Annotated in this window: 419 protein-coding genes, 9 tRNA genes, 1 other RNA gene and 5 pseudogenes (2 of these 434 cut by a window edge); 243 read left to right on the forward strand and 191 right to left on the reverse strand. The window is 57.7% G+C overall.

Annotation, left to right across the window (positions count from 1 at the left end):
* Positions 1–1071: the 3' portion of a polyphosphate:AMP phosphotransferase gene (pap, locus tag ACP7BE_RS00215; RefSeq protein WP_095002821.1), read on the forward strand. 447 nt of this gene lie to the left of the window's left edge; only the last 1071 of its 1518 coding nucleotides appear in the window; its start codon lies off the left edge, out of view; its stop codon occupies positions 1069–1071.
* Positions 1072–1206: 135 nt separating this feature from the next.
* Positions 1207–5385, forward strand: a complete 4179-nt coding sequence (locus ACP7BE_RS00220) for a dermonecrotic toxin domain-containing protein (RefSeq protein WP_426104207.1) — start codon at positions 1207–1209, stop codon at positions 5383–5385.
* A gap of 8 nt (positions 5386–5393) precedes the next feature.
* On the opposite strand, the gene ACP7BE_RS00225 is transcribed toward ACP7BE_RS00220, so the two are convergent.
* Positions 5394–6788 carry a class II fumarate hydratase gene (locus tag ACP7BE_RS00225; protein WP_426104209.1) on the reverse strand — a complete coding sequence of 465 codons (1395 nt, stop codon included), beginning with the start codon at positions 6786–6788 and terminating at the stop codon, positions 5394–5396.
* Positions 6789–6980: 192 nt separating this feature from the next.
* On the opposite strand from ACP7BE_RS00225, the gene ACP7BE_RS00230 reads away from it, so the two are divergent.
* The 7 genes from ACP7BE_RS00230 to ACP7BE_RS00260 all read left to right on the forward strand — a co-directional run bounded on the left by ACP7BE_RS00230 (position 6981) and on the right by ACP7BE_RS00260 (position 14865).
* Positions 6981–7496 (forward strand): DUF2059 domain-containing protein, encoded by a 516-nt coding sequence (locus tag ACP7BE_RS00230; RefSeq protein WP_095002818.1) that lies wholly within the window; start codon positions 6981–6983, stop codon positions 7494–7496.
* Positions 7497–7507: 11 nt separating this feature from the next.
* Positions 7508–7804, forward strand: a complete 297-nt coding sequence (locus ACP7BE_RS00235; RefSeq protein WP_130871743.1) for a BolA family protein — start codon at positions 7508–7510, stop codon at positions 7802–7804.
* Between the two features lie 114 nt (positions 7805–7918).
* A complete protein-coding gene (locus ACP7BE_RS00240; RefSeq protein ID WP_095019032.1) occupies positions 7919–8857 on the forward strand; it encodes a rhodanese-related sulfurtransferase in 939 nt (312 codons plus the stop codon).
* A gap of 1 nt (position 8858) precedes the next feature.
* On the forward strand, positions 8859–9494 hold the full coding sequence (locus ACP7BE_RS00245) for a DsbA family protein (protein ID WP_095002815.1): 636 nt from the start codon (positions 8859–8861) through the stop codon (positions 9492–9494).
* Between the two features lie 28 nt (positions 9495–9522).
* Positions 9523–11304, forward strand: coding sequence for an ABC transporter ATP-binding protein (locus ACP7BE_RS00250; protein WP_271350323.1), 1782 nt, complete (start codon positions 9523–9525; stop codon positions 11302–11304).
* A 270-nt stretch (positions 11305–11574) separates the two neighbouring features.
* A complete protein-coding gene (locus ACP7BE_RS00255; RefSeq protein WP_426104212.1) occupies positions 11575–14034 on the forward strand; it encodes an EAL domain-containing protein in 2460 nt (819 codons plus the stop codon).
* Between the two features lie 45 nt (positions 14035–14079).
* The gene (locus ACP7BE_RS00260; RefSeq protein ID WP_095019029.1) at positions 14080–14865 is read left to right on the forward strand and encodes a TenA family transcriptional regulator; all 786 of its coding nucleotides are present in this window, start codon (positions 14080–14082) and stop codon (positions 14863–14865) included.
* Between the two features lie 74 nt (positions 14866–14939).
* Here ACP7BE_RS00260 and ACP7BE_RS00265 read toward each other — a convergent pair whose 3' ends face one another.
* From ACP7BE_RS00265 to ACP7BE_RS00280, 4 genes are all read right to left on the reverse strand, one after another.
* The gene (locus ACP7BE_RS00265) at positions 14940–15680 is read right to left on the reverse strand and encodes a YciK family oxidoreductase (RefSeq protein WP_095002811.1); all 741 of its coding nucleotides are present in this window, start codon (positions 15678–15680) and stop codon (positions 14940–14942) included.
* Positions 15681–15707: 27 nt separating this feature from the next.
* Complete coding sequence (gene mupP / locus ACP7BE_RS00270; RefSeq protein ID WP_095002810.1) at positions 15708–16379, reverse strand: N-acetylmuramic acid 6-phosphate phosphatase MupP; 672 nt, start codon at positions 16377–16379, stop codon at positions 15708–15710.
* Positions 16380–16382: 3 nt separating this feature from the next.
* Positions 16383–17081, reverse strand: a complete 699-nt coding sequence (gene ubiG, locus ACP7BE_RS00275; RefSeq protein WP_426104215.1) for a bifunctional 2-polyprenyl-6-hydroxyphenol methylase/3-demethylubiquinol 3-O-methyltransferase UbiG — start codon at positions 17079–17081, stop codon at positions 16383–16385.
* A gap of 63 nt (positions 17082–17144) precedes the next feature.
* Positions 17145–18476 (reverse strand): TRZ/ATZ family hydrolase, encoded by a 1332-nt coding sequence (locus ACP7BE_RS00280; RefSeq protein ID WP_426104217.1) that lies wholly within the window; start codon positions 18474–18476, stop codon positions 17145–17147.
* 107 nt (positions 18477–18583) lie between these two features.
* Here ACP7BE_RS00280 and mtnA point away from each other — a divergent pair, with 107 nt between their 5' ends.
* The 23 genes and pseudogenes from mtnA to ACP7BE_RS00395 all read left to right on the forward strand — a co-directional run bounded on the left by mtnA (position 18584) and on the right by ACP7BE_RS00395 (position 46744).
* The gene (gene mtnA / locus ACP7BE_RS00285; RefSeq protein ID WP_095002807.1) at positions 18584–19660 is read left to right on the forward strand and encodes an S-methyl-5-thioribose-1-phosphate isomerase; all 1077 of its coding nucleotides are present in this window, start codon (positions 18584–18586) and stop codon (positions 19658–19660) included.
* Positions 19661–19990: 330 nt separating this feature from the next.
* Entirely contained in the window at positions 19991–22645 is a 2655-nt protein-coding gene (gene gyrA / locus ACP7BE_RS00290) for a DNA gyrase subunit A (protein ID WP_095002806.1), read from the forward strand.
* Positions 22646–22860: 215 nt separating this feature from the next.
* Entirely contained in the window at positions 22861–23946 is a 1086-nt protein-coding gene (serC, locus tag ACP7BE_RS00295) for a 3-phosphoserine/phosphohydroxythreonine transaminase (RefSeq protein WP_095002826.1), read from the forward strand.
* Positions 23946–25040: a prephenate dehydratase gene (gene pheA / locus ACP7BE_RS00300; RefSeq protein ID WP_016780245.1), complete on the forward strand. Its 1095-nt coding sequence runs from the start codon at positions 23946–23948 to the stop codon at positions 25038–25040. Before serC ends, pheA begins: the two co-directional genes overlap by 1 nt.
* 11 nt (positions 25041–25051) lie before the next feature.
* Complete coding sequence (hisC, locus tag ACP7BE_RS00305) at positions 25052–26164, forward strand: histidinol-phosphate transaminase (RefSeq protein ID WP_095002805.1); 1113 nt, start codon at positions 25052–25054, stop codon at positions 26162–26164.
* Between the two features lie 4 nt (positions 26165–26168).
* Entirely contained in the window at positions 26169–28400 is a 2232-nt protein-coding gene (locus ACP7BE_RS00310) for a bifunctional prephenate dehydrogenase/3-phosphoshikimate 1-carboxyvinyltransferase (protein ID WP_426104221.1), read from the forward strand.
* Positions 28400–29086, forward strand: a complete 687-nt coding sequence (cmk, locus tag ACP7BE_RS00315; protein ID WP_083369851.1) for a (d)CMP kinase — start codon at positions 28400–28402, stop codon at positions 29084–29086. The genes ACP7BE_RS00310 and cmk overlap by 1 nt, the downstream gene beginning before the upstream one ends.
* A gap of 123 nt (positions 29087–29209) precedes the next feature.
* On the forward strand, positions 29210–30904 hold the full coding sequence (gene rpsA, locus ACP7BE_RS00320; RefSeq protein WP_016780248.1) for a 30S ribosomal protein S1: 1695 nt from the start codon (positions 29210–29212) through the stop codon (positions 30902–30904).
* Between the two features lie 329 nt (positions 30905–31233).
* Positions 31234–31530 (forward strand): integration host factor subunit beta, encoded by a 297-nt coding sequence (ihfB, locus tag ACP7BE_RS00325; RefSeq protein WP_003447108.1) that lies wholly within the window; start codon positions 31234–31236, stop codon positions 31528–31530.
* Between the two features lie 23 nt (positions 31531–31553).
* Positions 31554–31817: a lipopolysaccharide assembly protein LapA domain-containing protein gene (locus ACP7BE_RS00330; RefSeq protein WP_095019026.1), complete on the forward strand. Its 264-nt coding sequence runs from the start codon at positions 31554–31556 to the stop codon at positions 31815–31817.
* A 318-nt stretch (positions 31818–32135) separates the two neighbouring features.
* Positions 32136–33497 carry a Wzz/FepE/Etk N-terminal domain-containing protein gene (locus ACP7BE_RS00335; RefSeq protein ID WP_178084398.1) on the forward strand — a complete coding sequence of 454 codons (1362 nt, stop codon included), beginning with the start codon at positions 32136–32138 and terminating at the stop codon, positions 33495–33497.
* Positions 33498–34371: 874 nt separating this feature from the next.
* On the forward strand, positions 34372–34899 hold the full coding sequence (gene rfaH, locus ACP7BE_RS00340; protein WP_095019025.1) for a transcription/translation regulatory transformer protein RfaH: 528 nt from the start codon (positions 34372–34374) through the stop codon (positions 34897–34899).
* A 165-nt stretch (positions 34900–35064) separates the two neighbouring features.
* Complete coding sequence (rfbA, locus tag ACP7BE_RS00345) at positions 35065–35958, forward strand: glucose-1-phosphate thymidylyltransferase RfbA (protein ID WP_426104224.1); 894 nt, start codon at positions 35065–35067, stop codon at positions 35956–35958.
* On the forward strand, positions 35955–36503 hold the full coding sequence (gene rfbC / locus ACP7BE_RS00350) for a dTDP-4-dehydrorhamnose 3,5-epimerase (RefSeq protein ID WP_426104226.1): 549 nt from the start codon (positions 35955–35957) through the stop codon (positions 36501–36503). Before rfbA ends, rfbC begins: the two co-directional genes overlap by 4 nt.
* 124 nt (positions 36504–36627) lie before the next feature.
* Complete coding sequence (locus ACP7BE_RS00355) at positions 36628–37890, forward strand: hypothetical protein (protein ID WP_095024107.1); 1263 nt, start codon at positions 36628–36630, stop codon at positions 37888–37890.
* On the forward strand, positions 37874–39091 hold the full coding sequence (locus tag ACP7BE_RS00360) for an oligosaccharide flippase family protein (protein WP_176464994.1): 1218 nt from the start codon (positions 37874–37876) through the stop codon (positions 39089–39091). The genes ACP7BE_RS00355 and ACP7BE_RS00360 overlap by 17 nt, the downstream gene beginning before the upstream one ends.
* Positions 39092–39104: 13 nt before the next feature.
* Positions 39105–39899, forward strand: coding sequence for a glycosyltransferase family A protein (locus tag ACP7BE_RS00365; protein WP_218722866.1), 795 nt, complete (start codon positions 39105–39107; stop codon positions 39897–39899).
* A gap of 1 nt (position 39900) precedes the next feature.
* Entirely contained in the window at positions 39901–40989 is a 1089-nt protein-coding gene (locus ACP7BE_RS00370; protein WP_426104229.1) for a glycosyltransferase, read from the forward strand.
* A 35-nt stretch (positions 40990–41024) separates the two neighbouring features.
* A complete protein-coding gene (locus ACP7BE_RS00375) occupies positions 41025–42176 on the forward strand; it encodes a glycosyltransferase family 4 protein (RefSeq protein WP_426104231.1) in 1152 nt (383 codons plus the stop codon).
* Positions 42169–42756 (forward strand): annotated as a pseudogene (locus ACP7BE_RS00380) (sugar transferase); the annotation flags it as partial. The gene ACP7BE_RS00375 and the pseudogene ACP7BE_RS00380, both read left to right, overlap by 8 nt.
* Before the next feature lie 27 nt (positions 42757–42783).
* A pseudogene (locus ACP7BE_RS00385) lies at positions 42784–43389 on the forward strand (acetyltransferase); the annotation flags it as partial.
* A 92-nt stretch (positions 43390–43481) separates the two neighbouring features.
* Complete coding sequence (locus ACP7BE_RS00390; protein ID WP_317757688.1) at positions 43482–44660, forward strand: DegT/DnrJ/EryC1/StrS aminotransferase family protein; 1179 nt, start codon at positions 43482–43484, stop codon at positions 44658–44660.
* Between the two features lie 86 nt (positions 44661–44746).
* Entirely contained in the window at positions 44747–46744 is a 1998-nt protein-coding gene (locus tag ACP7BE_RS00395) for a polysaccharide biosynthesis protein (RefSeq protein WP_095024102.1), read from the forward strand.
* A 129-nt stretch (positions 46745–46873) separates the two neighbouring features.
* Here the strand turns inward: ACP7BE_RS00395 and ACP7BE_RS00400 are convergent, their stop codons facing one another.
* Complete coding sequence (locus tag ACP7BE_RS00400) at positions 46874–48040, reverse strand: acyltransferase family protein (RefSeq protein ID WP_095024101.1); 1167 nt, start codon at positions 48038–48040, stop codon at positions 46874–46876.
* A gap of 396 nt (positions 48041–48436) precedes the next feature.
* Between ACP7BE_RS00400 and ACP7BE_RS00405 the strand changes: the two genes are divergently transcribed.
* A complete protein-coding gene (locus tag ACP7BE_RS00405; RefSeq protein ID WP_095002782.1) occupies positions 48437–48766 on the forward strand; it encodes a ComEA family DNA-binding protein in 330 nt (109 codons plus the stop codon).
* A gap of 63 nt (positions 48767–48829) precedes the next feature.
* Here ACP7BE_RS00405 and ACP7BE_RS00410 read toward each other — a convergent pair whose 3' ends face one another.
* Both ACP7BE_RS00410 and ACP7BE_RS00415 read right to left on the reverse strand, forming a co-directional pair.
* The gene (locus tag ACP7BE_RS00410) at positions 48830–49393 is read right to left on the reverse strand and encodes a TetR/AcrR family transcriptional regulator (protein ID WP_095002781.1); all 564 of its coding nucleotides are present in this window, start codon (positions 49391–49393) and stop codon (positions 48830–48832) included.
* Between the two features lie 137 nt (positions 49394–49530).
* Positions 49531–49698, reverse strand: a complete 168-nt coding sequence (locus ACP7BE_RS00415) for a DUF2897 family protein (RefSeq protein ID WP_095002780.1) — start codon at positions 49696–49698, stop codon at positions 49531–49533.
* 230 nt (positions 49699–49928) lie between these two features.
* On the opposite strand from ACP7BE_RS00415, the gene pyrF reads away from it, so the two are divergent.
* Positions 49929–50627, forward strand: coding sequence for an orotidine-5'-phosphate decarboxylase (gene pyrF, locus ACP7BE_RS00420; RefSeq protein WP_165446498.1), 699 nt, complete (start codon positions 49929–49931; stop codon positions 50625–50627).
* A gap of 125 nt (positions 50628–50752) precedes the next feature.
* On the opposite strand, the gene ACP7BE_RS00425 is transcribed toward pyrF, so the two are convergent.
* Positions 50753–51757, reverse strand: coding sequence for an NADP-dependent oxidoreductase (locus tag ACP7BE_RS00425; protein ID WP_095002778.1), 1005 nt, complete (start codon positions 51755–51757; stop codon positions 50753–50755).
* A gap of 196 nt (positions 51758–51953) precedes the next feature.
* On the opposite strand from ACP7BE_RS00425, the gene ACP7BE_RS00430 reads away from it, so the two are divergent.
* A complete protein-coding gene (locus tag ACP7BE_RS00430; RefSeq protein WP_095002777.1) occupies positions 51954–52715 on the forward strand; it encodes an SDR family oxidoreductase in 762 nt (253 codons plus the stop codon).
* A gap of 4 nt (positions 52716–52719) precedes the next feature.
* Here ACP7BE_RS00430 and ACP7BE_RS00435 read toward each other — a convergent pair whose 3' ends face one another.
* Entirely contained in the window at positions 52720–53910 is a 1191-nt protein-coding gene (locus ACP7BE_RS00435; protein WP_130871732.1) for a benzoate/H(+) symporter BenE family transporter, read from the reverse strand.
* Positions 53911–54137: 227 nt separating this feature from the next.
* Here ACP7BE_RS00435 and ACP7BE_RS00440 point away from each other — a divergent pair, with 227 nt between their 5' ends.
* Positions 54138–54905, forward strand: a complete 768-nt coding sequence (locus tag ACP7BE_RS00440; protein ID WP_095002775.1) for a GntR family transcriptional regulator — start codon at positions 54138–54140, stop codon at positions 54903–54905.
* A 111-nt stretch (positions 54906–55016) separates the two neighbouring features.
* Here ACP7BE_RS00440 and guaD read toward each other — a convergent pair whose 3' ends face one another.
* From guaD to xdhA, 4 genes are read right to left on the reverse strand one after another with little or no spacing between them, the layout of a single operon-like run.
* Entirely contained in the window at positions 55017–56315 is a 1299-nt protein-coding gene (gene guaD / locus ACP7BE_RS00445) for a guanine deaminase (RefSeq protein ID WP_240881482.1), read from the reverse strand.
* 8 nt (positions 56316–56323) lie between these two features.
* Entirely contained in the window at positions 56324–57181 is an 858-nt protein-coding gene (xdhC, locus tag ACP7BE_RS00450; RefSeq protein WP_095025015.1) for a xanthine dehydrogenase accessory protein XdhC, read from the reverse strand.
* Positions 57174–59549: a xanthine dehydrogenase molybdopterin binding subunit gene (gene xdhB / locus ACP7BE_RS00455; protein ID WP_317757689.1), complete on the reverse strand. Its 2376-nt coding sequence runs from the start codon at positions 59547–59549 to the stop codon at positions 57174–57176. Before xdhB ends, xdhC begins: the two co-directional genes overlap by 8 nt.
* The gene (gene xdhA / locus ACP7BE_RS00460) at positions 59542–60999 is read right to left on the reverse strand and encodes a xanthine dehydrogenase small subunit (RefSeq protein WP_426104238.1); all 1458 of its coding nucleotides are present in this window, start codon (positions 60997–60999) and stop codon (positions 59542–59544) included. The genes xdhB and xdhA overlap by 8 nt, the downstream gene beginning before the upstream one ends.
* 224 nt (positions 61000–61223) lie before the next feature.
* Here xdhA and ACP7BE_RS00465 point away from each other — a divergent pair, with 224 nt between their 5' ends.
* The 8 genes from ACP7BE_RS00465 to recR all read left to right on the forward strand — a co-directional run bounded on the left by ACP7BE_RS00465 (position 61224) and on the right by recR (position 72723).
* A complete protein-coding gene (locus ACP7BE_RS00465; RefSeq protein WP_235570948.1) occupies positions 61224–61883 on the forward strand; it encodes a GntR family transcriptional regulator in 660 nt (219 codons plus the stop codon).
* A 2-nt stretch (positions 61884–61885) separates the two neighbouring features.
* Positions 61886–65374 (forward strand): chromosome segregation protein SMC, encoded by a 3489-nt coding sequence (smc, locus tag ACP7BE_RS00470; protein WP_095024096.1) that lies wholly within the window; start codon positions 61886–61888, stop codon positions 65372–65374.
* 258 nt (positions 65375–65632) lie between these two features.
* On the forward strand, positions 65633–66514 hold the full coding sequence (gene zipA / locus ACP7BE_RS00475) for a cell division protein ZipA (RefSeq protein ID WP_095002768.1): 882 nt from the start codon (positions 65633–65635) through the stop codon (positions 66512–66514).
* A gap of 95 nt (positions 66515–66609) precedes the next feature.
* On the forward strand, positions 66610–68970 hold the full coding sequence (gene ligA / locus ACP7BE_RS00480; protein WP_426104241.1) for an NAD-dependent DNA ligase LigA: 2361 nt from the start codon (positions 66610–66612) through the stop codon (positions 68968–68970).
* 245 nt (positions 68971–69215) lie between these two features.
* Positions 69216–69312, forward strand: an RNA gene (gene ffs / locus ACP7BE_RS00485) — signal recognition particle sRNA small type.
* Positions 69313–69534: 222 nt separating this feature from the next.
* Positions 69535–71586, forward strand: coding sequence for a DNA polymerase III subunit gamma/tau (dnaX, locus tag ACP7BE_RS00490; RefSeq protein WP_426104243.1), 2052 nt, complete (start codon positions 69535–69537; stop codon positions 71584–71586).
* A 77-nt stretch (positions 71587–71663) separates the two neighbouring features.
* A complete protein-coding gene (locus tag ACP7BE_RS00495) occupies positions 71664–72002 on the forward strand; it encodes a YbaB/EbfC family nucleoid-associated protein (protein WP_095002765.1) in 339 nt (112 codons plus the stop codon).
* Between the two features lie 118 nt (positions 72003–72120).
* Entirely contained in the window at positions 72121–72723 is a 603-nt protein-coding gene (gene recR / locus ACP7BE_RS00500) for a recombination mediator RecR (RefSeq protein WP_016780292.1), read from the forward strand.
* Between the two features lie 121 nt (positions 72724–72844).
* On the opposite strand, the gene ACP7BE_RS00505 is transcribed toward recR, so the two are convergent.
* From ACP7BE_RS00505 to ccoN (ACP7BE_RS00590), 18 genes are all read right to left on the reverse strand, one after another.
* The gene (locus tag ACP7BE_RS00505) at positions 72845–73390 is read right to left on the reverse strand and encodes an adenine phosphoribosyltransferase (RefSeq protein WP_095002764.1); all 546 of its coding nucleotides are present in this window, start codon (positions 73388–73390) and stop codon (positions 72845–72847) included.
* Between the two features lie 53 nt (positions 73391–73443).
* Complete coding sequence (fnr, locus tag ACP7BE_RS00510) at positions 73444–74178, reverse strand: fumarate/nitrate reduction transcriptional regulator Fnr (protein ID WP_029611340.1); 735 nt, start codon at positions 74176–74178, stop codon at positions 73444–73446.
* Positions 74179–74298: 120 nt separating this feature from the next.
* Positions 74299–75681 (reverse strand): oxygen-independent coproporphyrinogen III oxidase, encoded by a 1383-nt coding sequence (gene hemN, locus ACP7BE_RS00515; protein ID WP_095002763.1) that lies wholly within the window; start codon positions 75679–75681, stop codon positions 74299–74301.
* Positions 75682–75877: 196 nt separating this feature from the next.
* On the reverse strand, positions 75878–76561 hold the full coding sequence (locus ACP7BE_RS00520) for a sulfite exporter TauE/SafE family protein (protein WP_095025020.1): 684 nt from the start codon (positions 76559–76561) through the stop codon (positions 75878–75880).
* Positions 76554–76784 carry a cbb3-type cytochrome oxidase assembly protein CcoS gene (ccoS, locus tag ACP7BE_RS00525; protein WP_095002761.1) on the reverse strand — a complete coding sequence of 77 codons (231 nt, stop codon included), beginning with the start codon at positions 76782–76784 and terminating at the stop codon, positions 76554–76556. Before ccoS ends, ACP7BE_RS00520 begins: the two co-directional genes overlap by 8 nt.
* A 20-nt stretch (positions 76785–76804) precedes the next feature.
* The gene (locus tag ACP7BE_RS00530; protein WP_426104247.1) at positions 76805–79255 is read right to left on the reverse strand and encodes a heavy metal translocating P-type ATPase; all 2451 of its coding nucleotides are present in this window, start codon (positions 79253–79255) and stop codon (positions 76805–76807) included.
* A gap of 106 nt (positions 79256–79361) precedes the next feature.
* Positions 79362–79904 carry a FixH family protein gene (locus ACP7BE_RS00535; RefSeq protein ID WP_095002759.1) on the reverse strand — a complete coding sequence of 181 codons (543 nt, stop codon included), beginning with the start codon at positions 79902–79904 and terminating at the stop codon, positions 79362–79364.
* Positions 79905–79915: 11 nt separating this feature from the next.
* On the reverse strand, positions 79916–81331 hold the full coding sequence (gene ccoG, locus ACP7BE_RS00540; RefSeq protein ID WP_095002758.1) for a cytochrome c oxidase accessory protein CcoG: 1416 nt from the start codon (positions 81329–81331) through the stop codon (positions 79916–79918).
* 215 nt (positions 81332–81546) lie between these two features.
* Positions 81547–81957 (reverse strand): type II toxin-antitoxin system VapC family toxin, encoded by a 411-nt coding sequence (locus ACP7BE_RS00545; protein WP_095002757.1) that lies wholly within the window; start codon positions 81955–81957, stop codon positions 81547–81549.
* The gene (locus ACP7BE_RS00550) at positions 81957–82208 is read right to left on the reverse strand and encodes a type II toxin-antitoxin system Phd/YefM family antitoxin (protein ID WP_095002756.1); all 252 of its coding nucleotides are present in this window, start codon (positions 82206–82208) and stop codon (positions 81957–81959) included. Before ACP7BE_RS00550 ends, ACP7BE_RS00545 begins: the two co-directional genes overlap by 1 nt.
* 143 nt (positions 82209–82351) lie before the next feature.
* On the reverse strand, positions 82352–83329 hold the full coding sequence (ccoP, locus tag ACP7BE_RS00555) for a cytochrome-c oxidase, cbb3-type subunit III (protein WP_095002755.1): 978 nt from the start codon (positions 83327–83329) through the stop codon (positions 82352–82354).
* Complete coding sequence (locus tag ACP7BE_RS00560) at positions 83326–83517, reverse strand: CcoQ/FixQ family Cbb3-type cytochrome c oxidase assembly chaperone (RefSeq protein ID WP_003447209.1); 192 nt, start codon at positions 83515–83517, stop codon at positions 83326–83328. Before ACP7BE_RS00560 ends, ccoP (ACP7BE_RS00555) begins: the two co-directional genes overlap by 4 nt.
* 5 nt (positions 83518–83522) lie before the next feature.
* Positions 83523–84134: a cytochrome-c oxidase, cbb3-type subunit II gene (gene ccoO / locus ACP7BE_RS00565; RefSeq protein ID WP_016780305.1), complete on the reverse strand. Its 612-nt coding sequence runs from the start codon at positions 84132–84134 to the stop codon at positions 83523–83525.
* Positions 84134–85576, reverse strand: coding sequence for a cytochrome-c oxidase, cbb3-type subunit I (ccoN, locus tag ACP7BE_RS00570; RefSeq protein WP_095002754.1), 1443 nt, complete (start codon positions 85574–85576; stop codon positions 84134–84136). The genes ccoO (ACP7BE_RS00565) and ccoN (ACP7BE_RS00570) overlap by 1 nt, the downstream gene beginning before the upstream one ends.
* 468 nt (positions 85577–86044) lie before the next feature.
* Positions 86045–86983, reverse strand: coding sequence for a cytochrome-c oxidase, cbb3-type subunit III (ccoP, locus tag ACP7BE_RS00575; protein WP_095018988.1), 939 nt, complete (start codon positions 86981–86983; stop codon positions 86045–86047).
* A complete protein-coding gene (locus ACP7BE_RS00580; RefSeq protein WP_095002822.1) occupies positions 86980–87171 on the reverse strand; it encodes a cbb3-type cytochrome oxidase subunit 3 in 192 nt (63 codons plus the stop codon). Before ACP7BE_RS00580 ends, ccoP (ACP7BE_RS00575) begins: the two co-directional genes overlap by 4 nt.
* Before the next feature lie 15 nt (positions 87172–87186).
* Positions 87187–87795: a cytochrome-c oxidase, cbb3-type subunit II gene (gene ccoO, locus ACP7BE_RS00585; RefSeq protein ID WP_095002752.1), complete on the reverse strand. Its 609-nt coding sequence runs from the start codon at positions 87793–87795 to the stop codon at positions 87187–87189.
* A gap of 10 nt (positions 87796–87805) precedes the next feature.
* Complete coding sequence (ccoN, locus tag ACP7BE_RS00590; protein ID WP_019826669.1) at positions 87806–89230, reverse strand: cytochrome-c oxidase, cbb3-type subunit I; 1425 nt, start codon at positions 89228–89230, stop codon at positions 87806–87808.
* A 72-nt stretch (positions 89231–89302) separates the two neighbouring features.
* Between ccoN (ACP7BE_RS00590) and ACP7BE_RS00595 the strand changes: the two genes are divergently transcribed.
* Positions 89303–89986 carry an alpha/beta family hydrolase gene (locus ACP7BE_RS00595; protein ID WP_095018987.1) on the forward strand — a complete coding sequence of 228 codons (684 nt, stop codon included), beginning with the start codon at positions 89303–89305 and terminating at the stop codon, positions 89984–89986.
* Positions 89987–90069: 83 nt separating this feature from the next.
* Here the strand turns inward: ACP7BE_RS00595 and ACP7BE_RS00600 are convergent, their stop codons facing one another.
* From ACP7BE_RS00600 to acnA, 3 genes are all read right to left on the reverse strand, one after another.
* Positions 90070–91635: a methyl-accepting chemotaxis protein gene (locus tag ACP7BE_RS00600; RefSeq protein WP_426104254.1), complete on the reverse strand. Its 1566-nt coding sequence runs from the start codon at positions 91633–91635 to the stop codon at positions 90070–90072.
* Positions 91636–91715: 80 nt separating this feature from the next.
* Positions 91716–92507, reverse strand: a complete 792-nt coding sequence (locus tag ACP7BE_RS00605; protein WP_095002749.1) for a CPBP family intramembrane glutamic endopeptidase — start codon at positions 92505–92507, stop codon at positions 91716–91718.
* Positions 92508–92680: 173 nt separating this feature from the next.
* The gene (gene acnA / locus ACP7BE_RS00610) at positions 92681–95425 is read right to left on the reverse strand and encodes an aconitate hydratase AcnA (protein ID WP_095020214.1); all 2745 of its coding nucleotides are present in this window, start codon (positions 95423–95425) and stop codon (positions 92681–92683) included.
* Positions 95426–95629: 204 nt separating this feature from the next.
* Here acnA and rlmM point away from each other — a divergent pair, with 204 nt between their 5' ends.
* Together rlmM and tusA are read left to right on the forward strand one after the other, a co-directional pair.
* Entirely contained in the window at positions 95630–96709 is a 1080-nt protein-coding gene (gene rlmM, locus ACP7BE_RS00615; RefSeq protein WP_095018984.1) for a 23S rRNA (cytidine(2498)-2'-O)-methyltransferase RlmM, read from the forward strand.
* A 14-nt stretch (positions 96710–96723) separates the two neighbouring features.
* Positions 96724–96972 (forward strand): sulfurtransferase TusA, encoded by a 249-nt coding sequence (gene tusA / locus ACP7BE_RS00620; protein WP_095002746.1) that lies wholly within the window; start codon positions 96724–96726, stop codon positions 96970–96972.
* A 118-nt stretch (positions 96973–97090) separates the two neighbouring features.
* Here the strand turns inward: tusA and ACP7BE_RS00625 are convergent, their stop codons facing one another.
* Positions 97091–98491, reverse strand: a complete 1401-nt coding sequence (locus ACP7BE_RS00625) for an MATE family efflux transporter (protein WP_095002745.1) — start codon at positions 98489–98491, stop codon at positions 97091–97093.
* Positions 98492–98665: 174 nt separating this feature from the next.
* Here ACP7BE_RS00625 and pdxB point away from each other — a divergent pair, with 174 nt between their 5' ends.
* The gene (gene pdxB, locus ACP7BE_RS00630; RefSeq protein ID WP_426104259.1) at positions 98666–99808 is read left to right on the forward strand and encodes a 4-phosphoerythronate dehydrogenase PdxB; all 1143 of its coding nucleotides are present in this window, start codon (positions 98666–98668) and stop codon (positions 99806–99808) included.
* A 92-nt stretch (positions 99809–99900) separates the two neighbouring features.
* Here the strand turns inward: pdxB and ACP7BE_RS00635 are convergent, their stop codons facing one another.
* The gene (locus ACP7BE_RS00635) at positions 99901–100077 is read right to left on the reverse strand and encodes a PA1571 family protein (RefSeq protein ID WP_165446486.1); all 177 of its coding nucleotides are present in this window, start codon (positions 100075–100077) and stop codon (positions 99901–99903) included.
* A 252-nt stretch (positions 100078–100329) separates the two neighbouring features.
* Here ACP7BE_RS00635 and ACP7BE_RS00640 point away from each other — a divergent pair, with 252 nt between their 5' ends.
* Positions 100330–102087 carry an ABC transporter transmembrane domain-containing protein gene (locus ACP7BE_RS00640; RefSeq protein WP_426104261.1) on the forward strand — a complete coding sequence of 586 codons (1758 nt, stop codon included), beginning with the start codon at positions 100330–100332 and terminating at the stop codon, positions 102085–102087.
* Positions 102088–102210: 123 nt separating this feature from the next.
* Here ACP7BE_RS00640 and ACP7BE_RS00645 read toward each other — a convergent pair whose 3' ends face one another.
* Both ACP7BE_RS00645 and ACP7BE_RS00650 read right to left on the reverse strand, forming a co-directional pair.
* Positions 102211–102492 (reverse strand): pyrimidine/purine nucleoside phosphorylase, encoded by a 282-nt coding sequence (locus ACP7BE_RS00645; protein WP_016780320.1) that lies wholly within the window; start codon positions 102490–102492, stop codon positions 102211–102213.
* A gap of 79 nt (positions 102493–102571) precedes the next feature.
* Complete coding sequence (locus ACP7BE_RS00650; protein WP_095018981.1) at positions 102572–103114, reverse strand: exonuclease domain-containing protein; 543 nt, start codon at positions 103112–103114, stop codon at positions 102572–102574.
* A 189-nt stretch (positions 103115–103303) separates the two neighbouring features.
* Here ACP7BE_RS00650 and ACP7BE_RS00655 point away from each other — a divergent pair, with 189 nt between their 5' ends.
* Positions 103304–104095, forward strand: a complete 792-nt coding sequence (locus ACP7BE_RS00655; RefSeq protein ID WP_095018980.1) for a substrate-binding periplasmic protein — start codon at positions 103304–103306, stop codon at positions 104093–104095.
* A 21-nt stretch (positions 104096–104116) separates the two neighbouring features.
* Here ACP7BE_RS00655 and ACP7BE_RS00660 read toward each other — a convergent pair whose 3' ends face one another.
* From ACP7BE_RS00660 to ACP7BE_RS00680, 5 genes are all read right to left on the reverse strand, one after another.
* Positions 104117–104665: an RNA polymerase factor sigma-70 gene (locus ACP7BE_RS00660; RefSeq protein ID WP_095002740.1), complete on the reverse strand. Its 549-nt coding sequence runs from the start codon at positions 104663–104665 to the stop codon at positions 104117–104119.
* Between the two features lie 204 nt (positions 104666–104869).
* Entirely contained in the window at positions 104870–105643 is a 774-nt protein-coding gene (gene dsbG, locus ACP7BE_RS00665; RefSeq protein WP_426104264.1) for a thiol:disulfide interchange protein DsbG, read from the reverse strand.
* The gene (locus tag ACP7BE_RS00670) at positions 105622–106494 is read right to left on the reverse strand and encodes a TlpA disulfide reductase family protein (RefSeq protein WP_095002738.1); all 873 of its coding nucleotides are present in this window, start codon (positions 106492–106494) and stop codon (positions 105622–105624) included. Before ACP7BE_RS00670 ends, dsbG begins: the two co-directional genes overlap by 22 nt.
* Complete coding sequence (dsbD, locus tag ACP7BE_RS00675) at positions 106495–108237, reverse strand: protein-disulfide reductase DsbD (RefSeq protein WP_095002737.1); 1743 nt, start codon at positions 108235–108237, stop codon at positions 106495–106497.
* 93 nt (positions 108238–108330) lie between these two features.
* The gene (locus tag ACP7BE_RS00680; protein WP_426104267.1) at positions 108331–109374 is read right to left on the reverse strand and encodes a hypothetical protein; all 1044 of its coding nucleotides are present in this window, start codon (positions 109372–109374) and stop codon (positions 108331–108333) included.
* A gap of 182 nt (positions 109375–109556) precedes the next feature.
* On the opposite strand from ACP7BE_RS00680, the gene ACP7BE_RS00685 reads away from it, so the two are divergent.
* From ACP7BE_RS00685 to lipA, 7 genes are all read left to right on the forward strand, one after another.
* On the forward strand, positions 109557–110240 hold the full coding sequence (locus ACP7BE_RS00685; RefSeq protein WP_095002735.1) for a response regulator: 684 nt from the start codon (positions 109557–109559) through the stop codon (positions 110238–110240).
* The gene (locus ACP7BE_RS00690; RefSeq protein ID WP_095002734.1) at positions 110237–111562 is read left to right on the forward strand and encodes an ATP-binding protein; all 1326 of its coding nucleotides are present in this window, start codon (positions 110237–110239) and stop codon (positions 111560–111562) included. Before ACP7BE_RS00685 ends, ACP7BE_RS00690 begins: the two co-directional genes overlap by 4 nt.
* A 392-nt stretch (positions 111563–111954) precedes the next feature.
* Positions 111955–113364, forward strand: coding sequence for a D-serine/D-alanine/glycine transporter (gene cycA / locus ACP7BE_RS00695; protein ID WP_095018976.1), 1410 nt, complete (start codon positions 111955–111957; stop codon positions 113362–113364).
* Positions 113365–113449: 85 nt separating this feature from the next.
* Positions 113450–114979 carry a sigma-54-dependent transcriptional regulator gene (locus ACP7BE_RS00700; protein WP_095002732.1) on the forward strand — a complete coding sequence of 510 codons (1530 nt, stop codon included), beginning with the start codon at positions 113450–113452 and terminating at the stop codon, positions 114977–114979.
* Positions 114980–115403: 424 nt separating this feature from the next.
* On the forward strand, positions 115404–115781 hold the full coding sequence (gene gcvH / locus ACP7BE_RS00705) for a glycine cleavage system protein GcvH (protein ID WP_426104270.1): 378 nt from the start codon (positions 115404–115406) through the stop codon (positions 115779–115781).
* Between the two features lie 49 nt (positions 115782–115830).
* Positions 115831–117084: a serine hydroxymethyltransferase gene (gene glyA, locus ACP7BE_RS00710; RefSeq protein WP_426104272.1), complete on the forward strand. Its 1254-nt coding sequence runs from the start codon at positions 115831–115833 to the stop codon at positions 117082–117084.
* 25 nt (positions 117085–117109) lie between these two features.
* The gene (lipA, locus tag ACP7BE_RS00715; protein ID WP_095018974.1) at positions 117110–118087 is read left to right on the forward strand and encodes a lipoyl synthase; all 978 of its coding nucleotides are present in this window, start codon (positions 117110–117112) and stop codon (positions 118085–118087) included.
* 36 nt (positions 118088–118123) lie between these two features.
* Here lipA and ACP7BE_RS00720 read toward each other — a convergent pair whose 3' ends face one another.
* The 11 genes from ACP7BE_RS00720 to ACP7BE_RS00770 all read right to left on the reverse strand — a co-directional run bounded on the left by ACP7BE_RS00720 (position 118124) and on the right by ACP7BE_RS00770 (position 127861).
* A complete protein-coding gene (locus tag ACP7BE_RS00720) occupies positions 118124–119011 on the reverse strand; it encodes a metal ABC transporter solute-binding protein, Zn/Mn family (RefSeq protein WP_426104275.1) in 888 nt (295 codons plus the stop codon).
* A complete protein-coding gene (locus ACP7BE_RS00725) occupies positions 119012–119911 on the reverse strand; it encodes a metal ABC transporter permease (RefSeq protein WP_095018972.1) in 900 nt (299 codons plus the stop codon).
* Positions 119908–120663, reverse strand: a complete 756-nt coding sequence (locus ACP7BE_RS00730) for a metal ABC transporter ATP-binding protein (RefSeq protein WP_095018971.1) — start codon at positions 120661–120663, stop codon at positions 119908–119910. The genes ACP7BE_RS00725 and ACP7BE_RS00730 overlap by 4 nt, the downstream gene beginning before the upstream one ends.
* Complete coding sequence (locus ACP7BE_RS00735) at positions 120660–121601, reverse strand: metal ABC transporter substrate-binding protein (protein ID WP_095025035.1); 942 nt, start codon at positions 121599–121601, stop codon at positions 120660–120662. The genes ACP7BE_RS00730 and ACP7BE_RS00735 overlap by 4 nt, the downstream gene beginning before the upstream one ends.
* A gap of 34 nt (positions 121602–121635) precedes the next feature.
* Positions 121636–122190 (reverse strand): DUF6162 family protein, encoded by a 555-nt coding sequence (locus ACP7BE_RS00740; RefSeq protein ID WP_095002724.1) that lies wholly within the window; start codon positions 122188–122190, stop codon positions 121636–121638.
* On the reverse strand, positions 122187–122522 hold the full coding sequence (locus ACP7BE_RS00745; protein ID WP_426104278.1) for a hypothetical protein: 336 nt from the start codon (positions 122520–122522) through the stop codon (positions 122187–122189). Before ACP7BE_RS00745 ends, ACP7BE_RS00740 begins: the two co-directional genes overlap by 4 nt.
* On the reverse strand, positions 122522–123061 hold the full coding sequence (locus tag ACP7BE_RS00750) for a thiamine pyrophosphate-binding protein (protein WP_095002722.1): 540 nt from the start codon (positions 123059–123061) through the stop codon (positions 122522–122524). The genes ACP7BE_RS00745 and ACP7BE_RS00750 overlap by 1 nt, the downstream gene beginning before the upstream one ends.
* Entirely contained in the window at positions 123058–124257 is a 1200-nt protein-coding gene (locus tag ACP7BE_RS00755; RefSeq protein ID WP_095002721.1) for a PepSY-associated TM helix domain-containing protein, read from the reverse strand. The genes ACP7BE_RS00750 and ACP7BE_RS00755 overlap by 4 nt, the downstream gene beginning before the upstream one ends.
* A 292-nt stretch (positions 124258–124549) precedes the next feature.
* Complete coding sequence (locus ACP7BE_RS00760) at positions 124550–125500, reverse strand: siderophore-interacting protein (protein ID WP_095032208.1); 951 nt, start codon at positions 125498–125500, stop codon at positions 124550–124552.
* Positions 125501–125570: 70 nt separating this feature from the next.
* Complete coding sequence (locus tag ACP7BE_RS00765) at positions 125571–126896, reverse strand: Nramp family divalent metal transporter (RefSeq protein ID WP_426104281.1); 1326 nt, start codon at positions 126894–126896, stop codon at positions 125571–125573.
* A 14-nt stretch (positions 126897–126910) separates the two neighbouring features.
* Positions 126911–127861: a 2-hydroxyacid dehydrogenase gene (locus ACP7BE_RS00770; protein ID WP_169916642.1), complete on the reverse strand. Its 951-nt coding sequence runs from the start codon at positions 127859–127861 to the stop codon at positions 126911–126913.
* A gap of 202 nt (positions 127862–128063) precedes the next feature.
* On the opposite strand from ACP7BE_RS00770, the gene gltX reads away from it, so the two are divergent.
* The 8 genes from gltX to ACP7BE_RS00810 all read left to right on the forward strand — a co-directional run bounded on the left by gltX (position 128064) and on the right by ACP7BE_RS00810 (position 132593).
* Entirely contained in the window at positions 128064–129545 is a 1482-nt protein-coding gene (gltX, locus tag ACP7BE_RS00775; protein WP_095002717.1) for a glutamate--tRNA ligase, read from the forward strand.
* A gap of 347 nt (positions 129546–129892) precedes the next feature.
* Positions 129893–129968 (forward strand) — tRNA-Ala (locus ACP7BE_RS00780).
* 76 nt (positions 129969–130044) lie between these two features.
* Positions 130045–130120, forward strand: a tRNA-Glu gene (locus ACP7BE_RS00785).
* A gap of 50 nt (positions 130121–130170) precedes the next feature.
* A tRNA-Ala gene (locus ACP7BE_RS00790) sits at positions 130171–130246 on the forward strand.
* A gap of 77 nt (positions 130247–130323) precedes the next feature.
* Positions 130324–130399: transfer RNA gene (locus ACP7BE_RS00795), tRNA-Glu, on the forward strand.
* A gap of 151 nt (positions 130400–130550) precedes the next feature.
* Positions 130551–130985: an acyl-CoA thioesterase gene (locus ACP7BE_RS00800; RefSeq protein ID WP_095002275.1), complete on the forward strand. Its 435-nt coding sequence runs from the start codon at positions 130551–130553 to the stop codon at positions 130983–130985.
* A gap of 73 nt (positions 130986–131058) precedes the next feature.
* Positions 131059–132018 (forward strand): tRNA dihydrouridine synthase, encoded by a 960-nt coding sequence (locus tag ACP7BE_RS00805; RefSeq protein ID WP_426104284.1) that lies wholly within the window; start codon positions 131059–131061, stop codon positions 132016–132018.
* Positions 132019–132140: 122 nt separating this feature from the next.
* Positions 132141–132593 (forward strand): Hsp20 family protein, encoded by a 453-nt coding sequence (locus ACP7BE_RS00810; RefSeq protein ID WP_016780349.1) that lies wholly within the window; start codon positions 132141–132143, stop codon positions 132591–132593.
* Between the two features lie 140 nt (positions 132594–132733).
* Here the strand turns inward: ACP7BE_RS00810 and pbpG are convergent, their stop codons facing one another.
* The 3 genes from pbpG to ACP7BE_RS00825 all read right to left on the reverse strand — a co-directional run bounded on the left by pbpG (position 132734) and on the right by ACP7BE_RS00825 (position 134721).
* Positions 132734–133672: a D-alanyl-D-alanine endopeptidase gene (gene pbpG / locus ACP7BE_RS00815; protein ID WP_095021194.1), complete on the reverse strand. Its 939-nt coding sequence runs from the start codon at positions 133670–133672 to the stop codon at positions 132734–132736.
* Between the two features lie 278 nt (positions 133673–133950).
* Complete coding sequence (locus ACP7BE_RS00820; RefSeq protein ID WP_095002278.1) at positions 133951–134160, reverse strand: helix-turn-helix domain-containing protein; 210 nt, start codon at positions 134158–134160, stop codon at positions 133951–133953.
* 9 nt (positions 134161–134169) lie between these two features.
* Entirely contained in the window at positions 134170–134721 is a 552-nt protein-coding gene (locus ACP7BE_RS00825) for a DUF2975 domain-containing protein (protein WP_095002279.1), read from the reverse strand.
* Between the two features lie 219 nt (positions 134722–134940).
* Here ACP7BE_RS00825 and ACP7BE_RS00830 point away from each other — a divergent pair, with 219 nt between their 5' ends.
* Positions 134941–135882, forward strand: coding sequence for a class I SAM-dependent methyltransferase (locus ACP7BE_RS00830; RefSeq protein WP_095018963.1), 942 nt, complete (start codon positions 134941–134943; stop codon positions 135880–135882).
* A 285-nt stretch (positions 135883–136167) separates the two neighbouring features.
* Here the strand turns inward: ACP7BE_RS00830 and ACP7BE_RS00835 are convergent, their stop codons facing one another.
* Positions 136168–136686 carry a Dps family protein gene (locus tag ACP7BE_RS00835; RefSeq protein ID WP_095002281.1) on the reverse strand — a complete coding sequence of 173 codons (519 nt, stop codon included), beginning with the start codon at positions 136684–136686 and terminating at the stop codon, positions 136168–136170.
* 205 nt (positions 136687–136891) lie between these two features.
* On the opposite strand from ACP7BE_RS00835, the gene ACP7BE_RS00840 reads away from it, so the two are divergent.
* Together ACP7BE_RS00840 and ACP7BE_RS00845 are read left to right on the forward strand one after the other, a co-directional pair.
* Positions 136892–137587 carry an AzlC family ABC transporter permease gene (locus ACP7BE_RS00840; RefSeq protein WP_426104288.1) on the forward strand — a complete coding sequence of 232 codons (696 nt, stop codon included), beginning with the start codon at positions 136892–136894 and terminating at the stop codon, positions 137585–137587.
* The gene (locus ACP7BE_RS00845) at positions 137584–137895 is read left to right on the forward strand and encodes an AzlD domain-containing protein (protein ID WP_095002282.1); all 312 of its coding nucleotides are present in this window, start codon (positions 137584–137586) and stop codon (positions 137893–137895) included. The genes ACP7BE_RS00840 and ACP7BE_RS00845 overlap by 4 nt, the downstream gene beginning before the upstream one ends.
* Here the strand turns inward: ACP7BE_RS00845 and ACP7BE_RS00850 are convergent.
* From ACP7BE_RS00850 to ACP7BE_RS00860, 3 genes are all read right to left on the reverse strand, one after another.
* Positions 137843–138037, reverse strand: coding sequence for a hypothetical protein (locus ACP7BE_RS00850; RefSeq protein ID WP_095002283.1), 195 nt, complete (start codon positions 138035–138037; stop codon positions 137843–137845). The genes ACP7BE_RS00845 and ACP7BE_RS00850 overlap by 53 nt on opposite strands.
* 94 nt (positions 138038–138131) lie before the next feature.
* Positions 138132–138326, reverse strand: a complete 195-nt coding sequence (locus tag ACP7BE_RS00855) for a hypothetical protein (RefSeq protein WP_016780355.1) — start codon at positions 138324–138326, stop codon at positions 138132–138134.
* Positions 138327–138482: 156 nt separating this feature from the next.
* Positions 138483–138833, reverse strand: a complete 351-nt coding sequence (locus ACP7BE_RS00860; RefSeq protein ID WP_095002284.1) for a hypothetical protein — start codon at positions 138831–138833, stop codon at positions 138483–138485.
* A gap of 231 nt (positions 138834–139064) precedes the next feature.
* On the opposite strand from ACP7BE_RS00860, the gene ACP7BE_RS00865 reads away from it, so the two are divergent.
* On the forward strand, positions 139065–139883 hold the full coding sequence (locus tag ACP7BE_RS00865; protein ID WP_095021191.1) for a shikimate 5-dehydrogenase: 819 nt from the start codon (positions 139065–139067) through the stop codon (positions 139881–139883).
* Between the two features lie 39 nt (positions 139884–139922).
* Here ACP7BE_RS00865 and ACP7BE_RS00870 read toward each other — a convergent pair whose 3' ends face one another.
* Together ACP7BE_RS00870 and ACP7BE_RS00875 are read right to left on the reverse strand one after the other, a co-directional pair.
* On the reverse strand, positions 139923–140594 hold the full coding sequence (locus tag ACP7BE_RS00870; RefSeq protein WP_426104292.1) for a YceH family protein: 672 nt from the start codon (positions 140592–140594) through the stop codon (positions 139923–139925).
* A gap of 107 nt (positions 140595–140701) precedes the next feature.
* The gene (locus tag ACP7BE_RS00875; protein ID WP_095002447.1) at positions 140702–142009 is read right to left on the reverse strand and encodes an MFS transporter; all 1308 of its coding nucleotides are present in this window, start codon (positions 142007–142009) and stop codon (positions 140702–140704) included.
* A 110-nt stretch (positions 142010–142119) separates the two neighbouring features.
* On the opposite strand from ACP7BE_RS00875, the gene ACP7BE_RS00880 reads away from it, so the two are divergent.
* Positions 142120–142629, forward strand: coding sequence for a DUF1993 domain-containing protein (locus ACP7BE_RS00880; protein WP_016780360.1), 510 nt, complete (start codon positions 142120–142122; stop codon positions 142627–142629).
* 316 nt (positions 142630–142945) lie between these two features.
* On the opposite strand, the gene sstT is transcribed toward ACP7BE_RS00880, so the two are convergent.
* Entirely contained in the window at positions 142946–144178 is a 1233-nt protein-coding gene (gene sstT / locus ACP7BE_RS00885) for a serine/threonine transporter SstT (protein WP_095002287.1), read from the reverse strand.
* A 280-nt stretch (positions 144179–144458) separates the two neighbouring features.
* Here sstT and ACP7BE_RS00890 point away from each other — a divergent pair, with 280 nt between their 5' ends.
* Positions 144459–145622: an MFS transporter gene (locus ACP7BE_RS00890; RefSeq protein ID WP_095024555.1), complete on the forward strand. Its 1164-nt coding sequence runs from the start codon at positions 144459–144461 to the stop codon at positions 145620–145622.
* On the opposite strand, the gene nhaR is transcribed toward ACP7BE_RS00890, so the two are convergent.
* Positions 145609–146508 (reverse strand): transcriptional activator NhaR, encoded by a 900-nt coding sequence (nhaR, locus tag ACP7BE_RS00895; protein ID WP_095002289.1) that lies wholly within the window; start codon positions 146506–146508, stop codon positions 145609–145611. The genes ACP7BE_RS00890 and nhaR overlap by 14 nt on opposite strands.
* A gap of 135 nt (positions 146509–146643) precedes the next feature.
* On the opposite strand from nhaR, the gene ACP7BE_RS00900 reads away from it, so the two are divergent.
* Complete coding sequence (locus ACP7BE_RS00900; RefSeq protein ID WP_095002448.1) at positions 146644–146883, forward strand: hypothetical protein; 240 nt, start codon at positions 146644–146646, stop codon at positions 146881–146883.
* A 30-nt stretch (positions 146884–146913) separates the two neighbouring features.
* A complete protein-coding gene (locus ACP7BE_RS00905) occupies positions 146914–147669 on the forward strand; it encodes a TerC family protein (RefSeq protein ID WP_095002290.1) in 756 nt (251 codons plus the stop codon).
* A gap of 60 nt (positions 147670–147729) precedes the next feature.
* Here ACP7BE_RS00905 and ACP7BE_RS00910 read toward each other — a convergent pair whose 3' ends face one another.
* Positions 147730–147897 carry a hypothetical protein gene (locus tag ACP7BE_RS00910; protein ID WP_165446485.1) on the reverse strand — a complete coding sequence of 56 codons (168 nt, stop codon included), beginning with the start codon at positions 147895–147897 and terminating at the stop codon, positions 147730–147732.
* 224 nt (positions 147898–148121) lie between these two features.
* Here ACP7BE_RS00910 and ACP7BE_RS00915 point away from each other — a divergent pair, with 224 nt between their 5' ends.
* The gene (locus ACP7BE_RS00915; RefSeq protein ID WP_426104296.1) at positions 148122–148799 is read left to right on the forward strand and encodes a peptidase C39 family protein; all 678 of its coding nucleotides are present in this window, start codon (positions 148122–148124) and stop codon (positions 148797–148799) included.
* A 119-nt stretch (positions 148800–148918) separates the two neighbouring features.
* Here the strand turns inward: ACP7BE_RS00915 and ACP7BE_RS00920 are convergent, their stop codons facing one another.
* On the reverse strand, positions 148919–150202 hold the full coding sequence (locus tag ACP7BE_RS00920; protein WP_095002292.1) for an NAD(P)/FAD-dependent oxidoreductase: 1284 nt from the start codon (positions 150200–150202) through the stop codon (positions 148919–148921).
* Between the two features lie 184 nt (positions 150203–150386).
* Here ACP7BE_RS00920 and ACP7BE_RS00925 point away from each other — a divergent pair.
* Positions 150387–150463 (forward strand) — tRNA-Val (locus tag ACP7BE_RS00925).
* Between the two features lie 109 nt (positions 150464–150572).
* Here ACP7BE_RS00925 and ACP7BE_RS00930 read toward each other — a convergent pair.
* From ACP7BE_RS00930 to ACP7BE_RS00940, 3 genes are read right to left on the reverse strand one after another with little or no spacing between them, the layout of a single operon-like run.
* On the reverse strand, positions 150573–151709 hold the full coding sequence (locus tag ACP7BE_RS00930) for a tyrosine-type recombinase/integrase (protein WP_426104298.1): 1137 nt from the start codon (positions 151707–151709) through the stop codon (positions 150573–150575).
* On the reverse strand, positions 151597–151941 hold the full coding sequence (locus ACP7BE_RS00935; protein ID WP_426104300.1) for a hypothetical protein: 345 nt from the start codon (positions 151939–151941) through the stop codon (positions 151597–151599). The genes ACP7BE_RS00930 and ACP7BE_RS00935 overlap by 113 nt, the downstream gene beginning before the upstream one ends.
* Before the next feature lie 35 nt (positions 151942–151976).
* Positions 151977–152207: a hypothetical protein gene (locus tag ACP7BE_RS00940; RefSeq protein WP_426104302.1), complete on the reverse strand. Its 231-nt coding sequence runs from the start codon at positions 152205–152207 to the stop codon at positions 151977–151979.
* 26 nt (positions 152208–152233) lie between these two features.
* Here ACP7BE_RS00940 and ACP7BE_RS00945 point away from each other — a divergent pair.
* The 7 genes and pseudogenes from ACP7BE_RS00945 to ACP7BE_RS00975 all read left to right on the forward strand — a co-directional run.
* Positions 152234–152602: pseudogene (locus tag ACP7BE_RS00945) on the forward strand (DnaT-like ssDNA-binding protein); the annotation flags it as partial.
* A gap of 95 nt (positions 152603–152697) precedes the next feature.
* A complete protein-coding gene (locus ACP7BE_RS00950; RefSeq protein WP_095018789.1) occupies positions 152698–153021 on the forward strand; it encodes a helix-turn-helix domain-containing protein in 324 nt (107 codons plus the stop codon).
* Between the two features lie 52 nt (positions 153022–153073).
* Positions 153074–153442 (forward strand): hypothetical protein, encoded by a 369-nt coding sequence (locus ACP7BE_RS00955; protein ID WP_095018790.1) that lies wholly within the window; start codon positions 153074–153076, stop codon positions 153440–153442.
* Positions 153439–154036 (forward strand): annotated as a pseudogene (locus tag ACP7BE_RS00960) (hypothetical protein). Before ACP7BE_RS00955 ends, ACP7BE_RS00960 begins: the two are co-directional and overlap by 4 nt.
* Positions 154033–154449 (forward strand): phage tail terminator-like protein, encoded by a 417-nt coding sequence (locus tag ACP7BE_RS00965; RefSeq protein WP_095025048.1) that lies wholly within the window; start codon positions 154033–154035, stop codon positions 154447–154449. The pseudogene ACP7BE_RS00960 and the gene ACP7BE_RS00965 overlap by 4 nt, the downstream one beginning before the upstream one ends.
* A gap of 320 nt (positions 154450–154769) precedes the next feature.
* Positions 154770–155513 carry a C40 family peptidase gene (locus tag ACP7BE_RS00970; RefSeq protein ID WP_426105334.1) on the forward strand — a complete coding sequence of 248 codons (744 nt, stop codon included), beginning with the start codon at positions 154770–154772 and terminating at the stop codon, positions 155511–155513.
* 34 nt (positions 155514–155547) lie between these two features.
* The gene (locus ACP7BE_RS00975; RefSeq protein WP_130871701.1) at positions 155548–155763 is read left to right on the forward strand and encodes a DUF1983 domain-containing protein; all 216 of its coding nucleotides are present in this window, start codon (positions 155548–155550) and stop codon (positions 155761–155763) included.
* On the opposite strand, the gene ACP7BE_RS00980 is transcribed toward ACP7BE_RS00975, so the two are convergent.
* A complete protein-coding gene (locus tag ACP7BE_RS00980) occupies positions 155741–155986 on the reverse strand; it encodes a hypothetical protein (protein ID WP_095025050.1) in 246 nt (81 codons plus the stop codon). The two genes, ACP7BE_RS00975 and ACP7BE_RS00980, sit on opposite strands and share 23 nt — an antisense overlap.
* Before the next feature lie 188 nt (positions 155987–156174).
* On the opposite strand from ACP7BE_RS00980, the gene ACP7BE_RS00985 reads away from it, so the two are divergent.
* Both ACP7BE_RS00985 and ACP7BE_RS00990 read left to right on the forward strand, forming a co-directional pair.
* Entirely contained in the window at positions 156175–156519 is a 345-nt protein-coding gene (locus tag ACP7BE_RS00985; RefSeq protein WP_019827010.1) for a hypothetical protein, read from the forward strand.
* On the forward strand, positions 156516–156830 hold the full coding sequence (locus tag ACP7BE_RS00990; RefSeq protein ID WP_019827011.1) for a helix-turn-helix domain-containing protein: 315 nt from the start codon (positions 156516–156518) through the stop codon (positions 156828–156830). The genes ACP7BE_RS00985 and ACP7BE_RS00990 overlap by 4 nt, the downstream gene beginning before the upstream one ends.
* A gap of 55 nt (positions 156831–156885) precedes the next feature.
* Here the strand turns inward: ACP7BE_RS00990 and ACP7BE_RS00995 are convergent, their stop codons facing one another.
* Positions 156886–157161 (reverse strand): hypothetical protein, encoded by a 276-nt coding sequence (locus ACP7BE_RS00995; protein ID WP_095025051.1) that lies wholly within the window; start codon positions 157159–157161, stop codon positions 156886–156888.
* A 514-nt stretch (positions 157162–157675) separates the two neighbouring features.
* Here ACP7BE_RS00995 and ACP7BE_RS01000 point away from each other — a divergent pair.
* Positions 157676–157957: a DUF4236 domain-containing protein gene (locus tag ACP7BE_RS01000; protein ID WP_426104307.1), complete on the forward strand. Its 282-nt coding sequence runs from the start codon at positions 157676–157678 to the stop codon at positions 157955–157957.
* 83 nt (positions 157958–158040) lie between these two features.
* Here the strand turns inward: ACP7BE_RS01000 and ACP7BE_RS01005 are convergent, their stop codons facing one another.
* Complete coding sequence (locus ACP7BE_RS01005) at positions 158041–158502, reverse strand: hypothetical protein (protein WP_338659947.1); 462 nt, start codon at positions 158500–158502, stop codon at positions 158041–158043.
* Positions 158503–158588: 86 nt separating this feature from the next.
* Between ACP7BE_RS01005 and ACP7BE_RS01010 the strand changes: the two genes are divergently transcribed.
* The 9 genes and pseudogenes from ACP7BE_RS01010 (at position 158589) to ACP7BE_RS01050 (ending at position 165037) form a co-directional block, all read left to right on the forward strand.
* A complete protein-coding gene (locus ACP7BE_RS01010; RefSeq protein WP_120265609.1) occupies positions 158589–159011 on the forward strand; it encodes a hypothetical protein in 423 nt (140 codons plus the stop codon).
* Positions 159012–159066: 55 nt separating this feature from the next.
* The gene (locus tag ACP7BE_RS01015) at positions 159067–159648 is read left to right on the forward strand and encodes a tail assembly protein (protein WP_426104309.1); all 582 of its coding nucleotides are present in this window, start codon (positions 159067–159069) and stop codon (positions 159646–159648) included.
* Between the two features lie 66 nt (positions 159649–159714).
* Positions 159715–160068, forward strand: a complete 354-nt coding sequence (locus tag ACP7BE_RS01020; RefSeq protein ID WP_426104311.1) for a hypothetical protein — start codon at positions 159715–159717, stop codon at positions 160066–160068.
* Between the two features lie 55 nt (positions 160069–160123).
* Positions 160124–162106: pseudogene (locus ACP7BE_RS01025) on the forward strand (host specificity protein J); the annotation flags it as partial.
* Positions 162107–162387: 281 nt separating this feature from the next.
* The gene (locus ACP7BE_RS01030; RefSeq protein WP_426104313.1) at positions 162388–162720 is read left to right on the forward strand and encodes a hypothetical protein; all 333 of its coding nucleotides are present in this window, start codon (positions 162388–162390) and stop codon (positions 162718–162720) included.
* Complete coding sequence (locus tag ACP7BE_RS01035; RefSeq protein ID WP_426104315.1) at positions 162707–162979, forward strand: hypothetical protein; 273 nt, start codon at positions 162707–162709, stop codon at positions 162977–162979. Before ACP7BE_RS01030 ends, ACP7BE_RS01035 begins: the two co-directional genes overlap by 14 nt.
* Positions 162980–163037: 58 nt before the next feature.
* Positions 163038–163571, forward strand: a complete 534-nt coding sequence (locus ACP7BE_RS01040) for a glycoside hydrolase family 19 protein (protein ID WP_426104317.1) — start codon at positions 163038–163040, stop codon at positions 163569–163571.
* A complete protein-coding gene (locus ACP7BE_RS01045; RefSeq protein ID WP_426104319.1) occupies positions 163568–164092 on the forward strand; it encodes a lysis protein in 525 nt (174 codons plus the stop codon). Before ACP7BE_RS01040 ends, ACP7BE_RS01045 begins: the two co-directional genes overlap by 4 nt.
* Positions 164093–164242: 150 nt before the next feature.
* Positions 164243–165037 (forward strand): DNA adenine methylase, encoded by a 795-nt coding sequence (locus tag ACP7BE_RS01050; protein ID WP_426104321.1) that lies wholly within the window; start codon positions 164243–164245, stop codon positions 165035–165037.
* 820 nt (positions 165038–165857) lie between these two features.
* On the opposite strand, the gene ACP7BE_RS01055 is transcribed toward ACP7BE_RS01050, so the two are convergent.
* From ACP7BE_RS01055 to ACP7BE_RS01065, 3 genes are all read right to left on the reverse strand, one after another.
* Positions 165858–167243, reverse strand: coding sequence for a Fic family protein (locus tag ACP7BE_RS01055; protein ID WP_426104323.1), 1386 nt, complete (start codon positions 167241–167243; stop codon positions 165858–165860).
* Between the two features lie 962 nt (positions 167244–168205).
* On the reverse strand, positions 168206–168811 hold the full coding sequence (locus tag ACP7BE_RS01060; RefSeq protein ID WP_426104324.1) for a hypothetical protein: 606 nt from the start codon (positions 168809–168811) through the stop codon (positions 168206–168208).
* 70 nt (positions 168812–168881) lie between these two features.
* The gene (locus ACP7BE_RS01065) at positions 168882–169769 is read right to left on the reverse strand and encodes a LysR substrate-binding domain-containing protein (protein ID WP_426104326.1); all 888 of its coding nucleotides are present in this window, start codon (positions 169767–169769) and stop codon (positions 168882–168884) included.
* Between the two features lie 108 nt (positions 169770–169877).
* Here ACP7BE_RS01065 and ACP7BE_RS01070 point away from each other — a divergent pair, with 108 nt between their 5' ends.
* The 5 genes from ACP7BE_RS01070 (at position 169878) to ACP7BE_RS01090 (ending at position 172937) form a co-directional block, all read left to right on the forward strand.
* Positions 169878–170213 (forward strand): carboxymuconolactone decarboxylase family protein, encoded by a 336-nt coding sequence (locus ACP7BE_RS01070; RefSeq protein WP_426104328.1) that lies wholly within the window; start codon positions 169878–169880, stop codon positions 170211–170213.
* Between the two features lie 6 nt (positions 170214–170219).
* Positions 170220–170594 (forward strand): tautomerase family protein, encoded by a 375-nt coding sequence (locus tag ACP7BE_RS01075; RefSeq protein ID WP_095002315.1) that lies wholly within the window; start codon positions 170220–170222, stop codon positions 170592–170594.
* Between the two features lie 255 nt (positions 170595–170849).
* Positions 170850–171365, forward strand: coding sequence for an AAA family ATPase (locus ACP7BE_RS01080; RefSeq protein WP_426104330.1), 516 nt, complete (start codon positions 170850–170852; stop codon positions 171363–171365).
* Between the two features lie 430 nt (positions 171366–171795).
* Positions 171796–172023, forward strand: coding sequence for a hypothetical protein (locus tag ACP7BE_RS01085; protein WP_095002317.1), 228 nt, complete (start codon positions 171796–171798; stop codon positions 172021–172023).
* A gap of 245 nt (positions 172024–172268) precedes the next feature.
* Positions 172269–172937 carry a DUF3313 domain-containing protein gene (locus ACP7BE_RS01090; protein ID WP_095002318.1) on the forward strand — a complete coding sequence of 223 codons (669 nt, stop codon included), beginning with the start codon at positions 172269–172271 and terminating at the stop codon, positions 172935–172937.
* Positions 172938–173009: 72 nt separating this feature from the next.
* Here the strand turns inward: ACP7BE_RS01090 and ACP7BE_RS01095 are convergent, their stop codons facing one another.
* Positions 173010–173216, reverse strand: a complete 207-nt coding sequence (locus ACP7BE_RS01095; protein ID WP_095002319.1) for a hypothetical protein — start codon at positions 173214–173216, stop codon at positions 173010–173012.
* A 549-nt stretch (positions 173217–173765) separates the two neighbouring features.
* On the opposite strand from ACP7BE_RS01095, the gene bcsQ reads away from it, so the two are divergent.
* The 10 genes from bcsQ to ACP7BE_RS01145 all read left to right on the forward strand — a co-directional run bounded on the left by bcsQ (position 173766) and on the right by ACP7BE_RS01145 (position 189439).
* Positions 173766–174845: a cellulose biosynthesis protein BcsQ gene (gene bcsQ, locus ACP7BE_RS01100; protein ID WP_169917185.1), complete on the forward strand. Its 1080-nt coding sequence runs from the start codon at positions 173766–173768 to the stop codon at positions 174843–174845.
* On the forward strand, positions 174842–177064 hold the full coding sequence (gene bcsA, locus ACP7BE_RS01105; RefSeq protein WP_426104333.1) for a UDP-forming cellulose synthase catalytic subunit: 2223 nt from the start codon (positions 174842–174844) through the stop codon (positions 177062–177064). The genes bcsQ and bcsA overlap by 4 nt, the downstream gene beginning before the upstream one ends.
* Complete coding sequence (gene bcsB / locus ACP7BE_RS01110) at positions 177064–179331, forward strand: cellulose biosynthesis cyclic di-GMP-binding regulatory protein BcsB (RefSeq protein ID WP_095018809.1); 2268 nt, start codon at positions 177064–177066, stop codon at positions 179329–179331. Before bcsA ends, bcsB begins: the two co-directional genes overlap by 1 nt.
* A 6-nt stretch (positions 179332–179337) precedes the next feature.
* Complete coding sequence (bcsZ, locus tag ACP7BE_RS01115) at positions 179338–180576, forward strand: cellulose synthase complex periplasmic endoglucanase BcsZ (protein WP_095018810.1); 1239 nt, start codon at positions 179338–179340, stop codon at positions 180574–180576.
* A complete protein-coding gene (locus tag ACP7BE_RS01120; protein WP_095031851.1) occupies positions 180552–184472 on the forward strand; it encodes a cellulose biosynthesis protein BcsC in 3921 nt (1306 codons plus the stop codon). The genes bcsZ and ACP7BE_RS01120 overlap by 25 nt, the downstream gene beginning before the upstream one ends.
* Before the next feature lie 17 nt (positions 184473–184489).
* Positions 184490–185158, forward strand: a complete 669-nt coding sequence (locus ACP7BE_RS01125) for an SGNH/GDSL hydrolase family protein (protein WP_095018812.1) — start codon at positions 184490–184492, stop codon at positions 185156–185158.
* Positions 185155–185817: an alginate O-acetyltransferase AlgF gene (locus ACP7BE_RS01130; RefSeq protein WP_095018813.1), complete on the forward strand. Its 663-nt coding sequence runs from the start codon at positions 185155–185157 to the stop codon at positions 185815–185817. Before ACP7BE_RS01125 ends, ACP7BE_RS01130 begins: the two co-directional genes overlap by 4 nt.
* A gap of 18 nt (positions 185818–185835) precedes the next feature.
* Positions 185836–187251, forward strand: a complete 1416-nt coding sequence (locus ACP7BE_RS01135; RefSeq protein WP_095039172.1) for an MBOAT family O-acyltransferase — start codon at positions 185836–185838, stop codon at positions 187249–187251.
* Between the two features lie 11 nt (positions 187252–187262).
* Positions 187263–188399: an alginate O-acetyltransferase AlgX-related protein gene (locus tag ACP7BE_RS01140; protein WP_426104337.1), complete on the forward strand. Its 1137-nt coding sequence runs from the start codon at positions 187263–187265 to the stop codon at positions 188397–188399.
* Positions 188400–188608: 209 nt separating this feature from the next.
* Positions 188609–189439, forward strand: a complete 831-nt coding sequence (locus ACP7BE_RS01145; protein ID WP_426104339.1) for an AraC family transcriptional regulator — start codon at positions 188609–188611, stop codon at positions 189437–189439.
* Here ACP7BE_RS01145 and ACP7BE_RS01150 read toward each other — a convergent pair.
* Positions 189436–190023, reverse strand: a complete 588-nt coding sequence (locus ACP7BE_RS01150; RefSeq protein ID WP_426104341.1) for a LysE family translocator — start codon at positions 190021–190023, stop codon at positions 189436–189438. The genes ACP7BE_RS01145 and ACP7BE_RS01150 overlap by 4 nt on opposite strands.
* Positions 190024–190182: 159 nt before the next feature.
* Here ACP7BE_RS01150 and ACP7BE_RS01155 point away from each other — a divergent pair, with 159 nt between their 5' ends.
* The 4 genes from ACP7BE_RS01155 to ACP7BE_RS01170 all read left to right on the forward strand — a co-directional run bounded on the left by ACP7BE_RS01155 (position 190183) and on the right by ACP7BE_RS01170 (position 194097).
* Positions 190183–190740 carry a helix-turn-helix domain-containing protein gene (locus ACP7BE_RS01155; RefSeq protein WP_095002329.1) on the forward strand — a complete coding sequence of 186 codons (558 nt, stop codon included), beginning with the start codon at positions 190183–190185 and terminating at the stop codon, positions 190738–190740.
* A gap of 22 nt (positions 190741–190762) precedes the next feature.
* Positions 190763–192109 carry a glutamine synthetase family protein gene (locus ACP7BE_RS01160; RefSeq protein ID WP_095002330.1) on the forward strand — a complete coding sequence of 449 codons (1347 nt, stop codon included), beginning with the start codon at positions 190763–190765 and terminating at the stop codon, positions 192107–192109.
* A gap of 145 nt (positions 192110–192254) precedes the next feature.
* Positions 192255–193016, forward strand: a complete 762-nt coding sequence (locus tag ACP7BE_RS01165) for a hypothetical protein (RefSeq protein ID WP_095002331.1) — start codon at positions 192255–192257, stop codon at positions 193014–193016.
* A 22-nt stretch (positions 193017–193038) separates the two neighbouring features.
* Entirely contained in the window at positions 193039–194097 is a 1059-nt protein-coding gene (locus tag ACP7BE_RS01170; RefSeq protein ID WP_095031856.1) for a linear amide C-N hydrolase, read from the forward strand.
* A 4-nt stretch (positions 194098–194101) separates the two neighbouring features.
* Here the strand turns inward: ACP7BE_RS01170 and ACP7BE_RS01175 are convergent, their stop codons facing one another.
* From ACP7BE_RS01175 to bamA, 3 genes are all read right to left on the reverse strand, one after another.
* The gene (locus tag ACP7BE_RS01175; RefSeq protein ID WP_165484571.1) at positions 194102–194404 is read right to left on the reverse strand and encodes an XRE family transcriptional regulator; all 303 of its coding nucleotides are present in this window, start codon (positions 194402–194404) and stop codon (positions 194102–194104) included.
* Positions 194397–194756 carry a type II toxin-antitoxin system RelE/ParE family toxin gene (locus ACP7BE_RS01180; protein WP_095002334.1) on the reverse strand — a complete coding sequence of 120 codons (360 nt, stop codon included), beginning with the start codon at positions 194754–194756 and terminating at the stop codon, positions 194397–194399. Before ACP7BE_RS01180 ends, ACP7BE_RS01175 begins: the two co-directional genes overlap by 8 nt.
* Positions 194757–194849: 93 nt before the next feature.
* Complete coding sequence (bamA, locus tag ACP7BE_RS01185; RefSeq protein WP_426104345.1) at positions 194850–197216, reverse strand: outer membrane protein assembly factor BamA; 2367 nt, start codon at positions 197214–197216, stop codon at positions 194850–194852.
* Between the two features lie 182 nt (positions 197217–197398).
* Here bamA and ACP7BE_RS01190 point away from each other — a divergent pair, with 182 nt between their 5' ends.
* The 3 genes from ACP7BE_RS01190 (at position 197399) to ACP7BE_RS01200 (ending at position 199991) form a co-directional block, all read left to right on the forward strand.
* Positions 197399–198082: a response regulator transcription factor gene (locus ACP7BE_RS01190; RefSeq protein ID WP_095021175.1), complete on the forward strand. Its 684-nt coding sequence runs from the start codon at positions 197399–197401 to the stop codon at positions 198080–198082.
* Positions 198079–199338: an ATP-binding protein gene (locus tag ACP7BE_RS01195; RefSeq protein WP_146541122.1), complete on the forward strand. Its 1260-nt coding sequence runs from the start codon at positions 198079–198081 to the stop codon at positions 199336–199338. The genes ACP7BE_RS01190 and ACP7BE_RS01195 overlap by 4 nt, the downstream gene beginning before the upstream one ends.
* 203 nt (positions 199339–199541) lie before the next feature.
* Positions 199542–199991, forward strand: a complete 450-nt coding sequence (locus ACP7BE_RS01200; RefSeq protein ID WP_095002338.1) for a hypothetical protein — start codon at positions 199542–199544, stop codon at positions 199989–199991.
* Here the strand turns inward: ACP7BE_RS01200 and ACP7BE_RS01205 are convergent.
* Together ACP7BE_RS01205 and ACP7BE_RS01210 are read right to left on the reverse strand one after the other, a co-directional pair.
* Complete coding sequence (locus ACP7BE_RS01205) at positions 199985–201571, reverse strand: aldehyde dehydrogenase (NADP(+)) (RefSeq protein WP_426104348.1); 1587 nt, start codon at positions 201569–201571, stop codon at positions 199985–199987. The genes ACP7BE_RS01200 and ACP7BE_RS01205 overlap by 7 nt on opposite strands.
* A 330-nt stretch (positions 201572–201901) precedes the next feature.
* Positions 201902–202513 (reverse strand): TetR/AcrR family transcriptional regulator, encoded by a 612-nt coding sequence (locus tag ACP7BE_RS01210; protein WP_426104350.1) that lies wholly within the window; start codon positions 202511–202513, stop codon positions 201902–201904.
* Between the two features lie 117 nt (positions 202514–202630).
* On the opposite strand from ACP7BE_RS01210, the gene ACP7BE_RS01215 reads away from it, so the two are divergent.
* Positions 202631–203836 (forward strand): MFS transporter, encoded by a 1206-nt coding sequence (locus tag ACP7BE_RS01215; RefSeq protein WP_095002341.1) that lies wholly within the window; start codon positions 202631–202633, stop codon positions 203834–203836.
* A gap of 59 nt (positions 203837–203895) precedes the next feature.
* Here ACP7BE_RS01215 and pcp read toward each other — a convergent pair whose 3' ends face one another.
* The 3 genes from pcp to ACP7BE_RS01230 are packed head-to-tail and all read right to left on the reverse strand — an operon-like array spanning position 203896 to position 206220.
* Positions 203896–204534 carry a pyroglutamyl-peptidase I gene (pcp, locus tag ACP7BE_RS01220; RefSeq protein WP_153379937.1) on the reverse strand — a complete coding sequence of 213 codons (639 nt, stop codon included), beginning with the start codon at positions 204532–204534 and terminating at the stop codon, positions 203896–203898.
* A 7-nt stretch (positions 204535–204541) separates the two neighbouring features.
* The gene (locus tag ACP7BE_RS01225; protein WP_095002343.1) at positions 204542–205492 is read right to left on the reverse strand and encodes a DUF979 domain-containing protein; all 951 of its coding nucleotides are present in this window, start codon (positions 205490–205492) and stop codon (positions 204542–204544) included.
* Complete coding sequence (locus ACP7BE_RS01230) at positions 205489–206220, reverse strand: DUF969 domain-containing protein (protein ID WP_426104353.1); 732 nt, start codon at positions 206218–206220, stop codon at positions 205489–205491. Before ACP7BE_RS01230 ends, ACP7BE_RS01225 begins: the two co-directional genes overlap by 4 nt.
* 306 nt (positions 206221–206526) lie before the next feature.
* Here ACP7BE_RS01230 and ACP7BE_RS01235 point away from each other — a divergent pair, with 306 nt between their 5' ends.
* Entirely contained in the window at positions 206527–207447 is a 921-nt protein-coding gene (locus ACP7BE_RS01235) for a LysR family transcriptional regulator (RefSeq protein WP_426104355.1), read from the forward strand.
* 411 nt (positions 207448–207858) lie between these two features.
* Here the strand turns inward: ACP7BE_RS01235 and ACP7BE_RS01240 are convergent, their stop codons facing one another.
* A complete protein-coding gene (locus tag ACP7BE_RS01240; RefSeq protein ID WP_426104357.1) occupies positions 207859–209046 on the reverse strand; it encodes a methionine gamma-lyase in 1188 nt (395 codons plus the stop codon).
* A 124-nt stretch (positions 209047–209170) separates the two neighbouring features.
* Between ACP7BE_RS01240 and ACP7BE_RS01245 the strand changes: the two genes are divergently transcribed.
* The 3 genes from ACP7BE_RS01245 to ACP7BE_RS01255 all read left to right on the forward strand — a co-directional run bounded on the left by ACP7BE_RS01245 (position 209171) and on the right by ACP7BE_RS01255 (position 211091).
* Positions 209171–209641, forward strand: a complete 471-nt coding sequence (locus ACP7BE_RS01245; RefSeq protein ID WP_095002348.1) for an Lrp/AsnC family transcriptional regulator — start codon at positions 209171–209173, stop codon at positions 209639–209641.
* Between the two features lie 170 nt (positions 209642–209811).
* On the forward strand, positions 209812–210492 hold the full coding sequence (locus tag ACP7BE_RS01250; protein WP_426104359.1) for a glycoside hydrolase family 19 protein: 681 nt from the start codon (positions 209812–209814) through the stop codon (positions 210490–210492).
* 65 nt (positions 210493–210557) lie between these two features.
* The gene (locus ACP7BE_RS01255; protein ID WP_095018825.1) at positions 210558–211091 is read left to right on the forward strand and encodes a DUF3087 family protein; all 534 of its coding nucleotides are present in this window, start codon (positions 210558–210560) and stop codon (positions 211089–211091) included.
* Between the two features lie 157 nt (positions 211092–211248).
* Here the strand turns inward: ACP7BE_RS01255 and ppnN are convergent, their stop codons facing one another.
* Positions 211249–212622: a nucleotide 5'-monophosphate nucleosidase PpnN gene (gene ppnN / locus ACP7BE_RS01260; protein WP_095002351.1), complete on the reverse strand. Its 1374-nt coding sequence runs from the start codon at positions 212620–212622 to the stop codon at positions 211249–211251.
* A 222-nt stretch (positions 212623–212844) separates the two neighbouring features.
* On the opposite strand from ppnN, the gene ACP7BE_RS01265 reads away from it, so the two are divergent.
* The gene (locus ACP7BE_RS01265; protein WP_426104362.1) at positions 212845–213177 is read left to right on the forward strand and encodes a YbjQ family protein; all 333 of its coding nucleotides are present in this window, start codon (positions 212845–212847) and stop codon (positions 213175–213177) included.
* Between the two features lie 46 nt (positions 213178–213223).
* On the opposite strand, the gene ACP7BE_RS01270 is transcribed toward ACP7BE_RS01265, so the two are convergent.
* Both ACP7BE_RS01270 and csrA read right to left on the reverse strand, forming a co-directional pair.
* Positions 213224–213769, reverse strand: a complete 546-nt coding sequence (locus tag ACP7BE_RS01270) for a DUF1269 domain-containing protein (RefSeq protein ID WP_016780418.1) — start codon at positions 213767–213769, stop codon at positions 213224–213226.
* A 297-nt stretch (positions 213770–214066) separates the two neighbouring features.
* Positions 214067–214261, reverse strand: a complete 195-nt coding sequence (gene csrA / locus ACP7BE_RS01275; RefSeq protein WP_016780419.1) for a carbon storage regulator CsrA — start codon at positions 214259–214261, stop codon at positions 214067–214069.
* Between the two features lie 251 nt (positions 214262–214512).
* On the opposite strand from csrA, the gene ACP7BE_RS01280 reads away from it, so the two are divergent.
* Positions 214513–214869, forward strand: coding sequence for a hypothetical protein (locus tag ACP7BE_RS01280; protein WP_095002352.1), 357 nt, complete (start codon positions 214513–214515; stop codon positions 214867–214869).
* Between the two features lie 122 nt (positions 214870–214991).
* On the forward strand, positions 214992–215612 hold the full coding sequence (locus ACP7BE_RS01285; RefSeq protein WP_095002353.1) for a TetR/AcrR family transcriptional regulator: 621 nt from the start codon (positions 214992–214994) through the stop codon (positions 215610–215612).
* A gap of 115 nt (positions 215613–215727) precedes the next feature.
* Here the strand turns inward: ACP7BE_RS01285 and preA are convergent, their stop codons facing one another.
* The 4 genes from preA to ACP7BE_RS01305 form a co-directional block, all read right to left on the reverse strand.
* Positions 215728–217002, reverse strand: coding sequence for an NAD-dependent dihydropyrimidine dehydrogenase subunit PreA (gene preA, locus ACP7BE_RS01290; protein WP_095002354.1), 1275 nt, complete (start codon positions 217000–217002; stop codon positions 215728–215730).
* Positions 217003–218370, reverse strand: a complete 1368-nt coding sequence (locus ACP7BE_RS01295) for an NAD(P)-dependent oxidoreductase (protein WP_218722898.1) — start codon at positions 218368–218370, stop codon at positions 217003–217005.
* 58 nt (positions 218371–218428) lie between these two features.
* Positions 218429–219868, reverse strand: coding sequence for a dihydropyrimidinase (hydA, locus tag ACP7BE_RS01300; protein ID WP_095002356.1), 1440 nt, complete (start codon positions 219866–219868; stop codon positions 218429–218431).
* Positions 219869–220181: 313 nt separating this feature from the next.
* On the reverse strand, positions 220182–220421 hold the full coding sequence (locus ACP7BE_RS01305) for a hypothetical protein (protein ID WP_133144381.1): 240 nt from the start codon (positions 220419–220421) through the stop codon (positions 220182–220184).
* Positions 220422–220474: 53 nt separating this feature from the next.
* Here ACP7BE_RS01305 and ACP7BE_RS01310 point away from each other — a divergent pair, with 53 nt between their 5' ends.
* The 5 genes from ACP7BE_RS01310 to ACP7BE_RS01330 all read left to right on the forward strand — a co-directional run bounded on the left by ACP7BE_RS01310 (position 220475) and on the right by ACP7BE_RS01330 (position 226106).
* On the forward strand, positions 220475–221962 hold the full coding sequence (locus ACP7BE_RS01310) for an NCS1 family nucleobase:cation symporter-1 (protein WP_095002357.1): 1488 nt from the start codon (positions 220475–220477) through the stop codon (positions 221960–221962).
* A gap of 36 nt (positions 221963–221998) precedes the next feature.
* Positions 221999–223267: a Zn-dependent hydrolase gene (locus ACP7BE_RS01315; RefSeq protein ID WP_426104367.1), complete on the forward strand. Its 1269-nt coding sequence runs from the start codon at positions 221999–222001 to the stop codon at positions 223265–223267.
* 330 nt (positions 223268–223597) lie between these two features.
* Positions 223598–223945 (forward strand): pyridoxal-phosphate dependent enzyme, encoded by a 348-nt coding sequence (locus ACP7BE_RS01320; RefSeq protein ID WP_426104369.1) that lies wholly within the window; start codon positions 223598–223600, stop codon positions 223943–223945.
* A complete protein-coding gene (locus tag ACP7BE_RS01325) occupies positions 223942–224856 on the forward strand; it encodes an EamA family transporter (protein WP_426104371.1) in 915 nt (304 codons plus the stop codon). The genes ACP7BE_RS01320 and ACP7BE_RS01325 overlap by 4 nt, the downstream gene beginning before the upstream one ends.
* Positions 224857–224867: 11 nt before the next feature.
* Positions 224868–226106 (forward strand): ATP-grasp domain-containing protein, encoded by a 1239-nt coding sequence (locus ACP7BE_RS01330; protein ID WP_426104373.1) that lies wholly within the window; start codon positions 224868–224870, stop codon positions 226104–226106.
* Between the two features lie 116 nt (positions 226107–226222).
* Here ACP7BE_RS01330 and ACP7BE_RS01335 read toward each other — a convergent pair whose 3' ends face one another.
* From ACP7BE_RS01335 to ACP7BE_RS01345, 3 genes are read right to left on the reverse strand one after another with little or no spacing between them, the layout of a single operon-like run.
* Positions 226223–227635 (reverse strand): efflux transporter outer membrane subunit, encoded by a 1413-nt coding sequence (locus ACP7BE_RS01335; protein WP_095018835.1) that lies wholly within the window; start codon positions 227633–227635, stop codon positions 226223–226225.
* Positions 227619–228785 carry an efflux RND transporter periplasmic adaptor subunit gene (locus ACP7BE_RS01340; RefSeq protein WP_095002363.1) on the reverse strand — a complete coding sequence of 389 codons (1167 nt, stop codon included), beginning with the start codon at positions 228783–228785 and terminating at the stop codon, positions 227619–227621. The genes ACP7BE_RS01335 and ACP7BE_RS01340 overlap by 17 nt, the downstream gene beginning before the upstream one ends.
* Positions 228775–231996: an efflux RND transporter permease subunit gene (locus ACP7BE_RS01345; RefSeq protein WP_426104376.1), complete on the reverse strand. Its 3222-nt coding sequence runs from the start codon at positions 231994–231996 to the stop codon at positions 228775–228777. The genes ACP7BE_RS01340 and ACP7BE_RS01345 overlap by 11 nt, the downstream gene beginning before the upstream one ends.
* A 189-nt stretch (positions 231997–232185) precedes the next feature.
* On the opposite strand from ACP7BE_RS01345, the gene ACP7BE_RS01350 reads away from it, so the two are divergent.
* A complete protein-coding gene (locus tag ACP7BE_RS01350; protein ID WP_095018837.1) occupies positions 232186–232596 on the forward strand; it encodes a hypothetical protein in 411 nt (136 codons plus the stop codon).
* Between the two features lie 120 nt (positions 232597–232716).
* Here ACP7BE_RS01350 and mapR read toward each other — a convergent pair whose 3' ends face one another.
* The 5 genes from mapR to ACP7BE_RS01375 form a co-directional block, all read right to left on the reverse strand.
* Positions 232717–234129: a GntR family transcriptional regulator MpaR gene (mapR, locus tag ACP7BE_RS01355; RefSeq protein ID WP_095002453.1), complete on the reverse strand. Its 1413-nt coding sequence runs from the start codon at positions 234127–234129 to the stop codon at positions 232717–232719.
* 146 nt (positions 234130–234275) lie between these two features.
* Complete coding sequence (gene ccoG / locus ACP7BE_RS01360) at positions 234276–235697, reverse strand: cytochrome c oxidase accessory protein CcoG (RefSeq protein ID WP_150628084.1); 1422 nt, start codon at positions 235695–235697, stop codon at positions 234276–234278.
* Positions 235698–235919: 222 nt separating this feature from the next.
* A complete protein-coding gene (locus tag ACP7BE_RS01365; protein WP_150628085.1) occupies positions 235920–236660 on the reverse strand; it encodes an AAA family ATPase in 741 nt (246 codons plus the stop codon).
* A complete protein-coding gene (locus ACP7BE_RS01370) occupies positions 236660–237400 on the reverse strand; it encodes an ABC transporter permease (protein ID WP_095018840.1) in 741 nt (246 codons plus the stop codon). Before ACP7BE_RS01370 ends, ACP7BE_RS01365 begins: the two co-directional genes overlap by 1 nt.
* Positions 237401–237769: 369 nt before the next feature.
* On the reverse strand, positions 237770–237940 hold the full coding sequence (locus ACP7BE_RS01375; RefSeq protein ID WP_170943739.1) for a hypothetical protein: 171 nt from the start codon (positions 237938–237940) through the stop codon (positions 237770–237772).
* 282 nt (positions 237941–238222) lie between these two features.
* Here ACP7BE_RS01375 and glgB point away from each other — a divergent pair, with 282 nt between their 5' ends.
* Positions 238223–240442 (forward strand): 1,4-alpha-glucan branching protein GlgB, encoded by a 2220-nt coding sequence (gene glgB / locus ACP7BE_RS01380; protein ID WP_426104380.1) that lies wholly within the window; start codon positions 238223–238225, stop codon positions 240440–240442.
* 72 nt (positions 240443–240514) lie between these two features.
* On the opposite strand, the gene ACP7BE_RS01385 is transcribed toward glgB, so the two are convergent.
* From ACP7BE_RS01385 to ACP7BE_RS01410, 6 genes are all read right to left on the reverse strand, one after another.
* Entirely contained in the window at positions 240515–241318 is an 804-nt protein-coding gene (locus ACP7BE_RS01385; protein WP_095002370.1) for an endonuclease/exonuclease/phosphatase family protein, read from the reverse strand.
* A 94-nt stretch (positions 241319–241412) separates the two neighbouring features.
* Complete coding sequence (glgX, locus tag ACP7BE_RS01390) at positions 241413–243566, reverse strand: glycogen debranching protein GlgX (RefSeq protein ID WP_426104382.1); 2154 nt, start codon at positions 243564–243566, stop codon at positions 241413–241415.
* A 137-nt stretch (positions 243567–243703) separates the two neighbouring features.
* Positions 243704–243931 carry a DUF2934 domain-containing protein gene (locus tag ACP7BE_RS01395; protein WP_095002372.1) on the reverse strand — a complete coding sequence of 76 codons (228 nt, stop codon included), beginning with the start codon at positions 243929–243931 and terminating at the stop codon, positions 243704–243706.
* A gap of 26 nt (positions 243932–243957) precedes the next feature.
* Positions 243958–246039, reverse strand: coding sequence for a 4-alpha-glucanotransferase (gene malQ / locus ACP7BE_RS01400; RefSeq protein ID WP_426104384.1), 2082 nt, complete (start codon positions 246037–246039; stop codon positions 243958–243960).
* 54 nt (positions 246040–246093) lie between these two features.
* Positions 246094–247665 carry a glycogen synthase GlgA gene (gene glgA, locus ACP7BE_RS01405; RefSeq protein ID WP_095002374.1) on the reverse strand — a complete coding sequence of 524 codons (1572 nt, stop codon included), beginning with the start codon at positions 247663–247665 and terminating at the stop codon, positions 246094–246096.
* Positions 247666–248214: 549 nt separating this feature from the next.
* Positions 248215–248661, reverse strand: a complete 447-nt coding sequence (locus ACP7BE_RS01410) for a DUF411 domain-containing protein (RefSeq protein WP_150628087.1) — start codon at positions 248659–248661, stop codon at positions 248215–248217.
* Positions 248662–248819: 158 nt separating this feature from the next.
* On the opposite strand from ACP7BE_RS01410, the gene ACP7BE_RS01415 reads away from it, so the two are divergent.
* Both ACP7BE_RS01415 and ACP7BE_RS01420 read left to right on the forward strand, forming a co-directional pair.
* Positions 248820–249599 carry an AraC family transcriptional regulator gene (locus ACP7BE_RS01415; RefSeq protein WP_095002376.1) on the forward strand — a complete coding sequence of 260 codons (780 nt, stop codon included), beginning with the start codon at positions 248820–248822 and terminating at the stop codon, positions 249597–249599.
* Between the two features lie 89 nt (positions 249600–249688).
* Positions 249689–250648, forward strand: coding sequence for a quinone oxidoreductase family protein (locus ACP7BE_RS01420; protein WP_150628088.1), 960 nt, complete (start codon positions 249689–249691; stop codon positions 250646–250648).
* 59 nt (positions 250649–250707) lie between these two features.
* On the opposite strand, the gene ACP7BE_RS01425 is transcribed toward ACP7BE_RS01420, so the two are convergent.
* Positions 250708–251238, reverse strand: a complete 531-nt coding sequence (locus ACP7BE_RS01425) for a DUF4946 domain-containing protein (protein ID WP_095002378.1) — start codon at positions 251236–251238, stop codon at positions 250708–250710.
* 227 nt (positions 251239–251465) lie between these two features.
* Between ACP7BE_RS01425 and ACP7BE_RS01430 the strand changes: the two genes are divergently transcribed.
* From ACP7BE_RS01430 to rfaD, 6 genes are all read left to right on the forward strand, one after another.
* Positions 251466–252743: a serine/threonine transporter gene (locus ACP7BE_RS01430; RefSeq protein WP_150628089.1), complete on the forward strand. Its 1278-nt coding sequence runs from the start codon at positions 251466–251468 to the stop codon at positions 252741–252743.
* Positions 252744–252892: 149 nt separating this feature from the next.
* Complete coding sequence (locus tag ACP7BE_RS01435) at positions 252893–253417, forward strand: sigma-70 family RNA polymerase sigma factor (RefSeq protein ID WP_095002380.1); 525 nt, start codon at positions 252893–252895, stop codon at positions 253415–253417.
* A complete protein-coding gene (locus tag ACP7BE_RS01440; RefSeq protein ID WP_426104389.1) occupies positions 253414–254397 on the forward strand; it encodes a FecR domain-containing protein in 984 nt (327 codons plus the stop codon). The genes ACP7BE_RS01435 and ACP7BE_RS01440 overlap by 4 nt, the downstream gene beginning before the upstream one ends.
* Before the next feature lie 135 nt (positions 254398–254532).
* Positions 254533–256977 carry a TonB-dependent siderophore receptor gene (locus tag ACP7BE_RS01445; protein WP_426104391.1) on the forward strand — a complete coding sequence of 815 codons (2445 nt, stop codon included), beginning with the start codon at positions 254533–254535 and terminating at the stop codon, positions 256975–256977.
* Positions 256978–257044: 67 nt separating this feature from the next.
* Positions 257045–257821: a class I SAM-dependent methyltransferase gene (locus tag ACP7BE_RS01450; RefSeq protein ID WP_095031874.1), complete on the forward strand. Its 777-nt coding sequence runs from the start codon at positions 257045–257047 to the stop codon at positions 257819–257821.
* Positions 257822–257891: 70 nt separating this feature from the next.
* Complete coding sequence (rfaD, locus tag ACP7BE_RS01455; RefSeq protein WP_095002384.1) at positions 257892–258881, forward strand: ADP-glyceromanno-heptose 6-epimerase; 990 nt, start codon at positions 257892–257894, stop codon at positions 258879–258881.
* Between the two features lie 64 nt (positions 258882–258945).
* Here the strand turns inward: rfaD and tal are convergent, their stop codons facing one another.
* The 3 genes from tal to ccoN (ACP7BE_RS01470) all read right to left on the reverse strand — a co-directional run bounded on the left by tal (position 258946) and on the right by ccoN (ACP7BE_RS01470) (position 261740).
* The gene (gene tal / locus ACP7BE_RS01460) at positions 258946–259869 is read right to left on the reverse strand and encodes a transaldolase (protein ID WP_426104394.1); all 924 of its coding nucleotides are present in this window, start codon (positions 259867–259869) and stop codon (positions 258946–258948) included.
* A gap of 155 nt (positions 259870–260024) precedes the next feature.
* On the reverse strand, positions 260025–260255 hold the full coding sequence (locus tag ACP7BE_RS01465) for a hypothetical protein (RefSeq protein WP_095018850.1): 231 nt from the start codon (positions 260253–260255) through the stop codon (positions 260025–260027).
* Between the two features lie 57 nt (positions 260256–260312).
* Entirely contained in the window at positions 260313–261740 is a 1428-nt protein-coding gene (gene ccoN / locus ACP7BE_RS01470) for a cytochrome-c oxidase, cbb3-type subunit I (protein ID WP_095021219.1), read from the reverse strand.
* A 337-nt stretch (positions 261741–262077) separates the two neighbouring features.
* On the opposite strand from ccoN (ACP7BE_RS01470), the gene ACP7BE_RS01475 reads away from it, so the two are divergent.
* Positions 262078–262746 (forward strand): DUF3313 domain-containing protein, encoded by a 669-nt coding sequence (locus ACP7BE_RS01475; RefSeq protein ID WP_095018852.1) that lies wholly within the window; start codon positions 262078–262080, stop codon positions 262744–262746.
* A gap of 171 nt (positions 262747–262917) precedes the next feature.
* On the opposite strand, the gene ACP7BE_RS01480 is transcribed toward ACP7BE_RS01475, so the two are convergent.
* Together ACP7BE_RS01480 and ACP7BE_RS01485 are read right to left on the reverse strand one after the other, a co-directional pair.
* Positions 262918–264336 carry a DUF1254 domain-containing protein gene (locus ACP7BE_RS01480; RefSeq protein ID WP_426104397.1) on the reverse strand — a complete coding sequence of 473 codons (1419 nt, stop codon included), beginning with the start codon at positions 264334–264336 and terminating at the stop codon, positions 262918–262920.
* A gap of 9 nt (positions 264337–264345) precedes the next feature.
* Entirely contained in the window at positions 264346–265137 is a 792-nt protein-coding gene (locus ACP7BE_RS01485) for a hypothetical protein (protein WP_095026960.1), read from the reverse strand.
* A 255-nt stretch (positions 265138–265392) separates the two neighbouring features.
* Here ACP7BE_RS01485 and tpx point away from each other — a divergent pair, with 255 nt between their 5' ends.
* The 5 genes from tpx (at position 265393) to ACP7BE_RS01510 (ending at position 275108) form a co-directional block, all read left to right on the forward strand.
* On the forward strand, positions 265393–265893 hold the full coding sequence (gene tpx, locus ACP7BE_RS01490) for a thiol peroxidase (protein WP_095002391.1): 501 nt from the start codon (positions 265393–265395) through the stop codon (positions 265891–265893).
* 275 nt (positions 265894–266168) lie between these two features.
* Positions 266169–267476, forward strand: a complete 1308-nt coding sequence (locus tag ACP7BE_RS01495) for an MdtA/MuxA family multidrug efflux RND transporter periplasmic adaptor subunit (protein ID WP_095024286.1) — start codon at positions 266169–266171, stop codon at positions 267474–267476.
* Positions 267473–270574: an MdtB/MuxB family multidrug efflux RND transporter permease subunit gene (locus tag ACP7BE_RS01500; RefSeq protein WP_095018855.1), complete on the forward strand. Its 3102-nt coding sequence runs from the start codon at positions 267473–267475 to the stop codon at positions 270572–270574. Before ACP7BE_RS01495 ends, ACP7BE_RS01500 begins: the two co-directional genes overlap by 4 nt.
* Positions 270571–273678, forward strand: coding sequence for an efflux RND transporter permease subunit (locus ACP7BE_RS01505; protein ID WP_095018856.1), 3108 nt, complete (start codon positions 270571–270573; stop codon positions 273676–273678). Before ACP7BE_RS01500 ends, ACP7BE_RS01505 begins: the two co-directional genes overlap by 4 nt.
* A complete protein-coding gene (locus ACP7BE_RS01510) occupies positions 273675–275108 on the forward strand; it encodes an efflux transporter outer membrane subunit (protein ID WP_426104401.1) in 1434 nt (477 codons plus the stop codon). Before ACP7BE_RS01505 ends, ACP7BE_RS01510 begins: the two co-directional genes overlap by 4 nt.
* Before the next feature lie 142 nt (positions 275109–275250).
* Here the strand turns inward: ACP7BE_RS01510 and ACP7BE_RS01515 are convergent, their stop codons facing one another.
* Positions 275251–276327, reverse strand: a complete 1077-nt coding sequence (locus ACP7BE_RS01515; RefSeq protein ID WP_095002396.1) for a GGDEF domain-containing protein — start codon at positions 276325–276327, stop codon at positions 275251–275253.
* Positions 276328–276469: 142 nt separating this feature from the next.
* Positions 276470–277186, reverse strand: coding sequence for an HPP family protein (locus ACP7BE_RS01520; protein WP_095002397.1), 717 nt, complete (start codon positions 277184–277186; stop codon positions 276470–276472).
* 711 nt (positions 277187–277897) lie between these two features.
* Here ACP7BE_RS01520 and ACP7BE_RS01525 point away from each other — a divergent pair.
* The 3 genes from ACP7BE_RS01525 to ACP7BE_RS01535 all read left to right on the forward strand — a co-directional run bounded on the left by ACP7BE_RS01525 (position 277898) and on the right by ACP7BE_RS01535 (position 280183).
* The gene (locus tag ACP7BE_RS01525; RefSeq protein WP_016780464.1) at positions 277898–278302 is read left to right on the forward strand and encodes a TraR/DksA family transcriptional regulator; all 405 of its coding nucleotides are present in this window, start codon (positions 277898–277900) and stop codon (positions 278300–278302) included.
* A 196-nt stretch (positions 278303–278498) separates the two neighbouring features.
* Positions 278499–279833, forward strand: coding sequence for a phospholipase effector Tle1 domain-containing protein (locus ACP7BE_RS01530; protein WP_426104404.1), 1335 nt, complete (start codon positions 278499–278501; stop codon positions 279831–279833).
* A gap of 131 nt (positions 279834–279964) precedes the next feature.
* Positions 279965–280183: a hypothetical protein gene (locus ACP7BE_RS01535; RefSeq protein WP_095002399.1), complete on the forward strand. Its 219-nt coding sequence runs from the start codon at positions 279965–279967 to the stop codon at positions 280181–280183.
* A 9-nt stretch (positions 280184–280192) separates the two neighbouring features.
* Here the strand turns inward: ACP7BE_RS01535 and ACP7BE_RS01540 are convergent, their stop codons facing one another.
* On the reverse strand, positions 280193–280426 hold the full coding sequence (locus ACP7BE_RS01540; protein ID WP_095002400.1) for a hypothetical protein: 234 nt from the start codon (positions 280424–280426) through the stop codon (positions 280193–280195).
* 373 nt (positions 280427–280799) lie between these two features.
* Here ACP7BE_RS01540 and ACP7BE_RS01545 point away from each other — a divergent pair, with 373 nt between their 5' ends.
* The 4 genes from ACP7BE_RS01545 (at position 280800) to ACP7BE_RS01560 (ending at position 287752) form a co-directional block, all read left to right on the forward strand.
* Positions 280800–281270, forward strand: coding sequence for a hypothetical protein (locus ACP7BE_RS01545; protein ID WP_095002401.1), 471 nt, complete (start codon positions 280800–280802; stop codon positions 281268–281270).
* 878 nt (positions 281271–282148) lie between these two features.
* Positions 282149–284527, forward strand: a complete 2379-nt coding sequence (locus ACP7BE_RS01550) for an efflux RND transporter permease subunit (protein WP_095002402.1) — start codon at positions 282149–282151, stop codon at positions 284525–284527.
* Positions 284528–284666: 139 nt separating this feature from the next.
* A complete protein-coding gene (locus ACP7BE_RS01555; RefSeq protein ID WP_095002403.1) occupies positions 284667–286049 on the forward strand; it encodes a DUF1329 domain-containing protein in 1383 nt (460 codons plus the stop codon).
* Between the two features lie 89 nt (positions 286050–286138).
* Positions 286139–287752, forward strand: coding sequence for a DUF1302 domain-containing protein (locus ACP7BE_RS01560; RefSeq protein WP_095002404.1), 1614 nt, complete (start codon positions 286139–286141; stop codon positions 287750–287752).
* 72 nt (positions 287753–287824) lie between these two features.
* Here ACP7BE_RS01560 and ACP7BE_RS01565 read toward each other — a convergent pair whose 3' ends face one another.
* From ACP7BE_RS01565 to ACP7BE_RS01600, 8 genes are all read right to left on the reverse strand, one after another.
* Positions 287825–289009, reverse strand: a complete 1185-nt coding sequence (locus tag ACP7BE_RS01565) for an acyl-CoA dehydrogenase family protein (protein ID WP_095018862.1) — start codon at positions 289007–289009, stop codon at positions 287825–287827.
* Complete coding sequence (locus ACP7BE_RS01570; protein ID WP_426104408.1) at positions 289006–290178, reverse strand: acyl-CoA dehydrogenase family protein; 1173 nt, start codon at positions 290176–290178, stop codon at positions 289006–289008. The genes ACP7BE_RS01565 and ACP7BE_RS01570 overlap by 4 nt, the downstream gene beginning before the upstream one ends.
* A gap of 99 nt (positions 290179–290277) precedes the next feature.
* Positions 290278–291591, reverse strand: a complete 1314-nt coding sequence (locus ACP7BE_RS01575; protein WP_426104410.1) for a hypothetical protein — start codon at positions 291589–291591, stop codon at positions 290278–290280.
* A 19-nt stretch (positions 291592–291610) separates the two neighbouring features.
* On the reverse strand, positions 291611–292114 hold the full coding sequence (locus tag ACP7BE_RS01580) for a CS1 type fimbrial major subunit (protein WP_252342316.1): 504 nt from the start codon (positions 292112–292114) through the stop codon (positions 291611–291613).
* On the reverse strand, positions 292114–292854 hold the full coding sequence (locus ACP7BE_RS01585; RefSeq protein ID WP_426104412.1) for a molecular chaperone: 741 nt from the start codon (positions 292852–292854) through the stop codon (positions 292114–292116). The genes ACP7BE_RS01580 and ACP7BE_RS01585 overlap by 1 nt, the downstream gene beginning before the upstream one ends.
* A 38-nt stretch (positions 292855–292892) precedes the next feature.
* A complete protein-coding gene (locus ACP7BE_RS01590; protein ID WP_252342317.1) occupies positions 292893–294140 on the reverse strand; it encodes a hypothetical protein in 1248 nt (415 codons plus the stop codon).
* 71 nt (positions 294141–294211) lie between these two features.
* Entirely contained in the window at positions 294212–296731 is a 2520-nt protein-coding gene (locus tag ACP7BE_RS01595) for a CS1-pili formation C-terminal domain-containing protein (protein WP_095002409.1), read from the reverse strand.
* Positions 296732–296832: 101 nt separating this feature from the next.
* The gene (locus tag ACP7BE_RS01600) at positions 296833–297327 is read right to left on the reverse strand and encodes a CS1 type fimbrial major subunit (protein WP_232527604.1); all 495 of its coding nucleotides are present in this window, start codon (positions 297325–297327) and stop codon (positions 296833–296835) included.
* A gap of 604 nt (positions 297328–297931) precedes the next feature.
* On the opposite strand from ACP7BE_RS01600, the gene ACP7BE_RS01605 reads away from it, so the two are divergent.
* From ACP7BE_RS01605 to ACP7BE_RS01665, 13 genes are all read left to right on the forward strand, one after another.
* The gene (locus ACP7BE_RS01605; protein WP_095018868.1) at positions 297932–298696 is read left to right on the forward strand and encodes an enoyl-CoA hydratase family protein; all 765 of its coding nucleotides are present in this window, start codon (positions 297932–297934) and stop codon (positions 298694–298696) included.
* Positions 298697–298706: 10 nt separating this feature from the next.
* On the forward strand, positions 298707–299861 hold the full coding sequence (locus tag ACP7BE_RS01610) for an acyl-CoA dehydrogenase family protein (protein ID WP_095021350.1): 1155 nt from the start codon (positions 298707–298709) through the stop codon (positions 299859–299861).
* Positions 299862–299869: 8 nt separating this feature from the next.
* Positions 299870–300928 carry an acyl-CoA dehydrogenase family protein gene (locus ACP7BE_RS01615; protein WP_095002412.1) on the forward strand — a complete coding sequence of 353 codons (1059 nt, stop codon included), beginning with the start codon at positions 299870–299872 and terminating at the stop codon, positions 300926–300928.
* A 3-nt stretch (positions 300929–300931) separates the two neighbouring features.
* Positions 300932–302083: an acetyl-CoA C-acetyltransferase gene (locus tag ACP7BE_RS01620; RefSeq protein ID WP_095039380.1), complete on the forward strand. Its 1152-nt coding sequence runs from the start codon at positions 300932–300934 to the stop codon at positions 302081–302083.
* A gap of 10 nt (positions 302084–302093) precedes the next feature.
* On the forward strand, positions 302094–302972 hold the full coding sequence (locus tag ACP7BE_RS01625) for an SDR family oxidoreductase (protein WP_095018872.1): 879 nt from the start codon (positions 302094–302096) through the stop codon (positions 302970–302972).
* 88 nt (positions 302973–303060) lie between these two features.
* Positions 303061–303846: an SDR family oxidoreductase gene (locus ACP7BE_RS01630; protein ID WP_153381177.1), complete on the forward strand. Its 786-nt coding sequence runs from the start codon at positions 303061–303063 to the stop codon at positions 303844–303846.
* Between the two features lie 10 nt (positions 303847–303856).
* Complete coding sequence (locus tag ACP7BE_RS01635; RefSeq protein ID WP_095002416.1) at positions 303857–304327, forward strand: MaoC family dehydratase; 471 nt, start codon at positions 303857–303859, stop codon at positions 304325–304327.
* A 9-nt stretch (positions 304328–304336) separates the two neighbouring features.
* Positions 304337–305545 (forward strand): acetyl-CoA C-acyltransferase, encoded by a 1209-nt coding sequence (locus ACP7BE_RS01640; protein WP_340068745.1) that lies wholly within the window; start codon positions 304337–304339, stop codon positions 305543–305545.
* A 146-nt stretch (positions 305546–305691) separates the two neighbouring features.
* A complete protein-coding gene (locus ACP7BE_RS01645; protein ID WP_095002418.1) occupies positions 305692–307788 on the forward strand; it encodes a putative bifunctional diguanylate cyclase/phosphodiesterase in 2097 nt (698 codons plus the stop codon).
* A 66-nt stretch (positions 307789–307854) separates the two neighbouring features.
* Positions 307855–308601, forward strand: coding sequence for an SDR family oxidoreductase (locus ACP7BE_RS01650; protein ID WP_095002419.1), 747 nt, complete (start codon positions 307855–307857; stop codon positions 308599–308601).
* Between the two features lie 177 nt (positions 308602–308778).
* The gene (locus tag ACP7BE_RS01655) at positions 308779–309279 is read left to right on the forward strand and encodes a sigma-70 family RNA polymerase sigma factor (RefSeq protein WP_095002420.1); all 501 of its coding nucleotides are present in this window, start codon (positions 308779–308781) and stop codon (positions 309277–309279) included.
* On the forward strand, positions 309276–310253 hold the full coding sequence (locus tag ACP7BE_RS01660; protein ID WP_426104419.1) for a FecR family protein: 978 nt from the start codon (positions 309276–309278) through the stop codon (positions 310251–310253). The genes ACP7BE_RS01655 and ACP7BE_RS01660 overlap by 4 nt, the downstream gene beginning before the upstream one ends.
* Before the next feature lie 100 nt (positions 310254–310353).
* Positions 310354–312789, forward strand: a complete 2436-nt coding sequence (locus ACP7BE_RS01665) for a TonB-dependent siderophore receptor (protein WP_095018876.1) — start codon at positions 310354–310356, stop codon at positions 312787–312789.
* Between the two features lie 30 nt (positions 312790–312819).
* On the opposite strand, the gene ACP7BE_RS01670 is transcribed toward ACP7BE_RS01665, so the two are convergent.
* The gene (locus tag ACP7BE_RS01670) at positions 312820–314088 is read right to left on the reverse strand and encodes an AGE family epimerase/isomerase (RefSeq protein WP_426104421.1); all 1269 of its coding nucleotides are present in this window, start codon (positions 314086–314088) and stop codon (positions 312820–312822) included.
* A gap of 92 nt (positions 314089–314180) precedes the next feature.
* Positions 314181–315044, reverse strand: a complete 864-nt coding sequence (locus ACP7BE_RS01675; RefSeq protein ID WP_095002424.1) for a LysR family transcriptional regulator — start codon at positions 315042–315044, stop codon at positions 314181–314183.
* 176 nt (positions 315045–315220) lie between these two features.
* Here ACP7BE_RS01675 and hcnA point away from each other — a divergent pair, with 176 nt between their 5' ends.
* From hcnA to hcnC, 3 genes are read left to right on the forward strand one after another with little or no spacing between them, the layout of a single operon-like run.
* Complete coding sequence (gene hcnA, locus ACP7BE_RS01680; RefSeq protein WP_095002425.1) at positions 315221–315538, forward strand: cyanide-forming glycine dehydrogenase subunit HcnA; 318 nt, start codon at positions 315221–315223, stop codon at positions 315536–315538.
* A complete protein-coding gene (gene hcnB / locus ACP7BE_RS01685; RefSeq protein WP_426104424.1) occupies positions 315535–316932 on the forward strand; it encodes a cyanide-forming glycine dehydrogenase subunit HcnB in 1398 nt (465 codons plus the stop codon). Before hcnA ends, hcnB begins: the two co-directional genes overlap by 4 nt.
* 1 nt (position 316933) lies before the next feature.
* Positions 316934–318190, forward strand: a complete 1257-nt coding sequence (gene hcnC, locus ACP7BE_RS01690) for a cyanide-forming glycine dehydrogenase subunit HcnC (protein WP_095018877.1) — start codon at positions 316934–316936, stop codon at positions 318188–318190.
* 57 nt (positions 318191–318247) lie between these two features.
* Here the strand turns inward: hcnC and ACP7BE_RS01695 are convergent, their stop codons facing one another.
* A complete protein-coding gene (locus ACP7BE_RS01695; protein WP_095024497.1) occupies positions 318248–320722 on the reverse strand; it encodes a TonB-dependent siderophore receptor in 2475 nt (824 codons plus the stop codon).
* A gap of 250 nt (positions 320723–320972) precedes the next feature.
* On the opposite strand from ACP7BE_RS01695, the gene ACP7BE_RS01700 reads away from it, so the two are divergent.
* Positions 320973–321839, forward strand: a complete 867-nt coding sequence (locus ACP7BE_RS01700) for a pirin family protein (RefSeq protein ID WP_426104426.1) — start codon at positions 320973–320975, stop codon at positions 321837–321839.
* Between the two features lie 81 nt (positions 321840–321920).
* A complete protein-coding gene (gene ycaC, locus ACP7BE_RS01705) occupies positions 321921–322547 on the forward strand; it encodes an isochorismate family cysteine hydrolase YcaC (protein WP_095002456.1) in 627 nt (208 codons plus the stop codon).
* Between the two features lie 74 nt (positions 322548–322621).
* Here ycaC and ACP7BE_RS01710 read toward each other — a convergent pair whose 3' ends face one another.
* Positions 322622–323803, reverse strand: coding sequence for an acetyl-CoA C-acyltransferase family protein (locus tag ACP7BE_RS01710; RefSeq protein WP_426104429.1), 1182 nt, complete (start codon positions 323801–323803; stop codon positions 322622–322624).
* 44 nt (positions 323804–323847) lie between these two features.
* Complete coding sequence (locus ACP7BE_RS01715; RefSeq protein ID WP_095002430.1) at positions 323848–324762, reverse strand: LysR family transcriptional regulator; 915 nt, start codon at positions 324760–324762, stop codon at positions 323848–323850.
* 133 nt (positions 324763–324895) lie between these two features.
* Between ACP7BE_RS01715 and leuC the strand changes: the two genes are divergently transcribed.
* From leuC to ACP7BE_RS01820, 21 genes are all read left to right on the forward strand, one after another.
* Positions 324896–326329: a 3-isopropylmalate dehydratase large subunit gene (gene leuC / locus ACP7BE_RS01720; RefSeq protein WP_095002431.1), complete on the forward strand. Its 1434-nt coding sequence runs from the start codon at positions 324896–324898 to the stop codon at positions 326327–326329.
* On the forward strand, positions 326326–326970 hold the full coding sequence (leuD, locus tag ACP7BE_RS01725) for a 3-isopropylmalate dehydratase small subunit (protein WP_095024499.1): 645 nt from the start codon (positions 326326–326328) through the stop codon (positions 326968–326970). Before leuC ends, leuD begins: the two co-directional genes overlap by 4 nt.
* 122 nt (positions 326971–327092) lie before the next feature.
* Positions 327093–327860 (forward strand): class I SAM-dependent methyltransferase, encoded by a 768-nt coding sequence (locus tag ACP7BE_RS01730; protein ID WP_426104432.1) that lies wholly within the window; start codon positions 327093–327095, stop codon positions 327858–327860.
* A 56-nt stretch (positions 327861–327916) separates the two neighbouring features.
* A complete protein-coding gene (gene leuB, locus ACP7BE_RS01735) occupies positions 327917–328999 on the forward strand; it encodes a 3-isopropylmalate dehydrogenase (protein ID WP_095002434.1) in 1083 nt (360 codons plus the stop codon).
* A gap of 68 nt (positions 329000–329067) precedes the next feature.
* Positions 329068–330180: an aspartate-semialdehyde dehydrogenase gene (asd, locus tag ACP7BE_RS01740; protein WP_095002435.1), complete on the forward strand. Its 1113-nt coding sequence runs from the start codon at positions 329068–329070 to the stop codon at positions 330178–330180.
* A 166-nt stretch (positions 330181–330346) separates the two neighbouring features.
* Entirely contained in the window at positions 330347–331357 is a 1011-nt protein-coding gene (locus ACP7BE_RS01745) for an aspartate-semialdehyde dehydrogenase (RefSeq protein WP_426104434.1), read from the forward strand.
* A 61-nt stretch (positions 331358–331418) separates the two neighbouring features.
* The gene (locus ACP7BE_RS01750) at positions 331419–333779 is read left to right on the forward strand and encodes a FimV/HubP family polar landmark protein (RefSeq protein WP_426104436.1); all 2361 of its coding nucleotides are present in this window, start codon (positions 331419–331421) and stop codon (positions 333777–333779) included.
* A gap of 252 nt (positions 333780–334031) precedes the next feature.
* The gene (gene truA / locus ACP7BE_RS01755; RefSeq protein WP_095002438.1) at positions 334032–334856 is read left to right on the forward strand and encodes a tRNA pseudouridine(38-40) synthase TruA; all 825 of its coding nucleotides are present in this window, start codon (positions 334032–334034) and stop codon (positions 334854–334856) included.
* Positions 334857–334912: 56 nt separating this feature from the next.
* Positions 334913–335536 carry a phosphoribosylanthranilate isomerase gene (locus ACP7BE_RS01760; RefSeq protein ID WP_095021363.1) on the forward strand — a complete coding sequence of 208 codons (624 nt, stop codon included), beginning with the start codon at positions 334913–334915 and terminating at the stop codon, positions 335534–335536.
* Between the two features lie 268 nt (positions 335537–335804).
* Positions 335805–336725, forward strand: coding sequence for an acetyl-CoA carboxylase, carboxyltransferase subunit beta (accD, locus tag ACP7BE_RS01765; RefSeq protein WP_095002440.1), 921 nt, complete (start codon positions 335805–335807; stop codon positions 336723–336725).
* On the forward strand, positions 336722–338029 hold the full coding sequence (folC, locus tag ACP7BE_RS01770) for a bifunctional tetrahydrofolate synthase/dihydrofolate synthase (RefSeq protein ID WP_150628109.1): 1308 nt from the start codon (positions 336722–336724) through the stop codon (positions 338027–338029). Before accD ends, folC begins: the two co-directional genes overlap by 4 nt.
* On the forward strand, positions 338013–338639 hold the full coding sequence (locus ACP7BE_RS01775) for an SPOR domain-containing protein (protein ID WP_095002442.1): 627 nt from the start codon (positions 338013–338015) through the stop codon (positions 338637–338639). The genes folC and ACP7BE_RS01775 overlap by 17 nt, the downstream gene beginning before the upstream one ends.
* Before the next feature lie 106 nt (positions 338640–338745).
* On the forward strand, positions 338746–339303 hold the full coding sequence (locus ACP7BE_RS01780; protein WP_095002443.1) for a CvpA family protein: 558 nt from the start codon (positions 338746–338748) through the stop codon (positions 339301–339303).
* A 41-nt stretch (positions 339304–339344) separates the two neighbouring features.
* Positions 339345–340850 carry an amidophosphoribosyltransferase gene (purF, locus tag ACP7BE_RS01785; RefSeq protein ID WP_095002444.1) on the forward strand — a complete coding sequence of 502 codons (1506 nt, stop codon included), beginning with the start codon at positions 339345–339347 and terminating at the stop codon, positions 340848–340850.
* A gap of 72 nt (positions 340851–340922) precedes the next feature.
* Positions 340923–342134, forward strand: coding sequence for an O-succinylhomoserine sulfhydrylase (locus ACP7BE_RS01790; protein WP_095036728.1), 1212 nt, complete (start codon positions 340923–340925; stop codon positions 342132–342134).
* An 8-nt stretch (positions 342135–342142) separates the two neighbouring features.
* Complete coding sequence (locus ACP7BE_RS01795; protein WP_186348361.1) at positions 342143–342910, forward strand: SDR family oxidoreductase; 768 nt, start codon at positions 342143–342145, stop codon at positions 342908–342910.
* Positions 342911–343007: 97 nt separating this feature from the next.
* Positions 343008–343083 (forward strand) — tRNA-Val (locus ACP7BE_RS01800).
* Positions 343084–343138: 55 nt separating this feature from the next.
* Positions 343139–343215, forward strand: a tRNA-Asp gene (locus tag ACP7BE_RS01805).
* 102 nt (positions 343216–343317) lie between these two features.
* Positions 343318–343394, forward strand: a tRNA-Asp gene (locus tag ACP7BE_RS01810).
* 296 nt (positions 343395–343690) lie between these two features.
* Positions 343691–344530 (forward strand): DUF2242 domain-containing protein, encoded by an 840-nt coding sequence (locus ACP7BE_RS01815; protein WP_095000608.1) that lies wholly within the window; start codon positions 343691–343693, stop codon positions 344528–344530.
* Between the two features lie 38 nt (positions 344531–344568).
* Positions 344569–344754 carry a hypothetical protein gene (locus ACP7BE_RS01820; protein WP_130871641.1) on the forward strand — a complete coding sequence of 62 codons (186 nt, stop codon included), beginning with the start codon at positions 344569–344571 and terminating at the stop codon, positions 344752–344754.
* Positions 344755–344767: 13 nt separating this feature from the next.
* Here the strand turns inward: ACP7BE_RS01820 and ACP7BE_RS01825 are convergent, their stop codons facing one another.
* The gene (locus ACP7BE_RS01825) at positions 344768–345808 is read right to left on the reverse strand and encodes an AraC family transcriptional regulator (RefSeq protein ID WP_095019774.1); all 1041 of its coding nucleotides are present in this window, start codon (positions 345806–345808) and stop codon (positions 344768–344770) included.
* Between the two features lie 4 nt (positions 345809–345812).
* On the reverse strand, positions 345813–346943 hold the full coding sequence (locus ACP7BE_RS01830) for a carbon-nitrogen hydrolase family protein (protein WP_095025746.1): 1131 nt from the start codon (positions 346941–346943) through the stop codon (positions 345813–345815).
* A gap of 210 nt (positions 346944–347153) precedes the next feature.
* Between ACP7BE_RS01830 and ACP7BE_RS01835 the strand changes: the two genes are divergently transcribed.
* Positions 347154–349190: an FAD-dependent oxidoreductase gene (locus ACP7BE_RS01835; RefSeq protein WP_426104442.1), complete on the forward strand. Its 2037-nt coding sequence runs from the start codon at positions 347154–347156 to the stop codon at positions 349188–349190.
* A gap of 122 nt (positions 349191–349312) precedes the next feature.
* Here ACP7BE_RS01835 and ACP7BE_RS01840 read toward each other — a convergent pair whose 3' ends face one another.
* The 6 genes from ACP7BE_RS01840 to ACP7BE_RS01865 all read right to left on the reverse strand — a co-directional run bounded on the left by ACP7BE_RS01840 (position 349313) and on the right by ACP7BE_RS01865 (position 354581).
* Positions 349313–350098, reverse strand: a complete 786-nt coding sequence (locus ACP7BE_RS01840; RefSeq protein ID WP_095019760.1) for an amino acid ABC transporter ATP-binding protein — start codon at positions 350096–350098, stop codon at positions 349313–349315.
* 16 nt (positions 350099–350114) lie between these two features.
* Complete coding sequence (locus tag ACP7BE_RS01845; RefSeq protein ID WP_150629341.1) at positions 350115–351356, reverse strand: FAD-dependent oxidoreductase; 1242 nt, start codon at positions 351354–351356, stop codon at positions 350115–350117.
* A 49-nt stretch (positions 351357–351405) separates the two neighbouring features.
* Positions 351406–352116, reverse strand: a complete 711-nt coding sequence (locus tag ACP7BE_RS01850) for an ABC transporter permease (RefSeq protein WP_016780525.1) — start codon at positions 352114–352116, stop codon at positions 351406–351408.
* Positions 352113–352832 (reverse strand): ABC transporter permease, encoded by a 720-nt coding sequence (locus ACP7BE_RS01855; protein ID WP_095019762.1) that lies wholly within the window; start codon positions 352830–352832, stop codon positions 352113–352115. Before ACP7BE_RS01855 ends, ACP7BE_RS01850 begins: the two co-directional genes overlap by 4 nt.
* A gap of 104 nt (positions 352833–352936) precedes the next feature.
* Complete coding sequence (locus ACP7BE_RS01860) at positions 352937–353692, reverse strand: transporter substrate-binding domain-containing protein (RefSeq protein WP_095026921.1); 756 nt, start codon at positions 353690–353692, stop codon at positions 352937–352939.
* A gap of 13 nt (positions 353693–353705) precedes the next feature.
* Positions 353706–354581: a MurR/RpiR family transcriptional regulator gene (locus ACP7BE_RS01865; RefSeq protein ID WP_095000600.1), complete on the reverse strand. Its 876-nt coding sequence runs from the start codon at positions 354579–354581 to the stop codon at positions 353706–353708.
* Between the two features lie 132 nt (positions 354582–354713).
* On the opposite strand from ACP7BE_RS01865, the gene ACP7BE_RS01870 reads away from it, so the two are divergent.
* Positions 354714–355724, forward strand: coding sequence for an Ldh family oxidoreductase (locus tag ACP7BE_RS01870; RefSeq protein ID WP_095000599.1), 1011 nt, complete (start codon positions 354714–354716; stop codon positions 355722–355724).
* Positions 355725–355881: 157 nt separating this feature from the next.
* Here the strand turns inward: ACP7BE_RS01870 and ACP7BE_RS01875 are convergent, their stop codons facing one another.
* Together ACP7BE_RS01875 and ACP7BE_RS01880 are read right to left on the reverse strand one after the other, a co-directional pair.
* Positions 355882–356916 carry an AraC family transcriptional regulator gene (locus ACP7BE_RS01875; RefSeq protein ID WP_095000598.1) on the reverse strand — a complete coding sequence of 345 codons (1035 nt, stop codon included), beginning with the start codon at positions 356914–356916 and terminating at the stop codon, positions 355882–355884.
* Complete coding sequence (locus ACP7BE_RS01880) at positions 356913–357833, reverse strand: GGDEF domain-containing protein (RefSeq protein ID WP_095000597.1); 921 nt, start codon at positions 357831–357833, stop codon at positions 356913–356915. The genes ACP7BE_RS01875 and ACP7BE_RS01880 overlap by 4 nt, the downstream gene beginning before the upstream one ends.
* Positions 357834–358191: 358 nt before the next feature.
* Here ACP7BE_RS01880 and ACP7BE_RS01885 point away from each other — a divergent pair, with 358 nt between their 5' ends.
* From ACP7BE_RS01885 to ACP7BE_RS01910, 6 genes are all read left to right on the forward strand, one after another.
* Complete coding sequence (locus tag ACP7BE_RS01885; protein WP_426104448.1) at positions 358192–360726, forward strand: TonB-dependent receptor; 2535 nt, start codon at positions 358192–358194, stop codon at positions 360724–360726.
* 132 nt (positions 360727–360858) lie between these two features.
* Complete coding sequence (locus ACP7BE_RS01890) at positions 360859–362766, forward strand: phytase (protein ID WP_426104450.1); 1908 nt, start codon at positions 360859–360861, stop codon at positions 362764–362766.
* Between the two features lie 48 nt (positions 362767–362814).
* Complete coding sequence (gene tolQ / locus ACP7BE_RS01895) at positions 362815–363525, forward strand: protein TolQ (RefSeq protein ID WP_426104452.1); 711 nt, start codon at positions 362815–362817, stop codon at positions 363523–363525.
* A 14-nt stretch (positions 363526–363539) separates the two neighbouring features.
* Positions 363540–363986 (forward strand): protein TolR, encoded by a 447-nt coding sequence (tolR, locus tag ACP7BE_RS01900; RefSeq protein WP_016780534.1) that lies wholly within the window; start codon positions 363540–363542, stop codon positions 363984–363986.
* A complete protein-coding gene (locus ACP7BE_RS01905) occupies positions 363983–364768 on the forward strand; it encodes a TonB family protein (protein ID WP_426104454.1) in 786 nt (261 codons plus the stop codon). Before tolR ends, ACP7BE_RS01905 begins: the two co-directional genes overlap by 4 nt.
* A gap of 197 nt (positions 364769–364965) precedes the next feature.
* Entirely contained in the window at positions 364966–366456 is a 1491-nt protein-coding gene (locus ACP7BE_RS01910) for a DASS family sodium-coupled anion symporter (RefSeq protein WP_095000592.1), read from the forward strand.
* Positions 366457–366553: 97 nt separating this feature from the next.
* Here the strand turns inward: ACP7BE_RS01910 and ACP7BE_RS01915 are convergent, their stop codons facing one another.
* The 7 genes from ACP7BE_RS01915 to ACP7BE_RS01945 form a co-directional block, all read right to left on the reverse strand.
* Positions 366554–366907 carry a Na+/H+ antiporter subunit G gene (locus tag ACP7BE_RS01915; RefSeq protein ID WP_095000591.1) on the reverse strand — a complete coding sequence of 118 codons (354 nt, stop codon included), beginning with the start codon at positions 366905–366907 and terminating at the stop codon, positions 366554–366556.
* Positions 366904–367182 (reverse strand): K+/H+ antiporter subunit F, encoded by a 279-nt coding sequence (locus ACP7BE_RS01920; protein WP_048358261.1) that lies wholly within the window; start codon positions 367180–367182, stop codon positions 366904–366906. The genes ACP7BE_RS01915 and ACP7BE_RS01920 overlap by 4 nt, the downstream gene beginning before the upstream one ends.
* A complete protein-coding gene (locus tag ACP7BE_RS01925; protein WP_095000590.1) occupies positions 367179–367667 on the reverse strand; it encodes a Na+/H+ antiporter subunit E in 489 nt (162 codons plus the stop codon). Before ACP7BE_RS01925 ends, ACP7BE_RS01920 begins: the two co-directional genes overlap by 4 nt.
* Positions 367664–369349 (reverse strand): monovalent cation/H+ antiporter subunit D, encoded by a 1686-nt coding sequence (locus ACP7BE_RS01930; RefSeq protein ID WP_095000589.1) that lies wholly within the window; start codon positions 369347–369349, stop codon positions 367664–367666. The genes ACP7BE_RS01925 and ACP7BE_RS01930 overlap by 4 nt, the downstream gene beginning before the upstream one ends.
* Positions 369346–369690 carry a Na+/H+ antiporter subunit C gene (locus tag ACP7BE_RS01935; RefSeq protein ID WP_003446102.1) on the reverse strand — a complete coding sequence of 115 codons (345 nt, stop codon included), beginning with the start codon at positions 369688–369690 and terminating at the stop codon, positions 369346–369348. The genes ACP7BE_RS01930 and ACP7BE_RS01935 overlap by 4 nt, the downstream gene beginning before the upstream one ends.
* Positions 369690–372632: a monovalent cation/H+ antiporter subunit A gene (locus ACP7BE_RS01940; RefSeq protein ID WP_095019769.1), complete on the reverse strand. Its 2943-nt coding sequence runs from the start codon at positions 372630–372632 to the stop codon at positions 369690–369692. Before ACP7BE_RS01940 ends, ACP7BE_RS01935 begins: the two co-directional genes overlap by 1 nt.
* A 179-nt stretch (positions 372633–372811) precedes the next feature.
* Positions 372812–373747: a DMT family transporter gene (locus ACP7BE_RS01945; RefSeq protein ID WP_240881347.1), complete on the reverse strand. Its 936-nt coding sequence runs from the start codon at positions 373745–373747 to the stop codon at positions 372812–372814.
* An 87-nt stretch (positions 373748–373834) separates the two neighbouring features.
* Here ACP7BE_RS01945 and ACP7BE_RS01950 point away from each other — a divergent pair, with 87 nt between their 5' ends.
* Positions 373835–374398 carry a helix-turn-helix domain-containing protein gene (locus ACP7BE_RS01950; protein WP_095000586.1) on the forward strand — a complete coding sequence of 188 codons (564 nt, stop codon included), beginning with the start codon at positions 373835–373837 and terminating at the stop codon, positions 374396–374398.
* Positions 374399–374592: 194 nt separating this feature from the next.
* Positions 374593–374666: transfer RNA gene (locus ACP7BE_RS01955), tRNA-Cys, on the forward strand.
* A gap of 98 nt (positions 374667–374764) precedes the next feature.
* Here the strand turns inward: ACP7BE_RS01955 and ACP7BE_RS01960 are convergent.
* From ACP7BE_RS01960 to ACP7BE_RS02025, 14 genes are all read right to left on the reverse strand, one after another.
* Entirely contained in the window at positions 374765–375814 is a 1050-nt protein-coding gene (locus ACP7BE_RS01960; RefSeq protein WP_095025741.1) for a tyrosine-type recombinase/integrase, read from the reverse strand.
* A gap of 1 nt (position 375815) precedes the next feature.
* Entirely contained in the window at positions 375816–376055 is a 240-nt protein-coding gene (locus ACP7BE_RS01965) for a DUF4224 domain-containing protein (RefSeq protein ID WP_426104461.1), read from the reverse strand.
* A 280-nt stretch (positions 376056–376335) separates the two neighbouring features.
* On the reverse strand, positions 376336–376641 hold the full coding sequence (locus ACP7BE_RS01970) for a hypothetical protein (RefSeq protein WP_426104463.1): 306 nt from the start codon (positions 376639–376641) through the stop codon (positions 376336–376338).
* Positions 376638–377561, reverse strand: coding sequence for a DNA cytosine methyltransferase (locus tag ACP7BE_RS01975; protein ID WP_426104465.1), 924 nt, complete (start codon positions 377559–377561; stop codon positions 376638–376640). The genes ACP7BE_RS01970 and ACP7BE_RS01975 overlap by 4 nt, the downstream gene beginning before the upstream one ends.
* Positions 377562–377604: 43 nt before the next feature.
* Positions 377605–378606, reverse strand: coding sequence for an RNA-directed DNA polymerase (locus tag ACP7BE_RS01980; RefSeq protein WP_426105338.1), 1002 nt, complete (start codon positions 378604–378606; stop codon positions 377605–377607).
* A 371-nt stretch (positions 378607–378977) separates the two neighbouring features.
* The gene (locus ACP7BE_RS01985; RefSeq protein WP_235572707.1) at positions 378978–379334 is read right to left on the reverse strand and encodes a four helix bundle protein; all 357 of its coding nucleotides are present in this window, start codon (positions 379332–379334) and stop codon (positions 378978–378980) included.
* Between the two features lie 54 nt (positions 379335–379388).
* Entirely contained in the window at positions 379389–380006 is a 618-nt protein-coding gene (locus tag ACP7BE_RS01990; RefSeq protein ID WP_426104467.1) for a DUF1566 domain-containing protein, read from the reverse strand.
* 76 nt (positions 380007–380082) lie between these two features.
* Complete coding sequence (locus ACP7BE_RS01995; protein WP_426104469.1) at positions 380083–380694, reverse strand: DUF1566 domain-containing protein; 612 nt, start codon at positions 380692–380694, stop codon at positions 380083–380085.
* A 28-nt stretch (positions 380695–380722) separates the two neighbouring features.
* Positions 380723–381535 (reverse strand): YfdQ family protein, encoded by an 813-nt coding sequence (locus ACP7BE_RS02000; protein WP_426104471.1) that lies wholly within the window; start codon positions 381533–381535, stop codon positions 380723–380725.
* A gap of 25 nt (positions 381536–381560) precedes the next feature.
* Complete coding sequence (locus ACP7BE_RS02005; RefSeq protein ID WP_235572703.1) at positions 381561–381908, reverse strand: hypothetical protein; 348 nt, start codon at positions 381906–381908, stop codon at positions 381561–381563.
* 91 nt (positions 381909–381999) lie between these two features.
* Complete coding sequence (locus ACP7BE_RS02010; RefSeq protein WP_426104473.1) at positions 382000–382347, reverse strand: hypothetical protein; 348 nt, start codon at positions 382345–382347, stop codon at positions 382000–382002.
* 376 nt (positions 382348–382723) lie between these two features.
* On the reverse strand, positions 382724–383107 hold the full coding sequence (locus ACP7BE_RS02015) for a LuxR C-terminal-related transcriptional regulator (RefSeq protein WP_019829213.1): 384 nt from the start codon (positions 383105–383107) through the stop codon (positions 382724–382726).
* A gap of 418 nt (positions 383108–383525) precedes the next feature.
* Positions 383526–384614, reverse strand: coding sequence for a type I restriction endonuclease (locus ACP7BE_RS02020; protein WP_426104475.1), 1089 nt, complete (start codon positions 384612–384614; stop codon positions 383526–383528).
* A 25-nt stretch (positions 384615–384639) separates the two neighbouring features.
* The gene (locus ACP7BE_RS02025) at positions 384640–385395 is read right to left on the reverse strand and encodes a S24 family peptidase (RefSeq protein WP_426104477.1); all 756 of its coding nucleotides are present in this window, start codon (positions 385393–385395) and stop codon (positions 384640–384642) included.
* 96 nt (positions 385396–385491) lie between these two features.
* Between ACP7BE_RS02025 and ACP7BE_RS02030 the strand changes: the two genes are divergently transcribed.
* The 27 genes from ACP7BE_RS02030 (at position 385492) to ACP7BE_RS02160 (ending at position 404867) form a co-directional block, all read left to right on the forward strand.
* A complete protein-coding gene (locus ACP7BE_RS02030; protein ID WP_426104479.1) occupies positions 385492–385713 on the forward strand; it encodes a transcriptional regulator in 222 nt (73 codons plus the stop codon).
* A 346-nt stretch (positions 385714–386059) separates the two neighbouring features.
* Positions 386060–386770, forward strand: coding sequence for a helix-turn-helix domain-containing protein (locus ACP7BE_RS02035; RefSeq protein WP_426104481.1), 711 nt, complete (start codon positions 386060–386062; stop codon positions 386768–386770).
* Positions 386763–388130, forward strand: a complete 1368-nt coding sequence (gene dnaB, locus ACP7BE_RS02040) for a replicative DNA helicase (protein ID WP_426104483.1) — start codon at positions 386763–386765, stop codon at positions 388128–388130. The genes ACP7BE_RS02035 and dnaB overlap by 8 nt, the downstream gene beginning before the upstream one ends.
* Positions 388130–388339, forward strand: coding sequence for a hypothetical protein (locus ACP7BE_RS02045; protein ID WP_426104485.1), 210 nt, complete (start codon positions 388130–388132; stop codon positions 388337–388339). The genes dnaB and ACP7BE_RS02045 overlap by 1 nt, the downstream gene beginning before the upstream one ends.
* Positions 388336–389631 carry a tyrosine-type recombinase/integrase gene (locus ACP7BE_RS02050; protein WP_426104487.1) on the forward strand — a complete coding sequence of 432 codons (1296 nt, stop codon included), beginning with the start codon at positions 388336–388338 and terminating at the stop codon, positions 389629–389631. Before ACP7BE_RS02045 ends, ACP7BE_RS02050 begins: the two co-directional genes overlap by 4 nt.
* A gap of 2 nt (positions 389632–389633) precedes the next feature.
* Positions 389634–389849, forward strand: coding sequence for a hypothetical protein (locus ACP7BE_RS02055; protein WP_426104489.1), 216 nt, complete (start codon positions 389634–389636; stop codon positions 389847–389849).
* Positions 389849–390535 carry a hypothetical protein gene (locus ACP7BE_RS02060; protein WP_426104491.1) on the forward strand — a complete coding sequence of 229 codons (687 nt, stop codon included), beginning with the start codon at positions 389849–389851 and terminating at the stop codon, positions 390533–390535. The genes ACP7BE_RS02055 and ACP7BE_RS02060 overlap by 1 nt, the downstream gene beginning before the upstream one ends.
* Before the next feature lie 210 nt (positions 390536–390745).
* Positions 390746–391075 (forward strand): phage holin, lambda family, encoded by a 330-nt coding sequence (locus ACP7BE_RS02065; protein WP_019829116.1) that lies wholly within the window; start codon positions 390746–390748, stop codon positions 391073–391075.
* Between the two features lie 60 nt (positions 391076–391135).
* Complete coding sequence (locus tag ACP7BE_RS02070; RefSeq protein ID WP_426104493.1) at positions 391136–391333, forward strand: hypothetical protein; 198 nt, start codon at positions 391136–391138, stop codon at positions 391331–391333.
* Positions 391330–391659 (forward strand): HNH endonuclease, encoded by a 330-nt coding sequence (locus ACP7BE_RS02075; RefSeq protein ID WP_426104495.1) that lies wholly within the window; start codon positions 391330–391332, stop codon positions 391657–391659. Before ACP7BE_RS02070 ends, ACP7BE_RS02075 begins: the two co-directional genes overlap by 4 nt.
* A 242-nt stretch (positions 391660–391901) precedes the next feature.
* Positions 391902–392396 (forward strand): terminase small subunit, encoded by a 495-nt coding sequence (locus tag ACP7BE_RS02080; protein WP_426104497.1) that lies wholly within the window; start codon positions 391902–391904, stop codon positions 392394–392396.
* Positions 392397–394070 carry a terminase large subunit gene (locus ACP7BE_RS02085; RefSeq protein WP_369781541.1) on the forward strand — a complete coding sequence of 558 codons (1674 nt, stop codon included), beginning with the start codon at positions 392397–392399 and terminating at the stop codon, positions 394068–394070.
* Positions 394070–395341 carry a phage portal protein gene (locus ACP7BE_RS02090; RefSeq protein WP_095002931.1) on the forward strand — a complete coding sequence of 424 codons (1272 nt, stop codon included), beginning with the start codon at positions 394070–394072 and terminating at the stop codon, positions 395339–395341. The genes ACP7BE_RS02085 and ACP7BE_RS02090 overlap by 1 nt, the downstream gene beginning before the upstream one ends.
* Positions 395342–395358: 17 nt before the next feature.
* Positions 395359–396021, forward strand: a complete 663-nt coding sequence (locus ACP7BE_RS02095; protein WP_019829234.1) for an HK97 family phage prohead protease — start codon at positions 395359–395361, stop codon at positions 396019–396021.
* A 3-nt stretch (positions 396022–396024) separates the two neighbouring features.
* Entirely contained in the window at positions 396025–397194 is a 1170-nt protein-coding gene (locus ACP7BE_RS02100) for a phage major capsid protein (protein ID WP_159259530.1), read from the forward strand.
* A gap of 37 nt (positions 397195–397231) precedes the next feature.
* Entirely contained in the window at positions 397232–397510 is a 279-nt protein-coding gene (locus tag ACP7BE_RS02105) for a hypothetical protein (protein ID WP_426104501.1), read from the forward strand.
* Complete coding sequence (locus tag ACP7BE_RS02110; RefSeq protein WP_426104503.1) at positions 397507–397839, forward strand: head-tail connector protein; 333 nt, start codon at positions 397507–397509, stop codon at positions 397837–397839. The genes ACP7BE_RS02105 and ACP7BE_RS02110 overlap by 4 nt, the downstream gene beginning before the upstream one ends.
* Positions 397836–398171 (forward strand): phage head closure protein, encoded by a 336-nt coding sequence (locus ACP7BE_RS02115; RefSeq protein ID WP_426104505.1) that lies wholly within the window; start codon positions 397836–397838, stop codon positions 398169–398171. Before ACP7BE_RS02110 ends, ACP7BE_RS02115 begins: the two co-directional genes overlap by 4 nt.
* On the forward strand, positions 398164–398637 hold the full coding sequence (locus ACP7BE_RS02120) for an HK97-gp10 family putative phage morphogenesis protein (protein ID WP_426104507.1): 474 nt from the start codon (positions 398164–398166) through the stop codon (positions 398635–398637). The genes ACP7BE_RS02115 and ACP7BE_RS02120 overlap by 8 nt, the downstream gene beginning before the upstream one ends.
* Positions 398637–399002, forward strand: a complete 366-nt coding sequence (locus tag ACP7BE_RS02125; protein WP_019829241.1) for a DUF3168 domain-containing protein — start codon at positions 398637–398639, stop codon at positions 399000–399002. The genes ACP7BE_RS02120 and ACP7BE_RS02125 overlap by 1 nt, the downstream gene beginning before the upstream one ends.
* A 57-nt stretch (positions 399003–399059) precedes the next feature.
* Positions 399060–399551, forward strand: coding sequence for a phage tail tube protein (locus ACP7BE_RS02130; protein ID WP_019829242.1), 492 nt, complete (start codon positions 399060–399062; stop codon positions 399549–399551).
* Between the two features lie 9 nt (positions 399552–399560).
* Positions 399561–399911 (forward strand): phage tail assembly chaperone family protein, TAC, encoded by a 351-nt coding sequence (locus ACP7BE_RS02135; protein ID WP_019829243.1) that lies wholly within the window; start codon positions 399561–399563, stop codon positions 399909–399911.
* A gap of 29 nt (positions 399912–399940) precedes the next feature.
* On the forward strand, positions 399941–400198 hold the full coding sequence (locus ACP7BE_RS02140) for a phage tail assembly protein T (protein WP_019829244.1): 258 nt from the start codon (positions 399941–399943) through the stop codon (positions 400196–400198).
* A 67-nt stretch (positions 400199–400265) separates the two neighbouring features.
* Complete coding sequence (locus tag ACP7BE_RS02145; RefSeq protein WP_426104511.1) at positions 400266–400685, forward strand: zinc ribbon domain-containing protein; 420 nt, start codon at positions 400266–400268, stop codon at positions 400683–400685.
* Positions 400686–400772: 87 nt separating this feature from the next.
* A complete protein-coding gene (locus ACP7BE_RS02150) occupies positions 400773–404066 on the forward strand; it encodes a phage tail tape measure protein (RefSeq protein ID WP_426104513.1) in 3294 nt (1097 codons plus the stop codon).
* Between the two features lie 10 nt (positions 404067–404076).
* On the forward strand, positions 404077–404556 hold the full coding sequence (locus ACP7BE_RS02155) for a DUF1833 family protein (protein ID WP_237149441.1): 480 nt from the start codon (positions 404077–404079) through the stop codon (positions 404554–404556).
* 17 nt (positions 404557–404573) lie between these two features.
* Entirely contained in the window at positions 404574–404867 is a 294-nt protein-coding gene (locus ACP7BE_RS02160; RefSeq protein ID WP_426104515.1) for a hypothetical protein, read from the forward strand.
* On the opposite strand, the gene ACP7BE_RS02165 is transcribed toward ACP7BE_RS02160, so the two are convergent.
* Positions 404864–405118 (reverse strand): hypothetical protein, encoded by a 255-nt coding sequence (locus tag ACP7BE_RS02165; protein ID WP_426104517.1) that lies wholly within the window; start codon positions 405116–405118, stop codon positions 404864–404866. The genes ACP7BE_RS02160 and ACP7BE_RS02165 overlap by 4 nt on opposite strands.
* 155 nt (positions 405119–405273) lie before the next feature.
* Between ACP7BE_RS02165 and ACP7BE_RS02170 the strand changes: the two genes are divergently transcribed.
* From ACP7BE_RS02170 to ACP7BE_RS02210, 9 genes are all read left to right on the forward strand, one after another.
* On the forward strand, positions 405274–405708 hold the full coding sequence (locus ACP7BE_RS02170; RefSeq protein WP_426104519.1) for a hypothetical protein: 435 nt from the start codon (positions 405274–405276) through the stop codon (positions 405706–405708).
* Positions 405647–408703 (forward strand): host specificity factor TipJ family phage tail protein, encoded by a 3057-nt coding sequence (locus tag ACP7BE_RS02175; protein WP_426104521.1) that lies wholly within the window; start codon positions 405647–405649, stop codon positions 408701–408703. The genes ACP7BE_RS02170 and ACP7BE_RS02175 overlap by 62 nt, the downstream gene beginning before the upstream one ends.
* Positions 408704–408720: 17 nt before the next feature.
* Positions 408721–409185 carry a hypothetical protein gene (locus tag ACP7BE_RS02180; protein WP_426104523.1) on the forward strand — a complete coding sequence of 155 codons (465 nt, stop codon included), beginning with the start codon at positions 408721–408723 and terminating at the stop codon, positions 409183–409185.
* A 122-nt stretch (positions 409186–409307) separates the two neighbouring features.
* Positions 409308–411737 (forward strand): hypothetical protein, encoded by a 2430-nt coding sequence (locus ACP7BE_RS02185; protein WP_426104525.1) that lies wholly within the window; start codon positions 409308–409310, stop codon positions 411735–411737.
* Positions 411738–411950: 213 nt separating this feature from the next.
* Positions 411951–413036: an acyltransferase family protein gene (locus tag ACP7BE_RS02190; protein ID WP_426104527.1), complete on the forward strand. Its 1086-nt coding sequence runs from the start codon at positions 411951–411953 to the stop codon at positions 413034–413036.
* Positions 413037–413157: 121 nt separating this feature from the next.
* On the forward strand, positions 413158–413574 hold the full coding sequence (locus ACP7BE_RS02195; protein ID WP_426104529.1) for a hypothetical protein: 417 nt from the start codon (positions 413158–413160) through the stop codon (positions 413572–413574).
* Positions 413575–413633: 59 nt separating this feature from the next.
* Entirely contained in the window at positions 413634–414239 is a 606-nt protein-coding gene (locus tag ACP7BE_RS02200) for a glycoside hydrolase family 19 protein (RefSeq protein ID WP_426104531.1), read from the forward strand.
* Complete coding sequence (locus ACP7BE_RS02205; RefSeq protein ID WP_426104533.1) at positions 414236–414739, forward strand: DUF2514 family protein; 504 nt, start codon at positions 414236–414238, stop codon at positions 414737–414739. Before ACP7BE_RS02200 ends, ACP7BE_RS02205 begins: the two co-directional genes overlap by 4 nt.
* A 258-nt stretch (positions 414740–414997) precedes the next feature.
* The gene (locus ACP7BE_RS02210) at positions 414998–415216 is read left to right on the forward strand and encodes a hypothetical protein (RefSeq protein WP_426104535.1); all 219 of its coding nucleotides are present in this window, start codon (positions 414998–415000) and stop codon (positions 415214–415216) included.
* A gap of 698 nt (positions 415217–415914) precedes the next feature.
* On the opposite strand, the gene ACP7BE_RS02215 is transcribed toward ACP7BE_RS02210, so the two are convergent.
* The 28 genes from ACP7BE_RS02215 to ACP7BE_RS02350 all read right to left on the reverse strand — a co-directional run bounded on the left by ACP7BE_RS02215 (position 415915) and on the right by ACP7BE_RS02350 (position 446377).
* The gene (locus ACP7BE_RS02215) at positions 415915–416616 is read right to left on the reverse strand and encodes a DarT1-associated NADAR antitoxin family protein (RefSeq protein ID WP_095025674.1); all 702 of its coding nucleotides are present in this window, start codon (positions 416614–416616) and stop codon (positions 415915–415917) included.
* On the reverse strand, positions 416616–418226 hold the full coding sequence (locus tag ACP7BE_RS02220; protein WP_426104537.1) for a DarT ssDNA thymidine ADP-ribosyltransferase family protein: 1611 nt from the start codon (positions 418224–418226) through the stop codon (positions 416616–416618). Before ACP7BE_RS02220 ends, ACP7BE_RS02215 begins: the two co-directional genes overlap by 1 nt.
* A gap of 101 nt (positions 418227–418327) precedes the next feature.
* Positions 418328–418918, reverse strand: a complete 591-nt coding sequence (locus ACP7BE_RS02225; RefSeq protein WP_426104539.1) for a hypothetical protein — start codon at positions 418916–418918, stop codon at positions 418328–418330.
* Between the two features lie 349 nt (positions 418919–419267).
* Positions 419268–420584, reverse strand: coding sequence for an undecaprenyl-phosphate glucose phosphotransferase (locus ACP7BE_RS02230; protein WP_337859021.1), 1317 nt, complete (start codon positions 420582–420584; stop codon positions 419268–419270).
* Positions 420585–420927: 343 nt separating this feature from the next.
* Positions 420928–421593, reverse strand: a complete 666-nt coding sequence (locus tag ACP7BE_RS02235; protein ID WP_426104542.1) for a helix-turn-helix domain-containing protein — start codon at positions 421591–421593, stop codon at positions 420928–420930.
* Positions 421594–421677: 84 nt separating this feature from the next.
* Entirely contained in the window at positions 421678–422382 is a 705-nt protein-coding gene (locus ACP7BE_RS02240) for a winged helix-turn-helix domain-containing protein (RefSeq protein WP_426104544.1), read from the reverse strand.
* Between the two features lie 202 nt (positions 422383–422584).
* Complete coding sequence (locus ACP7BE_RS02245) at positions 422585–422959, reverse strand: VanZ family protein (RefSeq protein ID WP_426104546.1); 375 nt, start codon at positions 422957–422959, stop codon at positions 422585–422587.
* Positions 422956–425037 carry a YjbH domain-containing protein gene (locus ACP7BE_RS02250; protein ID WP_426104548.1) on the reverse strand — a complete coding sequence of 694 codons (2082 nt, stop codon included), beginning with the start codon at positions 425035–425037 and terminating at the stop codon, positions 422956–422958. Before ACP7BE_RS02250 ends, ACP7BE_RS02245 begins: the two co-directional genes overlap by 4 nt.
* Positions 425034–425801 (reverse strand): capsule biosynthesis GfcC family protein, encoded by a 768-nt coding sequence (locus ACP7BE_RS02255; protein WP_426104550.1) that lies wholly within the window; start codon positions 425799–425801, stop codon positions 425034–425036. Before ACP7BE_RS02255 ends, ACP7BE_RS02250 begins: the two co-directional genes overlap by 4 nt.
* A complete protein-coding gene (locus ACP7BE_RS02260) occupies positions 425798–426457 on the reverse strand; it encodes a YjbF family lipoprotein (protein WP_426104552.1) in 660 nt (219 codons plus the stop codon). Before ACP7BE_RS02260 ends, ACP7BE_RS02255 begins: the two co-directional genes overlap by 4 nt.
* 13 nt (positions 426458–426470) lie before the next feature.
* Positions 426471–427583 (reverse strand): polysaccharide biosynthesis/export family protein, encoded by a 1113-nt coding sequence (locus ACP7BE_RS02265; protein ID WP_146541202.1) that lies wholly within the window; start codon positions 427581–427583, stop codon positions 426471–426473.
* Positions 427584–427669: 86 nt separating this feature from the next.
* Positions 427670–427978, reverse strand: coding sequence for a hypothetical protein (locus tag ACP7BE_RS02270; RefSeq protein WP_146541033.1), 309 nt, complete (start codon positions 427976–427978; stop codon positions 427670–427672).
* Positions 427979–428257: 279 nt separating this feature from the next.
* Positions 428258–429676, reverse strand: coding sequence for a mannose-1-phosphate guanylyltransferase/mannose-6-phosphate isomerase (locus ACP7BE_RS02275; protein ID WP_146541031.1), 1419 nt, complete (start codon positions 429674–429676; stop codon positions 428258–428260).
* The gene (locus ACP7BE_RS02280; RefSeq protein WP_146541029.1) at positions 429676–430800 is read right to left on the reverse strand and encodes a glycosyltransferase family 4 protein; all 1125 of its coding nucleotides are present in this window, start codon (positions 430798–430800) and stop codon (positions 429676–429678) included. The genes ACP7BE_RS02275 and ACP7BE_RS02280 overlap by 1 nt, the downstream gene beginning before the upstream one ends.
* Before the next feature lie 155 nt (positions 430801–430955).
* Complete coding sequence (locus ACP7BE_RS02285) at positions 430956–432017, reverse strand: glycosyltransferase family 4 protein (protein ID WP_146541027.1); 1062 nt, start codon at positions 432015–432017, stop codon at positions 430956–430958.
* A 49-nt stretch (positions 432018–432066) separates the two neighbouring features.
* Entirely contained in the window at positions 432067–433245 is a 1179-nt protein-coding gene (locus ACP7BE_RS02290) for a hypothetical protein (RefSeq protein WP_426104556.1), read from the reverse strand.
* Positions 433245–434138: a polysialyltransferase family glycosyltransferase gene (locus ACP7BE_RS02295; RefSeq protein WP_146541023.1), complete on the reverse strand. Its 894-nt coding sequence runs from the start codon at positions 434136–434138 to the stop codon at positions 433245–433247. The genes ACP7BE_RS02290 and ACP7BE_RS02295 overlap by 1 nt, the downstream gene beginning before the upstream one ends.
* Positions 434139–434499: 361 nt before the next feature.
* Positions 434500–435462, reverse strand: a complete 963-nt coding sequence (locus ACP7BE_RS02300; RefSeq protein WP_146541019.1) for an IS481 family transposase — start codon at positions 435460–435462, stop codon at positions 434500–434502.
* A 452-nt stretch (positions 435463–435914) separates the two neighbouring features.
* Positions 435915–436976, reverse strand: a complete 1062-nt coding sequence (pseI, locus tag ACP7BE_RS02305; RefSeq protein WP_146541017.1) for a pseudaminic acid synthase — start codon at positions 436974–436976, stop codon at positions 435915–435917.
* Between the two features lie 11 nt (positions 436977–436987).
* A complete protein-coding gene (pseH, locus tag ACP7BE_RS02310; protein ID WP_146541015.1) occupies positions 436988–437470 on the reverse strand; it encodes a UDP-4-amino-4,6-dideoxy-N-acetyl-beta-L-altrosamine N-acetyltransferase in 483 nt (160 codons plus the stop codon).
* Positions 437471–437510: 40 nt separating this feature from the next.
* Positions 437511–438623, reverse strand: a complete 1113-nt coding sequence (gene pseG, locus ACP7BE_RS02315; protein WP_261385527.1) for a UDP-2,4-diacetamido-2,4,6-trideoxy-beta-L-altropyranose hydrolase — start codon at positions 438621–438623, stop codon at positions 437511–437513.
* Positions 438620–439321, reverse strand: a complete 702-nt coding sequence (gene pseF, locus ACP7BE_RS02320; protein ID WP_146541013.1) for a pseudaminic acid cytidylyltransferase — start codon at positions 439319–439321, stop codon at positions 438620–438622. The genes pseG and pseF overlap by 4 nt, the downstream gene beginning before the upstream one ends.
* The gene (locus ACP7BE_RS02325; RefSeq protein ID WP_426104560.1) at positions 439318–439953 is read right to left on the reverse strand and encodes a hypothetical protein; all 636 of its coding nucleotides are present in this window, start codon (positions 439951–439953) and stop codon (positions 439318–439320) included. Before ACP7BE_RS02325 ends, pseF begins: the two co-directional genes overlap by 4 nt.
* A gap of 1 nt (position 439954) precedes the next feature.
* Positions 439955–441115, reverse strand: a complete 1161-nt coding sequence (gene pseC, locus ACP7BE_RS02330) for a UDP-4-amino-4,6-dideoxy-N-acetyl-beta-L-altrosamine transaminase (protein ID WP_426104562.1) — start codon at positions 441113–441115, stop codon at positions 439955–439957.
* A gap of 3 nt (positions 441116–441118) precedes the next feature.
* Positions 441119–442117 (reverse strand): UDP-N-acetylglucosamine 4,6-dehydratase (inverting), encoded by a 999-nt coding sequence (gene pseB / locus ACP7BE_RS02335; protein WP_235574709.1) that lies wholly within the window; start codon positions 442115–442117, stop codon positions 441119–441121.
* A 44-nt stretch (positions 442118–442161) separates the two neighbouring features.
* Positions 442162–443406, reverse strand: coding sequence for a lipopolysaccharide biosynthesis protein (locus ACP7BE_RS02340; RefSeq protein WP_146541007.1), 1245 nt, complete (start codon positions 443404–443406; stop codon positions 442162–442164).
* Positions 443407–443643: 237 nt separating this feature from the next.
* On the reverse strand, positions 443644–445872 hold the full coding sequence (locus tag ACP7BE_RS02345) for a polysaccharide biosynthesis tyrosine autokinase (protein WP_426104564.1): 2229 nt from the start codon (positions 445870–445872) through the stop codon (positions 443644–443646).
* A gap of 40 nt (positions 445873–445912) precedes the next feature.
* Positions 445913–446377 (reverse strand): low molecular weight protein-tyrosine-phosphatase, encoded by a 465-nt coding sequence (locus tag ACP7BE_RS02350; RefSeq protein WP_095039218.1) that lies wholly within the window; start codon positions 446375–446377, stop codon positions 445913–445915.
* Between the two features lie 1108 nt (positions 446378–447485).
* On the opposite strand from ACP7BE_RS02350, the gene ACP7BE_RS02355 reads away from it, so the two are divergent.
* The 6 genes from ACP7BE_RS02355 to ACP7BE_RS02380 all read left to right on the forward strand — a co-directional run.
* Positions 447486–447833, forward strand: coding sequence for a DUF6124 family protein (locus tag ACP7BE_RS02355; RefSeq protein ID WP_426104567.1), 348 nt, complete (start codon positions 447486–447488; stop codon positions 447831–447833).
* A 666-nt stretch (positions 447834–448499) separates the two neighbouring features.
* Positions 448500–450704, forward strand: a complete 2205-nt coding sequence (locus ACP7BE_RS02360; RefSeq protein WP_095018129.1) for an OsmC domain/YcaO domain-containing protein — start codon at positions 448500–448502, stop codon at positions 450702–450704.
* Between the two features lie 165 nt (positions 450705–450869).
* A complete protein-coding gene (locus ACP7BE_RS02365; protein ID WP_426104569.1) occupies positions 450870–452660 on the forward strand; it encodes a putative bifunctional diguanylate cyclase/phosphodiesterase in 1791 nt (596 codons plus the stop codon).
* 136 nt (positions 452661–452796) lie between these two features.
* Positions 452797–457482, forward strand: a complete 4686-nt coding sequence (locus ACP7BE_RS02370) for a dermonecrotic toxin domain-containing protein (protein WP_426104571.1) — start codon at positions 452797–452799, stop codon at positions 457480–457482.
* Between the two features lie 72 nt (positions 457483–457554).
* Complete coding sequence (locus ACP7BE_RS02375; RefSeq protein ID WP_095000562.1) at positions 457555–457854, forward strand: DUF5629 family protein; 300 nt, start codon at positions 457555–457557, stop codon at positions 457852–457854.
* Positions 457844–458489 carry the 5' portion of a lactonase family protein gene (locus tag ACP7BE_RS02380; RefSeq protein WP_426104574.1) on the forward strand. It continues 527 nt past the right edge of the window, so 646 of the gene's 1173 nt are visible here — the first part of the coding sequence; the start codon lies at positions 457844–457846; the stop codon falls past the right edge of the window. The genes ACP7BE_RS02375 and ACP7BE_RS02380 overlap by 11 nt, the downstream gene beginning before the upstream one ends.

Consider the following 458489-nt stretch of genomic DNA (forward strand, 5'->3'; position numbering starts at 1 on the left):
TTCTGGTTCCACCTGTCCAAAAAGCAAATGAAAGAACGCCTGCAAACCCTCAAGGATGACCCATTGCACAGCTGGCGCATCAGCCCGCTGGACTGGCAGCAGTCCAAAACCTATGACAAGTTCGTACGCTATGGCGAGCGGGCGATCCGCCGCACCAGTCGTGATTACGCACCGTGGAATATCGTCGAAGGTATTGACCCCTATTACCGCAGTCTGACTGTGGGCAAAATCCTTCTTGAAGGGTTGCAGGCGGCGTTGCATACCCCCAAGGTTGCAGCCCGCCCGGCGGGTGTGCCGCCGTTACCTGACAAGCAAGGCGAATTGACCCTGCTCGATTGCCTGGACCTGACCCGGCATCTTGAAAAAGAGGATTACCAGGAGCAATTGATCACTGAGCAGGCGCGTCTATCGGGCCTGATGCGTGACAAACGGATGCGCCGGCATTCATTGATCGCCGTATTTGAAGGCAATGATGCCGCAGGCAAAGGCGGCTCTATCCGGCGGGTGGCGGCAGCGCTGGACCCGCGTCAGTACATCATTGTGCCTATTGCTGCGCCTTCCGAGGATGAGCGAGCACAACCTTATCTTTGGCGTTTTTGGCGACATATACCGGCGCGGGGCAAATTCACCATTTTTGACCGCTCCTGGTATGGCCGGGTGCTGGTTGAACGGGTCGAGGGTTTTTGCACGAAAGCGGACTGGATGCGCGCTTATGGCGAGATCAACGATTTCGAAGAACAACTTACGGCAGCAGGCGCGATTGTCGTCAAATTCTGGCTGGCAATCGACAAGGACACCCAGCTTGAGCGTTTTCAGGAGCGTGAAGAAATCCCGTTCAAACGCTTCAAGATTACCGAGGAAGATTGGCGTAATCGCGAAAAGTGGGATGTGTACCGCAGTGCGGTATGCGACATGGTGGATCGCACCAGCACCGAAATCTCGCCCTGGACCTTGGTTGAAGCCAATGACAAGCGCTGGGCACGGGTAAAGGTGCTACGCACGATCAACGAGGCTCTGGAAGCAGCCTTCGAGAAACGCGACAGGCAGGAAAAAAAGCGCAAGAAGAAGTAACACGGCACTTACCCTGTGGTGCTTCGCTTGTGCGCGGCAACACGGGGTTAGCCTGCGACTATATATCTACCACTGATGCACTCCGGGTTTCTGTTCAGATCAGGTGACTGTCGATCACTTGGGATGAACGCTTTCATGTCCGAAAACAGCCACACCCTTAACGCTGACCAGTACCTTTCATTTGGCAGCCTGTCTATCAATTTGCCCGGTACTCTGCGAGAGCGAAAAGTCTCACGCTACGAAGCAAGCCTGCAGTCATTTATAGGCACTGCTGATCAGGCGATGACTCGCTTGGCCGCTTACCGGGATACTCATGAGCAGGCTCTGACCCAGTGTGCCGAAACTCAACAGGCAACGGACAGGCTGCTCGAAGGGGCCGAGTCTCAGGGCACCGACTTCTGGACCCGGCTGGATGCCGGCGGGCTTAGTCTGTTGCAGCGTTTGTCTACGGGAAGGTCGCGCAGCTTGCTGGCCGAAGCACAGTTGCAAGTGTATGAAGGCCGGTTGAGCGAATCCGCGTATCAACAGATAAAAGAAGTTGTCAGCGAACCCTGGTCTTCACTCCGCGGGCAAAGTGTCAGCTGCGTTTGCGACCTGTCCCTGGGCACCTCGCAACGCTCTTATTTGCTGCAGGGGGCGATGGTGATAACTCGTCAGCCTGCGCTTGATGACCATCAACATCCGGGGCCCGTATTTCTGTTCGTTCCGGGCAATGCGGGCGGTTTGCACGCATTCACTTCCGTGGCTCAGCTCAAGACCCAACTGGCCCGCAGCGTTCGGGCCGATCCGGACGGGTTCTGGCTCGGCCATGTTTCGCTGAAAAACCGCGCTGCTGCCCGGGCAGCGATAATGCTCGAGGGTACTGAAAGCCCCGTTATCCTGCGTGTGCTCGATGGTCATGCCTTCAGTCTGGGGGTTGAGGATCAAATCGCCGGCTATAAAGAAATTGCTTCGCTTATAGCCAGGGGCCAGTTGTTGTACAGCGAATCGACGGTTGCGCAGTCTCTTGAGCGCTTGCGTCTGGAAACCGCACAAAACCTGCTGGCGCCGGGCAATGAGGCCCGTGAACAGGGCATTGACCTTGTGGCGGAACAATTGCGTACGGCACAGGCTACGCAGGACTTGCCGGACTGGTTGCTGCGGGCATCGGTCGAAGAGCGGGCCGAATATGCCAAGGGACTTGTGGTTTACGCACGTAATGCCCTTTGGCTGGAGGACGATCTGAACCGTCATCTGCCGTCATTCGAGGTGTTTACCCGCGATAAGCTGGCTGAGCGGCTCAAGGCCGATTTAAAACGAGATATCGATCCGGATGCGGTCAGGGTCGATATGCCCGATCGGGTCATCGTTGAGGTGTTGCAAACGAGCGAGAGGGCCGAGCGTCCGCATCTGGCGGGCGATACGTCGGAAAGCATAGCGATCACCGGCTTTTCAACCTGGGATGACGTCAGTCTTGCGCGTCACACCTTCAGCTTGTCCGAGCTGGCTCGCAAGAATATTGATGTGAATGACGAACAGCAGATGCTGCGTCTCAAGCACAGCTACTTCACTCTGGATGGCGTGGATACCAAGGCGCTGGGTATTGACCTTAAGTATCTGCTCAAAACCATTCCGGATCTGGATGTTGCCATGCTTTACAGCATGAGGATCACCCGTGCTTTTCTGGGTCGCACAGTAGGGGGTAGCCAGCCCGGAGCTCCCGATATTGCCAGGCGACTGGGAGTGTTCAGGCAAGCCATCAACCTTGAGGCCTGGGTCGCACGTCAGCGCAGCCACCTGTCAGAGCGGGGGTACAGGCTGGCGCAGGCAGCGACCGCCCCCGGCAATGGTAATCACAAGCCTGACGCCGAATTCGACATCGAATACCGTTATACCTGGTTACGCTCACCAGACCGGGGGGACAGTTCCTATACCGAACAAGCCTTGATCGGGGTGTCTGTGGTGCATGACAAAACCTCGGGGCTGGCGCTGATGTATCTGGCGGGCGCTCCGGGTAATCAGAAGTTCTTCGAAGGTTCCGGGTTCCAGCATCTGATTGAACGTCTCTCCAATCATGTGCTGCTCAACAGGGAGCTGCTCACCTACTTCGCAAACAGTACAGCGACCGGTTCGAGCGTTGCGCGGAATATTCAGAACATCAATGCCATTTTGCGTGTCGGAACTTACGGTTTTCTCGTGATTGACCCGGTCAAGGCGTCCCATGTGTCCCTGACGGACATGCAGTACCTGGCACGCATGGGGCGGCTCAAGGAGCAGGTCTATGGTTCCTCCAGATCGGCGCTGGATATCGAGCGCCGTCAGATGGAGCGTATTGCGCAGCGGGATCTGAGCTACATAAAGATTGGCCTGTCGGTTATTCCGGGTATTGGCACAACCATTGGTGTCTATGACGGCTGGAATGACGCATCTGCGGCCATCAGTGCGTTTGCCCGAGGCGATTACAAGGCGGGAGCGTGGCTGGCTTTTTCTGCCGCGCTTAATTTGGGCGAGGCGGTTCTTACGCTCGCACCTCTGGTGGCGCGCCCCAGAGCAGTAAGCGCAGTGCTGGGCAGCCTGGATGAAACGGTGACCAAGGCCGTAGCAACCCTTTATGACGCAGGGTGGAGAGCCAGTAAATCGTTGCAGAAAAAACGCCTGAAGGATCTATTGCCGTCTGTCACTTCCCGCAAGCCCTGGCGTACCAAGGCATTCGAGGGCTATGAGGTCAAAGTCCCGCTCTATGACGCCGTGAGGCTCAGGGGGAAAAACGAAAATGTCTATCTCTTGAATAACAAGATGTACATTCAGATCGATGAAAAAGTGTACGAAGTGTATCGTCGCTCAGGTGAGAAAACCCTTCGCCTCAAGGCGCGCCCGCCCAAGAACTATGAACCGCCGATCAGGATGGATGCACGGGGGCGCTGGGAGTATCACGCCGATGTCGGGGGCAAGGGAGGGGCGCCGTTTCCGGAGCTGGAAGAGCTGATTGTTGATTCAACCCCCGTTACATCCACGCGCAAGGTTCCTGATGGATACGCTGTGACGGCCGCGGTTACCCCGGCGCCAATTCCTGCCGTACATCCTCAAGGCGTCGAGTCGATGGACAGGGTGGTTATCGGCCATCGGGATTTGTTTGTTTCCAGCGAACTTGATAGTGCAGGCAATTTTGGAATCTATCGTATTGATCCTGCTGATCCGACCCGACTGCAGGCTCAGGGTGTATTAACGCCCGAAGGGGTATATCGCCTCACCGATCAGCCTCTAGTCTCCGGTAGCGATCTGTTTGAAGAAGTCGCCGAAGATTTTGTCTTTATGGACAACAAGTTCTATCGGGTGCAACTGGATACTGAGCAGTTTTCCTGGAAAGTGGTGCGCACGGGTGATGAGGGTAGCAGCACGCTGTTTATCGAAAGTGATGGGGTATTTGATCCGGTCACACAACGGTTGGTCATCGGCAACTGGCACCTGATGCCAAGGCTCGGAGAACATCCCAGTCTGGAGGCCCTGGTGCGCCAGGCGCTTGACTTGCCTGCAACCGGTTTTGACCACGAAGCCTATGCATTTTTGCGCAACTACACGCGCCAGATCATCCAGTCTGTCGACACACAGGTGATACGGGCACCTGATGTGCTGGAGCTGGAGCGTCTGTGTGAGCAGAGCCTGCGCCGCAAGCAAATCCCGGTGGGCAGGCTGGACGAAGCCTTGACGGCCATGGCCAACAAGCAGCCCCTGCCGATCTGGGCACCGGTCTATGACGAACTGCAGGGTATGCGCTCGGTCTTCCCGACGACATCCGGAAGGTATTACAACATTGATGCCGTGCGTCAATTGCGCAGTCATATGTCGATCCGCGATCTGGATGTGGAGGTTGCCGCCCTTATTGACAACTATGCAGCAATGCGTGCCGGATTGATCTCTACGTTTAATATGAGAACCACTCTGGCCAAAAGCGTCATGCAGTTGGTCTTGAAAAAGCGTGGCTACACATTGCTTGATGGCGGTCGCTACAAAGTGGGGGCTGCCGGTTTCGGTATGGTGCTACGTGGTCCCAACGGTGATCTGTATCTGATGGAAGTCAGGCATATACGGGCTACCGGCAACACTTGGGGGCATGTTTTTTTTGATCGTGGATCCGCGAGTAAACTAGTCATGATGTCTGACGAATGGGTCGATATCGTCGTGCGAAAATCCCTGGAGGAAGTGCCATTCAACCCTGCAGCTGTGGCAGTACAGCAAGCCAGGGCAGATGGCCGCTTGTTCAAACTGGTTGGCACCATCACCCCCGACAAGGACGTGATGGTGTTCAAGATTGCAACCCCGGGCCAAGGCTTATAAAAAACCGCCTAGCCGTGCTTGCCTGCGCCCAGCATGTTTTCAGGACGAACCCACTGGTCAAACTCGGCGTCCGTGAGGTAGCCCAGTTCCAGTGCTGCTTCGCGCAGGGTCAAACCTTCGGCGTAGGCCTTTTTGGCAATCTCGGCTGACTTGTCATAGCCGATATGGGGGTTGAGTGCGGTCACCAGCATCAGGCCGCGCTCCAGGTGTTCGGCCATTTTGGCGGCATCGACCTCAAGCCCGGTGACGCAGTGTTTGAAAAAGTTGCTGCAACCGTCTCCCAGCAACTGGATGGATTGCAGCAGGTTGTGAATGATCACCGGTTTATAGACGTTCAGTTGCAAATGCCCCTGGCTTGCAGCAAAGCCGATGGCAACATCGTTGCCCATCACCTGGCACGCCAGCATCGACAAGGCTTCGCACTGGGTCGGATTAACCTTGCCCGGCATGATCGAACTGCCCGGCTCATTGGCGGGCAGTTTGATTTCGGCCAGCCCGGCGCGGGGGCCGGAACCCAGCAGGCGGAAGTCATTGGCCAGTTTCATGAGGGTCACGGCCAGTGTTTTGAGGGCGCCTGACAGGGTGGTCAAGGGCTCGTGGCCGGCCAGCGCGGCAAATTTGTTCGGCGCGGTCACAAATGGCAGGCCAGATAACGCAGCCAGTTCAGCGGCAATCGCTTCGGCAAAACCGTGGGGTGCATTCAGCCCGGTGCCCACCGCGGTACCCCCCTGTGCCAGCTCGCACACTGCGGGCAAGGCCGAACGTATGGCTTGCTCGGCGTAGTCCAGCTGCGCGATATAGGCTGACAGCTCCTGGCCGAAGGTGATCGGCGTGGCGTCCATCATATGGGTGCGGCCGGTCTTGACCAGTTTCATATGCCGTGCCGACAACTCGGCCAGGCCTCCTGCCAGTTCAATGATCGCGGGCAGCAAATGATTGTGCACAGCCTTGGCAGCGGCGATATGCATGGCGGTGGGGAAGCAGTCGTTGGAGCTTTGCGAGCGGTTGACATGGTCATTGGGGTGGACTGGCGACTTGCCGCCACGGCCTTTGCCCGCCAGTTCATTGGCGCGTCCTGCAATGACTTCGTTGGCGTTCATGTTGCTCTGTGTACCGCTGCCTGTCTGCCACACCACCAGCGGGAACTGGTCGTCGTGTTCACCGTTGAGCACTTCATCGGCGGCCTGTTCGATCAGGCGGGCGATATCGGCAGGCAAATCACCGTTGCGGTCATTGACCCGCGAGGCAGCCTTTTTGATCAAGACCAGGGCATGCAGAACCGCCAGCGGCATTTTTTCGTTGCCGATGGCAAAGTTGATCAGTGACCGCTGTGTCTGCGCCCCCCAATAAGCCTCATCGGCCACGCTTACTTCACCCAGGCTGTCGGTTTCGATACGGCTCATCGGCTCTTTCTCCTTGAAGTCTGACCTGACAGCTTAGGCGTTGATTCACACTAAGGGTTCAATCTTGCGTTTTCGGTGCTTTTGGTCGGCTGATGAGAACGTCTATCAGTGTCGGGGTTGAGTGACACACTTTATTAGGCGCAGAATGGCCGCCCTTGGGGTTAAACCTCGCTTGCTAGAAAAGGAAACTCGATGACCCGTCTTCGCGCCATCTGTACAGCGGTAGCTCTGGTTTGCGCCAGCGGCCAGGTTTTCGCCGATGCAGCTAGCCACGCTGCCAGTGCTGAAACGTTCCTGAAACTGGCACATGCCGATAAGCTGGGTACCCCGGTGTATATGCAAGTGCAGCAAATGTTCGCTCAGCGTTTCGAGCAAACCAAAGCACCAGCCTCCAAGAAAGCCCTGCTGGAAACTTACCAGGCCAAAGCCAACACCGCTCTGGATCAAGCCATTGGCTGGAACAAGCTGAAGCCGGACATGGTCAAGCTCTACACCACCAATTTCACCGAGTCTGAGCTCAAGGACCTGGTAGCGTTCTACCAGTCGCCTCTGGGCAAGAAAGTGCTGGAAAAAATGCCGCAACTGACCCAGCAATCGGCACAAATGACCCAGGCCAAACTGGAAAGTGCAGTGCCGGTTGTCAACAAGCTGCTAGAAGACATGACAGCCGAGCTGGAGCCAAAAGCGGCCCCGGCCAAAAAGAAGTAAGCGGAGCCTGAATGAGCATGCAACAGCGTATTGAAGCGGCGCTAGGCGCTCTGCAACCCGAGCACCTGAGCGTGCTGGATGAAAGCCATATGCACAGTCGTGGGTTGCAGACCCACTTCAAGGCAGTGGTGGTCAGCGAGCAGTTCGCCGGGCTCAACAGCGTCAAGCGTCATCAAAAGGTCTATGCCACCCTGGGTGACCTGATGGGCGAGTTCCATGCGCTGGCTTTGCACACGTACACGCCTGTGGAATGGGCGAAAATCGGCACGGCCCCGGCATCGCCGACCTGTGCTGGCGGTGGGCACTGAGTTGGCGTAATCCGCCTGCTTTTTGTTAGAATCCGCAACGCGCCGCTTCGTCGGCGCGTTTTTTTTTGCGCCCGGTTCACCCTTTACGAGGGTAGCCACCTGGAGATTGATGCGATGACTTCGCCTGTTGTTGTAGCTGCACTGTATAAATTCGTCACCCTTGAGGACTACGTCGAGCTGCGTGAGCCACTGCTCAAGGCCATGGTCGACAACGGTATCAAGGGCACCTTGCTGATCGCCGAAGAAGGCATCAACGGTACGGTATCCGGCAGCCGTGAAGGTATTGACGGGCTGATGGCCTGGCTCAAGACTGATCCGCGCATGGTCGATATCGATCACAAGGAATCCTACTGCGATGACCAGCCGTTCTATCGGACCAAGGTCAAGCTCAAGAAAGAAATCGTCACCCTCGGTGTTGAAGGCGTGGACCCGAACAAGAAGGTCGGGACCTATGTCGACCCCGAGAACTGGAATGCGCTGATCAGCGATCCAGAGGTGTTGTTGATCGACACCCGCAACGATTACGAGGTTTCGATCGGTACGTTTGAAGGCGCTATCGACCCGAAAACGACCAGCTTTCGCGAATTTCCCGACTATATCAAAGCCAATTTCGACCCTGCCAGGCACAAGAAAGTCGCGATGTTCTGCACCGGCGGCATTCGCTGTGAAAAGGCTTCGAGCTATATGCTCAGCCAGGGTTTTGACGAGGTTTATCACCTCAAGGGCGGTATCCTGAAGTACCTCGAAGAGGTACCCCAGGAAGAAACCAAATGGCAGGGCGACTGCTTTGTATTTGATAACCGCGTTACCGTGCGCCATGACCTCAGCGCCGGCGAATACGATCAGTGCCATGCCTGCCGCACCCCGATCAGCCTCGCTGATCGCGAGTCCGAGCACTATCAACCCGGTATCAGTTGCCCGTATTGCTGGGACAGCTTGAGCGAGAAAACCCGTCGCAGCGCCATTGATCGCCAAAAGCAGATCGAGCTGGCCAAGGAGCGTAATCAGCCGCACCCGATCGGTCACAACTACCGTAAAGCTGCCGAGGCCTGATATGACAGCGCGCCTGCTCTATGTGATGGATCCAATGTGCTCCTGGTGCTGGGGTTTTTCGCCCATCGCCCAGGCGCTGGTTGAGCAGGCGCAGGCCGCAGGCGTTGAGTTGCATCTGGTAGTGGGAGGTTTGCGCACCGGCAGTGGCTCGGCGCTTGAGCCTGCTACGCGGCGCTATATTCTTGAGCACTGGCAGGCGGTCACAGAGGCCACCGGGCAACCTTTCAACTTCGAGGGGGCCTTGCCCGACGGCTTTATCTACGACACCGAACCTGCCTGCCGGGCTATTGTCGCGGTACGCAGCCTTGCCCCCGATTGCGCCTGGAAGCTGGTCAAACTGATACAGCAGGCGTTTTACGTACAAGGCCGTGATGTGACCCAGGCCAGTGTGCTGGTCGAACTGGCTGAAATCGCGGGAGTGCCGCGTATCGAATTTGCTGCCGCTTTTGACTCTGCCGAGCAGCATGCAGCGACAGCCGCGGATTTTACCTGGGTGCAGGATCTGGGGATTGCCGGTTTTCCGACCTTGCTTGCCGAGCGCAACGGCCAGCTGGCGTTGTTGACCAACGGCTATCAGCCGCTTGCGCCCTTGTCTGACTTGCTTGCTCGCTGGCTTGAACGCGCTGCACGTGTTTGATCCCTCTGCTGTACCGCCTGCGGCTGCGGTGACGGATCGCCTGACCTGGGCCGAAATCCGCCGCCTGGCCCTGCGCCATAAAAAAGCCCTGTGGCTTGCCAACGGCGTTGCCGTGCTGGCGACCCTGTGCAGTGTGCCGATCCCCTTGCTTCTGCCTTTGCTGGTGGACGAGGTGCTGTTGGGTAACGGGGACGCTGCGCTGAAGGTCATGAACCACTGGCTGCCGACTGCGTGGCAAAGCGCGGCAGGCTATATCGGCCTGATGCTGGCGATTACCCTGTTGCTGCGCTGCGGTGCTTTGCTGTTTAACGTGCTGCAGGCGCGGCTGTTTTCGCGGCTGGCCAAGGACATTGTGTTTCGCATTCGCCTGCGCCTGATCGAGCGCTTGAAGCGAATATCACTGGCCGAGTACGAAAGCCTGGGCAGCGGCACGGTGACGACTCATCTGGTCACCGACCTCGATACGCTCGACAAGTTTGTCGGAGAAACCCTGAGCCGATTTTTGGTGGCGATGCTCACTCTGGTGGGCACTTCGGCGATTTTGTTGTGGATGCACTGGCAGCTGGCGCTGCTGATTTTGCTGTTCAACCCGCTGGTGATTTACGCCACGGTGCAGTTGGGCAAGCGGGTCAAGCACCTGAAAAAGCTTGAAAACGACAGCACGGCGCGCTTTACCCAGGCCCTTACCGAGACGCTGGATTCCATCCAGGAAGTGCGTGCAGGTAACCGCCAGGGCTTTTTCCTGGGGCGTCTGGGGTTACGGGCGCGAGAAGTGCGGGACTTTGCCGTGGCTTCACAGTGGAAGAGCGATGCCTCCAATCGCGCCAGCGGTTTGTTGTTCCAGTTCGGGATCGATATTTTTCGAGCCGCCGCGATGTTGACGGTATTGTTTTCGGATCTGTCGATCGGTCAGATGCTCGCAGTGTTCAGTTATCTGTGGTTCATGATCGGGCCGGTTGAGCAGTTGCTCAATTTGCAATATGCCTTCTATGCCGCTGATGGAGCCGTTACGCGGATCAATCAGTTATTGGCGCGCAACGACGAGCCACAATACCCCGGCGGCGCCAATCCATTTGTGGGGCGACAGACGGTCGGCATCGAAGTGCGTGACCTTAGCTTCAGCTATGGCGACGAAAAGGTACTCGATCACCTTAACCTGACCATTGCTCCTGGTGAGAAGGTGGCCATTGTCGGCACTAGCGGTGGTGGTAAAAGCACCCTGGTGCAACTGTTGCTGGGCTTATACACGCCGCAGTCGGGGAGTATCCGCTTTGCTGATGCCAGCCAGCCCGAAATCGGCCTGCAGACCATTCGCGAGCATGTGGCGGTGGTGCTGCAACACCCGGCATTGTTCAACGATACCGTGCGTGCCAATCTGACCATGGGCCGTGAACGAACCGATGAAGCGTGCTGGCACGCCCTGCAAATAGCCCAGCTCGATGGCACCATTGATGCGCTGCCCCAGGGCCTGGACAGCATCGTGGGGCGTTCGGGGGTGCGTTTGTCCGGCGGTCAGCGTCAGCGCCTGGCGATTGCGCGCATGGTATTGGCCGAACCCAAGGTGGTGATCCTCGACGAGGCCACCAGTGCCCTGGATGCTGCCACCGAATACAACCTGCATCACGCTTTGGGAAAATTTTTGAGCGGGCGCACAACTTTAATCATCGCTCACCGTTTATCTGCGGTAAAACAGGCTGACCGGGTGCTGGTGTTTGATGGTGGGTGCATTGCCGAAGAGGGCGATCACCAGCAGTTGATTGCAGAGGGTGGGCTCTATGCCAAGCTCTACGGGCATCTGCAGCAGACGTGATGTCGCAGGGTTGTGGGGGCGAGCCTGCACGCGAAAGCCCATGAACATCGCAGTTATCCGGCCAATACACGGTATTGCTCACGATCTTCTCGAGCAGGTTCTTTTGCACAGGCGCATTGCTTGCTTCAATGAACATAATGATGCGGCTGCACGCTTATTGAAGATTTAGATCGGCTCAGACTACTCAATTTTTGAAAAATTGGCCTAGGCTGACTTGTAGTGAGATTTTCTCTCTGGTTTTCATTTGACTCCATGAAGCAAAGGGAACTCATGAAATCTAAACGCCCCCTTGGTACACCACGCTTATTGGGCATTGTTTGGCCTTTTATTGCTGTCGTGCTGTTCCAGGCGTTATTGGGGTGCGTGAGTCTGTATATGCTTTCTGCCGTGAGGAGTTATGTCGGTGGCGAAAGTTTATGGTCCAAGGGGCAGAAGGACGCCATCTACTTTCTCTATCTGTATTCCGATACCCATGACCCGGTTTATTACGAAAAATACACACAGGCCATAAGTGTTCCCCAGGGCGACCATAAGTTACGCCTGGCGATGGATGAGTCCCCACCCAATGAAGTCGCTGCCCGCGAAGGCATTCTGCAGGGCGGCAACAGCCCGCAAGATGCCTCGAGCATTATCTGGTTTTACCGCTACTTCCGCCATGTAAGCTATATGGAAACCGCCATCGAGAAGTGGGCCATAGGTGATGCTTACCTGCTCAAGCTCGACAATCTGGCCCAGGAGATGCACAAGGCCATCCTCGCCGGCAATGCCGATGCTGCGGAGTCCCAGCGCTGGGAAGACGAGATTTTCGCCATCAACGAGGGTATTGCGCCTTCTGCCAAGGCTTTCAGTGATGCGCTGGGTGAAGGCTCGCGCTTTATCTGGCGGTTGCTGGTGGTCATAAACCTGGTCACGGCGGTGGCGCTGATCCTGCTGGTACTCAAGCGCACCCATAAAGTGCTCAAGCAGAGCCGTGCTTTTGCCGAGGCGCTGCAGCTGGAAAAAGAGCGGGCGCAAATCACCCTGCAGTCGATTGGCGACGGTGTTATCACCACCGACGTCAATGGCGCGATTGCCTATATGAACCCTGCGGCCGAGAACTTGACCCAGTGGAAGTCCGAGCAGGCGCAAGGCATTTCCCTGGCTGCGCTGTTCAAGTTGCTCGATGACAACGATCAGGACGAAGGCCCCAGACTGGTCGAGCGTATTCTCACTGGCGAGCTGGGTAACAGTCGCGAGCACTCCCGGCAGATTCAACGCATGGATGGCAGTACCGTTGCGGTAACCCTTGTGGGTGCGCCAATCCTTCACGATGGCGATGTCAGTGGCGCAGTGCTGGTGCTGCATGACATGACCCAGGAGCGCCAGTACATTGCCAACCTGTCCTGGCAGGCGACCCATGATGCACTGACCGGGCTGGCCAACCGGCGTGAGTTCGAATACCGCCTGGAGTTGGTACTGAAGAACCTGGGGCGCCAGCAGGGCCGGCATGCCCTGATGTTTCTTGATCTGGACCAGTTCAAGCTGGTCAATGACACCTGCGGTCACGCGGCGGGTGATGAGCTGTTGCGGCATATTTGTACGTTGCTGCGTACCGGCCTGCGTGAAGGCGATACCCTGGCCCGGCTGGGTGGGGATGAGTTTGGCATCCTGCTGGAAAACTGCCCGGTGGACATGGCGGAAAAAATCGCCGGCGGTTTGCGTCAGGCGGTGCAAAGCCTGCATTTTGCCTGGAAAGGGCGCCCTTTCATGAGCACCATCAGCATCGGCCTTGTGCATATCCATAAAGCGCCAGTCACCCTTGAGTCTCTGATGCGGGCTGCGGACATGGCCTGTTATATGGCCAAGGAAAAGGGCCGCAACCGGGTGCAGGTTTATCATGTGGATGACACGGAGTTGTCATTGCGCTTTGGTGAAATGGCCTGGGTGCAGCGCTTGCATGTCGCACTGGAAGAAAACCGCTTCAGTCTGTATGCCCAGGAAATAACCCCCCTGGGACCTGTGCAGGACGGGGGCGGGCATATCGAGATTCTGTTGCGCCTGCAAGATGAAAACGGTCGCATTGTATTCCCGGACAGTTTTATTCCTGCGGCGGAACGTTATGGCTTGATGAGTTCGATAGACCGCTGGGTGGTCGAAAATGTGTTCAGGATCATTGCGGAATGTTCAGCCCAGGCGGGTGGGCGGCCAATGGCCATGTGTGCGATCAACCTGTCTGGGTCAACCATTGGCGATGATGACTTTCTTGCGTTTTTGCATGAACAATTTGACTGTTACGGCGTGTCGCCAAAACTCATCTGTTTTGAAATTACTGAAACCAGTGCAATTGCCAACCTGGGTAATGCCATCCGTTTTATCAATGATCTTAAAACCCTGGGTTGTCACTTTTCGCTGGATGACTTTTGTGCCGGGATGTCCTCATTTGCCTATTTGAAACATCTTCCTGTCGACTTTTTGAAGATCGACGGCAGTTTCGTCAAGGACATGTTGGACGACCCGATCAATCGTGCCATGGTTGAAGTCATTAATCATATTGGCCATGTCATGGGCAAACGCACGATTGCCGAGTTTGTTGAAAGCACGCAGATTGAAGAGGCCTTGATTGAAATCGGCGTTGATTATGCGCAGGGCTATATTGTCCAGCGGCCACAGTTATTCACGTTCGATAGTTTGTTGCAGCGTCCTCAGCGTGCCCGGGCGTTGACATTGAAGTCCCCGGGCACGTTGCGTTGATCTGTTCTACATTTCTAAAGTCTATTATCAAAAAGGATTTGGATTGTGAGTGAAGTCTTCAACCGAACGGGGCCTCTTATGGAGGAAGCCAGTTACCCCCAGTGGGCCCGGCAGTTGATTCGGGACTGTAGCGAAAGCAAACGTCGGGCAGTCAAACACGAAATTTACAAGCGCATGCGTGACAACACCTTGAGCCCCAGAGCAATGCGCATGTTTCTCGTGGGCGGCTGGCCGGTGGTCGAGCAGTTTTCGTTGTACATGGGCCATAACCTGGGTAAGACCCGCTACGGGCGTCACCCCGGCGAAGACATGGCCCGCCGCTGGCTGATTCGCAATATCCGGGTCGAGCTTAATCATGCCGATTATTGGGTGAACTGGGCGCTGGCGCATGGGGTCAGCCTTGAAGACCTCAATGCCCAGGACCTGCCTGCCGAGTTTCAGGCGCTGAACGACTGGTGCTGGCATAGCTGTTCCAAGGATTCGCTGGCCGTGGCGATGGCTGCCACCAACTACGCCATCGAGGGTGCCGTGGGTGAGTGGGCGGCGATTGTCTGCTCGGCCGATATCTATGAAGAGTCGTTTGCGGTCGATCAACGCAAGCGCGCGATGAAGTGGCTGAAGATGCACGCCCAGTACGATGACGAGCATCCCTGGGAGGCGCTGGAAATTGTCTGTACCCTCGTGGGAATGAATCCGAGCCAGGAGCAGATCACTGAACTGCGCAAAGCCATCTGCAAGAGCTACGACTATATGTATCTGTTTCTGCAAAGTTGCCTGTTGTTCGACAAGGCCGCTGTGGCGCGTGAGCATCGGGAACTGGTCGAGAGCTGAACACCGGCTTTTCAGTGCATAAAAAAACCGCGGGCTGCATGGGATGCAGCCCGCGGTTTTTGTTTGTAGCCCTGTTACTGTGCGTTGAAAGCCTGCCCGTTGATCCCGGTACTGTCCGGGCCCATCAGGTACAGGTAAACCGGCATGATTTCGTGTGGCTCTGGATTGTTCTCGGGGTTTTCACCCGGATAGGCCAGGGCGCGCATGCTGGTTCGGGTCGCGCCGGGGTTGATGCTGTTGGCACGTACCGGGGCCACGCCGTCGACTTCGTCGGCCAGGGTTTGCATCAAGCCTTCGGTGGCGAACTTGGAGACGCCATAGGCACCCCAGTAAGCACGGCCTTTGCGCCCGACACTGCTGGAAGTGAAGATCACCGAGGCGTCCTGCGACAGCTTGAGCAGGGGTAGCAGGGTGCTGGTGAGCATAAACATGGCATTGACGTTGATATGCATCACGCGCATGAAATTTTCCCCCGATAGCTGCTCCAGCGGCGTGCGCGGACCAATGATCGAAGCGTTGTGCAGCAGCCCGTCAAGGCGGCCGAACTCGGTCTCGATCATGGCGGCCAGCTCATCGTATTGATGGGGTTGGGCGGTTTCGAGGTTGAACGGGATAACCACTGGCTGCGGATGGCCCGCAGCTTCGATTTCGTCGTAGACCTGGCTTAGGTTGGCTTCGGTCTTGCCCAGCAGCAATACGGTTGCGCCGTGTGCGGCATAGGTCCTGGCTGCAGCAGCGCCGATGCCGCGACCGGCGCCGGTAACCAGGATCACCCGATCCTGGAGCAGGTTGGGGCGGGCTGAATAATCAAACATAAAAAACCTCAACAAAATCGGTCATCGTTAGCAGCTGCACATCGCGTTATCCAGCACTTTGCGCAGTTCGGCCGGATGATCGACCACCACGTCCGCACCCCAGTGATCAGGGTTGTCGTCAGGGTGGATATAACCAAAGCGCACGGCTGCAGTTTTGGTCCCGGCATCGCGCCCGGACTCGATATCTCGCAGGTCATCGCCTACAAACAGTACGCTGGCCGGGTCAAGGTCGAGCATTTTGCAGGCCAGAATCAGCGGCTCGGGGTCCGGCTTGCTGTTTTTGACGTGGTCGGGGCAAATCAGCAGCGCCGAGCGCTCGGCCAGGCCCAGGCGTTCCATGATTGGCTGGGCGAAGCGCACCGGTTTGTTGGTGACGACGCCCCACACCAGATGGGCCTTTTCGATATCGGCGAGCAACTCTTCCATGCCATCAAACAGCTTGGTATGGACTGCGCAATCGCGCTGATAGCGCTCCAGGAACTCCTGACGCAGCTCTTCAAAGCCAGGTGCGTCAGGGTCCATGTTGAAGGTCGCTGCCACCATGGCGCGTGCACCGCCGGAAATCTCGTCGCGGATAAGTTTGTCTGCGACGGGAGGCAGGTCGCGATCGGCGCGCATGGCCTGGCAGATGGCGATAAAGTCCGGCGCGGTGTCGAGCAGGGTGCCGTCCATGTCAAAAAGAACTGCTCTTAAACGCATGTGTTACTCCTCGCGAAGGGTCTGGATCATGTAGTTGACGTCAACATCGGCGGCCAGCTTGTAGTGCTTGGTCAGCGGGTTGTAGGTCAGGCCGATGATGTCCTTGACGCTCAATCCGGCCTGGCGGCTCCAGGCACCCAGCTCGGAAGGGCGAATGAATTTTTTGAAGTCATGGGTACCACGGGGGATCAGCTTGAGTATGTATTCCGCACCGAGGATAGCGAACAGATAGGACTTGGGGTTGCGGTTGATGGTCGAGAAGAACACCTGGCCACCGGGCTTGACCATTTTGTAGCAGGCGCGGATCACCGACGACGGGTCGGGTACATGCTCAAGCATTTCGAGGCAGGTGACTACATCGAACTGCCCGGGCATTTCTTCAGCCAGATCTTCAGCAGTGACCTGGCGGTACTCAACGCTTACGCCGGACTCGAGCTGATGCAGCTGTGCCACGGCCAGCGGGGCTTCGCCCATGTCGATGCCCATTACGGTGGCGCCGCGCTGAGCCATCGACTCGCTGAGAATGCCGCCGCCGCAGCCGACGTCGAGGACTTTTTTGCCAGCCAGTTGTACGCGCTCGTCAATCCAGTTGACGCGCAGCGGGTTGATGTCGTGCAGCGGCTTGAACTCGCTCTCACGGTCCCACCAGCGATGGGCTAGCGCTTCGAATTTGGCGATCTCGGCGTGGTCAACGTTGCTCATGGGTAAATCCTCTAAAGCTGAATAATCTGGTAAAGCTCCGGGCGCAGGCCCGAAGGTACTGAATCAATGAGTATGGCCGCTTATGCGTTCGCCCCAGGCCCTTGCGGTTGCGCAGAGTTGCTGCTCGTCCAGGCGGGTCAGGTGTCGATCCTCGAGCAACTGCTTGCCTGCGACCCACACATGTTTAACGCAATCGCGGCCTGTGGCGTAGATCAACTGCGAAACGGGGTCGTAGACCGGTTGCTGGGCCAGACCGCTGAGGTCAAAGGCTACCAGGTCGGCGGCCTTGCCGATTTCGATCGAGCCGGTGTCGCTTTCAATGCCCAGGGCGCGCGCGCCATTGAGGGTGGCCATGCGCAGTGCGCGGTGGGCGTCCAGCGCGGTGGCAGAGCCTGCAACGGCCTTGGCCAGCAAGGCGGCGGTGCGGGTTTCGCCGAGCAGATCGAGGTCATTGTTGCTGGCCGCACCGTCGGTACCCACCGCCACATTGACTCCGGCTTGCCACAGGCGCTCCACCGGGCAGAAGCCACTGGCCAGTTTGAGGTTGGACTCGGGGCAATGAACCACGCTGGAGTTGCTTTCTACCAGCATGGCCAGGTCGTCATCGCTGATCTGGGTCATGTGTACGGCCTGGAAGCGCGGGCCCAGCAAGCCCAGGCGGGCGAGGCGGGCCAACGGGCGTTCGGCGTGTTGCTCGACGGCCTGATGCACTTCGAAGGCGGTTTCGTGAACGTGCATATGAATGGCGGCATCCAGCTCGTCGGCGATGACCCGGATTTTCTCCAGGTTGTCGTCGCTTACGGTGTAAGGCGCATGGGGGCCGAAGGCAATTTTGATCCGCGGGTGAAACTTCAGGTCGGCAAACAGTTCGACGGCCTGGCGCAGGGATTCGTCTGCGCTGCTGGCGCCGGGAATCGGAAAGTCGAGAATCGGAATGGCGATTTGTGCACGGATACCGCTCTTGTGCACGCACTCGCTGGCAACTTTCGGGAAAAAATACATGTCACTGAAGCAGGTGATGCCGCCCTTGAGCTGTTCGGCGATGGCCAGGTTGGTGCCGTCGCGCACGAACTGCTCATCGACCCATTTGCCCTCGGCCGGCCAGATATGCTGTTCGAGCCAGGTCATCAGGGGCAGGTCGTCGGCCATGCCGCGGAACAGCGTCATGGCCGCGTGCCCGTGCGCGTTGATCAGCCCCGGGCTGAGCAGCATGTCCGGCAGCTCGCGGGTTTGCGTGGCGGTGAGCTTCAGCGCCTGTTCGCGCGGGCCGATGAACACAATGCAGCCGTCGCGAATGCCCACGCCGTGATCCTTGAGTACGACACCGGCCGGTTCTACAGGCACCAGCCAGGTGGGTAACAGCAGTAAGTCCAGGGGCGTGGTTGGGGTCGGCATCGAAAACTGATTCCAGTGCGTTATAAAAGGAGGCGAAGTATACCCGAGCGTCTTGGGGGTGGGCTCGCTATAATCGGCCGCTTTGTTACCAGGTAATGGGGGAAGGCATGCGCGATCGACTGTTGGCTGCGGAAAAGGTTAAGGCCATCGATTGGCGGGATGACGCCCTGTATCTGTTGGATCAACGCATTCTGCCCTTTGAAGAGAGCTGGCTGGCGTACACCGGCGTTGACGGTGTGGCGCAAGCGATTCGCGACATGGTCGTGCGCGGCGCCCCGGCAATCGGTATCGCGGCGGCCTATGGCGTGGTGCTGGCTGCGCGTGTGCGCAAGGCTGCAGGTGGTGACTGGCTGGCAGCGCTGGAAGAGGACTTCACCCTGCTGGCGGACTCGCGTCCTACGGCAGTGAACCTGTTCTGGGCCTTGAATCGCATGCGCGAACGTCTGGCTCGAAGCCAAAACCGCGCGGATGTATTGCAGGTGCTTGAGGCAGAGGCTGTTGCCATCCACGAAAGTGATCGCGAGGCCAATCTGACCATGGCGCAGTTGGGTGTCGATGTCATTCGCCGCCATCAGGGCAATGCCCAGGCGGTGCTGACCCACTGCAACACCGGAGCCCTGGCCACAGGCGGCTTTGGTACGGCGCTGGGGGTCATCCGGGCGGCCTGGCTCGAAGGCATGATCGAGCAGGTCTATGCCGACGAAACCCGGCCCTGGCTGCAGGGTTCGCGCCTGACTGCGTGGGAGCTGGCCAATGAAGGCATCCCGGTGGTGCTCAATGTCGATTCGGCAGCAGCGCATATCATGAAAACCAAAGGCGTCACCTGGGTGATCGTGGGTGCTGACCGCATCACTGCCAATGGCGATGTGGCGAACAAGATCGGCACCTACCAACTGGCGGTCAACGCCATGCACCACGGCGTGCGCTTTATGGTGGTGGCCCCGAGCTCGACCATCGACATGGATCTGGCCTCGGGTGATGACATCCCGATTGAGGAGCGTGACGGCCGCGAACTGCTGGAAGTGGGTGGCAAGCGGGTCGGCGCGGATGTGCAGGCCTTCAATCCGGTGTTTGATGTGACGCCTGCGGACCTGATCGATGTGATTGTCACCGAGAAGGGTGTGATTGAACGCCCGGATGCGGCAAAGATGGCGCAATTGATGTGCCGCAAGCGCTTGCATTGAAACGCAAGCCTGTCGTCGCTGCCGAAGGCTGCGAAGAGGAACGCGGGTGCTTCAAATCGCCTTCAGAGTCCCTCTGGGGCCCTTCAGGCCGATAAACGTCGTAATTACTACGCTCCATGCGCATCTGAGGGATAGGTGCGTGGCGGCGATTGTGATAACATTCGGCGGTTTCCAGGGTGACCCGCAAGGGTTGCCCTTACTGCGCAAATCCGTGACATAACTTGTTGATTTGTCGTAAGTCGTTGCGTGGCACGTGGCCAGCGGCGGCGAGCTTCGTTCGTCCCGAATGGATGTGGCGAAGTTTCACCCGAAAAAGGAATCAGGCTTCTCATGGGCGAACTGGCCAAAGAAATCCTCCCGGTCAATATCGAAGACGAGCTGAAACAGTCCTACCTCGACTACGCAATGAGCGTAATTGTCGGGCGGGCACTGCCTGATGCGCGCGATGGCTTGAAGCCCGTGCACAGGCGTGTGCTGTTTGCGATGAGCGAACTGAACAACGACTGGAACAAGCCGTACAAGAAATCTGCCCGTGTGGTCGGTGACGTAATCGGTAAGTATCACCCGCATGGTGATACTGCTGTTTACGACACCATCGTTCGAATGGCTCAGCCATTCTCCCTGCGCTACCTGCTGGTAGACGGTCAGGGCAACTTCGGTTCGGTCGACGGCGACAACGCTGCGGCCATGCGATACACCGAAGTGCGCATGACCAAGCTGGCCCACGAATTGCTGGCCGACTTGCACAAAGAGACCGTGGACTGGGTGCCGAACTACGACGGCACGGAAATGATCCCGGCCGTCATGCCGACACGAATTCCCAACTTGCTGGTCAACGGCTCAAGCGGTATCGCCGTGGGTATGGCCACCAATATTCCGCCGCATAACCTGGGTGAAGTCATCGACGGCTGCCTGGCGCTGATCGACAACCCGGAACTGAGCATCGATGAACTGATGCAGTTCATCCCGGGCCCGGACTTCCCGACTGCCGCCATCATCAACGGCCGTGCCGGTATCATCGAAGCCTATCGCACGGGCCGTGGCCGCATTTACATGCGCGCCCGCTCGATGATCGAAGACATCGACAAGGTCGGTGGTCGTCAACAGATCGTCATCACCGAGCTGCCGTACCAGCTGAACAAGGCTCGCCTGATCGAAAAGATCGCCGAGCTGGTAAAAGAGAAGAAGCTAGAAGGCATCACCGAGCTGCGTGACGAGTCCGACAAAGACGGCATGCGCGTTGTGATCGAGCTGCGCCGTGGTGAGGTGCCGGAGGTTATTCTCAATAACCTTTATGCCCAGACCCAGCTGCAAAGTGTTTTCGGTATCAACATCGTTGCGCTGATCGATGGCCGCCCGCGCATCCTGAACCTCAAGGACCTGCTCGAAGCCTTCGTACGTCACCGTCGTGAAGTGGTTACCCGTCGTACTGTTTTCGAGCTGCGCAAAGCCCGCGAGCGAGGCCATATCCTTGAAGGCCAGGCCGTAGCCCTGTCCAACATCGATCCGGTCATTGCACTGATCAAGGCCTCGCCAACCCCGTCCGAAGCCAAGGAAGCGCTGATCAGCACCCCTTGGGAGTCGACAGCGGTAGTGGCCATGGTTGAGCGCGCCGGTGCCGATTCGTGCCGTCCGGAAAACCTCGATCCGCAATACGGTCTGCGTGATGGCAAATACTTCCTGTCGCCGGAGCAGGCCCAGGCCATTCTTGAGTTGCGCCTGCACCGCTTGACCGGTCTGGAGCACGAAAAGCTGCTGGCCGAGTACCAGGAAATTCTCAACCAGATCGGTGAGCTGATCCGCATCCTCAATAGCGCCGTGCGCCTGATGGAAGTGATCCGCGAAGAGCTGGAAGTCATTCGCGCCGAATACGGCGATGTGCGTCGTACCGAAATCCTGGATCACCGTCTTGATCTGACCCTGGGTGACATGATCCCGGAAGAAGAGCGCGTCGTGACCATTTCCCACGGTGGCTATGCCAAGACCCAGCCATTGGCTGCGTACCAGGCCCAGCGTCGTGGCGGTAAAGGCAAGTCGGCTACTGGCGTCAAGGATGAGGACTACATCGCTCACCTGCTGGTTGCCAACAGTCACACCACGCTGCTGCTGTTCTCCAGCAAGGGCAAGGTGTACTGGCTGAAGACCTATGAAATTCCTGAGGCGTCCCGCGCTGCCCGTGGTCGTCCGCTGGTGAACCTGCTGCCGCTGGATGAGGGTGAATACATCACCACCATGCTGCCGGTCGAAGAGTACACCGAGGGTCACTTCATCTTTATGGCGACCGCCAACGGTACCGTGAAGAAGACCCCTCTGGAAGCCTTCAGTCGTCAGCGCAGCGTAGGCTTGATCGCGCTGGAACTGGACGAAGGCGACGTGCTGATCAGCGCCGCGATCACCGATGGCGAGCGTGAAGTCATGCTGTTCTCCGACGGTGGCAAGGTGACTCGCTTCAAGGAGTCCGATGTCCGTGCCATGGGCCGTACTGCCCGCGGTGTGCGCGGCATGCGTCTGCCAGAAGGGCAGAAGCTGATTTCCATGCTGATCCCTGAGGAGGGTAGCCAGATCCTTACCGCTTCGGCGCGTGGCTATGGCAAGCGTACGGCGATCAGCGAGTTCCCAGAGTACAAGCGTGGCGGCCAGGGTGTTATCGCCATGGTCAGCAACGAGCGTAATGGCCGTCTGGTCGGTGCGGTTCAGGTGCAGGACGGTGAAGAAATCATGTTGATTTCGGATCAGGGCACTCTGGTACGTACGCGCGTCGACGAAGTGTCGAGCCTGGGTCGTAATACCCAGGGCGTCACCTTGATCAAGCTGGCCAGTGACGAAACGCTGGTAGGGCTTGAGCGGGTTCAGGAGCCTTCTGAAGTTGAAGGCGAAGAGCTCGAAGATGAAGGCGGTGCAGAGTTCGACGGTGAGGCCATCCAGGATGGCGCAGACGACGAGCAGCCGCTAGAGGCTGGCGCTGACGAAGAGCCGCAGGAATAAGCGGACACACAGGGGGCGGATGAGAATTCGCCCCCTTGTTGTATGTCCAGTATGAAAGTTTGCGACACTGTGGGAGCGAGCCTGCTCGCGATGGCATCAGCGCGGTATGTCAGATAGACATTACTGCCCGTATCGCTAGCAAGCCCGCTTCTACAAGCAACAATGTGTCGAGAGTTGATTTATTGCGTGACCACCAAATCAGAGTGAGAGTGGAAGTGAGCAAACGAGCCTATAACTTCTGCGCAGGTCCTGCTGCGCTACCTGAAGCTGTTCTGTTGCGTGCCCAGTCCGAGTTGCTCGACTGGCATGGCAAGGGCCTCTCGGTCATGGAAATGAGCCATCGCAGCGATGAGTTCGTGTCCATTGCGACCAAGGCTGAGCAGGATCTGCGTGACCTGCTGTCTATTCCCTCGAACTACAAAGTCCTGTTTCTGCAAGGCGGTGCCAGCCAACAGTTTGCCCAGATCCCGCTGAATCTTTTGCCTGAAAATGGCAAGGCGGATTACATCGATACCGGTATCTGGTCGCAGAAGGCCATTGAAGAGGCGTCGCGTTTCGGTCACGTCAACGTGGCAGCAACCGCCAAACCTTACGATTACTTCGCGATTCCTGGTCAGAATGAGTGGAATCTGTCGAAAGACGCGGCCTACGTTCATTACGCGCCAAACGAAACCATCGGCGGTCTGGAATTCAACTGGATCCCTGAGACTGGCGATGTGCCATTGGTCGCTGACATGTCTTCGGATATTCTGTCGCGCCCGGTTGATGTGTCCCGTTTTGGCATGATCTACGCGGGTGCCCAGAAAAACATCGGCCCAAGTGGCATCGTGGTCAATATCATTCGCGAAGATCTGCTGGGTCGTGCGCGTTCGATCTGCCCGACCATGCTCGATTACAAGGTCGCGGCTGACAACGGCTCGATGTACAACACGCCGCCGACCCTGGCCTGGTACCTGTCAGGCCTGGTATTCGAATGGCTCAAGGAGCAGGGCGGTGTCGAGGCAATCGGCAAGCTCAATGAAGTGAAAAAACGTACCTTGTACGACTTTATCGACGCCAGTGGCCTGTACAGCAACCCGATCAACCTTTCTGATCGCTCGTGGATGAACGTACCGTTCCGTCTGGCGGACGATCGCCTCGACAAGCCATTCCTGGCAGGCGCTGAAGCACGCGGCCTGCTGAACCTCAAGGGGCACCGCTCCGTTGGTGGCATGCGCGCATCGATCTATAACGCTGTGGATATCAACGCGGTTAACGCGCTGGTGGCTTACATGGCAGAGTTCGAAAAGGAACACGGCTAATGTCCGAGCAAGAACTCAAGGCGCTGCGCCTGCGTATCGACAGTCTGGATGAAAAAGTCCTGGAGCTTATCAGCGAGCGGGCGCGTTGTGCCCAGGAAGTGGCGCGGGTCAAGATGGCTTCCCTGGCTGAGGGTGAAGTGCCGGTATTTTACCGGCCTGAGCGTGAGGCTCAGGTGCTCAAGCGCGTTATGGAGCGCAATAAAGGCCCGTTGGGCAACGAAGAGATGGCGCGGTTGTTCCGCGAAATCATGTCCTCGTGCCTGGCGCTGGAGCAGCCGCTGAAAGTGGCTTATCTCGGCCCCGAGGGTACCTTTACCCAGGCTGCGGCCATGAAGCACTTTGGGCATGCCGTGATCAGCAAGCCGATGGCTGCCATTGACGAAGTATTCCGCGAAGTGGCTGCCGGTGCAGTGAATTTTGGCGTGGTGCCAGTGGAAAACTCCACAGAAGGCGCAGTCAACCACACTCTCGACAGCTTCCTTGAGCATGACATGGTGATCTGCGGTGAAGTAGAGCTGCGCATCCACCATCACCTGCTGGTCGGCGAAAACACCAAAACGGACAGTATCAGTCGCATTTACTCCCACGCCCAGTCGCTGGCTCAGTGCCGCAAATGGCTGGATGCACACTACCCGAATGTCGAACGTATTGCGGTGTCGAGCAATGCCGAAGCGGCCAAACGGGTCAAGGGTGAGTGGAACTCCGCTGCCATTGCCGGTGATATGGCTGCTGGCCTGTACGGCTTGACCCGACTGGCCGAAAAAATTGAAGACCGCCCGGACAACTCCACGCGGTTCTTGATGATTGGCAGCCAGGAAGTGCCACCCACTGGCGATGACAAGACGTCGATCATTGTGTCCATGAGCAACCGTCCTGGGGCCCTGCATGAACTGCTGGTACCGTTCCATGAGAACGGGATCGATCTGACGCGCATTGAGACGCGTCCTTCGCGTAGCGGTAAATGGACCTATGTGTTTTTCATCGACTTTGCTGGTCATCACCGCGACCCGTTGGTCAAAAGTGTCCTGGAGCAGATCAGTCAAGAAGCCGTAGCGCTTAAAGTATTGGGTTCCTACCCGAAAGCGGTTCTCTGAGGCGATAAAACATGAGCGGTGATTTCCTCGCCCTGGCACAGCCGGGCGTACAACAACTTTCGCCTTATGTCCCGGGTAAACCTGTGGATGAGCTGGCGCGTGAACTGGATCTGGATCCGGCCACGATCGTCAAGCTGGCCAGCAACGAAAATCCTTTGGGGGCGAGCCCCAAGGCGCTGGAAGCCATTCGTGCCGAGCTGGCCGAGTTGACGCGCTACCCGGATGGCAATGGCTTTGCCCTGAAAAGCCTGTTGGCTGAGCAGTGTGGCGTACAGCTTGACCAGGTAACACTGGGCAACGGTTCTAACGATATTCTGGAGCTGGTGGCGCGTGCCTACCTGGCGCCGGGGCTAAATGCCGTGTTCAGTGAGCATGCATTTGCCGTGTATCCGATTGTGACCCAGGCGGTAGGTGCCCAGGCCCGCGTTGTGCCGGCCAAGGACTGGGGGCATGACCTGCCTGCCATGCTGGCTGCCATCGACAGTGATACCCGGGTGGTCTTTATTGCCAACCCGAACAACCCGACCGGTACCTGGTTTGGCGTCGATGCGCTGAACGAGTTTTTGCAGGACGTGCCCGAGCACGTGCTTGTGGTGCTGGATGAAGCTTATATCGAGTACGCAGAGGGCGGTGATCTGCCCGATGGTCTGGAGTTTTTGTCGGGGTATCCCAACCTGCTGGTTTCCCGCACGTTCTCCAAGGCCTACGGCCTGGCCGCGTTGCGGGTGGGTTATGGGTTGTCAACGGCGGTGGTGGCCGATGTGCTGAACCGCGTTCGCCAGCCATTCAACGTCAACAGCCTGGCGCTGGCTGCGGCTTGCGCGGCGCTGAAAGACAGCGATTACCTGGAGCAAAGCCGCCGCCTGAACGAGGCCGGTATGCAGCAGTTACAGGACGGTTTTCGTGAGTTGGGCCTGGGCTGGATCCCGTCGCGCGGCAATTTTATCGCGCTGGATCTCGGTCAGGTAGCGGCTCCCGTCTATCAGGGGCTGTTGCGTGAAGGTGTCATAGTGCGTCCGGTGGCCAACTACGGTATGCCTGACCATCTGCGTATCACTATTGGTTTGCCGGCGGAAAACACTCGCCTGCTTGAAGCGCTGTCCAAGGTTCTTGCTCGTGGTTGATGTAATGTCTGTGCAATCTGTAAGGCCTGTAATAGGGCGGCTGGTCGTTGTCGGGTTGGGTCTGATTGGCGGGTCTTTCGCCAAGGGCATGCGTGAGAGCGGTCTGTGCGACGAAGTGGTCGGTGTTGATCTCGATCCCGAATCCTGTGTTCTGGCCGTTGAGCTGGGAGTGGTCGATCGCTGTGAAGCAAATCTGGCCGCTGCTTGCGTGGGCGCAGATGTGATTCAGTTGGCCGTGCCGATTCTGGCCATGGAAAAAATGCTCGGCCTTCTGGCGGGCATGGATCTGGGCCGCGCGGTGCTTACCGATGTGGGCAGTGCCAAAGGCAATGTTGTGCGGGCAGCGGCACAAGCCTTTGGTGGCATGCCTGCGCGCTTTGTACCTGGCCATCCGATTGCCGGGTCTGAACAGAGTGGTGTAGAAGCTTCGAATGCCAGTCTGTTTGAGCGGCACAAGGTGATTTTGACGCCTGTGGCTCAGACCGATGCCGATGCGCTGGCTCTGGTAGATGCGATGTGGCGCGCCCTGGGGGCTGACGTCGAGCATATGCAGGTCGAGCGACATGACGAGGTACTGGCTGCAACCAGCCATTTACCTCATTTGCTGGCTTTCGGGCTGGTGGACTCTCTTGCCAAGCGCAACGAGAATCTGGACATCTTCCGTTACGCAGCGGGTGGCTTCCGTGATTTCACAAGAATCGCCGGCAGCGACCCGGTAATGTGGCATGACATTTTTCTCGCTAATCGCGAGGCAGTGCTGCGCACATTGGATACATTTCGCAGTGATCTCGACGCTTTGCGCGACGCGGTCGATGCAGGGGATGGGCATCAATTGCTGGGCGTTTTCACTCGCGCCCGGGTTGCCCGCGAGCATTTCAGTAAAATCCTGGCCCGCCGGGCATATGTGGACGCTATGAATTCCAACGATCTGATTTTTTTGGCAAATCCTGGTGGTCAAGTAACTGGCCGAATTCGCGTACCAGGCGACAAATCCATTTCCCACCGCTCGATCATGCTCGGCTCGCTGGCTGAAGGTACGACCGAAGTGGAAGGTTTCCTTGAGGGTGAAGACGCCCTGGCGACGCTGCAGGCGTTCCGTGACATGGGCGTGGTGATTGAGGGCCCGCATCATGGTCGCGTGACCATTCATGGCGTTGGCCTGCACGGTCTGAAAGCGCCACCTGGCCCGATCTACCTGGGCAACTCGGGTACTTCGATGCGCCTGTTGTCCGGCCTGCTGGCAGCTCAGAGCTTCGACACCACCCTGACCGGCGATGCGTCCCTGACCAAGCGCCCGATGAACCGTGTGGCCAATCCATTGCGTGAAATGGGTGCCGTGATTGAGACCGCTGCCGAAGGTCGCCCGCCGATGACCATTCGTGGTGGTCATGCGCTCAAGGGCATGGATTACACCTTGCCGATGGCCAGTGCCCAGGTTAAATCCTGCCTGTTGCTGGCGGGCCTGTATGCAGAAGGCAAGACCTCGGTAACCGAGCCTGCACCGACTCGTGACCATACCGAGCGCATGCTGCAAGGCTTCGGATACCCGGTAACTGTTAATGGTCCTACTGCTTCGGTTGAGTCGGGCCACAAGCTGACGGCGACCCATATCGAAGTGCCGGGGGATATTTCCTCGTCGGCGTTCTTCCTGGTCGCCGCTTCGATCGCAGAAGGCTCGGACCTGCTGCTTGAGCATGTGGGCATCAATCCGACCCGTACCGGCGTTATCGACATCTTGCGTCTGATGGGGGCGGATATCACCCTGGAAAATCAACGCGAAGTGGGCGGTGAGCCGGTGGCGGACCTGCGCGTGCGGGCTGCTAAACTCAAGGGTATCGAGATTCCGGAAGAGCTGGTGCCGCTGGCGATTGACGAGTTCCCGGTACTCTTTGTGGCCGCGGCCGTGGCTGAGGGTCGTACGATCCTTCGGGGTGCTGAAGAGCTGCGGGTCAAGGAGTCCGACCGGATCCAGGTAATGGCAGATGGCTTGCTGACCCTGGGCGTGAAGTGCGAGCCGACACCGGATGGCATCATCATTGATGGTGGCACTATTGGCGGTGGTGAGGTTCATGGTCATGGCGATCACCGTATCGCAATGGCCTTCAGTGTGGCTTCGTTGCGCGCAACCGCACCCATCCGTATCCATGATTGCGCCAACGTGGCGACTTCTTTCCCCAACTTCCTTGCTCTGTGCAAGCAAGTGGGCATGCGTGTTGCTCAAGAGGCAAACTCGTGATGGTTTCGGCACCGGTTATCACCATCGACGGCCCAAGCGGTTCAGGTAAAGGCACGGTTGCTGGCATCCTGGCCAAGCGCCTGGGGTGGAATTTGCTCGACTCCGGTGCTCTGTACCGCCTGCTGGCGTTTGCCGCAGGTAACCATGGTGTGGCCCTGGATAACGAGGCGTTGCTGGAAAAACTGGCTGCGCATCTTGATGTGCAGTTCATCGGCGCGACGGACGGTAAGCCGGCGCGGATCATTCTGGAAGGTGATGACGTGACTCACGCCATCCGCAGTGAGACCGTAGCGGCCGGAGCCTCGAAAGTCGCGGCTTTGCCGGCTGTTCGCGATGCGTTGCTGCAGCGTCAGCGTGCTTTCCTTGAGTTCCCGGGGCTGGTTGCAGATGGTCGGGACATGGGTACCGTGGTCTTTCCTGACGCGCCATTGAAGGTTTTTCTGACCGCTAGCGCTGAGGAACGGGCCCGCCGCCGTTACTTGCAGTTGAAGGCCAAGGGCGATGATGTTAGTCTCTCGGGTCTGCTAGATGAGATTCGTGCCCGCGACGAGCGTGACACACAGCGTGCAATAGCCCCGCTCAAGCCGGCGGCTGATGCCATACAGCTGGACTCCACGGAGTTGTCCATCGAGCAGGTGCTGGAACGCATCATGAGCGAAATCGCACTTCGCGATATCGCTGGATGACCAAGAAAGCGTGCAGGAGACCAGAAATAGTCCTGCATGCCTTCTTTTATATGAACGTAACCCACATTGTCTGGAATGTGGCTGATGGGCGTATTCCTTCGCCCTTGAACAACAGGAATTAAAATGAGCGAAAGCTTTGCAGAACTCTTTGAAGAAAGCCTAAAAACCCTGAATCTTCAGGCTGGCTCGATCATCACCGCTATCATCGTTGATATCGATTACCAAGCTGGTTGGGTAACCGTTCACGCTGGTTTGAAGTCGGAAGGCCTCATCCCGCTGGAGCAGTTCCACAACGACGCTGGCGAACTGAACATCAACATCGGTGATGAAGTTCACGTTGCGCTGGACGCGGTCGAAGACGGCTTTGGCGAAACCAAACTGTCCCGTGAAAAAGCCAAGCGCGCTGAATGCTGGATCGTTCTGGAAGCAGCCTTCGCAGCAGAAGAAGTGGTCAAGGGCGTTATCAACGGTAAGGTTAAAGGCGGCTTCACTGTCGACGTTAACGGCATCCGTGCGTTCCTGCCAGGTTCTCTGGTTGACGTTCGTCCAGTGCGCGATACTACGCACCTGGAAGGCAAAGAGCTGGAATTCAAGGTCATCAAGCTGGACCAGAAGCGCAACAACGTAGTTGTTTCGCGTCGCAGCGTGCTTGAAGCAGAGAACTCCGCCGAGCGTGAAGCTCTGCTGGAATCGCTGCAAGAAGGTCAGCAAGTTAAAGGTATCGTCAAAAACCTCACCGATTACGGCGCATTCGTCGATCTGGGTGGCGTTGATGGCCTGCTGCACATCACTGACATGGCTTGGAAGCGTATCAAGCATCCTTCCGAAATCGTCAACGTTGGCGACGAGATCGATGTCAAGGTTCTGAAATATGATCGCGAACGCAATCGTGTTTCCCTGGGCCTGAAGCAACTGGGCGAAGATCCATGGGTTGCTATCAAAGCCCGTTACCCAGAAAGCACTCGCGTTACCGCTCGTGTAACCAACCTGACTGACTACGGCTGCTTCGCAGAGCTGGAAGAAGGCGTTGAAGGTCTGGTACACGTTTCGGAAATGGACTGGACCAACAAAAACATCCACCCTTCGAAAGTCGTACAAGTCGGCGACGAAGTGGAAGTTATGGTTCTGGACATCGACGAAGAGCGTCGTCGTATCTCCCTGGGCATCAAGCAGTGCAAATCTAACCCATGGGAAGATTTCTCTGGCCAGTTCAACAAGGGCGATAAAATCTCCGGCACCATCAAGTCGATCACCGATTTCGGTATCTTCATTGGTCTGGACGGCGGCATCGACGGCCTGGTTCACCTGTCCGACATCTCCTGGAACGAAGTTGGCGAAGAAGCCGTGCGTCGTTTCAAGAAGGGCGACGAGCTGGACACCGTTATCCTGTCTGTTGATCCAGAGCGCGAGCGCATCTCCCTGGGTATCAAGCAGCTGGAAAGCGATCCGTTCTCCGAGTACGTACAAGAGAACGACAAAGGCGCAATCGTTAAGGGCATCGTGAAAGAAGTTGACGCTAAAGGCGCCATCATCACTCTGGCCAACGATATCGAAGCGACTCTGAAAGCCTCCGAAATCAGCCGTGACCGCGTTGAAGACGCGCGCAACGTTCTGAAAGAAGGCGAAGAAGTAGAAGCCAAGATCATCAGCGTTGATCGCAAGAGCCGCGTAATCCAACTCTCCATCAAGTCGAAAGATGATGCTGAAGAGAAAGAAGCAATCCAGAGCCTGCGCGACAAGCCAGCTACCTCTGACATTGCTGCTGGTCCGACCACTTTGGGCGACCTGCTGCGTGCACAAATGGAAAAACAGAACTAAGTTCTGATTGACCATAGAAAAAGGGCGACTTAGGTCGCCCTTTTTTGTGCCTGCGATTTGTGATGGTGCTTGGCAGGATCTTGTGTAGGTCGGTTTGCTGCACGTCAGGGAGCTAGCTGTGGGGCAGGGTGAGTGCTGTCGTTGTGCGGCCTGTGATCGACCATGGGCTGTTTGGGCCTGATGGCTATGATGGTGGGTGGTGGAATCGATTTTTTACAGTGCTTATGCGGGTTGTAAAGATAAGTCAATCCCTGGGCTGTTCAAATTCATTCGATCATGCTAAAACCTTGGGAGCGCTGATCTAGCTGCTTGAAAAAGAAGGGAAAAATATGACGAAGTCGGAGTTGATCGAACGAATTGTCACCCATCAAGGGCTACTCTCATCCAAGGATGTGGAGTTGGCCATCAAGACCATGCTTGAACAAATGTCTCAATGCCTCGCGACCGGGGATCGTATTGAAATCCGTGGTTTTGGCAGCTTCTCCCTGCATTACCGCGCCCCTCGTGTAGGTCGCAACCCCAAGACAGGCCAGTCGGTCAGCCTGGATGGAAAATTTGTGCCTCATTTCAAACCGGGCAAAGAGCTGCGAGACCGGGTGAACGAGGATGAGGAAGACGACATTTAACCTTCAGGGAACAGGAGTTGCCGATGCGTACCTTTAAGCGTGCTGCGTCAGTGGTATTTGGGCTGATTGTCATTTTTGGGGTGCTTATTTTTATCCTGGAAAATCAACAGCCTGTAGCATTGGTGTTTTTGGGCTGGCGCACACCCGAATTACCTGGGTCGTTGTTGATCATCTGCGCACTGCTGCTAGGTATGGCTATCGGCCCTGTTCTGGGTTGGCTAGCCTACAGCCGCAAAGCCCGCAAGCTGAAGCTCGAGCTGATGGTGCAAGCCAAGCCAGCAATTTAGGCGTATCTGGATCCCATTTGCACCATGGATGGCGCATTAGGCAGGGAAAGGAATGTCTGGATAGTTGGTATTTAAAGAATGGTTAAGCCTCAAACATTCCGTTGAGCCGGAAATAACATCATTGTGCCACTCTTATATTGAAATGTTCTGGAATGCTGGCAAAATGCGGGCTGCTCTCGATTGCCAGTGATTTTTATGCTTTATCAGGTGCGCATTGATGCTCAAGCCTGATGATTAAAACAATAAAAGCCAGTTAAGCGTATGTAAGAATTTCTGCATAACGAGCCCGCAGTTTCTTTTAGAAGGCAGGCCCCGGTTGTGAATAGCAAATCCCGTATCCCCGCTGGAAATCCGTCGTTTGAAGTGGACCTGTTCACTTTATTTCAGGCGGTCTGGAACAAAAAATCCATCATCATTGCAACGAGCGCGCTTTGTGGCATTGCAGCATTGGGTTATGCCTATTTCGTGACGCCTGAGTACCAGGTGAGCAGCATCTTGCGGCCTGCCGCGATCAACGAACTGGATGCCCTCAATCGTTCGGGTGTTTACACCTTGCCGCCTAAAGAAGCTTTGTTAAAAGTCGGTTCATCACTTGAGTCCTATGAGACGCGCCTGAGCTTTTTCAAAGCTAATCAGGCTCTGTTCAGCCAATTCAAGCGTCCGGGCCGGACCTTGGAACAGAGTTTTGAAGATTTCAATCGTGACTCGCTGAAGCTGATTCTGCCTGATCCAACAAAAGCTGATTCGCTTAATGTTTCCATAGGCTTGGAGCTGAACTACCCCAAGGGTGTGGACGGTGTGCAAATTCTTAACGGATTTGTGGATCACGCCATTACAGCTGAGCGTGATCAAATTTCCGCCGATCTGAAGGTTATCGTCAATAATCGTTTAACCGAGCTCAAGGGTAAGATCGACGCTGCTCGCTCCAACTATGAGACCGAAAAGCAGGCGCGGATTGCTACCTTGCTCGAGACGGATAATCTCAAGCGCGCGCAATTGCAGGACGAACTCAAGGCTTTGCGTCAACAGCTCAAGACTGGACGCATGGATCGTATGGCCCAGTTGAGTGAGGCCATTGGCATTGCCAAGGCGCTGGGTATACAAAAGCCTACAACCCCCTCCGCTTTGGGCGATTCTGCGCGACCGGCTGATTCCAGTCTTATGCGCACCGAAATAAACAATCAACAGATCCCCTTGTACTTTCTTGGTGTAGAGGCGCTAGAGGCAGAGCGTGCTGCTTTGAAGAATCGTAGTAACGACGATTTTACCGAAAACCGTATCGCCCAGATCGCTCGTGAACTGTTGTTGTTGCAAAGCAACCGTGAAGTCGAAGTTCTTAAGCTGCGTCAAAATGAAGACCTCTTTTTAAGTGGTGTCGAGCCACTGCGTGCAGAAATTGTCCGTTTGGGTGGGGTTAGCAATCTCGATTTTACTAATTTGAAGCTGGTATCCATTGACCGCAAGGCTCTGGAACCCGTGGCTCCAATCAAGCCAAAAAAAGCCTTGATTACCTTGTTGGGGTTGGTGCTGGGCGCTCTGTTTGGCATCTTGATCGTTATCGCCAAGTACTTTGTAGCTCAGCGTCGTGACGGGCTTCACCAGCCTCTCTCGGTGCAAAGCCGAAGAGATCCGACTGAAACGACGGGTGCTGGTAACCTTTTACAAAAGGATCTGCGCTGATAGGGGGCTGGGCTGACACATTACTAGCCACTAGTTGATGGATTAATTGCTTCTTCATGGAGCTGTACTGAAAGCAACCTGTACCTTATCAGCTCATGTTTCAACATGGCGCCGTCAACGGCGTCATGGGTTCGCACCATCAGTTGCAGATGGGCACCCTGAGTAATCTGTTAATCGACGGCGGTCTGTTTCAGGGCAGTGAGCGCACTGTCAGCGGTGTCATCGGTGCATTGCATCCGCGAAAACTTTGTACTTGCCGGTATCAAAGTGCTGATGCTTACCCATGTCCAAGCTGATCATGTCGGATGCATTCCATAATTTTTTGGCGGCAGGTCTCAAGGATCCGATTGTGTGCAGTGATGCTCCCTCGCCGAAATTATTGGCGTTGGTGCTTTAAGGCTAATTGCGCCTGGAATTGAGCAGAGAGTCGGCACACATTGATCCTTGTCTGAGACGGCTGAAGCAGCACATCACCGAGATGCCTGCTCATCAGTGGTTCTGCATAAGTCAAGAATGAAACTCTGCAGACGCAGACCAGATACAAAAGTACGGCCACCCAAGCGGTTATGTTGAATTGGAGGGCAAGCGCTGTATCATTCGCGCAGGCATCAGCACGTTGGGTGGCAATTTTCCCATGCCGATCAGCATGGTTTGCTCGGCTTTGTTTCAGGTATGAAGCATTGGGCCGAGAAATATGCTTGGGGTATGGCGAAATAGTGGCGGAACGGGTGGTGGCAGTGAAATTGTCAAACCTGTATCAAACTCAAAACAGATTCGTTGAGGCATTCATCCCGGCGAGCTGAAGGCCACCCTGTTATTGGCACATGCACTGTACGATGGTAAAACACGGAAGAACTTACTAAATGAATTATCCATGCCCATGATCAGCACCGCAGCAGCTCAGGAATCGACAGTGGCCACAACCGGCGAGTGGTATCTGGTGCAATGTAAGCCCAGACAGGACGAGCGTGCAGAAGAAAACCTTATACGCCAGGGTTATGGGTGTTCACGGCCCACATGCAGGCGTGAGCGAACCCTGCGTGGCCAGATGCACTACGCTGAGGAATCGCTGTTTCCTGGCTACTTGTTTATACATATGCCTGAAGGTGCCAACTGGGCTCCTCTACGTTCCACCCGTGGCGTAGCTCGCGTGGTGGCCTTTGGTGGTCGGCCGCTGGCAGTCGGTCACGAGCTGATTATGCAGCTGCAGAGTCGCGCGAGTACTCATATTATCGCCAAATTTAACCCTGGCGATAAAGTCACCATCCTTGATCAAGGTTTCGCAGGTATTGAGTCCATTTTCATGACAATGGACGGCGAAGAGCGGGTCATCCTGCTTATTAACTTGATGAATCGTCAGCAACAGATCAGCTTGCCTTTGGCGAGTATCGCCAATCGTTGAATAAACGCAGACTGAAGCCGGGGCTATCAATAGTCTTACAACCGTTCTCAGGAAATCGACGAAGAATCCTGGGGCGGTAGCGTACTTTTTTAAAACTCAAATTTATCTCATCACCGGCCAGCGCTGCGAGTGGTGCATTCGAATAATTAAGGAAGTGCTTGAAACATGATCTCGATCAAGCGTAAAGGCATCATTCTTGCTGGTGGCTCAGGTACGCGCCTGCATCCGCTCACGCTGGGAGTCTCTAAACAGATGCTGCCGATCTACGACAAGCCGATGATCTTTTACCCGCTGTCTGTTTTGATGCTGGCGGGGATACAGGAAATTCTGATTATTTCTACTCCGGAAGATCTGCCAAATTTTGAAAAATTGCTAGGTAATGGCAGTCATTATGGTGTTGAGCTCAGTTATGCCGAACAACCTAGTCCCGACGGACTGGCACAAGCCTTTATTATTGGTGAGGCCTTTATTGGTCAAGATCCGGTCTGCCTGATTCTGGGTGACAATATTTTCTATGGACAGCACTTCTCGGACAACTTGCGCTCAGCAATGTCAAAGACGGTAGGTGCTACAGTTTTTGGTTATCACGTCAGTGACCCCGAGCGTTTTGGCGTCGTGGAGTTTGACAGCTCTGGCCAGGCGCTTAGCATCGAGGAAAAACCGCCTAAACCCAAATCGAACTATGCTGTGACCGGGCTGTATTTCTACGACAACCAAATTGTTGAGATAGCGAAGAAGATCAAACCTTCGGCAAGGGGCGAGCTTGAGATTACCGATGTCAACCAGGCATATCTAGAACAGAAAGAACTGAGCGTTGAAATATTGGGGCGCGGGTTTGCCTGGCTTGACACTGGGACCCATGAATCACTGCTGGAGGCGAGTCATTTTGTCCATACCATTGAGAAGCGCCAGGGATTGAAGGTTGCTTGCCTGGAAGAAATTGCATTCAACAATGGCTGGATAACCTCTCAGGTGTTGGCTGAGCAGGCCGAAAGATTTAAAAAAACCGGTTACGGACAATACCTGGGCAAGCTGTTATCTGAGGGGAGCGGTGCATGAAATTTATGCCATCAACATTGCCTGGCGTGGTGATCATCGAGCCGGACGTTTACGAAGATGAACGCGGCTGGTTCATGGAAAGTTTCAATCTTCAAAAATTCGAGGAAGGATTGCGTCACTTGGGGCTGCCCGTTCCTGATTCTTTCGTTCAGGATAATCAATCCTGTTCCAAAAAGGGTGTTCTGCGAGGGTTGCATTATCAACTAGAGCCTTTCGCGCAAGGCAAACTGGTCTCTGTGAACCATGGCGCAGCTTTCGATGTCGCTGTGGATATTCGTCAGGGGTCTCCGTCGTATGGCGAATGGTTTGGACTGGAATTGAATACAGAGAATAAAAAAATGCTGTGGATTCCTGCTGGATTTGCCCATGGCTTCCTTGCGCTGGAAGAAAACACGATATTTAGTTATAAAACGACCAATTTCTATAATAAGGAATCTGAGCGCAGCATTCGCTGGAATGACGAAGCGTTGAATATTCATTGGCCAGACGTTGGAGGGTATCTTATCAACGATAAAGATCAGGCTGCTGCATTGTTCGTGATGTGATGTGCATTAGCTAAAACGCTGGAACAGATGCAGAGTTTTAGGAGGTTATTGCAAGTGGCTAAACGCTTACAGTGTGACTCTGAGGCTAAAGTTTGTTAAATCACGTGTAAGTAGGCAGGTGTAAGTGGAAAACGTGAAAAAAAATGCAGCGTCTTACGGTATCGTGTTGAGTGCTTGCCTATTGGTCGTATTGGGTGATGTCAGAAGTTTGATCAGTCCCGCAGGATATTGGGCTTTATGGGGCTTGATCGTAGTGGTCGGGTTAATCTCAGCCCCTGAACGATTGTCTTTCAAGGTAAGTCCCGAGTTGGCTGTATATATTCTCGGGTTTTTCGTGTTGTTTAGCGCCTTTGTACTGTCAGCATTGGCCAATGCTGAAATTCAAACCTTTTACCAAGGGTTGAAGATGATGTGTATTGGTGTTGTCTTTGTTTGTGTTTATGCGCACTCTCAGTTTTTGGAACAAGGTGACTATCATTCGATCGCCTCGCGATCGATATTGACAGGTTTCCTGGTTTTTTGCATGGCGAAATATTACCTGACAGGTTTATATATTGAGTTGGGCGATGGTCGGCAAGGAAGTTTATTTGCCTATCCGGGCGTGTTGTGGAAAACGTGTGCATTCTTCGCAGGTTTTGTAATTGTGGGTACGCTCTTTGATGGCAGAAGTAAAGTAACTAGCCTACTGGTCATGATCGCCGGCGCGTACATACTTGTTATGGATTCCAGTCGTACAGGATTTATTGTATTTTTGCTTGTGATACTCTTGATACTGCTGCTCAGCATGCATGTCAGACCAAAGCTGACATTACTCCTGTTTTTTATTTCAATCATTTCATTCACTGCCGTGTTGATGCTGTACAGCACCGGCTACGATATTCTTAATTTCAATCAGAATCCTCTAGTCGTGGACAGATTGGCAGCAGGGGATCCTGTAAGAGCTCGAATGCTAGCTGATGGTCTGAGGTCTTTTGAAACGTGCATGCCATTTGGTTGCGGTTTCGGCAGTACGACGTCTGAAGTAGATGGTAGTCCGATGGTTGTGCACAACGCTTTTATTTCATCCGGTGGCGATCTGGGTATTTTGGGTTTTATCGGCCTTCTGATTCTCATATTCTCACCCTTGCTGATATTTGCAATACGATTGTGTCGCTACGCAATGCATGAACACAAAGCAAAATATATTTTTATTTATGCCATTGCTGCATTAGGCGGTTCGTTAGGTTTTGCCCTATTGTTGATGCTCCATCCTTTCAGTACAGAACTTTCTGAGTGGGGAATCTGGATCTTGATGACATCCGCCCTATCTGTATTGTCGCGTCAGTTCATCATGAGCGAACATGTCCAGGTCACAGGGGGTGATGACGAAAATGAGGTTGCAATTTAAAAATGTCAGCTTGTTGTTGGTAGCTCAGCTGGTTAGCTATTTAATACCCATTCTAGAAATTCCGATTCTGGCCAAAGCACTGGGCGTCGATCAATATGGTCAGGTGCTGATCATTCAAACAACTGCTTTGTTGTGCTCCCTCATCGTCGAGTATGGTTTTTCCTTGAGTGGGGCGAGGCAGGTGGCAGTGTGCGGGCCAGAGAATAAGTCGCTGCTTTCTGCGATTTATAATGGTGTCAACTCAGCCAAGTTATTGCTCTCGAGCGGCATGATTGTGGTGTCCATGGGCGTGCTGTCAATTCTGGATTTTGATCTCGATTTGCAATTAATCCTGTGGGGGTATCTTTATTTTCTGGCATTTAGCTTCAGTAATATTTGGCTATTTCAGGGGCTGGAGAGGCTTACGTTTGTTGTGACCTTCGAGTTGGTGTTGAGATTTGCCGGTTTGTTAGTTTTATACCTGCTGCTGAATGTCTCTGCCAATGCCAGTTTTGCTTTAATGATCATGTCCTCTTTTTCTCTGTTTAATACTTTGGTTGGACTCTATCTTGCGTACAAAATAGTGGGTGGTTTCAATATTGATTTCAAAAGTGGGGTCGAGCAAATAAAGTCGGGCTTTCATGGTTTTATCTACAAAAGCTCCAATAATATTATGTTGAGTGCAGGGCCCGCGCTTGTCGGGGTTATGTGTGGGCAGGCATCGGTTGCTAAGTTTGTGCCTGCTGAAAAAATTATAAAAGCTTCTGTTGGTCTGGTAGGGCCAGTGTTGATCGGATTGTATCCCTACTTAAGCAGGCGGCTTTTGAAAACAACCAGTATCAACTTGAAGCTGTCGAGTCTTATCGTAGCATTCCTGTTTGCTGCCGGCGTTGCTGGGGCTACAATAATTTATGCGTTGGGCGATTTTTTAATTAATCTGATGTTAGGTCCTGGCTTTGATGAAGCTAAATCTATCCTGCAAGTATTTGTCATGATCATACCCTTTCGCATGATGAATCAGGCCATAGGTCTGACGATATTCATGCCTTTAGGGAAAGATAAAATCCTCAGTATGTGTTTGATGTTTTTTTCGTTGCTTTCCTTGTGTTTGGCAGCTCTGTTTTCTCTCTGGTATGACTTGGCTGGTATCGTGTATGGCTTGGTTTTGGCTGAGGTATTATTCTCCATCTCGCTGATTTTGTTAGCGTACAAAATAAAATAGATGAGCGGTATTTATGATTACTGTACTGACAGCAACTTATAACCGTGCTTACACCTTGGGCCGCTTGTATGAAAGCCTGGAGAAGCAGACTAATAAGTCCTTCGAGTGGGTCGTAGTTGATGATGGAAGCCAAGACGAAACGCTTTCATTGCTGGAGGAGTTTCAGCAGAATTCCAGTTTCTCTATCAAGATTTTGCAGCAAGAAAACGCGGGAAAACATATAGCGATTAACACCGGGGTTCCAGCCGGAACAGGGGATTGGGTGTTGTTGGTCGATAGTGACGATGCGCTTACATCGAATGCTATTGAAGTCATTAACGAAGACTTGCAGAACCTGGACACCCATGGTATTGCCGGGCTTTGTTATAGGAGGGCCGATCTGGCCGGTAATATTATCGGGGCCGTATTCTCAGACGACGATACTGTCGCTTCGAAGATGACACCTACTGAAGCAGCCAATCACTTTCTGGGGGATCTGGCTTATGTATTCAAGAAAAGTGCATTGCTTAAACATCCTTTTCCTCGTTTTAAAGACGAGATATTTGTCCCTGAATTGTTGATCTGGAACAGAATATCCGACGAAGGTGAGATCCTGTACTTTTACAGCAAATATATCTATTTGTGCGAATATTTACCGGATGGGTATTCAGCTAATTTTTTCAATAATCTGAAACGAAATCCCCAGGGTTTTGGTTTATTTTATAAAGAACAGGTGTTGCGCGAGGCAGGTGCTGTCAGGAAGTTAAAGTGCATAGTGCGATATTTTCAGTGTGTCGTGTTTCGTGTGAGCAACAGGCGAAAAATTTAGTATGAAAATTTTATATATCATCACAGGTCTTGGTGTGGGTGGTGCGGAAAGACAGGTTCTGGACCTTGCCGATCGTTTTCACGAGAGCGGGCATGAGGTGAAAATCTGCTATCTAACCGGGCCTGCTCTGTTGCGACCCAAAAGTCCATGTGTTGAGCTTTTGGGGTTGAATCTAGAGAAAACAGTACCTGGATTTCTCAAAGGCTTTATTAAGTTGAGGAGTATTATCAAGGATTTTGATCCTGATGTCGTTCATGCGCACATGGTGCATGCGAACCTCTTCTCTCGAATGATCAGGCCGATTTGTACCATCAAAAGACTGATCAATACAGCACACAATACCAATGAAGGCGGTAAGGCAAGAATGCTCGCTTATCGGCTCACGCATTCTTTAGCTGATGTGACAACCAATGTAACGGTTGAAGCTGTGCATATATTCGAACAAAAAAAAGCCTGTCCGCCAGGTACCATGCTGGCCATTCCGAATGGTATTGATACCCAACGCTTCAAGCCTGACCTGGTTACGCGGGCAGCCATCAGGAGTTCGGAAGGTCTTGTTGATCAGGACGAATTGCTTGTAGCGGTGGGTCGACTGGTTGATGCCAAAGACTATAAAAATCTAATACATGCATTTAAAGTACTGTCCGATAACAAACAAACGGTGAAGCTATGGATTGTAGGTGATGGTCCGCTGAGACAGGAGCTGAAAGATCTCGTAGCTACCTTGAAACTTACCCCGCTGGTGAGATTTTTAGGCGTCAGATCAGACGTCAATGATATATATAATGCAGCGGATTTATACGTGCTTTCCTCGGCCTGGGAGGGCTTTGGTTTGGTGGTAGCTGAAGCCATGGCGTCCGAGAAAGTCGTGGTAGCAACCGATTGCGGCGGCGTTAAAGAAGTCGTGGGTGGTTGCGGATACTTAGTTCCGGCCAAGGATCCTAAGGGTCTTGCTCAGGCCATGAGCATTGCTCTGGCTAAGACGGCCAGTGAAAAAAATAACATGTCGCGCGCCGCAAGATTGCGGATCGTTGAAAACTACTCTATTGATGAGATCGTCAGCATCTGGACTCGTCTTTATACAGCTTGAGCTTTGTCTGTTTTGATCCGTTTAAAGGTTGAGTCATGAAAGAAGCAACTTTATTAATTGTCACAACCGTTCCGGAAACACTGATGACCATATTGGCTCATCAGCCAAAGTTTCTGAACCATTCGTTCAAGGTACATCTGGCTTGTTCTGCTGATGGACCGGTAGATAGAATTGCTGTTCGGGAAGCCGTCCCCGTTCATCCTGTAGCAATGAAGCGGGGCATCAGTCCATTCGCTGACGTTATTTCAATTCTCTCGATGTGCAGGTTGCTTCGTAAATTAAAACCTTCGGTGGTTCAATCGTATACACCCAAGGCGGGCCTGGTGACGATGATTGCGGCTTTTTTGTGCCGGGTTCCTGTCAGGATTCATACGTTTACCGGACTTATATTCCCCACCCAGACCGGTTTCAAGAAAACACTTCTTATCAACGTAGATCGATTGATTTGTGTCTGTGCCACCACAGTCGTCCCTGAAGGATTGGGTGTGAAAAAAGATTTGCTGGCTTATCGCGTGACTAAAAAGCAGATGTCTGTCATTGGGCATGGGAATATTGCGGGTGTGGATCTTGATTTTTTTCGACCTGATAACCAGTTCGTTATAACTAACTCTAAAGCGCTTAAAGAAAGCCTGGGAATAATGGACGATGAGTTCGTTTTTTGCTTTATCGGACGCTTGAACAGAGACAAGGGTCTGAAGGAGTTGGGGCAGGCTTTTTTGAGACTTCCTGTTCACACCCATTTGATTGTGGTCGGAGGCTTGGACTCTGAAGCGCCGATAGATGCAGAAACATTCGCATTGTTGAAGCAGCATCCAAGGATTCATACGTTGGGGTTTCAGGAAGATATACGTGATGCCCTGGCAGCGTCCGACGCCCTTGTCTTGTCAAGCTATCGGGAGGGCTTTCCCAATGTCGTGTTGCAGGCATGTGCCATGGGCATACCTGCTGTTGTAACAGATATCAGTGGTTGTAACGAAATTATTGAGTCAGGTATGAATGGTTGGTTGGCCCAGCCCCGTGATGTCACGTCCTTGACGAGTGCAATGATGCAGGCGGTTGAAACACCCCATGACCGTATGACTGAAATGGGAACTTCCGCCCGCGCTAGAATTGTTGAGCGTTTTGATCGTACTGCTCATTGGGAACGGATGCAGAATTTTTACTTGCAGGAGCTTGACATTGATTAAGCGTCTATTCGATATAACAGCATCTTTTTTTGGTCTGCTTGTTCTTTCACCAGTCATCGCTTGTTTAGGTTTAGCTGTGCGACTTAAATTGGGAAGTCCAATATTGTTCAGGCAGATAAGGCCCGGTTTGCACGGCGTGCCTTTTGAAATGCTGAAATTTAGAACCATGAAAGATGCGGTTGATGCACATGGTAATCCTTTGCCTGATTCGGAACGCATGACCTCTTTCGGAGCTTTTTTACGCTCAAGCAGCTTGGATGAGTTGCCTGGACTTTGGAGTGTCTTGAAGGGCGATATGAGTCTGGTTGGCCCCAGGCCGTTGTTAATGGAGTATTTGCCACTGTATAGCGTTGAACAGGCGCGCCGACATGATGTAAAACCCGGGATTACAGGTTGGGCACAAGTTAATGGCCGTAATGCAATCAGCTGGGAGCAGAAATTCCAATACGATATTTGGTATGTCGAAAACCAATCATTTTGGCTCGACCTCAAAATTATCGGGCTTACTCTTAAGAAAGTGCTTGTCCGCGAGGGTATCTCCGCTGCCGGCGAGGTCACGATATCAAAGTTTACAGGGACTGCACCAGCTGAAAAAAAACTCGCCATTGTGGGGGCTGGTGGGCATGCCAAAGTTGTAGCAGATACCGCTGAATGCTGTGACTGGGACATTGTTGAAGTATTTGATGATAACTGGCCATCTATCCAGTTTGTGGGCCATTGGCCTGTGGTGGGTGATACACATGCATTATTGGAGCGCCTTCAGGAGTTCGACGGTGTCATAGTTGCGATTGGCAATAATGATATTCGCTGCATGAAAATGAAAGAGCTCGATAATGCCGGAGCAATGCTAATCACACTTATTCACCCGGCAGCGACAATCAGTCGACACGCCACTATGGGTAAAGGCGTCGTGGCATTTGCAGGGGTAGTGGTAAATCCAGGCGCAAACGTAGGTGATGGAAGCATTCTTAATACCGGGTGCAGTATTGACCACGATTGTATTTTGCAAGAATGTGTCCACATCAGCCCAGGCGCAAGGTTGGCGGGTACAGTCCATGTTGGTCAATTGAGCTGGATTGGAATAGGTGCATCCGTTAAGCAGTCGGTCAGCATTGGATCCCGGGTCAAGGTTGGGGCAGGTGCGGCCGTGGTCAATGATGTTGTCGACAATATGACTGTTGTGGGTGTTCCAGCGAAAGCTTTACAGCATTAATGGTTTATAGTGGTAACTCATTGGCATGAGTTTTTGTACAGTCGGACGTGCACGGACCAAATTTCTATCATTCAAATCATGGGTACTGAATCGTGCTGAATACACCATTTTCTCCTTGGCCCTCCTTCACGGAAGAAGAAGCCGACGCTGTCCGTGCGGTAATTTTGTCGAACAAGGTCAACTATTGGACTGGGCAAGAAACCCGCTCTTTTGAAAAAGAATTTGCCGCCTGGTCAGGCACGGAATATGCCGTGGCCCTAGCCAATGGTACGGTAGCACTGGATGTGGCGTTGAAGGCACTTGATATCGGTCCGGGTGATGAAGTTGTTGTTACTTCTCGTACCTTCCTGGCTTCGGTTTCAAGCATTGTTAATGCTGGGGCTGTGCCGGTATTTGCAGATGTCGACCTTGACTCGCAGAACTTCACTGCTGAAACCATTAGTGCAGTGTTGACGCCCCGTACCAAAGCCCTCATTTGTGTTCATCTGGCTGGATGGCCATGTGACATGGATCCGATCATGGATTTGGCGGCTGAGCATGACCTGAAGGTGATCGAAGATTGCGCCCAAGCTCATGGAGCTCATTACAAAGGCCGTCCTGTCGGCTCCATCGGTCATATCGCCGCCTGGTCGTTCTGCCAGGACAAGATCATGACCACGGGCGGCGAAGGCGGCATGGTCACCACCAATGATCGCCAGCTGTGGGCCGACATGTGGGCCTACAAGGATCATGGCAAGAGCTGGGAAGCGGTTTACGAGCGTGAGCATGCACCAGGTTTCCGCTGGCTGCACGAAAGCTTCGGCACGAACTGGCGGATGCTTGAGGTTCAGGCTGTTATCGGACGCATCCAGTTGCGCCGGATGCAAGAGTGGCATGCCGCTCGGCTGAAAAATGCTTCACGTATTTGGGCCCAGGCCCGGCAGTTGCCTGCACTTCGTGTACCCGTGTTGCCGGTCGCTGATGTGCACGCGGCCTACAAGTGCTATGTATTTGTACGTCCGCAAGCCCTTAAGGCTAGTTGGTCCCGTGATCGCATTCTCAACGAGATGGTCGCGCGCGGTGTACCTGCTTTTTCCGGTTCATGTTCTGAGGTGTATCTAGAAAAGGCATTTGAAGGTACTGGCTGGCGTCCTTCGTTACGATTAGCGCATGCGAAAGAGTTGGGCGAGACGAGCATGATGTTTCTGGTTCATCCCACACTGACACAGCAAGAAATAGAATTGACCTGCAAGGTATTGAGTGATGTCGTGCAGGAAGCTTCACTGATCTGACGCTCAACTTAGGGATAAATAGAGTGGTGTATAGAGTGTCAGCTTGTTGATGGTTTTTTGGAGTAGCGTAGGTGTTCAAAGGATATATGGATAAAATTCGAGCGTACTTACTCAACCTGTCGAGACGGGATAAACGAGTTATTCAAGTGGTGACAGACGTGGTTCTCGTCTGGTTCGCCCTATGGCTTGCATTTGTCGTGCGCCTAGGGATTGACGATATGATCAATCCGGTCAAGCTACATCTGTGGCTGTTTATCTGCGCCCCTTTGATTGCCATCCCGCTGTTTATCCGTTTCGGCATGTACCGTGCCGTCATGCGCTATTTCGGCAATGATGCTCTGATCGCCATTATCAAGGCTGTCAGTCTTTCTTCATTGATCTTGGCAGTGGTGATGTATTGGTATAGCACCCCTGAAAATACTGTGCCGCGCTCGATAATCTTCAACTACTGGTGGCTAAGCCTAATCCTGCTCGGTGGTTTGCGCCTTGCCATGCGTCAATACTTTCTGGGCGACTGGTTTGCGGCAGTTCAACACGTGCCGTTTACCAATCGCGATGACGGTTTGCCGCGGGTGGCCATCTACGGTGCCGGTGCCGCTGGCAACCAACTGGTTGCCGCCTTGCGCATGGGCCGTGCTATGAGGCCTGTAGCGTTTATCGACGATGACGAAAGTATTGCAGATCGTATCATCTCTGGCTTGCAGGTTTACAAACCCGAACGTATTCAGCAGATGATCGAACGTACCGGCGCCCAGGAGTTGCTGTTGGCAGTGCCATCTTCGTCTCGGGCCCGGCGCCGCGAGATTTTGGGTTTGCTTGAGGGATTTCCTCTCCACGTTCGCAGTGTGCCCGGGTTTATGGATCTGGCCAGTGGCCGGGTCAAGGTTGATGATATCCAGGAAGTGGATATTGCCGACTTGCTGGGTCGCGACCCGGTTCCCGCGCAAGGTGAGTTGCAGGAGCGTTGTATCAAGGGGCAATGTGTCATGGTTACAGGCGCTGGCGGTTCGATTGGTTCGGAACTGTGCCGGCAGATCTTGGCTTTGAAGCCAACCACGCTGCTGCTGTACGAACACGGCGAATTCAATCTGTACAGCATATTTGGCGAGTTGGAGCAGCGGGTCAATCTGGAGTCTCTTTCGGTGAAGGTGCTGCCGATCCTGGGTTCTGTGCGCAATCCGCACAAGTTGCTGGATGTGATGAAGACCTGGCATGTCGATACGGTCTATCACGCTGCGGCTTATAAACATGTGCCAATGGTTGAGCACAATATTGCCGAAGGTGTGTTAAACAACGTTATAGGCACGCTCAACACTGCTCAGGCGGCCCTGCAGTCGGGAGTATCGAACTTCGTTCTTATTTCTACCGACAAGGCCGTACGGCCGACTAATGTCATGGGCAGCACCAAGCGTCTGGCTGAGATGACGCTTCAAGCACTCAGTCGGGAAGTCGCGCCTGTACTGTTTGGCGACTCGGCCAATGTGTCGCGGGTAAATAAAACCCGTTTCACCATGGTGCGTTTTGGCAATGTATTGGGCTCTTCAGGGTCGGTGATTCCGCTGTTTCACAAGCAGATCAAGGCCGGTGGCCCGCTAACCGTGACTCACCCCAAGATTACCCGCTACTTCATGACGATTCCCGAGGCCGCTCAGTTGGTGATTCAGGCCGGCTCAATGGGGCAGGGTGGCGATGTATTCGTCCTTGATATGGGTGAGCCGGTACGCATTGTCGAGCTCGCCGAGAAAATGATCCATCTCTCTGGTTTTAGCGTTCGTTCGGATAAAAATCTACATGGCGATATTGAGATCGAGTTCACTGGGTTGCGTCCTGGCGAAAAGCTTTACGAAGAGTTACTGATTGGCGATAACGTAGTCGCGACCCGACACCCCATGATCATGTCTGCCAACGAAGACATGTTACCTTGGGATGAGCTGAAGCAGCGATTGACGCAACTGCTTGAAGCGGTAGATCAGGATGACTATTTGCGTGTTCGCCAGCTGCTGCGCGAGACGGTCAGTGGTTATGCACCCGAAGGTGAGATTGTAGATTGGATACATCAGCAGCGTCGTGTTGAGCCATCTTGAAAGGTGCTGTTTTAGGTCAATGGAGCCGGCGCGTATCAAGATCTTGCCAATGCAGAGTTCACTAAAATGGTGAACGCTTCATTGGCAATGTTTTGATGGCATCACAGGTGCGGCATATAAAGTTAGGCTTTAACTTTCGGCAGCAGCTGCGGTGCCAGCAGCGACAGTAATCGTGTTGGCTTTTTTGCTCATGAACCTCTTTTCAATATGAATGAAGGTCAGTGTAGAGACTATTGTGATCAACGGTACTGCAATCATATTGATTGACCAGAAAGCTGTCTTTGACATGGTGGATAAATCGACCATGTGTGACGCTGCTTTGAATGTTAAATACAGGATTGGTAGATGCATCAGGTATATGCTGTAGCTGATGTCACTCAATCGGTTTAGGCATTGTGCATGCAGGGCTCTTGGATTTGCCAGTGTAATACATAAGAAGAAACAGGACGTGAGCGCGAATCGCAGTGCGCCGTATCCTTCAGGTGCTTTAGTCCCGCAAGTGTATATAAAGATGCATAGTGCAATGATGGATAAAGGCCAGCTTGCCGGTTTTATGTAAGTGAGTTTTTGGTGAAGAACTGCTGCAATGATACCAGTCAGAAAGTACGGCCAGCACACAACTGTACTCATGCTTAGATCGACGGCGGCTAATAATAATGCAGTGCTTAGTATTAATTTGTTATATCTGGATCTGTAGGTAAGTGCGATAAGGGGCAGTACTGCATAAAATCGCCACTCATGAACCAGTGTCCAGGTCACTGAGTTGAGAGGCGTTAGTGCAATGCCGCCGATTTTGGAGGGGCCATCCAAAAAATTGAATGTTAACATACTGGCCACTGTCATAAGTGTTTCTTTGTTGAAGATATCAAAGTTGGAATATAACGTCGCAATTAAAAAAACTACAAATGACGAGAAATAGTATAAGGGTGCTACACGTCTTACTCGGCCTTCAAAGAATTTTTCCCACTGAATATTTGGGGATTTGATTATTTTATCGAAGAACAAAAAGCCTGTTATGCAAAAAAATATTTGTACGCCGAAGGAGCCAAGATTTGCATATATCCACGCCCATGAGGAGAAGTTGTCGTTCTTAAGGCCCATGTTAGTCAGCATGAAAGGGGCATGATTGATAACGACGAATACTGCTGCTAGACCACGCAAGCCGTTGATGAATTTGTATTCGTGCTTTATTTCATTTTGCTCTATTTTATTTTTGATCAAGGTTGATGAGAGCAGAAACAGCAAGATAATGGATATGGAGATTATGAGTGATTCAAGTGTGAATTCAGTATTCATTTTTTAGTTAGAATCCATGCGATTTTTTTAAATTTCATATGGCAGTCCATTATGAGTTGCATTGTGACAGATTTCGCCATCTGTAAGGTCGATGATTGCTCGGGGGGGCTCGGCATCTAGACCGGACATGGTTTTGGATCATATCGACCTAAGGGGGAATCTGCTAGGGAAGGTTTAGAAAATTTATCATTTTTGAGTAAAATTCACCTAAAAGCGATAGCCAAACCTTTGCAAGTTTGTGGTTTTTTTCTTGTTTGGTGGAGCGGTTTTTCTGCGAATCAAAGATATACACACCCTGCAACGCTCTGGTTTTTGACACTCCATAACCATCGCCTAAGTTTGAAATACAGCTCAGGAAAGCTGTTTTTAACTTAACGATGTTATGGAGTGTCAATTATGCGTACTGCTTTTCTCTCTTCGATTTTCTTTGCCCTGATGGTAGGTGTTTCCAGTGTGGCCCATGCCGCACCTGCGGCCGGAGCAGTTGAACCGGTGGTTGCTGCGCCAGTAGTGCTGGATGCCAAAGTGGTGACGATTAATATCAATACCGCAGATGAGGCTACCCTGCAGCGTGAACTCTCTGGTGTAGGGGCTGTTAAAGCCAAGGCGATCGTGGCTTATCGCGAGGCCAATGGTGATTTTACTTCAGTCGATGAGTTGCTTGAGGTCAAAGGCATAGGCAAGGTTATTCTGGAGAGAAACCGCGACAAGATCGTAATCAGCTAAGCCAGGTAACAGAACGAAAAAAGCCAGTCATAGACTGGCTTTTTTGTGGCTGTCAGCAAGCGTTCAGGCATAAGGCGCTGACGACTTCAATGTACTGCGCGTGACTTCGAAAATCTTCTGTTTCAGTGCATCACTCTCTGCGCCGCGAGCCAGAACCAGTGCGCCTACCAGGGTAGCGAAAATCACGATGCTTTTGTCTTCAGTGTCTGACCCTTGCAGGGTCGCCTGGATCTGTTTGAGCCTGGCATCGATGACATGGTCGGTGGTGACACTTGCCTGGCCCTGTTGGGCCATTTCAGCGGACATGGTCGGCAACGGGCAACCCTCATGGGGGGAGGTCAGATGCCACTCAGACAAGTAAGCATCGATAAATGCGTGCAGGGGGTGGGGCTGGCTGAACAGTTCGGCGCAGATACCGTCAACCTGGTTGGCTGCGTGCTGCAAGGCTTTTTCTACCAGGTCGTTTTTGGATGAAAAATGAGCATAGAAACCACCGTGAGTAAGGCCCAGTGATTTCATCAGGGGTTGCAGGCCTGTGGCGCCAATACCGTGTCGTCGAAAGAGCCCGGATGCTTCTTTAACGATGCGCTGATGGGTTTGGGCTTTATGATCTTGTGAATAGCGCATGACAGGTGTCTCTTTATGCAATGGACCATCATAGCGTCGACCTTCAAACAGATGCAGTGGTTAATCATGCAACTGTTTGTAGGTTTTTCCTCACCGATGCTCATTCCTTGGCATGCAGGCCCTGAGCGCTTGTCTGACTACCTGTCTTTTGATTCCTTGGCGTCCATTTCGGCATTGCGTTCGGCAACACGTTTGCGTTGCTCATCGGTCAGTTCAACTTTATTGGCTGTGTCACGTAGTGTCATCAGGGCGCCTACAATGACACCGATAGCGACGACGAGAATTAACCAGGCATACCAAGGCATAGAGTGTTCTCCGTGTTGAGTGCAGCACAGGGCAGGGGTTGCGCTGTGTGCTGCTGTTTATCCTGTTAAGTGAGTAAGTGTTGATTGCTTTCAGTGTAGGCCGGTTATTCAGTCATGTGCGGTATAAGCTTGGTAAAGACTAAAATCGTGTATTTGCGATCATCGGGTGCCGGTAAGCGGCTGGTTCCGCTACAATGCGCGCCGATTTCGACCAGCCTGAGAACCCGCTAATGTCCGACTGCCAGACTCCTATTATCGTCGCCCTGGATTTCCCGACCCGTGACGCCGCATTGAAACTGGCTGATCAGTTGGACCCCAAGCAGTGCCGTGTCAAGGTGGGCAAAGAGCTGTTCACCAGTTGCGCTTCGGAAATCGTCGGTACTTTGCGCGACAAGGGTTTTGAAGTATTTCTGGACCTGAAGTTCCACGATATCCCCAATACCACGGCAATGGCGGTCAAGGCCGCAGCTGAAATGGGCGTATGGATGGTTAACGTTCACTGTTCGGGCGGCTTGCGCATGATGGCCGCTTGCCGCGAAGTACTCGACAAGCGCACCGGCCCGCAGCCGTTGCTGATTGGCGTGACCGTGTTGACCAGCATGGAGCGTGAAGACCTGGCCGGTATTGGCCTGGATATTGAGCCTCAGGAGCAAGTGTTACGCCTGGCAGCCCTGGCCGACAAGGCCGGTATGGATGGCCTGGTGTGTTCGGCCCTGGAGGCGCAAGCGCTGAAGGCCGCGCACCCGGGTCTGCAACTGGTAACCCCGGGGATTCGTCCTGCGGGCAGTGCGCAGGACGATCAGCGTCGTATTCTGACGCCTCGCCAGGCACTGGATGCAGGTTCTGATTATCTGGTAATCGGGCGCCCGATCAGCCAGGCAGTGGATCCGGCCAAGGCACTCGCTGCCGTGGTAGCTGAGCTGGCTTAAGGCTGTTTGCCACCGTTCTGATTCGGCAATCGCGGGCAAGCCCGCGATTGCCGCGCCGCGGTCTGCCTTGACAGGCCGCGGTGCCTGTATTGCGAGCAAGTCCGCTGCCACCTGTATGTGGTGTGTCAGACCTTCAACACCAGCTTGCCGTGATTTTCCCCGCTGAACAGCTTCGCCAGGCTTTCCGGGAAGCTTTCCAGGCCTTCAACAATATGCTCTTTGCTTTTCAACTGGCCCTTGAGCAGCCAGCCCGCCATCTCTTGTCCGGCTGCTGCATAGCGATCGGCATAGTCCATTACCACAAAGCCTTCCATGCGGGCGCGATTGACCAGCAGTGACAAGTAGTTGGCCGGACCTTTAACGGCTTCCTTGTTGTTGTATTGGCTGATGGCTCCGCAGATGATGACCCGCGCCTTGAAATTCAAACGGCTCAATACGGCGTCGAGAATATCGCCGCCCACGTTGTCGAAAAACACATCTACACCCTTGGGGCATTCGCGTTTGAGGCCTGCGAGCATATCTTCGTTCTTGTAGTCGATTACACCGTCAAAGCCGAACTCCTCGACCAGCCGCTTACATTTCTCTTGGCCGCCGGCAATGCCTACCACGCGGCAGCCCTTCAACTTGGCGATTTGCCCGGCAATGCTGCCAACAGCACCCGCTGCGCCGGAAATCACCACGGTGTCTCCTGTTTTCGGTGCGCCGACGTCCAGCAGGGCGAAGTAGGCCGTCATGCCCGTCATGCCCAGTGCGGACAGATACACGGGCAGCGGTACCAGTTTCGGGTCGACCTTGTAGAAACCCCGTGGCTCACCGGTGAAGTAATCCTGCATTCCCAGGGCACCGTTGACGTAATCCCCCACAGCAAAGCCCGGGTGGGCGCTGGCAATCACCTTGCCCACTCCCAGGGCGCGCATCACATCACCCAGCGCTACCGGCGGAATATAGGACTTGCCTTCGTTCATCCAGCCACGCATGGCCGGGTCGAGGGACAAGTATTCATTTTTGACCAGGATCTGGCCGTCCTTGGGCTGTACTACGGGCACTTGCTGGAAGGTGAAGGTATCGCGGGTTGCTGCACCGACTGGACGTTTGGCGAGCAGGAATTGGCGGTTTGTCTGGTCAGTCATTGCTATAACTCTTTAGAGATTGATGGCTGTTGATAGACCTTCTCACGCTACAGGGCAAGTGAATACGCGCTTACGAATAGGTTTTTATCAGTGATGGTGATGGTTGTAGGCAGTCTTTTATCACTCGGATAAATAGGCGGATGGCCGTGCCCGAACGTTTCGGGGGTACAGATGCACTCTGCTGAGGGTTAAGACGATGGGCATGACGTTTACGGGGCAAGTGGCTGTAGTGACAGGGGGCGGGGCCGGTATCGGGAGGGCCGCGGCGCTGGCATTTGCCGGCGAGGGTTTGAAGGTGGTGGTGGCTGATCGGGATGTGGCAGCGGGTGAAGACACTGTCGAGCAGATAAGGGCTGCGGGCGGCAGTGCTGTTTTCGCAGGCTGCGATGTCACTGTAGAGGCGCAGGTCAGGCAACTGATGGAGCAGACAATCAGCACTTACGGGCGTCTGGACTATGCCTTCAACAATGCCGGGATCGAGATCGAGCATGGTCGCCTGGCCGACGGTACCCTGGATGAGTTCGATGCGATCATGGGGGTAAACGTCAAGGGCGTTTGGCTGTGCATGAAATATCAGCTGCCATTGATGCTGGCCCAGGGCGGCGGGGCGATCGTCAATACCGCCTCGGTGGCCGGACTGGGCGCCGCGCCAAAGATGAGCATTTACTCGGCGTCCAAACATGCGGTGATCGGGCTGACCAAATCGGCAGCCATTGAGTATGCGAAAAAGCATATTCGGGTGAACGCGGTGTGCCCGGCGGTCATCGATACCGATATGTTCCGCCGCGCTTATGAGGTCGACCCGCGCAAGGCTGAATTTGCCGCCGCGATGCACCCGGTGGGGCGTATCGGCACGGTCGAAGAAGTTGCCAGCGCCGTGCTGTACCTGTGCTCGGATGGCGCAGCATTTACCACAGGCCATGCGCTGGCGGTCGATGGCGGGGCACTGGCGATCTGATAGCTCAGCGTGATTTGACGTTCAGGATCATCAGGGTCAGCACGCCCGCGACAATGCCCCAGAAAGCCGAGCCAATTGAAAACAGGGTCATGCCCGATGCGGTGACCATAAAGGTCACCAGGGCAGCTTCACGCTCCCTGGCTTCGCCCATGGCAATACTCAGCCCGTTCATGATCGAGCCGAACAGTGCCAGTGCGGCAATCGACAGCACCAGTTCCTTGGGCAATGAGGCGAACAGGGCGGCCAGGGTGGCGCCGAATATGCCGGCGATGCCATAGAAAATTCCGCACCACACGGCTGCGGTGTAGCGTTTTTTCGGGTCTTCGTGGGCATGGGGGCCGGTGCAGATGGCGGCACTGATGGCTGCCAGGTTGATGCCGTGGGAACCGAAGGGGGCGAGCAGCAAGGAGGCTACCCCGGTGGTGGTGATCAGCGGCGAGGCGGGCACGTCATAGCCATCGGCCCGCAGTACGGCGATGCCCGGCATATTTTGCGAGGTCATGGCCACCACAAACAGCGGGATGCCGATGCTGATGGTTGCCGCCAGCGAAAAGGACGGCGTGGTCCACACCGGCACGGCCACTTCAAGGGAAAAACCGCTGAAGTCCAGCAGCCCAAGCATGCCCGACAGCAGGGTGCCGATCAGCAGCGCCGCCAGTACGGCGTAGCGGGGTGACAGGCGCTTGACGATCAGGTAGGTGAAAAACATGCCGATCACCAAGCCGGTGCGATGTTGCGCCGCGACGAAGATTTCGCTGCCGATTTTAAACAGGATGCCCGCCAGCAACGCGGCGGCCAGGGATGAGGGGATGCGCTTGACCAGGCGCTCAAAACTGCCGGTGATGCCACAGATGATCACCAGTACCGCGCAGGTGATATAGGCGCCGATGGCCTCGCCGTAACTGACGCCGCCAAGGCTGGTGATCAGCAGTGCCGCCCCCGGTGTGGACCAGGCGATGGTGATCGGTGTGCGATAACGCAAAGACAAGCCTATGCTGCAAACAGCCATGCCGATCGACAGTGCCCAGATCCATGATGAAATCTGCCCGCTGGTAAGTCCCGCTGCCTGACCCGCCTGGAACATCAGGACCAGGGAGCTGGTGTAGCCGGTCATCATGGCGATAAAGCCTGCGACCACCGCCGAGGGCGAGGTGTCTGCCAGTGGATGCAAGCGCGGCTGCGGGGTGTCGGTCATGGAACGGTCTTCCTTGTGTGCTATAGGAGTTCGGGCAGGCGACAAGCCTAAACGTAAAGGTTGCATCTAGTTGCGATACAGCAGGGTTCGTAAACGACCGTACAGTCGTACTGGCACTCTGCTTTGTGTACAATGCGCCCTGTTTTTTGCATTAATTTCTGGTCGGTGACACCCGTTTACGTACTAGCGTAATCCCTTATTCGCCGCCGCTTCCCACACGAGTGCCCATGAACGAACAGTTGCAGCCTCTCAAGAAACAACCCCGCGCTGGCAAGGCCGGCCGCAGTGGAACCCAGGACGATATTGTCTATGCGCATATTTTCGAGGCGATCCTTGAACAGCGTCTGGCGCCTGGCACCAAGTTGAGTGAAGAGGCTCTGGGCGAAATCTTTGGCGTGAGCCGCACCATTATTCGTCGCGCCCTGTCGCGTCTGGCCCATGAAGGGGTTGTGCTGCTGCGCCCTAATCGTGGTGCAGTGGTGGCGAGCCCTAGCGTAGAAGAAGCGCGCCAGGTGTTTCTGGCCCGGCGACTGGTTGAAAAGGCCATTACCGAGCTGGCGGTGGTGCATGCTACGGCTGATGATCTGGCGCAACTGCGCAAGATGGTCCAGGACGAGCGCGACAGTTTTTCGCGGGGCGATCGGGGTGCGGGTATTCGCCTGTCGGGCGAGTTCCACCTGAAGTTGGCCGAAGCGGCGAAGAATGCGCCGCTGATCAGCTTTCAGCGCAGTCTGGTGTCGCAAACGTCGTTGATTATTGCCCAGTACGAGAGCGGCAACCGTTCGCACTGCTCTTATGACGAGCACATGCAATTGATCGATGCCATCGAAGCCCGTGATGCCGGCCAGGCCGTGCACCTGATGATGCATCACATGGATCACATTGACAGCAAGCTCAACCTTGACGAAGAAAGCGCCTCTGACGACTTGCACGCGGTGTTTTCGCACTTGCTGCAAACCAAGGGCAAAAGCCCTCGGCCTGCTGCCAAGCTTTAAGCCTCGGCTGCTCTTGTGGGAGCGGGCTTGCCCGCGATGCAGGCGACGCGGTGCTTCAGTAGAACCGCATCGATAACCTCTCGAGCAAGCCCGCTCCCACAAGGGAAATTATCAGCGCTGATGCACCAGATTGCCTGCCGCATAGGTTTGCTGCACGGTACGGTCATCCCCAAGGGTCATCAATACAAACAGCGTCTCGGCGATGTTTTTTGACTGCTTGAGGCGATAGCTCATCAGTGGCGTAGCGTTGTAGTCCAGTACCAGGAAGTCAGCGTCGCTGCCCGGTTGCAGATTGCCGATCCTGTCTTCCAGGCGCAGTGCCCGCGCCCCGCCCAACGTAGCCAGATACAACGACTTGAACGGATTGAGGCGTGCACCCTGCAGTTGCATGACCTTGTAGGCTTCGTTCAGGGTGTTGAGCAGCGAGAAGCTGGTCCCCGCGCCGACATCCGTGCCCAGGCCCACATTGAGTTTGTGTTTCTCGGCCATTGGCAGGTTGAACAGGCCGCTGCCCAAAAACAGGTTGGAAGTCGGGCAGAACGCCACTGCCGAACCCGTCTCGGCGAGTCGCGCACATTCCTCGTCACACAGATGTACACCGTGGGCAAATACAGAGCGTTCGCCGAGCAACTGGTAGTGGTCGTACACATCCAGATAGCCTTTGCGCTCAGGGAACAGCGACTTGACCCACTCGATTTCCTGAAGGTTCTCGCTGATATGGGTGTGCAGATACACATCCGGGTATTCGCCCAGCAGCTTGCCGGCCAGGGTCAATTGCTCCGGGGTGCTGGTCGGCGCGAAGCGCGGGGTGACGGCGTAATGCAGGCGGCCCTTACCGTGCCAGCGCTCGATCAGTGCCTTGCTTTCGCTGTAGCCGGTTTCGGCGGTATCGGTCAGATAGTCTGGGGCGTTGCGGTCCATCATCACCTTGCCGGCGATCAGACGCAGGTCCAGGTGCTGTGCGGCCTCAAACAGGGCATCCACCGATTGCGGGTGTACGCTGCCGAAGACCAGGGCGGTGGTGGTGCCGTTGCGTAGCAGTTCCTTCAGGAATACGTCAGCCACTTCGTCAGCATGGGCCTTATCGGCGAACTGGTTTTCGCACGGGAAGGTGTAGGTGTTGAGCCAGTCGAGCAGTTGCTCGCCGTAGGCGCCAATCATCCCGGTTTGCGGGAAATGGATATGGGTATCGATAAAGCCGGGGGTGATCAGTGCGTCTTTGTACTCGGTCACAGCAACGTCGGCGGCCAGTGTGCCAAGCAGTTCGCTGGCCGGGCCAACAGCCTTGATCTGGCCGTTGTCGACCACCAGCAAGCCGTCTGCGAAATATTCATAGGAGGCCTCGATCCCGACTTCGGCGGGGTCGGCGATGCTGTGCAAAATGGCGGCGCGATAGGCTTTACAAGTCATGGCAATTCTCAGTGTGTGGCATGGCTGCGTCGTGAAGACGGCAACAATTGTTTAATGGATTCAGATGACGCGCTGTCGGCGCTCGCAGTGTGCTGGCCGAAATGAGTGTTGTAGGTGGCGATGATTTCGCCGGCGATGGAGATCGCGATTTCAACAGGCAATTTGCCTTTGACTTCGCTCAAACCCATCGGGCAACGCATGCGCTGCAAAGGTGAGGCGTCGATACCGCGCTCACGCAGGCGATGTTCGAACTTCACGCGTTTGGTTTTCGAACCAATCAAGCCGAAGTAAGTAAAGTCGTTGCGTTTAAGCAGGGCGGCGCTGAGCTCCAGGTCCAGGGCGTGATTATGCGTCATGACGATGCAGTAGCAACCCGCAGGCAGGGCATCGACTTCATCTACCGGTTCGTCGGTAACGATTTTTTCCACGCCTTGGGGGATAAGTGTCGGGAATTCCTGCTCCCGCGAGTCGATCCAGCGCACCCGGCACGGCAGGCTGGCGAGCAGGGGTACCAAGGCCCGGGCCACGTGCCCTGCGCCAAACACCGCAATCTGAGCCTGCACCTTGCCCATCGGTTCGAACAGCAGCACGGCCACCCCTCCGCAACACTGGCCCAGGCTGGCGCCGAGGCTGAAGCGCTGTAGAAGGGTATCGTGCTTGCCGCTGCTGAGCATCTGGCGGGCAATTTCCATTGCCTTGTACTCCAGATGACCGCCACCAATGGTGTCGAAGATTTTATCTGCACAAATGACCATCTTCGAACCGGCATTGCGCGGGGTAGAGCCTTGCTCTTCGATGATGGTCACCAGCACGCAGGGTTCGCCTTGCTGCTGCAACTCGGCCAGGGCACTGATCCAGTTATTCATGCTGATCTCCCGACAGGCTTTTGCGCATTTGCTCACAACCCCACAGCACCCGCTCCGGGGTGGCCGGGGCGTCAATCGCAGGTTGCACGCGGTAGTCAGCCAGGCTCGCAACGGCGTCCTTGAGTGCACACCATGCGGCGATGCCGAGCATAAATGGCGGTTCGCCCACGGCCTTGGAGTGGAACACGGTGTCTTCGGGGTTCTTGCGGTTTTCCACCAGGGTTACGCGCAGGTCCAGCGGCATGTCTGCCACCGCGGGGATCTTGTAGCTGGCCGGGCCGTTGGTCATCAGCTTGCCCTTGGCATTCCACACCAGTTCCTCCATGGTCAGCCAGCCCGCCCCCTGTATATACCCGCCTTCGACCTGGCCGATGTCGATGGCCGGGTTCAGCGAGGCACCGACATCATGGAGGATATCGGTACGCAACATTTTGTATTCGCCGGTCAGGGTGTCGACGATCACCTCGGCGCAGGCGGCGCCAAAGGCAAAGTAATAAAACGGCCGACCACGTGCCTGAGTGCGGTCATAAAAAATCTTCGGGGTTTTGTAGTACCCGGTGCTCGATAACGACACCTGGCCGAAATAGGCCTGCTGGATCAGGCTTTCAAAACTGATGATCTGCTCGCCAGCCTGCACCTGGCCGTTATGGAAGATCACCGCCCGTTGCTCGACCTGATATTTGTCGGCAGCAAATTCAACAAGTCGCTGCTTGATGGTTTCGGCTGCGTTTTGCGCGGCCTTGCCATTGAGGTCGGCACCGCTGGACGCTGCAGTAGGCGAGGTGTTTGGCACTTTGTCAGTGTTGGTTGCGGTGATCTGGATGCGGCTGATATCCACCTGGAACACTTCGGCGACCACCTGCGCGACCTTGATATTCAGGCCCTGGCCCATCTCGGTGCCGCCGTGGTTGAGGTGGATGCTGCCATCGGTATAAATATGGATCAGGGCGCCGGCCTGGTTGAGGAAGCTGGCGGTAAAGGAGATGCCGAATTTGACCGGGGTCAGCGCCAGGCCTTTTTTCAGGATCGGACTGCTGGCGTTGAACGCCTTGATCGCTTCCCGGCGCTCGGTGTACTGGCAGCTGGCCTCGAGCTCGGCGGTCATTTCTTGCAGCAGGTTGTGTTCCACGGTCTGGTAGTAGTGAGTCACGTTGCGTTCGGTTTTGCCGTAGTAATTGGCCTTGCGTACGGCCAGCGGGTCGAGGCCCAGGTGGCGGGCGATACGGTCCATGACCTCTTCGATGGCGACCATGCCTTGCGGGCCACCAAAGCCGCGATAGGCCGTGTTGGAAGCCGTGTTGGTTTTACAGCGATAGCCATTGATCGTCGCGTCGCCCAGATAATAGGCGTTGTCGGCGTGGAACATGGCGCGGTCGACAATGGAATTGGACAAGTCCGGCGAACAGCCACAGTTGCCCGCCAGGTCCAGCTGAATGCCCTGCAAGCGGCCGCTGGCGTCGAAACCGACGTCATATTCGATATAAAACGGGTGGCGCTTGCCGGTCATCAGCATGTCTTCGACCCGCGGCAGGCGCATCTTGGTCGGTTGCCCGGTGAGGCGTGCCACCACTGCGCACAGGCAGGCGGGGCTGGCGGCCTGGGTCTCCTTGCCGCCAAAGCCGCCGCCCATGCGGCGCATATCGACAACGATCTTGTTCATTGAAACATCAAGGACTTCTGCCACCAGCTTCTGCACTTCGGTAGGGTTCTGCGTGGAGCAGTAAACGATCATCCCGCCGTCTTCGGTAGGCATGACCGATGAGATCTGGGTCTCGAGGTAAAAGTGCTCCTGCCCGCCAATATGCAGGCTGCCCTGCAGGCGATGTTCGGCCCCGGCCAGTGCGCCGGCAGAGTCGCCGCGTTGATGGGTGTGGGTATCGAGCACAAAGTGCTTCTGGCGCAGGGCCTGAACCACGTCCAGCACCGGCTCCAGGTCTTCGTATTCGATAATGGCAGCCATTGCCGCCTTGCGCGCGGTGTCCAGGTCGCAAGCGGCCACTGCCAGTACGGGCTGGCCGACAAACTCCACCTTGTCGATGGCCAGTAGCGGATCGCCGGGCAGTAGCGGGCCAATGTCCTTCAGACCGGGGATATCTTCGTGGGTGATCACCAGGCGCACGCCTGCGAAGGCGTAGCAGGGCGTGGTGTCGACACGCAGGATTCTGGCGTGGGCGCGGTCGGACAGGCGTGCGAAAAGGTGCAACTGGTTGGGGAATTCCAGGCGGTCATCGATGTACTGCGCTTCGCCGCTGACATGTTTTTCGGCACTGTCATGCTTGACGCTGCGACCCACACCGGTTTTCAAGTCCTGCTGGAAGAGGGCGGCCAGCTCGGCCTGGGTTGGGGCAACCTTGTGATGGTTAGACATAAGCTGTTACCCGCGTCTCGAGATGTGGCGTTTGCAGTTCGATAAAGTATTTGCGTAGCAGGTTCTGCGCACTCAGCAGACGGTATTCCTTGCTGGCGCGAAAGTCCGAGAGCGGGGTGAAGTCGTTTGCCAGCGCAGCGCAGGCGCGCTCGATGCTGGCGCTGTTCCAGTTTGCGCCGAGCAATGCGGCTTCGCAGGCGGCGGCGCGTTTGGCGATGGCCGCCATGCCGCCGAATGCCACGCGGGCACCGGTCACCACGCCGTTGTCGATGTGCAGGTTGAACGCTGCGCACACGGCGCTGATGTCGTCATCCAGGCGCTTGGAGATTTTATAGGCGCGAAATGCATGGCTGGGGTCGGCGCGAGGGATGATGATTTTTTCGATAAATTCGCCTTCCTGGCGTGCCGTCACCCGGTAGTCGATAAAGTAATCCTCGATCGCCAGGGTGCGCAGGGTTTGCCCTTTGCGCAGTACCAGTTGTGCGCCGAGGGCAATCAGCAGCGGTGGCGAGTCGCCAATGGGCGAGGCATTGCCGATGTTGCCGCCCAGGGTGCCCTGATTGCGGATTTGCAGGGAGGCGAAGCGTTGCAGCAATTCGCCGAAGTCCGGGTACTCGGCCTTGAGCGTGCCGTAGGCGTCTGTCAGCGACACCGCCGCGCCGATTTCAATACGGTCATCAAAGCGCTCGATGTGCTTCATTTCGGCCACGTTGCCGACGTAGATCATGACCGGCAGCGGGCGATGAAACTGGGTCGCCTCAAGCGCCAGGTCGGTACCGCCGGCCAGCAGGCGGGCCTGGGGTTGGGATTCGTACAGCTGGGCCAGGTCGCTGATGGTCATGGGCAGCAGACAGCGCTTGTCGCCGCTGTTCAGTTCGCCGGTTTGAGTCGGGGTGATGGTCTTGAGCAAGGCAATGGTCGCGCTCTGGTGTGTATCGAACTGATCCTGTTGTTGCCCGCTGCAAGCCTGTTCGGCAGCCGCCAGAATAGGGCGGTAGCCGGTGCAGCGACAGAGGTTTCCCGCCAGGGCTTCATGAGCCTGATGGCCATCAGGCTGGCCCGTGCTGTTTTTTTGCAGGGCGAACAGTGACATCACAAATCCCGGCGTGCAAAACCCGCACTGTGAGCCGTGGCAGTCGACCATCGCCCGCTGCACGCTGTGCAACTGCCCCTGGTGCTTGAGGTCTTCGATGCTGATCAGTTGCTTGCCGTGCAAAGCCGAGACAAAGGTCAGGCACGAATTGAGGCTGCGATAGCGCAGCCGTTCAAGGCCTTCAGCGTCGGTGTGAAGTTCGCCGACAACCACGGTACAGGCCCCGCAGTCGCCGCTGGCGCATCCTTCTTTGGTACCAGGCTTGTGCAGGTGTTCACGCAGGTAATTGAGCACGGTCAAATTCGGGTCGAGCGTGTGCTCGGTGCGCAGCGTCTGGTTGAGTAGGAACTGGATCACGGAAGGCCTCGCATAATCATTATTGTTGTAACGCGGGATGCACTGAATTTAGCTAAAGCTGACCTGCGGGTCAAGAAATAGCGATCGGTAATCCCTGTGATTGATAACCGGGGGATTTATTTGCGGGTTTCGTGCCATATTCAGCCCCTGAGGCTCTGCGCGAGGGCATATCAAGTGCGTTACACTGCACCGCCTGCACTGATCAAAGATTTTGAAGGTAAAACATGACGTTCAAGGCGCCGGACAGCCTCGCCGAGCAAATCGCTCACCACCTCGCCGAACGCATCATTCGCGGCGAGTTAAAGCCTGGGGAACGCATTCAGGAACAGAAAGTGACGCTGGCGCTGAATGTCAGTCGCGGCTCTGTGCGCGAAGCATTGTTGATCCTTGAGCGTCGACATCTGATCGCCATCCTGCCGCGTCGTGGCGCCCATGTGACCGAACTTACGGCGCACAAGGTGCAGAGCCTGTGCACGCTGATGAGCGAAATGTACATCCTGCTCGGCAATGCCGTAGCCCAGCGCTGGGCAGTTCCGGCCGACCTGGGGCCGTTCTTGCAGATCCAGCAGCGCCTGGCCGCCAGCTACGAACGCCAGGACATCAGCACCTTCGTTGAAGACAGCTTCAATGTGATGCGTGCGGCGTACCCGTTCGCCGACAACCCCTATTTGCAGGAAACCGTCGAGAACCTGCACCCGGCCATGAGCCGTGCCTATTACCTGGCACTGGACCAGCGCAAGGCGGAAATGAGCGAGTTCCTGGCGTTGTTTGCGCAGTTGCTCGAGGCCGTGCTGGCGCGTGACCTGGCGCAGATTCGCGTGGTGCTGAGCAGCTATGCCCAGCGCAGTTGTGCCCTGGTGCTGTCTGCCTTGACGGTTGCCTGAGCGTGCGCCTGACCTGTATCAAGCTGGCCGGCTTCAAGTCCTTCGTTGACCCGACAACCGTTACCTTTCCAAGCAATATGGCGGCGGTGGTAGGCCCCAACGGCTGTGGCAAGTCCAATATCATCGATGCCGTGCGCTGGGTCATGGGCGAAAGCTCGGCCAAGAACCTGCGCGGCGAGTCGATGACCGACGTTATCTTCAACGGCTCCACCACGCGCAAACCGGTGAGCCAGGCCAGTATCGAACTGGTCTTCGACAACTCCGACGGCACGCTGCTGGGCGAGTATGCGGCCTATGCCGAGATATCGATCCGCCGCAAAGTCACCCGCGACAGCCAGACCACCTATTACCTCAATGGCACCAAGTGCCGTCGTCGTGACATTACCGATATCTTCCTCGGTACGGGGCTGGGGCCGCGCAGCTACTCGATCATCGAGCAGGGCATGATCTCCAAGCTGATCGAGTCCAAGCCTGAAGATCTGCGTAACTTTATCGAAGAGGCGGCGGGCATTTCCAAGTACAAGGAGCGCCGCCGCGAGACTGAAAACCGTATCCGCCGTACCCACGAAAACCTTGCCCGTCTGACTGACCTGCGCGATGAGCTGGGGCGTCAGCTGGAGCGTTTGCACCGCCAGGCCCAGGCCGCCGAGAAATATCAGGAATACAAGGCCGAAGAGCGTCAGCTCAAGGCCCGGCTGTCGGCTCTGCGCTGGCAGGCCCTGAATGAGCAGGTGGGGCAGCGCGAAGCGGTCATCGGTAATCAGGAAGTCAGTTTCGAAGCCCTGGTGGCCGAGCAGCGCAATGCCGATGCCAGCATCGAACGCCTGCGTGACGGGCACCATGATCTGTCAGAGCGCTTCAATCTGGTGCAGGGGCGCTTCTATTCGGTAGGGGGCGATATTGCCCGGGTCGAGCAGAGCATTCAGCATGGCCAGCAACGTTTGCGCCAGTTGCAGGATGACCTGCGCGAAGCCGAGCGCTCGCGCCTGGAAACCGAATCCCATCTGGGGCATGACCGCACCTTGCTGGCGACTCTGGCTGAAGAGCTGCACATGCTTGAGCCCGAGCAGGAACTGACCAGCGCGGCCGCCGAAGAGGCTGCCGCTACTCTGGAAGTGGCCGAGCAGACCATGCATGGCTGGCAGGAACAGTGGGACATTTTCAACCTTCGCTCGGCCGAGCCGCAGCGCCAGTCCGAAGTGCTGCAAGCCCGTATCCAGCAGCTGGAAACCAGTATGGAGCGCGTGGCGGAACGTCAGCGCCGCCTGGCTGAAGAGCGTGCCTTGCTGGCCGCAGACCCTGAAGATGCGGCCATTCTGGAGCTCAGTGAGCAACTGGCCAGCAGCGAAATGGCCCACGAAGAGCTGCAGGCCAGTGAGCAGCAACTGGTCGAGCAGCTCGAGCAAGTGCGTCACGACTTGCAACAGGCCACGCAGAACCAGCAGCAGGCCCAGGGCGAGCTGCAGCGCCTCAACGGTCGTCTGGCATCGCTGGAGGCCTTGCAGCAGGCTGCGCTTGATCCGGGTACCGGTACTGGCGAATGGTTGCGCGATCAGCAGCTTGCCGAGCAGCCACGACTGGCAGAAGGCCTGCGCGTAGAGGCTGGCTGGGAGCTGGCGGTAGAGACCGTGTTGGGGGCTGATTTGCAGGCCGTACTGGTCGAGGATTTTGCCCGGCTGGATCTGGCAGGGTTTGCCCAGGGTGATTTGCGCCTGTTCAGTGATGCAGGGCAGGCCCCTCGCTTGGCGGGCAGCCTGCTGGACAAGGTCACGGCCGATTTTGATCTGGCGCCGTGGCTGGGCCAGGTCAAACCGGTCGAAACACTGGAGCAGGCACTGGCCTTGCGTGCACAACTGGCCGAGGGCCAGAGCCTGATCAGCCGTGATGGCTATTGGGTCGGGCGCAACTTCCTGCGGGTGCGCCGCGCCAGTGAAGCCGAAAGCGGGGTGCTGGCCCGGGGCCAGGAAATCCAGCGCCTGGGGCTTGAGTGCGAAGAGCGTGAAGCCACCCTGGCGGCCCTGGAGGAACAACTACAAAGCATGCGTGAGCAACAGCGTATGCAGGAAGACTCTCGTGAGCAGCTTCGCCGTCGCTTGCAGGATGAAGCTCGCCACCAGGGTGAGATCAAGGCCAAGCTCTCCGCCAGCAAGGCCAAGGTCGAGCAATTGACCTTGCGCCGCCGCCGTCTGGACGAAGAACTGGCCGAGTTGGGTGAGCAGCGCGCCCTGGAGCATGAGCAGGTAGGGGAGGCGCGCCTGCTGTTGCAGGACGCCCTGGATGCCATGGCCACCGATACCGGGCAGCGCGAGCTGTTGCTGGCCCGTCGCGACAGTCTGCGCGAGCAGTTGGATCGGGTGCGTCAGGATGCTCGACAACATAAAGACCACGCCCACCAGTTGGCTGTCCGCCTGGGGTCGCTCAAGGCGCAGCATGATTCCACCCGCCAGGCTCTTGAGCGCCTGGAAATGCAGGCCGAGCGCCTGGCTGAAAAGCGCGAACAGCTGACCCTCAATCTGGAGGAGGGCGAAGCGCCGCTGGAAGAGTTGCGCCTCAAGCTTGAAGAGTTGCTCGACAAGCGCCTGAGCGTGGATGAAGAACTCAAGATTGCCCAGACCGCGCTCGAAGATGCCGATCGCGAATTGCGCGATGCCGAAAAACGCCGCAATCAGGCTGAGCAACAATCGCAATTGATTCGTGGCCAGCTCGAACAGCAGCGCATGGAGTGGCAGGCCTTGAGCGTGCGTCGTACTGCGTTGCAGGATCAGTTGCTGGCCGATGGCTATGACCTGCACGGGGTGCTGGCCACCCTCGATGCCGAGGTCAACGAGCAGCAGGCCGAAGAAGAACTGGAGCGTATCGCTGCGCGAATTCAGCGCCTGGGCGCGATCAACCTTGCAGCCATTGATGAGTATCAGCAGCAATCGGAGCGCAAGCGCTATCTGGATGCTCAGGATGCTGATCTGGTCGAGGCACTCGATACCCTGGAAAACGTCATCCGCAAGATCGACAAAGAGACCCGCAGCCGCTTCAAGGACACCTTTGATCAGATAAATGGTGGATTACAGGCACTTTTCCCAAAAGTTTTCGGTGGCGGCAGCGCTTATTTGGAACTGACGGGCGAAGATCTACTCGATACAGGGGTGACCATCATGGCGCGTCCGCCGGGCAAGAAGAACAGCACGATCCATTTGCTGTCTGGTGGCGAGAAAGCCTTGACGGCCCTGGCGCTGGTTTTTGCCATTTTCAAGCTCAACCCGGCGCCGTTTTGCATGCTCGACGAAGTCGATGCACCGCTTGATGACGCTAACGTAGGCCGCTATGCACGCTTGGTAAAGGAGATGTCGCAGACCGTGCAATTTATCTATATCACTCACAACAAGATCGCCATGGAGATGGCGGATCAGTTGATGGGGGTGACGATGCATGAGCCGGGCTGTTCACGTCTTGTAGCGGTTGATGTTGAGGAGGCAATGGCAATGGTCGATGCTTGAGCTATAAGCATGTAGGACGATTTTTTTCTTCTTGTAAGAAAAATTTCAAGCATTTGACCGATATGACGTGTAGGTCGAAGGCAGCATGGGCCTAGCTCAATGCGACAGACGGTGTAAAGTTATCTTTGGTCGTGTTAATTTAATGTCTAATTTTTTTGTACGTGGGTAAAACGCCATTCAGAACATAGAGTTGGCGCCACGTTTTAAAGGGCTTTAGGCTCTTCTTCATAGAATCATTTTTTAGGGGCAAGGGATTACATGGAAATCGGTCTGCGCGAATGGCTGATAGTCATCGGCATAGTGGTAATCGCCGGTATTCTTTTTGATGGCTGGCGCCGCATGCGTGGTGGCAAAGGCAAGCTCAAGTTTCGACTTGATCGCAGTTTTTCCAATGCCCCTGACGACGAGCACAGCCCTGAGTTGTTGGGCCCGTCACGGGTGCTGGATACGCCAACCCATAAAGAGCCGCAACTTGATGAGCACGACTTGCCATCGGTCAGCATGCCTGCACGGGACAAAGGTGCCAAGCGCGGCAAGCGTGGTGGTGAGCCGAGCCAGGGTGACCTGAACCTTGATCTTGAACTGGATGAAGGCCCGAGCATCAGCGCCCGTGATGATGATCATGTAGCGCCAGTCAAGCCGGCGCGTGGTCGTGCCAAGCCGAGCGTAGCGGACGTTGAAGTCAAGGAGCCTGCACCGCAGCAGGCCGCCGAAGAAGTGCTGGTGATCAGCGTGATCAGCCGTGACCCGGCAGGCTTCAAAGGTCCGGCACTGTTGCAGAACATCCTCGAAAGCGGTTTGCGTTTTGGCGAGATGGATATTTTCCATCGCCACGAAAGCATGGCCGGTAATGGCGAAGTGCTGTTCTCCATGGCCAATGCGGTGAAACCGGGTGTATTCGACCTGGATGATATTGACCTGTTCAGTACGCCAGCTGTCAGCTTTTTCCTTGGTTTGCCCGGCCCGCGCCATCCCAAGCAGGCTTTTGATGTGATGGTTGCCGCTGCACGCAAGCTGTCCCAGGAGCTCAATGGTGAGCTTAAAGATGACCAGCGCAGTGTGTTGACGGCCCAGACTATCGAGCATTACCGCCAGCGCATCGTTGAATTCGAGCGCCGTGCCCTGACTCAAAAACGCTGAACATGTGGGGGCGGCTTGCCTGCTCCACCCACATGCAGCATGAATAACACAAGGAGCAGCCTCGGCTGCTCTTTTGCTTTGTGAGAGAACACCCCATGACCGCCGCCAATACCCGCATTCTAGAGCTGCGCGCTGAACTGGATCAGCATAATTACCGCTACCATGTACTCGACGAGCCAAGCATTCCGGACGCCGAGTACGATCGCCTGTTCCGCGAGCTGAAGGCCCTGGAGGCCGAACATCCTGAGCTGGTGACCGCCGACTCGCCCACTCAGCGCGTTGGCAGCGCAGCCTTGTCTGCCTTTACTCAGGTGCGTCACGAAGTGCCCATGCTGAGCCTGGGTAACGCATTCGATGAAACCGATATGCGCGAATTCGATCGCCGTGTCAGCGAGGGCCTGGATCTGCCCGCGGGCGATCTGTTTGGTGGCGGCGCTGAAGTTGAATACAGCTGTGAGCCCAAGCTGGACGGGCTGGCAGTCAGCTTGTTGTACCGTGATGGCAGCCTGGTGCGTGGTGCCACGCGGGGTGATGGCACTACCGGTGAAGATATCAGCGTCAACGTACGCACCGTGCGCAATATTCCGCTCAAGCTGCATGGCAGCGGCTGGCCAGCGGTGCTGGAAGTGCGTGGCGAAGTGTTTATGTCCAAGGCCGGCTTTGAACGTCTTAATGAATCTCAGCTGGCTGCTGGGGGCAAGACCTTTGCCAATCCGCGCAACGCAGCGGCGGGCAGCTTGCGTCAGCTGGATTCGAAGATCACGGCCAGCCGCCCGCTGGAATTTTGCTGCTACGGTCTGGGGCAGGTCTCTGAAGAGTTTTCGGACACCCATATCGGCAACCTCAAACAATTGCAGCAATGGGGCATGCCTATCAGTCATGAGCTGAAGCTGGCAAAGGGGATTGCCGAGTGCCTGGACTATTACCGTGATATCGGTGAGCGTCGTGCTTCCTTGCCCTACGAGATCGACGGAGTGGTGTTCAAGGTCAACAGCCTGGCGTCGCAGCGCGAGCTGGGCTTTCGTGCGCGTGAACCGCGCTGGGCCATCGCGCACAAGTTTCCGGCCATGGAGGAACTGACCGAGTTGCTGGATGTTGAGTTTCAGGTCGGACGCACCGGTGCAGTAACGCCCGTGGCGCGTCTCAAACCGGTCAAGGTGGCCGGGGTGACCGTATCCAATGCCACCCTGCACAATATGGATGAAGTGGCGCGGCTAGGCCTGATGATTGGCGATACCGTGATTATTCGCCGTGCTGGTGATGTTATCCCGCAGGTTGTGCAGGTGGTGCTGGAGCGTCGCCCTGAAGATGCCCGGCCGGTGCAGATCCCTGAAAGCTGTCCGGTGTGCGGCTCCCACGTTGAGCGCACGCAGCTGATCAAGCGCAGCAAGGGCCGTGAAACCGTCAGCGAAGGTGCGGTGTACCGCTGTGTCGGCCGGCTGGCCTGTGGTGCCCAGCTTAAACAGGCGATCATTCATTTTGTTTCGCGCCGGGCGATGGACATTGAAGGCCTGGGGGAAAAAAGTGTCGAGCAGTTGGTCGATGAGGGCCTGGTGAGTTCGCCGGCAGACCTCTATACCCTGCAGTTCGAGCAGATCGTCGACCTCGAAGGCTTTGCCGAGCTGTCGAGCAAGAACTTGCTGCAGGCCATCGCCGACAGCAAGCGTCCGACGTTGGCGCGTTTTATCTACGCATTGGGCATTCCTGATGTGGGCGAAGAGACTGCCAAGGTGCTGGCGCGTTCATTGGCCTCCCTGGAGCGTGTGCAGCGGGCGTTGCCGCAAGTGCTTACCTACCTGCCGGACGTGGGCCTGGAAGTGGCGCACGAGATTCATAGTTTCTTCAGTGACGCACACAACCAGCAGGTGATTGATCAACTGCTGGAGCGTGGTCTTGAGTTGCAGGATCAGGGTGAGCTGGGCGCCGAGTTTGCCGCCAGCACAACCTTGGGCGGGCTGATAGACAAGTTGCATATTCCTTCGGTGGGGCCGGGCGGGGCGCAAAAACTGGCCGACAGGTTTGGCTCCCTTGAAGGGGTGATCACTGCAGACTGGCTCGATATGCGCCAGGCCTTGCCGGAAAAACAGGCCAAGGCGGTACGCGATTTCTTCGATAACCCTGAAAATGCCCGTATGGCGCTGGCAATCGAAGCGCAACTGCGTGATTTCGGCATGCACTGGCACAGCGAGAAAAAGGCCGTGGAAGGTTTGCCGCTGGCAGGCCAGACCTGGGTGTTGACCGGCTCGCTGGAATTAATGAGTCGCGATGTGGCCAAGGACAAGCTGGAAAGTCTGGGGGCCAAGGTTTCGGGCTCGGTGTCGGGCAAGACCCATTGCGTCGTAGCGGGGCCGGGAGCAGGCTCCAAGCTGGCCAAGGCCAACGAGCTGGGGCTCAAGGTGCTGGATGAAGAAGCTTTTGTCGCGTTTTTGAGCGAACAGGGTATTTCGATTACGTAATGGCTGTGGCAGCGGGCTTGCTCGCGATGCAGGCGACGCGGTGTCTCAGTTGAGCCGCGCAGAAGCCATCGCGAGCAAGCCCGCTCCCACAAATGACCTGTGCCGGGTTGCGAGGCGGTGTTTCAACCCGAATCCAAGTGCTTGAGCCCATTCATTTTTTTATTCTTGCCGCAGCGGTTGTAAGTTTTTCTCAGACAGGTACAATGGCGCCGTTCGCTGCTAAGCGGATTTTGTTATGGTGACCCTATCGGTCCCCCCGCAACGATTACCCGTGAACCTGGTCAGATCCGGAAGGAAGCAGCCACAGCGGGAACATTGTGTGCCGGGGTGTGGCTGGTGGGGTTGCCTCCATTTTAAACCCGCAGTTCTGTCGGGTTCGAACCAAACTCCAAATCTTGCAGTCAAGCCTTGTTCGACGGTCAAAAGACCGGGCGATGATTTTCTGTGCGTGGGTAAAAAGGTCTATGCCAAGGCTGCGCGCAGTTAAACGTGCGCATCGGATGCAATTTTGCCCTTGCTCCGCTAGCATTAGCCCCCTCCGCTTTTCTGACGCGACGGTTATCAATGAGTTATCAGGTTCTTGCACGTAAATGGCGTCCGCGCTCGTTCCGCGAAATGGTCGGCCAGACCCATGTGCTCAAGGCTCTGATCAATGCCCTGGACAGTCAGCGCCTGCACCACGCTTACCTTTTCACCGGTACCCGTGGCGTCGGCAAGACCACCATTGCGCGGATCATCGCCAAATGCCTGAACTGTGAAACAGGTATCACCTCGACTCCCTGTGGCGAGTGCTCCGTGTGCCGTGAAATCGATGAGGGGCGCTTTGTCGACCTGATCGAAATCGACGCCGCCAGCCGCACCAAGGTCGAGGACACCCGCGAACTGCTCGACAACGTGCAGTACGCGCCGAGCCGCGGGCGCTTCAAGGTCTACCTGATCGACGAAGTGCACATGCTCTCCAGCCATTCGTTCAATGCGCTGCTCAAGACTCTTGAAGAGCCGCCGCCTTACGTCAAGTTCATCCTCGCGACCACCGACCCGCAGAAATTGCCGGCCACGATCCTGTCGCGCTGCCTGCAGTTTTCGCTGAAGAACATGACACCCGAGCGCGTGGTCGAGCATTTGACCCACGTTCTCAGTGTCGAAAACGTGCCGTTTGAAGATGATGCGCTGTGGCTGCTCGGTCGCGCCGCCGATGGCTCGATGCGTGATGCCATGAGCCTCACCGATCAGGCCATTGCCTTCGGTGAGGGCAAGGTACTGGCGGGTGATGTGCGGACGATGCTCGGTACGCTGGATCACGGTCAGGTGTTCGACCTGTTGCACGCCTTGATCGAAGGTGATGCCAGGGCCATGCTCGAGGCCGTTCGCCATCTGTCCGAGCAGGGCCCGGACTGGAATGGCGTGCTGTCCGAGATCCTCAACGTCTTCCATCGCGTGGCCATTGCCCAGGCGCTGCCCGAAGGCGTCGATAATGGTCACGGCGACCGCGATCGCGTCTTGGCCCTGGCCAAGGCGTTGCCTGCCGAAGATGTGCAATTTTATTACCAGATGGGCCTGATTGGCCGGCGCGATTTGCCGCTGGCGCCAGACCCGCGTGGTGGCTTTGAAATGGTCCTGCTGCGAATGCTGGCCTTCCGCCCGGCAGACACCGGCAACGCGCCGAGTCAGCCGCTAAAGCCAGTGGGGATCAGCCAGGCCACAGTTGATTCCGCCCCAACCGTGGCGGCCACGTTCCCTGTCGAGCCAGTGCTGGCCGCGCCGGCACCGGTGGCAGTGCAACCGGTACCGCCTGTGGTCGAAGCGGTTGCCGAGCCTGTACAGGCGCCCAAGGCTCCGTCAGTGGCGGAAAAGGACTTGCCCTGGAACGAGCCGGCTGCCCCGATGATCGAGGTCAAGGTTGCGCCCGAGTCGGTGCTGGACACTATTGGCGAGCCTCCTGAGTTGCCGCCGATGCCGCTGCCGACGCCGGACAGTGTGGTGCCGGATGCGCCGGAGTGGATCGCGGCGCCGCTTCCAGAGCCGACCGTCGAGCAGGTGGACGCAGCGGTGTCGGGCATGGATCGTGACGACGAGCCGCCCCTGGACGAAGACTACATTGAGCCGGACATGGATTCGGCGGCCTACAGCTACCTCGACGAGCTGGCCAGTGAGCATGCCAGCGAGCCAGCGCCTGCGCCCGAACCGCTGCCTGCGGCGATGCCGGCGACCGGTCTGGCCCTTGAATGGCTGGAGATGTTCCCCAAATTACCGGTGTCGGGCATGACCGCCAGCATTGGTGCCAACTGCACGCTGATTGCAGTTGAGGGTGATGACTGGCTGTTGCATCTGGACCCGGCCCACAGCGCGTTGTTCAACCTGACCCAGCAGCGTCGACTCAACGATGCACTGAACCAGTTCACTCAGCGTACACTCAAAGTCACGATTGAGCTGGTCAAGCCGGAGCAGGAAACCCCGGCCCAGGCGGCTTCGCGTTTTCGCGCAGAGCGCCAGCGTCTGGCCGAAGAGTCGATCCATGCCGACCCGGTGGTCCGGCAGATGGTCGAGCAGTTCGGTGCGGCCGTACGCGAAGATACGATTCAACCTTTAGAGGTGGCTCAGGCTCAAGTGTCGTAACGCCAGAGCAGAAACTTACAGCCCGCAGTCGTTTTGATTGCGGGTGCATTGTCAAAATAACGTTTGAGGTGATTCCCATGATGAAAGGTGGCATGGCCGGCCTGATGAAGCAGGCGCAGCAGATGCAGGAAAAAATGGCCAAGATGCAGGAAGAGCTGGCCAATGCTGAAGTCACCGGCAAGGCGGGTGGCGATATGGTCACTGTGGTCATGACCGGCCGTCATGACGTCAAGCGGGTGAGCATTGACCCGACTTTGCTGGAAGGTGTGAGCGAAGACGACCGCGAAGTGCTGGAAGACCTGTTCGCCGCAGCGGTCAACGACGCCGTGCGCAAGATCGAAGCCAACAGCCAGGACAAAATGTCTGGTGTGACCGCCGGCATGCAACTGCCGCCGGGCATGAAGATGCCGTTCTAAGGCATGCTGAAATGCCAGGCCATGAGCCTGGCATTTTTTTGCCTGTTTTACGGGTATTTGACGCTAGCTCACACCGAGGGTATAAACCGCGTCTCGTTGTTTTGTCGGACCTTTCCTTATGAGCTTTAGCCCTCTAATTCGCCAACTGATCGATGCCTTGCGTACCTTGCCGGGCGTGGGTCAAAAGACCGCCCAGCGCATGGCGTTGCAATTGCTTGAGCGTGATCGCAGTGGCGGCTCGCGCCTGGCCCTGGCGCTGACTCAGGCGATGGAAGGCGTGGGGCATTGCCGTTTGTGCAGAACCCTGACCGAAGATGATCTGTGCCCGCAGTGTGCCGATGTGCGCCGGGATGACACCTTGCTGTGCGTGGTCGAGGGGCCGATGGACGTGTATGCCGTGGAACAGACCGGTTATCGCGGCCGTTACTTTGTGCTCAAGGGGCATTTGTCGCCGCTCGATGGTTTAGGCCCTGAGGCGATAGGCATTCCGCAATTGATGGCGCGTATTGCAGAGCAGGGTACGTTTGCGGAGGTGATCCTGGCCACCAATCCAACGGTTGAGGGCGAGGCCACTGCGCATTACATCGCCCAGTTGCTGAGCAACAAAGGCCTGATAGCGTCGCGTATCGCCCACGGTGTGCCGCTGGGTGGCGAGCTGGAACTGGTGGATGGCGGTACTTTGGCGCACTCGTTCTCGGGGCGTCGGCCGATTACGCTCTGATTGCGATTGCAGGGGAGAGGGGACTCCTGTGGGAGCGGGCTTGCTCGCGATGCAGGCACCGCGGTATTCAGTTGAACCGCGCTGATGCCATCGCGAGCAAGCCCGCTCCCACGTGTCGGTATTACTCGGTCAACGAAAATTCCGTCAGACAGAAAGTAGGCACACCCAAATCCTGCAAGCGCTGCGAACCGCCCAGTTCGGGCAGGTCGATAATGGCCGCTGCTTCAAACACCTGCGCACCCATGCGTCGCACCAGGTTAGCTGCCGCAATCAGCGTGCCGCCCGTAGCAATCAGGTCATCGACGATCAGCAGCGAGTCGCCCTCGCACAGGCTGTCGGCGTGAACCTCCAGAAACGCTTCGCCATATTCCGTCTGATAGCCTTCGGCCAAAACGTCTGCGGGCAATTTGCCCTGTTTGCGAAACAGGATCAGCGGTTTATTGAGCTGGTGGGCCAGTACCGAGCCGATCAGGAAGCCGCGGGCATCCATGGCGCCGATATGGCTGAAGTCAGCCTCGACGTAGCGCTCGATAAAGCTGTCGGCGATCACGCGCATGGCGCGGGGCGACTGGTAGAGGGGGGTGATGTCGCGAAAGATGACGCCCGGCTTGGGGAAATCAATAACCGGGCGAATCAGGGTTTTGAGGCAAAAATCGTCGGAGACCATATCGGGCTGTCCTGGGGAGCGTTAAGCGCGCCAGTATAACCCGTCAGGCCGTGTCAAACCTCCAGCGAACCACCGGCCAGGGCACACAGCTTGATCGGGTCAAGAATATGCACTTCCTTGCCTTCGGCAGTGATCAACTGGTTTTCCTGCAGGCGGGTAAACACGCGGGACACGGTTTCAACGGCCAGGCCCAGATAGTTGCCGATTTCGTTGCGCGACATGCTCAGGCGGAACTGATTGGCCGAGAAGCCGCGAGCACGAAAACGCGCAGACAGGTTGACCAGGAACGTGGCGATACGTTCGTCGGCGGTTTTTTTCGACAGCAGCAACATCATTTGCTGATCGTCGCGGATTTCGCGGCTCATCACACGCATCAGCTGGCGACGCAGTTGCGGCAGTTGCACGGAGAGTTCGTCGAGGCGTTCGAAAGGGATTTCGCATACCGGTGTAGTCTCTAGCGCCTGGGCCGATACCGGGTAGGTTTCAGTGTCCATACCCGACAGGCCGACCAGTTCGCTGGGCAGGTGGAAGCCGGTAATTTGCTCTTCACCGTTGTCGCTCAGGCTGAAGGTTTTCAGTGCGCCGGAACGTACCGCGTAAACCGAGCCAAACGTGTCGCCCTGGCGGAACAGGAACTCGCCTTTTTTCAGTGGGCGGCCGCGCTTGACGATTTCTTCCAGCGCATCCATGTCTTCCAGGTTCAACGAAAGTGGCAAACAGAGTGGGGCCAGGCTGCAATCCTTGCACTGTGCCTGAGTGTGAGCGCGCACTTTTACTGGCTCGGACATTTCTTAAATCCTTGTAGGAAAACACACATAAGATGCAAGGGTAACCCAGCGTGGGGGGGCTAGACCAGCCGCACCATGCCAGGGCACTCATCTCATGCTGTAGAGGTCGTGTTTGCGACCTTAGATCACCCGCGAATAGCGCTGACGGGTTTGTTGCTCAAGGTAAGCGTCGAACACCATGCACACCGAGCGCACCAGCAGCCTGCCAGCAGGCAACACAGTCAGTTGCTGGTCGTCCAGGGCGATCAGGCCGTCGGCGGCCATGGTCTTGAGCGTCGGCCACTGAGGGGCAAAATAGCCGCGAAAGTCGATATTGAACGCCTGCTCCACGGTCGCGAATGGCAGGTGCAAATTGCAGATGATCTGCTGGATGACCTCGCGACGGATACGGTCATCCTGATTGCATACCAGGCCACGGCTGGTGGCGAGCTGGCCGCTGGCCAGGGTGTGCTGGTATTTGGCCAGGTCGCTGTCATTTTGGCAGTACAGGTCGCCGATCTGGCTGATGGCGGAGACACCAAGCCCGATCAGGTCGCAATGGCCGTGGGTGGTATAACCCTGGAAGTTGCGTTGCAGGGTTGATTCTTCCTGGGCGATGGCCAGTTCATCGTCTGGCAGGGCGAAATGATCCATGCCGATATAGCGGTAGCCGGCGCCGGTCAGTTGCTCGATGGTGCGCTCCAGCATCTGTAGCTTGGCGGCAGGCGAGGGCAGGTCGCTGGTGTTGATGCGTCGTTGGGGCATGAAGCGTTCAGGCAAGTGCGCGTAGTTGAACACCGACAGGCGATCGGGCTGCAGGCTGATCACTTCTTCAACGGTGCGGGCAAAGGCTTCCGGGGTCTGCTTGGGCAGGCCGTAGATCAGGTCGATATTGATCGAGCGAAATTGCAGCGTGCGTGCAGCGTCGATCACTGCCCGGGTCTCTTCCAGGCTTTGCAGGCGATTGACCGCCCTTTGCACGTCCGGGTCGAGGTCTTGCAGGCCGATGCTGACACGGTTGAAGCCCAGTTCACGCAACAGGCCCATGGTCGACCAGTCGGCTTCGCGGGGGTCGATTTCGATGCCGTAGTCGCCGGAGTCGTCGTCCAGCAGATTGAATTGCTGACGCAGCTTGGCCATCAGTTGGCGCAATTCGTCGTGGCTAAGAAAAGTCGGGGTGCCGCCGCCAAAGTGCAGTTGCTCGACCTTCTGCCTGGGGTCGAGGTGGCAGGCGATCATCTGGATTTCCTGCTCGAGTTTCTGCAGGTAGGGCTGGGCCCGGCCACGGTCTTTGGTAATGACCTTGTTGCAGGCGCAGTAATAGCAAATATTGGCGCAAAACGGCACGTGCACATACAACGACAGCGGGCGCAGTGCCTTGCGGCTTTCGCGCAGGGCGTGCAGCAGGTCGAACGGGCTGACCTGGCTGTTGAACTGCATGGCTGTCGGGTATGAGGTGTAGCGCGGTCCGGCAAGATCGTAGCGGCGGATCAATTCTGGGTCCCAACGAATGGCGTCGAGCATGCGGGCATTCCCCTGGGATGGCTGGCAATGCTCCGGATTCTAGGGGGTGGGTCGTTGTAGCATCTTGATTTGCATCAACAGCTGTGATTGGCAAGTTCACCTGTGGGAGCGAGCTTGCTCGCGATACCGGCGACGCAATCTGTCAGGCAAATCGCGGTGATGCCATCGCGAGCAAGCTCGCTCCCACGGGTTCTGTCTAGTGCCCCATCAACCAGTGCTGATGCGGGCCGGGCAGGGTCCAGATACCGAACAGGATCACCAGTAATCCTCCAGCCATGCGCACGCTGCGTTTGCGCAGCACTGCGGTGACACGTTCTGCGGCAAGGCCGGTGGCCAGCAGCACGGGCCAGGTGCCCAGCCCGAACCCCAGCATCAGTAATGCACTGTCGATTGCGCTGCCCTGGCTGGCGGACCAGATCAACGTGCTGTACACCAGCCCGCAGGGCAGCCAGCCCCACAGTGCCCCCAGCAGCAAGGCGCGGGGCAGGCTAGTGACCGGCAACAAGCGGCTGGCCACCGGCTGGATATGCCGCCACAGGCCGCGGCCCAGGCTTTCAATGCGGGTCAGGCCGCTCCACCAGCCGGCGAGGTACAGGCCCATGCAAATCAGCAGCAAACCGGCGAGGATGCGCATAAACATGGCCGCCGGGCTGTTGGCCACAGCCCAGCCTGCCAGCCCCAGCAGTAGTCCTGCTGTGGCATAGCTGAGAATTCGGCCAAGGTTGTAGGCCAGCAGCAGCCTGAAGCGTCGGCTGCGTTGCTCTTTGGGGATGGCCAGCGTCAGCGCGCCCATCAGACCGCCGCACATGCCCAGGCAGTGTCCGCCCCCGAGCAGGCCCAGGATAACGGCCGATACCAGCAGCGGGGCCAGCTCAAGCATGGGGCGGGGCTTTTTTGTCGGTGTCGCTGGCCGACTCCGGGTGCAGGTTTTTGGCTTCTTCGACGGCAGCGGTATGCTGCGGATCCTGGTCATCGAACAGGATGCTGTGGGCTGGGCTGTCCAGGTCATCATACTGGCCGCTGTCGACTGCCCAGAAGAAGATAAAGATGCAGATGGCGACAATCAGCAGGGCCGCCGGAATCATGATGTAAAGCGCTGGCATAAGGGCTCCAGGGGACCGGGTCAAGCCGGTAGCGGGCGAGAGTGTGGCATGGCTGGAGTATGCGCCTGGGCGGGCATGCGCGTCAGGCGCAAGGCGTTGAGCACCACGGTCAGTGAGCTGATCGACATGCCGATGGCGGCCCAGATCGGAGTAATCCAGCCCAGTGCGGCGAATGGCAGCATCAGGCCATTGTAGAGTCCGGCCCACAACAGGTTTTCGATGATCACCCGTCGGGTCCGTCGCGCCAGGCTGAACGCTTGCACCAGCGCGTCTAGGCGGTTAGACAGCAGCACCGCATCGGCGCTGGTTTTCGCCAGGTCGGTCGCCGAGCCCATGGCCACGCTGATATCAGCAGCGGCGAGCACAGGTACATCGTTGACACCATCCCCCAGCATCAGCACCTTGCGGCCTTGGGCGTGCAGTTTTTGCAAGACCTGCAATTTGTCATCCGGGCGCAAGCCGCCCTGAGCTTCATCGATCCCCAGTTCAGCAGCCACGCTGGCGACCATCGGCGAACTGTCCCCCGACAGCAGCAGCGTGTGCCAGCCGCGGGCCTTGCACGCTGCCAGCAATGCCGGGGCATCGTCCCGCAGGCGGTCGTCCAGAACAAACCAGGCCAGCACGCCTTGGGTGTCGCCCAGCAGCAGCCATTGGCCGGGTTCGTCCGGCATGTCCGGGATCGGGCACTGGCTCAGCTCACAGGCAAATCCTGGCTGGCCTATGCGCAAGCGCTGCTCGCCGACCAGCCCTTCAAGGCCCAGTCCAGGCACGCTGCGTACTTCTTCAGCGGCTTGCGCAGCGCGGCCAAACGCACGGGCAATCGGGTGCTCGGAGCGGTTTTCCAGAGCGGCCGCAAGGGCCAGGCAGTGGTCGCTGTCCAGCTCGCGCAAAGGGCGAATGGCCCGCAGCGCCAGGCGTCCTTCAGTCAGGGTGCCGGTCTTGTCGAAAATCACTGTGTCGATCTGGTTCAGGCCTTCGATCACATGGCCACGGGTCAGTAGCAGGCCCAGCTTGTGCAGGGTGCCGGTAGCGGCGGTGAGTGCGGTCGGCGTCGCCAGCGACAAAGCGCAAGGGCAGGTGGCGACCAGCATCGCCAGGACAATCCAGAAGGCCCGTGATGCATCAAGTTGCCACCACCACAGGCCGATACCCGCAGCAGCGATCAATGAGAACAGCAGGAACCACTGCGCGGCCTTGTCGGCAATCTCCGCAAGGCGAGGTTTTTCGCTTTGAGCGCGATCAAGCAGGCGCACGATGGCGGACAGGCGCGTGTCCTGGCCCAGCGCCATGACTTCAACGGTCAGCGCGCCTTCCACATTCAGGGTGCCGGCCGTGACGGCGTCGCCAATCTGCCGTGGTTGTGGCAGGTATTCGCCAGTCAGCAGGGATTCGTCGATGCTGGACTGACCATCCAGGATCTTGCCGTCAGCCGGCAGGATTGAGCCGGGGTGCACCAGCACCCGGTCGCCGACCTTGAGTTCAGTCAGCAGAATGCGTTCGCTTTGCCCGTCAGCGCTCAGGCGCAGGCATGAGGCTGGCAGCAGGTTGACCAATTGCGCAGTGGCGGCGGCGGTGCGCTCGCGGGCGCGGCGCTCCAGATAGCGGCCGGCCAGCAAAAACAGGGCAAACATGCCCACAGCATCGAAATACAGCTCGCCGACGCCGGTGATGGCCGTCCAGATCCCGGCGATATAAGCACCGCCGATGGCCAGGGAGACTGACACATCCATGGTCAGGTGGCGGGTGCGCAGGTCGCGCATGGCGCCTTTGAAAAATGGGGCGCAACTGTAGAACACGATAGGTGTTGTCAGAAACAACGCTACCCAGCGCAGGATGGTGTGCATCTCGGGGCTGAGGTCGATATTGAACTCTGGCCAGGTGGCCATGGTAGCCATCATGGCCTGAAACCACAGCAGCCCGGCGACACCGAGCTGGCGCAAGGCCAGGCGGTTTTCGCTGGCCAATTGTTCGGTGGCGCGGTCGGCCTGGTACGGGTGCGCGGCATAGCCGATATGGCGCAGTTCGCTGAGGACTTCACTCAATGGCAGTTGGCTATCGTCCCAGCGTACCTGCAGGCGATGGTTGGACAGGTTGAGTCGCGCTTCACTGACGGCTGGCAGATGGCGCAGGTGCTTTTCGATCAGCCAGCCACAGGCGGCGCAGCTGATGCCTTCGATCAACAGGGTGGTTTCGGCTTGCTCGCCCTCATGTCGGACAAAGGGTTTTTGCACGTCGGGGCGGTCATACAGCGCCAACTCTTCAACCAGTTGCACGGGCAGGGCTTGAGGGTTGGCGGATGCTTCACTGCGGTGCTGGTAATAGCTTTCGAGACCGCCGGCGACGATAGCCTCGGCCACTGCCTGGCAGCCAGGGCAGCAGAACTCGCGAACTTCGCCCAGAACAACGGCGGTAAACCGGCTGCCGGGGGGGGCGGGCAGGGCGCAGTGATAGCAGGGAACGGGAGTGGTCATAGCGCTCTATCGCGATATTGTGTCACCAGAAAATACGTCATCGCGGACAAGACCGCTCCCACAGGGTTCGCGCATCCCTGTGGGAGCGGGCTTGCCCGCGATGGGGTTATTTCGACTTGTGGTCTTCAGCGCCTTGAATGGGCTCGTCGCCCAGCAGCAGGTCCTTGTCGTGGCCGACCAGTTCTTCTTCGAACAGGCGCCAGGTCTTGCCATCTTCAACACCCAGCAGCTCAACAAAGCGGCGACCTTCAATCTTGTCATCCAGTTGGCCGATATAGCGACCCGGTTCCGTTGCGCTCTGGCTCAGGCTGACCTTGCGGTCTTTTTCCGGCTGGGTCGGTGAAATCAGGTTCAGTTCCAGCACTTGCGGCTTGCTGTTGCCCTCAAGCAGCAGCACGACTTCGCCGGTCATTTCATCCAGGCGCAACTTGGCTTTGAGTTGCAGGGTCTGGCCCAGCAGCTCACGGTCCAGTGCCCGATTGATGCCTTTGCCCGCCTCGTAGTAATTATCGTTGACCAGGTTGTCCGGGTTGTTCACGGCAATGGTGACCATCGACAGGGTCAGGGTTACCGAGCAGGCCAGGATGGCAATGATGATCCATGGCCAGATGTGCTTGTACCAGGGGCTGGAAGCATTTGCTGCGGGCATGTCGAGTTCTCTTATCTGATTTGTGGGCCGATGAATCGGCTCTTGGCTTTAACGTTGACGTCGTTGTTGTCGGCGTCCTTGAGGATAAAGAACACCTCGTTGGTACTCGACGGCAGCTTCTCGGGGGCAATTGACAGCTCGACCGGCAGGCTGACGATATCGCCGGCCGCGACCTTGATTTCGCGTTTGCCCTGCAGCTTGAGATCCGGCAGGCCGGTGGCCTCCAGCACGTAGGTGTGGTCGTGCTGGTCCTTGTTCATGATCTTCAGGCTGTAGACGTTTTCGATCCGCCCTTCGGCGTTCTCGCGATACAGCACGCGGTCTTTGCTCACGTCGAAGCCTACCAGCGTGCGGGTAAAGAACGCAGCGGCCAGCAGACCCATCATGGTCAGCAATACCAGGGCATAGCCGATCAGGCGCGGACGCAGCTTATGGGTTTTCTGGCCTGAGAGGTTGTGCTCGGTGGTGTAGCTGATCAAGCCGCGGGGGTAGTTCATCTTGTCCATGATGCTGTCGCAGGCATCGATACAGGCCGCGCAGCCGATGCACTCGATCTGCAAGCCATCGCGGATATCAATCCCGGTCGGGCATACCTGCACGCACATGGTGCAGTCGATGCAGTCGCCCAGGCCCATGGCCTTGTAGTCGGCGTCCTTTTTGCGCGGGCCACGGACTTCACCACGGCGCGGGTCGTAGGAAACGATCAGGGTGTCTTTATCAAACATCACGCTCTGGAAGCGCGCATACGGGCACATATAGATGCACACCTGCTCGCGCAGCCAGCCGGCGTTGCCATAGGTGGCGAGGGTGAAGAAGCCGACCCAGAAATACGCCCAGCCATCAGCCTGACCAGTGAAGAAGTCGATCACCAGTTCGCGGATGGGTGAGAAGTAGCCGACAAAGGTCATGCCGGTGACAAAGCCGATCAATAGCCAGAGTGTGTGCTTGCTGAACTTGCGCACAAACTTGTTGGCGCTCATCGGTGCCTTGTCGAGCTTGATGCGCTGGTTGCGGTCGCCTTCAGTGACCTTCTCGCACCACATGAACACCCACGTCCAAACGCTTTGCGGGCAGGTGTAGCCGCACCACACGCGCCCGGCGTAAACCGTAATAAAGAACAGGCCAAAGGCCGCGACGATCAGCAGCCCCGAGAGCAGGATAAAATCCTGTGGCCAGAAAGTGGCGCCAAAAATAAAGAATTTGCGTTCGGGCAGGTTCCACCACACCGCCTGGTGACCGCCCCAGTTGAGCCATACCGTACCGAAATACAGCAGGAACAACAGCGCTCCGCCACCAATGCGCAGATTGCGGAAAAGCCCGGTAAAGGCGCGGGTGTAGATTTTCTCCCTGGCCGCGTACAGATCAGTGCTTTCAGCGGGTTTTTTGGCAGGTGGAGTGACGTTGTGTACAGGAATCTGATTGCTCATTAGTGCGTCCCACGGCAGTGGAAAATGCCTCGGTCAGTACGTGCCGACCGCGGTCAGAAGGTGTTGCGATAGCGTAATGATACCCCTGTGACTCTAGCTCAAGGGTGCGACCTTTGGTCGCGTTCCGGAAAATGGCAAGTTGGTATAGGAGTTGTAACAACTCATGACATGGATCAATTGACTTACACCTACAGGTGAGTTGCGTTCTGGCCGAGTCAAAGCTCCCAAGGGTTGAGTACAGGGGCGCCGCTAAAGGCAAAGTCCCGGGTATTGCGGGTAACCACGGTCATGTCATGCACCAGTGCGGTGGCCGCGATCAGGGCGTCGCATTCATTGCTGCGGTCAGGCACATGCAGGCGGGCGCAGCGTCTGGCAACGGCGCCATCGACTGACAGCACGCGCCCGGCAAAAGCAGACATAACATGTACTTCAAGCCAGTTGCGCAAGGGGGCTGCCTGCTCCGGGTCGCGGCGCTCCAGGCGCAAGATGCCAGTTTCGATTTCCAGCAGGGTAATGGCCGAGATATACAGTTTGTAAGCCGGGACGCTGCGGGCCCAGGCCACCACTGCAGGGTCGGCCTGGGTTTTGCGCAGTTCAGAAACTACGTTGGTATCGAGCAGGAACATTAGAAATCCACTGGGCGCGGCGTGATGACTGCGCGTTCGGGTTCGAATTCAACCGGCGTTGTTTCGGGCATCACCAGCAGGTCGACAATGCTGGTGTCCAGGCCGGTTAGCCGTTGGTACTCCTCCATGCATAGCAGTACATGGGCGGGGCGGCCACGGTCCGTGATGTAAACAGGCCCTTGTTGCGATGCTTTTTTGGCACCGCTTGTGTCCTGGTTGAATTCGCGGCTTGAAATGGTGGTGATGGTCATGGGCTGATCCTCCCCAAAAATACAATGTAGAAACGTTACTACCTTGTGGGTGCGTACGGCAATAGCTGCTGCAGCCCTGAAACAAAATGGCCCCGCCAACTGTCGTTGGCGGGGCCATTTTTTGCAGCGTTCAAACTAACGCGTTACTCGTCTGTCTTGGCTTCATCACCATGGGACAGGCTGTACACGTAGGCAGCCAGCAAGTGAACCTTGTCGTTCCCCTGCAGGTCAGCCTGGGCAGGCATCTGGCCCTGACGGCCGTAGCGGATGGTCTGCTGCAGTTGAGCAAAGCTCGAACCGTAGATAAACGCCCCCGGGTGAGTCAGGTTGGGTGCGCCCATCAGCGGGTTGCCCTTGCCCTCCGGCCCGTGGCAAACCGCACAGTTGGTCGCGTAGATTTCCTTGCCTTTGGCAGGGTCGGCTTTCGCGCCTTCTGGCAGCTTGCGCCCGTCGAGACTGGTCAGCACATAGGCGGCCACGTCGCTGACGCCTTGCTCACCGATCACTTCGGACCAGCCCGGCATGACCGCGTGACGGCCGGCCATGATGGTGGTCTTGATGTCGGCAGGCGTCCCGCCCCAGCGCCAGTCGGCGTCGGTCAGGTTGGGGAAGCCGTAGGCGCCTTTGGCGTCGGAGCCGTGGCACACCGAACAGTTGGAGGCGAACAGGCGGCCACCCATTTTCAGTGCTTGCGGGTCCTTGGCCACTTCTTCGATGGGCATGGCTGCGAATTTGGCGAAGATCGGCCCAAACTTGGCGTCCGATTTGGCCATTTCCTTTTCCCACTCGTGTACACCGGTCCAGCCGGTCTGACCATTGGCAAACGGCGTCTGCTCTTTGGTGTCCAGGTACTGGTAGCCCGGCAGCAGGCCTTTCCAGTTACCCAGGCCCGGGTACAGCACAAGGTAGCCGAGGGCGAAAATGACGGTGCCCACAAACAGCATGAACCACCATTTCGGCATTGGGTTGTCGTACTCTTCGATGCCGTCGAACGCGTGGCCGACTTTCTCGTCGGTCTGCTCGCTGCGCTGGCCCTTGCGGGTGGCCAGCAACAACCAGGTCAGGGCGAAGATGGTACCCAGAGTGAGGACTGTAACGTACAGACTCCAGAACGTAGTCATTCTTTGTTACTCCTAGAAGCTTGCTCTTGCTCGACGTGCTTGATGGCTTCGGGATCATCCTTGAACGGCAACAGGGTCGCGTCGTCAAATTCTGACTTGCGTCGCGGGCTGAATACCCACAATGCCAAACCGATAAAAGCCACCATCACGACGACAGTGCCCAGGCCACGAATCATCCCGATATCCATTCAGATCACCGTTTGCTTTTGATGATGGTGCCCAAGCCCTGGAGGTAAGCCACCAGTGCGTCCATTTCGGTTTTGCCCTTCACTGCATCCTTGGCCCCGGCGATGTCTTCGTCGGTGTAAGGGACGCCAAGCGTGCGCAAGACTTCCATTTTTTTCGCGGTGTCCTTGCCGTCCAGCTTGCGCTCAACGAGGAACGGGTAAGCCGGCATGATCGATTCGGGCACGACGTTGCGCGGGTTGTACAAGTGCGCGCGCTGCCAGTCATCGGAGTAACGCCCGCCCACTCGGGCCAGGTCCGGGCCGGTGCGTTTGGAGCCCCACAGGAACGGGTGGTCCCACACGCTTTCACCGGCAACCGAATAGTGGCCATAGCGTTCGGTTTCGGCACGGAACGGACGGATCATCTGCGAGTGGCAGCCGACACAGCCGTTGGCGATATAAATGTCACGGCCTTCCAGTTCCAGCGCGCTACGCGGCTTCATGCCCTCGACCGGGGTGTTGGTCACGTCCTGGAAGAACAGCGGAACGATTTGGGTAAGGCCGCCGATGCTCACGGCGATAACCATGAAGAAGGCCATCAGGCCGATGTTCTTCTCGATTGTTTCGTGCTTGATCATCAGTGCGCTCCAACTACAGCGATCTTGGTCGCCGCTTCAGCTTCTACCGGGTTCGAGGCACGCACGGTGCGGAACACGTTGTAGGCCATGAACAGCATACCGCTGGCGAAAATGGCACCGCCAAGGGCGCGAACAATAAAGCCCGGGTGGCTGGCTTGCAGTGCTTCGACAAACGAGTAGGTCAGGGTGCCGTCGTCGTTGATCGCACGCCACATCAGGCCCTGGGTGATGCCGTTGACCCACATCGAGGCGATGTAGAGCACGGTACCGATAGTCGCCAGCCAGAAGTGAACGTTGATCAGGCCGGTGCTGTACATCTGCTTCTGGCCATAGACTTTGGGGATCATGTGGTACATGGCACCGATCGAAATCATCGCCACCCAGCCCAGAGCGCCGGCGTGTACGTGGCCGATGGTCCAGTCGGTGTAGTGCGACAGCGCGTTGACGGTCTTGATCGCCATCATCGGGCCTTCGAAGGTCGACATGCCGTAGAAGGCCAGGGATACCACGAGGAAGCGCAGGATCGGGTCGGTGCGCAGCTTATGCCAGGCGCCCGAGAGGGTCATCATGCCGTTGATCATGCCGCCCCAGCTGGGTGCCAGCAGGATGATCGACATCGCCATGCCCAGAGACTGGGCCCAGTCCGGCAGTGCGGTGTAGTGCAAGTGGTGCGGACCGGCCCAGATATACAGGGTGATCAGCGCCCAGAAGTGCACGATGGACAGGCGATAGGAGTAGATCGGACGTTCGGCCTGCTTGGGCACGAAGTAGTACATCATCCCCAAAAAGCCGGTAGTCAGGAAGAAACCTACCGCGTTATGGCCGTACCACCACTGAATCATGGCGTCAGTCGCACCGGCGTAAGCCGAGTAGGACTTGAAGAAGCTCACCGGCAGGGACGCGTGGTTGACGATATGCAGCATTGCCGTCACGACAATGAATGCACCGTAGAACCAGTTACCGACATAGATATGCTTGGTTTTACGCTTGGTGATGGTGCCGAAGAACACAATGCCGTAGGTCACCCAGACAATCGCCAGCAAAATAGCCAAAGGCCATTCCAGCTCGGCGTATTCTTTGGTGGTGGTGTAACCCAGTGGCAGGGTGATGATCGCGCCGACGATAACCGCTTGCCAACCCCAGAAGGTAAACGAGGCCAGCGAATCGGAGATCAGTCGTGTCTGGCAGGTTCGCTGCACGACGTAGTAGGAGGTGCCAAACAATGCACAGCCACCAAAGGCAAAGATCACAAGGTTGGTATGCAGGGGACGCAGACGGCCGAAGGTCGTCCACTCGAGGCCAAGGTTCAATTCAGGCCACACAAGCTGTGACGCGATGAAAACCCCGAGCCCCATGCCAAGGATCCCCCAGACCACCGTCATGATGGCGAACTGGCGGACTACCTTATAGTTATAAGCAGTCGGGCTGATTGCTGTGCTCATTCTAAGGTTCCACGGTTTAGGTATTTTATTAGGATAAAAATCGGTCGCAAGTATGTATAAAGCGTAGGGCTATTGCAACGAACCATGACCCCGGTCAATGCTTTCCAAGGCTTGTTCTGCGGCCTTTCCATGCGCGGAGTAAGGTCAAAGTGACCTCGCCAAAAACGCCGCATGCAGGGCAAAAGTGGAGGGGTCGAGGCGGGCGGGTTGAGGTGGGGGCAAGGCGCGGCAAACATCGTAATGCACGATAGCCGGTGCAAACCCACCATTGTGGCCCGTAACGCTGCCCTTCAACTTACCGGTTAGTTTCACTTGACGTGGCGCTGCACAGATCCGGCTCACACAAGCGTTGAGCTTAGTCCTGAATGGCGGGAGAGCAATGGCGGGGCTGAAAGAGGTGCGACACTTGGTCGCGCTTTGAGGCGGGAACTGCCGCACCAAAATGATGCGGCAGGAAATGTCCGGTAATTATTCGGCTGTTTTTTCCTCTTGATTACCGTGTGACAAGCTGAACACGTAGGCCGCCAGCAGCTGTACCTTGTCGTTGCCCAACAAATCGTTTTGCGCAGGCATGTGGCCCTGACGGCCGTGGCGAATGGTTTGTTGCAATTGCGCCAGGCTGGTGCCGTAGATAAAACCGGCAGGTTGGGTCAGGTCTGGCGCGCCCATCAGCGGCATGCCTTTACCGTTTGCCCCGTGGCAGGCCACGCAAGTGGTTTCGTAGGCTTGCTTGCCAGCCGTCAGATCGACAGTGGCGCCTTCAGGGAGGGGCAGGCCCGCCAGGTCGTGGCGTACATAGGCGGCGACGTTTTTGACTCCGTTTTCACCCAGTACTTCACCCCAGGCCGGCATTGCCGCGATGCGACCGCCCATGATGGTGGCCTTGATCGTGTCGGCGTCGCCGCCCCAGCGCCAGGTGTTGTCGGCCAGGTTAGGGAAGCCGAAAGCGCCCTTGGCATCCGAGCCGTGGCACACCGAGCAGTTGGAAGCAAACAGGCGCCCGCCCATTTTCAGTGCTGCCGGATCCTGAGCGACTTGTTCAACGGGCATGGAGGCATATTTGGCGTAGATGGGCCCAAATTTGGCGTCCGCCTTGTCCATTTCCTTTTCCCACTCATGTACACCGGTCCAGCCATTCTCATAGCCGGGCAGCAGGCCTTTCCAGTTGCCCAGGCCCGGGTACAGGATCAGGTAGCCCACGGCAAATACCAGCGTGCCGACGAACAACATGAACCACCATTGTGGCAGCGGGTTGTCGTACTCCTCGATGCCGTCAAAGCTGTGGCCCATGGTTTCGACCGTATCGCTTTTGGTCTCGCCCTTGCGCGTGCTGACCAGCAGCCAGGTCAGGCCGATCAGCGTGCCGATAGTCAGCACGCATATGTACAGACTCCAGAAGGTGGTCATGCTTTTTTACTCCTAGACGCTTGTTCTTTCTCGACGTGTTGAATCGCCTCTGGATCGTCCTTGAATGGCAGTAAGGTCGCGTCTTCAAACTCCGATTTGCGTCGCGGGCTGAACACCCACAGCGCCAGGCCTATAAACGCCACGGCCACCACCACGGTGCCCAGGCCGCGAATCATTCCACTACTCATCTCCAAGACCATGGCTCACCTCTTGCTCTTGATGGCAGTGCCCAGCACTTGCAGGTAGGCGACCAGAGCGTCCATCTCGGTCTTGCCCTGCACGGACTGCTTGGCGTTGGCGATGTCTTCGTCGGTGTAAGGCACGCCCAGGGTGCGCATCACTTCGAGTTTTTTCTCGGTATGGCTGCTGTCTACCGGCGAGGCCACCAGCCATGGGTAAGCTGGCATTTTTGATTCGGGCACGACGTTGCGCGGGTTGTACAAGTGCGCGCGGTGCCAGTCATCCGAATAGCGGCCACCGACGCGGGCCAGGTCCGGCCCGGTGCGCTTGGAACCCCACAGGAAGGGGTGATCCCACACGCTCTCACCGGCTACCGAGTAGTGACCATAACGCTCGGTCTCGGCACGGAACGGACGGATCATCTGCGAGTGGCACTGCACGCAGCCTTCACGGATGTAGATGTCGCGACCTTCCAGTTGCAGTGCGGTGTAAGGCTTCATGCCCTCCACCGGGGTGTTGGTCACGTCTTCAAAGAACAGCGGGACGATTTGCGTCAGGCCGCCCACGCTTACGCACAGGATCATCAGCAACAGCATCAGGCCGATATTTTTTTCAACGACTTCGTGTTTCATTGCCAACTCCTCAGGCCATCTGCGCGGCGGCTACGACTTCAGCGGGCTCGGCGTTACGCACGGTGCGCCAAGTGTTGTAAGCCATCAGCAACATGCCGCTGAAGAAGATTGCACCACCGACCAGTCGCACGACATAGCCCGGGTGGCTGGCCACCAGAGTTTCGACGAAGGAGTAAGTCAGCGTGCCGTCTTCGTTGACTGCGCGCCACATCAGGCCCTGGGCAATGCCGTTGACCCACATCGAGGCGATGTAGAGCACGGTGCCGATGGTGGCCAGCCAGAAGTGCGCGTTGATCAGGCCCAGGCTGTACATCTGCGGGCGGCCGAAGATTTTCGGGATCATGTGGTACAGCGCGCCGATCGAAATCATCGCCACCCAGCCCAGGGCACCGGCGTGTACGTGGCCGATGGTCCAGTCGGTGTAGTGGGAGAGGGCGTTGACGGTCTTAATTGCCATCATCGGGCCTTCGAAGGTCGACATGCCGTAGAAGGCCAGGGACACCACGAGGAAGCGCAGGATCGGATCGCTGCGCAGCTTATGCCAGGCGCCCGAGAGGGTCATCATGCCGTTGATCATGCCGCCCCAGCTCGGTGCCAGCAGAATCAGCGACATCACCATGCCCAGCGACTGCGCCCAGTCCGGCAGCGCGGTGTAGTGCAGGTGGTGGGGGCCCGCCCAGATGTACAGGGTGATCAATGCCCAGAAGTGCACGATGGACAGGCGATAGGAGTAGATCGGACGTTCGGCCTGTTTAGGCACGAAGTAGTACATCATCCCCAAGAAGCCAGCCGTCAGGAAAAAACCCACAGCGTTATGCCCGTACCACCACTGCACCATGGCGTCAGTGGCGCCACCGTAGAGCGAGTAGGACTTGGTGAAACTGACCGGGATTTCCAGGTTATTGACGATGTGCAAAATCGCCACGGTCACGATAAACGCGCCGAAGAACCAGTTGCCCACGTAAATATGCTTGGTCTTGCGCTTCATGATCGTGCCGAAGAACACGATGGCGTAGGCCACCCAGACAATGGTGATCAAAATGTCGATCGGCCATTCCAGCTCGGCGTATTCCTTGGAGCTGGTGTAACCCAGCGGCAGGCTGATGGCCGCCAGGACGATGACCAGCTGCCAGCCCCAGAAGGTAAACGCCGCGATTTTCGGCGAAAACAGGGTGGCCTGGCAGGTGCGTTGCACCGAGTAGAATGAGGCCGCGAACAGCGCGCAGCCGCCGAAGGCGAAAATCACCGCGTTGGTGTGCAATGGGCGCAGGCGCCCGAAACTGGTCCAAGGCAAATTGAAGTTAAGTTCTGGCCAAACCAACTGCGCGGCGAGAAAAACGCCGAGCCCCATACCGACGATGCCCCAAACCACCGTCATAATGGCAAATTGGCGGACCACCTTGTAGTTATAGGCGGTACTTGTAGAAGTGTTCATGGTTCCCCATCCACGGTTCAGGCGCGTCAAACGCACGCCTGGAGTTATAGGCAGACTAAAAGCGAGGCAAGCATGGTCGTAGCGGGCAAGGCCGGTATTGACGGGGATCAATGGGCGCAGTGCGTGCAGGACAGGGGCTGGCTGTGGAATGGCGCGTCAGCGGGTTCAACCGCGACCCTTATCCTGGCCCACGGCGCGGGTGCGCCGATGGACAGCAGCTGGATGAACGGCATGGCTGCACGCCTTGCTGCACGCGGGGTGAGCGTGTTGCGCTTCGAGTTCCCGTATATGGCGCAGCGCCGTCTCGATAATGGTAAAAGGCCTCCTAATCAGCAGGCGAAACTGCTCGAAAGCTGGCGTGAAGTTTTTACCGAGGTGCGACGGCATGTCGCTGGGCCATTAGCCATTGGCGGCAAGTCAATGGGTGGGCGTATGGCCAGTCTGCTGGCCGATGAGCTGCAAGTGGACGCGCTGGTGTGCCTGGGTTATCCGTTCTATGCCGCAGGCAAGCCGGAAAAACCCCGGGTGGCGCACCTGGCTGAATTGGCAACGCCGACGTTGATCGTACAAGGCGAGCGCGATGCCTTGGGCAACCGCGAAGCGGTAGAGACCTACACGCTGGCGCCGGGCATTGAAGTGTCGTGGCTGGTATCGGGGGATCACGACCTTAAGCCGTTGAAGGCCTCCGGGTTTACCCATGAGCAGCATCTGGATGCGGCGGCGGACCGGATTGCGCGGTGGTTGCAGCAACCTTGAACGATTTGTGGGAGCGAGCCTGCTCGCGATTGGATCGCTGCGGCGTGTTGATGCCATCGCGAGCAGGCTCGCTCCCACAAGGCTTAGCGGTTAAACCGCTCCACCAGCGAATACTGGGTGTTGACGGTCTGGGTCAGTTCTTCGCTGAGCAGCGCCGAATGCTGCGCCTGCTCTGAGGTCTGGTCAGCCAGGTCGGCAATGGTGCTGATATTGCGGCTGATTTCTTCAGCCACGGCGCTTTGCTCCTCGGTCGCTGCCGCGATCTGGGTGGTCATGTCGGTGATATTGGCCACCGCTTCGCTGATGCCCACCAGTGCCTGATCTGCTTCCAGTACCCGCGCTACGCCTTCTTCCGCCTGACGATGGCCAGCGTCCATGGTTTGCACCGCGGTGGCTGCTGTCTGCTGCAGCTTGGCGATCAGGCTGTGAATCTGCCCGGTCGAAGCGCTGGTGCGTTGCGCCAGCTGGCGCACTTCGTCAGCCACCACGGCGAAGCCCCGGCCCATTTCTCCAGCCCGTGCCGCTTCGATGGCGGCGTTCAGGGCCAGCAGGTTGGTCTGGTCGGCAATACCCTTGATCACATCGACCACGCCGCCGATCTCGTCACTGTCCTTGGCCAGTTGCGTTACCGTGGCCCCGGTTTCACCCACCACAACCGACAGGCGCTGGATCGCTTCGCGGGTTTCGCCGGCAATATCGCGATCGCGGCTGGTCAGACGGTTGGCTTCCTGGGTCGCGTCGGCAGTGCGCTGCACATGGCTGGCCACTTCCTGGGTGGTGGCAGCCATCTGGTTGACGGCGGTGGCCACTTGCTCAGTCTCGACGCGCTGGCGCTCCAGTCCGGTCGAGCTTTTGTGCGCCAGAATGTCGGACTGACGGGCCTGGCCGCTGAGGTGTTCGGCGGTATCCTGCAGGCGTGTCAGGCAGGTCTTCAGGCGCGCTTCCTGGCTCAGGATGGACATTTCCAGACGCGCTTGCGGGCCACGGCTGTCGGTGTACATCTGGGCAATCAACGGGTCGGAGGTGGTCTGCTCGGCCAGACGCAGCAGGCGTTTGACCCCGCGCTGTTGCCAGCTCAGGCCCAGCAGCCCCAACGGTATCGACAGCAGGGCTGCCAGGGCAAAACCCCAGCTCGAATTGAGCATGGCGCCAATCATGAAGCTCAATTGGCTGACCAGGATAAAGGGCAGCCAGTCCTGCAGCACCGGCAGCCACTTATCGCGCTGAGGCACCGCGGATTTGCCGCGGTTGAGGCGTGTGTACAGGGCTTCGGCGCGGCGGATCTGTTCGGCCGTTGGCTTGACCCGCACAGACTCGTAGCCCACTACCTGCTCATTCTCGAAAACCGGCGTTACATAGGCGTTAACCCAGTAATGGTCGCCGTTTTTGCAGCGGTTTTTGACGATGCCCATCCACGGCGAACCCTTTTTCAGGGTGCTCCACATATGCTCGAAGACTGCTGAGGGCACGTCCGGGTGGCGCACCAGATTGTGCGGCGCGCGTATCAGCTCCTCACGCGAAAACCCGCTGATTTCCCTGAACGCATCGTTGCAGTAGGTGATCACGCCTTTGGCATCGGTCGTGGAAATCAACCGTTGTTGCGCGGGGAATGTGCGTTCGCGTTGAGTGATGGGCTGGTTGTTACGCATGTCGTTTCAATCCGCAAGACTTTGACAGGCTGTCGGCATGCTCAAGGAATTGTTTAATTTATATTTCAGGCCCCTGGCCGTCAGGGGGCGAGCATCGGGTAGGTAAAAAACAGGAAATGCAGCACATTGAGGCCAAAGTGGGTGGCGATCGCCGCACCCAGCCCGCCAAAGCGGTAGGCCAGGCCGTAACCGACACCGGCCAGCCCGGCCAGTAGCATCCATTGCCAGCCGGCGGGTGCATGGGCCAGGCCAAACAGTATCGAGGCCAGCACCAGCGCAATGCTCTGCCCATGGGGCAGCAACTTGAACTTGCGGCTAAGTCCGCCCTGGATGTAACCGCGAAACAGCGCTTCTTCAACCAGGGTTACCAGCAGTAGATTATTCAGCAGCCAGAGGGTGCTCTGATGAGGCCATTTCGGTGCCCAGGCAATCATGCCCAGCAGCATCGCTCCGCCCAGCGCCGCAATGGCGGCCAGGGCCAGACCCATTGCAGTGGCCCCCAGGGATACCCGCCAGGCAAAGCGCGGTGCTATCCAGGGGCATACCAGCAGCAGCCAGAAGCCAATCAGCGGTTTGTCCAGATTGAAGTACATCGAGAAGGGCACGGCATCAGGGGTCAGTCGCGTGGGGGTGATGGCGCGACCGTTATGGAAACCTGGCAGCCAGTGCAAGGCCAGCGCCAGCGCCAGCAGCACAAACAAGGCATGCCCGGCATAGCGCAGCAAATGGCTTTTGTTCTGCGCAACGGCAAACCCGCTGACAGTCAACAAGGCTAGCGCGATGAGGGTTTGAGCGCCTAATTGCCCGTAGCTGAGGGCAAGGCCGTAGCCCAGGGTCAGTAGTGCCAGATAAGGCCAGGGCAAAGCAATCATGTGAATCCTTGCAATCGTTAAAAAACACCCCGGATCCAGTCCGGGGTGCGCAAGTATAACGATTCGTGGCCCTGTGGGAGCGGGCTCGCTCGCGATGGCATCACCTCGGCCTGGCTGACAGACCGTGTAGTCCGAATCGCGAGCAAGCCCGCTCCCACAAGGTTGAGGTGCGTCTATGAAGCAATCAGCTGACGCAGCACATAGTGCAAAATCCCTCCGGCCTTGAAGTATTCCACCTCGTTAAGGGTATCGATCCTGCAGAGCACTTCGACTTTTTCCTGGCTGCCGTCCTCGCGGGTGATCACCAGGGTCAGGTTCATTCGCGGTTGCAGTTCGGTACCGGTCAACCCGAGGATATCCAGGGTTTCCTTGCCTGTAATGTTCAGGCTTTTGCGGTTCTGATCGAGCTTGAACTGCAAGGGCAGCACGCCCATGCCCACCAGGTTGGAGCGGTGGATGCGCTCGAAACTCTCGGCAATCACCGCCTTGACCCCCAACAGGTTGGTGCCCTTGGCCGCCCAGTCGCGGCTTGAGCCAGTACCGTATTCCTGGCCGGCTATCACCACCAGCGGAGTGCCTGAGGCCTGGTAACGCATGGCCGCGTCAAAGATCGGCAGTTTTTCACCGGTGGGGATGTAGATCGTATTGCCGCCTTCTTCGCCGCCGAGCATTTCGTTGCGAATGCGAATATTGGCGAAGGTACCGCGCATCATCACTTCATGGTTGCCACGCCGCGAGCCGTAAGAGTTGAAGTCCCGTGGTTCTACGCCCTTGTCGCGCAAGTAGCGCCCGGCGGGGCTGTCAGCCTTGATATTGCCGGCCGGGGAAATATGGTCGGTGGTGACCGAGTCACCCAGCAACGCAAGGATGTTTGCGCCTTTGACGTCGGCAATCACCGGTAGTGGCCCGCTGATTTCGTCGAAGAACGGCGGATGCTGGATGTAGGTCGAGTCCTCTTGCCAGACATAAGTTGCGGCTTGCGGCACTTCGATGGCTTGCCACTGTTCGTCGCCGGCAAACACCTCGGCGTATTCCTTGTGGAACATGCCTGTGGTCACCTGGGCCACGGCGTCGGCGATTTCTTTCTGGCTGGGCCAGATATCGCGCAGGTACACCGGTTTGCCGTCTTTTCCGGTCCCCAGCGGTTCACGGCTGATATCAATGCGTACTGTGCCCGCAAGGGCATAGGCCACCACCAGGGGTGGTGAGGCCAGCCAGTTGGTTTTCACCAGCGGATGCACGCGCCCCTCAAAGTTGCGGTTGCCCGACAGCACTGAAGCCACGGTCAGGTCGGACTGGGTAATGGCCTTTTCGATCGGCTCGGGCAGTGGCCCGGAATTGCCGATACAGGTGGTGCAGCCGTAGCCCACCAGGGCAAAGCCCAACTGGTCGAGGTACGGGGTCAGGCCGGCGGCCGCGTAGTAATCGGTGACTACCTTGGAGCCCGGTGCCAGCGACGTCTTGACCCACGGTTGGCGTGTCAGGCCTTTTTCGACGGCTTTTTTGGCCACCAGGCCTGCGGCCATCATCACACTGGGGTTCGAGGTGTTGGTGCAGGACGTAATGGCGGCAATCACCACAGCGCCGTTTTTCAGGCGATAGGTATGGCCTTCGTAACTATAGTCCGCTTCACCGATCAAGTCGGCATTGCCCACGGCAACACCGCCGCCACCTTCGCTTTCGAGGCGACCTTCCTCTTTTTTAGTGGCCGGCTTGAATTGCAGGCTGAGAAAGTCGTCGAAAGCTTGCCCGACATCGGGCAGTGCAACCCGGTCTTGCGGTCGTTTTGGCCCGGCCAGGCTGGCTTCGACGGTGCCCATGTCCAGAGCCAGGGTTTCGCTGAAAACCGGCTCCTGGCCTGCGACCCGCCATAGCCCTTGGGCCTTGCAGTAAGCCTCGACCAGTTTGACTGTGGCCTCTGGGCGGCCTGAAAGACGCAGGTAATCCAGGGTGATCTCATCCACCGGGAAAAACCCGCAGGTGGCGCCGTATTCCGGGGCCATATTGGCAAGCGTGGCACGGTCGGCCAGCGGCAGATCCGCCAGGCCATCGCCATAGAATTCTACGAACTTGCCGACCACACCCTTGCTGCGCAGCATTTGCGTCACGGTCAGCACCAGGTCGGTGGCGGTGATGCCTTCTTTGAGCTTGCCGCTGAGCTTGAAGCCCACGACTTCGGGGATCAGCATCGACACGGGCTGGCCCAGCATGGCCGCTTCGGCTTCAATGCCGCCCACGCCCCAGCCCAGCACACCCAGGCCATTGATCATGGTGGTATGGGAGTCGGTGCCTACCAGGGTGTCGGGGAAGGCGTAGGTGCGGCCGTCTTCATCCTTGGTCCAGACCGTGCGGCCCAGGTATTCCAGGTTCACCTGATGGCAAATCCCGGTACCGGGTGGGACCACGCTGAAATTGTCGAAGGCATTTTGACCCCAGCGTAAAAACGCATAGCGTTCGCCGTTGCGCTCCATCTCTATATCGACGTTTTGCTCGAAGGCGCTGGCGCTGGCAAACCGGTCGACCATCACCGAGTGGTCAATTACCAGGTCCACGGGGGACAGCGGGTTGATACGTTGCGGATCACCCCCGGCTTTGGCCATGGCGGCGCGCATGGCGGCCAGGTCGACCACTGCCGGTACGCCGGTGAAGTCCTGCATCAGCACCCGCGCAGGGCGGTACTGGATTTCCCGGTCGCTGCGCCGTGCCTTGAGCCAGGCGGCCAGAGCTTTGAGGTCGGGCTCGGTGACGGTTTTACCGTCTTCCCAGCGCAGCAGGTTTTCCAGCAGCACTTTGAGTGACATGGGTAGCCTGCTCAAATCGCCGAGTGATTTGGCGGCGAGGGCAAGGCTGAAATAGTGATAAGTCTTATCGTCGACTTTTAGTGTGGCTAGGGTGTTCAGGCTATCGAGGGAGGACATGAAATGACTCCTTTAGACGGATCACGTGGCACAAGCAGAGCTTCTAACCTAGCTCTGATTAGGGGCTGTGGCTAATAACTGGACTGTCTATGCGGGTTCAAGGTTCCGAACTCGGCTATCATGCCGACCTTTTCGTGACAGTCCTTGCGCCAAATCAAGGATGCGCAGCCGGGCAATTCCTGCCCGCTGCCCAGGAGTAATTCAATGAACACCGTTTTTATGCACTGCCGGCCCGGGTTTGAAGGCGAAGTCTGCTCGGAAATCGCCGAGCACGCCGCCCGCCTTAATGTGGCTGGCTACGCCAAGGCCAAGCCTGGCACTGCCTGTGCCGAGTTTGTGTGCACTGAAGAGGGCGGCGCTGAACGGCTGATGAACAGCTTGCGTTTTGCCGAACTGATTTTCCCGCGTCAATGGGCTCGTGGCGGCTTTGTCGAGCTGCCGGAGACCGACCGGATCAGCGTGATCCTCGAACACATGGCCGACTTCCCGGTGTGTGGCAGCCTGTGGCTGGAAATCGTCGACACCAATGACGGCAAGGAACTGTCCAACTTCTGCAAAAAGTTCGACGGTCATCTGCGCAAAGCGCTGATCAAGGCCGGCAAACTGACTGAAGAAGAGGACGGGAGCAAACCGCGCCTGCTGCTGACGTTTAAAAGTGGTCGTGAAGTGTTTCTTGGCCTGGCCCCGGCCAACAACTCGGCCATGTGGCCCATGGGCATCCCGCGCCTGAAATTCCCCCGCGAAGCGCCTAGCCGTTCAACCCTCAAGCTTGAAGAGGCCTGGCACCATTTTATCCCCCGCGACCAGTGGGACGAGCGCCTGCACAGCGACATGACCGGTGTTGACCTTGGCGCTGCGCCGGGTGGCTGGACCTGGCAACTGGTCAACCGTGGCATGATCGTGACTGCCATCGACAATGGCCCTATGGCTGAAAGCCTGATGGATACCGGTCTGGTGCAGCACTTGATGGCCGATGGCTTTACCTTCAAGCCCAAGCAGCCGGTGGACTGGATGGTCTGCGATATTGTGGAGAAACCGGCGCGCAATGCGGCCATGCTCGAAGAGTGGATTGGTGAAGGTCATTGCCGTGAAGCGGTAGTCAACTTGAAGCTGCCGATGAAACAGCGTTACGCCGAAGTACGCCGTTTGCTCGACCGTATTGCAGACGGTTTCAAGGCACGCGGCATTCAGGTTGAAATCGGCTGCAAGCAGCTGTACCACGACCGTGAAGAAGTGACCTGCCATTTGCGTCGACTGGACGTTAAAAAAACCAAATCTCGCTGATCGGGGAGTAAGTGATGAGTTTTACCGACCTGCCGGTTGACGGCACCCTGGACGCTACCGGCCTGAACTGCCCGGAGCCGGTGATGATGCTGCACCAATATATTCGCGACCTGGCGCCGGGTGGCTTGTTGAAAGTCATTGCGACGGATCCTTCGACCCGCCGCGACATTCCCAAGTTCTGCGTGTTTCTGGACCATGAGCTGGTGGGCCAGCAGGAAGAGGCGGGCACGTACCTGTACTGGATCCGCAAGAAGCAGGATTGACGGCGCCCATAGCAATTGCGCCGGTCTTGTGGGAGCGGGCTTGCTCGCGATGCAGGCGCCACGGTCTGTCAGGCAAACCACGCTGATGCCATCGCGGGCAAGCCCGCTGCCACCGCATTTATGTGCGGCGGCGGATATGTTTTTTCGCACTGCGCGCCAACCGCACACCCAGCATCAGTGCCGCGCAGGTCAGGCCAACGATCAAGCCCTGCCATAGCCCGCTCGGGCCATTGGCCGGGCCGAACCAGTCGGTCAGCCCCAGGGCGTAGCCCACCGGCAAACCAATCCCCCAGTAGGCAAACAGGGTCAGGATCATCGTCACTCGTGTGTCCTGATAACCGCGCAGGGCACCGGCAGCGGTGACCTGGATCACGTCCGAAAACTGATACAGCGCAGCAAACATCAACAGCATGGTCGCCACCTCGATCACCATGGGATCGGCGGTGTAGACGGTGGCAATCTGCTCACGCAACAACAGAATCAGACTGGCGGAAATCGCTGCCCAGACCAGTGCGGTGCCCATGCCCACGCCCGCTACAAAGCGTGCCTCGCGCGGTTGCTGGCGGCCCAGGGCCTGACCCACGCGCACGGTAATCGCCATACCCAGTGAGTATGGAATCATAAAGACCAGCGAACTGAAGTTCAGGGCGATTTGATGGCCCGCCACCACCGTGGCCCCCAAACTGCCGATCAACAGCGCAATCACCGCAAAAATGCTCGATTCGGCAAAGACTGCGATGCCAATCGGCAAGCCCACACTGAGCAAACGCTTGAGGATCGCCCATTTTGGCCATTCAAAATGGCTGTAGACCTTACTCGACTGGTAGATGGCCCCTCTGAACGTCCAGACCGCCATGCCCAGAGCCATAAACCACATCACAATGGCCGTGGCCCAGCCGCAGCCCACGCCGCCCATGGCCGGGACGCCAAAGTGGCCATAGATGAAGATGTAGTTGATCGGGATATTCAGTGCCAGGGCACTGAGCCCCAGGATCATGCTTGGCCGGGTTTTTCCCAGGCCATCGCTGAAATTACGCAACACGCAATACAGCCCCACGGCGGGCATGCCGCTGGCGATCCCGTGCAGGTAACCCATGCTGGGGGTGATCAGCTCAGGGTCGACCTTCATCAGATGCAATAGCGGCTCGGCCGCGATCAGGATCAACGCTGCGCACAGGCCGGTAATCAGTGCCAGCCACAGTGCCTGGCGTACGATGGGGCCGATTTCGCCGTGTGCATTGGCGCCAAACCGCTGGGCGACCTTGGGCGTGGTCGCCAGCAGAATGCCGGACATCAACAAAAACACCGGAACCCAGATCGAGTTGCCCAGTGCCACGGCGGCCAGATCCCGAGGGCCGACGCGCCCGGCCATCACGGCATCGACAAAACCCATGGCCGTGGTTGCGATCTGCGAAATGATGATGGGAAATGCCAGCGCCAACAGCGCGCGCACCTCGGTGCGTACCCGGGCCGGGCGGCTGACAGGGAGGGAAGAGGGGGGGTGAGTCACAGAGTTCACTGGCTTGTATCCACAGGGTTAAACGCGCAAAGCCGGGGATTGTACGCCTGACCATGTGGTCAGTTAATAGCGAGTTGTAGGCCCTTTGTAAGCGTGCCCGCAAGTACCTGCACACCCGGCTGGCCCATTGCGCGTAACAACGCCTACACTGCCACTCCGCGAAAGGAGCCTGCCATGTTGATTGTTGCTGATGAAAATATTCCGCTGATCGAAGAATTTTTTGCTGACTTCGGTGAAATACGCCGCTTGCCGGGGCGCCAGATCAACCGTGCAGACGTTCACGATGCCGATGTTTTGCTGGTGCGCTCGGTGACCAAAGTGGACCGCGAGCTGCTCGAAGGCAGTGCAGTGCGGTTTGTCGGAACCTGCACCATCGGCACTGATCACCTGGCGCTGGATTACTTCCAGCAGTCTGGTATCCACTGGTCCAGTGCTCCTGGCTGCAATGCCCGTGGCGTCGTGGACTACGTGCTCGGCAGCCTGCTGACGCTGGCTGAAATCGAAGGCGCCGACTTGACCCAGCGCACCTACGGCGTGATTGGTGCCGGTGAAGTGGGCGGTCGCCTGGTCAACGTCTTGCGTTCACTGGGCTTCAATGTGCTGGTTTGCGACCCGGTGCGGGCGGCGGCCGAGGGCGGTGACTATGTCAGCCTTGAGCACGTGATCGAGCAGTGCGATGTACTCAGCCTGCATACGCCGCTGGACAGGACCGGCGATTACCCGACCTGGCATCTGCTTGATCAGCAGCGGCTGGAACAGCTGAAACCGGGTACCTGGCTGATCAACGCCAGCCGCGGCCCGGTGGTGGATAATGCCGCGCTGCGTGAAGTTTTGACCCGCCGGGATGATCTGCAAGCGGTAATCGATGTATGGGAGGGTGAGCCGCAAGTAGACCGCGAACTGGCGGATCTGTGCGTGCTGGCCACCCCGCATATTGCCGGCTACAGCCTGGATGGCAAACAGCGGGGTACGGCACAGATTTATCAGGCATTGTGCGATTTTCTGGGGCATAGCCCTGAAGTCAAACTGGCCGACCTGCTGCCGTCCCCCTGGCTGGCCAAGGTTGAACTGAGTGCTGATAGCGACCCGGCATGGGCCCTGGCCATGCTCTGTCGCGGTGTGTACGACCCGCGCCGTGACGATGCCGACTTTCGCCGCAGTTTGAGTGGAACCGTCCAGGAACAAAAGCTGGCATTCGACGGGCTGCGCAAAAACTACCCGATTCGCCGCGAAATTGAAGGCTTGCCGGTGCATATCGCGGGTGATTCAGTGGCCCTGAAGCAACTGGTAAAAGCCTTGGGCGCCGTGCCGGTCTGAATGTGCAGGCCTAAAAAAACCGGCCCTACGCAGTAAGGCCGGTCAGTGACGCGAATGCTGTTTAATCATGTACAGGGTCTTGTTGGCAAGGATCAGCCCTTGCGTGATGGCGTGACCAGGCGTTGCTCCAGCTCATGGCAGGCGTCCTGGATCATCGCCTCGGTGATCAGGATCTCCTGACCATTTTCGTCGATAAACGCGCACCCCAGAGATTGCTGTGGCTGGGTACGAATCACCGGTACGGCTTGAGCGTTCTGTTGCAAATCCATGGCCTGTCTCCTCATCAGGGTGTAGCGCTACTGTAGATCCGCTTAATGACCAAGCTGTTACAAACTTGGCGACCACCCCAGTCCAACAGAAATATCCTGAAACTTCCAGCCCGACTTTAGAACATTACTGTCTAGGGTTTGTGGTGACAGGTCATATTCAAAACGAGTGAGAAAGATTTACCAGTTTTAGGCGAGCTTCGTTGTAGGCTGTGTAAGGCTTTTTACGCTGATCCACACTGCGGATACCCTCCCATGCTTTCATCCCGTCATCGCCGCGCCATTCGTCTGGCAGCGCATTTTCTTGCACCCTATCGTTGGCAGGCTCTTGGCGCCCTGCTGGCGCTGATTGTTACGGCGGGTATTACCTTGTCGATGGGGCAGGGCATCCGTCTATTGGTCGACAAGGGTTTCATGACCCAGTCAGCGCATTTGCTAAACCAGTCCATCGGCTTTTTTCTGTTGCTGGTGCTGGGCTTGTCAGTGGGCACTTTCGTGCGCTTTTACCTGGTGTCATGGATCGGTGAACGGGTGGTCGCCGATATTCGGCGCCAGGTGTTCAATCACCTGATCGGTCTGCACCCGGGGTTCTACGAGAACAACCGCAGCTCGGAAATCCAGTCGCGCCTGACCACGGATACGACCTTGCTGCAGTCGGTGATCGGTTCATCGCTGTCGTTGTTCCTGCGCAACAGCCTGATGGTGATCGGCGGCGTGGTGCTGTTGTTTGTCACCAACCCCAAGCTCACCAGTATCGTGGTGGTGGCCTTGCCACTGGTGCTGGTGCCCATCCTGTTTTTTGGTCGCCGGGTGCGCAGTCTGTCGCGGCAGAGCCAGGACCGTATCGCTGATGTCGGCAGTTATGTCGCCGAGGCCCTGGGCCAGATCAAGACGGTGCAGGCTTATAACCATCAACAGCAAGACCAGCAACGCTTTGCCAGTACCGTGGAGCAGGCGTTTGCCACTGCCCGCAAACGCATCCTGCAACGGGCGTGGTTGATCACGCTGGTGATCTTGCTGGTGCTGGGCGCCGTGGGGGTGATGCTGTGGGTCGGCGGCATGGACGTGATCGCCGGGCGCATCACCGGCGGCGAGCTGGCCGCCTTTGTGTTTTACAGCCTGGTGGTGGGCAGCGCATTCGGCACCCTGAGCGAAGTGATTGGCGAGTTGCAACAGGCGGCGGGCGCGGCCGAGCGAATTGCCGAGCTGTTGCAGGCGAAAAGCTTGATCCTGCCACCGAGCACGGATTTGCGCGTGTTACCCGCACGGGTGAAGGGCAATTTGCAGCTTGAAAACTTGCGCTTTTCTTACCCTTCACGGCCCGAAAGCCATGCGATCGATGGCCTGAGCCTGACGATCAATGCGGGAGAAACCCTGGCGCTGGTCGGCCCTTCCGGGGCGGGCAAGTCAACATTGTTCGACTTGTTGCTGCGCTTTTACGATCCGCAACAAGGGCAAATCCTGCTTGAAGGGCAGCCGATCACTCAGCTTGACCCGCAAGACCTGCGTCGTTGTTTTGCCCTGGTGGCGCAAACACCTGCGCTGTTTTTCGGCACCATTGAAGACAACATCCGGTATGGCAATGCCGGGGCCAGCGATGAGCAGGTCCAGGCTGCGGCGCGAATTGCCCACGCCCACGACTTTATCCTGCAAATGCCCGAGGGTTACAAAACCCACTTGGGTGATGGCGGCCTGGGCTTGTCGGGCGGTCAACGCCAGCGTCTGGCGATTGCCCGGGCGTTGCTGGTGGATGCGCCGATCCTGTTGCTGGATGAGGCCACCAGTGCCCTGGATGCCCAAAGCGAGCATCTGATCCAGCAGGCTTTGCCGAGCCTGATGCAAGGCCGTACCACGCTGGTGATTGCCCACCGTCTGGCCACCGTGCAAAACGCTGATCGTATCGCGGTAATGGATCAGGGCAAGCTGGTCGCCATCGGCACCCATGCCCAATTAATCGCCGCCAACCCGCTGTATGCACGGTTGGCGGCGTTGCAGTTCAACGTAGGGGTGTAGCTGTGGGAGCGGGCTTGCTCGCGATGGCATCAACGCGATTCAACAGACAGACCGGGTCGTCTGTATCGCGAGCAAGCCCGCTCCCACATGGCAGCATCAAGACAGTTGCTGCCAGAGGGAGATTTAGCGGTACTCACACAGGTAAGCGGTATCCACTGCGACCTTGAGCTGGAACTTGCTGTTGGCCGGCACGTTGAACTGGCTGCCGGTCTTGAAAGTTTCATATTCGCTGCTGCCCGGCAACTTGACGCTCAGCTCGCCCGAGACCACGTGCATGATTTCACGCTCGGCGGTGCCGAACTCGTATTCACCTGCAGCCATGACGCCAATGGTGGCCTTGCCTTCGGTTTGGGCGAAGGCAATCGACTTGACGGTGCCGTCGAAGTATTCGTTGACTTTAAACATGGCGATTCCTCGGAATGGGCTAAAAAGGGCTGGCCAGTATGCAGAAGCGGTTTTATCCCGTCACGCCCTTTTATGGCCGTCACCCCTTGAGCACCAGGGGCAATAAACGCGCAGTATTACGGGCATCTTCCAGGGCCCGGTGCTGTTGACCATTGAATTGCATTCCGGCCAGTTGCAACGCGCTGTTCAGGCCCAGCGGCTGCTTTAACTGGCGGGCCCTGGCAAATTGCTGCTTGAGGTTCATATGCGGCAATTGCTGCAGGGCGCTGTGCAGTTGTTTGTGCTGCCATTCCTGTTCCAGTTGTTTTCGGTCGTACTCGCCCCAGCTGGCCCAGCCTTCAAGCTTGGGCAGGTGCTGGCCGAGCCAGCGTTCAAATTGCTCCCAAACCAAAGGCATCGATGCAGCGGCATCAATCTTGGCCTGGGTGATGCGGGTCAGTTGCCGACAGAACGGGGTCAACAGCGGACGACGTTGCGGGCGAATAAATCGCTGAAAATGATCCACCTCACGACCTGCGCGGGTGACCACGCTGGCGCCGATTTCGATCACTTCCATTTCCTCCAGGGGCCAGCCGCCATCATCGGTAGTGGCTTCCAGGTCAATTACCAGCCAGTGAGGCATGTGCAGCTTCCTTTAACAGCATCGGCGTTGAAGTTGGAGCGTAGCTAAAACACTGAGCACGGTGCTTATTTTGTAGTGGGCCAGTCGACCCCTTGCTTGCTAGTCTATATGCGCTTTAATGGTGTGCGTGCCCGATCTCAGGTCGTGTGTCGATCAATAAGTTCCAGCCATGAACGGCGTCAGGTGTGTATGGTTTTGAAGTGTTCGCCAATTCAATTGGCCCACAGCCTGTTGCTGACCCTGGGAATGGGCTGGCTGGCACCGGTGTGGGCGATTCAGGAAATCAGGGTTGGAGCTGCGCACTTTCCGCCTTATATCGTACGTCCCGAGCGCGGCACCGACACGGGCCTGTTGTCGCAACTGCTTGCAGCCCTCAACCAGTTGCAAGGCGATTACCGCTTTGTCCTTGTGCCCAGTTCCATTGCCCGGCGTGTGCGTGACTTCGAGCGTGGGCGGGTGGACATGCTGATGTTCGAGAACCCGGCCTGGGGCTGGCAGGCGTTCTCCTATGCTGCAGTTGATATGGGCCTGGAAGACGCTGAAGTGTTTGTTGCCCGGCAGCATCCTGACCGTGAACAAGGCTATTTTGATGACCTCAAGGGCAAGCGCCTCGCCCTGTACAGCGGCTATCACTATGCCTTTGCCGGGTTCAACGCCTCGCCGAAGTTTCTCACCGAGACCTTCGGCGCAACCCTGACCTATTCCCACGAAAGCAATTTATTGATGGTCTTGAGGGGGCGGGCGGATATTGCCTTGATGACACGTTCCAACCTGATCGACATGCTGGGCTGCGACCCGCAGGCCAAGGCGCAGGTGATGGTGTCAGAGCGTATCGACCAGACTTATCGTCACTTCGCCCTGCTACGGCCACAGGCACCGATCCAGAGTCAGCAGTTTGCACAAATGCTGCAAAAGCTGCGCGACAACGGCCAGTTGAAGGCGATTTTTGCGCCTTACAAAATTGCCGTGGTTGAGATGTAGGAAGGTGCAAGCCCGGTTGTATCAACGCCGCGCGTAGGTATCTGCGTGGGTGCCCGACACTGCGCGGCAATGGATCAGGGCATCGCGGATCATGAAGTTGACCAGGGTGGGAGATACGCCCAGTTCCTTGGCAATATCTTTTTGCTGTACGCCATGCAGGCGATACATCTCGAAGGCATAACGGGTACGGCTTGGCAGCTCGGTGAGTGCCACCGCGATATGTTCCAGAGTCGAGAAATTGATCAGCGAGGTTTCCGGGGAGGCGCCGTGGATCACCACGTTCATGCCTTCTTCTTCGGTGCCGGAGTATTTTTGCTCCAGCGCCTGCTTGCGGTAGTGGTCAATTGCCAGGTTACGCACGATCTGGAACAGGTAGCTCAGTTGTGCCTTGAACGATGAAGTGATCTGCGGCGCGGACTGCAAACGGAAGAAGGCATCCTGAACCACATCTTCAGCCCGGTATCGGCAGCCCGTTATGCGGGCTGCGATTTTGACCAGGACCAGTCGGTTATCAACAAAGGCTTGAAGTAGGGGTGAGTCGCACTTGCCTGTGGACATTGGTTCCGTCATGGAGATCACCTGCTGCGAATGAGTGAGTGAGGACCTCTTCGTGGGAAGCGTCCTACACAGCTGTTCACAAGCTAGGCTTAATGATAATGATTGTCAATTGAGAAATAGAATTAATAGCGCTGCAGGTGGTGAACTGAGACATGCCTCACGCCAGCATCGGCGTGGGCTGCGAACGCTTTGTAGCGCGATCGCAGCCCTCGGGTTTTACTTGGGCCCCAGGATCTGGACCAGTTTCTCCGGCGATGGCGCGCCTTGCTGCTGTTGCAGGTTGCCTTGTGCGTCCTGGTAGAAAATGGCCGGGGTGGCGGCCACGTCCAGCTCTTCCATCAACTTGGCATTGGCATCGAGCTTGGCTTGAATGTCAGCCGGGATTTTGGCCAGGGGCTTGAGGCTACTGGTCTTGCCGGCTTTTTCGTGTTCGTGCAGGGCTTGCTGCGGGTCCTTGGCGGCCAGCAGGGCGGCAGATTTGGCCGGGCTGTCTTCGCGGATGATGCCCACCATGATATGGCGCAATTGCACTTTGCCCGAGTCAACCCAAGGGCGGGCCTGCTCCCAGAACATGTTGCAGTACGGGCAGTTGGGGTCGCTGAACAAGTACACGATACGCGGTGCATCCGCCTTGCCGTCGGCAATCCAGTTGCTCTTCTCCATTTCGCCCCAGACCTGCTTGGCCATCGGCTCGTACACCAGCTTTTGCAGGGGCGCCAGGCTCAGGTCTTTGCCGTCGGCATCATACAAATTACCCACCAGAACGTTACCGTCCTGGGTCAGGTACAGCGCCATGCCACGGTTCTGGTACTGGGCGGCATAGCCACGCAAGCCGCCGGGAGCATCGAAGCTGCCAATGATTTTTGCACCCTTGGCTTCAATCTTCTTGATCGCCGGCGGCAGCTCTTCTGCCTGCAATACAGGCGATTGCAGGAGCGCAGCTCCCAGCAGGGAGGCCATGCCCAGGGTTAGCAGTTTGCGGTTAAACATTTTTGCTCATTCCTTGCAGGGTCGACCTGTTGGGCCGACATTGAATGGTTCAGATTGAAAGGCTCCATGGCCCGGGCCAGACTGGCTTTTGACAGCTCGCCCAAATGACTGCCCAGCAGTCGACCATCAGCGCTGTAGAACAGCGTAGTCGGCAGGGCCATCGAACCGACTTTTTGTGCCAACTGGCCGCCGCTGTCGAACAGCACGTTGCTGAGGTTCAGACCCTGGGTTTCAAGGAAGGTGCTGACGCTCTGCATGCTCTCGCCCTGATTGACGAACAGGAAGGTCACGTTTTGATGTTGATGCTGGGCGTTTTGCAGCACCGGCATTTCGCGCCGGCACGGCGGGCACCAGGTGGCCCACAGATTGATCACCAGCGGGCCGCCCTGATAGCTGCTCAACTGCACCGACTCGCCATTGGCATTGCGCAATACCATTTCCGGCAGGCGCGTGCCTTTTTCGTAAAGGCTGGACGACAGGCTGGCCAGCAGCCAGAACGCCAGCCCGCTGGCCAGCCCCCAACCCAGCGGGCGACGCAAACCGGCGCGGCGCCAGCCCCAGATAAGCCCACCCAGCAGTACCGCCACCAACCCCGGCCACAGTAAAAAACCGCCATCGCGCAGGTCGAGAATTTGCAGCGGGTCGTCCTTGAAGTAGCGCCAGTAGCTGAGCACAAAGCCGATGCGCGCGCTCAGCAAACCCAGTAAGAACAGGCTGAACAGCACTGATTCGGGGTTTTCACCACCGCGTTTGGCCACACGCCACCCCACCAGTGTCGCCAGGGCAAGGGCCAGTATCAGCAGCAAGTGGTTGATGGCCAGCGCAAACGAACCGATGGTCAGGGTCAGCATTTAGAGGAGTTCCCGAGTGGCGTTCCAGTTATTCAAAAAGGTCTGGGCGTTGACTTCGCCAGTGATGCGTTGTCCGCGCCGCTCAACACCATTGGGGCCGATCCAGACAAAACTGGGCGGGCCGGGTACTTGATAGCGGCTGAGCAGCTCGCGGCTGGCGACATTATCGGCGGTCACGTCAAGACGCAACAGGCGCACGCCTTGCAGGGCATCCATCACCTGGGGTTTGGCAAATACCTGCTTCTCCATGACCTTGCATGACACGCACCAGTCGGCGTAGTAGTCGAGCATCACCCATTGGCCTGCTGCCTTGGCATCTGCCAGCTCGCGGTCCAGGCTGGCCGGGTCCTTGAGGGTGATAAAGGCGTCATGGGCGGAGTTTGTCGTGCTCCCCGCCACGGTTGTGGCGGTATACACCTGCAGCGGTTGCCACAGCTCGGTCCCGCCCCCGGCCGCTCCCACCAGCAACAGGCTGCCCCACAGGCCGGCCAGCAGGCTGAGCGGGCGGAACAGCGGTTTGGCGCGAAGGAATGCCTGTGCCTGTTGCCACAGGCTGGACGCCAGAACGACCAGCAGCACGCCCCACAAACCGACCCACAAGGATTCATCGAGGACCGGGCGTACCAGCAGCAGCGCAGTACCCAGGAACAAAAAGCCGAACAGGCCTTTCATCAGGTTCATCCACGCACCTGGCTTGGGCAGGAAACGGCTGCCCACGGTGACCAGCAGCAACAACGGCACGCCAATGCCCAGGCCCATCACAAACAGCACCAGGCCACCTTCAACGGCGTTGCCGCTTTGCGCGATATACAACAGGGCACCGGCCAGCGGTGCGGTCATGCAGGGGCCCACCAGCAGGCCAGAGAGGGCGCCCAGAATACCCGCACCCAGCAAGCTGCCGCCCTTGCGGCCACGCCCGGCGCTTTCCAGGCGGTCACGCAGGCCCGCAGGCAGTTGCAGTTCAAAAAAACCGAACATCGGCAGTGCCAGCACCACGAACAGGGCAGCAAAACTGCCCAGCAACCAGGGTTGTTGCAGCAACGCCTGCAAGTTGGCGCCGAGCAGGGCCGCCAGCACGCCCAGCCCTGCATACACCAGCGCCATGCTGATCACATAACTGCCGGCCACGGCAAAACCGCGCCCGGCCGTGGCGCCACTGCCCACCACCAGCCCGGCCAGAATCGGCAGCATGGGCAGCGAGCAAGGCGTAAAGGCCAGCAGCAGGCCCAGGCCGAAGAACAGCAGCAGGCTCCAGCCCAGGGAGCGCTGCTGCAAGGTGGCCGCCAGCGACTGGTCCTGGGCCTGACCCTGCGCTGCGGCAGACTGCATGCCGCCCAAATCGATGGTCCGGCTTTGTGGCGGATAGCACAGGCCGGCATCGGCGCAGCCTTGCCAGCTGACCTTGACCTGACCGCTGGCACCTGCCGGAATCACTAGCGCAACGTTGTCGCGATAAACCTCTGTGGCGCCAAAAAACTCATCGCTGTGTTCCAGCCCTTTTGGCAGCTCGGGTGTGTGTGCGGCATCCAGCCCGTCAAACTTGAAGCGTTTTTGATACAAATAGTACTTGTCGGCTATTTTCCACTGCAGGCGGGTTTCACCAGAGGGCAGATCTTCGCTGCTGAACACAAACGCCTTGGCGACCGGAAGGAAGTCCGGCTTTTGTGCAAACGGATCTTCACTGGCATGCGCCTGGCTAAAACCGGCGACCAGCAGCAGGAGAAAGAAAAACAAACGAGACATGCGCCCAACCTTGGAGTGTACGGATACGCCACACCTTGGCGGGCGTTGATTAACCGAGTGTTAATACGCGAGAGGTTCAAGCCGGTTGAGGGCTTAGAGCAAGCAGGCGCGCAGGCGGAATTCGGACAGCAGCGGGTAGTGCTCACGCCACTCATGGGCAATCTCTTTGGCGGTAATGACTTGGGCCGGGCCCAGCTCCGACTCAAGATGATGGAGTTTGTCCTGGATATTATAGGGATTGCTCCCCCGGCCCTTTATCTGGTTGACCAGCCATAACAGGGCATACCCCCCTGTGTAATCGGCTTCGAAACCGCTGACGGTATCGTTATGGGTGCCATCGCTGTTCATGCCGGTCAGGGCCAGGCCATATTGCTGGACAGCATTGATGCTGCCGGCCTGGGCTTCCTTGAGTATCCAGTGTTGAATAAGCGCAAAGTTCCGGCGGTTTTCAATGCGGTTCGCAAACCAGTTCATGGCAGGAGGATATCCACCATAGGCTGAGCTGCTGATCAGTTCATAGATGACTTCTTGGGGATCCTCGGCGCTGGCCAGCATTGTTGGGTTTTTATCGTAGAGGGTTGCCAGCAAGTATTGAGCGATGGCATGTCCTGATGCCGCCGAATGCTTTAGCCAGTTCAGATCCCTGGTCAAGGCATACATGTCCAGCAGTGCTTCGGGGGTATGGACTCGCAAGCCGCTTTCGAGCTGTGCGCGCACTTTTGCGTTCCACGCATCGCCGCCCAGACGCAGCATCGCGTCAATATTGCCGTGCTCCGCGGCAGCCTCGTAGAGGGGCATATACTGCGCCTTGAGGGTGATCTGCAGTCTTTCGATCATCTGTGAGGCCTGTGTTACCAGGTGCCAGTGATGCTCTTTCTGGAGACTGATTTGCGTTATCCCTGCAATTTGTCGCCTGAGCGTGGTGATCTGGGACGAGATTTCAGTAGGGCTATGCTCGATGATACTGGCCAGTGCAAACTGAGCCTCGGCATCGCCCACCGTCGCGGGTAATTGCAAAAACTGCCGGGCATGTTCAAAGGCGCCAAGGTCGTAAAGACGCATGCCTTTTTGATGAAGTGTGGTGTAGGTGGGGAGCCCTTCGAAGAGCCACGAAAACTCATCACTGGATGCCAGCATGTGAAGTTCCTTCAGGTTGTTGGCGAGGCGATCTCCAGATTAGGGATGGATTGGAGTGCGAGTGCGTTACATAAATAGGTACTGTCCGCGCCGCGCACAGTGCCACGAGCCACGGTTTGCCCAGGCATAATCGGGCCTTAATCCCATGACCTTTTAATCGGCTTATTTACGCGGGTATCAGCATGCATGTACTGGTTTGCGAAGACGACGAACTGATTGCCAGCGGCATCAAGGCCGGGCTGACGGCACAGGGGCTGACGGTTGAGCATGTGAGTACCGCCGCCGCAGCACGGGCCATGCTCAAGGCTGCCGAGTTCGACGTCATGGTGCTCGACCTGGGCCTGCCCGATGAAGATGGTCTAAAGCTGCTGCAGCAGTTGCGCCAGCAGGGCCTTGAATTGCCGGTGCTGATCCTGACCGCCCGCGACTCGGTGACCGACCGTGTGGACGGCCTGCAGGCCGGTGCCGATGACTACCTGCTCAAGCCCTTCGACCTGCGTGAACTCGCTGCCCGCCTGCATACCTTGTTGCGCAGGGTGGCCGGGCGCAGCGTCAACCTGATCGAACATGGCAGCCTGACCTACGACCCCAGCAGCCGCGTGACCCTTCTGGGCGGCCAGCCGGTGGACTTGTCCCGTCGCGAGCAGGCGCTGCTGCAAGCCTTGCTGCACAACCGTGGACGGGTGCTGTCCAGCGAGCAACTCAAGGACAGCATCTACGGTTTTGGCGACGAGCTGGAAAGCAACGCCTTGAACGTGCATATCCATCATCTGCGACGCAAATTGGGTAACGGTATCGTTGAGACCGTGCGTGGCCTGGGCTATCGCCTGGGCCCGGCCGACAGCGCAGAGTCCGAAGCACGATGAGCTTGCGTCTGCGTCTGAGCCTGACCATCGGTTCGGCGTTTGTGCTGGTGTGGGCTCTGGCTGCGGCCTGGATGCTCAGCGACCTGCGTCAGCAGATGATGTTCTCCCTCGACCAGCGCCTGGTGGCCTCGGCTCGCATGGTCGCCGGGTTGCTGGAGCAGCTGCCGCAATTGCCGGTCAAGGGCGAGGGCACCCATTTCAGTGCCGAGCAACTGACTATCCCCGGCGGTATGGCCTGCCAGGTCAGTTCGCTGCGCGGCGAGGTTCTGGCCCGCAGCCACAACAACCCGGACCAGCCGATGCAATCTCAGGCGGCGGGTTTTCATGATCAGGTCATCGATGGCGCGACCTGGCGCACTTTCACCCTGGACCGTGGCGATGTGCGTATCACCACGGCCGATCGCCAGGTCGAGCGCGAGGCCTTGAACCTGTCGGTGCTGCTGGCGGCCTCGGTGCCGGTGGGCATGGCATTGATCGTCTGCTTGCTGCTGCTGTGGCTGGGGATCGGCCAGGGGCTGGCGCCACTCAACCGCATGCGCGATGCCCTGATGCGGCGTGATGCCGATTCGTTGCAGCCGTTGCACATTTCACCGTTGCCCGGCGAACTGAAACCGCTGCTCGACTCACAGAATCAGCTGTTTGCCCGTATCGCCAAGACCATCGAGCGTGAACGCCGCCTGACCGGCGATGCGGCCCACGAGCTGCGCAGCCCGCTGACCGCGATCAAGACCCACCTGCAAGTGGCGCGCATGACCGACGGCGAGGCCCGCGAACAGTCACTGGCCCATGCCGAGGCCGGTGCCGACCGCCTGCACCGCACCCTGGAGCAATTGCTGTTGCTGGCGCGGGTCGAGGGCAGCCTGTCGTTTGACGACGGGGTCAATTGTTCGGCCGCACAGGTGGCGCATTTCGCGGTGCACGATGCGGCGGCTGGCGATGGTGAGCGTATCTGCCTGCAGCTGCCGCCCGACCTGCCGGACACGGCGCTTGAAGTGCCTTCGGTACTGGCCATCGCTGCGCTGCGCAACTTGCTGGACAACGCCTTGCGTCATACCCCGGCGGGCACCCGGGTGGAGTTGACCGTGGCCGTTGAAGGTTCACAGGTTAAATACCAGGTCCGTGACCACGGCCCCGGTATCCCTGCCGAAACCCTGCAACACATGACCCAGCGCTTCTGGCGCAATGGCAACAGCAACGGCTGCGGCCTGGGCCTGGCGATTGTTCAGGCGATTGTCGAGCGTTGCCGCTGTGAACTGAGATTCGACAGCCAGCCCGATGGTTTGCGGGTTGAATTGCGCATGCCGTTGAAAAGGAGCGCTTGAGGCGCATCCTCTGTGGGAGCGGGCTTGCTCGCGATACAGGCAACGGGGTCTTGCAGGTCGTTTGAGGTGATGCCATCGCGAGTAAGCCCGCTCCCACAATAAGAGCGACTTTCGGCCGCCCACGGTACGAATACGCTCCAATGTACTGATTTCGTTACAACTTCAGTCGGACCATGGTTTACAGTACCCGCGCTCCAATGAACCACCCGCAAACGCTTATTTGTGGAGTGATTCCATTACACACAAACAGACTCCACGGCGCATAAACGGCCCGCTTGACCTCTTGTACGGTGCTGGCACAGAACGTGCTCATGTCCCTTTGTCCGCTCTGGGTAAACATGATGTTTATCTGGTCCAGGGACCCCGTACAAGAACAATAAAGAGGATGATTCATGCAAAATCACCGACCTGATACCCAGGAACCGGAGCTGCAACGCAGCCTGTCCAATCGCCATATCCAGCTGATCGCCATTGGCGGGGCCATCGGTACCGGTCTGTTCATGGGCTCGGGCAAGACCATCAGCCTCGCCGGTCCCTCGATCATCTTCGTCTACATGATCATCGGCTTTATGTTGTTTTTCGTGATGCGTGCCATGGGCGAGCTGTTGCTGTCCAACCTCAAGTACAAATCCTTTATCGACTTCTCCGCAGACCTGCTGGGCCCCATGGCCGGATACTTCACCGGCTGGACCTACTGGTTCTGCTGGATTGTGACCGGCATTGCCGATGTGATCGCGATCTCCGGCTATACCCATTTCTGGTTCCCCGATATCCCGTTATGGCTGCCTGCCATCGGCTGCGTTGCGTTGCTGCTGTCACTGAACCTGATCACGGTGAAGATGTTCGGCGAACTGGAGTTCTGGTTTGCCATGATCAAGATCGTGGCCATTTGCGCACTGGTCTGCACCGGGCTGTATATGGTGACCACGGCGTTTCAGTCACCCACCGGCAATTCGGCATCGCTGGCCAACCTGTGGAATGACGGCGGCATGTTCCCCCATGGGCTGATGGGCTTTTTCGCCGGTTTCCAGATTGCCGTGTTTGCCTTTGTCGGCATCGAGCTGGTGGGCACCACTGCGGCGGAGACCAAAAACCCGGAGCGCAACCTGCCGCGGGCGATCAACTCGATTCCGCTGCGTATCATCATGTTCTACGTGTTTGCGCTGATTGCGATCCTGGCGGTCACCCCGTGGCGTGATGTGGTGGCTGACAAAAGCCCGTTCGTTGAACTGTTCATGCTCGCCGGTTTGCCCGCAGCCGCAGGCATCATCAATTTTGTGGTGTTGACCTCGGCAGCGTCTTCGGCCAACAGCGGTGTGTTCTCCACCAGCCGCATGCTGTTCGGTCTGGCAATGGATGGCGACGCGCCGAGCAAGTTCAAGAACCTGTCGAGCCGTGCGGTACCGTCCAATGGCCTGATCTTCTCCTGCATCTGTCTGCTGGCGGGCGCGCTGGTGATTTATGTGGTGCCCAACCTGATGGAGGCCTTCACCCTGATCACCACGGTATCGGCCACCTTGTTCATGTTTGTGTGGACCATGATCCTGCTGTCCTACCTGGCCTATCGTAAAAAGCGCGATCACCTGCACCGTGCCTCGAAGTACAAAATGCCGGGTGGCAAGTTCATGGTCTGGGTGTGCCTGACCTTCTTCGTGTTTATCCTGACTTTGCTGGCGCTGGAAGATGACACTCGCCAGGCGCTGTACATGGTGCCGGTGTGGTTTGTGGTGCTGGGCCTGGGCTATCGCACGGTGCTGCGCAACAAGCAGGAGGCTGCGGAACTGGCTTGCCAGACCGACTGATGGCCGCTTCACGACATTGATTCTGCCCGGGGGGCGGCACAGGGCGTGCCGCCCCTCGTTGTTTGCTGTCAGGGAGTGCCAGGCCATGCGAATTCACGTTACCTTCAAAGACCGCGTCGGCATCACCCAGGAAATCCTGATGCTGCTGGGCGCGCGCAATCTCAACCTGGACGCGGTGGAGATGAGCCCGCCGAATGTCTATATCGATGCACCCACTCTGTCGCAAAAAGTGCTGGAGGAACTCCACCACGCCTTGCTGGGGGTAGCAGGGGTGCAGGCTGTGGACCTGGTGGACATCCTCCCGGGCCAGCGCCGCCGCCTGCAACTGGAGGCCTTGCTGGCCGCCATGAGCGACCCGGTGATGGCGGTGGATCCCGACGGCTGCGTGCTGCTGGCCAACCCCGGGCTGACGGATCTTTATGGCAGCGACCCCACCGGAGAGCCGTTGTCGAATCTGTTCGCGGCCCCTGACCTGGCCCGTACCCTGATCGATAAAGGCTTTCGCCTGCCCATGTGCGAAGTGAATTTCAAGGGTCGCGACCTGCTGCTCGATGCCACGCCCATCAGCGGCGGCAGGGATGTTCTGGTGGGCGGGCTGTTGACCCTGTATCCGCCGAGCCGTATCGGCGAGCGGCTGGCGTCCTTGTTGCGCGACCCGGCTGAAGGGCTGGAGGCATTGCTCGGCAAGTCGCTCGTGCTGGAAGAACTCAAGACGCGGTTGCACAAAGTGGCGAGCCTGGATGCGCCGCTGCTGATCCAGGGCGAAACCGGCACCGGCAAGGAACTGGTGGCCCACGCCTGTCATGCCATGAGCGCCCGCCGCGATGCGTCGTTCCTGGCCTTGAACTGTGCAGCGCTGCCCGAGAGCCTGGCCGAAAGCGAGTTGTTCGGCTATGCCGCCGGGGCCTTTACCGGTGCCCAGCGTGGCGGCAAACCGGGGCTGCTGGAGTTGGCCGACCGTGGCACGGTGTTTCTCGATGAGGTGGGGGAGATGTCTCCGTACCTGCAAGCCAAGCTGCTGCGGTTTCTCAGCGACGGCTGCTTTCGACGTATCGGCGGCGAGCGCGAAGTGCGGGTCAATGTGCGGGTGCTCTGCGCGACCCACCGCGACCTGGAGCGCATGGTGAGGGAGGGGACTTTCCGTGAGGATCTGTATTACCGTCTTAACGTCCTCAATTTGCTGGTGCCACCGTTGCGCGACCGTGGCATGGACATTCTGCTGCTGGCCGAACACTTTCTGCGCCAGGCCTGCGAACAGATTCACCGCTCGCCCTGTCAACTGGCTGTGGCGACCCATCCGCTGTTGCTGGGCAATCGCTGGGCGGGCAATGTTCGGCAACTGCAAAACGTCATCTTCCGCGCGGCAGCCACCAGCGAGGGCGATGTGATTGATTGTGGGGATCTGGAACTGGCGGGTACCGAGCTGACCGGCCAAAAGGCGGCCAGCGAAGAAGTGACCAGCCTGGAAGCGGCGGTGCAAGGCTTTGAAAAAACCTTGCTGGAGCGTTACTACGTGGCCTATCCATCGACCCGGCAGTTGGCCTCCAGGCTGCAGACGTCGCATACCGCCATTGGCCAGCGGTTGCGTAAATACGGCATAACCTCGCGTTCGTAACCCGCACCGCTGAACTGTAGATACTCTGTTGGAGATCAAGCCCTATTGTGGGAGCGAGCCTGCTCGCGAACGACCTTCGCGAGCAGGCTCGCTCCCACAGTTGCAGTTTTTCCTGTAGCCGCTGAGCTCCTCAGCGGCTGCATTCAGTGCGCGCAGCGTACGTTGGTTCGAGTGGTGTGATTCTGCTCCAGTGGAATGATTTCGCTCCGTACCCATCCTGACCCCGCCCTTGCGGGATCAACCCGCCAGACCCTCTCCAGAGCTGGAGCAGTTTCACTCCACTGCTTTCCTCATAATGCGTTCTTTTTTATTTAAGTTATTGATTTTAAAGGTTTTTTAAAACTTGGCATTGCCTTTGCTCTTGTCCTGTCAGTTGCGCCTGTTCGTCCTGCACCAAGACACATTGATAACAAGAGAAAAGTCCATGAGCACTCTGCGTTTTACTCCTGAACACGAATGGCTGCGCCTGGAAGCATCGGGCCATTTGACCGTTGGCATTACCGACTTTGCCCAGCAGGCACTGGGTGATGTGGTGTTTGTGCAGGTACCCGAGCTGGGGGCGTTCGAGGCAGGTCACGAAGTGGCCGTGCTGGAGTCGGTCAAGGCAGCCAGCACTATCACCATGCCGCTCACCGGAGAGGTGGTGGCCGTTAACCAGGCTCTGGCCGATGACCCGGCACTGGTCAATGCCTCACCCCTGGGCGAAGGCTGGTTCTTTCGTATTTGCATCGAAGACATGTCGGCTTTCAACGATCTGCTCGACCAGCAGGCCTATGACGCCTTTGTGGCCGAAAACGGCTGATATCGCCGCGCAGGCATTGCTTGAATCTCTAATAAAAAGGAAATCCCTCATGTTCCATAAAAGCCTGACCCTGTCCGATTTCGACCCCGCCCTGTTCGACGCCATTACCCGCGAGGCGCAACGTCAGGAAGAACATATCGAACTGATCGCCTCGGAGAACTACACCAGCCCGCAAGTGATGCAGGCCCAGGGCACTGAACTGACTAACAAATACGCCGAAGGCTACCCGGGCAAGCGTTATTACGGTGGTTGTGAGCATGTCGATGTGGTCGAACAACTGGCCATCGACCGTGCCAAGGAGTTGTTTGGCGCAGGCTATGCCAACGTCCAGCCGCACTCCGGTTCACAAGCCAACGCGGCGGTGTACCTGGCGTTGCTGCAAGCGGGCGACACCCTTCTGGGCATGAGCCTGGCTCACGGCGGCCACCTGACTCATGGAGCCAAAGTCAGTTCTTCGGGCAAACTGTACAACGCGGTGCAATACGGCACCGACGCCAATGGCCTGATCGACTATGACGAGGTCGAACGCCTGGCCCTGGAGCATCGGCCCAAAATGATCGTGGCCGGGTTCTCGGCCTACTCCAAGACCCTGGATTTCCCGCGTTTTCGTGCCATTGCCGATAAGGTCGGGGCCTACCTGTTTGTGGACATGGCCCATGTCGCCGGGCTGGTGGCGGTCGGTTTGTACCCCAACCCGCTGCCTTACGCCGATGTGGTCACCACCACCACCCACAAGACCCTGCGCGGGCCTCGGGGCGGGTTGATTCTGGCCAAAGCCGACGCCGATCTGGAGAAAAAACTCAACTCGGCGGTATTCCCCGGCGGTCAGGGCGGGCCGCTGATGCATGTGATCGCTGCCAAGGCGGTGTGCTTCAAGGAGGCGCTGCAACCAGGCTTCAGGGACTACCAGTTCCAGGTGATCAAGAATGCCCAGGCCATGGCTGAAGTGTTCAAGCAGCGCGGCTATGACGTGGTTTCCGGCGGCACCGACAACCACCTGTTTCTGGTCAGCCTGATCCGCCAGGGCATTACCGGCAAGGATGCCGACGCGGCATTGGGCCGTGCCCATATCACTGTCAACAAAAACGCTGTGCCCAACGATCCGCAGTCACCGTTCGTGACCTCGGGCCTGCGTATCGGCACCCCGGCGGTGACCACCCGTGGCTTGCAGATACCCGAGTGCCGTGCGCTGGCCACCTGGATCTGCGACATCCTCGATCATCCGGGTGATGCGGCGATCGAGGCCCGGGTTGCCCGTCAGGTCGGCGAGCTGTGCGCACTGTTTCCAGTGTATTCGGCCTGAATGCATACCCGTGTGGAGCCAAGTCATGAATGCACCATTGCCTGTTACCGGCCGCCCGCAGCCCTTGCAGACCGGGGTAAAACTGCGGGGAGCCGAGAAGGTGGCGCGTATCCCGGTGAAGATCCTGCCCACCGAAGAAATCCCGCGCAAGCCAGAGTGGATCCGCGTGCCCATTGCCACTTCGCCCGAGGTGGCACGGGTCAAGGCGCTGCTGCGTAAGCACAAGCTGCACAGTGTGTGCGAAGAAGCGGCCTGTCCAAACCTGGGCGAGTGTTTTTCGGGCGGTACTGCGACCTTTATGATCATGGGTGATATCTGCACCCGGCGCTGCCCGTTCTGCGACGTGGGGCACGGCCGGCCCAAACCTCTGGACAGGGACGAGCCGAAAAACCTGGCGATTGCCATTGCCGACCTGGGCCTCAAGTATGTGGTGATCACTTCGGTGGACCGTGATGACTTGCGCGACGGCGGCGCGCAGCACTTTGTCGATTGCCTGCGTGAAATCCGCAAGCTGTCGCCCGGTGTGCAACTGGAAACCCTGGTGCCCGACTATCGCGGGCGCATGGATGTGGCGCTGGCGATCACTGCGCAGGAGCCCCCCGATGTGTTCAACCACAACCTGGAAACCGTACCGCGACTGTATAAAGCCGCACGCCCGGGGTCGGATTTCGGGTGGTCACTGGATTTGCTGCAGAACTTCAAACACCGGGTGCCCCATGTGCCGACGAAGTCGGGGCTGATGCTGGGGCTGGGCGAGACGGACGAAGAGGTGATCGAAGTGATGCGGTGCATGCGCGAGCATGAGGTCGACATGCTGACCCTGGGCCAGTACCTGCAACCTTCGCGCAGCCACCTGGCGGTACAGAGGTTTGTGCACCCTGACACCTTCGCCTGGTTTGCCGAAGAAGGGGTGCGCATGGGCTTCAAAAACGTCGCCTCGGGGCCGTTGGTGCGCTCGTCCTATCATGCGGATAAACAGGTGCAGGGGGGCACATCGGCTTAGCCGGGTGCCACAAGCCCGCTCCCACAAGTACAGGGTTTACTTCTGAACAAGAGCCTTGATGATCGCTTCAAAGTTGCCCTGCAACTCAGTCACGGGATCGGTGCCATCGGCACCGATCACCACCAGCGTGCTGCCACCCTCGGCAATGGCTTTTTGTACCTCGGCTGAAGGCTGGCGATGGTCCAGCACCAACGCCACTTCATTGTTTTTCAGGGTTTGGGTCAACCCTTGCAGTGATTCAGGTGTCCAGGTTTCATCACCCTTGTGATTGACCTCGACCCGCTCCAGATTCAATCCGCCAATCAGGTAATCCAATCGGTCGGACAGGCTCACCACACTCAAGTTGTCCGCCTGGGCCAACTGCGCTTCGCTGTCGGCGCTGAGCTTGAGCAGGCGCTGCTTGAGGCTCGCCAGATTGGCTTCGATCTGCGGCTTGGCATCCGGTGCCAAGCGCACCAGATCGGCAGCGATCACATCCGCCATGCGCCCCATATTGTTGCTGGTCAGCCACGGTTGGCTATTGAGGCCATCGACATGAACACCTGGTTGCACGGCAATGCCCGGCAGGCTGCCGTCCACCGGCCGCGCCGCGTCCACTTCAACAATGCGGATATTGCTGCGCCGCGCCATCGGGTACAGCGGATCGTCGCTCCACACGGAGCGCAGGCCGATCACCGCATCGGCTTCTGTGGCCAGCGAGTGCAGGGCCTGGGCACCACGGCTGCTGAAATAGGCACTCTGGCGGCTGCCCGGCAGGTTGGCCGGTGCTGCCCGTTGCAGTTTCACGCCGCTGTCCTTGAGCAGCAGTTCGCTCAACCCAAAGGTAATCGGCAGGCTGGCCAGTACGGTGGTTTCGGCCAGCACCGGGGTGCTCAACAGGCCGGTGAGGGCCAGGGCGAGGGTCAGTTTGCGCAGAGTGAACATTTATCCAATATTCCCTTTCAGGCTGGGCACCACGCCACGGGCGATGGCGGCGAGGGCGAAGGCGATGCCGGCCATCAGAATGATCGCGGCACCGGACGGGATCGGCAGGTCAAACACGATGGGCAGCAGAATGCCGCACAGGGTGCTGACGGTGGCGATCAGCACCGAGATCCAGAAAAACCCTTTCAGCGACTGGCTGAGCAATCGTGCCGCCGCCGCAGGAATTACCAGCAGGGCGCCGACCAGAATCGCGCCGATAACTTTAACGGCGGCGACGGTGATCAGCGTCACCAGAATCACGAACAGGTAGTCCAGCGCCTTCACGGCCACCCCGCGTACAGCGGCCAGTTGCGGGTTGAAGCTGGCCAGCATGATGCGGTTGTACAGCGGCAAGCTGAGGCCCAGCACCAGCGCGCCGACCACGGCCAGTACCAGCAGGTCGTTACCGTTGACCGTCAATACCGAACCGAACAGCACGTTTTCGAGGATATGCACGTTGATCTTGCCGGCCAGAATCAGCAGCAGGCTCGCGCCCAGGGCCAGCGACACCGAGAGGAACACTCCGATCAGCGTATCCGGTGCCAGCCCGGTGCGGTTGCGCAGGTAGTTGAGCGAAATCCCGAACAGCAGGCAGTAGCCGAACAAGCTGCCATAGGGGCCGGTGTAGGGTTCGCCGAGCAGGATGCCGATGGCCACGCCGGTCAGTGCGGCATGGCCCACGGCCTCGGAAAAAAACGCAAAACGCTTGACCACTACCAGGGTGCCCAGGCCACCCAGCACGGGGCCGATCAGCAAGCCTGCGAGCAGGGCGTTGACCACAAAGCCATACGCCAGTACTTCTGGCAGATAACCGGCAGACGCCCAGCCCTGGACTAGCAAGCGGAAGGCTTCGTAACTCATGAAAGGGCGCTCCCGTGAGCCTTGGGATGGGTCGAAAACAGCGTGAGCAAACGTTCCGGGCTCAGGGTTTGCTCCGGCGCCCCGTCGAACAGCACCTGGCGGTTGAGCCCGGTGACACGCTCGGCCAGGCGCTTGACGGCGGCCAGGTCGTGTTCGATCCACACCACCGTGACCCCGGCCCGGCGCCAGTCTGTCAGCAGCCGCTCAAACACCTGGGCACCGGCTTCGTCCAGGGCCGACATGGGTTCATCCAGCACCAGCAATTGCGGTGCCGGGATCAGGCCCTGGGCCAGCAGCACCCGCTGGCGTTCACCACCGGACAGCGCGCCCATGCGCCGCTTGCGTTTATCTTGCATGCCCACCCGTTCCAGCGCTTCGCCGATGGCCGGGGCGACCTTGCGCGACAAGCCCATAAAGGCCGGGCGACGCTGGCACATGGCGGCCATAAAATCATCGACGGTCATCGGCAGGCCACGGTCGAATTCCAGTGCCTGGGGCACATAACCGATTAGCCCCGGCTCACCGGGCCAGTTCAGGCACAGGCGACCCTGATGGGGCATTTGCCCCAATAGCGTCTTGATCAGCGAACTTTTACCGCCGCCGTTGGGCCCTACCAGGGCATGCACACTGCCAGGGCGGATGCTGAAGCTGACATGATCGAGAATGGGCGTGCGCCCCAGGGTCAGCGACACCTGGTCAAACTCCACCCCCGGCCCGCAGGCCGTGACGCAGAGGCGTTCGGCGGCGGTCATGCGCCGGCCTCCTGGATTGCCCGGACCACGGTATTGAGGTTGCCGGTCATTTCTTTTTCGTACTTGTCGGCGCTGTAGTCACCGTAGGAAATGTGCGACAGCGGGTACAGCCTGACCCCTGACTCGCGCTGAATGGTGTCGACGTAAGTGGACGGGAAATCCATCTCGGAGAAGATCACCTTCACATCCAGTTCGCGCAATTGGTCGATGGTTTTCTTCAGCTGGCTGGGGCTGGGCTCGATACCGTGGGCAGGTTCAACCACAGCGGTGACTTCCAGGCCGAATTCCCGTAGCAGGTAGTCATAGGCCGCGTGCACCGTGGCCACGCGCAGGTCGGCATTGGGTGCCTGGGTCAGCTTGGCCAGGGCATCTGCGCGCATCTGGCGCAGGCGTTTGCCGTAGGCGCGGGCATTGGCGGTGTAAGCCTTGGCGTTGGCCGGGTCGAGCTTGCCCAGTTCACGGGCAATGTTGTTGACCTGAGCGATCGAGGCGCTGATGGACAGAAAGGTATGCGGGTTGACCACCTTGCCTGCACCTCGTGCCGCGTTACCCGTGGCGGCCAGCAGCGGTACGTTCTGGTTGGCCTCGATCACCGGGATCTGCGGTTTTTCGCTGGCCTCGATCATGCGGTCGGCGAAGTCATCATGGCCCACGCCATTGAGCACGATGACATCCAGGGTGCCGATGCGCTTGATGTCTTCAGCGCGGGGCTCGTAGGCGTGCGGGTTGAACCCGGCCGGAATCAGCGGCACCACTTCAGCCCTGTCACCGACGATGTTTTTCACATAGCTGTAGTAAGGGTGCAGGGTGATGCCGATACGCAGCGGCTTGGCCAGGGGCGCGGGCGCGGTGTCGGCGCTGACCAGGGGAGACAGGCAAAGGGCGAACAGGCTGGCCAGCAACAAGGTGCGGCGGCGCAATACAGATGAAATCGACATGGCGAGCAGTCTTCTCTCAGGGCAAGCGGTGGGTTCAGTGGCGGTGCTGACGGGTAACCCCGGCATCGAATTGCGCGATCACTTGTTGCCAGCCACTCTGGTTGAGGGCGGCATCGTCAAGGTCGGCAGGGACACTGGCGCCGGGATTGCGGTTAAGCCACACGTCCGGTTGATCGCCAATGCGCAGCAGAAACGAGCCTGCCACTTCAGGGCTGGGGCTCAGGCCCAGGTACGCCTGCTCGCCGAGCAACTGCCAGGCGTGGTTGCCACGGCTCACCGAACTGGCGTCTTGGGCAAAGGGCGCGAAGCCTTCTTCGGCCAGTTGCGCGGGTTGGGGCAGGGCGGCGGACTCTTCGCGCAGCAGCAGGATTTCGTCCAGGGTGACCCGCAGATCGGCATAGATCCCTTGTTCGGCGGCATTCAGGTCGCGGCGCGCATCCAGCTGATGGGCCGCCACCGACGTCACCTCGCTGGATTCATGACGCCAGGCCACCACCGAGCCGGCCACGGTCACAATCAGCAGGCACAACAGCAGCACATACAGGGTTTCATGCCCCGCCCCGGCCGGGCGTACGACTTGAGTACTCATGGGGCCTCGATATCGGCTTGGTCGATTTCAACGATATGGCCGGGGCCGGCGTCGAAGAGCACATAAAACTCGGCATCCGGACGTTTGAAGGTCAGGGTCGAATCGGCCCCCAGCTTGCCGGGTACCAGGATGGTTTCGTCGTAGCCGATCACGTCCAGGGTCACCCCCGGTGCGCCGCTGCCATCAGAAAACCCGCCGGTGCAGCGGATTTGTCCGTCTTCAATGGCCTTGCATTCGCACATCGGGTTGTGGGCCTGTGCCTGGCTGCAAACGCCGATCAAGGCGATCAGGGCCGTTGCCAGGGCAGGTGTTTTAAACAGGTGCGCATGCATTATTTCGCTCCTCGTTGGGCCAGCCAGGCGAGGGTTGCCGGTGAGGCCTGGCTCAGGGGAATGGCGGCCTGGTGCATGGAGCCGTCCCACCCTTCGAGGGTGATCCACAGCTCGGCATCGGCCTTGGTGCGTTCCGGGATGGGCAGGGTGGCGCCCATGCGATAAGGCGTGCCGAAGAAAATCACCCCGGCGGCACGCAGGCTGCGCGGTTTGCCGATACGCAGGTAGGCGGCCTTGACCTGATCGATGCAGGTGTCACACAGGGCCGCGTTAAAACTTTTCATATAACCTGCCGGGCCATCGGGGCGTGGGGCCTCGTTGCGCAACTCGGCCAGTTGCAGGCTCCAGGGGCCGACCTGCACGGTGCCGATGTCGCGCTCGCCCAGGCCGCTGTCGCCGCGAAACAGGGAAGCGTCGGCAAAGTACTTGGGCATAAAGCCCAGCGGCACCAGTAACAGCAGGACATTGATGTGAAAGCGCCATTTGTGCCACAGCCGGCTCAGGGTGGACGCAGGCTGTGCAGCCGCTGCCTTGCTCATACATTGGCCTCTTCGTGCTGTGGTTTATGCGCCGAGACGGCGGCTGCCCGCCGGGGTTTTTCGCTGCGTTTGAGGGCATTGGCGGTGGCCAGGGCCGTACGTTTGGTCCAGATCAACAGGCCGCTCAACACCATCATGCTGAGAATCAGGCCGAAGAAGAACCAGATCAGCTTGACCCACAACCCGCCAAAATCGCCGGTGTGCAGCGGGCGCATGGACTCGGTCACCAGCTCCAGCCCGGAGCGGTCGGCAATCATCCGTGAGCCTTCGATTGCGCCGTTGTACGGGTTGATGTCGGCAGTCTGGAACAGCAGCGGGTACCAGCCCGGGCCGCCCACCTCGATATGCCCGTAGGCATTGCTCGGCAGGCTGACAAAGCTGGCTTCCAGCCCCGGGATGTTGTCGGCGGCAATCTTGACCGCCTGATCGAGGCTGATCTGCGGTGCTGGCTTGCCGTCCGGCATAAGCGGCACATCCTGGCGGGCCACAACCGGCGGGTTGCCTGCGGTCGAGATGGAGATCTGGTTATCGAACATGAAAGCCTGGATCAGGAACCACAGGCCGGTGATGGAAATCACTGCAATAAACCAGATCGACCAGATGCCGCACAGGCGATGAAAATCCCCCCAAAAAATCCGCGCCCCGTGTTTGAAACGCAGGTTGGGCTTGAAAAAGCCTTTCCAGAACTTCTTGTAGACCACCAGCCCGGTGATCAGCGATGCCAGCAGCGGCAGGCCGAGGAATGACACCAGGTACCAGCCCCAGCTATAGCCGTTGGTAAAGGGCACCAGCCACCAGCCGTGGAGGGCGCGGGTAAAGGCCTTGAAGTCAAAGCTGGGGCTTTCGCCCTGGATCACCCCGGTATAGGGACTGATATACAACGATGGCGAGCGGCCGTCCGGGTACACCACGCTGGCCACCAGGGCAAAGTGCGACTCGTCCGGGCGGCTGATCGACTGTACGGCCAGCGTCGGTTCGGCCTTGTGAATGGCGCTCAGTACCTGCTCGTAAGTCAGCAGGGGTGCATCATCGGCCGGTTGTGTGGCACGGGCCTCGGGGGTGGCCAGCCAGACGATCTCCTGGCTGACCACAGCCAGCGTGCCGGTCACGCAGACAATCAGCACAAAGAACCAGATGGGCAGGGTCATCCAGCTGTGAACCAGGAACCAGAGTTTTGAACGGGATTTTTTGGACATGGGAAACGGCAAACTCGCGGCGGGGCGGGTGTGTAATCGCCATTGAGAAGCGACTGCTTATCCATGTAGGACGGATGAGAAGAGCAAAACCCGAAGCTAGATATGTAAAAAATTGTTTCTTGTTCTCATTCGCCTGTAGCAGCTGACGAGCGGAGCGAGGCTGCGTTCGGCGGCGCAGCCGTCGTGAAGTCAAGCGCCTCGGTGTGTCAGGTAGATTGAGTGTTCAGGTTTTACGACGGCTGCGCCGCCGAACGCAGCCTCGTTCCTTCGGCAGCTGCTACAAGTGCCAGTATCACCCTAGCGACCGACCCTGCTTCCAATACCCCATCAAGGTCAGGCCCGAACGGTCCATGCCGCACTCGTGGACGAAAAACCGCCTGATCGCCATCACCGCCATCGATTCCCCTGCTACCCAGGCATAAAACTCATTGTGTTTGGCGCTGGCCCGATCCCACAGGCGCTGGTTATCCAGATCCAGCTCTTGCAGTTCAGCGCACGCCCGGGCCTGCATGCGTCTGGGCGGCAGGCTGGCCAGTTCGCGGGCGGCCAGGAGCATGCCATCGCCATGCTGTTTGCCCAGGCTGGCACGCGGCAACCAGTGCACCTTGGTGTTCGGGCCACAGAGCAAGGGCTGGCAGTCGGCTTCTTGAGGAACTTCAATAAAGGCCTGGACCTGGGGGGTGTCGGGGTGCAGGGCAAGTTCTTCAAGGATGCCGGCAATGGCTGGCAGCGCAGTTTCGTCGCCGATCAGCAACAGTTTGCGCATGCCTTGCGGTGGCTGCCATTCATAGCCACCGGGGTCGTCGGTGCAGGCTGCATTGGGCGCTGCGATCTGCAGGCGATCCCCCGCCCTGGCCTGGCTAGCCCAGCGTGTGGCAGGGCCGGTGACGCCGTGGAGGACGAAGTCGATATCCAGTTCGCCGGCCTCTGTGCGCAGGTTGCGAAGGGTGTAGGAGCGCATGGGTGGCACTGACTCGGGGCTCATATCCCGCAGGGGCGCTCGCCAGTCGCTCTGTTTGGGCAGGTTGGCGGTGGCGCCGTTGGCGCTGGGGAACAGTAGCTTGACCCGTTGGTCGGGTGCCAGGGTGCGCATCAGCGCCACATCGCTACCGCTGAACACAAAGCGCGTCAGTGACGGGCTCAAGGTGATGCGGTGCTTGAGCTGGATATCGAACAGACGATATCCCGCAGGCTTGCTCAGACGATTGCGCAGGTTTTGCACCAGGGTGGCAGCGGTGGACATAACAGCACCTCAATAGCAGGAGTCGTCTTGTATAACGAGCCATTGCGCGCCGAATTTAAGGGGCTGGGGGTTAGGCACCGAACCCGATCTGTGCAATCAGCCACAGGTTGGCGCAACTGATGACTGCAAACAGAAACCACGCCAGCAGCCGCGTCGGCAGTCGGTTGGCGAACGGGCCCATAAGTCGTTTGTCGCTGGTCATGCGGATCAGCGGGTACAGGGCAAATGGCAGTTGCAGGCTGAGTACCACCTGGCTGAGGATCAGCAGCTTGCCCACCGCATCGTCGCCCATCAGCCACACGCCCAGGAATACAGGCACCAGCGCCAGCCCGCGGGTGATCAGGCGCCGTTGCCAGCAGGGAATCTTCAGGTTCAGATAGCCCTCCATGATCACTTGCCCGGCAATGGTGCCGGTGAATGTCGAGCTTTGCCCCGAGGCCAGCAATGCCACGCCGAACAGGATGCTGGCCATGGCCCCGCCCACCAGCGGGTCGAGCATGCGGTAGGCGTCCTGGATCTCGACCACGTCGGTATTGCCGGTCTGGTGGAAAGCGGCCGCAGCGAGGATCAGGATGGCGGCATTGACCAGCAGCGCCAGGGCCAGGGAACCGATGGTGTCGATGCGTGAAAGGCGTACGGCATCCAGTTTGCTGGCGTAGTCGCTGCCGGTCAGGCGTGTCTGGACGATGGAGCTGTGCAGGTACAGGTTGTGCGGCATCACGGTGGCGCCAATGATGCCGATGGCGATGTACAGCGGTGCTGCGTCGCTGATGGCCGACAGTGACGGTTTGAAGCCCTCGAACACGTCGGGCCAGTAAGGTTTGATCAGTACCAGTTCGACAAAAAAACAACCGACGATAGTCATCACCAGCGCCAGCATGATCGCTTCAAGTCGGCGAAATCCCCTCCCTTGCAAGGCCAGCACCAGCAAGGTGTCGAAGGCAGTGAGGGCGATGCCGGTGGTCAGCGAGCAGCCCAGCAACAGATGGAACGCCAGCGCGCAGCCGAGTACTTCGGCCAGGTCGGTGGCGATGATCGAGATTTCCGCCAGCAGCCATTGCACCCGCGCCGAGCGCTTGCTGTAGCGCTCGCGGCACAGCTGCGCCAGATCGCGGCCGGTGGCGATGCCAAGGCGCGAACACAGGCATTGCACGGCCATACCCGCGAGGCTGGCGAGCAGTACCACAAACAGCAGGTGGTAGCCGTAACGTGAGCCGGCTTCGATGGCGGTGGCCCAGTTGCCGGGGTCCATATAGCCGATGCTGATCAGCAGGCCGGGCCCGGCAAAGCGCAGCACGCGCCTGAAAAACGGCGCGCTGGCGTCGACGGGCACGCTGCCACTGACTTCGGAGGGGCAGAAGGGCGCAGTGGCGGTTGTTGGCAGGCGGAATTTCAAGCGCAGGCTCCGGGTCAGGCAGGGTGGGGCAATGGCACCGGGGTGAGAACGGGTTTGCCGGCAAAAAACGCCCGCAGGTTATCGACCACCAATTGCACCGTGGCTTCGACCGCGTCGGGTGACTGGCCGGCCACATGCGGGGTCATGACCACATTGCCGAGGGTTTTCAGCGGGTCGGGTACCAGGGGTTCGTCTTCAAACACATCCAGCCCGGCCCCGGCGATTTTGCCGGCGGTCAGGGCGCTGATCAGCGCCTGGGTATCGACCACACTGCCGCGGGCAATATTGATCAGGTAGCCCTCGCTGCCCAGGGCGTCCAGCACACGGGCGTTGACCAGGTGATGGGTGGCGCTGCCACCGGGGGTGGCGATCATCAGGAAATCCACCGCAGCGGCCAGTTCCAGCACGCTGGCACAGTAGGTATAAGGCGAGTCGGGATGCGGCTGGCGGCTGTGGTAGCGGATGCTCATGTCAAAGCCGTGGGCCGCTCGTTTGGCGATGGCAGCGCCGATGGCGCCGAGGCCGATAATGCCCATGCGTTTGCCCGACAGTGACGGCTGGCGCACCTTGACCCATTCATTGCGGCGGATGCTGGCGTCGGCCTGGGGGATGCCGCGCACCACGGACAACAGCAGCGCCATGGCGTGGTCGGCAACCGATGAAGCATTGGCCCCGGCGCCAAAGGTCACGGTAATGCCCTGGTTGCTGGCGGCCTGCAAATCGACCTGTTCGAAGCCGGCGCCGATCACGCAGATGATTCTGAGCTGGGGCAGGGCGGCCATTTCATCGGCTTGCAAGCCCAGCGGGCCGCGAGTCAGCACGGCGTCGATGCGGGCGCCGTGTCGGGCTATGGCTTCGGCGCGGCTGGCGGGGGTGGGCGCAAGGATCAACTCGTAGCCCTGATTCTCCAGCATATGCAGGTAATCGTTAACGCTCTCTACCAGCACCAGCACAACGTGGGGCATAGGTCTCTCCAGCCAGGGGATGTCGGGAATAAGCCGAGATTAACACCGGTATAGGCTGTTTTTCCCCGTATCAATTCGATACAAACGCTCTATTACAGCTTTTTTCAACCGTGTGGCGGCCGGGCTGAGTCCTGTACTGGAGCCGGGCCGGGTCGGCCTGTTACCATTCGCCCTTTGTTTTATCTTCACTTCGAGACCGCCCATGACCACCGTTCGCACGCGCATTGCGCCATCGCCTACTGGCGACCCCCACGTCGGCACCGCTTACATTGCTTTGTTCAACTACTGCTTTGCCAAGCAGCATGGCGGCGAATTTATCCTGCGGATCGAAGATACCGACCAACTGCGCTCGACCCGCGAGTCCGAGCAGCAGATCTACGATGCCCTGCGCTGGCTGGGTATCACCTGGAGTGAAGGCCCGGACGTCGGCGGCCCGCACGGCCCGTACCGTCAGAGCGAACGTAGCGACATTTACAAGAAATACACCCAGCAACTGGTGGATATGGGCCATGCGTTCCCGTGCTTCTGCACGAGTGAAGAGCTGGACCAGATGCGCGCCGAGCAAATGGCCAAGGGCGAGACCCCGCGCTACGACGGTCGTGCGCTGCTGTTGTCCAAGGAAGAAGTGGCTGAACGCCTGGCCGCTGGCGAACCTCACGTAATCCGCATGAAAGTGCCGACCGAGGGCGTCTGCGTGGTGCCGGACCTGCTGCGCGGTGACGTTGAAATCCCGTGGGACCGCATGGACATGCAAGTCCTGATGAAAACCGATGGCCTGCCGACCTACTTCCTGGCCAACGTGGTCGACGATCACCTGATGGGCATCACCCACGTACTGCGTGGCGAAGAGTGGCTGCCATCGGCACCCAAACTGATCCTGCTGTATGAATACTTCGGCTGGGAACAACCGCAGCTGTGCTACATGCCGCTGCTGCGCAACCCGGACAAGAGCAAGCTGTCCAAGCGCAAGAACCCGACTTCGGTGACGTTCTACGAGCGCATGGGCTTTATGCCTGAAGCGATGCTCAACTATCTGGGCCGCATGGGCTGGTCGATGCCGGACGAGCGCGAGAAGTTCTCGCTGCAGGAAATGGTCGACAACTTCGACTTGAGCCGTGTATCGCTGGGCGGGCCGATTTTCGACGTTGAAAAGCTGTCCTGGCTCAATGGCCAATGGCTGCGTGATTTGCCGCTGGACGAGTTCGCCAGCCGCGTACAGCAATGGGCGCTGAACCCCGAGTACATGATGAAAATCGCGCCGCTGGTACAGGGCCGTGTCGAGACGTTCAGCCAGATTGCACCGCTGGCCGGGTTCTTCTTCTCCGGCGGCCTGCAACTGGATGCCAAGCTGTTTGAGCACAAGAAGCTGTCCAACGAGCAAGTGCGTCAATTGATGCAGTTGATCCTGTGGAAGCTGGAAAGCCTGCGTCAGTGGGAAAAGGACGCCATCACCGGCAGCATCCAGGCCGTGGTTGAAAGCCTGGAGTTGAAGCTGCGTGATGCCATGCCGCTGATGTTTGCCTCGATCACGGGGCAGGCCAGCTCTGTGTCGGTGCTGGACGCCATGGAAATCCTGGGGCCGGACCTGACCCGTTTCCGTCTGCGTCAGGCGCTGGACCTGCTGGGTGGCGTGTCCAAGAAAGAAAACAAAGAGTGGGAAAAGCTGTTTAACGCGATTGGTTAACAGGGCGTAAAAAACCGTAGCAGCTGCCGAAGGAACGAGGCTGCGTTCGATTGCGAAGCAATCGTAAAATCTAAATGCACGGTTTTTCAGTCAAATCGAGCATTCTGCATTTACGACGGCTATGCCGCCGGACGCAGCCTTCGGCAGCTGCTACAAGGTTTTGGTTGGGGTTTGGCCCCGTATTTACGGGGTATGAAGGGTAAGTGGTTGTTCTCACGGCAAATTTTTTTAAAAAAGTTTAAAAATAAGTTTGACAGCCTACCGATCCAGTCTTAATATGCGCCCCGTCAACACAGCAACACGAAACAAGCAGAACGCAACACGGCAACACCCAAGACTGAAAGTTTGGGGCTATAGCTCAGCTGGGAGAGCGCTTGCATGGCATGCAAGAGGTCAACGGTTCGATCCCGTTTAGCTCCACCAAATTTACTGTTCAATGCCTGGCCACACCGGTATTGAATCGACCAGCACTCAGTGCTGGTCAAGTTAGAAGGTTTGTGTCCCCTTCGTCTAGTGGCCTAGGACACCGCCCTTTCACGGCGGTAACAGGGGTTCGAGTCCCCTAGGGGACGCCAGTTTTACAGAAGCAGCACTTCGGTGATGCTCCGCCGCCAGGCGATAAATCGGGGCTATAGCTCAGCTGGGAGAGCGCTTGCATGGCATGCAAGAGGTCAACGGTTCGATCCCGTTTAGCTCCACCAATTTACAGTTCAATGTCGGGCCACACTGGCATTGGATCGATCAGCACTCAGCGCTGATCACTGTTAGAAGGGTTTGTGTCCCCTTCGTCTAGTGGCCTAGGACACCGCCCTTTCACGGCGGTAACAGGGGTTCGAGTCCCCTAGGGGACGCCACGATTACCCGCTTTGCGGGATTTATAAGGGTCATTCGATTATTGAATGACCCTTTTGTTTGTCTGCAGTTTTTTAATTCCAGCTCTTCAAGTTTCCCGTCGCCCCCTCTGCGTTACACTGCGCTCCTTATTTATGTACAGGGAGACAAGGCATGAGTTGGGATTTGGCAGCGCCGTTTATCATTGACCTGCAGGTGCAGGCCGAAGACATTGACGGGTTTGGTCATGCCAATAACGCGTCCTATGTGGTCTGGCTGGAACGCTGCGCCTGGCGCCACTCGCAGCGCCTGGGGCTGGACCTCACCGAGTACCGTCGCCTCGACCGCGCCATGGCGGTCTCCCGTCATGAAATCGACTATCTTGCCAGCGCCTACGAAGGCGATGAGCTGCAGCTAGCCACCTGGATTGTCGATTGTGACCAGCGCCTGCGCATGACCCGTCACTTTCAATTGGTGCGCCCCTGCGATGGTGTGACCCTGTTGCGTGCCCAAACCACCTTTGTCTGCATCGAACTGTCCACGGGCAAGGCCAGGCGCCTGCCGCCCGAGTTCCTTGACGGTTATGGCCCGGCTGTCGTGACGGCCTGACCGTCAGCGCCTGCGCATACCGATTGCCCGCAGAACCGCGTAAACTGCCGCACGTTTTTCATGAGAGTCACCCATGCAAATTGCTTTGGCGCCGATGGAGGGGTTGGTCGACAACATCCTGCGTGATGTCCTGACCCGCACCGGCGGTATTGATTGGTGTGTGACCGAATTTATTCGGGTCACCGAACGGCTTTTGCCCGAAGCCTACTTCCATAAACTCGCTCCCGAGTTGCAGTACGGTGCGCAAACGCGTTCCGGCGTGCCGCTGCGCGTGCAGTTGCTGGGCTCGGACCCGGCGTGCCTGGCCGATAACGCGGCATTGGCCTGTGAGCTGGGCAGCGGGGTGATCGACCTCAATTTTGGTTGTCCGGCCAAGACCGTGAACAAGTCCCGTGGCGGGGCAGTGTTGCTCAAGGAGCCCGAACTGCTGCACGCCATCTTGCTGCAAGTGCGTCGCACCGTGCCTGCGCATATTCCGGTCACCGCCAAGATGCGCCTGGGCTTCGACACGCCCGACAGCGCCAATGAGTGCGCAATCGCCCTGGCCGAAGGCGGCGCCAGCCAGATCGTGGTGCATGCGCGGACCAAAATGGATGGCTACAAGCCGCCTGCGCATTGGGAATACATTGCCCAGGTGCAGGAAGCGGTCAAGGTGCCGGTGTTTGCCAATGGCGATATCTGGTCGGTTGAAGATTGGCGTCGTTGCCGCGAAATCAGTGGCGCTGAAGACATCATGCTCGGCCGTGGCCTGGTGTCGCGCCCCGATCTGGCCGCGCAAATTGCCGCTGCCCGCGCCGGTGTTGAGGTAGTGCCGATGACCTGGGCCGATTTGCAGCCCATGATCCGCGACTTCTGGGCTCAGGCCGAGGCCCAGCTGACCCCGCGCTCGGCACCGGGGCGGCTCAAGCAGTGGCTGGCAATGTTGACCCGCAACTATCCTGAAGCGGTGGTGTTGTTCAATGCCATGCGTCGTGAAACAGACTGTGAGAAGGTCCGGCACATGGTCAACAACCCGCCTGTCGATGTGGCTTGAAGCGTCTGAAAAAAATTTCAAAAAAAGCCTTGAAATGGTTTTGACGGTCCCTATCTAAGGGGTACGCGATGCCGAAACCGGGTCGCGTAACAAAATCTCGCTGAAATCAGGAGGATGAAATTATGAGCAACGCTTTTTCAATGGCGCCACTGTTCCGTAATTCTGTCGGCTTTGACCGTTTTAGTGATTTGTTTGAAACCGCACTGCGCAACGATTCAAGCGGCGGCTACCCACCTTACAACGTTGAAAAACGGGGTGAAGACAGCTACCGCATCGTGGTAGCAGCTGCAGGCTTCCAGCAAGATGATCTGGACCTGCAAGTAGAGAAAGGTGTGCTGAGCGTCAGCGGCAGCAAACGCGAAAGCACCAGCGAAGAAGGCGTGACCTTCTTGCATCAAGGTATTGCACAGCGGGCATTCAAATTGTCCTTCCGCCTTGATGATCATATCGAGATCAAAGGCGCAAACCTGAGCAATGGTTTGCTGAGCATCGACCTGCAGCGGGTGGTGCCGGAAGAGGCAAAAGCCAAACGCATCCCGATCAATGGGGATTCGCAGCCTGCTCTGCAAAACTGATCTGAGCATGTGCCAGGCAAGAACCCCGTCCAGGTGACGGGGTTCTTTCTATCCGCAGTTTGTAACGAGCAGTACGCAGGCATTTGTCCCCGATCCTCTCCCCGGGGCAAGTGCCTGCATTTCATCTCACCCGCACTTCTTCACTTACCCGCCTGACCTGCTGTCAGCTGGTTTTTCTGCAGGTTTTTTTCGGCTTTGTAGCGCAGGGCTACGTCGGGCACACCGCCACTTTTGCCAGTTTCCACCCAGTTGCGAATTCGACCGGCATCGGCGAAGTGGGTGTACTTGCCAAAGGCATCCAGAATGACCAGGGACACCGGGCGCCCACCCATTTCAGTCACCAGCACCAGGCAATGACCGGCCTGATTGGTAAAGCCGGTCTTGGTGATCTTGATATTCCATTTGTCTTTTCTGACCAGGTGATCGGTGTTGCTGAAACCCAGGCTGTAGTTGGGTTTGCGGAACGCCACGGTCTTTTCCTTGGTGGTGCTCAACTGGCTGAGCATCGGGTAATGCCGCGCCGCTGCCAGCAGCTTGCTCAGGTCGCGGGCAGTGGATACGTTGTGGATCGACAACCCGGTCGGCTCAACATAGTGAGTGCTCATCATGCCCAGGCTTTTGGCCTTGGCATTCATCGCCGCGATAAAGGCTACATAACCCCCCGGATAGTGGTGGGCAAGGCTGGCTGCTGCCCGGTTTTCCGAAGACATCAGGGTGATCAGCATCATTTCGTGACGCGACAGCTCGCTGCCGATTTTTACCCGCGAAAACACGCCCTTCATCTCCGGGGTGTCGCTGATATTGACCGAAATGGATTCGTCCATCGACTGCTTGGCATCCAGCACTACCATGGCGGTCATCAATTTGGTGACGGAGGCAATTGGCACGATGGCGTCAGGGTTGCTGGCAAAAATCACTTTGTTGGTTTGCAGGTCGATCAGCAGCGCACTGCCTGAGGCGATGTGCAGTTGCGAGGTATCCCGTGGGGCCGAAGTGCTTTCAGCCGCTGCGGCGATTGAAGAAGCACTGGTGCCTGCCAGAACTAAACACAGGCTCAAAATGGAAAAATGAATTTTCACGCAGAATGACTCAAGAAGGGTTGGGAAGTACCGGGCTGCAACGGCTGTTATACACATGACGTTACATTTAGTCAGTATGGATCAGTGGCGGCAGAAATGCCTGATTTTGCAGAGGTTTGTCAGAGAAAATCCGAATATACCGGTAAAAAGGTTGGGTGCCGCGGCGAGCCTAGCAGGAGGATGCTGTTGGTTGGCTGAACGGACTGGAGGCTTTGAAGTGCAGGCAGGCAGAGCCTGGTGCGCCACCTGCGAGGGCTTGGCCTCGCAGGCGTGCGTGCTTACGATTCCGGTTGATAATGCAGCAAGTCCCCCGGCTGACAATCCAGTGCGATGCAAATGGCTTCCAGGGTTGCCAGCCTGATGCCCTTTACTTTCCCTTGCTTGAGCAGTGACAGGTTCTGCTCGGTAATGCCCACCCTGTGCGCCAGGTCCTTGGATTTGACCTTGCGCATGGCCAGCATGACGTCCAGCTTGATCTCGATCGGCATTTTGGCCTCTTAAACGAACTGCTGATTTTCCCGCGCCAACGAACACGCCTTGTACAGGCTGCGGGCGATGATCATAAGGGAAGCCGAGAGGAACAAGGCAACAAGATGCGACGGCTCGAAGCTGATCGTGAGCAAGCGCTCGCCCGCAGGCCGCAAAATGGTGATCCAGACACTCATGACCGGGGTTAACAGGAGGCTGGCCAGCACCCATATAGAAACGCTTTTACCCACTTTACCCAGCAACTCGGCAGATTCGGTCGAGAAATACTCGCCCTTGCTGTAGGCCAGAAACAGGCTGCGCAGGGCCAGCAAGCCTTTGGCGAGTATCAGCAGGGGGATGCTGGACAGGGTTATGGCACCAGCAACCTGCCACCAGGGCATCAACGGGATGTCGGCCTGCAGTGTTTCGGTCATGGCGCTCAGGTTGAACCCGCCCACATAAGTGCCTATGGCGTTGGGGAAAATCCAGTAAGCGATATTGGCCAGCAACATACCCGCGACAAGTGCCAGCGTGGTTGTGGCCAGGATGCGGCTGCGATTGGCAAGGGGATCGGTTTTCATCGAACAGTCCTTCTGGTTCTGCTTGTGGTTGTAAAAAGCCCGGAATCTGCCCAGGGAAAGCGTATTGCCCTGCGCAGTGAAACTATCGTATTGCGATAAAAAATTACTGTAAAACGATAATATCACCCTCTGTATTAACAAATATTTCCACTGTGCCGATTAGGCAGGGCAGTGCAATTGTGTAAAATGCCGGCCCCTTGAAATTGACCGGTCGGCCTGATGACTCCTGAAGCGTTAACCACCCTGCACCAGCACTTATTGACTGCACTGCAGGCTGTGCCTGCTGAAACCCGGCGTTTGTTCCATGGGCGTGGACGTTGCTGGCCCGGGCTTGAGCAGTTGACGGTGGACTGGTTGCAAGGCGTGGTGCTGGTTTCTCTATTCAAGGAGCCCGAAGCCCTGCAACTGGCTGCACTCAAGCAACTGCTGCAGGCCATTGTTCAGTCAGCCGCGTGGCAGGCCAGCGGTGCACACACACTGGTGCTGCAACATCGCTATACGCTGCAAAGCGACACCGAGTGGCTGGTGGGCGAGGCAATTGACGAGTGGACGCTGACTGAAGGCGGATTGCGCTATCGCGTGGACCTGGGCCGCAAACAGAACAACGGCCTGTTCCTGGACATGCGTTATGGTCGTGACTGGGTAAGGGCCAATGCCGGGGGCAAGCGAGTGTTGAACCTGTTTGCCTATACCTGCGGTTTTTCAGTGGCCGCCATAGAAGGCGGCGCGCAGCATGTGGTCAACCTCGACATGTCCCGTGCGGCCCTGAGCCGTGGCCGCGACAACCATCGCCTGAACGGGCATGACATGAGCAAGGTGACGTTTCTGGGTCATGAGCTGTTCAAGTCCTGGGGCAAGGTGAAAAGCACCGGGCCTTACGATCTGGTGATCATCGATCCGCCGTCATTTCAGAAAGGCAGCTTTTTGCTGACCAAGGACTACCAGCGCGTGGTGCGCCGCCTGCCGGAGTTGCTCAGTGAAAATGGCACTGTACTGGCGTGCATGAATGACCCGGCACTGGGTTCGGATTTTTTGATCGATGGCGTGACCCGTGATGCGCCAAGCCTGCGTTTTGTTCAGCGCCTGGACAACCCGCCGGAGTTCCCGGACGCCGATGTCGAGTGCGGCCTCAAGGCGCTGGTGTTCAGGCAGGGCGTTTGACAGGCGAAAAAAAGCCCGCAGGGGAGGTGCGGGCAAGGGGTTCATTGAATGAGCAATGAGCGCAGCGAATATACCGCTCGTTGCGTTCGAAGACTGTGAAACAAAATTCATGGTTCTGCGGGTGCTCGTGACCGTAGCAGCTGGCGCAGGAACAAGGCTGCGTCCGGCGGCGAAGCCGTTGTAAAGTCAGAACACAGGTTTTTACAGATAAACCGCATGCTCAGGTTTTACGATCGCTTGGCAATCGAACGCAGCCTCGTTCCTTCGGCAGCTGCTACGCAGGGGTTATTTGGTACGCGACGACTCAAACAGGAACCACACGCGGCGCTCGGCCTCGTCGATCCAGTTTTCCAGCAGGCTGGTAGTCGCCACATCGCCCAGCTCGGAGCACATGTCGTGAGTCTCACGCATATAGGCGGCCAGCTGGATATTGTCTTCGCGCAGTTCTGCCAGCATGTCTTCCGGCGTCACGAAGTCGGCGTCGTTGTCCAGCAGGCGTTGCAGCTTCTTGATGTGGCCGATGGAGCGGATTGTGGTGCGCCCCAGCTTGCGCACACGCTCGGCGATGGCATCGGTGGTCGCGTAGATCTGGTCAGCCTGCTCGTCGAGCAGCAGGTGGAAATCACGGAAGTGCGGGCCGGACATGTGCCAGTGGAAATTCTTGGTCTTCATGTAGATGGCGAAGGTGTCTGCGAGCAGCGCGTTCACTTCGGCTGCGATATCGATACAGGCTTTTTCGCTCAGTGCCGTAGGTGTCCGCAGATCGGCCTTTCTGCTTTCCTTGGCGGATTTCAGGTCTTTCATGGTGGTTCCTCGTGGCAGCGGTTGATCGGAATTAACGTCTCTTGAATGCGGCTGACTAAAGACCAGGTTTGCTCTCTCGTCAAACGCGGCGGGCTGTTTTCACGCGGGCCGCGTCAAGTTATGAGGGCAGCAGAGCAAGATCGTTCAAGACTTTTTACCTTGATGTTGCGACCCTTTGCCGCTGCTTACTGCCGGAATGTTTTTGATGCCTGATGCCCTTGCTCGAACCGCGTTTATGCGCGGCGCAATTGCCTGCCTGCCGCTGACCCTGGCGTGTGCCCCCTGGGGGCTGCTGGCCGGTTCCACCGCAATCGATGCCCAGCTGACCTCCGCGCAAAGCCAGGGGCTGTCACTGTTTGTGTTTGCCGGTGCGGCGCAACTGGTTGCCATTGGCATGATCAAGGGCGGTGCCAGTGCGATTTCGATTCTGGTCACCACCTTGCTGCTGACTTCGCAACACTTGCTCTATGCCATGCACTTGCGCCCACTGGTGGCGCCGCTCGAGCCCAAATGGCGCTTCGGGCTGGGCTTTTTGCTCACCGATGAGTTCTTTGCCCTGGTCAGCCCCTTCGACCAGAACACCTTCAATCGCTGGTATGCCCTGGGTGTGGGGCTGTGCATGTATGTGGGCTGGAATATTTTCACCCTGCTGGGCGTGGTGCTGGGCAAGAGCATCCCGGGGCTGGATCAGCTAGGGCTGGAGTTCTCGATCGCGGCCACCTTTATCGCACTGATTACCCCGGTGGTGCGCAATACCCCGACCGTGGTCTGCGTGGCGGTCTCTTTGTTCACGGTGGTGGTGTTCAGTCACTGGCAGTGGGAGTCGGCGATTGTGCTGGCCGGGTTGGCGGGTATGGTCGCGGGCTATGCCTGCAAGCGGCTGGGAGGGTACTGGGCATGATCTGGGCAATTATTGGCGGGATGACGCTGATCCTGTTTTTCAACCGCTACCTGTTTCTGGAGCCACGCTTGCCGATTCGCCTGAATCGCGGGGTGAAGGAGTTTTTGGGCTTTGCCGTACCGGGGATGCTGACGGCGATTTGCGGGCCGATCATTTTCGTCAAGGACCATCAGTTGGATCTGAGCCTGGCCAACCCCTACCTGCTGGCCGGGTTGTGCGCCATCGGGCTGATGCTGTGGAGCCGCAATGTGCTGCTCAGTGTCGCGTTGAGTGTGGCGCTGTTTTATCTGTTTCGCTGGTGGCTTTGAGCTGGGCGGCGGCGCGCGAGGTAAACGGGCCGCTGACGGCAACGCCGTCACTGACCACATACCAGCATGCCAGCAGGCCGTCGGCACGCAGCGGGGCGGGAACGGCACTGCCGATCACCGACATGACATGAATCTTGGGCATACAGACCTCCTTCAACAATGGCGCTACCTTACGGGCTGTGCCGCTGCGCAAGAAATCATTGCGCGTGATAGTGGTCATTGATGTCGATGAGGTGTCAGTCAACCACCTGATCGAGCATGTGCATCACTTCCTGATCACTCAGCAGCCCTTCGCGAACCAGGTGCTGGGTCAGCAGGGAGAGCAGTTTGGCGGTGCGGTGACCTTCGAGCTGCTTGAGCTCGGTCAGAGTGTTGTACACCTTGCTGGAGGTGCAGAGCCCGACGATATGGTGCGGGTTTTGTGTAGGCATAAAGGTCGTCCTTGTTTTTATGAATGTGCCGATTGTTGCGCCAGCCAAGCTGCATGATGCCGCAGTCCGGGGCGTTACGGTGTCTTGTCCGCGACATTCACATGATCTATCCGGACCTGCCGGCAGCTGTCCAAGCCTGCCGGCTGCCAGCACCGGTTACCAGCGCGGCGGGCCGTAGTAACCCCGTGGCGGACCGTAGTACACCGGTTGCGGTCGACCGTAGTAGCCCTGATAGTAAACGGGCTGGGGCGGCTGGACATACACCGGTTGCGGTTGGTAATAAACAGGTGGGGCCTGTACGTAAACCGGCTGTGGCTGCACATACACCGGTTGCTGCACATACACCGGGCGCTGTTCGTGGCCAGCGATAACCGAGCCAACCACCGCGGCACCCACCACCGCGCCAAAAATTGCAGGCCCGGGGCCCCAGCCACCATGGGCCGATGCCTGCCCTGCAACAGCCAGGGTGCCGATAAGCAAAGCGATTTTGGGGATGCTACGCATCATGACGATTCCTCGAATTCCCGCCCCGACGATTCGGCCTGCACCAGACCGCAGTTAAACCCGGGGATAACATTAAGACCGTATTTATTTTAAAAACTGCGAAGCGTCCGGGTAAATTTTGTGTAAGGTCTGCGGGCGCTGAGACGATTCAGCGTTGGCGCTCCACTATGATCCAACAAAACTCCCGGTACGGCTTGTGCCGTCCATCTAAAAGCATTCAGCAAGGAGATGAGCATGCAAATGAATCCGGACAAAGACACACGACTGTGCATATCGTTGTCGGGTCGACCGGGTAATTTCGGGCTGCGTTTTCATAATCATCTATACGAACAACTGGGCTTGAACTTTTACTACAAGGCCTTCAGCAGCAAGGATCTGGCGGGCGCAGTGACCGGTATCCGGGCATTGGGCATTCGTGGTTGCGGCGTGTCGATGCCGTTCAAGGAGGCCTGCATCGAGCTGGTGGACGAACTGGACACGTCAGCCCGGGCCATTGCCTCGATCAACACCATCGTCAACACCGACGGCCACCTCAAGGCCTATAACACCGACTACATAGCCATTGCCCAACTGCTGGACAGCCATAAAGTACCCAAAGACACGACCTTTGCCCTGCGCGGCAGTGGCGGCATGGCCAAGGCGGTGGCATCGGCCCTGCGCGATGGCGGTTATCGCAATGGCCTGATCGTTGCGCGCAACGAGGCAACAGGGGCGGCGCTGGCGGCAAGTTGCGGTTATGAATGGCAGCCTGAGCTGGGCGAGCGCAGGCCGCACATGCTGATCAATGTTACACCTGTCGGCATGGCGGGCGGGGCCGAGGCCGATGATCTGGCTTTCGAGGCAGATGCCATTGATCGTGCGGATATTATCTTCGACGTGGTGGCGATCCCGGTTGAAACACCCCTGATCGTGCGCGGTCGGGCCCAGGGCAAGCAGGTCATCACCGGGCTTGAGGTTATTGCCATTCAGGCCCTGGAGCAGTTTGTGCTGTACACCGGTGTGCGGCCCACCGCCGAGCAGTTCCAGGCGGCCGTGGCATTCGCGCGCAGCTGATGGCGATTGGGGGCGAGTGAGCTCGCCCCCAAAACGCTTTTACTCCAGCTCTGCCAGACGGGCTTCGAGCGCTGCAATGCGCGCCTCAAGGGCTTCGAAACGCTCTATCGAGACTGCCTGCGCGCTTGAGCGTTCTGCAGGTTGCTGGCGTGCAGTCATGATGGTATCGATATCGGCCGGGTCGCCCAGGGCGTGCATGTAACGGTCTTCTCGCTGGCCGCTCTGACGCGGTACCAGCAGGGCCAGGTCGCGGGCAATCAGGCGTTCCAGCTGATGCTGGACCTGTTCGGTGTCTTCAAAGTCGTGCATGCGCGAACTGCGGGTCAGCAACTCGTTGAGGGTTTGCGGACCGCGCAGGAACAGCAGGCCCAGCAACACCACTTGCGCAGGCACCAGCTCCAGCGCCTTGTCGACCTTGTGTTCCCAGCGATCAGCGCGGCTGCCCATCACCAGGCGGGTAAAGCCACGCCCTTCGAGGGCGCGCAGGCTTTGCCCGACCTGGCCCTGGGTCAGGTTGAGCACCGGCTCGCGGCTGGTTTTCTGGTTGCACGCCAGCACCAGGGCATTGAGCGTCAGCGGGTAGGTTTCCGGGTTGGTGGCCTGTTTCTCGATAAGGGAGCCGAGAATACGGATCTCGGTACTGTTGAGCAGAGGTCCTGCGTCAGCATCGTTTGGTACCTGTTCTGAGAACTGATCAGCGGGAACGTCCATTTTCATCTCCAATTTGAGTAACCGTTGCCAGCGACCATTGTGGTGTTTTTTGCGCGGTAGAGCGACTGGCATGTCGCCCCGTCTGTGGCAGAGAGTCTTTTTGCGTGTCAGCGGTTAACCACTTTGGCAGGCAGCGCGATCACCAGCAGGCAGCTCACTAGCAGGCAACTGGCGAAGAACCACAAAGCGCCGGAACTGCTGCCCGTTACGTCGATGGCGATACCCATCAGGGAATTGCTCACCAGCCCTGCGATATTGGCCAGCGAACACGCGAGGGCGAAGCCGGTAGCGGCAGCACGGCCCTTGAGAAAGGTGGCCGGCAAGCTGAAAAACACCGGTACGGCGCCAATGATGGCGGCCGAGGCAATGGCAAACAGCAAAACGATCACAAGCAGGTTGTCGCTGAAAAAAGTGCTGGCTGCCATCGCGGCCGCGCCAATCACAAAGGGCACAATGATATGCCAGCGGCGTTCTCGATGGTGGTCGCTGCTGGCGCCAATCATCAGCATGCCGATCAGGGCTGCAACGCTGGGCAGGGCGGTGAGCAGGCCAATATGGAAGTTGTCGGCCACACCGGCGTTACGGATAAACGTCGGCATCCAGAATGCCATTGCGTAGGCGCTAAGCAGGATGGAGAAGTCGATACCCCCCAGCATCCAGATCTTGAGGTTAAAGAACCCGTCGCGAAAACTGTGCTTGCTGTTCTGGCCTTCGGCGTTGTCCTGGTGCAGTTGCTGTTCCAGTAACGCTTTTTCGTCGGCGTTCAGCCATTTTGCCGTGTGATGGCTGTCTGGCAGAACCCAAAAGGTCAGGATGCCCAGCAGTACGCTGGGGATCGCCTCAAGCACAAACAGCCACTGCCAGCCGCGCAGCCCCGCCGTATTGTCGAAGGCGACCATGATCCAGCCCGACAGTGGCCCGCCAACGACACTGGACAGCGGCATGCCGATCATAAACAGGGCAATGATGCGGCCCCGTCGCTGGGTCGGGAACCAGGTGGTCAGGTAATACAGCACCCCGGGCAGAAAACCGGCTTCGGCCACCCCCAGCAGAAAGCGTACAACATAGAACTGGGCAGGCGTGGTGACCAGCAGGGTGCAGGCCGAAAGCAGGCCCCAGCTGATCATGATCCGGGCTATCCAGACCCTGGCGCCGACTTTCTCCAGAAGCAGATTGCTGGGTACCTCGAACAGGATATAGCCGACAAAAAACAGCCCCGCCCCCAGGCCAAATGCCGTTTCGCTGAACTGCAGGTCACCTAGCATCTGCAATTTAGCGAAGCCGATATTGATCCGGTCCAGATAAGCGGCCAGATAACAGAAGCAGAGAAAGGGAATGAGTTTGCGGGTGATTTTGCGATAGAGCGCCTGGGTCGGGTCCGCTGCTGGAGCTGTAGAGGGATGAGCGGAGGGCATATGGGTGTCCAGGGGCTGAGCTTGGGGTTGATCTTCATACACCAGATGAGCGCTGGCGTGTCTATAATCGGCGCACATTGCATTCCTGCCCACAGACTGTCGAGACTTCCATGACTATCTCTCTGTACGCCGCTTCCGTTCCAGTGTTCAAACAAATGCTCAACGCCCTGAGCGGTGTGCTGGCCAAGGCTGAAGCTCACGCAACGGCCAAGAACATCGACCCGAGCGTGTTTTTGCAGGCGCGCCTGGCCCCGGACATGTTCCCGCTGGTGCGTCAGGTGCAAATCGCCGTTGATTTCACCAAGGGTGTTTCGGGCCGTCTGGCTGAAATCGAATTGCCGAAGTACGACGACAGCGAAGTGACCTTTGCCGACCTGCAAGCCTTGATCAGCAAAGTGCTGGCGTTTGTCGACGGGATCAAGCCTGAGCAAATCGATGGCAAGGAAGGCATCGAAATCATCACCCGTCAGGGCACGCCTAAAGAAAAACGCTTCACGGGCCAGGCTTACCTGCTGACCTACGGCCTGCCGCAGTTCTTCTTCCATGTGACCACGGCTTACGCGATCCTGCGCCACAATGGTGTTGAGATCGGCAAGCGTGACTACATGGGCGCGTTCTAATCAAGCGCACTGTGTCAGCGCCTTGGTCATTCAGACCTACCGGGTTGCAAGCATCGCAGGCAAGCGAGCTCCCACAGGTTCATTGGCACCCTCAGCGTCAGGTGCTGGCCTGATCCAGTGTGGCAGCGCCCCGGTTATTTAGACAGACCGAGTTGCAAGCATCGCAGGCAAGCCAGCTCCCACAGGTTCATTGGCACCCTCAACGCCAGGTGCTGGCCTGATCCACTGTGGGAGCGGGCTTGCTCGCGATGGCAGCGCCCCGGTTATTTAGACAGACCGAGTTGTAAGCATCGCAGGCTTGCCCGCCCACATGGCCTCAGCCCTGTTGCAGGGGCTTGTCTTCCTGGGCCATACAGGCCGCCGCAGTAAAGAGTACGTCGGTGGAGGAGTTGAGCGCGGTTTCCGCCGAGTCCTGCAGGATGCCGATAATGAAGCCCACGGCCACCACCTGCATGGCAATCTCGCTCGGGATGCCGAACAGGCTGCACGCCAACGGAATCAACAGCAGCGAACCGCCCGCCACACCCGATGCGCCGCAGGCGCAAATGGCTGCAACCACACTCAGCAAAATAGCCGTCGGAATATCGACCGCAATCCCCAGTGTATGCACGGCAGCCAGGCTCAACACGGTGATGGTAATCGCCGCGCCCGCCATATTGATGGTGGCCCCCAGCGGGATGGACACCGAGTAGGTGTCTTCATGCAGGCCCAGACGCTCGCTCAACGCCATGTTCACCGGAATGTTGGCCGCCGAACTGCGGGTGAAAAACGCGGTAATCCCGCTTTCGCGCAGGCACAGAAATACCAGCGGGTACGGGTTGCGACGCAACTTCCAGAACACGATCAGCGGGTTGACCACCAGCGCCACAAACAGCATGCAGCCAATCAACACCGTGAGCAGGTGCAGATAACCCAGCAGGGCACCGAAGCCCGAAGAGGCGAGGGTGGCAGCCACCAGGCCGAAAATGCCCAGCGGTGCAAAGCGGATAACTACGCGCACGATCAGGGTGACACCGTTGGACAGGTCATTGAGTACGGTGCGGGTAGTGTCGCCGGCATGACGAATGGCAATGCCCATGCCGATGGCCCACGCCAGGATGCCGATAAAGTTGGCATTCATCAGTGCGCTGACCGGGTTGTCGACCACACTCAACAGCAGGCTTTGCAGTACCTCGCTGATACCCCCGGGGGCGGTAATGGCGATGTTCTCGGTGGCCAGAACCAGATTCGACGGGAACAGCATGCTGGCGATAACGGCCACGACAGCAGCAGCAAAGGTGCCGAACAGGTACAGAACCAGAATCGGGCGGATATGGGTTTCCTGGCCGTGCTTGTGGTTGGCAATCGAGGCCATGACCAGTACAAACACGAGAATCGGCGCAACGGCTTTCAAGGCGCTGACGAACACCTTGCCGATAAAGGCCACCGAAAGCGCTGCCGAGGGCGCAAGCCATGCCAGCAAAATACCTGCAATCAGACCGATCACAATCTGGGTTACCAGGCTGGTGCGCATGAGCTTTTGCAGCAGGGTAGGTGGAGCGTCAGTCATAAAGGTTTCTCTAGTTGTTCTGGGTAGCGCATTGAAAAACTGTGGGGCGATCGGCGGCAAACGGGCAGGCTGATCGACGCAAGTCGGCGGGATACGAACTTTATCATAGACGTGTAGGTGCTTTCCTACGCAGGGGCAATCTGCCACATCCGTGGTTGAACTTGTTTCGGGTACATCGCTTCAAGGTGAAGCATTCTGTTACCATTGCTCATCCCCCACTTTTCTTCAAATCAGCGGGCCTTTCGGGCTTTCGCTGGCCTCGTTGTCTCTGGAGTTATTCATGCTGTTGCCCATCCTGCTGCTGTCTGCGGCCGGCTTTACCGTGCTCACCACCGAATTTGTCATCGTCGGCCTGCTGCCTTCAATAGCCCGCGACTTGGAGGTCAGCGTGCCCCAGGCCGGTTTGCTGGTGACTTTGTTCGCCTTTACGGTCGCTGCCCTCGGGCCGTTTTTGACCGCCTACTTTGCGCGTTTTCAGCGCAAGCGCCTGTTTATCTCGATTTTGCTGATGTTCGCCTTCGCCAACACCGTGGCGGCGCTGGCGCCGAACATTTGGGTGATGGCTTTTGCGCGGCTGCTGCCGGCATTGGGGTTGCCGGTGTTTTGGGCTCTGGCTAGCGAAACGGCGGTGGATATCGTAGGCCCGGATTACGCCGGGCGGGCGATTGCCAAAATCGGGTTCGGCATCGTTTGTGCGACGGTATTTGGCATTCCTGTAGGCACCCTGATCTCGGATGCTTGGGGCTGGCGCAGTGCCTTCGGTATTCTGGCGGTGGTCGCCCTGGCCAAGGCGCTGTTGCTGTGGATCTATTTACCTGTCACCCGGGCAGTGAAAGAAAGCGTCACCCTGAGTTCGCAGTTTGCCCTGCTGCGCAGCCCATTGATGATTGGCCATATCGTGTTGTCCGTTCTGGTGTTCAGCGGCATGTTTACGGCCTACACCTATCTGGCCGATATTCTTGAGCGCCTGGCAGGCTTTGACGGCACGCTGGTGGGGTGGTGCCTGATGGGCTTTGGCGCCGTAGGCCTGATCGGCAACTCGTTGGGCGGGCGCATGGTGGATCGCCATCCGCTGATCGCCTCGATGGTGTTTTGTGCCTTTATGATCGGCGGCCTGGTGGCGCTGGTGCCGAGCATTCACTCAACCCTGGGCCTGGCGGCGGCCATGGGCATATGGGGGGTGACCCAGGCGGCCATGTTTCTGGTCAGCCATGTGCGGCTGATGAAAGTTGCCCCCCATGCCCCGGCATTTGCCGCGTCGCTGAACATTGCCGGGGCCAATCTGGGGATCGGCCTGGGTGCGATGGTGGGGGGGCGGGTAATCGATAGCTATGGCCTGGGTAACCTGGGGTTTGCTGCCGCCGGGTTTATCCTGGTATCGATTCTGCTGGCGCTGGTGCTGATGACTGCCAAGGCGCCGCCAGTGTGTGCTAGCGCGGGGTAAACAACTCGCGGCGTGCCCCCTCGGTAATCGCAACGATGCCGGGGTGGCGGATCTTGCGCTCCACGGTAATGGCGTAGAAGGATTCGGTGACAGCCTCGGTGTGGCCGATCAATTCAACATCAAACTGACGCATCACTTCCTGGGCAATCACGCTGGGTGCGATAAAGACGCCGATCCCCGACTGACCAAAAGCCTGCATCAGCGCGCTGTCATCAAATTCCCCCACGATTCGCGGCTGGATCTGCTGCTCGGCCAGCCAGCGCAACAAGCGGCTGCGCAGCATGGTTTCGGGCCCGGGGATGAGTAGCGGCGCGCCTTGCAGGCAATGCGGAAAGTTTTCGGCATAGTCTTGGGCCAGCGTCGCAGTAGCAAAAAAACTGATGCCGCACTCGCCCAGTTTTTGACTGAAACCCTTGATATCCAGGTGCGAAGGCATAGGGCTGTCGGAAATTACCAAATCAAGACGCTGAATAGCGAGGTCCGCGAGTAGCCGGTCAAGCTTGTCTTCGCGACAGGTGATGCGAATCGGTTTATCCAGCTCCATGGTCGGAGCAATCAGGCGGTACACAATCGACTTGGGCACCACGTCGGCCACACCCACTCGAAACAAGATCTGTTGTTCCTTGGGCGCCATGCGCAGCATGCTTTCCAGTTCACTGCCGACCTGAAAGATCTGCTCGGCATAAGGCAGTACCTGGCGTCCGGTCTCGGTCAGCTCCAGTTGGCGTCCGACCCGGCGAAACAACGGCAGGCCATAGGTATCTTCGAGCAGGCTGATTTGCCCGCTGATCGTCTGCGGCGTGAGGTTCAGTTGCTCGCAAGCGCGAACAATGCTGCCGGTCTTGGCCACGACCCAGAAGTAATGCAATTGGCGGTAATTAAGCATCAGCGTCGCAACACTTCGTAAAAACCGAAGTATAGCGTTTAAAAATACGAATTTTCCTGAAGTGTTAGATTCTCTAGAATCCCGCGTTATGCGCAAGCCACTTTGGTGGCCGCCGGTTTAGAGAGGGAAATGACCATGAACATGAAAAAAGCAGCAGTAGCCGTACTGTTATCGGCAGGTTTGCTGGCGATTGCGGGTTGCGACCAGGCTGAAAAAGCCGCGCAACAGGTGCTGAGCAAAACCGCTGAATCCGCTAAACAGGCAATTGATGACACTCACAAGGCTGCGGAGCAAGCGCTCAGCGAAGCCACCGGTGGGCTGATTGAAAAAGAAAAGCCTGAGCAAGAAAAGCAAGATTCATCTAAAGCTATTTAACTGGTCTTACTGCAGAGTCCGAACACACCTATGGAATATCTTTTACAACTGGCTGCCAGCCCCGCAGCCTGGGTCGCTTTAGCCACGTTGATCGTGATGGAAATCGTGCTGGGTATCGATAACCTGATCTTTATCTCGATTTTGACCAACAAACTGCCTGAGCAATACCGCACCAAGGCACGCCGTATTGGTATCGGCATGGCGCTGATCCTGCGTCTGGGCTTGCTGGGTACCATTGCCTACATCGTGCAACTGACCACGCCGGTATTTGAAGTGCTGGGCAAGGCCTTCTCGTGGAAGGACATGATCCTGATTGCCGGTGGTCTGTTTCTGGTGTGGAAGGCCACCAGCGAAATCCACCACAGCATGACTCCGCAAGTGGAAGAAAAAGCCGACAGCGTGTCGTCGAAAGTCACCTTGGGCTTTGCCGCTGCCATCGGCCAGATCCTCATGCTTGACCTGGTGTTTTCCATCGACAGCATCATTACGGCGGTGGGCATGACCGAGCACTTGCCGATAATGGTGATTGCAGTGGTGGTAGCGGTGATGGTGATGTTGCTGGCTTCGGAGCCTCTGGCCAAGTTCATCAACGACAACCCGACCGTGGTGATGCTGGCCCTGGCCTTCCTGATCATGATCGGCATGACCTTGATCGCTGAAGGGTTCGGTGCCCATGTGCCTAAAGGTTACGTGTATGCAGCGATGGCGTTCTCGGCCACGGTTGAAACACTCAACATTGTGGCGCGTCAGATCCGGGAAAGGCGTCAGGCTGCGCTGATCAAGTAAACGCAGGTTGATGCTAAAAAGCCGTCCACTCTCTTTGGGGTGGACGGCTTTTTTGTGGGTTCAATGTGCGCTTGCTGCACCAGCTACCGGTTTTTCAGGGATATCTTGCGGTTTTGCCTGCACCTGCGGGTGATGATGGCGGCTAATACGCATCAGGCCCCAGAGCATGGCGCCAGCAACGGCCAGCCAACCGGCAATCAGCAGAAAAATAGTGAGTATCGGGCTCATCAGTGCCTCCTTTGCCCCCTACGGGCTCAAACACACGCTAAGCAGATGACAGTCTAGCCTGTGCGATGTTGCAGTCTATTGACCGAAGGTCGTGTAGGGCTAATCGATTCGCTCTATATCAGCCATTGGGCTGTGGCTTAAGGCTATACCTCGCATTATTGGCGCCCTATGATTGACGGTCATGGCGGACTTTGAGGTCTGGCGTTTATTAAGAGCGAGGCAATATGCGGGCAGTGACAGGGGCAAAATCGGCGCGGCTGTGGCTGATGGGGGTGTTTGCGTTAGCGATGGTGGGCTGCGCCAGTGTCGAACCCCCTGAGTTTCGACGCTTGCCAGAACGGGTAGAGCTCAATGGCGTGCCGTTTTTCCGCGGCAATGCCAACCAGGGTGCCCCGCAAATATTGGCGGGCATGCTCAGTGAGCAAAGAGTCCGCATCACCCCCGGACTTTTGGTCAAACCGCTGCAGTTACCGGGTGCCGAAGCCTCATTGCAATCTAATATCGAGCAGCTTGCGGCGGGTTACGGGCTGATGGTGTACCCGCTGGACAAATCCCTGTCTGCGTTGCTGACTCAAGTGGCAGCCGGCTACCCGGTGATGCTGCGATTTAGCGACGGCACCCTGTGGTCCGAGCCGCGCTACGCGATGCTGGTGGGCTACAACCGCGCCAAAGGTACGGTGTTGCTGCGTGCAGGCATGGAGCGCCGCCGGTTGATGGACTTCAACACATTCGAGTCGGCGTGGAAGGATGCTGGCGGCTGGGCCGTGCTGATCCTGTCGCCAACCCAGTTGCCGGCCAACGTCGACAATACCCGCTGGCTGAAAATTGCCAATGAACTGTCCCGCTCGGGCCAGGAGCAGGCGGGTGCAGCAGCGATCAAGACGCTGGAGTCCCACAGGTAAGTTTTGGCAAAAATACCTGTGGGAGCGGGCTTGCTCGCGATAAATTCACCGCGACTTCCCTGACAGTCTGCGGCGATGCCATCGCGAGCAAGCCCGCTCCCACATAGCCACCACAAGAGTTAAAAGCCGAACTTGTCCCGCAAGCTGTAGTACCAGGCACCCAAAGCTGTCAGCGGTGTACGCAACAGCTGTCCGCCGGGGAAAGGGTAGTGTGGCAGGTCGGCAAACGCATCAAAGCGCTCTGCCTGGCCGCGCAGGGCTTCGGCCAGCACCTTGCCTGCCAAATGGGTATAGGTCACGCCATGGCCGCTGCAACCTTGGGAGTAATAGATGTTGTCACCGATACGGCCGACCTGAGGGAGGCGTGATAGCGTCAGCAGGAAATTGCCCGTCCATGCATAGTCAATTTTCACATCCTTGAGCTGCGGGAAAGCCTTGAGCATTTTCGGCCGGATAATCGCCTCGATATTGGCAGGGTCCCGTGCGCCATACACCACGCCGCCCCCGAAAATCAGACGCTTGTCACCGGACAGGCGATAGTAGTCGAGCAAGTAGTTACAGTCCTCGACGCAATAGTCCTGTGGCAACAGGGTCTTGGCCAGCTCATCACCCAGGGGCTCGGTGGTGATTACCTGTGTACCGCAGGGCATGGACTTGGAAGCCAGCTCCGGTACCAGATTGCCCAGATAGGCATTGCCTGCGACGATAATGAACTTTGCTCGCACCTTGCCCTGGGGGGTATGCACCACAGGATTGGCGCCGCGTTCAATGCGAACAGCGGGAGACTGCTCATAAATGGTGCCGCCCAAAGACTCGACAGCCGCGGCCTCACCCAGCGCCAGATTGAGCGGATGAATATGCCCGCCGCTCATATCCAGCAGCCCGCCCTGATACTGATCACAGGCAACCACTTCACGAATCCGGCGCTGATCCAGCAGCTCCAGTGACGTATTGCCAAAACGCTCCCAGAGTTTTTTCTGCGCTTCCAGATGGCCCATCTGCTTGGCGGTGATGGCGGCAAACACGCCGCCGTCTTTCAAATCGCACTGGATCTGATACTTGGCCACACGCTCACGAATGATCTTGCCGCCTTCAAAGGCCATCTGCCCCAGCAACTGAGCCTGCTTGGCGCCGACAGTGCGTTCGATGACATCGATATCGCGGCTGTAACTGTTAACGATCTGGCCGCCATTGCGTCCGGAAGCACCGAACCCCACCTTCGCTGCTTCCAGGACCGTGACCTTGAAACCGGCCTCCAGCAAAAAAAGCGCACTCGACAGCCCGGTATAGCCGGCGCCGATAACACACACATCCGTTTCCACCTCGCCCTGCAGGGCAGGGCGCTCAGGGGCTGGATTGGCTGAAGCCGCATAGTAGGACTGGGGATAGGGAGTGTTCGACATTCTGCAGCCTCTGTTTTATATTTTTTACGAGTGAGGCCGATGCTACCTGAGTTGAAAACCGCCCGCCAGCCACTGGCGGCTGAGTGTTTTCGGGTTAAAAATAAAAAATTCGACTATTCATAGGGTTAGCTGCAAAAAAGGTGTTGACACCCCTCCGCAAATCTATAGAATGCGACCCCACAGCAGGCACGTAGCTCAGTTGGTTAGAGCACCACCTTGACATGGTGGGGGTCGTTGGTTCGAGTCCAATCGCGCCTACCAAACAAAATCCGCTCTGCTGGGCGGTCTAGAAGGGCTCACCGAAAGGTGGGCCCTTTTTTGTTGTCTGCGATTTGCAAAACTTTTGCAAAACTTTTGCAAAACCCCCACCTCAGAACGCCAAATCAGCCCCCACCTCCAGGTACTCGATACCTTTCTCTGTGTGTCCATCCTGATAGTGTTTGGTCATCTTCGCGTCCGTGTGGCCCATCAGCGCCTGGATGTATTCCTGCGGGAAATTCTGCTGCTCGTATAGCCATGCGCCCAAAGCGCGGATCTCGTGAAAGGTGGGTCGTTCGGTGGCCGGAATATGGTCATACGCATGCGCCGCATCCCGGGCCTTGCTGAACTCGTTGCTCAGATAGTTCGGAGTGACCGAGGTCCAGTGATCTTTCGCGGCTATGTGCTCGCGCCTTCTCGCCTTGGGCCTGTAATGAATCAGGTAGGGCGAAGCCACAGGGGAGCGCAGACATTCGCTCACAACCTCTCGTAGGGCTTTGCCCATCTTGATCTGTAGGTGGACCGGTTTGTCATAACCCTGGGTCTTGCCGGGCGAAACCTTGATCGTGTTGTTCTCAAGGTCGACTGCGGACTTGAGCCACGAAACGATATCGTCACGCCGCTGCAGGCTGGCCAGCGCCAAGCGGATGGCGCGTTTCAACCAGAGTGGTGTGGTGTCCGCGTCCACAATCGTCATCAGGCCCGCCAGCGTGTGTCGCTGACGCTTCTTCTCGGCTTCCTTTTTGATCAGTGTCAGCTCGGCCACGTTGCGCTCAGCCAAGCCCTTAGCCACCGCGAAGGCAAAAATCTGGATCAACAAGCCACGGTGTTTGGTGTAAGCGTTGTTGCTAAAACCTTCCAGGTACTCCGCGACGGCAAGTACGTCGAGCTGGCCGATCAATTGATCTCCCAAGTCTTGCCGGTAGCGCTCCAGCTTGAACTTGATCTCTACCAAGGTGCGAGCGGCATACCCGCGATCTTTCAACCATTCGGCCTCAAAGCGCTCAACCAGGTTGCGCATCGTGGGCAGGCGATCGCCTGTAAGGATCATGAGTAGCTCACCGTCACCGGCCATCACAGGGGCCAGCTTTGCATTGGCTGCCCTGGCCAGCTTGATGGCGTCCTCCAGTGGGCGGTTAATACTGGTCATCAGGCCGGTGATGGGGTTGCGGTACCGCCAGTATTTGCCGTTGGGGTAGAGGTTGGGGGGAAGCTTGCGGTTTTTGATCGTGCGAGGCCGAGAAGCCATTACCCAAGCTCCAGCATTTGAGCGAGCACGGATCGCTCGACCCCATAATTGCGGCCTGCAAGTCTACGAAATACATTCCGCCTTTTACCTCTCCCAACACTTCGCCTTCCTCTATCCATTTTTTGAGTTGTTGCAGGCTTGGCTTGCCACCTGCGTAACGGAGTTTTCTGTATTCACTGGCCTCCATCAAGCGTGGGAGGCGGGCGGTGATCTGGGCAGTGATCGTTGCCATGTCTGATTCCTTTCCCGGGTGGCGGGCTTGGAGGTTTAAGAGGCGAGCGGGTTCTTGCGGAAAACCCAGTCGTGGCCGCACTGGCGGCAATGGCCGTAAAGGCGGCCAGTGGCTTTAAGCGAGTCGGCAGACGTCACGGCGATGACCTTGCCGGCCTGCACCTCGTAGCTGCCTGAACCAATAAATTCTTCGGTGATTTGCATGTTGCGGGCACCGCAGTGGGTGCAGCGGGCGTCGATGCGCTCGCCAATATTTTTAGCGGGCATGAACTGTCCTTAGATGGTTGGGAGGTCGCCGCGCGGCTTTGGTGATGGATGGCATGACCTGGAAGGGGCGCAGGACCAGCAGCGAACAAGCTTTGTCCTGGCCACGCCGGGAAGTGCATCTGGATGGCGAGAACAAAGCCGCCAACTATTTGCCTGCGCGTATCCAGTACGGGCAGATGGCCTTGGCGGCCGAAATTCACGCCGACGACATCGACCCAATCGAGAAACGCAAAGGCGCCGTAACGTTGGAGCGTGTCGAGGGCGCTGTGACGCGTGAGTACGCAACGATCCCGAACACCAGCAAGCGTTTATTGCCTGCTGCGCCAGATCGGCCCAGTGCGACGCAGTTTGCGGACTACCTGCTGCGACGAGGATTGTTTTCTGTAAAGGTATAAACAGATGATGGCATTCGTAGTGGCCAGTACTAAAAGTTACTAGTAGAAGTTACTTTTAGTGCTTTAGTATGCTCCTCTCAAAAAGGGAGTGATGCATGTTACCTAATCCAAAAAGTAGTAATTTTCGCTCGGCTCTACGTAATGCGCGCAAGGATGCAGGGCTCACATTGACTGAGTTGGCTGATGCTGCAGGCATATCCAATGTTATGCCTGGACGCTACGAGCGAGGCGAATCTCAGCCTACGATGGGCACTTGGCAAGAGTTGAACAAAGCTCTGTTTGAGGTCGATGACGAGGAAGTTGAGGCAGAAGCGAAAAAGCAGGAAATCGGCGAATCACTTTCCGACTCGTCTATTGAGCAGATACTTGAAGAGCTAAAAAGCCGCGGATTCAGCACAGTTAACCTTTCCTACAGCTGATTCGTTGACCCAGCACCGCTATCTAGTGGGGTTTTCTATCTCAGGTGCCACCATGACTTTCTATGACGAAATGGCCATGATGGCTCTGGAGATGATCACCGAGTTCGGCCAGTCGATACTTGTCGGTAATGTCCTTCCCGGCGAGTACGATCCCGAAACCGGAACGTCAGATCCTGACATTATCACTGAGCAAACTGCCCAAGGCATCCTGCTCGACTTCACTGGCCAGGAGTTCCAGAACAACAGCCTCATCAAGCAAGGCGACAAGAAGCTCAAGATTGCTGCGCAGGGGCTTGAGTGGGTGCCTGACCTGCTGAGCAAGATGTCAATTCAAGGCCGCACCTGGTCAATCGTTCCTCCGCTCAAAGAGATCAACCCTGCCGGGACACCGATCCTCTATGAATTGCAGGTGCGATCATGAGCAATCATTACGCAGGCAAGAGCAGCAGTTTCTCAGCTCAAATCCGGGCCTTCGCGGATCGAGCGAAAGATGCCATTGATATGACGATGCGCGACATCATCATCAACATAGGTAACAGCGTTATCACGATGTCACCTGTGGGCACTCCTGATGTCTGGAAGATCAACAAGATCAGTCGCGAGTACAATCAGGCCGTCGCGGAACACAACGAAAACCTGCGCCAAAATCCGCAAAACTTCGACAAACGTGGCTATCTCAAGCGCGGCTTAAAGCTCAATGACGGCATGGGCATACGTGCGCCGCAGGGCTGTGTGGGCGGGCGCTTTCGCGGCAACTGGATGTTCAGTGTCGGATCACCTGACACCTCCACGGTGGATCAGGTAGACCCCCGGTGGTAGCCGTTCCATGGCACGTATCGTCAATGGTGCCCTGGAGTTCAATGCAGGGGAGACGGCTTACATCACCAACTCACTGCCTTATGCCATCCCCTTGGAGTACGGGCATTCAACCCAGGCACCGAGCGGTATGGTTCGGATCACCCTGGGCAACTTTCAAAAGATTGTTGAAGAGGCCATCAGGAAGAACCAGGTATGAGCCATAAGATTGTTCGCGCACTGTTTGAGGCCCGGCTGGCAGCTTGGGCAAAGCTGCAGAAGCCTGTACTGCGCATTGCCTATCAAAATGTGGTGTTCAAGCCTGCTGACGGCGAAACCTACCTGCGGGCTTTCTTGATACCTGCTCACACGGGGAGCGACGACCTCGCTGGCGAGCATCGGGTTTATACCGGTCTGTTTCAAATCACCATCGTCACACCTGCCGGAATGGGTTCCGGTGCGGGCGAAGGGTTGGCAGATGACCTGTCTGCTTTGTTTGCCCTCAATGATCGATTAACCCGGGGTGACTTCACGGTACTGGTGATGACCCCGGTCGAGCCTGGTCCCGAGCAACAAGAGGACACCGGCTGTGCGTTGCCTGTGTCGTTTCCGTACCGTGCCGACACGACTTGATCAGTACTTAGGATTTGGCGCGGCGGCTTCTGAACCACTTCACTAAATACCAAGGCGCGGCCAGTATCAGAACAAGAATCGCCGCCAGGGGCAGAGAGTCAACCCAGAGGGACGCTAGAAGCCTCGATTCGATCAACCAACCTTGTGCACTATTCGGATCGGTTTGGGCGTAGGCCGACAGCAGTGCAATCACTGAGGTGATTATCGCGAACCAAATGGCGCTACGAACTTGCTCTCGATTCATATGTGTTTGATTCCCGGAGTGGCATTAAGTAAGGCGCGCGATCCTATCAACCAGCCGTCATCCGGTCGATGGCTCTATTTGCCAATCCACTGACTTCATCCTAATACGCCCATACCCGAAAGAGTGCTGCGGGCTGCTGCTGGCCATCGGGCGCAAGCAGCAGTACTTCCCGTGCCGGAACATTGCCAGCGAGCCGAATGAAGAGTTTCGTCTCGATCCAGAAGACTACGCAGCAGCGGAAGACCTGGGCGAGGTGATCGGCATTGTTCACTCACACCCGGATGCCACCAGCCGGCCGTCTCCGCATGATCTGGCGATGTGCGAGGCTACGGCGTTGCCATGGCACATCCTGAGTTGGCCTGAAGGCGACTTGCGCACTATTACACCGACCGGAAACACGCCGCTGCTTAAGCGTCCGTGTGTTCACGGCGCCTGGGATTGCTGGCAGGTCTGTGCGGATTGGTACAAGCGCGAGTGGGGGCTGGAGTTTGAAGCTTTTAGACGGGAGGACGGCTGGTGGGAGAGCGCTGGCAACACCAGTTTGTACGAAGCCAATTACGAGGAGGCAGGTTTTGTGCGGGGCGACCAGCCACGGCGTGGTGACCTGATCGTTATGGCGATTGGGCGAACGGTTCACCCGAATCATGCTGGGATTTATCTCGGTGATGATCCGGAGCTGCCTGGAGAAGAATCAGGGGTTTTCGGGCCGGGGCCGTTTTTGTTGCATCACCTGTACGACAGGCCGTCAGAGGTGATCGTTTATGGCGGCCCTTGGCTGGATCGGACGCAGCTGATCCTCAGGCACACAGATGCAAAATAACTAAAATGACGAGGCTTACCTGCAGGAGATCAACATGCACCAACTTAAAACTCAAATGACGAGTACTGGAGCGCTTGTGGTTACCGGTATTGGTACTGGAATTGAAACCAGTCAGCTTTTGATTTCAGCTGATAGATTTTCGATCAAGAGTGTTGAGCAATTTCTGGCAACAGAGAAAGCCGACCTGTTGGAGCGTCGACTTGCACGGATTGAGAGCAAATTAGGGTTTAGTCCTTTGGGTGATCGCTGAAAAATTCCGAGATCCTCTTGGGGTTCGGACGAACAGGACTGTTCTTGGGCATCGCCTCCGCCACGCGCAATGCAAAGACCCTTGCAGTATCGAGGCCTTCTTTTCCTTGAGAAGCGGACAATTGATGAACAAGTCCGGAAATTACGCAATTGAGATTTTGTAGGTCTGAGCCATGCGCGTTGACGGCGTCGATCAGTTTCTGACTCAGTTCGCTTTGTTCCATTTTGCCTCCTTGGTAATCCGCGCCGAAATTAGCGCAACCCCAGTCCGTGGGCTTGCAGGCAAAAGACTGGGGAATTCTGTTGCGTAAGTGCAGGAGGCTACTACTACAGGCAACGGGGTGTTACTGAGGATTCGTACATGCTGCAACCATTTGCTAATCTATAGGCAATCTGCGTACACTTTACGCCAATGAAAACAGTCTTCTTTGAAACCACAAGCTTCACCGCCACGGTAGGTGATTACCTGACTGACGATGAATACCGGCAGCTTCAGGTAGAGATGCAGGCGAACCCGGCCGCAGGCGATGTAATGCCGCGCACGGGTGGATTCCGAAAGCTACGCTGGCAAGACGCCCGCAGAGGAAAGGGCAAGCGTGGCGGGTTGCGGGTCATCTATTACTGGCTGCTGGATGATGGTCAGTTCTGGATGTTCGCAATTTACGACAAGGATGAGCTTGAAAACCTGACCGCTGATCAGGAGAAAGCGCTGAAGGCGGCCATTGGTGCAGAATTGAAACAACGAGGTGGGAAATGAAAAAGCGCGATCTGTTTGCCGAGCTGATGCAAGGCGTGAACGAGATGGGCGAACATCGCGAAGGGAAGATCACCCTTCGCCAGTACGAAGTGGAGGCGATGCCGGCCCCCGAGGTGACTGCTGCCGAGATCGTTTCTCTGCGTGAAAAATTGCACATGTCCCAGCCAGTGTTTGCCCGGCAGATCAGAACCAGCCCGGACACACTGAAAAATTGGGAGCAGTCGAAGTCAAAGCCGAATGCCCAGGCAGCACTACTGATCAAGTTGGTCCAGCGCTTCCCTGATATGGTTGATCGCCTCAACGCTGTTTAAGCTGACCTGTATATGAAAGCCCGGCCCTCGCGCTGGGCTTGTTGCATCTGGTGCCTTACCAGCAAACGAGCCGCAAGCCGCCTACTAGATCTAATATTTCATCGGGGCGATTTGGCTGGATCTCCAATATGGAGATCAGACCATCAATCACCCTGCGCGATTCTTGACTGACCGGTTTTCCATGAGGCAGCAGCAAGTCTGCAATCGGATAGCACTCATTCGGCCAGTTTTTAAGCGCATTGATTAGTAGGTTACGTTTTTCTACCAGTGCGTAAGGACCATCGGCTGGATCTGCAAGCGCTAGCCTCAGTTTCGTGAATTCAAGTTGCATTATCTGCATCCTAGCCAGTAAAAAAACGCCCGGCAGCCCAGGCTTGGGCTACCTGTAATGGCGCTGGCGAAGCACTTCGGAGCAGCGCTTGGCGATTGTCAAAAAGTGCCAGCCAGTAAAAAGCATCAGCCCAACGGCACTGTACGCAGCGATTCCCAATGCTGTTATACCTACTTGGTTTGTAGCGTGTATGAGTTCTGGAGCAACGTCTTTGGCTACCCATAAGTAGTAACTGCCGGCCAGAAAACTTGGTCCACCAATTAGGGCAAGCGCCCAACTATTGAGCTCCGACCAGGGCCGCTTACGTTCGTTTCGAAATAACTGTAGAGCTTTATTAAGCGCCTTCAATTGGACTTCCTCAGACTTGGTTATAGGGCACAACGCTACTACTGTGGCGAGTATTTAGGTATTGGCATTTCATCCATGCTGGATGCCCATTCAGGTTCCGACAGAGCGTTATTCTTGGTGGTGGCATTTTGATGCTAAAGTTGCTTATTTTCAAAGGAACTGAGTCATGGCCCTCAGAATCAGGAAGAGCATCAAAATTGCTCCTGGTGTTCGGATCAACATCAGCAAAAGTGGTGTGAGTACGTCACTAGGCTTGAAAGGTGCCACAGTAAAACTAAGTAAACGCGGTACGCGGGTCACGACCGGAATTCCTGGCACTGGAATATCTTCGTCGAAGTTCTACGGGGCCGGAAAGAGAGAGGCTACCCCTACGCCACCTACACCGGCGTGGGCGCATGTGGCCACCTTGCTAATTATCGCAGCAGTTCTTTGGTGGATATTCAGCTGAGGTCCACGCGCAGCCCTAATGTTTTCGGTGCCCTGAAATGAGAAAGCCCAGCTAAATGCTGGGCTTTTTGTGTTTGATTGTTATTACCCGCGTTTGAGAGACACCATTGCATCCACAAACCGTTCAGCTTTCTTCTGCGTATCTACAAGAGAGCTGTTCATGACGTTCCCGCCAGTGCTCCGGGTCTGCACAACCCATCGGCCGCGTTTCGAGTAGAGGGCCACGCTACCGATGGAGTTGTAGTAAATACGGGTCTGAACCGCTTTTGACGATGTTCTTGAGCTGCCTGCTGCTATCGCTCCGCCACCGAGAGGGACTGCACTGGCAAAGCCGCTGGTGGTCGAAAGGATGCCGCTGCCAAAACCAATGTATTCATCAGTAAACACGACCTGTTCCGGCCTGGTCTTGAGAGGTTGTTCCATAAGCACCTGTTCGATTACCGAACGTGCCTGTTCTGGGCTGATTTTGGCCGGAGTGTACTCAACGACCTTTGACACGCATCCTGTGAGCAGAAGCATTAGTGCAGCTATTGCGAAGGGTCTCATCACAGGCTCCGTTATTGTTGGCGGGGCATTCTGCCATGACCGTGTTACTGATGCTAAAGTCCCGCCAAATCAATTGAGGGAACGACATGCGAATTTTGATAGGTGCGCTGGCAATAGCGCTGCTGGCGGGGTGTGCGTCTTCCCCCATCCCGGTCAGCCAGGCAAAGCCGGTTCCATCTGATGAGCTTTATGCTTTCCAGTCAAAGCCCGCGGGTGAGAGTGGTGTGATTACAGTCGTCCGGGATTCCGGGATGGTTGGATCTGGCTGCGATATCGTCGTGTACGTCGATGGGCGCAAAGCTGGCAAGATTGGCACCAGTCAGCGCGCGAGCTTTTATCTGCCTGCCGGCAATATAAATCTGGGGGCTGGATTGGCTGGCTCCGGCCTGTGTGCTGGCGCGGCGATTCGAACCATTTCAGCCAGTGTGCAAGCCAACAAAGAAAGCCTCTACAGGATCAGTGGTGATATGAGCGGCTTCTATATCGGCCCCTATGTCGATTACAACTGAGTTCCAATCTTTAAAAGCCGCCTCCGGGCGGTTTTTTAATGTCCGGAGAAAAGTAATGCATGGTTCGGCAATCAACTACCAACCCGTGACGACCATCCGGTTGTACGGCCCATTACGCCAATTTGGTCGCTCATTCAGACTGGCCGTTAAATCACCAGCAGAAGCCATCAGGGCTCTCTGCGTCCAGGTCCCTGGCTTCGAGCGTTTCCTGTCGAATGCCAAATCCAGAGGGCTTGAATTCACCGTATTCCGGGGCAAAACAAACATTGGACAAGATGAGCTTGGCTACTGTGGGGCTGGCGATATACGCATTGCTCCTGTCGTAGTCGGCAGTAAGCGGGCAGGGCTTCTTCAAACCATCATTGGTGCGGTACTCATTGTGGCAGGCAGCTACTTTAAGCAACCTTGGGCTGTTCAGTTGGGCGTGGGTTTGGTCGGTGGTGGCGTAATCCAAATGCTCAGCCCCCAGGCGGGAGGCCTAAAAACCAGCGCGGCTCCCGAGAACACCCCCGGCTACGCCTTCGGTAGCGCCAAGAACTCTACGGCCTCCGGCAATCCTGTTTCGCTCTGCTACGGGCGCCGTCGCTGGGGTGGCGCCATTATCAGTGCTGCGATCTATGTGGAAGATCAAGTCTAGAGGCCGGGTGGAAACAAGTACTGATATCATTATAATGGCGCACTTCAAGAAAAAGGAAATGTTGTAATGACATCGGAAATCACTCAAACGCCTACCATCTCTTTTGAAGAAATTCATACCAGAGGTACTGAGCTCATACGCAAGCGAGTGTCATTTGAGATATTGGGGCTTAATGGCAAGATGATTGATGCTGTTAGCCTGCTCGAAGCCGAAATTGAAAAGCAGGGTTTGACCTGCCGCATTTACACAAGCGGTAGAATTGCGTCGATTGGCGCGTCCATGCTGGGTGGAGTGACTGGGATTGTAGGGATTGCTTCTGCTGCAGTGATTGCTGCGCACAACATTGCTACCTTCAATCCAGACTATGAAGTGTCAAAACATCTCGTAGACAACAAGCTTGTTGTTTCATACGAAAAATAGGATTTCAGAAAGTATGGACCCGCGTTAGCGGGTTTTTTTTCGTCTGGAGGAAAACATGGGCGCAGCGCAGCTACTCGATATCCACGGCGCCAAGGGCGGTTCCGACAAGCCAAAAACCCCAACCGAAGCCCCGGACAGCCTGCGCTCGATTGCCTTGGCGAAGATGCTGGTCGCGGTCGGCGAGGGTGAATTCGACGGCATCCCCACGGCCAAAAATATCTACCTCGACAATACCCCGCTGCAGGACGAAGAGGGCAACTTCAACTTTCCGAACGTAAAGTGGGAATGGCGCACCGGCTCCGTGGAGCAGCCTTATATCCCCGGTATTCCCTCGGTCGAAAACGAAACCACCTTGGGCATTGAGCTGCGCAGCGGCACGCCGTGGGTGAGGTCGATCAACAACACCTAGCTGTCCGCAGTACGCCTGCGCTTTGCCTGGCCCATGTTGCAATCAATCGACGAGTGCGGAAATATCAACGGCTACCGGATCGAGTACAAGGTTGAGGTAGCTACGGATGGCGGTGCCTATCAGCAGGTATTGAGCGAGGCCGTGGACGGCAAGACCACCAGCACCTACGAGCGCACCCGGCGCGTTGACTTGCCCAAGGCCGCAAGTGGCTGGATGTTGCGCGTCACTCGGATCACGCTGAACCAGAACAGCAACAAAATTGCCGACACCTTGCAGATCGCAGGTTACACCGAGGTCATCGACGCCAAGCTGCGCTATCCGAACACCGCGCTGCTCTATATCGAATTCTCTGCTGAGCAGTTCCGCAATATCCCCGCGATCACGGTTGAGTGTGACGCGCGCAAAATCGCCGTGCCCAGCAATTACGATCCGCGGAGCCGGTCGCACACGGGTATCTGGGACGGCACCTTCAAGCAGGCCTGGACTGACAACCCGGTATGGATGACCTACGACATTACGGTCAACGACCGCTTCGGCCTCGGCCGGCGCATCAAGCCCTGGCAGGTAGATAAGTGGGAGCTGTACCGCATCGCCCAGTACTGCGACCAACTGGTGCCGGACGGCAGGGGCGGCTTGGAACCGCGTTTTATCTGCAACCTGAACCTGCAGGGTAAGGCGGATGCCTGGACGCTGCTGCGGGATATTTCGGCGATTTACCGCGGCATGACATACTGGGCGCAGGGTCAGGTGTTCTCGCTGTCGGATATGCCGCGCTCCACTGATTTTGATTTTGCCTACACCCGTGCCAATGTCATCGACGGTAAGTTCACCTATGCCAGTGCCTCGGAGCGCACCCGCTACAGCCGCGCACTGATCAGCTACGACAACCCGGCCAACAACTACGACACCGATGTCACCGCGGTGACCGACAGCAAGTTGCAGCGCCGCTATGGCGACAACCCGCTGGAGATCAGCGCGATTGGCTGCACCCGTGAGTCCGAAGCGCAGCGCCGGGGCAAATGGGCGTTGCTGACCAATGCCAAGGATCGGGCGGTGACGTTCAGAACGGGCTTGGCCGGGCGTATCCCGTTGCCGGGGTATGTGATCCCGATTGCAGACGAGTTAATCGCAGGGCGGCCAGTGGGCGGGCTAGTGGCGGCGGTTGCCGGCAAGGTCATTACGCTGGACCGCGATACCTCGGCCAAGCCGGGCGATCGCCTGATTCTCAACTTGCCTGATGGCAAGTGCGAGGGGCGGACGATCCAGTTGGTCAGCGGGCGCAAGGTGACGGTGACCACGGCGTACTCCATCGCGCCTCAGCCCGAACTGGTGTGGTGTCTGGATGCTGACGATCTGGCGGTACCGCTTTACCGGGTCACCAGCGTGTCGCGGCCGGAGGCCGGTGTATTCGAAATCTCGGCCGTGCAGTACGACCCGAGCAAGTTCGCGCATATCGACACCGGGGCCCGTCTTGAAGAGCGCCCCATCAGCGTGATCCCGATCACCGTGGTGTCAGCGCCGGCCAGCGTGGTGCTGACGTCGAATTCGTCGATTGCCCAAGGCCTGGCCGTGACCACCATGACCATCACCTGGGAGTCGGTGCCCGGCGCTGTCGCCTATGACGTGGATCTTCCCGCAGGGCGCGGGCAGGCCTGGGATGGTGCCTTGCAGCCAGCCACGTTTGTTGGCCAGCCTGCACATAACGTCACACTCTCGTTTACGACCGGACAGGATGGCACTGGAATTGCGCTCTATACACTCATGCAAACGTATTGGATGAACTCGCGTGTGCTGTATGTCGGGGTCAATACAGGTCATGCACCAGCCTTCGTACATCCGCCAATGGAATATGGAACATTGGCGGCAGGCTCGTTTGTTGCGTCTTTCCAATCTTCAGGGCGGTGGAAATAATGAAAATATTCTTAAGCCCACAACGGCGAGACGATACGTTGAACGTTGTCAGGCGTGGTGACTTGCTGGTTGTAAATGATGAGCCTTTTGATTTTTCGGCGGTTGGGGAAGGCGACATATTGCCCCGATCTGCAATCGAATCAGAATGGTTTGCCGGGGATGTGACACGGGTAAACGGCGAGCTTGAACTGACCCTGATCCTGCCAAACCCCGCGAACTTTATTCAGGCGCAGGCGTTCCCTGTACCCATCACTGTTATCAAAAATGGCCCCGTTGAGTTACCCAGATCGTTAGCTGACGTAACCAAGGAGCCAGTTCATGAGCAACATTGATTGGTCGAAACTGCGCAAGTCCGCAGACATAAAAGCTGAAGCCGAGGCTGCGCGGTTGGCGCCTTTGATTGCTGTCGAAGTCCAGTGGGTCGAGCAGGAGCGTAAGTTCGTGGCTGAGCAGTTGGAGGCCATCGAGGATGGCGAGCAGGTAGCGGGCACGGAGCGCCTATGGCGCGACTATCGAACCCAGGTGCGAGCCTGGAAGCTGGATTCAGAGTGCTATCCCGATTCAAGTCAGCGGCCAGGACGCCCGAGCTGACATCGTTAGCAACACCGAACCCCGCCGAGTACGGGTATTTTTTTGCCTGGAGAAAGTCATGCCCATCACCACGCAGCAACTGCTGCAGATCCTCCCGAACGCCAGCCATGTTGCTGGCGTTTTTGTTCCTGTCTTAAACACCGCGATGGGCCGGTACCAGATTGTGGGCGCTAAGCGAGTAGCCGCATTTATCGCCCAGATTGGCCACGAATCCGGCCAGCTTAAATACGTCAAAGAAATCTGGGGCCCCACGCTCGCTCAAACCAAATACGAAGCCCGCAAAGACCTGGGCAACACCGTGGCCGGCGACGGCTCCAAGTACCGGGGGCGCGGCCTGATCCAGATCACTGGCCGTGCCAACTACATGGCATGCGGCGAAGGGCTGGGCCTTGACCTGATCAAGCGGCCCGAGCTGCTGGAGAAGCCACAGCATGCCTGCATGTCAGCGGCATGGTTCTGGGCGACCAAGGGTCTGAGCAACCTGGCCGACGCTGGCCAGTTCGACAAGATCACCCAGCGCATCAACGGTGGCCAGAATGGCGCTGCCGATCGGCAGGCGCTGTACGCCCGGGCGCTCAAGGTGTTGGCGTGAAGATCGATGCGGTGAAGTGGTGCGGGGTGCTGCTGATCACCCTGGCCCTGATGGGGGCCAGCGCGTGGGCCGCATGGGAGTGGCAGGCCAATGCCTACGGCCAGCAACTGGCCGCCAAGGAAGCCGCCCACCAAACCGAGCGCACCAATCTGGCCAATGCCAACGCCGCGCAAATTCTGGCAGAACAGGGCAAACGCCTTGCCCTGGAGCAGTGGCTGGCAGCCAGTGACCAATCCCATTACCGAGCCCTGACCGATGAGAAAACGAAACAGGCACGCCTGCGTGATCGCCTTGCTACTGCTGACCTGCGGCTGTCAGTCCAACTCGATGCCGCAGCAGCTGGTTGTGACGCAGTGCAAGCCGCCACCCGCACCGGCAGCATGGTTCATGGCGCCCGTAGAGCCCAACTTGACCCGGCGCATGCTCAACGAATTATCAGAATCACCAGCGACGGCGATCAAGGACTGATCGCGCTGCAGGCCTGTCAGGCCTACGCCAAAGAAGTATCAGGCACAAAGTAAAAGGAGCGGCCGAAGCTGGATGCGTCAACATCCAGCCCGACCACCGAACCCGCAGTCTCTACCTGCAAGCCCAGCCAAGGCTCCCGCTCTGTGCACAAAGCCGAGCGAGCCTAGCACCTGTTTATCCATACAGTAAAGGTCTTGCAAATTATGTCTTCACCCATCATCCCTTGGATGGGCGGCAAACGCCGCCTGGCCGATCGCCTTATCCCCCTGTTCCCACCCCACGAATGCTACGTCGAAGTTTTCGCAGGCGGCGGGGCGCTCTATTTCCTGCGCCCACAGCCCGCGCCATGCGAAGTGCTTAACGACATCAACGGCGATCTGGTGACCCTGTACCGTGTGGTGCAGAACCACCTGGAAGAGTTCGTGAGGCAATTTAAGTGGGCCTTGAGCTCACGGCAGATTTTCGAGTGGCAAAAAATGACCCGCCCGGAAACGCTGACCGACATCCAGCGCGCCGCACGCTTCTTCTACCTGCAACACCATGCCTTTGGTGGCAAGGTTTCGGGGCAGAGCTTCGGTACCGCGACAACGGCCCCCGCAATCAACCTGCTTCGCATCGAAGAGAATCTATCTGCAGCCTGGCAGCGCTTGTCCGGCACCTACGTTGAAAACCTGCCTTGGCTTGAGTGCGCAGAGCGCTACGACCGGCCGCACACCTTCCACTACATGGACCCGCCTTACTGGCAGACCGCTGGGTACGGCGTGGGCTTCCCATTTGAAAACTACGAGCGCATGGCTGACTTTATGCGGCGCTGCAAAGGCAAGGTGATGGTCAGTATCAACGACCACCCGGACATTCGGAGAGTGTTTGATGGGTTTCATTTTGAGACGACCGAGATCCGCTACACGACCACGAATCAGCGGCAGGGGAAGGCGGAGGTTACGGGGGAGTTGATCATTATGAATTGGGAGCCGGATGCTTTTGATGGATTATTTTGAGCTGAAATAAGTTGTTTATGCATTTGGTTGTGTTTAATCGCCAGGACTCCGGGGGAGGGGGCGAAAAATACAGGATGGATTGATTTACGAAACGGTGATGATATTGTTTTGCTTTCATCGATATTTTGGCGTCAAAGTGCCGTCAATACCGCAAGGGAGTACAGGAAAGCATGTCGCCGGCCATAGCACTATGTTCGATACCCCTCGTTTTCAGCATCGGAATAGGTGCGATGACCTATCAATTTGCCAAGATGAGGACTGATCTCGATACACAGACATATGAATGTCTGGAGTTGGTTAGCCAAGGTGATAAAAGATGTTTGAATCACATGGAGGCACGGCTCAATGCACTCCAAACGGTAGGAAAGGCTTTAAAGCAGTAGACGTACACTTCGCCTTTGTTGGCTTTCTCGCTTGGCAGAGCGCACGGAGAGAGTGCAACAAGGCTGCGTGATTCTCTCACGCACCCATGTATTTCTATGGCTATTCGATTGCAGCGAGCGTAAGAGAGAACAGCTACTTTTCAAAGGGTTACCATGCCTTGGCGGGCATGGGGTGCTAGGCTGGTAGGGGCATGCCGTCAGATTTTAGATCGTGGACTGGGCTCAAAAAAATCTCTAGGCAAGTGTAAGGCCCAGTCGAGGAATTAGAGGGGGTTGTCCGGCAGATATCAGCCAGGAGTTGCCACCCCTTGGTGTCTATCAAACTAGGGGCGAGCAAATATGTGATTCTGTCGGATTGCTGCATCCTACCCAGTTCAACATTTTAGCAGTTGAGTAGGTGCGGTCAAATACCGAAAAAATAGAAATCTCGGACATTTCTAACTCGGGATTTTTTCTATCTTGCTAGTTCTGTTTGATCCATTTTTTTTGGTCAGTCTAGCTATCAGGTCTGACGGTGATAAATAAAGCGTTTTTCTGCCATCCTTAGTATTCATAAATAGCTTTAATTCACATAGCGCATTTAAATGTGTTCTGGCAGTATTTTTCGATACGTCATAGCTGCTGGCTACCTCTTTGGCGGTGAATATTCTGCCTGGTTCTTTCGCTCCCTTCTTAATAAGATCCTTCTGTATGAAGTTGAGCGTTAAATTGTATTTGGTAGTTTCTAAGAGCTTGACGACTTGCTGGAATTCATTCGATCGACTTTCTAAGTATGTTTGAAGCTCCTCAAAAGCCTTTAGAATAATCTCCGCCTGAAAGTCAATGAAGTACGTTAAATCATTTTGGTCCTTTTCGGTGTACAGATACGAAAGCCCATATCCTTTAGGGTCGTCCTTGAGAAGCTTGCTAATTGAAACATATCTAAACAAGTCGTAATCGCACTTTAACATGTACCAATAGAAAAGTGCTCTCGCAGTCCTTCCGTTGCCGTCTCTGAACGGATGTTCGTACCCGATCATAAAATGGAGTATTATCGCTTTGATAACTGGGTGCAAGAACTCACAGCCGTTATCCCCTGAATGATCTTCGTTAGCAAACTTGCACAGTAAATTTAATCTTTCTGGAAGATCTTTAAAGGGTGGAGGTTGATAGGCAATTTCCTCCTCAGAGTCCGAAACGTAAATGTCGTCACTTTCTCTGAATTCGCCTGGCACTACGTTGTTTTCAGTTGTGCCCTGGGTTGCTATTCTGTGGAACTCTAAAATAAGATCTAGTGTGAGAGGCTCGTCTCTCGTTAGCTCTGCATGTTTTAATAGTAGATAATTGTTTAGAATCATCCGCTCATCTTCATCAAGAGGAGCTCTCTCCTCTTCCAACATTTTTTTTGCAACTTCCCTAGTGGTAGAGGCTCCTTCAAGTTGAGCGCTAGAAATTGCTTCCTCCATAATTAGCGAGGATACTAAAAACTTGCTTTGCAGGCTCTCTGGCGCTTTGCTACCAGCAATTGCGGCAACACTACCGCCTGCCAACTTAACAATTCTATGCAGCTTAGAATCCACGGAGTGCGGAATGCAGTACGTGAATACTTCGTCAGTACTACCAAGTAAAGCCAGTGGCTTCATTTGCATGTATCTTTTGAATTTAACCGCGGACCAGATATCGATAGCTTCAGCTTTTGGCACCCTCCATTTTAATTTGTCCCAATGAAGATAGTTACCTTTCGCATCTGTTACGTCATATTTGCCGATATATTTTCCGATTTTTTCGTAGTCAATTTTCGTCGGATCGAATTTCGGCGCCCTTTCAACCCTTGGCTTTGCCATAGCTATACTCAATTATGAAAATTTGCGTTTAGATTTCCAAATACTCTCATGCAGCCAATAAAAGTCAAGGACTGCCTCATATTTTTTTCATCGTGAGTTAGCTGACATCACCCTATTTTCGGTCTTAAGCTCAAAATATGGTATGTGATGAAGTATTCCTCCGCATCGCAGTTCCCGTTCGTAGACCCCATTTACTCAGCGATCCTACAGCTTGGGACGAATGCTCTTAGTCAGAAGCTCGTGGCGTTTGTGTGTCGATAGGAGAAGCACACTGAAAGGTTGCTTTTAGGTCCGTCTCCACTTGATCAGCTAACAGACCCCTATTGGCCGATTACCGCCATCCATAGCAGGCGTGGGCCGACAACAATCAGATGATTTTCTGAAACAGATGGGATGAATTTGGTCGGCAGGACGCCGGAAGAAGAGCTACAGGTCACGGCCCGATTGAGTTTCATATTGGATTGCAAATCGGCCTCTAGCTTGCAACTGTGATACCTCCGAGTTCAGCATGACCACTGTATGAAAATACAACGCTAAGTTATTGATTTATATAGGCTGGTTCAGCGATTCCAAGCTATGGAATAAGCAGAATAAACCTATATAAATCATATGCTTAGCGCCTACATCTGGTCACCTTGACATGGTGGGGGTCGTTGGTTCGAGTCCAATCGCGCCTACCAAACAAAATCCGCTCTGCTGGGCGGTCTAGAAGGGCTCACCGAAAGGTGGGCCCTTTTTTGTTGTTCTCGTTTGGCCAATCATTGGGCAAACCACCAACGCGCAGCAGTTTCAGATCGGCATGCCCCATCAAGCCCTGAATGTCATCCTGAGCAAATCCCTGTTACTCATATAGCCAGGCACCCAACGCTCGAGTCTCATGAAAGGTTGGCCGCTCATTCGCCGGAATGTGGTCATAGGCCTTTGCTTGCCCAAAGCGAGCGAGTCGCTACTTGATTTGTTATTCAGCAGTTGAATACCGGTGCGTAGCGTTCTTCGCGCTTCTTGAAGTGGACAGGTGCCATCGGGACTTTCTCACCGTTCACGAAAATATCCGGAAAGGTTACGGTGAAGTCATCCATATCCCCTTTGCCCAAGGGCGTTCCCTTGAAGCCCGCGTGGAATATTTTCCTCGGATCAAAACCGGTTTCCAGCTGTTCAACGCTGACCTGATAAGACTGCCCTGTAGCCAGTTGCACGGTGACCATGGGCGATGCGGCACTCACCCAAAGGACGGGCGGGGTCTGTTTGAGCGCAGCGCTGCGTTGTTCCGGGGTGTTCAGGTTGAGCAGGTAAGGCGGTTTGTACAGGCGACCGAAGAGGCGCAGTTCCGTGTCAGTTGAGCGCTTGTTGCTTGGCCAGCTGGATGTACCCGGCGGTGCTGCATAAACCAGCACATGAACCCAGTCGAGTTCTTCAGAAAGAGGCGTATAGCTCATCGCCGCCTTTGGCCCGGGGCAGGTACGCTCGAGGAGGGCGTTTTGGCCCACGCCTGATTCTGGATGCAGATAGGGCCCTGTACTGCATCCCGCGAGCAGTACCAACAGCGCATACAAGGTGTGTTTTTTCATAGGGGCAACTCCATTGCTGCGCGATAAGCCGCTAGTTCGACGTCTGGGCTGCTTGATTCAAGCTAAGAATTTATTTCGAAACTGCAAAATTGAATGCCGGCTCTTGTAGGCTCGCTTTGATCAATGCTGCGAGTTCACGCGTGGCTGGTGTGGGAGCCTCAGTACAGCTATGAATCATGTAACCAAGGTGTGGTACAGGGGGCAAGCCTGAAACGATGTCGAGATGGCCCGGTAGCCCGATGCGGGTTCTTAGCGTCAAGCCTAATCCAGCAGCAACGGCGGCCCATATACCGGCAACGCTGGGGCTGGTCAGGGCGATTCGCCAGGGGATATTCGCCGCATCCAGTGCCTGGGTGGCGGCACTGCGCAACACGCACGGCGCATCAAACAGGATCAATGGCAGCGGTGAGTCATCCATCATGGTTGGCAGTCGTGTGTTACGAGCCCCGATCCAGTGCATCGGCGTTTCACCCAGTCTCGTCGCAAGCGGCGAATTGCGCTCCGTGTCCCATGTTAGGGCCAAGTCCAGGCCGGTGCTTTCTACCATTGAAAGTAATTCAGCGTTTCGCGCAATCCTGACTTCAAGATTCACCATTGGGTAGGCTTGAACGAAGCGTCGCAGGATATCGCTGAGGAAATGCTCCCCAAAATCTTCTTGAACTCCGAAGCGAACGGTTCCGGTCGTCTGGCTTTCATGCAGGCTCAAGAAGATCCCGTCGTTGAGCTCCAGTAGCCGGCGGGCGTGGCTGAGCAGGATTTCTCCCACAGGTGTCAAGACCAGGCCACGTCCTGATCTGGCCAACACCGGGGTGCCCACCTGCTCTTCAAGTTTCTTCAATTGAGCGCTCACTGCGGACGTAGATCGACCGAAGCAATCCGCAGCCTTGGCAAAGCTGTTGAACTCAACGCCGGTAACGAAGGTGCGCAATACATCGAGATCGAAAGTTGGACGGCGCATCGGATAATCCACAAATTTGGAACAGTTGATCCTATTAAATCTGATATTCGCAATTACCGCGACTTGATAGTTTTGTCCGATTGACAAGGTAATTCGGGGATTAAGGTCGTGAATACATTAAAGGATAGCGGGCGAGAGCACGTGGGCAGATTCCCGCAAAAGTTTGCCGATTTAACTGACCAAACCCTGTTTGGTGATATGTGGAAGCGAACGCAATTGACACCTCGCGAGCGCAGCCTGGTGACGGTGGCTGCCCTAGTGGCGCTGTACCGGCTGGAGCAACTGTCATTCCATTTGAGTCGAGCGCTGGACAACGGTTTGAGTGATGATGAATTGGAGGAAGTCATGACCCATCTGGCGTTCTATTCAGGCTGGCCGACGGCTGCTTCTGGCCTGAAGCAGCTCAGCGATGTGCAAGCCAGTCGTGCTCCCAGCCAAGGGTAACTATTTATGCCATTTGCACGTATTTCACTGCATCGCGGAAAGTCCGCTGCGTATCTGCAGGCGCTATCCCAAGGGGTGCATGACGCTCTGGTCGAGAGTTTTGAGGTGCCTGGCGCAGATCGCTTCCAGGTCATCCATCAGCATGATGTCGGTGAGCTGATTTTCAATCCCGAGTACCTGGGCGGGCCGCGCAGTCATGATTTTGTGTTGATTGCTATCACCGCTGGCCGTTCACGAAGCGTCGAAACGAAACAGCATTTCTACCGCACTCTGGTCGAGAAACTTAACGAGGCTACTGGGCTCAGCGAGGAAGATGTCATGGTGGTAATTACCACCACAGGCAGTGAGGATTGGTCGTTTGCTGGCGGTCGGGGTAACTAGCTCCCGCGCTCTTGATAAAGAAAACAGGTAGGCCCAAATTATCTACGTGTACCAGAGGCCAGAACTTGCATGATTGAGTGGTAGTAAATACGAGTCTGTACGGCTTTTAACAATGTTCTTTAGCTACCTGCTTCTATCGCTCCGCCACCGAGCGAGCCTGCTCTGTGCAAGAACCCATTGGTTGCTGCGTAATGACTGAAGTGGCCCGGTTTCTGCGTATAACGGGCAGTCACCAGACCCATTCAAGGACATAAAATGCTTATCGTCTTCAGCGGCCTTCCAGGCACCGGAAAAACGACTATCGCAAGCGAGCTTGCCGGCAGAACGGGTGCCGTCTACCTAAGGGTCGATACCATCGAACAGGCGATTCGAAACGCCGGCGTTCTTGCAAAAGAGGTGGGCAAGAGCGGTTACATGGTCGCCAATGAGCTTGCTCTGAGCAATCTTCGTTTTGGCCACACGGTTATAGTCGACTGTGTAAACCCGGTCGATGAAAGCCGACAGGCATGGAGTGATATTGCTCAGCGCGCTGATGTGCCCTTGGTCAACATTCAGGTGATCTGTTCTGACAGGCGCGAGCACCAGCGTCGGGTGGAAACCAGGGAGGTCGATATTCCCGGGCTGACGCCCCCAACCTGGCAGTCTGTTCTCGATCATGAATATGAGGCGTGGGGCACTGATCCATTCAGCATCGACACGGCCTTGACTTCAAAGGCGCAGGCTGTGGCGCTGATCACTGAAACGCTTTTATCCAGGGCGCGTCTGCTCTGAAGGCGTTCAATGCGCCCCCCGGTTCTCCTGGAGCCGGTTATCTGTCCGCATCGGAGTGCGATCTGCCTGATGCTTGTCAGCTGCGCTTGTGCGCTGGCCGGCAGCCCCGGATCACACTCCGATGCGACCTCCCGTGAGGGATCGGGCAGTTAGCGACAGGCTGTCGTTGGCGCTGGTTGTTCGGTGCGGTTCTATACCTGTAATTGAAGCTTGATCAGGTCAACTTGCACTGCTTTTTGCAGATTTATTGACCGTCGGTTGTCATTCTGCTCCCCAATTAACCAACACCAGGCAGGCGTAAGTGGGTGGGTCAGGTAGGGCGTGTGCCCCAGTACGCAGTCTTTGCGAGGGCGGGAGCAGCCGCGGGTGTCGAGGAATCATTGGTCGTTTTTATTGTCATATTTATGACCTTTTCTTTCAGGACGCTCAAATGAAGCGCACAACCCTATTGATCCTGGCCGTCTCAGGCGCTTTTCTGCTGGGCGGCTGCGCGCCTGTCTGGTACGACGGGGGGCGGCATGGTCACGATCGAGGTTACGACTCGGGCCGTGGATACGATCGCGGGCATGATGATCGGGGTTATGACCGCGGCTACGATCGTCGCGACAATGATCGCCGTTATGACCGCAATCGCGATCGTGATGACAGGGACGACTGATCCTCTGGTGCTTCAACTGCGCAGCGTGTCATCCACGCTGCGCTTCAGGTTATTAACTGCTGGCTCAATCAATTCCCGCCATTTGTTTCACCTCTGCAATATCCCTGCTTCGCGGAAACAAACCGGACATCTGCCAGCAATTGCGTTCAGGCAAGCTGTGCGCAATTAGTCCCGCCGCGCTCGTTCTGGCACCCGGGGCTGATGAGAACCCTCCTGTAAAACATCGTCCCGGGAATTCCTGCTCCATGCGAACCAGTCTTTCGCTGCCGCTGCTGGCTGCCTTGTCCATTTTGCTTGCGGCCTGTGCCAGCAAGACCATCCCGCCCGAAGAGTTTTCGGGCTATCTGTCCGATTACAGCCAGTTGGCGCAAAAGCAGTTGCCTTCCGGGCAGGCCGTACTGTCCTGGGTAAGCCCTGATCTGGATATCAGCCATTACACCGGCGTCTATATCGAGCCAAGCCAGTTTTACCCGTGGGTGCTACCGACCGGGCGGGGGCCACAGTCCACGCTGTCGGCCGTAACCGGTTATTACGATGCTGCGCTCAAGCGCGAACTGGGCAAGGTCATGACGGTTGTCGCGGCCCCGGGCCCTGGCACGCTGATTGTCAGGCCGGCCATAGTCTCGCTCTCGGCTAGTACCCAGGGCCTGCGGTTTTATGAGTATTTGCCCGTGACCCTGCTCGCCGCTGGGGTCAGCACGGCGGTCGGGATGCGTGATCAGGACAGTGAAATCAGCACCGAGATCGCCGTGATCGATGCCGCTGACCAGCAGGTGGTCGCGCAAGTGGTGCGCAAGGGGACAGGGCTGGCGCTGGAAAATGATTCTCAGGTCATGACGCTGGATGATTTCAAGCTGGTGCTCGATGGCTGGGCGCTTGATATGCGCCGCGAATACTTGTCCAGCCGCCATTGAGAGCCGGTCAAGGGTTGGTCCGGGGCTCGCCGAAAGGCGGGCTTTTTTTTGTCTGCGATTTGTCTGGCTCCTTCACACGACTTCAAGTGCCGCCTGAATCTGATCGGCGTACTTGCTCAGGTTATTCATCTCTGTCTGTAACTGACCGGAGCTGGCTGAATTCAGCACCTTGGACTGGATCAAGGTCAAAGCAGCCGCGACGGCCAGTTCACGTTTGCCTTCCGGGCTGGCAGCACCAAAGGGGGTATCGCCCCGGAGGTTTTTGAAGTGCTCAGACATGATGCTCTCCTTATCGTTGCGGGTTTGAAACCTGTTATTACCGGTAACCGGTAATAACTAAAGTTTAGGGCAGGATTGATGGCGCGCATCGAAAAGGGCCTGTAAACAGCCCGGTAGACATGGTTGTGCCCGAAACTACCGGCATGAATCTGAGGAACCGATCAGGGTGACCAGCGGTGCACCGTTTGTCGCTGCGTAACGTTCAACTTTGTTCATAATGGCGCGGTAATTGCTGTCTGTCGGTCCGCCAATGGATCACTCGTCTAATTGATGTGCATTTCCTGCGCATTTTCCGGTCTTTCCGGCCTTCGCGTATAAGCCTCGTCATTACAAAGGGTTGGGTTGATTGGTTGAGAGCGACGCGAGCAGCGCCAAATAAAAATAGTCGTACTCGTCAATAAAATGGCGAATAGCCTGATTATTTGTGCTTGCAATTACGATATTAATCCAAATTTGTTCAATTTATTGACGATATCATTGTGATGGCTTATTTTGACGCCCTGTTGCTGGCCATGCGTCGTGAATACTCAGTCCGGAAGGAACCTACTTATGAGTCGTACAGACGACATATCGAACTTGTTCAGCAGGTTCGGCGCCACTTCGGACAGTTATCACGAGTTCGACAGTCAGTTCGAATACCCCAATACGCCGCCAGCTCAAGTTAAAGCCTCTGAGCCTGAAGAAGTCACGGCCCCGGTACTTGCTGCTCTGCCACCGGTTGCGCCAGTCTGCGTGGCATTGGCGAAAGCCGAAGATCCGGCACCGCTGATGAGCACTGCCGACGTTGCCATCCCGCTGCGTAATTTGCTCGCTGAAGTAGCGCTTGCTCGTCAGGCCGAAACCGAGGCCCTGCAGGCACAATTGCGCACGCCGCAGTGCAAGGCTCGTGTCGTGGTGCTGGTCTCGGCCAAGGGCGGCGTTGGCAAGACCACGCTGGCCGCCAGCCTGGCAAGCAGCCTGCGTCTGGAGGGTGGCAAGACCCTGGCCATCGACCTTGATCCGCAAAATGCCCTGCACCATCACCTCGGCGTTGAATCCGGCGTGACCGGCATCGGCAGCGCCTGCTGGAGCAGCAATCTGCAGCAGGGATTCAACGATGTACAAGTGCTGCCCTACGGCGTGTTGAGCGATGACCAGCGCTGTGCCCTGGAGCGCGAAATAAGCCAGGACCGCCACTGGCTGGCACGGCAACTGGAACGCATGGACCTTGGCACACATGACCTGGTGATTGTCGATACGCCCAGCGGCCGCTCGGCGTACCTGCAGCAGGCGCTGGATGTGGCCGATCAGGTGCTGGTGGTCACTGCTGCCGACGCGGCCAGCTTTATTGCCCTGGAGCATATGGACCGTCTGCTGGGAGCCAACGTTGCGCGCAGCTATGTGGTCAATCAATTTGAGCCCGGGCGCGAGTTTTCCCGCGACATGCTCGAAGTGCTCAAGCGCCGTCTGGGTGCGCAGTTGACGGGGGTAGTAGAGCAGGATCACGGTTTTGGCGAGGCCTTGGCTTACGGCCGCAACCCGTTGACGGTGCCCGTCCGGTCTGTAGGTGGTGAAGGGGTTTTACTGCTTGGCGAACACCTTAAGGCTGCTTTGCAGAACGCCCGTGTAACCGAGAACTCAGCTTCATGAGTCAGTCAAACAGCCCCCCCCAGGTTGCGCAAAGCCGGTTTCAGCGTTGGGCCCAGTCGCTGTCAGATCATCTTGATCAGTGGCCGGCTGCGGCACGCCGTGCGCTGCTTGCCGGTACCGCAGTGTTTTGCGGGCTTTTGGGCCTGCTGATCATTACCGTACCGTTCGAATTCTATGCGCAGTGCATCTTTGCCATCGGCTGCTTTGTTGCAGCATTGGTGCTGCGCAGGATACCCGGGCGCCTGACCATCCTGATCATGATCGGCCTGTCACTCACGGCCTCGTTGCGCTATATATACTGGCGCTTGACCGAAACCATGGGGTTCGACGACTGGGTCGACATGGCGTTCGGTTATGGCCTGGTGCTGGCCGAAATCTATGCCCTGGTGGTGCTGGTGTTCGGCTACCTGCAAACGGCCTGGCCGCTGCGGCGCCAGCCGGTATTGCTCAAGGGCCCGCCAAGCGAATGGCCAGTGGTTGACGTGTTTATCCCGTCATACAACGAGACGCTCGATATCGTGAAGCTGACCATCTTTGCCGCTCAGGCAATTGACTGGCCACAGGACAAGCTGCGCGTGCATGTGCTCGATGACGGTCGCCGCGAAGACTTTCGCGAGTTCTGCGAGCAGATCAACGTCAACTACATCACCCGTGACAACAATCGTCATGCCAAGGCCGGTAACCTCAACGAAGCACTGCAGGTCACCAGTGGCGAGTTCGTAGCATTTTTCGATGCCGACCACGTGCCGACCCGCTCTTTCTTGCAAGTGAGCATTGGCTGGTTCCTCAAAGACCCCAAGCTGGCGATGTTGCAAACGCCGCACTTTTTCTTTTCGCCCGACCCATTCGAAAAAAATCTCGACACCTTCCGTTCGGTGCCCAACGAAGGCGAGTTGTTTTATGGTCTGGTGCAGGACGGCAACGACCTGTGGAACGCCACGTTTTTCTGTGGCTCTTGCGCAGTGATCCGTCGCAAGCCGCTGATGGAAGTCGGCGGGGTGGCGGTCGAAACTGTGACCGAAGATGCCCATACCGCGCTCAAGCTCAACCGCGCCGGCTACAACACTGCTTATCTGGCGATACCGCAGGCAGCGGGTCTGGCCACGGAAAGCCTTTCACGCCACATTAGCCAGCGTATTCGCTGGGCGCGGGGTATGGCGCAGATTTTTCGCACCGACAATCCGCTGTTCGGCAAGGGCCTGAACCTGGGCCAGCGCCTGTGCTACCTCAACGCAATGCTGCATTTCTTCTATGGTTTGCCGCGCTTGGTGTTTTTGACGGCGCCGCTGGCTTTTCTGTTTTTTGATGCGCAAATCTTTCATGCCTCGGGCTTGATGATTGCCGCCTATGCATTGCCGCATATTTTTCATGCCAGCCTCACCAACTCCAGCATTCAGGGGCAATACCGGCATTCGTTCTGGAACGAGGTCTACGAGACGGTACTGGCCTGGTACATCATGGCCCCGGTGCTGGTGGCGCTGGTCAACCCCAAGTTCGGTGGTTTCAACGTGACCGACAAGGGCGGGATCATTGACGAGAAGTACTTCGACTGGAAGCTCGCCCGTCCATATATCGTGCTGCTGACCCTTAACATGGCAGGGATGGCGTACGGGATCGCGCGGCTGGCAATGGGTGAGGAGGGCGCCACGACCACGCTGTTGATCAACCTGTTGTGGACGCTCTACAACGTGATCATCACCAGTGCCGCCGTAGCGGTGGCCAGTGAAACCCGGCAGGTTCGTGCCGAACCGCGGGTTGCTGCCACATTGCCGGTGCGCCTGGTCCGTGCCGATGGCAGTGTGATAGACGGTGTTACCCAGGACTTTTCGCAAAAAGGCATGGGCTTGCGTTTGCCACAGGGCGTCAGCGTACCTCAAGGCGAGCAGGTGCAGATTTCGCTGTTGCGCAGCCAGCACTTGAGCCTGTTCCCGGCTGTGATTGTATTCAGTCGCGGTGAATTGCTCGGCGTTCAATTTGAAGCCCTGACTCTGCGCCAGCAAAGTGATCTGGTACGTCTCACCTTTTCCCGTGCCGACACTTGGGCATCGACCTGGGGTAGCGGGCAGGTTGATACCCCGCTGGTGGCCCTGCGCGGAGTCAGCCGAATTGGTTTTCGCGGTATCCAAGAACTCTTCAAAGCCTCGCTCATGGAAGTGCGCAGCTTGCTGCGCCGTCGCCGCGTCGCCCCATCAAAGCTAGAAAACATCCAGGATAAGTGATGAATTCAACGTCTTCAGTCTTCGCCAATTTGCGCGATCCGCGTCGTGCCCTGGCACGCATTGCGTGTGCCTTGCTGGCTTTGAACAGCGGCGCTGCCTGCGCCGAGAGCGCTCCAGCCGTTGCTGCAACCGGTAGCAATAATTACACCGTGACCCTCAAACAGTTGGGCCGCAATTATCCGATGAACCTGCGGGGTGTGGAATCGAGCGACAGTGTCAGTTTCGATGTGCGGGCCGACTCGATTGTGACGGGTGCCAAGTTGAACTTGCAGTACACCTACTCGCCGGCATTGCTGGAAGAGCTGTCGCAAATCAACGTCATCATCAACGATGAAGTGGCGGCAAGCCTGCCGTTGCCCAAGGACAAAGCCGGGCAACTGCAACAGCATGTCGTCGACATACCGGCGCACCTGATTACCGAGTTCAACCGTCTGAGTTTGCAGTTTATCGGGCACTACACCATGAGTTGCGAAGATCCGCAGCACACCAGCCTGTGGGCCAAGATCAGCAACGCCACCAGCTTGAGCATTGATGTATCGCCCTTGGGTTTACCCAATGATCTGTCCATCTTGCCGTTGCCATTTTTCGATCGTCGCGATACCCGGGCCCTGGATTTGCCGTTTGTGTTCGTCTCTGCGCCTGACAACGCCACGCTCGAAGCAGCCGGTGCACTGTCGTCGTGGTTTGGCGCCCAAGCCAGTTTTCGGGGTGCACGGTTTTCCTCGAGTTACAACCAGATTCCCGCCAGCGGCAGTGCGGTGGTTTTGATCAGTGGTCCGGATGCGCTGCAGATTGGCAGTATTAGTCTACCGCCAGCGAAGGGCCCGACCCTGACCTTGATGACCAATCCGAATGACGTCAATGCCAAGCTGCTGGTGGTCAGCGGTCGCGACGGTGCCGAACTCAAGAGTGCCGCAACTGCTTTGGTACTGGGCAGCCAGGCCTTGTCGGGCAGCAGCGTGGTGATCGATCGATTGCAGGTGGTGCAGCCCCGCAAGCCCTATGACGCGCCGAACTGGTTGCCCAGTGATCGCCCGGTAAAGATTGGTGAGTTGATGCAGGCCAAGCAACTGGCGGTGTCCGGCTACAACCCGGGTGACATCACCGTGCCGTTGAATTTTCCGCCGGATTTGTTTACCTGGCGTAACGAAGGCGCGCCGCTGAATCTTAAATACCGCTATACGCCGCAAGAGAAGTCCTACAATTCGTCGTTCATTATCAGTTTTAATGACGCGCTGATTCAGTCGCAGAACCTGCTGTCCCGGGACAGGCTCGACAGCAGTGTGCTCAGAACACTGAAGTCAGACGACAGCCTTGACCGCGAAACCAATGTGTTGCTGCCCCTGAACTCGGTGGCCCTGCAGTCCCGCCTGCAGTTGCGCTATATGTTCGATTACATCAAGCAGGGCCAATGTAACGACATCATCATTGACAATATGCGCGGTGCGATTGATCCCGAGTCGACCCTTGATTTGAGCGGCTACGACCACTTTATCGCCATGCCCAACCTGGGCGTGTTCAAGGATTCCGGCTTTCCGTTTACCCGTATGGCTGACCTGTCGCAAACCGCCGTGGTGTTGCCGGATGATGCCGGGGTTGCTGATTTGAATGCCTACCTCACACTGCTCGGCCGATTTGGCCAGTCCACCGGCTACCCGGCTACTGGCGTACAGGTGATTCAGGCGGATCAGGTGGCGGGCGCTGCGGACAAGGACTTGCTGGTGCTGGCGTCCGGTGCCAATCAGCCTTTGCTGACACATTGGGCCGATCGCCTGCCCGCTAACGATGGCGAAGGCCAGCAGAGCTTTCATTTATCTGACTTGCCGATGCGGCTACGTGACTGGTTTAGCCCCGATCCTGAAGCCAATATTCGCAAGACGCGGTTGGCGATGGCGTTTTCCGGTGGCGCGCGTAGCACTTACCTGACCGGTTTCGAATCGCCGCTTAAAAAAGGGCGCAGTGTTGTGGTTATTGCCAGTGGTCAACCGCAAGGTCTGGCCGATGCCACAAATGCACTGATCGGAGGTGAGGATTACACCCATTCGATCCAGGGCAGTCTGGTGGTGGTACGCGGTAAAAACATCGAGCCTCTGGTGGCGGACGAGCAGTACTACGTTGGCAGCCTGGGGCCTATCAAGTACCTGCAATGGTTGATGTCGCGCCATGTGGTCCTGTCCCTGCTGCTGACCGGTCTGGGGGTGATTTTGCTCAGTGGTCTGGCTTATCTGGCACTGCGCGCACGCGCCAACAAACGACTAGGTAATTGACGGCTCATGGGGTTCTTCGCGATCAAACGTTTTAATTCCTCACCGCGGCGCCTGCATCGTGCGCTGCTGTGGTTGGCAGGCGCTCTGGCAGGTATCGCCCTGACCCCCGCGATGGCCAAGGACACCAGGTGCCAAAAAGCCGACTGGCCGCTGTGGCAAGCCTACGCTTCGCGCTTTGTACAGGCTGACGGCCGTATGCTGGAGTCCAGCCCACAGCTCAACCAAAGCTCTTCCGAAGGTCAGTCCTACGGGATGTTATTTGCGTTGATCGGCAATGATCAGGCGCGCTTTGACAGGTTATGGCAATGGACCCTGGCCAATATGGCTGGCGCCGACGTGAGCACGCGTTTGCCAGGCTGGTTGTGGGGGCAGGGCAAGGACGGGACGTGGCAATTGCAGGACGCCAATTCAGCGTCCGATTCGGACTTGTGGATTGCCTATTCGTTGCTCGAAGCGGCACGTCTGTGGCAGCGCCCGGACTACCGCGAGGCAGCCTTGCATCTGCTTGAAAACATCCAGAGCCAACTGGTCGTGAGCTTGCCCGGTCTGGGCAAAATGGTGTTGCCCGGGCCTCAAGGCTTTGTGCAGCCAGATCATCTGTGGCGCTTGAATCCCAGCTATCTGCCGCTGCCGTTGCTGCGGCGGCTGGCCATGCAGGCACCGGCCGGGCCGTGGAAAGAAATTGCCGAAAACACCGTGAAAATGGTCAAGGCTTCCAGCCCCAAGGGCTATGTTGCCGACTGGATCGGCTATCGTGCCACCGGGCCGAACAGCGGTCTGTTCGTGGTCGATCCGGTTAATGGCGAACTGGGCAGTTACGACGCGATTCGCGTTTACCTGTGGGCAGGCATGACGCCCAAATCCGATGTGCTGGCAGCACCGTTGCTGGCGCGACTGGAGGGCATGGCGAACAGCACGGCTTCCACCGGCATTCCACCGGAAAAGGTCCAGGTCAGGAGCGGTACGCTAGAGGGGCAGGGGCCGTTCGGCTTCTCCGCCGCGCTGATTCCTTACTTCCAGGCCAAAGGCCAGCCCTGGCTTGCCCAAGCCCAGCAGCGTCGAACCGAGCTAGCCCTCACGAAGGCGCTGGGGCAGGCCGATGGCGAACGTACCGAGCCTTTGTATTACAACGTCATGCTTAGCCTGTTCGCACTCGGCTGGGCAGAAAACCGCTTTCAGTTTCGTGATGACGGAACACTCAAACTGTCTTGGGAGACGTCATGCGTCCGCACCGCCACGCACTAGCCATCGGGATTCTAACCGCAGTCATCGGCACAGCCGTCCACGCCGATACCAGCGACGTGCAAGCGCGGCTGGTCGAACAGGGTCAGTACTGGCAAGGCCGCGCCAATGCACAACGGGCGGCCGAGGCCTGGGAAAAAGTCTTGCGTCTGGACCCCAATCAAGTGGATGCCCTTTATGGTATGGGCTTTGCCAGCCTCAAACAGAACAAGCCCGAGCAAGCCAGGCAATACCTGGCGCGTTTGCAGGCCCTGTCGCCCCGACCGTGGCTGGCGGCGCAGCTGGAACAGGATATTGCCCTGACTGAGACGCAGAACAAAGCACTGCTGGATGAGGCCCGACGTCTGGTCGATAGCGATCAGCGAGATGAGGCGACTCAGGTGTTTGCCAAACTGTTTGCCGGTCGCACACCGTCAGGCACGGTGGGACGTGAGTATTACAACAACCTGGCGTTCAATCCTGCAGGTTGGCCAGAAGCGCGAAAAGGCATGGAGCGCTTGCTGCGCGAGACGCCCAACGACTCGACTCTGGCGCTGTTTCTGGCCAAGCAACTGATTCGTTACGAAGACAGTCGCCCTGAAGGTATCCGTAATCTGGCCAAGCTATCGACCCGGCCCGACATCGGCGGTGACGCTGATGAAAGCTGGCGTCTGGCGCTGGTCTGGTCCGGTCCGCCGAGTGCTGCCCAGGTGCCGTTGTTCGAAGCCTTTTTAAAGGCTCATCCAGATGATCAGGAAATTCGTGACCTGCTGAACAAAGGTAAATTGAAAGCCAGCACTGCAGACCGTGTACCGGCCTGGCAACCTGATCCGCTGGTCGAGCGTGGGCTCAAGGCGTTGGATAAAGGTGATCAGGCGGGTGCCGAGCAAGCCTTTGCCGCACGCTTGAAAAACAAGGCGAATGATCCTGATGCTTTGGGTGGGCTAGGTGTGGTGCGTCAGCAACAGGACCGTCTGAGCGAAGCTGAGCAACTTTTGAACCGCGCTATCGGCAACGGTGGCTCGCGCTGGAAGCCGGCGCTGGATAACGTGCGCTACTGGGCTTTGCTGCAACAGGCGCGCAACCAGGCCAAGAGCCAGCCCGCCAAGGCCCGGGAAAGCATTGCCCAGGCAATGCGAGTGAACCCCAGGGGCATCGAGGCACGTTTGGCCCTCGCGGATATTCAGGCTCAGAACGGTCAGCTCGATGAGGCTCAAGCCAGTTACCGTCAGGTGCTGAGTGTGCAGAAGGACAATGCTCAGGCCGTACAAGGGCTGGTCAATGTTCTGTCGCAAGCGGGGCAGGCCGATGAGGCCTTGCGCCTGCTAGATACCCTGACCCCGGCCCAGCAGGCCGAAATGGGCGGTGGCGGTCGACTGCGTGCGCTGCGCTCCACGCAGGCTGCGGCATTGGCCGAGCAGCGTGGCGATACCCGGGGCGCACAACAAGCTTTGGTGCAAGCGGTCAAAGATGACCCGGACAACGTCTGGACCCGTTTTGATCTCGCCCGCCTTTACCTGAAAACCGGTGAGCCGCAAAAAGCCCGCGTTCTGATCGACAGCTACCTCAAAGCCCATCCGACAGATGTTGACGCCCTCTATACCAGTGCTCTGCTCTCAGTGGAAATGGAGCAGTGGGACGCTGCCCAGGCTGCCATAAGCCGGATTCCAGTGGGTCGTCGCACCGCAGATATGAACGATTTGGCGGATCAGATCACGCTGACGGTGCAGGTCAAGCTCGCTGCCACCATGGCCAAGCGTGGCCAGCGTCAGGAAGCCCTGGCACTGCTCGACCGGTTGCAACCGATGGCGAGCCGCAGTCCGGATCGTATGGCAACGCTGGCCTCGGCTTATGTGGACACAGGAGACTCCACGCGAGCGTTGACCATGATGCGCGATGTGATCAACCAGACACCGACACCTTCCGCCGACTTGATGTTGCAGTACGCCAATCTGCTGCTCAAGACGGGTAATGATGCCCAGGTCAACTCGATCCTGCGCGGCCTGCAAAACCAGCGAATGAGCGTTGCCACACGCAAACGTTTCGACGACCTGCTGTATCAGTACCGCATTCGTCAGGCCGATCTGCTGCGTGAAGGCGGTGACCTGGCGGGCGCTTATGACACTCTGGCACCGGCGCTGGCATCGCGGCCTGGGGACGCCGGTGCGACTTCGGCGCTGGCGCGGATGTACGTCAGCAGCGGCAATAACGCCAAGGCGTTTGAGCTGTACAAGCCTTTGCTGCAACGTCAGCCCAACGATCCGCAAATCCTCCTCAATGCCGCGGACGCTGCGGTTCTGGCCCGAGATAACGGCTACGCCGAGCGTGCGCTGGAGCAGTTTGTGAAACTGCAAAACTACGACCCGCAGTCTTTGACCGAAGCGGCACGAATCTACCGCAGCATGGGCAAGAGCGCTCAGGCTGCGCACCTGTTGCGCAAGGCCGTGGACATCGAGCAAACCGAGAAAAAACGCAACCTTACGGCTCAGGCCGGCGTATCTGGCGTTGCGCCGAACCCGTTCGCCGGCTTGTCGGGCCCAGCCAATCAGATGGGGCGTGGGGCCATCGATGCGATTCCCGCGCCCGCCCAAACCACGCTCGATTCGAGCGCTTATATGGCAGACGACAATGCGCTGTTGGCCAGCGATGTCTACCCGGGGCAACCCCTGCCTTCCAGGACAGGCAATGGCACCTTGCCGGTGGGACGTAATGCTGGTGCCGGGGCTAATCCATTTTTACCCCAAGGCACGGTCAATGTGGCGGTGGACCAAGCCAGTTCGGCCCAGCGTGCGCTGGACAGTATCCTCCAGGAGCGCAGTGCCTACGTGACCCAGGGCGTCACTATTCGCAACAACGACAGTGAGCCTGGCCTTGGCAAAATGACCGATATCGAAACACCGCTGGAAATTAACTTTCCGGCGGGTGACAACCGTATCGCCGTACGTGTGACACCGGTGTCCCTGAATGCGGGTAGGGTGGGTGTTTATGCCGCCGAACGCTTTGGTAGTGGCAAAGAGTCAACCGAGGGGATTGGCGCCCAGCGTGAGAGTGGTGTCGGTGTGAGCGTTGGCTACGCTCGCCCGGATGAAGGCATCAAGGCCGACCTCGGTACCACGCCGATCGGCTTTCAATACAGCACCGTGGCCGGTGGCGTGAGTGTCGATCGCCCGCTCGCCAGCAACTCCAATGTGCGTTATGGCGTCAATGTTTCACGCCGCCCGGTGATCGACAGCGTAACGTCATTCGCCGGTACCACTGATGAGCGCACCGGGCAGACGTGGGGTGGCGTAACGGCTAACGGCGGCCGTGGTCAGCTGAGCTATGACAACCAGGCTGTCGGTGCCTATGGCTACGGCGCCTGGCACAAGCTGCTGGGTCATAACGTCGAATCCAACAGCCGTGCCGAACTGGGCGGTGGAGTGTATTGGTATTTGCAAAACACCGAGGACAGCAAGCTGACCCTGGGTCTGAGCGCTACCGGCATGAGTTTTGAGAACAACCAGAACTTCTTTACTTATGGCCACGGCGGCTACTTCAGCCCGCAAAGCTACTTTGCCCTGGGCGTGCCGGTGGCCTGGTCGCAGCGCACCGATCGCTTCAGCTACCAGGTCAAGGGCTCGGTGGGCGTTCAGTACACCCATCAGGCCGGTGCCGACTACTTCCCCGGTGACAAGGACATGCAGGCCGCCAACGACCAGCGCTACTCCGGCGAGAGCAAGACTGGCGTCGGTTATAGCCTGGCCGCTGCCGGTGAGTACAAGTTCGGGTCGAGCGTTTTCCTGGGGGCCAATTTGGGTCTGGATAATGCTCAGGACTACCAGCAAATCACCGGGGCGATGTACCTGCGCTATATGTTTGAAAATATGAATGGCCCTATGGAGCTGCCGGTAAGCCCATACAGTTCGCCTTATTCCAATTGATGTCCTGGAGACTTTAAATGCCTTCTTCCGTTCTTGCCGGTATGACCCTTCTTGTTCTAGGGGAAAGCCACATGAGCCTGCCTAACTGTTTGATGGAGCCGCTGCACGCCAACCTGACCCAGCAGGGCGCAAATGTGCACTCGATTGGCGCGTGCGGTGCCAGTGCCGGCGATTGGTTGATTACCAAAAAAGTCGATTGTGGAGCCGAAGAAAAGGGTAACGGTAAAATTGTGATCAGGGGGCGTGACGCGACCACTACGCCGATCAAGGAGTTGCTTGCAGCGGATAAACCGGATCTGGTGGTGCTGGTGATTGCAGACACTATGGCCTCTTACGACAAGCCGGTGTTTCCCAAGGCGTGGGCGTGGCAAAACGTGTCTGCCCTGGCCAAGGAAATTACCGCCAATGGCGCCAAGTGCGCCTGGGTAGGCCCGGCGTGGGGCAAGGAAGGTGGCATGTACAAGAAGAACGATGCCCGCACCAAGCTGATATCTGCGTTCCTGGCGACCAATGTTGCACCTTGTACTTACATCGATTCGCTGGAGTTTTCCAAGCCGGGGCAGTGGGTGACCACTGACGGCCAGCATTTTACTGTGGCGGGTTACAAATCCTGGGCCAACGCCATCGGTGATGCATTGGGCAAGCTGCCCCCTGAAGCGGTCAGTGCCAAGGGTGCAAACAAGTGATCCGAGCTGTATTGAGCGCGGCAGTGTTGTTTTGCAGCGCGCATGCGCTGGCTGCCGACGTTGCGCTGTACCCCACTGGCCCCGATCAGGACGCCGCCTTTATCCGCTTCGTCAACGCCACCGCTGCCCCTCTGGACGTAATGGGCCAGCCCGGGCAACCACCGTTGCGCCTTGAAACGGCAGCGCCTGCTTCATTGTTGTTCCCGGTGGATTCGGGCAAGGCCGTCAAGGGCTCGCTGGCCAGTGGTGCGCACCAGTTGGCCCTGGACCTCAAGGTCGAGCCCGGTGAGTTCGCGACCATTGTGGTGGTGCCGCAAGGCGACGGGATCGAACAAGTCGCGGTGCGCGAAACACCGGATGACTTCAACGGCCTCAAGGCTTCGCTGGCGTTTGTCAATGTCGACAAGTCCTGCAGCGATGCCAGTCTGCGTCCTGCCGGGCGCACGGGCGATCTGTTCAAGGCGGTACCGTTCGCCAGTCTGCAGCGACGTTCAATCAACCCGGTAAACCTGTCAGTGCAACTGGTATGTGCCAACGCCAACACCGGTGCGCCGCTGGACCTGGGCGCACTCAAGGCTGGCGAACGCTACAGCGTGCTGCTGCTGCCATCTGCCAGCGGGCCGCGTTTGTTGAGTACCACGGACACGCTGTCCCACTGATCGGATTCTGCTGCCACCATGGTCTTCGCCTCACTCGAGTTCCTGACGCTGTTTTTACCGGCCTTTATGCTGGTCTACGCCCTGGGCAAGCCGCAGTGGCGCAACGTGATTCTGTTGATCGGCAGCTGGCTGTTCTATGGCTGGTTGAACCCGATGTTCCTCGCGTTGCATGTGGCATTGACGGTCGTGGCATGGCTTGGCGGGTTGCTCATCGATCGCAGTCGTGAGGACTCCCGGGGCAGGGTGCGGCTGTTGATCGCGCTGATCGTGTTCAACACGGCGGTGCTGTGCTGGTACAAGTACGCCAATATCCTGGCCGCGACCTGGATTGACTGGATCACGTATCCGGGGGCGATGCCGCTGGAATGGCAGCGGGTGGCGCTGCCCGCCGGGCTGTCGTTTATCGTGCTGCAGGCGATTTCCTATCTGGTGGATGTACATCGCCACACCGTGCCGGTGGAGCGCAGCTTTATCAATTACGCCACCTATATCTCGATGTTCGGCCACTCGATTGCGGGGCCGATCATTCGTTATGACTGGGTGCGTCGCGAACTCACCCAACGTTATTTCGACTGGCAGAATTTCTCCCTGGGTGCGCGCCGTTTCATGATCGGCATGTGCATGAAAGTGCTGGTTGCCGACACCCTGTCGCCGCTGGTGGATGTTGCGTTTCACCTCGACAACCCCTCTTTTGTCGACGCCTGGATCGGCTGCCTGGCCTACTCGCTGCAATTGTTTTTCGACTTTGCAGGCTATAGCGCCATGGCCATTGGCCTGGGCCTGATGCTGGGTTTTCATTTCCCGGAAAACTTCAACCAGCCGTATCTGGCCAGCAGCATTCAGGACTTCTGGCGGCGCTGGCACATGTCGTTGTCCAGCTGGCTGCGGGACTATCTTTATATCGCCCTGGGCGGCAACCGCAACGGTGCCTGGAAAACCTATCGCAACCTGTTCCTGACCATGGCCATTGCGGGGCTGTGGCATGGCGGTGACAGCTGGAACTACCTGCTATGGGGCGCGGCCCACGGCATTGCGCTATGTGTGGACCGGTTGTGGTCGCGTTCCAGCCTGCCGCGCATTCCGTCATGGTTGTCACATACATTGACGCTGCTGTTTGTGTTTATGGCCTGGACCTTGTTCCGCGCTCAGGATTTTGCTTCGGCCCTGAATATGTACGCCGCTCAGTTGGGTTTGCACGAGTTTGCCCTGGGCGACGCGCTGTCCGTGACCCTGCGCTCGGCGCACGGCCTGGCGGCATTGCTGGGGGTGGCGTGCATCATCGCGCCGTTGTTCAAGCGCCGGTATGAAGAGCGTTTTGGTGCGCAATTCTGGTTTGCGCCGATGGCGGCGCTGTGGCCAGTCGCGGGTTTTCTGCTGTCGTTCGCCTTGATAGCGAGCCGTGAAGCGGTGCCCTTTCTGTACTTCCAGTTCTGATGGTCGCGCCCATGTCCTCGTCATCGCCCAAACCGGCTGTAGCCACTGAATTCACTGCCCGTGTGAGCAGATTTGGCGGTGCAGTGTTTGTGCTGTTTCTGGCGGCGAGCTTTGCCTCGTCCCTGTGGTTGTTTGCCAGCGGCAAAATACAGATGCTTGCCCCCGACCTGAGCCGTGATGCGGTGCTGCATGGCGAGGTGACCCACAGAATTGCCAAGCAGTTGTCCGAGTCCGGCCTTGCACAAAAGGCGGCCGATCTGGAGCGTGGCGCCAGCTGGTTGCTGTTCCACGACACCGGCGCGCGGGTGCGTCCGGGCTGTGCGGGCTGGCTGTTTTTGACCGACGAAATGCGTATCAACCGTCATGCTCAGGTTAATGCTCAAACCAAGGCTGCAGCGGTGCGCGATATCCAGCAGCAACTGGCCAGACGGGGTATTGAACTGCTGGTGGCCGTGGTGCCGGACAAGAGCCGGATTGCCAGTGCGCAACTCTGTGATTTACGCCGCCCGGTGCAGTTGCAACATCGCGCCGAAGCCTGGGTTGAGGGATTGAACAAGGCAGGGGTGAGCGCTGTGGATCTCGCGCCAGTTCTTCAGTCTGTGGGCAGCGATGCCTATCTGCGCACTGATACCCACTGGAGTGAAGCCGGGGCCTCGGCGGCAGCCATGGCCATTGCCGTGCAGGTACAGGCAATGGGGATCAGCGCCACGCCGCACAAGGATTATGAAACTGTGCTGCAAGACCTGTCGCGTCGCCCGGGAGATCTGGTGCGACTGGCCGGTCTTGAATGGTTGCCAGTGGGGTTGCAACCCGCAGTAGAATCGGTGGCGGCCAGCTGGTTCAGTGAGAAAGCCGATTTATCCCAAAGCGATGCTGACAACCTGGATGATCTGTTTGGCGATGACAACCTGCCCAACGTTGCCTTGATCGGCACATCGTTCTCGCGCAACTCCAACTTTGCCGAGTTTCTGCAACAGGCCCTTGGCGCACCGATAGGTGACTTTTCCAAGGACGGTGGCGAGTTCTCCGGTGGTGCCAATGGCTACTTCAGCAATCCTGCCTTCAAACAGACACCGCCCAAACTGGTGATCTGGGAAATCCCCGAGCGTGATTTGCAGACGTCTTACAGCAAGCCAATAAAACTGTAACCCGTAGCAGCTGCCGCAGGAACGAGGCTGCGTCCGGCGACGCAGTCGCCGCAAAATCAGGCACTGCGGTGTGCCAGGTAAACCCGACTCGCAGGGTTTACGGTCGCTTCGCAACCGAACGCAGCCTCGTTCCTGCGGCAGTTGCTACGGACGGTCAGCCAAGGTGCTAGTCTGGTGATCAGACACCTGCCCATCACGGTCACGCTACCATGCCCGCAAGCCCGTCAACACACTGCGCTACACCCCGGTTCTGGCGGGACGCGCAGTTGCCCTTTATCGAAGCGCGCTCCATCGCCGATGGCCGTAAGGTCTGCTATGCCCGACACTCCCACGAGATTTTCTCCATCGGCGCCATCACCTCCGGCTGCTGCACTTACCTGCATGAGAAAACCAGTCACGGTATCAGCGTCGGCACGGTGGTGTTGATGAACCCGGGAGATGTCCACGCCTGTAATCCGCTGGACGACCAGCCATGGTCCTACGTGATGCTGTATGTCGATGCGCAGTGGCTGGCAGGCATTCAACAGGCGTTTGACGATCAGGCCAGCGGGGTGTTCCAGCCCCTGGCGGCCACCCACACCCGCTCGCCGGGGTTGTTCAATGGCCTGACCGCCCTGTATGCGCAGCTGGTCGACCCGCACCTCGAGGGGCTGGCCAAGCACGAGTCGGCGGTCAAGTTCTTTTCAGCGATGCAGCAGGAACTGGGCGGCCCGCTGGTGCTTCGCAAGAGCGCCAATGCACGGGTGGAGCGCGCCGCCAAATTTATCGACGAGCATTTCTTGCACACCATTCGCCTGCAGGATATCTGTGCCGCCGCCAGCCTGTCGGAGGCTTACCTGATCCGTGCCTTCGAGCTGCGTTACCATATGACGCCCCACGCCTATCTGATCAATCGGCGCATTCAACATGCCCAGGCGCAACTGCGCGAAGGGGCGTTGATCGCCGATATCGCCCAGCAAACCGGTTTTGCCGATCAGGCGCATTTCCAGCGGGTGTTCAAAAAACACCTCGCGGCCACGCCCGGGCAGTACAAGGGCTAAAACCACAGCAAGGACACCGCGCAGCCCACCAGCATGGCCGCCATGCCGCGATTGAACAGGCGGATGCGCCGGGTGCTGTGCAGGTAACGGCTCAGAAAGGCGCCGGTGTAGGCCCAGCAGGCCACTGACAGGTAGCAGACTACAAAGTAGATCAGTGCAAATGCCCAGATCAGCGTGGCTTCGCCCCCCGAAACAAACGCGCCCATACCTGCAACCGCCGCCAGCCAGGCTTTGGGGTTGAGCCATTGCATGGCGGCGCCGGTAAAAAACGATGGCTGCCGGGCGTCCCCGCCAAACTCGATGCTGCCGTTATCCATCGCCAGTTTCCAGGCCAGGTACAACAAAAATGCCATTCCGGCCCAGCGGATCAGGTCGGTGAGGATCGGCCACTGCTTGAGCACTTCATGCAGGCCAAAACCGGTAAACAGCAGCAACACCACAAAACCGACGGTGGCCCCCAGCACATGGCGCAGACTGGGCCCCAGGCCGAACTGCATACCCGAACTCAGGGCCACCACATTCACCGGCCCCGGTGAGATGGAAGCTGCCAGGGCGAACGCCGCCATTGAAATCAGCACGCTCATCGTTATTGTTCTCCGCTCCAAGGTTGAGCCCTGAGATTATGGGGCGCGGACCCAAGCGTATTGAACAAAACTCCCCTGTACGGAGGCATCTTGCGTTTATGAAATTTAATCTGTATTTTTTCATGAAAATAAATGATTTAAATTTCATGGCGGCCCGGGATGAACAAGCAAGAAGAGATGGCCGCCCTGGCCATCCTTATCCACGACCTGCGCAAGCACAAGAAGTACACGCTCAAGGAACTGGCCGATAAAATTGGCCGCTCCGTGGGTTTTTTGTCCCAGGTCGAGCGCGGCCTGTCCCAGCCCACGGTGGCCGACCTGACGGCCATCAGTGAAACCCTGGGTGTGCCCACCACCTATTTCTACAGTTTGCCCAAGCCCAAGCAGTTGCCCTGGGTGACCCGCCCGGACGAGCGACGCACGCTGTACCTGGGCAACGGCATCACCGATATCCTGGTCTCGCCACAAATCCGTGCGTCGTTCTCCATGCTCGAAAGTCTGCTGGAAGCCGGCGCCAGCAGCGGCGAACGGCTTATGACTGACAGCTCGGAGCAGGGCGGCTATGTCATTGAAGGGCAATTGACCCTGTGGCTGGGCGACGACGCTGAGCCTGCCACCCTCAATGCCGGTGACAGTTTCCAGTTCGACAGCCATACGCGCTGTCGCTACGCCAACCTGACACAGCAGCTTGCCCGCGTGCTGTGGGTTTACACCTGATAACAACAAAGGAACCTTGAAGATGGATGCTGCCTGCTCTGATCTGCTGGCCGAAGTGCGTGCGTTTCGTCAGCGCAACCCCGAGGTGCGTTATGTCGACCTGATCTCCCTGGATATCCCCGGGCATTTCTACGGCAAGCGTTACCCCATCGACATGCTGGAAAAAGTCGCGGCCGGCAGCGTCCTGAAACTGCCGCAGAACTGTGTGTTGCTAGGGGTGCAGGGCGGATTGTTCAAGATAGGCGACTATTGTTTCAACGACGGCGACCCGGATGCCGTGCGGCGTCTGGTACCGGGCACGCTCAAGCCGGTGACCTGGGAAGACAAGCCCCTGGGCCAGATGCTGATCACTTCTGACGGCACTGAACAGCCGATCGTCTTTGAGCCCCGCGAAGTCCTGGCCCGGGTGCTGGCCCGGCTGGCGCGCAAAGGCATTCGCCCGGTGGTGGCGTTCGAGCTGGAGTTCTACCTGTTCGACAAGAAGCTGCGCGATGGCTTGCCGCAGTTCCCCCGTGATCACTTGAGCGATGATGCCGACGATCAGCCCACTATGCATATCGAGCGGTTATCGCGCTTTGCCCCGGTGCTGGATGACATGGTCGATGCGGCCCAGGCCCAAGGGATTGATGCCACCGTGATTACGGCCGAGCTGGGCCCGGGGCAGTTCGAAATCAATTTCGCTCACCTCGATGACGGTTTGCGAGCCGCGGACTGGGCGGCGCTGTTCTGTCGCAGCACCCGCGGGGTAGCGCTCAAGCATGGCTATCGCGCCAGCTTTATGGCCAAACCCTACCTGGAGCACCCGGGCAGCGGCATGCATGTGCATGTCAGTCTGTACGACGCGGGCGGCAACAACTTGCTGGCGGCCAACCAGCAGCAGCCCTTGCGCCACGCTATCGGCGGTTGCCTGGAATTACTGCCGGCGTGCATGCCGATATTTGCACCTAACCACAATGCTTTTCGCCGCCTGGGCGGTACGACCAATATCGCCACCCAGGCCAGTTGGGGGTATGAGGACCGCGATGCGTGCTTGCGTATCCCGGAGTCGGACAGTAAAAACCTGCGGGTCGAGTATCGCCTTGCGGGCGCTGATGCCAATCCGTATCTGGTATTGGCGGCGATTCTGGTGGGGCTCGAACACGGGCTGGAAGCGGGCAAGGAGCCGATCCTGCCCCTGAACGAAGACCGCAGCAGCGGCATCGCCTTCCCGCTGGACATGCTTGAGGCCGTGCGCGCCATGCAGCACCAGCCGCAGCTGCGTGAAGGGCTGGGCGGCGAATTTGTCGATGTGTACTGCGAGAACAAGCGCCAGGATCATCTGGCCTTTATGCAGGAAATCAGTGCCCGGGAATATCGCTGGTTTATGTAAAAAACCATACAAGAGTTTTTGATCGCAACAATGCCTACTCCTGACAGCAGGTTTTCAGGTGAGAGCTGCTATACCTAATGATCAAATCAGATGCTGGTCAGTCAGGGCGATGAAAAATACAAGGTTCAATAGAGCTGCAACGGCTTTGCCGCTGTTGCTGTTCGTGCAGGTGGCACATGCTGATCAGCCTGCGGACTCACAATGGTTATTGCTGGCCAGCCCCTTTGTCTGGGCGCCCTCCATGAGCGGGCAGGCGGCGCTTGGCGGGGTCAATACCAAGGTTGATGTTCCGTTTGCGGATGTCTGGGAAAACCTGAGCACGGTATTTATGGGCAATCTGGAATTGACCAATCGCACACTGGGTTTTTATATCGACGGCGTCCACGCTAAAACCGATCAGTCCGAACGGGTGTACGGGCGCAAGGTGGGCCTGGCGATCACCCAGAGCACCCTGGCTGTCGGCACCTATTATCGGGCCTATGAGTATGAGTTGGGTGGCCAAACGATTTTTGGCGAGCCGCGCACCTGGCGTGTCGAACCTACGATCGGTGTGCGCTGGACCAAGCTGTCAACCAAGCTGGACATTGACTCGCTGGGGTTCAGCACCAAGAAAAAAACCGAGTGGACCGACCCGTTCGTAGGGCTGCGCATGCAGGCTGACCTGACCGACCGCTGGACCCTGTCCGGTGAAACCGACACCGGCGGGCTGGATACCTCCTCGAAGAAAACCTGGAACGCTCAAGGGTATCTGGGCTACCGCATGTACCTGGCCGATCACCCCACGATCATCCGCGTCGGCTATCGGGTTCTGGCGCAAAATTACCGCACCACCGACTTTACCGGCAACAAGTTCAAGTACGACGTGACCCAGCGCGGCCCGGTACTGGGCCTGTCCATGCGCTTCTGACAAGTACCGAGGAGACAAGGGAATGCAACTGCTCAAACACACCCGCAACCTGACGCTGGCCCTGGCGGGCTTTATGCTGGCGCTGCCGGTGGCTACTGCCTGTACCCGCCTGGTGTATCTGGGGGACAACGACAGGGTGATTACGGCGCGTTCGATGGACTGGAAAACCGACGTGGCCACCAACCTGTGGATCTTCCCCCAGGGCATGCAGCGCACAGGTGAAGTAGGGCCGGGGTCGCTGAAGTGGACATCAAAGTACGGCAGCGTGATTGCCAGCGGCTATGACATTTCCACCACCGACGGCGTCAACGAAGCGGGGCTGTCGGCTAACCTGCTGTGGCTGGTCGAGTCCGAGTACCCGCCGGTCAATCAGGGTAAACCGGGGCTGAGCATTGCCGCCTGGGCCCAGTATGTACTGGACAATTTCAGCAGCGTTGCCGAAGCGGTGGCGGTGCTCAAGACTGAACCCTTTACCGTGGTTACCGCCAATGTGCCGGGTGAAAGTCGCCTGGCGACCTTGCATCTTTCAATGTCCGATGCATCGGGTGACAGCGCCATCATTGAGTTTATCGATGGAAAGCAGGTGATCCACCATGATCGCAGCTATCAGGTCATGACCAACTCCCCGGCGTTCGATGCCCAACTGGCCATGAACGCCTACTGGCAAGCCATCGGCGGGACGGTAATGCTACCGGGTACCAATCGCTCGGCGGACCGTTTTGCCCGGGCCTCGTTTTACGTCAATGCGGTGCCGAAAAACCAGGACTCGCGCTTGTCGCTGGCCAGTGTATTCAGCGTGATCCGCAACGTTTCAGTGCCGTATGGCATCACCACTCCCGGCGAGCCGAATATTTCCTCGACGCGCTGGCGCTCGGTAATCGACCACAAGCAGGGGCTGTACTTTTTCGAGTCGGCCATTACACCAAACACCTTCTGGGTGGACTTGAACAAGATCGATTTCACCAGGGCTACAGGCGCGGTCAAAAAACTGGATCTGGGCCCGGACCAAAGCACCATTTACTCCGGGGAGGTTTCAAGCCGCTTCAAGGCCACTCCGGCCTTCAAGTTTGAAGGGGCGTAAGGGGTTAACCCTGTTCGGCTGTGTGCTCCGGAACCAGACGAATTTCTACGCGTTGGCCTAATGCCCGTGCGGCGCTGGCCAGGGTGGCCAGGGTCATGCCTGGGTCATTCTGGTCGAGCGCCCGATCCACCGCCGTGCGGCTGGTATGCATGCGGTCGGCCAGGTTTTTTTTGCTGACGTGCTGCTCTTTCATGGCCTGGGTTATCTGCCAGGCAATAACGCGTTTGAGTGCGGCGGCCGAAACCTCTTCTGCAAGGCCTTGTTCCGAGAGAAAGTCGTCAAAGTCGGAGCCGATATGGTTATTCATGCGCTGTACCTCGTAGTTTTGCATGGCGCTGCCTGGCGGTTTGCAGATCCACCGCCGGGGCTTTCTGACTTTTCTTGATAAATCCGTGAAGCAGGATCATCTGTGAGCCGATTACCGTAAAGATTATACGGGCAATGACGCCATCCAGATCAGAGCGAACTTCCCACAGTTTTGGCTCCAGTTTGCGAACAACCGGCATGCCAATCGGCCAGCCAAGTTGCACGGTCTTAATATCGGTGCCAATCAGTCGTCTTTGCTCGCGCCCAAGGCCGATTAACCATTCGCGAACGGGTTCGTTACCGGCTTCGGTGCGAAAAAATGCAACCGTCAGGATGGGAGGGATTCCAGTCATGAACTTGAGTGTACCTAAAATGGTACATCTATCAAGCGCGCCTGATCTCCAGATGACCAGTGGCTCAAGCCCGTGCGATCACCTGTCGTGCTTTTAAAACGTCTGCCCCATGGAGAACTGGAACACCTGTGTTTCTGCATCTTCCGGTTTGCGGATGGGCAGCGCGAGGTTGACGCTCAGCGGGCCCATCGGGCTGTACCAGGTCACGCCCACCCCTACGGAACTGGCCATCTGGCTGAGGTCCACGCCGTCACAGCCGGTGGTGGTGCTCAGGTAGCATTTGTCCGAGTACACGCTGCCCACATCCCAGAACAGCGAGGTGCGCAGGGATTTGTTGTCCTTGATAAAGGGCATCGGGAACAGGTACTCGACCCCGCCGGTGATCATGATATTGCCGCCTAGCGCCTCGGTGTCGCGGTCGGAGTAGTACGCCTGCCCGGCGCTGCTATAGGTGCCGGTGGCCGGGGTGTTGCGCGGGCCCAGGGTGCCGCTTTCAAAACCGCGCACCGTGCCTTCACCGCCCGCAGTGTAGTTTTCATAGAATGGCAGGCCATCGGTGGAGCCATAGCCGTTGCCGTATCCCAGCTTGGTGTGAAAGCGCAGTGAGGTGGATGCACTGACGGGCAGGAAGGTCTGGCCGGTGTAGTCGATCTTGTAGAAGCTCAGGTCGCTGCCGGGCACCGTGACCATCAGGTTAAGGTTTTGCGCATATCCGCGGGTAGCCAGGATGCCCTTGTTCAGGGTCGATTCCGACCAGCCCAGGTTGGCCTTGAAATTGGTAAATTCCTTGCCTTCGCGGTCGATAAAATCATAGATCTCGTCGGCACTGTAGGTGCCGGGCTCGATGCTGTCGTGCTGCGCGGTGAGGCCGAAACTGATCCGTGAGGTTTCATTGATCGGGTAGCCCAGGGTGGCACCGGCGCCATAACTGTTGATCGAGTAGTACGACACGCCATCGTCGTAGTAATCGTTGTAGTCGGTCTTGTTGTAGAACGCGTTGTAGCCAAGGCTGACGCCATCCTTGGTGAAGTACGGATCGGTAAAACCGATGTTGTACTTGCTCTGGTACTCGGAGCGGGTCAGGCCCAGGCTGGCGGAGTTGCCCGTGCCCAGAAAGTTGTTCTGGGTGATAGAACCACCAAGAATCAGGCCGGCACTCTGGGCAAAGCCGACGCTGGCAGTGATCGAGCCGGAAGACTGCTCTTCAACGCTGTAATTGACGTCAACCTGATCGTCGACTCCCGCCACCGCCGGGGTCTCGACGTTGACTTCCTTGAAGTAACCCAGGCGCTCAAGCCGCGTTTTGGACTGGTCGATCAGGTAGGTCGAAGCCCAGCCGCCTTCCATCTGGCGCATCTCTCGGCGCAAGACCTGGTCTTCGGTCTTGGTATTGCCGCGAAAGTTGATGCGGTTGGCATAGGCGCGCTTGCCCGGGTCGACCACGAATTCGATATCTACCGTGTTGCCGTCCTTGCTCGGGACCGGCACCGCGTTGACGTTGGCAAAGGTATAGCCTTCGTTGCCCAGGCGGCGGGTGATCAGGTCCGAGGTGGAGGTCATCAGCTTGCGCGAAAATACCTGGCCCTTTTGTACCAGCAGCAAGGCGTGGATCTGATCTTCGGGTACTTTAAGGTCACCGCGCAGCGTAATGTCGCGCACGGTGTATTTGGCGCCTTCGCTGATATTGACGGTAATGAAGACCTGCTTTTTGTCCGGGCTGATCGACACCTGGGTCGACAGGATTTCCATATTGATATAGCCGCGGTCCATGTAGTACGAGCGCAAACGCTCCAGATCGCCGGACAGTTTTTCCCGGGCATACTTGTCATCGTTCTTGAAGAACGACAGCCAGTTGCTGGTCTTGAGGGTGAACTGATCGTCCAGCTCGGCCTGGTCGAAGACTGTATTGCCCACCACATTGATGTACTTGATCGCGGCCACTTCGCCTTCGTCGATCCTGATCTTGAGGCCGACGCGGTTGCGCGGCTGGGCCACCACCTCGGCGTCCACCGCGGCCGAGTAACGCCCTTGGGCTACGTACTGACGCAGCAGCTCATTGCGTACACCTTCGAGCGTGGCGCGCTGGAACACTTCGCCTTCGGCCAGCCCCGATTGCTTGAGGCCTTTCATCAGGTCATCGGTGGAGATCGCCTTGTTGCCCTCGATGTCGATACTGGCAATGGACGGCCGCTCGACTACGGTGATCACCAGGACGTCGCCGTCGCGGCCCAGCTGGATATCTTGAAAGAATCCGGTCTTGAACAGTGCGCGTGTGGATTCCACCAGTTGCTGGTCATCGACCTGTTCGCCAACGTTCAAGGGCAGGGCACCGAACACGCTGCCGGCGGACACCCGCTGCAGGCCGTTGATGCGGATATCGGCAATCTTGAAGCCCTGGGCGTGGGCCAGTGAGGCATTGAGCAGCAGTGCAACCGAGCAGAGCAGGCGCGCAAAATTCATGTAGATCATTTATCCAGGACACATCGACAAACAGCACAAGCAGGCTGGTGGAGGTCCAGCATAAAAGCTCGGGGCGTATGGTGCGGTTAACCGAGTGTCAAGTTAGGTAAAGGTTGGCCGCAGGCAATGACGCTGCGGGCCGCAAGGACGATAATGCCTAGCCCCCCCTTCAAGAGTTCGCCATGATCCGTGTATTGCTCGTCGACGATGACCAGGAACTGACCGGTTTGCTCAGTGAGTATCTGGAGCGCGAAGGCTTTGAAGCGACTGCGGTGCATACCGGCGAAGAGGGCGAGGTGCAGGCTTTGTCCGGGCAATTCAGCATTGTGGTGCTGGATGTGATGCTGCCGCGACTGTCGGGGATCGAAGTGCTCCGGCGCATTCGCGCGCGCAGTCAGGTGCCGGTGGTGTTGCTCACTGCCCGTGGCGACAACATCGACCGCATCACCGGCCTGGAGCTGGGTGCCGATGACTATGTGCCCAAACCCAGCTCGCCGGGGGAGCTGGTGGCGCGTTTGCGCGCCATCATGCGCCGGGTGCAGCCGGCGGAGCTGGCCACCACCGAGGTGATCAAGACCGGCCCGCTGGTGTTGTGGCCCGGCAAACGCCAGGCGCTGTGGCAGGGGCGGGAGCTGGGAGTGACCAGCACCGAGTTCAGCCTGCTCGAAGAGCTGGCCCGCAGTGCCGGGCAAGTGGTGAGCAAGCAGGACTTGTCGCTCAATGCCCTGGGCTGCCCGTTGACCCGCTATGACCGGCGTATCGACGTCCATATCAGCAGCATCCGCCAGAAGCTCGGCCCGCGACCAGATGCCAAGGCGTGGATCCAGAGCGTGCGCGGGCTCGGCTATCTGTTGATCGCGGAATGATGAAACCCAGCCGGCTGTTCTGGAAACTGTTCCTGGCCTTCTGGCTGGCCACCAGCCTGACGTTTTTTGTCGGTATCGGCATTATCACCTTGAGCCGCCAGGGCCCTGGCAACCCGCATCTGGATACCATTCTTGAAAGCGAAGAACAGTTGCTGCGCCAGTTTGGTGTCGAGGCCGGCAAGCAGTTGCTGCAGGTATGGCACCACCCCGATGACGAGGCCATTGCGGTGTATGACAGTGGCGGCCGACTGCTGGCCGGGCTGCCGATCGTGAATCCGGCGTTTGAGCGCACGGTGATCAGCAAGGAAGGCCTCACGCTGTCGCTCAGGTCGACGCGGGTGCCCGGCAATGGCGGTGGTGGGGAGGGCGGACCGGGGCTGATGCCATTGCTTATCGGAACCGTGATGAGCGCGCTGTTCAGCAGCTTTATGGCGTTTTACCTGGCCTGGCCGTTGGCCTATTTGCGTCGGGCGATGAGCGATGTGGCCCAAGGGCGATTCGAAACCCGGGTAAAGCCGTTTATGGGCGCGCGGCGTGATGAAATTGTCGACCTGGCCGAAGACTGCGACCGTATGGCCAACCAACTCAAGCTGCTGGTTGATGCCCAGCAACACTTGTTGCATGACATCTCCCATGAATTGCGTTCGCCCCTGACACGCATGCAGGCCGCCATCGGGTTGTTGCATCAAAACCCGTCCCGCGCCGATATGGTCGAACGCATCGAGCGCGAATCGCAGCGCATGGACACCCTGATCGAAGCCCTGCTGACCCTGGCCCGGGTGCAGGGGCGGCCCGAGAGCATCGCACGCGAGCCGGTGGACATCATCGAGTTGTTGCACTTGATAGTCGAAGACGCGCAGTTCGAAGCGGGCATCAAGGGTTGTCGGGTGATCCTGGAAGGGTGCCCGTCCTTTGTCAGCCGGGTCAGTGGCGAGTTGTTGTATCGCTGCTTTGAGAACGTGATCCGCAATGCAGTGCGCCATACCCGTGCCGACAGCACGGTGCTGGTAATGGCTGAAGCCAGCCCGGCGGGCCACTGCCTGACAGTACGGATCAGCGATCAGGGTCCGGGTGTTGAAGAATCGCGGTTGCAGCGGATTTTCGACCCGTTTGAGCGGGGTGTCAGTGAGACGGGTAGCGGTTTTGGCCTGGGTCTGGCGATTGCTTCAAGGGCGGTGGAAATGCACGGCGGCAGCATCAAGGCGAGCAACCTGCCGGGAGGCGGCTTGAGCGTGGCAATCACCTTGCCGCTGTAGATACTCTGTTGCAGGTCAAGCCCTATTGTGGGAGCGAGCCTGCTCGCGAACGACCTTCGCGAGCAGGCTCGCTCCCACAGTTGCAGTGTTCCTGTAGATACTACGGGATCGCCGGGGATCTTTACACGAAATTACATTGCCTTGACGGCCCTGTACGCCATGCCCCCGTAGACTTTACCGCTCAATATCGAGCGGAGTTGGGCATGTTTCTGGTGCATAAAAAAGGGTTCGTTGCCGGCAAGAAAATGGTTGATGGCCTGGTGCCTTATGACTTTTTTTGCGAGGACAATCCGGCCATCAATCTGTTTGTGTTTACCGGTGCCGGCGCGTTGGGCAAACCGGTAGAAGAGCAGACGCTATGGGGCTTTACCCGCCTTGAACGCTTTGAAGCGCTGAGCAGTACCCTGGTCGCCAACAAAAAGAACCAGGGCTGGTTTCAAAGCGTCAATGTGCTCACCGGGCCCGCACAGAACGGCACCCAGACAGTGAAGTTCCAGCGGGTGCTGAAGATCATCAAGCATGTCAGCGTCAACAATCGCGTAGCCAGCAAGGCGGGCTACGAGATCCTGACCGAAGAGGGCGACACCTACTTCACCCTCAGGCATGCAGCGGGGCATAGCGCCCAGACCGTGATTTACGCCGCCGATCAGTGACCCAGCGGATTGCGGCTGTGGCTGCCGTTGACCAGACGCTCGATACCCAGCGGGTTGGCGTTTTTCAGCGCATCCGGCAGCAGGCTGTCAGGGTAGTTCTGGTAGCACACCGGGCGCAGGAAACGGTCGATGGCCAGGGTGCCGACCGAGGTGCCACGGGCATCTGACGTCGCCGGGTAAGGCCCGCCATGCACCATCGCGTCACACACCTCGACACCGGTAGGGTAGCCATTGAGCAGCAGGCGCCCGGCCTTGTGCTCCAGCACGGGCACCACCTCGGCGAAGGCTTCAAGGTCGCCAGGTTCAGCAATCAGCGTAGCTGTCAGCTGCCCATGCAGGCTGTGCAGCGCTTGCAGCAACTGCGCCTTGTCCGCGACCTCGACCACCAGGGTGGTTGGCCCGAAGACTTCCTCCTGCAACACCTCGGCACCACCGATCAACAGGCTGGCACTGGCCTGGAACAACTGCGGGCTGGCCTGGTTGCCCTGTTGCGGCGCACCGGCAAGGTGGCGGATGCCATCGACCTGGGCCAGACGCTGGATGCCTTTGCTGTAACTGGCCAGGCCCCCGGCGTTGAGCAGTGTTTGCGCCGGTTGAGCACTGAAGAACTGGCCAAGCGCGTCGACAAAGGCGCTGAATTCGGGGGAGCGGATACCCAGTACCAGACCGGGACTGGTACAGAACTGCCCGGCGCCAAGCATCACCGAACTGCCCAGCTCCTGTGCGATCTGCTCGCCACGCTTGAGCAGTGCCTGGGGTAATACCAGCACCGGGTTGATGCTCGACATCTCGGCAAACACCGGGATTGGCTGGGGTCTGGCGGCGGCCATATCGCACAGGGCGCGACCACCGGACAACGAACCGGTAAAGCCGACGGCCTGAATCGCCGGGTGCTTGACCAGCGCTGCGCCCACACCCGCGCCGAAGATCATATTGAATACACCGGCGGGCATGTCGGTGCGCTCGGCAGCGCGCACTATGGCCAGGGCAACTTGCTCAGCAGTTGCCATATGCCCGCTGTGTGCCTTGAACACCACCGGGCAACCTGCGGCCAGTGCCGAAGCGGTATCACCGCCAGCGGTGGAGAACGCCAGCGGGAAGTTGCTGGCGCCAAACACGGCCACCGGGCCCACCCCGATGCGGCATTGACGCAGATCTGCGCGCGGCAGGGGCTGACGGTCCGGTAGCGCCTGATCGATGCGTGCGCCATAAAAATCGCCGCGCCGCAGTACGTTGGCGAACAGACGCATCTGCCCGCTGGTGCGTCCCCGCTCGCCCTGGATCCGGGCGGCAGGCAGGGCGGTTTCGCGACAGACGATGGCAACAAAGTCGTCACCCAGCGCGTCTATTTCTTCGGCGATAGCTTCCAGAAACTCGGCCCGGCGTGTGGCCGGCAAACTGCGAAAGGCCGGGAAGGCGGTATTGGCCGCGCTGACGGCGGCATCCACTTCGGTTTCGGTGGCCTGCACAAACGCGTATGGCAATGCCTCGCCAGTACTGGCATCCACGCTGTACAGGTGAACGGTGCCGGCGCCGCTGCGCTGACCGCCAATAAAGTTCTGGCCGGTGATGGGGAACATAGGGATTTCCTTTAGGTGGGAAGGCAGAGACGCGCTGTTGCCAGACGAATCATGTCGCCGCTGACGAGCGCAGCGAGGCTGCGGCAAGGCCCGAAGGGCCTTGAACAGGCAGGGGCCGCTAGCAGCCTCGCTGCGCTCGTCAGCGGCTACAGGGGATTGCCACCCAAGTACAGGCAGTGGCAGCGTTTTCGCTGCCTGTTGTCGTTATAAGTTGCACCGCAGTTATCCCGATAGCGAGCCATAAGGGCTCTTTCAGGCGACCACTGTAGGTTTTGTCGGGGGCACTGCCCAATGACGAATATTGATTGACCGATAACCAGCGCTCATCCCTCAGGCGCGCGCGGCATCCCAAGTGCTCATCACCTGGGTGATCGCAGCGTCCAGTACGGCATGGGCTACACCATCCCGGGCCAGGGTGGTCAGGCCCAGCAGAAAACTCTCGAACACCGTGGCCAGCGCTCTCGGATCAGTCTGGGCGGCAAGCTCACCCTCGCGGATGGCGCGCTCGACACAAGCCATAAACCCGGCCCGGTTACGCGCCCTCGCTTCGGCCAGAGGGGCGCTTATCGCCACCGCTTGAGCTGAACTGGCACTCATCAGCCCCAGAGCGACCAGACAACCCCGTGGGTGACCCGGCTCACATTGCATTTTGGCGGAGCTGCGCAACGTTCGCTCGATCGCTTCGCGTGGGGGCAGGTGAGTGTCGAGCAGGCTTTCGGTGACCCTGCCATGGCTGTTCAGGTAGCGCGTCATGACCTCTTTGAACAGCGCCTCCTTGGAGCCGAAAGCTGCGTAAAAGCTGGGCGCGGAAATGCCTGAGCCCATATTGGCCTTGAGCTGGCTCAGCGATGTCGAGTCATAACCGTGCTCCCAGAACAGGTGCATGGCCTGGGTGATTGCCGCGTCCCGATCAAATGTGCGCGGGCGTCCCATCTGTGCCATTTGAGTCTCCTTCGTAGCGAGATATAAATACTAGTCGATACAAAAGTCATTGACCAATATTTCCCGTCGCCCTACATTTGTACCTATCGATACATAACTAGCAGGAGCAGGGCATCCATGGGCAAAGAGCAAAACACCACTGAGCGATTACCCATGGGCGCGCTGCTGGCGCTGGCCATGACCGGTTTTATTTGCATTGTTACCGAGACCTTACCCGCAGGCCTGTTGCCGCAAATCAGCAGCGGCCTGCAAGTGTCATCGGCGCTGGCGGGGCAGATGGTTACGGTCTACGCGCTGGGCTCCCTGCTGGCGGCGATCCCGTTGACCATCGCGACCCAGGGCTGGCGGCGTCGCAACGTACTGCTGCTGACGATTGTCGGGTTTCTGCTGTTCAATTCGATTACCGCGTGGTCGTCTCAGTACGGCGTGACCCTGATTGCACGTTTTTTTGCCGGCGCATCAGCCGGGTTGGCCTGGAGCCTGCTGGCAGGTTATGCGCGGCGCATGGTTGCCCCGCAGTTGCAGGGCCGGGCCATGGCGGTGGCGATGGTGGGCACGCCGATTGCCCTGTCACTGGGTGTGCCATTGGGCACCTGGCTGGGTGCGCTGGTAGGGTGGCGTACGGCATTTGGCCTGATGTCGGCCTTGACCCTGGTGCTGATGGCCTGGGTAGTGCTCAAGGTGCCTGATTACCCAGGGCAGTCTGCTTCGCAACGTATCGGTTTGCGACAGGTGCTGCTGACACCGGGAGTGCGCTCTGTGCTTGCCGTGGTACTGACCTGGATGCTGGCGCACAACATGCTCTACACCTATATCGCGCCTTTCGTGGCATCGGCGGGCCTTGCCGATAAGGTCGATATTGTATTGCTGGTCTTCGGATTGGCGGCGCTGCTGGGAATCTGGCTGACCGGGCGACTGGTAGACCGGCATCTGCGCAAGGCAGTCATGGCTTGCCTGGCGACATTTGCTGCGATTTCGCTGCTGTTCGGTTTCTTCTCGCAGTCGGTGGCTGTCGTATATGCAGGGATTTTTGTTTGGGGGTTGTCCTTTGGCGGTGCCGCCACCCTGCTGCAAACCGCTCTGGCCGATGCGGCAGGCGAGGGCGCCGATGTTGCGTTGTCGATGAACGTGGTGGTGTGGAACAGCGCCATTGCCGCGGGGGCATTGACCGGTGGCATATTGCTCGATCAATTCGGGGTGAACGTCTTCCCCTGGGTGTTGCTGGTGTTGTTGCTGGTCGGGCTGGGGATCGTGTTCAGTGCCCGTGCCCATGGTTTCCCGCAAGGGCACCGGCAGGCGGGGGCGGCGGTTGTCGGTCATTAGGCCGATAGCCGTGTTGGTCAGGCAGCGACTACCAATCGTGCCCGGTTTCCAACGCGTTATCAGCTGACCTGGCCACCACCTTCAAGTACATCATCTTCGGTATTCAGGGCCGTGATTACGGCGATGCGCAACCCTTCCACCTGGGTGGCCAGTGCCATAGACGGGCCACCAGCCACCACCGCCTGTTGCGGCAGAGGCGGGACGTGGATAAAACCACCGCGTACGCCGGTCCCGGCCAATGCATGCTGTAGGCAATAGAACACCTGATTGCAGACAAAGGTGCCCGCCGTATGGGAAACCGACGCGGGAATCCCGCCGGCCCGGATCGCCCGCACCATTGCCTTGAGCGGCAAGGTACTGAAATACGCCGCTGGCCCTTGCGCCACCACGGGTGTATCGATCGGTTGATAGCCAAGGTTGTCAGGGATGCGGGCGTCGTTGATATTGATCGCTACCCGCTCGATGCAGATGTCCGTGCGACCGGGGCCAAGCCCGACGGCGATCACCAGCGTCGGGGTGAACTCCTGCAGAAGTTGGCTCAGTCGCTCGGGCGCTCCGGCAAACGTACAGGGCAACTGACGGGCGATGATCTGCGTATCGTCCTGCAAGGTGCCGTCCAGAAGGCGTACGGCCTCCCAGGACGGGTTGACGGTGTCTTGGTCGAACGGTTCGAAACCGGTCAGCAGTACAGTGCGCATGCTGTTCTCACATCAGTACGTAAAGAAGCACGATATTGACCACCAGCATCATCAGAGCGGTGGGCATTTGAGCCTTGATCACGGCGTATTTGTCCGGCAGCTCCAGCAGGGCCACGGGCACGATATTGAAGTTGGCTGCCATTGGCGTCATCAGCGTGCCGCAGTAGCCGGAAAACATGCCGATTGCCGCCATGACAGCCGGGTTGGCATCGTAGATGCCGACCAGTACCGGCACGCCGACCCCGCCGGTCATGACCGGGAATGCAGCAAAACCGTTGCCCATGATGACCGTGAACAGCGCCATGCCCAGCACGTAGACCATCACCGCTACCAGGCGATAGTCCATGTTGATATAGGCGGTGGTGACATGAGCAACGGCGGTACCGACCCCGGCGTCATTGAACAGCAGGCCAAGCATGGCCAGCATTTGCGGCAGCACCATGGTCCAGCCCAGGGCTTCGGTCAGGCGGCGCGATTCACGCAGGCCTTGCAGCGGCGTATCACGGGTCAGGATGCAGGCCAGAACCAGGGCCACCATGCAGCCGATGCCCAGGGACACGAACGTGGTGTTTTTCGGGTCAAGCAGCGGTACGCCACCGATCTGGGTGTTTTTCAGCAGGATCGAACCGATCACGGTCACCAGCGGAATCGACAGGGCCGGGATAAACAGCTTGTGCCCCAGACGGCCAGCACTGGCCCGTGCAGCCTTGACATGCAACTCGGCGTGGGTGCCTCGGCCAACACCGCCAATGCCTGCAATGCCGGCCATGACCAGCACGCCAATACCTACCACGAACGGCGAAAGGCGATCGCCAATCAGGAACACCATGGCGAACAACGCCCAGAACAGGCCACTGGTCCAGCGTTTGGGGTGGGTGCGGTCTGTCAGGATCATGCCGGCGGTGATCAGCAGCAGCACACCGGCCAGCCAGTAGAAGTACTCAATAGAAATAATCATCGTGCCAGCTCCTGAGCTGCGTCAACTTCTTCCCGGACAACTTCGGCCATGCTGCGCTCCAGCATCAGGTCAAAGCGATACAGGCGCAGGGCATGCACGATAAAGGCGCAAATCGCCGTCGGAATTCCCCAGAAAGCGATGTGCAGCGGCTCGACATCAAGCCCCGAACCCAGCAGGAAGGTGTGCATCAGCGCGATTGCGCCGAAGGCCACAAACACGTCTTCACCAAAAAACAAACCGATGTTGTCGGTGGCGGCACACATGGCCAGGACTTTCTGCCGCACAGGAGCAGGCAGCTTGCCGTACTTGTTCTCGGCTGCGCCCTCGGCCATCGGGGCCAGCAGCGGGCGGACCATTTGCGGATGCCCGCCCAGACTGGTCAGGCCTACAGCAGCGGTGGTCTCACGCACGAACAGGTACATAATCAGCAACCGGCCGACCGTTGCGCGCTGGAAGCTGGCGATCCAGTTTTGCGCGTGCAGGCGCAGGCCGTGACGCTCCAGCAGGCCGATCACGGCCAGGGGCAGCAGCAGAATCAATTGCAGGGCGCGGGTTTGCAGGAAGCCTTCGCCCATTTCACTGATGATTTTTTCCAGCGGGAAGTTGGCAGCAAGGCCGGTGACGATAGCCGCCGCGCTGACCACCAACAGTGGGTTAAAGCGCAGCACAAAGCCGATGATGATGACGAACACGCCAATCAAGGGCCAAAGGTTTACGACGGTTTGCATGAGGGGGCAATCCCTTTAGCTGATTGCCGCAGCACCAGGGCAGGCTGGTGAGGGCAAGTCGAAAGCGGTCAGGCACACTTTCGAAAAATCGGTACGCTGCCGGACTCAGCGTGTTTTTTTATTGTTGAGACCCTATGGGCCTCATTGCCCGATATGGTTGGTGGCTTTGGGTTGTGCGTCCAGTCAATAAAAGTTGTCACCCCCGAACAGAAAAGTTTTATCAATCACCGACTTAAGCCGACTGGCCTGTCCCTGCGGCAAGGGTTTACAGTGCTGCCCTGGTTTTGATTGGGTGGGGCGTCCTGTATGAACATGCGATTTCTTCTGACATTCGTCTGGGTAGCGCGCCTTGGCAGTTTTCGGCTGACCGCCGAAAAGTTATCCAGTACCCAGGCAGCCATTTCGAGCCGTATTTCAGTCCTCGAAACCGAGCTTGGCGTGCAGTTGTTCCAGCGCGATTCCCGTGGTGTCAACCTCACCCGTGAAGGCCATCAGGTGCTGGGTTACGCCGAAGAAATGCTGGCCACCCAGCAACGCCTTCTGCAATCGCTGGGGCAGGCGGACAGGTTTGCCGGACGCCTGCGCATCGGCGTGATGGACACGGTTATCCATAGCTGGCTGAGCGATCTGATCAGTGCGCTGAGCCGCGACTACCCCCAGGTAGAGGTTGAACTGACCGCCGATACGGCGCTGAACCTTAATGAACAATTGCTTAAAGGTCAGCTGGACCTGATTTTTCAGACGGATTTATTGCGTGCCGACGGCGTGCGCAATGTACAACTGGCCAGTTACCCGTTGAGTTGGATTATGGCCAAGGACGCAGCCCTGAACCGCAGCTACCGTGACCTGGCGGATCTTTGCGAGGAGCGCTTGCTGACCTTTTCACGCTTGTCGCGGCCGCATCAGGACATGCTCAATTTTCTGCACCAGCACGATATTGCCGCGCCACGCATCAGCTGCATCAACTCGGTGGCGGCGATTATCAAACTGGTGGCGGACGGCTTTGGCATCGGTGCCCTGCCGCCGGTACTGGTCAGTCGCGAATTGCAGAGCGGGGCCATGATTGCGTTGCCGATCGAGACTGCACCGGGCTTTGCGGTATACGCCAGTTGGCGCACGGGGGCGGGGCTGGAGCTGAATGAGGCGGTGGTCAACCTGAGTCAGGCGGTTGTTGCCGAGTACCAACACAGCGTTGAGCCTGGGCATTTTGTGCTGCCGGGCATCTGATCCGTATTTTTTCGCGTTATCTGCACCTGTTATGTGTGCAGTTTGCGGCGCAAAATTTCCTCCAACCTTCCGAGACAGACGAGGACGCGACTACACAGCAGTACCTGTGTGTGGTCGGCAGCTGTTCTGCGCCTGTTTTATGACGAACGACTGACGGGGAAACATCATGAACAAGATGGCTTGGTTTTTGGGCGGTTTTTTGGTGCTGACCATCGGCATCGGTATTTTGGCGACAATTCCGCCGGGTTGATAAATGCATGATGTGATGTAGCCGCTAAAGAGCGGAGCGAGGCTACGACCGCTCGCGAAGCGATCGTAAGACCTGGACACGCGGTTGATCAGAAGCATCGCATGCACTGATTTCACGACGGCTCCGCCGCCGGTCGCGAGCCTCGCTCCGCTCATCAGCGGCTACAACGCCTGATTGATATCCGCCAGCAAATCGGCGACATCCTCCAGCCCCACCGCCAGGCGCACCAATCCTTCACTTATTCCGTGTCGTGCCCGTTCCTCCAGGGTGTAGGTGGAGTGGGTCATGCTCGCGGGATGCTGCGCCAGTGACTCGGCCCCCCCCAGGCTGACCGCACGGCTGAACAATTGCAGGGCATTCATAAAGCGCTGTCCTGCAGCCATGCCGCCCTTGAGCTCAAAGGCAATCATGCCCCCCGGCAGTTTCATCTGCCGGGACGCCAGCTCGTATTGCGGGAAAGAGGGCAGGCCGGGGTAGGCCACCCATTCCACGGCAGGGTGATCCTGCAACATATGCGCAATGGCCTGGGCGCTGCTGCAATGGCGATCCATGCGCAGGGCCAGGGTCTTGATACCGCGCATCAGCAAATGCGCATCATGGGGCGACAAGACTGCCCCGGTCAGGTCCTTCAAGCCTTGCAGACGGATCCGGTCAGCCAGGAGCTGGCTGGTGACCACCATGCCAGCGGTGATATCACTGTGCCCGCTCAGGTACTTGGTGGCCGAATGCACCACCACGTCGGCGCCCAGTTCCAGTGGACGCTGCAGATAGGGCGTGCAGTAGGTGTTGTCGATCACCACGAGCAGGTTGTCATGTGTGTGGGCAATCCGCGCTACGGCAGGGATGTCCACCAGTTGCATGTTCGGATTGGCCGGCGTCTCGAAGTAGATCATGCGGGTTGCAGGGCTGATCGCGGCTTGCAGTTCGGCCGGGTTGGCCATGTCCACATGTTTGACTACCACCCCGAATTCACCGATGCCGTGGTGCAGCAGGGCAAAGGTGCAGCCATACAAGGTGCGGTTGACGATGATTTCATCGCCGGGCCGCAGCAGGGTCCAGAATGTTGCGGCGATCGCGCCCATGCCGGAACTGAACGCCACACCCGCTTCGCCGTTTTCCAGCGCCGCCATGCGTGCTTCCAGCAGGGCCAGGGTGGGGTTGGAAATGCGGGTATAAAAATGCCCGTGCTCTTCACCGGAAAAGCAGCCTGCGCCGTATTCGGCCGTGGCAAAGGCAAAGGTTGAGGTCATATAAACAGGGGGGATTACCGCGCCGTTGTGTTCCAGCGGGTTATAACCGTAGTGGATGGCGCGAGTAGAAAAGCCGAAGTTGTTGTTCTTATCGTTCATGGTGAACTCTCCGATATTTCCTACAATGCTATGCTTTAAATGAACGTGGAAAATTCCAAATTTACCTGTAAATACACCACTTACCAGAACAAAAAACCGCCACGCTGACCGCTAGGGGCAAAACATGCCAAACGCTCTGGACAGAACCGATAAAGCCTTGCTTTGCGCACTGCAGGGCAATGCCCGACTTACCGTTGCAGAGTTGGCCGAGAGTGTCTCACTGACCACCTCGCCGTGTTGGCGACGGGTCAAAATGCTGGAAGAGAGCGGGATCATTACGGGCTATCAGGCGGTTCTTTCGCCAAAGGAACTGGGATACGGGGTCACGGCGTTTGTCAGCATCATGATGGCCTCTCACTCGCAAGAACTGGCCAGAAGCTTTGAACAACGGTTATTGGAAATTCCCGAAATCGTCGCGTGTCACAACGTGTCGGGTCGTTACGACTTTTTATTGGAAGTCGTGGCCAGGGATCTCGAATCCTTTGGCGAATTTGCCCGTGAAGTCCTGCAGACATTGCCCGCGGTCAAAGAGATTTACTCGAGTTTTTCGTATAAGTCGGTCAAGCCAAGGCGAGAGGTGCCTGTTGAAGGTTGAGTGCATCAAGGGTGCATTCAAGTCTTATCTGTAAAATAACTTTTCGATGAGTTGTAAGTGTTTTCTTTGAGTAGAGTAGTTCTGGCCTGATTACTCTTTTGGTGACGGCAGGTGCGTGGCTTTAGTGCTTGGCTTTTACTTTTAATTACATTGATTAAGAGTAAATCCTCATGTTGAGCCGCGAAGTAATGCTCCAGCTGTTCCCCAAAAGTACGGCCTGCGTCGATCTGTATTTGCCCCTTGTGCAGGCCGTTACCCGTCAAGTGTTGATCAATACCCCCCGACGCCTTGCTGCATTTCTAGCTCAGGTAGGCCATGAAAGTGCAGGGTTCACGGTACTTGTCGAAAACCTTAATTACAGTGCCGGTGGCCTCGCGGCCACCTGGGGCTCCCGCTTTGCGCAGAAGGATGGCGAAGGTCAATACATTACCGTAACGGACGGCAATCGCTCCCGGCGCGTACCCAATGCTGACGCGCTTATGCTTCAGCGCCGGCCGCAGGCAATTGCAAACCGGGTCTACAGCAACCGCCTGGGCAATGGCTCAGAGGCGTCGGGGGAAGGCTGGTTATATCGGGGCAGGGGATTGATTCAAGTCACCGGTAAAACCAACTACTGCCAGTGCAGCCAGGGGTTGTTCGGGGATGAGCGCTTGCTCACCAGCCCGCAACTGCTGCAAGAGTGGCAATGGGCAGTGGCGTCGGCGGGCTGGTACTGGAACTCGCGCAGTATAAATACCCTGGCAGACGGGGAGGATTTCGAACGCGTGACAAGGGCTATCAATGGTGGTCTCAATGGTCACGCCCAGCGTGCGGCGCTATACCGCAAGGCACTGGTTTTATTGCACGCCTGAGCGGTTCAATCAGGCCATAATGCCCGCGCAGTTTGTTCGCAGCCATCAGGAGCCATAGATCAGTGATGTTCGAGATAAAGCCGATTAACCCCGAGACATATCGTCAGCAAACTCGCCGCAGTACGCTGTATATCGCGTTGACGTTTGTCTTGCTGGCGCTGCTGTTGTCAGGTGTGCTGGTCATGGTTTTGGGTGTCGCCGGTGGCGACAATTTTCGCCTGAATCTGGCCGGGGTCATTGTTGCCCTGATCACGACCTTCCTGCTGGTGCGCTACCTGTTCTGGTCTCAACCCTGGATGGCGCCCGCAGTCTACGGCTGGCAACTCAAGCGTAGCCTGATGAAGGTCACCAATGTCATGCATCACGTAACGGCGGGAGTCATGGCGGGGGATGTGGCGGCGATGAAGCTGCTGCGCTTCTATCATCTGGGCGTGACCCAGATGTACCAGCTGGACGCCAATTCCAGCGCGTTAAGCCAAATGGTTCGCGAGATCGATTTGCACAAGGCACGTCTTGAAGCACTGGGCATCGACACCGGGCAGACCCGGCTCGATCCGCAGTGGATTGATGCGGTGAAAAAGTTTGCGCCGCTGAAGTAATGCTGCTCACCAGATCTGCTGTGTTTGTGTGGAAGCGAGCCTGCTCGCGAAGTTCGTAAGTGATAGCCTGTTTTTACGGGATAATTGCGACGATCTGGAGGTCTTCGCGAGCAGGCTCGCTCCCACCGTTGGGGCACGCGAGCCTTATGGGTGGGGTTCAGCTTACGACGCGATAGCACGGCTCATAGGCCGCACCGCCTGGCAGTTTCATACGGTGCTGCTCAACAAATGCCTGCAGCAGTTTGTCCAGAGGTTTCATCACGGCAGCGTCACCGTGGATCTCGTAAGGCCCGTATTGCTCGATCAGATGGATGCCTTTCTCTTTTACGTTACCCGACACAATCCCGGAGAAGGCCTGACGCAGGTTGATGGCCAATTCATGTGCTGGCATGTCGCTGCGCAGTTTCAGGCTGGCCATGTTGGCGTGGGTCGGGTCGAACGGGCGCTGAAAGCCTTCGTCGATTTTCAGTAACCAGTTGAAGTGGAAAGCGTCGTTGCGCTCGCGGCGGAATTGTTTAACCGCCTTGAGCCCGGCGGTCATATGACGGGCCACTTCGGCCGGGTTGTCGATGATGATCTGATACTGCTGTTGCGCTTCTTCACCCAGGGTAGCGCCGACAAACTCATGCAGTTGCTGCAGATAGGGTTCGGCTTCCTTGGGGCCGGTCAGGACAACCGGGAACGGCACATCTTTGTTCTCCGGGTGCATCAGAATGCCCAGCAGGTACAGGAATTCTTCTGCCGTGCCAGCACCGCCCGGGAAGATAATCACCCCGTGACCGACCCGCACAAAGGCCTCAAGACGCTTTTCGATATCCGGCAGAATGACCAGTTCATTGACGATGGGATTCGGCGCTTCGGCAGCAATGATGCCCGGCTCGGTCAGGCCCAGATAACGGCCACCGGTCAGACGTTGTTTGGCGTGGGAAATGGTGGCGCCCTTCATTGGCCCTTTCATCACACCGGGACCGCAGCCGGTACAGATATCCAGGCTGCGCAGGCCCAGTTCGTGGCCGACCTTTTTGGTGTATTTGTACTCTTCGGTATTGATGGAGTGGCCACCCCAGCACACCACGATTTTCGGTTCGACGCCCGGGCGCAACGTGCGGGCATTGCGCAGCAAGTGGAACACGTAGTCGGTGATGCCCGCCGAGCTGCTCAGGTCAATGCGTGGGCTGTCCAGGCCGCTCTGGGTATAGACGATGTCGCGCAGGGCGCTGAAGAGCATTTCACGGGTACTGGCGATCATTTCGCCATCGACAAATGCATCGGCAGGGGCGTTGAGCAGTTCAAGCCGCACGCCGCGGTCTTGCTGGTGAATCCGCACCTCGAAGTCCTGATAGGCCTCAAGGATGGTCTTGGCGTTATCGACGTGAGCGCCGGTGTTGAGGATAGCCAGTACGCACTGGCGGAAAAGCGTGTAACTGGTGCCTGAGCCAACCTCGCTCAGCTGTTGTACTTCACGTTGGGAAAGTGTTTCCAGGCTGCCTTTCGGGCTGACCGAGGCGTTGATGACTTGTCTTTGGACCATTGCGAGCTTCCTTGAGCGGGGTCGAAAAATTGCTTGGCGCAGCTTTTGAATTCATGTCATCAGTGCGAGCGAGGCGTCCCGACTCTTGCGTCTTTGGATTGCATTTCTGTAAGCATAGTAGCCTTGGTCCTGTAATTAAAAGAGCCGCAGTTAACTCCAGTTACAGTACCAGCAGTGAGCACGGCAGCGATAAGGTAACCTCGCAAGTCACTGAAACAGAAAATGGACGGGCAGATGATCATCACCACCACACACAGCATTGACGGCAGAAAAGCCACTGAATACCTGGGGATTGTCAGTGCCGAATCGGTTCACGGCATCAATGTGGTACGAGACTTTTTTACCGGAGTACGCGACTTTTTTGGTGGACGCTCTCAGACGCTGGAGCGAGCACTGAAAGAAGCGCGAGCAGAGGTCACGGACGAAATTCGAGACAGGGCCAAAGCCATGGGAGCGGATGCGATTATGGGGCTGGGGTTTGAAATCAGCATGCCGTCAGGGCGTGGCGGCATGCTGGTGGTGTTTGCCACGGGCACGGCTGTGCGCTTGAACTGAGGCACCAGGATTCGACCGCACAGGGCGGTCGAATGGGCTTTACGAATTAAACCGTTTTCGCCAAAGGTACGCCTGCAGTGGTTTTGGACAGCGCGTCCTGCAGTTTTTGCTCTTGTTCCGGGGACAGGGAGGTACGCAGGACCTTGCCCTTGAAGTCCGAGTCTTCCAGTTCCTTCAGCACTTTTTCCGGCTGGAATTTGCGCAGCAGAACGAACAGGGCCGAGGAATCATTCGGAATGGTCTCGCTCAATGACTTGATGAAATCATCATCGATCCCGTAATCGCTCAATGAGCCCGACAAAGCGCCGGTACCGGCACCCAGTGCGCCGCCGATGGCAAAGCCTGCCAGCGGGTTGAGAAACAGCAGCCCGACCAGTGCGCCCCACAGGCCGCCGGTGACCAGGCCTGAAGTAGCCCCGATCGCTGTCAGGTTAACGCTTTGCTTGATATGGATCTTGCCTTCGGCATTACGCACCACAATCACCGCATCTTCCAGCTCGACCAGATGCTCTTTGCTCAGCGAAACCATCTTGGTGAGGGCACGATCTGCTTTTTCGGTGTCTGAAAATCCCACTACGATTAAATCGGACATGTCTTTCATTCCTTGACGGTACAGGTCCAGCCCGGCGAAGGGCTGAAGGGTGGAGGGGTTTCTCAAGGCGGCACAATGCAAACACCCTGGCGCGCAGTGGTTCAGCTTTCTGGAGCCTGCTGCGAGGAATGAGCGTGGTCGCTAACCTTGAAACGGTCAAGTCGACGAGACATATCTCTTGATAAAGAGAGGGGTGCGGCAAGGGGATAATGCCGTGGCAGGTGCAGTGTGCAAATGATTTGAGGAGGGCTGGCTGAGCAGCCCTGACCTCAAGCCTTGGGCTGATACCTCACAGGCTTATGGCTGTTCGTTCTTTTCAGGTGCATTCAGGCCGGCCTGGATACGTTGGTAAATTTCTTCACGGTGAACGGCTACATCCTTCGGCGCATTGATGCCGATTCTGACCTGTTGTCCGCTGACACCTAAAATAGTGATCGTAATATCGTCACCGATGTTTATGCTTTCACCAACTTTGCGGGTGAGTATCAGCATTTTTTTCTCCTTGATGGCTTTGTAAGGCACGTCTCTGAGACGGTGCGGCTTCGGTCATGACTACAGAATACTGCTAAGTACGTATTATTGCGCCGCTCATTACAGACGACATGGCCAGAGGTTTAATTCCCTTTACGGGGAAAATTCTCGCGCATAAGCCTTAAATTGGGGCACTTTGGATTTGTTCAAGGAGAGCAAGGCCGCTGCCCCAGTGATAAAATCTACCCATTCAAACAGACAGGGGAAACGCAGTGCGTATAGTCATCGTGATGACAGCAATATTGGCCTTGACGGCTTGCGGTCAGGAGTCTAACGATAAAATCCAGCGGGCTAAAGCAGCTTCTGAAGCAACGATGGCCCAGGCCCCTGTTGCTCACTGGGCTTTGGAGATCACTGAAGGCCAGAGAGCGACCATTCCGGACACGACCGGCAGGCTTCTTGACAACGGTTTTACTCCTTACATTTACGAGAGTGGCGGGGTTCAGCACTTCCTGATCGGACCATTCACCACCCAGGCTCAAGCGCTTGAGGCCCAGCAAAAGATGAAACTCAAGCCCAAGCTGGACGGTATTGAAACCAACGTGATCGAACTGCCCGCCGCGAAATAGTCTGATACAGCGTCGGGTACCCGCCTGAGCTTAGCTGCCGCTGGCGTTATTCGACGCTTTGTGCAGGAAATATTTGCTCACTCGGCGCACATCAGAGCAACACGACGGCAAGGGCCATCGCCATGAGCAATCACAAGATCGAAATTCGACGCAGCAATGTCGAAAAAATCCTTCTGGGGGCTGAAAAGGTTTTTGCCGAAAAAGGCTTTGCCGGTACGGCGATGGCGGACATTGCGGCGCAAGTCCAGTTGCCACGTTCCAACCTGCATTACTACTTCAGCACCAAGACGGATCTTTACAGCGCGGTATTGCTGGGGTTGCTGGAAGTGTGGAAACAGGATGCGCTGTGTTTCGAGACCTACGACGATCCTCGTCTGGTATTGAGCAGTTACATTCGTGCCAAAATGCACCACTCACGTACCCGGCCCCATGGTTCGAAAGTCTGGGCCAATGAAATGATCCATGGCGCCCCGACCCTGGGTCTTGCGCTTGATGCCAGTTTGTATGACTGGGCCAAGATCAAGGAGGCGAAAATTCGCCAATGGGTGCAAGACAAGCGAATCCTGCCTGTTGAGCCGTCCAGCCTGCTGTATATGATCTGGGCATCAACCCAGCATTACGCTGACTTTGACCATCAAGTGATGATCATCAACGATCACCAGCCGTTGTCCGATATCCAGTTTGAACGTGCGGTGCAGACCGTCACCAGTGTGATCCTGCGCGGGATCGGGCTGGAGCCGTAAGCAACCCTGCTTATCGATCGTGTGGGAGCGGGCTTGCTCGCGATGGCATCACCCCGGTGTACCTGACACACCGCATTGCCTGCATCGCGAGCAAGCCCGCTCCCACAGGGTTGATTTACGAAGCCACGCAGTACGGGTTACGTGGGTCGTGGTTCCAGTCCAGAAATGGCAGGCCATTGTTGTGTGGCACCATCTCGATACAGTCCTGCACCGGGCAGGTTATCTGGCACAGGTTGCAACCCACACATTCATCGTCGATCACTTCATACCGATGTGTGCCGTCGGCCTGCTTCAAGCTGGCGATGGCCTGGTGCGAAGTATCTTCGCAGGCAATATGGCAGCGCCCGCAACCAATACAGGCGTCCTGATCGATCCTGGCGATAACCTGATAATTGATATCCAGATATTTCCAGTCAGTAGTATTGGCCACTGCACGGCCGGAAAAGTCCTCCAGGCTGGTATAGCCTTGACTGTCCATCCAACGCGACAAACCGTCTTTCATTTCTTCAACAATTCGAAATCCGTGAAGCATCGCTGCGGTGCATACCTGTACCGAGCCACAGCCCAGGGCAATAAACTCTGCAGCATCACGCCAACTGCCAATGCCGCCTATCCCACTGATAGGCAAGCCTTTGGTCAGCGGGTCGCGGGCAATTTCCGCCACCATATTCAGTGCTATCGGCTTGACTGCCGAACCGCAATAGCCGCCGTGGGTGCTCTGGCTGCCCACTACGGGTAGCGCCACCATGCGTTCAAGGTCGACACTGGTGATCGAGTTGATGGTGTTGATCAATGACACCGCATCGGCGCCGCCACGATGGGCCGCCCGGGCGCTAAGGCGGACATCGGTGATATTGGGCGTCAGTTTGACGATCACCGGCAATGAACAGTAGGTCTTGCACCAGCGTGTGACCATTTCCACGTACTCGGGCACCTGGCCCACGGCCGCGCCCATGCCGCGCTCCGGCATGCCGTGGGGGCATCCGAAATTCAGCTCGATGCCATCGGCACCGGTGGCCTCCACCAGTGGCAGGATGTATTTCCAGGACTCTTCTTCGCAGGGCACCATCAGCGACACGATAAGGGCCCGATCCGGCCAGTCCTTCTTGACCTGGGTGATCTCGCGCAAGTTGATTTCAAGGGAGCGATCGGTGATCAGCTCGATATTGTTGATGCCCATGACTTCGCGGTTGGGGCCGTAGTGTGCCGAGTAACGCGAGGACACGTTGACCGCGGCCGGGTCCTCCCCCAGGGTTTTCCAGACCACGCCACCCCAGCCTGCCTCGTAGGCTCGTACCACGTTGTAGGCTTTGTCTGTAGGTGGCGCAGAGGCCAGCCAGAACGGGTTGGGGGCCTTGATACCGGCGAAAACAATCGAGAGATCGGCCATTTATGCAGCCTCCTGATCAAGCATGAGTTGGGCATGCATGGCTTCTGCGGCCAGCTTGCCGTGTTGCACGGCCTGTACGGTCAGGTCTTGCCCCAGGGAGGTGCAATCGCCTCCGGCATAGACCCCGGGAATATTGGTGCGCAGGTGTTCGTCGACTTCGATGCGATCGCCCGCGCGCTTGAGTGTTTGCGCCAGCGGATCGCTCAGGGCTGCATCATCAAAGGCCTGGCCGATGGCCTTGAACACCGCGTCTGCGGCCAGCTCGAAGGTTTCACCGGTGGTCACCAGGCGCCCGTCTTCCAGGCGTGTGCGGGCAAAGCGCATGCCGCGCACCTTGCCGGTGTTGTCCAGCAACACGTCCTGTGGCTGTGCCCAGGTCATTAGTCGCACCTGATTGGCCTTGGCAATGTCCTGCTCGTGCCCGGTGGCGCCCATGTCCTGCAGCCCGCGGCGATACACCAGATTCACTTCGCGAGCGCCAAGACGGGCCATTTGCACGGCCATATCGATCGCAGTGTTGCCAGCGCCCAGCACAATGCAGCGCTCGGCCAGGGGTAACCGGGTCAGGTCGTCGCTTTGGCGCAACTCGCGGATGTAGTCGGTGGCAGCCAGCAGCCCCGGAGCATTTTCATGGGGCAAACCCAGCTGGCGACTGGCAGCCAGACCCAGCCCGAGAAATACCGCATCGAATTGCCGGTGCAGTTCGCTCAGGCTCAAGTTGTCGCCCAAGCGCTGGCCGTGGCGCACTTCAATGCCGCCAACCTGCAGGACGAAATCCACTTCGCGCTGGGCAAAATCGTCCACCAACTTGTATTTGGCAATCCCGTACTCGTTAAGCCCGCCGGATTTCTCCCGCGCTTCGAAAATCACCACCTCATGCCCGTGCAGTGCCAGGCGATGGGCGCAAGCCAGCCCCGCAGGTCCGGCGCCGACCACCGCGATGCGTTTGCCGGTGGGCGCGGCACGCTTGAACGGATGCTCGCTGAACTGTGCATGATCGACCGCATAGCGCTGTAACAAACCGATCAGTACAGGCGCGCATTCCTGGCTGTTGTTGCGCACGCAGGCTTGCTCGCACAGTACCTCGGTAGGGCACACCCGGGCACAACTGCCGCCGAGGATATTGGCCGAAAGAATTTTCTGTGCTGCGCCCTGGATGTTTTCCTGTTGGATATTGCGAATAAACGACGGGATATCTATATCGCTGGGGCAGGCATTGACGCAGGGGGCGTCGTAGCAATACAGGCAACGTGAGCTTTCCAGCACGGCCTGGCGAGCATTGAGGGGCGGCGCCAGATCGGTAAAGTGGCTGGCCAGGACCTGCGCAGATTCATGGGGGTGGGGTAAATGGTTCAAGGACTTGATCACGGTGCTTACCTCAGGGGTGAGGAGATCTTTGTGCCTCTGTCGGGCAGTGTTTTTATGCTCAGCGTTTAACAGCCACCGGTTGCTGATGCTCGGCGCGCTTTTTCAGCAAGTCGAACACCGCAGGGTAGGCCGGGCGTTCGATATAGCGACCGGCTCCGCGTTCGGCCCGCAGGTCACCGTCAACCCACACCAGGCGACCCTGACTGATGGTATGACTGGGCACACCGCGTACGGTCTTGCCTTCAAAGATGTTGAAGTCGACATTTTGATGGTGGGTTTTGGCGGAAATGGTGCGGGTGCCCTGAGGGTCCCATAGCACCAGGTCGGCATCGGCACCGACCCGGATCGTGCCTTTGCGCGGGTAGATATTGAAGATCTTCGCGGTGTTGGTGGAGGTCAGCGCTACAAACTCCTGCATCGACAGGCGCCCGGTATTCACGCCTTCATCCCACAGCAGCGCCATGCGGTCTTCGATACCCGCCGTGCCGTTGGGGATCTTGCTGAAATCGTCACGCCCGGCGGCCTTTTGTTCGGCGCAAAAGCAGCAGTGGTCGGTGGCGGTAGTGTGCAGGTTGCCCGATTGCAGGCCGTGCCACAGTGCCTCCTGATGCCCGCGAGGGCGGAAGGGCGGGCTCATCACGTAGCCTGCTGCCGTTTGCCAGTCGGGATGCTGGTACACGCTGTCATCCAGCAGCAAATGCCCGGCCAGTACTTCGCCATATACCGGTTGGCCCTGACTGCGGGCGTAGGTGATTTCGTCGAGTGCTTCACGGGTCGAAACATGCACCAGGTACAACGGCGTACCGAGGGTCTGAGCGATGCGGATCGCCCGGCTGGCCGCTTCACCTTCCACCTGGGAGGGACGTGACAGCGGATGGGCTTCCGGCCCCGTCATGCCCTGAGCCATAAGTTTGCGTTGCAGGTGGTACACCAGTTCGCCATTTTCGGCATGCACGGTGGGCACTGCGCCCAGCTCCAGGCAACGCTCGAAGCTGGCCACCAGAGTGTCGTCTGCGGCCATGATCGCGTTCTTGTAGGCCATGAAATGCTTGAAGCTGTTGATGCCGTGATGGCTGACCAATTCGGCCATTTCTTCACGTACTTGCTCGCTCCACCAAGTGATTGCGACATGAAAGCCATAGTCTGCTGCCGACTTTTCGGCCCAGCCCCGCCACTGATGAAAAGCCTCAAGCAGGGACTGCTGCGGGTTGGGAATGACAAAGTCGATAATCGATGTTGTACCGCCTGCCAGACCGGCCGCGGTGCCACTGAAAAAGTCTTCGCTGGCGACGGTGCCCATAAACGGCAATTGCATATGCGTGTGGGGGTCGATACCACCGGGCATCAGATATTGGCCGCGACCATCGACAACTTCGCAGCCTGGGGGAACATCAAGATCAGTGCCAATCGCGCGGACCAGACCGTCAGCGCAATATACATCCGCACAATAACTTTCATCATGGGTCACAAGCGTAGCGCCACGGATTAACAGCGACATACGGAGTTCCTCGCAGGCTGACCGGCTAAAGCCGGTTCTAACTGTTGTTATTGAAATTTAGTGGGAAGTTTGCATTCCTGCCACTGGTGACAGGAATAAAATCTAGAGGGTTGTTGAAGAATGATCAAACTTTATTTTTAACGAGGTTAGATATGTATAACTATATGATTTTTAAAGTTAATTATTTTAAATCACCAAAATGATGCACGGCCTCACCATTTTGACGCACTTGACAGGATTCAAATATAAGCGAACTTTCTTATGCGAAATCAGGTGCTTGAGCTTGCGGATGAAGGGAGGTGAGTCGATTAAGTTAATAAGCACGCACCGAAGTGTTTCGTTTGGCGATATAAAAAAACTGATAAAGGCCTTTAACGGGAATGAGAGTCATTTGGCTGGTGTTTAAAACGGTTTTAAAAGCAGCGTGTTGCCAGTCATGCAGGACGGTTTGAGCAGGCGAGGGAAGTAACACGGCACAGTTCTTGATTGTTGCTGCCATGACCGGGCGGGATAGGCAAGTAAGTGTCCAGGCAAGGGAGCGCTTTGTGTCCATACGCAGCGCCAGGCAGTTCAACCAGGAGCAGCACAACAAGAGAGTGATCGACTATGCAACCGAGCAGATCAAAAGTCACCGAACGTAACGGTTTGTACGAACTGGATGCCGGGCCTGAAGTCCTCGATAGCCCCCGGTACAACCACGATATCGCCCCCACCAAAGTTCATGAGCGCACCTGGAACAAGTGGCATATCACTGCCTTGTGGGTCGGCATGTCCATTTGCGTACCCACCTATACCCTGGGCGGGGTTCTGACAGCCTATTTCGGGCTTTCAGTGGGTGAGGCACTGCTGGCGATTCTGCTGGCAAATATCGTGGTATTGATCCCTCTGACTCTCAATGCCTTTGCGGGCACCAAATACGGCATTCCCTTTCCTGTTTTGCTGCGTTCTTCCTTCGGCATTATCGGCTCCAACGTACCGTGTCTGATCCGTGCTCTGGTGGCCTGCGGCTGGTTCGGGATCCAGACACTGTTCGGCGGTCTGGCCATTCACCTGTTTCTGGGCTCGGTGTTCGAGGGCTGGAAAAGCCTGGGCGGTACGGGTGAAGTGATCGGCTTCATGATTTTCTGGGCGCTCAACCTGTGGGTGGTATTGCGCGGTGCCGAGTCGATCAAGTGGCTGGAAACCCTGTCTGCACCCTTGCTGGTACTGGTCGGTCTGGGCCTGCTGGTGTGGGCTCTGCCCAATGTGTCGATGAGTGAACTGCTGGCCCAGCCGCCCAAGCGCCCGGAAGGTGCCAGTGTGTACGGCTACTTCTTTGCCGGCCTGACTGCAATGGTGGGTTTCTGGGCCACCTTGTCCCTGAATATTCCGGACTTCAGCCGATACGCAAAAAGCCAGAAAGACCAGATCCTGGGGCAGATTTTTGGCCTGCCGCTGACCATGTTCCTGTTCGCCGCTCTGGGCGTGGTGATGACGGCAGCGTCCGAAAAACTGGTAGGCGTTACCGTATCCGACCCGGTCAGCCTGATCGGCCATATCCAGAGCCCGGGCTGGGTGGCACTGGCCATGGCGCTGATCATCATCGCCACGCTGTCGACCAATACGGCGGCCAATATTGTGTCGCCCACCAATGACTTCCAGAACATAGCTCCCAAGTTGATCAACCGCACCACGGCAGTGATCTTGACCGGCCTGGTGGGCTTGGCGCTGATGGCTCATGAATTGCTGAAGAAACTCGGCCTGCTGGTCTCGGATGTGAGCCTGGAAACCGTGTACTCCAACTGGTTGCTGGGTTACTCCAGCCTGCTTGGGCCGATTGCCGGGATCATGGTGGTCGACTATTTCGTTATCCGTCAGCAAAAACTCGACCTTGCCGGGCTGTACCGTGACGGGGTGTACCCGGCCTGGAACTGGAAGGGTTTTATCGCTTTTGGTGTACCTGTGGCGCTGACGTTGCTGTCGTTGGGCAGCAGTGCCTTCAGCTGGTTCTATGACTTCGGCTGGTTTACCGGGTCGTTGCTCGGGGCCGTGATTTATTACGGGTTGTATCGCCTGAACAGTCAGCAAGCAGAAGCCGTCAAAGGCACGGTTTGAAGCGCCTTCCTATAAAAACTGCCTGAGGAAACTATCATGAACGCCGCACACGACCTTCAGCAGCACCGCGCGCCATTGATCAACGGCGAGCGCCTGTGGGCCTCGTTAATGGAACTGGCCCAGCTGGGTGCCACGGTAAAGGGCGGTGTATGCCGCCTGGCCCTGACCGACCTGGACCGCCAGGCCCGGGATATTTTTGTACGCTGGTGTGAGGACGCCGGTTGCACCGTCAGCGTGGACGCCGTGGGCAATATCTTTGCCCGCCGCCCGGGGCGCAATCCGGATTTGCCGCCGGTGATGACCGGCAGCCATATCGACACCCAGCCCACCGGCGGCAAGTTCGACGGCTGCTTTGGGGTACTGGCCGGGGTTGAAGTACTGCGCACCCTCAACGACCTCAATATCGAGACCGACGCGCCGCTGGAAGTGGTGGTGTGGACCAATGAAGAAGGCTCACGCTTTGCGCCTTGCATGATGGGTTCCGGGGTTTTTGCAGACAAGTTTACCCTTGAAGAAACCCTGGCCAAAACCGATCCCCAGGGCGTGACCGTGGGTGAGGCCCTGAATGCAATTGGCTATGCTGGCAGCCGCCAGGTCAACGGCCACCCGGTGGGGGCCTACTTTGAAGCTCACATCGAACAGGGGCCGATTCTGGAGGACGAGCGCAAAACCATCGGCGTCGTACTTGGCGCCCTGGGGCAGAAATGGTTCGACCTCAACCTGCGCGGTGTAGAAGCCCATGCCGGGCCTACGCCCATGCACCTGCGCAAGGATGCATTGGTCGGGGCGGCGGCCGTGGTTGCCGCCGTCAACAAGGCAGCTCTTGGCCATCAACCCCACGCCTGCGGGACCGTGGGTTGCCTGCAAGCCTATCCGGGCTCGCGCAATGTTATCCCCGGTGAAGTGCGCATGACCCTGGACTTCCGGCATTTGCTGCCCGAGCGGCTGGACTCGATGATCGAGCAAGTGCGTGGGGTGATTGAAGCCACCTGCGAGGAGCATGGCCTGAGTTTCGAACTGACTCCCACAGCAGACTTTCCGCCGCTGTACTTCAACCCTGATTGCGTCAACGCCGTGCGGGATGCGGCCAATGAGTTGGGCTTGTCGAACATGGATATCGTCAGCGGGGCAGGGCACGACGCCATCTTCCTGGCCGAGTTGGGTCCGGCAGGGATGATATTTGTGCCCTGTGAAGGCGGCATCAGCCACAACGAAATCGAAAACGCCGATCCCAAGGATCTGGCAGCGGGATGCGCGGTATTGCTTAAGGCAATGTTGGCGGCGTCGAAAAATGTAGCGCATTGATGCTTATTTAAAGATCCAGCACTTTCTCCTGTCTATGGGAGCGGTAAAAGCCGCTCCTGTTCCCATATATTCTTGTTCTTTAGATGCCCGCGAGATCGAATATTTGTTTCGTGATGTTTCTTTTCGCCTGCTGTGTCGGCATTTTTGTATTTTAAGTTTGCGCAATAACAATATCTTAGTTTTGTCCTAAAGATGATTCTGTAAGATGGTGTAGGATCTTTCTATGTATATTTGTTTGCGGCTATGGTCTCTTGAGGGTAATGTTTATTTGAGAGTTTGTTGAATTATTAATAGCTGGGAAGTTATCAGGCTTAAGGTTGTGGGGGTTTTATGAATCTGGACGATATTGGCAATACACCACTCGTTGAGCTGATGCGATTTGCCTGCAATGGAGGTCGCTTGTTTTCGAAGTGTGAATATATGAATCCTTCTGGCAGTCATAAAGATCGAACTTATTTGAATATCATCACTTCGCTAGAGCGTGAGGGTGTCATTCGTAAAGGTATGACGCTGGTTGACTGCTCGACCGGTAACGGTGGGGCGGCGCTAGCATGGATTGGAAAGAAGAAAGGTTATTCCATCAAAATATTCATGCCGGAAGGGATGACATGTGAACGTAAAGAGCAAATAAGAGCGTATGGAGCACATGTGGTCGAAACGCCCAAAGGTTGTCTATGAAGCCTGAAAGCTTGGGTGTTATATTAGGGTTGTTCTTTTGTTTTATCAGCGCCGCCTTTGACGTGTATGTCGCGTTTATAACGCAGGTACTTGATACCCTGGTGGTTGTTTTCTATTGCTTTGTTTCGTCTGCTGCATTGTTTATGATGTACAGCCTCCGTGCAGGCAGGCATAGCTTGATGGACAAGATCCGGCAAGACTGGCCATTGGTGGTATGGATCAATCTGTCGGTATTGTTGAATTGGGGCGGTCTTTTTTATGCCCTGCGATTTCTGGAACCAGCGGTAGTAGGGGTAGCCTCAGTAGCCTGCGGCCCAGCATTGACTTTGCTGGTGTCGAGCTTTGTAAAAGGTGCTGGCAAGGCCACTGCACTCGAAACCCTGATTGCCGGACTGGTATTGCTCTCGGTTGCCATAATGCTGTTTCAGTCTTTGGTCGGGGAAAGTGGTATTTCTTCGACTTCCATAGAACAGAGAATTATCGGTATTGTCAGTGTAGTGCTGTGTGCAATGGGCACGGTATTTTATACGATTGTTTCCAAAAAGATGTTTTATTGTCGTTGGAAAACTTATGACATTCTGGCTGTGAGGAGCGTCATGATGGTAGTTGTTTGCAGCCTGTTTATCAGCTTCAGCGACACCTCATTCAGTCTCGCCCCCCAGTGGATCTTGCCGCTGTCAGTTCTGGTTGTCGTCGGCCATCTGTTGCCTGTCTACCTTATTCAAAAAACCATTTTTCATCTCAGTCCAATAGCGGTGTCATTTGTATTGCTGACGTTGCCGGTTTTTACCTTGCTACTTCAATACCTGGATTCGCGGGTGGCGATTTCAATGCCGAGCATCCTGGCCGTCTGTCTTATTGTTGGACTGCTGGCCTGGCTGGCTATATCAAACAGGCGAGGTGCGAAATGATAAGAGTTGTAGTGGTTGACGGATTTTCGTCGGGTAAATTCCTGGCAATGAAATTGTACGAAAATGAATGTGCTTTATTTCATGTTGCGTCCAGTTCTGATCTCGATGGCTATTATTATGCCGGATTTGATTCGTCTATTTACGAGCGATCCATCGTTCATACGGATACGACGTTCACGTTGGCGGAGCTCAGGCATTTTAATCCCGATGTTATTATTGCTGGGGCAGAAAGCGGGGTGTTATTGGCCGATCTGTTGAATGAACAGTTGGGGCTGGATTACGCCAATGAGTTTTTCAGGAGCAGGGCTCGCAGAAACAAATACGAGATGATTCAGTGCGTTACCGAAGCCGGTTTATCCGCCCCTGCCCAGTGCGCAGTGGATACGTGGAGCGACGGTAAAGACTGGGTGGCTGCCCATGGCAGGTTTCCGCTAGTCGTAAAACCCCTGGAAAGCGCAGGGGCGGACGGGGTTTATATTTGCCGCGATCTGGCAGCGTGCAAGGGGGCATTCAAGGCGCTGTTGGGTACGCGCAACAAGTTGAGTCTCGAAAACAGCCAGGTGCTACTTCAGGAGTATTTGGTGGGCACTGAGTATGTCGTCAATATGGTGTCCTTGAATGGGTATCAGTTGGTCACAGAGGTGGTGAAATACACCAAGCGTGTGCTGGAAACAGGCAGCATCGTATATGACATCGATCAACTGCTTGCTTGCACCGACGCTCCGTATGCCGAGTTGGTGGCCTATACCCGAAAGGTGGTGAAGTGCCTGGGTATCCGTAATGGCCCCAGCCATGCCGAGGTTATGTACACCGAGGACGGGCCAAAACTGGTGGAGATTGCAGCACGTACAGACGGGATTCTAAGGCCCGGTGTCTCGGCACTGACCACCGGTCTTGGACAGATTGATGCATGTGCACTGTCCATTACTCGGCCCCTTGAGTTTGAGCAGCTACTGGCCGGCAATCAGGACTATGTACTGTCCAGGCACACTTACAATGTGTGCCTGATCAATCATTCGGAAGGTGTTTTCTGTACCGGGGCATTTGTGCAGCAATTGCGCAGCCTGGCGTCTTTTTTCGAGGTGGTGTTCTACGTCGAAAATGGTCAGCGAATTGCGCCTACCCGGGACGTATTCAGTCAGCCGGGCACTGTTTATCTGGTTCATACCGATCTGGCGCAGATCGAAGCCGATTACGCTCGAATCCGTGAAATGGAAGCAGCCGGGATCTATCTACAAGAGAAGAAATAAGACAGACGCCCCAACCTGTGGGAGCGGGCTTGCCCGCGATGCAAGCACTGCGTTCTGTCAGGCAAATCGCGGTGTTGCCATCGCGGGCAAGCCTGCTCCCACTGACGCGCAGGGCGTCAGCCCTGCCAACCACCCCCCAACGCCGTCAATAACCCTACGCTGGCCTGTAACTGTCGGGTGTGCAATGCCTGCACCTGGCGCTGGGCCTGCAGGGCGGCAGTCTGTGCGGTGACTACGTCCAGGTAACTCACCGCGCCGGCTTCATAGCTGTGGGTGGCGATTGCCCGGGTGTGTTCAGCGGCATTGGCTGCGGCCTGTTCATCGAGGCTTTCCTGTTGCAGGTCACGCAGCTGGGCGAGGTTGTCTTCAACTTCACGCACCGCGTGCAGCACCTGGCTACGGTAATGGGCTGATGCTTCTGCAAATTCGGCCCTGGCCTGGCGTTCCTGGCCATCGAGCCTGCCGCCGTCAAAAATCGGCAGGTTGACCAACGGCCCCAACGCCCAGAACCTGTTACCGGCAGACAGCAAATTGCCGCTACCCTGGGTTTGCCCGCCAAGCAGGCCGGTCAGGCTGAAGTCCGGGTACCAGGCGGCCTTGGCTACGCCGATCCCGGCATTGGCGGCGAAAACCCGGCGCTCGGCCGCGGCGATGTCGGGGCGCCGTTGCAGCAGGGTACTGGGCAGGGTGCGCGGTTGATCAGGCAGGTTTAGCGTTTGCGAGTTGGCCACCAGCTGAAAGTTGCTGGCAGGTTCGCCCACCAGTTCACCGATGGCGTGTTCGGTCAGGTTGCGTTGGGCGCGGACGTCATCCAGCTGCGCCTCGGCTTCGGCCAGTTGGCTTTGGGCACGGGTCAGGTCGAGTTCCGAGGCGATCTGCCCCTGATAGCGCGAGCGGGTCAGTTGCAGGGCCTGAGCGTAATCATCCAGCGAGCGGGTGAGGATTTGCTGCTGCGCATCCAGCCCGTCAAGTTGCACATACAGGCTGGCCAATTGGCGTTGCAGGCTCAAACGCGCGACGGCCAGGTCATCCGCCGAGGCCTGGGCTTGAGCATCGCCCGCCGCCACCTGATTGCGGATTTTGCCCCACAGGTCGAGGTCGAAATTCAACGCAAATCCCGCCGTATTGCTGTTGTAGACCGATGGCTGAGTACTGCCGCGCAATGGACGGTTGTCCGATTGACGCTGGCGCAACGGCTGGCCACTGGCGGTAATTTGTGGGAACAGCCCAGCGTGCAACTGGCTGGCATACGCCTGCGCCGCATCGAAGTGGGCCAGTGCCGCGGCCAGATCCGGATTGGCCTTGAGCAACTGCTGTTGCAGGCTGTTCAGGCGTTCATCCTGGTATACCCGCCACCACTGTGGTGAGAGCTGGTCGGCCGGTTGCGCGCTGTGCCACGGGCCGTCGCTGGTTTGCTCACGGTAGTGCTCGGGCAACTTGAGGTCGGGTGCCTTGTAGCCTGGTGCCAGTGAGCAACCCTGCAACGCCAGGGTCAGTAACAGGGCGCTGCGTTTAAGCCTTGGCTGCATGGGGGGCTCCTGCGTCGGCCAGCTTGACCGAGTCGCCTTCGCGCAAGGCGTCGGGCGGATTGTCGATGACGGTGTCGGTGGCCGTAAGGCCTTGATCGATCACCAGTCGTTCGCCCAGATCAAGGCCGATATGGATCGTTTGCAAATGCACATGCCGGGCCTTGTCGAGCACTGCCACCTGTGTGCCCTGGGCACGGAAAATCAGGGCGCTGGCCGGGATACTGACGCCATGGGTATCGGCCGGGATCGACAGCAGCGCCTCGGCATAGTCGCCGGGCATCAGCGCGTCACCAGGGTTGAGGGCGACGAACTGGGCCATCAGGGTGCCGGAGCGCTGGTCAATTGCTGTCGAGTTGCCGATCAGTTTTGCATTGAACATTTGCCCCGGATGTTCCGGCACACTGAGTTGTACCTGCATGCCGGGGCGGATCACGCTGGCGTAGTTCTGTGGCACTGGCACATACAGGCGCAGCTGGTGCGTGTCGGCAAGATCGAACAGCTCGGTATCGCTGTCGGTGTCGGCCTTGATCAACTGGCCGATATCGGTGTTGCGCGCGGTGATGGTGCCTGCAAAAGGTGCGCGAATGGTCTTGTAGGCTTCCAGCGTCGACAGTCGTGCGTAATCCGCCTCAGCGGCTTGGGCATTGGCCTTGGCGGCGGCAGCATTGGACAGCTTTTCGTCAGCCTCCTGGCGCGACACCGAATGGCTTGCCAGCAGATTTTGCCAGCGTGTGGCCGTAGTGGCCGCGAGCCGGGCGTTGGCTTGCTCCTGGAGCATATGGGCGCGGGTCTGCGCCAGTTGCTGATCCAGATCCGGACTGTCGATAACCGCCAGGACCTGCCCGGCCTTGACCTTGCTGCCAATGTCGGTTTGCCAGCTTTGCAGGTAGCCGTTGACCCTGGCATGGATCGGCGCCTTGCTCCAGGCCTCCAGATGCGCGGGCAGGCGCAGGGTATCGCCATGGGCGTTCTGCAGGGGCTGGAATACGTTGACAATCGGCAGTGCGGCCGCTTCGGTCCATTGGCTCACCGCGTGCTCATGGCGACTGCGGGCGGCCAGCCCATTGGCGACCAGCAAGGCGGCCAGGGTCAGGCCACCGATGCCCAGGTATATCAAGCGCTTGCGCGAGGGTTTTTGATCAGACGACATGGGAAGTTTCTCCAGCAGCAGCTCGATTTTTTTCACGGCCGTGCACCAGGCTAAAGACCACGGGCACGAACAGCAGGGTGGCAACGGTGGCTAGCATCAGACCGCCAATAACGGCGCGTCCCAGGGGGGCGTTCTGTTCTTCTGACAAGGCCAGCGGGAGCATGCCGATCATCATCGCCAGTGCGGTCATGCACACGGGTCTGAAACGTGTATAGCCCGCTTCCATTGCTGCCTTGAGAGCGTCGCCATGTTCGGCCAGGCGTTCGCGGCAGAAGCTCACCACCAGGATCGAGTTGGCGGTAGCCACCCCCATGCACAAAATAGCTCCGGTCAAGGCGGGCACCGACAGCGAGGTACCACTGAGAAAAAGCATCCACACAATCCCGGCCAGGGCCGCGGGCAGGGCAGTGATGATCACAAAAGGATCGAGCCACGACTGGAAGTTGACCACGATCAGCAAGTAGATCAGCACCACCGCGCCGAGCAGGCCGAAGCTCAGGCCGCTGAAGGCTTCATGCAGGGCATCGATCTGGCCGTGAAGGCTGATGATTGCGCCTTTGGGCCGCAGGTTGGCAGCGCCATCAATCACTTTTTGCACATCGGCCGCCACCGAGCCCAGATCGCGACCCTGAATATTGGCGTAGAGGTCCAGCGTCGGCTGAATGTTGTAGTGAGTGACCACGGCCGGGCTTTGCACACGGCTGATAGTCGCCAGCCCGCCCAGGATTTGTGACTGGCCGTTACTGCCGGTCACGGGCAGGGCTTCGAGGGCCGGCAGGCTGTCCAGACGATACTGCGGCGTTGCGGCTACCACACCATAAGACACACCGTTCTGCGGGTTGAGCCAGAAGGTCGGTGCCACCTGGGAGCTGCCCGCCAGGGAGGCCACCATGCTGTTGGTCACATCCCGTTCGGTAATCCCCAGGCCATTGGCGCGCAGGCGGTCCACCTTGACCTGCAGCGACGGGTAACCCACCGACTGCTGAATACGCAGGTCGGCAATTCCCGGTACATGTTGCAGGCGACGTTGCAGCTCCAGGGCATAGGCGCGGTTGGCCTCGTCGTCACGCCCGGATATTTTCACGTCCAAAGGCGCCGGTGCTCCGAAATTGAGGATCTGGGTGCTGATATCTGCAGGCATAAAGGCGAACTGGCTGCCGGGGAAACTCTCCGGCAGGGCTTCTCGCAAGCGTTTTACATAGTCAGCCGTCGGGCTGTGGCCTTCTTTTAAAGTCACCTGAATATCGCCGTCCTGCGGGCCGATAGTGCCACTGCTGCTGTAGGCCATATCGATGCCGCTAAGCGGAATGCCGATATTGTCGATCACTGTGTCCAGTTGCTCGGCGGGGATGATTTCTCGAATCCGTGACTCGATGCGATCGAAGTCCGCAGCGCTTTCTTCGATGCGCGTGCCCAGCGGCAAGCGCACATGCAAGGCCAGGGCACCGGCATCGGTGGCCGGGAAAAAGTCCTGGCCCAGGCTTGGCAGCAAGGCAAAGGAGGCCAGTACACAGGCCATAAAACCCAGCAGAAAGCGTTTGCGATTGGCCAGGGCCAGTTCCAGTGCGGCGTAGTAAGCGTCCCGTACTGCCGAAAAACGGCGCTCGAATCCCGCCTGAAAGCTCAGCAGTGCACGCACTGGTGCCGAGTGCTGGCGGGTGTGCTGATCGCCCTCGTGATGGTTGATGTAGCCGTCTTCCGGGTGATGCCCGGCACCTTGTTCCGGCGTATGTGGCTTAAGCAGAAACATGGCCAGGGTCGGCACCAGAGTGCGCGACAGAATAAAGGAACTGCCCATGGCGAAAATCACCGACAGCGCCATCGGCCGGAACAGATAGCCAGCAATGCCCTGCAACATGAACATCGGCACAAACACGATGCAAATACACAGCAGCGACACGAACGCCGGGCCGACAATCTGCTTGGCGCCGTCCAGGATCGCATCGCGCACCGACTTGCCTTGCTCGAGGTGCCAGTTAATGTTCTCGATGGTTACTGTGGCATCGTCCACCAGAATCCCCACGGCCAGCGCCAGCCCGCCAAGGGTCATGACGTTGAGCGTTTGCCCGCTCAGGGCCAGCAGGGCGATGGCCGACAGCACGGCGAGGGGGATCGACACGGCAATGATCAGGGTTGAACGCCAGCTGCCGAGGAACAGCAGAATCATCGCGCTGGTCAGCAGGGCGGCAATGATGCCTTCCTGAGCCACGCTGCCCACCGATTGCTTGACGAACACCGAAGCGTCGCCCAGCAACGAGGTTTTCAGCGACGGCGGCAAGGTTTCATTGATGCGCGGCAGCATTGCGCGAATGCCGTCGACGATCGACAGGGTGGAGATATTGCCGTTTTTCAGCGCCGGCATCAGCACCGCACGATGGCCGTCGACGCGCACGATATTGGTTTGCGGCGGCGAGCCGTCACGTACGTGGGCCACCTGGCCAATGGTGATCAGGGCGCCATTGACGGTCTTGATCGGCAGGTCATTGAGTTCGTCGATGGCCTTGGGGCTGTTGTTGAGCAACACCGTGTATTCATAGGTGCCAAGCTTGGCGGTGCCCACCGGGATGATCTGGTTTTGCGCTGCCAGGGCATTGCCCACATCCTGTGCGGACAGGCCTTTGGCAGCCAGTGCCTGGGGGTCAAGGTCGAGGGTGATCTGACGCTGCTTGCCACCCATCGGCGTCGGCATGGCCAGGCCCGGCAGGGCGCTCAGGGGCAGGCGGATATTGTTCTGCACCAGGTCGCGGATTTTGGCTTCCGAAAGTGTCGGGCTGGAGAACGCCAGTTGCAGGATCGGCACCGTGGACGCGCTGTAATTAAGGATTAGTGGTGGGGTAATCCCCGGCGGCATCTGCTTGAGCACGGTCTGTGACACGGCGGTCACTTGCGCGTTGGCGGTGCGAATATCGACGCCGGGCTGGAAGAAAATTTTCACGATGCCCATGCCGGGCAATGACTGCGACTCGATATGTTCGATGTCGTTGACCGTGGTACTCAGCGAGCGTTCGTAGGTGTAGATCACCCGGCCGGCCATGTCGGCAGGTGCCAGGCCGGTGTATTGCCAGACCACGGCGACTACCGGAATGCCAATATCAGGAAATACATCAGTAGGGGTCCGCACAGCGGCAAGTGGCCCGATGATGCAGATGAAAATCGCCAGCACGATAAACGTGTACGGCTTGTGCAGTGCGGTCTTTACCAGCCCGAGCATGCCAGAACCTCCGAGGAGTGGAATTGCAAACCTCGGCAGTCTCACCGCTCAAACCTAACGTTCAGCTTTCAGCAACGTGAAGGATCTTTTAGGAAAGGGCTGAAATTCCCTTCATTTTCATTCATTTGGCGCAAGGCGCGAGGCGCCGCAAGCTTGCGGCCTACTCTATTGTTTCGAGGCTCGACTGCGATGAACCTTAAACCGCTTCTGCTGATTCCGTCCCTGAGCCTGGTGCTGTTGCTGTCGGCTTGTGCAGGGCCCATGCCCAAGCAGGACCCGGGCGAAGCCTGGATCGGACTGAAAGAAGAGGGCAACAGTGACCTGATGGCCGAGCGTGTAGACGGCAAAAGCATCAACGATGGCCGCTATTTTGAAGTCACGCCTGGTGCCCACCGGCTGGACGTGACCCTGTATGAAGGTGCCACGGGTGATGAAAACCAGGTGGATTGCCAGGGCAAGGTCAACTACAGCGGGTTTAAAGCGGGTGAGCATTACGAATTGATCGAATCGAGCCTGGGACCTGAAGTGAGTGCACGCCTGGTGGATGGCCACGGCAAGGAAGTGGCCCACACGGCGGACTTCACCTGTATGCCGGGGTGAGATTGCGATCCCTGTAGATACGCTGTTGTCGGTCAACCCTGCCTGTGGAAGCGAGCCTGCTCGCTCCCACAGTTGAAATGTCCTTCAGGCTTTGTAGCCACTGCCGAAGGAACGAGGGCATCAAGTGAACGATTTGACGATCTTGCCCAGGGTCTCCATGGCCTTTTCGCAGGCAGCGTCCCATGGGCTGCCGTAGTTCAGGCGGATGCAGTTTCTAAAACGTTGGGTAGCCGAGAAGATCGGCCCCGGCGCAATGCTGATACCTTGTGCCAACGCCATCTGAAACAGCTTGAGCGAGTCCATTTGCTCGGGCAGCTCCAGCCACAGAAAGTATCCTCCCGATGGCTGGCTGACCCGGGTTTGTGCCGGGAAATAACGCCCTATCGCTGCCAGCATCGCGCTTTGCTGCTCTTCCAGGGCATAGCGTAATTTACGCAGGTGGCGGTCATAGCCGCCATGTTGCAAATAGTCGGCAATCGCCGCCTGGGCCGGCATGGAGGCGCACAGCGAGGTCATCAGTTTAAGCCGCTCGATTTTCTGCGCGTAACGCCCCGCAGCCACCCAGCCAATGCGATAGCCCGGCGCCAGGCTTTTGGCAAACGAGCCGCAATGCATCACCAGCCCTTCGGTATCAAACGCCTTGGCCGGCTTGGGTGGGTGCTGACCGTAATACAGCTCGGCGTACACATCGTCTTCGATCAACGGCACCTGATGGTCACTCAGCAACTTTACCAGTGCCTGTTTCTTGGCCTCTGGCATGGTCGCGCCAATCGGGTTCTGAAAGCTGGTCATGCACCACACGGCCTTGATCGGGTGGCGCTCAAGGGTTTGTGCCAGCACGCCGAGGTCGATGCCATCTCGCGGGTGCACCGGGATTTCCACGGCCTTGAGCTTGAGCCGTTCCAGCACTTGCAGGCAGGCGTAGAACGCCGGGGCTTCGATGGCCACCAGATCACCGGGTTCGGTGACGGCCTGCAGGCATAGATTGAGGGCCTCCAGCGCACCATTGGTGATCAGCAGTTCCTCCATCGGCAGCATCAGCCCGCCGACCATATAGCGCAGGGCGATTTGCCGGCGTAATTGCGGGTTGCCGGGGGACATGTCGGTCACCACCATGCGCGGGTCCATTTCGCGGCTGGCGGTGGCCATCGAGCGGGCCAGGCGTTGCAAAGGGAACAGCATCGGGCTGGGGAAGGCCGAGCCAAAGGGTACGGTGTGCGGATCCTTGATCGAGTCCAGCACCGAAAACACCAGGGCGCTGACATCCACCTGGGTGGACTCGGTGACGTGGCTGCTGAACACTGGCTCGCAAAACGGACTGGGTGCATGGGTGTTGACGAAATAGCCTGAGCGCGGCTTGGCCCGGATCAGACCGCGACGCTCCAGCAAATAATAGGCTTGAAAAACCGTCGAGGGGCTGACGCCGTAGGTCTGGCTGGCATAGCGCACCGAAGGCACGCGCTGGCCGGGGCCGAGCACCCCGGAGCGAATCAGTTCGGCAATATCGTCGGCAAATTTTTCGTAGCGTTTCATGGAATAAGGCTCGGTCCGGCGTTGGGTTACTGGCGGGGCAATGGTGTGGGAGCGGGCTTGCTCGCGATGGCCTGACTGCGATTTGCCTGACACACCGCAGCGATCCTGTCGCGAGCAAGCCCGCTCCCACACAAAGTATTTGCAGCTTAACGGTTCAGCGGGGCAACAAAACGGCTTTTGGCCACACTGCGCACGCTCGGTTCATCAGTGTCAGTGACCACAAACTCGATGGTCTGCGAGCTGCTTTTCGGGCGCTCGGCCAGCAGGGCCACAGACACCGGTACGTCGACAATCTCGCCGGGGGCCAGGGTCAGTTCGGTTTTACCCTGCAACTGGAACGCCTCGCCGTCCTGCAACGAAACCCGGTAGTGCTGAGGCTCCTGGGTCTTGTTGATGATTTTCAGGCTGTAGATATTCTCGATCTGGCCCTGGCTGTTTTCACGGAACAGACCGCGATCCTTGATCACATCCAGGGACACCATGGTGCGCATATTCAGCGCCATCACCAGCGCGCCGATCATCACCACCAGCACCACGGCATAGCCGATCAGGCGCGGACGCAGCAAATGGGTCTTGCCGCCTTGCAATTCGTGCTCGGAGGTATAACGCACCAGACCCGGAGCGTAACCCATTTTCTCCATCACCGAGTCGCAGGCATCGATACAGGCCGCGCAGCCGATGCACTCCATCTGCAAGCCATCGCGAATATCTATCCCGGTGGGGCATACCTGCACACACATATAGCAATCGATGCAATCACCCAACCCGGCCTGCTTGGGTTCGACCCCGCGTTTGCGCGGGCCGCGGTTTTCGCCGCGGGCCACATCATAGGAAATGGCCAGGGTGTCCTTGTCGAACATCACGCTCTGGAACCGTGCATACGGGCACATGTGCATGCACACTGCCTCGCGCAGCCAGCCGGCGCTGATATAGGTGGCGCCGGTGAAAAACAGCATCCAGAACAGGCTGATACCGGCGATCTCCAGGGTCAGCAGCTCTGTGGCCAGTGGCCGTACTGGGGTGAAATAACCGACAAAGGTCAGTGCCGTCATCACGCTGATGGCCAGCCACAACGAGTGCTTGGCCGTTCGGCGCAGGATCTTGTTCAGGCGCCAGGGCGCTGCTTGCAGCTTTATGCGCTGGTTTCTGTCACCTTCGGTGATCTTTTCGCACCACATAAACAGCCAGGTCCAGGTGCTCTGCGGGCAGGTGTAGCCACACCATACGCGCCCGGCAAATACCGTGATTGCAAACAGGCCAAAGGCGGCAATGATCAGCAGTGCCGAAAGCAGGATGAAATCCTGCGGCCAGAAGGTCGCGCCGAATATATGAAACTTGCTTTCAGACAAGTCCCACAGCACTGCCTGACGGCCGTCCCAGTTGAGCCATACGGTGCCAAAGAACAGTAAAAACAACAGGCCTGCTCCCACGATTCGCAGTGTGCGAAACAGGCCGGTGAAACTGCGGGTATGAATCAGGTTGTCGCTGGACTTGTTATTGATTTTTGCGGCTCTTGGTCGGGGAGCCTCAAATGATTCAAGTATCTGGACGGGAATTTGTTCGCTCATGGTCTTTCGCTCATCAGCCTCCATCAGGCCCGAGCACTATGCCCAGCGAACTGTTTGCATAACAGACTCAGTTATTTGAATTAAAACCGGATCAGATGGCGCTTTCAGGCGGCCTGCGACAATCGGCTGCACCCGAGGTTCTGCCCCGGTTTTGCTGGCTTTGCACGCCTGTAACGCAGTTGGGTGGTGCAGGGGGTGATCGGGGTCAAGAAAATCTGCGAATCACGGTCTGATGGGTTGTGATGACTTGTGCATGTCAGCCCCACATGCGGCCTTGATAAAGGCTTGATCGAGGGTGCTGGCCTGATAGTGATATTTGAACGCTTCACCGTCTTCAAAGTGTAGGAATTTCTGTTGGCTGATCATGTAAAAGCCTTGGCAGTTTTCGCTGATTTCATCGACATTGTGCGAGGACACAAGGATTGCCGCCCCGTCCTGTGCCGCACCGCGCAGGCATTGCCAGATATGAAAGCGAAATTCCGGATCTACCCCTGCAGTGGGTTCATCCAAAATGTAGAAATCAGCTGCGATCGACAGCAGTGAAACGGTGAAGAACCAGCGTTTTTCACCGTAACTGCACAGAGAGGATTTTTTGCTCCAGATCTCGTTGTAGCGGTCAAGGATTCGAGGGCTCCAACGGGCCAGCTTCTCTTGTATATGGCATTTGTTGATGGGGGCGGGCGAGCAGAGTAAGGCCGTCATTTTGAAAATGTCATACATGCGCAACGCGGGAGGTGTCATTAGCGTCTGAGATAAATAAAGTTGTTGAGTAAAAGGGTTTGTGATCTGGCCATTATCTGGTTTTTTTAAACCGCATAAAATATCAAAGAACGTGGTCTTGCCTGCACCATTAGGTCCTAGTAAACCAGTCATTGAGCCTGAGCAAGCCTGCAGGCTAGCTTGGCTGAAAAGCGGTTTTTCTGGGTAGCGGAAATCAATGCAGTCTGCCTGTAAAATACTCATTAGTAGCGGCTCCATACTGGATTGATACGCAAGTACTTGCAGGCCAATAACAAGGCGATGATGAAGGTCGCAAAAATGCTGATAATGATTTTCCATAGCGGTTGTATACCCTGTTGCATAATGCTTTTGCCAAGGCTTAGAGGGTTGAATAATTCAATTGGGAAATAGGTGGGTTCAGGAAGGGCAGCTTGTGCTACCCCGAGGGCAAGCATAATAAAAGATAAGATTGAAAAAACAGTGTTGGCCGTTTGGAAGTTGAGTGGTAGTGCGGTAATGAGCAGGCCGGGTGAGCAGAATAAAATAAAGCAACTATAAAATCGGATCATGAGTGTTGAGGCTTCATAAGTGGAGTAACCCCCAAAAGGAAGCCGTGTCATCATGTAAAAAAACAAGCAGTACAAGCAGGCGATTGTGGAGTAAGCGATGAGTTGCGCTATCAGGAACACTGCTCTGGCGTGTGGCGTATAAATGAATGAACGGATGAAACCACTTTCTCGACGGCCAATGATATAAAAAGAAAATCCAAAGAACGCTACGCTTGAAGATATATAGGCATAAAACCATGCGGTGACAGCGCTGTAATCTTGATTGAAATTATCGTCTCCTTTCGAGTAGATCAGCAGATAGAAAACAGCACCGGGCGACAGTAATATCCAGAACAGTGCAGTCGGTTCCTTGAGCTGTTCCTTGATAAAAATCATGGCCAGTTGAAAGGCTCGAGATCCTGTATTCTTGTGCATGTGGCACCTGCTAAGGAAAGGGCATCTTTGTAGATTTAATACCTACCTTGAAGTTTGTCAAAAATATGCACATCTTGTTTAAGATTGCTCCTACAGTAGTCGTATAGTTTTCCCTGTGGCTTATTAAGGCTTCCTGAAACCTTTGCGATGATCTTGTTTCATTTGCGTGAGGGCTTTTATATGCTTCGCCTGAAAATATTAAAAAATTTCAAATGCTTGTGAATGTTTGTTTGTTTTTGGTAGGGCCTGTTTTAAAGAATACTTGTAAGCCCACTCTGTAGTACGGGTATGACTTTTTTTCAAAAAAAGCGACGAGCGGCATGCTGTTTGAATGTGCGCTGCCATACCGCTCCTTGTTAATTGCCGTAATTAGAACTTTTCAGTCTTTACCTTTCGCGGCACTTGCTCACAGGGCGGGTCACCCATGGGTTGCGGGTCACGCTCGGGCGGCTCCTGTTGCGGTTGTGGCTCGGGAACGGGCGGCAAAGCTGGCTGGTCGATATTGGGGTCAGGGGTTTCAGGTGCAATGGGGATGCTCATCACGATGACCTCTCGGTGGCGGGATGTAGAGGGCTGTCGGACGGTTGACCGTGTGATGGCAGGTTTGATTCCGCTCACGTGACCGACGGCGCACTGCGCTGCGCGTACCGCAATATTTGCATGGGTTTTGCATAAACCAAGGGTAATTAGCCCTCACGGGGTGCCCCACAAGAGCTAGTCTTGGTGGGACTGTGGATTCAGGACATAGGCCAAGTCGAAGACCGAAACGTATGCACAGGCATGCACAACCTTTACCAGACGGAGAGCAGCATGAGTTCGAGCATGGATACTGGTAAAGGTAAAGACTCGCTGTTACCCGCCCCTACGGACATCGACGCACTGACCAAAGCCGAACACCCCGATCCGTTTGCGGTGCTGGGGCCTCACGCCGATGCTGCAGGCGGGCAGTTTGTCCGGGCTTTTTTGCCCGGCGCGGTCAGTGTCAATGTACTCGCCAGGGATACCGGTGAAGTACTCGGGCGCCTTGATGACGCACAAGTCACCGGCCTTTTTGTCGGGCATTTCACACAGGCGCGGCCGTACTTGCTCCAGGTTGATTGGGGCAATGCCGTGCAAACCAGCGAAGATCCTTACAGTTTTGGTCCGTTGTTGGGTGAGATGGACTTGTACCTGTTTGCCGAAGGCAACCACCGTGATTTAAGCAGCTGCTTCGGGGCGCAATTGCTGGAGGTTGATGGCGTGCCGGGGGTGCGCTTTGCCGTGTGGGCGCCAAATGCGCGGCGGGTGTCTGTGGTAGGCGATTTCAATGGCTGGGATGGCCGTCGCCACCCCATGCGCCTGCGCCACGCCAACGGCGTGTGGGAGCTGTTTGTGCCGCGCCTGCAGGCGGGCGAGGCGTACAAATACGAAATCCTTGGCGCCCACGGCATCTTGCCGCTCAAGGCCGACCCCGTGGCGCTGGCCACTCAGTTGCCGCCTGATACGGCGTCGAAGGTGGCGTCACCCCTGGCCATCGACTGGCAGGATGGTGACTGGATGCAAGCCCGTGAGCAGCGTCAGCGCCGTGACGCACCGTTGTCAATTTACGAGTTACATGCAGGGTCATGGCAGTGCGAGACCGATGATGTTGGCGACATCGAGCGTCAGTACAGCTGGCCCGAACTGGCCGAGCGCCTGATCCCTTACGTGCAGCAACTGGGTTTCACCCATATCGAGCTGATGCCGATCATGGAGCACCCGTTTGGTGGCTCCTGGGGCTATCAGCCTTTGTCACAATTTGCGCCGACGGCCCGCTATGGTTCGCCTGATGATTTTGCCGCGTTCGTCAATGCCTGTCATATTGCCGGTATCGGTGTGATTCTGGACTGGGTGCCGGCGCATTTTCCCAACGATACCCATGGGCTGGCGCAGTTTGATGGCACGGCACTGTACGAATACGCCAACCCTCTTGAAGGTTTTCATCAGGACTGGAACACCCTGATTTACAACCTGGGCCGTACCGAAGTGCATGGTTTTATGCTTGCCTCGGCCTTGCATTGGCTCAAGCACTTTCATGTCGACGGGTTGCGCGTGGATGCGGTGGCGTCCATGTTGTACCGCGACTATTCGCGCAAGGCTGGTGAGTGGGTGCCCAACCGGCATGGCGGGCGGGAAAACCTCGAAGCCATAGAATTTTTGCGCCATCTCAATGATGTGGTTGCCTACGAGGTACCAGGCGCGCTGGTGATTGCCGAAGAGTCCACGGCCTGGCCCGGCGTCAGCGAAAGCACCGATCAGGGCGGGCTGGGGTTTTCCTACAAATGGAACATGGGCTGGATGCACGATTCGCTGCATTACATCCAGCAAGACCCGGTGTACCGCGCCCATCATCACAACGAACTGAGCTTTGGCCTGGTGTACGCCTGGACCGAGCGCTTTATCCTGCCGATCTCCCACGATGAAGTGGTGCACGGCAAACACTCGCTGATCGACAAGATGCCCGGTGATCGCTGGCAGAAATTCGCCAATCTGCGTGCTTACTTGAGTTTTATGTGGGCACATCCGGGTAAGAAATTGCTGTTTATGGGCTGCGAATTCGGCCAGTGGCGTGAATGGAATCATGATCAGCAACTGGACTGGTATTTACTGCAATACCCCGAGCACCGGGGGGTGCAAAAACTGGTTGGCGACTTGAATCGTTTGTACCGGGAGCAGCCAGCGCTGTATGAGCAGGATGATGTATCGCAGGGTTTCCAGTGGTTGATTGGCGATGACGCAGCCAACAGCGTTTTTGCGTGGCTACGCTGGAGCAAGGACGGTTCGCCCTTGCTGGTGGTGACCAACTTTACCCCGGTGCCGCGCGAAGGTTATCGGATCGGTGTGCCATTTGCCGGTACCTGGCAGGAGGTTATTAACAGTGATTCGGCGATCTATGCCGGTTCCGATTATGGCAACGGCGGCGGGGTGGTGACCCAGGAGGTAGCCAGCCATGGTCAGGGCGTATCGCTGGCCTTGAATCTGCCGCCGCTGGGGGTGCTGATATTGCGGCCGGTGACGGGGTAGAGCAACAGCGCCCTTACCCCAGGCCTCACCCTCGGGAGAGGGTTGGGGTGAGGGCAGGCGGGCACCTCGGTATTACAGATGCACCTCAACCGCCAACGGTAAATGATCGGATAAATGGCTCCACGGCTTATTGCCAAGGATCTCTGGATTGTGGCTGCGGGCATTGCGCAAGTAGATACGATCCAGACGCAGAAGTGGCCAGCGCGCGGGATAGCTCTTGGCCACTTGGCCGTGATGGCGCTCAAACACCTCATGCAGGTCGTCACGCTGGCGCAGGGCAGCGTTGCCTTGCTGCTTCCAGTCGTTGAAGTCACCGGCAATGATCACCGGCTCATGGGGCGGCAAGGATTTGAGCAGTTGGTTGAGCAACACGATCTGCAGTTGGCGATGGCTTTCCAGCAGGCTCAAATGCACGCAAATGGCATGCACATTGTCATGCCCCGGCACATCCAGCACACAGTGCAGCAAGCCGCGCCGCTCAGGCCCGGTGATCGACACATCGAGATTGCGCGAAGCCTTGATCGGGTACTTGGACAACAGGGCATTGCCGTGATGACCGTCGGGATAAACGGCATTTTGCCCGTAGGCAAAGTCGCTCCACATGCTGTCGGCGAGGAATTCGTACTGTGAGGTGGCAGGCCAGTCTTCGTAACGTGAGGCGTGCTTGCCGTGCTCGCCAAGTACTTCCTGCAAAAACACCAGATCGGCACCGGTGCTGCGCACGGCTTCGCGCAGTTCGGGCAGGATGAAGCGGCGGTTGAAGGCGGTAAAGCCCTTGTGTGTATTGACCGTCAGCACCTTGATTCGATGCACGGCAGGTGCTGTTGCCGGGGTGGCAGATAAAAGTGTATTGCCGACAGCTTGTTCGGTAGGCATGGTCACTCCTCTGTCAGGGGCAGTTTCAAAGCGGCAAGTTACAGTCACAGCTTGCCGCTTTTTATGGGGGTGCACTTGATGTTTATCAATACATTCACGACACCTCGGTGTGTTGCAATTCAAATAGCACCAGCGAACGCCCGGTGACATTGTAGGGTTTGTTGAGGGGCAGATGCTGCGGGCCCTTGATGCTCGGGTCAGTGGTGTCGAGCCGGCATGACCAGCTGATGCCGTGGGGCACTTTGGGCAGGTTGAAGTTGACCGGGTCGTGGTTGGCATTGACCACGATCAGCAAGGTGGCATCAGCGCCGGCGCGCTGCACCCCGGATACCTGCGCCCGGCCATCGAGCAGCATGCCCATGCACCGGGCCTCGGCGTCCTGCCACTGTTCGGTGGTCATCTCGTTGCCATCGGCGGCCAGCCAGGTCACGTCCTTGTACTCGGGCGTGTCAACGGAGTGCCCCACCAGGAACAGGCCGCGCCGCAGGATGGGGTACTGCATGCGTAACTTGATCAGGCGTTTGACAAAGGCCAGCAGGGATTTGCCGGTCTTGTCCAGTTCCCAGTTGATCCAGCCGATTTCGCTGTCCTGGCAGTAGGCGTTGTTGTTGCCGTGCTGGGTGCGGGCGAATTCGTCGCCGGCCACGAGCATCGGCGTGCCCTGGGCCAGGAACAGGGTGGCCATGAAATTGCGCATTTGGCGCTGGCGCAAGGCGTTGATTTCGGGGTCGTCGGTGGGCCCTTCGACGCCGTGGTTCCAGGAAATATTGTTGTTGCTACCGTCCTGGTTGTTTTCGTCGTTGGCCTCGTTATGTTTATCGTTATAGGACACCAGGTCGTGCAGCGTGAAGCCGTCATGGGCGGTAATGAAGTTGACCGAGCTATAGGGCCTTCGGCCCCGGTGGTTGAACAGGTCGGCCGAACCGGTCATGCGCCCGGCAAATTCAGCCAGTTTGCCTTCGTCGCCTTTCCAGAACGCGCGCACGGTGTCGCGGAAGCGGTCGTTCCATTCCGCCCAGCCGGGCGGGAAGCCGCCGACCTGGTAGCCACCGGGGCCACAGTCCCAAGGTTCGGCAATCATTTTTACCCGGCGCAGCAGCGGGTCCTGGCGACAGGCCACCAGAAAGCTGTGACGTTCGTTGAAGCCGTCGTGATAGCGCCCCAGAATCGTCGCCAGGTCGAAGCGGAAACCGTCGACGTGCATCTCCCGGGCCCAATAGCGCAGCGAGTCAGTGACCATCTGCAAGACGCATGGATGGCTAAGGTCCAGAGTGTTGCCGGTGCCGGAATCGTTGATGTAGTAGCGCTTGTCCTCGGGCATCAGGCGATAGTACGAGGCGTTGTCGATGCCGCGCATGGACAGGGTCGGACCTTGTTCGTTGCCTTCGGCGGTGTGGTTGTAGACCACATCCAGAATCACCTCGAGGCCGGCCTTGTGCAGGCGCGCCACCATCTCCTTGAACTCGGCTATCTTGCCGCTGGCCAGATAGCGCGGGTCGGGGGCAAAAAAAGCGATGCTGTTGTAGCCCCAATAATTGGTCATGCCTTTTTGCAGCAGATGCTGGTCATTGACGAAGGCATGCACCGGCAATAGCTCGATGCTGGTTACGCCCAGGTCGGTGATGTGCTCGACCACTTCATCGATCATCAAGCCGGCAAAGGTACCACGCACCGCATCCGGCACGGCGGGGTGGCGCATGCTGATGCCGCGCACGTGGGCCTCGTAGAAGATGGTGCGTTCCCAAGGCACGCTCAAGCGGTGGTCATGACCCCAGGTGTGCGCCGGGTCGATGACCTTGCACTTGGGCACGAAGGGCGCGCTGTCCCGTTCATCAAAGCTCAAGTCGGCATCCGGGTGACCGATGGTGTAGCCAAACAGGGCCTCGGACCACTTCAGTTCCCCCACCAGCTGTTTGGCGTAGGGGTCGATCAGCAGTTTGTGGTGGTTGAAGCGATGGCCGTTTTCCGGGTCGTAGGGGCCATGCACGCGATAACCGTAGACCTGCCCGGGATGGGCGTCCGGCAGATAGCCGTGGAAGGTCTCGTCGGTGTACTCGGGCAGCTCGATACGCTCCAGCTCGACCTCGCCTGCGGCATCGAACAGGCACAGCTCGACCTTGGTGGCATTGGCCGAGAACAGGGCAAAGTTGACGCCCAGGCCATCCCAGGTGGCCCCAAGGGGGAAGGGCAGCCCTTCGCGGATGCGCAAGGGGTCGCCAGTGGGCGGTGCTGACGTGTGTTTACTCATGACCTGCTCCTGCACAACCGGATTTTTGGGTGTAGGTGGCCTGTGGGGGCGGGCTTGCGATTGCACTTCTGCGGTTCAATCCGTTGGCCGGGTTGAGGCAATCGCCAGCTGGCGCTCCCACAAGGGGGAAGGTGGACTCAAGACGAGGCAGGCTTGCGCGGTGCCCGGGGCTTTTTCTCGCCAGCAGGTTTTGCTGCGGCCTTGGCCTTGGTGGCCTTGGGGGCTGCCTTGGAGGGGGCCAGGGCTTGTGCCTGGGCCAGTTTATGGGCCATTTCCCAGTGACGCGCCTCCTGGCCCTCCGGGCGACCTTCAGACTCCCAGATCTGATAGGCAAATTCACGAATGTGCTTGTCGTCATTACTCATGGTGAAGCTCCTTGCTCATGGGTGATTTAGCGGTCTCGCTCGTGGGCTTGCTGGCGGGCGCAGGCCAGCAGTTCAAAACGTTGGGTGGCATCGATGGCGTCCAGCAAGGTATTGCCGTCGCCCGGCAGACGTCGGCACCAATTGGGGTGGCCGCTGACGGTGCCGGGCAAGTTGGCTTGCTCCTCGAGCCCCAGTGCATCTTCGATTGGCAGCAGTACCAGCGGCGCACGGGTGTGCCCCAGATAACGGATGCTGGCGTCCAGTGTCGGAGCGTTGCCCTGGGCTTCTTCCTGAAAGTTTTGCGGATCCAGGCGCAAGGCCAGATCCAGGCCTTCGCACTCGCGCTGACGGCTTTCGCGCCAGTGGTGTGCAGTGACCGGGTCAATCAGGCCCAGGCGTTCATTCCAGTCGATATCGCGTCCGTGCAGCCAGCCGGTGAGTGTCGACAGGTCGTGGGTGCTGGTGGTGGCCAGGGCATCGTCCGGCCAGTCCAGAATCGGTTTGAAGCGCGCGCCGTAGTCCTGCTCGAACAGCAGCACGCGAATGCCCAGGATTGCCCGCTCGCTGAGCTTTTCCCGCAGGCCGTCAGGTACGGTGCCGAGGTCCTCGCCCAGCACGATGGCCTGGTGGCGCACCGATTCAAGGCACACCAGGCGCAGCAGGTCGTCGATCGGGTAATACAGATAGGCGCCTTCATCGGGCGAAGCCCCCAGGGGTATTACCCACAGGCGCTGCAAACCCAGCACATGGTCGATGCGCAGCCCGCCAGCATGGGCAAAATTGGCCCGCAGCATCTCGATAAAGGCACGAAAACCATTGCGCTTCAGGCCTTCGGGGGAAAACGCCGAGATGCCCCAGCCCTGGCCCGCGCGGTTGAGTGCATCGGGTGGCGCGCCCACGGTCAGTTGCGCCAGCAGCTCATCCTGGCGGCACCAGGCCTGGCTGCCGGCACCATCGGCACCCACGGCCAGGTCGGCGATCAGGCCGATGGCCATGCCGCTGCTACGCGCCGTGGTCTGGGCCCGGTCCAGGCAGCGGGCGATCAGCCATTGGCAAAAGGCGTAATAACCGATGAGCGCCTGGTGCCCCTCGGCAAACCGCAGTAGCGCCGGGCTGTCCGGGTTGCGCCATTGTTCGGGCCACTCGCGCCAGTCGAAGCTGTGATGCCCGGCCACACAGGTTTCCTGCAGGGCCTCAAAGCGGCAGTGGTTTTCCAGTGCTTCGCCACCCAGCTCGCGAAAGTGATTGAAGTCGGCCAGCAGCGGGTGTTCGTCCCGGGCAAAGTCGTTGTAGAGCTGACGCAGCAATGTCTGTTTGGCCAGGGTTGCGGCTGGCCAGTCGATCAGCGGCAACTGTTCAAGACGTTGCAGTTCGTCTCTCAGGCCTGTGGCTTCAATGGCCCTGTGCAGTGCCTCCTCGCCAAGGATACTGGCGGGTGCTGCATACAGGCTGTTGAGAAACAGGCGACTGGAAGGTGAGTACGGGCTGTAATGTTTGGGCGCGCTGCTGAACATGGCGTGCAGGGGGCTGATCGCCAGCGCATCGGCGCCGCGCTCACCCACAGCCTGCAACAGGGTTTCGAGTGCCCGGGTATCACCAAAGCCGCCATCGCCGTGGCGCCGCAGCGAGTACAGTTGCACGCTGACACCCCATGCCCGTGGCGCTGTCTGATGCAGGGCATCGCCGATACTGAAGCACCTGGCCGGGGCCACGGCCAGGGTGAACTGTTGATCTTCCAGCTGCACCCGGTGGTAGCCGACGGGGATCATGCCCGGCAACATGGCGTCGGCATCCAGCTGGATTGGCAATGCATCGCCGTTCTCCAGATGCACGATGCATTGACTATGGGCGTGAAAGTAGCGTGATAAGTCCAGGGCCTTGCCGACGTCTGCCGTGAGCAAGGGCGGCAGGCGTTTGTTCTGCTGCTCCAGCTGCAGGTTGAGCAGACTGGTTTCGATGGCTTCGGCGCTGTCGGCGGGCAGTCCCAGCCCCGCCAGAATGGCCTCCAGCACCTGTGGCCTGACCCTCTGTGGCTGGCCGTTGGCATCAATCCAGTCAACGGCCAGTCCGGCCCGGCCGGCGAGTACTTCAAGTTGCGCTTCGCTCATTGGCGGTACCCTTGATGGCGATAAATGAACGAACGTCAGGCAGATCCGCAGGGCTCATGGCTTCACGGTGCGAAGCAATGACTTGGCAACCAGTTGCTCATACAGCTCGGCATAGGGTTCCACGGCCTTGCACCAGTTGAATGGAGCGGCCATTGCGCGGCAGCGCATGGCATTCAACAGTTTGGGGTAGCTGAACACCTTGAAGGCGCGCTTGAGTGCTTCCTCGTAGCTGGCCACGGTGGACTCGTCGAACAGAAAACCGGTCACGCCGTTTTCGATGGTGTCCGCCAGGCCGCCGGTGTTGCGCGCTACTGGCAGCGAGCCGAAGCGTTGTGCATACATCTGGCTCAAACCGCAGGGTTCATAGCGCGAGGGCATCAGCAAAAAGTCGCTGCCCGCGAACATGCGCCGTGCATCGGTTTCATTGAAACCGATGCGTACTCCGATCTGACCCGGGAAGCGCAAGGCAAGTTCACGCATGGCCTGTTCTTCTTCGGGTTCACCGCGGCCGATGATGCAAATCTGCCCGCCCGAAGCGACGATAAAGGCGGCCACGGCTTCGGTGAGGTCAAGGCCCTTCTGGTAAACCAGGCGCGACACGACGGCAAACAATGGCCCTTTGGAGGGGTTGAGGCCGAACAGGGTACGCACATGGGTGGTATTGACGGCGCGGGCATCCCAGTCACCGATACCGAAGGGCGCCACCAGATGGGGGTCGGTGGTGGCTTCCCAGCTTTCATCGATGCCATTGGGAATACCGCTCAACAGGCCTTGCTGGGTCTTGCTGGCCAAAAAGCCATCGAGCCCGCAGCCAAAGGCCGGGGTGGTGATTTCGGCGGCGTAGGTCGCGCTGACCGTAGTGATATGGCTGGCGTAGGCCATGCCGGCCTTGAGAAACGACAGTTTGCCGTAGAACTCCATACCGTCCTGTTGCAGGGCATGGTGCGGGATGCCCAGCTCAGGGCAGCAGGCGCGGCTGAATACGCCCTGGTAGGCGAGGTTGTGAATAGTGAACAGGGTGGGGGTGCGTTGCCCGCGCCAGTGCATATAGGCCGGGGCCAGCCCTGCAGGCCAGTCGTGGGCATGCACGAGGTCGGGTTGCCAGTGTATCTGTGCCAGATTGGCAGCGATATCGGCTGCAGCCAGCCCCAGGCGGGCGAAACGGATGTGGTTGTCGGGCCAGTCGCGGCCATTGTTGGCGCCGTAGGGCGTGCCTTCGCGCTCATAAAGCTCAGGGCAGATCAGTACATAGATGACCAGGCCGTCGGTCATGTCCATGCGTCCGATCTTGCAGGCGGGCAGGGCGGCATGGCCACCGAGTTCACCGATGATGTGGATCGGGTTGTCGCTGTTGAGCACTTGTGGGTAGCCGGGGATCAGCACCCGTACATCATGCAAGTGACGCATGGCCCGCGGCAGTGCTGCCGACACATCACCCAGGCCACCGGTCTTCACCAGGTCGGCCAGTTCGGAGGTGACAAACAGCACCTTCTTTTTATTGGGATTGGCGTTTATCACCGCCAGCGCGGGCCTCCCTGCAGGGGCCAGATCTGGCAGTGAAATCAGCTCATTCACAACTTGCGGGGTCAGACGTTCTTCTTGATGTGGCGCAGCAGCACTGATCATGAATCTCTCCCGTTGTATTTATTGATCTGCTAACGGCCACCCGGCCGGCACTTCCCCACTGACTGATCGGCCATGTCATCCGCGGCAAAAATGCGTAAAAGATGATTTGGGCACTGCAAGGAATGCACCAACAGCTGCAACCCAGCCCCAAGTTGGCCTATCACGGGCGAAGAAGATCCGATTATTCAAATACGACAAATACACGCCGTAGATGCGACAGCGTTGAGTGTAGAAGAGATGGGTCAAGCTGCTAGCTAAAGGCAGTGTTTTTTGTAAGACAATGAGAGTTGTCTTGTAGGAAAAGTATCTATCACAAAGTCTGTTTCAGTTTTTGTAGCAGCTGACGAGCGGAGCGAGGCTGCGTTCGGCTGCGCAGCAGCCGTAAAATCAGACACTGCGATATGCTAGCCCAATCGGGTTCGCAGGGTTCACGGCCGCTACGCGCCCGAACGCAGCCTCGCTCCGCTCGTCAGCTGCTATGGGGATGGGGGGCGGTTCTGCAAAATAACAGGGCGCGCGCACCGATGTGGTGCGCGCGCCTAGCGTATTTCAGTTGCCAGGGTACTCGGCAATCACCTGGTCTTTACCGTCATTGCCCAGGCCGATCACCTGGTAGGCGTCCTTGCGGTCACCTATTTCCATACCCGGCGAGCCCATTGGCATGCCCGGTACAGCGATACCCTTGAGGTCGTTGCGCTGGGTCAGTGCCACCACTTGTTCGGCAGGCACGTGACCTTCAACGAACTTGCCGTTGATCACTCCGGTATGGCACGACGCCAGCCGGGGCTGCACGCCGAGGCGCTGTTTGACGCTGGCCATATCCGTTTCTACATGGTCATTGACCTTGAAGCCGTTGCTCTCAAGGTGAGAAATCCAGGCTTTGCAGCAGCCGCAGTTGGCATCGCGGTGCACATCAATGGTCAGTTGTTCGGCCGCTTGCGCCAAAGAGGTCAACAACAGGGCCGAGAGAGCGAAAAGGCGCAATGGAGTCTTCATCGAGATCCTCTATACGAAAAAACGTCAGCCTGAGCGACAGGGACTGTCAGGCAACTGATGGACAGATGACAAATCTGTCAGGTTGGGGCGCTTTGGGTGGAATCAAGGCACTATAACCTCGTTCCCTTAATCGCTCACTTTTCTGATGTGTACCGTATATGGCGCTTGCCGTTCCACCCGATTTGTCTGACACCGATGTGCGGGTACAACCCTTGGCGCGTACTTATCCCCGTGGCCTGTATATCGAGCCGCATCAGCACGAGTGGGGGCAGTTGCTCTACGCAAGCAGCGGCGTGATGTGGGTCGATACCCCGGATGAAGCCCTGGCCGTGCCACCACAGCGGGCGGTGTGGTTGCCGCCGCAGGTGCCCCACGGGATTCGCGTGGTGTCGGATTTGCAGATGCGAAATATCTATTTGCCACCCAAGCTGGCCAGCACCCTGGACAGTCGTGTGCAGGTGATTGAAGTCGGCCGCTTGCTCAGAGAGCTGATTATCAAGTTGGTGGAGCGGGCGGACGGGCAAACGTCCTACACCGAGGCTCTGCTCAATCTGACGTTGCTGGAATTGCAGCGGGCCCGCCGAACCCAGCTTAAGGTGCCCATGCCCGATACCCCGGACCGGCGCCTGCTCAACCTGTGCCAGTCGGTCATGGCCAGCCCTTCGCTGGATATCGCCTTTGAGCAACATGCCGAGAACGCCGGGGCCAGTGTACGAACCCTGGCTCGTCTTTTTCAGGGCGAACTGGGCATGGGCTTCGCCCAGTGGCGGCGGCAGGTGCAATTGGCAACCGCCGCGGCCGAGCTGATCCAGGGCGCTTCTGTTAGCCAGATCTCACGTTCGCTTGGTTATTCGCCCAGCAGTTTCAGCGATATGTTCCGACGCGAGCTGGGTGTGAGTCCTTCTTTGTATGCCTCAGGTCAGGTAGCAGAGATCTGAACTTGTCCGGCAGACAGAAGCCATTGGCAGAAGCACCACGCTTGTCGGCCATAAACTGGGGCATCTCTACAGCATCCAGAGGGCTGAATATGAAAGCACTGCAATTTTCCAAAACCGGTGATCTGGCGGCGCTAAACCTCGTTGAGTTGCCGCTGCCGGTACCTGGTGCCAATGAAGTGCTGGTGCAGGTCAGGGCTGCGGGCCTGAACCCCAGCGATGTGAAAAATGTACTCGGCCGTTTTCCCTACACCACCTTGCCCCGCGTGCCCGGTCGGGATTTTGCCGGGGTGATCGTGGATGGACCGCAGGCGTTGGTGGGGCAGGAAGTCTGGGGTACGGGTAAGGAACTGGGGTTCTACCGGGACGGTTCTCATGCGAGCTATTTGGTCTTGCCGATTGAAGGCGTTGCGCTGAAACCCAAGTCGCTGAGTTTTGAGCAGGCCGCCAGCCTGGGCGTGCCTTACACCACGGCGTGGGATGCTCTGCAGCGAGCGGGTGTAGGCGCGGATACCCGTTTGCTGGTGATCGGTGCCAATGGCGCGGTAGGCACCGCGGCTATCGCGCTGGCGAAAGTGCTTGGCGCGCGGGTGCTGGCGGCGGTGCGTCGTACCGAGCAGGCGCAGGTGCTGCTGGAGCAGGGCCTTGAAGTGCTGGTTCTGGATAAACCGGAGTCGCTGGGGGCTCAAGTGAATGAGGTATTTGCAGGTGGCGCTGAAGTGATTTTCGACACCACTGGCCATTGGTTGCCAGCGGCAGTGTCGGCGTTGCGCACTTTCGGGCGAATCGCCTTTATTGCCGCACCGCTGGACGGTCATGTGCATTTGCCTGCGCTGGCCCTGTATCGCAAGGGCGGGTCGCTGGTCGGGGTCAACACGCTGCTGTATAGCTGCGGCGATTGCGCGCAGAGGCTCAATCAGTTTGGTCAGTACTTCGATCAAGGGCTGTTGCCGGCACCGGGTGGTTTTCAGGAAGCGGCCCTGGCGGACGGACTGGCCTGTTATGCGCAGGTCAATGAAGGTGCGTGCGCCAAAGTGGTGCTGATCCCGTAGGCACTACCTGAACTGTGGGAGCGAACAGGCTCGTTCCCACAGAGGCAAGTGCTACCCGGTTATTGCCCCAGCCGCAAGCTGGCGCGAATGCCATTGACCTCAGGCTCGTTGGCTTTGTAGCCGTCAGCCGGGCCTGCGTAGGAAAGGGCGTAGGCGCTGTTGCCCTGGGTGGCGGCCACCAGGGTCTGGGTGATCACGTGGTTGCCGTTCTGGGTGATCTTGCAGGTGGTTTGCAAGGCGTCCAGCCCGCCCAGGGTGCTGCTGTGGATCTTGTTGCAAGCGCTCTGGTAACCGCCTTTGGCGAAATTCTGCTGCAAGGTTTTGCGCATTTGCAGCAACACCGCCTCCATATTGACCTTGTGCTCGGGCGCCAGGGTCGACTGAGTCAGCTCCATAACCATCTGCGGGTCACCATTGGCATCGTTCTTCACCGCCCGCTGGCGCACACTGCTGTCGTCCGGGGCAGGGGGGACGGCCTGCACTTCCCAGCCGCCGGGCCAGGTAATCATCAGACCGTCGGCGCTGGCCATGGGCGCTGCAGCCAGCAGGCACAAGCCGATAAAAACGGGAAAACGTCGGGCAAAATGCATGGTTCTCGGGCCTTTTGAGCGATGGGGGGACTTCAATAGTGTATCAATTGGTGTCCAGGTATTGCTTTGCAACGTGACATCATTTCGACCATTGCTCAGCTAAACCTTTGCTTCTTATGTCTAATCCCGGACAATCGCGCCCCTCTTATGGCCGGGGCGATGTCAGCAAGATGTTTCTTGTCCGCCCCGGCTGCGTGGTAACGACCGGCTAGCGGAGATTCGACCGGATGAATGACCAGGCTAACAGCGTCGACGAACGCTTCGACGAGACACCAGCGACCCTCACTCGCTGGAATCGTCATGACACCACCTGGATGCTGGGCCTGTTTGGCACGGCGATTGGCGCAGGTACCTTGTTTTTGCCGATCAACGCTGGGCTTGGCGGCTTTTGGCCGTTACTGATCCTGGCGCTGCTGGCGTTCCCGATGACCTTTTATGCTCACCGCGGCCTGACCCGCTTCGTTCTCTCCGGGCGTGAAGGCTCAGATATCACTGACGTGGTTGAAGAACATTTCGGCCTGCGTGCAGGTGCTGTGATTACGTTGCTGTACTTCCTGGCCATCTTCCCGATCCTGCTGATCTATAGCGTAGCGCTGACCAACACGGTTGGCAGCTTTATGCTCAACCAGATGCATATCACTCCACCTCCACGGGCAATCCTGTCGCTGGTGCTGATTCTGGGCTTGCTGATTGTGGTGCGCTGCGGCGAACAGGTGATCGTCAAGGCCATGAGCATGCTGGTCTACCCGTTTATCGTGGCGTTGCTGTTTTTGGCGGTGTTTTTGATCCCGCACTGGAACGGCGGCATTCTCAGTACCGCGACTACGCTGCCTGCGCCTTCGGTATTGCTGCATACCTTGTGGCTGGCGATTCCGGTGATGGTTTTCTCCTTTAACCATTCACCGATCATTTCGGCGTTCGCCGTAGACCAGAAGCGCCGGTATGGCGCCAATGCCGATGAGCGCAGCTCGCAGATCCTGTCCCGTGCTCACCTGCTGATGGTAGTGATGGTGCTGTTCTTCGTGTTCAGTTGCGTGCTGACCCTGTCGCCGGAACAACTGGCCGAAGCCAAGGCGCAGAACCTGTCGATCCTGTCCTACCTGGCCAACCATTTCAGCAACCCGACCATCGCTTTTGCCGCGCCACTGATTGCTTTTGTGGCCATTGCCAAGTCCTTTCTGGGCCACTACATCGGCGCCAGCGAAGGCCTTAAAGGCCTGGTGCTGAAAACCGGCAAGCGCCCGGCCGCGAAAAACCTGGACCGCATGACGGCCGCTTTCATGCTGGTGGTGTGCTGGGCTGTGGCCACGCTCAACCCGAGCATCCTGGTGATGATTGAAACCTTGGGCGGGCCGGTGATTGCAGCCATTCTGTTCCTGATGCCGATGTACGCGATTCGCCGGGTGCCGTCTATGCGCCAGTACTCGGGGCAGATCTCCAACGTGTTCGTGACGGTTATCGGCCTGATTGCGATCTCCTCGCTGGTGTACTCGCTGATCCCTTGATGCATGCCCCTGTCGCCGCCGTCCTGGCGGCGACAGGGCGCTGATTGACCCGCGCGAGCCGTCCAGGGCTTGAGTCTGGCCGGTACTGCGAATATGATTGCGACCCATTCCTATTCGCAGTGTGCCCACGGCACGTCCCGAGGGTTTCCGTGTCGCCATCCCCGCCGAACCCGCCGTTGCTGCACGCAGATGTGCAAAGCCTCTACAGCGATCACCATGGCTGGCTGCTGAACTGGCTGCGCAGGCGCCTGCGAGATACCGACAATGCTGCCGACATGGCGCAGGACACCTTTCTCTATGTGCTGGGCAAGCCGGAACAGGTTGCGCATTTGCGCGAGCCACGGGCCTGGCTGAGCACCATTGCCAAGGGCCTGTTGATTGACCGCTTCCGCCGCCAGAAAGTCGAGCAGGCCTATTTGCAAGCGCTGGCTCACTTGCCCGAGCAGCACATGCCTGCCGCCGAAGAACGTTTGATCCTGCTGGAAACCCTGACCCGCATCGATGCGTTGCTCGAGGGCCTAAAAGCCAATGTACGCACTGCCTTTTTGCTGTCACGCCTTGAAGGGCTTGGCTATCAGGCTATTGCCGAGCGCCTGGGGGTGAGCGTGAGTTCAGTGGAAAAATACATGGCCACGGCCATTCGCCATTGTTTTCTGATGCGTAACGCCCTGTGAGCGCTGGTTCGTCGCCGCCAGGATTCGCCCCCCATGTCCTTGACCAGGCGATTGACTGGCTGGTCAAAACCCAATCCGGTGCGGCGCCGCCTCAGGTATTTGCGGCGTGCGAGCAATGGCGTGCAGCCGATGCCAGCCATGAAGCCGCGTGGCAAGCCCTGCAAATGACCGAAGCGACCTTGCGCCAGGCCTCGGTGCTGCCGGGTCGTGTGGCTTTGGACTCCCTGGCCGGCAGTGGCCGCCTGCGCTCACGGCGTCAGGCCCTCAAAGTGCTCGGCCTGGGCATCCTCGGCGCAGGCGCGGGCGGCCTGGTACTGCAACAGCAGCCCTGGCGGAGCGTGGGTGCCGACTATGCGACCGGCGTGGGAGAGCGGCATTCGTTCAATCTGCTCGATGGCACGCGTTTGCAGCTCAATACCGACAGTGCTGCTGATGTGCTGTTCACTGCGCAACAGCGCCTGATTGTGTTGCGCGAAGGCGAGATATTTATCCGTACGGGTCAGGATCCGGGATCTGCGAGCGGGCGCAGGCCATTCTGGGTGCATACCCGTGAAGCGCGCCTGCAGGCTATTGGCACCGCATTCGATGTACGTCAGGAGTCAGGGCGTACTCGCTTGATGGTCGAGGAGGGCGTAGTGGCGATTCACTTGCCCGATACCCGGCCAGTGCTGGTACAGGCGGGCAGCGAGTACCTGATCGATCCACGTTCTGCGCAGTTGCAGCCTGCGCCCGTGTTTAGTGCCAATGGCTGGGTCAGCGGTGTGCTGGTGGCCAGGCAGATGCGCTTGCAGGATCTCGTGCAAGAACTGGCGCGCTATCGCCACGGCTGGTTGCAGTGTGATCCGGCGGTGGCTGAATTGCGGGTTTCCGGGGTGTTTCAACTCCAGCGCATTGACCATGCGCTGGAGGGTTTGAGCCAGTCGCTGGCGGTGCGTATTGAGCGCCGGACACGGTTCTGGACACGCATTGTGGCGGCTTAGTAGTGTGGGAGCGAGCCTGCTCGCGAAAGCCATTCGCGAGCAGGCTCGCTCCCACAGCGCAAATTTCTTTGCGGGTTTTCGGCTGGCCTTCGACAGATAGGCATAAGACTTATCCATTGCAGGAGCCCCGCGCCAATGTCCCGTGTTTTTCGCAACCCTTCATTGCCTCCCCGCAACCGCCTGGCCATGGCCTTGCATATCGTTTTACTGGGCACCGTGGCGCAGCCGCTATCGCTGGTCAGTGCTGCGCCCTTGAGTGTTCAGCGCAGTTTCGACGTGCCCGCTAGCACGCTTGAAGATTCACTGAACCGCTTCGCCCAGCAGGCCAATATCTCCCTGCCTTATGACCCGGCGCTGGTGCAAGACAAGCAGGCGTCAGCCCTCAAGGGCCGCTTTGATGTGCCCCAGGGCTTGCAGCAACTGCTCAAGGGCAGCGGTTTGACGGCCACCGAAGGCGCCAGCGGAGTCTGGACCCTATACCCACTGACTTCCGCCAATGTGGACGGCCAGTTGCAATTGCAAGCCACCAGCGTCACGGGTTTGGCGTTGGGCACCACCACTGAGGGCAGTCACTCCTACACCACGGGTGAAACCAGTACGGCGACCAAGTTGCCGCTTTCGCTGCGTGAAACGCCGCAATCGGTGACGGTCATTACCCGTCAGCAAATGACTGACCAAGGTTTGGGCAGTATCGCTCAGGTATTGGCGCAAACCCCCGGCATCACCGTGGTGCATGACGACAGCGAGCGCTACAACTTTTACTCTCGCGGTTTCACCCTCGATAACTTTCAGTACGACGGTGTGCCGACCTCGGATTTCACCACCAATACCAATGGCCTGGGCATGCGTGACATGGCCATTTACGATCGCGTAGAGGTGGTGCGCGGTGCCACCGGCTTGATGAGCGGTGTGGGTAGCCCGTCGGGGGCCGTGAACCTGGTGCGCAAGCGTCCCACCAAGGAGTTTCAGGGCTATGTATCAGGCAGCGGCGGCTCATGGGACCGCTATCGCAGCGAGCTGGATTTGTCCGGGCCGCTGACGGAAAACGGCGCACTGCGCGGACGTGTCGTCGCCGCCCACGAAGATGGCCGTTCCTTTATCGATCGCTATTCCTCGACCAAGGACGTGTTCTATGGCATCGGCGAAGCGGATTTGACCGACGACACCACTCTGTATGCCGGTATCGACTATCAGCGGATCAATTCCAACGGCTCGAGCTTTGGCCAATTGCCGCTGTATTACAGCGATGGCAGCCGCACCCATTTCAAGCGCTCGATGAATCCCGCCGCCAAGTGGGCGTATGCCGACAGTGAAAGCACCAAGTATTTCGCCGGTGTTGAACAGCGTTTTGCCAACGACTGGCTGCTCAAGGTCGAGGCCAGCCACTGGAAGGGCAACACCGAGCAGTTGCAGGGCAACCTGGTGGGCTGGGGGCCTTTTCCGGACAAGGCCACCGGCCAGGCGCAGTTCATGAGCGGGAGCAAAACCTTCGAAATCAATACCGATACACTGGACGCCTATGCGACCGGGCCGTTTGAGCTGTTGGGGCGTACCCATGATCTGGTGGTGGGGATGAACGTCAGTGACCGGCGCACGGACTACCTGGCAATGAATGCCGATGACCTGACCGTCAACTACGAAAACTGGAACAATGACGCGCCGCGTCCTGCTGATCTGAGCCAGGGGTTGAAGCAAAAGTACAAAACCAAAGAGTCGGCAGCCTACGCAGCATTGCGCCTCAAACCTGTGGACGACCTGTCGATCATCCTGGGAACCAGGGTAGTGGACTACGATCGCAAAGGCACAATGACCTATAACGCGGCGCAAACTGTGCCAACCACGGATAACAGCAAAAAAACCGGGAAGATGATTCCTTATGCCGGGATCGTCTACGACCTGAACGAAAACCACTCGGTCTATGCCAGCTACACGGATATCTTCACGCCGCAAAGCTACTTCGACCGTGACGACAAGGTTCTGCCGCCGATGACTGGCCAAAGCTATGAAGCGGGTCTGAAGTCCGAGTATTTCGGCGGGGCGCTGAACACCAGTTTTGCCCTGTTCATGATCAAACAGGACAACTACGCCGAATACGATGGTGTGCGGGATGATGGCCAGGATGCCTACAAGGCAATCAGCGGTACCAAGACCAAGGGCTTCGAGGCTGAAATATCCGGCGAAATCATGACCGGCTGGCAATTGCTGGCGGGCTACACCTACGCCCAGCCACGGGACAAGGACGGCAAGCGGATCAACAGCAACCACCCTGAGCAATTGTTCAAACTGGCCACCAGCTATCAACTGACCGGCGACCTCAAAGAGCTTAACGTGGGCGGCAACCTGACCTGGCAGGGCTCGACCTACAGCGAGCTGGATTCAACAATCAAGACCGAAGCCAAGGAAGGTAGCTTTGCCGTGGTCGGCTTGATGGCCCGCTATGACATCACCAAGAACCTCAGTGCGTCGGCCAATTTAAACAACGTTTTCGATCGTGAATACCTCAGCGGTTATGGTTTGTACTCGACTTATTACTACGGTGACCCGCGCAACCTGATGCTGGGCATGAAGTACCGTTTCTGACGAGGTTTTCATCTCGCGTGTGCCCTGGGTCGACTATGGTTAAAAACCACGAAATCGGAGGCCGGCAATGAGCGATACCACCATCCATAAGGCAGCAGCAGATGGTTACAAGCAGGGCGCCGACACCTATGTGCGCGGGCGCCCGGATTACCCGGCGGGTGTGACCGCATGGTTGTCCGAAACCCTTGGCCTGGGGCCCGGGCAAACCGTGCTTGAAGTTGGAGCCGGTACCGGCAAGTTCACCACGCGCCTGTTACAGACGGGCGCGCGGGTGATTGTGGTCGAGCCGGTGCAGGCCATGCTCGACAAGCTCTCCGGCAGCTATCCGCAAGTCGAAACCCATCAAGGCACTGCCCAGGCCATTCCTCTGGCCGATGCCAGTGTCGATGTGGTGGTGTGCGCGCAGGCTTTTCACTGGTTCGCCACCTCTGCAGCACTGACCGAGATTCATCGCGTGCTCAAGCCTGGCGGGCAACTGGGGCTGATCTGGAACCTGCGCGATGCCAGTGTGCCGTGGGTGGCGCAACTGGATGCGCTGGTCAATCAGTGGGAAGGTGATGCCCCGCGCTTCTATACCGGCGCGTGGCGTCAGGCATTTCCTCATCCGGGTTTTGGCCCTTTGCGCGAGCAGAAACTGAGCCATTCCCACGACGGACCGGTAGAAGACGTAATCTTCAATCGGGTGCGTTCGACCAGCTTTATCTCGGCTCTGATACCGGCCGAGCGTGATCGCCTGGAACAGCAACTGGCGGCTTTTGTCGCCTCGCATAACGCGTTGAATCACGGTGGCACCGTCAGCGTGCCGTATGTCACGTCGGCATTTGTCACCCGCAAGGACGCTTGACCTGCATCAATGCTGACGCGTCGCACAGGCATAGCCTGAGCTCAACTCATGTTCCAGGAGGTAGCCATAGATGAGCATCATCGTGACCGGAGCTGCCGGGTTTATCGGCAGCAATCTGGTGAAGGCCCTGAACCGACGCGGCGAGCGCGACATCATCGCCGTCGACGATCTGACTGACGGCGACAAGTGCCGCAATCTAGCAGACTGCGATATCGCTGATTACTTCGACAAGCGTGAATTCGTACAGCGCTTTACGACCCATCAACTGGGCGAAGTGCGTGCCGTGCTGCATCAGGGCGCCTGCTCCAGTACGGTAGAAAGTGATGGCCGGTTGATGATGGACAACAACTACCGTTACAGCTGCGACCTGCTGCAAGCCTGTCAGGAACAGTCGGTACCTTTGCTGTATGCCTCTTCGGCGGCGGTCTACGGCGCGAAACGGGAGTTTCGTGAAGCCCGCGAGTACGAGCAGCCTCTGAATGTCTATGCCTACTCCAAATTCCTCTTCGATCAGCGGGTACGCCAGTTGCTGCCCAGGACGCGCAGCCAGATTGTGGGCTTGCGCTACTTCAATGTGTACGGCCCCCGCGAACAGCATAAAGGGCGCATGGCTTCGATGGTCTGGCACTGTTTTAACCAGTATCGCGATCATGGCCATGTCGAGTTGTTTGGCGAGTACGGCGGCTACCCGGCGGGCGGGCATGAGCGCGATTTTGTCTCTGTGGAGGATGTGGTCAAGGTCAATCTGCATTGGCTGGACCATCCGCAAACCAGTGGTGTTTTCAACCTGGGCACTGGGTGCGCGCGGTCATTCAATGACCTGGCACTGGCGACCATCAACAGTGTACGCGCTGCCGAGGACAGGCCGCCCCTGACCCTTGAGACGGCCTTGCTGGACGGAGTGTTGCGGTATTGCGAGTTCCCTGACGGGCTCAAGCACAAGTATCAGGTGTACACCTGCGCAGATCTCGGGCAGTTGCGCGAAGCGGGGTATCGCGAGCCAATGCTGGGGCTGGAGGAGGGCGTGCAGAGCTATTGTGCAGGGCTTCTTGCATCTTAGGTCGTGGGAGCGAGCCTGCTCGCGAAGGGCATTTCGCTAGCAGGCTTGCTCCCACAAGATGAAGTTATTTACCTGACAGCAGTGCTTCCAGCTTTTCCTGGTCACGGGCGAATTGGCGGATGCCTTCGGCCAGTTTTTCGGTGGCCATGGCATCTTCGTTGGAGGCCCAGCGGAATTGTGCTTCGTTCAGGCTCAGGCGGGGTTCGCCTTTATTGCCCGGAGCCAGTTTGCGTTCCAGTTTGCCGTCGTCCAATGCCAGTTTTTCCAGCAGGTCGGGGCTGATGGTCAGGCGGTCGCAGCCGGCCAGCTGTTCGATCTGGTTAAGATTGCGAAAGCTCGCGCCCATCACCACGGTGTTGAAGCCGTTGGCCTTGTAGTAGTTGTAGATGCGGGTCACGGACTGCACGCCCGGATCATCGGAGCCGGTGTAGTCAATGCCGGTGGACTTCTTGTACCAGTCGTAAATCCGACCCACGAACGGCGAGATCAGGAACACCCCGGCATCGGCACAGGCAGCGGCCTGGGCAAACGAGAACAGCAGGGTCAGGTTGGTTTGAATGCCGTCCTTTTCCAGTTTCTCGGCAGCGCGGATGCCTTCCCACGTCGAGGCCAGCTTGATCAGCACGCGGTCGCGACCTACACCGGCCTTGTCGTAAAGCTCGATCAACTGGTGGGCTTTTTGCAGCAGGGCAGGCTCGTCGAACGACAGGCGGGCGTCGACTTCAGTGGAAATGCGCCCCGGAATCACATTCAAGATACCGCTACCCACAGACACCGCGAAGTGGTCGCAGGCCTGACCTACATCACCTTTGGCGTGGCTGATGGCGTTTTGCAGCAGTTCTGCATAGCCGGGCATCGCGGCGGCCTTGAGCAGCAGCGACGGGTTGGTGGTTGCATCCACGGGTTTGAGGCGGGTAATCGCGTCGAGGTCGCCGGTGTCTGCGACCACGGTGGTGAACTGCTTGAGTTGTTCCAGCTTGGAAGTCATGAGCGTCTCTGTCGGAAAGGTATTAATGGCAGTACAGATTGAGTGCGTCTTCGATCATTAGTTCGTTGAACGGTAAGTGGCAGAATGCCGTTGAATACGCCCGCAGTGCAACTAATGGTGCAGATTTAATCTGTCGCAGTGCCATTACCCTGCTTTCACAGGTCGAGCGTGCCCCATCCCGGCTTGCGCAGCTCTGGTTCGGCGGTCTGCACGGCGTTGACGGTTTTGCCGGTGGCCAGCTCGACCCGGCGTGCTACTTCCGGGTCATCGGCAAAGGGAATCAGGCTGGCGTCGTCGAGGTCGTTTTCGGTCTTGTGTTTCAGGCACCAGCCTACGGCAAAGTAAAGGCTGATAACCGCGGCGCTGTTGAGGGCGATGTCGAGCATGGGCAAGGTTCCTTGCTGTAGGGTACCGCAGGCCCTGGGGCCTGCGGTGCAGCGTGGTCAGGCGATGTGTGCGGTCAGTTCGGCCTGCTTGAGGTTGCCTGCACGCACCGTGCGCCAGACGTTCCAGGCCATGAGCAACATGCCGCAGAGGAAAAACAATCCGCCCACCAGGCGAACTACAAAGCCCGGGTGGCTGGCCTGCAACGATTCCACAAACGAATAAGTCAGCGTGCCGTCATCGTTGATAGCTCGCCACATCAGACCCTGGGTGATGCCATTGACCCACATCGAGGCGATGTAGAGCACCGTGCCGATGGTGGCCAGCCAGAAGTGCAGGTTGATCAGGCTGGTGCTGTACATTTGCTCGCGGCCGAAGATTTTCGGGATCATGTGGTACAGCGCACCAAAGGTGATCATTGCCACCCAGCCCAGGGCACCGGCGTGGACATGACCGATGGTCCAGTCGGTGTAGTGGGAGAGGGCGTTGACGGTCTTGATCGCCATCATCGGGCCTTCAAAGGTCGACATGCCGTAGAACGCCAGGGACAGCACCAGAAAACGCAGGATCGGGTCGGTGCGCAATTTATGCCAGGCGCCCGAGAGGGTCATCATGCCGTTGATCATGCCGCCCCAACTGGGTGCCAGCAGGATGATCGACATGGCCATGCCCAGAGACTGCGCCCAGTCGGGCAAGGCGGTGTAGTGCAAGTGGTGCGGACCGGCCCAGATATAGAGAGTGATCAGTGCCCAGAAATGCACAATCGACAGGCGATAGGAGTAGATCGGCTTGCCGACTTGTTTGGGCACGAAGTAGTACATCATCCCCAGAAAACCGGTGGTCAGGAAGAAACCTACGGCGTTATGCCCGTACCACCACTGCACCATGGCATCGGTAGCGCCGGAGTACACCGGATATGATTTAAACCAGTCCACCGGAATGGCCAGGTGGTTGACCACATGGAGCATGGCGATCACCAGGATAAAGGCGCCAAAAAACCAGTTGCCGACATAGATGTGCTTGCTTTTGCGGCGTACCACCGTGGTGAAAAACACGATGGCGTAGGCCACCCATACCACCGTCAGCCAGACTGCGCCGGTGAATTCGATTTCGGCGTATTCCTTGGTTGTGGTGTAGCCCAGGGGCAGGGTGACCAGCATGATCACGATCACCGACTGCCAGCCCCAAAAAGTGAAGGCTGCGAGTTTGTCCGAATACAACCGCACCCCGCAGGTACGCTGTACGGCGTAGTAGCTGGCGGCAAATTGCGCGCTGCCGGCAAAGCCGAAAATCACCAGGCTGGTATGCAGCGGGCGCAGGCGGCCGAAGGTGGTCCAGGGCAGGTCGAGGTTCATCTGCGGCCAGGCCAGTTGTGAGGCGATCCACACGCCCATGGCCATGCCGACAACGCCCCATACCACGGTCATGATGGCGAATTGGCGGACGACCTTGTAGTTATAGGCCTGCCCGTTCAGTGCTGTGCTCATGCTCAAGTCTTCCACGGTTCAAAGTCCTGCCAGGCCTCGTGGTCTGGCGCAGGGGGAACTTTAGGAATAAGGGCAAAAACAAAACAGATTCAGAAAACGAGAATTAATGCAGATCACAATTTTGCGCTGGATCAGGCGAATATTTACCCATCTGATCTGGTTTTAGAGTATTTCTTGAAAGCCAAATAGAACTGAGCTGTAAAAAGTATGCCGATGTGTATTGAGCATTCGATCACAATCGCCGTCGGATCAATTCGGGTTCTGCGGCGATTGTTCAATGCTTGGCTATACCTATAGGGCGCGTTTCTACGGCTGCGCCCCCTACAGGAGCTACAGAATGAAGCTTGGTCTAATGATCGGTACGTTGTGCATTGCATCAATCGGGATGGTCGGTTGTGCGAGCAAAGTCCAGCAACCTGACGAATATTCCGGATTCTTGAAGGATTACAGCCGCCTCAAAGAGGCCAAGTCGCCCTCTGGTGCTGAGGTGATGCGCTGGATTGACCCTAAACTGAAGCCAGGACAGTACACCAGCGTGTATATCGAGCCGACCCAGTTATATCCGGCGCCAAAACCGACAGAAAAGATCCCGCAAAGCACCCTCAATGGTATTACCCAGTATTACGACCAGGCGCTCAAGCGCGAGCTGAGCAAATCATTGCCACTGGCAAGTGCCCCTGGGCCGGGCGTGATTGTGGTGCGTGCAGCCATCACTGCGGTGAGCAGTGAAACCGAAAGCCTGGCACCGTATGAGTACATTCCGGTAGCGCTGGTGGCGGCTGCGGTGAGCACAGCGTCGGGGATCCGCGACCAGGAAACCCAACTGGCCACCGAGGCGGTGTTTATCGACGGGAAAAGCCAGGATGTAGTGGCCCAGGTAGTGCGCAAGGGCACAGGCAAGCCCCTGGCCAATGCCAGCCAGGCGATGAAGGCCGATGATGTGAAAAACGTGATCGATACCTGGGCTTCGGACTTGCATCAGTCGTATTTGAAACTCAACAAGTAAACGTACCCGGTGTAGCCGCCAGACCCGGATATTGCGTAGCAGCTGACGAGCGGAGTGAGGCTGCGTTCGGCGGTGTAGCCGTCGTAGAACCTGAATCCAAGGTTCTACGACCATACCGTGCACCCTGGCATTACGAAGGCCGCACTACGCGCACGCAGCCTTCGGCAGCTGCTACGGAGCTGTTTGGCTAACCACCGGCGTTAGCAAGGGCATTTTCCATTCTCCGCTGGCGACCTCGGGCTTGGGCATGTAAATGCGCAATACACCATAAAACGGTCCGTCAGGTGCTGGCAGCCAGTTGTTTAGCCACTCCCCGGCGGGCGGCTGGTTCTGCACATACAGAGTCAAGCTGCCATCAGCGTTGCGTTTGAGATCTGACAGCATGCGCGAGTTGATCAGGTAGCGATTGATCGGGTTTTCGACCAGCAGTTTGGTTTTGCCGTCATACATCGTCAGCGACCAGAACGCATTGGCGGGCGGCAGTGCATCCTTGTTGAAATGCAGGGTGTAGCGATCCCTGGAGGCGTCGACAGGGTGCTGCTGATTGTCGACGAAGTAACCGATGTAATTGGCCTCCGCGGCCGAGTTGCCGAAAATTCCCATATTGGCGCCCGCATAGCGGTACAGGTAATTGTTGTTCAGGTGTTCGCGGGAGCCGAACAGGTCGCCGCTGGTGATTTTATGGGTGTCTACCTTGTCATGCTTGAATTGTGCGAACTCGGCTTTGCCTGCCGCAATTCCATCCTCCAGTGAAGTGCGCTGCTCAAGGGTCAGTTCATTGAGGTTGAAGGGCTGGCCCGGTTCAATCCCGATTTTCCTGAAACGCTCGCGCAATGCCGCTTCGCTGGGCTGGGGCTGGGCAAACGCGAGCATGAAACTCAGGTACCTGAACAGCTCGGGGCTGTCGCTCATATCGGCAACAGGTGCGGGCCAGTCCACGGCGGGCGCCGCAGCTGGCGTGGGTTTGCCCAGGAACTGGCTCAGGGGCCGGACCTTGTAACCGCTCTGGATGTGCTTGACCTTGGCCAGGTCTTTGTCATCGAACAACTGGGTGCGGTACAGGCCGTAGGCAATGGCACTCTCGCTGGGAATCACGGCGTCGATACCGGCCGGTTTTTCCCCTGTCCAGCCAGGCCCGGCGATCATGTAATTGCCGCCTTTATTGCCTGTGGTGCGGGTGCCCAGGTACGCGAAGTTTTGTGTGTACAGGTCGATCAGTTGCGTCGAGTAGTAGCGGCCGTCCTCGATGGCAGGCAGGGTCAGAACCAGCGGCTCTGCACGCAGGTCCATCCACAGGAATGAGTAGGGCGTGTCCGAGTTGGGCGTCACGAATGCGGTATCCCTGGGGGTAAATACCATGGCGGTATTGCCGATTTCATTGAACGGCGCCTTGAAGTTTTTGCCCTGCGTGTCCACGGCCTGGGTGTAGAGGGTCTTGTACATTTCCACCACGGGGAAGCCGTACAGGTAGGCCTCCCTGGCGATGCTGGCAGCCTCGGTGGGTGAGGCACTGAAATTGATGGCGTCAGCATTGCCCGCTCCCAAGGAGAGGCAGGCAGCGAGTAGACAGGCGGGTTGCTTTATGTGCATGGCAGGTTCCTATTTTCCGAAGGTGACGTTGATCCCGGCAAACAGGGTGAACTGGGGCAGGTCGTCGCCCTTGCGTTCCACGGTCCATTGCGGCTCAACGAAGGCATTGAGGATGTTGCTTCCGGCTTTCCAGGCCTTGCCCACGCCCAGCCCGACGGGGATGTAGTGGGTGTTGTTTTTCAGGTCCCAGGTCCAGGTGCCGGTGGAGCGCAAATACCACCCCTTGGGCAGGTTGTGGATGATAAAGGGCTGGAACGTGGCGCTCTCGACATGCTGGCGGTCGCTGTCCCCGGCAAACGAGCTTTGATACTGCACCAGTGCGCCCAGCAGGCCCCGTGGCGAAGCATCGATGGCAATGGCCGCCAGGCCGGCTTGCCACTTGCCGGTGCCCAGTTCGTCATGCTCGGCAGTGGGTGCGGTTATCTGCGGGCCAATGCCCAATTGCACGCCTTCGGTTTTGAGCAGGAAAATATCGAACAGGTTGAGGTCGCCGATCCCGCTGCTGTAGCCACCGTGCGGGTCTGGACGGGTGCTGACCGGAAGCGTCACGCGCAACAGTTGCGGTACACCGATAACGTCGTTGGGTGCCACGGGCAGGGCGCCGCGCAGCAGGGCGTCATTGGTGTGGATATTGCTGTCGTACACCTGCGGCGTGTAGTAGTCCTGCAGATTGACCCCCGGGGCCAGATTCAGCGGGTTGTTGCTCTTGTTGGCGGTCTCGGCGTTATCTGCCAATGCATCGGCAGCCGGGTACAGGGCCAGGGTGAGCAACAGACTTGAGGCAAGGCGAGTGATGGGCATGCGATCCTGTTCCTTGGGCGCTAGCCATGTACGCTAGCAGTTGGCAGGGAACTGGCGCTTATGTCGGGGCTATTTCCGTCTTTTTTGCGCACCCGGGCACAAAAATACAGCTAATAACTGCGGTGCATGGCGCCTTGTAGGAATCGTCTTTTAGTGCCGCAGAGCATAAGATTTTTTGTTCGATCCATAGGTCAGCCCGGCTGATTCATGTTTAACTTCGGCCTCTTCAACAACCTGTCAAAAAGGACATCGTTCATGGCTCAAGTGACGCTTAAAGGCAACCCTGTTCAAGTCAACGGCGAATTGCCTGCAGTAGGTTCCAAGGCACCAGCGTTTTCGCTGGTTGCGGGTGATTTGTCCGATGCAACACTGGCGAGCTTTGCCGGCAAGCGCAAAGTGCTGAACATCTTCCCAAGCGTTGATACGCCAACCTGCGCTACTTCGGTACGCAAATTCAACGCCGAAGCCAACGCTTTGCCGAACACCGTTGTGCTGAACATCTCGGCTGACCTGCCATTCGCCCAGGCTCGCTTTTGCGGCGCTGAAGGCCTGGAAAACGTGCAAAACCTGTCGACCCTGCGCGGCCGCGAGTTTATCGAGAACTACGGCGTGGCAATCGCTGATGGCCCGTTGGCCGGCCTGACTGCCCGTGCGGTGGTGGTGCTGGACGAAAACGACAACGTGCTGCACAGCGAGCTGGTTAAAGAAATCGCTGAAGAGCCAAACTACGAAGCAGCCCTGGCTGTTTTGAAGTAAGTCGTACTGCAAGACCTGAAGCGGCCTGGCACCTAAAGTGCCAGGCCGTTTTTTTTGTACGGCCTGTTGATCGGTGGGAGCGAGCCTGCTCGCGAAATCTTCAAGCACCACCGTCGACTGCCTTCGCGAGCAGGCTCGCTCCCACACAGATTCCACAGATTTCGTCGATCTTCATCTCAATGCCATCTCTATAACGTAAATAGCGGGTAAAGAGCCTTTTCATAACGGCCCGCACTGCTTATCGTTCCACCTCCTGAAAATTATCGCTCGCGCTAATGGTTGATCACTCCATGCAATCCTCTGTTTCCCACAAATCCCGTTTCTGGCTGTTTGGCCTGCTGGTCTTGCTGATAGTCCTTGGCCTGTGCTGGTGGCTATGGCCGTCTGCCGCAAAAAAGGCTGCGACCGATCAGCCCGCCGGGCACACCGGTCGCTCGGGCATGATGCGCCCGGGCTTTGGTGGCTCGACCCAGCCCGTGCCGGTGCGGGTGTCGGAAGTAACGCAGGGCGATTTCCCGATTTACTACAAGGCGCTGGGCACGGTGACCGCATTGAACACCATCAATGTGCGCAGCCGTGTAGCAGGGGAACTGGTCAAGGTTTATTTCAAGGAAGGGCAGATGGTCAAGGCAGGCGAACTGCTGGCTGAGATCGACCCGCGCAGTTATCAAAATGCCCTGCTGCAAGCCGAAGGCACGTTGCTGCAGAACCAGGCCCAGCTGAAAAATGCCCAGGTTGATGTGCAGCGCTACCGCGGGCTGTACGCCGAGGACAGTATCGCCAAACAGACCCTGGACACCGCCGAAGCGCTGGTCAGCCAATATCAGGGCACGGTGAAGACCAATCAGGCGGCGGTCAACGATGCCAGGCTGAACCTGGATTTCACCAAGATCCGCGCACCGATCAGCGGCCGTGTGGGCCTGCGTCAGCTGGACGTCGGTAACCTGGTAGCGGCCAACGACGCCACGGCCTTGGTGGTGATCACCCAGACCGAGCCGATTGTGGTCAGTTTTACCTTGCCCGAGACCAACCTGGCGCTGGTGCTTGAGCGTTATCGCAGCGGCGCGAAAATGCCGGTGCAGGCCTGGAACCGTGGCGATACCAAAGAGCTGGCAGTTGGTGTGTTGAGCAGCATCGACAATCAGATTGATATCACCACCGGTACCCTGAAGTTCAAGGCATTGTTCGAGAACCGCGATCAGGCGCTGTTCCCTAACCAGTTTGTCAATGTACGCCTGTTGGCCGACACCCTTAAAAACGTGGTGCTGGCTCCCACTGCAGCGATTCAGTACGGCACCAACGGCTCGTTCGTGTATGCCATGGACGGTGACAACAAGGTCAAGATTCGCAGCATTAAAGTGGGTGCCACCGATGGCGATGTGACCGTGATCGAAGAAGGCCTCAAGCCCGGTGATCGTGTAGTACTCGAAGGTACCGACCGTCTGCGTGATGGTGGCGCGGTGGAAGTGGTCAACGACAGTGCCGAAGTACCGGAAACGGCTGCCGGGCAACTGCTCGATGGCGGTGCCGATACCGATGCCACCCCGGCCGCGCACAACACCAAGTCCAAGGCCCGCGAATGAACCTGTCGCGCCTGTTTATCCTGCGCCCGGTTGCAACCACGCTGTGCATGCTGGCCATCGTGTTGTCCGGGATCATCGCCTATCGCTTGCTGCCGGTATCGGCCTTGCCCCAGGTGGATTACCCGACCATCCGCGTGATGACCCTGTACCCCGGGGCCAGCCCGGATGTGATGACCAGTGCAGTGACGGCACCACTTGAGCGTCAGTTCGGGCAAATGCCGGGGCTTACGCAGATGGCCTCCACCAGTTCCGGTGGTGCTTCGGTACTGACCCTGCGTTTCAATCTCGACATCAATATGGATGTCGCCGAGCAACAGGTGCAGGCTGCGATCAACGCCGCCAGCAACCTGCTGCCCAAGGATTTGCCGGCACCACCGGTGTACAACAAGGTCAACCCGGCGGATACCCCGGTACTGACCCTGGCCATCAGCTCCAAAACCATGCTGTTGCCCAAGCTCAATGACCTGGTCGATACGCGCATGGCGCAAAAAATTGCCCAGATCAGCGGCGTGGGCATGGTCAGCATCGCTGGCGGGCAACGCCAGGCGGTGCGGATCAAGGTCAACCCTGAAGCGCTGGCTGCCAATGGTCTGAACCTGGCCGATGTGCGCACCCTGATCGGTGCGTCCAACGTCAACCAGCCCAAGGGTAACTTCGACGGCCCTACCCGGGTGTCGATGCTGGACGCCAATGACCAGCTGAAAACCCCGCAAGAATACGCCGAACTGATTCTTGCCTATAACAACGGCGCACCGCTGCGACTCAAGGACGTGGCCGAAATTGTCGACGGCGCCGAGAACGAGCGCCTCGCAGCCTGGGCCAACGAAAACCAGGCGGTGCTGCTCAATATCCAGCGCCAGCCCGGTGCCAACGTGATCGAAGTGGTGGACCGGATCAAGGCACTGCTGCCAAGCATTACCGACAACCTGCCCGCCGGCATCGATGTCACGGTGCTGACCGACCGTACACAAACCATTCGCGCCTCGGTGCGCGATGTGCAGCATGAATTGCTGATCGCCATCGCCCTGGTGGTGATGGTGACCTTCCTGTTTCTGCGCAGGGCCAGCGCCACCCTCATTCCGTCGATTGCCGTACCGCTGTCGCTGGTCGGCACCTTTGGCGTGATGTACCTGGCCGGGTTTTCGATCAACAACCTGACGCTGATGGCCCTGACCATCGCCACCGGCTTTGTGGTCGATGATGCCATCGTCATGCTGGAGAACATCTCGCGCTATATCGAGGAAGGTGACAGCCCGATGCAAGCGGCGCTCAAGGGCGCCAAACAGATCGGCTTCACCCTGATCTCGCTGACCCTGTCGCTGATCGCGGTGTTGATCCCGCTGCTGTTTATGGCCGATGTAGTGGGGCGCCTGTTCCGCGAATTTGCCATCACCCTGGCGGTGGCGATCCTGATCTCGCTGGTGGTCTCGCTGACCCTGACCCCGATGATGTGCGCGCGCCTGCTCAAGGCCGAACCCAAGCCTGAAGAGCAGGGGCGTTTCTACCGTGCCAGCGGTGCGTTTATCGACTGGATGATCGCCGAGTACGGGCGCATGTTGCAGTGGGTGCTCAAGCACCAGCCGCTGACCCTGCTGGTGGCCATCGGTACACTGGCCTTGACCGTGTTCCTGTATATGGTGGTGCCCAAGGGCTTTTTCCCGGTGCAGGACACCGGGGTGATCCAGGGCATTTCCGAGGCGCCGCAATCGATTTCGTTCAGTGCCATGAGTCAGCGTCAGCAGGAGCTGGGCAAGATCATCCTGCAAGACCCGGATGTCGAGAGCCTGTCCTCCTATATTGGCGTGGACGGGGATAACCCGACCCTCAACAGCGGTCGCATGCTGATCAACCTCAAGCCCCACAGCGAGCGCAGCGACAGTGCCATCGAGGTGATTGCGCGGCTGCAGCCGCAACTGGACAAGCTGTCGGGCATCCGCCTGTTTATGCAGCCGGTGCAGGACCTGACCATCGAAGACCGCGTCAGCCGTACCCAGTACCAGTTCAGCCTGTCATCCCCGGATGCTGACATGCTCAGCACCTGGACGCAGAAACTGGTCACCGCGTTGTCCAATCAGCCTGAACTGGTCGATGTGGCCAGTGACCTGCAGGACAAGGGTCTGCAGGTATACCTGGTGATCGACCGCGATGCGGCATCACGCCTGGGCGTGTCGGTGGCCAATATTACCGATGCCCTGTATGACGCTTTCGGTCAGCGGCAGATTTCGACCATTTACACCCAGGCCAGCCAGTACCGCGTGGTCTTGCAGGCCAAGGACGGCGAGAAAATCGGCCCGCAGGCGCTGGATCAGATCCACGTCAAGACCACCGATGGTGGCCAGGTGCGGCTGTCGAGCCTGGCCCGGGTCGAGGAGCGTCAGGCACAACTGGCCATTTCCCATATCGGCCAGTTCCCTTCGGTAATGGTCTCGTTCAACCTTGCGCCTGGCGTGGCATTGGGCCAGGCCGTGGAACTGATCGATCAGGTGCAGAAGGACATCGGCATGCCGGTGGGGGTCAAGACCGAATTCCAGGGTGCCGCGCAGGCGTTCCAGGCTTCGTTGTCGAGCACTTTGCTGCTGATTCTGGCGGCGGTGGTGACCATGTATATCGTGCTGGGCGTGCTCTATGAGAGCTACATCCACCCGATCACCATTCTCTCCACCCTGCCATCGGCAGCAGTGGGTGCCTTGCTGGCGCTGATCCTCAGCGGCAATGACCTGGGCATGATTGCGATTATCGGCATTATCCTGCTGATCGGCATCGTCAAGAAAAACGCAATCATGATGATCGACTTCGCCCTCGACGCCGAGCGCAATCAGGGCATGGCGCCGGAGCAGGCGATCTATCAGGCGGCACTGTTGCGCTTCCGGCCGATCCTGATGACTACCCTGGCAGCGTTGTTTGGTGCCGTACCGCTGATGCTGGCCACCGGTTCCGGGGCAGAATTGCGCCAGCCCCTGGGTCTGGTGATGGTCGGTGGTTTGCTGGTGAGTCAGGTCTTGACTCTGTTTACTACCCCCGTGATCTATCTGTACTTCGATCGCTTGGGGCGTCGCTGGCGTGGTGATGCGGCCCAGGCTGAGCAGGCGTCGGTATGAACCTGTCCGGCCCGTTTATCAAACGCCCGGTAGCCACCATGCTGCTGAGCCTGGCAATCATGTTGCTGGGCGGGGTGAGCTTTGGTTTGCTGCCGGTGTCGCCGTTGCCGCAAATGGATTTCCCGGTGATCGTGGTGTCGGCCAGTTTGCCCGGGGCCAGCCCCGAGGTGATGGCATCTACCGTGGCCACGCCGCTTGAGCGGGCCTTCGGTGCGATTGCCGGGGTCAATACCATGAGCAGCAATTCAAGCCAGGGCTCGACCCGGGTGATTTTGCAGTTCGATCAGGACCGCGACATCAACGGCGCGGCGCGGGAGGTGCAGGCGGCGATCAACGCCTCGCGCAACCTGCTGCCCAGCGGCATGAAAAGCATGCCCACCTACAAGAAGATCAACCCCTCGCAAGCACCGATCATGGTGTTGTCGCTGACCTCCGAGGTGTTGTCCAAGGGCCAGCTCTATGACCTGGCCTCGACCATTCTTTCGCAAAGCCTGTCCCAGGTGCCGGGTGTAGGTGAAGTGCAGATTGGCGGCAGCTCGCTGCCCGCCGTGCGCATCGAGCTGGAACCGCAACTGCTCAACCAGTACGGCGTCTCGCTGGATGACGTGCGCAACACCATTGCCAATGCCAACGTGCGCCGGCCCAAGGGCGCGGTGTCCGATGGCGAGCGCAACTGGCAGATCCAGGCCAACGACCAGCTGGAAAAGGCCAAGGACTACGAACCGCTGATCATCCGTTACCAGGATGGCGCGGCGCTGCGCCTGAGCCATGTGGCCAAGGTCAAGGACAGTGTTGAAGACCGTTACAACAGCGGTTTTTTCAATAACGATGCGGCGGTGCTGCTGGTGGTCAACCGCCAGGCCGGGGCCAATATCATCGAGACCGTGAACGCGATCAAGGCCCAGTTGCCGGCCTTGCAGGCGGTGCTGCCGGCAAGCGTGCAGCTGAACCTGGCCATGGACCGTTCACCGGTGATCAAGGCTACGCTGCACGAGGCCGAAATGACCCTGCTGATCGCCGTGGCGCTGGTGATTCTGGTGGTGTTCCTGTTCCTCGGCAATTTCCGCGCTTCGCTGATTCCGACGCTGGCGGTGCCGGTGTCGTTGGTGGGCACTTTTGCCATCATGTACCTCTACGGCTTCTCGCTGAACAACCTGTCGCTGATGGCGCTGATTTTGGCCACCGGGCTGGTGGTGGACGACGCTATCGTGGTGCTGGAGAACATCTCGCGGCATATCGACGCCGGTGTGGCGCCCATGAAAGCGGCCATGCTGGGCGCCAAGGAAGTCGGTTTTACCCTGCTCTCGATGAACGTGTCACTGGTGGCAGTGTTCCTCTCGATCCTGTTTATGGGCGGGATTGTCGAGAGCTTGTTCCGCGAGTTTTCCATCACCCTGGCCGCTTCGATCGTGGTGTCGCTGGTGGTGTCCCTGACCCTCACGCCCATGCTTTGCGCACGCTGGCTAAAACCCCATGTGCCGGGCACGGAAAACGCCATGCAGCGTTGGAGCATCCGCCTTAACCAGCGCATGGTCAGCGGCTACGCGCGTAGCCTGGACTGGGTGCTGCGGCACAAGCGCCTGACATTGCTCAGCCTGCTGGTGACCATTGGGGTCAACGTGGCGCTGTATGTGGTGGTGCCGAAAACCTTTATGCCGCAACAGGACACCGGGCAATTGATCGGTTTTGTGCGTGGCGACGACGGCCTGTCGTTCAGCGTGATGCAGCCGAAAATGGAAATCTTCCGCAAGGCTGTGCTGGCCGATCCTGCGGTAGAGAGCGTCGCCGGTTTTATTGGCGGCAATGGCGGCACCAACAACGCCTTTATGATCGTGCGTCTCAAGCCGATCTCGGAACGCAAGGTGTCGGCGCAAAAGGTCATCGAACGGCTGCGCGAGAGCATGCCCAAAGTGCCCGGCGGCCGCCTGATGCTGATGGCTGACCAGGACCTGCAGTTTGGCGGTGGGCGTGACCAGACCAGCTCGCAGTACTCCTACATCCTGCAAAGCGGCGATCTGGGCGAGTTGCGCACCTGGTATCCAAAAGTGGTGGCCGCGTTCAAGGCATTGCCTGAGTTGACCGCTATCGATGCCCGTGAAGGCCGCGGTGCCCAGCAGGTGACCCTGGTGGTTGATCGCGACCAGGCCAAGCGCCTGGGGGTGGATATGGACATGGTCACTGCCGTGCTCAACAACGCCTACAGCCAGCGGCAGATTTCCACTATCTACGACAGCCTGAACCAGTATCAGGTGGTGATGGAGGTCAACCCCAAGTACGCCCAGGACCCCGAAACCCTGAATCAGGTGCAGGTGATAACCGCCGATGGCCAGCGTATTCCGCTGTCGGCCATTGCCCACTATGAGAACAGCCTGCAGAACGACCGGGTATCCCACGAGGGCCAGTTCGCCTCGGAGAGCATTGCGTTCGACCTGGCCCCCGGTGTCACCCTGGAGCAGGGTACGGCAGCCATTGAACGGGCGGTGGCCAAGCTCGGTCTGCCGGAAGAAGTGATCGTGAAAATGGCCGGTACGGGCGATGCTTTTGCCGCCACACAAAAAAGCCAGCCGTTCATGATTCTTGGCGCCTTGGTAGCGGTGTACCTGGTGCTGGGGATTCTCTATGAGAGTTACATCCACCCGCTGACCATTCTGTCGACCTTGCCGTCTGCCGGTGTTGGTGCGTTGTTGAGCATTTACCTCACGGGCGGGGAGTTCAGCCTGATTTCACTGCTGGGGCTGTTCCTGTTGATTGGTGTGGTAAAGAAAAACGCGATTTTGATGATCGATCTTGCCCTGCAACTGGAACGTCATTCGGGCCTCGACCCGCAAGCGTCGATCCGCAGTGCCTGCCTGCAACGTTTAAGGCCGATCCTGATGACCACCCTGGCGGCCATTCTCGGTGCCTTGCCACTGATGCTGAGCAGCGCCGAAGGCGCGGAAATGCGCCAGCCCCTGGGCCTGACCATTATCGGCGGGCTGATCTTCAGCCAGATTCTGACCCTTTACACCACGCCTGTGGTTTACCTCTATCTCGACCGCCTGCGCCATCGCTTCAACAAATGGCGCGGCGTGCGCACTGATGCTGCTCTGGAAACTCCGCTATGACCTCTCGTTCGTTTTTCCTTGCCCCGGCGTTGTCCGTTGCGCTGCTTAGCGGCTGTGCCATCGGCCCGGACTACCAGCGCCCGCAAACGGCGGCGCCCCTTGAGTACAAGCAGGCAGCCGGCTGGACCCAGGCCAATCCGAGCGACTCACTGGCCCGAGGTGCCTGGTGGGAGCTGTATGGCGACCCGCAGCTCAATGCGCTGGTCGACAAACTCAACAGTGCCAACCAGAGCGTTGCGCAGTCTGAAGCCCAGTTCCGTCAGGCCCAGGCCTTGGTGCGCAGTGCGCGCGGGGCGTTCCTGCCCAGCGCCGACCTTAGCGTGGGCAAGACCCGGTCCAGCCAGGGCACCGGCAGCTCAAACTCCAGCCTGACCAGCTCCAGCAGCGGCATACGGGACACCTTGAATGCCCAGGTCGGGGTGAGCTGGGAGGCCGACGTATGGGGCAAGTTGCGCCGTGGCCTGGAAGCCAACGAGGCGAGTGCCGAGGCCAGCCTGGCCGACCTCGCGGCGATGCGCCTGAGCCAGCAGTCGGAGCTGGTGCAGAACTACCTGCAATTGCGGGTGATCGATGAGCAGAAGCGTTTGCTCGAAGCCACGGTCGAGGCCTATCAACGTTCACTGAAAATGAGCGAAAACCAGTACCGTGCGGGAATTTCCGGCAAGGATGCGGTGGCTCAGGCGCAAACCCAGTTGCGCAATACCCAGGCCAACCTGATCGACCTGATCTGGCAGCGGGCGCAATTTGAAAACGCAATAGCGGTGCTCACCGGTCAAGCACCAGCAGGGTTCAACCTGGCGGAAATTAAAAACGTACCCAAGTTGCCGCAGATCCCGGTCAGCCTGCCGTCGCAACTGCTGGAGCGGCGTCCTGACATCGCTTCGGCGGAGCGCTCGGTGATTGCTGCCAACGCCAACATTGGCGTAGCCAAGGCGGCTTACTACCCCGATTTCAGTTTGAGCCTGTCGGGTGGCTACAGCAGCAGTCAGTATCAGGACTGGATCAGCGTGCCCAACCGCTTCTGGTCGGTGGGGCCGAAAATCTCCCTGCCGTTGTTCGATGGTGGCCAGCGCTCGGCAGAAGTCGATCGCAATGAAGCCGTGTATGACCAGACGGTGGCCAAGTATCGCCAGACCGTGCTCGACGGTCTGCGGGAAGTGGAAAACTACATGGTGCAGTTGAAGGTGCTGGGCGATGAGTCGGTGGTACAGGAGCAGGCACTGGAGTCGGCCCGCGAGTCGTTGCGCCTGACCAGTAACCAGTACAAGGCGGGCTTGATTGCTTACCTGGACGTGGTTTCGGTGCAAACAACAGCCCTGAGCACCGAGCGCAGCGTACTTAACTTGCTGCAGAGCCGTCTGATTGCCAGTGTGCAACTGATTGCGGCGCTGGGTGGCGGCTGGGATGGCAATACCGAGTTGAGCGACTGACGCAGACCCCTCACCCCAGCTTGATCCGCTTTTGCTCTTGGTTCCCTCTCCCTCTGGGAGAGGGCCAGGGTGAGGGGCTTTTGATCCGGCTCAATACGGCCAGCTCGCCGAATTACGCTATATCCCCCGATCTGCCAGCCGCTCACGAATAAAACGTAAACCTGTCCTTGCCGTCATGCTTGGAGCCGTACAGCGCCTTGTCGGCCTTGGCCAGCGCCTGGTTGAGGGTGTCTTCCTCTTCGACCCGGGCCAGGCCGATACTGATGGTCACTGGGTGTGCGTCGGGATCTTCACGCACCCGGCGACACAGGCTCTGCGCCAGTACTTCGACGTCTTCGCGGCGCACGCCGGGCAGGTACACGGCAAACTCCTCACCACCCAGCCGTGCGTACGCAAAATCAGCCATCACTGCCTTGATGCTGGCGGCCGTACGCTTGAGCACCTCATCGCCAATATCATGGCCGTACTGGTCGTTGACCTTCTTGAAATTGTCGATATCGATCATCGCCAGATAGTGGTCGTGCTCCCTGGGGCGGGTCAGCAGTACATGCCCGGCCTGAAGCATGAAAGAGCGCCGGTTGGGGATCTCGGTCAGGGCATCGATGTAGGCCTGGGCCACCAGTAACTTGGACATGGTGTAATTGTGCAGCTTGATCCGGCGCAGCTTGAAAAAACTGTAGGTGGTCAGGCTGCACAAAAAGGTGAAGTAGCAGAGGATCAGCAAGCCGCGCAGATCCATGACCGAGACATCGGCCATCAGGAAAGGGTTGAGGGTGACACAGCTGATGGCGGCAACGGCGAGAAACGCCCAGCGGCTGAGCGGCAGCACCGACGCGCTATAAAGAATGCTTGAGGTGGCGAGTGCCAGCCAGATCGGCTGGGTCTCGGCTGGCAGGCCGAAAATGATCAGGCGCAAACCGAGTGTGATGATGGCTACGAAAACCGTATTGAGTACATCGAAGTGCCGGTAATTGCCGACAAAGCCCAGAATAATGGTCAACCCCACCATGACGCTGATAAACAGCAGGGACAGGCCGGTAAACCCCTGGCCGCCCTTGGTGCTGACAATCAGGTTGAACAGTAACCAGATAGCAATGCTGGTGATATAGGTCAGGCTGCAAAAATTGCGCAGCTTTTCGAAATCATGTTGGGCAAATTCAGCTTGCAAGGCGGGCGGGGCGGCCTGTTTCGAGATCTCATTTTCAATGGTTTTGAGCATTGCGAGCCTTGATCACTGTCGGATGGCGGAATCCGGGTGATCAGGCACTCAAGCATGTCTGCCGCCCAGGTTACCTCGTTAACCCTAGCAGGAGTTGGGCGCTTATCGATACAGGGCAAGCAGGGCAGGCAGCGCCCCAGGCTCAACCGTTCTGGCTGAACACTTCACCGATACTGCGCCGGCGCGCATGCAGCTCGCTGGCTCGAATCAACTCTTCGAGATCTTCGGGGGTAACGTCGATAAATGCGTCCATTTGCTGCAACGCATGGTGCAAATCTTCAGCACTGATGCCCGGGTTGATCGGTGCCTGATCGGTGCTGGCCGCAGGGCTCGGCTCGGACGGTTTTTTCGGGTAACGCACGCGGGTCAGGTTGTTATAGGCCAGCGCCGCGAGCAGCATGCACACTGCGCCGAGCATCACCGGTGCAAGCATGCCCCAGCCAAGACTGGCACTGTCCGGGTCGGCCAGTACCACCAGCAGCGCCAGTGCACCTGCAGGCGGGTGCAGGCAGCGCAGCAGGCACATGCTGATCATTGCCAGACCTACGGCCAGGCACGCGCTGTCGAGGCTGCGGCCAAGAAAATGCACCACCCCCAGCGACACGACCGTGGCGCACAGATAGCCGCCGACAATCGACCAGGGTTGCGCCAGTGCACCCGAGGACACGGCAAACAGCAAAATGGCCGAAGCGCCCAACGGGCCGATCAGGTGCATGGCCACGGGCAGGCCATAGAACAGGCTGCAGAACCACACACTGAATAGCGTGCCAAGGGATACGCCAATGGCGGCACGGCTCCATTCGGTGGGGCGGGTGTTCGTAGCCGCAGGCAATAGGCGGCTGATCCAGCGGGTTTGCATGGTCAGGTAAATCCGGTTTTGTGGAGCAGGAAGGTAAAAAAAGGGCCTGGCGGGTTAACCGGCAAGCCCTTGAAAATGTTCCTTCATCTGGGGGAGGAACGCGAGCAGTCTGCCCAGCCGTTAACCAATACGCAAATGCATAATAATGATGGTTAAGTGCATTTAAATTGATGTTTGGTGGGGTGGAGCATTACCTGGGCATGGCTGTCCGGTTTCCCGGGCGAGCCAGCCATGAAAAGTTGGCCCAATACGCGCTCATGCACCCCACTGCTTACTAAACGTCGCTCGATCTGGCTGCACACGGCAGGGCTGTATTGGCCAGTGGTTGTTTTATTACGAGCAGGGCATTTCGCGGTTTTATCGGCGTGCCCGTTTCGGGTGCGCGGGTCTCGCCCTTAACAATATAGAGATGACCCACCAGCTGTGGGTCATCGCACCTGGCAGGGGATTTTCAGCCTGCGCATTGAATTTCTTGCTATAAACGCACTCCATTAGCCCCGCTGAGCACGTTTTTCGTCACTTTCCAGGTTTTGCTGGACAAATAGGTGTGTTTTCAGTTGCTGAGTCGATAACTCGGCCTTAGACTGCCGCCCCTCGTAAATTGAGTGCCGGGTGGCGCTTGAAATAGATGGCACCTAACTGGTTGGGATGAAGATCGGTCAGAACGCTCCCTAATTCGCCTTAATGCACGTATTTTTTATAGAGAAATCAATGACAAAGGATAAGTTGCTGGCCATGCCGGCGGATGACTACATGAATGCCGAGCAACATGCTTTTTTCAGCGAGTTGCTGCAAAACATGAAGGTCGAAACCCACGAGCGTATCGAGCAGAACCGCATCGCGATCGAGAGCCTGGACACTCCGGCTGACCCGGCCGACGCTGCTTCGGTTGAAGAAGAGCGCACCTGGCTGGTGAACGCCATCGACCGTGATCAGCGCATGCTGCCCCAGCTCGAACAGGCGCTGGAACGTATCAAGGATGACAGCTTCGGCTGGTGTGATGACAGTGGCGATGCAATTGGCCTCAAGCGCCTGCTGATCAGCCCTACCACCAAGTACTGCATCGAAGCTCAAGAGCGTCACGAGCAAATCGACAAGCATCAGCGTCAAGCCTGAAGGCTTGACCTTGCCGGAGCCGTGTCCTGCGGTTCCGGTAGCTTGGGCTGCGCAGCCGTCCGCGCTGTCGCCCTGGCCTCTGTTGTAATTCCCCGTAAAAATTTAAACCTGACGTTGAGCTGAGTGTTTTGGTCATGCCCCTTTATATTTGGCACGGCGTTTCCACGCGAAGCTGAAAAGAACGAGGGCCAGTGTCATGAGTCACTCAAGCAATACGGGGTATGTATTGCGTGTCGGTATTTTTTTTGATGGCACGGCCAATAACCAGTTCAATATCCTCTCGGGCCGCGAGCGCCAGGCCCGGGGCCTCAAGGTCGAACCCGGCAGCAGTTATGCCGGTGAACCCACCAATATCGCCCGCCTGCACCGGCACTACCCTGTGCAAACGACGTTCAAGGATGCACAGGCGCTGACTTCGCTCTACGTCGGCGGTATTGGCACAACCACAGGGGCAGTTGATACCTCCTTCCCGGGCCTGACCTATGGCCGTGGGCGCACCGGGGTGCTGGGCAAGGCCGATGAGGCCCTGGAGCAACTGAGCCGATGTCTGGCGCAATTTCTACGGCTGGCTCCCGCCAATGCCCTGAGCCGTCTGCAACTTGACCTTTTTGGCTTCAGCCGCGGCGCTGCCGCAGCCCGCCACTTTGCTAACCAGGTGCATGCCACGGCCTTCACGCAGCAGTTTGCGCTGGCTTCTGACTTCAAGTGCAGCATCGAGTTTATCGGGCTCTTCGATACTGTTGCAGCCATGGGCGGGCTGGAGGACCTGGGTGATGTGGGGGATGACATCAATCCGGGGCTCAATCTGTATCTGGGGCCTGACTGCGCGCAACAGGTGGTTCAGCTGTGCGCACGGGATGAGCAGCGACGCAATTTTTCCCTGACCCGCATTGCCCCGCAATGGCCGCTGGATGTATCCCTGCCCGGAGTCCATGCCGATCTTGGCGGCGGTTATCCGGTCGAGATGCAAGAGCAGGTGCAGTTGACGCGCTGGCAGAGCAATCTGGTCAGCCCGTCCACACCCATCAGGCTGACCAGTGCCTGGAAGCTGGCCCAGGCGCAGTTGCTGGACTGGCAAGCCAGGGATTTGATTGATCCGCTCGCTGAGCAGGACTTCGTGCAAGTGCGCACCGAAGAGCAGAAGGCCGGCAGCCGCCAGGACCCGATGAAGCGCGTCCAGGCCGCCGTCTTTATGCAGCGCCGGGTGCTGGGTCATCTTTCCCGTGTGTATCTGCGCATCATGCATTCGCTGGCATGCAAACAGGGTGTGCCCTTTGCCGCCTTGAACAGTGCCCAGGATGCCTTGCCTGATGAACTGTTGCCCATCGCTGCAAGGCTCGAAGCACAGGTACTGAAAAGTACAATCAAGCTCACCCCTGCCCAGGAGCGCTTGTTGCGTCAGCGCTACGTTCATCAATCGGCCAATTTCAATGCCAATGTGGGCCAGGGGCTAGGGGTACTCGACAAGGCGTTTTTCAATATTGCCCAAGAGGGCGGGCGCAATGTTTTCGAGCAAAAACCGCCGGTTTGAGCCCGCATGCAGGGGATATTGTTACCGCTGATGCAATGCAGCTATGCAGGGCATAGCTTTTTCCAGCGTCCTTAACTCTTTAAGATGGCCGACATCGTTAGGTGACTAACTAAATAGTTGGAGTATCCACCATGTCCAATCGGGTAGATGTTGCCGTGATGATCGGCTCGGGTGTCCCAAAGGGGTTGCGGGCCACGGGGCAGAAGGCCTGCTGGGTTGTGCTGGTCAACGGCGAGCAACGCGGGACGGCGTTCTCCAGCCGCATGGAAGCTGAAGAGTGTCGCGCTGCCTGGCTGGCGCAGCTGAGCGCTAGCGCGTGCGCAATGCAGGCTCGGGCTCAGCGTGCTTGACGGGTTACGTCAAGATGCGTTCAGGGCGCCTGCGTCCACTGCGAGCTTCAATTCCTGCGCCGAACCCCTGGCGGCAATTTCAGCCTGCTCGGCGGTCTTGAACCAGCGGTCTTTCTCGACCTGATGGTAAGTCACGGTTTTCAACGGTGGCTTGGCGCGCATCACGATCACGGCCTGAAACTCACCATCGACTTCTTTGGACTCGCCGCGGATAAAAAATTCGCCAATATCAAATTCCGTCACGTGTCGCTTTCCCTTCGAGGTAATGAAGCCGGACAACCCGGCGGCATGGGCCAGGCTGATTTTTCGGCCAGTATGGCAGTTGTTGACAGCCAGCGGCGCAGTTAACGACGAAAGCCCTGTAGAACCGGGCCTCAATCAAGAAAAATTTACGGATTCCCTGACTGAGAAGTGGATGTGTATACCCAACTTCGGGCATGAGCCGGTAGAATGGTGGTCCTGTCGTATTTTTAGTCTTGATGTCACATGCCACTCCTTGCCCCATCAGCCAGGAGATTTTGCTGTACCCGGTTTTTTAATAAGTGGGCTGAGGCCTTTTTTCTGCTGCCTGTTATTTGTTCTGGTAGCGCCACTTCACGTTTTCGAGGGTTTTTCGTTGGCAGTCAGCAATCTGGAAATGCATGCGTTGTTTGTTCTGGGTGATTTGCGGGCACGTTTGGTCAAACTGTTCCAGTCCCGCTTTGTGTACGTTACCGAGCAGAACGCTGAAGGTATTTACATCGCTGAAATCGATACTGAATCAGCGCTGGTGGTAGATGACAAGCCAGGTCTGGGGCTCAAGGTCGGTGATCATTTTCGCGCAGCAGTCTTGCCCAGCCGCGAAGGTGGCAAGTTCGAAATCAAATTTCGCGATATCAAAATGACGATCTACGGCATCGGTGACTACGCCTATGTCAGCTCGCCTCTGGGCGAAGGTATCGTGTTCAAGGAAGGTCAGACCGTGATGCTGATCTTCGCAGCCCAGGAGCAGCTCAAGGAAGGCCTGAGCAAGACCCTCAAGGCCGTGACCGCCAAAGCGGCCAAATGGCCCAAGGGCGAGCTGGCGTTCAAGGCCAGCAAAGAGTGACCTAAACCTGAGCAAAACACCTGTTGCAGTTGACGAGTAGAACGAGGCTACGTCCGGCGGCGAAGCCGTCGTAAACCCGGTGAGCCGGGTTTGACTGGCAGAACGCAGTGCCTGTTTTGGGGCTGCTGCGCAGCACAACGCAGCCTCGCTCCTACGCCAGCAGCTACAGAATCACTGCAACTGTGGGAGCGAGCTGCAACAGAGTCTCTCCAGAGACTGCCAGCTCACGTTTTTCGGGATTTTTCGTACAGGTTTGTCAATTGCTGCGTGACGGTTGAGGCCTGCTTGATCTTGTTTGTTTAACTGATACGTTGAGTACATATCCGGCATTTGTGTCTAACTGAGACTATGGTTTCGACCTTACGTCGAGTCCGTACAGAAGGACCCAAAAGGAACCAAAAGGTCCTCGCCCCATCGTACGGCCTTCGCTGCGCTCAGGTTCCCTCGCTCCGGACCTGCTCCGTGGGCACGCCGCCACGGGCCATTCATGGCCCCGTCGCGGCTCTCCCGGTATCCATGCCGGTCGACCCACTCCTCAGCACCTCCTCTCGGCCTCCCGGGAGGGCTGGCAGATCAAAAACACTGCGCCCCGAGGCGGCCGACCGGCCTGTTCGGTTCGCGTGTACTGCGCAATCTCTGTAGATAATCTGTTGCAGGTCAAGCCCTATTGTGGGAGCGAGCCTGCTCGCGAACGACCTTCGCGAGCAGGCTCGCTCCCACAGTTGCAGTGTTCCTGTAGCAGCAGCCTTCGTTCCTCGGCAGCTACAGGGACAGTTACCCCATCCCTCAAACAGCCTAACCCTTACGGACGATGTTCAAGGCCCGGCCCCGTCTGATTATCGCGATCACTTTCAACCAGTGTGCGAGGGACCGCGAGCATGGGCGCTTTTGTCTTGTCATCGGCTGTGCAACGCTGCGCCGAGCAGTTGATGGCCCGGCGCAAAGCCTTGCTCGGCTTTTTTCTGTTGCTCACCCTGGCCTTGGGCTACAGCGCCACCCAGGTTCGCCTGGACCCCGGTTTCAACAAGCAGATACCGGTGCGCCATGCCTACATGATCAACTTCCTGGACTTCAGCCGTATCTTTACCGGCGCCAATCGCCTGCTGGTCAGCGTGCACTGGAAAGGCGAGGGGGATATCTATAACCCCGAGTTTCTCCAGACCCTGCAAAACGTCACCGATGACGTGTTTTATCTCTCCGGGGTCAGCCGCCCCAGCGTCACCTCGCTGTTTACCCCCAACGTGCGCTATATCGAAATCACTGAAGACGGCTATGTCGGTGATCTGGTGGTGCCGCCGCAATACGCCGCCACCCCCGCAGATTTGCAACAGGTACGCAGTAATGCCGCACGCTCCGGGCAGATCGGCCGGCTGCTGGCCAATGACCTCAAATCCGCGCTGGTGCGCGCTGACCTGCAGGACATCGATCCGAAGACCGGCCAGCCCGTAAGCTACATACAAATTGCCCGTGGCCTGGAAGACATCCGCGCCAAATACGCCAGCGACGATATCGAAATCAATATCGTGGGCTTTGCCAAACTGGTCGGCGACGTGGTCGAAGGGCTGAACACGGTGATGGGCTTTTTTGCCATCGCATTTCTGATCACCGCTGCGCTGCTGTGGTTGTATTCACGCTCGTTGCGCCTGACCCTGGTGGCGCTGTTTGTCGCCTTGCTGCCGGTGATCTGGTTGCTTGGCCTGCTGCCGTTGCTGGGCCTGGGTATCGACCCGATGTCGATTCTGGTGCCGTTCCTGATCTTCTCCATCGGTGTGTCCCACGCCGTGCAAATGACCAACGCCTGGAAGCAGGAAGTGCTCGCCGGGAGTGATTCGGTGAGTGCGGCCAAGGTGGCCTTCAGCAAGATTTTCATTCCCGGTGCGCTGGCGTTATTGATGAACGCCCTGGGTTTCGGGGTGATCATGCTGATCGATATCCCCATCGTCCACGAGCTGGGCGTCACGGCCTGTATCGGTGTGATGCTGATGATCATCACCAACAAAATCGTTCTGCCGCTGCTCATCGCCCATCTGCAACTCGAGCCGCACCTGATGACGGCCAGGGCGCGCATTGCCAGCTCGCGTCACCCCCTGTGGTGGCGATTGTCGGCGCTGGCCACACCGGGACCGGCACTCTGGGTGTTTGCCCTGAGCCTGCTGCTGCTGGCGGCAGGCGCGATCAAGGCCCGCGAACTGGCCACTGGTGATATCGGCACCGGCGCGCCGGAGCTGCGGGCCGACTCGCGCTACAACCAGGACAACCAGAAAATCATCAGCAGTTACGCCATCGGCCTGGATGTGCTTTCGGTGTTTCTGACCATTCGCGATCGCAGTGAAGCCTGCCTGGACCCGGCCGTCATGCGAGCGGTGGAAACATTCGACTTCAAGATGCGTGAAGTCCGCGGCGTGCAATCGGTGCAGAGCGTAGCGGGGATGAGCAAGCAGGTGATTGCCGGCAACAACGAAGGCAACCCGCGCTGGGCGGCCATCCCCGGTTCCGCCCAGGGCTTGCAACAGGGCGCCTACGCCTATTCACCGGACTCGGGGCTGGTGACGGACGGCTGCCAGAAAATGCAGATCCTGGTGTTCCTGACCGACCACGAAGGCGCCACCGTGGCCCATGTGCTGGATGAGGCCAGGCGCATTATCGCTGCGATTGCCGTGCCGGGGGTGGAGTTCAAGCTGGCGGGGGGCAATATCGGCGTGATGGCGGCGTCCAATGAAGCGGTCAAGCAGGCCGAAGTGGTGATGCTGGCGGCGTTGTTTGTGTCGGTGGCGCTGTTCTGCCTGCTGACCTTTCGCTCGGTGCGCGCAGTGCTGTGCATTCTGGTGCCCTTGGCGATTGTCGCGGTGCTGTGCAATGCACTGATGGCCCTGCTGGGTATTGGCCTCAAGGTCGCGACCTTGCCGGTAATGGCGCTGGGTGTGGGGGTAGGGGTGGACTACGGCATCTATCTGTACGAGCGCATCGAGCATGAGATGGCCGCGGGGCATGACCTGCGCGAAGCCTTCTACCGCGCCATGTGCCAGCGCGGCACGGCGGCGGTGTTTACCGCGCTGACCATGTCGCTGGGGGTGTGCACCTGGGTGTTTGCGCCCCTCAAGTTCCAGGCCGACATGGGTGTGCTGTTGGCCTTCATGTTTATGGTCAACGTGCTGGGGGCGATCTTCCTGCTGCCGGCACTGGCTGCGTGGTTCAACCTGGGCAAGCCGCTGGTGGAACCCGCGATGCTCACGATTGCGCAATCAGCCAGAGCGTGAGTGGGCGCCAGGTTTCAGGTGGGAGCGGGCTTGCTCGCGATTCAGGCGCCGCGATGTATCAGCCAGACCACGTCGATCCAATCGCGGGCACGCCCGCTCCCACCAGTAAATGTGCATGACCAATAAAAAGGAGAACTCCATGGGACGCATCACCCATATGGGCGGCTGGCTGTCAGTTGCCCTGGCATTGCAAGGTTACAGTGCTCTGGCGCTGGCCCAGGCCCCTGCCGACCAGATCACCCGGCTGGGCAAGGACCTGACCTGCGTCGGCGCCGAAAAGGCGGGCAACGCCGCAGGGACCATCCCTGCTTTTGGCGGCCAATGGCTGGGCGCGGCACCGGGGATGAAGTTCGAGGGCACGGGCAAGCATCCCGTAGACCCTTACCCCAACGAAAAGCCGCTGTTTGTGATCACCGCGCAAAACCTCAGTCAGTACGACGGGCACTTGTCCGAGGGGCAAAAGGCCCTGTTCAAACTCTATCCGCAAACATTCCGCATGCCGGTTTACCCTTCGCACCGTGACTTTCGTTTTTCTGACACGGTGTGCAAGGCCACCCTGGAAAATGCCTCGGTCGCCAAACTGGTCGACGACGGCGAAGGCGTGGTTGCCCGCACTGGCGGCGTGGCATTTCCCATTCCGCAAAATGGTATCGAGCTGCTGAAAAATGCCTCGCTGTTTACCGTGCGTGCCTGGACCGAGGAATACACCTCGGATAACGCCTATGTGCTCAAGGACGGCAATATCAACTGGGGCCGCGTGCACTCGCGCAATATGGCGCCGGGGCTGGAGCCGGGCAAGATTGGCGACACGGTGGGCAATTCGTCTTTCTACCTTAACGAAACCCTGCTGCCACAGCGCGACAAGGGTGAAATCAACACCGGTACCGAGTACTGGAACGACAAGACCGAGCCGCGCCAGAGCTGGCGCTACGATCCGGGTACGCGGCGTGTGCGGCAGTCGCCGGGTTACGGTTTTGACATGGCCTTTCCGGGCTCCGGCGGTTCGATCACCGTCGACGAAGTACGCATCTTCAACGGCTCGGCCCAGCGCTATAACTGGAACATCGTCGGTAAAAAAGAGCTGTATATCCCTTACAACACCGCGCGCCTGCACGCCGGTGACCTGAAGTACGCGAGCATGCTCACTCCCGGTCATATCAACCCCGACAACATGCGTTACGAACTGCATCGCGTGTGGGTGCTCGAAGGTGTGCTCAAGCCGGGTAACCGCCATCTGTACGGCAAGCGCACGCTGTATATCGACGAAGACAGCTGGTTCCCGATCATGGGTGACAACTACGACAACCGCGGCGAGTTGTGGCGCACCTCGATGGTCAATTACTTCTATGCCCCGGAAACGCAAACCTGGCAGGCCGGTGTTGGCCTGTATCACGACCTGAACGCTGGCAGTTATCTGGCCTTCAACCTGATCAACGAACAACGCAACGGCTATGTGCTGAACAAAGGCGGTTTTGCTGCTGGCGATTTTGGCCCCGAAGCGGCACGTCGGGCCGGCAAGTAACGCCCTGACGCCATCCTGCTGTCTGCCACGGGCCCTGCCTGTGCGCAGGTGGCCGGGCGGAGCAAAACAACAATAACAAGGAGCAAGGCATGTTCAAGCAATACACGCGTGTTGTCGGGACCGGTTTATTGTCGGGGCTGAGCGGTCTGGCCCTGGCGGCACCTACCCTCGAGCTGGGCGAAAACACCACCCTCGACTCTTCTCTGACCGTCAACTACACGGCCTCGATGCGTACCGCAAAACCGGATCACGAATACCTGAACAACATCAACTACGATGATGCCACGCGCAACTTCAAGCGCGGCTCGCTGATCAACAACCGGGTCAGCGTATTTGGCGAGTTGATGCTCAAGCACGACAACCTCGGCGCCGTGGTGCGCGGCAGTCATTTCTATGACGAGGTCTACCACCAGCGCAACGACAACGACTCACCGGACACGGTGAACAAGACCGGACGCTACAACGACTTCAGCCAGGACACGCGCAAACTCAGCGGCAGCAAGGCGCGGCTGCTGGATGCTTATGTGTATGGCGACTTTACCGTCAATGACGACCAGTACCTGTCACTAAAGGCCGGGCGACATCTGGTGGCCTGGGGCGAGAGCCTGTTCTGGCCCAACATCAGCCAGGGCCAGGCACCGGTGGATTCGACCAAGTTCAACGTGCCCGGCACCGAAGCCAAGGATGCCTACTTGCCGGTGGGGCAGATATCGGGCGCGTGGTCGGTGAACGAAGACCTGACCCTGCTCGGGTTCTACCAGTACAAGTGGGAAGAAACCCAGCTCAACCCCGTGGGCGACTACTTTGGCAGCGATACCTTTGGCCCGGGGGCCGAGTTCTTCCGGCTCGCCCCGGGCATCGTCGACCACCTGCCCAACGGGGCCGCAGTCGGCTACGGTGGCTCGGTCAAACCGGGCGACAGCGGCGAGTGGGGTCTGGGCACCCGATACCGGGTGACGCAAAACACCGAGGTCGGCCTGTTTCATTACCGTTATCACGACCGCGTCCCGGCACTGTTCTTCGACTTTACCGGGCAGACCCATTACTCATCCCTGAACAAAGTGGGTGGCAACGGCAATGGCCCGAGTTACCAGCTGGGTTACTTTGACAACATCAAGCTCACCGGCATCAGTTTCACCACCAAAGCCGGTGATTCGGTGCAATTCGCCGGTGACCTGAGCTATCGCGACGGCGCGGCGGTGTACCTGAGCAACGGTGCGCCGGCGCGGGGGCAGGTGTGGCAGGGAAACCTGAATGCCGTGTACATGATCGGGCCGACGTTTATGGCGCAGCAGACCACCCTGATGACCGAGGTGGTGCACCAGCGCATCCAGGGCGTGGATGACCTGACCATTAGCGGTGGCGGGGCGGGCACGGACGGGACTTTCAATAAATATGTGTATGACGGTCAAACACGGGGTTCAAGCCTGTTGGGGATCGGCGCCTATTTCGATCACCCCAGCGTATTCAACGGCTGGGACTTGACCACCAAGGCCACCTGGACCCAGAACATTGACGGCAGTGCCTATTCGGGGTTGGGCCGTGCTGAAAAGCGTCTGACAGTGGGTGGTGATTTCAAGTACCTGGGCAACTTTCAGCTGGGGCTGACTTATGTGGCGTATTTGAGTTCGGCCGATATTGCCCAGGGACGGACAATGGCGGATCGGGATTACCTGTCGTTCAATGGCAAGTACACCTTTTGACCCGGGCCCTCACGGCAACCCTCTCCCGGAGGGAGAGGGGCGGGATGAGAGGGCTTGTGATTCTCAGCCCGTCTACCGGGCCTCCCGCGGCATCCCCAGCGCTCGTTCGGCAATGATATTGCGCTGAATCTCATTACTGCCGCCATAAAGGGTATCCGCACGGGTAAACAGAAACAGCGCCTGCAACCGTGTCAGCTCATAAGGCGCCCCGGCCAGCAACTCGGCCTCTGGCCCCAGTACATCCATCGCCAGCTTGCCCAGGGCCACATGCCAGGTCGACCAGGCCAGTTTGTAGATCGTCGCTTCAGGCCGCAGGCTGCCATCCTGTACCCCGGACAACATGCGCAACGAGTTGTAGCGCAACACCCGCAAGCCGCTCCAGGCCTGTGCGATGCGCTGGCGCAGCACCGGGTCTTGCGCCGCACCATTGGCCTTGGCAATACGCACCACTTCGTCCAACTCATTCTGAAACTGCATTTGCTGGCCCAGGGTCGATACCCCGCGTTCAAACCCCAGCAGCGCCATGGCGATTTTCCAGCCATCACCCGGTTGGCCGATCAGGTTGTCTGCCGAAGCCCGCGCCTGATCAAAAAAAACCTCGTTGAATTCACTGGTACCGGTCAATTGCCGGATCGGCTGTACCCGTATACCCGGCTGGTCCATCTCCACCAGCAAGAACGACAGGCCGCGATGGCCAACACTTCCCGGCTCGGTACGTGCCAGCACAAAGCACCAGTCCGACTCATGAGCCAGTGAGGTCCAGACCTTTTGCCCGCTGATCAACCATTGCCCGCGGTCTTCATCGAAGCTGGCGCGGGTCTTTATATTGGCCAGGTCCGACCCGGCACCCGGTTCGGAGTAGCCCTGACACCAAAAGTGCTGGCCCGCCAGTATCGGCGGCAAAAAACGTTGCTGCTGTTCCTGGCTGCCAAAGGCCGCAATCGTCGGCCCTACCAGCCCTTCGCCGATATGGCCCATACGTCCCGGACCACCCGCCCTTGCGTACTCTTCGAAAAAGATCACTTGCTGGCTGATGCTCAAGCCACGGCCGCCATGCTCGGTGGCCCAGCCAGCACCCACCCAGTGGCCTTGGGCCAAGACCTGTTCCCAGCGCTTGCGCAACCCTGGAGCAAAGTCCTCATCCCCCGGGCCACCGCGAAAGCGCAAAGCTGCAAAGTCACCGCTCAGGTGCTGCTGCATCCACTGCGCAACCTGTTGGCGAAACTGCTCATCTGCTGCGCTAAAACCGATATTCATGTGCACTCTCCGAAAATCTGCCGGGCCAATTGCTCGCGATGAAACGCCGGGGGGCCGAGCATCTGCTCACTGGCCCGGGCTCGCTTGAAATACAGATGCGGGTCGTATTCCCAGGTAAAACCCACGCCACCGTGCAACTGGATGGACTCGGCGGCACACAGGAAAAAGCCTTCGCTGGCAAAAATTTTCGCAGTGGCCGCGGCTTCCCCAAGTTGCTCACGGATACCCGGATCACCATCGATATTCAGGCACTCGGCGGCAATGCAGGCAGCGTAGTAACTGGCCGAGCGCGCGCATTCGATGGCCAGCATCAAATCGGCACAGCGGTGCTTGATGGCCTGGAAACTGGCGATAGTGCGACCAAATTGTTCGCGGCCGCTGATATAGGCCAGAGTGATGTCCAGCGACTGCTGTGCGCCACCGGTCTGCTCGGCCGCCAGGCCAACACAGGCTATCTGCAGCACATCGCGCAGCATCGGCCAGCCTTGCCCGGGTTCGCTGAGCAACTGATCGTCGTGGACGACTACATCGTTCAGGGTGATGGTAGCCAGGCGGCGGGTCTGATCCAGTGTCGGTTGCCACTGGCAAACAATCCCGGGAGTATCGGCAGGCAGTGCAAACAGGCGGATACCGGCTTCGCCGACGCTGCCCGGCGTGCGTGCGGCAATGATCAACAGCTGGCAATCGCTACCATCGATCACATAGTGATACTCGCCATTGAGGCGATAACCCCCCGCATGGCTCTGCGCATACACCTGCACGCCGCTGTCGTCCCAGCGAGGCGCGCTGGTGTAGGCGAGGCTGGCGCGAATCTCACCGGCGGCAATCAACGGCAGCCAGCGTTCCTTGAGTGCTTCATTGCGACTGAGCAGCAGGGCAGGGGTGGCCAGGCAGCAGGTTGCAAAAAATGGTGTGGGCAGCAGGCAGCGCCCGAGCTGTTCCTGGAGCAGACTAACTTCGACAAAGCCCAGGCCAAGACCTCCATAGGCCTCGGGGATCGCCAGTGCGGGCCAATACAGCTCCCTGGCCATTCGCGCCCAGGTAGCGGTGTCGTACCCCTGATCGCTGGTCATGGCCGTGCGCACCGCAGCGGAGCTGGCCACTTGGTTCAAAAAACGTTCGGCGGATGCCTGAATCATTCGCTGTTCGTCTGTCAGGGCAAGCTCCATATGGGCCTCGTCGTAAAAATACGGATCAAGGCGCCAGCATGAAAGCGCGCAGCACGGGTGCAATCCCTGAGCCGGACTAGTCCGTTTGAGGGCTCGGCATCACACGTCGGAATCCCAGACTACCGTGATATTCCCGGAATACTTGCCTTGCTCGGACAACATCTGCAGGACATGCTGCCTTTGTATTTCAAAATGCAGCATGGATGGCTTGTTATCGACATAGTGCGTGGACTTGAACAGCAGTCCAGTTGAAGCCCTCAGGGGTTCTCGAGAAACCGAGGAGTCATCATCATTGCCGATGCCATTGGGCATGCTGACCAGAACATCGACTGGAACTGCGTGGCCGCTGCTGGTATTGCTGATTGCGCAGGTATCGCCTACCAACCGGTCACAGGCCAGTTGCATCTTGAAACGTGAGCTGGCAGAAATCATGAAAGGCTGATCCCGAAAAAGTTTCTCGGGCGTGCGGCCATTTTGCATCCATTCTTGCCAACTACCCTTGGGTGTCAGTTCTACTTTATTGCCGCCGGGTGGAGTATCCACTTTAAGGGTGTGCTGGACATTAAGCAGGAATTTGATCGTGAGTATATTGTCGCTGGGGAGCATATTGTCTCCCATGTCAATGTCTTGGTAAGGCCCCACGGTATAGTTGATTTCACCATTATAATCACCCGATGACATTCCGAGTGGGTTGGGCGTCTTCATTTCATAAGAGAAGTCCAGGGTTCGATAAGTGAAGTTGGGGATGTCGTACAGTGCTGCTCTACTACAGGTTGCTCCGGAAACAGGTGTTGTCCAGTAGATCGGGATTCCGAACCAGTTAGCGACGAATGTCGTCGCACCAATGCAGGTGCCAGCCCCCCGCCATAAATAACCGCCCACCCATAATTTATTGAGACCATCCGACCAGCTGCTTGCATTGGGTACCAAGGTATGGATGTTCTGTGGTTCGATAGATGTATATGTTCCAATGCCGGTGATACGAACCTGTAACTCTTCAGTTTCCAGCGTTTGAGCATGGGTGACAATCAGAGTACGCCAATCACTGTTTGCCCGAATCATCATGCCTTGCCTGGGATCTGGGTTGTTGGCAATTATCCGACTGGAGTTGCGAAAGGAAATAGGGGCGGAAATGCTGATAATGCCTTTATTGATGCAGGTTTGAGGCACGTAGCTGCAGTAGTGGCTATTGCTGGGTGTTTTGTTTGTGAATGTATTTCGGTGTGGAAGTGCCGGGTCGGGCTTGAACTCGGCCCGCACATTGACGTTCGCAGCATATACAGGCTCAAGAAGGCCAGGTATCAATACAAAGATGGCCAATACACAAGTTTGCCAATATATTGAGAATGGTACGTTATTCAAACGTGTGGGGTTGTGGTCAATGACAGAGGCCCTGGAGGGTTTAATCTTCATGCTATTACCTGGGTGCTGTTTATTGAGCTGCAGAAGGCGTCGGCCCATCAAACATGATTTGGACACTGCCAAAGTATGCCCCTGGCTTAAAACCTGTTTCAGGCTTGATCGCCTCGATTCGTAAGGGAACCCTGTAACCCGTTTTGGCTTCGTTGTCGGGCACGACCACTGTGTCGGTCAGCGCAAGTTCGTGGCCATTGAACTTGATCCGCAGGCTGATCAGATCCCGTCCGTTGGACAGCATTGATTCATGGCCCAGGCGTGCGGTAATGGCGCCACTGCGACTGCGTACATCGAATGATGCCTGCAGGGGCTCCAGATACCCGCGGGCAAGGTTCCACTTCATTATTTGTGTGCGCTCAAGAAACTGCGACTCCACGGGCAATATATAGAAGTCCGGGGTCGGAATAGTGACACTCACTTCAAAGATGTGTTCTTCGCGCGCTGCAAACCCCGCTTGCATCCAGAGTGCCAGGCTTGCCGCGACAGTCAGGCATGAGATTTTGCACGCAGATAGATGCATCAGCCTTTAACCTCCATGGGTTTATTGTTACTGCCCTCAATCAGGATAAAGCGATAATGACGGCCAACTTTTTTGGTAAAGCTGAACAGGCGACCCGGCAAGATATGGTTTTTGGTAACGGGCTCGCACTCCAGCGGGTTCTGGACGGAGCAGTCTTTGAATTCATCAAGCAGCATGATGGTATTGCCGTTGTTTTTGACTGAGTACTGTTGTGCGGTGTCGTTTATCTGGGTATCAAAACCGGCGTTTTCAGGGCGTACAAAAAAGAAGGTGCCATAGCCTGCGAGCACGTTGATCCCGGCCGACAGGGTCTTTTTATAGGCGTCGGTTTCTTCGGTGGAAAGGGCAAATTCATCTTCTTTTTCCGGCACGACCGGCACAAAACGCACGCGAAAGTACCGCTCTTGGTCTCGTATCCCCTTGAACAGCAGGCGGGTGCCCTGGGTGCCGCTGGCAGGGATTATCAGCCGTGCCGGGCTGGCGATCAGGCCATCACGCATGGCTGCATTGCCTTGGGTTTTCAGTGGTACTTCTTCTGAAGTGCCGTCGGCTTTGTAGACTATCTCCAGTATGGAAACGCGAACAAAGGCGGTGCTGCCGCCGCCGTTATACACCCGCTTCAAATAGGTGCTTTTATCGCCATCCATATAGTCAAAGACGGTTCCAACGTTGATACTGGGGCCCGCGATGGCACTCAATGAGATAACCCATAGACTGAGTATGGCACTTGCAAGTTTCATGGTAAGTTCCTGTTTTCTCTATTGACTACCCGGGAGCCTTAAACTTCTGAATCCCAGATGATGGTCACATTTCCTTTATAGGTGCCTGCCTGGTCGAGCATTTCATTCACGTATTTCTTTTCGATTTCGAAGTGCAGTACCCCGGTTTTTCCATCCACATATCGGCTGGGCTGGAACAGTTCAGTACCCTGGCCGCTTGTAAGCAAGGGCTTACGGGTGATCGAAGCGCCGTTTGAATCGGTAATGCCGCCGGGCAGACTGACAAATATATTGATCGGCACGTTGTGGCTCACGTTGTTGCTGAGTGCGCAGGTGTCGCCCATGACTCTTTCGCAGCTCAACAGCATCTTGAAACGTGAACTGGCGGAAACACTAAAGGATTGGTCGCTGGCAAGTGTTTCCGGTACTCGAGCTATGAGCAACCATTGGTACCAGCCGCCTTTGGGAACCAGCTCGACCCTATTACCGCCCGGGGGGATATCAACTTTTAAGGTGTGCTGAACGTTCAGGTTAAAATTGAGATTCAGCACGGAGCTGTTAGGGATCAACAAATCACCCATGTCGAAATCCTGGTAAGGCCCTATTGTGTAAGCCAAGTTTCCGGAATAGTCACCTGCTGACATGCCTAATGGATCAGGTGTATTTAATTCGTAGGCGAAGTCCAAAGAGTGGTATGCCAACTTTGGGATGTTGTAAAGTGCCTTTTTGGCACAGATTACATCGGCCTCCGGTGCTCCCCAAAAGAACCAAAAATTTCCACCGGTGTAGAGGGGCGTCGATTTTCTGGTGCAGGGTGACGGCGGTATCGACCAGTTACTTCCGGACCACAGTTTGTTATGCCCGTCTCCCCAGCTTGTCGCACCAGGAACCAGGGTGTGTACGGTGTCGGGGTCAATGCTCAGTACTGTACCAAAACCGGTTATACGGATCTTCACTTCCTCTGTTTCCAGAGTCTGGTTGTGCCTGACGGTTAATGTCCGCCATGCTCCCGGGATTGTCACCATCGCACCTTGACGCGGATCTGTGTGATTGGCTACTACAGGCACCGCAGACCTGAAAACTACGGGGGCGGCGATGCCGAACACGCCTTTGGAAGCGCAGTCAGCAGGGTTGTAATAGCAATATTGACCGGTATTCGGTGTTTTATTCGTAAATACATTGCGATTGGGAAAGGCGGGGTCAGGTTTGAACTCTGCATTTATTGTTATCTCTACCCCGTGAGTATTGGGCGGGGCAACAAGGCCACAAACAAAAATCAATACAATACCGGCAGCGGTTTTTGCCATCCGATTTAGCCTGCGGCTTTGTACCAGACTCAATAAACACTTTACGTTGAAGTCCGCTAGATTGTTCCGCTTCATCCTGCTGCCTCAACATTATTAGCCGATTCAGCCAACGTGTCGGGATGGCAACGCAGGTCGCCGATTTCCAGCACATTGTTTTGCAACAGGGTTTTGTTTATCTCGATACGGAACTGGCAGAGCAATGTTTCATCCTTGCGTACTTCCAGAGTGGGGGTGCCGGCGTTCATTTCCATTGAGAAGAAACCGTCTACTTCGCTGATGCCGCGGCTGGTGGGGTTGATGATGTGATGACCCTTGAGCGGGTTGCCGTCCGCGTCAATCAAGCGGCCAAGCACGGTGACGGTATTCACCACGTTGATCTTGCGATAGCCCACGCCGCCTTTATTCAGGTGATAACGGGCGCGAGGTGGCTGGATCGCAGCGGCGGGCACGTGGTTGCCCTGAAAGTCGAAACTGACTGAGCTGCTCTCGTACGCGGTGAGGGGAATATAGTTGCGGCCGGGGCGCAGCATGGTGCTGCCACCGCTGAGGTCATCGGCACGCAAGGCAATGTTGGCGATATCGGACTCGACGTCGACGATCATTCCGGCCCCGCGCCCGGAGGGCTCACTGCTCATGGCCATGGTCAAGCCGCTCAGGGCGATGGTGCTGTCCAGGTTAAGGCCACCGCTCAGGTAGCCGTTATAAGACGAGCGTTGTACAAAGGTATCGGCGCTGAGGCTGTCGGTCAGGAAGGTGGCCCGGCCATTGACGCCCACTCCGTAGGTATCGGTACTTGCGGTGGCAGCCACGCTTTGCAGGACGTGGCCTTCGATATTTTTGCTGTAACTGAGGGAGGCATTGTTGTCACGCTCACCGTCCCGGCCGGTGCGTGACCCCAGGCTGGCTGACCAGCGTTCACCCGGGCCGCCGAGGGCCAGGCTGATGCTCAGGTCGACCCCGCGATTGCGCTTGTTGCCGGAACTGAGGCTGCCGGGTCGATCAAAGACCGATAAACGCCAGTTACCGTCGCTGCCAAACAGGTGCGTGGGTTGCGCCCAGCCCACGTCCAGGCCGTAGCCGCGGCTATAGCCATTGCTGTGGGAGAGGCGGGCACTCAAGGTGCTTTGCAGGCCGAAGCGATGGTTCAGGGACAGGGCGGTAGTGCTGGTCTGGCCCACATAGCTGGACTTTGTGCGCAGGCGCGTGCCGTCCGGCAGGGTTTCGTAGGTGTTACGGGTGTCGAGCCAGCTGCGGTTGTGGTTGAACACGACATTGCCGAGGCCGTAGTGGTATTGGCCGTTAAGGTCGACACCGGTGCCGTAGCTTTGAGTCTTGTAAAGATTGGCATAAAAGGTGAGATTGCTGGCCAGCGTCCAGTCAATGGCGGTGCCCCATTGCATCCTGTTTTTTACCTGGCGCGCAGACAGACCCAGGATGGCACGCGGGTGCAGCAGGTAATTGAGCGAGGCGCCGGCGGTCATGTCGCCGGTGGCCTGGTCGTCCCAGTTGCTCAGCAGTTTGCTTTCGCGTCCGGCGAACAGGTTATAGCGCCATGGGTCGTCGTAGTTGCGCCAGTTGGACGGTTTATAGATCAGCTCCGAAGACGTGCTGCTAACTCGGCCGTCTTCGACCAGGCGAACCTCGACTTCGTAAATACCGCTGGGCAAGGGGCGGGTATCGAGGCTCTGCAAACCGGCGGCAACCAGTTGGGAATTGATCAACAGGCCGTTGCGGTAGATTTGTGCCGTTGCCGGACGACTGGCGGTGACATACACCGGGTATACGCCGGGTTTGGCTTGATCGATGACCAGGCTGTCGGAACTGCCATACATGATGCCCACTGTGGTATCGGGGCTGGCGCCAAAAGTGCGAATTTGCCGGGTCAAACCTTCGGAGCCTGGAGTGAAATAGCCCAGGCGCAGAAATGTACCTTCCAGTTCACGCTGGGTGTGGGCTTCATAGACAGCATGTTTGAGCTGACTTTGGTCCGGACCATCCATGCGTGTGAGTTGCAGGTTGAGCGTTTGGCTCCAGTGGCCGATGCTGCCGCTGGCCTCCAGGCCATAACGACCGTCAACTTGCTCTCGCTGGCCGGCGGTGAGGTTTAGCTGATTGCGCACAATCAAACCGCCGCTGCCGCCGCTGGGCAGTTCGTGATAGCGGCTCTTCTGATAATCCTGTTCCGCCCTGGCGGTCAGCAACGAGACCATGGAGTTTTCCAGGTTGTAATGAACCGCCATTAACTGTTCGGGGCATTTGCCAGTGCAGGCTCCCAGTTGCACTCCTTGCTGGAGAAACTCCGACCAGGTGTCGCGCTCACTGGCCGGAATCTGGCTGGCGTTGAAGTCGGTGAACTCAAGGAGGGTCAGACGATCATCGCGGGTCAGTACGACCATGGCTTCACCCACCAGTTGCGAGTTGCGCTCGACCTGAACGGCCAGCGGTACATCGAAAAGGTGCTCTTCGAAGTCAGCCGGCAAGCCTTTGGCCTGGGCAAGCAAACTTCGGGGTGTACTGACTTCTGCGGCTGCCATTGATGCTGCAGGGAACAACAAGGCCAGCGTCACCGCGATGCGAGTCATCGGGAACATAAACGCAATACTCTAATAACGGACAGTCAATCCAGAAGAGGCGCCCGGTCGAAAACCGACCGGGCGCGGGTATCGCCAGATGAATCAACGGTGTTGGCAGATCAGGGGGTGGGTGGCGTGCTGTCGAACATCACGGTAAATGCGGTACTGAAATTGCCAGAGGCACCTGTTGGTATGGCGCCAGCAGATACCTCCAGCTCTGCAGTACCGCCTGCGGCGGAGGCGGGGGCGGTTGCCACCTCCAGGGCTGCAGCCGTAAGGGTCACACCGTTGAATTTGGTGGTCAGAGGGATGTTGTGCGCGGTGTTACCGTTGAACAGCGCCCGTGGCCCGCCATCGATATACGCGCGCAATGCACCGCCTGTGCTCTTGTAGGTGAAGTTTTCACGAAGGCTGTTGATTTTGTTTTGGCCGATGTCATAGCCCATTACTTCAGCCTGACCGAAGGTCGGGCTAGAGGCTTGTGCATAGAAAGCAGTGCTTGGAACAGTGGCGCTGATATTAATCTGGGTACTTGTACTGTCGGCAGCCCATGCACTGGAAACACCGAACACCATTACTGCCGCAGCAACCAGAGCGGTTTTGTTTATTAACATTTTGTTTACCTGTTGTATAATAGGTGTAAAGGAACATGCATTTGTGGAAACAGAGTGTTTTCCAATCGGCCGAGGATGATTAAGTTTGAATTCCGTCCAGATATCTGGCGTTTGTCATCAGGCTGGAATGGGCTTTCGACCCCCGGCTGGTCAAGCTGGATCAGAATATTAGAATTTCAGGATGGTTAAAGTAGCCAAGTGCGAACGTTTAAGTGGCTTTGGTCTTGCGATCTTGCGGCTTTCTTCCTTTGATAGTTGAGTGAATAATCCTGCTTGTATGAGTTCCTCCTGTAAGTGCAGGCTATGGCAACAAGTTGTATTGTTTGAGCTTTGTTATTTTCTGCTGGGGCGGCTGATCTGTTTTTATAAGAGAGTGCTGTGTTGTTTGAGTGAAATATCCAAGTGAAACGTAAGTTCATTAGTTCTTATGGCGTAGGGTGTGATTAATTAATGATGATTGATCGCTGCCGCGGTCATTTACTTGTGGCTATAAGGGCGTGCGCCTGTGGCTCTGTGTCTTATGTTTAGTCTCAACGGACGATGATCCGCCTCGCGCGCCTTCCCATACTGCTCCCATGGTTTTTTTGCCAATCCAGGAGCACATGTGAACAGCGCAGCCCATACCGCATTTCAGACCAGTATCGACGCGGGCGTCGCTGAACTGGTGATCGACCGGCCACCGGTCAATGCCCTCGACAGCCAGGAATGGCTCGATCTGGCACGTACTCTCGAAGCATTGGGACAAGACCCGCAAGTGCGAGTCATCGTGATCCGCTCCGAGGGCCGTGGCTTCTGCGCCGGGGTCGATATCAAGGAACTGGACGCCCACCCCGAACGTATCGTGACCGTCAATGCCGGCAACTACGCCACCTTCAAGGCCATTCACCGCAATCCGGTGCCGGTGATTGTTGCCGTGCATGGCTATGTGCTGGGTGGCGGGATCGGTATTACCGGCGCTGCCGATATTGTCGTTGCCTCCGATTGCGCCAGTTTTGCCTTACCCGAAGTGGATCGCGGCGCCATGGGCGGCGGGGCGCATTTGCAGCGTCTGTTCCCGGTGCAGAAAGTCCGTTATCTGTTTTTGACCGGCGACAAGATCAGTGCCGTTGACGCCCAGCAATACGGCTTTATCGAGCGCGTGGTGCCCCTTGAGCAATTGCGTGAAACCGCGCTGCAAATTGCCCGCAAGATCGCCAGCAAAAGCCCGGACATGATCCGCATCGCCAAGGAGGCCCTGAACGGTATCGAAGACGGCAACCTGGAAGACAAATACCGCTGGGAACAGGGGTTCACGCTGCAGGCCTACAACAGCACGGACTCCGCCGAAACCCGCCGCGCATTCGTTGAAAAACGCGACGCCAACTTCTGAGGAGCTGACGATGGATCTGACCTACTCCCCCAAACAAAAGGCCTTTCGCCAGGAGGTGCGCCAATGGCTGGCGGACAACCTGCCGACCACGCCGCTGGCCAGCTACGATACCCGCGAGGGCTTCGAGCAACACCGCCAGTGGGAAGCCAAATTATTCGAAAACCGTCTGTCGATGGTCATGTGGCCCACCGAGCTGGGCGGGCGCGGCTGCGACCTGATCGAGTGGCTGATTTTCGAAGAGGAATATTACGGCGCCGGCGGGCCGATGCGGGTCAATCAGAACGGCCAGCTGTTGCTCGGCCCGACGCTGATGGAGTTCGGCACCGAGGCGCAAAAACTGCGTTTCCTGCCGCGCATGGCCGCCAGTACCGACATGTGGGCCCAGGGCTGGTCCGAACCGAACGCAGGTTCCGACATGGCCGCTATCACCAGCAAGGCCACCCGCGATGGCGACAGCTACGTGCTCAACGGCCAGAAAACCTGGTCCACACGAGCGATTTTTGCCGACTGGCTGTTCGGCCTGTTCCGTAGCGATCCGTCGTCCAGCCGCCATCACGGGCTGTCCTTCGTGATGGTGCCGCTCAATGCACCGGGTGTCACCGTACGCCCGATCAAGGCCCTGAACGGCAAGGATGCGTTTGCCGAAGTGTTCTTTGATGACGTGCGCATCCCGCTGGAAAACCGTATTGGCGATGAAGGCCAGGGCTGGCATGTGGCAATGGCCACTGCCGGCTTCGAGCGAGGTCTGCTGCTGCGTTCCCCGGCCCGTTTTCAATACACGGCGCGCAAATTGGTGGAGCTGTACCAGGCCAACCGCGCCAGCGCCGATCGTGATCCTAGCCTTGGCGAGGCGGTGTGCAAGGCCTGGTCGGACGCCCAGGCTTACGCCCTGTCTGCGTACCACACCGTGGGCCGCCTGAGCCGCGGGGCACAGATTGGCGCCGAGTCGAGCACCAACAAAATATTCTGGTCGGAGCTGGATCTGCGCATGCACGAAACCGCCATGCGCATTCTCGGCGCCAGTGGCGAGCTGACCGGTCAATCGGTGGGCGGCTACAGCTGGCTGGACGGCTTTTTGTTCGCCCAGGCCGGGCCCATTTACGCCGGCACCAACGAGATCCAGCGCAACATTATCGCCGAGCGCATGCTCGGCCTGCCGAAGTGAGGCCGGGCATGGACTTTACCTTTACCGAAGACCAGATCTCTTTTCGCGAGGCCATCAGCCGTTTTCTGATGACCGAAGCGGCCCCCGAAATGCTCCGTGAAATCTGGGAAACCGATGTCGGTCGCTCCCCGGATTTGCGTAACAAGATCGCCGAGCAGGGCCTGACCGCATTGTCGATCCCCGAGGCTTTCGGTGGCCTGGGCATGGACGATGTGGCCTGGGCCCTGATGACCCAGGAACTGGGTTACTACGCCATTCCTGATTCCCTGGGTGATACCGCTTATGTGGCCAGTGCGCTGATCGCCGGGCTGGATGACGGCGTAGCCCGTCGCGGCGAATGGCTGGAACGCATTGCCGACGGCAGTTTGCGGGTGGCCATCGGGCACCCGGTCAATCCGCTGGTGGCCGATGCCGCCCACGCTGACTTACTGCTGCTGGCCCATGGCGATGAAGTCCACGCCGTGCCGCGTAGCCAGGTGGATGTGCAAAATCACGCCAGTATCGATGCCTCTCGGCGCCTGGCGCAGGTCAGTTGGCAACCCGGCGCAGCCACCCTGGTGGCGCAGGGCGAACAGGGCCGCCAGCTGTGGGCGCAAACCCTTGATCGTGGCGCGCTGTCGGTGGCCGGGCAGTTGCTCGGGCTGGCTCAGCGCATGCTGGATTTATCGGTGGACTACGCCGCGCAGCGTAAACAATTCGGTAAGCCCATCGGCAGTTTTCAGGCAGTCAAGCATCATCTGGCCGACGTGGCTACTGCGCTGGAGTTCGCCAAACCGGTGCTGTACCGCGCCGCTTACGCCCTGGCACACAATGAACCGAATGCCGCCGTGTGGGTGTCCCAGGCGCGCCTGGCCAGTTGCGAAGCCAGCTGGCTGGCGGCCCGCCACGGCATCCAGGTGCATGGGGCGATGGGTTACACCTGGGAAGTCGACCTGCAAATGTTCATGAAGCGCGCCTGGGCACTGGACAGTGCCTGGGGCGACCGTGCGCTGCACAAGGCCCGTGTGGCCGAATATGTATTGAGTGGCGCGGCGCCTCTGGGCTGCGGTCACACCTTCGAGGATTGACCGATGCCTGAAGCCTATATTGTTGATGCATTGCGCAGCCCCACCGGCAAGCGCAAGGGCGGCCTGGCCCACGTCCATGCCATCGATCTCGGCGCCCATGTGCTCAAAGCACTGGTAGAGCGCAACGCAATTCCGGCCGACGAATATGACGACGTGATTTTTGGGTGTGTCGACACCATCGGCTCCCAGGCCGGTGATATCGCCCGCACCAGCTGGCTGGCCGCCGGTTTGCCGCTGAACGTGCCGGGCACCACCATCGATCGCCAGTGCGGTTCGTCACAACAGGCGCTGCACTTCGCCGCGCAGGCGGTGATGAGTGGCACCCAGGATGTGATTGCCGTGGGTGGTGTGCAAACCATGACCCAGATCCCTATTTCCTCGGCGATGCTGGCCGGGCAGCCACTGGGCTTTGCCGACCCGTTCTCCGGCAGTAAGGGCTGGCAAGCGCGCTTTGGCAAACAGCCGGTCAACCAGTTCTACGCCGCTCAGCGTATCGCCGACCACTGGAACATCAGCCGCCAGGACATGGAAGCCTATGCCCTGGAGAGCCATCGCCGGGCGCTGGAGGCCATGGCCGCGGGCCGTTTCGTCAACGAAATCGTGCCCTGCGAAGGGGTATGGGACGATGAAACACCACGCCAAACCAGCCTGGCCAAAATGGCCGAACTGGAGCCGGTGTTTGCCGAGTTTGCGTCAATCACCGCTGCGGTATCCAGCCAGACCTGCGATGCCTCGGCTGCCTTGCTGGTGGTCTCCGAGGCGGCGCTCAAACGCTACAACCTCACCCCTCGGGCGCGGATCCATCACCTGTCGGTGCTGGGCGACGACCCGATCTGGCACCTCAGGGCCCCGATTGCCGCCACCCGTGCCGCGCTGAAAAAGGCTGGCATGGGCATGCAGGACATTGACCTTGTTGAAATCAACGAAGCCTTCGCCTCGGTGGTGATGGCCTGGGCCAAGGAGCTGGATTTCGACCCGGCCAGGACCAACGCCAACGGCGGTGCAATTGCTCTCGGCCATCCGTTGGGGGCAAGCGGTGCACGGTTGATGACCGGCCTGCTCAACCAGCTTGAGCAAAGCGGTGGCCGCTACGGTTTGCAGACCATGTGCGAAGGCGGCGGTCAAGCCAACGTGACGATTATTGAACGCCTCTAGGAGCAACGACATGGCAATTTGTGCAGAACGTACCGTCATCATTACCGGCGCGGGCGGCGGTTTGGGCCGCGCTTACGCGCTGGCGTTCGCCGGGCAGGGCGCCAATGTGGTGGTCAACGATATTCGTCGCGAAGCCGCCGAAGAGGTCGTGGCAGAAATCCTCCAGGCCGGTGGGCAGGCCATTGCCAATGCCGATGACATCACTACCCTGGCCACGGCACAGCACATCGTCGACGCCGCCCTGGCCGCGTTTGGCGAAGTGCATGTGCTGGTCAACAACGCCGGAATCCTGCGTGACCGCATGTTTATCAGCCTCGCTGAAGAGGACTGGGATGCGGTCATGCGTGTGCATCTCAAGGGGCATTTTTGCCTGGCCAATATCCTTGGCAAGCGCTGGCGCGACCTGGCCAAGGCCGGCCGGCCGGTGGCGGCACGGATCATCAACACCAGTTCCGGCGCGGGCCTGCAGGGGTCGGTGGGGCAGTCCAACTACAGCGCAGCCAAAGGCGGGATTGCCGCGCTGACCCTGGTGCAGGCAGCCGAGCTGGGGCGCTACGGCGTGACGGCCAATGCCCTGGCGCCGGCGGCGCGGACCTCGATGACCGAAAGCGCGATGCCGGACATGGTGAAAAAACCTGAAGACGGTGGCTTTGATTCATGGGCACCGGAAAACGTCGCGCCGCTGGTGGTATGGCTGGGCAGCGAACTGTCGGGGGATGTTACCGGGCAGATCATCGAAAGCCAGGGTGGGCGATTGTCCCTGGGCGATGGCTGGCGCACCGGGGTGACCCGCGACAAGGGCGCGCAATGGCAACCCGAAGAAGTGGGGGTTGCCCTGGGCCAGATTCTGGCCGAAGCGCCTGCACCGCAGCGGGTGTGGGGTAGCTGATACCGCTGGCCCTCACCCCAACCCCTCCCTTTGGAAGAGGGCCAGGGTGAGGGGCTTTTGATTTGCCGCTTAACAAGAGAATTCAACCATGAGACAAGCACCTCCCTATGTCCCCGGCCACCAGTTACTGGCTGGCAAGTCGATTTTGATCACTGCCGCAGCCGGCGCCGGTATCGGTTATGCCGCGGCCAAACGCTGCGCGGAAGAGGGCTGTCGCGCCCTGATGATTTCCGATATCCACCCGCGTCGTCTCGATGAGGCAGTCGAGCGGCTAAAGGCCGAAACCGGCTTGCAGGCGGTCTACGGGCAGCTGTGCAACGTCACCGTCGAAGCCGACGTGCAAGCCCTGGTCGCCGCCGCTGAGGATGCGCTGGGCGGTGTCGATGTGCTGATCAACAACGCCGGGCTTGGCGGTCAGGTACGCCTGACCGAAATGACCGATGAGCAGTGGTCGTCGGTACTGGATATCACCCTGACCGGCACCATGCGCATGACTCGCGCCATGCTCCCGCATATGGAGCGTCGTGGTGCCGGGGCCATCGTCAACAACGCCTCGGTACTGGGCTGGCGCGCGCAAAAGGAGCAGGCCCACTACGCTGCGGCCAAGGCCGGGGTCATGGCCCTGACCCGCTGCAGCGCCCTGGAAGCCGCCGAAAACGGCGTGCGGATCAACGCTGTGGCGCCGTCGATCGCCCTGCACGACTTTCTGAAAAAAGCCGCCAGCAGCGAATTGCTCGACCAGCTCACCAGCCGCGAAGCCTTTGGCCGCGCCGCCGAAGTGTGGGAAGTGGCCAATGTCATGGTGTTTCTGGCCAGTGACTATGCCTCGTACATGGTCGGCGAAGTGCTGCCCGTCAGCTCGCAACAAGCGTGAGGAACAGAGCATGAGCACAGTTTTCAGCAGCACCGGGCAGTTGCTGGCGGCCGAGGGCATGGATCTGGGGCGCACAGACTGGCTGCTGCTGACCCAGGAACGGATCAACCTGTTTGCCGAAGCCACGGGCGATCACCAGTGGATCCATGTCGACCCTCAGCGCGCCGCCACCGGGCCATTTGGCGCCTGCATCGCTCATGGTTACCTGACCCTGGCCCTGGCCAATCTGTTTATGCCGCAACTGATGCAGTTCGAGAACCTGGCCATGGGCGTCAACTACGGCAGTGACCGGCTGCGCTTCCCTGCGCCGGTCAAGGTCGGTTCGCGGATTCGCGGCCATGGCCAGTTGGTGCGGGTCGAGATGCAGGGCCAGGCCGTGCAGGCTGTAGTGCGCATGAGCGTCGAAATCGAGGGCAGCGAACGCCCCGGCTGCGTGGTGGACACCATCAGCCGCTACACCTTCAACCCCCTTGAACAGTGAGCCTTGAACATGAATTTGAATGACGTTGTGATCGTATCCACCGCCCGCACTGCCTTGACCAAATCCTTTCGTGGCTCGTTCAACGATACCGAGGCGCCTGTGCTGGGCGGTCACGTGGTGCGTGCCGTGGTCGAGCGCGCAGGTATCGAGCCGGGTTCGGTGGAAGACGTGATCATGGGTGCCGCCGCCCAGCAGGGCACTCAGAGTTACAACATCGGCCGCCTGTGTGCGTACACCGGCGGTTTGCCCGATACTGTGCCGGGCATGGCGCTCGATCGCATGTGCGCCTCGGGCCTGATGAGTATCGGCGTGGCGGCCAATGGCATCATGGCCGGCGAAATGAAGATTGCCGTGGCCGGTGGCGTGGAGTCATTGTCGCTGACCCAGAACAAGTACAAAAACACCTACCGCGCCCAGTCCGAGGCCGTGCTTGAGTGCATGCCGACGGCTTATATTCCGATGCTCGAAACCGCGGAAATCGTGTCGCGGCGCTACAACATCAGCCGCGAGGTACAGGATCAGTATGCGTTGCAGAGCCAGCAACGTACTGCCGCCGCCCAGGCTGAGGGCCTGTTTGCCGATGAGATCGTGCCCTTGGCGGCGCGCAAGCTGTGCTTTGACAAGGAAGGCAAGCCCGCCGGTCATCAGGACGTGATCGCGGACCGTGACGAATGCAACCGTCCCTCCACCACCCTTGAAGACCTGTCGACCCTCAAACCGGTGTGGAAAGACGGCAAGTGGATTGAACAGGGTGAGTTCATCACGGCAGGCAACGCCTCGCAGTTTTCCGATGGGGCCGCTGCGGTATTGCTGATGAGCCGTGCCGAAGCCAGGCAGCGCGGTATCGAAGCGCTGGGCGTGTATCGCGGGATTGCCGTGAGTGGTTGTGCACCGGAGGAAATGGGCATTGGTCCGGTGTATGCGATTCCCAAGTTGCTCAAGCGTTTTGGCCTGACCGTTGCGGATATTGACCTCTGGGAGATCAACGAAGCGTTCGCCTGTCAGGTGGTGCATTGCCGTGACTTTCTGCAGATCCCCAATGACCGCCTGAACGTCAATGGCGGGGCGATAGCCATTGGTCATCCGTTCGGCATGTCGGGTGCACGGATGGTGGGTCACAGCCTGCTCGAAGGTCGCCGCCGTGGTGCGCGGTTTGTCGTGGTTGCCATGTGCATTGGCGGCGGGATGGGGGCGGCGGGGTTGTTTGAGCTGAGCTGAAGGCAGGGGGACAGTTTCTTTGTGGGAGCGGGCATGGAGCTTAAGGATTTAGTCGCGCGGATAGGTGCGTAAATGCAGGGAAGCAGTACAATTGCGCTTCTTTACCGGGCATGGACGCTGTTCGGCATCTGTTCACGAGTAGGCCCATGGTTTCCGCTAGTTACTCCCCCGCGCTGGTCCTGATTTCCCTGTGTGTGGCCATTCTGGCCTCTTATACCGCCCTTGACCTGAGTGGTCGCATCGCCACGGCGCGCGGCCGTACCCAGTACCTGTGGATTGCCGGCGGTGCACTGGCAATGGGCTTTGGCGTGTGGTCGATGCACTTTATCGGCATGCTCGCGTTGCAGTTGCCACTGGCGCTGGGCTACGACCTGGGGCTGACCCTGTGGTCATTGCTGGTTGCCATCCTGTCTTCGGGCTTTGCCTTGTGGCTGGTCAGCCAGCCGCGTTTGCCGGCGCTGCAGTTGTTGTTTGGCGCCCTGATCATGGGCGCGGGCATCAGCGCCATGCACTACAGCGGCATGGCCGCGTTGCGCATGCAGCCGGGCATCGATTACGACCCGGCACTGTTTGGCCTGTCGCTGGTGATTGCGGTGGGGGCCTCGGCGGCCGCGTTGTCGATCGCGTTTCGTCTGCGCCGGCAAACCCCTTACGTGCGGCTGATGCGCGGTGGTGCTGCGGTAATCATGGGGCTGGCGATTGTCGGCATGCATTACACCGGCATGGCTGCAGCCAATTTCCCCATCGGCAGTTTTTGCGGTGCCGCCATCGACGGTCTGAGCGGTAACGGCCTGGACAATCTGGTACTGGTGTCCAGCCTGGCGGTATTGGTCATCGCCTTGCTGACCTCTATTTTTGATGCCCGCCTCGATGCCCGTACAGCTGCGCTGGCGGACTCCCTGACCCTGGCCAACGAAGAGCTGACCCAACTGGCGCTGCACGACACCCTGACCGGGTTGCCCAACCGCATCCTGCTGGCTGACCGTATCGGTCAGGCGATGAGCAAGGTGGCGGAGCAGGGCGGCTGCTTCTCGCTGATGTTTATCGACCTCGATGGCTTCAAGCCGGTCAACGATGCCTTTGGTCATCATCTGGGCGACCGTTTGCTGCGCGAGGTGGCCTTGCGCCTGCGCGAGCAGTTGCGCAGCCAGGACACCCTGGCGCGTATTGGCGGCGACGAATTTGTGCTGCTGGTGCGTCTGCTGGAGCCTGATGACGCACCGCAAGTGGCAGCGCGGCAGGTGGGTCTGTTGTCCAGGGCGTTCCGGGTCGATGAGCATGAGCTGCTGATCTCCGCCAGTGTCGGTATCGCCCTGTACCCCGGCAATGGCCTGACCGCTGAAGAGCTGCTGATGAACGCCGATGCGGCGATGTATCACGCCAAGGGCGCGGGCAAAAATGGCTACAGCTTTTTCGACGCATCGATGAACACCAATGCCCGCAAGCAATTGCAGCTGCTGCAGGACTTGCGTCAGGCCCTGGAGCTGCAGCAGTTTCGCCTGCACTACCAGCCCAAGTTCGACGCCAGCAACAGCCGGCCGGTGGGGGCCGAAGCGCTGTTGCGCTGGGAGCATCCGCAGCAAGGGTTGCTGCTGCCGGAAAATTTTATCGACCTGGCGGAAAAAACCGGCCTGATCATCCCCATTGGTGACTGGGTGCTCAATGAAGCCTGCCGCCAGATGCGCATCTGGTTCGATCAGGGCTATAGCCACTGGCGTATTGCGGTCAACCTGTCGGCATTGCAGTTCTGCTATTCAGGGCTGGTTGACAGCGTGGTCGCGGCGCTCGAGCGTCATCGGTTACCGGCCAACAGCCTGACCCTGGAAATCACCGAAACCACCGCCATGAGCGATGCCGATGCGAGCATGGTGGTGTTGCAGCGGTTGTCGCAAATGGGCGTGGACCTGTCCATCGATGACTTTGGCACTGGCTATTCCAGCCTGATGTACCTCAAACGCCTGCCCGCCAATGAACTGAAAATCGACCGCGGTTTTGTGCGCGACCTGGAGCACGACAGCGACGATGCGGCGATTGTCTCGGCCATTGTCGCGCTGGGCCAGGCCCTGGGTTTGCGTATCGTCGCCGAAGGGGTGGAGACCGATACCCAGCAAAGTTTTTTAACCACGCTTGGCTGTGATGCCCTGCAAGGTTTTCTGCTGGGCGAGCCGCTGCCGGCGGAGCAATTCATGGCCGATATCCAAGGTGCCGAACCCGCCGGGCCGGGCAACAAAACAGCGACCTGACAAAACCGGGCCTTCGCGGTTATTCTGACAGCCAGATTTGGATCGGTGTAAGGGGAACACGTATTTATGGATAAAGTCATCGTGATCACCGGCGGCAGCCGCGGCATAGGCGCTGCCACGGCCTTGCTGGCTGCAAAGCAGGGTTATCGGATCTGCATCAACTACCTGACCGATGATGCTGCAGCCCATGAGGTGCTGGCGCAGGTTCGCGCCATGGGCGCCAAGGCCATTGCCGTGCGTGCCGATGTCAGCGACGAAGAGGAAATCATTCGCCTGTTTCTCGAAGTTGACGAACAGTTGGGGCCTGTCACCGCGCTGGTCAACAACGCCGGCACCGTGGGGCTCAAATCGCGAGTCGACGAGCTGACCGACCTGCGCATCATGCACACCCTGAAAACCAACGTGCTGGGGCCCATTCTGTGTGCCAAGCATGCCGTGCTGCGCATGTCGCCACGTTACGGCGGGCAGGGCGGTAATATCGTCAACGTGTCGTCGGTGGCGGCCCGCCTGGGTTCGCCCGGTGAATACGTCGATTACGCCGCCTCCAAGGGCGCGCTGGACACTTTCACCCTGGGGCTGTCCAAGGAACTGGCGGGCGAGGGGATCCGGGTCAACGCGGTGCGGCCGGGCTATATCTTCACCGATTTTCACGCCTTGAGCGGCGATCCGGGCCGGGTCAGCAAGCTTGAACCTATCATCCCCATGGGGCGTGGCGGGCGGCCGGAAGAAGTGGCCGAAGCCATTGTATGGCTGCTGTCGGACAAGGCGTCGTATACCACCGGCACCTTTCTCGACCTGGGCGGCGGGCGCTGAAGGTCGTGCTTTTGTGGGAGCGGGCTTGCTCGCGATGGCATCAGCGCGGTCAGGCTGAATAACCGCGCCGCCTGCATCGCGGGCAAGCCCGCTCCCACATGGCTTGCATTTATGCTTGATCCGACGATAATGCGACTTATTGCTATTTAAGTATGGTTATCTATCGTGTCGAGTCCTGTGGATCCCCAAAGGCTGCTGGCCAGTCTATATCACGACAATCACGCGTGGCTGCGCGGCTGGTTGTCGCGACAGGTACGATGCCCGCAGGATGCGGCCGATCTGGCCCAGGACACATTTTTGCGCGCTTGGGATGCCCGCCAACTGGAACGTATTCAGGAGCCTCGGGCTTACCTGAGTACCGTTGCCCGGCGCTTGCTCTGCTCACTGTGGCGGCGGCGCAAGCTTGAGCAAGCCTATCTCGACCAACTGGCCGAGCTGCCTCTGGCCTACGCACCTTCTGCAGAAGACATTGCCCTGGTCCGAGAGGCGATCGAAGCCATTGATTGCCTGCTCGAAGGGTTGCCATCGCGGGTCAAGCGCGCCTTTTTGCTCAATCGTCTTGAAGGTATGCCCCAGCAGGCCATTGCCGAGCAATTGGGCGTATCCCTGGCCACCGTTGAGCGCGACTTGCGCCGCGCTTTTGTTCATTGCCTGTCGCAAACGGCGGAGAGCCCATGAGTACAGCCAAGGTTGACCCGACCACCCGTGCCGCCATTGACTGGATGCTGCGCCTCGAGTCCGGGCAGGCCTGCCCGTCGGAGCGTCAGGTGTTCAAGGCGTGGCTGGCCGAAAACCCGGCACATCTGGCTGCGTGGCAGCGGGTCGCCGGGGTGCTCAAGGCTCCCGTAGCCGATCTGCAATCGGTTGAGCGGCGCAGCCCGGGGCAATTGCAGGCGGTACGTCGGGCGCTGCTGGCCGGTACATCACCATCGGGCAAAAAGACCCTGCAAGGCGGCCTGCTGCTGTTGGTGCTCGGCCTGGGTGCCGCGGGTCTGTTGGATCGCGTGACGCCCCTGACGGGGTTGACGGCCGATTACCAGACGGCCACCGGCGAGCGCAAAACCGTCGAACTGGCCGATGGCAGCCTGCTCACCCTCAACGCCCGCAGTGCGGTGGATATCGACTTCAATAGCGATCAGCGCCGGGTGCACCTGCGTGAAGGCGAGTTGCAGGTGGATGTGGCAGCCGACGCCCAGCGTCCTTTTGTGGTGAGCACTGCCCAGGGCCAGGTGCAAGCCCTTGGCACGCGCTTTATGGTGCGCCAGGGCAGCACTGAAAGCCTGGCCAGCGTGCAACAGCACAGCGTGCAGTTGCACACCCTGAGCGGTCAGCAACTCCACCTCGAAACCGGTCGGGCGGCGTCATTTACCGCCACCCGGATAGATCCGCAAACCCCGACATCCCGTAGCCAGCCCGACTGGCTCGCGGGCCGGGTCGAGCTGCACGACGAACCCCTGTCAGCCCTGGTCGAGGCGCTGCGGCCCTACCAGACCGGCATGCTGCGTATCAGCCCGGAAGCCGCGCGGGTGCGGGTATTCGGTGTATTCCCGCTGGACAACACCGCACACACCCTGAATACGCTGGCGCAAACCTTGCCGATCAAGATCACGCGCTATGGGCCGTGGCTGACCCTGATCGATGTGCGCCAGTAAAAACCAATGAATGCGAATTAATTGCAGATAAGGTGAGGGGAAAGGCTTTCTCGTTGGTCAAGGTTACAACTGCCTACCTTGCAACGAGAAAGGATGCCCCATGCCGTACGCCCATCCCAAAACCTGCCTGCTGGCGCTGGCCATCACCCTGAGCATTGGCGGTTACCCGCTGAGCGCGGTGGCCGAAACCCTGTCTGGCGAGCAAAATGCCACGCGTTTTTTTGACTTGCCTGCCGCGCCCCTGGGCGTGACCCTGAGCCGCATTGCCCGCGACAGCAACCTGACCCTGTCGGTGGCCCCGGCCTTGTTGCAGGGTAAAACCTCCGCGCCGGTCAATGGCATGTACACCCCGCAACAGGCCGCCGAACGCGCGCTGGCGGGCAGCGGGCTGGGCCTGGGCGTGACCGGTAGCGGTGCCTTGAGTGTCTACCCCAATGCCGGTGACGGGGTACTGAATCTGGGCGCAACCAACGTGTCTGCGCTTCTGGGTGAGGATGGTCGTGGCCATGTTGACGGCTTTGTCGCCACCCGTTCGGCCACCGCCACCAAGACCGACACACCGATCCTCGAGATTCCGCAAACCATCAACGTGGTCACTGCTGATCAGGTTGAAGTGCAGGGCGCCCACGATCTGACCCAGGCCCTGCGCTACACCCCGGGGCTGAGCACCAACGGCTATACCGACCGCAACACCATTGCCGATGAAATCACCAGCCGCGGTTTTGCCCCGACCCTGCTCTACCTTGATGGCGCCTATCTGCCTTCGGCGGGCAGCCTGGGCGGCACCCCGCAGATCGACCCCTACACCCTGGAGCGCATCGAAGTGCTCAAGGGGCCGTCCTCCGTTCTGTACGGGCAAAACCAGCCGGGGGGCATGATCAATATGGTGGCCAAGCGCCCGAGTACCGAGGCCAGGCATCAAATCAAGGTCGGCACCGGCAGCTTTGACCGTTACAACCTGGCCTTCGATACCACCGGCCCGCTGGATGAAGGCAAAACCCTGAGCTACCGGCTGATAGGCGTCGGCAACACCGGCAGCGAGCAAATCGACTACACCGAAGATTCCCGCATGCTGCTGGCGCCCAGCCTCACCTGGGCGCCGGATGAGCGCAATGAACTGACGGTCTACGCGCAAGTGCAACGGGACGATGCCCTGGCTGACTACCAGTCCTTGCCGGCCGTGGGCAGTCTGTACCGCAACTCCCAAGGCAACAAGATAGATCGAGACTTCTTCTCGGGCGACTCGAAATGGAACGACTACAAGCGCGATCAATATGTGCTCGGCTACCAGTTTTCCCATGCCTTCAACGAGGTCATGACCTATCGCCAGAGCCTGAGCTACATCGACGTCAATGACCGTTACAAGGGCTTTTACCTGAACCGTTTCGTCACCGCCCCGGACGGCGCCACCGATACCCATGCCAGCCGGACCAAGCTCGACTGGCGCCAGCAAAACAGCTCTTATACTTTCGACAACCACCTGCAAAGTGACTTCACCACCGGGCCTGTGCAGCACACCCTGCTGGTGGGGCTCGACTACCGTGACTTCACCCGCAAGTTCCAGGGCTACAACCTGTCCGGCAGCGAGGTGATTGACCTCTACAACCCCACCAACTACCGCACCACGGGTGTGCCGACCCTGACTACCAAATGGGATAACAGGGTCAAGCAGACCGGTTTTTATGTGCAGGACCAGATCAAACTGAACAACTTTATCCTGACCATTGGCGGTCGCCAGGATTGGGCCAAGGTCGACAACAATGACTTGCTGGCCAACTCCCACGAGATCCAGAGCGATAGCAAGTTCACCGGGCGTGTGGGCCTGACCTATGTCACTTCGTTTGGTCTGGCGCCGTATATCAGCTACACCGAATCCTTCCTGCCTTCCGTGGGCACTGCGGCACCGGCCCGAGGTGGCAAGGCGTTCGTGCCCATGACGGGCAAGCAATATGAAGTGGGGGTCAAATACCAGCCCGATGAGAGCACTTTGCTCAGCGCCTCGGTATTTGAAATCACCCAGCAAAACGTCCTGACCGGTGACTTGCAGTACCAGGAGTATCAAATCCAGGAAGGCGAGGTCCGGTCGCGGGGGATCGAACTTGAAGGCAAAAGCAGTTTCAGCAACATCGACCTGATCGCCTCGCTGTCGTATCTGGACGTGTTCTACACCAAGTCCAACTATGGCAATGAAGGCAACCGCAGCGAGGCACAGGCACCCTGGGCAGCCAGCGTGTGGGCTGACTACCACTTCACCGGACAGGCCCTGGCGGGCGTGACCCTGGGCGGCGGTGCACGTTATACCGGGAAAAACTTCGGCGACTCGGACAACACTTTCAAGACGCCGTCGTTTGTGGTGTATGACGCAACGCTCAGCTATGACCTGGCGGCCCTGGATGCGAGCTTCAAGGGTGTCAGTACCCGGCTGAACGTGCAGAACCTGTTTGATCGAGAGTACGTGTCGTCGTGCAACTACAGCTTTGGCTGCTACTACGGCCAGCAGCGCACGGCGTCGCTGGAGGTCAAATACGATTGGTGAGGGAGCGCTCTGCTACGGGGGCGGGATTGCTCAGCGCCGCAGCTTGAGCGCGCTGGCCAGGCTGATAGCCAACGGCAAACGGGGCAGCAGCGTGGCTTGGTAAGCATGGTAAAGGTCCGGCTTGCCCGGCCAGATATTTTGCGAAGGCAGGTTGTCGATCCCCAGTTCGTGATGCCAGCTACCGTTCTGGCGGTCGATCATGTACAGGTCGATATAGTCCCAGAACTGTTGATACCAGACTTCGTATTCATGCTCGCCGCTGCGTTGCAACAACGCCGCCGCAGCTGCCGAGGCTTCGGCCAGGGTCCAGTGCAGACGCTCACGCACCAGCGGCTGGTGGTTCCAGTCCACGGTGTAGACGATTCCGCAGCCACCATCGACGTTCCAGCCGAACTGGCATGCACTGGCGAATAACCGCCGCGCGTCTTCCAGCAGCCATTCGGGCGCCGCCAGGCCGCGTTGCTTGCGGGCCGCCTCGAGGTGCAACAGCAGGCGCGCCCATTCGAAGGCGTGGCCGGGCGTTTTGCCGAACGGGCGAAAACCGTCTGCCGGGTTGTCCCGGTTGTAATCGGGCAATGGCTGCCACTGGCTGTCGAAATGTTCCACGGGCAGGTAGCCGGATTGCGCTGCATGCTGGTGAACAAGCTTTTCGGCAATCGACAGGGCGCGGTCGAGCCACAGGTCTTCATCGAGGACATCGGCCAGGGCCAGAAAAGCTTCGACACCGTGCATATTGCTGTTGGCCCCGCGATACGCCTCGCAGTCACTCCAGTCGCGGGCAAAGCTTTCCAGCAGGGCGCCTTCTGCCTCGGACCAGAAATTGCCTTCAAGAATGGCCACCGCATCGCCCAGCAACTCGGCCGCACCACCGCGCCCGGCCACCGCTGCAGAGCTGGCGGCCAGCGCGACAAAGGCATGCAGATAGGCCGCTTTGCGCGTGTTGCCGTCTTGCGCGCCGGGGCGGGCAAACCAGCCGCCATGCACGGCATCACGCAGCGGCCCGGCCAGTGCGGCCAGGCCGTGGTCGATCAGCGGCGCGCAACCGGGCAGGCCTTGAATATGGGCCAGGGAAAAACTGTGCACCATGCGTGCGGTGGTGATGGTGTCTGCCGGGGCGTTGTTCGGGCGGCGACCAAACGGGTCGAGCGCGGCGAAGCCGCAGGGCACGCGGGCGGCCTTGGCGAAATCCACCAGCGCCTGGCCCTGATCGCGCAGCCACTGTTGATGGGTCGGCGATGTCAGCCAGTGATGGGTCGGCGATGTCAGCCAGCTTTCGTTGGCCCGGGTTAGGTCGGTCATGTGCCACCTGTATTGTTTTTATGGGTGATTCAACGCTCGCAGACTAAGGGATATGACACAAAGCTGAAAGCTTTCATCCGGAGCCTGGCGACTTAAATTTCCGGCTCCCGGGGCTGTGACCAGTCGCTGTCCTGCCTGACGATTTCGCGCAGCAGCGCGATGCCCTGTTGCAAGGCTGCGCAGTCACGCTCGCGGGAGTACACCAGGTAGGTGGGGTAGCTGAATTCCGGGGCCTTGGGCACCCGTTCCAGGGCACCGCTGTCCAGATAGCGCTCGACCACACGGGTGCGGAAGTAGCCGCTGCCGCCGTTGTCGAGGATGTAATGCAAAGCCACCGGGCCCAGGTTGAAGCTGATGGCCGCTCGCGCCCTGTCGGGCAGGGCGGCGTCATGCTGGCGGCGAAAACCCTCACCCCATTCGACGTATACATAAGGTTCAGGTTGTTCGGGGCGGCGAATCTGGATCAGTTTTTCCTCCAGCAACTGCTCCACTTGCACACCGGGCCAGTAGGCGGGCTGATAGACCAGCGCGGCATCCAGCAGGCCCATCTCGATCTGACGCAGTAATTGTTCGGCATCGCTGATTTGTATGCGCAAGGCATGGGTGGTGAGGTGCTGACGCAGGGCTTTGGCCCAGTTGAGGATCAGCGGGTTGCACAGGCTGACTTCCCCGCCGATATGCAGCAACTGATGCAAGCCTTCGGGGCGCGGCAGATCGCGCCGTGCGGCTTCCCAGGTGTGCAGCAACTGGTTGGCGTACACCACAAAGGCCTCGCCTTCGGGGGTGAGTTTTGCGCCGGCGCGGTTGCGGGTAAACAGGGTGACGCCGAGCAGGCTTTCGAGCTTGTGTACCCGTGCGGTCACGGCCGTCTGGGTAACGTGCAGCTTTTCGGCCGCGCCCACCAGGCTGCCGTAGCGGACAATTTCAAGGAAAGTACGGGCCAGGTCGAGGTCCATAAGCGCGCCAGTGTGCAAGGGGCTTGCAGTGTAAGGGTAATGGCTGGAAAACACATGAAACGCGACGTTTATTGGCACGCATCAATGTTTGTTTTCAGGAGCAGGCTAAGGTCGTCGGCCCTGGTACCCGGTGCCAGTGATTGACCGGGCAACACCACATAAAAAGGATGACAGACATGGATGACTTGAAGCGACAGTACGATATTCAACCCTTGAGGCAGGCCGACATGTCCATTCTGGTCAATGGTCAGCCAGTCAATGCCGCTCAAGGTGAAACCGTGCTCAGCGTGTTGAACTCAGTGGGTGTGCGGCAACTGTCGCGCAACGACCACGGGCGGATGACGGGCGCTTATTGCGGCATGGGCGTGTGCTACTGCTGCCTGGTGAATATCGATGGCAGGCACAAGCGTCGCGCCTGCCAGACCGTGGTAAAGCCCGGTATGCAGGTCGAGACCGGGATCAACCGCGTCGCCAGCCAGGAGCTGGTGCTATGAGCGCCCGTACGGTGATTGTCGGTGGCGGACCGGCAGGGATGTCGGCGGCAATAGAGCTGGCGCAGCATGGCGTGCAAAGCACGTTGTTCGAAGAAGCCTCGCGGCTGGGTGGTGTAGTTTATCGCGGGCCTTTGCGCGACGGTGTCGAACTCGACTATCTGGGAGAACGCTACAAGGCTGCGCTGCACAAGTTGCACGGCGAATTTTCGGTCATTGCCCACTCAGTGGATGTACGCCTCAACCATCGCGTTGTCGGCGGGCAAGGTCAGCAAAGCCTGCAAGTGCTGGATGAGCATGAGCAATTGCAGCAAATCGGCTTCGATCAACTGCTGCTGTCCGCTGGCTGCCATGAGCGCAGCGTGCCGTTCCCGGGTTGGACCACCCCGGGTGTGATCATGCTGGGTGGCCTGCAGCTGCAGATCAAAAGTGGTGTTGTCAAACCCCGTGGGCCGACGCTGATTGCGGGCACCGGGCCCTTGCTGATGCTGGTGGCGTGCCAGTTGCACGCAGCGGGTGTGGAAGTGGCCGGGGTATATGAAGCGTGCGAGTTTGGCCGCATTGCCAAGGAAAGCCTGGCGCTGCTCAACCAGCCCCAGTTGTTCCTCGACGGCCTGAGCATGCTGGTTTACCTCAAGCGCCATGGCGTGGCCGTGCATTACGGCCGGGGTGTGGTGCAGGCGTTTGGCGAAGGGGAACTGAGCGAAGTGATCGTGGCTCCCTATTCCAGCACCTGGCAGGCCGACATGAGCCAGGCGCAGGCGGTGAAAGCCTGCACCCTGGCGGTGGGTTATGGCTTTATTCCACGCACTCAGCTCAGCCAGCAGATGGGTCTGGATCATGCTTACAACGTCGACGGTTATCTGGCGGCCAAAGCCGACAACTGGCAGCAGAGCAGTCAGGCGTCAATCCACCTGGCCGGTGATGTCACGGGCATGCGCGGGGGCGAGGCAGCGATGCTCACGGGGCGGATTGGCGCGTTGTCGATCTTGCAGCAGCGTGGGGTCCTGAGTGCAAAGCAGGCGCTTGAACAGCGCCGCGAGTACCTGTCCAGGCTCAACACCCTCATGCGCTTTCGCGGCGGGATTGATCGTTATACCCGGCGCGGTACGCGCCAGATCGATCTGCCCCAGGCCGACACGGTGGTATGCCGTTGCGAGCATGTCACCCGCGCCGATATCGACCTTGCGCTCAGCCAGGGCGTGCAGGACATGGCCAGCCTTAAAATGCGTACACGCATCAGCATGGGCGACTGCCAGGGCCGCATGTGTGTCGGTTATTGCAGTGACCGCCTGCGTGAAGCCACCGGGCGCAAGGATGTGGGCTGGTTGCGCCCGCGATTCCCGCTGGAACCCGTGCCGTTTTCGGCTTTTATCAACGCGAGCAAGGATGCCTGACATGATCAAAACCTATGACGTTGTCATCGCCGGTGGCGGTGTTATTGGCGCCTCCTGTGCGTATCACCTGTCCCGGCGCAAGGATCTTAAAATAGCCCTGATCGACTGCAAGCGCCCCGGCAATGCCAGCCGCGCGTCGGCAGGCGGGCTGTGGGCCATCGGCGAGTCCGTGGGGCTGGGCTGCGGGGTGATTTTTTTTCGCATGATGTCTGCCGAACGCAAGCGTGAAGCCCAGGGTTCGGCCGTGATTGTCGACGCCAGTACCCCGCATATCCTGCCAGCGTGTTTTTTCGACTTTGCCCTGCAATCCAATGCCTTGTACCCCGGCTTGCACAAGGAACTGCTGGAAAACCACGGGATGGATTTCAAGTTCGAGCGCACCGGGCTCAAGTACGTGATTTATGACGATGAAGACCGGCTCTATGCCGAGCATATTGTCGCCAATATCCCGCATCTGGCCGATGAGGTGCGCTGGCTCGACCAGGCGGCCCTGCGCGAGGCGGAGCCGAGCGTCAGCCACGATGCGCAAGGTGCGCTGGAGTTTTTGTGCGATCACCAGGTGAGCCCGTTCCGGTTGACCGATGCCTACACCGAAGGGGCCCGGCAAAATGGAGTCGATCTGTACTTCAACACCAACGTCATCGAGGTCATGCGTCAGGGCAGCAAGGTGACCGGCGTGCGCACCGACAGCCAGGGCGCGTTCCACTGCAAAACCCTGATTAATGCCGCTGGCGCCTGGGCGGCAGAACTCAGCGTGATGGCCACTGACTTGAGTATCCCTGTGGCCCCGGTCAAGGGGCAGATTGTATTGACCGAGCGCATGCCCAAGTTGCTGAACGGCTGCCTGACCACCAGTGATTGCTACCTGGCGCAAAAGGACAACGGCGAAATCCTGATTGGCAGCACTACCGAAGACAAAGGCTTCGACGTGACCACCACCTTCCCTGAAATCACCGGGCTGGTACAGGGAGCGATGCGCTGTATTCCCGAACTCAAGGACGCCAACCTGAAGCGTACCTGGGCCGGGTTGAGGCCAGGCTCCCCCGATGAGCTGCCGATCCTGGGGCCCATGAAGGGGATTGAGGGGTATTTGAATGCCTGCGGGCATTTCCGTACCGGCATCCTGACTTCGGCGATCACCGGTGTCATGCTCGACGCACTGGTGCGGCAAGAGCCGCTGCCGCTGGAGGTCACGCCGTTTCTGGCGGAGCGTTTTGACTTGCAACCGGTGGCGCTGAAAAAAGCCGTGAGTGCCTGACACGGTCTGCTCGCGATGCGCTTGGCCTTCGCGAGCAGGCTCGTTGCCGCTGCTGACTTAGAAGGTGTACTTGGACGTCAGCATCAGGCTGCGTGGTTCGCCATAGTAGGTGGTGTTGAAGTTACCCAGCCCCGACAGGTACTTTTTATCGAACACGTTGTTGGCGTTGAGGTTAAACGTCAGGTGTTCGTTGTACTCGTAGCGGGTCATCAGGTTGACCAGCGCGTAGCTGTGCTGCTCGATGATGTCGTAGTCGCCCTTGGCATCGTTGTAGATCTTGCCGTAGAACGGGCTTTGCCAGTTCACGCCACCGCCCACGGTGACTTTGTTCAGCACCCCCGGCAGGCGGTAAGTGGTGAACAACCGCGCCACGTTTTCCGGCTTGGTGGTTTCCAGCGGGTAGCCGTAGACACGTTCGCCATCATCAGAGCGGGTGCGGGCGTAGGTGTAGCCGGCGATCAGGTTCCAGTCCGGCATCAGTTCACCGGCCAGTTCCAGCTCGATGCCGTTGGTGGTCGCACCATCAAGGGATTCATAGATGCCCAGGTTGGTGTTGGCGTTGGTGCCGACCTGAATCGGTACATTTTTTTGCTCGGTACGGAAAACGGCCGCACTGGCATTCAAGCGGCCATCAAAGTACTCGCCCTTCAAACCGAGTTCGTAGCTGTTGCCTTCTGTGGGGGCCAGGGTGGCACCGGAACTGCTCTGCTCGGTAAGAGGTTTGTAGATCGAGGTGTAGCTGCCGTACACCGAATAGTTGTCGTTGATGTCGTAGACAACCCCGGCGTAGGGCGTCACCTCGCCGTGCTGTTTTGCCGTGGTCTTGTTGTCCTGGAACGTGCTGGTCTGCTCGTAGTACTTGTAGGTGCTGTTGTACTGGAAATCACTTACGCGGCTGCCAAGGATAATCGACCAGTCGTCTGCCGGCTTGAAGCGTGCGGCGATATAGGCGCTGTTTTGATTTTGGTTGGTTTCGTATTTGCCGTTTTTCGGGAAGTCCGGTCTCGGGTATTTGCCGTTCCAGTCAAAAATGCTGCTCGACAGCTCACGGAATTCGCTGCCGTCGAAGGTCGCGCCGGTCTGGCGGGAGGTCTGGGAGGTTGCTCCCACTACCAGTTCATGTTCGCGGCCAAACAGGGTAAACGGGCCGGTCGCATTGATATCGAAGGTGTTCTGGACGCGATGGCCTTCCCACTGGCCCCAGTAGAAGAACATGCCGTCACCCGTGACCGGATCAGGCATCCCGCCGCTGGCCGAACCCAGCAGGGTGTCGTGGTCGTTGGTTTGCTGGGTGAGGGTGCCTTTGACTTTCCAGTCATTGGCGAAACGGTGCTCCAGGGAGGCGAAGGTGGACTGGATCTGGACGTCGCGGCGGCTCCAGTCGGTGGCCGGGTTGAACGAGCGGCTGAAGTCGGTTTTGGTGTAGTTGGAGAAGTAATACGGATTGCCGGTCCAGGACGAGCCGCGAGGTTTGATATTCTGGTAGTCCATGCCGAAGGTGAACAGGGTGTCGGGGGTGAGGTCGGCCTGGATGATGCCGTAGAACACGTCATTTTTACGTGAGTAGTGATCGCGGTACGAGTCGGCATCCTGGTAAACCGCCACCATTCGCCCGCGCACGCTGCCATCGTCATTCAACGGCCCGGAGATATCACCTTCGGTGCGATAGTTGTCCCACGAGCCCGCGCTGGCAGTGACCGATGCCTTGAAGTCGCGGGTCGGTTTTTTGCGAATCAGGTTGACCGTGGCCGACGGCTCGCCCGAGCCGGACAACAGGCCGGTGGCGCCCTTGACGATATCGACGCGGTCATACAGAGCCATATCGACCTTGGTCGCACCTTCATCGAACACGCCGTCATACAGGGTGTTGACCCCGTCGTACTGAAAGTTGGTGATGGCATAGCCGCGGGCCGAGTACTCCATGCGGTCGCTGTCGTAGGCCTGGGTGGAAATGCCCGGCGCGTTGCGCAGTACATCGCCGATGCTCTGTGCGGCTTGATCGTCCATCAGTTGGCGGGTGACTACTGTGACGGTCTGCGGGGTTTCGCGAATCGACAGCGGCAGTTTGGTCGAGCTGTTGCTGGCGCCGGTGGTATAGGAATGGGTGTCTTCGGTGGTCAGCGAGTCGCCCAGGCCCTGGCCTGTGACAGTGGTTGCACCCAGTTCCAGACCTTTGCCTTGGGGGGCGCTCAAAATCACCGTGTCGCCGTTGAGCTGATACGAGATGCCGCTGCCCTGCAGCAGTGACTCCAGTGCCTTGACCGGCTCCAGCGAACCGCTAACTGGACGCGACTTGATGCCTTGCACCTGATCCGGGCTGTAGAGGATCTGCAGGTTGGCCTGCTTGCCCAGTTCATTCAGCGCGCTGGCCAGGGCTTGCGACGGAATGTTCAGGGCCACCGGCGCCGCACTGGCAAGGGATGCCCCCAGCATGACCGAGGCCATCAGGGCACTGGACAGCAAGGTGTGGCGTACCGTCCGGCGTTGGGTGGCGATCGAAAGAGGGGTCCGGCTCAAGTTGGGTCGTTGCATCGCGTGCCTAGGCTCCGAAGTAAGAAATTTCATTCTTGTTAATAGGAATAGTTATTAGACGCAGCACGATTGATAAACCAGAAACAAGTTTCTGATTTAGTTGGTTTTGCTCCGGCCATTACAGGCTTGACCCGCTGATGCAGGGCGGAATAATTGTTCCATCCATAGAACGATCAGTACCAAAAAACCTGTCTAGTCTTGTGGGTGCGACGAATCTATAGTTGTTGCCATGATTTACAGGAGGTGCAACATGAAAAAAATTCTTGGTGTTTATCAGGCCCCCCGCCCTCATTGGGTCGGCGATGGTTTTCCGGTTCGCACGATGTTTTCCTACGACAGCATGGGCAAACACATCAGCCCGTTTCTGTTGCTGGATTACGCCGGGCCAGCCGAGTTCACGCCCACTACAGAGCGTCGTGGTGTAGGCCAGCACCCGCACCGTGGTTTTGAAACGGTGACCATCGTCTACAAGGGCGAAGTGGAACACCGTGACTCCACCGGCAACGGCGGGGTGATCGGCCCGGGTGATGTGCAGTGGATGACCGCAGCGTCCGGCATCCTGCACGAGGAGTTCCATTCCGAGGCGTTTGCCCGCAGTGGCGGCTCGCTGGAGATGGTGCAGCTATGGGTCAACCTGCCGGCAAAGGACAAAATGGCCGCGCCGGGGTATCAGGGCATCGTCGACCGTGACATCCCCGACCTGGCGCTCAAGGACGATGCCGGCCGTTTGCGCCTGATTGCCGGTGAGTTCGATGGCAAACGCGGCCCGGCCCATACCTTTACGCCGATCGACGTGTGGGATATCCGCTTGAATGCGGGCAAGTCGACTACGCTGGATCTGCACCCGGGCCGCAACACTGCGCTGGTGGTGCTGCATGGGGCGGTCGAGGTCAACGGTCAGGACGTGGTGCGTGAAGGGCAGCTTGCGCTGTTTGAGCGTGATGGCTCGAGCATCCGCCTTGAAGCCAATAACGACGCCGTGCTGCTGGTCCTCAGCGGCGAGCCGATCGACGAACCGATCGTGGGCCATGGGCCGTTTGTGATGAACACCGACGCCGAAATCCATCAGGCGTTTGTGGACTTCCAGTCGGGCAAGTTTGGCCGCATGCCCGCGTAGCAATGCTGCACCGAAGCGCAATGCCAGGCCATGAGGGTCATGGCCTGGCCTTTTCTGTCTTATCCCAGAGAGGTAAACCCTGTGACAACTTCTTACAAGCGTTTGGACAAGGACAATGCCGCCGTTTTGTTGGTGGACCATCAGGCGGGTTTGCTGTCGCTGGTGCGGGATATCGAACCGGACAAATTCAAGAACAACGTGCTGGCGCTGGCTGATCTGGCCAAGTACTTCAAGTTGCCGACCATTTTGACCACCAGCTTCGAAACCGGACCCAACGGCCCGCTGGTGCCCGAGTTGAAGGCGCTGTTCCCGCAAGCGCCCTATATCGCCCGCCCGGGGCAGATCAATGCCTGGGACAACGAGGATTTTGTCAAGGCGGTCAAGGCAACAGGTAAAAAGCAACTGATCATCGCAGGGGTGGTCACTGAGGTCTGCGTGGCATTCCCGGCACTGTCGGCACTGGCTGAAGGCTATGAGGTGTTTGTGGTGACGGATGCGTCGGGTACGTTCAACGAAATCACCCGCCATTCGGCCTGGGATCGCATGTCATCCTCGGGTGCGCAACTGATGACCTGGTTTGGTCTGGCCTGTGAGCTGCATCGCGACTGGCGCAATGACATTGAAGGCCTGGGCGCGCTGTTCTCCAACCATATCCCGGACTATCGCAACCTGATCACCAGCTACTCCACGTTGACAGCCGGTAAATAACCGTTGGGCTCGTAGCGGCTGCCGAAGGAACCAGGCTGCGTTCGGCGGCAGTTGCTACGAGTTTTGGTCGTGTTTCACACCCGCTCGAAAATCACCGCTATGCCCTGGCCGCCGCCAATGCACATGGTCGCCAGGGCATAACGACCCTGTGTCCGATGCAGCTCATGGATGGACTTGGTCGCGATGATCGCGCCCGTGGCCCCCACCGGGTGGCCCAGGGCGATGCCCGAACCATTGGGGTTGACCCTGGCCGGGTCCATATCCAGTTCCTGCATCACGGCACACGCCTGGGCGGCGAAGGCAATGTTGGCTTCGATCACGTCCATGTCACCGATCTTCAAGCCAGCCCGCTTCAATGCCAGCCGCGTTGCCGGTATCGGCCCCAACCCCATCAGCTCGGGTTCAACCCCTGCATGGGCGTAGGCCACCAGCCGCGCCATCGGCGCAAGATTGCCCGCCAGTACTGCCGCGCCACTGGCCAGCACCAGCGCCGCCGCCCCATCATTGAGCCCCGATGCATTGCCTGCAGTCACGCTGCCGTCTTTCTTGAAGGCCGGTTTCATCAGCGCCAGCTGCTCCAGGGTAGTGGCCCGCGGGTGCTCGTCCTGGCTGAACATCACACTGCCTTTGCGGCTGCGTACCTCGACGGTGGCGATCTGGCTGTCGAAGTAACCTTGCTCGATAGCCCGGGCGGCGCGTTGCTGGTCTTCAAGCGCCAGAGCGTCCTGGGCCTGGCGGCTGATGCTGTTGCGTTGGGCGATATTCTCGGCCGTTACACCCATATGAATGCCGTGGAACGGGTCGTGCAAAATACCCAGCATGTAGTCGAGCATTGGCGTATCGCCCATGCGCGCACCCCAGCGGGCGGCGGGCATCAGGTAGGGGCCGCGGCTCATGGCTTCGGCCCCGGCGCCAATGGCGAAGTCGGCGTCGCCGAGCATCAGGGTATGGGCGGCAGAAATGATCGCCTGCAAGCCCGAACCGCACAGGCGGTTGACGTTGTAGGCCGGGGTTTCCTTGGGGATCCCGGCATTGATCGCCGCAACCCGCGCCAGATAGGCATCCTGGGGCTCGGTGGGAATCACGTTGCCCATCACCACATGACCGATGCGCCCGGGGTCGACCTGGCTGCTGTGCAACGCGGCCTTGACCGCAGTGCTGGCCAGCTCGGCCAGGGGCACGTCCTTGAGCGAGCCGCCAAAAGTGCCGATGGCCGTGCGCCGGGCGCTGAGGATGAAAATTTCAGGAGTTTGCATGGCGGGTCCTTATTGTTTTATCGGGCCAAATGCGCGGGATTATTTCACCGGTGTACGGTTTGGGCGTCGTCCGTTTGTGCGGGCAGGGCATCTACCTGGGCATCGAGCAGGGTCATAAAGGCATGGGCCGCATTGGACAAGGTGCGTTCGGTATGCAGGATATACCCCAGCTGGCGGGTCAGCTGGATGCCGGGCAGGGCAATCGATGCCACCTGCTCATCCAGCATGGTGCGCGGCAACACGCTCCAGGCCAGGCCGATGGACACCATCATCTTGATGGTCTCCAGGTAATTGGTGCTCATGGCGATGTTGGGCGTCAGGCCCTGGGCTTCAAACAGGCGATGGACAATATGATGGGTAAAGGTATTACCGCCGGGGAACACCGCTGGATGGCGTGCAATATCGGCCATGCTTACGGCTTTTTGCCGGGTCAGGCGGTGCTCCGGGGCCACCACGAAATCCAGCGGGTCATCCCAGACCGGTACCGCGCGAATCAGCGAATGGGGCTCCGGCGCGAGGGTGATCACAGCCAGTTCTGCGCGGCCATGCAGAATCTCGTCGTAGGCCACTTCTGAATCGAGAAACTGAATATCCAGCGCGACCTTGGGGTAAGTGCGGGTGAACTCGCGCAGTAAAGGTGGCAGGCGGTGCAGACCGATATGATGGCTGGTAGCCAGGGTCAGGCGCCCGCTGACTTCGCCATTGAGGTTGTTGAGTGCCCGGCGCGTGTCATCCAGTACGTTGAGGATCTGGTAAGCGCGCGGCAGCAAGGCCCGGCCGGCTTCGGTGAGGCTGACCTCACGGCCCAGCCGGTCGAACAGCCTGAGCTTGAGTTGCTGCTCGATGCTGGCAATGCGTTTGCTGATGGCTGGCTGGGTCAGGAACAGCCGTTCGGCGGCCCCGGAAAAACTGCCGGTTTCAGCAATTGCAATAAACGCATTGAGATTCGCGAGATCCATCTATTCGAATTCCTGTTGGTTATCCAAAGCATAAAAATTATGAATTTGAGTTATTCACTGTAACCCCATAGGATCGACCTCACAAGCCAAGTGGTTATTGGCACAGAAAAGTAGCTGATGAGGAAACCGTCTGATGGCCGGCAAAACGCTCTACGACAAGCTCTGGGATTCGCATTTGGTCAAGCAGCGTGACGATGGCTCGGCGCTGATCTACATCGACCGTCACATCATTCACGAAGTGACCTCGCCGCAAGCCTTTGAAGGCCTGCGATTGGCCGGGCGCAAGCCTTGGCGTATCGATGCCAACATCGCCACCCCGGACCACAACGTACCGACCACGCCGGAGCGTAAAGGCGGGATCGAAGCGATTGCCGATCAGGTTTCCCGTCTGCAGGTGCAAACCCTGGATGACAACTGTGACGAATACGGCATTACCGAATTCAAGATGAACGACGTGCGTCAGGGCATCGTTCATGTGATCGGCCCGGAGCAGGGCGCGACCTTGCCGGGCATGACCGTGGTCTGCGGTGACTCGCACACCTCGACTCACGGCGCCTTCGGTGCATTGGCCCACGGTATCGGCACTTCCGAGGTCGAGCATGTGCTCGCCACCCAGTGCCTTGTCGCCAAAAAAATGAAGAACATGCTGGTGTCGGTCGAAGGGCAATTGCCGTTCGGCGTAACCGCCAAGGACATCGTACTGGCCGTGATCGGCAAGATCGGCACCGCGGGCGGCAATGGTCATGCCATCGAATTCGCCGGCAGCGCGATTCGTGACTTGTCCGTCGAAGGCCGCATGACCATCTGCAACATGTCCATCGAAGCCGGTGCCCGTGTAGGCCTGGTGGCCGCCGATCAGAAAACTGTCGATTATGTAAAGGGCCGTCCGTTTTCGCCTAAAGGCGCTGAATGGGACCTGGCGGTCGAAGCCTGGAAAGACCTGGTGTCCGACAGCGATGCGCAGTTCGACACCGTGGTTGAACTGGACGCTACGCAGATCAAGCCGCAAGTCAGCTGGGGCACTTCGCCCGAGATGGTCCTGGCGGTTGATCAGAACGTGCCGGATCCGGCACAGGAAGCCGACCTGGTCAAGCGTGGCTCGATCGAACGTGCATTGAAGTACATGGGCCTGACCGCCAACCAGGCGATCACCGATATCCAGCTCGATCGCGTATTTATCGGCTCGTGCACCAACTCGCGGATCGAAGACTTGCGTGCTGCGGCAGTAATTGCCAAGGGGCGCAAGGTGGCGTCCACCATCAAACAGGCGATTGTGGTGCCGGGCTCGGGTCTGGTTAAAGCCCAGGCCGAGGCTGAAGGTCTGGACAAGATCTTTATCGAGGCCGGTTTTGAATGGCGTGAGCCGGGTTGTTCGATGTGCCTGGCGATGAACCCGGACCGCCTTGAGTCGGGCGAGCATTGTGCTTCGACCTCCAACCGCAACTTTGAAGGCCGTCAGGGCGCCGGTGGCCGTACTCACCTGGTCAGCCCGGCCATGGCCGCTGCCGCCGCCGTGAATGGTCGTTTTATTGATGTCCGTGAATTGATCCAGGGGAGCGCAGCATGAAGGCTTTTACTCAGCACACCGGTTTGGTCGCGCCTTTGGATCGTGCCAACGTCGATACCGACCAGATCATTCCCAAGCAATTCCTGAAGTCGATCAAGCGTACCGGCTTTGGCCCTAACCTGTTTGACGAGTGGCGTTATCTGGATGTGGGCCAGCCCTACCAGGACAACTCCAAGCGCCCGCTGAACAAGGATTTTGTGCTTAACGCCGAGCGTTACCAAGGCGCCAGTGTGTTGCTGGCCCGGGAAAACTTCGGTTGCGGCTCCAGCCGTGAGCACGCGCCGTGGGCGCTGGAAGAGTACGGTTTTCGCAGCATCATCGCGCCGAGCTACGCCGATATCTTCTTCAATAACAGCTTCAAGAACGGTTTGTTGCCGATCATCCTGAGCGACGCCGAAGTCGATGAGCTGTTTGCCCAGGTTGAAGCCGCGCCGGGTTACCAGCTCAAGATCGACCTCGAGGCGCAAACCGTGACCCGCCCGGATGGCAAGGTGCTGGGCTTTGAAATCGATGCGTTTCGCAAGCATTGCCTGCTCAACGGCCTGGACGATATCGGCCTGACCTTGCAGGACGGCGATGCAATTGCCGCGTTTGAAAGCAAGCACCGTGCGAGCCAGCCGTGGTTGTTTCGCGACGCTTGAATGGCCTCATCGCGGGCAAGCCCGGCTCCCACAGGGGAATGCATTTCAAATGTGGGAGCCGGGCTTGCCCGCGATGACGGCAGTGTGGACAACCCAAGTCTTGACGCTAAAAGGAAGTTTTAATGACCAGTACCGCCCAGCACACCCAGGTAGTACAAAAGCAGTTCGGCGAACAGGCGTCGGCCTATCTGAGCAGCGCCGTACATGCGCAAGGCACCGAGTTCGGTCTGCTCAAGGCCGAGCTGGCTGACAAACAGCAGGCGCGGGTGCTGGACCTGGGGTGTGGCGCGGGCCATGTAAGCTTTCATGTGGCTGCACTGGTCAAGGACGTGGTGGCCTACGACCTGTCGCAACAAATGCTGGATGTGGTCAGTGCTGCCGCCAGCGATCGCGGGCTGGGCAATATCAGCACCGTTTGCGGCGCGGCAGAACGTTTGCCGTTTGCCGATGGCGAATTCGACTATGTGCTCAGCCGTTACTCGGCCCATCACTGGAGCGATCTGGGCGTGGCCCTGCGCGAAGTGCGCCGGGTGCTCAAGCCGGGTGGCGTAGCGGCATTTATCGATGTGATCTCACCCGGCAGCCCGTTGTTCGACACCTACCTGCAAAGTGTCGAAGTGCTGCGCGACACCAGCCATGTGCGCGATTATTCGAGCGCCGAATGGCTGCGTCAGGTCAGTGAAGCCGGTTTGCACGTGCGCAGCACACAGCGTCAGCGTTTGCGTTTAGAGTTCAGCTCCTGGATCGAGCGCATGCGTACGCCACAGGTCATGAGCGCGGCCATCCGCCAGTTGCAGCAGTCGATGGGCGCCGAAGTACGCGATTATTTTGAAATTGAAGCCGATGGTTCGTTCAGCGCCGATGTGCTGGTGCTGTGGGCCGAGAAGTAACCTGAATATTTCCGGGTGCGCCTGCGGGGGCATCAACAGACAAGAAAGAGGAACCCATGAGCAAGCAGATTCTGATTCTCCCTGGCGACGGTATTGGTCCGGAAATCATGGCCGAAGCGGTCAAGGTGCTGGAGCTGGCCAGTGACAAGTTCAACCTGGGCCTGGAGCTGACCCACGACCTGATCGGCGGCGCAGCCATCGACAAGCATGGCGTACCGTTGGCCGACGAGACCCTTGAGCGCGCCCGTGCGGCCGACGCTGTCTTGCTGGGCGCCGTGGGTGGCCCGAAATGGGACAAGATCGAGCGCGACATTCGCCCCGAGCGCGGCCTGCTGAAAATCCGTGCGCAACTGGGCCTGTTCGGCAACCTGCGCCCGGCAATCCTGTACCCGCAACTGGCTGATGCATCGAGCCTCAAGCCGGAAATCGTTTCCGGACTGGATATCCTCATCGTTCGCGAATTGACCGGTGGTATCTACTTCGGCGCCCCCCGTGGCACCCGCGAGCTGGAAAACGGTGAGCGTCAGGCTTATGACACCCTGCCGTACAGCGAAAGCGAAATCCGCCGCATTGCCCGCGTCGGTTTTGACATGGCCCGCGTGCGTGGTAAAAAGCTCTGCTCGGTGGACAAGGCCAACGTGCTGGCGTCCAGCCAGCTGTGGCGTGAAGTGGTCGAGCAAGTGGCCAAGGACTACCCGGACGTCGAGCTGAGCCATATGTACGTCGACAACGCGGCCATGCAACTGGTGCGCGCACCCAAGCAATTTGACGTGATCGTCACCGAAAACATGTTCGGTGACATCCTGTCCGACCAGGCTTCGATGCTCACCGGCTCTATCGGCATGCTGCCATCGGCATCCCTGGACACCCACAACAAGGGCATGTACGAGCCTTGCCACGGTTCGGCGCCGGACATCGCGGGGCAGGGCATTGCCAACCCGCTGGCGACCATTTTGTCGGTGTCGATGATGCTGCGTTACAGCTTCAACCAGACCGCTGCTGCCGATGCCATCGAGCAGGCCGTAAGCCTGGTTCTGGACCAGGGTTTGCGTACCGGTGATATCTGGTCGACGGGTTGCACCCGGGTCGGAACACAGGAAATGGGCAATGCAGTAGTCGCGGCGCTGCAGAATCTGTAATCTCTCGGGCCCGTTACTTCCTGTTGGTGGAAGTAACGACCCCACTTTTTGTTAAAGGTGTAGTTGCGATGAAACGTGTAGGTCTGGTCGGTTGGCGCGGTATGGTTGGTTCCGTGCTCATGCAGCGGATGCTGGAAGAGCAGGATTTCGATCTGATCGAACCGGTGTTTTTCACCACTTCCAATGTCGGTGGACAAGGTCCGTCCGTGGGCAAGGATATTGCCCCGCTCAAGGATGCTTACAACATTGAAGAGCTGAAAACCCTCGATGTAATCCTGACCTGCCAGGGCGGCGACTACACCAGCGAGGTGTTCCCCAAGCTGCGTGAGGCGGGCTGGCAAGGTTACTGGATCGATGCAGCGTCGACCCTGCGCATGCAGGATGATGCGGTCATTATTCTGGACCCGGTCAACCGCAAGGTCATCGACCAGCAGCTGGATGCCGGCACCAAAAACTATATCGGCGGCAACTGCACTGTCAGCCTGATGCTGATGGGTCTGGGCGGTCTGTTCGAAGCCGGTCTGGTAGAGTGGATGAGCGCCATGACCTACCAGGCGGCCTCGGGCGCCGGTGCGCAGAACATGCGCGAGCTGATCAAGCAGATGGGCACCACTCATGCGGCGGTCGCCGATCAACTGGCCGACCCGGCCAGCGCGATTCTGGATATCGACCGTCGTGTGGCCGAGGCCATGCGCAGCGATGCCTACCCGACCGAAAACTTCGGTGTGCCATTGGCCGGCAGCCTGATCCCGTGGATCGACAAAGAGCTGCCGAACGGTCAAAGCCGTGAAGAGTGGAAAGCGCAGGCAGAAACCAACAAGATCCTGGGTCGCTTCAAGAACCCGGTTCCGGTGGACGGTATCTGCGTACGTATCGGTGCGATGCGTTGCCACAGCCAGGCCTTGACCATCAAGCTGAACAAAGATGTGCCTATCGCCGATATCGAAGGTTTGATCAGCCAGCACAACCCCTGGGTCAAGCTGGTGCCAAACCAGCGTGAAGCCAGCATCCAGGAACTGAGCCCGACCAAGGTTACCGGCACCCTGAATGTACCGGTTGGCCGTCTGCGCAAGCTGAACATGGGTTCGCAGTTCCTCGGTGCCTTTACCGTGGGCGACCAGTTGCTGTGGGGCGCGGCAGAACCGCTGCGCCGCATGCTGCGGATTTTGCTGGAGCGTTAATTCGCCTCTGGCAGGTTCAAGCCCGCGTCTCGCAAGAGGCGCGGGCTTTTTATTGGATGATCAGCTGCTACGAGTTGTCATCATCCATCAAATAGGCCGGGCGCGTTGCCTGTCGGGGTTGTGCCCGGTACAGTGCCGCTCCCCACGTTTCGCCTGAGGTAGATACATGAACCAGTCCTTTGATATCGCCGTCGTTGGCGCCACCGGCACTGTCGGCGAAACCATCGTACAAATGCTCGAAGAGCGTGATTTTCCGGTTGGCAAGTTGCACTTGCTGGCCAGCAGTGAATCTGACGGGCATTCGGTGCCTTTTCGCGGTAAAAACGTCAGGGTGCGCGATGTCGACACGTTCGATTTCAGCAGCGTACAGCTGGCATTCTTTGCCGCAGGCCCTGCCGTGACCTTGAGTTTTGCTGCCAAAGCCAGTGCAGCCGGCTGCATGGTGGTCGACCTGTCCGGCGCTTTGCCGTCTGCACAGGCGCCGCAGGTGGTACCTGAAGCCAACGCGCAGGTGCTGGCAACCTTGAAAAAGCCACTGCAAGTCAGCAGCCCGAGTCCTTCGGCCACCGCACTGGCCGTGGTGCTGGCGCCTTTGCTAAGAGTGCTGGAAATTCAGCGGGTCAATGTGACGGCCTGCATGGCAGTTTCCGCTCAAGGTCGTGAAGCGGTCTCGGAGCTGGCACGCCAAACCACCGCGCTGCTGAACCTGCATCCGCTGGAAACCAGCTTCTTTGATCGTCAGATGGCCTTCAACGTCCTGGCCCAGGTCGGCACGCCGGACGCACAGGGCCATGTGCCGCTGGAAAAACGTTTGGTCAATGAGCTGCGCGAAGTTCTGGCTATGCCTACGCTGAAGGTATCGGCCAGCAGTGTGCAAGTGCCGGTATTTTTTGGTGACAGCTTCAGCGTGTCCCTGCAACTGGCCGGGCCGGTGGATCTGGTTGAAGTCAATGCCGCCCTCGAGGCAGGTGAGGGTATCGAGCTGGTGGAAACCGGTGACTACCCGACTGCTGTTGGCGATGCCGTAGGTCAGGATGTGGTGTATGTCGGTCGAGTGCGTCACGGTGTGGACGACACATCTGAACTTAATCTGTGGCTGACGTCAGATAACGTACGCAAGGGTGGCGCATTGAACGCCGTGCAGTTGGCTGAGTTGTTGATAAAAGACCAACTGTAAAAGATACTTGGCTGCTATACAGGTCTCGTGGGACGAGGCCTGTACCAATAAGGAAGAGGCTATGGTTCAGGTTCGCAAATTGGTGTTGGCAATCGCTGCCGCTTCGGCGCTGTCATCCGGTATGGCGCAGGCGCTTGAGCTTGGGGAGCTGACGCTCAAGTCGGCGCAGAACCAGCCGCTGCTGGCAGAAATCGAGCTGCTCGATGTCAAGGACCTGACTGCTGCGCAAGTGGTGCCAAGCCTTGCCCCCGAACAGGAGTTCAGCAAGGCCGGAGTTCCGCGCCCGGCGTTTCTGGATGATTTGCGCTTTACCCCGATCATCAACGCCGATGGCAAGAGCGTATTGCGCGTCACCTCCAGCCAGCCGCTGTCCGAACCTTTTGTGAACTTCCTGGTGCAGGTGATGTGGCCCAACGGCCGCTTGATGCGCGACTACAGCGTGTTGCTCGATCCCGCCCGATTCTCGCCGCAGGCCGCGTCGGCGGCATCAACGTCTGCGCCTGCTGCGCCCGTGCAGTACACCACCACGTCCCGTGACACACTGTGGGAGATCGCCGCCAAGGCGCGCAACGGCGGCTCGGTGCAGCAGACCATGCTGGCGATTCAGGCCCTGAACCCTGATGCGTTTATCAACGGCAATATCAACCGGCTTAAAACCGGCCAGGTGCTGCGCCTGCCAGATGCCTCGCAAAGTGTGCAATTGCCCCAGGCCAGGGCCATCAACGAAGTGGCGTCGCAAAATGCCGACTGGCGCAGTGGCCGTCGCACCGTACCGTTGGCCCAGCAACTCGATGCAACCGGTCGCAAGCCTGTGCCGGCGCCTGCCGCCAAGGTTGTGCATCAGGATGCCTTGAGTCTGGTTTCCGCTCAGGCAGGCAAGGGTGCTGCCGGGGATGCGAAAAAACTGGCTGACCAGCTGGCGATGACTCAGGAAGGTCTGGACAGCAGCCGTCGTGAAAATGCCGAGCTGCAAGACCGGATGAAAGACCTGCAAAGCCAGTTGGACAAGCTGCAGCGTTTGATTGAATTGAAGAACGATCAACTGGCCAGGCTTGAGGCCGGCAAAGGTGCGCCTGTCGACCCGGCAGTTGCGTTGGCCGGCGTGCAGGCCGCTGATGCGCCTGAAGCCGATATTGCGCCGGCAATCGAAGGTGCACCGGCCACTGCAGTGGCACCAAGTCCTGAGGACACCGGGGCGACGCAAGGCCATGAGCGAAACATTCAGGACCTGCTGAACAGCCCGCTATTACTGGGGCTTGTCGGCGGCGGGGCGGTCTTGTTGCTGCTCTTGCTGTTGTTGCTCGTGCGTCGGCGCAAGGCGCTGCAAGAAGCGCAAAAGCATGCGCGAATGGCTCGGGATCTTGAAAATGAGTCCGGGTTTGCAGCCGATCTGGATCTGCCGCAAAGCAGTTTTGAGGGGCTTGAAACGCCGTCGCGCAGTATCGATCCTGCACCTGCACCTGCACCTGCACCTGCACCGGTCGTGGAGGCAGTAGCTCCGGTGGTCGCGCCGGTTACCCTGGCCAAGCCTGCGGCTGATGTGCTGGATCAGGCCGAGCGGTTGATTGAGCAGCGTCAGTTGAGCGAGGCCGTTGTATTGCTCAAGGCTGCGATCGATCGGGAGCCTCAGCGCAGTGATTTGCGTCTTGAGTTGATGCGGGTTTACGCCGAGCTGGGTGATCGTGACGCTTTTATCGCTCAAGAGCGCCAACTGGTAGCCAATGGCAAGAATCACGCTCAGGTCGAGCAGCTCAAAAATCGTTATCCTGGCATGGCGGTGGCGGCAGCGGCCGGCATTGCTACCGCAGCGGTGGCCACCCAGCTGCAAGCGCAATTTGTCCAGGACATGATGCGCGACGATCGCGAGGTCGAACCTCAGCCGGAGCCTGCTGCACCTGCACCTGCAGCGTTCGATCACGATTTTGATCTGAGCCTTGATGAACTGGAAGCGGCTTCCCCTGCGGTGGTGACGCCAGAACCTGCAGGGCTCGACAAGCCGGCGGCAGACAGTTTCGAAGCGGTGCTTGAACAGCAGGCTCAGGTTCAGGCAGCTCACGAAGGGGCGTCGGACTTTGATCTGGACCTGCCGGCGGACTTTGACCTGTCCCTGGCTGAAGAAAGCGCTCCACCCGCTGTGGCGGCGGACAGCTTTGCCCTTGAGCTGGACAAGGTCAATGCCGAGTTGCATCGCCTGTCGCAAAGCCTTGAGCAATCATCGCTGGAACAGCCCTTTGCCGATGATGAACCGGAATTCGACTTCCTCTCGGGCGCCGATGAAACGGCCACCAAACTCGATCTGGCCCAGGCCTATATCGATATGGGTGACGACGAAGGTGCGCGGGATATTCTGACCGAGGTCATGGAGGAGGGTAATCCACAGCAGCAGGCCGAAGCCCTGGAAATGATGGCACGCCTGACCTGAGTGAAACTCCTTTAGATATTCTTTTGCCGGTCAACCCTCCCTGTGGGAGCGAGCCAGCTCGCGAACGACCTTCGCGAGCTGGCTCGCTCCCACAGTTGAAATGTCCTTTGGCAGCTGCTACGAAGCCTGGTTTGTCTGACGTTCCGGTGAAATGTTTCATGGCGTCTTGCCGGGTGCGCCCTATAATGGCCGCCTTTGCGTTTATGAGCAGGCTGCAAGTCCTTGGCAAATATAGATAACCCGGCCGCTGAAATGGCCGCGGAAGGTTTTTACCGAATCGCCCTTGGGGTGGAATACAAAGGTTCGCGCTACAGCGGCTGGCAGCGCCAGGCCAATGGTGTGCTGACCGTCCAGGAAACCCTGGAAAACGCCCTGTCCAAAGTGGCCGCCTCACCGGTCTCCCTGATGTGCGCCGGGCGTACGGATGCCGGTGTGCATGCCTGCGGGCAGGTGGTGCATTTTGACACCCGAGCCGAGCGCTCCCTGAAAGCCTGGGTCATGGGCGCCAATATCAATTTGCCCCATGACATCAGCGTCACCTGGGCCCAGGTCATGCCCGCGCACTTCCATGCCCGCTTCAAGGCCATCGCCCGGCGCTATCGCTATGTGATCTACAACGATCAGATCCGGCCTGCCCATCTGAATCAGGAAATCACCTGGAACCACCGCCCGCTGGATGTCGAGCGTATGGCCGAGGCAGCTCGACACCTGTTGGGCGTGCATGATTTCAGTGCCTTTCGCGCCGGACAGTGCCAGGCCAAATCCCCGATCAAGGAAATGCACCATCTGCGCGTGACCCGTCACGGCAACATGATTGTGCTGGATATTCGTGCCAGTGCCTTTCTGCACCATATGGTGCGCAATATCGCCGGGGTGCTGATGACTATCGGCACGGGCGAGCGGCCGGTGGAGTGGATCAAGGAAGTGCTGGAGAGCCGCGAGCGGCGCTCGGGCGGTGTGACGGCCCATCCCTACGGCCTGTATCTGGTGCAAGTGGAATACCGCGACGAGTTCCAGTTGCCGGAACGTTACATTGGTCCACATTTCTTGACCGGTTTTAGCGGCCTGGACGGCTGACGCCCGGATAAGCATTTGTTACCATCCGGGGCTTTCGCGTTCGGGGTGTTATCGAGATGTCCGTTGTTCGCAGCAAGATCTGCGGTATTACCCGCATAGAAGATGCACTGGCTGCGGTCGAGGCCGGGGCTGACGCCATAGGCTTCGTGTTCTACGCCAAGAGCCCGCGGTCAGTCACGGCCGCGCAGGCGCGGGCCATTATTGCCGCCTTGCCGCCTTTCGTGACTTCGGTGGGGTTGTTCGTCAATGCCAGCGCCTGTGAGCTGAACGAAACCCTGGATGCCGTGCCGCTGGATCTGCTGCAGTTTCATGGCGATGAAACCCCGGAGCAGTGCGAAGGCTATCACCGTCCTTATATCAAGGCGTTGCGGGTCAAGGCCGGTGATGACATCGCCGGTGCCTGCAAGGCCTATGCAGGGGCCAGCGGTATTTTGCTCGATGCCTATGTTGAAGGTGTACCGGGTGGAACTGGTCAGGCATTTGACTGGTCTTTGATACCTCAGGGTTTGCACAAGCCGATTATCCTGGCCGGCGGCCTGACGCCCGACAACGTCGCAGACGCCATCGCCCGGGTGCAGCCCTACGCCGTGGATGTCAGTGGCGGCGTTGAAAAGAGCAAGGGCATCAAGGATCACGACAGGATTCGTGCCTTTATGCGGGCAGTGCGCACGGCAAACTGATGCGGATGTGACGGCTGGCACTCTGCCGCCGTCCATCAATACCGCTCTGCGAAGCAGGCGGGCCCGGTGAGAAGACGGGCAGAAATTTAAGTGGCGGCCGCTCTGGTGCGTGCTGTCGGTAAGGCTGAGGGTTGCAGGGTTTTGCTGGTTTGCCGAGTGCGGACCGCGGTTCCGGCAATTATCGCCACACACCTGATTAATTTAGCTCAAGGGCATACACGGGGCCTGAACTGAACTGTTCTGGCCACCGGTACTGGAGAAAGAAAGCATGAGCAACTGGTTGGTAGACAAGCTGATTCCTTCGATCATGCGTTCCGAGGTCAAAAAGAGCTCGGTACCTGAAGGCCTGTGGCACAAATGCCCGTCCTGCGACGCTGTGCTTTATCGTCCGGAGCTGGAAAAGACCCTGGACGTTTGCCCGAAATGCAATCACCACATGCGTATCGGCGCCCGCGCCCGCATCGATATCTTCCTGGACGCCGACGGCCGTGCCGAACTGGGTGCAGACCTGGAGCCGGTTGACCGTCTCAAGTTCCGTGACAGCAAGAAGTACAAGGACCGTCTGGTCGGCGCGCAAAAGCAGACCGGCGAAAAAGACGCCCTGATCTCCATGAGCGGTACCTTGCTGGGCATGCCGGTGGTGGTATCGGCCTTCGAGTTCTCCTTCATGGGTGGCTCTATGGGTGCCATTGTTGGCGAACGCTTCGTGCGTGCGGCCAATTACGCCCTTGAACACCGCTGCCCGATGATCTGCTTCGCAGCCTCGGGCGGTGCGCGGATGCAGGAAGCCCTGATCTCCCTGATGCAAATGGCCAAGACCTCGGCGGTACTGGCGCGTCTGCGTGAAGAAGGCATCCCTTTCATCTCGGTACTGACCGACCCGGTATACGGCGGTGTTTCGGCCAGCCTGGCGATGCTGGGTGACGTGATCGTGGCTGAGCCTAAGGCGCTGATCGGTTTTGCCGGCCCGCGTGTTATCGAGCAGACCGTTCGCGAAAAACTGCCGGAAGGTTTCCAGCGCAGCGAGTTCCTGCTGGAGCACGGCGCCATCGACCTGATCGTTGCACGTCAGGAGCTGCGTCCGCGCCTGGGCAACCTGCTGGCGCAAATGATGGGCTTGCCGACACCGGTGTTCGTGGCTGCGCCTGTTGAAACCATCGTTGTTCCGCCGGCACCTGCAAACCTATGATCCAGCGCACCCTTGGCGAGTGGCTCGCCTATCTTGAGCAGTTGCATCCATCGGCCATCGATATGGGCCTGGATCGCGCACGCGAGGTAACGAACCGCTTGGGGCTGCAAAAGCCTGCGCCTCGGGTGGTGACGGTGACGGGTACCAATGGCAAGGGCTCGACCTGTGCGTTTGTGGCTTCGTTGCTGCAGGCGCAAGGGCTCAAGGTGGGGGTTTACAGTTCGCCCCACCTGCTGCGCTATAACGAGCGCGTACAAATTGAGGGTGTTGAAGTCTCGGACGAGCTGCTTTGCGAGGCCTTTGCGGCCCTGGATGCAGGGCGCGGCGAGACATCCCTTACATATTTTGAAATGGGTACGCTGGCAGCCTTCTGGTTGTTCGAGCGTGCCCAGCTGGATGCCGTGGTGCTGGAAGTCGGCCTGGGCGGGCGCCTGGATGCGGTCAATCTGGTGGATGCCGACCTGGCGCTGGTGACCAGTATCGGTGTCGATCATATTGAGTATCTGGGCAACACCCGCGAATCCGTGGGTTTTGAAAAGGCCGGGATTTTCCGTGCCGGCAAGCCGGCCCTGTGTGGCGATCTGAACCCGCCGCATACATTGCTCGACAAGGCTGCAGAGCTGGGTTGCCCGCTGTTTCTGCGCGGTCGTGACTTTGATCTGGCCAGTACCGATCAGGTCTGGCATTGGCGTGGTCTGGATGCCCGGGGGCAATTGATCGAGCTGCGCGATATTCCGCTGCTGGATCTGCCGATGGAAAACGCGGCGCTGGCCGTGCAGGCCTATGCGTTGACCGATCTGCCCTGGCAGCCGGAGCGCATTGTCGCGGCGCTGGCAGGTACTCGCATCACGGGGCGCCTGGATCGTCGCCAGTTCAGCTGGAAGGGCAAGCCCTTGCATATACTGCTGGATGTAGGGCACAACCCCCATGCCGCCGAGTATCTGGCGCGGCGCCTGGCGCAGCGGCCGGTGGCAGGCAAGCGCCTGGCGGTGTTCGGTTTGCTGGCCGACAAGGACCTGGATGGCGTAGTGTCACAACTGACGGGCTCGGTCGCGCATTGGGCTGTTGCGCCGCTGGATACCCCGCGCACGCGCCCGGGCGCTGAAGTCGAGGCCGCGCTGCAGGGTTTTGGGGCGGCTGTTTCGGCTTATGCCAGCGTGGAGCAAGCGCTTGAGGCACAGTGCGAACGGGCCACGACTGACGACGAAATCCTGTTGTTCGGATCATTTTATTGTGTTGCCGAAGCGCTCGAGTGGTTGGAGCGGCGTGCCGCGCAGGAGGCTGCAAATGGCTTTGCTGGATAAGGCGTACAAACAAAGGATGGTGGGTGCCCTGGTGCTGGTGGCGCTGGCGGTTATTTTTCTGCCGATGCTGTTCTCCCGACAGGACGAACTGCGTCAGATTGAGGTGGATGCACCGAGCGCCCCTGAGATGCCGGTAATGCCGCAGGTCAAGGTCGAGCCGGTTGCCGTGCCTGAGCCTCAGGTGATCCCTGAGGAACCGGCTCCGGTTGAGCAGCCGGTTGTCGAGCAGCAGGCGCCAGCCCCGGTCGCACCGGTCGTGGCAAAGCCTGCAGTGGCTGCGCCCAAGCCGCCGGCTGTCACGCCGGCGCAAACCGTTGCCCAGGCACCGGCCAAGCTGGACACCACGCAAAAGCGTGTCGACCCCAATGGCTTGCCAATCAGCTGGTCGGTGCAACTGGTGAGCCTGTCCAATCGGGCCAGTGCTGATAACCTGCAAAAAACCCTTCGCAATCAAGGCTATAACGCTTATGTGCGATCTTCCGGCGGAATGAACCGGGTTTTTGTCGGCCCATTGCTTGAGCGTGCAGAGGCCGATCGCCTGCGCGATTTGCTTGGCAAGCAGCAAAACCTCAAGGGTTTTGTGGTGCGCTTCCAGCCTGAACGTGGCTGACAGCGTAAAAAGGTTCAATCTGATTGCACAAGCACGGATAAATCGCCTTACCTGAGCGGCGGCGCTCTGCTAAAATGCGCCGCCTCATCTATCCGTAGGCTGAACTGTGCCATTTACCTGGGTTGACTGGGCGATCGTTGCAATCATCGCCATCTCCGCTTTGATCAGCTTGAAGCGCGGCTTCGTAAAAGAAGCATTGTCGCTGTGCACCTGGATCATTGCCGGGGTCGTTGCCTGGATGTTCGGCGGTTCGCTGTCGCAATACCTCTCCGGATACATCGAAACACCTTCCGCCCGCGTTATCGCAGGGTGCACCATCATGTTTGTGGCCACCTTGCTGGTAGGCGCAATGATCAATTTTCTTATCGGCGAACTGATTCGCGTCACCGGCCTGTCCGGGACCGATCGTTTTCTCGGCATGGCCTTCGGTGCTGCGCGTGGCGCATTACTGGTGGTCACTGCGGTCGGGCTGTTGAGCCTGGGGCCGGTACAGCAGGACTCATGGTGGCAGGAGTCACGGCTCGTGCCACAATTTCTATTGGTTGCCGACTGGTCCAAAAACCTCATTCTGGGGTGGAGCAGTCAGTGGCTGGCCAGCGGAATCAGCGTACCCGCTGACATTCCGTTCAAGGAGCATCTCTTGCCGGCTACCCAGCCCAAGTGAGTGGTGTTCAGTTCAGATCCATTAAGTAGGGGTTGCGTCGCATGTGTGGCATCGTCGGTATCGTCGGTAAGTCGAACGTCAATCAGGCGCTGTATGACGCGCTAACCGTCCTCCAGCACCGCGGCCAGGATGCTGCCGGTATTGTGACCAGCCATAATGGCCGGTTATTTCTGCGCAAGGACAACGGGCTGGTTCGTGACGTCTTTCATCAGCGTCATATGCAGCGCCTGGTCGGCAACGTGGGCATTGGCCACGTGCGCTATCCAACCGCTGGCAGCTCGACTTCAGCTGAAGCCCAGCCGTTTTATGTCAACTCGCCGTATGGCATCACCCTGGCGCATAACGGCAACCTGACCAACGTTGAACAGCTGGCCAAGGAGATTTACGAATCTGATTTGCGTCACGTCAACACCAACTCCGATTCGGAAGTGTTGCTTAACGTTTTCGCTCACGAACTGGCGCAGCGCGGCAAATTACAGCCGACTGAAGAAGACGTGTTTGCTGCCGTGACTGACGTGCACAACCGTTGCCGTGGTGGTTACGCCGTGGTTGCGATGATCACCGGTTACGGTATCGTCGGTTTCCGCGACCCGAACGGCATTCGTCCGATTGTCTTCGGTCAGCGTCATACCGACGAAGGCGTCGAGTACATGATCGCCTCCGAGAGCGTTTCCCTGGATGTACTGGGCTTTACCCTGATCCGCGATCTGGCGCCGGGTGAAGCGGTTTACATCACTGAAGACGGCAAGCTGCACACCCGTCAGTGCGCGGTAAACCCGAAACTGACCCCGTGCATCTTCGAACACGTGTATCTGGCGCGCCCGGACTCGATCATCGACGGTGTGTCGGTGTACAAGGCCCGTCTGCGCATGGGCGAGAAACTCGCCGAGAAGATCCTGCGTGAGCGTCCTGAGCACGATATCGACGTGGTGATCCCGATTCCGGACACCAGCCGCTGCGCTGCGCTGGAACTGGCCAACCACCTGGGCGTCAAGTTCCGCGAAGGCTTCGTGAAAAACCGTTACATCGGTCGTACCTTCATCATGCCGGGCCAGGCTGCACGTAAAAAATCCGTGCGCCAGAAGCTCAACGCCATCGAACTCGAGTTCCGCGGCAAGAACGTGATGCTGGTGGATGACTCGATCGTGCGCGGTACCACCTGCAAGCAGATCATTCAGATGGCCCGCGAAGCCGGCGCCAAGAACGTTTACTTCTGCTCGGCGGCCCCGGCGGTTCGTTACCCGAACGTGTATGGCATCGACATGCCAAGCGCTCACGAACTGATCGCCCATAACCGCAGCACCCAGGAAGTGGCTGAGCTGATCGGCGCCGACTGGCTGATCTATCAGGATCTGCCTGACCTGATCGACGCGGTCGGTGGTGGCAAGATCAAGATCGATGCGTTCGACTGTGCAGTGTTTGACGGCAAGTACGTCACCGGCGATATTGACGACAACTACCTGGAGCGAATCGAGCGTGCGCGCAACGATGCTTCCAAGGTGATTGCCCAGGGCGTCGGTGCGACGATAGGCTTGTACAACAACTAAGTGTTCACCAAACCGGCCCTGATGGGCCGGTTTGCGTTTATCCAATACAAAGTAGAGCAAGGAGTGGGCAGCATGAGTCAGGATTGGGATGCGGGTCGGCTGGACAGCGACCTTGAGGGCGTAGCGTTCGACACCCTGGCGGTGCGTGCTGGCCAGCACCGTACGCCGGAAGGTGAGCACGGTGATGCAATGTTCCTGACCTCCAGCTACGTGTTCCGCACGGCGGCAGACGCGGCAGCGCGGTTCTCGGGCGAGGTGGCAGGCAATGTTTATTCGCGTTACACCAACCCCACCGTTCGTGCTTTCGAAGAGCGCATCGCCGCCCTTGAAGGTGCCGAGCAGGCTGTAGCCACGGCGACGGGCATGGCAGCCATTCTGTCGGTGGTGATGAGCCTGTGCAGCGCCGGCGACCATATCCTGGTCTCGCGCAGTGTGTTCGGTTCGACCATCAGCCTGTTTGAGAAGTACTTCAAGCGCTTTGGCGTGCAGGTCGATTACGTGCCGTTGGCCGAACTGGCTGGCTGGGACGCGGCGATCAAGCCCAACACCAAGCTGCTGTTTGTCGAGTCGCCGTCCAACCCGCTGGCCGAGCTGGTCGATATCGCCGCGCTGGCTGAAATCGCCCACGCCAAGGGTGCCTTGCTGGTGGTCGACAACTGCTTTTGCACGCCAGCCTTGCAACAGCCGCTGAAGCTGGGTGCAGACATCGTGGTGCATTCGGCAACCAAGTTCATCGATGGCCAGGGTCGTTGCATGGGTGGGGTAGTGGCCGGTCGTGGCGAGCTGATGAAAGAAATCGTCGGTTTCCTGCGTACCGCCGGGCCGACTCTGAGCCCGTTCAACGCGTGGATCTTCCTCAAGGGTCTGGAGACCCTCAACCTGCGCATGCGCGCTCACTGCGCCAGTGCCCAGGCCCTGGCCGAGTGGCTGGAGCAGCAGGATGGCGTAGAGAAGGTTCACTACGCCGGTCTCAAGAGCCATCCACAGTACGAATTGGCCCAGCGCCAGCAGCGCGGCTTTGGTGCCGTGGTCAGTTTTGAGGTCAAGGGCGGCAAAGAAGGCGCGTGGCGCTTTATCGACGCGACACGTCTGATCTCGATCACTGCCAACCTGGGTGACAGCAAAACCACGATTACTCATCCGGCGACCACTTCCCATGGTCGCCTGGCACCGCAAGAGCGTGAAGCGGCCGGTATTCGTGACAGCCTGATCCGCATCGCCGTAGGCCTGGAAGATGTCAGTGACCTGCAAGCCGACCTCGCACGAGGCCTGGCCGCGCTGTGACCGACTGGATGCTCGAGGCGCCGGTAAGCGGCAATGGCCGTGTAGCACTGGTCACCGGTGCTGCGCGGGGCATTGGCCTGGGCATTGCAGCCTGGCTGGTCAGTGAAGGCTGGCAAGTGGTGCTCAGCGACATTGACCGCGCCCGGGGCACAAAAGTGGCCAAGGCGCTGGGCGACAGTGCCTGGTTTGTGCGCATGGATGTGTCGGTTGAAGACGATGTCATCCAGTGTGTCGCGCAAGTGCTGGGGCAGTTCGGACGGCTGGACGGGCTGGTGTGCAACGCCGCGATTGCGGACCCGCACAACACGCCTCTGGAAAACCTCGACCTGGAGCACTGGAACCGCGTGCTGGCGGTCAATCTCACCGGGCCGATGCTGTTGGCCAAGCATTGTGCGCCGTATCTGCGTGCCCATTGCGGGGCGATCGTCAACCTGGCTTCCACCCGTGCGCGCCAGTCGGAGCCTGATACCGAGGCTTACGTGGCAAGCAAGGGCGGGTTGCTGGCATTGACCCATGCGCTGGCCATCAGCCTTGGCCCGCAAATCAGGGTCAATGCTGTCAGCCCGGGCTGGATCGACGCCCGTGATCCATCTGTAAGGCGTGCAGCGCCGTTGACGGACGCCGATCACGCTCAGCACCCTGCTGGCAGGGCAGGGGTTGTGGAGGACGTTGCCGCGATGGTTGCCTGGTTGTTGTCGCGCAACTCCGGTTTTGTCACGGGTCAGGAGTTTGTGGTGGATGGCGGCATGAGCAAGAAGATGATCTATGGCGATTAAGGCCAGGCCACTATTTTTGCTTGTTTTGAAAAAAACCAATCTTGTCCTTGACTTAGCTTCGATAGGTGCGTAAATTTCGCGGCCTCAACGAAGCAAAGGGTGATTAGCTCAGCTGGGAGAGCATCTGCCTTACAAGCAGAGGGTCGGCGGTTCGATCCCGTCATCACCCACCACTTCTTGAGATTCTCGCAAGAGAAAGGTCGTTCCGAAAGGAGCTGCCACCGACGCGCAGCGGTAGTTCAGTCGGTTAGAATACCGGCCTGTCACGCCGGGGGTCGCGGGTTCGAGTCCCGTCCGCTGCGCCATATTTGTACAAATCAGGTTCGCCTGGTTTGCGATTGAAAAGCACCGAAGCTCTTCAGTCACAGGTTTTAAAAGTTTCAAACGGACGCAAGTCCGAGCGATACGCAGCGGTAGTTCAGTCGGTTAGAATACCGGCCTGTCACGCCGGGGGTCGCGGGTTCGAGTCCCGTCCGCTGCGCCATATTTGCTTCAGGGCCTTGAACTCCCTGAAGCTACAAAAAAAGCGACCCCAGGGTCGCTTTTTTTGTGCCCGGGATTTTGTACGGACCCAGCCACTGTGGGAGCGAGCCTGCTCGCGAAGATGCCGGACTTGCCGGATAACCGCGAAGCTCTTGGCGCCTTCGCGAGCAGGCTCGCTCCCACAGTGGGGTCGAATGCGGTTTCAGGCCGCGATCCACGATCAGACGCGACAAACTGCCCGCGATTATCACCACTTGATGCACAATACGCCCCGTACCGTTCTCTTCAGGATTTTCAATGCTTATGTCATTTCCCGTGCGTGCCGTGGTAGTCGCTCTCGTGCTGACTGGCCTGGCAGGTTGCTCGTCGAAGAAAACTGCCATCTATGAACATGAAAACTTCGATGACTCCGGTACGTTCTCGCGCAATTACCCGGTGACCGACAAGACAGCCTGCGAATCAGCGCGGCGCGCCTTGCTTAGCCAGGGCTATATCATCACCAGCAATGACCCGAAAATGATCAGCGGCCACAAGAGCTTCCAGCAAACCGGCGAAAGCCATCTGGAGATCAGCTTCAACATTGTGTGTGCCGACGATGGCGGTTCTGAGCATCACGCCACCATGTTTGCCAATGCGCTGCAGGACCGTTACGCCCTGAAGAAAGTCAACAACTCTGCCAGTCTGGGTGTCGGTGTGCTGGGTTCGGTGTCGATGCCGATTGGTTCAACCGATGATTCGATGGTCAAAGTCGCCAGCGAGACGGTGTCTTCGGCGCAGTTCTATGACCGTTTTTTTGGCCTGGTCGAAGTGTTCCTGCCCAAGCCCAAGGAAGTCGTGAAAGCGGTAAAGGCGCCGCAAAAAGCCAAGCCTGATCTGGGCGTGCCTGAGCCTGCGCCAGTGCCGACTGAAGTGATTGTGCCTGCACCCCAGCCGGTTATTGTGCCCGAGCCAGTTGTGGCGCCTGCCAGCGAGCCTGTGCTGCTGCCCCCGGCCGCAGCCGAACCTGTTCTACCTGTGCTGGAAGCCCCGGTAACGGTACCTGCAGTGGTGGCACCAGTCACGCCTGTGGTCGAGCCTGTGACCGAGCCTGCCATCACCCCCGTACCTGCCGCCGTAGAGCCTTCCCCCGTTCAATAACTGTGCAGTAAATCTCAAAAGCTCTGCTACGTTTAACGATGAGTATTGACAGTGCCCGCGAAGGTGTCATTTTTCCTTCATGCGGGCACTTTATGCTCAGGCATGACTTAAACAAACAGACTGAAAAGGGATGCTGTATGGACGACTATCAGGAAGAGCTGCTTGAATACCAGGCTTTTGAACTGGACCCGCTGGAACCTGCCGACGATGCGACCGAGCTTTGAGCCCGGTGCAGCATCAGGCAGTCTGGCGCTGACGCCGTCGGTATTCTCCCGGCGTCTGCGCATTCCAGCGCTTGAAGGCCCGCTGAAACGCCTCGGCTGAGGCAAACCCCAATAAATAAGCGATTTCGCCGAAGGCCAGCTCCGTATCACGGATATAGGTCATGGCGAGGTCGCGGCGTGTGTCGTTGAGAATGGCGCGAAATTGCGTGCCTTCTTCGGCCAGCTTGCGGCGCAAGGTCCAGGTCGGCAGCTTCAGGCGTGCCGCCACTTCCTCCAGGTCGGGTTCGCGACCGCCATTGAGCAAAGGCCCCAGCAGTTGCGTAATGCGCTCGCGCAGGCTGCGGGTGCGGGTCATTTGCTCCAGTTCGCGCTCACACAGTTGCAGCAGGTAGGCCCAGGTGCTGGGGCAGTGCTGCGGGTTGCGCAGGTCGAGGGTGGCGTGATTGAGGCGCAGCTGGTTGGTTTCTGCACGAAACTGCAGGGTCGAGCTGCCCAGCCCGTTGTAGCATTGGGCGTAATCCGGTTCGCTGAATTCGATATCGATCTGCTCGCAGCTCAAGGGCCGGGCTGCAACCGCGGACAGGTGCTGCAACCAGCCGGCAATGATCGAGTCCACCACAAAGCGGTTATAGGCGTTGTACGGGCTGATGGAGTAAAACCGCAGCCAGGCACCCTGGGCGTCTTCGTGCAGGCTTGACTGCCCGCGGTAGTTGGAGCCGTACAAGGGTTCGAAACGTATCAGGGTGCGGGCCGCTTCGCGCACTGTGGGTGCCTGGGCTGCGGTGACGCCGGCCAGGCCCACCTGGCCCAGACGGCTGAGTTGGCCCATACGCAGGCCCAGTGCCGGCTCGCCGGTCAGCATAATTGCGGCGTGGCCCAGGCGCATATAGCGCGGGATCGACAGGCGTGCCAGAGGCTGGGCCAGACGGGCCGGGTCAAGGCCGAACTGGTCGAGCAGGGGGGCCGGGTCGTGGCCGCAACTGCGCACGGCGTCGGCCAGGGACTGAACGAACCCGACCGATAGATCGCCCAGGCGCATCGGCAGTGGTTTCATCACTCTATAACCAGAGGTTCAGCAGTCGTGCACCGCTGCCAGGCTGGTCCGGGCTGGTCTGGCCGTTGCGGCTGATAAAGCCCTGGCCGGTGCTGTGCTTGTCCCAGAACTTGCCGCGCAAGAACACGGTGACGCCAGCGTTGGCGGTGCTGATGGGCAGGCTGCTGGTGAAGGTCAGGCGATGCCAGGCATCGCCCTCAGTGACTTCGCCGGGCTTGAGGCTGATTTCACTGGGCGTCGACACGCTTTTGTAACCGCCCCAGGGCTTGTCCCAAGTGGTTTTACCGACGATAAACGCGGGCACTGCGATCAGTTGCGCGCCTTTTTCGTTCAGCGTGCGGTAGTTCTCGGGGTACCAGCTGTCGCTGCCGATCAGGATGCCCAGGCGCCCGGCCGGGGTGTCGACCACATTCAGCTCATGATCGGGGCTGGGCTGGATATAGCTCTGTTCTTCATAGGTGGGCAGCAATTGGCGCTGCGGAGTGCCGATGGCGGCACCCTCGCGGTCAAACACCACGCTGCTGTTGTATAACGCGCCGGTGCCGACCAGCAGTTTGCCGTGTTCAATGCGCGGGTCGGGCAAGGCGATGCTGCCGGCCACCAGGGTTACCCCGAACTCTTTGGCCAGGCCGCCAAACAGGGTCTGGTAATCGTCGGCCATGCTGTTGGCTTTCATGCGCAGATGAGCATCGTTGACCCGGCTTTCGCCGTCAGCGCGCAACCATGCATTGGCAAAGGCCAGCGGGTTGCTGATGGCCAGCCAGTGCATCGCTTGATTGAGGTTGGCGGCTTGATACAGCTGGTTTTTTTCACCGCGAAACATCAACCAGGAACCGATATGTTCCGGCAGTACCACTACGGTTTTGCCGTTGATCAGCCCGGCATCGCGGGCGCTGTTCAAGTAGGCCGCCAGTTTCAGATGGACCAGCGCCAGGCTTTGGTAGTCGCGGGGTGACAGGTCGGGCTCGATGCCCAGCAGGTTGCCGCGATCATTATTCACACCCTCGTTAATCGCGAGCTCGATGCGCAAGTCAGAAAGGTAGTGGCCAACATCCCGTTGCGTGGTCCACCAGGCATAACCGCCTGCAGCAGCGAAGAGGGCAATCAGTAAGGTGCAGCCAATTATTTTGCGCATATAAATAAAACAGACAGCTTTCAGCGGAATTCAATCTACAGGGTAGGCGGCGGTTGTTGGCTTGCCAAGGGGTGCTGCGCATTTGGGTTAATAATTTGTAACTTTGGGTCATTGAGTGGGGTCGGTTGAGTCTTTACTGTGCCTCAGATCAACGACGGGAGCCGCAGAGCATCCCGCGTTCCGTGATTTCGCCCGTTGTGGAGCCTACTGATGACCGCCACTCGCTACCCGCACTTGCTCGCCCCGCTGGATCTGGGTTTTACCACTTTGCGCAACCGCAGCCTGATGGGCTCGATGCACACCGGCCTGGAAGAAAAGCCCGGTGGCTTTGAACGCATGGCCGCCTACTTTGCCGAGCGTGCCCGCGGTGGCGTGGGCCTGATCGTCACGGGCGGCATTGCGCCCAACGACGAGGGTGGGGTGTACAGCGGTGCAGCCAAGCTGAGTACGGTGGAAGAGGCCGAAAAGCATGTGGTTGTGACCCGCGCAGTACACGATGCCGGCGGCAAGATCTGCCTGCAGATCCTCCACGCCGGGCGTTATGCCTACAGCCCGCGCCAGGTCGCGCCGAGTGCGATCCAGGCGCCGATCAACCCGTTCAAACCCAGGGAGCTGGATGAAGAGGGCATCGAAAAGCAGATCGGCGACTTCGTGACCTGCGCCAGGCTGGCCCAGAGTGCCGGGTATGACGGTGTCGAAATCATGGGGTCCGAGGGTTACCTGATTAACCAGTTCCTGGCGGCGCACACCAATCAGCGTACTGACCGTTGGGGTGGCAGCTACGAGAACCGCATGCGCCTGCCCGTGGAAATCGTGCGTCGCGTGCGCGAAGCCGTTGGCCCGAATTTCATCATTATCTATCGTCTGTCGATGCTCGATCTGGTGGCAGGCGGCAGCGTCTGGGAAGAGATCGTGCAACTGGCCAAGGCGGTCGAATCGGCCGGTGCGACCCTGATCAACACCGGTATAGGCTGGCATGAAGCGCGCATCCCGACCATCGCCACCAAAGTGCCCCGTGCGGCGTTCAGCAAAGTCACCGCCAAGCTGCGCGGTTCGGTGAGTGTGCCGCTGATCACCACCAACCGCATCAACACCCCGGAAATCGCCGAGCAGATCCTTGCCGAAGGCGATGCCGATATGGTGTCGATGGCGCGGCCGTTCCTGGCTGATCCGGAGTTCGTCAACAAGGCGGCTGCCGGGCGCAGTGATGAGATCAACACCTGCATCGGCTGCAACCAGGCCTGCCTGGACCACACCTTCGGCGGCAAGCTGACCAGTTGCCTGGTCAATCCCCGAGCCTGCCACGAAACCGAACTCAATTATTTGCCGACCATCGCGGTGAAAAAAATCGCCGTGGTCGGTGCCGGCCCGGCCGGGCTGTCTGCGGCTAGCGTGGCGGCTGAGCGCGGGCATGAAGTGGTGCTGTTTGACGCAGCCAGCGAGATTGGCGGGCAGTTCAATGTGGCCAAGCGCATACCGGGCAAGGAAGAGTTCTTTGAAACCCTGCGTTACTTCAAGCGCAAACTGCAAACCACCGGTGTCGAGGTGTGCCTGAACACCCGGGTGGATGTGCAGCAACTGGTCGAAGGCAAATTTGACGAAATCATCCTGGCCACCGGCATCGCACCGCGCACGCCGGCGATCCCGGGTATCGACCACCCCAAGGTTCTGAGCTATCTGGACGTGATCCTGGAGCGCAAGCCGGTGGGCGGTAAGGTTGCAGTGATTGGCGCGGGCGGTATTGGTTTTGACGTGTCGGAGTTTCTGGTGCACCAGGGGGGGGCTACCAGCCAGGACCGTGAAGCGTTCTGGAAAGAGTGGGGCATCGACACCGAGCTTGAGGCTCGCGGCGGTGTGGCCGGGATCAAGCCTCAGGTGCATGCCCCGGCGCGTCAGGTGTACTTGCTGCAACGCAAGGCCAGCAAGGTGGGTGACGGGCTGGGCAAGACCACTGGCTGGATCCATCGCGCCGGGCTGAAAAACAAGCAGGTGCAGATGCTCAACAGCGTGGAATACCTGAGCATCGACGATGCCGGTTTGCATGTGCGTATTGGCGAGGGCGAGCCGCAGGTATTGCCTGTAGACAATATTGTGATTTGCGCGGGGCAGGATCCGTTGCGTGAGTTGCAGGATGGCCTGGTTGCAGCGGGGCAGAGCGTGCATTTGATCGGCGGTGCCGATGTGGCGGCGGAACTGGATGCCAAGCGTGCGATTGACCAGGGGTCGAGATTGGCGGCGCAGTTGTAAAGCGCCCTCACCCTAACCCTCTCCCGGAGGGAGAGGGGACTGATTTGTGGCGTTGCGAAGATCTGCTTTGGCCTTTAGCCCCCTCTCACTTTGGGAGAGGGTTGGGGTGAGGGGCTTTGCTCTTAATGCACGATCTGGGCTAAAAACGCCTTGGCCCGCGGGCTTTTCGGGGCGTTGAAAAACTCCTCGGGCGGCGAGTCTTCAATCACCATGCCGCCATCCAGGAACAACACCCGCTCCGCCACCTGCCGGGCAAAACCCATTTCATGGGTCACGCACAACATGGTCATGCCACTGCCCGCTAGGTTGACCATCACATCCAGCACTTCGCTGACCATTTCCGGGTCCAGCGCCGAAGTCGGCTCATCGAACAACATGATTTTCGGTTCCATGCACAACGCCCGGGCAATGGCCACACGTTGCTGCTGGCCGCCGGACAACTGGCTCGGGTATTTATCAGCCTGGCTGGCAATGCCAACCTTGGTCAAAAAATGCTGGGCCAGTTCGATGGCTTTCTTGCGCGACAGGCCGCGCACCGACATCGGCGCCAGGATGCAGTTGTCGATCACACTCATGTGCGGGAACAGGTTGAAATGCTGGAACACCATACCGATCTCACTGCGCACTTTCGCCGCTTCACGGGTTGGCAGTGCCAGGTCGGTGTCGTTGATCAGGATGCGACCCTGCTCGGCGATTTCCAGGCGGTTGATGCAGCGGATCAAGGTTGATTTGCCAGAGCCGGACGGGCCGCACAGCACAATGCGTTCACCTTCGCGCACCTTCAGGTCGATGCCCTTGAGCACGTGAAAAGCGCTGTAATATTTGTTCAGCCCGGCGATATCCACGACGACCTTGCGGGTGTCAGTGACTGGCGACACAGGATGAACGTAAGCAGGTTGTGCAAGCATGGTGTGTCTCCAGTGATCAGTGAAAACGCTCGGCGCTGTAGGGCGCAGGGTCGGTGAAAGGTTTTTCCCCGGTCATCATTTCGGCCAGCAGACGCCCGCTGACCGGGCCCAGGGTCAGGCCGTGGTGGGCGTGGCCAAAGTTGAACCACAGGCCCTTGTGGCGGCTGCCAGGGCCAATCACCGGGCACATATCCGGCAGGCACGGGCGCCGGCCCAGCCAGGGTTCGGCATCCACACGCTCACCCAGCGGGTACAGGCGTTGGGCGCGCTCTTCGCAGCGGCGCAACTGGATTTCGTTGATCGGGTCATCGCTGTCGGCAAATTCGATCCCGGTGGTCAGGCGAATACCGCCCACCATCGGTGCCAGCACATAACCGCCCACCGAATCCAGAATCGGGTGCTGCATGGTGTGGCCGTCTTTGGCCGCGTAATGCATGTGATAGCCGCGCTTGATTGCCAGGGGAATGCGATAGCCCAGCGGTTCGAAAATCGCCCGTGCTTGCGGGCCGAGGGCAATCACCACTTCGTTGCCGACGATCAGGCCCTTCTGGCTTTCGACCTGCCATTGCCCGGCCGTTGCCCGCAGGCTGGTGGCGTCACCGATGACAAAGGTGCCTCCACGCTTTACAAACAATTCGGCATAACCCCGGGTCAGGCCGCCCGGGTCACTGACGGTCTTGGGATCGAGCCAGTGAATGCCTCCGATCACATCGTTATGCAGGCCCGGCTCCAGGGCGTGCACCTGCTGTTCGCCCAGTACCCGGTAGTTGAGCCTGTAGTCGCTCAGGGCCGCCGCATCGCGTTGGGCCTTGTCGAAGTCGGTCTGGGTGCGATAGACCTCGATCCAGCCGCTGTCATCGATCAGCGCAGTCACCCCGGCCGGCTCGGCCAGCAAGTCGTGTTCGCTGACGCATTGTTCAATCAGCGGCAGCATGGCCCGGGTGGCCCTGGCCAGCGCCTTGGGAGCGGATTGCTGCCAGTACTTCAACAGCCACGGCCCGGCCTTGGGCAGGTGCTTGAGGCTGTAGCGCACGTCCGATTGCTGGTTGAGGCCATAGCGCAACAGGCGCGAAAGTTCCCGCGGGAACGAATAGGGGATCACGCTGGCGCGCTCGATTAGCCCGGCATTGCCGTGGCTGGTGCCGCTGCCTGGCTGGGCGCGGTCAAGCAGCACGACGCTGCGCCCACGAGCCTGGAGTTGCAACGCGGTACTGACGCCGACAATGCCGGCGCCCAGAACGATAGTGTCGCAGTGCATAAACAAATCCTTAAAACAGGGGGCCGTGTGCGCAGCCCGGGCAATGGGCTTACTGCAAATGGCGGCCGAGGCGGCCTTCGATCAGTTTCAGGCTGCGCCGCACCACTTCCACGATCAGCAGATACAGCACGGCGGCCCACAGGTAGACCTGAAAGTCGAAACTGCGCGAAAACGCCATCTTGGTCACGCCCATCAGGTCGTAAATGGTTACCAGCGAGGCAATCGCACTGGCCTTGATCATCAGGATCAGTTCATTGCCCAGCGGGCCGATGGCCACCAGCAACGATTGCGGCAGAATGATCTTGCGAAAGGCGGTCCAGCGCGACAGGTTCAGCGCTTTGCAGGCCTCACGCTGGCCCTGGGCCACGGAGAGGATACTGCCGCGCAGGATCTCGGCCTGGTACGCCGCCGTGTTGAGGGTGAAAGCCAGCAGGGTGCAGAACCACGCATCGCGGAAAAACCACCACAGGCCCACGTCCTGCCAGAAGCCCTTGAACGAGCCGAGGCCGTAGTACAGCAAAAACAGTTGCGCCAGCAGCGGTGAGCCGCGGAAAAAGTACACGTAGGCACCGGTAAAACTGCGCAAGAAGCGGTTGCTAGACAAACGCCCCAGGGCGATCAGCAAGCCGAGCAAAGCCCCCAGGGTAAAGGAAATCGCCACCAGTTTGCCGGTGACCAGCAGCCCGTCGATAAACCGCGGGCCGTAGCGTTCCAGCAGGTCGGGGTTGAGAAACATGTTTTGCAGATCCGCCAGACTCATGGCTGCGCGCTCCGTTGATGGCGGCTGAAGTAGCGTTCAAGAAAGGCGAACAGACGCCCGGAAATCGCCGAGAAAAACAGATAGCCCAGGCAGGCGACGGTGTAGAACAGCATCGGCTCTTTGGTCACGCTGACCGCCAGGTTGGTCTGGCGCATCAGGTCCACCAGGGAAATGGTCGACACCAGCGAGGTGTCCTTGAGCAGCGACAGCCAGTTGTTCGACAGCCCCGGCAGGGCGATGCGTGCCAGTTGTGGCAGTACCACCTTGCGAAAGGTGGTGAATTTGCTCAGGCCCAGTGCCGAGGCCGCTTCGAACTGGCCCTTGGGAATGGTTTTAAACGCACCCAGCCAGATCTCGCTCGAGAAGGCGGCAAATACCAGGCTGAAAGCCACCATCGCAGCGACGAAGGTATTGATCGTCACCTGCGCGTCGTAGCCCATCATGGCGAGCAGCTTTTGGGCGGCGATCTGGCAGCCGTAATAAATGATCAGCAGGGTCAGCAGTTCCGGCAAACCGCGAAATACCGTGGAAAAAGTGGTTGCCCACGCCCGCAGCCAACGGTTTTTCGAGCGTGCCGCCACCGCCACGACCAGGCCCAGGGGCAAGCCGATAGGCAGGCAGCTCAAGGCCAGGGCAATGGTCACCAGCGCGCCGGCGAGCAACGCCGAGCCCCAGCCGCCACTGGCAAAAGAAAGAAGTGAGAGTTGATCGAGCATGCTCGAATCCCCGGGCAAAAGTGGGCCGAAATTCAGCCACTGCGCACGTTACGTGCGCAGGGCAGGGTCATTGGCAGGGAGGCCCTCAAGCGAGGGCAGGCGACTCAGTAAATGTCGAAGTCGAAGTACTTGCTGCTGATCTTTTTATAGGTGCCGTCAGCCACGATTTCGTCCAGCGCCTTGTTGAAGCGCTCGCGCAGCACGGTATCGCTCTGGCGTACGGCAATGGCGGCGTCGGCATTGGTGCCGTTGACGTCACCGATGATTTTGCAGCAGTCGTCGCTGGCCTTGTTGATCCATTCCAGCAGCGGGAATTTGTCGGCAATCACCGCATCGACACGACCGTTTTTCAGCTCGGCGTTGGCCTCGTCCAGGGTCGGGTACAGGTTGAGCTTGGCGCCGGCTTTTTCGTAGTGGTCTTCGGCGTAGATGCCCTGGGTTGCAGCGCCCTGGGCACCGATGGTGCGGCCCTTGAAGTCGATCTGCGCATCGGTGATATCAGAGTCTTTAGGCACGGCGATCGACAGCGGGGTGCGGTAGTAGTGATTGGTAAACGCGATCTTCTTTTTGCGTTCATCGGTCACGATCATCGACGCGACGATGGCGTCGTATTTTTTCGCCATCAGCCCCGGGATAATACCGTCCCAGTCCTGGGCAACAATCTTGCATTGCGCGTTCATGCGCTCGCACAGGGCATTGGTGATGTCGACGTCAAAGCCGGACACCGTGCCGTCCGAGTTGGTGGTGTTGAAGGGAGGGTAGGCGCCTTCGGTGGCGATAGTCAGCGTGTCGGCCTGAGCGTTGGCTGCAACGGCGGCCATCAGTGCGCATGCACTTGCAAAGCGAATGACGTATTTCATCTAGCACCTCGTTTTATTGTTTTGATCCGGGTGAGGATGTGTAGCCCACGAACTCATTGTGTAAGGCCGCGGTTGCCTCAAGACGCTTTTCAACGTCAGGCCCCAGTTGTTTGCACACTTCATTGATCAGCAAATGCACCAGCGACAGCATGGCCGCGGTGGACTCCCAGAACAGGTTGAACTCGGTGGGCACGCGAAACACTTCATTGGCGCTCTGGTCGGCCCAGTCGCAGAAGGTATCGGTGACCAGCGTGACTTCGATACCGGCCTCGCGTGCCTTGCGGCACAACAACTGGGCGTGGCGCGAGTAGCGACGGGCTTCAAACACCACCAGGGCGCAGTCTGCGGGCGGGCACAGCAGTACATCGGCGTAATGCCCGGCGGCGCCGTCGACCAGCTGCACGCCATCGCGCAGGTATTGCAGTAAATGCACCATCGAGGCGGCGATGCCGCGCTCGGTCTGGAAGCCTGCGACAAACACCTTGCGCCGCGTGGCCAGGCGCTGGCTGACGGCACGCCACTGCGGGGTGAGGCTGTATTCGTAGACCTTGACCAGCGCCCCGACTTCCAGCTCGAAGCTGCGCGGCAGGGCCTGCGGGCTCTGGCTCGACTGCTGGCGGAATTCTTGCAAGCGATCACCGACCAGCCACGGGCCATCGCCCAGGTCGTCCTTGAGATCGTTTTTCAAATCCTTGAAATGGCTGTAGCCCAGGGCACGGCAAAAACGCCCCACACTGGACTCGCTGACTCCCAGTTTGCTGGCGATGTCGGCGGCGGTCTGAAAGGGCAGCTCGTAGAGATTGGCCAGCATGTAGCTGGCAATCGCCCGGCCCGAGGGGGCGGCGGTTGACAGACTGCTTTCAAGGCGTTGTTTAATCGGCTGGCTCACGACTGCTTCCTGTTTTTATTTCAGCGCGTTGCAGAAAGTGAATGTTTTCTGTCATTAAGTCAACAATTGACAGAGAACTGTCATCGAAGGATAGTTTGCCTCAGACAAAAATAATCAGACTGGAGCCCCAGAATGTCATCCACGCAGTCGCTTTCCCTCGCCGAATTGACCGCCTTGCTGCAACGGATTTTTGAGCGTCATGGCACCTCGCCGGAGGTTGCCGGGGTACTGGCGGACAACTGCGCCCGGGCGCAGCGCGATGGTTCCTATAGCCATGGGGTGTTCCGCATTCCGGGTTATCTGTCATCACTGGCCAGCAACTGGGTCAATGGCCAGGCGGTGCCGGTTGTAGAAGACGTTGCCAGCGGGTTTATCCGCGTGGATGCGGCGGGGGGCTTTGCCCAGCCTGCATTGGCGGCCGCCCGCGAGTTGCTGGTGGCAAAAGCCCGCAGTGCCGGGATTGCGGTGCTGGCGATTCGTAACTCCCATCACTTCGCCGCACTTTGGCCGGATGTCGAGCCGTTTGCCGAAGAAGGCCTGGTGGCCTTGAGCGTGGTCAACAGCATGACCTGCGTAGTGCCTCACGGTGCACAAAAACCGTTGTTTGGCACCAACCCGATTGCCTTTGCCGCACCCTGTGCGGATGGCAATCCGATCGTATTCGACCTGGCCACCAGTGCGATTGCCCACGGCGACGTGCAAATTGCCGCTCGTAAAGGCCACTCGTTGCCTGCCGGCATGGGCGTAGACAAGCAGGGTGAGCCCACTGAAGACCCGAAAGCCATCCTCGACGGCGGCGCTTTGCTGCCCTTTGGCGGGCACAAGGGGTCGGCGCTGTCGATGATGGTCGAGTTGCTGGCGGCGGCGCTGACGGGGGGTAATTTCTCGTTTGAGTTTGACTGGTCGAAACACCCGGGTGCACAAACCCCGTGGACCGGCCAATTGCTGATCGTGATCGATCCGAGCAAATCTGGCGGCAACAGCTTTGCCCAGCGCAGCGCAGAACTGGTTCGGCAGATGCATGCAGTAGGGCTTGAGCGCATGCCGGGTGACCGGCGCTTTATCGAGCGGGCCAAATCGTTGAGCGAAGGCATCCCGCTGGGGGCTGAAGAGCTGGCCAAATTGCGTGAGCTGGCGGGGTAACTGCGCCAAGGATCCGTTTGGTAAACGCCGCTAAACCTGTGGGAGCGGGCTTGCTCGCGATAGCATCACCGCGGTTTTCCAGATAACCGGCGTGGCCTGCATTGCGAGCAAGCCCGCTCCCACAATCCACCTGCGCGCATCAGGTTTGGGGAGTGGCTTACAACGCCAGAAACTGCCGTATCAGATTGGGTGTACACCCCGTCCAGCGTTTCAGGGCCCGGCGAAAGTTCGCCGGGTCGTTGAAGTTCAGGTACTCGGCCACCGCTTCATTGCTCAGCCCCTTGATCTGGTAAAGATACAGCGCCATATGCTTGCGCGCCTGATCCTGCTGGGCCTGAAAGTGGGTGCCGTGCTTGTTCAGCTTGCGCTTGAGGGTGGCCTGGCTCACCGAAAAATGCTGCGCGGCCTGCTCAAGGCCCGGAGCCTCCCGGGCATTGTTGCGCAAGTACACATACAGCCGGTCAAGCAGGCTGGCGCGAAAGCCCAGGCTGTGCAACTGCTCCTGTGCCTGTTGATAGGCCACTTGGCGGGCAATGGCCGAGGCATTCGGCCAGGGCCGGGTCAGGTATTCACGGGGCAGGCGCATCATGTCCAGCTGGCAGCCAAACTGGGTGTTCTCCCCCAGATGTACCCAGTACTGCTCCACATAATGCGGCTCGGCATGGCTGAAACTGCATTCCCACGGCAGGCGCTCGCCACTGAGCCACTGACTCATGGCCATCAGCGCCGTCATACTGGCCTCCAGTACAAAACGCAATTGCTCCTGGGCCCCACAACTGTCGAGCCAGTACACATAGGCGTATTTGTCGTCCAGCAACAGCCGCGGGGTGAGCAAGGGGCTGAGCAGGGCGCGGTGATGGATCAGGGTTTCCAGGGCCTGCTGCAGGTTCTGTGCCTGCTGCAGGGCGTGGCTGGCCGGGCCGTAATGCCCCGGCCACAGGCGCTGGCCAAACAGAAAACTGCTGTCATCGGCTTCGAGTAAGCGTTGTGCATTGGCGATCAGGGTAAAACACTGCTGGGGGCTGAGACGCGTGTGCCCGGCGACGATGTCCTCGTAAAACAGCCCGGTACCGCGCAGCAGGCGATGGCTGTCGATATCCCGCGACAACGCCAGATCAATCAGGGTCGCAGGTTGATAATGCCCGGCAATAAAGCGGCTGTCGGCTTCGTACCAGCGGCTGTCCAGGGTCATGCGCGTTTGCTCCGTGGCGGCTTGGCCCGCACCAGTGTCAGGTTCAGGCGCTTGAGCAGCTCATCGGGCGCTTCGTTGACGGCCATCACCACCGCGGTACTGGCCGACAGATACACCCGTTCACCCTGTTGGCGGGTTTTGTGGGCCAGGCTCTGTACCGCCTGCTGCAGTTCCAGCGCCAGCAAGCGGGCCTGACTCTCGCCGGTATTGGGCAACAGCACCACAAAACGGTCACCGGCCAGCCTGCAGAGCAGATCGTGGCGACGCAGGTTGAGCAGCAGCAACTGGCTGAGGGCCTGCAACACGGCATCACCTTCGGCGTGGCCGTAATGCTGGTTGATGGACGTGAAATCGTCGATATCCAGCGCCAGCAGTGACAGCGGCTGTTGCTGCTCGACGCTTTGCGCCAGGCAGTCGCTGACCTGGTGCTTGAGGTAACCGGCGCCGCCCAGAGGGGTGAGTTTGTCGAACAGCCGGTGCTCGCGAAATACCCGCTCGCGCTTCTCCATCTGTTGATTGATAGCCTGCTGCTCGCGGTGCCAATGAAACAGGCCGATGGTCAGCAGAATCATGCCGACGGGCATGGGTGCCGACTCCATCCAGTGATCCCAGCCAATATGTTTGGGCAGGCGGATAAACTCGTCGAGCACATCCACCCACCAGGAAAAAAACATAAAGCACAGGCCGTACGCCAGGTAGTTGGTGACCCGCCCGGTGGGCCGGCTTTTAATCACCAGCCCCAGCCAGAACAGCATAAACAGGGCGGTGCCGCCCTCGCCGAAGATATCCAGCCAGTGCCATTCGCTGAAGGCCTTGGGGGTACCGAATGCCAGGTTGAGCAGTACCGCGGCATTGGCGGCCAGCAGCAGTAAACCAAGCTTGTAGCGATGGTGTTTAAGGACGTTTAACCAAGTCATCACAGTTCTACCCAAACCTATTGCCGGTCAGCAGAGCAGAGCGGTGTGACAACTGTATGACGGGGCTTGCGGGTCGAATCAGCTCAGGTGTGTGGTGAAAAAAAAGTTAAACGCAAGCTCGTGGTTGCCCCCGATTTCGTAGCAGCAGCCTCGTTCCTTCGGCAGCTGCTACGGGGGGCGATCTTTTCGCAATCAGGTCAAATCAGCTCATTTACCCCTTTATCAATGCTTGAAACCTTTTGTTTCGGGCGTTTCGCCGAACACTGTCACAGCGCTGTCATCCGCCGACCCTAGCTTTCGCTCCCAAGTTGTCGGGCCATTTGCCCGGCCTGACGTGCGATTTTGGGGGAGCACCAACATGTACAAGTGTCGCAGCAAGGCGCAGTGGGTCGGCTTTACGGTCAGTGCATTGGCCCTGGCAATCGCCAGCGAACGTTTGAGCGCCGCCGAGACATCGGCCATCGGTGCCACTGAACACGTCGAAGTAGTCGGTCAGGCCGTTAGCCTGGACAAGGCACTCAAGCAACAACGCAACTCGGACACCATCGAAAGCGTGGTGCATGCCGATGGCGTGGCGCAGTTGCCCGACGCCAACGTGGCCGAGGCGGTACAGCGCCTGCCCGGTATCAGCATTGAGCGCGATCAGGGCGAAGGCCGCTTTGTCAGCGTGCGTGGCCTGGGCCCGGACCTCAATAGCGTGACCATCAACGGAACACTGGTACCGTCCCCGGAAAGCGCCCGCCGCGCCGTGGCCCTGGACGTCTTGCCCTCGGAACTGGTGCAGTCGCTGTCGGTGATCAAGACCCTGACCTCGGATATGGACGCCAACTCCCTGGGTGGCACGGTAGACGTACAAAGCCTCTCGGCCTTCGACCATGACGGCCTGTTTTTCACCGGCAGCACCGAGGCCGGATACAACAAGAACAGCCACAAGACCAGCCCCAAGGTGTCGGGCGCCATCAGCGACCGTTTCAGCCTGGGTGACGGTGTCGACAACTTCGGTGTGGCCGCAGCCCTGAGCTGGAACAAGCGCGACTTTCGCTCCGACAACGTCGAAACCGGCGGCGACTGGGATTTCACCGATGGCGCCCGTCTGAACAGCTTTGAACAGCGTGTTTACGAGATCAGCCGCGAGCGTGCCGGTGGCGGCCTCAACTTTGATTACAAGCCCGACGACGATACCAGTCTGTACCTGCGCACCCTGTACAGCCGCTTTGAGGACAACGAAACCCGCAACTCCACCGCCTTTGAATTCTCCGACCCCCAGGCCGAAGACGAGGTGGGTAAAACCAAGACCAAGCGCAAGCTCAAGCAGCGCGAAGAAACCCAGGAAATCCAGTCCTACGTATTCGGCGGTGAACGCACCATGGGCCTGTGGACCCTCAGCGGGCAGGCCGGTTACAGCGAGTCCAGCGAAGACAACCCGGGGGGCATCGCCGGCGCAACGTTCAAGGGCAGCTCGAGCATTGGCAACGGCGGTTTCTACGACACCGAAAAACCGCGGCCGATCATCGGCGCTGGCTTTTATGACCCGACCAACTTCAGCCTCGACAAGGTGGACTGGCAAGAACAGCACACCAAGGACACCGAGAAAAATATCCGCCTGGACCTGGCCCGCGATTACGACGTGCAGGGCTACGCCTCCCAGGTCAAGTTCGGCGGCAAGGTCAGCCGGCGCAACAAGGACAACGACCTCAATGCCTGGACCTACAAGGACTTCTCCGACCTGGGCTTCAGCGACGAGCAACTGAGCCTCAATGCGTTCAACAAGGGCAACCTGCACTACAACCTTGGCCAGTACGGCCCGGGCATCAGCGGCGGGGCGATCAAGGACCTGATCGGCGGCCTCAACCGCGACGACTTCTACAACGAGCAGGACTCGCGGGCCAATGACTTCAAGATGCGCGAAGACATCAATGCGGCCTACCTGATGAACACCCTGGATATCGATGACTGGCGCTTTATCGCCGGCATGCGCTACGAGGGCACCGAGTTCGAGGCCAAGGGTACGGGCGTGCGCGATGGCGTCTTTGCAGACCAAAACACCCAGCGCGATTACCACCACTGGCTGCCGGGCCTGCATGCGCGCTATCAGTTGGCGAAAAACACCCAGATGCGGGCGGCCTGGACCAACACCGTCGTGCGCCCGACCTTTGGCCAACTGGCCCCGGGCTTTGTTATCGAAGATGACAAAGCCGAGTTCGGCAACCCCAACCTCAAGCCGCTGGAATCGAGCAACTTCGACCTTGGCATCGAGCACTTTATGGGGCAGGCGGGCACGGTGTCGGCGTTCCTCTTCTACAAAGACATTAAAAACTTCGTCTACAACAACGACCTGGCGGGCAGCGGCGAATGGGTCGACTTCACCGAAGCCCACAGCTATGCCAACGGCGACAGCGCCAAGCTCTATGGTCTGGAACTGGCCTACTCGCAAAAATTCGACTGGCTGCCGTCACCCTGGAACGGTTTGATCCTGGGCGCCAACAGCACGTTCAGCCGCTCCAATGCCAGTATCAAGGGCGTTGACGCAGCGACCGGAGCCAGCCTCAAGCGCGATATCGATTTGCCCAACCAGTCCAAGACCGTCGGCAACCTGATGCTCGGCTGGGAAGACGACAAGCTGAGCCTGCGCCTGTCGGCCAACTACAAGTCGGACTACCTCTACGAACTGGCCGGGGTCAACGACAAGGCCCATGACACCTATGTCAATGCCCAGACCTTTGTCGACTTCAGTGCCCGCTACTCGCTGACCAAGAACCTGCAAGTCAAGTTCGACGCCCAGAACCTTACGGACCAGCCGTACTTCACGTACAGCGGCAACAGCCGCTTCAACAACCAGTACGAAGAATACGGCCCGACCTACTCACTGGGCCTGACCTACACCCATTTTTAAGGCTTCGATGCCCCCCCTTGTGGGAGCGAGCCTGCTCGCGAAGGCGGTAAGTGATGTTGAGACCTTCGCGAGCAGGCTCGCTCCCACTGAAGCGCCATTGTTTTTTTGAACAGAATTCAGGATTGATCACTCATGTTCACACGCAAACCCCGCCTCCTGCCCTTGCTGGCCTGCCTGACCGCAGGCAGCGTCCAGGCAGCTACCGATATTGCTGCCCCGACATTGCAGCAATGGTCCACCAGCAAGGCCCAGGCCCTGAGTTTTTTACCCGGTAGCACAGGTGACGAGCGCCTGGCGGCAAGCAAGCGCGAAGGCCTGCTGTTGCTTGATAAACAGGGCAACACCCTGAGCCGGGTCCAGGGCGCCTTTGCCGGGCTGGACAGCCGCGTCCTGGGCGACCAGGTGCTGGTGGCCAGTAACGACAAGGACAAGCAGCAGGTTGCGCTGTTCAATCTCGACCCCAAGAGCCATCAATGGCAGGCGCCATCCTATCTGCCCACCCGCGACTACGCGGTGAATGGCGTGTGTCTGTACCAGGACGACGCGAGCAATATCTACCTGTTTACCGTGGGCGAAGAGGGCAGGGGCGAGCAATGGCTGGTTGCCGCTGACAGCCGCCGTTTGCCGACGCCGCTGCTGGTGCGCAGCCTGCCCCTGCCGCCGCAGGCCAAGTTCTGCAAGGTCGATGACGCCGCGCAGAACCTCTTCGTCAACGAAGAGAATGTCGGTTGGTGGGCCTACCCGGCCCATGCCGAGGCCGACGTCGAGCGCGTGCCGGTGGCGATGGTCGAGCCATTTGGCAACGTAAAAAAATCCACCGGGGACATGGCCCTGATGCCGGGCGGTATGCTCGGCCTCGATCCCGAGGCGGCACAACTGAATCTGTATCAGCAGCAGGGCAAGGGCTGGGCAGCCGTTGCCAGCTTGCCCCTGGCCGGGGTCCGCGAGCCGGAGCATCTGGCCCTGCGTCAGACGCCGCATGGCCTGCAACTGCTGGTGCAGGACGGTGCCAGCAGCAAAATGTACGAAGGCGCATTGGGCTGGAATGCCACCCCGGCCAGCCACCCCCCTGTGCTGGTCAGCGTAAAACCTGCGGTGCAAACCGACGTGGTGATGAGCCAGGGTGATGCCGCGGATGACCCGGCCATCTGGGTACACCCGAAAACCCCTGCTCTGAGCCGGGTACTGGGCACCAACAAGCAGCAGGGCCTTGAGGTGTACGACCTGCAGGGCAAACGCGTGCAGCATCTGCCTGTGGGCCGCCTGAACAACGTCGATGTGCGCCCGGGCTTCGAGCTGGGCGGACGCACTGTGGATCTGGCCGTGGCAACCAATCGCGATCACAACAGCCTCAGCGTGTTCAGCATCGACCGCGCCACCGGCACCTTGCAGGAAGCGGGCGAGATTGCCACGCCGGTCACCGATATTTACGGCCTGTGCCTGTTCAAGGCCCCTACCGGCGAGATCTACAGTTTCACCAACGACAAGGACGGCACTTTTGTGCAGCACCGCTTGTACGCCAAGGGCGACAAGGTGCAGGGCGAGCTGGTGCGCCGGTTCAAGGTGGCCAGCCAACCCGAAGGCTGTGTAGCGGACGATCGCAACCAGCGGCTGTTCCTCGGTGAGGAGGATGTGGTGGTGTGGGCGGTGGATGCCCGGCCTGACCAACCGGCCACGCTCACCAGCGTGATCAGGGTGGGTGAACAGGTGCATGACGATATCGAAGGCATGGGCCTGTACCAGACCGACAAAGACAACTACCTGGTGATCTCCAGCCAGGGCAACGACAGCTATGTGGTGGTCGATGCCGAGCCGCCGTATGCCCTGCGCGGTGCGTTCCGGGTGGGGATCAATGCGGCGGCGGGCATCGACGGCGCGTCGGAAACCGATGGCCTGGAAGTGACCTCGGCCAACCTCGGCGGCCCGTGGCACAAAGGCATGCTGGTGGTTCAGGACGGTCGCAAACGCATGCCCGAGCAGGCGCAAAACTTCAAGTACATCCCCTGGGCTGAAGTTGCCAAGGCCCTGCACTTGCCATAACCCGGTCATTTAAGACGCTTATAAATACCCCTTTACTGGAGCAACAACATGCACGCAACCATGGAACATATGACGATCTGGGGCCTGATCAGCGACGCGAGTCTGCTGGTCAAGGGGGTGATGCTGATCCTGCTGCTGGCCTCGCTGTTGAGCTGGTTTCTGATTGTGCGCCGCAGCGCCATCCTGCGCCGTAGCGAGCGCGACATGGACAACTTTACCGGGCGCCTGCGTGGCCAGGGCGAGCTCAATGCCCTGTACCGCGAAAGCCGCGATACCAGCCATGAAGATGCCGGTGCCGAGCAAGTATTCGCCGCTGCCTACAGTGAATACGCCCAACTCAAGCAGCAGCCGGGTGTGGATGCCGAAGGCGTGATGCAAGGGGTGGAGCGGGCGCTGTATGTGGCCATCAGCGAGCAGGAGATCCGCCTGGAGAAAGGCCTGCAGTTTCTCGCGACCGTGGGCTCGGTGAGTCCCTATATCGGCCTGTTCGGTACCGTGTGGGGGATCATGAACTCCTTTATCGGCCTGTCCCAGGTGCAACAGGCGACCCTGTCCACCGTCGCCCCGGGCATCGCCGAAGCCCTGATCGCCACCGCCATCGGCCTGTTTGCGGCGATCCCGGCCGTGATTGCCTACAACCGTTTTTCGGCCCGTGGCCAGACCTTGCTGACCCGTTACTACAGCCTCGGCAATGAAGTGCAGATGCGCTTGTACCGCAGCCTGCATGCCGGTTCGCGGAACATGTCCGCCGTCGCTTGAAAGGGAGTTTCATCATGCTTGCTCGACCACAGCGCAAACACGGGCCCAAGGCCGAAATGAACGTAGTGCCTTACATCGACGTGATGCTGGTGCTGCTGGTGATCTTTATGGTGACCGCGCCGATGTTGACCCAGGGGGTGAAAATCGAACTGCCGAAAGTGGCCAGTGAAGCCCTGGTCAATGACAGCCAGCAAAAAATCCTCACTCTGTCAGTCAAGGCCGAAGGTGGCTACTACTGGAACCTGGGCAGTGAACTGGACACCAAGAACCAGACCGACAGCGCCGTCAGCCTTGAAGAGTTGCAGGCCAAGGTCGGCCAGGTGGTGGCGCAGGACAGCAACACCCAGGTGTATATCCGCGCCGACAACGAGGCGGGTTATGGCAGCGTGGTCAAGGCGATGGCGGCCCTGCAGCAAGGTGGCGTGAGCAACCTGGGGCTGGTGACCGAGGCGCCACAATGAGTGCCGCATTGATGCACGGCTCGATAGCCCCCGCGCAGCCGCTGCCCTGGACGCGGATGTGGCATAACAGCCAGGCGCTGGCGGTCAGCGTGGCTCTGCACAGCGCTGTGGTGGCGTTCCTGGTGCTGGGCTGGAGCATGGAGCAATCGCTGCCGGAGCCTGTGCCATCGACCCTGAAAACCCGGCTGGTGATGTTGCCCGCCGAGCCGGTAATGGCGCCCCCTGCGCCGGAGCCGCTGCCGGTGGTGACTCCGGCGCCGGTGGTTGAGGCCAGGCCCGAGGTGGTCAAGCCTAAAGTGGACCCGCAGATCCAGGCGCGCAAACTGGAACAGGCGGCACTGGCGCGCAAGCGGGTCGAGGAGCAGAAACAGGCGCAAGTGGAGCAACAAAAAGCCGCGCAGCAGCGCGCCGAACAGGTTGAGGCCCAGCGTCAGCAGGCCGTGGCTGAACAGGCCCGGGTTGCAGCGGCGGATAATGCCCGGCGAGCGCAGCAGGCGGCTGCGGCAGCGGATGTGCGCCAGTACCTGCCCATCAGTAAACAAGCCCCGGACTACCCGCAACGGGCACTGGACAAGGGCATTCAGGGCGATTGCACGGTGGAGTACTCGGTGACGCCCCAGGGCAAGGTCGACAACCCCAAAGTGGTGGGCAACTGTCACCCGGCGTTTATTCGTCCTTCACTGGTGGCGGCGGCGACGTTCCGCTACCAGCCACGCATGGTCGATGGCCAGGCGGTGACGGTGCCGGGGGTGCGTAATACCTTTCACTACAAGATCCAGTAGCCCAAAGCCCCCTCACCCTAACCCTCTCCCAGAGGGAGAGGGGACTGATTGGCGTTGAGTTTGAATCCGCGTGCGGTCAGCTCCCTCTCCCTCTGGGAGAGGGTTGGGGTGGGGGTGCCTCTGAGCTGATCAATATCAAAACCCATCCGCCGCTCTTGACCTATGCTCCACGGGTTTTCAAGCTCAAGGAGATGACCATGAATGCGCCTGCAACCAGCCCCACGCCTGCGACGGCAAAAGCAAAACTTCCCATTGGTCTGGTGATAGCAGTCCTGGTCATGATCGGCATTCTACTGTTGCCACTGCCCGCCGACTTGCCGGTAGCCGGTCATCGCATGCTGGCGATCCTGGCATTTGCCGTGGTGGTATGGATCACTGAAGCGGTGTCGTACGAAGCCAGCGCCATCATGATCACCTCCCTGATGGCGTTCCTGATCGGCATGGCGCCCACCCTGGCGGACCCGTCCAGGCTTTACGGCACCTCTGCTGGCATCACCATGGCCCTGACCGGGTTTTCCAATGCTGCCCTGGCCCTGGTGGCGGGCGCCCTGTTTATCGCGGCTGCCATGACCCACACCGGTCTTGACCGGCGCATTGCCCTGGTCACCTTGTCGCGTATCGGCACCAGCACCCGACGCATTTTGCTGGGGGCGATTGCGGTCACCATTTTGCTCAGCCTGGTGGTGCCCAGTGCCACGGCGCGCAGTGCCTGCGTGGTACCGATCATGATGGGGGTGATCCTGGCCTTCGGCGTGGACAAACGCTCCAACATTGCTGCCGGGATCATGATTGTCGTGGCCCAGGGCACCAGTATCTGGAATGTCGGCATTCAAACTGCGGCGGCACAGAACCTGCTGACCGTGGGCTTTATGGACAAGATGCTCGGTGCGCGGGTGAACTGGCTTGACTGGCTGATCGCCGGTGCACCCTGGGCCATCATCATGTCGGCGGTGCTGCTGTTTGTGGTGCTGAAAATGCTCCCGCCAGAGAGCGACAGCATCCCCGGCGGCAAGGAGGCCGTAGAAAAATCACTGGCCGAACTGGGCCCCATGACCGGCCCGCAGAAGCGCCTGATGGGCGTATCGATCGCCTTGCTGCTGGCCTGGGCCACCGAGGGCAAACTGCACAGTTTTGACACCACTTCGACCACCTATGCCGGCCTTGTATTCTTGCTGTTGCCGCGCTTTGGCGTGATGACCTGGAAAGACGTGCAGTCGCGTATCCCCTGGGGCACGGTGATTGTGTTCGGGGTGGGTATCAGTTTGGGTACGGCCTTGCTCACCACCCAGGCCGGGCAATGGTTGGGCGGGCAGGTGGTGGCCAATACCGGGCTGGATCAGGTAGGGCCGCTGGGGATCTTTGCGATTCTGGGCGCGTTTTTGATATTGATCCACCTGGGCTTTGCCAGTGCCACGGCATTGACCTCGGCCTTGCTGCCGATTCTGATCGCGGTGCTGCAAACCTTGCCGGGTGAATTCAACCGCCTGGGCATGACCATGTTGCTGGGCTTTGTGGTCAGCTACGGTTTTATCCTGCCGATCAACGCCCCGCAAAATATGGTGTGCCTGGGCACCCAGACCTTTACCGCGAAACAGTTCGCCAAGGTCGGGTTGATCGTTACGGCGGTGGGTTATCTGCTGATGCTGCTGTTCGGTGCCACGTACTGGAGCTGGCTGGGCTGGATGTAGCCCAGTGGGTGGGAGTGGGCTTGCCCGCGATGGGCGCACTGCGGTCTGACAGACACACCGCGTCGTTCCTATCGCGAGCAAGCCCGCTCCCACAGGTTCAGTTAGCGTTTTCGCTACGTCCGCCGCTGCTGACTTCCGCCGGTACATCCTCGCCTGCCATGCGCTTGCGAAACAACGAAGTCCGCGCCAGCAGCAAGGTGGTCACCGGTACGGTAATCGACAGCAGGATCGGCATCAGCCAGGCATGCAGTACCGGGGTCGATTTAAGGGCGGAAAAGTACAGAATCGAGGCCAGGGCCACGCCCCAAGCGCCAAGGGTTGAAGCCAGTGCCGGCGGGTGCATGCGCTGAAAAAAATCCTTGAGCCGCAACAACCCGATAGCGCCGCACAAGGCAAACAGGCTGCTGAGTACCAGCAGCACAGCCACCGATATTTCGATCCAGAGACTCATTCGATCACCTCGCCACGCAGCAGGAATTTGGCCAGCGCAAACGAGCCGACAAAGCCAAACAGGGCAATCAGCAGTGCGCCTTCAAAGTAGGTGTCACTGGCGTATCTGATACCCAGCACCAGCATCATCAACATGGCCAGGATATACAGGTAGTCCAGCGCCAGAACCCGGTCCTGGGCCGAGGGGCCCTTGAACAGGCGGATCACGGTCAAGACCATTGCCAGGCTGAAAATAAACAGGCTGAGCAGGATGGCATTGGTGAGCAGGGCACTCATTCAAAAATCTCCATCAATGGGCGCTCGTAGGCGGTTTTGAAGTGCTCGATAAACGACGCCTCGTCATCCAGGTCGAACACGTGCAGCAACAGCACGCTGCGGTCCAGCGCCAGTTCCGACCAGATGGTGCCGGGCACCACGGTGGTGATCATCGACAGGGCGGCAAGACCGTTGGCATCGCGCAGGTCCAGGGGGATTTTGATAAACCGCGAACGGGGCGGATTTTTGCCGGCGCGCAGTACACCCCAGGCCACGGCAATATTGGAGGCCACCACATCGCGGCCTACCAAAAAGAACAGCTTGATAATCACCCCGGGACGGCGAATGCGCACCGGCAGCGGGCGCAGCGGCGCAAACATCACCGGCGCCAGAATGGCCAGCGCCGCGCCCAGCAGCAGATTGCCGGCACTCAGGGACAGGTTGAGCAACAGCCACAGTGCCCACAGTGCCAGGGACAGCCAGGGAGCAGGGAACAGGCGCCTCATGGTTGCACCTCCTGTAGTGCCGCCTTGGCCTGCGGGCTTGGTACAGGGCGGGTGGCGATCACGGCCATGACATAACGCTCGGGGTTGTTCAGGGTGTCGGCGGCGGCCTGGGTATAACGCAGGACCGGCTCGGCCTTGAACGTCAGCACCACACACAGCCCCAGCAGCAGCACGATGGGCAGGCATTCAATGCGGCGCAGGATTGGTGACGGGCGCTCAAGGGGGGTCCAGAAACGCTGGATGCCCATACGTGAAAAGCCGATCAACGAGGCCAGCCCGGAAAGAATCAACAAGGCCAGCAGGCTCCAGGCCGCGGTTGAGATTGGCGCATCGGTGGCATTGCCCAGCCCCAGCGGATTGAGCAGGGCATTGAGCAGGCCAAGTTTGCCGATAAAGCCCGACAGCGGCGGCATGCCGATGATCAACAGCGCGCAGGCGATAAAGCTCAGGCCCAGAAAGGCCATCGTCCAGGGGATGACCAGCCCGACCACCACTTTCTGTTCGTCGTCCAGGTTGCTGCCCCGGGGCGGGGCCGTTGGCTCGCTGAGGCTGGGCGTGACCTCGACATCATCCTCAAGCACCAGGTCGGCAGAAGAACGCGAGCGTTCAATCAGCTCGGCCAGCAGGAACAGCGCACTCAGGGCCAGGGTGGAACTGACCAGATAGAACAGCGCGGCGCTGGTCAGGTTGGGCTGGGCGAAACCCACGGCTGACAACAGGATCCCGGCAGACACCAGAATGCTCAGGCTGGCCATGCGCTCCAGGCGCTGGGCGGCGAGGATGGCGATGGCGGCGCAAACAATGGTGGCCATGCCGCCGTAGATCAGCCAGTCACCGGCAAAGTACGCCGATGCCCCGGCTTGCCCGGAGAACAGCAGGGTCCACAGGCGCAGCACGGTGTAGATACCGACCTTGGTCATGATCGCAAACAGCGCCGCCACCGGCGCACTGGCCGACGAGTACGCCGGTACCAGCCAGAAGTTAAGCGGCCACATGCCGGCCTTGGCCAGAAAAGCCACCGCCAGAATGGCCGTGCCTGCATGTAGCAAGCCGCGATCGGCCTCGGGCACCAAAGGGATCTTCAGCGCCAGATCGGCCATGTTCAAGGTGCCGGTCACCCCGTAGATCAACGCCGCACCGATCAGGAACAGCGATGAAGCCAGCAGGTTGATCGAGATGTAATGCAGCCCCGCCGACACCCGCGCCTTGCCCGAACCATGCAGCATCAAGCCGTAGGAGGCGGCCAGCAGCACTTCAAAAAACACGAACAGATTGAACAGGTCGGCAGTCAGGAAGGCGCCGTACAGGCCCATCAGCTGGATCTGGAACAACGCGTGGAAACTGGCCCCGGCGCGATCCCAGCGGGCCATGGCGAACAGCAGGGCGCAACTGGCGATAATGCCGGTCAGCACCAGCATCAAGGCGCTCAGGTGATCGACCACCAGGGCAATCCCGAACGGCACTTGCCAGTTGCTCGGCAGGTACACGCCAATCGAAGCCGGAATCGCCTGCTCGCGAGTCCACAGCAACAGCATCACCGAAATACCCAGGCCGAGCAGGGTCGAGACCAGGTTGATCCGCGCCTTGAGCGGGCGGTGTTTTTCCCCCAGCAACAGCATGCAGGCAGCGGTCAGCAGTGGCAGCAGAATGGGCGCGACAATCAGGTGCGGCATTACATTCATTCTTTTGGCTCCCGGCCATCAACGTGGTCGGTACCGGTCAGGCCCCGAGAGGCCAGCAAGACCACCAGAAACAGCGCGGTCATGGCAAAACTGATGACGATGGCAGTGAGTACCAGTGCCTGGGGCAGCGGGTCGGTGTAATTGAGCAAGTCCTGGGGCACGCCGTCCTTGATCACCGGCTCCTTGCCGATAAACAGGCTGCCCATGCTGAAGATAAACAGGTTAACCCCGTAAGACAGCAGGCACAGGCCCATGACCACCTGAAAGGTTCGCGGACGCAGAACCAGCCAGGTGCCCGATGCGGCCAATACTCCGATAGCGATGGCGATGACTTCTTCCATCAGGCGGCTCCTTCTTTGGATGCAAGAGGCGGTTGCAGGGCAGGCAGCGGGGCAAGCTGATTGCTCGGGCGATGGGCGCGCACTGACTGGTGAGCCAGTGCCGTCAGGATCAGCAGCGTTGCACCGACCACCACCGCATACACGCCAATATCGAAGAACAGGGCGCTGGCCACATGAATATCGCCCAACAGCGGCAGGCTGAAGTGAGCGGTGTGGGTGGTCAGGAACGGATAGCCCAGGGGGATCGAGCCCAGCCCGGTCAGGGTTGCGCACAGCAGCCCGGTACCCATCCAGCGCAGCGGTCGCAGGCTCATTTGCGCCTCCACCCACTGCGTGCCGGCAACCATGTACTGCAGGATAAACGCCACACTCATCACCAGGCCGGCGACAAAGCCACCGCCTGGCTGGTTGTGACCGCGCATAAACAGGTACATCGACACCACAAAGGCGATCGGCAGCAACAGGCGCACCAGCACCGCCGGCACCATCATAAAGCCCAGTGCGGTGTCACTGGCGCTGCGCGGGTTGACCAGGTCGGTCATCACGTCCTTGGCCAGCAAGCGCTGCTGGGCAGGCAACTGCATGCTCTCTTTGGACGGGCGGAAGCGGCGCAGCAGGGCAAACACGGTCAGCGCCACGGCGGCCAGTACGGTGATCTCGCCGAGGGTGTCGAAGCCGCGGAAGTCCACCAGCATCACATTCACCACATTGCTGCCGCCGCCTTCAGGCAGGGCGCGGCTGAGGTAGAACGAAGAGATATCGTTGGGTGTCTGACGGGTCAGCATGGCGTAGGACAGCAACGCCATGCCGCCACCGACCGCGGTGGACAGGAGCAAGTCGCGCAAGCGACGGACCTGGGCCTTGCGCAACGTGCCCGGCAGCGGTGAAACCTCTTCGATCCGTCGCGGCAGCCAGCGCAGGCCCAGCAGGATCAACACCGTGGTCACCACTTCAACCACCAGTTGGGTCAACGCCAGATCAGGCGCCGAAAACCATACGAACGTCACGCAGGTCATCAGGCCGCATACGCTGACCATGGTCAGGGCTGCGAGACGGTGGTACTTGGCTTGCCAGGCGGCGCCCAGGGCACAGGCAATCGCAATCAGCCACAGGGTGATAAACACGATCGAGCCCGGTATTTTCGGGCGGTCGCCCCAGCCCAGCCCGCTGTACAGCATCGGGATCAGCCCGGCGATCACGGCGACCAGAATCAACAAAAACAGCTGGGTTTGCAGGCGCTGGGTGCTGATGCGGCGTTCCAGGCGCCGCGCGCCGCGCATGATCACCACCAGGCTGCGCTCGAAAAAGCGTTTGCCATTGAAATACTGGATCAGCGGCGGCAGCGGGAAGCGGTCGAGCTTGAGCTGCTTGCGCAACAGCACATACAGCACGATACCGCCGGACATGGCGATCAGGCTCATGATCATGGGGGCATTCAGGCCGTGCCAGATGGCCAGGCTGTACTCGGGCAACTCACCCCCCACCACGGGTTGAGCCGCTGCAGCAAGCAGCGGGCCGACGGTTTGCGCCGGGAAAATGCCCACGGTCAGGCAGGTAAGCACCAGCAGTTCAACCGGGGCACGCATCCAGCGCGGTGGCTCGTGGGGTGTATGGGGCAAGTTGGTCGCGGGTGGGCCGAAGAACACATCCACCGTAAAGCGCAGGGCATAAGCCACGCTGAAGGTACCGGCGATTGTCGCAATGACCGGCAGGGCGATTTCTACCCAGGCCGTGGAATTGATAAACACGGTTTCGGCAAAGAACATCTCTTTGGACAGGAACCCGTTCAGCAACGGCACCCCGGCCATCGAGGCACTGGCCACCATGGCCAGGGTCGCGGTGTAAGGCATGAGCTTGAACAGGCCGCTGAGCTTGCGGATATCCCGTGTGCCGGTCTCATGGTCGATAATCCCCGCCGCCATAAACAGCGACGCCTTGAACGTGGCGTGGTTGAGGATATGGAACACCGCAGCCACCGCTGCCAGCGGGCTGTTCAGGCCCAACAGCAGGGTAATCAGGCCCAGATGGCTGATGGTCGAGTAGGCCAGCAAGCCTTTGAGGTCATTTTGAAACATCGCGCAATAGGCGCCCAGCACCAGGGTGCAGGCACCGGCGCCACTGACAATCCAGAACCACTCTTCGCTGCCCGACAGCGAAGGCCACAGGCGCGCAAGCAGAAAGACCCCGGCCTTGACCATGGTTGCCGAGTGCAGATAGGCCGATACGGGGGTTGGCGCCGCCATGGCGTGGGGCAACCAGAAATGGAACGGGAACTGCGCGCTCTTGCTCAGGGCGCCGATCAGGATCAGCGGCAGCAGGATCGGATACAGGCTGTGGGCGCGGATCTTGTCGCCCGCAGCCAGCACGGCATCCAGATCATAGCTGCCGACGACATGGCCGAGCAGCATGACCCCCGCCAGCAGACACAACCCACCCGCGCCCGTGACCATCAGCGCCATATAGGCGCCGCGGCGGGCATCCGAGCGGTGGTGCCAATAACCAATCAGCAAAAATGAAAAGAGGCTGGTGAGCTCCCAGAAAAACACGATCTGGATCAGGTTACCCGACAACACCAGGCCCAGCATGGCCCCCATAAACGCCAGGAAAAACGCAAAAAAGCGCGGCACCGGGTCCTCGGGTGACATGTAGTAACGGGCGTACAGCGACACCAGCGTGCCGATGCCAAGCACCAGAATCGAGAACAGCCAGGCGAACCCGTCCAGGCGCAGAACGAAATTCAGGCCGAGGCTGGGCAGCCACATGAACTCTTCACGGATAACCCCACCGTGGGCAATCTGTGGATAGAGCAGGGCTACTTGTACAGTACCGATCAAAGCAATCAGACCGGCCAACAGTGATTCACTGTTACGTGCGTTATGCGGCAAAACAGCCGCCAGACAGCTGCCGATAAAGGGCAGAAGCAGTAGAACTATCAGGGACATAGGCTTCTAATCTGCAGGAGTTTGTAAGCGATCATACGGGGCGGGCTGCAGATCACCAACAGCAAACCTGTGGCTGAATCCTACAAAGACTGTCGATAACCTGTCTGGTTTCCTACAGCTCTACCCCTATATAAGCGCTTGTAAGTAAAAAAATCGTACCGCCTTTCAGGCTTGCAGCTTTAATCGCAGGCTTGATCGCCTTGCTTGTCCTCAAGCGCTTCGGGCTTTTTACCCTTGGTTTTTAACTCACTGACGATCACCGCTGCAACAATCAATACGGCACCCAGCAAGGCAATGCCTGGCAAACGCTCTCCCGCCAGGCGCCCGGCGATGCCTGCCCAGACCGGCTCGCCGGCATAAATCAGGGTGGCGCGGGTGGGTGAAACGCTTTTCTGTGCCCAGTTCATGGCCACCTGAATCACCGCACTGGCGCCACCCAGGCCGACAGCACTGGCTAACAATAGCCATGAAAAGTCAGGAATGGCCTCTTGTGTTGGAATAATCATCAAAAATGCCAGAATGGACGCAGTACTGAGCTGCACCACCGTGACGCGGCGCACATCCACCTTGCCCGCATAAGCACTGATCAGAATAATCTCCGCCGCTATGGCAATGGCACTGATCAACGTGGCGATCTCTCCCGGGCTGAAATCCAGCGATGCGCCGCCGGGGCCGGACAGCAGCATCAGCCCGGTAAAGGCCAGCATGATCCCCAGGCTCGGCATCAACCCGGGCCTGCGCCCCAGCACCAGCCATTGCAGCAGGGGCACGAAAGGCACATACAGCGCGGTAATAAAGGCCGACTGGCTGCTTGGAATGGTTTGCAGGCCGATGGTCTGCAAACCGTAGCCGAGCATGATCGACACCCCGATAAACATCCCGGCCTTGAGCTCGAACAGCGTGATGCCACGCAAACTGCGCAGAGAAAACAGCGCGACCATGGCCGCCGCGGCCGCAAAACGCAGGCCGACAAAAAACATCGGCCCACTTGCCGTCAAGGCATGTTGTACCAATAGAAAGGTGATGCCCCAGACCATGGTGATCAGGATCAGCACACACTCCGCTTTACTGAAGCGGGACGTCAATGACAGCAACCCGGGTAGTTTCAATGACATTGCAACCTTGCGTGTGACGGGAATGGAGACGCACAATGCGCCAAAGCTGGGCAGTATACTGCGCAGCCCCACAAGGTGAGCAATATAGTGCCCAAAGAAAATTCACAACGCGCATCCGTTCTCCAGCACGTCAGCCAGAACGTACGACGTCTCAGGCTGCTTGCGCACCTGAGCCAGAGCGCATTGTCAGAACAGTCCGGGGTAAGCCGGCGGATGCTGGTGGCGATCGAGGCAGGCGAAAAGAACGTCAGCCTGAGCACCCTTGACCGTGTGGCGGAGGCGTTGAACGTAGCCTTTAGCGACCTGATCCAGGCCCCGGGTTCCGCGGACCCGAGCCGCATCAACGAAGTGGCCTGGACGGGCACGCGGGTGGGCAGCAAGGCAGTTCTACTGTCCAAGGCCAGCGCCACACGGGAAGTAGAACTGTGGGAATGGACCCTGGAGCCGGGTGAGGAATACCACTCCCAGGCGGATGCCGAGGGCTGGAGCGAACAGCTCTACGTATTTGAGGGTTGCCTGACCCTGGTGATGGACGACCGGACGCTGCATATAGCGGCGGGCGAGTTCCATATGTACGCCAGTAACCGCCCCCATGCCTACCGCAACGAAGGCGACGGACTACTGCGCTTTGTACGCAACGTCGTGATCTGAAAACGGGGGGCTGAAAAATAACTAAAAATTATTAGAATTCAGGGGGTTGCCAGCTTCCAGCTTCTAGTACATAATGCGCGCCATCAGCCCGGGGGCAACAACCTGAAGTGCTGAAGAATCAAATGCTTGTAGCGATATAGTCGCAGTAACAAACTCTTGTTTTTGATGTTTCCAAGGAATCATCAGGCACAATTGGCCGAATAGCAAAATGGTTATGCAGCGGATTGCAAATCCGCCCACGCCGGTTCGATTCCGGCTTCGGCCTCCACATTCGAAAGCCCCGTAGATCAAGGTCTACGGGGTTTTTTATTGGGCGCAGGAAAGTGAAGTGTTCCATTACTTTGGGCGTGGTGTTCCATAACTATTTCACTTTGTGGGTTTGGCGACGGCTCCGATACGCCGGTAAACCCGTTCCGTAATCCCTTCTTTTGAGTGCCCAAGAAGCGCGCTCGCCTCCGAAATATCTGCAATTTCCGACGCAGCCTTTGGCCTGATATCGCGAAACTGAAATTGCATGATCCGCTTTGCTTCCTCCTCTGATCCCGATGCTCTTGCCTTGTCAGCGGCAAGCAAGCGAGTGGCGTCCCAGCGGTTGCGCATCATTTGCCAGGACACCCGCACACCGCTTTTGCTGAGAATGAAATAAGGCGAGGTGTGAGCAGCATTGCGCTGCATGATTTGGTCAAGCAACAGCCCGAGACTGCTGCGGCCGATACTGGTGTTCAAGTGAATGCGCAGGCGCTTGCCCGTCTTGCCTTGGCGTACCAGCAGAAAATCCCCCGCCATATCGTCGCGGCGCATCGCCAAAACATCTGCCGGGCGTTGCCCAGTCAGGTAGGCCAAGTCCATTGCGTCCTGAACTTCTTGTGGTGCGCAGCCATAAACCGCTGCCCACACTTCGTCATTGGCGTAATAGTCCCTGGGCTTCTCTTTATTCTTGCGAACACCAAGGCACGGATTCTCCTGTCGAGTTAATCCCCACTCCCTGGCAATATTGAATACATGTGAGAGCAAAGCGAGCTCTCTATTGGCTCGAGTCTTGGCAGAACGGGCATCGCGGTATTGGGCGACCATAGACGGCGATATCGCATCAATAGGCGCATCATCAAATACCGCTCTCAGTTGGCGAAGTTCGGCGGCATTGTCTTTTTGCGTCCTTGGGGCCTTCTTTGGAATGATGTCCCTGGCGTATCTATCAAATATGCCTCTCATTACAAGCAGGTCTAAAGGTTTTTCTTTCGACTCCAGTTCGGCCCACTTCATACGGGCTTGGTTAATATCCTTGCCCAGCGGAATGTCATGGCCCGTTGCATCGCGGTAATAGTAAGCCGTCCACACTTTCCCGTTTTTACGCAGGCGCGTGCGCTGATACATCCTTGGCGGCAGGTGTTGGTTTTCGGTTTTGCGAGGGCGCATTTCAACTTACTCGAGAAAAGTCAGGGGTCCAGGTAGGGGCTGGTGGTGGGGGTTGGGCTGCCAATGTTGGCGAAATTATTCCGAGCTTCATGCGGGCGAACATCCGGCCAACGAGAGGGCGACCACCGCGACTTTCGATAAAGACCCAGTTCCGATCTTTGAGCCATTGGCGCTGATAGCCGCGGTGTTTGTAGCCGGTAAGGTCGGCCAGCTCTTCCTCTGAGAGGATTTCAGTTTCCATGGGCGTGTCTCCATGCCGCCGCGCTGGGCGGCAGAAGGTGGGTTATCTGGTGGGATGGTTTGTCGTGTGCGGTTCAGTAGCTGCGCTCTTTCTGGCGCTCCATATCGATCTGCTCATACTTTCTCCCGTGCTCGTCGCTCAACTGCTTCGGCCTGGCGCAACTTGCTACATTTGGCGTGGTTGCCGTGGGCGCGTGATCTGTCGCACTTGTCGCAGATCGTTTGTAGGTCGAGCGCCTGCATGGGTGCGCCGCGAATCTTTACCGTTCGGCGGAGGGCGGTCATAGCGCGCCCCTTAGCGGGTCAGTCACCCGCTTGATGCCACTGGCATAGCTTGATGGCGAGGCTGTAGCCGTTATTGTCAGATTCCGGATGGTGCTGGCAATCACCAGCGGGTTGCTGACTGAAGAGCCAAGCGACTTCACTACATCCACGGCGAAGCGCTGGCCCTCAAGCTGCATGACGCGATTGATTGGGCCGGTGATCACTATCTCAGGCAGCGCTATTGCTGCTTGGGTAGGAGTGACCACTGCGACTGCAGGTATTTCACGGGCACGATCAAGCGCCCGCTGTGCGATTGAGTTCATGCTGCCTCCATGAGTGCTTCGATGATTTTTTGTCCTGCGAGAGGGGGTACCGCGTTTCCGGTCATATGCAATGTGAGGCGATGGCTCTTTGGTCGAAGCGTGTCAGCGGGGAAGGACTGTGCGGCAAGCGCTTCATCGGCGCTGATCATGCGCATCCTGTCGCCATCGACAATGGCCCATCGATCCAGAGTGGTGATCGTGCCGATGGGTCTATCCAGGCTTCGACCAGTCAGGCCTGACCCGCGCCCGTAATACGGCATGACGAACCGCTCTCCGAAAGACTTTCTGCCATTCTTGACCCGCCTCAGTGTTGCTTCAGCGCGCCCCGGCTTGTCGATGAGCGACCATTTTCCTGCGTCGAAGTCGATGATCGATCTGGCTGGTACAAGCTGGTGCTGTTGGAGTTGTAGGTTTAACGGTGCCTTGCTGCGGGTGCAGACCATGAACAGGCGGACCCGGTGCTGTGGCACGCCCAGGTCAGCACAGTCGACGATGTGCGGTGCAAGCTGGTAGCCGAGACGGCGCATGGCATCAGCCCAGGCCGGGTACAGAGCCCAATCCATGAACTCTGGCACATTCTCGATGAGGGCGACTTCTGGCAAGTGAACCTCGGCAGCGGATACCACTGCCCAAGCCGTAGAGCGCGAAGCGTCGTGTTGCGGATTGCCCGACTTCTTACCCCGGGCCTTTGCATGGCCCTGGCAGCAGGGAGAGGCCAGCATCATGTCGTGCTTCGGGACCTGCGACCAATCGGCCTGATGCAAGTCCTGGCAGATGTGCTGTGTGTCCGGGTGGTTGGCGCTGTGCCACTCGACCGCGACCGGCCAGTGATTGGCTGCCCAAAGAACCTGGACACCTGCGGCGCGTGCGCCGGTGCTCCATCCGCCGAGTCCGGCGAACAAATCGATTGCTGTTGTCATGGGGGATCCTCGCCGGGTGGCGTGATTCGTTGAGGTGAAGGAGTTATTTCTTCAAGTAGGTTTTGCTTAGCCTTCCGTTGACGGCATGGCCCCGCATGAGCACGACACGGGCCAATGCGGCCCGGTCTTTCTCGCTATGACTGGCCTGGCTGAGTAGTCCAAAGTAACTGTTGGCTGTCTCGCGCAGATCCTCGGCGGGCGCTGTGGCCGTTCGCTTGAGTGCCTGGCTCAGAGCCCGCTTGCGAGTGGTGCGCCGCCATGGCTTGATCACATGCCCTACGAAGTCGACGCCGCGATCAACCGGCTGCAGGATGGTTTTTGTCGGATTCAGTCGTGCACCCAACGTCTGCAGGAACACTTCGACCTCTGCGTGCCAAGCGTTGAGCTGCTGTGGCGACTCATGCAGGAACACGAAGTCATCGACGTAGCGGATGTAATGCTTGGCCATCAGGCGGTGCTTGGCGAACTGATCCAGCGCGTCCAGATAGACGTTGGCGAAGAACTGCGAGGACAGGTTGCCGATGGGCAGCCCGAGGTGAGAAGGCTGAGCCGCGAGCCGCTTGTGCTGCGGTACCTGGTCAAACAGATGTCGCGGGCTCCTGGTTTCGAAGTTCTCGCGCGGGTCGTGCAACAGGATCTGCTCAGCAAGAGCAAGCCACCACGGCTCAGTGATCTTTGCAGCCAGTTGGCGGCGCAGCACCTGCTTGTCGATCGCGACGAAGAAGTTGGCCAGGTCGCACTTGAGATAGAAGATCGGCTTGGACCAGTTCTCACTGGCACTCCTGATCTTCGACTCAAGGCGCTTAGCGGCGTAAAGCGTGCCTCGACCCGGGATGCAGGCGCAGCTATCGGCTATGAAGCTGGCATAGAAGCGCGGGGCCACATGGTTGTACAGCAGGTGGTGGACAACCCGATCCCGGAAGGCTGCTGCCCAAACCTCACGGGCTTTCGGGCGGGTGACTACAAAACATATCGAGCGGCCTGGCTGGTATGTGCCAGCGATCAGGTCGTCGTGTAGCTGGATCAGGTTTTGTTCCAGGTTCATTTCGAAGGCCAAGGCGCTGTCGCTGTTTCGCTTTGAGCGCCGGCAATCGTAATAGGCCTGCACTAGATCCTCGAACTGGTAGGGGCCAACAGTCGAATCTGCGGACGGGGCGGACACGGAGCTCGTTGTTCTTGTCGTTGTTGTTCTGATTGCCATCATCGAAGTTCATGTTGAATGCGTTGTTGGCGGAGCGCTGCGACCTATCGTGCTATCTACGTCGCCAAGCCGAAGGCAATGCCGATCAGCGAAGAAACTGCGCGAGACCTACGCGGACGCTTTAGACCGGCGGTATCTCTGATGCGCATGGCGGTGACCAGAAGGTCAGCGGCACGACCAGATTCAAAATCGCACAGACCTGAAAGCCGTAACTCTCAGGTGGCGGGCGCGGTTGGGGTGTAGCGTTTCCAGGCATTGGCTTGCTTGCCGATTGAGGTGGTCACCTCTATCGCCTTTGCGTGCTGCTGGACGCTGATAAAGCGGTTCTCTTTGAACAGTCTCATCATGAACTCGACCACCTGGACCTTCTCGACCAGCAACGTCAGGTGAGGGTGCTTGTCCCGGGTAGAGTTTGCTCGAGCAATCAACATCAGCACGTCGATGCATTCGTCGATCACACGCTTGCTGAGCGGCAGCTTTAAATCGCGAGGGATGTTCCGGGTGAGGTTTGTTGCGAGGCTTAGCAGGTCCATCGACACTTTGTAGATCTGCAAGTCCGTGTGCATTGCCATTAGCGGGAACTCCAAACAGCAACCGGCCGCACGCGGCCGGATTAAATAAGCGAATTAATCAATGATCAACTCTCTGCGGACGGGGCGGACACGGAGCTCGTTGTCCTTGCCGCCGGTGTCCTGAAAGCCATCATCGAAGTTCATGGTGAATGCGTTGTTGGCGGAGCGCTGCGTGCTCGACCAGTACCAGGAGCCGCTGAAGGCTTCTGCGCCATCATCTTGGAAGGCTGGAAGTGTTGTCTGCGCCGGTAGCTCAGCGGTGTACAGCAGACCAACTGGCAAGCTGTTCGGGTTATCGCCATCCCGACCCCAGCAGTAGTTCTCCTCGCTGGTGGGTTTGAGGTGGCGGTACTGCAGCTCCTGCACGTCACGGGCTGGAATGGCCCAGTCGGTGTGCCCATCGATTTCCAGCGCCAAAACTTTCTGTGCCAGCTCGCTGCCAGCAGCGGCCATTGATTCGGTATTGCTGCGGCTGTCGGTAAAACTACCGGCGCCCTCGATGATCACGCCGCGAGCGCCCCAGGCACCTTTCAGCTCGTGAGCTGCGCCGGCAGTGATGTTGAGATAACGCTGGCCGTTCTCAACGGTGACGCCCGTGACGAAACCGCCGCCGTAGGCTTTGCCAATGGCTGAAATTGGCGTTACAGGCAATGCTTTAACTATTGCGGACATGGTGCTTCCTCTTTTTTAGGCAACAAAAAAGGCGCTGATGCGCCCGGTAGTCGGTCAAGAACGAATGATTGAAGGATTAAATAAACAATCTGCGGACGGGGCGGACACGGAGCTCGTAGTGCTTGCCGGTGTCGTACTGATAGCCATCATCGAAGAGCAGGTAGAATGCGCTGAAGGCGGAGCGCTGCGTACTCGACCAGTACCAGGTGTCTTTGGCGAACAGTTCCGGCACGTTCAGCCAGCAGTGGTACAGCTCAGCAGCAGCGGGCAGGTAGAAGTCGTGGTGGCCATCCGCTTGATACTCGGCGCAAGCATTGGCCGCTGGGTACTTTGTTGACTCTTCGTTGCCTATGAGCACCTGGGCGTTGGTGTAGCCGTCAGTCTTGCTGATGCCTTTAACTTCGATCCCGCGACCACCCCATTCGTGGTCACCAACGTCTTTCGCTGCGACAATCAAGTAGTGCGCTGGAACATCATCGCGCGCAGCCACCAGACCAGCGTTGAAGCCACCCTGGCCGGGCCATGCCGCGCCGAGCTCAGGAACAGAGTGCGGGTAGATCGGCTGAACATTGGCAGCCGGGGGCAACACTTGCGCGAACACGCTGGCCACGGCCAGTTTTGCCAGCGATGAGGCAGGCATCTTGATCGTGGTGTCGCCGTGCTTGAGGGTGATCATTTCGGGTTTCATTAAGGGATACCTGTATGAGTCCGGTTTTTTAGATGGCGAAAGTGCCGAGCGTAAGCGGAGTTGCTTCCCCAATCTGCGCATCCAGCACTGACTTGAACTCTTGAGCGATTTCTTCCCGCTGCACTTCTTCGCCGATCCAGCGCAGTTTCAGCATTGGCTGGGCGCCGCTGGTGATGACGGATACGCGTAGCGTGACGTTGCGCACGCTCAGACCCTCGTAAGGCACTACCGAGAACACCAGTGAAGCGGGAAGCGTCTCTTTGCTGGTGGCTTCGATCTGGTCCATCGCGCTGCGACTGGTGCGGGTTTCGCTGACAGCGTGGTCGCTTTCCGATGAGGCTTTGATGGTGATCGTGCGTACCGCAGCGATAGCCTTGGCGATGCTCATTGTCTGACCGGCTTCGTCAGTGGCGCTCAACGAGGCATTCCAGTCTTCGATCCAATCACTCAGGTCTTTCTGCGACAGCGCGCGCCCCGGGATGCCCTGGACAGCCTTGTAACCTGCTGACGGCTTGAGGCGCAGCACAGCGCGATCATCCGCGTGCCCCGGCGCAACGTTGGTGCCCAGGTTGAAGATCAGTGTGCAGGTCATTTCGTCCTGATCAATAAAGCCGCGGGCGCCTTCAATGGCGCGTTCTTTGACGTAGGCACTGAAATCAACCAGGGAGTTGGTGGAGAGCACGCCACGGAAGCGGCTGCGGCCTACCTGATACTTTTCCAGATCAACCACTTTCACGCCTTCAGGCAGGACGGCCGTTGGCGAATAGGTCGAGAGTGTTTTACCAGCAGCCAAAAGGGCTGTGTCGGTGATCAGTTGAATTGCTTCTTGGCTTAGGGACATGGTTCAAATACCTGTGGGAGCGGGCTTAAGTGCGCGGGGTGATTGGGGCTTCTTCTCGGCTGAATAGCTGGTCGTGCTTTTCAGCGAACATCGTGATGCTGCCGCCGGTACCAACATGCATAGGCGTGTCGAGGCTGGTGTTTTCGCTACGGGTGCCGCGCTTGGTCGGCACCTTGTAATCCAGTTTGTGATTGATCTTGACCTGGCTGGACTCGCCGATCTGGGTGATATCGAGGGTGATCACCAGCTTTCCGGCTTTACCGTGGTCGACTACGCCTGCAGCTACTTCAGAGAGGGCATGGCCGATTTGGCTGATGAAAGCACCTCCATTGAGGTCTTCGAGAAACTGCGCGGTATCAGTAGGTTTGGACATGGCTGTTGCTCCGGTCTGGCTTGGAGTCCGCTTGGAGGCAAGCGGTGTTGGGGCTGGCGAAGGCGTCGTTGCGCGGATGCGTTGACGCGCTTCACATGTGACTGCCGAAAAAGGCGAACACAGTCAGTGTGATGCCAATGCGCAAAGTCCAGCTGCTCAGGAATTTTCCGAACTGCTTAACGTTGAACTGCGCTTCTTTTGCCTCCAGCTCACGAGCATGAGCAGTGGCATTGTTGTGGCCGAAGCGCTCGGCTACGACCACGCCAGTAGCGCGATTGATCAGCGAAAAGGTGTTGTTGCCGCTCGGCCGCACGATGATCAGCGGGGCCAGCGGTGGCGGTTGTACGCCGGGCTTTTGGTAGAACTCGGCCGTAGCTTGGCGGGCACGTGCGCGCAACCCTTCGAGGGCAGTGACGCGTTGGGCGAAAGATGGGTGCATGGTCGATCCTCGACTTGGGTTGCGGGTATTCGTCAGCGCTCAGGCCTTGCGACAAGGGAGGGCTGATGAATAACGGCAGGCATGAAAAAGCCCAGTCGAAACCGGGCTGTGCTGCACTCTTAAAACGCCACCGTATGTAAGAGCCTGGCTGTGCGGGCGTGCCCATCTCGGTTTACTTGTGCATGGCTGAATCCTCCATGTTGGTCGTCAGCAGGGCAGGGGTGATGCAGGTGTCCAGCGTCTGCTGGGTTGGCGTCCGCATCGGTCTGTACTCTGGCTGGAATATGCCGAAGATCAGACCGATGCGTCCTGGTGCTGGGGAGTACCAGGGCTCGGGCAGTTAGCGACAGGCTGTCGTGGCGCTGGTTGATTCGGGTTATACGGTCAGTTCAAGCGCTTCGGCGCGGCGCACCAAGCGCATCTCAGCAAAGCGGCGTTCTGAGGGGCGGCGGTCGCGGCGCGACATTTCACTGTCTGTAGCGGCGTGCATTGCGATCAGCCCGGCTAGTAGCAGGCAGAGCGGGGTGATGATCTGCCGGCGCATCGCTTCAGCGACCATCGCTCCCTGGCGGTGAACGCCGAGCTTGTACATGGCGCAGGCCAGTCGCTTGACCACGGTGCCCGGCGCAATGTCGAACGCTCTGGCGATCTCTTTGGCGGTCAGTCCCTGGGCAACTGACAGCACGAATTGCAGTTCCCGCGGCGCAAGGCCTCGGCCGAGGTGGCCTTTCCATGCACCGTCTACGATTGTCGATTCCATGATGTTTACTCGGTTGTTTTCCCGATGCACCCGGCAAGCCAGGTGCAGCAGCGAAAGTGTCCGTGAAGCGAACAGGCTCGCTAATGACGAAAGCCTGGGGTTCTTGCTCACCGTCTTACCGAGGCTGATACGGCGACACTCAGGGAGGCTCAAGCCTATGAGTGCGCTAACGGCCTTTCCCGTCCGGCGTTTTGTAGCTGTTGGTTGTTAAAGAGCGTTCCGGTTACCCGAGCCCTGTTGAGGGCCTATCCAGCCTGTTTGGCTGCTCGATGAGGCAAAGATAAGCCAATGCCTATTTTGTGTAAATAGGCATTGGCTAATTATTTTTCTGTGGACGTGAAAAAGCCCGCAGAGGCGGGCTTCGGTTTGTTGCTGGAAACAAGTACTCGGTTGGCTGGTTTGCCCAGCCAGGCGGGCTTCAGCCGTACAGTTTGGCTGTCGACTTCAAGGCCTCGGTATGCAGAAAAATATCGTCCAGGGTTTCAATAGGGTGCCGAGTTTCTTTTTTATCAGCATCGAACAGGCCGAGGTATTTTTGCGCACGGTTGAAGTGGAGGCGGGCGATGGGCTTTCTGTTGTTGTCATCAAGAAGAATGCCGAAATAGCTCTGGGTGTCACGAGCAACGATGCGCTTTGCATCAACCTCGGTACGCACAATCGCTTTGACGATGTTGTAGCCTTCGGTTTCTTCTTCAGTCGTAACAATCAGATCCTTTTCTTCATCTGCCGGGAGTTCAACCTCTGGTGTAAGAGAGGGCGTCACGGGCTGACTTGAAAACACCGGCTGAGTATTGCCGCTGATAGCGGACTTGAGGCGTTCGTTAATTTGGTCACCCAGAAATTGCGCAGTGGCTTTTCGGGTCAGGTGGCCGAACTGCTCGCGGACTTTTTGAGTAATCACGCCATCGTAAATTCGCGAAGCGAAAAGTCTTACGAAATCATCGTCAGGCTCATTGAATTGAGCCGCCAGGATGCGTTTGATCTGGCCGACATATTTGAGCTCGCCTGCTGCGCTGATGATGGAGTCCACATCAAACGCCGATTTTGTCAGCTTTTGCAGCTCAGGGATGGCGTGCTCGTCGATGTTCAGGAGGTCGAGCTCTAGAAAGGGCTTCTCGTCCATTTTGTTCGGGGCGTCCAGGTCGGTGAAGAACTTGTAGACCTGGCCGTTTGTAAGAATGGAGATGCGTGCGCTTGTAACATGGAAGTAGCGGAAGAGCTGGCCGGCATGGTTGATGTTCAGCGGCTCACCGATTTTCTTGCTTTCAATGAGGATCTGAATGGCACCATCTTTCAGGATGGCGTAATCAACCTTTTCGCCTTTTTTCGTGCCGATATCGGAGGTGAACTCAGGCACTACTTCAAGCGGGTTGAAAACGTCATAACCCAGAATGGACTGGATAAAGGGCATGATAAAAGCATTTTTAGTTGCTTCTTCGGTTTGAATGGCTGCGCTCTGTTGTCGAATTTTTGCCGCTAATCCTGCGAGCTTTTCTTCAAATTCCATGATTCCCTCCCCAGGGAAAAATTTTCTACAGTTTGCGAGCATTCCATGCGAGAAGAACCCTTGCCTGGATATGGACGCGTTCGAGTTGTGCGCCTTCAATCACAATTGCCGGATAAATCGGGTTGTCAGAAATCATTCTCAGCGAGCCGCCGGTCATTCGCTGCAGCCGCTTGATGAACAGGTCGCCATCCAGGGTGAAGACGTAAATCGCGTCGGTACGAACATCTGTGATGCCACGATCTACAAGTAAAGCATCCCCGTTGCGAAAGGTGCCTTCCATGCTGTCGCCGTCACCATCAATGATGGCGAGGTTTTCAAGTTTGGAAAAGTTAAGGCCCTGGCTCTTCAGCCAGTCAACGTGGACGGTGATGTCCCGAATAACTTCAATATTGTGTTCAGGTGGTGCGCAGCCAGGCCCCATTGATGCAGAAACGTCGAAGTGGGGAATGGTGACGAAACTGATATCAGCGCTTTTTCTGCGGGAGCTGAAAGGGATCACGTTGCTTTCCTTTTCATTCCTGGCGACATCACTGCCAGCCGGGTTCGATATGGATAGAAACTCGGTCACACGATCACTCAGGCCCCAGTGCGATGGCTTGGCCACATCTGAAAAGTAGTCCATTAGCTGCATGAGCTTGGACTTGTCTATTCGCCCCGTCTTCACCCAGCCCTGGACAGACGGAGGCGCCACGCCGAAATCTTCGGCGAGCTTCTTTTTTGAAACACCTTTGGCGAGTCGAGCTTGCTCGATGGCTGCGCCTAATTCTTTACCTGTAAGCATTGCCTAATTAAGCCTATCCATAGGTTGAGTAGGCAATAGCTTGTCGATGATTAGCTAATGCCTTATATTTGGCCCGCGATCTAACGGAGAACATCCATGACACCAGCACAAGCAGCTCGGGAGGCGGCCCGCATCGTAGGGAGTCAGACCGATCTGGCAAAGCGCCTTGCCGTCTCAGCCCCGACTGTCAGTCAGTGGTGCTCTGGCGACCGGCCAATTCCCCCACCAAGAGCTCTGCAAATCGAAGCTTTGACAAAAGGCCAAGTGAAACGCAGTGAGCTTTGCCCAGCGTTTCCATGGTCCGAGATGGTCGCGTAGCGCTGAGCCAGAGAGCTAATTGTCAGTCCATTTGGCGGAAGGAAATAGAACCTCGGATTAGCTGTTAATCCATCCAGTTGCCAAATCGCAGGCAAAAAAAAGCCGGTGGCTAGACCGGCTTTTTCACAGCTTTACAACAATTTACAGGAGCCATTATGAGCACCATTCCATCATCAAGCAACACCTCTGAAAACGCAGCGCAATCCGGCAGAAATCACCAGTCCGCGGCCATGCGCGCTGCACTCCTGGTGCGTTGCCAGTACTCCAGCGAGTCCAAAGCCCAGTTCAGTCGGGAGTGTCTTGAACACCTGAAAGCATCGCTTGTGCCTGGGCAGGAGACTTCTGCATGAGCACAATCATCATGAGCGCCTGCTGGCCGCTGCAAGGCATGAGTCCCACCCAGAAAGCTGTGCTGATCAGCCTTGCCGACAATGCAAGCGATGAGGGCGTTTGCTGGCCTTCGATCAACACCATCGGTATTCGGACTTGCTTGTCAGAACGCGCTGTTCGTGGCGCATTGCGCTGGCTGGAAGAGGCCGGTGTTTTGGTCAGCAATCAGCGTTATGGCCGATCCACCTGGTACACGATAACCCCGGCAGGATATGCCCCCGGCACCAAATGCCCCCCGGCACCAGATGCCCCATCACCCCGGCAGGAGGTGCCGGTCACCCCGGCAGCAGCTGCCCCCAGAACCGTAAAGGAACCATCAATTGAACCGTCACCTCTTATCGACGGTGATGAGTCGCTGAAAATCTCGAAGCCGAAGTGCGACCCTCAAGCCATCGTCGACCTGTTCAACAAGACGCTTCCAGCACTGCCGCAAGTAGCAATGCTGACCAAGGATCGAAAAGCCAAGATCAGTGCTCGCTGGAACGAAAGTAATGTTCATCAGGATCTGGATTTCTGGGCTGAGTTCTTCACGCTGGTTGGCTCAAGCGCATTCCTGATGGGGGAGGGTGATGGTCGCAATGGCGGCAAGCCGTTCCGCGCCACGTTTGACTGGCTGATCGCCCCGAGCAACTTCGTGAAGGTTGTGGAGGGTAATTACAATGCGTGATCCCTTCAGCGTTGAGGCCGAACACGGCGTGCTGGGTGCGATGTTCCTGCGTCCTGAACTGATCGATATCCTGAGTGCAGACCTGGCCATCGATGATTTTTACTACCAGGACAACGCGGCCCTGTATCGCGGCATTTTGGCGCTGCATGCCAGTGGCCAGCCTGCGGATGCCGTGACAGTGGGTGTCTATCTGGGTGAATTGCCCAGCACCAAGAATGCCACTTGGTACGCCGCTGAAATCACCCGCAACACGCCCAGCGCTGCCAATGCGGCGTCATACGCGACAACGGTGCGGGAGCGCAGCCTCGACCGCGCCATGATCGCACTGGGCAACCGCATCAACGAAATCGCCCACAGTGACCAGCCAACCGTGGACAAGGTCGCGGCGGTGCAGGCCGAGGCCCAGGCCATCGACAGTCAGTCAGCCACTTCTGAAGTGGTGATGGCCGAGGACATGCTCGATGACTACATCGAGGTGTTGCAGGCTCGGGCTGATCGCGGGGAGGGCATCGACGGCCTGTCTACCGGCATCCCTGATCTGGACGCCAAGCTTCAAGGGCTGAAGCCCGAGCAATTGATCATCATCGCCGGTCGCCCCGCGATGGGTAAGACCACCCTGGCGATGAACATCGCCTCACATGTGGCTATCCGCGAGAGCAAGAGCGCGATGGTGTTCAGCTTGGAAATGAACAAAACCGGCCTGATGGATCGCTTTATGGCGTCCGAAGGGCGTATCCCGCTGCAACTGATCAAGGGCGGTACCGCCCCGCAAACCCACGGCGCTGAGTTGATGAGTGCGGCGGGAAAACTGAAGTACTCCAAATTGTCTATTTCTGACCGTGCCTCGATGACAATCAATCGGATTCGTTCGGCTGCCCGTCGTCATAAGCGCCGCCATGGCCTGGATTTGATCGTTATCGATTACCTGCAACTGATGGACTCCGATTCGCGCACGTTCAGCCGGGAGCAGGAAGTCAGCCATATGACCCGCAGCGCGAAGCTGATGGCTCGCGAACTGGGCATCCCCGTGATTCTGCTTAGCCAGCTCTCGCGCAAATGCGAAGAGCGCCCCAACAAGCGCCCGCTGTGCTCTGACCTGCGTGAATCCGGGGCCATCGAGCAAGACGCGGACATCATCCTGTTTGTGTACCGCGACGAGGTTTACCACGAGCACAGCGAAGCCAAAGGCATTGCAGAAATCATCATCGGCAAGGGGCGGGACATTGAGACCGGCACCGTCCGCACGGCCTTTCTCGGTCAGTACAGCCGGTTCGAACAACTGGCGGCGGGCTGGGTTGAGACCCCTAAGGTCCAGAAGGTCACCAGCATGGCCAGCCGTTACAGCAAGGATAAATTCTGATGCCTAAATCCAGCCTCGCCTCCGTAAATCCTGACGCCTACCGCTGGGCTGTTCACTGCTGCTCCTACAAGCTCGATTTGAGCCATAAGCCCGACCGGGCCGTGGCTTTGTTTGAGCATGAAAGTGCGGCACACACGTTTGGTCGCCTGATGTGGCCAACCACTTACGAGGTTGTCGACCGGCAACCCCCGCAGGAAGGTGACCGTTGAACACCAAAATCAAAACCCTGACCGTGAAGCTGTCGGACGCGGAGATTGGCCGCAACTCCAAGCTCGAGCATGTGCGCGACCTTCGGGATGCCGGCCACCCGGCATTGCACTTTCGCTTTTCCAAGAACCGCACCCGTGGCTCCTGGTACTTGGTCAACAAGCGCCGCTGGCATCGCATCGGGGCCTTTCCGGCCTTGAGCGCCAAGCAGGTGTTGGCTGAACTGCCGGCCGTGCGCTTGCGTGTTTCAGCTGATGCGGGCTCGACCATTTCCCAATGGGCTACCACCGGCGAGCTGCTCACCTGGTACGCCGATCGTATGGCCCGTGACCGCAGCCTGTCGGCCAAGCGCAAGAACACCGGCGCCTCGGCCATGAAGTGCCACCTGCTGCCGCGTCTGGGTGGCTTGCCGCTGGTGGAGGTCAACAAGGCGACACTCGACAACCTGTTCATGTGGCCGCTGCAGGAAGCCCTTTCAATCGATTACGTGCGTCTCGCGTTCCAGTTGCTGGCCCTGGCATTCCGGCAAGCGTTGAAGCTGGGCCTGATCACATCCAATCCAATGGCGGGCATCAAGTTCAGTGACTTCTCCAAGGCCAAGGTCGGGATCAAGCCATCGCGCCTGCGCGGTGTGCAGTTGCAAGACCTGCTGGGCGAACTTGCGCAGGCCCTGGCGAACGAACCGGCTGACGCAATGCTGGCCCTGATGATGCTGTGTCACGGCACCCGGATCGGGGAGACCCGGCAAGCACGCTGGCCGCATATCAGCCTGGCCGAACGCGAGTGGTTCATTCCAGCCGAGCACACCAAGACAGGCGTGGAGCATCACCTGCCACTGACCGTCCAGATGCGCAGCCTGTTGATCCAGTATCGCGAAACCCAAACCGCCCGCGGCTATGACGGCCAGTACCTGTTCCCGGCACGCAATGGCAAGGCGCTGAGCGAAGGGCAGGCCAGTGCCGTGTTCACCCGGTTGGGCAAGGGTGAGTGGACCAGCCACGACTTGCGCAAGTTGGCTCGCACCGGCTGGGCTGTCCTCGGAATTGACCACCTGATCGGTGAACTGCTGATCAACCACGCGATGGGCCACAACGTGAAGGTGTACATCCAGTCGGACGTGATGAACCGCAAGCGTGACGCGCTGGAGAAGTGGCACGCCCATCTAGACGAGAAGGGTTTCAGCCTGATCCACGGGCAGACAGGCGTTAGATTCGGAGAATCCGGTAATACGCTGGAGGCCGCTAACGGCAAGGCGTGCAGCGCTATTCAGAAAACAACCATAGGTGAGGATTAAAAATGGCCTGCGCAGCTGCTGAGTTGACTGATCAAGAAGCCAAGGTTGCTCAGATGCTGGGCGAGGCTTGGAATGAATACCTGAAGTTGCCCATCGAGCACCCGATGGTACAGAAAGAGTTCTGCAGCGCTATCCACGCCTGTCAGAACATTGTGTTGGCCAGATGTGGCGTGCGGGCTTTGAAGTCCACCCAGTCAGTAGCGTTGGAGATCGAGTGATGGGTATGTACAAAGACGTGATGGGCACCCTGGTGCGTGTGCTGGCAGCGGACAACATCGACAACTCAACCAAGCAGAGCTGGCAGAAACTGATCGATGCCGAACTGCGCTCGGGCGGGCAAGGCGCCGGTATCTCGGTGCGGGACAAGTTCGACTATGACTGCTGCCTGTATGCGCTGCTGCACCGCGAGCTGGCCCCGGCCCAGTGGGATGTGCTGGTGGCTAAGTTCTCGACGCACAAGGCCAACAAGGTTGGGGCCATTGGGCGCCTTATCAGCCGCGTCTCAACCCCGGCGCCGCAGTTGTTCGTCTACAAAGCGGTCACCGCTTGGGCCATACCCAAGATGAAAGGCCTGCAGGTGCCTGCACGCGCAGGGCGAGAGGTTGTAAGCAGAAGCCTTCGTGATGATCTTGAGCATGCTGCTGTCGGCAAAATGATTGCTTCTGGCAGGACGATTGATGTGACTGTTGGGCGTGACCAATACATCAAGCGCTCCACAGACATGATCGTGTTGCCCGCTGAGTTCTACGACATGAATACCTGGGACACTGAAGGTAAGCCTGAGTCCACAAGGCGCCGCTGGAAGACTGGCATTGCCAAATGCCTTGAGCGATTGGAAGAGGCCGCTGTCATCCATGCAACCGAGATCTTTGACCGGGAAGAAATCTTTATAGATGCGGCTTGACCATGATGGCGGTTTGATCGTAAATTAACCCCATCATGTCGATATTGCGTGTGGTGATACTGAATACCCCCGCAGCAACACATAACCAAATCTCAAAGCCCAGCCATCGCGCTGGGCTTTTTCGTTTTCGGCCCCGCCACACCCATCGCCTCAAGCTGGGAGTGCTGTCGGGGCCGAACCCATTCTGCTCCCAGCTCGGGAGGACACCGGATGCCTCATATGCCTGATAAGCCAGACACCTGGGTGATAGCGCTCGCGTGGCTGAGTCAGCACTCTCCGACGATCTATGCCGCCACACTGTCCTTTGTAATGGCGGCGCTGCGGATCATCTACGGCGGTGGCACTCGGCGGCAGGCGATGCTCGAAGCAACCATCTGCATGCTGCTCACCACCAGCCTGATCGCGGTGCTGGAGTACTTCGGCCTGCCGTCCAGCCTAGCCACACCGGCAGGCATCTGGATCGGTTTCTTGGGTGTGAAGAAGATCGCCGACCTGGCTGACCGCTTCGCTGACTTCAAGCTGCCACGGCGGTCCGAGTGATGGCCTGTAGCGGATGCGCCGCCCGGCGCGAACAACTCAACAAGTGGAAGGCGATTGCATATGAGCGAGCAGCAGAGCTCTTTGGCTGGCCTGCTCAGCCAGGTACTGGCCGAACAGATCAAGCAGACAGCGATCCTCCAGCGGATAGCGACCCAGCAGACCCAGTTGATCACAGCCTTGGCCGAGGAGGGGATTGACTCGGACCCAGAGTCAGCCCCGCCAACCTACATGAGCGGCGCACCGCGCCATCCAGCATGAGCCGCCTCAAGACACTGGCCACACGCCTGCAACCCCAAGCCAATCGCATTGCAACCGCAGTGCCTGGGTCATGGCGCAGTGACAAGGCCACCTCGACCCAGCGCGGTTACGGCTACGCATGGCAACAGGCGCGACTGGTGCACCTCAATGCCCAACCCCTGTGCGTCTACTGCGAGCGTGATGACCGGGTGACAGCGGCCAGCGTGGTCGACCACGTCATCCCGCACCGTGGCGACATGACGCTGTTCTGGGATCGTACAAACTGGCAGTCGCTGTGCAGACCTTGCCACGATATCGTCAAAAAGCGTGAGGAATCATCGGGTTGAACGGCCTTGCAATGTCAATCTTTATTGTTCGTTTCGGTCACAAATATGCGAATAAGAATATTTATCAACAAAGTTGTTGCAATTAATTCGCATTTGTGAATCTGAGAATGATTCTTATTTGATTTAATGAGAATATTTCTCATTTGCCGGAGGGGGGAGGGTAAAACTCCAGAGGCCTTTTGCTCCTAGACCACCCATCCCCGCACGCGCACATTTTTTCCCCTTTTCAGGAATTTTTGTTAATGGCTTTAACACCCAAGAAGCGGGCATTCGTCGACGCTTTGCGGGGCGGTGCCTCAAATAAGGACGCAGCTATCGCCGCAGGCTACGCGGCGTCCAGCGCATCGGCTGCCGGATCACGGCTAGCAAAAGACCCTTACGTCATGGCCGCAATGGCCGGGACCACCTTTAACAAAAAAGTTAACAAAATTGTTAAAGCTCCAGCAGCGCAACAACCGGCTGCTGATGCGCCACACGCAGCTGATCCCGATGACGGCCCGGGCTTCGATTTGAACAGGGCCTTGTCATTCTCCGACCCGAAAGCGTTCCTGCTGGCTGCCATGAATGACCATGAAGCCGAGGCAAAACTGCGGGTCGATGCCGCAAAAGCGCTGATGCCTTTCATGCACCCGCGCAAAGGCGAGACCGGCAAAAAGACTGAGCGCGAAAACGCGGCGAAGGTTGCCGGGGCAGGGCGCTTCGGCTCAAGCCCACCCCCATTGAAGGCGGTCAAGTAAATGCAATGGACGACCGCCTGCCCGGACTGGGAGCAGAAACTGCGCCTGGGGCAGTCGATTATCCCGCGACCATTGTTCCCTCAGGAGGCCGAAGCCGGTCTGGCGGTGTTGCGCGAACTGAAGATCGTCGACGCCCCGGGCAGCCCGACCATTGGCGAGTCCTGCGCCGAGTGGGTGTTCGACTTCGCCGGGGCGATCTTTGGCGCCTACGACTACACCACCGGGCGCCGGATGATCTCGGAGTACATGCTGTGTATCCCGAAGAAGAACTCCAAGTCGACCATTGCTGCCGGGATCATGCTTACCGCGCTGATCCGCAATTGGCGCATGTCGGCCGAGTTCATCATCCTGGCCCCGACCAAGGAAATTGCCGACAACTCGTTCAAGCCTGCGGCCGATATGGTCAAGCACGACGAAGAGTTACGCGACCTGATGCACGTCCAGCCGCACTTACGCACCATCACCCACCGCGAGACCGGCGCCACGCTCAAGGTAGTGGCCGCCGATGGCGACACGGTGGGCGGCAAAAAGGCCGTGGGCGTGCTGATCGACGAAGCCTGGCTGTTCGGCAAGAACGTGAAGGCGCCGGACATCATCCGCGAAGCCACGGGCGGCTTGGCGTCAAGGCCTGAAGGCTTTGTGATCTGGCTGACCACGCAGTCCAACGAGCCGCCCGCCGGTGTGTTCCGCGAAAAGCTCAAGTACTCCCGCGCCGTACGCGACGGGCGTATCGATGACAACCAGTTCCTGCCGGTGATCTACGAGTTTCCGCAGGCGATGATTAAGAGCGGCGAAGCCCGCCTGGTTGAGAACTTCCACCTGGTGAACCCGAACATGGGGTTCTCGGTGGACGAAGCCTTCCTGCTGCGCAGCTTCAAAATGGCGCAGGAAGCGGGCGAAGAAGAACTGCGCGGCTTTCTGGCCAAGCACGCCAATATCGAAGTCGGTTTGGCGCTGCTGTCCGAGCGCTGGGCCGGGGCCGACTTTTGGGAGGTGCAGGGCAAGCGTCCTGGCTTGAGCTTCGATGACCTGCTGCGCCAGTGCGAAGTGATTGATATCGGCATCGACGGCGGTGGGCTGGATGACTTGCTGGGCTTTGCGGCGGCTGGTAGGCACCGGGTGACACGCGAGTGGTTGTTGTGGAATCACGCTTGGGCTCACCCCTCGGTGTTGGTCCGTCGCCAATCCGTGGCGGCCAACTTTCACGACTTTGCTAAAGACGGAAACCTGACGTTGGTCGACCAGATCGGCCAGGACGTGGAGCAGGTGGCCAATCTGGTCGCCCGGGTTGAGCAATCCGGCCTGCTGGACAAGGTCGGACTCGACCCGGCCGGTATCGGTGCGATTCTCGATGCCCTGGTCGAAGCCGGTGTGCCCGAGGAAAAGGTCATTGGTATCTCCCAGGGCTGGAAGCTGGGCGGTGCGATCAAAACCGCCGAACGCAAACTGGCCGAAGGCACCTTGATTCATGGCGGCCAGCCGATGATGGCCTGGTGCTGCGGCAACGCCAAAGTAGAGCCACGGGGCAACTCGATCCTGATCACCAAGCAGGCTTCGGGCTCGGCCAAGATCGACCCGCTGATGGCCACGTTTAACGCGGTGACGCTGCTGTCACTGAACCCCATGCCTTCGGCAAACATCGATGACTTCCTCAATCGACCAATGAGTATGTAATGGCAGACACCGACTACAGCATTGACCTGCGCACCCGCAGTCCCTTCTGGGCGCGTATGGCGAGCTTCTTCGTTGGTGGGCGCCTGGTCTCTCCTGAGAAGGGCTCTCAGACCGGGCCTGTCTCCGCCACCGGCGTGGTGGGCGACTCAGTCGTCAACGATGAGCGCTCGCTGCAAATCTCCACCGTGTTCGCCTGCGTGCGGCTGATCTCCAGTGTGACGGCCTGCCTGCCGCTGGACGTGTTTGAAACCAAGGGTGAGGATCGATCCAAGGTTGGCTTTGATAATCCGCTGGCTCGGTTGCTGCGCTACAGCCCCAATCAGTTTATGACCGCCTTCGATTTTCGCGCCGCCATGACCATGCAGCTTTGCTATTACGGCAATGCCTACGCACTGATCGAGCGCAATAGCGTGGGCGACATCATCAGCCTGGTACCGCTGATGTCGGTCAATATGGACGTGCGACTAGAGGGCAAGCGGGTCGTTTACCGTTACCGCCGTGACAGTGAGTACGCCGACTTCAAACAGTCGGAGATTTTCCACCTTAAGGGCTTCGGTTTTAACGGTCTGGTAGGGCTTTCCCCGATTGCCTTTGGGGCCAAAACAGTCGGTGTCGCGGTGGCGATGGAGGATCAGCAGCGCGACTTCTATGCCAATGGCGCGAAGTCGCCGCAAATCCTGATGACCGGCGACGGCAAGACGCTCAACAAGGCCCAGCGTGATCAGCTTGAGGAGAACTTCAAGGAGATCTCCGGCGGGCCGGTCAAAAAGCGCCTGTGGGTGCTGGAGGCGGGCTTTACAACCCAGGCCATCGGCGTCAGCCCGCAGGACGCCGAAACCATGGCAGCGCGCAAGTTTCAGGTCAGCGAATTGGCCCGGTTCTTCGGCGTGCCGCCGCACCTGGTGGGCGATGTTGAAAAGTCCACCAGTTGGGGCTCCGGCATCGAGCAGCAGAACCTCGGCTTCTTGCAGTACACCCTGGATCCATATCTCGAAATCTGGGAAACCAGCATTTTGCGCTGGCTGATCAAGCCCGCGGACTTGGGCCGCATCCACGCCGAACACAACCGCGACGGATTGTTGAGCGGTGACTCGACGGCCCGGGCCAATTACATGAAGACCAAAATCGACACGGGCCTGCTCACGGTGAACGAGGGCCGGCGCGTTGATAACCGTCCGCCACTCCCCGGCGGCGACGTCGCAACCCGGCAGTCTCAGAACGTGCCGCTTACCCAACTTGGCAAAACGAACCCCGCACCCAGCGGGGTTTAGTTTTTCTGGAGACTGAAATGCCGAGCATTTGCAAAACACTGGCCTTCGATCAGGCCGCAATCAAGTTTTCCAGCGGCGGCGCCCAGGGCATTTTTGAAGGCTATGCCAGCGTCTTCAGCGTGGTCGACAGCGACGGCGACATTATCGAGCCGGGCGCCTTTGCTGCCGCACTGAAAACCCAATCCCGGGCCGTGGCGATGTTCTTCAACCACCGGCGCAATGAAATCCCGGTGGGCAAGTGGCTGGATCTGTCGGAAGACAGCACCGGCCTGCATGTCCGGGGTGAGCTGACCCCCGGCAACCCGCAGTCGGACGCCCTCAAGGCGGCAATGATCCACGGCACCGTGGGCGGCATGTCGGTGGGCTTCTCGGCGGCAAAAGGCGACTGCGCCCCCATTGCGACCGGCTATTCGTTCAAAAACGTCTCTCGCTTGAGCGAAATCAGCATTTGCACCTTCCCCGCGAATGAGCACGCCACGGTGTCGGCGCTCAAGAGCATGGACACCATTGAAACCATCCGTGATGCGGAGAACTGGCTGAGAGATTCCGCCGGGCTCTCCAAGTCGGAAGCGTTGGCGTTTATCGCCCGCATCAAGTCCGCAGTTCGGAGCGACTCCGAAGGTGGCGAAATCAACGCGATCCTTGATCGCATCAAGTCCTTCCCATCTGTAGGAAACTAATTCATGTCCGAATTGGCTGATATCCAAAAGGCAATCGAAACCGCGCAAACGAACATGACCCAACTGTTCGATGCGCAGAAAAAAGAGATCGCCGCCACCGGCGAGATCAGCAAGAAACTGCAAACCGACCTGCAGACCGTTCAGGCCGACCTGACCAAATCCAGCACCCGGCTGTTTGATCTGGAGCAGAAACTGGCGGCTGGCAGCCTGGACAACCCTGAGACCAAAAAGTCCTTCGCCGAGCGCACCGCTGAAGACCTCAAGAAGTCCTGGAATGGCTCGACCTCCGGGAAAGTTGACGTGAAGACGTTCAACAAGGCTTTGGGCAGTGGCGCGGGCTCTGCCGGCACGCTGATTCAGGCGCAGCAAAACCCTGGCATCCTGATGCCCGGCCTGCGCCGCCTGACCATCCGGGACCTGTTGGCTCAGGGTCGCACCACATCCAATGCAATCGAGTACGTTCGTGAAAACGTCTTCGTCAACAGCGCCGCATCGGTGGCCGAAGGCACTCTGAAGCCTGAATCTCAGCTGACCTTCACCAAAGAAACCGCCAACGTCAAAACCATCGCTCACTGGATTCAGGCATCGCGCCAGGTGATGGATGACGCGCCGATGCTGGAGTCCTACGTCAACAACCGCCTGCTGTTCGGTTTGGCGCTGGTGGAAGAGGGCCAGTTGCTCAACGGTGACGGCACGGGCGACAACCTGATCGGCCTGAACAAGGTGGCCACGGCCTACGATGCGGGCCTGAATGCCGAGGGTGATACCCGCGCCGACCAGATTGCCCACGCGATCTTCCAGACCAGTGAGTCCGAGTTTGAAGCCTCAGGCTTGATCCTCAACCCCCGCGACTGGCACGCCATTGCGCTGCTGAAGGACGCGGATGGCCGCTATATCTTCGGCGGTCCAGCTGCATTTGCGGCGAAGGTCATGTGGGGCCTGCCGGTGGTAGCCACTAAGGCCCAGGCGCTGGGCACCTTCACCGTGGGTGGTTTCGACCTTGCCTCACAGGTGTGGGATCGCATGGACGCCACGGTCGAGGTCAGCAATCAGGACCGCGACAACTTCGTTAAAAACATGCTGACCATCCTGTGTGAAGAGCGTTTGGCCCTGGCTCACTACCGTCCAACCGCGATCATCAAAGGCACCTTCACCCCAGCTGCAGGCGGCTGATTATCGAGGCGGGGCAGGCAACTGCCCCGGTACCGCAATGACCAAAATTCGCGCACTGCGTCAGTTCTCGCACTATCACGCTGGCAGTTTCAACCAGTTCGAAGTGCGAGTGGTTAAAGACGATTATGCAGAAGCATTGATCGGAATGGGCTTGGCAGAAGACGTCGATGCCGATCCAATCCTGAAGCCAGAGCCAGAGCCAGAGCCAGAGCCAGAGCCAGAGCCAGAGCCAGAGCCAGAGCCAGAGCCAGAGCCAGAGCCAGAGCCAGAGCCCACAACTCCGGTCGACATTGAGAAGAAAGGCTCGAAAAAATGACCATCACCGTCGGGGATCTGCTGTCGATTGAGCTGATGCGCAAGCACCTGCGGGTCGATCACCAGGAGGACGACGACCTGATCGAGCTGTATGCCGAGTCAGCTTTGGCCTGGGCATTGTGGTTCTGCGACAACCCTGTATTTCTTCAAGCCAGCGACATACCCGCATCATTCAAATCAGCGCTGTTATTGCTGCTTGGCAACTCCTACGCCGTCCGCGAAGCGGTTGTTGTGGGCACCACGGCGGACAAGGTGCCGCTCGGGGTGGAGTCGTTGCTGTGGTCGTCACGCAACTTCACTGGCCCGGCCAGAAAGGAGCCTGAGCCATGAGAGCAGGGGATCTGCGGCACCCGGTCGTCATCCAGCACCAAACCACACAGCAAGACCCGGCCACCGGCGAGGTTGTAACAGCCTGGGTGGACTTTGCGCGTGTATGGGCGGCAGTCGACCCACTCAGTGCCCGGGACCTGATTGCAGCGCAAGCCAGCCAGTCCCAGGCCAGCGGACGTATCACCATCCGCTATCGCCCCGGCGTGTTGCCGACCATGCGCATCCTGCATCGCGGGCAAATCTTCACAATCATCGGTCAGCCGCTCCCGGACAGAAACTCGGGCCTGGAGTACCTGACTCTTGTTGTCGCTACGGGGGTGAATGATGGCTGACGGTATGCAGTTCAATATCCAAGGGCTCAATGGCGTGGTCGACAAAATGCGCACTCTGGGCCCACGGCTGCAAAAGAAAGGCCTGCGCAAAGCGGCGCGGGCGGCGATGAACATCGTGCGTGACGCCGCGAAAGCCAACGCCAAGGCCATCGACGACCCGGCCACCAAAGAGAAGGTGTTCCGTAACCTGATCACCCAGGAGTCGAGCAAGCAGTCCAGGCGCGAAGGCGGGGTGGTGATGCGGGTCGGTGTGCGCGGCGGCTCGGGCTCAAATCAGCACAGCAAGGACGCCTCCGGCAACCCCGGCGGCGACACCCGGCACTGGCGTTACATTGAACTCGGTACCGAACAAAATCCCGCGGTACCGTTTATGCGCCCGGCGTTTTCCAGCAACGTGCAGGCTGTCACTGATCGTTTTGTCGCAGTGTTGAATACTGAAATCAACGCTTTGCTGGGGGCACGCTGATGTACGCGCCGATTTTCGCCGTGTGCGCCGCCGACCCGGCGGTAACGGCCTTGCTGGGCGTTTCGCCCGTGCGCATCTATCCCTTTGGCGAAGCGCCCGAAGGTGTCGCCAAGCCCTATGTGGTGTGGCAAACGATCGGCGGCAACCCTGAGAACTATCTGGCGCAACGGCCGGATATTGACGGTTTCAGCCTGCAAATTGATGTCTATGGTGTGTCCGTGACACAGACCCGTGACACGGCCAAAGCCATCAGAAACGCCATCGAGCTCAAGGCCAACATTGTGCGCTGGGGCGGCGACTCACATGACCCGGTCACCAAGACCTACCGCTACAGCTTCGATGTGGACTGGCTGGTACCGCGCTAAACCAACACCGACACCCGGCCCGCCTTGAGCGGGCTTTTTCGTTTAAAGGAGACACCCATGTCCGTTCTCACACAGGGCACGCAGGCTTACATCCTCGTGCCGGCTGCGCCCGGTACCGGCCCGTTGACCGTAATGGAGGTGGAGTGCATCACCACCTTCGACCCGGCTGGCTCACCGGCAGACCAGATCGAAGACACATGCCTCAGTGATAAAGATCGCCGTTACAAGAAGGGTTTGCGCACGCCCGGCCAGGCATCCATTGGCCTCAACGCTGACCCCACCAATGCAAGCCACGTCCGCGTGCATCAGCTTTCCGAAGCGGATGACGAGGACAACATCAAGTGGGCCATTGGCTGGGCCGATGGGGATGCACCTCCGACCTTGAATGAGGCAGGTGACGATTTTGAATTCCCGAAGACGCGCACCTGGTGTGCCTTTGAGGGTTATGTGGCCGACTTCCCATTCTCTTTCGCGGCAAACGCAGTGGTTGCATCGACCGTTTCCATCCAGCGTTCGGGCGGCCTCGCCTGGATTCGCAAAACCATCTAAGGGCTTTCCATGAATCTCAAGCAACTCAAAGCCAAAGGCGGAATCGTCGACGGCGCACTGGTTAAAAAAGAAGTCACCTGGGTCCACGCCGACCCGACCACCGGCAAGGACGTGACTGATAAATTCAACGTGCATATCCGCCGCCAGTCGTTCGGTGTCATCGAACGCCTATTTGCCCCGGACGAAGCTGAGCAAAGCCGCAACGCCAAATACATCGCGGCCAGCGTGTTCCTGGGTGAAGAGGGTGCTGAAGCGCTTAGCTACGAAGATGCCTTCAGCTTGGAGTCGTCCCTGGGTTTTGCCATCCTCACCGCGGTCAATGAAGCCAACGGCACCGGGAAGGATCAAGCAAAAAACTAAGCGCCTCCGATGAGTTCTGGCACGAACTGGTGCTGAACCGCATCGGAGGCAGCACCATTGCCGAAGCCAAGGAGCGGCTAACCCACCGCGAAGTGCTGGACTGGATCGCTTATAGGGAAAAGTACGGCACTCTCGATCAAAACCGGCGCCTGGAGCGTCACTTCGCGCTGTTGACCCACCTGACCAGCAAGGTGGCTGGCGGGAAAATGGACCTCAGCGATTTCATGGTTTACAGCCAGGCGCAGGCAACGATCAGCCTGGAAGAGGCTATGGCGACATGGCAGTAAGTGGCTGCGGTTGGGCGCTTCCGGGCGATAGTGTTAGATTGCCGCCCATTTCAGGGAGGAATCACCCGTGCAGTTAGCCATTTTATTGGTCCTTATCGTCATTGCCGTCATTCTTGCGCCATGGCTGCTCGGGCTGATTGCTGTCGCAATTGCTGCTTATGGTCTGTGGCTGATTATCAGCTTGGCCGTGGCCGTTGTGGTCTCTATTTTGGTTGTTGGCGTGATCTTGATGTCAGGCTCCAAGCGGTCTGTGTCCAGCAACACCGAGCAGATGATTTCACAGGTCAATGAACAGTACCGGGCAAAAGAAGCGGCTGAGCGGGCCGCTACCCGTGAAGCGTCTGTGATTGAGCAGGCAGAGATTGAGCGAGTCAAAAAAGTGCGTGTGGTGGAGTGCCCAAACTGCTCCGCCACGATAGCCAAACACAGCCTTTATTGCCCGCAGTGCGGGAAAAGCACTAAGCCCCGTTCAGCTTCAAATGATTGAGGCAAAGCAAGCCCGGTATGACTGATACCCGGGCATCATCACTAAGAACCGGCCAAGGCCGGTTTTTTGTTACCTGGAGAAAAGCAGATGGCCTCGCGCTCACTGGGAACCCTGACACTCGATCTCATTGCGCGCATTGGCGGTTTTGAACAGGGAATGGATCGCGCCGCCCGAACGGCAACAAACCGCATGGGCCAAATCGAGCGGTCGACCCAAAGCGCGAGCAGCCAGATTGTCAGCTCGCTTAAATCAATTGGTGTGGCTGCTGTTGGGTACTTGGGCACACGCGAACTCATTGCCTACGCTGAAACATGGACCTCCGTTCAGAACCGGCTAAAGCAAGTGACCGTGAGCCAGCAAGAGCTGGCCAAGGTCTCTCAAGAGGTTTTTGAGGTAGCGCAGCGATCGCAGGCGGCGCTTGAGCCTACGGCAGAGCTATACCAGCGAATCGCTTCAACCACTTCCGCTCTGGGCGTGAGCCAGACGGAGATGATCCAGGTTACTGAGTCCATCAGTAAGGCAATGTCGGCCAGCGGCGTGTCTGCCGGTGCCGCAGCAGGGGCGCTGGTCCAGCTTGGGCAAGCCTTTGCTTCTGGTGTGCTGCGTGGGCAGGAACTGAACTCGGTGCTTGAGCAGGCGCCCGGCCTCGCCCGCTCAATTGCTGACGGTCTTGGGGTAGCAGTAGGAGACCTGAGAAAGCTCGGCGAAACAGGGTCAATTACATCCGAAAAACTGTTTCGGGCCATTCTTAGCCAAACCCAGTCAATTGATGACCAGTTTGCCCGGGCGCAAACCACTATCAGCGGTGCGTTTACTGTTCTTGAAAACAGCGCAACACGGGCTATCGGTACGCTAGACAACACCTTGGGCGTGTCCCGGGCTTTTGTGACGGCAGTGCTGGATTTATCTGCGGCCCTGGACTCTGGAAAGCTTCAAACCTTTACCCGGATTCTGGAAGCCGGGCTGTTGGTCGTTTTGGGAAGAACAGCGGGAGCGCTGATCAGCAATGCCTATGCAATGGGCGTCAACATCAAGGCGTCCTCCGAGCTTGCACTGGCAAATTCTGTTGCCACGGCGGGTGAAGTGCGCAGGCTTGAGGCTGTAAAGGCAGGTGTTGTTGCAGATTTGGCGAGGGCGCGAAGCTCCGTTGCCAGTGCTGAGGCGTCGGTGCTTGCGTCGCGCCAAGTGCAGACGGCTGATTTAGCGCGTCTGCAAACTGTTCGCCAGGCATTAGTGGCCGAACTTGAGCTTGAACAGCAGCGCCTACGTGCGCAAATCTCTGATATTGGCCGGCAGCAATCGGTCGCCCGGATGGCCGAGCTGCGATTGGCAGAAACGGCGATCATTCGGCAGCTTACCGCCGCCGAGGCGCAGTTGACGGCAACCACCATTGCCGGTTCTGCGGCCGTCACTGCATCCCTGGCACAACGCACCGTTGCGACTGAAGCGCTTGCCGTGGTCAATGGGCAACTGGCCGTAGCACAAGTGGCCGCAACATCAACAATGGCCGCATGGGCCGCCAGTAGCACTGCTCTTGGCGCAGCTTTTGCGATGGCTGCAAAAGCAGGCCGCACCTTGCTTTCTCTGGCCGCTGGCTGGCCCGGACTGATTATCACTGTGGGCCTTATCGCCTATTCGTTTTTGGACTTTGGCGACAAAGCTGAAGAAGGTACAAGCAAGGCTGCAAACGCATTTGATGATGCGTCTACGCGCATTCGTCGTGCTGTTAAAGGGATGTTGCCTGATGATCTGGGTAAGCGTTCTTTTGAACAGCTGAGCGGCGCCCTTGATGGCCTTCAATCTGAACTCAAAAATGCTGAAGAGGTGTACGACCGCTTGCAGTCGGGCGCTGACTCGGGCGGTGACGTGCCTTTTGCGTTGCCGCTGGACCAGGCAGGCGAGCGGGTAGAGGCGCTCAAAGGCGCCATCCAGAAAACTCAGGCAGAGCTGAATGGTGTGCGATTTGCCAGCGACAAAGCGGGCCAGAGCTATCTGGACAGTCTGAAAAAACAGGCAGTCGTCGCCGGAAAGCTGACTGAGGTTGAAAAACTTCGGGCGCAGCTTTCCGCAGGCATTCTCAAGCTGGATCCAGAGTCTGAAAAAGAAGCGCTCAAGCACGCTGCTGCGATCGACAAGGTTAATGCCAGTCTCAAAATGCAGAAAGCTGACACCAAGTCGGTTTCCGAGGTGCAGAAGAAATTCGCGTCTACGGAAGAGGATTATCAGCGTCAAATCGAGCTTATCAATACCACCACTGATGCGCGTAAAAATGCCACGGAAGTAGCCAAGCTGCAGTTTGAGATTGAAAGCGGCAAGTTGGTCGGCATCAATGCCCTGCAGCAAAAGCGCCTTGAAGGTCTGGCTGTCGAACTGGACAGCCTGAAACAGCTGAAACAGGCCAACGAAGACGCCGCCAAGCTGGCTGCATTCGGAGCAACCCTGAAAGACACCAACCAAACGATCAGGCAGGGTTACAGAATTGAACTATCCGGCGGAGGCTCCGGCGATAAGCTGAAAGAGCGTCTACAGGCTGATCTGGAAATCCAACAGGAGCATGACAAGCAGGTCTCTGACCTGTTCAAACAGCGCAATGCTGGTGATATCAGTCAGGAGCTGTACGAGCAGGAAACCGAGCTGCTCAGCGAGGCACTCGCCGAACGCATGGTGATCCAGCAGGACTATTACAACCAGCTCGATGCCGCCCAGAGCAACTGGATGGACGGTGTGGGCGATGCTTGGAATAACTATCTGGATCAGAGCAGGGACATTTCCGGCCAGACCAAGGATATGTTCACCGATGCCTTCTCCGGCATGAATGACGCGCTGTACAACTTCGTGACCACCGGCAAGCTGTCTTTCTCGGACATGGCCGCGACGTTCGCCAGTTCCGCGCTGAAGATGCTGATTCAGTGGGGTACGGCTCAGGTTGCCATGGCTGCTTTGAACGCTTTCACCTCAACGGCAGCCATTCCTATCGTTGGCCCATTTGCGGCGCCGGCGGCTGCGGCTTCTGCCCTGGGTGCAGCGGGCAGTTTCATGGGGATGATCGGCTCTGTGGCCGGTATGGCGCACGACGGCATCGATGCGGTACCGGAAACCGGCACCTGGTTGCTGCAAAAGGGTGAGCGGGTTACTACTGCTCAGACCAGTGCCAAGTTGGATCGTACGCTGGAGCAGGTCGCGCAAGGCGGAGGGGCAGGCGGGAAAGGCCTGACAGTAAATCTCATCGAGGACAGGTCTCGTGCAGGGCAAAGCGAGCGAGGCACCAATTCTGATGGCTCTGAATACCTGAACCTATGGGCAGCGCAGATTCGATCCGGAGGAAACGAGGCGTCAGATTCACTCGAGGCCGCCTACGGTCTGAAACGCCAAGCTGGATAGGAGGTATCGTATGAGCGCAATCGAACAGTGCTACGCCTCTGGCGGAGACATGATCATCAAGACCGTCGAAGTCCGGGCAGAAGGAGAGAGCGCCACACTGCTGTTTTCTCAGGGCTTCGATGACTGGACGTGCGGTACCGAGGACGGCAGGGAGCTGACCTTCCCGGGTGTGGCGATGGGGGACGCGCTGCCCAAGAGTGACGGCAGCGGATACCAAAGCTTGAACATCGAAATTGATAATACGCTGGGCAACGTGCAGAAGGTCGTCGAGGAATACCGGCTTGCTGGGAAACGGATTTACATCACTCACCGCGAATACCTGCTGAGCGATCTGAGCTATCCAACATCGATTTACCACCTCACGGTGCTGGATCGAGAGTACGCCGATAACACAGCCAAGTTTTCCTGCGGGTTCTTTGACCTGCTGAACATTGGGTACCCGCGAGACAAGCTCACCACACTGGTCGCACCTGGCCTGAAGTACATCTAACCCATTCGGAGGGAATCATGATCGAGCCTCAATTGAAAAACATGAGCGATCTTCGTACCGCCGTTGCCAGTCTTGGCACAGAACACCTAAACGCTTTGGATAGTCTGCTGGCTGATTGCGCCAAGTTATGGGCGCTGGAAAGCAGTGTTCTGAACAAGGCCTATATGCTGCGCAATAGCTTCTGGGGGCTTTCGGATGAGACAGGGCCCGCTGGAGAGCTTCACGCGGCTATCACTGGGTTGCATATCGATCTGGAGGGGGTTGCCGAGCAGCGAGACCAGCTCCGAGAGAAGCTGGCCCTTATTGCTTAGGCCGCTTTTATGTCTGCGAGCCTTTGCCTGCCGAAAGGCGTTAAAGGTGACAGGCCGGTTTGCCTGACGATAAACCTGCCGGTTACCAATGCAGTAAAAGTGAAATTAATAAGGTGCTGTTTCGACAGTATCTGCGCCGCGTGGTTGTTCACTGCCTCCTTCAACACCTCAATTGTAATCTCATTGTTTTCGAGCTTCTCAAATAGCCTGAGAGTGTGATCAAGCTGTTGTTGGGTTACTGCATTCGTCATTACCTACCTCCTAGGTTTGCAGCGCGCCAACATTGGCGCCATCCCCAGTCCGTGGGCTTGCTGGCAACGGGCTGGAGAAACCTGCTGCATGAGCGAGTAAAGCTACTGGCCTTATGCCTTATCCGCCACTGGGCTTTTAAACAGGTTAACCCCGCATGTTGAGAACATTTTTATCCGCCCCTTACCGGGATGGCGGCCGAGGACCTATTGCCTTCGATTGTTGGGGGCTGTGCATCGCGGTTCGCCATCAGCTGCTGGGCCTGCCTCTGCTGCCCAGCCTGGGCGCTGTAGGTAAGGACCGGCTACGCGAGAACACCCACGCTTACCACGGCCTCAAGCAGGGCATGGAAACGTGCCCTCCAGAGGTCGGCGCCATTGCGGCTGTGTTTCGTGGCGCGCTATGCCTGCATGTCGGCGTGGTGGTCGAGGCTGATGGCAGGCTCAAGGTGTTGGACACCAACCCAGGCGGTGCACGACTGCGCACCGTCCGCGAGTTTGAAACTGACTTTCCAAGGGTGGTCTTCTACCGTGATCGAATTTTTCCCGAACAAGATGGCCGGCTCTGCGCCGATGGTCACGTACACGACTGATCGGCGCATGACGCTGGAGCAGTGGCTGGTCGAGCAGTCGCCCAGCTACCAGCGGATGGAGTCGCCTCCGATCAGCATTGTGCTGAATGACGAGCTGATTGAGGCGAAGCGCTGGCATAAGGTGGTTTTCAAACCGTCTGATCATGTCGAGATCTATCGCGAGCCCAAGGGCACCGACCCCTTCAGTATCACTTACGCCCTGTTTGCGGGCGCGAAGGCGGTGATGAAGATGATGGTGCCGAAGATGCCCGGCATGCCTTCGAACTCTACTGTGCAGGGCAGCCCTCTGACCGAGGCCAGCGCCAAGGGCAACAAGGTCAAACTGGGCGACACCATTCGCCAGATCGCGGGGCACCAAAAGGTATACCCGTCCTACCTGGCTGAACCACGCACCTGGTTTGTTTCTCCACGGGAGCAGTGGATCGAGATGCTGCTGTACGTCTCGGCGGGCGATCTGGATATCCCCATCAGCAAGATCAAGGTGGGTGAGACTCCACTGATTTCGCTGGGTGCCGATGCCCGCGTTACGATCTATCCACCCGGTGCGGATGTGTCGGGCGATACCGCATCGATGCTCTGGTACAACGTGGCCGAAGTGGGAGCGAGTTCAAGCGGATCTGCTGGCCTGCAGTTGACGGTTTCGAACAGTATTACTCCATCGGCGCGGGCTTCGGCCTACCAGTTCAATGGCGAAACCATCTCGATCCCTGCGGGAGCGGGCGCGTTCCCTGCCGACTGGGTCAGCGGCTTAGTGATTCGTGCGCTGGCTTACTACGAATACACGGTCATCGATGGCGGCGTGGGCCGCGACATCGTCCAAGGCCCTCTGGAGATGCTCAATCCTGAAGTCGGCATGCCGATCGAGGTTGTGGGTGCCAACGGCGGGTTGTACATCGTCAACAGCTACACGCCTTATGCGCCTGCAATACCGCCCGGCGCAGGTACGGCTTCAACGCTGCGGGGCTCCAGTGCTCCGTCGCGCTACGACTTTGATGTGACACCGCTGTCGCTCACCGTCAGCCGAGGCGGGACGGCATACCCTGTCAACCTGAACACTGCGACAACCGACCTTGCCGGTCTGGTGTGGGCGTTCAACGCTGCCAAGGGCGCTGCGCCATTCATTGCCACCGCCTCGCTGGGCCGACTACTGCTCACGGAAACGTCCGCTTTTACCGGTATGCCGCTGACATCGACGGACGCGACTCTTTTCGGCAGCAGTCCAATCAGCAGCACCGGCACTGCGCCAACCAGCGGGTCTCCTGAGCACCCCGCAGAGATGACCTTGAACTATGACGGCGGCGCGCCTGCGAATGGCCTTGCGCTGGGCACTGGCTTGGCCTGCATTGGTCCTCGAGGGTTGCGGTATCGCATCACAGCCTTCGGTAGCTCCATTGTTGAGGTCGAGCGTCTGACCTCCGCAGGTGCCGTTGATGAGGATTGGCCTGGGTTCAGCTATCTGGAAAGCGTCAACAGCGTGATCAACCTCGACCCCTCCAGCTTGCTGGGTGGGTACCGCGGCCCCTTCGTCTGCAGCCCGGTCGGGGAGATGGTCACCGCCATCGAGTATTCCGTCCTTGCGGACAGCGGTCTGATTGGTTTCGGCAAGAAAGGGGATACGTACGCCATTTCATCAGGCCACCAGTTTGAGTACCGGGATGCGGATGTGGCCGGTGCCTGGACGGTATTGTCGAAATGGGTGAGTGGTGCTTCGCGTGACGCCCAGGGCTTTACCTTCCGACATGATCTGCCTTATCCAATGCGCCCTGAGTGTCGCCTCAAGCGCCTACCCAAGATCGGCGGCGCGAACGCTGACGAGGTCATCGACGACATGATGTGGTATAGCCTGCGCGGGCTGCGTCAGATTCGCCCAACCAGCTATCCGGGCATTACAGTCATCTCGGCCAAAATCCGCGGTGCTGACCGGCTCTCAGCGCAATCAGAGAGCCAGGTGAATCTGGAGGCTACCCGAATCCTGCCACTGCGCAGCGGCGGTGCCTGGCAAGAGCCTGCACCTACACGTGACATCGTGCCGTGGGTGCTGAATGTACTCAAATCGCTGGGTTACACCGACGCCGATATCGACCTTGAAGAGTTTGACCAGTTGCACGCGTCCTGTGTTGCCGATGGCCAGCTCTACGACGAGACGATTGATGCCTCAAGTATTGCCAAGGAAGCGCTGAACAATGCGCTCGCCTGCGGCTGGGCTGAGCTGACCATCGCTAACGGGCTCATCAGGCCAGTCCGTGATGAGCCTAGAGCCGTATTTGAGCGCGAGTACGGGCCTAAGACCCAAACCTACTCGCCGCAGAACATGACCACCGCCTTGAAAATCAGCGGTCCGCTTCCTTCGATCAATGACTATGACGCTGTAGACGTTGAATTTTACTCGAGTAAAAGCTGGGCATGGGAAACCGTTGAATGCCGATGGCCTGGTGATCTTGGGTTGAAGGTCGAGAAGGTCAAACTGCCAGGAGTGACTGATCGAGACCGCGCCTATCGGTGGGGTATGCGCCGCCGGGGGCACCAACTGTTCCGATCGGATACTTACACCTGGGCGACCACGCTGGCCGGGCGCAACTCGGGTTATTTGAGCTTTTGCGCGGTGGCCAGTGATACACCGGGGCTTTGTCAGAGCGCGCTGTTATTTGGCGTTCAGTCGGTCATTGACGGGCTGGTACTGGAATCATCGGAGCCGCTGGATTGGTCTGCCGGCGGCGCCCACAAGATCGGAATCAGTCGCTTGGATGGCACGTTGTCCGGACCTTATCCGGCCACTCAACTCGATGAGTTCCACGTCAGGGTCGATGACCTGGACTTCGTGCCCAGCAACGACCCAGCCTTGAATTCGCCACGCCTGTTGTTCGGACCTGCTGACAAATGGGCTTACCCGGTACTGGTGACCTCTGCCGATCCATCCAATGGGAATGTCTCAATGAAGGGGATGCCCTATGACGCTCGCGTTTACACCTACGACCACGCCACGGCGCCGGACTGATAAAGGATCTGCTAACCATGCTTGCATACCCTGAAGGTCTGCCTACGCCGCAGCGGGAGGGCTATGGCTTTGATCCTGTCAGCCCGATAACCAGCACAAAACTAGTGAGCGGTCGCTCGGAGCGGCGCCGCGCCTTTGTCAGCACGCCGACTGTGGCGACTGTCACCTGGTTGCTGACACCGTCCGAGGCGCAGTTGTTTGAAGGGTGGTTTGAATACGTTCTGCTCTCCGGATCATTGCCGTTCGAATGCCCACTCCTGACCCCGATGGGGATGGAGCCGTACCGTGCCAACTTCGTCGACATCTACAGCGGCCCGGTCTTGGTGGGTGTGGACCTCTGGCGGTTCAGTGCTCAGCTCAGTCTGTTCAAGCGCCCATTGGTTGATAAGGAGTGGATGGAGGCGCCTGAATACATCTTGGGGTCGGACATCTTCGATATCGCCATGAATCAGAAATGGCCGAAGGCTGAGCCAACCCCGTAGCGACCTGCCCTGGCCACTGCCTTTTACATATTTTCTACCGGCAGCTCGCCGGAAACTTAAAACAGCGTTTACGCATCCGCCCTCTGCGCGGAGGCATGGGCGCGCCTGCGAGAAAAATGCCCATGGCTTACAACACTGGCAACCCGATCGGGTCGACCTCTCCAAAAGACTTGTCTGATAACGCCCAGAACTTGGATCTATTACTGCTTGGGGATGATCCGTCATACCCGGGCCGTAAAGGTGTGCCGCGCAAATCGTGGAAGGGTATGGAGGCTGAGTACGTTGCGGATCACCTTCGCCGCGCCACTGAGTTTCGTGCTGCCCAAACTGAGCGCGAAACCCAGTTCACTGCATTCCTGGAGTCTAGCGGTTACGAGGCGCCAGTCCCGTACGCTCCAGGCATTGTCTTGGTTCGCACAACTCAAACTGTTACTTACCTTGGCAATGAGTACCGCGCAAAAAGTCAGTTTCTGCCGCTGACCACGACTGGCTGGGTGACTGATGAGCCAAAGCTAAAGCTGATTGGGGATGACTCTCTTCGACAGTCACTAGCAAGTCCTGCTGGGTCTCAGGAGATAGGACACCAAGGCGACACTCTGGATGGCTACTTGAAAGGGCAGCAGCATATGTCCCGATCAAGCACTTATCCATCATCCGTGGTGCCTATGCCCAAGTACCGCGTTCTAGGGGCGGTAGCAGATGGCAGTGGAATGCAATCATTCCCAAGCGTGGCGCGATATGGGGGGACGGACTTCGTGTTTTTTAGGTCGGGCAACGGCCATACTGGGGATGACGGGGTCATCAAGCTGCATCGGGTCAGCCAAGAGACCGGGGTGCTGATCGACACTACCCTCGTCCTTGATCTTGCCTACGATACGCGCGACCCGTGTGTCTTGACCGACCACCACGGCCAGGCGGTATTGGTCGGTGGCATGATGAAAGTCGTAGTGTTTCATGCCGCCGCAGGTGTCGCTAATCGCGTATCGGTTTACAGCCTGAACCCTGCAAACATCGCCGGCGGTCTTATTAACGAGGTGGTGGTTCCAGGTCCGGCTATTGCAATACGCTCAGACGTGAAGAGGCTCGACGACGGGAGCTATGGGTTTGTGACCTATGACTTTTCATCGCTCTACTACGTGAGAACCACCGACTTCGTGACGTTCACCAGCGAGCTTATCGGCACTGATGGCAATGAGTCAGCGCTGGCTGAAGAGTCTGACGGCACGCTGGTTGTGGTGGCCCGTGGGAAAACCATCGCAGTCGTGTATAAAAAACCGCTTGGTGGTGCTTGGTCGCGTGCTTTTTACATCCCGATCCAGCTAAATGCTCCGACAATCAGGCGCCTGGCCTACACTCTGTCCAATACCCCCGGATCACACGCCGGATGGCTATTGTTGGCCCGCGACAACCGTGACGGCGGCGGTGTTAGTGCATATGACACGGGCAGTAGCCGGCTTATCGCTTTGTTCTCGCGTAACAATGGTGGCCTTAGCATCAGCTCATTCGACATTGCACAGGATGTGATGGGCTTGCCGCAGGTCGCAGCCAGTCGGATTCCTTACGGTGATGCGTTCTACACGTCCGCCGTAACAAGCAAGTATGGTAATGGCGTCACCATCTATACGCACGCTCCCGTCTACGACGACGTGTTCCAGACACAGTCCTCGTATACCACCAAGATCATTCGTCTTTCCGGTAAATTAAATCCAGGGACCGGCCTGTATTTTGAGCCGGCAAGTATCAGTAACCCGAAAAATCTGTTGATGAACGGAAACTTCGACAATGACCTGCACTGGCTATTGCCATTACCAGCCAGTATCTCTATTTCTGGATCGAAAGCGCGGCTTGCTGGGGTAACCGGAATAATGGAACAAACCATCAGCTTGGTTCCAGGTGTCCAGTACCGACTGTTTATGCGTGCACGCCGGGTATCGGGCGATGGCAATGCCACTAACCAGCATCTAAAGGTACTTGTGCGAGACACCGTAGTGGGTGCGGATAAGGTGTTTGTTAACGCCCGTGGGACTGCCGCTCAGTTTGGCGACGACTTCCATGTCATGCGTAGTCAACCTTTTCAAGTTGATACAGCTTCGACCTTTGTAGTTCGCGTTCTAACCTATGGCGACGTGGGGGCAGAGACTGTTTCCGAGGTTGACTGGGTCTACGTGGGTGAGGCTAGCGACCTTATTGACTTTGTCGGCGGCGACAGCGTTGAGCGTTCGGTCACTGCATCGGGTAGCGCACCGAGTACAGTAGCCGGAGGTATTTTGAGCGTGGGTTATAGCAGCACCTTTTGGTCGGCGTTCTTCGGTTTTGTCCGGGTCGCTGGTCGCCCGATTAATTTTGCGTCGCCTGATGAGCTTCGTAGATCGATGCGGTTTATTAGCATGACGGACGGCAACGGGCGGCCGCTCATGCTCCGCTCATTCGTCATCAACGCGGACTACTCGATAACCGTTAAGGCCGAGCTATTCCCGAGTGATGTTACTGCCGGGTTCGTTCCGCTAACCCCATTCACATTCACCATCGAATCGAAATTTAAAACGCAGTAAACATGACGCCCCGCAGGACGGGCACCAAAAGCTCGACGCTGGGAGGCTTGTTGTTGCTGTATGCGGCAGCCGTGCAAGGGCAATCCGCTCTTGCGGTCGCTGCTGCTTAGCGTCGGCCCGGTCGGTCCGGCGGCCTGCTGTGGGCCCTTGCTATCGGCTGGGGGGGTGGGCTAGGCTTTGCGGCCAAATGCCCCTTAAACACTGGATGTTGAAATGAAAAGAATTGAAAGCCTGGACTATTTGCGGGGGCTCATGGCGCTTGCGGTAATGATTTATCATTATGTAAGTTGGTCAACGGGCCCGGTGGGAAGTGAGCATCTGCTGGGAAAACTTGGAATTTATGCAGTGTCCATGTTTTACATACTGAGCGGCCTGAGTTTGGGGCTTGTTTATTATGGGAAAATAAATACAGCAACTGATGTCGGATCATTTCTTATCAAGCGAGTATTCAGGATATTCCCGTTATTTTGGCTGGTACTGACGACTTCCATTTGTTTGAGTTATTTGTCTAGCGTTATGGGCGGCAAGGCCTTCGAACCTGACTTGTTCAAGATTTTTCTAAACTATTCTTTGTTATTCGGTTTCGTTGATCCAGCGGCGTATTTTACGGTAGGCGCTTGGTCTATCGGCAATGAAATGGTTTTTTATGCAATTCTGCCAGTGGTTTTTTTACTATCTCGTCGGTCAGCTTTTATACTTCCAGTGGCCATAGCTGCAAGCATTGCCGCCGGCATTTATTTTGCTGCATATAGCCTTAATGCTGGAGTTCCTTTGGTCGAGCAATGGAGCACCTACATAAATCCCTTCAATCAACTTTTCCTGTTCATGGGAGGGGTTGCGCTTGGTGTTTATGGTCACCCTTTGAAGGGCAAGCGCATTTCGTCAATCACGATGCTTTCTGCGTCCTTTTTGGTCTTCTGCTTCTATCCGGTTGTTGGCGATACCATCGTTATCGTGACCGGCGCTGAGCGCGTCATTCTTTCGTTTTCCTGCATGGCTTTTGTGGCTGGACTCTATTTTCTGAACCCGACATTCAGTGCTGCGCCGGCCAAGGTTCTTGGTTTCTTCGGATCGGCCTGCTATTCCATATACCTGATGCACCCAGTTGTAGCGAAGGTGGTTGTCGCATTGTCGGAAAAACTTGGTCTTGGTGCTGTCGTCGGCTATACGGCTTCGGTTTTCGTCACATTGGGGGTCAGCTGGGTAGTGTTCAACTACTTGGAAAAACCGATGATGAATGCCGGCAAAAAAGTGGCATCCATATTTGAGCGGAAGGGTCGTGTTGCCATTTTGACATGATCCAGTTAAGAGCCAATTGAAGCCCGCCAAGTGCGGGTTTTTTAACGCCTGTAGGGAAATGTTTAAAACTAAAAATACTAAGGCTCGCGTCTTTGACGCGTGAAAAGAGCGAGGTCATTAAATGAATTACTACCTGATTAAGTACACCAACAAACTCACCAATGGATTCGGCGGCACAGCTCAAGGCCCGTTCATCAAAATGCTTTCGAAATACAAGGATGATTCTGGCTTGATCGAGCACGAAAAAACGCATGTGCGGCAGTGGTACGCCGTGCTGGCTATTGGGTTGCTGCTCTGCACGCTGTTGACGCTACTCGTCTCGCCATCCCTTTGGCCGCTGTATGGACTGGCTCCGCTTCTTCACCAGCTGCTGTACAAGCTTGTCAGGGCCTATCGACGCTGGTGTGAGGTTCAGGCTTACCGCAAGCAGATCGCTCTCGGGGGCTACATCAGCAATGAGTTTGCAGTGACTGCCCTGGTCGAGAAATACGACCTGGGCCTGTCCGTCGATGAGGCCAGAACACGGCTATTTGACTGAGCGCGATGCCCTCAAGCCAACCCGCCCTCGCGCGGGATTTTTTTTGCCCGGAGAAAGCCATGCCCATCACCGCGCAGCAACTGCTGCAGATCCTCCCGAACGCCGGCCCAGTTGCCGGTGTTTTTGTTCCTGTCCTAAGCACCGCCATGGTTCGCTACCAGATCATTGGTTCGAAGCGCATCACGGCCTTTATCGCCCAGATCGGCCACGAATCCGGACAGTTAACCCGCCTGGTGGAAAACCTGAACTACAGCGCCGAGGCCCTGCAGCGTACCTGGCCAAGTCGTTTCAGCGCTGAGTTGGCCGCCGATGTTGCGCGTAAGCCCGAACAGATCGCCAACATCGCCTACGGCAGCCGCATGGGCAACACAGCCCCCGGCGACGGCTGGAAGTATCGTGGGCGAGGCCTGATCCATATCACCGGCAAGAATAACTACCGCGCTTGTGGCGAAGCTCTGGGCCTGGATTTGATAGCTCAGCCTGAGTTGCTGGAGAAGCCGCAGCACGCATGCATGTCAGCGGCGTGGTTCTGGGCGAGCAGGGGCCTTAGTACGCTGGCCGATGCTGGTAGCTTCAGCAAGATCACCAGTCGCATCAATGGTGGGCATAACGGCGCAGCTGATCGTCAGGCGCTCTATGCCAGGGCGCTGAAGGTGTTGGCGTGAGCCCGGGGCGCTGGCTGGCTCTTGCTGTGTTGGTGGCCATTGCTTGTTTTTCCACATGGAAAATGGATGGCTGGCGCTACGGGAAGGAGTTGGCCAGCCTGAGCGCGGCGCATCAAACAAAGCTCGCAGATATAGCCACTGCCGCAACCAAGGCGAGTGAGAAAGCTCGTCAGGCCGAGCATCAACGCCAACGAGACATTGACCAGGTGCGCGCCGATGCAACCGACCAGAAACAGAAAGATGATGCTCTTGCTGCTCGGCAGCGCGCTGACAATGACAGCTTGCGCGACCAAACCCGAAAGCTACTTGCCGACAAGTCCGCCCTCAATACCCGTCTTACCGAGCGAGGCAAGACAATCGACGACCTTATCGATCTGCTCGCCGAGCTGCGATCAGAAGCTGATGGATATGCGGGAGAGTTGGCGGCAGCGCTTACAGAAAGTCGTCGGGCCGGATTTGCTTGTGAGTCCAGCTATGACGCCATAGCCGTGCAGCGTTGAAACGTATCAATAGGGATTGTGTTCGTTCGGCAGGACGCCGGGGAGAGGGGGAATACTGCGTCGGGGGAAATTCGGGGAATGGCTAATCGTGGTAGAGCACCGTGGGGCGTCGTTGCAGCGAGCGCAAGATGCAAAGCCCTGATTTCATTGGGCTTTTAGGAGCTATGCAAGCATGGGGTGCTAGGCGGTTAGGCGCATGCCGTTAGATGTCAGATCGTGAACTAGGCTTTTACAAATCCAACTCTTAGGACGAATGTCATGTCATCTCACTCCGAGTCCAATATTGTCATGGCAGATGCTCTGACATTGATACTTCACAACCAGCATGCGCTAGCGGCGGCGGTAGAGGAGATCACGAAATTGCTTTCGGACAATGGCATACAGAGTGTTGCAGATAGCGCACTCGCCGCCATGGAGACACTGGACACAAATGCACTAGCGATTACAGATGCGATTACGCGACTTCGGAAGTTTTAGGGGGTGATTGCCCTGGAGCTTTTTCAACCAGCAGAGCGCTGTTAGATCGATGATTTTTGGGTCCATAACCTAAGGCCGAGCCTCGACAGAATGCGGCCTGTAAGACATAGGATGTTTGCTACTAATGGAACACCAAACAGCCTACAGGCTACGGTTATGAAGGACTTCAGTCCCGGCTTGCAAATCCGCCCACGCCGGTTCGATTCCGGCTTCGGCCTCCACCTTCGAAAGCCCCGTAGACCTTGGTCTACGGGGTTTTTTTATGCCTGCGATTTGGCGAATCACTTCCGCAATTTTTCGGATCGCTTGCGCAACCTGGGGAATGACCTAAATCCTGCGGCTTGTGGTCAGCTCGATGAAGTCAGCGTGGTAATTGTTGGGGATGCAAGTTGTTGAAGGCTAGGTGTTAAGCGGGAGGTGGAGCGCTCGTACCTCACTTTTTCGAGCGTCACACCACCTCTGACAAGATTGCGTCTGCTTGCCGTTTCTTCGACCCGCCGGCCTTGGGGCAAAAGCGTGTCACCCTGACATAACGGACTAAAACCCGAAGGGTTGGTCGGCAATCTTTGAGCGCTGGCTGCGGATTATGGGCATTCGTCGATACCGAGCTGCAGCAGCCGGTTTTGACAGAGGTGCTCTTTGTCCAGCCATGGCTTGTCGATCTCAATGGCGCAGGCCAAGCCTGTGCCTGGGCACACTCAGAAAAGCCGCCCCTGCGACAGGTCGTCCTGGTGCGCGCTGATCACAGGCCTGGATCCTAAATAGCGGAGAAAAGCTCCTGGCGACTCGGTGGCCTGTTCGAGGTGGTTTCTCTGCTGCAGGGAAACGAAAAGTGCAACCGAGTAAGCCTGGCAATTGATGGATTTTTGCGGGCTGAACTCAATGTCGGTGAACGCAGAATATTCGGATAGCTGATCCGCCAGGTCCGCCCGGTGTTTCAGCGCGCTGATATACAGCCAGTCATAAAACGCTGTTTGCGGTTCCAGAGGCCATTGCACGTTGGCGAAATCAAAGCCTGTCAGCCTGCCAGAAACACGCAGCCGTTCATCTCGCTTTGCCTCGCGGGAGGACATTGCATAGATATCGGTGAAAGGCCCACCCTGAACGAATACCTTGCTGCCCTGGAAAGCGCATTCGACACTCAACGAGTGACCGAGCACCGAGTGAGCAAAGCACAGATTGAAAGCACTGAGGGCGGCGCCCAGAGGTTCTGTGGATTTAGTGGACACCTCCAGCACCTTATTTATACCAGGTATTGCATGGGCTGCCTGATGCAGTGCGGTGACGGATTTCTGCTTCTGGGACAGGCTCAGACCTGCAAACCATCGAAAGTCCAGGGTCTGTGTACGCACCAGCGCTTGCCCATCAAGGTCAGGGATAAAAACGGGTCTGCTGGCCATCAATAAGTCCATCCGGTTTTGCGCGCATAAGTTCTTGCGCCGAGAAAGCCGTGGCTCTCAGTGTGCAAGTGCGCAGGCTTGCCCGCAATGCAGTCTTTATACGTTTGCAGGTTGTGCGGGTCACTGAAAACCACACCGTTGATAAGCTCGGGTAGTAACGTGTCGAAGATTAAAACCTCGGCTTGTACATCCGTAGGGTCGTAGGGTAGCAATCTGCTGTCCTCTCGAGAGGGCAGGGTACTCAGCGGCATAAAAAGGCTGTCGAAGGCCTCCAGGGTTTTAAGGTCGCCGAGGGGGCGTTGGCGAATTCGGTGATCTGCTGCGTTGTGATTGCACAATGCCGTATCCAGTGACCATAAGGCGCAGCGATCAATCACAAGAACGGCCCAGCCTTGTTCAGGGCTTTTCCAGCGGTAACTGGCGAACATTTTGTCATTGGGATGGCCGATAGACAGGCAAATGGCATGGGGCTGACCTTCAAGGCGCAGATGATCGTTAAACCTGAAGTCGATCTGTTTGTCATTAAGGGTAGTGATGGAACACAGGCCATGCTGCATGATCGAAGGCAGGTTTTCGACGCGAGTGAAATGAACCAGATAGGGGAGTTCCAGCACCCGCGCGCGAGTCTGGAGCGCTTGTTTTAGCAGGAACCCTGGCAAAAAGCCGATTGATTCACGGCCTTGTAACACGGGTGTCGGGCGATCCGCCGTTGATGTCTGGACCTTGCCCAATATGGCTCCAAACATAAGGCGCGCAAGGGGTTTGTGGGTGAATTCAGCCTGGCGGGAAATGCACGCCCAGGTCTCGTGGCCGCCCACCTTGCTCAGCTCATCAGCCATGGCAATGCGAAGAGGGAGATCAGCCCAGACTTGCTGAGCAATATCGCTGAAAAACCTGTCGCGTTCCCCTTGCAGCTGGCGTTTTTTGGCCTCTATGGCAATCGCCAGCGGGGTATCACCCTCCCTGGCGCTGGAAAAATCGATGTGCCTCCACTCGGGCAGTGGCGCGGCTACAGCGGCGTTGGCACTGGAGTCGAGCGCTTTGGTGTATATGGCCTGCGCTTGCAGATAATGCGCCCAGGCTTTCTCGCCATGCTCCTGGCGCCAGGCAGCCAGCTTTAAAGCCGCGTGCGCGCGCTCCAGCGCTTTTTCGGTGCAAAGCTTCTCGGTAAACAAGACGGCTGCGAGCGAGGCGGTTGCCTTTTGAACCTCAAGGCTCAAACAGACCGAGTCGTTGAAGGATGAGAGTGCATTGTTTAGGGTGTCGAGCGAGCGAAGAAAACCGCCGTCCGTGGGTGGACTCTCAAGAGGCGTTGAGGCTACAGGCACCAAAAGCAACGGCGGGGTCGGCGTAGGGCCGGATACTGCAGGCCTCTTTTCGGCAGGCGTTGTTGCAGGTGCCTCTGCGGCGTGGTTTGTTTTGCGCTTCAGAAACCAATAACAGCCTGCCCACAGGGTAAACAGTTGGAGCAGAATCACGCCGGGCAGAAACCCGTTCGAGAGGCTGAATATGGACCATGCACAACAGACAATAACCAATGACTTTTTACCCAGGCGGCGCGCGAGGTAAAGAGTAGAAATAATCAAGATCTGAAAATAAAGAATGGCCATCCATTGCACCTGACAGCTGGGTAAGGGCTGCCCTCGGCACCCGGGGTAGCAGGAAGGGGCCGCCTGACGGCAAAACAGCGAGCGTTAAAAAGTGCCAGGGGTTAATCGACAAGCTCTTCTGCAGCTTTTGCTGTGACCTGCAGGGCGGCGTCGGGTATTGGAACAGTTGCCTGGGTATAAGGCGTTAAATCCCCTGATGGCCAGCGCTGGAGCCGGTGCATCTTTAGCCGAACCCATAGCCAATAGCTGAAGCTCAGGAACGCAACCCCGGCCCCGATCTGCAGGCTGAGTGTTTCCAGCAAGGGCACACCCTTTTGCGCATTGGCGCCATACCAGGACAGTACAGGCACCGCCAGCAAGGCCCAGGTGGCGAACCAGGCCAGCACGCCGGCCAGCAAGGTTCTGAACATCATTTTGTAAGGGCTGCTGATTGCGCGATTGCGCAGCACGTTGTGCTCTTGGCCGGCAGGCCGTACAGCGGCGATAACCAGCGCTTTATTGAACCCGGGGACGTAAAACCAGACCCGGCTTTTGCCACTGCGGTCAGCGCCCATCAGGTGGTGATAAAGGTCATGGGTCATGGCCAGGCGTTTGGCCGTGCGCCCATTGATACGGGCAGTGAACTCGTCACGGTGAAAGTCTATTTGTTTAAGATCGGTTACTACGCAGTCCGTATAAAAGAACTTCGGCACACAAAACATCCTGTTTGGGTGGGGCTTGCTTAACGGGTTGATATCATATCGCCATGCATGTTTTCTGTCGAGACGATGAGATTATTTTGTTGAGTGGTTAGAGTGGGTTAATTAGAGAATTAATTGGCGCCAATTTAATGGCTGTCAACTAAAGATGGATAAGAGTATTGAAGTTGCTATTGCGGAGGGGGTGTTGAGTGCGAATTTGAAGGAAGAGTCACGGGGGGAGTAAGGGGCGGGAGGTACGGGGGGGAGTGAAGCTATTAAGTGGGTGGGAGCGAGCCTGCTCGCGAAGTTTTAAAAAACATCGCGTGCAGGCTCGCTCCCACAGAGGTAGGGCGCTCTACTGTCAGTAAATATCTTTCGAGATCAAAGTCAGCGGGGTCTTGATCATGATTTTGATATCGAGCCACAATGACCAGTTGTTGATGTAGTCGAGGTCAATTTCTACTCGCTTCTGCATCTTTTCAATGGTATCGGTTTCACCACGGCAGCCACTGATTTGCGCCAGGCCGGTAATGCCGGGCTTGATACGGTGACGGGCCATATAAGCGTGGATCTTGCCGGTGTAATAGTCGTTATGGGCAACGGCGTGAGGGCGAGGCCCCACTAATGCCATATCGCCATGTAACACATTGAACAGTTGGGGCAGTTCGTCCAGCGAGGTACGGCGAATAAAGCGGCCAACGGCTGTTACACGTGAATCGTTGCGGCTGGCTTGCTTGACGTGTTTGTCATCATGAACTTGCATGGAGCGAAATTTCCACACCTTGATCACCTTGCCATTCCAGCCATGGCGATGCTGTTTAAACAGGATCGGGCCAGGGGAGGACAATTTCACGGCAATGGCAATCCCTGCAAGCACCGGGCTCAGGCAGATAATGGCCATCAGTGACAGCGAGCGCTCCATCAATGCCTTGCTCAAGGCTGCAGTTGGATAGCTGGTAAGCGGGCTTTCATTCAAATGGATAGCAGGGCGACCGCCAATTTCACTGACCGAATGGTTAAGCAACATCATGCTGTCCAGGTCAGGTACCCAGACAACGTCGACATTCAAATCAAGCAGGTCGATATACAGTGCTTCAATACGCTGGGCTTCTTGCAGGGACAGCGAAATATAAAGCCGGCGGATATTATGTTCGGTAATCAGTGAGCGTAACTGGGTTAGTTCACCGACGATAAGTGGGGAATTGGTCGCGTCTTCAAAGGGGGAAGCGCTGACCACTCCGACTAATGGAAAGTGGTTTTGTTCAATAAAACTGTCAGCCAGTTTCAGGGCCACACCATCAGAACCAATAATAAGGCTGTTGTAATGATGGTTATTGCGCTGGTGATAAAACCTGGACAGCCGATGCAGGATCAAATACGGCGGCACTTGAATCAGAAAGCCCAAGGCGGCCCAACTCAGCAGGGTTTCCCGGGAAAATAGCTCGCCGGATTTTGTTACGAAGCCGATGGTGCACAGGCACGCCAGGGTCAACATCCATCCAAGAAACAGGCGCACACAGCCGTTAAAAAGGGAGTGCCTTTTGTAGTAAACATGGGTGGCAGAATAGGCGGGCACTGATACCAGCAAGGTCAGAACGGCGAGGATGCGGTAATGGAAATCGACGCTGCCAAATTTGGTATAGACCAGTGCTACCAACAAGGCGATGACAAAGGCCATGGCGACAGACCACTGGCCCCAAAAAGTCAGCCCTCTGGCCACGGTTTTACGATCTAGACGTGTATGAATCAAGGTAGCAGCCTTGTGATAAGTGCTTGACTATGGGAGCAACTGACAGGAATAAATCACAGCACTCTTCCATGTGCAGGCGTTGAGTGGCGCTATAACTGAAGTAGATAGTGGCCACACGTACCGTTGATAATAAAGGTTATCAGTAGCAGGGGTTCGACGTTTTATAACAGTACGTCAGTCAGATGTTATTTTCAATAAATCAAAGAGTTATGAGGTTCGGTGATGTCAATACAGTAGCTAACTGCCTGTATTTGCCAGTTGTATGATTGCGTTATGCCACTTGTTTGGCAACTTGCACATCCTGGACCAGGCAATAGCCACGATTGCGTACCGAGCGAAACAGGCGCTCGCCAAACGCCACTTTAAACTTATTCTGCAGTCGACTCAGGCACATTTCCAGGCCGCTATAAGTACGTGCATCTTTATTAATGCCGATAATAAGTTCCTGCTTGCTGCAAATACGCTCATCTCTTTGGCTTAGGGTCTTGATCAGTAGCGACTCAATGGCGGTCAGCTGAATGCAGGCGGTGTTGTTGCACAGATGTTGTGCCTCAAAGCAAAACAACCAGGTATCAGGGCTGCTGGAATAGTGTACGGTGGGGGTAGTGGCTGGGGAGGTCGGCGTAGTTTTCAAAGTAGGAATAACAGTCAGGCCCGGGGAGTAGGGGTGGATGTTCAGCAAGTAAGGTTTACTTACCGTTATCGCGCGAGGAACGTCTGACACGTGATTGAAAGTAGATACCATGCCATGTTCTGCGTTTGCCCAGCAACCCCAGGGCGCGAAATGCGTCTTGCGCCATAGATGACGGTCGGATTCGCAGGCCTGCTGGTTTGCAGGCTGTAGTTGATAGGTTGCGCAGGGCAAGCCATAGGTGTGTGCAATCGGACTGTTACTGGCCGAGGGTAGATAGGCGGAAAATCTGAGTGTTACCTTCATGCTTCAACGTCTCCATTCGTCGGTGTCAGGCTGATGCCTAGTGGCGAACTACAGCGGTCTGCAGCGCAGCTCATGAAGTAATAGTTATTTCAGGATAGTGCCCCGGCGCAGTCGATATCCGAATGCGCGAACACTAAAGATCAATTCCAGGTTATAAGCTTTTTTAATCTTTGTTCTTAGGCGGCTAATGGTTTTTTCCAGTGCCCGCGGATCATAAAAAACAATATTGGGGTCCAGGGTTTTGGCAATGCTGTCCTGGCTCAGTACATGCTGCGGCGCCTGTATCAGTGCGTCGATAATGATCATTTCGGTGTATGAAATTTCAATTTTTTGCTTGGCGCTGCACAATAACAGTCGCGTGCGATCAAGGGTCAAGCGGGTGTTTGAGGCCCAGTGTGATTCCTCGAAAGTGCGTAACAGCACGGCCTGCTTTTCCAGCAGGTCAGTCGGCAACTTGATGCAGTGGTCGGCACCGGCCAGGTAATAATTGATACTGTTGAATGACTTGTTATGAGTCACCAAAATAAAAATACAGGCGACCTGATTGAACAGGCGGATATGCTTGAGCAACTCCAGGCCATCATTGATGGCCTCCGGTGCATTGACCTCAATAAAAACAGCTTCTGTGCCACTAAAATCGCAAGCCATATTGGCCAGGGTATCGCAGGCGTCAAGATGCCTCACTTCAGCAGTGACAAGCTGTGCTATATCTTCGACCAGCGCTTCGCTATAAAAAAAATTAAGCGCTTTGGGGGCCTGAATATCGGTAGTGCATCCTGCGGCAAGCATATCACCTAACCCAAGTACTTAGAGGCTGTGGGATTTTGCCATATAAGCCGATATCGAAGCAGACATTTTATAACATTTACTACATTTAGTGTTGTTTTAGCTGGCAATTTGTCGGCTTATAAATATCGAAGGTCGATTTTTCGCGATAAATAGCGTTGCCAACAGCAAAATTGACCCGCGCTAGCATGTCCATAGCGCTTATTCAATACTTGATGCTATGGCGCGAACAGCACCCTGCCGCTGCAAGGCCGAGGGCTACACCTGCCGTATTGGCAAGCGCGTCGTAAAACGACGCAGTGCGCAAGGGCATAAGGGCCTGGGCATATTCAATCAGCAGCCCTGCCAGCACGCAGCCAATGGCGATCCAAACTAGCCTGATATGCAAAAATGCAAGGCGGCAACTGAATGCCAGGGCGAAAAAACCAATAAAGTGATGCAGCTTGTCTTCCTGGGCAAAAACCTGCGGAATTGGCCGTGTGCGCAAACCGGTAAACAGCAGGCCAGCGCACACGGCCAAAAACAGCAGTGCGCGCAGCCAGAAGGGCAGATCAACCAGGCGTTGAATCAGCTGCCTCACTCGGTGATCTTCTCGAAGTTTTCATAGAAGGCATCACGATTGCGGCCATCGGTCATGGTATGCAGCGAGTACTGGCGATGCAGCATGGCGCCACCGTCTCGAGTCAGCGGTGCCCAGGCGATATTGGCCCGGCTCATGGTCGACACACTCATCATCTCGTCGAACGGTATCGAGATATAGATGCCCTTGTCGAAACTACCTTCTCCGTACTCTTCCTTGGATGCCGTGGTACGAGTTACCCAGCCGCCAAATTTCACACCATTGGTAAATTCGCGGGAGATATCAATGGTGGTACCCCAGTCCCGGGCCAGATAACGACCTACGCTGACTGCGGCGTCCAGATCGAACGGCAGCTTGGTGTAAGAGGTGATATGGCCGGTTACTGTGCGATAATCACGCAGGCCAAAGCCCTGGTCAAATTCTCGTTGACGTACATAGTTCAAATCGGCACCGATCGACCAGCGTTCACCCATGGGGCGATACAAGAGTTCGCCGCCAATACCGGCATACATGGACTCCAGATAACCACCATAGACCATGCCATACAGATCCTGGTCCAAGCGTTTTGCCTTGTTAAGCTGCAGGGCTGGCATAGTTATATCGGAAGTGGTTGCATATTGCCGTAAGTCTGTTCGTACTCGTGGCAGATTACTCGCGGAATCGTATTTGAACTTGTCGTAGTTGTTCAGCAGGTTGACGCTAATACCGCCGCTAGCCCAGGTGCCAGGGGTAAAGCGATATTGCCCTTCGGCATAGGCACTGATCTGGTACAGGAGGAAGCCATCAGGGCCACCCATATTTTGTTGGTAGCCCAGACCAAAACCATAGGTAAAGGGATCAGGCTTGTGCTGATACAGGGTTTTATCATAATGGGCCGTGGCGCGGTTGACCTCGGTGGTGCGATGCAGATTGACCAGATCCTGTTCATTATTGACCACGTCGCGAAAGGTCGAGCGCGGGACACTGATTTCTTCCACGGGCATGTCATAACGCTTATTGACCATGGTGAACCACTGGATCTGATCGTTGGCGGTATTGTCCAGAATACGGCTGGCCCGGCCTGCACCTTTGGCGGTGTAGAAGTATTTGGACTGCTCGCCATATACCATCAGTTCGGAATCGCGCTGGGCGATTCGCTCGACTTTATAGCCGGCATTTTTTTCCAGCTGTTGCGATACTGCAGCCCAGTCGATGTCCTCCAGGGGAGCAACAGGTGCTTGTGCCGGTAGCGGTTGGGCGGGCGGATCATAGCTCTTGACCGGTGCCTTGCGGCTGACAAAGTTGGTATGCAGGGTAATACCGAACAGCGCGGTATTGCCGCGTTCCCAGCCTGCAGTGAAATCAATATTGTCGTTAAGCTTGTAGACCGCACCGAAGTTAATCGGAGAGTCCTGGACCTGGTTGTTGTTTTGCGGCTCGTGTTTGTAATCGTTGCCGTCAAACTCGATTTTCAGGCTCAATGGTGCCCATGGAGTTTGATACGCTACCCCGCCAAACAGGCCGGGCCTGCCCCGGAAGTATGAGCTGGTATTTACGTCACCAGCAGTAGTGCTTACGGGCCGGGTATCAAACCGGTCATCGAGATAGCCCAGCGGGTTGGCAAAGTCACCACGATTTCCGATATAGCCCCAGGCAATACCAAGGCTGAAGTCCAGATCTTTGTAACGTTTGTTGGCAACAAAATATTCGCTCGAGAACAAGCCGGTACCACCAATATCGCGAAACCCCAGCGCAACTTCTGGCAACCAGTGGCTTTCTTGCCAAAGCCGCGCTTTGACATCGACTGCCTTGTCCTTATAGCTCTGGCTCCCACTAAGTGCCTCTGAGCCGTACTTACGGTTTGTAATGGAGGTATAACGGAATGTCCCTTCCAGCCAGTCAAGGGGCTGCAAAGACAGGCTATAGCGTGTATAGGGATCGGTACGGTTGGCGTTCAGGCTTAACTCACCTGCAGGTGCCATACGTGCAGTGGGTGTTTGCAGCAGGCCAACACCACCAAAGTCATTCTGGGTATAGCGTGGCTCCGCATGGGCCAGGCTATAGGGTAACAAGGCGACAACAACAAAACGTAACTTCAAGGTGCAACCTCAGCCAGCGGTTGGGTGGCGAGGAATTGCGCCAACTGCTCGTTTAAATCAGGTGTGGGCAAATCGGCATTGTCATTGCGCACGGGCACCAGAATCTTGCTGCCCGCCACGGCATATATGCCGTCTTCACGGTTCCAGGCAGCAATGGCAACACGCTTGTAAGTGCCGTCAGGGTGAATCAGCCACAAGAAGTCCGACTCTGCCTCTTTTAGCCGCGGGCAGCTGTCGAGGTAGTCGCGTACTTGCTGCAGAGGCTGATAGGGCAGGGTGCAGTCATGCTCAACGGCGCCCAGTACGGTCACGTTATCGGCGCGCGCCGGGTAACTAACCTTGTCGCCATCACTAACCAGGTAGTTGTGGGCAAAGCCGACTTCCAGCGCGACCGGGTCAAGGTTAACCACTTTACGGCCAGTGACAGGCAATTGGCTGATGTCCTGGTGCAGGTGCTCTGCCACCGCGGCGAGGCCGTGGTTGTTATTGAGCAAGGCGCCGCGCTGCAGCATTTTCAGGTCAAACAGCACCCCTACCTTGAGCCGTGTATGCTTCTCAACTTCGGGCTGATGCAGCCATGCGGCTGCCAGCCAGTAGCTTTCCGGATTGGGCTGGGCCTGACTGATTACATCCACTAAACGCATGCCGGGTTTATAAGCCACGCTGACGGGTTTAAGCACATCACCGCTGACAGATACGGCGGCCTGACTGATTGCGGCATGACCAAGCAGCACGCACAGGGCCAGTTTTTTCAAAGAGATCACTGGGCAGCCTCCCAGTCAGGGCGCAGATGGACAATGCGTAGCTCAAGCCCTGGCGTAACATATTGTTCGCTTTGCAGGATCGCCCCGTCTTCGGGTCGCACCCAGAAATGGTTGGTGCCGCTAAAGCCCAGGGCCGGAATTTCAAATTTTTCATCGATGCGCTGTAGCACATAAGGTTTGTCGAGAATGGTCACGGTTTCCAGGCCTTTACGCACAAAGCGGCTATTCACCGCCAGGCCGACCTGTTGACTCTGATAGATATCGATCCAGCGCGTGCTGCGCTCACCGTCTGCCACATGCTGCAAACCGCGCTTGAATGGTGACTGCCCGTCGAAACGGGTGCCATCCAGGCCGGGTTGCAGCCCGGTGGTACGCACCACCAGACCGTTGCGCATCAGCAATACTTGCTTGCCCGAGGCGACCCAGTACTGCAAGTCGCCCTGCTGGCGAAGCCTGGCCATAACACCTTCACTGGAAGCTGTGGTCACCAGGATTTGCGCATAAGGCACGGCTGCGACATCGGCCGCTGTCAATTGCAGCGGCTCCACGCCTTGTACGGCGGCCTTGAAGGTATCGAGAGAACCCTGCATCAGCGGGCTACAGCCACACAGCAACAGGCACGCCACCAGGCATGAGCGGTTACGAAGAATTTTCAAAAGGGCTCAAACCTTATCGGCTGCTGGTTTCGCTGAGGTTATTGCCTGCGGCGGCACCAGTACCCAGGATGGTGGCCGATGGTAGTAACTGGCTGATCAGACGGTTCCAGCGCGTAACTTGCGCAGGGCCAACGTAAACGATGTCCTGAGGCTTAAGCTCAAAATGGCTGGCAATAGCGAAAGCAGTGGGCGACTCGGCGTCAAGCTGGTAGACCTTAGCCGGTTCGGTTTCGAGGTTTTCAGCACCACGGATCACATACAGTGCATTGCCGTTGGAAGTGGTTTGGTTCAAACCGCCCACTGAGCCGACCACATCAGCCAAATTCATATGCTTAGTCTTGAACTTGACTGCCTGTGGCGCAAGGACTTCACCCATCACATAAATCTTCTTGCGATCGTTGTAAGGCAGGTATAACTGGTCGCCATCCTTGAGGAAGACATTGTGCAGCTGTGCGCCCTGACCGTTAAGCGAATCCAGATCAAGGATGTACTCGCGGCCATCGCGGGTCAATGTTAGGCTGGACAGATCAGCATTGAGCGGCTCAATACCCGCTGCCCCAATGGCTTCAACCACGCTCATAGGCGATGTGGTAATCGGCATCGGGCCGGCTTTGGTCACTGCACCGGCAAGAATGGCCTTTTGGCTGGCAAAGCGCAGCACACTCAGATCGACCTGCGGGCTATCCACATACTGCGCCAAACGCTGGGCAATGGTGGAGCGCACTTCTTCGATGGTTTTACCCGCTGCATCGAGTTTGCCGATATAGGGGTAGAAAATAGTGCCGTCCGGTCGCACCAGGCGCCCGTTGGCGTCAATCTGCTGTTGCGGGCCCGAGGGCGCCGTCAATTCGGGATGGTCCCAAACGGTGATATACAACACATCGTTGGCACCAATCCGGTAAGCCTGTGGCTTGAATGCCAGCAATTCTGCCGGCACCGAGCTTGAGACGTAGGTCGCCGCGTTTTGCGCAATCAGCTTGGGGGTGATGGGGATCAGCTCTATCCGACTGCTTTCTGGAGAGCCTTCAGTTCCGATCTCACTGGTATCCAGGTACTGACCGGGCGCAAACATACAACCTTGCAGGGCGAACCCTGCAAGTACCGCGAGCGACAAACTACGAATCATCATTGAGGACACTTGTAAAGGAAACACATCAAAATCAAATGCCTGGAGTATCCCAGGTGGTTTAGTCCTTTCGACCTGGCAGGTACTTAGTTGGTACCGGTAGTGCCTGTGGTGCCAGTGGTGCCTGTAGTACCAGTAGTGCCGCCGTTGCCACCGCCACCACCACCGCCGCCACCCGATGCTGCGGCTGCAATGCCGGCTGCTGCGGCAACGCCCACACCCACTGCGGTAGTAGTGCTTACGCCACCCAGAACGCCGGTTTCAGTGGCCAGGGAACCGGCTTCTGCAGCGGGTGCTTCAGCTACAGCGTCGTCAGCAGGGGCTGCAACAGGTTCGGCGGCAAAAGCAGTGGTGCTCAAGGCCAGGGTCAGTGCGGAAATAAGAAATTTGTTCATTTGAAAATCCTTTTGAAAAAGTCTGTATTGGCGATGGTGCGAGAGCGCCTATGTCCAAGGCTATGAACGGCGAACCCTGGCTATGCTTATAGCTCCCGAAGGCACTATAACTGTGGCACTCAAGTGGTTCTGTACAGGCATTTTAATGTGCAATAACGGCTCAAGAATACCTGTGCAGAGCGGTCTGTGTTGCTGACCTTTTATAACTCTTCCGTCAGATACCTGTAGGAACTGACGGGCAGAGCGGCAACTACTTGTTGCCCGCTCATCATACTGGATTCATTTCCGACCGTACTTGTCTTCAAAACGAACGATATCGTCTTCACCCAGATAAGAGCCGGATTGCACTTCAATCAGCTCCAGCGGAATAACACCCGGGTTTTCCAGGGCATGGATCTGGCCAATCGGGATATAGGTGGATTCGTTTTCGCAGACCAGATAGGTTTTCTCGCCATTGGTCACCCTGGCTGTGCCGCTGACGACGATCCAGTGTTCCGCACGATGGTGATGCATCTGCACCGACAGCTTGGCGCCCGGTTTAACGGTAATTCGTTTGACCTGATAGCGATGGCCGTTGTCGACGGAGTCATAGACTCCCCATGGACGATAGACCTCGCGATGGTTGATATGTTCAGTGCGCGAGCCGTTTTTCAATTGCTCGACGATCTTCTTAACATCCTGTACATGGTCCTTGTGAGCGACCAGTACCGCATCCTTGGTTTCAACAATCACCAGATCATCCAGACCAACAGTGGCAACCAGACGGCTGTCCGCATGCACATAAGTGTTGCGTGACTGCTGGTTTAGCACATCACCCTTGAACACATTGCCCTGCTGGTCCTTGTCACTGACATCCCAAAGGGCAGTCCAGGAGCCGATATCGCTCCAGCCTGCATCCAGTGGCACCATTACCGCGTCTGCGGTATTTTCCATCACGGCATAGTCTACGGAATCATCCGGGCAGGCGGCAAAGGCGGCTTCGTCAACACGGGTAAAGTGCAGATCCTGCGAGCCACCGGCCAATGCTGCACGGCATGCTGCCAGAATATCCGGGCGATAAGTTTCCAGCTCTTCCAGATAACGACTGGCGCGGAACATAAACATGCCGCTGTTCCAGAAGTAACTGCCATTGGCCAGATACTCTTGCGCTGTTACAAGGTCCGGTTTTTCAACAAAGCGGTTGACATCAAAACCACCTATACCTGAGCTGCCGCCTTTTTCGATATAGCCATAACCAGTTTCAGCATGGGTCGGAACAATACCGAAAGTCACCAACTTGCCGGATTGAGCCAGTGGCAAGGCAACCTGAATACTGGCCTGGAAGGCTGCAATGTCCTTAATCAGATGGTCGGCGGCCAGTACCAGCAGGATTGGATCTTCCGATTCTCCAAGGGCGGCTAGCGCGGCCAGTGCTATGGCGGGAGCGGTATTACGGCCAACCGGCTCCAGCAGTATATTAGCCTTTTCAAGCCCCATCATCCGCAATTGTTCAGCCGCGAGAAAGCGGTGTTGTTCATTGCAGATCAACTGCGGCAAGGCTGCTCCCAAACCATCTAAACGCTGCAAAGTAGATTGCAGCATGGATAAAGAGTTATCCGCTAACGGTAAAAATTGTTTAGGATTTAGTTGGCGTGATAAAGGCCAAAGTCGTGAGCCTGAACCACCAGACATAATAACTGGGATAACATTGATTAACATTATATCTTCCTGAATTGGAAAAAAGCAGAGGATTTTTCATCGACAAAAGCTTTGAACTGCGTGTCAAATCGCTCTACTGAAAATGATTCAGCATGTTGTCTGATGCTAGTTGGTACAAAAACAAAATTCTCTTCGAATTTTTCGATAGCTTCCTGTATTGCAGACTCTGTTTGTTCTTTAAAGAGGACGCCAGTTATGCCATCTACTACAGTTTCAAGAGCACCTCCTTTGCCATAAGCAATAACAGGTGTTCCGCAGGCCTGCGCTTCCAGTGGAATAATGCCGAAATCCTCTTCTGCAGCAAAGACAAAAGCTTTTGCACGTTGCATGTGGTCGCGTAAGACATCGAATGATTGATATCCGAGGAGCGTAATATTTGGCGCGGCGGCTTGTTTGACTTTATTGAATTGTGGTCCGTCGCCGATCACTATTAACTTTTTGTCTGGCATGCTGGAGAATGCCTTCACGATAAGGTCCATTTTTTTATAAGGGACCATTCGAGAAGCTGTCAAATAAAAATCTTCTTTTATTTCTTTTAATGGAAAGTCGTGAACTGCTACGTTTGGGTATATCGTAGTGGACTCTCTGCGGTATATTTTTTGTATTCTGCGTCCAATATAGTCGCTGTTAGATATAAAAAAATCGACACTATTAGCTGATCGCGCATCCCAGTTTCGAATTTTGAAGAGTAAATGGCGTGCAATCCATCCTTTAGCCCCCTTTAGCATACCTGCTTCCGCTAAATATTGGCTCTGCATATCCCAAGCATATCGGATGGGGGAGTGACAATAGCAAATATGCAGTTGATCTGGTCCAACGAGCACACCTTTAGCTACAGCATGGCTGCTGCTTAAAATTATATCGTAACTAGATAGATCAAGCTGCTCAATTGCCAGTGGCATCAAAGATAAGTAATTTCTGTATCTTTTATTAGCCCAGGGCATACTCTGGATGAAGGTCGTTTTGGGAATGCGCCCGCATAAAAAAGCTCGTTGTGAATCAGGGATAAAATCACATACCGAAAAAAGATCAGCTGAAGGATAAAGGGTAAGAAGCCGCTCTAGGACGCGCTCCGCTCCTGCGTAAGTAGTAAGCCAATCATGTACTATGGCAATGCGTTTCACGTCTTAGGGTTCTCTTGAATTATGGAGATGAGATTGAGTTTGGAGATGTTGCTGCAATAAAGTATATGTATTCTACGATTGTAGTGTTTGTTGTAGGGTGCATCATGATGATACTGTTTAAGTGAAGCTAGTAGATCTTAATTTTTTTGGGGGGGTTAGAGTTTAGTGTTGTGTGTATTAATCAGGGGGGAAAATTTTACTGCGGAATCTTCCCAGCTAAAACGTTTGATATTGTCGTATCCTTTAACGATTAGCTCATTAGAGATTGTTTGATCAGAAAGTAGTAGGTCAATCTTTTTAGCGATGTCTTTGATATTATAAGGATCAAAGTATAAGGCAGAATCATCGCAGACTTCAGGTAGGCTTGCAGTGTTCGAACAGATCACCGGGCATCCACATGCCTGTGCTTCTAAAGGCGGAATGCCGAAGCCTTCATAAAATGATGGGAAAACAAATGCTCTTGCTTCGCTATATAACGCTACAAGCTCTGAATCGGTCACGCGGCCTAAAAACTTTATTCTTGAGTTCGAAGTAATTTTGTTTAAGAGCTCTTTTGATGCGAAGTTTCCATTGAGACTTCCAACTAAATAAAGTTCGCATTCTTGATCTTGCAATATGCTAAATGCATTTATGAGGCCGATGAAGTTCTTTTGGTAGGTTAGTGATGAAGTTGATAGGATGTAATTTTTTTTATTTAAGTTTCCGCCCTTGTTTCTGATGAATATTGAGCTGGCCGCGTTTGGAGCTACTTCTACGCTTTGTGGGGGGATATTGTAAAGTGTGCAAATTTCTTTTTTGGAAAATTCGCTCACAGTGAAAATTTTCTTAGATGATTTAATTATGATGGGTATTATTTTTTTATATGCCAGTCTAAATCTCCAAGAGTAATTTTTCGGAAATTTTTCAAATGCAACGTCATGAATAGTAGATATCTTGTTTCTGTATAAAATGGGAGCAGTATTTGCCAGGTTTATCAGTAATGGATTTTTCTTTGACTTAAGATAGGCAGGAAGTTCAATTTGCTCCCAAAGGTGCCCGGTCATATTACCTATTTGGATGGCACCTAACTCCTCAGCTAGTGACTTGTGAATTATATTCTTCGGGCAAACAAACTGAATTAAAGTATTTTGTTTTTTTAATGCCCTGCTGATCTCCATGCCGTAGCGCTGAACTCCAGTGATCTCTTGGCTTAAAAATCTCGCATTAACAACTATCATATTCAAGGGCTCTTGTAAAATTGTAAAAAGGGGGGGGGTCAGAAATTTATTATGAGTGTCGCGCAGGTATCATACTGGCTGGTGAATGTCGTTTGTTACGATGTTTTATCACAGATATAATACATATTGTCGATACAATAAATAATAAAGAAGATGCGCCAACGGGTGTTTCGAAATTAGAAGTTAGCATGAATAGAGCTATTATCATGGCTTCTTTGAGCATTTTTTTTCTAACTGCAATGTATTGAATGCAAAGCAGTCCTATCGTTACCGCTAAGTAAACCAAATAACCTTGGCTGAATATCATATTTATGTATGCTGAGTCGATCTCTAATTTTGTAGAGCTCCACCCAGTAGTTAGCTCAAATAAATTGAGGTTCTGCATGTGGCGCTCAATTATTTGTAGGCGATAACTTAATATTTTATCAGCAGCTACATAGGCATCAGGGGTGAGTATGCTTTTAACAAAAAAAGGTAATGAGGTAATAAGTGATATTAACGTTGAGGTGAAACTAATTGCTAATGTCAGCCATAAAAAAAGAGAGCGGAAAATTTTATAATTGGTGGGTAGGATAATGAAAAGAAAGATCATTATAGGTATGGGTAAGAAAGTTCTGGATATAGTGCTGCTGAGTAGGACTAGGTAAGTTGCGAAGCATATGAGTATAAGTTTTCTGTTATTTATATAGAAGCTAGCTAGAAGACAGCCAGCTACCAATAATGTAATTTGGTTGGGGTGCCAGAAACCGAAGGTGTCCTTGCTTGCGGCTGTAAGAACCTTGTCCTCTGCATTGGGAGGTACAAAAACTACTGAGTTTATTACACCTGTTTTCGCAAGCGCCATTGCGGGAATTACGACTATTAATGTTGCTATGATAGAAAGTCTAATGTATTGGGTAGTATTCTTTTGATAGATTGTTAATGCTACTAAAGTTCCTGTAGTGGCTTCTAGGATGAACATGTCGTGAAAAATAACAATTGAAAGCAAAGCGTATAGACAAAGCATTACACCTTTGCTGTTATAAGGTGTTATGTTTATTGACAAAAATAAAAAAAACAACAGTGTCAGCGCTCTCGCAATGTCGAGATATATTTTTAATCCTTCAGAGTGCATTATTACATCGAGCAGTCCTGCTGAATATATAAAAAAAGTTGTCGCTAAAAGGTATGCAGATAGTGTGGACTGCGATATGAAATGCCTAGTTGTTATGGTTTGATTAATTTTCATTAACTGTGATCGCGAGGTAGGGAGTCAATATCAATGGAGGTTACATTCGTTGGCGTTAAATAGTGTAGTGCGCTGGAGTTATGATGGTATATTGTGATCTTGTCAAATGCTGCGGACAGTTTGATAATTATCAGTTCGGCGGGTATTTGTGCCGGGAAAAAATGGATATTAGGATTGTTGGAGAATGTCTTCTTCATCTCTTCTTTGATGTGGGGGTGAGGTTTTATATATAGTTTTTTGTTTTTTGAGAGTTTGTTAATTAATTCTCTGTCTAGGTTCCAGTTGCTTAGATATATGCTAGTTTCAGTATTTTTTGGTGATGTCGGAATTGTAAAGTTTGGCGAAAATATATCAGTAAGGTCTAGCTCGTTTTCTGCTATCCACTTTGTGAAGTCTTGTCTGATCCTTAAGGGCTTTCCTCCACTTAAGGGGAATTGTTCTTTATAATTGTCTAAGTCGTATACGTGAATATTGGTTGTCAGAGCACATCCTCCGAAATATGTTGCTGCCCCAATGCTATTGTATAGTAGTTTTTTTATAGGGTTTTTAAAAAGGTCTTGTCTGTAAGTCCCTATTCCTTCCTCGTAAACGGAAATAGACGTATTTCTCGAAAATAGCTTTAGGCGATAAAATCTTATGAGTGGGATTAGGCCAATGTCGCTATCAATGAATAAAGTTTTAGGTTTTATTATTTCGCATAATTTCAGTGCTTCATTTCTTGACTTTACAAGTACTACATTTAAAAAATATTTTTTTAGTTTTTCTGATAGCGAAACTGTTTTCGAGTCTTTGAATAAATCTACGATTATTAGTGTGTGTATTTTCGAGTTACTGGCTATTATCATGCATGTCATTATTTGTAGCGGTTTTGTGCAGATGAAAATATTCAACATCTATTTCCTCTTGTGAAAAAGCTGGAGCTGAACTCAAACATGCAGTTTCATTTCTAAGTATGTAATTTGCTCTGCTGTGGATGATTTTTTGTCATGGTTGTTTTTTGCTGCTTTTGTTTGGGTGGTTTTTCTTTGTCACTGCTGGGTGGTACTAGTGCCTGCTTGCCTAGTATTGGTTGTATTTATATGATACTTGTGGTGGATGTTAAAAAGTTTGCTTTTTTGAAAGGTTTGAAATGTGCTTTAGATTTGTCTAAAGTTTTAGCAGAAGTTGTGCTTTGATAGCTTGGGATTTAGCTGGTTGGGATTTGATTTTATCTCTGTTAATACAAGACTGGTTTGTTTTTGGTGCGTACGGTTGTTAGGTGTGCGGTTCCGGAATGAGATGGTGCAGATTAATTGTGAAACGGTGTGGGTTTTCAGTCCAGGCCTCACAGATCACCTTGAACGGAGTCCTCCAGCGCAAAGCCTTAAGGTGTCTGGCGAAGTTGTAAGCCATCACGAAAGCCAAAACGTGGGCTTTCAGCGCATCAAAATCGGGATAATGAAACGCCTTAACCGTAGCTTCTTTTATCGTTCGATTCATTCGTTCGACTTGGCCGTTAGTCCAAGGATGGTAAGGCTTGGTTCGCCGGTGTTTGATGTTGTACTCGTAACAAACACGATCAAAAATATGTCCCCCAAAGCGGTAGGTGGCGCCGCTTCGATATCTCGACTGTTCGGTAAATGCTGCACCGTTGTCAGTCAGGACGGTATGTATCTGGTATGGAAACGCTTCGATAGCCTGACGTAAAAACATTGCCCCGTTGCGTTTTGTGGCCGCATTGAATAACGCGACATAGGTGAACTTGGTCACCCGGTCGATGGCAACGAACTTGTGTTGTTTACCGCTTTCCAGCCGCAGCTCAGAGCTGTCGATATGCAGGTAACCCATTTCAGTCGGCGCGAATTTTCCGCGTTTGGGCGCGTTGGTGGACTTGGGTAGCTGGCTGATAGCGTGGCGCACCAGGCAACGATACAAGGCGCTGCGACTTAACTGGGGAAGAAATTGATGAAGGTGTCCCAACATGTCGTCCAAAGGCAGCAAGGTCCGCCTGCGAAACTCAACCACCATCTCCTCTTCAGCCAATGTCAGCTTTGCGCTTCGCGGCAGCGCAGGCCCCATACGAGAGTCCATGGTTGTTGACCGTGAGCGCCATTTGGCGACGGTTTTTACGTTCAGCCTGTAGCGGGCCGCAAGCTGGCGATTCGACTCTTTCGACGCTTGGAGCTCGGCTCGAATTCGCGACGTTGTTCGGGCTGAACCATGAAGACGTCCGTCCATAATGCATCCTCTTGTTCGATTGCTAAGGATGCACCATGAGTTTCCGAGACTGAACACCTAGGGAGTAGGGGGGGTGAGTTCGTCAATAATAGCGGTCGTATAATAAATTATAATGGAAGGCTTCCTCGCTGAAGCGTTACTGCGTGCTTGCGTCAGATGCATAAGTTGGTCTGGTGGAATTGCGACCGAAGATATATTTTGATGTGCCAAGATTCCCCATTTGGCAATTTTTAATGTTTTATTGTGTATGATTTTGAGGGTGTAGCGTCTGCCTGATACGCATTTAAAGTCAGCGATTTATCAGGCTGGGCTATACTTTCTCAGATTTCAAATTTTACGGTTGATGCCGTGATGCCGTGATGCCGTGATGCCGTGATGCCGTTGAGCAGTAGCCACATTTTTAGGATGGTGGGCCTGAGCTACCGATTATTAAATAAGCTGATAATCATTAATCATAGGTCGCAAAATAAATCTTCTTTGGTGGCAGTGTTTTTATTAATATTTTGCGTTGCACGTTTACCAATTATCTCATCTAAATACTTAGGCGCTAAGCCGAAGCCTGGTCGCACACTTCGTACGGTATCGGCTGTGATAATATCTCCTGCCTTTAAATCTTTGACAAAATATAATGAGCGCCGAAATTTAGCGTTACCTTGTTCGCTAGACTTTCTACCGTAATCAACTTGTCCCATTGCGGCCCACGCGGTCTTGCTATCGCGGCACAATGCTACCAGCTCGGCAGGTTCCAGAGAAAAACTGTCGTCTGGACCGCCGCCACTACGATCTAAGGTAAAGTGTTTTTCAACAACCGATGCACCCATAACTACGCTAGCGATAGCTGTCGTATTGTCGAGGGTATGATCTGACAACCCGGTAACAAGACCGAAGCGTTGCATCATGTCTGGAATGGTGCGCAAATTGTAATCTGCAGCCGGGGCCGGGTAACCACTTACACAATGAAGAATGGCCAGCTCCTTGCAACCCCCTTCACGAGCTGCCTCAATGGCTTCCTGTATTTCTTCAGCATCCGCCATGCCCGTGGAGATAATCATTGGTTTGCCAGTACTGGCAACGTACTTGATCAAGGGCAGGTCAATAGCTTCAAAGGAAGCAATTTTATAAGCAGGTGTATTGAGGCTCTCCAGCAAGTCCACAGCCGTGTTATCAAAGGGTGAACTGAAAATAGTGATGCCCAGTTTACGAGCATGCTCAAACAATATTGCATGCCATTCCCACGGCATTTGGGCTTCTTTATATAGCTGATAAAGATTCTTTCCATCCCAAAGGCCGCCATGGATTTGAAAGTCTTCAGAATCACAATCCAGTGTAATTGTGTCAGCTGTGTAGGTTTGCAATTTGACCGCATCAGCGCCGGCTTTTTTGGCCTCTTCGATAATCCTTAGTGCAGTTTCGAGCTTGCCATTATGGTTTGCGGAAAGCTCGGCGATGATATAAGGCGGGGCATCTGCGGCGATACGACGACCTGCGATATTGATGCTGGGAATATTTGACATAATCTGTTCTCTTAAGTATTCGCGGGTCTGTCGGAGGCAAGAAGGCCGAAACATACAATGTCGTGGTACTGCTGACCATCGAAGTGCTGTTGGCGCAGGATGCCTTCCTGATGGAAACCCTGATTCAAGTGGAATTTTATCGAACGTTCGTTGTATGCAATTGCTTGACCACAAATCTTGTGCAGGCCTGCCTGACCGAAAGCATATTGCAGGGCAGCTTCACCAAGCCTGCGGCCTGTTCCCTTGGGCGCATCGGGTGCGGCGTAAAAGCCCCAATCAGCAATGCCGCCAGGAGCAATTTGATGAATATTTATAAATCCAACTGGTACTGCGCCGCTTTCAAATACCAGTAAATGGCGGCTGCTGTCCAAGGTGGCTCGCTCGAACCAACGTGTGTGCTCTTCAAGGCTGATTTCGTGTTGCGTGTACATATAGCGGCGAACTTCTACATCATTACGCCAGCTGAGTACTTGCTCGAGATCCTCGCGGGTCATCGGTCGTACCCGTGAATGTGGTGGTACGCTTGCAGTCACTTTAGAACTCCAAATGTTGGATAACCCTTGCTACACCGTTACCATCAACAATTTTAGCGGCTGCTTGGCTCATACTTGTTCGCTGAGTTGCTGATTCAACAAGTTTGTTTAATAGCTCAGGTAGGCGGTCCGTTATTTCCTGCGGATCATGCAGTACATAAACCGCGTTAGCTTGGGCAAGGGTTTGGGCAATTTTTCGTTGGTTATCGGCCAGTACCAGCATTATGGTTGGTAAACCTAAACAGCAACGCTCCCATGATGTTGCTCCCGCGGCCCCTATGGCCAAGTCACTATCGGCCATCAATTGCGCCATATCACTGATGCCGACTTTTACTTCTGTTGGCCAGGGCATGTGGGTGGCCAGTTGGCGAATTCCTGTCAGCCAGGGCGCGGTGCTGCCCATCACCACGCTAATGCGACACTCCTGCGGCAGCGTTGTGGCTTTAAGGGCTTCAAGGATTTGCCCGGTGGCATTGTCCTTGTCAACTCCGCCCATGGTGATGAGCAGGTGCTGAAGTTGCGGCTGCTCCCGGCGCTTGAGACTGTATTCGCGCAATGCCGCGAAGTCTGGACGTAGCAGGGAGTAGCGCGAACCACATAGCAGGGTGCAGGCCGCATGCGTCCACGGCGCATAATCCTTGGCGTCACGCCCAAATGTCTGATCCAGCAATAGGTCACAGCAGTGTGGCCGGTCTGCGAGGTCGTCTATGACCATCAGTTTCTGATAATCAGGCTTTAGCGCCATCTCCCAATAGGCATCGAGTGCATAGTGGTCAACGATAAGCCAGTGTGTAGTTAGCTGGTTGAGAATGGTGCTGCACTCGGCTGCATCCTGTTGTTGCGTGGCCCCCAACCAGCCTGCATGAGCCAATCCGGTTTCAGTATTGTAAGCTTGCTGAGTTGTTGGCACTTCAAACGGTAGTACATGAACTTCAAAACCCTGATTGCGGATATGCCCAATCAAGTTGCCGGGATGCTCCCTGCAAATAAAATGACACTCGCTGCCCTGGCGTTTGAGCGAGTTGGCCAGCGTCAGGCAGCGCATCACATGCCCTGTGCCCATCTGCAGCGAAGCATCAACGCGAAAGGTGAACTTGCCGGCAAGCCTGCTCACTGCGTTTCAGCCTGCATGGCTTTGAATAACCACTCGGCGCGTACCCAGTCTTCCGGGGTGTCAATATCCTGAACGCGATGACGGGGCAGAGGTACGGGTACTGAACCGGCGCTGAAAATCATCCGGCCATGCAGCCAGGCATCGGCTTTGCCCCAGTAGAACTGACCTGCATCGTGAAAGGCTTCTTCCAGGTCCTGCGAGCGGGTGTTGAAGTGTTCCGGGTTGAACATCTCAACTCGGCCTTTAGCATTGAGGCGAATGGCTCGCTGGATCGGAAAAGCGTAACTGGTCACTGAAAAGGCGTAATCGCTGTCGGTGCCGACCAAGGTGTCAAAGCCACGACGAATATCGTCGGGGCTGACAAATGGGGCGGTGGCATACAGACAGCAAACTTGTTCCACGAGTTGCCCTTGAGCATTGACCCATTCAATGGCGTGACGAATAACCGGAATGGTGCCGGTATGGTCGTCGGACAGTTCTGCAGGGCGCATAAAGGGTACCGTAGCCCCATGGCTGCGTGCCACTTCGGCAATCTCTGTATCATCGGTGGATACAATGACCTGATCAAAGCAGCCACTTTGCAGGGCCGCCTCAATTGACCAGGCGATCATCGGTTTTGCGCAGAACAGCTTGATATTTTTGCGTGGGATGCGCTTACTGCCTCCACGAGCTGGGATAATAGCTATTCGTGTGGTCAACGATTATCCCTCTGCTTGATTGTGAGATTTGGTGAACTTCCGAAGACCAAGGAGTTTGCAGGTATGTCGGTGTCTTTTATATAAGTGTTTGCAGAAACAATTACATTGGCGCCGATTATACAATTGCCTAATATTTTTGATCCGGAAAGCATGGTTACGTTTTCACCAATCGTAGGGAATACACCATGATTGTTACCAACAGTACACAGCTGGGCAAAAGTGAAATTATTGCCATAGGTTGCTCGTCCCATCACGCTGCCGACAGGATGATCCAATTGAAAGGCTTCTGGCATTTTTATTTCATAGAACAGATCCAAGCCATTCAATGATTTGTTTAAGTAATACATCTTGTCTGCGAGTGTGGAATTGCCGGGGTTGTCAAGGAAAATTTGGCGGGACAAAAAGTACAAGAAAATACAATATTGTCCAGAATGATAAATAGAGAAAAAGACTTGCCCATCTCTCTTGTAATACTTATTTGATGATTGACTGAAACTTCGCTCTGTTTTGTTCAGGGCTTCGTTCAGAGAGTTTGAAATTAATTCGCTCTCTATTTCGTCTAACAGAAATAAGCTATGTACTTGATGTCGTATAAGTTTGTCCAGGGTTTCAAATGATGGTGAAATTATCATCTTAAACCCCCAGCGATTTCTTCAGCGCCTGGATTACTTCATCCTGTTGCTCATCGCTCATGGTTTGGAACATCGGGATGCTGATTGCTTCCTGATAGTAGGTTTGCGACTGTGGGAAGTCATCCGGTTTAAAGCCCATGCGCTCATAATAAGGCTGGGTGTGTACCGGAATGTAGTGCAGGTTTACGCCGATACCCAATTCGCGCAGCGCTTCGAAGACTTGACGATGGGTCTTCTGAATTTTGTCCAGTTGCAAACGGATCACATACAGGTGCAGACCGGAGTAACTGTCTGCGTGCTGCCATGGAGCGGTAACGGGCAAGCCGGTCAGCAGGTCGTCATAGCGACGAGACAGTTGATGGCGGCGAGCAACGTACTGTTCCAGGCGCTCCATCTGGGTCACGCCCAGCGCGGCCTGCAGTTCGGTCATGCGGTAGTTGAAGCCCAGATCGATCTGCTGGTAGTACCAGGGACCATCCGCTTCGCGGGTCATCTGCGCCGGATCACGGGTAATGCCGTGGCTGCGTAGCAGTGCCATTTTATTGGCCAGTGCTTCATCGTTGGTCAACGCCATACCGCCTTCGGCGGTGGTGATGATTTTTACCGGATGAAAGCTGAATACGGTGATATCGCTGTAACGGGAGTTACCGATGAACTCGCCCTGGTATTTGCCACCAATGGCGTGAGATGCATCTTCAATAATCTTGAATCCATAGCGCAGGGACAGGGCATGGATGGCTTGCATATCGCACGGTTGGCCACAGAGGTGAACCGGCACCACGACTTTGGGCAATGTGCCTTCGCGTTCAGCCTGTTCCAGCTTGAGGGCCAGTGCCTGCGGGCAGAGATTGTAGGTGCGTGGGTCGATATCGACAAAATCCACGGCGGCGCCACAGTACAGCGCGCAGTTGGCCGAAGCCACGAACGTGATCGGCGTTGTCCACAACCGGTCGCCCGGGCCAAGCCCGAGGGCCAGGCAGGCAATGTGCAATGCCGAGGTGGCACTGTTGACAGCCAGGGCATGGGTGGCACCCACATGCTGCGCCACGCTTTGTTCAAAGCGGGGAACCATGGGGCCCTGGGTCAGAAAATCGGATTGCAGTACCCCCACGACCGCATCGATATCGGTCTGGGTGATGTCTTGGCGGCCGTAGGGAATCATGCTTTAGATGCTCCCGATCTTGGCGCGGTTGATTTCGATCCAGTTTTCCAGATCGGCATCGCTCATCCACTCAGTGTTGTTGTCACTGGCGTAGACGAAGCCTTCTGGTACCCGCACACCATCCTTGATGCGTTTAGGGCAGTCTGCCCAACCGTTGATGGTCGGCAGGATCTTGAAGTGTTCCGGGTATTCGTAGGTGTAGTAGGCGTCTTCAGCGCTGATCATTTGCTCGTGCAGTTTCTCGCCCGGGCGAATACCGATAACTTTTTGCTCTGCTTCAGGGGCAACTACGCGAGCCAGATCCGTGACTTTCATCGACGGGATCTTTTTAACGTAGATCTCGCCACCTTCCATATCTTCAAAGGCGTGCCAAACCAGTTTCACTGCATCTTCCAGCGAGATCATGAAACGGGTCATGCGCTCATCAGTAATCGGCAGCACGCCTTTGTCCTTGATGGACATAAAGAATGGGATGACCGAACCGCGCGAGCCCATTACGTTGCCGTAACGCACTACGGAGAAGGTTGAGTCATGGCTGCCGGAGTAGGAGTTGCCAGCCACGAACATTTTGTCGGAGGCCAGTTTGGTGGCGCCGTACAGGTTGATCGGGCTGCTGGCTTTGTCAGTGGACAAGGCAACGGTGCGATGTACGCGCTTGTCGATACAGGCATCGATAAGGTTCATGGCGCCATTGATATTGGTTTTTACGCATTCGAACGGGTTGTACTCGGCAGTCGGTACAATTTTGGTCGCTGCGGCATGTACCACATAATCCACGCCGTCCAGAGCACGGTACAGACGCTCCTTGTCACGCACATCACCGATGAAGAAGCGTACACGGGAGTCGCCTTCAAACTTCTTGGCCATATCCCACTGTTTCATCTCGTCACGGGAGAAGATGATGATTTTTTTCGGGTTGTACTTGGCCAGGGTCATCGGTACGAAGGTATTACCGAAAGAGCCGGTGCCGCCAGTGACAAGAATCGTTTTGTTGGTAAGCATTCAACAGGTTCCTTTGTGAAATTCTTTAAGAGTTGGATAAGGTATTACCGGTACTGCGCCGGGGTTAAGCGGACAAACGCCAGGCATTTCCACAGCAAGATAAACAGGAAGGCTATGCACAGGCCTGCAGGTACTGCTTGCAAGGGCCAGTAGTGGGACAACAGCCATGTAACGGGGAAAAAGATCAGAAAGCTGGCGATATGGCTGTGAATTATCGGGCGATCGATGCCTTGTGCATAAAGTGCAAAGTGCGGAATCATGCCGATCGAATAGAGCAAGGTTATCAATAATGTCCATGGGAACAAATCTTTATGTTCCAGATACAAAGGCTTATCAAGCCAGGTTAACAGCGGGTCTATGATTAGCAGTGCAACAATTGCGAATACGCCAGCAAATATCAATGTCTGTAACAATAAGCCGCGAAGTTTGAGCTTGAATGCTGCGCTGTCTTTATTGTGGTAAGCGCTTATCAAGCCTGGGTATATGAACGCGAAAACACCGGCATCAAGAAAGGACACCAGCGCACTGCTGATGCCCATAAACAGTACATAGGCACCCAGGGTTTCAATGCTTGCAAGATCGGCAAACCAGTATCGATCTACTGTAAATAGCCCGCGCAGTGCCAAGGTGGCAATCAGCAGCGGGATGGCAATCTTCAAACCTTTGCCTATCCATTGCCAATCAATTTTCTTGCGCCAGCCTGATATGTTCATTTGCTTGAGGCGATAGACGCCCAGTGCTAGCGCTAATAAACTGCCTAGCGTCCATGCCCCAAGTACCATATTCAAATCGCGGGTATCTGCGCAGAAAAACATCAGTGCCGTGACAATTACAGCCCAAATGCCGGACCGCATAAAAAGCATGAGGCTGGCAAGCAGCTGCTCGGAAATAGTGATCAGCAATCGACTTATTTCTTGAGTCAAATGTTCAAGCACCAGCAAGACAAAAAACCAGCCAGCGACGCTCCAGGGTAAAAGCCCCTTGATAAAAATCATACTAAGCAACGGCAGAAAAATGCAATACAAAACGAACGATAGTGCGCCTTGATCCTTGATCAGCCCACCCCATTCGTTACGTTCTCGCTTGAGAATTTCTCGGGTCGTATAAGTGTAAAAGTCAAATCCGAGCAGATAAAGCGCGTAGCTAATGGTAACTGTCATCAAGCCATAAAGGCCTAATTCCTTTGGCTCTAGAAACTTGGCCAAAAAGAAGATTAGCAGAAACTTGCTGGCGAGTGTTATGCCGCGCAGTGCGATATTGATAAAGCGTGTAAGGCTTTGCTTTGGCATAAGTCGTGGTGTCTTTTAATAATCATTAGAAATGTCAGGTAGAGCCAATGCGATGATTGCGCTGTGCCAGCGGGTGGAGTGTTTGACTCGAGAGTCATTTAGACACGCTACCGCCACAGGATTATTCGCCATTCCCTGAAGGCGGTTTGTTTCGTAATAATGTGCTTTTACTTTGGGTTTAGGCATGAAAAGAGCGCCCTAAGATTTGCAAGGCGCCCTAGTATGTGAATACTGTTCTTAAACGCTGTCAGACTTGTATTCGTAGTTGTAATAACCGTAGGCGCCATAGCCATATTTGGCGGATGCACGTTTTTCAACGCCATTGAAGATGGCGCCTTTTAGCTCAATGCCATTTTGCGCAAAGCGACGCATGGTCAATTCAATTTCACGGGCCGGGTTTAGCTCAAATCGGGTCACAATCAAGTTGGTGCCGGACTGGCGGCCGACAATGGCGGCATCAGTCACGGCGAGGAATGGCGGTGTATCGAGAATTACCTGGTCGTAGTGGGCACTTACTTGTTCAAGGAACTCGGTAAAGTTCTTATGCATCAGCAACTCGGACGGATTTGGAGGAATTTGACCTCGGCCAATGACATCAAGGTTTTCGACTTCTGTTTTATGAATGGCGGTGTTCAAGTCGCAGCGCTTGGCCAATAGGTCGGACAAGCCATTTTCAACCGGGATGCTGAACATCTTATGGATATAGCCTTTACGCATATCCACATCTACCAGCAGTACACGCTGGCCAGATTGTGCAATTACAGCTGCCAGGTTTGAGGATACAAACGACTTGCCTACTTTTGGGCTTGGACCGGAAATCATCAGGCGGTTATTACCTGCCTCAAGCATTGCGAAATGCAGGCTGGTGCGCAGGCTACGCAAACCTTCAATAGCCAGATCTGTTGGATGGCTACTTGCTAATAGCGGTGTAGCGCGTGTGCCGCGACCACCCGTGCTCTTTTCATCTTCAACTTTTTGCAGTGAGCTGAATGGTATCGAGGCGTAGACCGGCAGCCCGAGTTTTTCTATATCGTCCGGGTTTTGCACACCGCGGTTCAGTGCCCTGCGAAACAGTACATAGCCGATAGCCAAGAACCCACCGAGCAGGGTAGCGATCAATACGATCAGGGGTTTCTTTGGTTTGACAGGGGATTGCAGGTCTACATCGGCGGTATCGATTAGGCGTACGTTGCCCACGGCACCGGCGCGCATTACATCCAGTTCCTGGGACTTGTTCAGCAACTGCGTGTAAATCTCGGTGCTAACTTTCAGGTCTCGGGTCAGACTCAGCAATTCCTGCTGGGTGCTGGGAAGGCCTTCAACTTGCTTGGCCAAGCGCTGTTGCTTGCTGGTCAATTCAGCTAGTTGGCCCATAAGTGCGCGGTAGGCCGGATGCTGTGGAGTAAACTTGCGATCCATCTCCGCTTGTTGCAGTTTCAAGGTCGAGATGCTGGTGTCCAGTGCCACGATCTGGTCGAGAATGGCTTTGGCTTCCAGGCTGATATCAATCGACTTGCTGCGAATCTGGAAGGCATTCAGTGCGTTTTCGGCTTTTTCCAGGTCCTTGCGAACCTGCGGTAGCTGGTCTTTCAGAAAGCCCAAGCTTTGAGCTGCTTCGGCCGACGTGCGTTCAATATTTTGTTGAACATAGAGACGGGCAATTTCATTCAGTGTCTGAATAGCGGCTGCAGGATCAGTATCTTCCAGTGCCATGCCAATCATGCCCGACTCTTTGCCTCGCTCTGAAATATCCAGTGCTTTCTGATAGTTCATGATGGTAGATAGACGGGGGTGTCGAACGACGCTGAACGTTGTTCCTATATTTGCCTCCAAGGTTTCTACCAGCAGCTTGACGCCATTTTCATTGATGGCCGTACCCACTTGGCCTTTGGCCAGTACGTTGTCGTCTTCATCCAGCAGTGTAAAGCTGCCTGCTTCCCCGCTGACCAGTGTCAGCTCTTTGCCCAGCAATTCCTTCGGCAATTCCAGCTCGGCAATTTTCAGCTCTTCACCACCCCAAGCGAAGCTGTTCATACCGAACAGTGGGCTGGCTACAGCATTTTCCGCATCCGGCTTGAACCGTCGCGCCATAAACTCGCCAATCAGCGGAAAGTAGTTGGGCTCTACCTCAATATCCAACTTCAGATTATCGACTGCAGCGCCAATATTTCTGCGGGACTTAATCAGTTCGATTTCTGTGGCAGACGGAGACTCTTTACCCAGCATACTGCTGATATCGGAGAAGCCCAGAGGGTCATTTTTCTTGGCCTCCACCTGAATCAACGCATTAGCCTGGTACACCGGCGTTGCCAACAGGGCGTAAGCAACCCCCGCAGCCATAAACACGCCCGTGACGCCGGCAATCAGCCATTTATGGTCGATCAGCGTACCCAGCAACCCCATCAGGTCGATTTCGTCGTTGTCGTCATCTTGTTCATGGGGCTTTGTCACGGGTGTTTGCTGCATAAGTCGGTTTCTTATCTTCACAGGTAATTCGAGGAATGACTCAGCGTTTGATCCGCTGGGCCCATGCATTTACGGCGGCGTCAATCAGTGCGTACGCATGCACAAAAGCAGGCTTGCCCTGGCGGTACGGGTCGTTGATTTCGCGGTTGTCTTGCCATTTGCCCAGCAGAAAAACTTTGCCCCGAGCCTCTGGAGCGAGGCTTAGGACACCATTAATATGATGTTGTTCCATGACCAAAATAAGATCGGCTTCATTTATTTTGGCGGCGGTCAGCTGGGTGGAGATATGTTCAGGCACAGTGTGGCCATGTTCTTCTAGAACGGCCGCCGCTGTGGCTTCGATGGGCTTGCTTTTTACGGCGCTCAGGCCTGCGGAACTCACGACGATGTCGGTAGGCGCAAGGGCGACCCGCAAGAGATGCTCGGCGGTAGGGCTGCGGCAAATATTGCCAATGCAGACAATCAAGATTCGTTTAAACAAGGCAGCTTCCTTTGTGCCATACATGCTCAGCCGGCGAGAGCACTTAACGAATCGTCACGACCAATACTCCCTGTCCAGGGAGTGGCTGTGCCTATCAATAAAGGCTGCCGGCATCAGTATGATGTGGCGATGGCCTGGGCAGGAGCACAGTTGCTCCGGCTTTATTACAGATAAAGGGTCGGTACGAAATTGAACGGGCAAAATATTAACTGCGAACCGATTGCAATATCAACCTTTAAATCTGCAGGCGATTTTGTTTGAGCTATATAGCTGTATTTCAATATCTATTGTTCGACAATAAATAACATTTCGGCCATTTTCGACCAAAAATAACTCCGCTCAATGGCAGGTCTCTTGAGCCGGGCCCTTTGTTGGCGGGCGCTGCCCCGGACTTGGGTGCGGCCCTTGCCGGGGCCGTGTACAGACGGGTGGTGTGCGCAGGCCGGTGTTCAGGGGCCCGAAATCGGGTGTTTTTACCGCAGGTTTGTGGCACGCCCTAGCCCTGCCAGGGCTCGGCCGGGTGGGGTAGTGGCACTATGATATGGCTGCGTAAATAGTGTTTTAGAACTTGTTTCGGGGCAGGGCAGGCATGGCTTATAACCCTGGAATAATAGTTCTGACTATAAAACTATATAATTTAAATGATGGCTTAGTTGCTGCGTTAAGTTAGTGCATGTTTCAAAGTTGTGCCCGGGATTGTGTCAGTACAGTGACTTGAATATGGCTTATGGTCGCGATAGGGGCGGCGCAGGGGTGAATATTCACAGTTTGCTGCTTGGGAGGTGAGTTGTCGATGTTGGGTGGTACAGGGCCAGGTGGGGTTTTTTGACCTTTGTTTTCAGGCGTTTCGTACGACGTTTCGCTTTCATTGCCGTGAAACATCCTAGAAAATCCCCCTGGCTTGCGCCTGTCCAGTTCGGGGCATAGTCTCGGCCCATCGCTGCCTTTCAGCGGTCGGGTTTAGTAGCCCGGCTGGTAAACTTGACGCAAAATGCCATTGTTATGGTGGCCGTGCGTAGGGCACCTTCGTGTGCACCGGTTTCCAAGTTTTCCGGTCTACTAACCTGCGTACGGCTGCCTTCCCATTCGTTTAGTAGCGATCAAGGGCAGCTCCATAAATTTGGAGAACCCCATGAAAAAGATCACCCCCGATCCACCCGTGTTAGCCCTCGCTGCTGCTGAGGCTGACGACCCGTTGCTGGACCGTGCCGCCGCTGAGCGCGCGCTCAATTACTACCTGCAAAACCATAAGCCTCTTCGCCCCTTGGGCACGGCCTTGTTTGCCATCCCGCACAGTGTCAATTCAGAAGCGGCCCTGGCCCAGGCGTCAGACTTGTTGCGCTGTGCGGGTGCCTGCGCGAATGAGGCGGGGAATGGCTTGAGCGGGCCCGCGCGCGATCTGGTGTTGTCGGTCATGCACTTGGTGGAGCTGGCCAAGGGGTATGTCGACAAGTCGTTGGATACGCTGGCAACGTACTGAAGCAGCACGCGCCTGATTGGCGACAGGCGCGTTATTCAGGCTTGTTGGGGTCGTAATACTACTGATCCACTGCGTACATATCCGGCATCTGTGGCTAACTGGAATACTGGTTTCGCCCTTACGGCGAGTCCCTTTTGGAAGGACCCAAAAGGAACCAAAAGGTCCTCGCCCTATCGTACGGCCTTCGCTGCGCTCAGGTTCCCTCGCTCCGGTCCTGCTCCGTGGGCTCGCCGTCACGGGCCATCCATGGCCCATCACGGCTCTCCCGGCATCCATGCCGGTCGACCCACTCCACAGAACCTCCTCTCGGCCTCCCGGGAGGGCAACCAGATCAAAAAACACTGCGCCTCGAGGCGGCCGACCGGCCGGCCTGTTCAGTTCGCGTGTACTGCTCTATTGCTGTTGTCGCTGACGAGGAACGAAGGCTGCGTTCGGCGTGATGCGGCACTCCGACGAAGTCGTCGCAAAATCAGGCAATGTGTTGTGTCTGTTAAATCAGGTTCTCAGGGTTTACGACTGCTGCACAGTCGATCGCAGCCTCGTTCCTTCGGCAGTTGCTCCAGGAGCGGGGCGCTTGGCTGCGGGTTATGCGCAAAAGCACAACACTTCACGCGTAAAAGCCGGATAATGGCCGCCATTATTTGTTAGCAACTCTGGTAATCCCGCATGGAAATCAAGGTCAACTTTCTCGACAACCTCCGACTTGAAGCCAAGTTCGATGACTTCACCGTGGTTGCCGATCAGCCCATCCGCTACAAGGGCGATGGTTCGGCTCCTGGTCCGTTCGATTACTTTCTGGCTTCGTCGGCGCTGTGCGCGGCTTACTTTGTGAAGTTGTACTGCTCGACACGCAATATTCCCACCGAGAATATTCGCCTGTCGCAGAACAATATTGTCGACCCCGAAAACCGCTATAACCAGATTTTCAAGATTCAGGTCGAGTTGCCGGCGGATATTTCCGAGAAGGACCGTCAGGGCATTCTGCGCTCCATCGACCGCTGCACGGTGAAGAAGGTGGTGCAGGCCGGGCCCGAGTTTGTCATTGAAGAGGTGGAAAACCTCGACGCCGATGCCCAGGCCCTGCTGATGCCGGCGTCCGGTTCTGAAGGCGGTACCTTTATCGCCGGCAAGGATCTGCCCCTGGAGCAGACCATCGCCAATATGTCCGCCATTCTGGCTGGCCTGGGGATGAAGATCGAAATCGCTTCGTGGCGCAATATCGTGCCCAATGTGTGGTCGCTGCATATTCGCGATGCGCAGTCGCCGATGTGTTTTACCAACGGCAAGGGCGCTACCAAGGAGGGCGCGCTGGCGTCGGCCCTGGGCGAGTTTATCGAGCGCCTGAACTGTAACTTCTTCTATAACGATCAGTTCTGGGGCGAGGAGATCGCCAATGCCGAGTTTGTGCATTACCCGGACGAGCGCTGGTTCAAGCCGGGGCCCGAGGATGAGTTGCCGGGCGAGATTCTCGACCCGTACTGCCTCAAGGTTTATAACCGCGAAGGTGAGTTGCGCGGCTCCCATCTGATCGATACCAACTCGGGTAATGAAGCGCGCGGGATCTGTTCGCTGCCTTTCGTGCGCCAGTCAGATGGCGAAGTGGTGTACTTCCCCTCCAACCTGATCGAAAACCTGTTCCTGAGCAATGGCATGAGTGCCGGTAACACCCTGGCCGAAGCCCAGGTGCAGTGCCTGTCGGAGATTTTCGAACGGGCGGTCAAGCGCGAAATCATCGAGGGTGAGTTCGCCCTGCCGGATGTACCCCAGGCGGTGCTGGCCAGGTACCCGTCGATTCTGGCCGGGATCCAGGCGCTGGAGGAGCAGGGCTTCCCGGTGCTGGTCAAGGATGCGTCGCTGGGCGGTGAGTTCCCGGTGATGTGCGTGACCCTGATGAACCCGCGTACCGGTGGGGTGTTCGCTTCGTTCGGGGCGCACCCGAGCCTGGAAGTGGCGCTGGAGCGCAGCCTGACCGAGTTGCTGCAGGGCCGCAGCTTTGAGGGGCTTAACGATTTGCCACAGCCTACCTTCGAAGGTCAGGCGGTAACCGAGCCGAACAACTTCGTCGAGCACTTTATCGATTCCAGCGGTGTGGTGTCGTGGCGCTTCTTCAGTGCCAAATCCGATTACGAGTTTGTCGACTGGGATTTCACCAGTCAGGGCGAAAACGCCAATGCCGAGGAAGCCGCGACCCTGTTCGCGATTCTCGAGGGCATGGGCAAGCAGGTGTATATGGCGGTGTACGAGCATATCGGCGCCAAGGCCTGCCGCATTCTGGTTCCGGATTATTCGGAAATCTACCCGGCTGACGATCTGATCTGGGACAACACCAACAAGGCGCTGTTTTTCCGTGCCGATATCCTTGACCTGCATCGCCTTGACGAAGAAGCGCTGCAGGGGCTGGTCGAGCGCCTGGTGGAAAGCGAGCTGGATGATTACACCGATATCACCACGTTGATCGGTATCGAGTTTGACGACAATACCGCCTGGGGCCAGTTGACCATCCTGGAGTTGAAGCTGCTGATCTGGCTCGCCCTTGAGCAGTATGAAGAGGCGAAAGAGGCGGTGGAGATGTTCCTGCAGTACAACGACAACACCGTGGAGCGCGGTTTGTTCTACCAGGCGGTGAATGCGGTGCTGGAGATGAAACTGGACGAAGATCTGGAGCTGGAGGATTACGAGGCCAATTTCCGCCGTATGTTTGGTAACGAGCGTATGGACGCCGCCATCGGTTCGGTGAACAGTACAGTGCGTTTCCATGGTTTGACCCCCACCAGCATCAAGCTGGAAGGGCTGGACAAGCATCTGCGCCTGATTGACAGCTACAAGAAACTGCATGCTGCGCGGGCCAGGGCAGCGGGCCTGGCCGGCTAACCCGCAGCGCAGGCAAAAAAGCACCTCAGGGTGCTTTTTTTGTTTTTGGCGTTCATGGTGAAGCGCGGGTATCGGTGCTTTACTGGATCTTTAAACGGGCACGGGTCGCTAGCCAGGGAGGCCGGCGGATCAGGCACCTAACAGCCTCTTATTTGAGCGCGTTCCATGTCCAATACAGCTGCCACACTCTTGATCGTGGATGACGATGTTCATGTTCGCGAGCTGCTTGAAGCCTTGCTGCAAGAGCAGGGTTACCACACGCTGACGGCCAGTTCGGGTGAGCAGGCCTTGAGTACGGTTGCACAACAGCAGCCGGATCTGATTTTGCTCGATGCGATGATGCCGGGCACTGACGGTTATCAGGTTGCCCGCCAGCTCAAGGCCAATTCATCCACGGCCAATATCCCGATCATCATGCTGTCGGGCCAGGGCGAGCAGAGTGCGCGCCTGCTGGGGCTGGAAGCGGGCGCAGAAGACTTCCTGTGCAAGCCTGTGAGCAGTGACGAGTTGTGGTTGCGGGTGCGCAACCTGTTACGGCTCAAGGCGTTTGGCGATTATCAGGCGGTGCATACCCTGATGCTTGAGCAGCAGCTTGAAAAACGCACCAGCGATCTGGAGCGTTTTCGAACGGCAATGGGGACTGATGAGCGGCTGCTGAAGATGGCCAATTACGACCCGCTGACGGGCTTGCCCAACCGCGACCTGTTTTACACCACCTTGCAGATGGGCCTTACCCAGGCGGTGCTGCGCGGCTGGCAGCTGGCGGTGGTGACGGTTGGCCTCAATGACTTCAAGAATATCAACCTGACCTGGGGCCATTTAATGGGGGACAAGGTGTTGGCCGAATTCAGCCAGCGCCTGTCCAATTGCCTTAATGTCAGCGACACCCTGGGACGGATGGACGGTGACGAGCTGGCCTTGATCCTGATGATCCGCAAGGGGCAGCCCGGCCCGCGGCAGATGGTTGATCGTATCCGCGAGGTGCTGCGCGAGCCGTTCAGGCTGCAGGGGCATGACACGCCGATGACGGCCAGTTACGGGATTGCCCTGTATCCGGATGACGGTGCCGAGGCGCACCGCCTGATCAAGCACGCCAATACCGCCATGGGCCTGGCCAAGCAGGCGGGCAAGGACACTTACCGGTTTTACACGGCCCAGATGAATGTCGAGGTTCTGGCCCGGCAAGAGCTGGAAACCGCGCTGCGCGATGCGGTGCGCAAGCAGGCCTTCGAGGTCTATTACCAGCCCAAGATCAGCCTCAAGGACGGCAGGATTTATGGCGTCGAGGCGCTGTTGCGCTGGCACCGGCCAGGGGTTGCGACGATTTCGCCTGCGGTTTTTGTGCCGCTGCTGGAAAGCCTCGGGCTGATTTCCCGGGTTGGGCAGTGGGTGATTGACCGGGTCTGCAGCCAGATTGCCCAATGGCAAGGTGCGGGGCTTGGCGGGGTGGAAGTGGCGGTCAATGTGTCGGCACAACAGATTTGTGAAGGCGACCTGGTCAGTGATATCGAGCGTTCGCTCAAGGCCCATCAACTGGATCCGCACTTGCTCGAGGTGGAGCTGACGGAGGGTTCGCTGATGGAAAACACGCCCCATACCGTGGCCAGCCTGCTGACGCTGCGCGATATGGGGGTGAAAATTTCCATTGATGACTTTGGCACGGGGTATTCGAGCCTTGCTTACCTGAGCCGTTTCCCCATCGACAAGTTGAAGATTGATATTGCGTTTATCCGTGAAGTCACCTTGAGCCCTCAGGATGCGGCTATAGCCCGGACGATTATCGAGTTGGCGCATAGCCTGAGCTTGCAGGTGATTGCCGAAGGTGTAGAGACCCGGGAGCAGCTGGCGTTCCTGACCGACAACGGTTGCGACCAGGTGCAGGGTTATCTGTTTTGCCGACCTTTGCCGGCCGAGGAGCTGGAGGTCTTGCTGCGCGAGCCGCGCAGTTTTATCTAAGCCCTGGGTCTGTAGCAGCTGCCGAAGGATACGGATATGGATATGATTTCAGTGACCATGCACTAGCCCGTTACCCCAGGTTACGGCCGAAAATTCCTTTAACTGTTGCCTTGACCCAACAGTGAAGGATACCCCTGTGAATACAGCCGATTTACCCGATACCCGGCTGCTTCAGCAAGCCGTGGCCAGTGAGTTTGCCTTGCGCCCCAATCTGCGCAGCGTGGTTCACCAGTTGCTCCTCCAACAATTGACCGAGGCCTTTGCGCCGCAGGTCTTCGATATTTTTCATACCTGGCTGGTGCATACGGTGGCCCCGGACGGTACTGCGCTTGAGCAGCCCGGCTATCGGTTGCTGAGCAATGTGCTGCTGGAGCATATCGCCAGCCAGCAACCGCTCAACGACGACTACTACTCCGGCGAAGAGTGTTTTATCGGGGTAAGAACCGCCCATTCGCAGATGAGCCCTGTCGCGCCCATCAGCCGGGTCGTAGCACTGATGCGCAACGTGGTGCAGGGCTGGCGTGTGGCGCTGCAACAAGCCCTGGTCGAGTACTGGAATCAACCCGCCGATGCCGGGCCGAGCCGTCTGATCTGGTTGTCGCGCCTCATTCAGGATCAGCTACTGGCCAGTGCCGAAACCACGGTTAACCTGAGTGCCCGGCAGCGCGCGGTGCTGCGCTCGGTGTTCAGTTACCCCGACCGGCTCGATCGCTACGGTTTGCCCGGCCTCGACAGCAGCACCCGGGTCTACACGGTGGCCGCGAAGATGATGGCCGCGGGCAAGACCTGGGAGGTGCTGACCCCCGATGTGCTGATTGTGCATGGGCTCAGTGGCGAAAATGGCGTTTTCCACTGCAAGGTCGACGGTACTATTCAGGCTTTCGCGTCCATCAGCGGCTTTACCCAACACTGGGGCGGCGACATGGCGGCGCGCTATGCACTGGACTCCATAACCCGCGTGCTTTATGAGCCTGAAGGCAACTTCGTGCAGGCCCAGGCCATGTGCATACTTGAACGTCATCTGGATGCCATTATGGCGCCCGTGCCGCCGGCAAGTACTGATGCCCTGGAAGTTCAGGTGCTGGACATTACCGACACCTCAGCCGTGTTCAGCGCCACGCAAGTACGTGCGCCGCGGGACCTGTCGAGTCTCTACACCAGCCTGCCCGAGTGGTTGCGCCAGGCATCTGCAGCCGACCGGTTTGCGTATCGCAGCCATCTGACGGCGTTGGCCAGCACCAATCAGCAGGCCAATGGCCGTCGTTTCAACGACGATATCCCCAGCTTGCACGACTTCACCGTCGATGCCCTGCGCCGGCGGATGGGCCGGGATCAGCCACTGGCACCGGGCTATAACCCTGATGAGGTCGTGCTGACCTTTAACCAGCCGCTGGGCCCGGGCGGTGAGGGCACGGTCGGCACGCTCAACCCTTACACCCTGACCCTGACCGAGCTGGCCGTGCAAAACCTAAGGGGCGCACTGAGCCGTCCGGTGCGCATCAGCCATGCCAAAGGCCAGTTGATCCAGGACTGGTGGATGACCCCGGACTATGTCCGGCGCCTGGTTCAGGCGGTCGATATTGGCCAGAACTACCCGCAATGGATCAGGCGCTGCCTGCTGGGCAACCCCGAGCATGCCCAGGCAAGGGAGCGGTTGTTTGTCGATGAGCTGCGGGTGCACTTACCTTTGCAGGCGCTGGAATGCAAATTGCGCCAGCGCTGCAACTTTACCGAACGCGGTTATCAGTGCGTAAAGGGCCTGATGATGCTCGACCCTGCGTTGCGCACGATGCCCGGGCAGACGGTGGTGATCCGGCCGCTGGCTTTTTTGGCAGCGCCCACGGCGCGGGCGGATGTGGTGCGCAACATGTTCGTGATCGGCCCGCAACAGGTCTCGGCGGGGCCCCATGTGCTTTATCGGCCCTTGTATAAGGATGCGCTGGTGGAGTTTCCGTCCTGGGCGGCACTCAGGGCGTCCATTGTGGCGCCGGGGCCGCTGCAGCAGAGCGTCCTTGACTGGCTGCCTGCCGGTGTTCGGGAGGGCTATGCGGTCGCTGGCTTCAACCGCGCTTTCCCGGCATCGTCATGGGTGTTTGACGAGTTTCCCGTGCCGCCTGTTTCCCGCCCGGCCCAGCTGGGCGAGGACGCCCTCGAGGGTGACTTCGGGCATACGTTATATACCGAAATGGCCCTGGCACTGAGCGATCTGGCAGACCGGCAAACCCTGTCCAACAGTGAGCGCCGCTGGGCCTCACTGCTGGAAGGGGGCTGGCTGCTGTTCAATACGGTGGTGCCCATGCTCAAGTTGCCATGGGCGCTGCATGTGCTTAATGCGGTGGTGATGACAGTGCTGGCGTTGCAAACGGATGTGCAAAGCCTGCGCAGCCCTGACTCAACCTCCAGGGCGCCGGCGCTGATCGATCTGCTGTTCAATGTCGGGCTGACCCTGTTGCATCTGCGACCCACCCAGGTACCGTTACCGGCAAGGGTGCTACGCCCCGATACCGCGCTGCTGCCGCCTGAATTTCAGCAGCGACGCATTGCCCCGGAGGCCGAACCCCCGGTGCCTGCAGCTATCCGCGAAGGTGTGACTTTCTTGCCCGCAGTGCCGTTGGGCAACCATAAAAGCCAGCTGGACCATGCCTGGTTCAACAACAATTGGGTGCATATCAAGCCTTCCCATCTCGAATGGCTTGATCGCAACCGGGGGGAATGGTCCGCCACGCAAAATATGTATGTGCGGGAGGGGGTCTATAAGGGGTTGTACATACTGAACGGCAAATGGCATGCCCTTGTTGAGGATTTCCCCTATCAAATCGGAATGGATTCGTCAGGGGTCTTTCTGGTCAGTCCACGTAACCCTTCCGAGCGGGGGCCGCGTATTCAGGGTGATCACGAGGGGGTGTGGCGGTTTTCCCGCGAGGCAGGGCTGCGGGGAGGCAGCGATGTGCCCCAGGTTCTGCCCAGAGGCGTCGCCCGTATCAAGCGCATCAATGAATTGCGCAAAAAAATGGCGCTCTACAATGAGCGGGTGCCGGTTCTGCAGGCTGAAATTAACCAAGCCACCCTGGCTTATGAACAACTCGGCGCTCAGGGTGCGCCACCGACTGCCTGTATCCAGGCGCTGGAGCGCTGTATTGCGGTGTTTGAAAAGCAGCTGCCGGAATACCTTGAGGCGCTGGATCATCTGCTGCAAAAGCACGGGCTGCTGGTGGAAGACCATGACCATGTGATCGTGTCGCAGCAGTACAAGAACCTGATCCTGCTGACGGCGCATCTGTTCGACTCGAGAGTGAGTATCTGCCGTTCTCTGCAGGAAATGCACCCCGAGGTGTTCAGGGGCGAGAAGCAGGTAGTGGATGCCGCGATGTTCAAAACGGGGGCTTATCGAACCGATTGCCTGAGGATTTTCGAACAGCTGGAGGGCGCCGTTAATGACTTCAAGGCCATGCAGGGGTATCTGGAGAAGCTACGCGGGGTGCCCAAGTCGGGTTTCAGGGAGGCGCAGGATGCGCGCAGGCGCTATTTCGGCTATGAGGTCGAGATTGAGGGTGAGACGGTCACCCGTTACCGCTCCGATGTGCTGTGCCGATCCCATCAACTGGTGGTGCTGCGTGATCTTGTACCGCTGGAGCCGCTGGGCGATGACCGTCGCGCCGTGGATGAGATTGTCGGGCCGCTGTATTTCAAGGCTAAAAACCAGTCCGAACTTGAAGACGAAACCTTGTTCAGCCGCAGTGAACGCCTTGAAGTCCTCAGTGATGTGCGCGAGCACTACGCTGCGGCTGATGATGCGTTGAGCATTTTTCTTATGCGCCCGGGGACACGGCTCGATCAGCGTCAGGTTGGGCAGGTCAGGGCGGTGATCAAGGCCCTGGATACCCGGGCCGAGGCGATGCAACTGGAGCAGGCCCGGGCCCGGGATGAATGGCTGCCGGCGCAGCCGGGGCCTTCCCGTGTGCCTAACGCCAGGCGCAAAATCGTGCGCACGCGCAACAAGGGACTGCTGATCGGAACCGTCAGGGCCAGCCCGGTACAGGGCGAGGCGTCAATTGTCGATATCGGCGACCTGCCGGTGGCCCGTGCGGCGGGTGGTCTGTCGACGAATGTCTCGACGGCCTATCAACAGACGGCAGCGGATCAATGGATCGAGCTGCACACACCTGAGGTCGCGCCGGTACGCCCCTATGGCACGGTCAGGACCCAGGCTGCCACCCTGTTAAAGCAGGTCAATGGCGAAATTCATCGCGTAAAAAGCCACGTCAAACGCACGAAGTTCCCGCCGGAGCTGTATGGCTCTCTGGATCGCTTTGCCCATAACCTTGACCGGCTCGTGGCTGAAATCAAGGCGTTGCATCCCGATCGGGGGCCCGCGGCGGTGCCCGTGCCCGATACGCCCCAGGCATTGATCGGCCGTCTTGAGGCCGCATCAACCCGGTTGCGCGCCGAGGGGCTGGGCATCCTTCTGGGCATGCCGCCGACCTCGGTGACGGTGGATTTTTTGCTGAAGCAGGGCCAGGTGCAATTGGCCAAAATCAATCAGCGCATCGCCATGACCGGTGAGCGGCAGGATTTCGTGCAGGAATATGCCGTGCAGGATCGCGCCGGTCAGGTGCTCTGGTACGCGCATTTGCACTATGCCCAGGCGCGTGGCGGGGACGAGCACCCGACGGCGGCCCACTTCAAGCTGCCCGGCCAGCGCATGGACAGTAAAAAGAGCCTGGAGGCCAAGGCCGGGCCCGGGCAGAAAGTGCCCGAGGTGTATTACGCAACGATCAGCGAACAGTTGCTCAAGACGCATTTTTTTGGCAAAGAAGCCTGATCGCGCATCGGGTACGTGGGTTCCCGGGCCCAATTGACCTATCATTACGCCTTTCCAACAGGTGATTGATCAATGAGCGATTCAAACCAGACCTTGCGCACAGCCCTTGAAACCAGCGATATGCTGGTGATTGACGGGCTGCATGCCTGGGATTTCTCTCTGGACGATGTGCAATTGCTCATCAAGTGCATGGACGGACGTGCTGAAAAGCGCTGGCATTTCACTGCGCCACAGATTGACGCGGCGCAGTTTGACCAGGGTTTGCAAAGCTGGACCCTGGTGGGCGATTCGGGCGAGCATCGCCTGGTTTGCCTGAGCGCCTTGAGCGCAAACAACGACGACGATGAAGCCGAGGCCGAAGATGAAGTTTAAATCGCTGCCAATGCTGATGGCGCTGAGCGTGGGCGCCATGTCGGCCCAGGCCGAGTCCCGCGATGAAGTCGAACTGCTGGTGGGTTCCTATACCCAGGGCAAAAGCCAGGGTATCTACCGCCTGCAGTTTGACAGTGCCAAGGGGCATATCACCCCTGAGCCGCTGCAAGTGTTCAAGGCTGCCAACCCTTCGTGGCTGACCCTGTCCAAAGACCAGACCCGCCTGTTTGTGGTCAATGAAAACGGTCAGGGCCAGGCCGATGTGGTCGGGCGCGCCAGTAGCGTTGCCATCGATCCGAAAACCAACGCGCTGACGCTGATCAACCAGGTCAAGACCTTGGGCGAAGAACCGACCCACTCCAGCCTGAGCGCCGACGAGCGTTATCTGTTTGTGGCCAACTACGGGGTTCACGCCGACCCTGGCGGCAGCCTGGCGGTATTGCCGATCGACGCTGAAGGCCAGTTGCAACCTGTGACCCAGATGAGCAGCCACCCGGCCAGTCGGGTCAACCCCGAGCGGCAGATGTCGGCGCATGTGCATTCGGTGGTGTCCTCGCCCGATGGCAAGTTTGTGTACGCCAGTGACCTGGGTGCAGACAAGGTGTTTGTCTATCGTTACGACCCGGTAGCCAGCC

It is taken from the genome of Pseudomonas sp. TWR1-1-3 (assembly GCF_049896805.1).
GTDB lineage: Bacteria > Pseudomonadota > Gammaproteobacteria > Pseudomonadales > Pseudomonadaceae > Aquipseudomonas > Aquipseudomonas bubulae.

Coding starts and splice junctions, on each gene's coding strand:
- ACP7BE_RS01485 (WP_095026960.1), bottom strand. CDS start 265,137: ATGCCCATCACTCGCCTTGCCTCAAGTCTGTTGCTCACCCTGGCCCTG.
- ACP7BE_RS01620 (WP_095039380.1), top strand. CDS start 300,932: ATGCCTGAAGCCTATATTGTTGATGCATTGCGCAGCCCCACCGGCAAG.
- zipA (WP_095002768.1), top strand. CDS start 65,633: ATGGAAATCGGTCTGCGCGAATGGCTGATAGTCATCGGCATAGTGGTA.
- guaD (WP_240881482.1), bottom strand. CDS start 56,315: ATGACTTGTAAAGCCTATCGCGCCGCCATTTTGCACAGCATCGCCGAC.
- ACP7BE_RS01035 (WP_426104315.1), top strand. CDS start 162,707: ATGAGCAACATTGATTGGTCGAAACTGCGCAAGTCCGCAGACATAAAA.
- ACP7BE_RS00995 (WP_095025051.1), bottom strand. CDS start 157,161: ATGCAACTTGAATTCACGAAACTGAGGCTAGCGCTTGCAGATCCAGCC.
- pseC (WP_426104562.1), bottom strand. CDS start 441,115: ATGATTCCCTACGGCCGCCAAGACATCACCCAGACCGATATCGATGCG.
- ACP7BE_RS01365 (WP_150628085.1), bottom strand. CDS start 236,660: ATGAGTATTTTACAGGCAGACTGCATTGATTTCCGCTACCCAGAAAAA.
- ACP7BE_RS02000 (WP_426104471.1), bottom strand. CDS start 381,535: ATGTCCCTAAGCCAAGAAGCAATTCAACTGATCACCGACACAGCCCTT.
- ACP7BE_RS00600 (WP_426104254.1), bottom strand. CDS start 91,635: ATGCGTAACAACCAGCCCATCACTCAACGCGAACGCACATTCCCCGCG.
- ACP7BE_RS02270 (WP_146541033.1), bottom strand. CDS start 427,978: ATGAACAAATTTCTTATTTCCGCACTGACCCTGGCCTTGAGCACCACT.
- ACP7BE_RS02055 (WP_426104489.1), top strand. CDS start 389,634: ATGGCCTGCGCAGCTGCTGAGTTGACTGATCAAGAAGCCAAGGTTGCT.
- preA (WP_095002354.1), bottom strand. CDS start 217,002: ATGGCCGATCTCTCGATTGTTTTCGCCGGTATCAAGGCCCCCAACCCG.
- ACP7BE_RS00900 (WP_095002448.1), top strand. CDS start 146,644: ATGAACATGAAAAAAGCAGCAGTAGCCGTACTGTTATCGGCAGGTTTG.
- rfbC (WP_426104226.1), top strand. CDS start 35,955: ATGAAATTTATGCCATCAACATTGCCTGGCGTGGTGATCATCGAGCCG.
- ACP7BE_RS01005 (WP_338659947.1), bottom strand. CDS start 158,502: ATGAGACCCTTCGCAATAGCTGCACTAATGCTTCTGCTCACAGGATGC.
- sstT (WP_095002287.1), bottom strand. CDS start 144,178: ATGACTGACGCTCCACCTACCCTGCTGCAAAAGCTCATGCGCACCAGC.
- ACP7BE_RS01560 (WP_095002404.1), top strand. CDS start 286,139: ATGTTCAAGCAATACACGCGTGTTGTCGGGACCGGTTTATTGTCGGGG.
- ACP7BE_RS02340 (WP_146541007.1), bottom strand. CDS start 443,406: ATGCCAAAGCAAAGCCTTACACGCTTTATCAATATCGCACTGCGCGGC.
- ACP7BE_RS00955 (WP_095018790.1), top strand. CDS start 153,074: ATGACTTTCTATGACGAAATGGCCATGATGGCTCTGGAGATGATCACC.
- ACP7BE_RS01200 (WP_095002338.1), top strand. CDS start 199,542: ATGTTTCTGGTGCATAAAAAAGGGTTCGTTGCCGGCAAGAAAATGGTT.
- ACP7BE_RS02075 (WP_426104495.1), top strand. CDS start 391,330: ATGAGCCGCCTCAAGACACTGGCCACACGCCTGCAACCCCAAGCCAAT.
- ACP7BE_RS01050 (WP_426104321.1), top strand. CDS start 164,243: ATGTCTTCACCCATCATCCCTTGGATGGGCGGCAAACGCCGCCTGGCC.
- ACP7BE_RS01700 (WP_426104426.1), top strand. CDS start 320,973: ATGAAAAAAATTCTTGGTGTTTATCAGGCCCCCCGCCCTCATTGGGTC.
- ACP7BE_RS00405 (WP_095002782.1), top strand. CDS start 48,437: ATGCGTACTGCTTTTCTCTCTTCGATTTTCTTTGCCCTGATGGTAGGT.
- ACP7BE_RS01225 (WP_095002343.1), bottom strand. CDS start 205,492: ATGATTATTTCTATTGAGTACTTCTACTGGCTGGCCGGTGTGCTGCTG.
- ACP7BE_RS00560 (WP_003447209.1), bottom strand. CDS start 83,517: ATGGATATCGGGATGATTCGTGGCCTGGGCACTGTCGTCGTGATGGTG.
- ACP7BE_RS01670 (WP_426104421.1), bottom strand. CDS start 314,088: ATGACCGACCTAACCCGGGCCAACGAAAGCTGGCTGACATCGCCGACC.
- bcsA (WP_426104333.1), top strand. CDS start 174,842: ATGAGTCAGTCAAACAGCCCCCCCCAGGTTGCGCAAAGCCGGTTTCAG.
- ACP7BE_RS00410 (WP_095002781.1), bottom strand. CDS start 49,393: ATGCGCTATTCACAAGATCATAAAGCCCAAACCCATCAGCGCATCGTT.
- ccoP (WP_095018988.1), bottom strand. CDS start 86,983: ATGACCACCTTCTGGAGTCTGTACATATGCGTGCTGACTATCGGCACG.
- bcsB (WP_095018809.1), top strand. CDS start 177,064: ATGAATTCAACGTCTTCAGTCTTCGCCAATTTGCGCGATCCGCGTCGT.
- ACP7BE_RS01250 (WP_426104359.1), top strand. CDS start 209,812: ATGTTGAGCCGCGAAGTAATGCTCCAGCTGTTCCCCAAAAGTACGGCC.
- ubiG (WP_426104215.1), bottom strand. CDS start 17,081: ATGAGCAACGTTGACCACGCCGAGATCGCCAAATTCGAAGCGCTAGCC.
- pcp (WP_153379937.1), bottom strand. CDS start 204,534: ATGCGCACTGTACTGCTGACCGGTTTCGAACCGTTCGACCAAGACACC.
- pseI (WP_146541017.1), bottom strand. CDS start 436,976: ATGTCAAATATTCCCAGCATCAATATCGCAGGTCGTCGTATCGCCGCA.
- ligA (WP_426104241.1), top strand. CDS start 66,610: ATGACCGCCGCCAATACCCGCATTCTAGAGCTGCGCGCTGAACTGGAT.
- ACP7BE_RS00495 (WP_095002765.1), top strand. CDS start 71,664: ATGATGAAAGGTGGCATGGCCGGCCTGATGAAGCAGGCGCAGCAGATG.
- ACP7BE_RS00980 (WP_095025050.1), bottom strand. CDS start 155,986: ATGGAACAAAGCGAACTGAGTCAGAAACTGATCGACGCCGTCAACGCG.
- ACP7BE_RS01570 (WP_426104408.1), bottom strand. CDS start 290,178: ATGGAGCTTGCCCTGACAGACGAACAGCGAATGATTCAGGCATCCGCC.
- ACP7BE_RS01145 (WP_426104339.1), top strand. CDS start 188,609: ATGCCCGCAAGCCCGTCAACACACTGCGCTACACCCCGGTTCTGGCGG.
- ACP7BE_RS01020 (WP_426104311.1), top strand. CDS start 159,715: ATGACATCGGAAATCACTCAAACGCCTACCATCTCTTTTGAAGAAATT.
- ACP7BE_RS01885 (WP_426104448.1), top strand. CDS start 358,192: ATGTACAAGTGTCGCAGCAAGGCGCAGTGGGTCGGCTTTACGGTCAGT.
- ACP7BE_RS00535 (WP_095002759.1), bottom strand. CDS start 79,904: ATGCCCGCAGCAAATGCTTCCAGCCCCTGGTACAAGCACATCTGGCCA.
- malQ (WP_426104384.1), bottom strand. CDS start 246,039: ATGAGCGAAGCGCAACTTGAAGTACTCGCCGGCCGGGCCGGACTGGCC.
- ACP7BE_RS01040 (WP_426104317.1), top strand. CDS start 163,038: ATGCCCATCACCACGCAGCAACTGCTGCAGATCCTCCCGAACGCCAGC.
- glgX (WP_426104382.1), bottom strand. CDS start 243,566: ATGAGTAAACACACGTCAGCACCGCCCACTGGCGACCCCTTGCGCATC.
- ACP7BE_RS01525 (WP_016780464.1), top strand. CDS start 277,898: ATGACAAAGGATAAGTTGCTGGCCATGCCGGCGGATGACTACATGAAT.
- ACP7BE_RS00430 (WP_095002777.1), top strand. CDS start 51,954: ATGGGCATGACGTTTACGGGGCAAGTGGCTGTAGTGACAGGGGGCGGG.
- rfbA (WP_426104224.1), top strand. CDS start 35,065: ATGATCTCGATCAAGCGTAAAGGCATCATTCTTGCTGGTGGCTCAGGT.
- ACP7BE_RS01195 (WP_146541122.1), top strand. CDS start 198,079: ATGATGAAACCCAGCCGGCTGTTCTGGAAACTGTTCCTGGCCTTCTGG.
- leuC (WP_095002431.1), top strand. CDS start 324,896: ATGGCCGGCAAAACGCTCTACGACAAGCTCTGGGATTCGCATTTGGTC.
- ACP7BE_RS00465 (WP_235570948.1), top strand. CDS start 61,224: ATGACGTTCAAGGCGCCGGACAGCCTCGCCGAGCAAATCGCTCACCAC.
- ACP7BE_RS00720 (WP_426104275.1), bottom strand. CDS start 119,011: ATGTTCACTCTGCGCAAACTGACCCTCGCCCTGGCCCTCACCGGCCTG.
- ACP7BE_RS01125 (WP_095018812.1), top strand. CDS start 184,490: ATGCCTTCTTCCGTTCTTGCCGGTATGACCCTTCTTGTTCTAGGGGAA.
- ACP7BE_RS01845 (WP_150629341.1), bottom strand. CDS start 351,356: ATGCACTGCGACACTATCGTTCTGGGCGCCGGCATTGTCGGCGTCAGT.
- ACP7BE_RS01255 (WP_095018825.1), top strand. CDS start 210,558: ATGTTCGAGATAAAGCCGATTAACCCCGAGACATATCGTCAGCAAACT.
- mtnA (WP_095002807.1), top strand. CDS start 18,584: ATGCGCGATCGACTGTTGGCTGCGGAAAAGGTTAAGGCCATCGATTGG.
- ACP7BE_RS01820 (WP_130871641.1), top strand. CDS start 344,569: ATGAGTATTGACAGTGCCCGCGAAGGTGTCATTTTTCCTTCATGCGGG.
- ACP7BE_RS01635 (WP_095002416.1), top strand. CDS start 303,857: ATGAGCACAGTTTTCAGCAGCACCGGGCAGTTGCTGGCGGCCGAGGGC.
- ACP7BE_RS01175 (WP_165484571.1), bottom strand. CDS start 194,404: ATGAATAACCATATCGGCTCCGACTTTGACGACTTTCTCTCGGAACAA.
- ACP7BE_RS01480 (WP_426104397.1), bottom strand. CDS start 264,336: ATGCACATAAAGCAACCCGCCTGTCTACTCGCTGCCTGCCTCTCCTTG.
- ACP7BE_RS00245 (WP_095002815.1), top strand. CDS start 8,859: ATGACAGCGCGCCTGCTCTATGTGATGGATCCAATGTGCTCCTGGTGC.
- ACP7BE_RS01160 (WP_095002330.1), top strand. CDS start 190,763: ATGGATGCTGCCTGCTCTGATCTGCTGGCCGAAGTGCGTGCGTTTCGT.
- ACP7BE_RS00280 (WP_426104217.1), bottom strand. CDS start 18,476: ATGCCGACCCCAACCACGCCCCTGGACTTACTGCTGTTACCCACCTGG.
- ACP7BE_RS01645 (WP_095002418.1), top strand. CDS start 305,692: ATGGTTTCCGCTAGTTACTCCCCCGCGCTGGTCCTGATTTCCCTGTGT.
- ACP7BE_RS01170 (WP_095031856.1), top strand. CDS start 193,039: ATGCAACTGCTCAAACACACCCGCAACCTGACGCTGGCCCTGGCGGGC.
- ACP7BE_RS01590 (WP_252342317.1), bottom strand. CDS start 294,140: ATGGCAAAAACCGCTGCCGGTATTGTATTGATTTTTGTTTGTGGCCTT.
- ACP7BE_RS01515 (WP_095002396.1), bottom strand. CDS start 276,327: ATGCTCAAAACCATTGAAAATGAGATCTCGAAACAGGCCGCCCCGCCC.
- ACP7BE_RS01585 (WP_426104412.1), bottom strand. CDS start 292,854: ATGAAACTTGCAAGTGCCATACTCAGTCTATGGGTTATCTCATTGAGT.
- nhaR (WP_095002289.1), bottom strand. CDS start 146,508: ATGCTTAATTACCGCCAATTGCATTACTTCTGGGTCGTGGCCAAGACC.
- ACP7BE_RS01640 (WP_340068745.1), top strand. CDS start 304,337: ATGAATTTGAATGACGTTGTGATCGTATCCACCGCCCGCACTGCCTTG.
- ACP7BE_RS01660 (WP_426104419.1), top strand. CDS start 309,276: ATGAGTACAGCCAAGGTTGACCCGACCACCCGTGCCGCCATTGACTGG.
- ACP7BE_RS01875 (WP_095000598.1), bottom strand. CDS start 356,916: ATGACCCTGGACAGCCGCTGGTACGAAGCCGACAGCCGCTTTATTGCC.
- ACP7BE_RS00820 (WP_095002278.1), bottom strand. CDS start 134,160: ATGCCGATCGAGATCAAGCTGGACGTCATGCTGGCCATGCGCAAGGTC.
- ACP7BE_RS01285 (WP_095002353.1), top strand. CDS start 214,992: ATGAGCAATCACAAGATCGAAATTCGACGCAGCAATGTCGAAAAAATC.
- ACP7BE_RS01920 (WP_048358261.1), bottom strand. CDS start 367,182: ATGAGTGCCCTGCTCACCAATGCCATCCTGCTCAGCCTGTTTATTTTC.
- ACP7BE_RS00975 (WP_130871701.1), top strand. CDS start 155,548: ATGCACCAACTTAAAACTCAAATGACGAGTACTGGAGCGCTTGTGGTT.
- ACP7BE_RS02070 (WP_426104493.1), top strand. CDS start 391,136: ATGAGCGAGCAGCAGAGCTCTTTGGCTGGCCTGCTCAGCCAGGTACTG.
- ACP7BE_RS02080 (WP_426104497.1), top strand. CDS start 391,902: ATGGCTTTAACACCCAAGAAGCGGGCATTCGTCGACGCTTTGCGGGGC.
- ACP7BE_RS01210 (WP_426104350.1), bottom strand. CDS start 202,513: ATGGCACAGATGGGACGCCCGCGCACATTTGATCGGGACGCGGCAATC.
- ACP7BE_RS01325 (WP_426104371.1), top strand. CDS start 223,942: ATGAAGCCTGAAAGCTTGGGTGTTATATTAGGGTTGTTCTTTTGTTTT.
- mupP (WP_095002810.1), bottom strand. CDS start 16,379: ATGCGTTTAAGAGCAGTTCTTTTTGACATGGACGGCACCCTGCTCGAC.
- ACP7BE_RS00860 (WP_095002284.1), bottom strand. CDS start 138,833: ATGATGCGTAGCATCCCCAAAATCGCTTTGCTTATCGGCACCCTGGCT.
- ACP7BE_RS01830 (WP_095025746.1), bottom strand. CDS start 346,943: ATGCGCAAAATAATTGGCTGCACCTTACTGATTGCCCTCTTCGCTGCT.
- ACP7BE_RS00655 (WP_095018980.1), top strand. CDS start 103,304: ATGGTTTTGAAGTGTTCGCCAATTCAATTGGCCCACAGCCTGTTGCTG.
- ACP7BE_RS01150 (WP_426104341.1), bottom strand. CDS start 190,023: ATGAGCGTGCTGATTTCAATGGCGGCGTTCGCCCTGGCAGCTTCCATC.
- glyA (WP_426104272.1), top strand. CDS start 115,831: ATGTTCCATAAAAGCCTGACCCTGTCCGATTTCGACCCCGCCCTGTTC.
- ACP7BE_RS02240 (WP_426104544.1), bottom strand. CDS start 422,382: ATGCTTGCCGCAGGATGCACTACCGATATTCAGGCCCCCAAAGCGCTT.
- ACP7BE_RS01010 (WP_120265609.1), top strand. CDS start 158,589: ATGCGAATTTTGATAGGTGCGCTGGCAATAGCGCTGCTGGCGGGGTGT.
- ACP7BE_RS00910 (WP_165446485.1), bottom strand. CDS start 147,897: ATGAGCCCGATACTCACTATTTTTCTGCTGATTGCCGGTTGGCTGGCC.
- ACP7BE_RS00810 (WP_016780349.1), top strand. CDS start 132,141: ATGAGCAACGCTTTTTCAATGGCGCCACTGTTCCGTAATTCTGTCGGC.
- ACP7BE_RS01970 (WP_426104463.1), bottom strand. CDS start 376,641: ATGAACTCAATCGCACAGCGGGCGCTTGATCGTGCCCGTGAAATACCT.
- ACP7BE_RS01395 (WP_095002372.1), bottom strand. CDS start 243,931: ATGAGTAATGACGACAAGCACATTCGTGAATTTGCCTATCAGATCTGG.
- ACP7BE_RS01000 (WP_426104307.1), top strand. CDS start 157,676: ATGGCCCTCAGAATCAGGAAGAGCATCAAAATTGCTCCTGGTGTTCGG.
- ACP7BE_RS02185 (WP_426104525.1), top strand. CDS start 409,308: ATGGCTTACAACACTGGCAACCCGATCGGGTCGACCTCTCCAAAAGAC.
- ACP7BE_RS00845 (WP_095002282.1), top strand. CDS start 137,584: ATGATCTGGGCAATTATTGGCGGGATGACGCTGATCCTGTTTTTCAAC.
- ccoN (WP_095002754.1), bottom strand. CDS start 85,576: ATGAGCACAGCAATCAGCCCGACTGCTTATAACTATAAGGTAGTCCGC.
- ACP7BE_RS00725 (WP_095018972.1), bottom strand. CDS start 119,911: ATGAGTTACGAAGCCTTCCGCTTGCTAGTCCAGGGCTGGGCGTCTGCC.
- ACP7BE_RS02195 (WP_426104529.1), top strand. CDS start 413,158: ATGAATTACTACCTGATTAAGTACACCAACAAACTCACCAATGGATTC.
- ACP7BE_RS01205 (WP_426104348.1), bottom strand. CDS start 201,571: ATGTTCCCCATCACCGGCCAGAACTTTATTGGCGGTCAGCGCAGCGGC.
- ACP7BE_RS01085 (WP_095002317.1), top strand. CDS start 171,796: ATGAAGCGCACAACCCTATTGATCCTGGCCGTCTCAGGCGCTTTTCTG.
- gltX (WP_095002717.1), top strand. CDS start 128,064: ATGACCACCGTTCGCACGCGCATTGCGCCATCGCCTACTGGCGACCCC.
- ACP7BE_RS00670 (WP_095002738.1), bottom strand. CDS start 106,494: ATGCTGACCCTGACCATCGGTTCGTTTGCGCTGGCCATCAACCACTTG.
- ACP7BE_RS01575 (WP_426104410.1), bottom strand. CDS start 291,591: ATGAAGATTAAACCCTCCAGGGCCTCTGTCATTGACCACAACCCCACA.
- ACP7BE_RS01555 (WP_095002403.1), top strand. CDS start 284,667: ATGGGACGCATCACCCATATGGGCGGCTGGCTGTCAGTTGCCCTGGCA.
- ACP7BE_RS01840 (WP_095019760.1), bottom strand. CDS start 350,098: ATGCTTGCACAACCTGCTTACGTTCATCCTGTGTCGCCAGTCACTGAC.
- folC (WP_150628109.1), top strand. CDS start 336,722: ATGATCCAGCGCACCCTTGGCGAGTGGCTCGCCTATCTTGAGCAGTTG.
- ccoO (WP_095002752.1), bottom strand. CDS start 87,795: ATGAAACACGAAGTCGTTGAAAAAAATATCGGCCTGATGCTGTTGCTG.
- ACP7BE_RS00940 (WP_426104302.1), bottom strand. CDS start 152,207: ATGCCCGCTAAAAATATTGGCGAGCGCATCGACGCCCGCTGCACCCAC.
- ACP7BE_RS00605 (WP_095002749.1), bottom strand. CDS start 92,507: ATGATTGCTTTGCCCTGGCCTTATCTGGCACTACTGACCCTGGGCTAC.
- ACP7BE_RS01985 (WP_235572707.1), bottom strand. CDS start 379,334: ATGGCAATGCACACGGACTTGCAGATCTACAAAGTGTCGATGGACCTG.
- ACP7BE_RS00660 (WP_095002740.1), bottom strand. CDS start 104,665: ATGACGGAACCAATGTCCACAGGCAAGTGCGACTCACCCCTACTTCAA.
- ACP7BE_RS02295 (WP_146541023.1), bottom strand. CDS start 434,138: ATGTTGAATATTTTCATCTGCACAAAACCGCTACAAATAATGACATGC.
- ACP7BE_RS00400 (WP_095024101.1), bottom strand. CDS start 48,040: ATGAATACTGAATTCACACTTGAATCACTCATAATCTCCATATCCATT.
- ACP7BE_RS02110 (WP_426104503.1), top strand. CDS start 397,507: ATGACCATCACCGTCGGGGATCTGCTGTCGATTGAGCTGATGCGCAAG.
- ACP7BE_RS02115 (WP_426104505.1), top strand. CDS start 397,836: ATGAGAGCAGGGGATCTGCGGCACCCGGTCGTCATCCAGCACCAAACC.
- ACP7BE_RS01610 (WP_095021350.1), top strand. CDS start 298,707: ATGGATCTGACCTACTCCCCCAAACAAAAGGCCTTTCGCCAGGAGGTG.
- ACP7BE_RS01410 (WP_150628087.1), bottom strand. CDS start 248,661: ATGAAGACTCCATTGCGCCTTTTCGCTCTCTCGGCCCTGTTGTTGACC.
- ACP7BE_RS00395 (WP_095024102.1), top strand. CDS start 44,747: ATGGATAAAATTCGAGCGTACTTACTCAACCTGTCGAGACGGGATAAA.
- ACP7BE_RS00365 (WP_218722866.1), top strand. CDS start 39,105: ATGATTACTGTACTGACAGCAACTTATAACCGTGCTTACACCTTGGGC.
- ACP7BE_RS01530 (WP_426104404.1), top strand. CDS start 278,499: ATGAGTCACTCAAGCAATACGGGGTATGTATTGCGTGTCGGTATTTTT.
- ACP7BE_RS01420 (WP_150628088.1), top strand. CDS start 249,689: ATGAAAGCACTGCAATTTTCCAAAACCGGTGATCTGGCGGCGCTAAAC.
- ACP7BE_RS00875 (WP_095002447.1), bottom strand. CDS start 142,009: ATGCCCTCCGCTCATCCCTCTACAGCTCCAGCAGCGGACCCGACCCAG.
- accD (WP_095002440.1), top strand. CDS start 335,805: ATGAGCAACTGGTTGGTAGACAAGCTGATTCCTTCGATCATGCGTTCC.
- ACP7BE_RS00950 (WP_095018789.1), top strand. CDS start 152,698: ATGTTACCTAATCCAAAAAGTAGTAATTTTCGCTCGGCTCTACGTAAT.
- ACP7BE_RS02230 (WP_337859021.1), bottom strand. CDS start 420,584: ATGGCCTTTGTCATCGCCTTGTTGGTAGCACTGGTCTATACCAAATTT.
- ACP7BE_RS02200 (WP_426104531.1), top strand. CDS start 413,634: ATGCCCATCACCGCGCAGCAACTGCTGCAGATCCTCCCGAACGCCGGC.
- ACP7BE_RS01340 (WP_095002363.1), bottom strand. CDS start 228,785: ATGTCGTCTGATCAAAAACCCTCGCGCAAGCGCTTGATATACCTGGGC.
- ACP7BE_RS00750 (WP_095002722.1), bottom strand. CDS start 123,061: ATGAGCAAGGCAGCGGCTGCACAGCCTGCGTCCACCCTGAGCCGGCTG.
- ACP7BE_RS01445 (WP_426104391.1), top strand. CDS start 254,533: ATGTCCCGTGTTTTTCGCAACCCTTCATTGCCTCCCCGCAACCGCCTG.
- ACP7BE_RS02190 (WP_426104527.1), top strand. CDS start 411,951: ATGAAAAGAATTGAAAGCCTGGACTATTTGCGGGGGCTCATGGCGCTT.
- ACP7BE_RS01825 (WP_095019774.1), bottom strand. CDS start 345,808: ATGAAACCACTGCCGATGCGCCTGGGCGATCTATCGGTCGGGTTCGTT.
- ACP7BE_RS01710 (WP_426104429.1), bottom strand. CDS start 323,803: ATGCAAACTCCTGAAATTTTCATCCTCAGCGCCCGGCGCACGGCCATC.
- ACP7BE_RS02060 (WP_426104491.1), top strand. CDS start 389,849: ATGGGTATGTACAAAGACGTGATGGGCACCCTGGTGCGTGTGCTGGCA.
- ACP7BE_RS00425 (WP_095002778.1), bottom strand. CDS start 51,757: ATGACTGACCAGACAAACCGCCAATTCCTGCTCGCCAAACGTCCAGTC.
- ACP7BE_RS01430 (WP_150628089.1), top strand. CDS start 251,466: ATGAATGACCAGGCTAACAGCGTCGACGAACGCTTCGACGAGACACCA.
- ACP7BE_RS00905 (WP_095002290.1), top strand. CDS start 146,914: ATGGAATATCTTTTACAACTGGCTGCCAGCCCCGCAGCCTGGGTCGCT.
- ACP7BE_RS01935 (WP_003446102.1), bottom strand. CDS start 369,690: ATGGAAGAAGTCATCGCCATCGCTATCGGAGTATTGGCCGCATCGGGC.
- ACP7BE_RS02375 (WP_095000562.1), top strand. CDS start 457,555: ATGAGCGATTCAAACCAGACCTTGCGCACAGCCCTTGAAACCAGCGAT.
- ccoG (WP_095002758.1), bottom strand. CDS start 81,331: ATGAGCAATCAGATTCCTGTACACAACGTCACTCCACCTGCCAAAAAA.
- hydA (WP_095002356.1), bottom strand. CDS start 219,868: ATGTCGCTGTTAATCCGTGGCGCTACGCTTGTGACCCATGATGAAAGT.
- xdhB (WP_317757689.1), bottom strand. CDS start 59,549: ATGTCTAACCATCACAAGGTTGCCCCAACCCAGGCCGAGCTGGCCGCC.
- tolQ (WP_426104452.1), top strand. CDS start 362,815: ATGCACGCAACCATGGAACATATGACGATCTGGGGCCTGATCAGCGAC.
- ACP7BE_RS02150 (WP_426104513.1), top strand. CDS start 400,773: ATGGCCTCGCGCTCACTGGGAACCCTGACACTCGATCTCATTGCGCGC.
- ACP7BE_RS01550 (WP_095002402.1), top strand. CDS start 282,149: ATGGGCGCTTTTGTCTTGTCATCGGCTGTGCAACGCTGCGCCGAGCAG.
- hcnC (WP_095018877.1), top strand. CDS start 316,934: ATGATCAAAACCTATGACGTTGTCATCGCCGGTGGCGGTGTTATTGGC.
- ACP7BE_RS02015 (WP_019829213.1), bottom strand. CDS start 383,107: ATGGAATCGACAATCGTAGACGGTGCATGGAAAGGCCACCTCGGCCGA.
- ACP7BE_RS01370 (WP_095018840.1), bottom strand. CDS start 237,400: ATGCACAAGAATACAGGATCTCGAGCCTTTCAACTGGCCATGATTTTT.
- ccoS (WP_095002761.1), bottom strand. CDS start 76,784: ATGCCAGCGCTTTACATCATGATTCCGGCGGCCCTGCTGATTGTCGCC.
- xdhC (WP_095025015.1), bottom strand. CDS start 57,181: ATGAATAACTGGATCAGTGCCCTGGCCGAGTTGCAGCAGCAAGGCGAA.
- ACP7BE_RS01385 (WP_095002370.1), bottom strand. CDS start 241,318: ATGCCTACCGAACAAGCTGTCGGCAATACACTTTTATCTGCCACCCCG.
- ACP7BE_RS02360 (WP_095018129.1), top strand. CDS start 448,500: ATGGAAATCAAGGTCAACTTTCTCGACAACCTCCGACTTGAAGCCAAG.
- bamA (WP_426104345.1), bottom strand. CDS start 197,216: ATGAATTTTGCGCGCCTGCTCTGCTCGGTTGCACTGCTGCTCAATGCC.
- ACP7BE_RS01425 (WP_095002378.1), bottom strand. CDS start 251,238: ATGCATTTTGCCCGACGTTTTCCCGTTTTTATCGGCTTGTGCCTGCTG.
- ACP7BE_RS01190 (WP_095021175.1), top strand. CDS start 197,399: ATGATCCGTGTATTGCTCGTCGACGATGACCAGGAACTGACCGGTTTG.
- ACP7BE_RS01120 (WP_095031851.1), top strand. CDS start 180,552: ATGCGTCCGCACCGCCACGCACTAGCCATCGGGATTCTAACCGCAGTC.
- ACP7BE_RS01930 (WP_095000589.1), bottom strand. CDS start 369,349: ATGAATGTAATGCCGCACCTGATTGTCGCGCCCATTCTGCTGCCACTG.
- ACP7BE_RS01945 (WP_240881347.1), bottom strand. CDS start 373,747: ATGTCATTGAAACTACCCGGGTTGCTGTCATTGACGTCCCGCTTCAGT.
- ACP7BE_RS01940 (WP_095019769.1), bottom strand. CDS start 372,632: ATGTCCCTGATAGTTCTACTGCTTCTGCCCTTTATCGGCAGCTGTCTG.
- ACP7BE_RS00760 (WP_095032208.1), bottom strand. CDS start 125,500: ATGTCCACCGCTGCCACCCTGGTGCAAAACCTGCGCAATCGTCTGAGC.
- ACP7BE_RS02100 (WP_159259530.1), top strand. CDS start 396,025: ATGTCCGAATTGGCTGATATCCAAAAGGCAATCGAAACCGCGCAAACG.
- ACP7BE_RS00645 (WP_016780320.1), bottom strand. CDS start 102,492: ATGTTTAAAGTCAACGAATACTTCGACGGCACCGTCAAGTCGATTGCC.
- ACP7BE_RS00915 (WP_426104296.1), top strand. CDS start 148,122: ATGCGGGCAGTGACAGGGGCAAAATCGGCGCGGCTGTGGCTGATGGGG.
- ACP7BE_RS00265 (WP_095002811.1), bottom strand. CDS start 15,680: ATGTTTGATTATTCAGCCCGCCCCAACCTGCTCCAGGATCGGGTGATC.
- ACP7BE_RS01925 (WP_095000590.1), bottom strand. CDS start 367,667: ATGAGGCGCCTGTTCCCTGCTCCCTGGCTGTCCCTGGCACTGTGGGCA.
- ACP7BE_RS00255 (WP_426104212.1), top strand. CDS start 11,575: ATGAAATCTAAACGCCCCCTTGGTACACCACGCTTATTGGGCATTGTT.
- ACP7BE_RS01500 (WP_095018855.1), top strand. CDS start 267,473: ATGAACCTGTCGCGCCTGTTTATCCTGCGCCCGGTTGCAACCACGCTG.
- ACP7BE_RS01475 (WP_095018852.1), top strand. CDS start 262,078: ATGAAGCTTGGTCTAATGATCGGTACGTTGTGCATTGCATCAATCGGG.
- ACP7BE_RS00865 (WP_095021191.1), top strand. CDS start 139,065: ATGCAAATGAATCCGGACAAAGACACACGACTGTGCATATCGTTGTCG.
- ACP7BE_RS01910 (WP_095000592.1), top strand. CDS start 364,966: ATGAATGCGCCTGCAACCAGCCCCACGCCTGCGACGGCAAAAGCAAAA.
- ACP7BE_RS01860 (WP_095026921.1), bottom strand. CDS start 353,692: ATGAAATACGTCATTCGCTTTGCAAGTGCATGCGCACTGATGGCCGCC.
- ACP7BE_RS00650 (WP_095018981.1), bottom strand. CDS start 103,114: ATGCCTCACTGGCTGGTAATTGACCTGGAAGCCACTACCGATGATGGC.
- ACP7BE_RS01310 (WP_095002357.1), top strand. CDS start 220,475: ATGCAACCGAGCAGATCAAAAGTCACCGAACGTAACGGTTTGTACGAA.
- leuB (WP_095002434.1), top strand. CDS start 327,917: ATGAGCAAGCAGATTCTGATTCTCCCTGGCGACGGTATTGGTCCGGAA.
- tpx (WP_095002391.1), top strand. CDS start 265,393: ATGGCTCAAGTGACGCTTAAAGGCAACCCTGTTCAAGTCAACGGCGAA.
- ACP7BE_RS01565 (WP_095018862.1), bottom strand. CDS start 289,009: ATGAATATCGGTTTTAGCGCAGCAGATGAGCAGTTTCGCCAACAGGTT.
- lipA (WP_095018974.1), top strand. CDS start 117,110: ATGAATGCACCATTGCCTGTTACCGGCCGCCCGCAGCCCTTGCAGACC.
- ACP7BE_RS02325 (WP_426104560.1), bottom strand. CDS start 439,953: ATGATAATTTCACCATCATTTGAAACCCTGGACAAACTTATACGACAT.
- ACP7BE_RS00735 (WP_095025035.1), bottom strand. CDS start 121,601: ATGTCGATTTCATCTGTATTGCGCCGCCGCACCTTGTTGCTGGCCAGC.
- ccoN (WP_095021219.1), bottom strand. CDS start 261,740: ATGAGCACAGCACTGAACGGGCAGGCCTATAACTACAAGGTCGTCCGC.
- ACP7BE_RS00595 (WP_095018987.1), top strand. CDS start 89,303: ATGGTCGTAGCGGGCAAGGCCGGTATTGACGGGGATCAATGGGCGCAG.
- gcvH (WP_426104270.1), top strand. CDS start 115,404: ATGAGCACTCTGCGTTTTACTCCTGAACACGAATGGCTGCGCCTGGAA.
- dnaB (WP_426104483.1), top strand. CDS start 386,763: ATGCGTGATCCCTTCAGCGTTGAGGCCGAACACGGCGTGCTGGGTGCG.
- hemN (WP_095002763.1), bottom strand. CDS start 75,681: ATGCTCGACGCCATTCGTTGGGACCCAGAATTGATCCGCCGCTACGAT.
- ACP7BE_RS00935 (WP_426104300.1), bottom strand. CDS start 151,941: ATGGCAACGATCACTGCCCAGATCACCGCCCGCCTCCCACGCTTGATG.
- ACP7BE_RS01315 (WP_426104367.1), top strand. CDS start 221,999: ATGAACGCCGCACACGACCTTCAGCAGCACCGCGCGCCATTGATCAAC.
- ACP7BE_RS01980 (WP_426105338.1), bottom strand. CDS start 378,606: ATGAACCTGGAACAAAACCTGATCCAGCTACACGACGACCTGATCGCT.
- ACP7BE_RS02180 (WP_426104523.1), top strand. CDS start 408,721: ATGCTTGCATACCCTGAAGGTCTGCCTACGCCGCAGCGGGAGGGCTAT.
- ACP7BE_RS00220 (WP_426104207.1), top strand. CDS start 1,207: ATGTCCGAAAACAGCCACACCCTTAACGCTGACCAGTACCTTTCATTT.
- ACP7BE_RS01870 (WP_095000599.1), top strand. CDS start 354,714: ATGTCATCCACGCAGTCGCTTTCCCTCGCCGAATTGACCGCCTTGCTG.
- ACP7BE_RS00730 (WP_095018971.1), bottom strand. CDS start 120,663: ATGACCGCCGCCGAACGCCTCTGCGTCACGGCCTGCGGGCCGGGGGTG.
- rfaH (WP_095019025.1), top strand. CDS start 34,372: ATGCCCATGATCAGCACCGCAGCAGCTCAGGAATCGACAGTGGCCACA.
- ACP7BE_RS01345 (WP_426104376.1), bottom strand. CDS start 231,996: ATGCTCGGGCTGGTAAAGACCGCACTGCACAAGCCGTACACGTTTATC.
- ACP7BE_RS02025 (WP_426104477.1), bottom strand. CDS start 385,395: ATGCTTACAGGTAAAGAATTAGGCGCAGCCATCGAGCAAGCTCGACTC.
- ACP7BE_RS01675 (WP_095002424.1), bottom strand. CDS start 315,044: ATGGACCTCGACCTGGCCCGTACTTTCCTTGAAATTGTCCGCTACGGC.
- ACP7BE_RS00745 (WP_426104278.1), bottom strand. CDS start 122,522: ATGCATGCGCACCTGTTTAAAACACCTGCCCTGGCAACGGCCCTGATC.
- ACP7BE_RS00805 (WP_426104284.1), top strand. CDS start 131,059: ATGCAAATTGCTTTGGCGCCGATGGAGGGGTTGGTCGACAACATCCTG.
- ACP7BE_RS00835 (WP_095002281.1), bottom strand. CDS start 136,686: ATGAAAGACCTGAAATCCGCCAAGGAAAGCAGAAAGGCCGATCTGCGG.
- ACP7BE_RS01715 (WP_095002430.1), bottom strand. CDS start 324,762: ATGGATCTCGCGAATCTCAATGCGTTTATTGCAATTGCTGAAACCGGC.
- ACP7BE_RS01140 (WP_426104337.1), top strand. CDS start 187,263: ATGTCCTCGTCATCGCCCAAACCGGCTGTAGCCACTGAATTCACTGCC.
- ACP7BE_RS02210 (WP_426104535.1), top strand. CDS start 414,998: ATGTCATCTCACTCCGAGTCCAATATTGTCATGGCAGATGCTCTGACA.
- ACP7BE_RS01495 (WP_095024286.1), top strand. CDS start 266,169: ATGGTTGATCACTCCATGCAATCCTCTGTTTCCCACAAATCCCGTTTC.
- ACP7BE_RS02350 (WP_095039218.1), bottom strand. CDS start 446,377: ATGTATGGCACAAAGGAAGCTGCCTTGTTTAAACGAATCTTGATTGTC.
- ACP7BE_RS02010 (WP_426104473.1), bottom strand. CDS start 382,347: ATGCACCCATCTTTCGCCCAACGCGTCACTGCCCTCGAAGGGTTGCGC.
- rfaD (WP_095002384.1), top strand. CDS start 257,892: ATGAGCATCATCGTGACCGGAGCTGCCGGGTTTATCGGCAGCAATCTG.
- ACP7BE_RS01335 (WP_095018835.1), bottom strand. CDS start 227,635: ATGCAGCCAAGGCTTAAACGCAGCGCCCTGTTACTGACCCTGGCGTTG.
- pseH (WP_146541015.1), bottom strand. CDS start 437,470: ATGACCCGCGAGGATCTCGAGCAAGTACTCAGCTGGCGTAATGATGTA.
- ACP7BE_RS00920 (WP_095002292.1), bottom strand. CDS start 150,202: ATGTCGAACACTCCCTATCCCCAGTCCTACTATGCGGCTTCAGCCAAT.
- pyrF (WP_165446498.1), top strand. CDS start 49,929: ATGTCCGACTGCCAGACTCCTATTATCGTCGCCCTGGATTTCCCGACC.
- ACP7BE_RS02125 (WP_019829241.1), top strand. CDS start 398,637: ATGTACGCGCCGATTTTCGCCGTGTGCGCCGCCGACCCGGCGGTAACG.
- ACP7BE_RS01075 (WP_095002315.1), top strand. CDS start 170,220: ATGCCATTTGCACGTATTTCACTGCATCGCGGAAAGTCCGCTGCGTAT.
- cmk (WP_083369851.1), top strand. CDS start 28,400: ATGGTTTCGGCACCGGTTATCACCATCGACGGCCCAAGCGGTTCAGGT.
- ACP7BE_RS00890 (WP_095024555.1), top strand. CDS start 144,459: ATGCTGTTGCCCATCCTGCTGCTGTCTGCGGCCGGCTTTACCGTGCTC.
- ACP7BE_RS02215 (WP_095025674.1), bottom strand. CDS start 416,616: ATGGCCAGCAGACCCGTTTTTATCCCTGACCTTGATGGGCAAGCGCTG.
- ACP7BE_RS00870 (WP_426104292.1), bottom strand. CDS start 140,594: ATGGACGTTCCCGCTGATCAGTTCTCAGAACAGGTACCAAACGATGCT.
- cycA (WP_095018976.1), top strand. CDS start 111,955: ATGCAAAATCACCGACCTGATACCCAGGAACCGGAGCTGCAACGCAGC.
- ACP7BE_RS02220 (WP_426104537.1), bottom strand. CDS start 418,226: ATGGCCATTCTTTATTTTCAGATCTTGATTATTTCTACTCTTTACCTC.
- ACP7BE_RS02345 (WP_426104564.1), bottom strand. CDS start 445,872: ATGCAGCAAACACCCGTGACAAAGCCCCATGAACAAGATGACGACAAC.
- ACP7BE_RS02170 (WP_426104519.1), top strand. CDS start 405,274: ATGTTGAGAACATTTTTATCCGCCCCTTACCGGGATGGCGGCCGAGGA.
- dnaX (WP_426104243.1), top strand. CDS start 69,535: ATGAGTTATCAGGTTCTTGCACGTAAATGGCGTCCGCGCTCGTTCCGC.
- ACP7BE_RS00800 (WP_095002275.1), top strand. CDS start 130,551: ATGAGTTGGGATTTGGCAGCGCCGTTTATCATTGACCTGCAGGTGCAG.
- ACP7BE_RS00825 (WP_095002279.1), bottom strand. CDS start 134,721: ATGAAAACCGATCCCCTTGCCAATCGCAGCCGCATCCTGGCCACAACC.
- truA (WP_095002438.1), top strand. CDS start 334,032: ATGGCCGCGGAAGGTTTTTACCGAATCGCCCTTGGGGTGGAATACAAA.
- ACP7BE_RS02135 (WP_019829243.1), top strand. CDS start 399,561: ATGAATCTCAAGCAACTCAAAGCCAAAGGCGGAATCGTCGACGGCGCA.
- ACP7BE_RS02045 (WP_426104485.1), top strand. CDS start 388,130: ATGCCTAAATCCAGCCTCGCCTCCGTAAATCCTGACGCCTACCGCTGG.
- ACP7BE_RS01750 (WP_426104436.1), top strand. CDS start 331,419: ATGGTTCAGGTTCGCAAATTGGTGTTGGCAATCGCTGCCGCTTCGGCG.
- ACP7BE_RS02085 (WP_369781541.1), top strand. CDS start 392,397: ATGCAATGGACGACCGCCTGCCCGGACTGGGAGCAGAAACTGCGCCTG.
- fnr (WP_029611340.1), bottom strand. CDS start 74,178: ATGTCCGAGCCAGTAAAAGTGCGCGCTCACACTCAGGCACAGTGCAAG.
- ACP7BE_RS00990 (WP_019827011.1), top strand. CDS start 156,516: ATGAAAAAGCGCGATCTGTTTGCCGAGCTGATGCAAGGCGTGAACGAG.
- ACP7BE_RS00435 (WP_130871732.1), bottom strand. CDS start 53,910: ATGACCGACACCCCGCAGCCGCGCTTGCATCCACTGGCAGACACCTCG.
- ACP7BE_RS01995 (WP_426104469.1), bottom strand. CDS start 380,694: ATGAAACCCGAAATGATCACCCTCAAGCACGGCGACACCACGATCAAG.
- ACP7BE_RS02155 (WP_237149441.1), top strand. CDS start 404,077: ATGAGCGCAATCGAACAGTGCTACGCCTCTGGCGGAGACATGATCATC.
- ACP7BE_RS01235 (WP_426104355.1), top strand. CDS start 206,527: ATGAACATGCGATTTCTTCTGACATTCGTCTGGGTAGCGCGCCTTGGC.
- dsbD (WP_095002737.1), bottom strand. CDS start 108,237: ATGTCTCGTTTGTTTTTCTTTCTCCTGCTGCTGGTCGCCGGTTTTAGC.
- ACP7BE_RS02160 (WP_426104515.1), top strand. CDS start 404,574: ATGATCGAGCCTCAATTGAAAAACATGAGCGATCTTCGTACCGCCGTT.
- ACP7BE_RS01695 (WP_095024497.1), bottom strand. CDS start 320,722: ATGCAACGACCCAACTTGAGCCGGACCCCTCTTTCGATCGCCACCCAA.
- ACP7BE_RS00770 (WP_169916642.1), bottom strand. CDS start 127,861: ATGCCCCACGTTGTGCTGGTGCTGGTAGAGAGCGTTAACGATTACCTG.
- ACP7BE_RS01730 (WP_426104432.1), top strand. CDS start 327,093: ATGACCAGTACCGCCCAGCACACCCAGGTAGTACAAAAGCAGTTCGGC.
- ACP7BE_RS01135 (WP_095039172.1), top strand. CDS start 185,836: ATGGTCTTCGCCTCACTCGAGTTCCTGACGCTGTTTTTACCGGCCTTT.
- ACP7BE_RS02035 (WP_426104481.1), top strand. CDS start 386,060: ATGAGCACAATCATCATGAGCGCCTGCTGGCCGCTGCAAGGCATGAGT.
- gyrA (WP_095002806.1), top strand. CDS start 19,991: ATGGGCGAACTGGCCAAAGAAATCCTCCCGGTCAATATCGAAGACGAG.
- glgA (WP_095002374.1), bottom strand. CDS start 247,665: ATGATCAGTGCTGCTGCGCCACATCAAGAAGAACGTCTGACCCCGCAA.
- ACP7BE_RS00505 (WP_095002764.1), bottom strand. CDS start 73,390: ATGGTCTCCGACGATTTTTGCCTCAAAACCCTGATTCGCCCGGTTATT.
- ppnN (WP_095002351.1), bottom strand. CDS start 212,622: ATGGTCCAAAGACAAGTCATCAACGCCTCGGTCAGCCCGAAAGGCAGC.
- ACP7BE_RS01030 (WP_426104313.1), top strand. CDS start 162,388: ATGAAAATATTCTTAAGCCCACAACGGCGAGACGATACGTTGAACGTT.
- ACP7BE_RS01270 (WP_016780418.1), bottom strand. CDS start 213,769: ATGTCCGATTTAATCGTAGTGGGATTTTCAGACACCGAAAAAGCAGAT.
- ACP7BE_RS01975 (WP_426104465.1), bottom strand. CDS start 377,561: ATGACAACAGCAATCGATTTGTTCGCCGGACTCGGCGGATGGAGCACC.
- ACP7BE_RS02275 (WP_146541031.1), bottom strand. CDS start 429,676: ATGTTAATCAATGTTATCCCAGTTATTATGTCTGGTGGTTCAGGCTCA.
- ACP7BE_RS00640 (WP_426104261.1), top strand. CDS start 100,330: ATGCTTTCATCCCGTCATCGCCGCGCCATTCGTCTGGCAGCGCATTTT.
- ACP7BE_RS02130 (WP_019829242.1), top strand. CDS start 399,060: ATGTCCGTTCTCACACAGGGCACGCAGGCTTACATCCTCGTGCCGGCT.
- ccoN (WP_019826669.1), bottom strand. CDS start 89,230: ATGAACACTTCTACAAGTACCGCCTATAACTACAAGGTGGTCCGCCAA.
- ACP7BE_RS01580 (WP_252342316.1), bottom strand. CDS start 292,114: ATGCATCTATCTGCGTGCAAAATCTCATGCCTGACTGTCGCGGCAAGC.
- ACP7BE_RS01795 (WP_186348361.1), top strand. CDS start 342,143: ATGCTCGAGGCGCCGGTAAGCGGCAATGGCCGTGTAGCACTGGTCACC.
- ACP7BE_RS01535 (WP_095002399.1), top strand. CDS start 279,965: ATGTCCAATCGGGTAGATGTTGCCGTGATGATCGGCTCGGGTGTCCCA.
- ACP7BE_RS01600 (WP_232527604.1), bottom strand. CDS start 297,327: ATGTTAATAAACAAAACCGCTCTGGTTGCTGCGGCAGTAATGGTGTTC.
- ACP7BE_RS01450 (WP_095031874.1), top strand. CDS start 257,045: ATGAGCGATACCACCATCCATAAGGCAGCAGCAGATGGTTACAAGCAG.
- ACP7BE_RS01080 (WP_426104330.1), top strand. CDS start 170,850: ATGCTTATCGTCTTCAGCGGCCTTCCAGGCACCGGAAAAACGACTATC.
- ACP7BE_RS02235 (WP_426104542.1), bottom strand. CDS start 421,593: ATGAAGGTAACACTCAGATTTTCCGCCTATCTACCCTCGGCCAGTAAC.
- ACP7BE_RS00690 (WP_095002734.1), top strand. CDS start 110,237: ATGAGCTTGCGTCTGCGTCTGAGCCTGACCATCGGTTCGGCGTTTGTG.
- ACP7BE_RS01990 (WP_426104467.1), bottom strand. CDS start 380,006: ATGTCCGCAATAGTTAAAGCATTGCCTGTAACGCCAATTTCAGCCATT.
- ACP7BE_RS01065 (WP_426104326.1), bottom strand. CDS start 169,769: ATGCGCCGTCCAACTTTCGATCTCGATGTATTGCGCACCTTCGTTACC.
- ACP7BE_RS00850 (WP_095002283.1), bottom strand. CDS start 138,037: ATGCCCAAGATTCATGTCATGTCGGTGATCGGCAGTGCCGTTCCCGCC.
- ccoO (WP_016780305.1), bottom strand. CDS start 84,134: ATGATCAAGCACGAAACAATCGAGAAGAACATCGGCCTGATGGCCTTC.
- ACP7BE_RS01350 (WP_095018837.1), top strand. CDS start 232,186: ATGAACCTTAAACCGCTTCTGCTGATTCCGTCCCTGAGCCTGGTGCTG.
- ACP7BE_RS00370 (WP_426104229.1), top strand. CDS start 39,901: ATGAAAATTTTATATATCATCACAGGTCTTGGTGTGGGTGGTGCGGAA.
- ACP7BE_RS00415 (WP_095002780.1), bottom strand. CDS start 49,698: ATGCCTTGGTATGCCTGGTTAATTCTCGTCGTCGCTATCGGTGTCATT.
- tusA (WP_095002746.1), top strand. CDS start 96,724: ATGAGTTTTACCGACCTGCCGGTTGACGGCACCCTGGACGCTACCGGC.
- ACP7BE_RS01630 (WP_153381177.1), top strand. CDS start 303,061: ATGAGACAAGCACCTCCCTATGTCCCCGGCCACCAGTTACTGGCTGGC.
- ACP7BE_RS02005 (WP_235572703.1), bottom strand. CDS start 381,908: ATGTCCAAACCTACTGATACCGCGCAGTTTCTCGAAGACCTCAATGGA.
- ACP7BE_RS02285 (WP_146541027.1), bottom strand. CDS start 432,017: ATGATAGTTGTTAATGCGAGATTTTTAAGCCAAGAGATCACTGGAGTT.
- hcnA (WP_095002425.1), top strand. CDS start 315,221: ATGGATGACTTGAAGCGACAGTACGATATTCAACCCTTGAGGCAGGCC.
- ACP7BE_RS01090 (WP_095002318.1), top strand. CDS start 172,269: ATGCGAACCAGTCTTTCGCTGCCGCTGCTGGCTGCCTTGTCCATTTTG.
- hcnB (WP_426104424.1), top strand. CDS start 315,535: ATGAGCGCCCGTACGGTGATTGTCGGTGGCGGACCGGCAGGGATGTCG.
- bcsQ (WP_169917185.1), top strand. CDS start 173,766: ATGAGTCGTACAGACGACATATCGAACTTGTTCAGCAGGTTCGGCGCC.
- rlmM (WP_095018984.1), top strand. CDS start 95,630: ATGAACACCGTTTTTATGCACTGCCGGCCCGGGTTTGAAGGCGAAGTC.
- tolR (WP_016780534.1), top strand. CDS start 363,540: ATGCTTGCTCGACCACAGCGCAAACACGGGCCCAAGGCCGAAATGAAC.
- ACP7BE_RS02030 (WP_426104479.1), top strand. CDS start 385,492: ATGACACCAGCACAAGCAGCTCGGGAGGCGGCCCGCATCGTAGGGAGT.
- ACP7BE_RS00740 (WP_095002724.1), bottom strand. CDS start 122,190: ATGAGTACTCAAGTCGTACGCCCGGCCGGGGCGGGGCATGAAACCCTG.
- ACP7BE_RS01625 (WP_095018872.1), top strand. CDS start 302,094: ATGGCAATTTGTGCAGAACGTACCGTCATCATTACCGGCGCGGGCGGC.
- ACP7BE_RS01775 (WP_095002442.1), top strand. CDS start 338,013: ATGGCTTTGCTGGATAAGGCGTACAAACAAAGGATGGTGGGTGCCCTG.
- ACP7BE_RS02290 (WP_426104556.1), bottom strand. CDS start 433,245: ATGAAAATTAATCAAACCATAACAACTAGGCATTTCATATCGCAGTCC.
- pseB (WP_235574709.1), bottom strand. CDS start 442,117: ATGCTTACCAACAAAACGATTCTTGTCACTGGCGGCACCGGCTCTTTC.
- ACP7BE_RS00685 (WP_095002735.1), top strand. CDS start 109,557: ATGCATGTACTGGTTTGCGAAGACGACGAACTGATTGCCAGCGGCATC.
- acnA (WP_095020214.1), bottom strand. CDS start 95,425: ATGTCCTCCCTCGATAGCCTGAACACCCTAGCCACACTAAAAGTCGAC.
- pdxB (WP_426104259.1), top strand. CDS start 98,666: ATGTTGATTGTTGCTGATGAAAATATTCCGCTGATCGAAGAATTTTTT.
- ACP7BE_RS01890 (WP_426104450.1), top strand. CDS start 360,859: ATGTTCACACGCAAACCCCGCCTCCTGCCCTTGCTGGCCTGCCTGACC.
- ACP7BE_RS01215 (WP_095002341.1), top strand. CDS start 202,631: ATGGGCAAAGAGCAAAACACCACTGAGCGATTACCCATGGGCGCGCTG.
- asd (WP_095002435.1), top strand. CDS start 329,068: ATGAAACGTGTAGGTCTGGTCGGTTGGCGCGGTATGGTTGGTTCCGTG.
- ACP7BE_RS00330 (WP_095019026.1), top strand. CDS start 31,554: ATGCGTACCTTTAAGCGTGCTGCGTCAGTGGTATTTGGGCTGATTGTC.
- ACP7BE_RS00440 (WP_095002775.1), top strand. CDS start 54,138: ATGAACGAACAGTTGCAGCCTCTCAAGAAACAACCCCGCGCTGGCAAG.
- ACP7BE_RS01855 (WP_095019762.1), bottom strand. CDS start 352,832: ATGCTCGATCAACTCTCACTTCTTTCTTTTGCCAGTGGCGGCTGGGGC.
- ACP7BE_RS01615 (WP_095002412.1), top strand. CDS start 299,870: ATGGACTTTACCTTTACCGAAGACCAGATCTCTTTTCGCGAGGCCATC.
- ACP7BE_RS00235 (WP_130871743.1), top strand. CDS start 7,508: ATGAGCATGCAACAGCGTATTGAAGCGGCGCTAGGCGCTCTGCAACCC.
- ccoG (WP_150628084.1), bottom strand. CDS start 235,697: ATGAGCGAACAAATTCCCGTCCAGATACTTGAATCATTTGAGGCTCCC.
- pheA (WP_016780245.1), top strand. CDS start 23,946: ATGTCCGAGCAAGAACTCAAGGCGCTGCGCCTGCGTATCGACAGTCTG.
- ACP7BE_RS02065 (WP_019829116.1), top strand. CDS start 390,746: ATGCCTCATATGCCTGATAAGCCAGACACCTGGGTGATAGCGCTCGCG.
- ACP7BE_RS02300 (WP_146541019.1), bottom strand. CDS start 435,462: ATGGACGGACGTCTTCATGGTTCAGCCCGAACAACGTCGCGAATTCGA.
- leuD (WP_095024499.1), top strand. CDS start 326,326: ATGAAGGCTTTTACTCAGCACACCGGTTTGGTCGCGCCTTTGGATCGT.
- ACP7BE_RS00580 (WP_095002822.1), bottom strand. CDS start 87,171: ATGAGTAGTGGAATGATTCGCGGCCTGGGCACCGTGGTGGTGGCCGTG.
- ACP7BE_RS01835 (WP_426104442.1), top strand. CDS start 347,154: ATGACCGCCACTCGCTACCCGCACTTGCTCGCCCCGCTGGATCTGGGT.
- recR (WP_016780292.1), top strand. CDS start 72,121: ATGAGCTTTAGCCCTCTAATTCGCCAACTGATCGATGCCTTGCGTACC.
- ACP7BE_RS01665 (WP_095018876.1), top strand. CDS start 310,354: ATGCCGTACGCCCATCCCAAAACCTGCCTGCTGGCGCTGGCCATCACC.
- ihfB (WP_003447108.1), top strand. CDS start 31,234: ATGACGAAGTCGGAGTTGATCGAACGAATTGTCACCCATCAAGGGCTA.
- ACP7BE_RS01375 (WP_170943739.1), bottom strand. CDS start 237,940: ATGAGCATCCCCATTGCACCTGAAACCCCTGACCCCAATATCGACCAG.
- ACP7BE_RS01180 (WP_095002334.1), bottom strand. CDS start 194,756: ATGACTGGAATCCCTCCCATCCTGACGGTTGCATTTTTTCGCACCGAA.
- ACP7BE_RS01850 (WP_016780525.1), bottom strand. CDS start 352,116: ATGAGTCTGGCGGATCTGCAAAACATGTTTCTCAACCCCGACCTGCTG.
- ACP7BE_RS01265 (WP_426104362.1), top strand. CDS start 212,845: ATGGACGGGCAGATGATCATCACCACCACACACAGCATTGACGGCAGA.
- ACP7BE_RS00375 (WP_426104231.1), top strand. CDS start 41,025: ATGAAAGAAGCAACTTTATTAATTGTCACAACCGTTCCGGAAACACTG.
- ACP7BE_RS00635 (WP_165446486.1), bottom strand. CDS start 100,077: ATGGATTTGCAACAGAACGCTCAAGCCGTACCGGTGATTCGTACCCAG.
- ACP7BE_RS02095 (WP_019829234.1), top strand. CDS start 395,359: ATGCCGAGCATTTGCAAAACACTGGCCTTCGATCAGGCCGCAATCAAG.
- ACP7BE_RS01650 (WP_095002419.1), top strand. CDS start 307,855: ATGGATAAAGTCATCGTGATCACCGGCGGCAGCCGCGGCATAGGCGCT.
- ACP7BE_RS00530 (WP_426104247.1), bottom strand. CDS start 79,255: ATGACCACTCCCGTTCCCTGCTATCACTGCGCCCTGCCCGCCCCCCCC.
- tal (WP_426104394.1), bottom strand. CDS start 259,869: ATGACTTCCAAGCTGGAACAACTCAAGCAGTTCACCACCGTGGTCGCA.
- ACP7BE_RS00985 (WP_019827010.1), top strand. CDS start 156,175: ATGAAAACAGTCTTCTTTGAAACCACAAGCTTCACCGCCACGGTAGGT.
- ACP7BE_RS00680 (WP_426104267.1), bottom strand. CDS start 109,374: ATGCTGGCATCCAGTGATGAGTTTTCGTGGCTCTTCGAAGGGCTCCCC.
- ccoP (WP_095002755.1), bottom strand. CDS start 83,329: ATGACTACGTTCTGGAGTCTGTACGTTACAGTCCTCACTCTGGGTACC.
- ACP7BE_RS00965 (WP_095025048.1), top strand. CDS start 154,033: ATGAGCCATAAGATTGTTCGCGCACTGTTTGAGGCCCGGCTGGCAGCT.
- ACP7BE_RS02165 (WP_426104517.1), bottom strand. CDS start 405,118: ATGACGAATGCAGTAACCCAACAACAGCTTGATCACACTCTCAGGCTA.
- ACP7BE_RS00855 (WP_016780355.1), bottom strand. CDS start 138,326: ATGCCTACACAAAACCCGCACCATATCGTCGGGCTCTGCACCTCCAGC.
- glgB (WP_426104380.1), top strand. CDS start 238,223: ATGGATACTGGTAAAGGTAAAGACTCGCTGTTACCCGCCCCTACGGAC.
- ACP7BE_RS00240 (WP_095019032.1), top strand. CDS start 7,919: ATGACTTCGCCTGTTGTTGTAGCTGCACTGTATAAATTCGTCACCCTT.
- ACP7BE_RS01790 (WP_095036728.1), top strand. CDS start 340,923: ATGAGTCAGGATTGGGATGCGGGTCGGCTGGACAGCGACCTTGAGGGC.
- ACP7BE_RS02020 (WP_426104475.1), bottom strand. CDS start 384,614: ATGGAATTTGAAGAAAAGCTCGCAGGATTAGCGGCAAAAATTCGACAA.
- purF (WP_095002444.1), top strand. CDS start 339,345: ATGTGTGGCATCGTCGGTATCGTCGGTAAGTCGAACGTCAATCAGGCG.
- ACP7BE_RS02120 (WP_426104507.1), top strand. CDS start 398,164: ATGGCTGACGGTATGCAGTTCAATATCCAAGGGCTCAATGGCGTGGTC.
- ACP7BE_RS01465 (WP_095018850.1), bottom strand. CDS start 260,255: ATGCTCGACATCGCCCTCAACAGCGCCGCGGTTATCAGCCTTTACTTT.
- ACP7BE_RS01060 (WP_426104324.1), bottom strand. CDS start 168,811: ATGAAAAAACACACCTTGTATGCGCTGTTGGTACTGCTCGCGGGATGC.
- ACP7BE_RS01505 (WP_095018856.1), top strand. CDS start 270,571: ATGAACCTGTCCGGCCCGTTTATCAAACGCCCGGTAGCCACCATGCTG.
- ACP7BE_RS02090 (WP_095002931.1), top strand. CDS start 394,070: ATGGCAGACACCGACTACAGCATTGACCTGCGCACCCGCAGTCCCTTC.
- ACP7BE_RS01960 (WP_095025741.1), bottom strand. CDS start 375,814: ATGCGCCCTCGCAAAACCGAAAACCAACACCTGCCGCCAAGGATGTAT.
- rpsA (WP_016780248.1), top strand. CDS start 29,210: ATGAGCGAAAGCTTTGCAGAACTCTTTGAAGAAAGCCTAAAAACCCTG.
- ACP7BE_RS01880 (WP_095000597.1), bottom strand. CDS start 357,833: ATGACTTGGTTAAACGTCCTTAAACACCATCGCTACAAGCTTGGTTTA.
- ACP7BE_RS01745 (WP_426104434.1), top strand. CDS start 330,347: ATGAACCAGTCCTTTGATATCGCCGTCGTTGGCGCCACCGGCACTGTC.
- ACP7BE_RS01240 (WP_426104357.1), bottom strand. CDS start 209,046: ATGAACGATAAGAACAACAACTTCGGCTTTTCTACTCGCGCCATCCAC.
- ACP7BE_RS00225 (WP_426104209.1), bottom strand. CDS start 6,788: ATGAGCCGTATCGAAACCGACAGCCTGGGTGAAGTAAGCGTGGCCGAT.
- ACP7BE_RS02265 (WP_146541202.1), bottom strand. CDS start 427,583: ATGATTCGTAGTTTGTCGCTCGCGGTACTTGCAGGGTTCGCCCTGCAA.
- ACP7BE_RS00755 (WP_095002721.1), bottom strand. CDS start 124,257: ATGTCCAAAAAATCCCGTTCAAAACTCTGGTTCCTGGTTCACAGCTGG.
- ACP7BE_RS00545 (WP_095002757.1), bottom strand. CDS start 81,957: ATGTTCCTGCTCGATACCAACGTAGTTTCTGAACTGCGCAAAACCCAG.
- ACP7BE_RS01230 (WP_426104353.1), bottom strand. CDS start 206,220: ATGCAAACCGTCGTAAACCTTTGGCCCTTGATTGGCGTGTTCGTCATC.
- ACP7BE_RS00880 (WP_016780360.1), top strand. CDS start 142,120: ATGACTATCTCTCTGTACGCCGCTTCCGTTCCAGTGTTCAAACAAATG.
- ACP7BE_RS02105 (WP_426104501.1), top strand. CDS start 397,232: ATGACCAAAATTCGCGCACTGCGTCAGTTCTCGCACTATCACGCTGGC.
- ACP7BE_RS00230 (WP_095002818.1), top strand. CDS start 6,981: ATGACCCGTCTTCGCGCCATCTGTACAGCGGTAGCTCTGGTTTGCGCC.
- ACP7BE_RS01760 (WP_095021363.1), top strand. CDS start 334,913: ATGTCCGTTGTTCGCAGCAAGATCTGCGGTATTACCCGCATAGAAGAT.
- ACP7BE_RS01155 (WP_095002329.1), top strand. CDS start 190,183: ATGAACAAGCAAGAAGAGATGGCCGCCCTGGCCATCCTTATCCACGAC.
- ACP7BE_RS01595 (WP_095002409.1), bottom strand. CDS start 296,731: ATGTTCCCGATGACTCGCATCGCGGTGACGCTGGCCTTGTTGTTCCCT.
- ACP7BE_RS01815 (WP_095000608.1), top strand. CDS start 343,691: ATGCTTATGTCATTTCCCGTGCGTGCCGTGGTAGTCGCTCTCGTGCTG.
- ACP7BE_RS01015 (WP_426104309.1), top strand. CDS start 159,067: ATGCATGGTTCGGCAATCAACTACCAACCCGTGACGACCATCCGGTTG.
- ACP7BE_RS00840 (WP_426104288.1), top strand. CDS start 136,892: ATGCCTGATGCCCTTGCTCGAACCGCGTTTATGCGCGGCGCAATTGCC.
- csrA (WP_016780419.1), bottom strand. CDS start 214,261: ATGCTGATACTCACCCGCAAAGTTGGTGAAAGCATAAACATCGGTGAC.
- ACP7BE_RS00550 (WP_095002756.1), bottom strand. CDS start 82,208: ATGACCATCACCACCATTTCAAGCCGCGAATTCAACCAGGACACAAGC.
- ACP7BE_RS00520 (WP_095025020.1), bottom strand. CDS start 76,561: ATGCTTGAGCTGGCCCCGCTGCTGGTATCGGCCGTTATCCTGGGCCTG.
- ACP7BE_RS01520 (WP_095002397.1), bottom strand. CDS start 277,186: ATGCAAACCCGCTGGATCAGCCGCCTATTGCCTGCGGCTACGAACACC.
- ACP7BE_RS01415 (WP_095002376.1), top strand. CDS start 248,820: ATGGCGCTTGCCGTTCCACCCGATTTGTCTGACACCGATGTGCGGGTA.
- mapR (WP_095002453.1), bottom strand. CDS start 234,129: ATGAAACGCTACGAAAAATTTGCCGACGATATTGCCGAACTGATTCGC.
- dsbG (WP_426104264.1), bottom strand. CDS start 105,643: ATGTTTAACCGCAAACTGCTAACCCTGGGCATGGCCTCCCTGCTGGGA.
- ACP7BE_RS01055 (WP_426104323.1), bottom strand. CDS start 167,243: ATGGCAAAGCCAAGGGTTGAAAGGGCGCCGAAATTCGATCCGACGAAA.
- ACP7BE_RS01965 (WP_426104461.1), bottom strand. CDS start 376,055: ATGGAAACTGAAATCCTCTCAGAGGAAGAGCTGGCCGACCTTACCGGC.
- bcsZ (WP_095018810.1), top strand. CDS start 179,338: ATGGGGTTCTTCGCGATCAAACGTTTTAATTCCTCACCGCGGCGCCTG.
- hisC (WP_095002805.1), top strand. CDS start 25,052: ATGAGCGGTGATTTCCTCGCCCTGGCACAGCCGGGCGTACAACAACTT.
- ACP7BE_RS01095 (WP_095002319.1), bottom strand. CDS start 173,216: ATGTCTGAGCACTTCAAAAACCTCCGGGGCGATACCCCCTTTGGTGCT.
- ACP7BE_RS00930 (WP_426104298.1), bottom strand. CDS start 151,709: ATGGCTTCTCGGCCTCGCACGATCAAAAACCGCAAGCTTCCCCCCAAC.
- ACP7BE_RS00830 (WP_095018963.1), top strand. CDS start 134,941: ATGACTCCTGAAGCGTTAACCACCCTGCACCAGCACTTATTGACTGCA.
- ACP7BE_RS02355 (WP_426104567.1), top strand. CDS start 447,486: ATGAAAAAGATCACCCCCGATCCACCCGTGTTAGCCCTCGCTGCTGCT.
- ACP7BE_RS01305 (WP_133144381.1), bottom strand. CDS start 220,421: ATGGACACAAAGCGCTCCCTTGCCTGGACACTTACTTGCCTATCCCGC.
- ACP7BE_RS01320 (WP_426104369.1), top strand. CDS start 223,598: ATGAATCTGGACGATATTGGCAATACACCACTCGTTGAGCTGATGCGA.
- ACP7BE_RS01915 (WP_095000591.1), bottom strand. CDS start 366,907: ATGAGTCTCTGGATCGAAATATCGGTGGCTGTGCTGCTGGTACTCAGC.
- ACP7BE_RS02365 (WP_426104569.1), top strand. CDS start 450,870: ATGTCCAATACAGCTGCCACACTCTTGATCGTGGATGACGATGTTCAT.
- ACP7BE_RS00700 (WP_095002732.1), top strand. CDS start 113,450: ATGCGAATTCACGTTACCTTCAAAGACCGCGTCGGCATCACCCAGGAA.
- ACP7BE_RS01245 (WP_095002348.1), top strand. CDS start 209,171: ATGCCAAACGCTCTGGACAGAACCGATAAAGCCTTGCTTTGCGCACTG.
- ACP7BE_RS01905 (WP_426104454.1), top strand. CDS start 363,983: ATGAGTGCCGCATTGATGCACGGCTCGATAGCCCCCGCGCAGCCGCTG.
- ACP7BE_RS00310 (WP_426104221.1), top strand. CDS start 26,169: ATGTCTGTGCAATCTGTAAGGCCTGTAATAGGGCGGCTGGTCGTTGTC.
- ACP7BE_RS00360 (WP_176464994.1), top strand. CDS start 37,874: ATGAGGTTGCAATTTAAAAATGTCAGCTTGTTGTTGGTAGCTCAGCTG.
- ACP7BE_RS01510 (WP_426104401.1), top strand. CDS start 273,675: ATGACCTCTCGTTCGTTTTTCCTTGCCCCGGCGTTGTCCGTTGCGCTG.